This window comes from Mycolicibacterium aurum (genome assembly GCF_900637195.1).
Lineage (GTDB): Bacteria > Actinomycetota > Actinomycetes > Mycobacteriales > Mycobacteriaceae > Mycobacterium > Mycobacterium aurum.
This window is the reverse complement of the sequence record NZ_LR134356.1, coordinates 4,756,858-5,207,763: the sequence shown is the minus strand read 5'-3', so window position 1 is coordinate 5,207,763 and position 450,906 is coordinate 4,756,858. Positions and strand designations below refer to the sequence as shown.

The window sequence follows — 450,906 nt, the reverse complement described above, 5'->3', positions numbered from 1 at the left end:
GGTGCTTGGACATGACTGAACCCCTTCAGGAGTGGGTGAATACTGCTCTTGGGCCGCATCTTCGTGCGCGACAGCGGGAACATTAACCATTTGCTGGAGGAGAAATTTGAGAAAGCCGAAAAGATCTTGAAGTGCGCGAAAGACGTAATATGTGACGCAATGTCACATAGAAACTAATGGCGATATCGCGCAGCGGCGTCAATTCTGCGCTTTGCCGCGACTGTCAATAATCGCTGGCGCGACTATGGGAATGACAATGAATCCTGTTGCGGTAGAGCGGCGCTTGTGGGCAACGGGCGGAGCCGAGGCGAGGTGCCGGCAGGTTCCTCGAACATTTTCCGTCGCGCAATGCGGCGGCCTTCAAGCTGGCCCGACAGCGGCAAGTTGAAACGGGAAGGCCGCAAGCGCACCCGCCGCAAAACCGGGAGCCGAATTTGCCGCAATTGCACGCTAATGTAATGCGTTGCGCCGCAGCCTATTTGAGCGTTGTCACTCCAGCTGAAGATCAGGTTCGGGCTGCTGCGGCTTGTTGGCCAGGGCGTCGAGGAAGGATCGCGCCCACCGGTCGACGTCGTGGGCGAGCACCTGACGACGTAGCGCGCGCATGCGGCGCCTGCCCTCCTCGGGGGTCTGATTCAGTGCCGCCTCGATGGTGTCCTTGATGCCCTCGAGGTGATGCGGGTTGGTCAGGTAGGCCTGGCGCAATTCCGCTGCGGCGCCGGTGAACTCGCTGAGCACCAGCGCACCGCCGAGGTCGTTGCGGCAGGCCACGTATTCCTTGGCCACGAGGTTCATCCCGTCCCGCAGCGGCGTGACGAGCATGACGTCGGCGGCGGCGAAGAACGCGACCAGGTCCTCTCGGGGGACGGGCCGATGCAGGTAGTGCAGGACGGGGTGGCCCACTTCGCCGAACTCGCCGTTGACGTGCCCGACCTGACGCTCGATGTCCTCGCGCATCGCGATGTAGCTCTCCACGCGTTCGCGGCTCGGGGTGGCCAGCTGGACGAGGACGGTGTCGTGAGGGTCGATCCGGCCCTCCTCGAGCAGTTCGGAGAACGCCCGCAGCCGCACATCGATGCCCTTGGTGTAGTCGAGTCGGTCGACGCCGAGCAAGATCTTGCGCGGATTGCCCAACTCGGCGCGGATCTCGCGGGCCCGCTGGCGGATCGCCTTGGTGCGCGCCTGCTTGTCCAGCTCGGTCGAGTCGATGGAGATCGGGAACGCGCCAACCTTGACGGTGCGGAATCCGACATGCACTTCGCCGAAGCGGGAGCGCACACCGACGTTGCCACGCGAGGTGGTGGCGCCGACCAGCCGACGGGACAGGATCAGGAAGTTCTGTGCGCCGCCGGGCAAGTGGAAGCCCACCAGATCGGCGCCCTGGAGACCTTCGATGATCTCGGTGCGCCACGGCATCTGCATGAACAGCTCGACCGGGGGGAAGGGGATGTGCAGGAAGAAGCCGATGGTCACGTCGGGCCGCAGCATGCGCAACATCTTGGGAACCAGCTGCAGCTGGTAATCCTGCACCCAGACGGTCGCGCCCTCGGCGGCTGTGCGTGCGGTCGCTTCGGCGAATCGCCGGTTGACCTCGACGTAGCGGTCCCACCACTGCCGGTGGTAGATCGGCTTGACGATGACGTCGTGGTACAGCGGCCACAGGGTCGCGTTGGAGAAACCCTCGTAGTACTCGGCCACGTCCTGGGCGCTCAGGCGAACCGGGACCAGCGTCATTCCGTCGAGCTCGATCGGCTCGTCCGAGCCGTTGGGGTCGTCCGGCTCCTCGGGGATACCCGGCCAGCCGATCCAGGCGCCGCGGCGCCGCCGAAGTAGGGGTTCGAGGGCGGTCACCAGGCCGCCGGGGCTCTGTTTGAACTCGGTGGTGCCGTCAGGCAACCGGACGATGTCGATGGGGAGGCGGTTGGCCACGACCACGAAATCGGCCGACGCCGAAGGTGGAGCAGGGTGCGCCGAGCCGGAGCGGACCTCAGGGCCGCTCTGGTCCGTCATTAGGCGTCGGTGAGCTTCGCCGGTCCGATGCCGAGCATCGACAGGAAGACGCGGCACTCGTCGGCGTCGGTCGCGTACGCGGCGACAACTTGGCGAGCCTGGCGTTCGGTGACGTCGGCGATCGGTTCGACGTCGCCGATCTCGGCGGGGTCAGGTTTGGCGGGCATGGCACAACTCTAGCCAACTTCGAGGTGAGAGCCGAGGCCCTAGTTCGTGGCCGTGACACTTCGGCCGTAATGTGCAACGGGTGGCAAACCCCGAGCAGGTGACATACGAGACCCTCGATGACGGTCGCATCGCACGCATCTGGTTGAACCGGCCGGAGGCGCAGAACGCGCAGTCGCGCACGTTGCTGGTCCAGCTGGACGAGGCGTTCGGGCGGGCGGAGGCCGACGACGACGTGCGAGTGGTCATCCTCGCGGCGCGCGGAAAGAACTTCTCGGCAGGCCACGATCTCGGGTCCGAGGAAGCGCTCGCCGAGCGGGCGCCGGGCGCTGGTCAGCACCCCACGTTTCGGTTCAACGGGGCGACGCGGGGGTCGGTGACCGAGCGGACGTATCTGCAGGAGTGGCACTACTTCTTCGAGAACACCACCCGCTGGCGTGACCTGCGCAAGATCACCATCGCCCAGGTGCAGGGCAACGCCATCTCGGCGGCACTGATGTTGATCTGGGCCTGCGATCTGATCGTGGCCGCCGACGACGCGAGGTTCAGCGATGTCGTCGCGGTGCGCATGGGCATGCCCGGCGTCGAGTACTACGCGCACCCCTGGGAGTTCGGTGCCCGCAAGGCCAAGGAGCTGCTGCTCACCGGGGACGCGATCGACGCCGACGAGGCGCACAGGCTCGGAATGGTGTCGAAGGTGTTTGCCCGCGCGGAGCTGGAGGACAAGACCCTGGAGTTCGCCCGTCGGATCGCCGAGCGTCCGACGATGGCCGCCCTGCTGGTGAAGGACTCGGTGAACGCGGCCAGCGACGCCATGGGCTTCGCCGAGGCGTTGCGGCACGCGTTCCACATCCACGAACTCGGGCATGCGCACTGGGCGGCGACCAACGAGAACCGGTATCCGGTCGGGTTAGCGCCCGATGTGCCGGACTGGCGCACCCTCGGTGCGCCGAAGCTGGCCCGCCGCGACGAGCCGTGACGTATAACTGGAACCTGTTCTAGTTAGATAGGCTTCCATCGCGCACTCGTCGGAGGGATTTCCTCAATGCTGCTCTCGTTAACGGATCGCACGTACCTGATCACCGGCGGTGGCAGCGGGATCGGCAAGGGGATCGCCGCCGCGGTCGTGGCCTCCGGGGGTAACGCGGTGCTGGCCGGGCGCAACGCCGACAAGCTGGCTGCCGCGGCGGAGGAGATCACGGCCCATGGCGGCGACGGCGCGGGCACGGTGATCTATGAGCCCGCCGACGTGACCGACGAGGATCAGGCGTCGCGACTGGTGGCGGCCGCCACCGCCTGGCACGGACGCCTCGACGGCGTGGTGCACAGCGCCGGTGGCTCCGAGACCATCGGACCGCTGACGCAGATGGATAGCGCGGCGTGGCGCAACACCGTCGACCTCAACCTCAACGGCACGATGTACGTGCTCAAGCACGCCGCGCGCGAACTGGTCCGGGGCGGTGGCGGATCGTTCGTCGGTATCTCGTCGATCGCCTCGAGCAACACCCATCGCTGGTTCGGCGCCTACGGCCCCACCAAGGCGGCGCTCGATCACCTGATGATGGTGGCCGCCGACGAGCTCGGCCCGTCGTCGGTGCGCGTGAACGGCATTCGGCCCGGACTCACTCGCACGGACATGGTCGCGCCGGTCATCGACACCCCCGCGCTGAGCGAGGATTACCGACTCTGCACGCCGCTGCCACGGGTGGGCGAGGTCGAGGACGTCGCCAACCTGGCGGTGTTCCTGCTCAGCGATGCGGCCAGCTTCATCACCGGCCAGGTCATCAACGTCGACGGTGGGCACGGGCTCCGTCGCGGCCCGGACCTGTCAGCGATGCTGGAGCCGCTGTTCGGGGCCGACGGACTGCGCGGGGTCGTCGCCACGTAGACCGGCACGGTCGCGTGCCAGCATGATCGCGGGCAGCGCGGCGAGGAGGAAGAGTCCTCCCGACATCGCGATGTAGAGATGTACGCCGAACGCCGTGCTCGCCACGGGGTCGCCGGCGTCGACCCCGGACATCTGAGTCGCCTTGAGCACCTCACCGCCGGCAATGCTGACGACGACGGAGCCGAGGGCCATGACGACCGACACCAGACCGGCGACGGTGCCCTGACGTTCGGGCGGCCCGACGCCGGTCGCGAGGTTGTATCCGGAGGTGCCGATCGCGCCGGCGGCCAGGCCGACCATGACGCCGCATGCGACCGCCAGCGGGAGCAAAGACACACCGGCCAGCATCGCGAAGGTCGCCGTCGTCCCGAGGCCGATGCCGCCGAGTAGAGGTAGTGCCGGACCGATCCGCCCCGCGAGCCAGCCGGCGCAGATGCCGCCGATCGCGATGCCGACGTTCGGCGCGGCGAGCAGCACTGCGATCGCCTCGCCGTGGCCCAGACCGTAACCAAGCCCCAGATCGGGCGGTACCTGGGCGACGATGCTGGTGAGTTGCAGCATGCTCCGGAATGAGCCGGCGGCCAGCACCAACGTCAGCAGCGTCAGCAGGATCGGCCGGCTCAGTGCGCGGAGGTCGATGATGGGTTCGTCGACCCTCAGTGCCAGGGCGGCCCAGGCCGTCAGCGCCGCGACACCGCCCGCCAACAGCATGGTCATCCCCCCGGACAACCACCCGAGGTCTCTCCCGAGGCTGATGTAGCCGAGCACGGCGCCGAGTCCACCGCCGAGGAGGACTGCCCCGCCCAGATCGATCCGGCCGGGGCTGCGGATCGGCGACTCCGGGATGACGGCACGTACGCACAGCGCGGCCGCCGCGGCCAGCAGCGCCGACGCGATGAATACGCCGCGATAGCCGAAGGCATCGATGACCGGCTTCATCAGGAACGGTTCGATGATTCCCACGATCGACGAACCGGACGTCACCAGTCCGACCATGGCCATGGCCACCCGGGGGCCACAGATCTGCAGAACGAGAGTCACGGTGATGAAGACCGCCGCGAACGCGGCACCCTGGAGGAAACGGCCCGCGAGAAATATCCAGACATTCGGGGCGATGAGACACACCAGCGCTCCCGCACCGGCGACGAGCAGCGTGACGACGAGGATTCGGCGTTTACCGAAGACGTCGGAACTCTTCGCGAGTAGCGGTGACCAGATCGCACCCGCCAGCATCGCGCCGGTGTTCAGCCACCCGACCTGGTCGGTGTCGAAATGATCGAGCAGCTGAGGCAGCACCATCATCGGCGAGCCGATGACGACGTCGGCCAGGACGTTGGCCAGGGTCAGAACGGCCGCCCAGAGCACGAGCCGCCCACTCCAGCGGTGCTCCCGGTTACCGGCGACGGCGTTGTGCAGCGCGTCGTTCACCACGCGCGCCGGCGGGCCGGCCGGATCACGCCGCGACGACGGTGACGTCGTGGCCACGCATGTCGAGCTCGCGTGCGCGGGCGAGCCCGGCGATTCGGGCTCGTGAGACGAGGATGTTCACGATTGCGCTCCCAGCAGTCAGGGGAATGTCTAAAAGCAACTTTTTGTCGCTTTAGTGGGGTACGGTACGGGTCGCCGGTTTGCACCGCAACGCCGGCCCTGGCGACAATCGGGCACTCGGGTACGGGACAGGTGGTGAGCGCGCTGATGGACCCGGCGATCGACCGTGGGCACGGCGACCGGGCGCCCGCACGGCGCCCCGGTGGCCGCAACGCGCGGGTGAGAGCGCAGATCCTCGCCGCGACCGCCGAGCTGGTCGCGCGCGACGGCATCGCGGGCTTCCGGTACGAGGAAGTCGCGGAGTACGCCGGCGTGCACAAGACCAGCGTCTATCGCAACTGGCCTGACCGCGAGGAGCTGGTCGTCGACGCTCTGCTGCGCTACGCCGACGATCTGGCCTCGATCGCCGACACCGGCGACATCCAGCGGGATCTGGTGGACTTCCTGCTGGCGCTCGCCGGCGGTCTGGAGACGCCGTTTGGGCGGACGCTCGAGCAGGCGATGCAGCCGGCGGGTCAGCCCTCCGCTGTCCAGGCGCTGAGCCGGATCCTCGATCAACGCGTAGCCGCCATGCAGCGGCGGGTGCATGCCGCCGTCGACCGGGGTGAGCTCCCCGCCATCGACAGCGCATTCCTCGGCGAGATGATCTCCGGCCCAGTGCATCTCATCGTCAACCGCGGCATTCGCCCGTTCACCCGCGCAGACGCGGAGCGCATTGTCGGCGTGGTGCTCGCCGGCATCCGGGCCACGGTGCCGCACGTCTAGGAAACGGACGGCGGCGACCAGGTCAGCCCTGCCCCGGCCTGGGGCCGCCCGCCTCCCAGGCGGCCAGCGCGCCGCATGCCGACCAGTCCAGATCGCGCCCACCCCCGGCAAGCAGCGTCAGGAAGCGGTCTCGCAGCAGGCTGGCGATCGGCAGCGCCACCTCGAGTTCTTCGCCCGCCTCCAGCACCAGGCGGACGTCCTTGAGACCGAGGTGCGCGGCGAACCCCGCGGGTTCGAACTCGTCGCGTGCGATCAGTCCGCCGTAGGTCTTGTAGGCGGGTGCGGCGAACAGGGTCGACGTCAGCAGGTCCAGGTATGTCTGCTTGTCCACGCCGGCCTTGCCGACCAAGGCCATCGCCTCGCCGAGGGATTCGATGACCGAGGCGATCAGGAAGTTGCCGGACAGCTTCACCAGATTGGCGACCTTCGGATCAGGGGAGACCTCGAAGGTGCGCTGGCCGACTGCGTCGAAGACCGGTGCGAGGTCACGTACCGCGTCCTCGGCGCCGGCGGCTACCACGAACAGCGCGGCCGCGGCGGCCGCCTCCGGTCGGCCGAACACCGGCGCTGATACGAAGCGCTGGCCGGCCTTCGCGTGGGCGGCCCCGATGCGCTCCGCGAGATCCACGCTGATGGTGCTCGACGAGACGTGGATGGCCCCGGACGGTAACGAATCCACGATGCCGGGTTCCCCGTCTGTACCGAACGTCACCCCCTCGACCGCCGCGTCGTCGGCCAGCATCGTGATAACGACGTCCCCGCCACACGCCGCGGCGACCGTCGATGCCGGTGCCGCACCCCGTTCGGCGAGCTCGGCGACCCTGCCGGGTGATCTGTTGTAGGCCGTCACCTCGTGGCCCGCGGTCACCAGGTTCGCCGCCATCGCCGATCCCATGTTGCCCAGCCCGATGAATCCGATTCTCATGGCTTCAGCTTGCCGCACAACGGCGCAAGGCGGTCAGGCCATGTTCGCGGCGGCCTGCTTCACGGCGTTGATGATGCCCTGATACCCGGTGCACCGGCAGAAGTTGCCGGACAGGCCCTCGCGGATCTCGTCGTCGGACGGGGTCGGATTGTCTCGCAGCAGTGCGGTGATGCTGGTGACGAATCCCGGTGTGCAGAAGCCACATTGCAGTCCATGGCAGTCACGCATCGCGGCCTGCACGGGCGAGAGCTCGCCGTTGTCGTCGGCGATGCCCTCGACGGTGGTGACCTCCTGGCCGTCGACCTGCACGGCGAACACCAGACATGACCGCACCGCCTGGCCGTCGAGCAGTACCGTGCAGGCTCCGCAGGCGCCGTGCTCACAGCCGAGGTGGGTGCCGGTGAGCCCGCAGCGCTCCCGCAGGTAGTCGGCCAGCGTCAGCCGCGGTTCCACTGCGGCCGTGTACCGGCGCCCGTTGACCGAGACTTCGACGGGAATGTCAGTCATGAAGAGCCTCCGTGGTTGCCTGCGACCATGCGCGCGCGACCATCGTCGCGCACACTTTCGTGCGGTAGGACGCGGTTCCCTGCAGGTCGGCGGGAACGTCGGCGAGCTCTGCGACCGCCAACCGGCCCACCTCGTCGGCGCTGATGTCGGAGACGGCACGCCCCACGACGGCCTGCTCCGCGGCGGTACCGCGTTCCGGTGTCGAGCCCATGCCCAGCAGCCCGATGCCGCAGCGGGTCACGACGTCGTCACCACCGAGCTGCACCGCGACCGTCGCGCCGGCGATGGCGAAATCGCCGTGCCTGCGCGCGAATTCCTGGACGGAGAAGCCGGTACGCCCCGACCACGCCGGAAACGTCACCGCGGTGAGCATCTCGTCGGGAGCCAGCGAGGTCTCCCAGAGACCGGTGAAGAACTCCGAGGCCGGGATGCGCCTGCTGCCGCGCGCGGACGTCGCCTCGATCTCGGCGTCCAACGCCAGGGCGACCGCGGCGTACTCGGCGGCGGGATCCGCATGGGCGATGGCGCCGCCGAGGGTTCCACGCGTGCGGATCTGGAAGTGCCCGATGTGCGGTGTGGACAGTGTGAGCAGTGGAACCGATTCCGCCACTTCGTCATCCATGCCTACCAGCGCATGCGGAGTACCTGCCCCGATGCGCACCGCCCCGTCGCGCAACTCGATGTTGCGCAGCTCCTCGATCCGGGAGATGTCGATCAGGTTCTCGAAGTGGGTCAGGCGCATGGCGAGCATCGGCACCAGACTCTGGCCGCCGGCGAGGATCTTCGCCTCGTCGCCGTACTCGCCGAGCAGGCCCACGGCGTCGGCGACGGAGGCCGGCCGGTGGTAGGCGAAGGGGGCAGCTTTCACGATTCCGCCCTCACGCCAGCAGCCGGGCGAGCGCAGCCTGAAGGTCGTCGGCCAAGACGGCGGCGGGGCCCTTGCGCGTGCGGCGGCCGGCCAGGAAGCCCAGCGCCCCGGCGGCTGCGGCCGCAACCAGCAGCGGCGCATACCGTTTGGCGATCGGTACCGCGACGACCTTCAGCAGGTCGACGGAGTCGCCGCCCGGCTGCGGTGCCACCGCAGCGGTTTCTGCTGTCGGCGCGGTGGTGGCCGGTGTCGCCGATCCGCCGAGCAGCTCGGCTTCCAGCGTCTTGGCGAACTGGGCGATCAGGTTGCCCGAGACGTCGGCGAGGACACCGCGCCCGAACTGCGCCGCCTTGCCCGAGATCGCGAGGTCGGTGCTGATGACCACGTGGGTCGCCGGATCCGATTCGGACCCCTCGTCTTTGAGATGCGCGGTGACGGTCGCCGCGGCCGTGCCGTTGCCACGGGTCTCCTTGCCTTCGGCCCGTAGCACGATCCGCTGCGCCGCCGCGTCCGTGTCCTGGTAGGTCGCCACGCCCTTGTACGACACGGTGATGGGGCCGACCTTCACCTTGACCGCTCCGTGGAACGTGTCACCGTCGACAGACAGCAGCGTGGCGCCGGGAAGACACGGCGCGACGCGTTCGCCGTCGGTGAACACCTCCCAGACCTTCGCGGGAGGCACTGCTACCCGGAATTCGTTGTGCAGCTCCACGTTCAGTGGTCCTTTCTGGAAGCCTTCTCGATGAGGTCGACGATCGTGGCCGGGGAGGCGGGCAACTGCGTCACCGTCACCCCGAGCGGGGCAAGCGCATCGTTGATCGCGTTGATGACCGCGGGGGGTGACCCGATCGCGCCACCTTCGCCTGCGCCTTTGTAACCGCCGACACCGGGACCGGGAATCTCGACGTGGCCGAACTCGATGGGCGGTACTTCGGTGGCAGTGGGCAGGAGGTAGTCCACGAACGTCGACGCCACGGGGTTGCCCGCGTCGTCGTAGGCGAGCTTTTCCAGCAGCGCGCCGCCGATGCCCTGGACCGTGCCGCCCGCGACCTGACCTTCGACCACATTCGGGTTGATCATCGGGCCGACGTCTTCGCTGACGATGTAGCGCGTCAGGGTCACCCGGCCGGTCTCGATGTCCACCTCGCACGTGCACACGTGAGTTGCGTTGGCCCAGTGGATCATCGCCTGCGAGTTGAAGCGTGCCGTCGCCTCGAGCGTCGGAGAGATGCCGCCGAGCTGGCCGGGCTCGTAGTAGGACCGGAACGCGATGTCGGCGAAGCTGACACACGTGCCGGGGTCGCTGCGGCTGCTCGCCTTCGAGTCCGCGAGTTCGATGTCGGAGTCGTCGACGCCGAGGATCTGGGCGGCGATCGCGACGATCTGCCCACGCAGGATCGTGCCGGCCTCGTTGACCGCGCCTGCCGTCATCGGCCCGCTGCGGCTGCCCTGGGTGCCCGCGCCGTACGGGGTGACGGCGGTGTCGCCCTGGGTGGCGGATACATCGTCGATATCGGCGCCCAACGCATCGGCGGTGAGCTGCACGACGGTGGTCTCGATGCTGTTGCCCGCCGAGCCGCCGTTGACGTAGACGTTGATCTTGCCGGTGGACTCCATCCGGACGGTGGCACCCTCGGTGGCGAGGTGGCCGGTGGCTGCGCCGGTGGGTTCGATGTAGGCCGAGAAGCCCAGCCCGAGGTAGCGGCCTTCGGCGAGTGCGTCGGCCTGCTCCTTGCGGAAGCCTTCGTGATCGAGAATCTTCACGGCCTGCTCGAAGGTATCCGCAGGCGCGCAGTTGTCGTACGGCATGCCGTTGGGATTGAAATACGGCATCTCGTCGCCGCGCAGGATGTTGATGCGGCGCAGCTCGACAGGATCCATCCCGATCTTGCGGGCCGCGCAGTCGAGAAGCATTTCGCGGGTGAGGGTTTCGTACTGCCACGGGCCGCGGTAGGCGTGCAGGCCGGGGGTGTTGGAGAACACCGTCTTGTAGTTGAAGCTGGCCTTCGGGACGCGGTAGGGGCCGGGGAAGAACATGCCGATGGCCGCGGTGGTGAGCACCGGGTAGGGCGTCGGATAGGCGCCCACGTCCTGGATGAAGTCGATGTCGGCGGCCAGGATCTTTCCGTCGGAGTCGAACGCCATGCGCACGGTGCCGTCGACATGCCGGGATTGCCCGGCCGACATCAGGTTCTCACGTCGGTCCTCGATCCACTTCAACGCGGACGGCACCTTGCGTGCGGCCAGCAGAATGCACATGTCCTCGCGCATCGGCACGACCTTCTGGCCGAACGCCCCGCCGGTGTCGCGCATGATGACCCGCACCCCCTGGGCGGGGATGCCGAGCAGCCGGGCGGCGAATGCCCGCAGCTCGTGCGGGGTCTGGGTGGACGCCCATACGGTGAGTTCCTCGGTGGTCGAGGTCCACTCGACCACCAGCCCCCGGGTCTCCATCGGCACCGGGACGTACATCTGCTGGTAGATGTGTTCCTCGACGACATGGGGCGCGGTGGCGAACAGCTCCTCGTCGGGTGGCATGCCACCCATTCCGCCCGCGACGTTGTCCGGATACTCGCCGTGCACGACGGGCGCACCTGCGCCGTCACCGCCGACGGCCCGCCGGAAATCGGCGACCGCGGGCAACGGCTGGTAGTCCACCTCGACGAGGTCGACGGCGTCTTCGGCCACGTACCGGTTGTCGGCGATGACGAGGGCGACGGGATCGCCGACGAACTTGACCTCGCCCTCGGCCAGCGGCGGGCGGGGCGTATCGGGGATGTCCTTCCCCGCGACGGCGTGCCAGGCCTCCCTGACCTCGGGGTTGAGGTCGGCGGCCGTGAACACCGCGTGGACGCCCGGCAGTGCCAGCGCTGCCGACGCGTCGATCCCGTTGATCGTGGCGTGGGCGAACGGGCTGCGCACGAAGCACGCGTGCAGCATGCCGGGCCGGGTGATGTCGTCGACGAAAGACCCGTGACCAGTGAGAAGTCGGGCGTCCTCGACGCGCGGCACCCGTCGACCCGCGTATCGCGTTGAGACGGATTCGACGGCGCTGTCGGTCACGAGATCACACTCCTAGGGCTGTAGAGAGTGACGTTATCGCATCGGAGAGCGACATTTCCACCATTGCTGTCTCACCGCCCGCGGCCTTGTCGCCTCGCCCCGGGTAGGGAGGGTGACTACTCGTGGTGAATGCGGCCGTCGGTTTCGGTGAGCGGCCGACCGCCTCCGCCCCAGCGTCGGGCGATGATCTCCGCCGCGATCGAGACGGCGGTCTCCTCGGGCGTGCGGGCGCCGAGATCGAGGCCGATGGGGCTCGATAGCCGCTCCAGCTCGGCGTCGGTCAGGCCGATGTCGCGCAGTCGCTGCATGCGGTCGTCGTGGGTTCGGCGTGACCCCATCACCCCGATGTAGCCGGCCCGCCGCCCACTGGGCAGGCGCAGCGCCACGTCGAGCACGGGCACGTCGAACTTCGGGTCGTGGGTGAGGACACAGATCGCGGTGCGTTCGTCGATCGAGCCCTGTTCGGCCTGGGCGGCCAGGTATCGGTCCGGCCACTCGACGACCACCTCTTCGGCGGCGGGGAAGCGGGCCGGGGTCGCGAACACCGGGCGGGCGTCGCAGACGGTCACCCGGTAGCCCAGGAACACCGCCTGCTGGGCAAGCGCGGCGGCGAAGTCGATGGCGCCGAACACCAGCATCCGAGGGCGCGGTGCGTAGCTGGAGACGAACACCTCCATCCCGGCCTCCTGCCGCTGACCGTCGGGGCCGTACGTCAGCACCGCCGACCGGCCCGCCAGCAGCAGACCACGCGCGTCGTCGCCCACCGCGTCGTCAGCCCGCGGCGACCCGAGCGACCCGTGTCGCGAATCGGTGCCGACGATCAGCCGCCGCCCCACGCGCCGGTCGTCGGGATGGGCGATGACGGTCGCCACCGCGACCGCGCGGTGCGCGGCGATGTCATCGGCGACACGCTCCAACTGCGGAAAGGTGTTGCGCGACACCGCCTCGGTGAAGATGTCGATGATGCCGCCGCACGTCAGGCCCACCGCGAAGGCGTCATCGTCGCTGACGCCGTAGCGCTGCAGTTCGGGTTGTCCGGCGGCGACCACGTCGTTGGCGACCTCGTACACGGCGGCCTCCACGCAACCGCCCGACACCGAACCGGCCACGCTGCCGTCAGGGGACACCACCATCGCGGCGCCCGGTGGGCGCGGCGCGGACTTCATCGTGCGCACCACCGTGGACAGCCCTGCGGTGCCACCGGCCTGCCACACCGCCAGCAATTCGTCGAGGACGTCGCGCACCAGCGCAGTTTATGCCCGCGGTATCCCATGCCGCCGCGCCGACGCCCTCTAGAGTGCACAGATGAGCGTTCTCGCCCTGCGCTGCTTGATCATTGGAGCCCTGGCGGCGGTGGCTGCGATCGGGCACCCCGCGACCGGCGCCGCATCGCCGGTCCCGCCGGTCTCCGAGGAGGCCCGCGCGGCCGGATTCGTCGACGTGCGCACCGTGGTTCCCGACGCGGTGATCGACCTGCGCTACGCGACGACCGACAACTTCGTCGGCATCGCGCTGTATCCCGCGGGCGCCCGCTGCCTGGTGCACGAGTCGCTGGCACCGGGGCTGGCGACGGCGGCGGACCTGCTGCGTCCCGGCGGCGAGCGCCTGGTCTTCTGGGACTGCTACCGGCCCCATGGCGTCCAGGTGAGGATGTTCGAAGAGGTACCCAATCCGGCCTGGGTGGCGCGCCCGGGGGAGTACGCGCGCAGTCACGTGGCCGGCCGGTCGGTGGACGTGACGCTGGCCGGCGCGGACGGCCTGGTGGACATGGGCACCGGTTTCGACGATTTCACGCCGCGCAGCCTCGCCTACGCCACCGATGGCGTCAGCGCTGCCGCGCAGGCCAACCGTGCCCGCCTGCGCGATGCGATGAGTGCGGGCGGTTTCACCGTGTACGACGGCGAGTGGTGGCATTTCGATGGTCCGGGCGCCGCAGTGGAGCGCCCGATCGTCGATGTGCCGGTCGTTTAGGTGCTTCGATAGGCGAATGCGCAGATTCATCGCCGTGGCAGGCGCTGTGCTGCTGGCGCTGGTGGCAGGTTGCAGCCGCAGCGAGGAACCGGACTCGCTGTTCGACGACGCCGGCTATCACGTGCGGGGCAACACCGCTTACTATCTGAATCCTTTCCCGGGCAAGGCGTTTGCGATCGACGGCGCGGACGCTGCGACGTTCGAGGCGCTGGACCGCACCTATGCCCGCGATCGGCAACACGTGTTCATCAACGGTCAGCTGTTGCCGGGTGCCGACGCCGCGACGTTCCGGCTGCTGGACCGGCCGGGGTTCTCGAAAGATCACAGCCGGGTCTATCAGCACGATCAGCCGATCAGCAGCGATCCCGACAACTTCGGGTTCCTGGCCGGTGGCCTGGCCAGGGACAGCACCAGCGTCTACTGGACCGATGGCACCGTGTTGTCCGGCGACCCGCAGAACTTCGTGATCATCTCCGACAGCGACCACTATCTGTTCGCCAAGGACAGTGGCACCGTCTTCGTCAACGGCAAGGCCATCGTGGGTGCCTCGCCTGCGACGTTCCAGCTCGCGCAGGGTGCCTACGCCACGGACGACACGGGCGTGTTCTATTTCGACGGGCAGATCGAGGGAGCCGACGTGGCCACCTTCCGACCGTTGGAAGGGCCGTACGCCCTCGATGACGCGCGCGTCTACTGGATGGGCAAGCCCATCCACGGAGCCGACCCGGCCACGTTCGCCGTCCTCAACGCCAACTTCGAATGCTCGGCCGACCAAACCCGGGCCTTCTACCGGCAGGCGGTGATCGCCGGCGCCGATCCGGCGGCGTTTCCGCCGGGCCGTTCCGTCACAGGATGCTCGGAGACCACGATCTCGTTCGGGGACTGAGGCTTTCGCCGATCAGAGCTTGCTGAGGTCGGTGCGCATCAACATGATGTTGTAGTCCGACCACAGCGACAGGTTCCAGTAGAGGTCTGAACCGCTGCCCTCGGTCGACGGCGACCACGGATGCAGCATCGGCGCGTAGATGCCCCCGCTCTGCTGGGTCATCAGGACCGTCGCGTCGGACCAGGTGCCCTCGGGGGTGTCGGACGTGCGCATGACGATGTTGTTGGACTGGTCGCCGTAGAGCACGATGTACTTCTTCAGGTACGAGTTGTACTGCACCGACATCTCACTGACGGTGTAACCGGGTTTGGTGAAGCCGAAGAACCCGCCGGATTTGCCGATGATCGCCGACGCCGACGACGGACTGCCCTTGACCCACCGGGCGGGTGTGCTCCCGAACCAGCCCGACGACGCCTTTTTGTAGTACTCGTATTGCGAGACGTTGAGGACGTCGTCGGACTTCACGCGCGCGAGGTATGCGGCGCCCTGGCGACCGTTGGGCGTGCCGTAGACGTAGACGTACCCGTCGTCGCCCTTGACGTACGCCGACTGCTGGAAATTGCGGTTGCCGCTCAAAAACGAGTTGTAGCGCACACTTTCGGGTGCCACGGTGAAGTTCTCGCCGTTGTCGTAGGAGTACGCCGTGGCCGAGTAGTTGGTGGTCCAGCGGCCCGACGAGCCCCATTTGGACACCGACATGAAGTTCACGTACTGGATGGTGCCGAACGGCGTCTCGTCGGTGACCTCGGTGGGCACCGATACGCCGGCCGTCGGGATGAGCGTCACCGAGTTCGGAAGCCACGACGGCCGGTTGATGATCGGGCGGGCCTGCGTCGCACCCGACAGCGGGGCGCCACCGAACATGTTGCCGGTGTACCACTCCCCGTTGGGGATGGTCATGCCGTCGGACAGATCTCGGTCCGAGCTGCGGAACAGGGTGTTGTAAATGTGCCTGCCGGTCATGTTGGGCCCGCCGAAAGTGTCACCGACGGCGATCAGCACCTGGTGCTCGTTGTACGGCGTGGTCGGGTCGTCGACCATGCCGTTGTCCCAGATGACGCCGACGTCGGTGCCGTACACCTGGTAGCGCCCGAGCGTGTTGGCGAGGAGCTTGTCGCTGTAGACGGTGCTGCCGGTGACCCAGCTGACGAAGTTCGTCGACGGACTGACCTGCGGGTTCAGCCACGGCGAGTACGAGGGCACCACGGCGGCGGTGGTCGCCCCGTCTGTCAGCGCCAGGCTCGTCGGGGTGACGGCGGCCGAGCGGGGTGCCGTGGTGGTGCTGCGTGCCGCGAAGAGGGTGTCGAGTTCGCGCCGCGCGAAGGCGAGCAGCGCCCACAGGAACGGAGGCTGTGGAGCATCACCGGGCTGGGCGTCGGCCTTCTGGCGCGCCCAGTCCATCATGCTGTTGACGACGTTGACGACCGCCGTGATCAGGTTCGGCTTCTTCGCCGCCGCGGCCTGGTCCTGCTCGGTGGTCAGCAGTGCGGCGACCGTCGGAGACACGGTCGCCGAGTCGGTCTTCGCCGACGTGGTCGTGGCGGTGGTCGTGGTCGTGGGCACCGTGACGGTCTGGGACTTCCGCGGCGGCGCGGCAGGGTCGTCCGACTTCCTGGTCTTGACCGCGGCGGTGGACTCGTCGGGGGTCTTCGTCGCGCTCGCGGTCTCGACCGCCTTGTCGCCGGACTTGGTGGAAGACGGGGTCTTTACCGGGCTGGCTCCGTCCGGATCCTCGGCCTCGGCCTCGGGCTCGGGCTCGGGCTCGGCCTCGACATCCTCGTCGGGGTCGGCGTCTTCGCCCGAAGCGGCGCCCTGGCCGGACTCGACATCCTCGTCGGCGTCCTCGTCGGCGTCCGCCTCGGCGTTCTCTGATTCCGCGGCGTCGTCAGGTTCCGCCTCAGCGTCAGCGTCCGCGTCCTGCTCGGGGTCGTCCGTGTCGTCGGCGGCCGTTCCGGACGACGTCTTGGCCGGCTTCTCGGCAGCGTCCGATGTGTCCTTCGCGTCGCTGTCCGTGCTGGACGCGGCGGAGACCGACGACTTCGAGGCGGCTGACCCGGTGTCATCGGCCCATGCCGTGCCCTGGCCGAGAAGAACGGCTGATCCGACGCCCAGTGTGACGGCTAGACCGCCGACCCGGCCGACATACGCTGCGGCACCCATGAAATCCCTTCGATCAAAGCGTGAACGCCCCCGCGTCACCGAACATTCAATCGCATCGGCGAGGCCTCAGCGAGCAAAAGGTTAAATCGCTGCGGCTTTCGTTTCGTTACTGTGACCATGCACCTTTCCCTGACCTGGTCAGCTTGTCGGGGTTCTGCAGCAAATGAATCTGGTGCTGCTGGTCCCGGCTTTGCAGTGCCTTTCGTGGGTGCCCACCGCGTCGGCAATGCGTCACCGAACCCGCGACCGGTCATCGTCGCCGGCCGCCGGTCGAGCGTCATCGCGCGACGTAATAGGTGGTGTTGCCGACCTGGGCCCGCACCCGGGCGGACGCGATGTCCACCCGGCTGTAGTCGAGATGGTCGGCCATCCTGCCTGCCAGGAGTACGGCTTTCCATGCCAGGGTGAGTTTCTCCGGCCAGGCGTCGTTGTTGCACCAGCCGTCGTGAGATCGCGCCACGTCGAGCACCGTGTACTGGGTGTCGTCCGGTGTCCGGGGCAGCGGTCTGCCGTCGAACCCGCGCTTACCCGCGCCGCCGTATCGCCGCCGCGGATTGCCCAGCAGGATGAACCGCACCCGCTCGGCCGGCGGGGCGTCAGGTCGGGCCGCGTACCGGCTGAGCCACTCGGAGACGACCTCGGCGCCCTGGCTGTGCGCGACGACGTCGATGGGTCCGGTGGTGCCTGCGAGTGCCGACCGCAGCGCGAGCGCGAGCGCCTCGACGCCGGCAGGGATCGACGAGGCCGACGCGGCCTGGGGATACTTCACGATCACCCGGTTGGACTTGCGTGCGTAGCCGTGCAGCGCAGCTCCGACGTGGTCGTTGGTGCCGTAGTTGAGTCCGCCGAGGGTGAGGACCGTGGTCATGTCAGGTCAGGCGTGGCAGATCAGCGCGAGCCCGACGGGTGAGAGGACCAGCGCCGCCAAGATCGCAGACAGCAGCACTTGCTCACGCACCAGCGGGCCCCGCCGGGGAGGCGCGGCAAGGCGTTCGGCGCGGGCCACGACGGCCGTGTCGGCAGCGGCCAGCGCCGGTCCGCCGGTGTGCGCCGGATCGGCCAGTGCCACCAGTCCGCCCAGCAGTGGTCCGCGACCGTGACGGCGCGCTGCGGAGTCGTCGGCGCACATCTCGACCAGGCGGCCCACCGCGGCGACCGCCGCGGGGAACAGCGGCAGCGCGGGTAACGACGCGGCGAATGCGCGCAGCAGCATCATCAGCTGGGGATGCCGTCCCGCCAGGTGGGCGCGTTCGTGGTCGAGCACTGCGGCCAGCTCGGGCTCGGACAGGGCCTGCACCGCGCCGCTGGTCACCACGATGGCGTCCGGTCGTCCGGCCACGCAGTACGCGGCGGCGTGGTTCGTCCGCACCATCACGACGTCCGGTCGGTGGGTGGGGGAGCCGAGGATGTACGCCGCGTGTGCGTGTTCGACGCTGCGACGCCACAGTCGTTGCAGCGCATTGACGATTCGCCGGACCATGATGAACGACACTGCACCGCAACAGAGTCCGATGGCGGCGAGGGCAACGTCGCCGCCCCAGCCCAGGTGGTGCAGCGCCAGAACCGCATCGGTGCACAATCCCAGCACCGGGTGCACCGGATGATGGCTCAGCACGTCGCGCAGAATCCCGGCGAAGCCGACGGTCCAACCGCCGACGGCGACCGCGATCGTCGCCAGCCAGACGGTCACCGCCAGACGGGGACTCAGTCCCCGTCGTGTCACGTGCCTCAGCGCTGCCGGCGCGAACCAGACCAGGGCTGCCGAGTAGCCGAGCAGGCAGAGCGCGGCAGTCATGACGTGGAAGAGCGGCGGGTGACCTTGCGCAACGCGGCGCGCAGGCGGGCGGACTCGTCTTCGTTGATCTGTTGCAGGAAGAAGTTCAGCACCAGATCGGTGTCGCCACCGGAGTGGAAGGCGTCGCGCATCAGCGCCGCGGACCGCTCCTCACGCGTCATCGTCGCCCAGTAGCTGTAGGCCTTGCCGAGCCGTCGCCGCTCCAGCCAGCCCTTGCGATGAAGGTTGTCCATCGTGGACATGACGGTGGTGTAGGCGATCTCACGCTCGGTACTCATCTCGTCGAACACTGCGCGCACCGTGATCTCGTGATCGCTGGCCCACACACGGTCCATGACCGCGGCTTCCAGGTCTCCGAATCCTCGCTGCTGCATTGTTCGACCTTAACTAACTGCGCAGCGCGCTGCCCTGACTCCACTGTTCCCAGGACAGCGACCAGTCGCCGTTCTGCTCCTGTTTGAGGGGCTCACCACCGGTGTTGCGGATCTCGACCACATCACCTGGTTGGGCGAATTCATAGAACCATTCCGCATTTTCGGCACTGAGGTTCAGGCATCCGGCGGAGACATTGGTGTTGCCCTGAGCCCACACGGTGGCTTCCCGCTCGTGCAGGTAGATGCCGTCGGGACTGATCCGGACCGCGTGCGGGACGCTGATGCGGTAGCCCGAGGCCGACTCCACAGGAAGCCCGTAGGTCGAGGAGTCCATCAGGACCGGATTGGCCTTGTCCATCACGGTGTAGGTGCCGGCCTGCGTCCAGAACGCGATGGTCTTACCGCCCACCGTTTCGGTGCCGCCGCGGCCCATGGATGTCGGCATGGTCCGGATCAGCCGGCCGTTGTGGAACACGCTGACCTGCTTGGTGACATCGTCGGCGATCGACACGCGGGAGTCGCCGATCCGGAAGCGGACCATGGAGTCGTCCCGCCCGTACACGCCGTCGCCCAGATCGGCGCCGTATATCCCGGCGTCGACGGTGACCTGTGTGCCGGGCGGGTAGTACTCGCGGGGACGCCAGTGGGCTCTGCGGTCGTTGACCCAGTGCCAGGAGCCCTCGACCTGAGGCGACGTGGTGACCCGCAGCGCCCGCTCTGCCGCCGCGCGATCCGGGATGTCGTCGTCGAACCGGGCGACGACCACCATGCCGACGCCGTATGTTGCGCCATCGGCGAGTTCGACCCCGGAGGTGCCCGACAGGGTGACGGCGGTCTGACTGCTCGGCGTGACGGTCGAGAAGCGGGACACCTCGGTCCTGACGGCCGAATCCGTGCCGCGGCCGGTGGCTTTCAGTGTGTAGGTGCGTCCGTAGCCGAGCGGTTCGGCGGGCCGCCAGTCGCGGCCGTCCGGTCCCATCGCGCCCTTGACCCGCCTGCCCTGCTCATTGGTCATCTCGACGGCGGTCAACGTGCCCGAGTCGGCAGTGACGCGGACCGAGTCGACGGGGCGCACACCGTCTTCGCCACCGCCGGTGTGGATCGTGATGGCCAGGGGCGCAGGCTGTTCCGTGACGGGCTCGGCCGTGAAATCCTGCGTTGCCGCGCGTTGCCGATCGATGGTGACGGGCGAGCCGCTCTGGGAGATCACAAGAAGGCTGATCGCGGCGACGGTGAGCAGGACAGCGAACCGGCTGCGGCGGGGCGTCGGCACGGCTTCCTCCCAGCATTGACGTCACGGCGTCGACGGTCGACGCAATCTACGTAGCTACATAGTAGATGAGGAGCGGTGGTCCGGCGGCCTGCCGCGCCCGGTCAGTCCACCTCGGGATGTTCCGGCGGAGCCTCGACCAGCAGCGAGAGACCCTGGTGTGCGGCAAGTTCGACGCCGAAGCTGTGCAGATCGTCCACCGTCGCCAGGTGCCTGCCCGAGAACATGTCGGACACCTCGCTGCCCGACGGCAGCTTCAGCGACCGCACCGTACCCGCGACGTCCTCGTTGGCGAAGTTCAGCACGGTGAGCTGGTACCGGCCGGGGTCGTCGAGCTGGTGGACGAGCACCAGCATGCCGCGGTGGGACACCTCGGGAATGTCGATCTGGCGGCTGGTGGCGATCCCGTAGTGCGAGCGGACCTTCAAGATCGCCTGCAGCTGGCGCAGGAAGCTGTCGTCCTCCGCGAGCTGATCGGGGATGGAACCGTACAGGCTTCTGCCCCTTGGCATTCCGGCCGGAGACCGGGTGGCGGTGGGGTTGACGCCCATCAGATCGTGTGCAGCTCGGTGAATCCAGCGGGTGTCGCCGCCGCGGAGCAACTCGCTGACGTCGGAGGGTGGGAGGGTGAGCATACCGCACACGTCCCAGCCGGACAGCGCGAAAACCCCTGGTTGCAGTGCGTTGAACATGACCATCAGCAGGTGTGCGCGCCTGATCCTGTCGATCTGCTCGGGGTCGTCGATGCTGTCCAACGACGAGATCCCCAGGGTCGCGGCGATGACCGTCGCGGTGGTGCAGGCGATCCCGTTTGTCGTGAAAACCAAATTATACGGCGCGTTTTCGCCGGTGAGTTGGTCACTGAGGTCGCGGCGGATGGTGTCGCCGAGCGCCTCGCCGGTGATCTCTTCGCCCTTGTAGGTGTAGACGTCGTCGCGGTGACCGGTAGACCAGTGCACCAGTTCATAGGTCAGCTCGTCGTGGTTCTGCAGCGCGTGCACCAGTGAGGCTGGGTCGACGCCGAGCTCGAGCGTGGTGCGCAGCGTCAGGCGCAGGAACTCGGTGTCGGCCGTGGCCAGCGCGTGATGGTAGGCGGGGCGGTTGATGAAGTCGTAGGACAGGTCGGCGCCGGATTCGCCGATGGCCCGGATGTCGTCGATCGTGAGGTTGAGCTCCTGGAAGGTGAACCCCCCGACCTTGCGCACCATGCTCGAGATCAGGTGGTTGGCTGCCTCGGAGAGCGGATGGCCCTCAGACCATGCGGTGCTGTCCTCGGCGGCGGTCTTCTCGGCACCGAGGAACCCGTTGGCGTCCAGGCGCAGGCCGCCGGTACCGAGATCGGTCAGGGAATGCAGCGCATCGCCGATGACCAGTCGCATGCCCGCGAAAGAAGGATCCAGCCAGTTGATCGACGGTTGTCCGTCCTTGAAGTAGTGCAGATACACCCAGCGCCGTTCCACCCCGTCGATGCCGACCACGGGGCGGGTGACACTCCAGTTCGTCTCCTTGACGCCTTCGGCGTAGAAGATGACGCGCTGCAGCGGGCCGATGATGTAGCCCGCCTTGTCCAGCCACTCCTCGGTGGCGGCGTCGATGTTGACTGAGTCCGCACCCGCGGGCACGTCGGGCAGATACTCCCAGTCGCGGGGGTCCACATCGACCATGTGATAGATGCCGGGATAGTCCGCGTATTTCATCTCGGCCAACCGGAAGTCGGCTCCTTTACCGGTGTGACCGGGAACGATGTCGTCGATGATGGTGCCGCCGTACCAGTTGGCGGTACCGCACATCGTGCGGAAGTCCTCCTCGGTGCCGAACGCGGGATCGATCTCGGTGCTGATCCGGTCGAAGTGCCCGTCCACGCTGGGGGTCAGCTCCCAGCCGGAGATACCACCCGCGCGCTTCACCGGTCCGGTGTGGACGGCTTCGATCCCGATCTCGGAAAATGCCTTCCACATGTCCGCATCGGCCATGGCCTTGAGGAACGACTCGTTCGGCCTGGTGATCAGCGACAGCGGGTACGCGGTGAACCACACCGAGGCCGTCTCGACCGCGCCGCGCGCGCTCGGCTCCGCATAGGGGTTCTGCCACATCGAGCCCTGGCCGGAGAACTGCTGGCTGATCTCGTTGGCATCGGCGAGCATCGACTGGCTGATCAGCCAGGACACGTAAGCCGGATTCTCCGCGGTGGGTGAGCCGTCGCGCGCCAGAGAGCGCCGGGTGAAGGGGGTCCGCACACGGGGCCGGTAGCGCAAAGACCGGGGTCGTGCGGGGTGCAGATGTTCGTCGAAGGTGATCTCGGGGGCCTCGTTGCCCGAGTCCTCAGCATCCGACTCCGCCGCTTGAGACAAAATTCCGCCTTCGCATGGTTGATTCGTGCCGAACCGTTCGGAGTGAAGTATTGCCTCGGTCGGCCCATGTTGAAACTGGGCGGGGATTGTCGTGGGCGTTATCTCAGATTCCGGGCGCTGTCGACGGTGTACGTCGGGCTACCTCACCTCAAGGTTTACCAGCTGCTGTCGCGGGGCGAGCCGGATGAGCTGGGTGACATGGGCCGGCGTGAGCTCCTCAAGGCAGGTCACGCCGAGCAGCCGCATGGTGCGGGCCACCTGTTCGGACAGGATCGCGATGGCGCGGTCGACCCCCGCTTCACCGCCGGCCATCAGGCCGTACAGGTAGGCGCGGCCGACGAGGGTGAACCGGGCGCCGAGAGCGACGGCGGCGACGATGTCGGCACCGCTCATGATGCCGGTGTCGAGGATGACCTCGGTCTCGTTGCCGACGGCGGCGACGACGTTGGGAAGCAGGTGGAAAGGCACCGGTGCGCGGTCGAGCTGGCGGCCGCCGTGGTTGGACAGCACAATGCCGTCCACCCCGATGTCGACGACCTTTCGGGCATCGGCAACCGTCTGGATGCCCTTGGCCACGACCTTGCCCGGCCACTGGGCGGTGATCCACGCCAGGTCGTCGAAGGTGACGGTCGGGTCGAACATCGTGTCGATGAGCTCGGCCACCGTGCCCGACCATCGGTCCAGTGAGGCGAAAGCCAGCGGTTCGGTGGTCAGGAAGTCGATCCACCACTGGGGGCGGGGCAGAGCGTCGATGACGGTGCCCAGGGTCAGCGCCGGCGGAATCGACATGCCGTTGCGCTTGTCCCGCAGGCGCGCACCCGCGACGGGCACGTCGACGGTGACCAGCAGCGTGTCGTAGCCGGCGGCGGCGGCGCGCTCCACCAGCGCCATGGAGCGGTCACGGTCTTTCCACATGTAGAGCTGGAACCAGTTCCGGCCCTGCGGGTTGGCCTCGGCGACGTCCTCGATGGAGGCAGTTCCCATGGTGGACAACGAAAATGGTATTCCCGCCCGGCCCGCGGCGCGGGCCCCGGCGACCTCACCCTCGGTCTGCATCATGCGGGTGAACCCGGTGGGTGCGATGCCGAACGGCTGCGCGACCGGGGCGCCGAGCACCTGCCAGCCGGTGGTGACCGTGGAGACGTCGCGCAGGATAGCGGGCTGAAATTCGATGTCGGAGAACGCCTGTCGGGCCCGGGCGATCGACAGTTCGGCTTCCGCGGAACCGTCGGTGTAGTCGAACGCCGCCCTGGGGGTGCGGCGTTTGGCGATGCGGCGCAGGTCCTCGATGGTCAGCGCCTTCTCCAGGCGGCGGGTCTTGGCGTTGAGTTGGGGCTTCTTGAACTGCATCAGCGGCGCGAGGTCGGCGACCTTCGGTACTCGGCGTTTCATGGTCATGCCCTTTCATGCCGAACGACGTTCGTCTACAAAGACTTGCGAACGTCCACGAGTGCTGTGTACAGCAACCTGACCGGTCTCTCAGTAGGACTGACCGTCAGCGTATCGCTGGCGGCGGTAGTGGCGCCCCTTGCCTCGGTTGCGACTCTTGTACGTCGGCAGCTGCGAGTCGCAGTTGGGACAAAGGAGCCGGAGGTTCTCCCGGTGATTGTTGGTGGGATTGCCGTCGATGTGGTCGATGACGAATGCGAGGGGCAGGCCCAGCCACACAGCGGCACCGCCGCAGATGGCACAGCAGCCGGACTGAGCTGCGGCGAGATACAGCCGGATGTAATGACCTCTGGTGGTGCCGACGAGCGCTTCGCCGGATTCGAGCCAGCGCTGGGTACCGGTGTTGCGCCGAGCCGAGGCCTGGCACGCGTTACTGCAGTAGATCTTCTGGCTGCGCTTGAGAAGTGGTGCACCGCAGCCGCGGCACTCTCTCACGCTCTCGAATGTACGGTCGGCCTCCGACAACTGGCGATCGCCGGATAGTGGAGCCTCCTATCGGGATTGAACCGATGACATTCCGCTTACAAGGCGAACGCTCTACCACTGAGCTAAGGAGGCGTGTCCGTTCGGACGCGTCAGATCTTATCGCCTACTCGTCGACGTCGATAACCCGCTGCGGGGTCACCGGCCGGTTGATCGGACGGCTCCGAGGGCGTCGGCCGGGGAACGGGATCCGGTCGGCGATGTTGCTCAGCGGGTTCACCACCTGACTGAGCACGATCACCGCTTCGCGGAGTGCCTCGATCGTCGGCTCCAGAGCTTCCAGTCCGGGTGCCAGGCGGTTGAGGGTGTCCGCGACCGTGGCGAGTTGCTCAAGCGGCCCGTTGCGGGCGGTGAGGGTGTCGACCACGCCACCCTCGGCGAAGAGTCGGTCGGCGACGCCGTCCTCGGCGAGCAGCCGGTCGACCAGGCCCTCCTCGGACAGCAGCTGATCGACCAGCCCGCCCGGTTCGATGGCGCGCATCAGCCCGCCGTTCTCCTGCGTCAACCGGTCCAGCACGCCGCCGGGAGCGGTCAGCCGATCCACCACCCCGCCAGGCTGCAGCAGCCGGTCGATCGGACCGTCCGGGGCCAGAGCCCGCCCCAATGGTTGGTCCTCGTCCATCAACTTGGCGAGCCTGTTCGCGCGATCGACGGCATCCTGGACCCCGAGCATTGACGCGAACGACGTCGGGGTCTGCGTCCCGTCCCTGGACTCACCCAGGCTCCGGCGGGCCACCGCCAACGCGCCACTGGCAACGCCGAGACCGGCGTCGGCGACCGCGAGCCCGGCCCGCGCCGGCGCGAAGGCCAGGTCTGTGAGGGATTTGCCGAGGTTCATCCGCTCAGTCTATGGACAGCGCAAGCACAGATTCACAGGAAGTGCACAGCTAGTGTGCAGCACATTTCCAACTGGACGGAGAAGTATCAAAACCCATGGCTATGCCGGTACCAGACAACGTCCCCGAGGCTCGCGTACTAGTGGTCGACGATGAGACCAACATCGTCGAACTGCTCTCGGTGAGTCTGAAGTTCCAGGGCTTCGAAGTCCACACCGCCACGAACGGCCCCGCCGCGCTGGACAAGGCGCGCGAAGTCCGGCCCGACGCGATCATCCTTGACGTGATGATGCCCGGTATGGACGGCTTCGGACTGCTGCGTCGGCTGCGCGCCGACGGCATCGAGGCGCCGGCGCTGTTCCTGACGGCACGGGACTCGCTGCAGGACAAGATCGCGGGCCTGACCCTCGGCGGCGACGACTACGTCACCAAGCCGTTCAGTCTCGAAGAGGTCGTCGCCAGGCTGCGGGTCGTCCTGCGCAGGTCCGGCGGAGGCGTCCAGGAGCCGCGGCCGTCGCGTCTCACATTCGCCGACATCGAGCTCGACGAGGACACCCACGAGGTGTGGAAAGCCGGCGAGCCGGTGTCGCTGTCGCCGACGGAGTTCACGCTGCTGCGGTACTTCATCATCAACGCGGGCACCGTGCTGTCCAAGCCCAAGATCCTCGACCACGTGTGGCGTTACGACTTCGGTGGCGATGTCAACGTCGTCGAGTCCTACGTCTCCTACCTGCGCCGCAAGATCGACACCGGCGACAAGAGGCTGCTGCACACCCTGAGGGGTGTCGGGTATGTCCTCCGCGAGCCCCGCTGAGGACCACAATGGTGTCGTGGCTGGTGAGACGAGGCTGTTAGCCCGCGGTATCCCGCTCCGTGTCGGGCTGGTGGCCGCCACGCTGTTGTTGGTGGCGTGCGGTCTGCTGGCGTCCGGCATCGCGGTGACCACGATCCTGCAGCACAGCTTGATGAACCGCGTCGACGACACATTGCTCGACGCGTCGCGCGGCTGGGCCCAGGTGCCCCGCCGGCTTCCGACGGTGACGGTCGACGATCCGAATCCGGCGCGGCCGCCGTCGGACTTCTATGTCCGGGGCATCGATCCAGACGGTCATGTGTGGATGGCGGTGAACGACCGTCACCACGAGCCCGCGTTGCCCGCGGACAACGACGTCGGGCCGGTACCCGTGACCGTCGGTTCGGTCGATCACCCCGACGAGCAGTGGCGGGCGATGACAGTGCGCGGGCTGCGCGGCGAACTCACGACAGTGGCGGTCGACCTGTCCAACGTGAAGTCGACGGTCCGGTCGCTGGTATACACACAGGTCGGCATCGGAGCCGCTGTCCTGCTCGTGTTGGGGATCGCCGGCTATGCCGTCGTGCACCGCAGCCTGCGCCCACTCGCGGAGGTCGAGCAGACCGCGGCGGCCATCGCGGCGGGGCAACTGGACCGCCGTGTGCCACAACGTGACCCACGTACCGAGGTCGGCAGGCTGTCGCTGGCGCTCAACGGAATGCTCGCCCAGATCCAGCACGCGATGGCGTCGTCGGAATCGTCGGCGGAACAGGCGCGCACGTCCGAGGAGCGGATGCGGCGCTTCATCACCGATGCCAGCCATGAGCTGCGGACCCCGTTGACGACGATCCGCGGATTCGCCGAGCTGTACCGCCAGGGCGCCGCGCGCGATGTGGAGATGTTGATGAGCCGCATCGAAAGTGAGTCGGCCCGAATGGGACTGCTGGTCGAGGACCTGCTGCTGCTCGCCCGGCTGGACGCGCAGCGGCCGCTGGAGCAGCGCCGGGTGGACCTGCTGGCGCTGTCCAGTGACACGGTGCACGACGCCCAGTCCATCGCCCCACAGCGCAGCATCCGGATGGAGGTCTTCGACGGCCCCGGAACCCCCGAGGTCCTCGGCGACGAGCCCCGGCTGCGGCAGGTGCTGTCGAATCTGGTGGCCAACGCCCTGCAGCACACCCCCGACACCGCAGGCGTCACGGTGAGGGTCGGCACCGATGACGACAACACGATTGTCGAGGTCTGCGACGAGGGGCCCGGCATGAGTCCAGAGGATGCCCAGCGGGTGTTCGAACGGTTCTACCGCGCGGACTCCTCGAGGACGCGCGCCAGCGGTGGCACGGGCCTGGGCCTCTCGATCGTCGACTCGCTGGTGTACGCGCACGGCGGCCGGGTGAGCGTCAGCACCGCCCCCGGCTCTGGCTGCCGATTCCGGGTCTCCCTGCCGCGCTTCGCCGAGGCGGCCGACGAGAGCCCGCGCGAGAAGCAGACCGCACTGCCGGTCAGCGCAACTGCGCCAGCGCGTCCTTGATCTTGGCCTGAGCCTCGTCGAGCGACTCGGCCGACGGGTTCTGGTCGACGTTGGCGAAACCGAAGTCGGACAGGTTGCGCGCGGGGAACACGTGCACATGGAGGTGCGGCACTTCCAGCCCGGCGATGATGACACCCGATCGCTCTGTGTCGAAGGCCTTGCAGACCGCCTTCCCGATGAGCTGGGCGACCTCCATGACCCTGGCGAACACCGCGGGCTCGATGTCCTGCCAGTTGTCCAGTTCGGCGCGCGGCACGACCAGCGTGTGGCCCTGCGTCATGGGCGCGATCGTCAGGAACGCGACGATGTCGTCGTCCTCGTAGACGAATCGGCCGGGGATCTCGCCGTTGATGATCTTGGTGAAGACGGTCGCCATGACGCACACGCTACCCACCGTCGCGGCGGGGTTGTCCGGGACTGCGCACGGTCGGACAACGAGAGCGACGGCGGCCAGTCTGATGCTGGCTGCTTAACACCACAGTTGCACCAACGGCCATCTGACGGCGGAAATGAACGCAACCAGTCCTGGCATCCGTCGCTGATTCCGAGGGTAGGTGGCTGCGGCCATGATCGAAAGTGCCTTTCGTCCCTCATCGCTGGCTAGCGTGGTGTCATGTTCGGACTGATGCAGGACAGGCAGCTGATGATCTCGTCGTTGATCGAGCACGCCGCGGCGTTTCACGGCGAGGTCGAGATCGTGTCCCGGCTTCCCGAAGGTCCGGTCCGCCGCACCACCTGGCGCGGCGTGAGCGAGCAGTCGAAGCAGGTCGCCAACGCGCTGGCCGAACTCGGTGTGCAGCAGGGCGACCGAGTCGCCACGCTGGCGTGGAACAGCGACCGCCATCTCGCGCTGTACTTCGGTGTCTCGGGCTCGGGTGCGGTGATGCACACCGTCAACCCGCGACTGTTCCCCGAGCAGATCGTCTACATCGTCAATCACGCCGAGGACCGGGTCCTGTTCTTCGACGTCACCTTCGCCGAGCTGGTGCAGCAGCTGGCACCGCAACTGGACACGGTGCAGACGTACGTCGCGATGACCGATCGCGAACACATGCCCGACATCCCCGCCATCCCCGACGGACGACTGTTGTGCTGGGACGACGTGATCGGCGCGCAATCCACCCACTATGACTGGCCCGAGTTCGACGAACGGAGTGCGTCGTCGCTGTGCTACACCTCCGGCACCACCGGAAACCCCAAAGGCGTTCTGTACTCGCACCGTTCGACGATGCTGCACACGTTGATGGCGGCGGCGCGGGACAACAACGACATCCACAGCGGGTCACGGATCCTGCTCGTCGTGCCGATGTTCCACGCCAACGCGTGGGGCACGCCCTACACCGCGGCGATGGTCGGCGCCACGCTGGTGATGCCCGGTCCGCATCTGGACGGTGAATCCGTCTATTCGCTGATGAGGACGGAGCGCGTCAACCAGAGCCAGGGGGTGCCCACGGTGTGGATGATGCTGTTCTCCTACCTCGACGAGCACCCCGAGATCGACCCGCATGAACTGGGTTTGCGAATCGCGGGCACCGGGGGAGCCGCGCTGCCGCTGTCGATGATCGAACGTTTCGACCGAGACTTCGGCGCCGAGGCGATGCAGGGTTGGGGGATGACCGAGACCAGTCCGCTGTGTGTGATCGGCCGGCTGCTGCCCAAGCACGACGGCCTGTCCGCCGCGGAGCAGGCGCAGATCCGGCTCAAGCAGGGCCGGGGTATCTGCGGCGTCGAGCTGAAGATCGTCGACGACGAAGGGTCCCGACTGCCATGGGACGGCAAGGCTTTCGGTGAAGTCTGGGTAGGTGGGCCCTGGATCGCCAGCGGCTACTTCAAGGGCGAGGGCGGCGACAAGCTCGATGACGAGGGTTTCTTCCCCACCGGAGACGTCGCCACCATCGACCCCGACGGTTACCTGCAGCTCGTCGATCGCGCCAAGGACGTCATCAAGTCGGGCGGGGAGTGGGTGAGCTCGATCGACCTGGAGAACGCCGCCATGGGGCACCCGGCGATCGCCGAGGCCGCCGTGATCGGGGTGCCGCACCCGAAGTGGCAGGAGCGGCCGATGCTCATCGTGGTCCTGCGGAAGGGCCACAGCGCCACTCGCGAGGACATCCTGGAGTATCTCGCCGGTGAGGTCGCGAAGTGGTGGCTACCCGATGACGTGGTCTTCGTCGACGAGCTGCCCCACACCGCGACGGGCAAGGTGCTCAAGCTCGCGCTGCGTGAGCAGTTCCGCGACCACCGGCTGCCTACCGCGTGAGCTGCGCCGCGATCTCGTCGATGGTCCACGGCGGTTCGTCGTGGTGCCCGCGGTACGCCACGATCGACGGGGTCTGGCGATCGAACCGGCCGACGAATCCGCCTGCGGCGATGAAGATCTGGCCCGTGATGTCCTTGGCCAGATCGCTGACGAGGTACCCGTAGGTCGGCGCCACGTACTCCGGTGGGGCCGCGTCGAGAGCACCCTGGGTGCTGATCTCGTCGAGCAGACCCCGGCGGTTCAACTCGGCGATGTGTGCCTCGTACTCGGGGCCGGTCGACAGCCGGGTCTTCGCGCCGGGGCACACCACATTCGCGCGGACGCCGTACTCCTTGAGTTCGGCGGCGATGGCCAGCGTGAGGCTGGTGACCGCCCCTTTGCCCGCCGGGTAGCCCGTGCCACCGTAGTCGCCGAGGAACGCGAACGAACTCGTGTTGACGATGACACCCGACCCCTGGTCCGCCATCCGGGGAGCGGCCGCGCGGCACGTCTGAAAGGCGGTGCCCAGGTGGGCGTCCATCAGGTCGCGGAACTGTTCGGTGGTGACGTTCAGGATCGACGACCCGACCGGCTCGGCAGTGCCCGCGCAGTTGACGAGGATGTCGATGCTGCCGAACTCCCGGGCGCACCGGTCGATCAGTGCGTCGGCGACTGTCGGATCAGCCGGTGACCCCGGCTGCCCGACAGCACCCGGAACGCGTTGTGCCGCTGCGGACACGGCCTCTGCGTCGCGACCGTTGACCACGACGCCGGCGCCGAGGGACCCCAGCAGTTCGGCGACCGCGAGGCCGACCCCGCGGGTGCCGCCGACGACGACTGCGCCGCGGCCCGCCAGAGCAGCTGGGCTAATGCGTCGTCTCCGCTTCGGAGAACGTCATCGCGTCCATGTTCCAGTAGCCGCGCAGGTTGGTGATCAGCCCGGCGTCGTCAACCCGATACGTGAACACCCCGCGCACCGTGGCCACGAACCCGTTCGGGAACGTGGTCTGCAGCACCAGGATGTAGGCGATCTCGCTCGGGCTGCTGGACGGGAACGTCTCCTCGCAGGTGACACGCAGCTGGTTGGGTCCGATGTTGGCGTCGTAGAACGCCGCGAGGGCCTCCTTCCCCCGCACACCGGTGCCGTCCGGATTGGTGACGGCCTCACCGATCGGATCCTCGACGACGATGTCGTCGGACATCAGCGCCAGCCAGCCTTCGCGATCACCGGATTGCACGCACCGCCACGAACTCTGCGACGCCGCGACAACCGGTGACAGCTCCTGGGTCGTTTCGGTCACGGCGGCCTACCGGTCGGCGTCGGTGTAGCGGATGACGCCGCGGATGTTGCGGCCTTCCAGCATGTCCTTGTAGCCGTCGTTGATCTGTTCCAGCTTGTACTGCCGGGTGACCATGTCGTCGAGGTTGAGCCGGCCGGCCTTGTACATCGACAGCAGCTGGGGGATGTCGTGGTGCGGGTTGCCGCCACCGAAGATGGTGCCCTGCAGGTTCTTCTGCAGCAGGGTCAGCATCGACAGGTTGAGCGTCACGTCGGACTTGGCCATGTTGGCCACCGCGGTCACCACACAGGTGCCGCCCTTGGCGGTGATGTTGAGGTAGTTGTCGATCTCTTCACCGTGGAGCTCACCGGTGGTGATGATGGTCTTGGCGGACATCCGGCCCTGGGTGACCTCGGCGACTCCGGCCATGGCGGAGAAGATGTCGGGGTAGGCATGGGTGGCGCCGAACTTGAGGGCCTGATCACGCTTCCACTCGACCGGGTCGATGGCGAAGATGTTGCGTGCGCCGGCATTGAGGGCGCCCTGCAGCGCTCCCATGCCCACGCCGCCGATTCCGGCGATCACCACGTCGTCGCCAGGGCGGACGTCGGCGCTGCGGACCGCGGAGCCGTAGCCGGTGGTCACGCCGCAGCCCACGAGGCAGGCGACCTCGAACGGGATGGACGGGTCGATCTTCACGACCGAGCTCTTGTGCACCACCATGTACGGGCTGAAGGTGCCGAGCAGGGTCATCGGGATGACGGGGGTGCCGTCGGCCGAGTGGATGCGGTGGGTGTTGTCGGAGACAGCGGTGCCCTGCAGCAGCATGGCGCCGAGGTCGCAGAGGTTGCGCAGACCGGCCTGACACGACGGGCACGCACCGCAGGACGGGATGAACGACAGCACGACGTGGTCGCCGGGCTCCAGGCCCTCGACGCCCGGGCCCACCTCGGTGACGACGCCGGCGCCCTCGTGCCCGCCCAGGACGGGGAAGCCCGCCATCGGGATGTCCCCGGTCACCAGGTGGTGGTCGGAGTGGCACATGCCCGAGGCTTCCATCTGGATCTTGACCTCGTCTTTGACGGGGTCACCGATCTCGATCTCCTCGATCGTCCACGGCTGGTTGAATTCCCAGATCAGAGCGCCTTTGGTCTTCATCTCTCCTGCTTTCGACTAGAGCCCCTAGTTCCAGACTAGAGGCTCTAGTTAGCCACATCACAGCCTCCCCAAGCAACCGCTTGGTGGTGTGACTTACCAAATGGGAACGGGTGCCTCGCCGAGCGGGTAGTACCCGGGCAGCTTCTCGCCTGCGATCGAGCGTTCGATCCGCTTCTGCATGGTGGGGGTGAGGTCGCCCGATTCGATCAGCTTGATGAACGCCTTCTGCACGTGGCCGAAGTCGAAGAAGTCGCGCTGCCACTCGATGAGCAGTTGGTCGTTGAGCCGGAACCAGCTGCCGCCGATGCCGTAGATCTCGTCGCGCGTGCCGTCGCTCTTGTTCGCGATCTGCTTCCAGAATCCGACGATCTCGTTCTGCTTCTCGTCGATCAGCACTTTCTGGTACTCGTAGACCCAGTTCTCCAGGCCCTCCATCTCCAAGCCCAGTGCCACGTCGCGGATCTCGTCCTTGTTGACGCACATGACGTCCTCTTTGGGGCCGATGTTCCAGCCGTATGTCGCGTCGTCGGTGTAGAACTCGGCCATCGGCTTCCAGTCACCGGCCTCTTCGGCGTCGCGGTTGGCCTGCAACCAGCGCTCGACCCAATCTTCCAACTGCTCACGTGAGGCCATGTCGCTCCTTATTTCTCGGTGATGGATAGAGCACGGGTGGGACACATATCGACCGCCATCTCCACGGCGTCGCGAAGGTCGTCGGGGGGTTCGGAGTCCAGGATTTCGACCACGCCCCGCTTGGGCACGCGGAACACATCCGGGGCTTCCAGTTCGCACATGGCGTGGCCCTGGCACAGGTCCTCGTCTAGTTCCACGCGGTAGCTGCCCATGGGATCAGTCCTTGATTCGCTTGCGGTACTTCACCTTTGCCGGACGCGCGAGTTGGACCACCATCTTGGAGTGGTCGTTGCGGTAGCTCTCGGGCGGTTGCGCCATCTCGAACTCGTACTCACGAAGGAGAACCGAGAAGATCGCCTTGATCTGCATCTGCGCGAACGCGGCGCCGACGCAGCGGTGCTTGCCCGCCCCGAACGGAATCCACGTCCACCGGTTGATCAGATCTTCCTGCCGCGGCTTCTCGTAGCGGTCGGGATCGAAGTGGTCCGGGTCGGGGAAGTCCTCGGGGATCCGATTGGAGATCGCGGGCGACGCGGCCACCATCTGTCCCTTGTGGATCTCGTGCCCGGCCACCTCGAACTCGTCCTGGGCGACCCGCATCAGGATGATCAGCGGCGGATGAAGCCGCAGCGTCTCCTTCAGTGCGTTGTCGATCTTCGGGATCTGGCGCAGCGCATGGAAGCTCACCTCTTGGCCGTCGGCGTAGAGGTCGTCGAGTTCCTGCTGGACCTGGGCGTAGTAGTCGGGGTGGCGCAGAAGCTCGATGAGCGTCCACGACGACGTGCCCGAGCTGGTGTGGTGGCCTGCGAACATCAGCGAGATGAACATGCCGGTGACCTCGTTGGCCGAGAAACGCGGGCTGCCGTCCTCGTCCTTGATCGAGACCAGCACGTCAAGCAGGTCGCGATCGCTCTTGTCAGTGGGCGGGTTGGCAATTCGGCCGTTCATGACCTCCTGCACCAACTCCACCAGATTGGCCCTGGCTTCGTCGCGGATGCGGAAGCTCTCGATGGGCAGGTAGGGGTCTACGTAGCAGAGCGGGTCGGTGCCGCGCTCCAGCAGGTGGTAGTAGTTCGCGAACCGGGAATCCAGCTGGTTGCGGAACTTCAGGCCGATCAGGCAGGCCGTCGAGGTGTAGATCGTCAGCTCGGCGAAGAACTCCAGCAGATCGATTTCACCTGCGTCACCCCAGTTCTCGATCATCCTGCGGACTTCGTTCTCGATGGTGGCCGCATGGCCCTTCATCTGCTCGCCGCGCAACGCGGTGTTGTGCAGCATCTCCGCCCGCCGCTCCGGATCGGCGTCGAACACCACACCCTCACCGAAGATCGGCGTCATGAACGGATAGGCCTCGGCCTGATTGAGCTCGCTGTCGCTGGAGCGGAAGAAGAACTCGTTGGCCTCCGCGCCGGACAGCATCACCACCTGCTTGTCGGCCAGCTGGAACCAGCCGACATCCCCGCACTCGTCTCGGATCCGCTTCATCAGGCCGATCGGGTCGGTGCGGAACTCTTCGAGGTGGCCGTGTTCTTCTTCCTCGCCGCCGGATACGCGGGGGACGGTGGCAGTGGTCACGAGTTCAGGTTCTCCTCGTTCAGGGTGAGTTTCTGACGGTCCGCGGGAGCGCTGTTCAACGGGGCTTCGGGCTGCAGTTCCATGTTCGCGATGAAGCCGCCGCGCGGGGTCTCGGCAACGAAGGTGATGGCGCGGGCCAGGTCGGCTGCGCGCAGGAAGTAGTCGTGGCGGGCCTGACCCCACTTGGCCCAGTCTTCGAGCGCAGGTCCGATCAGGTCGGCGGGCAGACTCCAGCCCATCGAGGTCTTGGTCGGACCGGGGTGCACGATCGATGCCCGCACGCCGGTGCCCTCGAGCTCCATCTGGTAGTTGGTCACCATCGCGACCAGTGCTGCCTTGGCCGCACCGTAGGCCCCCATGTGCGGACGCTGGCGCAGTGCCACGTCGGAGCCGACGAAGATGAGGTCGCCGCGCTGGCGTTCGATCATGCCGGGCAGTACCGCGGTGGCCACCCGGTTGGCCCCGATCAGATGAATCTGGATCTGCGACTCGAACTGCTCGGTGCTGATCGCGTCGAGCTTGCCGAAGTAGGTGTCACCCGCGCCGGCGACGAGTACCTCGATGTCGCCGAGCTCGGAGGTGGTCTGCTCGACGGCCGCCTTCACCGAGTCGGGATCGGTGACGTCGAGATGCACCGCGATCGCCTCGCCGCCGTCGGCGCGGATCTTGTCGACGATCTGCTCCAGCTTCTCGACCCGGCGGGCGCCCAGAGCAACCGGAAAGCCGCGCGCGGCAAGGTCGATCGCGGTGGCCTCGCCGATTCCGGACGAGGCGCCTGCGACCAGAGCGGGCCGGCGGTCGGGCAGAGGGTCAAATCGAGGCATGCACTGTGGCCTTTCAGCGGACCTGGATGGACATCGGAAGATGGGCGAATCCGCGAACGTTGCTGGAGTGGACGCGGACGGCATTGGCCTCGTCGACCTCGTACCCGCGGATTCGCTTGAACAGCTCGGCCAGCGCCACCCGCGCCTCCATGCGCGCCAGATGCGCGCCGAGGCAGAAATGTGCACCGCTGCCGAAACTCTGTAATTTGGACCCGATTTCGCGACCGATCACGTAGTCGTCGGGGTTCTCGAAGACGCGCTCGTCACGATGCGCCGATCCCGGGAGCAGCAGCAGCACATCGCCGTCGGGAATGGTGGTGTCGTAGAGCTCCAGCTCGCCGGCCACCGTGCGGGCCAGGATCTGGCTCGACGTGTCGTAGCGCAGTGTCTCCTCGACCCACAGCGGCACCCGGTTCAGGTCGTCATAGACGGGTGCGAGTTGATCGGGGTTGCGGTGACCCCAGAAGGCAGCATTGGCAAGCAGTTTGGTGGTGGTCTCGTTGCCCGCGATCACCATCAGGAACATGAAGCCGATGATCTCGTCGTCGGTCAGCCGGTCACCGTCGATCTCGGCTTCCAGCAGCGCGGAGGTCAGGTCGTCGGTGAGCTTCTTGCGGCGCTCGGCGACCATCTCCTGGTAGTAGACGATGAGGTTCAGCGACGCCTCGATCGCCGAATCGGGGACGTCGGTGACGCCCTCCTCGCGGTGCATCACGGCGTCGGCCCAGGCCCGCACCTGGACACGGTCGGCGTCGGGGACACCCATGAGCTCGGAGATCACGTCCATGGGCAGCTTGCCCGCGAATTCGTCGACGTAGTCGGCCGTCTCGTTGCTGCGTGCCTTCTCCAGCAGAATGTCGAGGTGCTGGACCGCGATCTCGGTGACCCGAGGCTCGAGTTCACGGATGCGCCGGGGGGTGAACCCCTTCGACACCAGTGTGCGCAGCCGGAGGTGGTCCGGATCGTCCATCGCCAGAAACGACATGGTCTTCGACGCGTGGGGGCCGCGGGACGCCGGGTCGAGCGAGACGCCGAACTTGTTGGACAGCGTGGTGCTGTTGCGGAAGCCCTGCAGCACGTCGCGGTGTCGTGACAGTGCCCAGAATCCCAGTTCTTCGTTGCGGTACAGCGGCGCCTCGTCGCGCAGTCGCTTGTAGTACGGGTAGGGATCCTCGTGAAAGTCGTAGTTGTACGGGTCGAGCGAGACTTCGCTGATCGTCATTTCTTGTCTTCGTCTCCGACGATGAGGCCGACCACGTAACTGAGCCGGTCGGCGATCTGGTGATAGGTGAACGCGCCACTGCCGGCGTTGACCAGCGCGCCGAAGAACGTCATCTCCAGTGCGGCCAGTGTGCGGGGATCGGGATCCGGGCCGACGGCCGCGCGGATGCGGCGGTGGATCTCGGTGCCGATGCGCTCGCGGACGGCCCGTACGGCGGCGTCGCTGCTGGAAAGCAGCGCCGTGGTGCACGCGGCCGCGACCTCGGGATCATCGGCCAGTGTCAGCGCCATGGTGCGTAGCGTCGCCTCCACCCGGGTGGCCTTGCTGTCGTTGACGTCGGTGAAGTACTCGACCTTCTGCATGAGGTCCAGGTAGATCTCGGCGATCAGATGGTTCTTCGACGAGAAGTAGGTGTACGCGGTGGCGGGGGCGACCTTGGCCCGTGCGGCGACTGCGCGCACGGTCAGGTCGGCATACGACGTTTCGCGGAGCATTTCCAGACCCGCGGCGAGAACCTTGCGGAACGTTTCTTCCTGCCGGCGGTTACGGGTCGGGTGCCCCGGCTCATCGGTGAGCGCGACAACGGCATCACTGGACACATGTCCAAGTTATCCGACGACGGGCCAGGTAGGCAAGTACTGCCGTGAATACGCAGTTCAGTCCCGCTTTAGCGGCAGTTTCCCGACCGCATCCTTGCCTGGTCCAATGCGGCGGGCTATGGTTCGAGGGAACTTCGTCGGACAGCTGTCCAGGAACCAGATACAGGAGGTCGGATGTCAATCCTGGCCGATCGCGAGAGCCGGCTGCTCATCGACGGGAAGCTCGTCGCTGGAAGCTCGGGCACGTTCGCCACGATCAACCCCGCCACCGAAGAGACGCTCGGCGTCGCCGCCGACGCGAGCGCAGACGACATGGGTGCCGCCATCGGTGCGGCTCGGCGCAGCTTCGACGAGAGCGACTGGTCCACCGACGTCGAGCTGCGGGTGCGGTGCATCCGGCAGCTCCAAGAGGCGATGCGCACCCATGTCGAAGAGCTGCGCGAGCTGACTATTTCCGAGGTCGGAGCCCCGCGCATGCTGACCGCGGCCGCGCAGCTGGAGGGGCCGGTCGACGATCTGAGCTTCTGCGCAGACACTGCGGAGTCCTATCAGTGGAGCAGCGACCTCGGCATCGCGTCGCCGATGGGCATCAAGACCCATCGCACGGTCGCGCGTGAAGCCATCGGCGTCGTCGGCGCGATCACGCCGTGGAACTTCCCGCACCAGATCAACCTCGCCAAGATCGGTCCCGCCCTCGCGGCGGGAAACACGTTGGTGCTCAAGCCCGCCCCTGACACGCCATGGGCCGCGGCGGTGCTCGGCGAGTTGATTGTCGAGCACACCGACTTCCCGGCAGGCGTGGTCAACATCGTCACCTCCAGCGACCACGGCGTCGGAGCGCTGCTGTCGAAGGATGCGCGGGTGGACATGGTGTCGTTCACCGGATCGACGAACACCGGCCGTGCCGTGATGGCCGACAGCGCCGCCACGCTCAAGAAGGTCTTTCTGGAGCTCGGCGGAAAGTCGGCATTCGTGATCCTCGACGACGCCGACCTCGCCGGTGCCTGCTCGATGGCGGCGTTCACCGCCTCGATGCATGCCGGCCAGGGCTGCGCGATCACCACCCGGCTTCTCGTCCCGCGCGCTCGCTACGACGAGGCCGTCGAGGCCGCCGCCGCGACCATGGGTGGCCTCAAGCCGGGAGACCCGACCAAGCCGGGCACCATCTGCGGGCCGGTCATCTCGGCGCGGCAGCGCGACCGCATCCAGTCCTACCTCGACTCCGCGATCGCCGAAGGCGGCAGATTCGCCTGCGGCGGTGGGCGTCCCGCCGACCGCGACACCGGGTTCTTCATCGAGCCGACGGTGATCGCCGGTCTGGACAACAGCGCCAAGGTCGCCCGCGAGGAGATCTTCGGGCCGGTGCTGACGGTCATCGCCCACGACGGCGACGACGACGCGGTCCGAATCGCCAACGATTCGCCGTTCGGGTTGTCGGGCACGGTGTTCTCCCCGGACGCCGAGCGCGCCAACGCCGTCGCAGCACGGCTGCGGGTGGGCACGGTCAACATCAACGGCGGCGTCTGGTATTCCGCGGACATGCCGTTCGGTGGCTACAAGCAGTCCGGCATCGGTCGGGAGATGGGGCTCGCGGGTTTCGAGGAGTACCTCGAGATCAAGGCGATCGCCACAGCAGCTGGTTGAGAAAGATCCGCCGAGCGTGCAGTTGTGACAGGTCATTCGGCGGAAAGCGTGCAACAACGACACGCTCGGACTTGAGGAAGGAACGCAATGGGCTTATACGGAGATCAGTTCACGGAGAAGGTGGCGATCGTCACCGGTGCCGGCGGCGGCATCGGCCAGGCATACGCCGAGGCGTTGGCGCGCGAGGGGGCTGCGGTCGTCGTCGCGGATCTCAATCTCGAAGGTGCCCAGAAGGTCGCCGACGGTATCAAGGGCGAGGGTGGCAACGCGCTCGCCGTCCGGGTCGACGTCTCCGACATCGACTCGGCCAAGGACATGGCCGCGCAGACGCTTTCGGAGTTCGGCGGGATCGACTACCTGGTCAACAACGCGGCGATCTTCGGCGGCATGAAGCTCGACTTCCTGATCACCGTCGACTGGGATTACTACAAGAAGTTCATGAGTGTGAACCTCGACGGCGCCCTGGTGTGCACCCGCGCGGTGTACCGCAAGATGGCCAAGCGCGGGGGCGGCGCGATCGTGAATCAGTCGTCGACCGCGGCCTGGCTGTACTCGAACTTCTATGGGCTGGCCAAGGCCGGCGTCAACAGCCTGACCCAGCAACTGGCCACCGAACTCGGCGGTCAGAACATCCGCGTCAACGCCATCGCGCCGGGGCCCATCGACACCGAGGCCAACCGGACCACCACGCCGCAGGAGATGGTGGCCGACATCGTCAAGGGAATTCCGTTGTCGCGCATGGGCGAAGTAGACGACCTGACCGGGATGTGCCTGTTCCTGCTGTCCGATCAGGCCAAGTGGGTCACCGGCCAGATCTTCAACGTCGACGGCGGACAGATAATTCGGTGAGTGACGATCTGAAGCTCGGATACATCGGCCTGGGAAACCAGGGCGCCCCGATGGCCAAGCGGCTGGTGGACTGGCCCGGTGGCCTCATCGTCTTCGACGTGCGCACCGAATCGATGACCCCGTTGGCCGAACTCGGAGCGACCCTGGCCGACAGTGTGGCCGACGTCGCGAAGGCCGACGTCATCAGCGTCACGGTTCTCACGGACGCGCAGGTGCGTGACGTCGTCGGCGAGCTTGCCGCCCACGCCGCCCCCGGTACGGTCATCGCGATCCACTCCACGATCGAGCCCGGCACCGCGCCCGAGCTGGCCGACCAGATGCGGCCCAAAGGTGTTCACATCGTGGATGCCCCGGTCAGCGGTGGCGCCGGTGCAGCCGAGAAGGGCGAGCTGGCGGTCATGGTCGGCGCCGACGACGAGGCGTACGACCTGGTGAAGCCGGTCTTCAAGAAGTGGGCGTCGATGGTGGTACGTGCCGGCGAGCCCGGCGCGGGCACCCGGATGAAGATCGCCAGGAACATGCTGACCTTCATCGGTTTCGCCGCCGCGTGCGAGGCGTCGAAGCTGGCCGAGGCGGCCGGTATCGATCTGCAGAAGCTGGGTCGGGTGGTACGCCACAGCGACGCGCAGAGCGGCGGGCCCGGCGCGATCATGGTCCGTGACGACACCAGACCGCTGGACGCCGACCACTTCGTCCACGACATGTTCGTGCACACCCGGGGACTGGCCGAGAAGGACCTGGGCTTGGCGCTGGCGATGGGTGAGGCCGCGGGTGTTGATCTCCCCCTCGCGGAAATCGCGTTGCGAGACCTGGCCGCCGGATTGGGTGTGCCACACACGACTTCGACGACGGAGGAGTAATTTCCATGGACGAGCTGCGCCGCAAGGGCCTGGAGAAGATGAACGAGGTGTACGGCTGGGAGATGCCGGACATGCCCGGCGATTACTTCGCGCTGACGGCCGATCACCTCTTCGGCACCATCTGGTCGCGGCCGGGATTGTCGATGCGCGAGAAGCGCATGATGACGCTGACATGCGTTACCGCGCTGGGGATCTCGGACCTCGCGGAGATCCAGGTCAACGCCGCACTGCACAACGGCGAGCTCACCGTCGACGAGCTCAAGGAGATGGCGATCTTCCTGACCCACTATCTCGGCTTCCCCCTCGGCTCCAAGCTCGACGGCGTGGTCACCAAGGTGGCGGGCAAGCGGAAGAAGGATGCCGAGCGCGGGGGCGGCGAGGACAAAAAGGGCAATGTCAACGCCGCGTTGAAGATGCATTCGGGAAGCACGCTCGATGATGAGTAGATACGCGGCGCTGTCGCGCGAAGAGCTCGCAACATTGGTGCCGGAGCTGCTGCTCATCGGTCAGCTCATCGACCGGTCCGGAATGGCGTGGTGCATATCGTCTTTCGGTCGCGAGGAGATGCTGCAGATCGCGATCGAGGAGTGGGCGGCATCGAGCCCGCTCTACACCAAGCGGATGCAGAAGGCCCTCAAATACGAAGGTGTCGACATCTTCACGCTCTTCAAGGGCCTGCAGCTCGACATCGGAGCCCCGCCGCAGTTCATGGACTTCCGCTACGTCGTGCACGACCGCTGGCACGGCGAGTTCTACCTCGATCACTGTGGCGCGCTGCTCGACGTCGAGCCGATGGGCCCGGATTACGTCAAGGGCATGTGCCACGACATCGAAGATCCCACCTTCGACGCGACGGCGCTGGCCACCAACCGCAAGGCCCAGGTTCGCCCGATTCACCGGCCGCCCAGGACGCCGTCGGACCAGCACCCGCACTGCCGGTGGACGGTGATCATCGACGAGTCCTACCCGGAGGTTCCGTTCATCCCGGCGATGGACATCGTCGGTGCCACTCGCGCGTACCACACAGAGCTCGAGCCGATCGATCCGAAGGACGAAGGCATGGCCGACTATTCGGGAGAGCTACTCGCCGATGTCGACTTCGGCGCGTTCTCCCATTCGGCGCTGGTCCGGATCGCCGACGAGGTGTGCCTGCAGATGCACCTGCTGGTGAAGTCGTTCACGATCGCCGTCGAAAAGCGCGCCAAGGACGATGCCGCGCTGGCGCGGTCGATCCGCACCAAGCAGCTGATCGGTATCGCGGGGGTGGCCGCGCAGCGAATTCACAAGGCGCTCAGGTTGTCCAGTGATACACAGGGCGCACTCCGCGTCCTCGAGCTGCATCCACTGCTGAACCCGGCGGCCTATGTCTACGCCGACGTCGATCCCGACTTCGTCCACGTGCGCACCTCACCGGCCTACGAAGACGGTTCCTGGATCTCGCTGGTGTCGCCGGTGGCCGACCTGCCTCTGCAGGCGATCGTGGCGGCCGTTGACCCGCACCTGCGCGCCGAGGTGTCCGGTACCGAGTCCGACTGGACCGTACGCGTCATCGAGACCGACACCCCGGCGAAGAAGCTGTCCGAGGTCGAGGTCACCGAGTTCAGCGGCGGCGCGTCGTGGGTGTTCGAAGAACGGAAGTCGTTGCCGCTGACGGTCGTTTAGAGCCCCGAGCGTACGGTTTCTGACGATAATCGGCTTTGGCTTCTAGGGGTGTTTGCAACAGTTCCTAGTTAGGGGCTGTGATGCGTCCGTCTCCGGTGAGGTCTGTTGTTGATGAGTTTTGGCGGCTGATAGGTCAGGGTTTGTCGCCGCGGGAAGCCGGTGTGGCTGTCGGCGTGTCTGCTAGTGCTGGGCACGGTTGGTTTGCTGCCGTGGGTGGCGTGAAACCACACCAGGTGCGACCAGGGCCGCGCCGGCGACCGCGGTTGAGTTTTGAAGAACGCGAAGAGATCGCGTTAGGGGTGGCCGCCGGGGATCCAGTACGTGACATCGCGCGGCGGCTGGGACGAGCGCCGTCGACGATCTCGCGGGAGATCAAGAACAACAGCGTGATCGGCCGGCGAAAATCCGTCAGAAATCGTACATTCGGGCGCGGATGTGGAGGATTCACGGCGCAGACAGCTGCAGGAAGCCGCCGCCGTACGGCTGCACCATGGCGTCCGCCGGAAATGTGACCTGATGGTCGGCGACGCGGAGGTAGTCGCCGGAGATTCCGGCGGCCTTGACCGGCTGTCCGCGGTTCTCGAAGATCACCCCTCTGTCCACCAGCCGAGCGGGGTCGCCTCGCCGTCCGGCTTCTTCTGGTCGCCGCCCAGTGCGGCGTACTCGGTGCCGAGCGCACGGACGCGTTCGGCGACGGTGGCGAGTTCACCGTTGGATGCGGTGATGACCTCGGCGATGTCTGAACAACCCTTCCAGACGATCGGCACGAGCATCTGATCACCCGCGGCGTTGTCCGGCACCGACCCGGCCGCCGCGACCACCCACTGCCTGACCGCGTCGAGCTGCTGCCGGCCGCGTGTGACCACGGCAGCGGAATGGTCGATCTCGCGGCCGATGCAGTGGTCGAGCTCGGCCATCCGCGCCAGTGTGCGGGCCTGGTGGGCGTTGCTGACTGCGTACGCGTCCGCTGCCCCGCCGGTCCATGTCGATCCGGGCGCGGCCGCGCGGGTCCCGGATTCGAGCTGCTGCAGTGCCGGGCTGTTGTCGAATGTGGTTCCCGGCGTGGGGATGCCGTCACCGAACGTGAGACGGGCCTGCGACCACGTCGCCAAGAAGCTGCCCAGCACGCTCACATGTCCAGCCTAAAACGGGACGTTGGTGGCGCTGCGCACGAATTCAGTGAGGGATCAGCGCGTTGCCCACCCAGCGTCGCAGGTATGCCCGCAACTCCTCACCACGGCGGGGCGGGCGTCCCGGGTCGAGGACGAACGACTGGATGATGCGCAGTAGATGCTCGGACAGCTGATCGAGGTCGTCGTCGAGATAACCGGCCGCTGCCCAGTCGACGTCGAGGCGGCCGACCATGTCCCGCCCGAAGCGCAGTGCGATGTCGGACGTGACCGACTGGATGTGGGTAGACCCGCCCGGCACCATGATGAGCCCGATGTACTTTTCCCGGGGCAGCCATTCCAGAGCGGTGGCCACCGCCTCCGCGACCGCCTCGGCGGGGTCGGTGATTCCGGTCAGGTGTGCGGTCAGCCGATCGAGAAAGCCGTCGACGGCGTGGACCGCGCCCGCGACCAGCAGCGCCTCGGTGCTGGAGAAGTAGCGATAGACGGTCTGGCGGGTGACACCGACGGTGCGCGCCACATCGGAGATGCTGAAGTCGGCGCCGCGCTCCTCGATCGCCTTGCCCGCGGCCTCGAGGATGCGCGCGACAGCCTCCTCATCCGAGCCGGGCTTGGCCCCTGACCAACCGTGGGTGCGCACGAAGGAACCATAGGCCACCCGCTCGGCGGCTGGGTTTGACTGTCCGACTACCTGTAGGCGACCTGCAGCTCCTTGACCCCGTTGATCCAGCCGGAGCGCAGCCGCTGGGGCTCCCCGAGTTTGGAGATGTCGGGGATCTGGTCGGCGATCTCGTTGAACATCAGCTTGATCTCCATGCGGGCCAGGTTCGCTCCGATGCAGTAGTGCGCCCCGTTCCCGCCGAAAGCCAGGTGCGGGTTGGGATTTCGGGTGATGTCGAACTCGAAGGGCCGGTCGAAGACCTCCTCGTCGAAGTTCGCCGAGCTGTAGAACAGGCCGACGCGCTGGCCCTTGGCCACCGTGACTCCGCCGACCTCGATGTCCTCGACCGCGGTGCGCTGGAAACAGTGCACCGGTGTCGCGTAGCGGATGATCTCGTCGATCGCGGTGTCGGGGCGCTCGCGCGTGAACAGCTCCCACTGGTCCGGGTTTTCGAAGAACGCGTTCATGCCGTGCGTCATCGCGTTGCGGGTGGTCTCGTTGCCCGCCACCGCGAGCAGGATGACGAAGAACGCGAACTCGACCTCGCCCATCGCTTCTCCGTCCAAGTCCGCCTGGATGAGCTTGGTGACGATGTCGTCGGCCGGACACCGCCTGCGCTCTTCGGCCATGGTGTACGCGTAGCCCATCAGCTCCGCGTTCGCGGTGGTGGGATCGGAGTCGAAGTCCGGGTCGTCGGTGTTCATGATCGCGTTGGTCCAGTGGAACAGCTTCTCTCGGTCCGCTTCGGGCACACCGATGAGGTCGGCGATGGCGAGCAGCGGAAGGGTCATCGCGACGTCGTCGACAAAGTTGCCGCTGTCCTTGGCGGCCGCCGTGCGGACGATCTCGCGGGCCGCGTCGGCGAGCTTGTCCTCCATGCCGGCGATGGCACGAGGGGTGAACAGCCGGGAGACGATCTTGCGCAACCGGGTGTGCTCGGGGGCGTCATGGTTGATCAGCAGTGCCTTCGTCAGGTCCAGTTGCTCGGCCGTGACCCCGTCCGGCAGCCGCATCACGGCGCCTTTGGCGTTGGTGGACCACAGAGCGCCGTCGCGGGAGATCGCTTTGATGTCGGCGTGCCGGGAGATCACCCAGTAGCCGCCGTCGTCGAAGATCGACTCGGACTGCTCGTTCCACCACACCGGCGCGGTCTTGCGCAGCTCCGCGAACTCCGTGACGGGAATGCCCTTGAGCAGGACATCCGGATCGGTGAAGTCATAACCCGCGGGCAGGAAGGGGCAGCTCGGGGCTGAAGTGTTCTCAACGGTCATCGGACTCAACTCCTGTGTGACGGACAGCACTTTTGCTCGACCATACACTTATGCGGCGAGCTGTATGGCCGACGAGGTGGGTGGCGCGCGGCCCGGTGGCATTAAGGTGGGCATCTGTGCACGTCCTGGTAGTTGGATCCGGAGCCCGTGAACATGCGCTGCTGCTCGCACTGCGCCGCGACCCGGAGGTCGACGCGCTGTCGGTGGCCCCCGGGAACGCAGGCACCGCGGCCGTCGCCGATCAGTACGAGGTGGACATCACCTCGGGGGACGCGGTCGTCGCCCTGGCGCGGCGCATCGGTGCCGACCTCGTCGTCATCGGCCCCGAGGTTCCACTGGTCCTCGGCGTCGCCGACGCCGTCCGCGCGGCCGGCATCGCCTGCTTCGGTCCGACCAGGGACGCCGCGCGCATCGAGGGTTCGAAGTCCTTCGCCAAAGACGTGATGAACGCCGCGGGCGTGCGCACCGCGGGCAGCGAGATCGTCGACAATCCGGCCCACCTCGATGCCGCGCTGGATCGGTTCGGCCCGCCGGGTGGACAGTCCGCGTGGGTGGTCAAGGACGACGGACTCGCCGCGGGCAAGGGTGTCGTGGTGACGGCAGACCGGGATGCGGCCCGCGCACACGCCGCCAGCCTGCTCGACGCAGGCCATCCCGTGCTCCTCGAGTCTTTCCTGGACGGGCCCGAGGTGTCGCTGTTCTGCGTGGTGGACGGCGAGACCGTGGTGCCGCTGCTGCCGGCCCAGGACTTCAAGCGCGTCGGCGACGGCGACAGCGGGCCCAACACCGGCGGGATGGGTGCCTACACACCCCTGCCGTGGCTGCCTGCCGAGGTGACCACGAGCATCGTCGAAGACATCGTCAAACCCGTTGCGGCCGAACTTGTCCGGCGCGGGAGCTCCTTCTCCGGGCTGCTGTACGCGGGACTGGCCATCACCTCGCACGGGCCTGCTGTCGTCGAGTTCAACTGCCGATTCGGTGACCCCGAGACCCAGGCGGTCCTCGCGCTGGTGGACTCCCCGCTGGGGCAACTGTTGCGGGCTGCCGCCACGGGCGAGCTGGCCGGTGTGCCGCCGCTGCAGTGGCGCGACGGTTCCGCCGTGGCGGTGGTGCTGGCCGCGGAGAACTACCCTGGCCGGCCACGTGTCGGTGACGTCATCCACGGCGCGGACGCCGACGGGGTCCTGCACGCGGGCACAGCCCGCCGGGACGACGGCGCGGTGGTGTCCTCGGGTGGCCGGGTGCTCTCCGTAGTCGGAACCGGGGCCGACCTGGTGGCTGCCCGCGAGGAGGCGTATCGGACGATGGCGTCGATTCGCTTGCCGGGCAGCCACTTCCGTAGCGACATCGGATTGGCGGCGGCAGAGGGTCGGATCTCGGTTTCGGAGGGTGACGATCAGGCGGCGAGGGACGAGCCGCGTTGAGGAGTCCGACCAGAAGGCTCAGGCGACCAGCAGCGGTGCCGCCCAGCTGAGCTCGCCGGTCAGCTGGGAGCCCCAGAACGCCGCGTTGTGCCCGCCAGGGGAGAACCCGCCGGCCGGCGGCGTGGGCAGCTGGGCGATGAACTGCTGCGTGGCCGCGTAGAACGGATCGTCGAAACCACAGTCGACGCGCAGCGGGATCCCGTTGAGCGCGGACAGCCCCCAGACGCTGTTGGCCTCGTAATCGGCGGCGCCGTCGAACGCGCCGGGAGCGGCGGCGCCCGGCGATGTCCACAGTGCCGGGCTGACCGCACAGATCGCAGCCGTGCGCGGGGCCCCCAGCCGTGCCCCCAGGAGCATGGCGCCGTATCCACCCATGGACCAACCCAGGAATGCCACCCGCGACGTATCCAGGCCCTGCCCGGCCAACAGCGGGATGAACTCGTCGAGCACCATCGCGCCCGAGTCGTCTCCGGTTGCTCGCCGGTGCCAGTAGCCGTTGCCGCCGTCGACCGCGGCGATGGCGAACGGCGGTAGCCCTGCCCGCACGGCGTCGGCGAGGAACTGCTCGACACCCATCGACATCACGGTGCCCGCCGACGAGTCTTTTCCATGCAGCAGGATCACCGGCCGCAGTGGAGCGGTCTGATCGGGCGGGCGGGCCACAATCCAGTTGGTCGCGGCACCGCCGCGCGCGGCGGAGGCGAACGATCCGGTGACGTATGTGGGAGCCGGTGGTGTCAGGGGGGCCGGTGGTGCCGCTGAGGCTATTGCACCGCTGTACGCAGACGCTCCCGCGGCCGCGGCCGCCGTCACGAGTCCCGCACGAAGACTGAGCGCCAACAACTCCCGGCGGTTGATGGTCGGCATGCGCGCCATCATCGCATGACCGTGACTGTGCAAAGGCTGGTGATTCGCCGAAAGTCCGATGTCGAAACCCCGTGACTGGCAGCATGCAACAGGTGACGGCAGCAGTCACTCCCAAGGGAGAGCGTCGACGGTATGCGCTGGTCAGTGCTGCTGCCGATCTTCTCTGCGAAGGCGGGTTCGACGCCGTGCGTCACCGTGCCGTCGCGCGCCGCGCGGGGCTGCCGCTGGCGTCGACCACCTACTACTTTTCTTCGCTGGACGACCTCATCGCCAATGCGGTCGAGCACGTCGGCACCCGGGAGACCGAGCAGTTGCACCATCAGGTTGCGGCGCTGTCGCGACGTCGGCGCGGCGCCGAGTCCACCGCGGACATCCTCGTCGACCTCCTCGTCGGCGACAATCCCGAGCGCGTCACCGAATTGATGATCTCGCGCTACGAGCGCTACATCGCCTGTGCGCGCCAGCCCAGCCTGCGCGACATCCAACGGCGCATTCTGCGGCAGCGCAGCGCCGCCGTCGTCGAGGTCGTCGAACGGTCCGGCCGTTCAGTGCGCTCCGAGCTGGTCACCGCGCTGGTGTGCGCCGTGGACGGCGCGGTGGTGGCGGCGCTCGTCGGCGACGGCGACGGCCCCCGCGCAACGGCAAGGGCCACGCTGATCGACGTGATCGACGTGCTCGCGCCGTACACATGAGGCGTTTGCGGTGGGCAGCGTGTGGTTAATCACGTCCGGGTGACGTTCACGGGGCCCCTTACCGACGCCGTCGACGCGGTGCTGGATCGGTCCGTGGTGTTCGGCTACACCAGGATCGGCTCGCAGATCCGTCGGCTGTGGTGGCCCGCCGACGCCGCGCCCGATGCCATGACGGGTAAACGGGTGGTCGTCACCGGTGCGACGTCGGGAATCGGGATGGCGACCGCGGAGTCGTTCGCCCGCCTCGGCGCCACAGTGCATCTGCTGGGGCGTGACGAGTCCAAGACCCGCCGGTGCGCCGGCGAGATCCGCGCCACGGTCGCCGACGCCGAGGTGATCGAGGAGGTCTGCGACGTCGCCGATCTGGACGCGGTCCGCGCGTGGGCCGACGACTTCACCGGTCGGGTCGACGCCGTGCACGGACTCGTGCACAACGCCGGGGTGATGCCCAAACAGCGCGGCGAGACCGCCCAGGGCCACGAGATCCAGCTCGCCTGCCACGTGCTCGGTCCGCACCTCATGACCGACAGACTGGCCGGGCGGTTGCGCGCCGCGGGCGGGGCGGCCGTGGTCTTCATGTCCTCCGGCGGGATGTACACCGCCCCGTTGAAGCATTGGAGCGCAGACGAACTCGAGTCCCGCGACGGAGAGTACGACGGCGTCCGCGTCTACGCGCGAACCAAGCGGATGCAGGTCGTCCTCGCCGAGGTATGGGCACGGCGCTTCGCCGACACCGACGTTCGTGTGTACAGCGCGCACCCGGGCTGGGTCGAAACGCCGGGAGTGGCCGAGGCGCTGCCCGGCTTTCGCCGCCTGACCAGACCGCTGCTGCGCGACGCCTCTGACGGGGCGGACACACCGGTGTGGCTGGTGGCCACCCGTCCCGAGCCGGGGCCGGGGAACTTCTGGCACGACCGGGCGCGGCGTCCTACGACGTTCGGCTGGCAGCGGGACGAAGACACACAGGCCGTTGCGGCGTTCGTGGGTGACATCTCCGCGATCACGGACACGGCACGGAATTGGCTCGGTTTCTCCCGTTGACACTGCGCGGCTCGGCCGCCTGGTCGATGATGGGTGATTCGAGCGGATCACTAGGGGAGGCGTGATGGCGGAATCGGTGACCAGCCCGAGCAGTGCTGAAAAGGAGCCTGAGCTCAAGCGGGTGATGGGCCCGGGCCTTCTTCTGCTGTTCGTCGTCGGCGACATACTGGGCACCGGTGTCTACGCGCTCGTCGGTGACGTGGCAGCCGAAGTGGGTGGGGCGGCATGGCTTCCGTTCCTCGTCGCCTTCGCCGTCGCTACCATCACCGCGTTCAGCTACCTGGAGCTGGTCACCAAGTACCCGCAGGCCGCCGGCGCTGCGCTGTACGCCCACAAAGCATTCGGCATCCACTTCATCACGTTCCTCGTGGCATTCGTCGTCATGTGCTCCGGAATCACCTCGGCGTCAACGGCTTCCAGGGCGTTCGCGGCGAATCTCTTTACCGGCATCGACGTCGAACCGTCGAAGATCGCCGTCGCGCTGCTGGCGCTGGGCTTCATGGCCGCACTCGCTGCGATCAACTACCGGGGGGTGGGGGAGAGCGTCAAGCTCAACGTGGTCCTGACCATCGTCGAGATCACCGGCCTGATCATCGTGATCCTCGTCGGCCTCTGGGCGTTCACCGGTGGCAACGCCGACGTCGACTTCAGCCGGATCACGGCATTCGAGACGGCCGAGGACAAGAACACCTTCCTCGCGGTCACAGCGGCCACCTCACTGGCGTTCTTCGCGATGGTGGGCTTCGAGGATTCGGTGAACATGGCCGAAGAGACCAAGGACCCGATCAAGACGTTCCCCAAGATCCTGTTGTCGGGTCTGGGAATCGCAGGCCTGGTATACGTTCTGGTCTCGATCGTCGCCGTGGCGCTGGTGCCGATCGGCACTCTCGAAGAGAGCGACACCCCGCTGGTCGAGGTCGTCAAGGCAGGGGCACCCGGGCTGCCGATCGACTCCATCCTGCCGTTCATGACGATGTTCGCGGTGTCGAACACGGCACTGATCAACATGCTGATGGCCAGCCGGCTGATCTACGGCATGGCCAAGCAGCGAGTGCTTCCGCCGGTGCTGGGGACGGTGCACCCGACGCGCCGGTCACCTTGGGTCGCAATCATCTTCACCACGCTGATCGCCTTCGGCCTGATCGCCTACGTTTCGGCGTTCGCGAGCAGCAACGCCATCTCGATCCTCGGCGGCACTACCAGCCTGCTCCTGCTCGCGGTGTTCGCCGTGGTCAACGTCGCGGTCCTGGTGCTGCGCCGCGACGTGCAACACGCGGGCGGGCACTTCAAGACGCCGACCGCACTCCCGGTCATCGGCTTCTTCGTCTCGCTGTACCTCGTGCTGCCGTTCTCGGGCCGGCCGGTGCAGCAGTACATCGTGGCCGGCGCGCTGGTCGCCACCGGGATCGTGCTGTTCTTCATCACCCAGGCCATCAACAAGCAGCTGGGCATCGGCAAGGCTCATATCACCGACCCGACCCATCTGGGGTCAGGACCCGGCTAGGCCTCCGGTCAGTCGCTGTAACCGATTGTCCAGCAACGACGTTCGATGCGCGTTGCCGGCCAGTTCGATGTACCTGGCGCCGTACACGGCCAGTAGCGCGTCGTCCAGGCGGCGTACCGCGCCCGCGGGGTAGCGGTAATCCATCGCCACGTTGACGGCATCGGTGTCGACACGGCTGAGGAGGTCGTCCACCTCGTCGATGGAGTCGATCCCCAGGTCGAGCAGCAGGCCCGCGATCCAGGCGTAGTGGTCGGTGCGGGACCAGCCCGCGTCCGGGAATCGGTTGCCCAGATAGGTGGCCAGCACCGGCGTTGGGATACGCGGGTCGCTGGTGATTTCCGGGGCGCTGGTGTCCGGTGTGGAGTCGCGCAGCCGGTCGCGGACCGCGGAGAACTCCCGGTCGGCCAGTTCCAGCAGGCCCGCCGCCAGCGTGAAGCGCCGGTTCAGGTCGGGTGCGTGGGCGGCAGGAATCGAACCCTTGTAGCGGATTTCGTGCTCGAACTCGGCCCATGCGTGCTGGAGCACGGTGCGCACCTGGATCGACGCGGGCTGCTGTACACCTTCCACCCCGACCAGCAGGTGCCTGCTGGCGTACCCCCAGCGTCCTTCCCTGGCGGTCTCCTGACCCATGTCGCGGTCGTCGAGGAGCCGCATCTCCTCGGCGAGGAGGTTGGCCACGGTGTCGACGTCCTCGCGCAGATAGGTGATGACGCGCAACCCGATCAGGTCGGTGATCTCGGCCAGCGGTTCGCTGTAGAGCTGCTTGCCGTCGGCGCTTCTGCGGTCGGTCTTCGCGGCGAACGACTCGACGGTCTTGGTGCGCGCCGTGATGGACAGGTAGTTGATGCCCGCCTCGTCCAGGAGCCCGGTCACCAGCGTGAGGTAGTGGTCGGTCGCCGCAACGAGGGCAGGCCTTCGAGATTCGTACTCCGACACCGCCGCCGACGGCGCCGAGCGCGAGGCGGAGGTGCGTCCGCGCGTCGCCTTCGGTGTCGCCTTGGGCAGCCGGTCCTGCGGCAGCGACGGGGTGACGATGTACCCGGAGGCGGCGTCGCCGTAGATCGTCACGTCCTGCGGCCGGTGATACCAGTACAGACCCACGTACGCGCACAGCACGGCGTCCACCGGATCCTCGTCGCGATCCAGCTGACCCGGCTTGGTGGCGGCCTCGATGCGCTTGCGCAACTCCACCCAGGCCACGCTGCGGTTCACGCGCAACCGGGGACTGGCGTCGTCGAGGCCCTCGATGAGCGTCATCAGCCTCAGCAACTCGCGTTGCCGGTCTGCGAACGGCCCCCGCTTGTACTTCAGCGTCTTCGCCAGGTCGAACAGCACCACGGTGGCCGGGTGCGGGTAGACCTCGATGGCCCGCCGCGGCGAATCGGACGACGGATCCATGTCCAGCCCGAGGCGTTCCGCGATGCGGGCCCCCCGGGGGTGCTTGAACTCCGGCCGGTCGGTGAATGCCGGCCGGGCGCCTGCCTCGAAGCGCTGGAAGTCCCGGTTGTACCGGGCTTCGGCCGGCCGGTGCCCGGTCGCGTTCTTGACGATCAGCGGGGCATCGATGGCCACCAGGCAATCGCCGGCGGTGTACGGGGCGATGGCCGCGGCGATGCTGTCGTCGTCGTGGGCCGCCCCGACGTGGAGTAGCCGCCCGTCGGCGTCGATCGCCGCGACGCCGGTCTGGTTCTTCTCACCCCATGCGAGGTCGAGCCCGACGAAGTACATGGCCTCTACTGTGCATGATGGTCGTCCCGCCGGTGGCGCTCGTAAGCTATTGCCCCGTGAGCATCCCTAATGTCCTGGCCAACCGCTACGCCAGCGAGGAGATGGTGGCGATCTGGTCACCGGAGGCGAAGATCGTCGCCGAGCGGCGGTTGTGGCTTGCGGTACTGCGAGCCCAGATGGAACTCGGCGCCGGGAACTCAGCTGTGCCCGACGAGGTGGTCGCCGACTACGAGCGGGTGCTGGACAACGTCGACCTGGCGTCCATCGCCGCGCGCGAGCGCGTCACCCGGCACGACGTGAAGGCCCGCATCGAGGAGTTCAACGCGTTGGCCGGGCACGAGCACGTGCACAAGGGCATGACCAGCCGCGACCTCACCGAGAACGTCGAACAGCTGCAGATCAAGCGCTCGCTGGAGCTCGTCCACGCGCACGGCGTCGCCGTCGTCGCCCGGCTGGCCGAGCGGGCCGCCCTCTACCGCGACCTCGTGATGGCCGGGCGCAGCCACAACGTCGCCGCGCAGGCCACCACACTGGGCAAGCGGTTCGCCTCCGCCGCGGAGGAGATGCTGGTGGCATTGGAGCGGGTCGCCGAGCTCATCGCGCGCTACCCGCTGCGCGGCATCAAGGGGCCGATGGGCACCGCCCAGGACATGCTGGACCTCTTCGACGGCGACACCGCCCGGCTGGCCGAACTGGAGAAGCGGGTCGCGGCTTTTCTCGGTTTCACCGACGTCTTCACCAGCGTCGGACAGGTCTACCCCCGCTCACTCGACCACGACGTGGTGTCAGCCCTCGTGCAGCTGGGCGCCGGACCGTCGTCGTTGGCCCACACGATCCGGTTGATGGCCGGCCATGAGTTGGTCACCGAGGGCTTCGCGCCCGGTCAGGTCGGCTCGTCGGCGATGCCGCACAAGATGAACACGCGCAGCTGCGAGCGCGTCAACGGTCTGCAGGTCGTTCTGCGCGGATACGGTTCCATGGCAGCCGAACTCGCGGGGGCGCAGTGGAACGAGGGAGACGTGTTCTGCTCGGTGGTGCGGCGGGTGGCGCTGCCCGACGCGTTCTTCGCGCTCGACGGTCAGACCGAGACTATTCTGACCGTCCTCGACGAATTCGGCGCCTACCCGGCGGTCATCCAGCGTGAGCTCGACCGCTACCTGCCGTTCCTGGCGACCACCCGCATCCTCATCGCCGCCGTGCGGGTCGGGGTGGGCCGCGAGACCGCACACGAGGTCATCAAGGAACACGCGGTGGCGGTGGCCCTGGCGATGCGCGAACGTGGTGCGGAGCCCGATCTGCTGGACCGCCTGGCCGCCGATCCGCGCCTGCCGCTGGACCGGGTGGCGCTGGACGCGGCGCTGGCCGACAAGCAGGCCTTCACCGGCTCGGCGGGAGATCAGATCGACCGCGTGGTCGCGATGGTCGACGACCTGATCGGCCGCTATCCCGAGGCCGCCAAGTACACCTCGGGCGCGATCCTGTGACCTCCCCGGTCGGAGCGGTCGACTTGTCGCAGGTCGATTTCACCGATCTGGACAACTTCGCCCACGGATTCCCCCATGAGCTGTTCGCGCTGCATCGCGAGCAGGCGCCGGTGTACTGGCACGAGCCGACCGAGAACACCCCCGACGGCGAGGGCTTCTGGTCGGTGGCAACGCACGCGGAAACCCTTGCGGTGTTTCGGGATCCGGAGACCTATTCGTCGGTGACCGGAGGCGAGCGGCCGTTCGGCGGAACGCTGCTGCAGGACCTGTCCATCGCGGGTCAGCTGCTCAACATGATGGACGATCCGCGCCACGGCGAGGTGCGCAGGCTCGTCAGCTCCGGTCTGACGCCACGAATGATCCGCCGGGTCGAGGAAGATCTGCGGACCAGGGCGCGCCGCCTGCTCGACGCTGTCGCACCGACGCAAGCCTGTGACTTCGTCACCGACATCGCGGCCGAGGTGCCGATGCAGATGATCTGCATCCTGCTGGGAGTGCCCGAGTCCGAACGGCATTGGCTGTTCGAGGCGATCGAGCCGAGCTTCGACTTCGGCGGTTCGCGCAAGGCGTCGATCACCAGGATGTCGGTGGAAGAGGCCGGCTCACGGATGTTCACCTTCGGCCAGGAGCTGATCGCCGCCAAGCGGGCCGAGCCCAGCGACGACATGCTCTCGGTGGTCGTCAACTCCGCCGATCCCGAGTTGTCGGACATCGAGAGCTACCTGTTCTTCAACCTGCTGTTCAGCGCGGGCGCCGAGACCACCCGCAACTCGATCGCCGGCGGGCTGTTGGCGCTGATCGAGAACCCGGACGCCTACCGGGCGTTGCGCGAGGATCGCGATCTGCTGCCGACGGCCATCGAGGAGATGGTGCGGTGGACCTCGCCGTCACCGTCGAAGCGGCGCACCGCAACCCGGCCGGCGACCCTCGGTGGCCACCTGATCGAACCCGGCCAGAAAGTCCTGGTGTGGGAGGGCTCTGCCAACCGCGACGGCGCGGTGTTCGTCGACCCCGATCGCTTCGACATCGCCCGTAAACCGAACCCGCACTTGGGATTCGGTCAAGGAGTGCACTACTGCCTGGGTGCCAACCTGGCCCGGCTGGAACTGCGGGTGATCTTCGAGGAGATCCTGGACCGGTACGCGGCGGTGGAACTGAGCAGGCCGGTGGAATGGACCCGCAGTAACCGGCACACAGGCATTCGGCACCTGGTGGTCGAGCTCCAGCCAGCCGTTTAAGCTCGGACTGATGGACTCTCGACAACCCGACCTCAGGGCGTCGGACGCCGACCGCGCCGCGGTGACACAGATCCTCGAGCATGCCGTGGGACAGGGCATGCTGACGCTCGACGAGTACACCGAGCGGGTCGACGTCGTGATCGGGGCACGCACGCGCCGTGAACTGGACACCGTCATCGCCGACCTGCCCCACGTCCGCACGCAGCCTGCGCCCCCGCCGCCGACGCTGCTGAGTAGCTGGATGTCGAGCATCTCCCGCAAGGGGCAATGGACGGTCCCGCCGCGGCTGCGGTTGGTCACCCGGATGTGCTCCACCACTCTCGACTTCACCTCGGCGGTGGTGCAGGGCCCGGTCGTGTACATCGACGTCGACGACTATTTCAGCTCGACCGAACTGGTCCTTCCCGACGGCGCCACCGCCGACCTCAACGGCGTCGGCAATGTCGGCTCGTCCACCTCGGTGAAGGTGACGACCAGCCCGCCGTCGCGGCAACTGCACGTCGTCGTCACCGGGAAGGTCCGCTTCGGGTCGCTCACCGCGCGGCACCCGTTCGGTACCACGCTGAAGCGGCTGCTCAAGTAATGCGCGATACCCCGCCACCGTCCACCGGCGGCTCCGAAAAAGACACGCTGGTCGGTTTTCTCGAGTACCTGCGGCACGCGGTCGTGGACAAGCTCGACGGGGCGCCCGAGCCCGCGGTACGCACGGCCGGGGTGGCGTCGGGAACCAATTGTCTGGGTCTGGTCAGACACCTCGCGTACGTGGAGCGGTTCATGTTTCTCGGCGAGGACGCCAACTGGCCTGCGACGTTTCATGCCACCGCCGAGGACACCGTGGCCTCGGTGATCGCCGACTACCAGGACTCGGTGGCACGGGCGAACGAGGCGATCGCGGCCTGTGCGGATGTGACGCAGCCGTGTGCGCGCCCCGCCCGCAAAGGCGAGCCACCGACGATGCGCTGGGCTCTGGCCCACATGATCGAGGAGACGGCGCGCCACGCCGGCCATCTCGACATCCTGCGCGAGCAGATCGACGGCGCGACGGGTCGTTAGTCGGGCTGCGGGCGCCTGAGGTTCGCCGCCCGGATGCCGGATGCCCGCAGCTCCAGAGCCGCCAGCCCGCGGATCGCGATCGGATCCTGATTGCGCCACGCACCCACCGGGTCGGAACTGACAGCCGCAAGCTTGGGCAACGGCCGGTTGGCCAATGCCCGCAACGCCAGCAGTTGCTCGCCCGCCCAGGTGGACGCCAGCGTCACGGCAGTCCACTTGCGGCGGAAGAATCGCACCCGCAGGAACAGCCACGGCATCATCAGCGCGAGAATCGGTGGGGCGGCCACGGCCAGCGCCAGCAGCCAGGCCAGCCAGCCCGCCGTCACACCCAACGACTGGCCCGCCCCGGCGATCTCCCTGGCGGCGTCGCCCGCTCCCCGAAGGGGGCCGGCGAGCGCGCCTCCGACCAGCGGGACGTCGTCGGCGCTGTTCCCGGCATTGTCGAGGTTGCCTGCGACGCCGTTGGCCCCGCCCTCCAGCTGGTAGCCGAACTCGGCCACCGTGGAGATCGCCGAGTGCACCGCGACACCGATCCAGACCCAGATGACCGTCCAGCTGATGACCACGACGTCGCTGACCAGCTGCCATAACAGCCGGCCTGGCGTCGTGGCGTAGGGGACCCACCGAGATTTCATGTGATCGATCACAGCACGTCTTCCCGTCGCTTCGCTCGGCCCTGTCGTGTTTCCCCGTCGCTTCGCTCGCCCCTGTCGTGATTTCCCGTCGCTTCGCTCGCCCTGTCCCCACTGGTCGGCTACCGGCAGACCGATAGGCTGGCCCGATGCGTCCCGCTCTGTCCGACTACCAGCATCTGGCCAGCGGCAAGGTTCGTGAGTTGTACCGAATCGACGACGAACATCTGTTGTTCGTCGCGACGGACCGGATTTCGGCCTACGACTACATTCTCGACTCGGAGATCCCGGACAAGGGCCGCGTCCTGACCGCGATGAGCGTGTTCTTCTTCGGCCACCTGACGGTGCCCAATCATCTGGCGGGACCTCCCGATGACGAGCGGATTCCCGAGGAGGTGCTGGGCCGGGCGCTGGTGGTCAGACAGCTCGACATGCTCCCTGTCGAGGCCGTCGCGCGCGGCTACCTGACCGGGTCGGGTTTGATCGACTACCAGAAGACCGGCGCGGTCTGCGGGATCGCGTTGCCGTCCGGGATGGTGGAGGCCAGCCGGTTCGACGAACCGTTGTTCACTCCGGCGACCAAGGCCGATCTCGGCGAGCACGATGTGAACATCACCTACGACGACGTCGTCGAGCTGATCGGCGCCGAGCGCGCCGACGAGCTGCGCCGACTCACCTTGCGGACCTACAGCGAGGGCGCCGAACATGCGCAAAGCAAGGGCATCATCGTCGCCGACACGAAGTTCGAGTTCGGCGTCGGCACCGACGGCACCTTGACCCTGGCCGACGAGGTCTTCACGCCGGATTCGTCGCGATACTGGAACGCCGAGGACTACGTCGAGGGGCAGGTGCAGAACAGCTTCGACAAACAGTTCGTGCGCAACTGGCTCACCGGACCGGACTCCGGCTGGGACCGGCATGGGAACACCCCGCCACCGCCGCTGCCCTCGGAGATCGCCGAGGCCACACGGGCGCGCTATATCGAAGCTTATGAACGTATTTCGGGTTTGCGGTTCGATGACTGGATTGGAGGAACCGCGTGAGCGGTGAAGTTACGGCGCCGGTGGCCAAGCGGGTGGAGACCCGCCGCGAACACCACGGGGACGTCTTCATCGACCCGTACGAATGGCTGCGGGACAAGGACAGCAGCGACGTCACCGACTACCTCGAGGCGGAGAACGCCTATACCGAGCAGGTGACCGAAGGTCTGGCCCCGTTGCGGCAGAAGATCTTCGACGAGATCAAGGCCCGCACCAAGGAGACCGATCTCTCGGTACCCACCCGTCGGGGCGACTGGTGGTACTACGGACGCAGCTTCCAGGGCAAGCAGTACGGCGTGCAGTGCCGTTGCCCGGTCACCGATCCCGATGACTGGACGCCGCCGCAGTTCGACGAGAACACCGAGGTCCCCGGCGAGCAGGTGCTGCTCGACGAGAATGTCGAGGCCGAGGGCCATGACTTCTTCTCGCTGGGTGCCGCCTCGGTCAGCGTCGACGGCAACATCCTGGCCTACTCGGTGGATGTCAAAGGTGACGAGCGGTACACGCTGCGGTTCAAGGACTTGAGGACCGGAGAGCGCTACGACGACGAGATCGTCGGCATCGGCGCCGGCGCCACCTGGGCGGCCGACAACCACACGATCTACTACGTCACCGTCGACGACGCCTGGCGACCGGACACTGTGTGGCGGCACCGGCTCGGCTCGGGTGTCGCCGCCGAACGCGTCTATCACGAACCCGACGAGAAGTACTGGGTCGGCGTAGGACGCACGCGCAGCAACAAGTACGTCTTCATTGCCGCAGGCAGCGCCGTGACGTCGGAGATGCGCTACGCCGACGCGGCGGACGGTCAGGCTGAGTTCACCGTCGTGTGGCCGCGGCGGGATTCAGTCGAGTACTCGGTCGATCACGCCGTGGTCGGCGGCGAGGACCAGTTCCTCATCCTGCACAACGACGGAGCCGAGAACTTCACGCTCGTCGAGGCGCCGGTCACCGATCCCACGGATGTCCGAACCCTGATCGAACACCGGGCCGACGTCCGACTCGACTCCGTCGACGCGTTCGACCGCCACCTGGTGGTCAGCTACCGCAAGGATGCGTTGCCCCGCATCCAGCTCTGGCCCCTGGACGCGACGGGATACGGGCAGGCCCAGGACATCACGTTCGATTCCGAGCTGATGTCAGTGGGGCTCTCGGCGAACCCAAACTGGAGCGCACCCAAGCTGCGGATCGGGGCGACCTCGTTCGTGACGCCGGTCCGTATCTACGATCTCGACTTGGGCACCGGCGAGCGGACACTGCTGCGGGAACAGCCGGTGCTCGGCGACTACCGGCCCGAGGACTACGTCGAGCGCCGCGACTGGGCCGTGGCACCCGACGGTGCGCGGGTACCGATCTCGATCATCCACCGCGCCGATGTGCAGCGACCCGCGCCGATGCTGCTCTACGGCTACGGCGCCTACGAGTCGTGTGAGGATCCACGGTTCTCGATCGCGCGGTTGTCGCTGCTCGATCGCGGAATGATCTATGCGGTGGCGCACGTCCGCGGCGGTGGTGAGCTGGGCCGGCCGTGGTACGAGCACGGCAAGATGCTGGAGAAGCGCAACACCTTCACAGATTTCATCGCGGTCGGAAGCCATTTGGTCGGAACCGACGTCACCAGGCCCGAGAATCTGGTCGCCTACGGCGGGAGCGCGGGCGGTCTGCTGATGGGCGCGGTGGCCAACATGGCGCCTGACCTGTTCGCGGGCATCCTCGCCACGGTGCCATTCGTCGACCCGCTGACCACCATCCTGGATCCGTCGCTGCCGCTGACGGTGACCGAATGGGACGAATGGGGCAATCCGCTGGAAGACCCCGAGGTGTACGCCTACATGAAGTCGTACTCGCCCTACGAGAACGTCGAATCCAAGAACTATCCGGCGATCCTGGCGATGACGTCGCTCAACGACACCAGGGTGTACTACGTCGAGCCGGCCAAATGGGTTGCCGCACTTCGGTATGCGCAGAACGGCGAGGCCGATCGGTCAGGTAAGGTGCTGCTCAAGACCGAGATGAACGCCGGGCACGGGGGCATCAGCGGACGGTACGAGCGGTGGAAGGAAGCCGCGTTCCAGTACGCGTGGCTGCTGGACGTCGCGAAGGCCCAGCACTCCGGCTGACGTCCAGATGACTAGGGGCACCTACCATCACGGCGACCTGCGGGCCGTCATCCTCGCGCAGGCCGCCACCCTGGTGGCCGAACGGGGCGCAGACGGGGTGTCGCTGCGTGAACTGGCCCGTGCCGCGGGTGTTTCACACGCAGCGCCTGCGCACCACTTCACCGACCGGCGAGGGTTGTTCACCGCGCTGGCCGCCCAGGGCTGGCGGCTGCTGGCAGCCGCGCTGGCCCAGGCGAGGCCCGAGTTCGTCGACGCCGCAAGGGCATACGTGGGCTTTGCGGTCGACCATCCCGGCCACTACGAGGTGATGTTCGACCGGTCGCTGGTCGATCCCGACAACGCCGAACTCGTCGCCGCCCAGGCTGCGGCCGGGGAAGAACTTGCCGCCGGGGTCGGAACGCTGGAGGACCCGCGCGCCGCCGCGGATCCGAAATCCGCTGGGCTGGCTGCATGGTCGCTGGTGCATGGATTCGCGATGCTGTGGCTCAACGAGGCGATCGACACCGACACCGATCCGGTCGACGCCGCCGAGCGTGCGGCACGGATGCTGTTCACACCTGGGCTGATCGCCGACGGCGGCCGCGAGTAGCGTCAGCCTCATGACTGACGCCGCACTCACCGAGATTCCGCTCACCACGCTCGACGGTCGCCCCACGACGCTGGCCGAGTTGGCCGACGGCGCCGCACTGGTGGTCAACGTCGCCTCCAAATGTGGCCTCACGCCGCAGTACACCGGGCTGGAACAGCTCGCGAAGGACTACGCCGACCGCGGCCTGACGGTGATCGGTGTGCCGTGCAACCAGTTCATGGGGCAGGAACCGGGCAGCGCCGAGGAGATCCAGGCGTTCTGCTCCACCACGTACGGAGTGACGTTTCCGCTGCTGGAGAAGGTGGAGGTCAACGGCCCAGGTCAGCATCCGCTCTACGCCGAGCTCACCAAGACCGCCGACGATGCCGGGGAGGCCGGCGACGTGCAATGGAACTTCGAGAAGTTCCTGCTCGCCCCCGGTGGACAGGTGAGCAGGCGATTCCGCCCGCGCACCGAACCGACGGACCCCGAGGTGATCTCGGCGATCGAAGCCGTATTGCCGCGATAGCCGAACGGACACCTGGGCGCGGAGTGTTGTCCACCATCAGTACATCTGACGTTGCGAGACTGGCCAGGTGGCAGGACAACTCATCGTCTCGATCTCAGGGATCAGCGACCGTACGCTGGCCGACGTCGCGACGTTCCGGACGCAACTCGAAGACCGCGGGGTTCCCGCGTCGTTCCTGGTGGCGCCCCGGCTCAAGGGCGGGTACCGGCTCGACAGCGACCCTGCGACCGTCGACTGGCTCGTCGAACAGCGCATCGACGGCGATGCCATCGTGCTGAACGGCTTCGACGAGGCCGCCACCACGGCACGCCGTGGTGAGTTCGCGACACTGCCCGCGCACGAGGCGAATCTGAGGTTGATGGCTGCCGACCGCATTCTCGAACACCTGGGACTGCGCACCCGGCTGTTCGCCGCGCCGGGCTGGAACGTCTCTCAGGGTGCGATGACGGCGTTGCCGCGCAACGGCTTCCGCCTACTGGCCGGGCTGGCGGGGATCACCGACCTGGTACGTCACGACACCGTCCGGGCGCGGGTGCTCGGAATCGGCGAAGGTTTCCTGACCGAACCGTGGTGGTGCCGCACGCTGGTGCTGTCGGCGGAACGCACCGCACGACGCGACGGCATCGTCCGGGTCGCCGTCGCCGCGCGTCATCTGCGCCGTCCCGGACCGCGGCAGGCCATGCTGGACGCCGTCGACCTGGCGCTCCTGCATTCGTGCGTGCCCGCGGTCTACGAGTGGCAGAGCCGACCTGCGCTGACTGACGCCGCATGAGGACGCCCATCGCTACATTGTGGTGATGGCTGACGCTGATGTCATCGTGGTGGGCGCGGGACTGGCCGGGTTGGTGGCCGCCTGCGAGCTCGTCGACCGGGGCCGCACGGTCCTGATCGTCGACCAGGAGAACGACGCCAACGTAGGCGGCCAGGCGTTCTGGTCGTTCGGCGGTCTCTTCTTCGTCGACAGCCCTGAACAGCGGCGACTCGGAATCCGGGACAGCCACGAGCTGGCGTTGCAGGACTGGCTGGGTTCGGCGGGCTTCGACCGGCCGGAGGATCACTGGCCCCGGCAGTGGGCACACGCCTACGTCGATTTCGCGGCGGGAGAGAAGCGCAGCTGGCTGCGCGACCGCGGACTGCAGACCTTCGCCCTGGTGGGGTGGGCCGAACGCGGCGGCTACGGCGCCCTCGGTCACGGCAACTCGGTGCCACGATTCCACCTCACCTGGGGGACCGGACCCGCACTCGTCGACATCTTCGCGCGCCGGCTGGCCGGCGTCGCCGGTGTCCGCTTCGCGCATCGGCACCGCGTCGACGAGCTTATCGTCGAAGGGGGCGAGACGGTCGGCGTGCGCGGGGCCGTGCTGGAGCCGTCGGCCGCTGTGCGCGGCGCCCCGTCCTCGCGAAACACGATAGGAGAGTTCGAGTTCCGCTCTCAGGCGGTCATCGTGGCCAGCGGCGGTATCGGGGGCAACCACGAGCTGGTCCGCAAGTACTGGCCCGAGCGCATGGGCCGGGTGCCGCAGCAACTGCTCAGCGGCGTACCCGCGCACGTGGACGGCCGAATGCTGGAGATCTCCGAGACCGCCGGTGCCAGCGTCATCAACAAGGACCGGATGTGGCACTACACCGAAGGGATCACCAACTACGACGCCATCTGGCCCCGGCACGGCATCCGGATCCTTCCGGGGCCGTCCTCACTGTGGCTCGATGCGTACGGCCACCGGCTCCCCGTGCCCCTGTACCCCGGATTCGACACGCTGGGCACGCTGGAGTACATCGCCCAGACCGGGCAGGACTACACGTGGTTCGTCCTGAACTCCCGCATCATCGACAAGGAATTCGGGCTGTCGGGCCAGGAACAGAACCCCGACCTGACCGGCCGCAGTATCAGGGGCGTCCTGGAACGCGCCCGCAAAGGACCGGCACCGGTGCATGCGTTCGTCGACAGGGGCGTGGACTTCGTCACCGCCGACAACCTTCGCGACCTGGTGACCAAGATGAACGCGGTCCCCGATGTGCAGCCGCTCGACTTCGACGTCGTCGAGGCGGAGGTCACTGCGCGGGACCGCGAGGTGGCCAATCGATTCACCAAGGACGGCCAGATCACCGCCATCCGGGCTGCACGGGAATACCTGGCCGACCGCGTCAGCCGGGTGGTGGCCCCGCATCGTCTCACCGACCCGAAAGCGGGACCCCTGATCGCAGTGAAACTGCACATCCTGACCCGAAAATCGTTGGGCGGGTTGGAAACCGACCTGGACGCCAGAGCGCTGCACAGCGACGGCTCGGTGTTTCCGGGCCTGTATGCCGCGGGTGAGGCTGCCGGCTTCGGCGGCGGTGGCGTGCACGGCTACCGCTCGCTGGAGGGTACGTTCCTCGGCGGGTGCGTGTTCTCGGGCCGGGCGGCCGGTCGCGCCGCGGCCAAAGCCGTCGGCTGAGACGCGCGACACGCCAGGACACCCCGCTCACCGGTCAGAATTCCGTCGCGGACTCCGGCTGCAGGACCTGAAAATCGGTGTCGGTCATCTCGGTCAGCCGACCGTAGAAGATCGGCCGGGCGGCCTCGGCCACGATGCCCTGGTGGATCGGCACGGCATGCGCCGGGGCCACCGCGCGCAGGTAGTCGACCGCTTCGGAGATCTTCATCCACGGCGCCGCGGCCGGCGTCGCGAGTACCTCGACCGGCTCGCCGGGAACGAACAGCGCGTCACCGGGATGCATCAGCTTCGCGGCATGGTCGCCGTCGCCGACGAGATACGAAATGTTGTCGATCACAGGGATTTCCGGGTGGATCACCGCATGGGTGCCGCCGACACCGCGCACCGTCAGATGGCCGATCGAGAGCTGATCCCCGACGTGCACCGGCTGCCACGGCGCACCGAGCTGTGCCGCGGTCTGCGGATCGGCGTACAGGGCGGCCTGCGGATTGGCCTCCAGCAGCGCGGGCAATCGATCGGTGTCGGCGTGATCAGGGTGCTGATGGGTGATCAGGATCGCGGTGAGGCCGGAGATGCCCTCGAAGCCGTGCGAGAACGTCCCCGGGTCGAACAGCACCGTGGTGTCGGTGGAGCCGTCGGTGAAGCTCGCCAGGAGGCAAGAATGGCCGAAATGTGTGAGCTGCATCCCTATAGTGTGGCGCTCAGGGGCAGGTGTGGGGGTGCAGGTGTACGTGCGAATGTTGTTCGCGCTGGCCATGGCGGTGCATGGGCTGGTGGTGGGGCCCGCCGCAGCGCACGCGGTGCCCGGATTCTGCCCGCCGGCGTGCGATGCGATCCCCGATTCGGCGTGGATCGAGACCGGATCCATCCCGCTGTTCCCGGTGTACCGCTGGCCCGGCCTCGACGGGGTCGCCGCCACCGCGAAGGCACCCCGGTTCGAATTCGAGTCGTGGTGTGCCAGCCCCGGCCGCGAAGAGGACCCGCGTGACTACGCCGTCGCCGCCCGGGCCGAGGTGCGCAACCCGCCCGGGCAGTGGAACCTGTCGGCGCAGGTTCTGCACTGGCGGGGCGACACCGTCACCGGCGGCCGCGACGCCCTGGAAACGCTCGAATGGGCCCGGATGGCGCTGGCGTCCTGCTACCTCACGGCTCCCGCGGTGTCCCCGTCGATCACCACCGGCGATTCCCTGTCGCTGGCCACGGTGATCAGCGACGCGGGCCGACGCGTGATGCACGCCTACCTGCTGGCAGATCCGGCGAGCAGCTCTCTGGTCGAGCTGGCCCTGTGGACGACGCTGCCGTCGGCGGTCGAGTGGCGCGGGGTGCCGCCCGACGCCGAGGTGCTGGACGCGATGGCGCTCCCGCTGTGCGCGGCCTACCTGGGCTCGTGCCGGTGACGCGTCGTCGGAGTCACCGCAGGTAGAGTGATCGCCGTGGCAAAAGTGGTGGTTAACGTCATGCCGAAGACCGAGATCCTGGACCCGCAGGGTCAGGCGATCGTAGGCGCACTCGGTCGACTCGGGTTCGACGGAATCTCAGATGTGCGGCAGGGCAAGCGATTCGAGCTGGAGGTCGACGGCGACATCGACGACGACAAGCTCGCCGAGATCGCCGAATCGCTGCTGGCCAACACGGTGATCGAGGACTGGACCGTCACCAGGGAGGGCCAGTCATGACCGCGCGCGTGGGCGTCATCACATTTCCGGGCACTCTCGACGACATCGACGCCGCTCGCGCGGTCCGGCTGGCGGGCGGGCAACCGGTCAACCTCTGGCACGCCGACGCCGACCTGAAAGGCGTCGACGCCGTCGTCGTCCCCGGCGGATTCTCCTACGGTGACTACCTGCGCTGTGGTGCCATCGCGCGGTTCGCGCCGGTCATGGGCGAAGTCGTCGAGGCGGCGGGCAAGGGCATGCCGGTCCTGGGCATCTGCAACGGCTTTCAGGTCCTGTGCGAAGCGGGCCTGCTGCCCGGGGCGCTGACCCGCAACGCCGGACTGCACTTCATCTGCCGCGACACCTGGCTCGAAGTCGCCTCGAACACCAGCGCGTGGACGTCGCGCTACGAGCAGGGCGCCGACCTGCTGGTGCCGCTGAAGTCCGGTGAGGGCCGCTACGTCGCCAGCGAGGACGTCCTCGACGAGCTCGAGGGCGAAGGCCGCGTCGTCTTCCGGTATCGCGAGAACCTCAACGGCTCGATGCGCGGAATCGCCGGCGTCAGCTCGGCCAACGGCCGCGTCGTCGGCCTGATGCCGCACCCCGAGCACGCCACCGAGGCGCTGACCGGCCCGTCCGACGACGGACTCGGCCTGTTCTACTCCGCGTTGGACGCGGTTTTGGTGTCCTGACCCTGCGCTGACCGGTGTTAGGTTCGAAATTCGACGAACCTACCTGGGGGAACGGTGTTAGTTGATCCGGACTTGTTGCGCGCATTTGCCGCGCAGGTGGAGACCACGGCAGCCGAATTGCAAGGTCTTGATGTCGGCGCCACCGCCACCAGCGGCGCCGACGGACTACCCGGCTCGGCAACGCAGTGGTCGGCCCGACACGTTGGCGAGCGCCTGGGCGCGATCGCCGCAGACCTCTTGGACGACATCACAGCCATGGGTGGTGCGGTGCGTGGCGCAGGAGACTCCTACGAAGTGACCGACGAGAGTCTGGCAGGCAACTTCACGACACTGTTCTGACAGATGCTTCCATCGCGGTCGCGGTTGCAGGGCTGGAATCCCGAGTCGTTGGGGACGTCGGCAGAGGCCATTCGTTCGGCAGGCGCAGCGATCTACCGGAATGTCCGTGCACTCGACGACGACATCGACAGGATGCCGGAGGCGGACGGTTGGTCTGGTGGCGCCCATCGAGCTGCTGCGGACATGTTCCGCCGCGCGACCGACAGGTCGTCGGCATTCAAGGATTACGCCGAGATGGTGGCTGCTGCACTGTCCTACGGCGCCACCGCAATCGGTGGTGCCCGCACCGCTGCGCTCGCCAAAGCGGCCGAGATCGAGAGCAGACCACTGAACGTCAGCGACCAGTGGGTCGTGATGATCGATCCGGCCGGAATGTCGGCCGCGCGAGCCGCCGAGCTGGAGAAGCAGGCGAAATCCGCTCAGGCTCAACTCAACCCGCTCGTCATTGCCGTCGATCAGGCCGACGAGACCACCTCGATGAGAGTAGTGGCCGCGATCTCCGAGGAGGGGATCAACAGCGACGTCGCCGGCTACGTCTCTCCCGGTGCATTTCCCATGCCGACCGATGACGTGCCCAGCCCCGCCGAGGAGGACGGCCGTACGTTCCAGGAAGTCGCCCGAGCGCAGGACATGGCCACCACCGTCCGCGACATCACCGACACGGAGGATCGAGACGGCAACCGGGTGACGACCTACACGATGATGGACGGCAGCACCCAGGTCGCCACCGAGTACGTCGACCAGGGCCTGCCCAGTCAGCAGGTCTACCCGGCGGGAACGACGCGGGTCCTGCACAGCGACAAGAACGGTAATTGGATCTCCGAAACCATGACAACTCCGTTCGAGGACGGCGGCATCAAGACGCACGTGTCGTGGGCGGACGGCACGACGATCACCATGACGGAGACAGCCGACGGTGTCCGTACCGGCAGTTGCATCACGGCAGACGGCAGGGAGAGCGTCCTTCCGGACGAATTCTTCACCGACCCGCTGCCGACCCTGGCGGGAGGTGCGCTCTCGCGATTGGAAACAAAAGCGGGGCAGGGCATTCCCGCTCTGACGTCTGCAGAGCTCGACAAGGTCAAGACGGGCGCGAAGTGGGGCGGGCCGGCGATCGGCCTTGCCACGATGGCCTACAACATGGTGTCGGCGGAGACTCTGCACGACGCGTGCGTTGCCGGCGTCTCGGGCACATTCGGCACAGTGGGCAGTATCGCCACGGCAGGGGTCGGCGGCGCGGCCTTTGGCCCGGTGGGAGCCTTCGTCGGTAGCTTGGGTGGTTCCTGGGCGTTCGGATACGTCGGCTCAGTGGTGGGGGAGGTGCTCTGTCCGAAGTGAAGCCCGTGAGTGCAGTCGCTGTGGTGACCGTGATGTTCGGTGGGGTCGGAATGTTCAGCACCTTGTGGGCTTTGCAGCTGCTCGACCAAGGCCGTTACCCGTCGATGTTCGTCGCCATCGGGTTCGCTGTCTTCGCGTTCGGAGTGCTGGCGCAGAGGGTGATCGTGGCGATGGGAAAGGTCTCGCCGAGAGTCGAGTACAACGATGGTGGCACGCTGTTGCGGCCGGATCCGAAAGTGAGCACGGTGACCTTGGTCGGGACTCTCGCCGCCTTTGCCGCTCTGCTGCTGTACGGAATCTGCGCGTCATCAGGGATCGCAGAACTTCCCGGCCTCGCAGGCGACCAGAGGTGGCTCGGGCTGGCGAGCATTGCCGCGGCGATCCTCGGATTGCCCAGCCTGTGGCGCATCGCTACCCAGGGCGGGGTGGGGTACCTCCGGCTGACCACCAAGGGTTTCGAGGTTGGAGATGCCTGGTCCCGCGGGGAATGCGGGTGGGATGAATTGTCGGACGTCGCCGACCGTCCCAGGCATAAGCCGTGGCTTCTTTTCGAGGGCAGCACATATGTGACGACGTCCGACGGACGTACCCGGACGCTGGCCTCGGACTGGTACACCCCAGGCGGACGCGCGGTGCGCAAACTGGTTCGCTTCTACTGGAAGTGCCCGGAGTGTCGCGACGAACTCGCCGACGGGCGAGCAGCCAGGCGCTTGGCTGACCCATGGTGAAGAGCTGCGTGCTGCGAAAGTGGTTGGCCTGCTCGGTGGTGACGGCGATGGCCGCCGCTGGTTGCACCAGTCAGGTGACGTCCGGTCCCGGACCCGCACCACCGGATCTACCCGAGCAGACCCTGCTCGCATCGTCGATGCGCGAACAACCGGTGTCGGGGTGGACGCTGTCTGCCGCCGATCTGCAACTCCCTGCAGGCACCAGCGTCAAACCGATCGGGAACATCGGCGATCGTGGCGTCTTTGTCGGCATCGCCAGACAGGGCCGGTGGCTCTTCGCAGTGGACGTCACCACAGGCCAGCGGGCATTCGGGCCGATATTTTTCGGAGCAGGCGGTGACGCAACGAGCTTCAACTGCTATGTCAACGGGGCGCCGGACGTCCTGTGCGTGAGACAGGGGCCCGATCTCGACGTGCCGGCAACGGCATGGGTGGTTGACACCAACACTGGGTCAGTGGTCCATGAAGGACCGTCAGCGGTCAAAATCTCTCGGGCACAAAATCATCCGCTCCTAGAGCAAATCGGAGATCGAGTTGTCGCGACTGTTGAACGCGAGGGTGTCCACGGCGTCGGGCCCCGCGGCGAGCTGACGTGGTTCGTCCCCGGCGACGGAATCCTGCCAGCACAGTTCGCCTTCTGGGAGCACGACACCCCCCGGTCCGTGCTGGCGGTCCAGGGCGGCGGCCAGGGTGGCGACGTGGTGTTCTCCACCGTCGACGGCACGATCACCAACCCGTCGCTGCCACAGGACGCTCTGAAACGGCGTGCCGTTGTCTATCCAGATGGCTTCGGCTACGAGTACAGCGCTGGCCCAAGCCAGGACTTCGTGGGGTTCTTCGACGATTCGGGCCGCCGGCGTGGTGAACCTGTCGAAGCCGAAGACCTCGAGAACCGCTCGCTCGACATCCCGATCATCAAGACCCAGTCGACCTATCGGGCACTCACCCTCGGCGGCCGGCAGCTTCTGGAGATTCCTCGGACGGACTCGTCGCCGAACGCTCGGCTGATCGGCTCCCGGCTCTTCATCGCCGATGACCGGTTGAACCGAGAATGGCAGGAATTCGATCTGCGCACCGGGGAGAAGGGCAAGACATGTGCAAGTCGAAACCTCGGGTTTGACTACATCGGCTCAGACGGCGAGGTGGCCGTGACCCGTGGGGACGGAATCCTGGCACAAGCGGTCGACCTCACGACCTGTGAGATCCTGTGGTCCACACCGGGGTCGGGAACCGATGAGATCACCGACATCTGGAAGGTCGGCACGGCGCTGATCCAGCGCACCAACGACACGATCTTCTCTTTGGTTGCCCCGGGCTGAATCGCCGCTGTCGCGCTCCGCGAGCGTGCGCACACTTCGCGATTTGCGCGGCGTGTCGGCCGCAGACACGCGCGCTCGCGCTGGGGGAGTGGCGGCTAGGCGCTGAGGGCGACCGAGGCCTCCGCGGTGTAGCACAGGAACGTCAGCGTCTCCTGCAGGTACAGCTGGACGGTCTCGGCGTCATGCGACAGATAGCCGATGCACACGTCGGTACCCAGCTGCAGATCGAAATCGCCGCCGCGCGTGGACAACACGAATGCGCCGTCGATCGCCGGGGCCCAGATGATGTCGCCGTCGACGAGCCGGTTCAGGTGCTCGCGGATCGGATAGCCGTGCGCGGTGGTCTCGCTGACCTTCGTGTAGACATCGGCCGACAACAGCACGCTGTACGGGCCGTCGACACCGGCCAGCCGCAGCTCCGAGAGGGCCTGGCTGATGACGTCGGGTATCTCGCGGGGATCCTCGGGAAGCGCGAGATTCGGGCACGAACTCGACTTGCGGATACCGCTGATGTGCGCGGCCTCGTACCCCTCGAAGATCGCCCTGTCCTCGGCGAACGCCAACTTCTTGGCCGCGTCCTTGACCGGATCCCAGTCCGAATCCTGCGACCCGCGCTCCACATCGTCGATGTCGACCCGGTTGATGGTGAACGGCACCCTCAGCCGCACCAGCGGTCGCGCATCGCGCAGGTGGGCGACCACGCCGTCGCCGGGCGGGAGGACATCAACCAGATGGCCGGTGCTCACCGCCGCGGTGACGGGGCCGCCCGGATCGCTGACATCGACGACACGGCGGCCCGCGATGTGGCGCTTGAACGTGCGGGTGGCCTCCTGCTCGATCTCCGCCCACGCGGAATCGGTGATCGGTGCCAACTCCCGATACAGGTTGTTCATTGCGGCTGTCCTTTCAGGCTGCCGATCGGCAGCGAACCGTTGTACACCGTTGGTGCAGAGGAAATTTCGGGAGTGGCGGCGGGCGCAGGCGGCGGATCGTCGAGGAAGTCGACCGTGGGCACGAAGAACATCGACCCGGTCTGGGCGGTCGAGAAGTCCAGGATCCGGTCGGTGTTGCCCGGCGGATCGCCGACGAACATGTTGGCCAGCATCCGCTCTGTGACCGCCGGGTCGGCGGAGTAGGCGATGTAGTACGTGCCCGACTCCCCGCTCCCCAGCGTGCCGAACGGCATGTTGGCCCGCACGATCGCCAGCTCGTTGCCGTCCACATCGGTGATCGTGTTGAGCGCCACATGCGAGTTCGCGGGCTTGGTGTCGTCGTCGAGCTCGATGTCCTCGAGCTTGGTGCGCCCGATGACGAGCTCCTGCTCGTTGACGCTCAACGCATTCCACGCATCCATGTCGTGGGTGTAGCGCTGCACGTGCACATAGCTGGCGCCGGCGAAGTCCGGGTCGTCGTCACCGATCTGTACCGCGGCCACCGCGTCGGGACCGTCCGGGTTCTCGGTCCCGTCCACGAACCCCAGCAGATCGCGCTGCTCGAAGAACTTGAACCCGTGCACCTCGTCGACCACGGTCACCGCACCAGCCATCGACGACAGGATGCGGCCGCCGAGTTCGAAGCAGACATCGAGTGACCCACCCCTGATGTGGAACAGCAGATCGCCCGGTGTCGAGGGCGCATGGTGGCGCTCGCCGGTGAACTCGACGAACCGGTGCAGGTGCGCCGGCCGCGGACCCGAGAACAGCCGGTCCCAGGCGGTCGAGCCGATGCCCGCCACCATCGTCAGGTGCGCATCCGGGACCCGGAAGCCGACGGCGCGGACCAGCCCCGTCAACTCCGCGAGCGCGTCGTGCGCCACGGCCTCTCCGCCGTCGTCGATCGTCGCCACGAGGAAGATCGCGGCCGGCGTCAGCGGCGTCAGAATGGGCTGCGGGCGAGGCACATCTGGACCCTAGCGTCAAGATCAACGTGCTGACCCTTCAAGATGGAAAGATGCCAGCTAGCCCCCAGGGTCTCTGCGAGTTCATCGACGCGTCGCCGTCGCCGTTCCACGTGTGCCGCACCACCGCGGACCGGCTCCGGGGTGCCGGCTTCACCGAACTGTCCGAAAGCGACCCGTGGCCCGCCGGCGGCGACCACTTCGCGGTGCGCGCAGGATCGCTGATCGCGTGGCGGTCGGGCGACCAGAACGAAGGTGGCCGTGCCCTTCCGTTCCGCATCGTCGGTGCCCACACCGACAGCCCCAATCTGCGCGTCAAACAGCACCCCGACCGGTTCATCTCGGGCTGGCAGACGGTCGCGCTGCAGCCCTACGGCGGCGCCTGGCTCAACTCGTGGCTGGACCGGGATCTGGGCGTCAGCGGCCGCTTGTCGGTCCGCGAGGACACCACGATCCGGCACACACTGGTGCGGGTCGACGAGCCGATCCTGCGGGTACCGCAGCTGGCCATTCACCTCTCCGAGGACCGCAAGGGTGTGGAGCTGAACCCGCAACGCCACGTCAACGCGGTGTGGGGAGTTGGCGGCGGCCCGCGCAACTTCCTGGCCTACGTCGCCGAGCGGGGCGGGGTCCCGGTCGACGACGTGCTCGGTTTCGACCTGATGACCCACGACATCACCCCGTCACGGCTGGTCGGGGTCGACGACGACCTGGTCAGCGCGCCCCGGCTGGACAACCAGGCGACCTGCTACGCGGGGCTGGAGGGCTTCCTGGCAGCCCCGGCGGACGCGGGTGTGGTGCCGGTGCTGGTGCTCTTCGATCACGAAGAGGTCGGGTCGCAGTCCGACCACGGCGCCCAGTCCGAGCTGCTGCTCACCGTCCTGGAGCGCATCACCCTGGCCGCGGGCGGTACCCGTGAGGACTTTCTGCGGCGGCTGCCCACCTCCATGGTCGCGTCGGGAGACATGGCGCACGCCACTCACCCGAACTATCCGGACCGGCACGAGCCCGGCCACCTCATCGAGGTCAACGCGGGTCCGGTGCTCAAGGTGCAGCCCAACCTGCGGTACGCCACCGACGGCCGGACCGCCGCCGCGTTCGCCCTGGCCTGTGCACAAGCCGGGGTGAACCTGCAGCGCTACGAGCACCGTGCCGATCTGCCCTGCGGCTCGACGATCGGTCCGATGACCGCGGCGAACACCGGAATCCCGACCGTCGACGTCGGGGCCGCGCAGCTGGCGATGCATTCGGCGCGCGAGGTGATGGGCGCCGCCGACGTCGCCGACTATTCGGCGGCACTTGCGGCTTTTCTGTCACCGGCCTGACCTAGGGTCGGCCCATGGCACTGAAAGTGGAGATGATCACCTTCGACTGTGTGGATCCCGACGCGCTCGCCGGCTGGTGGGCCGAGGCGGCGGGTGGAGATGTGAATGCCGTGGCCCCAGGTGAATTCGTGATGGTCACCAGCGAGGGGCGCCCGGCGCTGGGGTTTCAGCGGGTCCCCGATCCGACACCGGGTAAGAACAAGGTGCACCTGGATTTCCATTCGGCGGACAAAGAGGCCGAGGTGGCGCGGCTGACCGGCCTCGGCGCGACGGAGACCGGCCGGAACAGCTTCGGACCCGAGTTCGAATGGGTGGTGCTCGCCGACCCCGAGGGCAACGCCTTCTGCGTCGCCGGAGGTTGAGCGCGGGCGCTGGCTAGAATGTCTCGGTGACGTCCGGGCTGAACCATGAGGTAGACACCGTCGAGCGGGCGACCGCCACTCCCGACCAACCGCAGCCCTTCCGGGAGCTCGGGCTCAAGGACGACGAGTACGAGCGGATCCGCGAGATTCTCGGGCGGCGGCCCACAGACGCCGAGCTGGCCATGTACTCGGTGATGTGGAGCGAGCACTGCTCGTACAAGTCCTCGAAGGTGCATCTGCGCTACTTCGGCGAGACCACCACCGAGAAGATGCGCGAGACCATGCTCGCCGGTATCGGTGAGAACGCCGGTGTCGTCGACATCGGCGACGGGTGGGCGGCCACCTTCAAGGTGGAGTCCCACAATCACCCGTCCTACATCGAGCCGTACCAGGGTGCCGCCACCGGTGTCGGCGGCATCGTGCGCGACATCATGGCGATGGGTGCGCGCCCGGTGGCGGTGATGGACCAGCTGCGGTTCGGTGCTGCCGATGCCCCGGACACCCGCCGCGTCGTCGACGGCGTGGTGCGCGGAGTCGGTGGCTACGGAAACTCGCTGGGACTGCCGAACATCGGCGGCGAGACGGTGTTCGACGCGAGCTACGGGGGCAACCCTCTGGTCAACGCGCTGTGTGTCGGAGTGCTGCGCAAAGAAGACCTGAAGCTGGCGTTCGCGTCGGGCGCGGGCAACAAGATCATCCTGTTCGGCGCGCGCACCGGTCTGGACGGCATCGGCGGGGTCTCGGTGCTGGCGTCGGAGACGTTCGGGGGCGACGAGTCGGGATCCGGCGCCGGCCGCAAGAAACTGCCCAGCGTGCAGGTCGGCGACCCGTTCACCGAGAAGGTGCTCATCGAATGCTGCCTGGAGCTCTACGCGGGCGACCTCGTGGTCGGCATCCAGGACCTCGGCGGTGCCGGACTGGCTTGTGCCACATCAGAATTGGCTGCAGCGGGCGACGGCGGGATGTCGATCCACCTGGAAAAGGTCCCGCTGCGGGCGAAGTACATGACCCCGGCCGAGATCCTGTCCAGCGAGTCGCAGGAACGGATGTGCGCGGTCGTCACCCCCGACAACGTCGACGCGTTCATGGACGTGTGCCGCAAATGGGATGTGCTGGCGACCGTCATCGGTGAGGTCACCGATGGCAACCGGCTCGAGATCACCTGGCACGGGGAGACCGTCGTCGACGTGCCGCCACGCACCGTTGCGCACGAAGGCCCGGTCTACGAGCGGCCCGTGCAGCGACCCGACACCCAGGACGCGCTCATCGCCGACACGTCGGCGCGACTGAAGCGCCCGACCACCGGTGACGAGCTCCGCTCGACGCTGCTCGCGTTGCTCGGCAGTCCCCACCTGTGCAGCCGGGCGTTCATCACCGAGCAGTACGACCGCTACGTGCGCGGTAACACCGTGCTGGCCGAGCATGCCGACGGCGGAGTCCTGCGCGTCGACGAGGAGACCGGCCGCGGCATCGCGATCTCGACCGATGCGTCCGGGCGCTACACCGCCCTCGACCCGTACACCGGCGCCCAGCTGGCACTCGCCGAGGCCTACCGCAATGTCGCGGTCACCGGCGCCACCCCGGCCGCCGTGACCAACTGCCTGAACTTCGGTTCGCCCGAAGATCCCGGGGTGATGTGGCAGTTCTCGCAGGCGGTCCGCGGGCTGGCCGATGGTGCTGCGGCACTGGGTATCCCGGTGACCGGCGGCAACGTCAGTTTCTACAACCAGACGGGTACGACGGCGATTCTGCCGACCCCCGTCGTCGGCATCCTCGGTGTCATCGATGACGTCAAGCGGCGCATTCCCACCGGCTTCGGCAACGAGCCGGGGGAGACCCTGATCCTGCTGGGCGACACCCGCGACGAGTTCGACGGCTCGATCTGGGCCCAGGTCACCGGTGACCATCTCGGTGGGGTCCCACCCAAGGTGGACCTGGAGCGGGAACGGCTGCTGGCCGACGTGCTGACGGCGGCCTCACGCGACGGCCTGGTGTCGGCGGCGCACGACCTGTCCGAAGGCGGCCTGATGCAGGCCGTCGTCGAGGCCGCCCTCGCCGGCGAAACCGGTTGCCGCATCGTACTTCCCGAAGACGGCGTCGATCCGTTTGTGACGCTCTTCTCCGAATCCGCCGGCCGGGTGCTGGTGGCGGTGCCGCGCACCGAGGAGAGTCGCTTCACCGCGATGTGTGAGGCGCGCGGACTGCCCGCCACCCGCATCGGGGTGGTCGACCAGGGCCCGGACGGTGGCGAACCCTCCGTCGAGGTGCAGGGACAGTTCACCGTGACCCTTGAGGAGTTGCGGCGCACGTCGGAAGGCGTGCTGCCCAGGTTGTTCGGGTGACGGCGAGCGACACCGAGAAGCGCCCCAGCTACCTCTGGGCGTGGCGCCTGCTACGCCTGGATTTCACCGGTGTCGCGCTCGGCGCGCTCTTCTTCTGCCTGTCGCTGACTCCTTCGTTGCTCCCACGCGACTGGCTGTTCCAGGGATTGATCGGCGGCCTGAACGCCGCAATCGGTTACGGCATCGGCGTGTTCATCGAGAGGATGCTGCGCCGGTTCGTGCTCGATAACCGGCGATGGTGGCCACCGCCGCCCGCGGTGTCCTATGCGCTGAAGTCCGTCACCGTGGTCGTCTCGGCGAGTGCGTGCGTGCTGATGGTGATCCCGGCGGCGGCGTGGCAGCGCCAGGTGTCGGCGCTGATGGGCGTGGACGGGCCGAGCACATCGACCTACCTGCGCCTGCTGATCGTCGCGATCGCGGTTGGCGCGCTGTGTGTCGCGACGACCCGGGTGCTGATCGATCTCATCAAGACCATGGCGCGCTACCTCATCCGGCGCTGGCGGCTTTCGGACGAGATGGCGTTGCTCATCGGGACCGCCGTCGTGGTCGTTCTCGTGATCACGCTCGTCAACGGCGTCCTGCTGCGCGGATTTCTCGCCGGCGCCAACCGGATCTTCCAGCCGCAGAACACCACCACGCGTGCTGGTGTCGTCCAACCCGAAGAGCCCGAAAGATCAGGAAGTCCAGAGTCTTTCGCGGCGTGGGACACCCTCGGCTTCCAGGGCAGGAACTTCGTGTCCAGTGGTCCGCACGCCGACGAACTGGCCCGCATCAACGGCAGGCCCGCCGAGGAGCCGATCCGCGTGTACGTCGGCCTGCAGACCGCCGACACCGACGAGGCGCGAATGGCGGTGCTGCTCAGCGAACTCGAACGCACCGGAGCCTTCGACCGCGAGGTGCTCGTCATTGCTCCGACCACGGGCACCGGGTGGATCAATCCGATCGCGTCCAGGTCGCTGGAGATGATGTACAACGGCGACACCGCGATCGTCGGATCGCAGTACTCGTATCTGCCCAGTTGGATCTCGTTTCTCGGTGACCAACAGAAGTCCATGGATGCCGGGCGGATGTTGATCGACGCCGTCCACGACCGGTGGGTGCGGTTGCCTCCCGACCGCCGTCCGCGGCTGCTGCTCTACGGCGAGAGCCTGGGCTCGATGGCCGGTCAGGGCGCCTTCGACTGGCTGCCCGACATCTCTCGGATGGGCTTCTCGTCGGTGCTGTGGGTCGGGCCGCCCAACGCGAGTCCGCTGTGGCGCGGTATCACGGTGCGCCGTGACCCGGGCACACCGGAGGTGGAACCGCGCTACGACAACGGCCGGACCGTGCGCTTCTCGCAGGGCAACGATGCGGCGCAGATCGCCGAAGACTCGGCACCGCCGTGGGAGGGCTCCCGCGTGCTGTTCCTGCAGCACTCGTCCGACCCGATCGTCTGGTGGTCGCAGGATCTGCTCTTCTCTCGCCCCGACTGGCTCTCCGAACCGCCGGGGCGCGATCGCACGGCGTCCATGCGGTGGTATCCGATCATCACCTTCTGGCAGGTCGCCGCCGACATGACGAACGCGGCATCGGCGCCGGGTGGGCACGGCCACAACTACGGCGACTTCATCCTGGACGGCTGGGCGGGCGTCGCGCCGCCCGCCGGCTGGACGCAGGCCGACACCGAGCGGATCCGGATCGCGCTGACCGAGACTGAATCCGAGGACGGCGACTACTAGTGGGCGACCGGCCCAGGGCAGCAGCACTCGCCGCGATCCTGATCGGGTGGAGTTGGGTGACGCCGCGGATTCCGCCGCGATGGAACCCGCTGCCGCAGGCGGTGTTCGGCGTCGCGGTCGCGTCGCTGAGCAGGGCGCAGCTGGGCTTGTCGCCGCCGGCGCTGTGGCGGGGGCTGGGCTGGGGCGCCGTCGCGGCCGCGCCCGTGCTGCTCACCGTCGCCGGGGGTGCCGCGATCCCCGCGGTACGCGACGGCATGGCCGAACGTGACCTCCCCGACGCGCCGGGCAGGTGGCTGCTGCTGCACATTCCCTTCGGCACGGTGTGGTCAGAGGAGGTGGCCTACCGCGCGGCGCTGGGCACGCTCGCCGACAGTGCGTTCGGTGACGTGGCCGGCCGGCTGTTCACGGCCGCGGTGTTCGGGCTGTCCCATGTGCCCGACGCCCGCGCGGCCGGGCACTCGGTACCCGGCACGGTTCTCGTCACCGGGGCTGCCGGCTGGGTCTTCTCATGGCTGTACGCGACGTCGGGCAGTCTCGCCGCGCCCATGCTGGCACATCTGGCGGTCAATGAGTCGGGAGCGCTTGCGGCACTGGCGGTTCAGCGCCGGCTCTCTAGTGACTCGGGTGCAGTTGGTCAATCTCAGCGTGACCAACTACACCGGAATCCCTAGCCGGTGCGTCCACATTCCGAACGTGGACGACCAGATCGTGGGGTTCGGTCTTCTGGTCGTCGATCCCGAAACTGATCACCTTCTGGGGCCTCACACGGATGATCGCGGCACCGTCGGATTCGGCTTGTGCTGCGGTGCCGCGGATCTCCAGGCAGCGCACCCGCCACGGATCGTGGGAGGTGATGTCGTCGACGACGAACGCCACCTTGTCATTGCTGCGCAGATTGCGGAACTTGCGACTCTTCGCCATCTCGTAGCCGCCGATGTCGATGGTGCCGAGCTCCTGGTTGTAGGAGAAACCGACCGGGCTGTTCTGCGGCGTGCCGTCAGGCTGGATGGTGGCCAGCCTGCCCAGGTCCGCGTGATTCATGAACGCGATCTCAGCTGCGGTGAACGTCATGCGGGCAACGCTAAAACCTCAAGAGGCATTGAGGTCAAGGGTCACGGGTTGATGGTGGGCTCACCGACCTGGCGGCCCCACACGTAATCGGTGTACATCGGACTCGGAAGGTCCACATGGTTGTAGGGCGCGAGGCTGTATCCGGTGTCCATCACCAGATACGGCATCGGATACAGGTCTTTGGTGATCTTCTGCCAGCACCCCGGTCGACCACCCGGGCCGCCTCGGGCATTCACGCGGGGCAGGTTGTCGGGGTAGACGAACGGATTGCCGGCACCGGCGGCGGTGCCGGCACCTGTCAGCGAGTAACCGTTGCCGCCGAAGGCGCGCTCGATCCGAGGCCGCACTTCGTCGTAGTTGCGGAGGGTGCAGAAGATCATGCCGCGGTACTCGTCGAGCAGCGTCGAGGTGGGCAGCAGGTCGGCGGCGCCACGCACGAGAAATGGAGTACTGCGCCCCAGACTGTCCGACGCCGGGTCGGCGAGCCCGAGCGCGGCCATCAGAGCCTTGTCGACGTCGTCGCGGTGATCGGTGAGCGTGCGCGCCGTCGTCACAGCATCGACGAGCCCGTCCCACAGTGCCGGCGACGCATCCGCATAGGTGTCGGCAAGTGCTGCCAGGAGTGCGATGTCGTCGCGCAGTCGGGGCATCCTCGGATTCAGGTCGCCGAGGATGCGGCGGCCGTCGATCAGCGATCCGCCGAACCGGTCGCCGAGGCCCGTGAGGGCCTGGGCCGTCGCGCTCAGTGTCTGGTTGAGCTTGACGGGGTCGACCTGCTCGGCGATCGCGGTGACCGTCTCGAACAGGGTGTTGAACTCCGTCGTGACCGCGTGCACGCGGATCACGTCGTGCGGTGAGAGTCTTTGCGCTACCGGGTTTTCCGGAGAGATGAACGACACGTACTTGTTGCCGAACACCGTCGTCGCCCGGATGTCGGCCGTTGCGTTGGCCGGGATGAGGTGGAGAACCTCGGGGTCGACGTCGAGCGTCACCTCGGCCATCGGTTCGCCGGCGCCCGCGCTGACGTCGGCGATCCGGGACACCCGGCCGATCTCGACCCCGTTGAAGGTCACCTTGGCGCCCGGTTCGACAACCAGTCCGGCGCGCCCGGACTGCAGTGTGAGCGGAACCGAGGGGATGAAGTCGCCGCGGAACTGGCAGAACAACAGGGCGCCCGCGCCGAGGACGATCGCCATGAGCAGGCCGCCCGCCAACTTGTAGGGCGGTGCGTCCCGGTCGCGCGGCACTTTGAGAACCTAAATCATGGCCCCTCGCCGCACTGCCGATCCGGCAAAGACCCGCGCCGCCGTCGCAGCGGTCGCCGCGTGGTTGCGCGACGACGACGCGCCTGCACCCGAGCGCGCCGTCATCGCCGAGGCGGTGCGGACGACCGCCAGGACGCTGGCCGCGGTGGCGCCCGGCGCGGCCGTGGAAGTGCGGGTGCCGCCGTTCGTCGCCGTCCAGTGCGTCGCGGGCCTCACCCACACCCGGGGCAACCCGCCCAACGTCGTCGAGACCGACCCGCGCACCTGGCTCTTGCTGGCCACCGGGCTCGCAACGCTGGCCGAGACGGCAGCCACAGGTGCGCTGCGGATGTCGGGATCGCGTGCGGTCGAGATCGCCGAATCGCTGCCGTTGGTGGCGCTGCCCGACTGAGGCGCCGTGATTGAGGAATGCGAAACCGGTGAATGCTGGTTGTTGCCTTCACACACCATCACTTGATTCCGCGTTTTGGCGCTGTTCACCGTAGACTTGCGCCGTCACCCACAGCCCCCAGGGAGCAGCCTGATCGTGACCGCTGAGCCGCTTGTCCACGATGAGAACGAGCCGCGAGAAGAATGTGGCGTATTCGGGGTCTGGGCGCCCGGCGAGGAGGTGGCGAAGCTCACCTATTACGGCCTGTATGCCCTGCAGCACAGAGGACAGGAAGCAGCAGGCATCGCCGTTGCCGACGGGTCGCAGGTTCTGGTCTTCAAAGATCTCGGACTCGTCAGCCAGGTTTTCGACGAGCAGACGTTGGCCGCCATGCCGGGCCACGTCGCCGTCGGGCACTGTCGCTACTCCACCACCGGATCCACCACGTGGGAGAACGCCCAGCCGGTGTTCCGCAACACCGCCGCGGGCACGGGCGTCGCTCTCGGACACAACGGCAACCTGGTCAACACTGCGGAACTCGCGGCCCGCGCCCGTGACGAAGGGCTGATGGGCAACCGCGGTGCGGTCGCGGCCACCACCGACTCGGATATTCTCGGCGCGCTACTGGCCCACGGTGCTGCCGACTCGTCGCTCGAGCAGGCCGCCCTCGAGCTGCTGCCCACGGTCCGCGGCGCGTTCTGCCTGACCTTCATGGACGAGAACACCCTCTACGCTGCGCGCGATCCCTACGGCGTGCGCCCGCTGTCGCTCGGCCGGCTGGACCGCGGCTGGGTGGTGGCGTCGGAGACCGCTGCGCTCGACATCGTCGGCGCCGCATTCGTCCGCGACATCGAGCCGGGCGAACTGCTGGCCATCGACGCCGACGGCGTCCGCTCCACCCGCTTCGCCAACCCGACCCCCAAGGGCTGTGTCTTCGAGTACGTCTACCTGGCCCGGCCCGACAGCATCATCGGCGGCCGGTCCGTGCACGCCACCCGCGTCGAGATCGGTCGCAGGTTGGCCGTCGAACGGCCCGTCGACGCCGACCTGGTGATCGGGGTGCCCGAGTCCGGTACCCCGGCTGCCGTCGGTTACGCCCAGGGCTCCGGCATTCCCTACGGTCAGGGGCTGATGAAGAACGCCTACGTGGGGCGCACGTTCATTCAGCCGTCGCAGACCATCCGTCAGCTGGGCATCCGGCTGAAGCTCAACCCGCTCAAGGAGGTCATCCGCGGCAAGCGGTTGATCGTCGTCGACGACTCCATCGTGCGCGGCAACACCCAGCGCGCCCTGATCCGGATGCTGCGGGAGGCCGGTGCACTCGAAGTGCACGTGCGGATCGCCTCGCCGCCGGTCAAGTGGCCCTGCTTCTACGGGATCGACTTCGCCACCCCCGCCGAGCTCATCGCCAACGCGGCCAGCAACTCCGCCGACGAGGAGGACATGCTCGACGGTGTCCGGCGCGCCATCGGCGCCGACAGCCTCGGCTACATCAGCAACCAGGGCATGATCGCCGCCACCGAGCAGCCCGCGTCGCGGCTGTGCTCGGCGTGCTTCGACGGCGACTATCCGATCGAGCTGCCCGGTGAGACGGCGCTCGGAAAGAACGTCATCGAGCACATGCTGGAGACCGCGGCGCGCACCGGTATTCCACTGCAGATCGAGAACGACAACGCGTCGGCGCTACGGCGTCCGTAACGGCCCGGCCGTCGCGTCGCCCTGGAAACTACTGCGGCGCAACTGAACTGAAGCGCATCAGGTGACGCCGACCCTTCTGGCGGGCGGTGCCGTCCTGACGCAGTGCCTCTGTCACCGCCTCGCGGTAGTCCGTCAGTCCGCCGTTCGGCGCCGGTATCACCGCGTCGATGTCGTGCTCGTGCATCACCGCATCGTGGGCCAGTGATTCCACCAGGGGCCGGGCCAGGCCAGACGGGATCGGCGTCACCAGGCCCACCCACCAGCTCGCGATCGTCGGGGTCAGGAACGGAAGCACGATGATGATGCGTCGGCTCAGACCCGCGACGTCGGCGTAGATCTGCATCGCCTCGCCGTACTCCATCGCGTCCGGGCCGCCGATGTCCCATGCCCGCGACTCGGGTATGTCCGCCGTGGCCGCTTCGGCCAGGTAGTAGAGGGTGTCGCCGATCGAGATGGGCTGAATCATGTTGTGCACCCACTTCGGCGTCGTCATCGCCGGCAGCCGGTCGGTCAGATGGCGGACCATCTCGAACGACGCCGAGCCGGAGCCGATCACGATGCCCGCCTGCAACACCACGGTCTCGATGCCGGACTCGATGAGGATCTCCCCGACCTCGGTGCGCGACGCGAGGTGCCGGGACAACTCCACGCCCTCAGGGTGCAGACCGCTGAGGTACACCACCCGGCGGACGCCGGCCTGCTTCGCCGCAGCCGCCACATTGCGCGCGGACTGCCGTTCCTCGGCGACGAAGTCCTTCGACGTTCCCATCGAGTGCACCAGGTAGTAGACGACGTCGGTGCCCTCGAAGGCTGCCGTCAACGAATCGGGATCGGTCAGATCGCCCTTCACCACCTCGACGCGGTCGCGCCAGCTCGCGTCGTCCAGCTTGGCGGGGGTGCGCGCCATGGCGCGCACCGCGTGGCCCCGCTCAAGCAGTTCCGGCACCAAGTGGCCGCCGATGTAGCCGGTCGCACCGGTCACCAGGCAGCGAAGATTTCCAGAGGGCCTATCAGAGGGCATGGCCACGAGTGACCGCTTCCCGGGTCAGGCAAACCCGCAGCCGGGATCGGGCATGTCCACCGACAACGGTGTCCCGGCCGGCGCGACGTAGCTCACCCACATCACCAGCGGTTCGGAGCCCAGGTTTCGACCCAGGTGGACGTGGTCGGGACCGCGGCCCTCAGCGACCGCTGTCCCGGCCGGAAAAGTGCCGTCGACCTGGCAATTGGCCAACGTCCGGGTGAGGGTACCGCTGCGAATGAGGCCGTACACCGTGGGGTCGTGGTAGTGCCAGCCGGTGCTGCCGCCCGGAGCGATCGTGATTTCGCGAGTGACGTAATCGACACCGTCGACGGTGTTCGCCGACAGCGTGACGGCCGACGTACCGACCGACGGCGTCGCCGAGGCCGGGCCAGCCGGCGCCGTCGCGGTCACCGCCGCGAGAGACATGGCGGCGGCCGCCACGTACCTGTGCATGACAACCATGACTGGACGGTGTCACAGCACAACCGATACTGGCAGCGAATCGCCGGGAATACGCGGGTAGCCTTGCTCTCGATGACTAAAGGGGTCGAACACCACGGCATCGCCGAACAACACGGTATTTCCTATGCATCGGCTGGAGTGGACATCGAAGCCGGCGACCGTGCCGTCGAACTGTTCAAGCCGCTTGCCAAGAAGGCCACCCGGCCCGAGGTACGCGGCGGGCTCGGCGGGTTCGCCGGCCTCTTCGCGTTGCGCGGCGACTACCGCGAGCCGCTGCTGGCCTCATCCACCGACGGGGTGGGCACCAAGTTGGCCGTTGCGCAGGCGATGGACAAGCACGACACGGTCGGCATCGACCTGGTCGCGATGGTGGTGGACGACCTGGTGGTGTGCGGCGCCGAGCCGCTGTTCCTGCAGGACTACATCGCGATCGGCCGGACCGTCCCGGAACGCGTCGCCGAACTCGTCTCCGGCATCGCCGACGGCTGCGTGCAGGCCGGGTGCGCCCTGCTCGGCGGCGAGACGGCCGAGCATCCGGGGCTGATGGCGCCCGACCATTACGACATCTCGGCCACCGGGATCGGGGTCGTCGAAGCTGACGATGTCCTCGGACCGGACCGGGTCAGGCCCGGCGACGTGATCATCGCGATGGCCTCGACCGGCCTGCACTCGAACGGTTACTCACTGGCCCGGCACGTGCTGCTGGAGATCGACCACATGAACCTCGCCGGTCACGTCGAGGAGTTCGGCCGCACTCTCGGCGAGGAGTTGTTGGAGCCGACCCGCATCTACACCAAAGACTGCCTCGCGCTGGCCGCCGAGACCCAGGTGCGGACGTTCTGCCACGTCACCGGCGGCGGACTCGCCGGCAACCTGGAACGTGTCATCCCGCCCGGTCTGGTGGCAGAACTCGACCGCGGCACGTGGACGCCCGCACCGGTGTTCGGCATGATCGCGCAGCGCGGTCGTATCGAACGAGCGGAAATGGACAAGACGTTCAACATGGGTGTCGGGATGGTGGCTGTCGTCGCGCCGGAGGACACCGATCGCGCGCTGGCCGTGTTGACTGCCCGTCACCTGAATTGCTGGACCCTCGGGACCATCAAGAAGGGCAGTAAAGACGCCTCACGAGCAGTGCTCGTGGGACAGCACCCTAGATTCTAGGAATACTGCGGAGGGCCGGCGCACTTAGCGCCGCCAGTCGTCATCGTCGGCCCAGCCGTCGTCTGACAGCGGCTCGCTGCCGTTACGGGGGTCGTCGTCTGACGAACCTGCCAGCTCACGCTGTAGCTGCGTGAAATCCGTCTGCGGTGAGCTGTATTTGAGCTCACGTGCAACCTTGGTCTGCTTTGCCTTTGCCCGGCCGCGGCCCATGGGGGAACCCCCTCGCGCAATAACGGAGCGGCCCAATTGCTAGGCGGCTCCGATCTGAGTGTGTTTATTGTCCTGCCGACACTTTACCGTGCGCCGCGCCGCGGCGCTGGCAGGCCCTGTTCCCGAGGCGTTTTCACGTCACTCTGTCAGCGCGCGCCGCCCCGCAGCCGCTCGACGGCCAGCCGCCCCGCACCCACCGAATCGGCGGCCGGCAGCGAATCGGGGTCGATCGCGGCGGAAACCTGCAGCTCACCACCGGTGGTCAACTCGATGTCCGCCGGCAGGCCGCGCTTGAGCAGCGCCAGCGCGATCGCCCCCTCGTCGACGTGGTCGACGACCGTGCCCAGCCGGCCCACAGTGCGGCCGCCCGCGAGAACCGGATCGCCGGAGGAGGGGCGGTCGGCGTCGCCGTCGAGATGCAGGATCACCAGCATGCGCGGAGGTTTGCCCAGGTTGTGCACCCGCGCGACGGTCTCCTGCCCGCGGTAGCAGCCCTTGTCGAGGTGCACGGCGCCCACCCCGGGCCCGCCGATCCAGCCCACCTCGTGCGGGATCGTGCGCTCGTCGGTGTCCACCCCGAGACGCGGACGCCGGGCAGCGACTCGGTGCGCCTCATAGGCCCACACACCCGCCGGCCGGACACCGGCAGCCACCAGCCTGTCCCGCCACGCCGCGATATCGGCCCGCGGCACCACGAGGTCGATCTCGCCCCCGGGGCCAGGCAGGTGGCGGACGAATCCGCCGTCGGCCAGTGCGGCGGCGGTGCCCTCCGCGGGTAGTGCAGCCAGGCCGAGTGCCGCGAGCACCGGCGGCCCGGCGAGCGCCGGCCCGAGCAGCGACAACACCCCGAGATCGGCGGGCTCGACCACGACATCGGCCCAGAACACCATCTTGCGCAAGAAGCTCAGCAGCGGTTCCCCGCGCCACGGTTCGGTGTCGATCACGGTGCGGCCGTCGAGCTCGGTCTGCAGCCAGTGATCTTCGACACGGCCCTGGCCGTCCAGGCTCAAATTCTCGACCACGGCGCCGTCGGGAAGCTCACTGACGTGCTGGCTGGAGATGGTGTGCAGCCATGACCTGCGCTCGGCACCGGTCAGGGTCAGTACGGCGCGGTGCGAGCGGTCGATGACCACGGCGCCCTCGGCGGCGGCTCGTTGTTCGCCGAGCGGGTCACCGAAGTGCCACACCGCGTCGGCGTCGGGCCCGGTGGGGGGAGCCGGTACCCCGGAGCTGCTTGACGTCATGGGTCAACTCTACGATTCCCGCACGACCGGCCGGGGCTACGCTGATTTCCCATGGCTGAGGTACCGGGCGTCGTCGTAACCCTCGACGGACAACTGCACGACCCCGACGTTCCCCTGCTGTACGCCGACGATCTGGCCGCGGTGCGCGGTGACGGCATCTTCGAGACCCTGCTGGTGCGGGGTGGCCGCCCATGCCTGCTCGACGCGCACCTGAACCGGCTGGCGCATTCGGCACACCTGGTCGACCTCCCCGCGCCGGACACCGCCCTGTGGCGTGCCACGGTCGACACCGCGGTCGGCACCTGGATGTCCGCCGGCGGCGACGAAGGCGTGCTGCGCCTGGTGTACTCCCGTGGCCGTGAGCACGGGTCGGCACCGACGGGGTACGCCATGATCGGCCCGGTTCCGGCACGGGTCGCCGAGGTCCGTCGCGACGGTCTGGCAGCGCTGACCCTGGAGCGTGGCCTTGCCGCCGACGGCGTGGAGGCGATGCCGTGGCTGCTGGCCGGCGCCAAGACGTTGTCCTACGCGGTCAACATGGCTGCACTGCGGCACGCCGAACGCGCGGGCGCCGGAGACGTCATCTTCGTCAGCACCGATGGCCACATTCTGGAGGGGCCGCGTTCGACTGTCGTGATCGCCACCTCGTCAGCCGACGGCCGCACCTGCCTGTTGACGCCGCCGCCCTGGTTTCCCATTCTGCGGGGAACCACCCAGCAGGCGTTGTTCGAGGTGGCTCGGAACAAGGGTTTCGATTGCGACTACCAGGCGCTCACGCCCGCCGATCTGACTGCGGCCCAAGGTGTCTGGCTGGTGTCCAGCATCACCCTCGCGGCGCGCGTGCACACTCTCGACGGACAACCCTTGGCGCACTCGCCGCTCGCCGACGACATCACCGCATTGGTGGACGCCGCGATCATCTGTGATCGCTGAGCGCTTAAATCCCTTGTCGCCCTGCCAGAGCGGGAGTACGGTCGCGTGTACACAGGGAAGGAGGTGGTCCGAGAAATTGAGTGACATATGGACATGTGAGGTGGCTGCGAGCTAGCAGCGCCGGGAGAGCGCTCGTCGCACCTGTGCGCGCTGGCGAATTCCCCGCAGTCACCCGGCCCCCGAGCCCCCTGGTCTGTCCGGCCAGGAACACAAGGCTCGGGGGCCGCTCCATTTCCGGAGACTGCACAACTTTCGAAATCTGCAATGATGCGGCTATGCACTCGTCTTCCATCCTGGGATGGAAGGCCATCGCAGCCGCACTGGCCGTCCTGGCCGTCTCGTCCTGCGCCGCACCCACCGCCGTCACCGCCCCGACACTGGACGCGCGAAAGTGCAGCAAGGACACCTTGGCCACGCTGTACCCCGGCATCCTGACCTTCGGCGCCGACCTGCCCGTCTACCCGCCCTGGTACCTGGGCGACGACCCCTCCAACGGGGAGGGGTTCGAGTCCGCACTCGCGTATGCCGTGGCGGCTGAACTGCAGTACACCGCTGACGACGTGCGCTGGGTGCGGGTGCCGTTCAACGCCGCGCTTGCCCCGGGCGCCAAATCCTTCGACGTGAACCTTTCCCAGTTCTCGATCACCGAGCAACGCAGTGCCGCGGTGGACTTCTCGTCGCCCTACCTCGACGTCACCCAGGCAGTGGTGACGGTGCGTACCTCGCCTGCCGCCACGGCGACGAACCTCGACGACCTGAGGGTGCTGCGGTTGGGTGCACAGATCGGCAGCACCAGCGCAGCCGCCGCGGCCGCGCTCGACGGGCGGCAAGCCGTCGCGGTGTACGACACCACCGGCGAGGCCAAGACAGCATTGGTCGACGGCGAGATCGACGCGTTGGTGGCCGACCTACCGACAGCCTTCTCGGTGGCCAACGAACTCCGCGGAGGGATGATGGTGGGGCAGCTGCCCGGGCCGAGCGACGATGTCGAACAGTTCGGCATCGTGCTGGACCACGAGAGTTCACTGACGCGCTGCGTGTCCTGGGCGGTCGACACGCTGCGTGGCAACGGCACGCTGGACCGGCTCCAGCAGCGCTGGCTGGCCGACGCGGGCCGCGCGCCGGTGCTGAACTAACCCGGGCCTGGGCCCGGGGCCAGAGACGAGCACTCCGACATCGCGGTGTCCCACGCGCCGGCGTCGACGCCGGGCGGAGGCCCCGATGCAGGCCCCGGGGGTACCGGGATGCCGTGCTGACCCAGGCAGTACGCGAACGCTCCGTGACCCACGCTGGGCACCGCCGAGCTCGGCGTCGAGTCCCGAGTCGATTCGGTGGGCGCCGAACAGGCGGCCGCCGCTCCCGCAGCGGCCACCGCCACTGCCATCATCCAACGACGCACTAGCCGACGAACCTGGCCAGCCGGGCGGACAGATGCGGCACCAGACCGCCGTCGGCGTCGACGCGTTCCTCGACGTAGGCAAGGTCACCGCCGTCGATGATGCCGTAGAGGCGTTTGGCGCCGCCGACGAGAACGCCGGACTTGCTGCGCGCCAGTGCGTCTGTGACCAGTTCCCACGACGCCTGGTTGAGGGGACGACCGTAGAACAATTCGATGTACCCGGCGGAGTGCGCCAACAGGAGCTCGATGGCCTGCGTTTCGGTGGGGTCGGCCGGATCGTCGACGAATCGCCAGAACCCGGATTCGCGGAGGCCGGGCTGCTCGTACTCCCCGTCGGCGTCGAGGCGCCACGAGCGGGCCTCCCAGTTGAGGTAGTCGCCGCCGTCGTGGGAGACGACGATCTGCTGACCGAATCGGTAGTCGCCGTGGGCGTCCCGGCCTTCTCCTTCGCCCCGCCAGACGCCGACGAGCGGCAGAAGTGCCAGCAGTGCGTCGTTGAGGTTCGCGCCCTCACGCAGATTGGCGGTGTCGGCGGGCACCGGAAGGTCGCCGAACGCCGGGATGTTGCGAAGGGCGGTTTCCCTGGCCCGCTCCGCAGCAGCGGCGACCGCGTCGTCGCCCGACGTCACCGTGCTACTCGCGTACGCGGGGTCACGACTCGTCGGTGACGAGGCGGTACAGCGCGTAGAGCGCGAACCACGTGATCACCACAACGGCCGCAACGAGCAGGATTTCGAAGAACAGCACCACGGCTAGAGAGTCTAGCCGCCGGGAGAAAGGATCTCCCGGCGGCCGTCGAACGCGAAGGCCCGACGGACGGTCAGCTGACCTTCCACTCGAATTCGGGGCAGAACGCGCCGGTGGCGGCACCGATGAAGTAGCCGGCCTGGTAGTCCGACCATTCGGTGACGCTGGTCAGGTCGGCGACCTCCTGCTCGAAGGTCGCGCCATTGGACCAGTCTTCGCACACGGCGTGGCCGGTCTCGACCACCTGGGGGGTCTTGTCCGCGGGCCACGTGATGCCACCGTTGGTGATCACGGTCAGGAAGTCGTCCTCAGGTGCCGCGAGGGCCGCGGGCGCACCTGTCATAGCAACTGCAGCGAAGGCCGCGGAGGCGGCGCAGGCGAGCATGATCTTCATCGTCGGTCCTAGATGGTGGTCGGCGGCGAGCCGCGAAGTGACCTCCGCGGCGCGCCCCGAGGTTGTCGGGGTGACCCGCCCCCAGCAGCGCGGGTTCCACCATATGGTCGCCGACGACAGCCGATTGTGCAGCGTTTTCACAGCAAGATCAGCCGACGACGATGAGCAGGGACGACGAGGGCGTCCGCGCCGACTCCGTCGTCGTCACGCAAGGCCCGATCGCCGGGCCCCTTCGTCGTCACGCGGAGCCGGATTGCCCGGCTCCTTCGTCGTCACGCGACCTTGACGTCGACCTCGTGAATACCGGCGCCCGACGGTGCGACGCTGGCGTCACCGTTGCCGGCGGGGGACAGTGCGCGCAGCGTCCACGTGCCCGGCGCGGCAAAGAACCGGAAGTCACCGGTGGCCGACGCGACGACCTCGGCGGTGAACTCGTCCGAGCTGTCGAGCAGTCGCACGAACGCACCCCCGACGGCCTGACCCGAGCCGTCGACGACGCGGCCGGTGATGACCGTCTCCTTCTCGAGATCAACACTCGAGGGCAGCGTCAGTCCTTGTTTCGGTGCAGAGCACATATCAACTTCCCAACTCGATCGGGGCACCCACCAGGGAGCCGTATTCCGTCCAACTACCGTCGTAGTTCTTGACGTTCTTGTGTCCCAGCAGCTCCTGCAGCACGAACCAGGTGTGCGAAGAGCGCTCACCGATGCGGCAGTAGGCGATGGTCTCCTTCTCGCCGTCGAGACCGGCCTCGGCGTAGAGCTTGGCCAGGTCTTCGTCCGACTTGAAGGTTCCGTCCTCGTTGGCAGCCTTGCTCCACGGGACGTTGATGGCGCTGGGGATGTGCCCGGCGCGCTGGCTCTGCTCCTGCGGGAGGTGCGCGGGGGCGAGGATCTTGCCGGAGAACTCGTCGGGGGAGCGCACATCGACCAGGTTCTTGGTCCCGATCGCAGCGATGACCTCGTCACGGAACGCTCGGATGCTGTTGTCGGGGTCCTTGGCGGTGTAGCTGGTGCCCGGACGGCTCACGGCGTCCTTGGACAGGGGCCGGGCGTCGAGTTCCCACTTCTTACGGCCGCCGTCGAGCAGCTTCACGTCCTGATGGCCGTACAGCTTGAAGTACCAGTAGGCGTACGCGGCGAACCAGTTGTTGTTGCCGCCGTAGAGGACCACGGTGTCGTCGTTGCCGATACCGCGCTCGGACAGCAACTTCGAGAACTGCGCCGCATCGACGAAGTCGCGCTTGACCTGATCCTGCAGATCGGTCTTCCAGTCAAGCTTGATCGCGCCGGGGATGTGACCGGTGTCGTAGGCGCTGGTGTCTTCGTCGACCTCGACGAAGACGGTGTTGGGCGCCTCGAGATTGCTCTCGGCCCAGTCTGCTGTGACCAGGACGTCGGAGCGTGCCATGTGGGAGATCCTTTCGATTGCTCGTGGAGCGGGTTAGGGGTTCATGCGGTGGTGGTGGACGACTTCGGGCGAAGCCGAGCGACGAGCGGGTAGAGCTGGCAGCCCAGGCAGATGCCGAAGGCTGCATTGAGCAGCGCCGCCACGAGTGCGAGGGCCGTGGCGGCCAGACCCAGCGGTGCGATACCGCCGGCGAAACCCACGGCGCCGACGGTGGCGAAGACGAAGCCGACGAGTTGGGCGAACTTCAGCGGCGGTACCGGCTCGCGGTCCGTGACGGGTCCGAGCCGGGGCGCGATCAGCGCGGCGAAGAGCAGACCGTACGGATGCCGGCGTGGACCCAGGAGCGCTCCGATCGCGAACACCGCAGCCTGGACACCGAGGATGACCGCGGCGGCTGTCAGGCTCTGCGCCGACACCAGCAGCGCGACGACCAGTACCGCGGTGGTGACCCAGGCGACGAAACGCGGACCTCGCACATCGACCTGTGCGGGTGCGCGGCTCTCGGTGATGGTCGGCATAGATCTGCTCCTGTTGTCCGGTATGGCTGGGGCGCGGCGGGCCGATCACGGCCGGTCGCAGAGTGCGGCGCGAACGAGGGCGCGGCTACTCAGCAGCAGTAACAACAACAGCAACAACCCGCAACGCGGCACAGATCGACTGCGCGGCGCTTGGTGAGCACAAGCTCGAGGCGGGGTGACACGGCTGACAGCTTACCCAAAGACGGGGTGATCAAGCCAACAGCGGCTGCAGGGCGGAGCGCAGGTCAGCGGCCGTCGGCACGCCAGAGGCGCGGTACCGCTGCCGACCGTCGGCGTCGAAGATGAACGTGGTGGGCAGAGACAGCACCGAAAGCATGCGCGCCGCCTCGGGTTTGGCGTCCATGTCGATCTCCACGTGAGCGACTTCGGGGAGATCCGCGCACACCTGGTCGACCACTCGGCGCACGCCCGCACACGGTCCACACCAGTCGGCGCTGAAGTGCAGGACGGTCGGGCCGCTCGTCGACAGGCCCAGCGCGCTGATGTCGCTGTCGTCGAGGGCGGGCCACTCCGCGGCACCCTTGAGAAGGCCGGACCGCAAGGTCATCAGCCGTCCGACCACGAAGGCCACCCCGAATGCGGCGATGAGCACCGCCACGACGACGATCCAGGAAGAACTCATGACAGTCGGAACTCGTCGAGCTCGATGGTTACTCCCTCGGCGATGCCTTCGATGATGATGTCGGAGCCGCGCGCCCCCTCGCTGGTCGGCGTAATGCCGAACGGCAGCTTCTGCCCGGGCAGTTCGGTGGAGAACGCCGAGAGGACCGCGTCCACCTTGTCCTCGGGCACCGCCTGGCCGGCGGTGCCCGGCTCCGTCAGGACGCCGGTCGCCGTGAGGACCAGGGTGGTCGCCTCCGGGCCGGTGATGGACAGATCGACGGCGATGCTGACCCGCTCATGAAAGCCGGCTTTGTCGGGGGTCCCGGTGAACACCAGCCCGTAGTTGCTCGAAATGCCCGACTCGGTGGTGCCGCCGGTGGAATCCTCGGTCTCCCTGGTCGGTGCCTCGACAAGCAGGTCGGGGATTCCCATGTACCGGCCCACGTGGGTGGAGTCGATGATGATCCGGCTCTCCAGCTTGCCGACCGTCAGCGTCGCGTCCGGTGGCACCAGCCAGGAGTCGCCGAGGCCCACCGAATGCATGGTCGCTTCCAGCGACGCCTTACCCACTACGGGGTGATCCACGCCACTGGCTTTGATCTCGACCTCGTCGTAGTGCCGCCGCTGAGCTTGGGTTATGAAGGGGAACCCGAGGATCGCCACCGACGGGTCCCAGCTGAGGTCGGCAGCCGCCCGCACGCTTCTGGCCAGGCGATACTCGGCGTAGATCGCCGCGCCGAAGTCTGTACCGACGGCGCCGAGCACCACCGTGGTGAGGGTGGCGAGGACACCGATGACCAGCTTGCGCACCCCGTCATTGTTGCCGACGTTGTCGAGCTGGGGCGTTCAGCGCGGCTTACCGGCAGGTTGCACGCTATCGTTAGACAACTATCGGTCGGGTAACGGCCGTGTGTCAGGCATGAATCTCAGAGGTCACCGCGCGACAAGGATGTCTGACGGTGTCGGGGTGAGAACAACTCCACCGAGCTGGAGGGTCAGTTGGATCTACTACTACTGACGGTTGACCCGCACCCGGAATCGGTCCTGCCGTCACTGTCTTTGCTAGCGCACAATGTGCGCACCGCACCCACCGAAGTCTCGTCTTTGCTGGAAGCCGGCACGGCCGATGTTGCCATCGTCGATGCGCGCACCGATCTGGCCGCCGCGCGCGGCCTGTGTCGTCTCCTCGGCACGACGGGCACGTCCGTGCCGGTCGTCGCGGTGGTCAACGAGGGTGGTCTGGTCGCCGTCAATGTGGAGTGGGGTCTGGACGAGATCCTGCTCCCCAGCACCGGCCCGGCCGAGATCGACGCGCGGCTCCGCCTGTTGGTGGGCCGCCGCGGCGGTATGGCCAATCAGGAGAATCTGGGCAAGATCAGCCTTGGTGAACTCGTCATCGACGAGGGCACCTACACCGCCAGGCTCCGTGGCCGCCCGCTGGATCTCACGTACAAGGAGTTCGAGCTCCTCAAGTATCTGGCCCAGCACGCCGGCCGCGTCTTCACGCGCGCCCAGCTGCTCCAGGAGGTCTGGGGCTACGACTTCTTCGGCGGCACCCGCACCGTCGACGTGCACGTACGGCGGCTGCGCGCCAAGCTCGGCCCGGACTACGAGTCGTTGATCGGCACGGTGCGCAACGTCGGTTACAAGGCCGTCCGCCCCGCACGCGGCCGGCCACCGGCCGCCGGTGCGGAACTGCCCGACGACCTCGACGACGATCCCTACGAGGACGACGCGTCGCTGGATTCCGGCGACGTCCCAGAGGCGCTGGGCGACGCGCTGCGCAGTCAGTGAGCTCGTCGACACCGATCGGGTGGCGGCAGAGCCTTTCGCCGGCCGACCAACATCTCATCCGTGACCTCATCGCCGAGGCGACATCAGCCGACGGGCTCGCACCCGTCGGCGACCAGGTGCTTCGTGCACTGAGCCACACCCGCACCCGCCACCTGGTGGCCGTCGGCGACGACGGCGCGATCCAGGGCTACCTCAATCTGGCGCCTGCCGGTGGCGACGAGTCCGCCATGGCAGAAGTGGTGGTCCACCCCGACGCGCGGCGACGTGGCATCGGCTCGACGATGATCCGCACCGCGCTGTCCGAGGGCGGCGCCGGCACCCGGATCTGGGCCCACGGCAACCTCGCGCCTGCGCGCGCCACTGCGGCGTCCCTCGGACTCACTGCCGTCCGGGAACTCCTCCAGATGCAGCGGCCTCTGGCCGGCCTGCCGCCGGCATCGTCGGCCGAGGGCGTGCGAATCTCCACCTACTCCGGCCCGGGTGACGACGCCGAGGTGCTCCGCGTGAACAACGCGGCGTTCTCGTGGCATCCCGAACAGGGCGGCTGGACCGATGCCGATATCGCCGAGCGCCGCGGCGAGCCCTGGTTCGATCCTGCCGGCTTGTTCCTGGCCCACGACCAGAACAGTGGTGATCTGCTCGGATTCCATTGGACCAAGGTGCATTCCGCGTCTCTGGGTGAGGTCTATGTGGTCGGCGTCGATCCCGCCGCGCAGGGCAGGGGACTCGGTGCGACGCTAACGCTGGTCGGTCTGCACCACCTCGCCGACCGTCTTCTGCCGTCCGAGCCGGACGCACAGGTGATGCTCTACGTGGAAGCCGACAACTCCGCCGCGGTGAAAACCTACCGACGCTTGGGTTTCGACGTCGCCAACGCCGACGTGGCGTACGCGAGGGCGTAAAGCGGTCAGCCTGCCGCCGAAGAGCGATCGAACTCCGGTGGTGGGATGCGGAGTTGTTCGGCGAGGCGGCGAACCCGGTCGGCGATGTCGTCGCGTATCAGGCGCATCCGTTCGATGCTGTCGATTCCGCGGTCGGACGGTTCGTCGGTGTCCCAGTTCTCGAATCGGGTGCCCGCCACCGGCTCCACGTGGGCTTCCCGCCCCAGCGTCACGACCACGTCGACCTGCCGAACAACCTGTGCATCAATGGGTTTGGGCTTCTCCATGCTGATGTCGATGCCCACCTCGCGCAGGCTCTCCGCCGAGAGCGCGTTGACTGCCACTCCCGGTGCGGTGCCCGCCGAGTACACGTCGATCTCACCGCCGGCCAACTGGCGCATCAGGCCCGCGGCCATCTGTGATTTCCCGCCGTTCTTCACACAGACGAACAGCACGGACGGTCTCTGCGTCACCGCGTCTCCTCGACCGCGGCGGCAGTCCGATGGGCGAATCGACCACGTAGTGCCAGCGAGACGTACACCAGTGCGACGAGGACGGGAACTTCGATGAGCGGCCCCACCACCCCGGCCAGCGCCTGCCCTGAGGTCACGCCGTAGGTGGCGATGGCCACCGCGATGGCCAACTCGAAGTTGTTGCCGGCCGCGGTGAATGCGAGGGTGGTGGTGCGCTCGTAGCCCAGGCCGATCGCCGCGCCCAACAGGAAGCCGCCGCCCCACATGACGGCGAAGTAGACCAGCAGCGGGAGCGCGATCCGAGCGACGTCCCACGGGCGCGCGATGATCTGATCGCCCTGCAGGGCGAAGAGGATGACGATGGTGAACAACAGCCCATAGAGCGCCCACGGTCCGATCTTGGGCAGGAACCGGGACTCGTACCATTCGCGGCCCTTGGCCTTCTCGCCGAACCGTCTGGTGAGAAACCCTGCCAGCAAAGGAATTCCGAGGAAGATCAGGACCGATTTCGCTATCTGCCACACCGACGTGTCGATGGTGGTCTGTTCCAGACCGAGCCAACCGGGCAGCACGGAGAGATAGAACCAGCCCAGGACCGCGAACATGAACACCTGGAACACCGAGTTGATGGCGACCAGCACGGCGGCGGCCTCGCGGTCACCGCAGGCCAGGTCGTTCCAGATGATCACCATCGCGATGCAGCGCGCCAGGCCCACGATGATCAGTCCTGTGCGGTACTCCGGCAGGTCCGGCAGCATCAGCCACGCCAATGCGAACATCAACGCCGGGCCGAGCAGCCAGTTCAACACCAGCGACGCGAGCAACAGCTTGCGGTCGCCGGTCACCGAATCGAGGCGGTCATAGCGCACCTTGGCGAGCACCGGATACATCATCACGAGCAGCCCGACGGCGATGGGCAGTGAGATGCCGTCGATCTCCACGGCACTCAGTGCGTCCCCGAGTCCGGGAACGAGCCTGCCCAGGAGCAGGCCTGCGACCATGGCGATGCCGATCCAGACCGGCAGCATGCGATCCAGGGCGGACAGCTTCTTGACGACCGCAGAGTCGTCGGCAGTGGTGGGGGTGCTCATCGCCCAGGCTCCTCAGAACAGGCATCGGATGGTGCGGGGGAGCCGCCGTCGACCTGAAGTATGGTCGAAAGCTGCTGCAGCGCTTCGGGAATCGCTCGGTAATACACCCAGGATCCGCGTCGTTCACTGTCCAGGATTCCGGCGGACCGAAGAACCTTGAGGTGGTGCGAGATGGTGGGTTGGGACAGGTCGAACGAACCGGAGATGTCGCAGACGCAGGCCTCACCGCCAGGGTTGCTGGCGATCAGGCTCAGCAGGCGCAGCCGCGCCGGGTCGCCCAGTGCCTTGAACATCTGTGCCAGGGGTATGCACGCGGCTTCGTCGAGTGCTGCCCGGCCGAGGGAATCTCCCGGGTGCGGCATCACCAGCGATTTCGACATTTGTCTATATTGACAGGTATCAAAGTCAGCGTGCAACCGTCCTGCAGGCTGACCCTGTCAGCGTCCACCGGTCGGCACGTCGAGTTCGTCGAGTAAGGCGCGAACCCGGCGCTCGATCTCGTCCCGGATGGGCCGAACCGCGTCAACCCCTTGCCCGTGCGGGTCGTCGAGCTTCCATTCCTCGTACCGGTGCCCGGGGAACACCGGGCAGGCATCGCCGCAGCCCATCGTGATGATGACGTCGGCGGCGCGCACGATCTCGTCAGTCCAGGGTTTGGGATACTCGCGGGAGATGTCGATGCCGCACTCAGCCATGGCAGCTACGGCCGCGGGGTTCACCTCGTGTCCCGGTTCCGAGCCGCCCGACCAGGCGACCGCGGCGTCGCCGGCCAGATGCGTGAAGAAGCCCATCGCCATCTGCGACCGGCCCGCGTTGTGGGTGCACAGAAACAGCACCGTCGGCTTGCCGTCGTGGTGCTTACCCTCGACCTTCGCCAAGGCCCGAAGTCGCTGCCGGGCAAAGCGTTCGGCGAGCAGCGGGAGGAAGTTGGCAATCTTGGCGTGCCCGGCGAACTGGTCGTAGGACGAATGCAGGAATCGCTCGATCGTGTCGATTCCGTACATTCCGTCGAACTCGGTCTCCAGATGGGCCGCGGCGGACTTCAGCGCCAGGCGCTGATCGATGGTCAGGTCGTGGCGCAGGTGCGAATGGGTGTCGGGGGTGATGCTGCCGGTCATGGCGTACTCCTCGGTCAGGCGGACTTCAGGGTGGGCACGAGATGCTGGATCCGTTCGGTGAGCTCGCCGACCGCGGTGTCGAACGCCTCGGCTCGAGCGGTGCGTGCGGGATCGGCGATCGACCAGTGCAGGCGCGTTAGCTCGCTGGGCAATTCCTCATGGGCGTTGTCACAGACCGCGATCACCAGATCGCCTGCGGCCAATATGTCCCCGAGATATCGGGGGGTGTGGGGCCGTAGGTGCAGCTTGTGCCTGCGCGCTGCCGCCACGGCGCCGGGGTGGATGCGGGCTGCGGGGTGGGTGCCCGCAGAGGTGGCGGGTAGTTCGCTGCGGCGGTTCCAGATGGCCGCGGCGAGCTGGCTGCGCGCGGAGTTCTGGGTGCAGACGAACACGACGCGGTGCGCCAGGCGCTCCGTCCTGGGCACCAGGGCGTCCAAAGCCGCGCGGTTGAGGCTGAGATAGCTGCGCCGGCCGTCGGCTTCCGAACGGGACTGGCGGACCACACCGGACTTCTTGAGCTGATTCAGGTGGTGGGCCAGGAGATTCGACCGAACCCCGAGGACCGCGCACAGTTCCGACGGAGAGGCGTCGGCCGGCAGCAGATGGTCGACGATCGCCAGCCGGACCGGATCGGCAAGGGCGGCGAAGACGGCGGCGCGTCGGCTCGGATCGCTGGATGACTCAGTGGACATTGACTCAATAAGTACTGAGTTAATCCGACGATTTCAACCCCTGCAGCGGAATCGTCGTCTCGGTCCCCTCGCCGGTTCATCTCCCGTTCACCATCCATAGGGCGCTGATTCATCAGCTGCCCCTAGGTTCACAGCCGGGCAGCGAGAGTCCTGCTCGACGCGACACGCGTATACCCCCATACCTGTATTGAAGGAGCTTCGTGAAGGCCAAACGAACTGGTGCCGCGCTGAGCATGCTGGCGGCCGGCGCTCTGCTGATGTCTGCGTGTGGCAGCGACAACAATGCCCCGGGCGGCGCGGCATCCGGCGAATCGCCGACCGCAAGCGGATCGCAGGATTGCGGTGGCAAGAACTCCGTCACGGCCGAAGGATCCACCGCGCAGCAGAACGCCGTCGCATTGTTCAACCAGGTGTGGGGCCAGGTCTGCCAGGGCAAGAATCTGTCGTACAACCCCACCGGTTCCGGTGCCGGCCGCGAGCAGTTCGTTGCAGGAAATGTCGACTTCGCCGGATCCGACTCGGCGATCAAGGAGCAGCAGGCCGCTCAGGCGGCCCAACGGTGCGGCGGCAACCCGGCGTGGAACCTGCCACTGGTATTCGGCCCCATCGCGATGGCATACAACGTCGAGGGCGTCGAAGGACTCGTCCTCAACGGGGACACGCTGGCCAAGATCTTCCAGGGCCAGATCACCAAGTGGAACGACCCCGCGATCGCGGCGCTGAACGAGGGCAAGACGCTTCCGGACTCCGCCATCACGCCGATCTTCCGCTCGGACTCCTCCGGTACCACCGACAACTTCCAGAAGTACCTGGAAGCCGCCTCCGGCGGCGCATGGACCAAGGGCGCCGGCAGCGAGTTCCAGGGCGGCGCGGGCGAGGGTGCTCAGAAGTCCGCAGGCGTCGCGCAGGCTGTGCAGTCCACGCCCGGTGCCATCGGCTACGTGGAGAAGGGCTTCGCCGACCAGGCGGGGATCCCCTACGCGCAGATCGACAACGGCAGCGGCGCCGTGGAGCTGTCCGACGAGTCGGCGGGCAAGGCGATCGACGCCGCCAAGTTCGCCGCCGAGGGCAACGATCTGACGCTGGATCTGGCGTCGCTGTACGGCACGCAGGAAGCCGGCGCCTACCCGCTCATGCTGGCGACGTACGAGATCGTCTGCTCGAACGGATACGACGCCGAAACCGCAGCCGCGGTGAAGTCCTTCCTCACCGTCGCCGCCAACGACGGCCAGTCCGGGCTGTCGTCCGCCGGCTACGTCCCGCTGCCCGAGAAGTTCAAGGAGCGGTTGCTGACGTCGATCGAGGCCATCGGCTCGACCGCTTAGTTCATTAGCGCAACTGCCGGACTGCGGCGAGGATGGGTGCTTGACCGAATGACCGACAAGCTCGATGGAACCGCATTGACAACACCGAACCCGTTGGACTCGGGGTCGGGAGGGGCGCTGGCCGCTCCCTTCCCCGAGCCGACTCCCATTTCCACCGACCCCTCGAGAAGTTCGAAGGTCCGGCCGGGCGACCGCATCTTCCGCGGATTGGCCGAGGGCTCAGGAATCCTGATCGTCGCGATCATCGCGGCGATCGGGATCTTCCTGCTCTGGCGCGCGATCCCTGCGCTGACGCGCAACGAGGAGAACTTCTTCCTCTTCGGCGGAAACTGGGTCACCACCGACACGTCGGCCATGCAGTTCGGCATCCTGGACCTGCTTCAGGTCACGGTGTTCGTGTCGGTCTTCGCGCTGGTGCTGGCCATGCCGGTGGCGCTCGGTATCGCGATCTACCTGACCAACTACGCCCACAAACGGGTCGCAGGTCCGCTGGCGTACCTGGTGGATCTGCTAGCCGCCGTGCCGTCGATCATCTACGGCGTGTGGGGTCTCTACGTGCTCGCGCCGGTGATCAAACCGGTGGCGGTCTGGCTGAACGAGAACCTCAGCTGGATCTTTCTGTTCGCCACGGGCAACGCCTCGGTGGCCGGCGGCGGCACGATCTTCACCGCTGGCATCGTGCTCGCGGTGATGATCCTGCCGATCATCACCGCGGTGACACGTGAGGTCTTCATCCAGACCCCGCGCGGCCAGATCGAGGCGGCGCTGGCGTTGGGCGCCACCCGGTGGGAGGTGGTGCGCACCACCGTGCTGCCGTTCGGCATGTCCGGCTACATCAGCGGCTCGATGCTCGGCCTCGGCCGCGCTCTCGGTGAGACCATCGCGCTGCTGATCATCCTGCGCGGCACGCAGACCGCGTTCGGTTGGTCGTTGTTCGACGCGGGCTTCACGTTCGCCAGCAAGATCGCCTCCGCCGCGTCGGAGTTCAACGACCAGTACAAGGCCGGCGCCTACATCGCCGCCGGCTTGGTGCTGTTCATCCTGACGTTCGTGGTGAACTCGCTGGCCCGCGCCGCGGTTGCCGGAAAGGACCGGTCTGCCTCATGACCTCCGCAACGCTGGATCCGCCAGTCAAGGTACCGACCTTCCAGGGCGTCAGTGCCCGCCGCAAGTTCACCAACAACGTTGCGACCGTGCTCGTCACGGCGTCGGTGGTGATCGCGATCGTTCCGCTGGTGTGGGTGCTCTACACCGTGCTCGCGAGGGGCATCGGCATCGTCACCTCAAGCACCTGGTGGACGAACTCACAGGCAGGCATGACGGCCTTCCAGGCCGGCGGAGGCGCCTACCACGCGATCGTGGGATCGCTGCTGCAGGCCGCGATCTGTGCCGTCATCTCGATCCCGGTCGGTGTGTTCGTCGGCATCTATCTCGTGGAGTACGGCGGTGGAACACGGCTGGGCAAGTTGACGACGTTCATGGTCGACATCCTCACCGGCGTTCCGTCGATCGTGGCGGCGCTCTTCATCTATGCGCTGTGGGTTGCCACACTGGGCTTCGAGCGGTCCGGGTTCGCGGTGTCACTTGCGTTGGTGCTGTTGATGATTCCGGTCATCGTGCGCTCAAGCGAAGAGATGCTGCGGATCGTGCCGATGGATCTTCGTGAAGCCAGCTATGCCCTCGGCGTGCCGAAGTGGAAGACCATCTCGGCGATCGTGGTGCCCACCGCCCTGTCGGGCATCGTCACCGGCATCCTGCTGTCGCTGGCGCGTGTCATGGGTGAGACGGCACCGCTGCTCATCCTGGTGGGCTACTCCCAGGCCATGAACTTTGACGTGTTCGGCGGCTTCATGGGTTCGCTGCCCGGCATGATGTTCGACCAGACGTCGGCGGGTGCAGGTGCCAACCCCGTCCCCACCGACCGGTTGTGGGGTGCCGCGCTGACGCTCGTCGTGTTGATCGCCCTGTTGAACATCGGCGCCCGCTTCATCGCCAAATTCTTTGCCCCCAAGAAGGTCTAGGTAGGAGTTACAGATATGGCCAAGCGTCTCGACCTCAAGGACGTCAACATCTACTACGGCTCCTTCCACGCCGTGGCCGGGGTGACCCTGTCGGTGGAACCGCGCAGCGTCACCGCCTTCATCGGCCCGTCGGGCTGCGGCAAGTCGACGGTGCTGCGCACGCTGAACCGCATGCACGAGGTGATCCCCGGTGCCCGCGTCGAGGGCTCGGTGTTGCTCGACGGCGAGGACATCTACGGTGCGGGCGTCGACCCGGTCGGCGTCCGCAAGACCATCGGCATGGTGTTCCAGCGGCCGAACCCGTTCCCCACCATGTCGATTCGCGACAATGTGGTGGCCGGCCTGAAGCTGCAGGGCGTGCGGAACAAGAAGACGCTCGACGAGACCGCGGAGCGCTCACTCAAGGGTGCCAACCTGTGGACCGAGGTCAAGGACCGGCTCGACAAGCCGGGCGGCGGTCTGTCCGGCGGTCAGCAGCAGCGCCTGTGCATCGCCCGCGCCATCGCGGTGCAGCCTGACGTGTTGCTGATGGACGAACCGTGCTCGGCGCTCGATCCGATCTCCACGCTGGCGATCGAGGATCTGATCTCGGAGCTGAAGCAGGACTTCACGATCGTCATCGTGACGCACAACATGCAGCAGGCCGCCCGGGTGAGCGACCAGACCGCGTTCTTCAACCTCGAGGCGACCGGCAAGCCCGGTCAGCTCGTCGAGATCGACAACACCGAGAAGATCTTCTCGAATCCGAACCAGAAGGCCACCGAGGATTACATCTCCGGCCGGTTCGGCTGAGCCGACCTGCTCTGAGCGACTCCAACGAGTAAGCCCCCGGGACATCATCCCGGGGGCTTACTCGTGTGGTCGGTGTCAGCGTGATGCAGGCAGGTCCACATCCTCGGTGTTGCGCCCGGTGACCTGGAAGATGACCCGGCGGGCGACCTCGACGGCGTGGTCGGCGAAGCGCTCGTAGAAGCGGCCGAGCAGCGTCACGTCGACCGCCGCGGCGACGCCGTGCTTCCATTCACGGTCCATCAGGACCGTGAACAGGTGGCGATGCAGATCGTCCATCGCATCGTCTTCCTCGCGGATGCGCGCCGCCTTCTCCGGATCACGGGTGATCAGCACCTCCTGCGCGCTGTTGCCGAGTTCGACGGCCACGCGCCCCATTTCGGCAAAGTATCCGTTGACCTCTTCCGGCAGCGCGTGCTGGGGATGGCGACGGCGCGCGATCTTGGCGACGTGCAGCGCCAGTGCTCCCATCCGGTCGACGTCGGCGACGATCTGGATCGAGCTGACGATGGCGCGCAGGTCACCGGCGACGGGTGCCTGCAGAGCAAGGAGCACGAAAGCTTCTTCCTCTGCGCGGACGCTCAGCGCCGAGATCTGGTCATGGTCGGTGATGACCTGTTCGGCGAGCGCCAGATCGGCCTGCAGGAGCGCCTGTGTGGCGCGCTCCATGGCGGCCCCGGCAAGGCCGCACATTTCGCCGAGCCTGCTGGACAGGGCCTCCAACTGCTCGTGATACGCGGTACGCATACGTCAACCCTACGGGGTGGTACGTGCACCGTCACGAGCTAGTCGGTGAACGAAAGGTGAATGCCACCTGCCCAAATGATGTGGGCTACTCGCAACTGGTGTCCGCGGCGTTGGTGACCGTCAGGTCCTCGGGAAGCGCGGTGGGTGCAGACTTGGTGCCGCGGAGGACGTGCACCTGAACGGAGGAGCCACTGGGGGAGGGCGCGGCGACCGCGTCGAAGTCGCTGCCGAGAACCACCTGGACCACGTCCCCCATGCCGGTGACACGCTCGATGGTCGAATTGGCGAACGACGAGGCGACGGTGGCGGCGGCCTCCTCGTTGCCCGCGGAGAAGAACACCGTGGTCTGCGACAGCGGTCCCGGGTAGTCGTCGGGAGTGGTCACGTTGAACCCGTGGGCCTGCAGGTCGCTGGCCGCAGTGGCGCCGAGGCCGGACTGGGCGGTCGAGTTGGACACCTGGACGGTGACGTTCTGCGGATCGGTGGCGACGGTGTCGACGATCTCGTCGTCGGCCTGGCCCGTGCCGCCCTGGGCCGGCGAGGCGTTGGTCAGCGACTCGGGTGTTCCGGGCACCGGGGTGTTGTCGGCGTTGCGTTCCTCGGGTAGGGGATCGTCGTTGATGATGGCGTCGAACAGCGCGTCCATGTCGTCGTCGCGGGGGATCTCGTTGCCGTACTCGTCGGCGTATCCGACCGTCGGCACCGTCACGAACGTGATGCGTCCCGCGTTGACGCCCTGCACGGACTGACCGAGGTCGACGAGATCCTTGGTATCGAGGTTGTCGACGTAGCTGTCGCCGATGAACATGTTGACCACGTTGTTGAGCTTTGACAGCGAGAAGAACGTCTCTTTCGAGATCAATGAACGCAGCAGCGACGACAGGAACAGCTGCTGTCGCTTGATCCGGCCGTAGTCACCGTTGGTCTCGGTGGTCACCTGACGCGCCCGCACGTAGTTGAGCGCGGTGTGGCCGTCGACCACCTGGCGACCGGCGACGGGGAGGACCGTGCCGAGTTCGTAGTCCTCGATCGGCGTGGTGCTGCACACCTCGACGCCGCCGAGCGCGTCGACCATTTTCGAGAAGCCGACGAAATCGACTGCCATGAAACGATTTATGTGCAGACCGGAGAGTTTCTGGATGACCTTGACCAGGCATTTGGGCCCGCCGACGGCGAAGGCGGAGTTCAGTTTGTACTCGGTGTAGACCTCCTCCTTGCCGTACATCGGCGACTCTTCGTCCATGATCGGCCCGTACTCGCGGGTCTCAGGATTCCAGGGCTCGCACTTCATCGGCTCGATCTCGAGGTCGCGTGGGAACGACACGGCGACAACGCGTTTGCGGTTGGCGGGGATGTTCACCAGCATCACCGTGTCGGAGCGGGCACCCGCCGCGTCGTCGGTGGTGCCCGCGCCGATGTCGCTGTTGGCCCCAAGGCGGCTGTCGGTGCCGACGATGAGGAAGTTCTCGTCGCCGAACTGTGCGTTCGGGTCGACGATGTCGCGGGAGTCCGGGTCGAGCGCCGACACCCGGTTGAGCAGGTTGTTCTTCGCCGACTGCCATTGCCACGCGCCGCCGGTAAGGACCAGTGCGAGTACGGCGATCAGCGCCACCGCCACCCGGCCGACGATCGTGGCGCGCCGGTGCGGGCGCTTGGGCCGCGAGGGGGTGTGCACCGGCGGGCGGGGAGCCGCCAGGTCCGGCAGTTCGGAGGGGTGTTCGTCGAGGACGGGCAGTATCGCGGTGTCGAGTTCGTCGACGTCGGGATAGGGCTCCGGCTCCGGCTCGGGCTCGGCACGGTGGCGGGTGGGCTCCGGTGGCGGTGTCCCGCCGTTGATCTTCGCGATCAGATCGGCGACGGTGACCGGCGCGGAGGGCGGCGAGGGTGTGGCGGGCGGAGCGGCTTGGGTAGCGGCTTCGTCGGGGTCGGGCGCATCAAGTGCGCGCTCCCACGGCGCGGCGCCTCGCATCTGCCGCCGGGATCGGGTAAGCCAGTCACCGTCGGGTGAGTCTGCAGCACCGTCACCAGACCGGGGACGTGGGCGGCCAGGAGTGCCAGCGACGTCCTCCGGGTCGCCGTCTCCCATGTTCGTACCGGCCTTCCAGCTTCCACGGCGTCCGCGATGCGTGCGCGTCGTTGCGCACTGGCACGCAGATTGCCGTGTGCCTGCTAACTGTCATAGAGCACGAGGCCCGACTCCGCCACCGGGGGTCGGGCAGTGTGACCCCTCATAGTAGTGAGACATCCTGAGAGACATCCAGCCGAACCCGAGCGCCTGCCCTATTCGATACCTTCTCGTCGCTGTCTCGAATCCATCTCAGAGCCGTCTCGGCGCCCGATCATCCCCCGGAGTGCATCATGTCCGCGCCGGCGGGAACCGTGCAGTCGTCGGGATCGTCGAGCCAGCCCTCGGGCAGCGTCACCGAGCCGGGGGAACCCTGCCGGCCGCGCGGCCCGTTCGCCACTGCGGGAAACGGCACGTCGGGATCCAGTTGATCGAGCAGGTCGTCGAGCTCCGAAATCGTCTTCACCAGGGCCATTGACCTGCGAAGATCCGCTCCCGCGGGAAACCCGTGCATGTACCACGCCACGTGTTTGCGGATGTCCCGCATCCCTTTGTCCTCTCCGAAGTGCGCAGCGAGAAGCTCGCCGTGTCTGCGAATGATCTGCGCGACCTCGCCGAGGTTCGGCGGGGCAGCCGGCGCCGCCCCGGTGAATGCGGCGGACAGTTCGGCGAACAGCCACGGCCGCCCCAGGCAGCCACGGCCGATCACAACGCCGTCGCAGCCCGTCGCGGCCATCATGGCCAGCGCGTCACGAGCGTCGAAGATATCACCGTTTCCGAAGACCGGAACATCCGTGACGTGGGCTTTGAGCGCGGCGATCTGGTCCCAGTCGGCGGTGCCCGAGTAGCGCTGCGCGGCGGTTCGGGCGTGTAGCGCCACCGCCGCTGCCCCCTCGTCGGCCGCGATGCGTCCCGCGTCGAGGTGCGTGTGGTGGTCGTCGTCGATCCCGATCCGGAACTTGACGGTGACGGGAATGTCGGTGCCCTCGGTGGCCCTGACGGCGGCCGCCACGATCTGGCCGAACAGCCGGCGCTTGTAGGGAAGCGCCGCCCCGCCGCCCCGCCGAGTGACCTTGGGCACAGGGCAGCCGAAGTTCATGTCGATGTGGTCGGCCAGGCCTTCGTCGGCGATCATCTTCGCGGCGGCGTAGGTGTTGACCGGGTCGACGGCATAGAGCTGCATCGACCGCGGCGACTCCTCGGGCGCGAACGTCGTCATGTGCATGGTGACGGGATGGCGTTCGACGAGGGCGCGTGCGGTGACCATCTCGCACACGTACAGACCGCTGACGGTGCCCGCGCGGCTGAGCTCGAGTTCTCGGCACAGAGTCCGGAACGCGACGTTGGTCACCCCGGCCATCGGTGCCAGCACGACCGGGCTGCGCAACGCGATCGGCCCGATCCTGACGTCGGATCGGGCCGAACTCGGGGAATCTGTTACGAGGCTGATGATCCGACCAAAGAGTTCTTGGCCGCCTTCTTCTCGGCCATCTGGGCGAGCCGCTCTTCCCGGCGCTGCTTGGCGACCTCGAACTTGTCGACAGCCTCCTGAAGCTCCTCGACCAGGAGGCCGAGGTCGTCGCGCATGCGCGCGGACTCGCCGTTGAAGTCCTCGCGCTCGAAGATGCGCCACTTCTTGAGCACCGGCATGACGATGTCTTCGAGGTGGATCCGCGGGTCGTAGACGCCGCCGGATGCGATGGTGACGGCGCGGCGGCGGAAGTCCGGAATGGTGTATCCGGGCATCTTGAAGTTGCGCAGCACCTTGTGCAAGGACTTCATCGCCTGGTCGGGGGCGATTTCGAAGCCGGCCTCCGACACGTCACGGTAGAAGATCATGTGCAGGTTCTCGTCGGCCGAGACGCGCTGGAGAAGCTGATCGGCGATCGGCTCGTTGCAGGCCTTGCCGGTGTTGCGGTGCGACACCCGGGTGGCGAGCTCCTGGAACGTCACGTAGATGACCGAGTCGAACAGGCTGTCGGCGAACAGGTCCGCTTCGATCTGGTCGTTCTGGCCGGGGCTGAAGCCGCGGGTCATCTGCTCGACGCGCAGCATCTCGAGCTCGACCGGGTCGACGTTGCGGGTGACGACGAGGTAGTCGCGCAGGGCGATGCCGTGGCGGTTTTCCTCGGCGGTCCACCGGTTCACCCAGAAGCCCCACGGGCCGTCCATGGTGAAGTTCATCGCGATCTCGCGGTGGTACGAGGGCAGGTTGTCCTCGGTGAGCAGGTTCACCAGCATCGCGACACGGGCGACGTCAGAGAGCTTCGACTGCTCGGGATCCCAGTCCTGGCCACCGAGCGCGTAGTAGTTCTTGCCATCGGACCACGGGACGTAGTCGTGCGGGTTCCAGTCCTTCTTCATCCGCATGTGACGGTTGACCAGCGGCTCGACGACAGGCTCGAGCTCGGTCAGCAGTTGCAGGTCGGTCAGGTCTTTCGACACGACACCTCCCAGTTATCTGTACCTGATGGTTGCACTCAATATATCTGTGTACTCCGGTGACATTCAAGTCACCGCGCCGTGATTCACACCCTGGTCGGGGCCACAATCAGGTAACAGCTCTGCTGAGCAGCAGCTCAGCACAGTGGTCGATGAACTGCTCCCGCGTCGCATCCAGCCTGCCGTCCAGATATGCCGTGAACAGTGCAGTGAGTGCCCCGATCAGGCCGGTGGCAACCATCGCCTGGGCCGTGGCATCGGTGATCTGGGTGAGGCTGCGCTGCAGCAACTCGATGAAGTTCGGCATCCACCTGGCTCCCGAGCGCGCCAGCACGGGCTCGACCTCCGGCGCGAGCAGAAGTACCCGGCCACGCGCGGGATCGTCGATCATCAGCGCCACGAACCGCTCGACTGCATCACGCATGCTCTGCGATTCCATCAATGTCGACATGGCTGCCGCGCACACGTCGTCGTAGACGGCCGCGACGTATTCGTCGCGGTCGGTGAAGCTCTCGTAGAAGTAGCGCTCGGTGAGGCCGGCCGCCCGGCATACGGCCCGCACGGTCAATTTCGGTCCGCCGGGACTGCCGAGCAGGCCGATGCCCGCCGTGATCAGTTCGCCGCGGCGCAAAGCCTGACGGTCCTGCAGGGGGACCCCCGACCATCTCCCGCGTCGTTGACCGGACGCCACAGCCCTCCTAAGCTCCATCAGTGACAACGTCTGTAGTCAAAATATCGTGCTGCGGCATGATCTGGTTCAGGGAAGAGCATCAGTGACTCAAGATACGTCCGCGGTCCACCCGGCCACCGGAAGTTCTGACACCGAGTCGGTGTCGGTCGGCTGCCCTGTCAGCGGCGGCGGCTACGACGCGCCGCCGCAGCCGCTGGGACCCGATTCCCTGACGTGGCGCTACTTCGGCCAGTGGACCGGCATGCTGCAGGGTCCATGGGCCGGTTCGATGCAGAACATGCACCCGCAGCTGGGCGCCGCGGTAGAGCAACACTCGATCTTCTTCCTGGAGCGCATGCCGCGGCTCTTCCGCTCGGTCTACCCGATCGGCGGGGTGGTGTTCGACGGCTACCGGGCGCCGACGACCGGAGCCCAGGTGCGCGACTACCACATCGGCATCAAGGGCGTCGACGACCAGGGCCGCCGCTACAGCGCGCTCAACCCCGACGTCTTCTACTGGGCGCACGCCACGTTCTTCAAGTCGACTCTGCTGGCCGCCGAGTGGGTGGGCGGCGGCCTCACCGAAGCGCAGAAACGCCAGCTCTTCGACGAACACGTCGAGTGGTATCGGATGTACGGCATGAGCATGCGGCCGGTCCCGAAAACCTGGGAGGAGTTCGGTCAGTACTGGGATCACATGTGCCGCAACGTGCTCGAGGACAACTGGGCCACCCGGACGGTGCTCGATCTGTCGACGATGCCGAAGCACCCGTCGCTGGAGTGGATGCCCACGTGGCTGTGGCGGGTGAATCTGGCTGTGATGCAACGATTTTTCAACTTCACCACGGTCGGACTCTTCGACCCGGCGGTCCGCGAGCTGCTGGGCTACACGTGGTCACCCCGTCAGGAGCGCCTGCACAGGCTGTTCGGCAGGACGGTCTACCGCGTCACGCGGCTGGTGCCGCGGCGCATGACGATGCACCCGAGAAAGCGCTCGGCGTGGGATCGGGCCACCGGGCGCCTGCCTGTCGACGCCCCGCTGGTGGAGACGCCGCGGCGCAACCTGCCGCCGGTCGAGTACCGCGACGACCCGCACTTCTACAGCCCGAAGGTCTGAGGCTGCATTACCGTCGCCTGGTGCGCAACGTACTCGCTTCAGGTGCCGGCTCGTTGGTCGCCGCGATCGTCGGTGGAGTCGCTCTGGCCGCCTCCGCAGCGGGCGAGCCTGGCGTCCCCGTGTCGACCCAGATGATCGTCGTGAGCGCACCGGCGGCCGATTCGCCGACCGGCAGCCTGACGACCTACGAACGGGTCGGCCGGCACTGGCGGCCGGTGCTCGGGCCGACGCCCGCTGATTTCGGCGAGCTCGGGGTGGGCGCCGCCGCCGACGACGTCTTCCGCACGCCCGTCGGCACATTCCCGCTCGGGCAGGCCTTCGGCCGCGAACCGAACCCCGGGACGCGGATGCCCTACTTCCAGGCCACCGAATTGGACTGGTGGGACGAGGACGTCGACTCGCCCACCTACAACACCCACGTGCACGCCGAGGAGATCGATTCCGAGGACGCCGAGAACCTGTACGACTCGGGACCGATCTACGACTACGCCGTGGTCATCGAGCACAACCCCGAGCGCGTCCCCGGCCGCTCGGCGGGCATCTTCCTGCACGTCTCCGACGGAGACCCCACCTGGGGCTGCGTGGCCATCGGCCGAGACCAGATGCGCTCGGTGCTGCAGTGGCTCGATCCCGGCGCCCATCCGCAGATCATCATCGGCGTGGGTGTGGAAGGGCCGCCTGCGACGGCGTGACCGTCACCGCCGGACCGCGCGCCAGGTTTGCCTGCGCCCGAGACGGGCTAGCTTGGAGGTATGCAGGCGCCTGAGGTTCTCGGCGGTCGCTACGAGCTGGGACCTGTGCTCGGCCGTGGTGGCATGGCTGAAGTGCGTGATGCATGGGACACCCGGCTGGGCCGGCGCGTGGCGGTCAAACTCCTGTACCCCTCGGTGAGTGCGCAACCCGACACCCGTCGCCGCTTCGCCGTCGAGGCGCGTGCCGCGGCCGCCCTGAACCACCCCCACGTGGTCGCCGTCCACGATTCCGGGGTGCACGAGGGCAGGCACTACATCGTGCTGGAGCGGCTGCCGGGCCAGAGCCTGGCCGATGTGCTGGCCCGCAACGGCCCGCTGCCCGCCGAACACGTCCGCGCGATCATGCGCGACGTACTGTCGGCGCTCGGCGCCGCCCATGCCAGCGGAGTCCTGCATCGCGACATCAAGCCCGCCAACATCCTGCTCACCCGCCACGGCGGGGTGAAGATCGCCGACTTCGGCGTGGCCAAGAGCCCCGACACTCCGCAGACGCTGACCAACCGGGTCTTCGGAACCATGGCCTACCTTCCCGCCGACCGGATCGCAGGCCGGCCCGCGACGCCGAGTGACGACCTGTACGCGCTCGGGGTGTGCGCCTACGAGGCGCTGACCGCGCGGCGCGCCTATCCGCAGGACAATCTCGGCGCGCTGGCCGACGCGATCGGGGCGGGACAGCTGGCTCCGCTGGCCGCGCTGCGGCCGGACGTCGACGCGGCGTTGGCGACGACGATCGAGCGGTCCATGGCGCGGGATCCGCGATGGCGGTTCGCCACCGCCCAGCAGATGCGCGCGAGCCTCGATTCGCGCGACCAACCTCCCCGGCGGACCGGCATGGTGCTCGCGGCGGTCGCGCTGCTGCTCGTCGTCCTGCTGTCCGCGATCGCCGTCGTCGCATCGTGAAAATGGCGCATTGACCTGCGGATATACCGTTGCTAACCGGCGGGTCCCGGTACGGTAACGATCTGCGCGTCGAATTCAGTTTTGCCGTTTGATGCTGTAGTTTGCGCGATTTCCGGTTATGTTGCTGGGCGTGGGTCGGCACTCCATCACCAAGAAGCGGCGCAATCCGTCGGTGTATCTGGTGTCGGCGCTTGCCCCGGCGGCGGTCTTCATGGCCGCCACCGCCGACACGAGCCCGGTTCCCGTCGCCGTCGTCGAGCCGGAACCGGTCGCTGCGCCGGCGGCCCCCGTCGTCGAGCAGCCCGAGGTTCCGTGCTGCGTGGAGGTTGTCGCGGCGCCGTCGCTGACACCCCCGCCGGTGCTGCTGACCGATGACGGCAGCGCCGACGTCTCACCGGCGTCGCTGGTGTCTGCGTCCCGATGGCGGGTCGTGAGCCGCACGCTGCCCGCCGGCGTCGCCCCTGAAACCGGACTGCAGGTGCGCACCATCCTCACCGCCCGCAGCGTCAGCGCGGTCTTCCCGGAGATCAACAACATCGGCGGGGTGCGCCAGGATGCGCTGAGGTGGCATCCCGACGGCCTGGCGCTGGACGTCATGATCCCGAACCCGAGCTCGGATGCGGGTATCGCGCTGGGCAACCAGATCGTGGCGTACGTGCTGAACAACGCGAAACGATTCGGCATCCAGGACGCGATCTGGCGCGGCGTGTACTACACGCCCGGGGGTGCGAAGTCCGGCGGCTACGGCCATTACGACCACGTGCACATCACGACCACCGGCGGCGGCTACCCCGACGGCGACGAGCTCTACTTCCGCTGACGCGAGGGCCGGCCCGGTGGAGTTCCTGCTCGACAGCAACTTCGGGCTGCCGGTGCACGAGAGGCCCCTGCACGACGTTCTGGCGACAGCCGGCATCACGACCAGCGCGACCAACGACCTGGACGCGCTCGACCGCAGCGTCGAGCGGCACGAGCCGGACGTGGTGTACCTGCCGATCTCCGACTTCCACCGCCTGCTGGCCCGTGGTGACACCCACTATCGCGGGTTCGTGATCGTGACGTCGAAACTGACCGGCCGGACCAACCTGCCCAGCGTGCTCGTCGTGCGGGCCGACGACCCGGCCCGCGGCATCGAGGAGCTGCGAGGCTCGAGCCTCGGGTACATCAACACGTCGTGCTCGTCGAGCTACTTCTGCCCCGCGATCCTGCTGAGCCAGCGAGGTGAGAATCTCGCGGACTTCTTCGACCTTCGGCCCACGGCGCCGTGGCAGGGCCAGATCGATGCCGTCACATCCGGGACGGTACGGGCCACCATGGTGCTCGAGGACGTGTGGCGCACCACCCCGGCCAACGCAGACCTCACCAAGGTCATCGGCCGTTACGACAGGGCCGCCGGGGGTGTGGTCGTCGTGCGCGACGGACTGGACGACGACGTGGCGGCGACGCTGCTCGACGCGTTGCTGACGTGGCGACCGGCGCCTGAGGCCCTGTACGGGCCGTTCACGCCCTATCGGGACCAGGACCTGGCCCCGTTCTTCCGCGACATGGCGCGTCTGCCTGCCGGGTTCTGACGGGCGTGAACCGGCTCAGGCACTCGTGTGCAGTGCCCCCAGTAGGGCTCGAACCTACGACCTGCGGATTAAAAGTCCGTAGCTCTACCAACTGAGCTATAGGGGCGGGTGTGACTCGAAAAGGATAGCGGTGGGCTGCTCGTTTGAGGATTTGGGTGTCCGTACCCTAAGCTATCGAAGCTCCCAACGACTTGAGCGTTGTGAGTACCCCGGAGAGATTCGGATTGGGCCCCCATCGTCTAGTGGCCTAGGACGCCGCCCTTTCACGGCGGTAGCACGGGTTCGAATCCCGTTGGGGGTACGCAAGGTCCACTTCGGTGGGAGCAGCAGCACAGTAAGGCCCTGTGGCGCAGTTGGTTAGCGCGCCGCCCTGTCACGGCGGAGGTCGCGGGTTCGAGTCCCGTCAGGGTCGCCATCACGGCGAGGCACTTGTATGAGTGATCGGTGCCGTCCGGCCAGGTAGCTCAGTTGGTACGAGCGTCCGCCTGAAAAGCGGAAGGTCGCCGGTTCGATCCCGGCCCTGGCCACATCACAGCGATGACATGATGGACCCGATGATTCGCCTCCTCGCCTCCGCCGCTGTTCTCTCGGCCGTCACCACGCTGGTCGCCCCCGCTGCCGCGCACGCCCAGCCCACCCCCACGCTGGCCGATCTCGTGGACGCCTCCGTGCGGCGGCTGCAGGTGGCAGAACCCATCGCGGCGAACAAATTCCACACCGGCGGCCTCATCGAAGACCCGGCGCGCGAACAACAGGTTCTGGACGCGGTGTCCGCGGAGGCCACCACCCTGCAGCTCGACCCGGCGTACGTGACGGCGGCGTTCCGCGATCAGATCGACGCCACGGTCGCGATCGAGTACACCCGCCTGGCCCAGTGGAAGTTCGACCCCGCGGTCGCGCCTGCCGACGCACCCGATCTGGCCTCCTCGCGCGGGATCATCGACGCGCTCAACCGCGAGATGGTCACGTTGATGGCCGACGAGTGGGGCAAGCTGCATTCCCCCGCGTGCCCCGCCGAGCTGGAGCAGGCCAAGGCCACGGTGGCGCAGCAGCGCGCCCTCGACCCCCTGTACCGTCAGGCCGTCGACTTCGCGACCCGCAGCTACTGCCGCTGAGCGTGACATCATCTCAGCCGACATGAACGATTTCCGCCAGCGTCTCCTCGACGCCCTGGAGGCGTCGATCGCCGAGGACGGGTACGCCAAGAGCACGGTGGCGGGCATCGTGCGGCGGGCCCGCACGTCGCGGCGCACCTTCTACGAGCACTTCGACAGCAGAGAGGCCTGCTTTGTCGCCCTGCTCGCCGACGCCAACGCTGATCAGGTCAGGCAGATCTCGGAGGCCGTCGACCCCAGCGCGCCGTGGCAGAAGCAGGTGCGTCAGGCGATAGAGGCGTGGATCTCCTCGGGTGAGTCACGTCCGGCGTTGATGCTGAGCTGGATTCGTGACGTGCCCTCGCTGGGCGCCGTCGCTCGCGAGTTGCAGCGCGACGCCATGGAGAACTTCATCGACATGGTCGGCACCCTCGGCGCCACCGACGAGTTCCGGGCCGCGGGCGTCGGTCCGGTCTCGCGTCGGCGCATCATCATGCTCCTCGGCGGGCTGCGCGAGCTGACCGCGATCACGGTGGAGGAGGGCGGCAGGATGAGCGACGTCACCGACGAGGCGGTCGACGCATCGATCGCCCTGCTGAGCCCGCACAGGCACTAGCCGCTCACGCCGTCGCGGTGGCCCTCGCGCGTTCATACAGCGCGGCGTCGTGGGAACACACGATCATCAGATCCGGATCTTCGCGGCGGTGCAGCTCCGTGAGCCGAATGTGATTGTCCTCGACCAACTTCTGGTCCAAGGCGACGAGTTTCTCCAACCGTGCAAGCGCCCGCGGCACCGGGGCGCCCGCGAGCGTGCCGTGGTGGTAGAAGGAGTCGCCTGCGTGCAGCACCCAGCGGTGGCCCGCGTCGACGGCGACGCAGGCGTGCCCCAATGTGTGGCCGGGCAGCGAGACGAGGACGAAGCCGGGCCCGATCTCGGTCAGCTCCTTGGCGGCGGCGAAGCCGCGCCACGCCTCACCGGCCGGGTCGTGCTCGACGATCTTCGGCCCGTGGGCCCATTGCGCGCGCCGGAACCGGATCCGGTCTCCGACCGACCGGGAGCGCATGGCGCCGAACGCTTCTGCGGCTGTCAGGTGCACCCGCGCGTCGGGAAAGTCGGCGAGACCGCCGATGTGATCGGCGTCGAAGTGGGTGACGATGATGTGGCGAACGTCGGAGCGCGTGAAGCCGAGTTGCTCGATCTGCCGGAGCGCGGTCTCGGAGTGGTCGAGCGCCGGGCGGATGAGGCGCCGGCGGAGACGCCCGAACCGGCGCGGGTCGTCACAGTCCTGGATGCCGAACCCGGTGTCGACGAGTACCAGCCCGTTGTCCGACTCGACGAGCAGGACGTGGCAGACCTGATGGCCGACCGCCAGCGTCCGCAACGTCCCACAGTTCAGATGATGAACTTTCACGTGCATTCCCCCCGGAACCGTCGGCCTGCGCCGCGCCCTCTCGCGGAACAACTGCCCGATGTCGCATTCTGCCAGTTTCGCTGAACTCGGGCACCGGCCGGTGGGGTACCTTACGCACCATGGTTCGGCCTGCTCAGACCGCGCGCAGCGAACGCACGCGGGAGGCACTCCGGCGGGCGGCGGTGGTGCGGTTCCTCGCCCAGGGAGTCGACGGCACGTCAGCCGAACAGATCGCCGCCGACGCCGGGGTGTCGCTGCGGACGTTCTATCGGCACTTCGCGTCCAAGCATGATCTTCTGTTCGCCGATTACGACGCGGGGCTGCACTGGTTTCGGTCCGCGCTGGCGGCGCGGGAGCCGGGTGAATCGATCGTGGAGTCGGTTCAGTCGGCCATCATGGCCTCCCCGTATGACGACTGGGCTGTCACGAAGATCGCCGCGATGCGCTCCGAGGAACTCGACGCCGACCGCATCGTGCGCCACATCCGCCAGGTCGAGGCGGACTTCGCCGAGGCGATCGAAGAGCACATGTCCGCCGTCGACCCCGCGCTGCCTGGCACCGACGAACGCATGCGGATCACCGTCACCGCGCGGTGCATCGCGGCCGCGGTCTTCGGGGCGATGGAGGTGTGGATGCTCGGCGAACAACGATCCCTGCCCGAGCTGGACCGGCTGTGTCGACATGCGCTGCAACTGCTGCGCACCGGGATCGAGGAACGCTCCTGAGGCGAGGACAGCCTCGACTCGACACAAGTTTCGTCAATATTGACAAAACAATGGCGGCCGTGTCAGCCTCAGCCGATGACGGACTTCGATGCGATCGTCGTGGGTGCGGGCCACAACGGGCTGACGGCCGCGGCGCTCCTGCAGCAGGCGGGGCTTCGCACCCTGTGCCTGGACTTCAAGCTGTATGCCGGCGGGATGGCCTCGACCGTGGAGCTCTTCGACGGCTTCCGCTTCGAGATCGCCGGCTCGGTGCAGGTTCCGACGTCGGCGGTGGTCAGCGAAGCGCTCGGCCTGGACGACCTTCCGACCGTGGAACTCGACGTGATGTCGGTGCAGCTCCGCGGTGTCGGCGACGACCCGCTGATCTACTACACCGACCCGATGAAACTGCTGACCCATCTCAACGAGGTGCACGGAGCGGAAGCCGTCAACGGCATGGCCGGTCTGATGGCGTGGTGCCAGGCCCCGACCAGGGCGCTCGGCCGCTTCGACGCGGCCCAGCCGCCCAAGACGCTCGACGAGATGTTCGCCTGCGCCACCAATGAATTCGAACGTCAGGCAGTCAGCGACATCCTGTTCGGCTCGGTCACCGACGTGCTGGACCGCTATCTGCCCGACCGGGAGAAGCACGGTGCGTTGCGCGGCATGCTGGCGTTCCTCGCGGTGAACACGACCTATCGCGGACCCGCGACACCCGGCAGCGCTGCCGCCCTGGCGTTCGGGCTGGCGGTGCCCGACGAGAACGCCACCCTGATCAAGAAGTTCCGCGGGGGTATGGGCGCGGTGACCGAACACCTGCTGCAGATGTTCACCGCTGCCGGTGGCGAACTACGGCTGCGCAGCAAGGTGGGCGAGATCCTGGTCAGCGACGGTCGGGTCACCGGCGTTCGCCTAGACGACGGCTCGACGCTGACCGCGCCGATCGTCATCTCCAATCTGGCACCCGACCTGACGGTGAACTCGCTCGTCGACCCTGCTGCCGTCCCCGGTGAGATCAGGGACCGGTTCGGCCACATCGACCACCGCGGCAGCTATCTGCAGATGCACTTCGCGCTCGATGGGCCACCCACCTTCGCCGAGCCCTACGAGATCCTCAACGATCCCGAATATCAGTCGGCCATCGGCATTTTCACCACACCGGAAGAGTTGCAGCAGCAGTGGGAGGACTCGCAGCGCGGAGTGGTGCCCGCCGATCCGGCGATCGCCCTGCAGATCCCGTCGGCCAACGATCCCGGGCTGGCGCCTCCCGGCAAGCACGCGGTGTCCGCGTTCTCGCTGTGGTTCCCGCTGAACGAGGACGCGTCGAGCTACGGCGAGATGAAGGCGGAGATGGGGCAGCGGGTGATCGACAAGATCACCCGGCTGGCACCGGACTTCGAAAGCCTCGTGCTCCGGCACACGACGTTCACCCCCAAACACATAGGCACGATGTTCGGGGCTCCGGGCGGCGACTACTGCCACGGCCTGATACATCCCGAGCAGATGGGGCGAAACCGTCCGGGGCCGAAAGGTTATGTCGATCAACCGATTCCGATCGACGGCCTGTACCTGGCGAGCGCAGGATGCCACGGCGGGCCCGGGATCACGTTCATCCCCGGCTACAACGCGGCCCAGCAGGTACTCGCCGACAGGGCGTGACGCGATCTCGGCGTGTTCGTCGTCGATGAGCGACGACGAACATGCCGACGTCACTCGGTGGCGGGTCCGGTCGGGGTGGCGCCGCCCTCGTCGGCCCAGTCGGACCCTTCCCCGTCGGCACCTTTCGACGGGTCGCTGACCACGTCGTCGTCGGCCGCCTCGGGTGCGGTATCGGTCTGGGTGGTGTTCGGTTTGTCGTTGGTCACCGCGCAGTACTACCCGGGCGGGGGCGGGTTCACTCAGCCGCGGCCCTGCAGCTGCGCCATCCAGTCCTGGGGCACCCGTCCGCGCGGACCGGGCACCGTCTGGTCGGCGGGCCGGCTCTGCGGGGCGGCGAGTTCGGGACCGTCGTAATACTGGTCGCTGTCGTAGTTCCAGAACCAGTCCTCACCAGGTTCGAACGACCTGATGATCGGATGACCACTGGAGCGCCAGTGCGCCGACGCGTGCTTGGCGGGGGAGTCGTCGCAGCAGCCGATATGGCCGCATGCCGCACACCGTCTCAGATGGACCCACCAGCCGCCGGCGGCGTCGCATTCGACGCAGCCCGTACCGCTCGGGGGAACGGTGGGATCAACGCTGGCACCCGCGGAGTCGCTCACCTCCCCGAGCCTAGCCGCGTCGGTCGTCGGAAGTCGGGTGATCTCGATCGGGCGATGACCGCGGTGGTCTATGGTCTCGCCATGGCAACCAAGGACTCCCGCGAGGTCGTGATCGACGCAACACCCGAGCAGATCCTCGACGTCATCGCCGACGTCGAGTCCACTCCGGATTGGTCGCCGCAGTACCAGAAGGCCGAAGTGCTGGACCGTTTCGACAACGGCAGGCCCAAGCAGGTCAAGATGACGGTGAAGGCCGCAGGCCTGACCGACGAACAGGTCATCGAATACACCTGGGGCGACCACGAAGTCACGTGGACGCTGGTCTCCGCCGGGCAGCTGAAGGCGCAGGACGCGGGCTACACGCTGACACCCGAGGGTGACAAGACGCGGGTGCGGTTCGATATCGCGATCGACCTGTCCGTGCCGCTGCCAGGCTTCATTCTCAAGCGCACGATGAAGGGCGGCGTCGAAACCGCCACCGAAGGCTTGAAGAAGCAGGTCCACAAGGTCATCAAGGGGTGAGTGCCGGACCTCTCGCCGGGGTCAGGGTCGTCGAGCTCGGAGGAATCGGACCGGGCCCGCATGCCGGGATGATGCTGGCCGACCTCGGTGCCGACGTCGTGCGGGTACGGCGGCCGGGCGGGCTCACGATGCCTGCCGAGGACGTCGACCTGATGCACCGCGGTAAGCGCGTCGTCGACCTCGACCTCAAGGCGGACCGGCAGGCTCTGCTCGACCTGGTGACCAAGGCCGATGTGCTGATCGACGGATTCCGCCCGGGCACGTGCGAGCGCCTCGGCATCGGACCTCAGGACTGCGAGGCCGTCAACCCGCGGCTCATCTTCGCCCGGATCACCGGGTGGGGACAGCACGGACCGCTCGCCACGGCGGCCGGCCACGACATCAACTACCTGTCACAGACCGGCGCGCTGGCGGCCATCGGCTACCGGGACCGTCCGCCCGTCCCGCCGCTGAACCTGATCGCCGACTTCGGCGGCGGGTCGATGCTGGTCCTGGTCGGCATCGTCGCGGCCCTGTACGAGCGGGAGGGCTCCGGCAGGGGACAGGTGATCGATGCGGCCATGGTCGACGGGGTCAGCATGCTGTCTCAGATGGCCTGGACGATGAAGTCCGTCGGCTCGCTACGGGATGAGCGTGAGTCGTTCCTGCTCGACGGCAGTGCACCCTTCTACCGCACGTACGAGACCGCCGACGGCAGGTACGTCGCGGTCGGCGCAATCGAGGCGCAGTTCTACGCGGCGCTGCTCACCGGGCTCGGCCTGGACGGCGGCGAGTTGCCCCACCAGATGGACCGGTCATCCTTTCCGGTAATGCGTGAACTGTTCGCCGAGCGGTTCGCAGCCAAGACCCGTGACGATTGGGTCGACATCTTCGCGGGCACCGACGCCTGTGTCACGCCGGTCCTGACCTGGCGCGAGGCCGCCCGCAGCGACCATCTACGGGCCCGCGACACGATGGTGACCGTGGACGGCGTCGACCAGGCGGCGCCGGCGCCACGGTTCTCGCGCACCCCGGCGGGTCCCGTGGGCGCGCCACCGCAGCAGCCCACTCCGCTGGACCGGATCGGTTGGTAGCTGACATTAGCTGCGAAATGCTGGGTGCGAGGCCGGTGCGCGACTAGGATTTGCCGGCATGGCGGTCCGCGCTTCCAGCGAAGTCGTGATCGAGGCCCCGCCGGCGACGATTTTGGATGTGTTGGCCGACATCGACGCAGTGGCCTCGTGGTCGGCGCTGCACAAGGACGCCGAGGTGGTGGATCGCCATCCCGACGGTCGGCCGCACCATGTGCGGGCCACGGTCAAGATCATGGGGCTGACCGACAAGGAGCTGCTGGAATATCACTGGGGTGCGGACTGGGTGGTGTGGGACGCCGAGCGGACCTCGCGCCAGCGCTGTCAACACGGCGAGTACAACCTCACCCCGGTCGGCGAAGACCGGACCCGGGTGCGCTTCGACCTGATCCTCGATCTCGCCGCGCCCTATCCGGCGTTCCTGGTGAAGCGGGCGAAGAAGATGGTTCTCGATGTCGCGCTGGAGAATCTGCGTCGACACGTGATGGCCGCGGCCCTGCGCGACAACAGTTCTCGTCACGCGGAGTAGAACTGCGCGAACCGGAATAGGGCGCCCCGGATTCCCGGTTGGTCGCGTCATGGCCTTCGGAACAGTGCTCTTCGCCCACGCGGGTGCCGACAACGCCGTCGACGACTTCGTCACGCAGGCCCGTAGGGCGCGTGAGCTCGGGGTGTCGCAGGTGTGGGTCGCCCAGCAGTTCGACCACGACGCGATCTCGCTGGCAGGCCTGATCGGCGCGGGTGTGCCCGGTCTCGAGGTGGGGACCTCGGTGGTGCCGTTCAATCCGCGGCACCCGCTGACGCTCGCCTCGCAGGCACAGACCGCGCAGGCCGCCGCCCACGGCCGGTTCAGCCTGGGTCTGGGTCTCGGTGCCCACGACATCGAACGCGAGGCGTTCGGCATCGCGCCGCCCCACACGATCGCGCGGCTGCGGGAGTATCTGACGATTCTGCGCTCGGTGTTCGACACGGGGTCGGTGGACTTCCACGGTGCCGAGTTCACAGCCAGCCCCGCCTGGCCGGTAACCCTGGCGGGTGGTTCACCGGTGCCCGTCTACGTCGCGGCGATGGGACCCAAAGCGCTGCAGGTGACGGGCGAACTCGCCGACGGCACCCTGCCATACCTCGCAGGGCCGAGGACCATCGCCGAGTTCATCCAGCCGACGATCGCCCGGGCCGCCGAAGAAGCCGGCCGGCCCAGCCCGAGGATCGTCGCCTTCGTGCCCGCCCAGCTGTCCGACGACGTCCGGGCGGCCCGCGCCGACGCGGAGGAGCAGCTGCGGTTCTACGCCACCATCCCCTCCTACCAGAAGGTCATTGCGCGGGAAGGGATCGACAACCTGGCCGATCTCGCGGCCATCGGCGACGCCGACGCCGTCCGGCGCAAGGTGCAGAGTTATCTCGACGCAGGTGCCACCGATGTGGTGTTCAGCCCGCTGGATCGCAGCAGGCCCGACGATGCACTCTGGGCGTTAGCTGGATCCCTGTAGCGTCTGCAACCGCCGGATCGCCTCATCGAGGGTCGCGTCACGTTTGCAGAACGCGAAGCGCACCAGGTGATTCCATTGATCGGCGTGCTCGGCGGCCGGGTCGCAGAACGCGGACATCGGGATGGCGGCGACGCCCACCTTGTCGGGGAGCTCTGCGCAGAACGCCGTGCTGTCGGGGTAGCCCAGCGGCCTCGGATCGACGCACAGGAAGTATGTCCCGAAACTGTCGAACACATCGAACCCGATGTCGCTCAACGCCGTACCGAGCTTGTCGCGTCGTGACTGGTACGACGCGCACAGCGCGTCGACCCAGGCGTCCTCGGTGGCGAGCGCCTGCGCGACCGCGGGCTGGAACGGGGCGCCGCCGACGTAGCTGAGATACTGCTTGGCTGCTCGCACGCCGGCGATCAGATCGCTTGGCCCACAGGCCCACCCGATCTTCCAGCCGGTCGCGTTGAACATCTTGCCGGCACTGGAGATCGTGATCGTGCGCTCGGCCATCCCCGGATAGTTGGCCAGCGGCGTGTGCCGTCGTCCGTCGAACACCAGGTGCTCGTACACCTCGTCGGTGATGACCAGCAGGTCGGCGGACACCGCCAGCTCGGCGAGACCGCGCATTTCGTCGTCGGAAGCCACCATGCCGGTGGGATTGTGCGGCGAATTGACGATCAGCGCCTTGGTCTTCGGCGTGATCGCCTGGCGCATGGCCTCGATGTCGATGGCGAAGCCCCGGCCGTCCTGGCGCAGCGGCACTGCGCGGCGATGGCAGCCGGCCATCGCGATCACGGGGGAGTACGAGTCGTAGAACGGCTCAATGAGCAGCACCTCAGAGCCGGGCTCGACGAGGCCGAGCACCGATGCGGCGATCGCCTCGGTGGCGCCGACGGTCACCAGCACCTCGGTGTCCGGGTCGTACTCGGTCCCGTAGCGTCGCCGGCGCTGTCCGGCGATCGCCTCGCGCAGCGGCGCGATGCCCAGGCCCGGTGGGTACTGGTTGACGCCCTCGGCGATGGCGTTCTCGGCGGCTTTCAGCATCGCGGGCGGGCCGTCCTCGTCGGGAAAGCCCTGCCCGAGATTGACCGCGCCGACGCGGGCGGCCAGCGCCGACATCTCGGCGAAGATGGTCACCGCGTAGGGGCGCAAACGTTGAACCGTCACGACTTCGCAGCCTAACTGCGTGGATGGTGGCGGTGGTTGGTGGTCACGCGAGATCCGACGGCCGGATCTTCAACTTGGCCGCGATGCGGGCGAGGGCCTGCTGGTCGGTGACGGTGAGCGGATCGAGCACGAAATCCCGCACGGCCCGTACGTGGATCGGAGCGGCGTCGACGACGAGGCGGTACCCGACATCGGTGAGCGCGGCGATGGTGTAGCGCCCATCGGTGGGGTCCGGGGACCGAACCACCCAGCCGCGCTGTTCGAAGCGCTTGACCACATTGGACAGCCGCGACAGCGAACCGTTGGCCAGATAGGCCAACTCGCTCATGCGGATCCGGCGGTCCGGCGCCTCCGAAATATGGCTCAGTGTCAGGTATTCGAACAGGGTGAGGTCCATCGTCCGCAGGGGCGCCTCCAGCCGGCCGGGCAGCAGCAGGATCAGTGAGATCAGGCCGGTCCACGCCTCTTTCTCCGCTGCGGTCAGCCACAGTGAATCGTCCCGCCGGTCGGGATCCGGTGTCTTGGCTCGTGCCATTGCGGCAGCCTATCGCGTCGTCGTCACTTTACGCGTGAAGTGATTGCGTGTTACCGTTACTTCACGCATGAAGTAAACGAAGGGAATCGGACATGGCGGACATCGAATTCTTCACCACCCCCGGCTTTGGCGAGAAGGTCCGGGAGTCACTGCACTACCACCAGGCGCTGCGAATCGGGGACCGCGTGGAGATTTCCGGGCAGGGCGGCTGGGACGACGACGTCCGTTTTCCCGACTCGCTCGACGACGAGATCGTGCGGGCGTTCGACAACGTCGAGCGCGTGCTGGCCGCGGCGGGGGCCGGCTGGCGCGACGTCGTGACGGTGGACTCGTACCACGTACCCGTCGAAGACGACGAGATCGGCGATGCGCACACCCGCGTGATGTCCGAGCAGTTCCGCAAGCGGATGGGTGACCGTGCCCCGATCTGGACGCAGATCGGCGTCGCGGCGCTGGGGGCCCCGAAGATGCGGGTCGAGATCAAGGTCACCGCCATCGCCGGACAGGGTGGTTGAGGCACCGGCCGACCAGGAGCAACTAGGTGGCGAACAACCGGGAAGCGCGGGTCTCGTGGCGCATCCCGCTGATCTCCAGCGCGGGTGCGACGCTCCACACGTCGGCGACCTCGCGAGTGCAGGCCGCGCGGGCGAGGTCGGCCACCAGAGCGGCCGTTCCGGCCTGGATGCCCTGGCTGCGCAGCGGTCCGAGCCGGCCGAGCCGAACCGCCGCACTCAGCATCGACGCCATCACCGAGCGAATCGAGCCCAGTACCGCGAGGTGCATCGGTATGCCGAGCGCGGCCTGCAGCGCGCCCTCGACCACGGCGCCGTGGCCGGGTGTGGCGCCCTCGAGGACCGCGTCCAGGTAGGGGTGCTGCGCCGCGAGTCCGGTGTGGCGCGCGGCGGCGGCCAGTTGTCGACCCGCGGATTCCGAAGCGGTGCGGGCGTTGTCGAACAGTTTGTACGTGGCGATCAGCTGGTCGAGGTGCCGCAGCGATTCCCGGTTCGGAGCGGCTCGCCACGCCGCTGCGGTGATGGTGGCGTCCAGCGGGGCGAAGCTGTCGGCGAGGTAGCCGAGGACCGCCGCTGCGATCTCGGCCTCGCCGGCAGCGGGCCGCTCGGCCAGCCACTGTTCCAGTCCCTGACTGTGCACCATGCGCCCGGCGGGAAAGGCGCTGTCCTGCAGCTGCATCCACAGCAGCAGCGCCACCTCCGGCTCAGTGGCGATGGCCGGCATGTGAATCCGACGATGTGCGCGACCATCCGCTGACCGCCAGTGCGAGCTCGCTGACCTCGCCGACGACGCCCAGCTCCGCGAGCAGCTCTTCGGCAGCGTGGACGCTGGTGAACAGCGGTGCGGCCACACGGTCCTCGGTCACGTCGACGGGCGCGTGCTGGTTGCCCAGCAGGTAGCCCAGCAGCATCATCCGGCGCGCGCCGGCGGCGTCGCAGTTGTCGGCGAACCGCACCGCGACCGCCTTTTCGGCAGGACGGCGGACGACGACCACGTCGTCGCCGTCGTCGGCGATCACCGCGCCGGCGCGCAGGAACGTGCCCCGGGGCAGCGTGATGTGTACGTCGATACCGGAGTCGGCCGTCACCACCTGGCGGTGCTTGGTGGCGTCTCCCCACCCGATGTCCACGTGGTGACGCCGCCGCCCGGCGTACGCACCGTCGGTGATGTCACCGATGATGTTTTCGGCCTTCATGTTTCGCTCCTCTCGGGCAGCAACTGGGTCCGGGCCGTGCCGAACAGGCATCGTCGCGCCCGCAGCAGGTCCGGTGCCGACTGTGTCGTCAGCCGGACGAACACGCCGGCCGCGCCGGGTAGCCGGCCTGCACCACCGGAGCAGCCGTTCAGAGTGCCGAGAGCCTGCCGAATCCCGTCCAGCAGTGGGCCGGTGGTGCGTCCCGGGGCGATGGCAAGAAAGGTGGCCAGGTAGTCGTCGTCGAGTGGTCTGCTGCCGGCGTGGGGGCGCACCACCTGGCGGTCCCTGGCCGTGGCCCGTCCGTCGATCAGGACGGTGAAGGCGCTGTCGTAGCACAGGTAGCCGAACCGCTCCCCGTGGGCGATCCTGCCTGCCGCCACGGCCTCCCATCCGAGATAGATCCCGTCGGACTCGACATCGATGTCGACACGCTGCACGAACGTCGAGTCGGTATGGGGGATGACGGTTCCCGGGTAGTACTCCAGGACGGCGCCGGCATGCACGCGCAGGCCCACCCGATGCCGGGCACCCGGCCCGCCGCCGGCGAACACCTGGGTGGCGGCCTGAGTGGTCAGATGCAGATGGGTTCCGGGACCGCATCGCACCGTGGTGCGCAGCTCGTCGTCGGAGAACGCACCGCCGCTGGGGCTCTGCACACACAGCGTGGCCGCACCCGGGTGCTCGGGGTCGCAGTGCATCGGCATCGTCACGCGCTGCGGGTAGCGCTGGCGCAGAGATGCCGTTCTGGTGCGCCCGGTCGCATCCGCGACGACGTCGATGTCGAGCTCGCCGGGACTGATCGCCGGGGCGGTCACCTTCGGCCGGCCGTGAGCATCGCTCCCTCGAGCAGTCTCTCGGTGAGTTCACCGAGCCCGAAGCCTGACCGCAGATCCGTGAACACCGTCGGCTTGACCGGGCGGGCCACCGCACAGTCGCGCCGCATCATGTCGAGGTCGGCACCTACGAGGGGAGCGAGGTCGATCTTGTTGACCACCAACAGATCCGCCTGCAGCAGCCCGATCCCCTTCTTACGGGGGATGTCGTCGCCGGCGGCGGTGTCGATGACGAAGATCCAGTAATCGACCAGATCCGAGGTGAAGGTGGCCGCGAGGTTGTCGCCGCCGGATTCGATGAGGATGACGTCGAGGTCGGTGAATCGGCGGTTCAGTCGCTCGGCGGCGGCGAGGTTGGCCGACGGGTCCTCGCGGATCGCGGTGTGTGGACAGGCGCCGGTCTCCACGGCCAGCACCCGGCCGGGGTCGATGACGCCGCTGCGTCGTACCCGCTGGGCATCCTCGTCGGTCACCAGGTCGTTGGTGATCACCGCAACGCTGAGCCCGGCGTCGGACAGTCGCGGCACGAGCCGTTCGACAAGCCGGGTCTTGCCGGACCCGACCGGCCCGCCGATGCCGACACGCAGTGCTTCACTCACGGGGTTTCTCCTATTTGAGTGTGTAGCGACGCCCGAGCGGTACGTGCGTCATCGGCGTGCTCACACACGGCTGACCATCGACGGTCACGCGATAGGTGTCCGGTTCGATGCGGATGTCGGGCAGGTAATCGTTGTGCAGCAGATCGGCTTTGGTGAGCCGTCGGGCGCCGCGGCAGGCCACCAACCGGGTGTCGAGCCCCAGCGTGTCACCGAGTCCGGCCTCGGCGGCCGCGGCCGCCACGAAGTTCACCGACACGTCGGCCGGGGCGCGGCCGTAGGCCGCCCACTGCGGGCGGTAGCGCAGGGGCTCGCACGTCATCAGCGACGCATTGGCCTCGCCCATCACCGACCATGCCGGAAAGCCGCCCTTGAACACCACCTTCGGTCTGATGCCGAAGAACTTCGGCTCCCACAGCACGATGTCGGCCAGCTTGCCCGGTTCCAGCGAACCGACCTCGTGGTCGATGCCGAACAGCCGCGCCGGGTTGATGGTGAGCTTCGCGACATAGCGCAGAATCCTGGCATTGTCGGCTCCCGTGCCCTCGTCGGCAGGCAGCGCGCCGCGCGTGGCCCGCATGTGGGACGCCAGTTGCCAGGTGCGAGCGATGGTTTCACCGATCCGGCCCATACCCTGCGAGTCCGATCCCATCGCCGAGATTGCGCCGAGGTCGTGCAGCACGTCCTCGGCGGCGATGGTCTCGCGGCGGATCCTCGACTCGGCGAACGCGACGTCCTCGGGAATGCGCGGGTTGAGGTGGTGACACACCATCACCATGTCGAGGTGTTCGTCGAAGGTGTTGAGGGTGTACGGATTGGTTGGATTGGTGGACGACGGCAGACAGTACGGTTCGCCGACGACGCGCATGATGTCGGGTGCGTGGCCGCCGCCTGCGCCCTCGGCGTGGTAGGTGTGGATCGGTCTCCCGCCGATCGCCGCCATGGTGTCCTCGAAGAACCCTGACTCGTTCAGCGTGTCGGTGTGGATCTGCACCTGCAGGTCCAGTTCGTCGCCTGCGTCCAGGGACGCGCGGATCGCCGCTGGGGTGGCGCCCCAGTCCTCATGGATCTTGAAGCCGATCGCGCCGGCCAGCCCCTGTTCGATCAGCGGCGCGGTGCTCGACGCGCTGCCGTTGCCGATGAAGCCGAAGTTCATCGGGAATCCCTCGGCCGCACGGAGCATCCGCGCCAGATTGTTCGGACCCGACGAGGTGATACCGACCGTGACGGGTCCGAGGCCGCCACCGATCATCGTGGTCACTCCGCTGGAGATCGCCTCCTCCACCAGTCCGGCGCTGTCGAAGTGCACATGGACGTCGATGGCGCCGGCCGTCGCGATCATGCCCTCGCCGGAGCGGATGTCGGTGCCTGCACCGATGATCAGCTCGGGGTCGACGCCGTCCATCGTGCGCGGGTTACCGGACTTGCCGATGCCGGCGATGCGGCCGTTCCGAATGCCGATGTCGGCCTTGCGGATTCCTAGCACGGCGTCGACGATCAGCACGTTCGTGATGACGAAGTCGAGCGCGCCGTCGGCGTTGGTGATGTCGCCGTGCACAGCCATGCCCTCACGCATGGTCTTGCCGCCGCCGAACACGGACTCGTCGCCGTACACGGTCGCGTCGTGCTCGACCTTGGCCAGCAGTTCGGTGTCGGCCAGCCGGACCCGGTCCCCGGTGGTGGGACCGTACAGCTCGGCGTAGTGCCTGCGGGTGATGCGGTGTGCCATGTCAGGTCCGTCCCGTATCGAGGAATCCCGCGGCCTGCATCCGGTCCATGAGGTCGGTGGTCGGGGCGTCCGTCGTCGACGCGTTGGTCACGTCGTTCTGACCGACCACCATGCGCTCGCCCCCGTAGCGGGTCAGCGAAACCTCCTGTGCTTCACCCGGTTCGAAACGAACCGCAGTGCCCGAGGGGATGTCCAGCCGCATACCGAAACTCGCGGCCCGGTCGAACCGCAGTGCCCGGTTCACCTCGAAGAAGTGGAAGTGCGAGCCCACCTGGATCGGTCGATCGCCGGTGTTGTCGACGGTCAGCGTCGCGGTGGGGCGGCCCGCGTTCAGCTCGAGTTCGCCATCGCAGGGCAGCACCTCTCCCGGGATCACGCCCGGCTCGGACTGCCCGGCGCTGCCCGGTCCGATCGCCTCATGAACGGTCACCAGCTTCTGGCCGTCGGAGAAGAAGGCCTCGACCTGTACCGACCCCAGCAGCGTTGTCACGCCCGGCATCACGTCGTCGTCGGTGAGCACCGTGGCACCGTGCGCCGCCGCCTCGGCGACGGTCGCACCCGCCCGTGCCGCCTCGACCACCTCGTCGGCGATCAGAGCGCGGGCTTCGGCGTAGGTGAGCGCAAGTCCCGCGGCGCGGTGTTTGCGTGCCAGCTCGGCGGCCAGGAACAACAGCAGACGGTCCTCGTCTTTGGGGGTCAGGTGCATGGGTCAGCCCGTGATCCCCTCGGCCCACGGATAGCCCTTCAGGTAGGGATCAGGCTCGATCGGGCCGGGCGATTGCCACACCTGATAGATCAGGCCGTCGGCGTCCACCCGGCCGATGCGCGCGGTCTTGGTGACGTGGTGGTTCTCGCCGTCGATCGTCATCTCGCCTTCCGGGGCGGTGACGGTGACACCGCCCGCGGCGTTCTGGATGTCGCTGACGGCGAACGAATTCGCCTTCTCCACAGTGGCTTTCCACAGCATGACCGCCGCATATGCCGACTCCATCGGGTCGGACGTGACCCTGTCGGGGCCGAACCGCGCCTTGAAATCCGCGACGAACTTCGTGTTCTCCGCAGATTCCAGGGTCTGGTAGTAGTTCCACGACGACAGCTGACCCGTCAGGGTGTCGGCGCCGATGCTCTTGACTTCCTCTTCGCCGACGCACATCGACATCACCGGCATCGCCTCGGCGGTCAGGCCCGCCGCGCGGTACTCGCGGAAGAACGCGACCAGCGAATCGCCGACCACCACGTTGAACACCGCGTCGGCGTCGGCGGCGCGGATCTTGTTGACGATCGTGGAGAAGTCGGTGCTGCCCAGCGGGGTGTAGTCCTCACCCTTGATCTCGATGCCGTTGGCCTGCGCGTAGGCCTTCACGATCGCATTGGAGGTGCGCGGGAAGACGTAGTCACTGCCCACCAGGTACAGCGACGTCACCCCCTGCTCCTTGAGGTAGTCCAGCGACGGGATGATCTGCTGGTTGGTGGTGGCGCCGGTGTAGAAGATGTTGGGGGAGCTCTCCAGTCCCTCGTACTGCTGTCCGTAGTAGAGCAGCGCGTTCGAGTCCTCGAACACTGGCAGCATGGCCTTACGGCTCGCCGAGGTGTATCCGCCGAAAACAGCGGCCACACAGTCGGACTGGACGAGCTTCTGCGCCTTCTCCGCGAAAAGCGTGGGCTCGGAGGCGCCGTCCTCGCCGATCAGCTCGAGCTGCTTGCCCAGTACGCCGCCGGAGGCGTTGACCTGCTCGACGGCCATCACGATCGCGTCGCGGATGACGGACTCGCTGACGGCCAGACCGCCGGACAGCGAGTTGATGGCCCCGATCTTCACGGTCTCACCTGAGGTGTCGACACAGCTTTGCGCTGCCGCCGCATCGTCGTCTCCGGCCCGGCTGCCGCAGCCTGCGGCCAGCAGTGCGGTGGCCGCCAGCAGCGCGGCCGAACACCGCCTGAGCCGTGTGGTGGAACGTCTCGATGACCTGAACATGCGTATCAGCCCTCTGCTTCGTGCCGTCGGCGCGAGGCACCGCGCTGTGCCACGTATTGGTGCTCGCCAGCGTAGAAACCGGCCGTCCGGCATGGCTATGGGACGAATCTCCCATTTGCCGAACCAGTTTGCACGGCCGCCCCGGCGGGGAAACATTGCGGAAACGTTGCCTGCCGATGATGTGCCGCATAGACGACCGCGACCGAGGACTCATCAGATGGCAGGCACATACGGAGTGGTGCTGACGAGCACTGCCAGTATCGAGACCGTCGCGCACGAGGTGCTCGAGACCTTGGGCACCCGGGCGGCGTCGTCTGCGTCGGCGATCTGCCTGTGGGATCCCATCGCGCGCAACCATGTGACAGTTGCCAATCACGACTATCCCGACGATGTCATGACGCATCTGAACACCTGGTTCATCGACCACGACCCGCTGTTCGACTCGATGCGTCGGCGCGATCTCGGTGCGCTGCGGTGGCGGGACTTCCCGGATTACCGGAGTTCGTATTCGGTCACGTCGGTGTTCACCCCGGCCGGATTCGCCGAGGGACTGTCGGCACGGCTGGTGACCGCGGACGGCACCTACGCGGGCACCATTCACGTCAACTGCGACGACGCCCGCTACCCCAGTGACGAGGACGTCATCCAGATCAACGCCCTGCGCAGACAGATGGCCGCGCAGCTCGATTTCTCCGTCCGGCCGCGCATGGTCGCCGAGCTGCTCTCGCCCGATGCGCAGGCCTGGGCGGTGGACGAGATGGGACGGGCCCATCTGCTACGGATGGGCGACGGGTTCGACGCGGCGCTGGATGCGGCGCTGATCTCGGACATGGCGTTGGCGCCGCAGGTCGTGGGGGCGCAGCTGCGCCCGGACACCACGCGGTGGCACGACGGCACCTGCTGGCTGCACGTCCGCCACGTCGCGACGTCCCCGCGCTACCGGGGCGACAGTCTCAGCGGCGTGGTGCTCGTCAACCGGGCCGAACTGCCCTTCGGCGTCACTCCCCGCGAGCTCGACGCCCTCACCCTGGCCGCCTACGGGCTGACCAACAATCAGATCGCCGCCCGGTTGTTCATCAGTGCGCGGACCGCCGGACACCATGTGGAGAACGCGATCGTCAAGCTGGGTGCCAGCAATCGCGCGTCGTGCGTGTCACTGGCGGTGGCGCACGGCCTGGTCTCCGGCCGTGCGCTGCTCGATATGAACGCGGACATGACCAGTGCGGGGCGGCGACCGGCCTGAGCGCGGGCCTGCGAACGATTGCGCCACGCGCGCATTCGTCGGGGACTCGGGCGGTAACCTGATGCCAGAGCCCAGCAGCCCGGGCTTCAGGGAGGGTAGGGGAGCCCCGAGCATGCCGCGACGAGTGACCATCGACGACGTGGCACGCCTGGCTGAGGTGCACAAGGCGACGGTGTCGCGCGCGCTCAACGCCCGCACCCGAGATCAGGTGAACGCCGAGACACTCAAACGTGTCAAGCGTGCGGCACAACAACTGGGCTACGTGCCGAACGCCATGGCACGGGGACTGCGCACCAGCAGGTCGATGACGATCGGCGTGATCATCCCCGACCTGATGAACCCGATCTTCCCGCCCATCATCCGCGGGATCGAGACGGTCCTGCAGGCGCAGGGCTACACCGTTCTCGTCGCCAACACCGATTCCCATGACGATGTGGAGATCTCGGTGTTCGAATCGCTGCTCCAGCGACGGGTCGACGGCTTCATCCTTGCCACCGGCCGACTCGATGACCACACGGTGGTCGACGAGGCCAAGGCCGCCGACGTGCCGGTCGTACTGGTTAACCGGGGCGCCGGGATGGGCGGATATCCGTTGGTCTCCGGTGACAACGCGCACGGGATCGACTTGGCGCTGGATCATCTCGTCGAACTCGGCCACCGTTACGTCCTCCATGCCGCGGGGCCGCTGAACTTCTCCACCACTCGTGCACGCGCCGAGGCTTTCGAAGCCGCGGCCACCAAGGCGGGGGTCGAACACGACACCATCTATGCGTCGGCGCTGACGATCCAGGCCGGTGTCGACGTGGCCGACGAGATCCTGCGCAGCGGACGCAAGTGTCCTACCGCGCTGGTGGCAGGCAACGACCTTGTCGCGCTCGGGCTGATCCGCCGATTGCGTGCGGCCGGCCTGAACTGCCCCGAGGACGTGTCGGTGGTCGGATTCAACGACATGCCGTTCGCAGCGGACTTCTGGCCACCCCTGACCACGGTGCACATGCCGTTGCGGGAAATCGGTTCTGAGGCAGCGCGTCTGCTGCTCCGCGGCATCGACGCCGGCGAGCAGGAGGCCGTGACTCTGACGCTGCCGGTGTCGCTGGTCCTGCGTGGCTCCACGGGTCCGGCGCGGACCGGGTGACCGCTGCGCTGCGCACCGGCGGGGCGGTAAGGTAGCAGCTCAACGGCTCTACAATCGATTGCAGGACATGGATCGCATAACGCTCGGCGTGTTCAGCCCCTCGGTGCTGCTCGACATCGCCCGCACCACCGGCAGGCTTTCTGCCGTCGGATTACAGGTGCACGATGTTGCGGTGGCGTCGTCGCCGGCGCAGTTCACCTCCCTGAGGCGCGGCGACTACGACGCCGTCTTCACGAGCCCCGACAACGTGCTCGCCTACCGGTTTCTCCCCGCGAATCCGCTTGGCGAACTGCTGGATGTCGAGATCGTCGCGGGCATCGACCGTGGCCTGGGGCTCTGCCTCGGTGTCCGCCCCGGTATTTCCGATCCGGCGATCCTGCGCGGCGGACGACTCGGAGTCGACGTGCCGAACTCCGGGTTTGCGTTCGTCGCCTATGCGCTGTTGGAGGAGATGGGCCTCTCCAGACACGATTTCGACATCGTCGCGCTCGGTTCGACGCCCGGACGGGCCAAGGCTTTACATACCGGTGGCTGCGACATCACGGTCCTCAACGCGGGTAACGAACTCTCCGCACGCGCGCACGGGTGCACGCTCTCGGCCGACGTCACCTCATTGGGGCCGTATCTGGGTACGGTGGTGGCCCGTATGCGGCATGCGCCCAGACCCGAGCCGGTGGACAGGTTGGTGCTGGCCCTGGCGGAGACCGCAGGTGCCATCCGCCGCGGCGAAGTCGACCGCGAGGCCGCGGAGGCCGCTGCCCGGCTGCTCGGCCTCGCACCGGAACTGGCCGCCGCGCACGTGGCAATCCTGCGTGACCCGGCGCGGGGGCTGATCGACGACGGGGCGGTCGACGCGGCCGCGCTGGCGACGCTGGTGGGTTTGAGGCAGCGCTTCCTGCCCACCCCAGAACTCGACGGACTGGGCGGGCGGTTCGGCGAACTTCACCGATGAGTCGGTGCGCGGTGTCGTGACTGGCCACGTCACTCGCGTTCGACGTATCTGGCCCTGGCGATGGTGGTGGCAACCGTATACATCACCGCCACAGCGGTGCTCACCGCGAACAGCACGCCGAACCGGTGGCCGCCGGCGGCGACGTTTCCCAGTGCGGCACCGATCGACGCGCCGGTGAACAGCGAAATCGAGAACATCGACATTCCGATCGCCCTGCTGTCGCTGACCGCATCGGTCATCCAGGTCTGCATCGTGGTGTGCCCCAGCGCCCAGGCCAGACCGAGCAGGATCGCCGCGGCGAGTACGCCGGGCAATGAGACCTCAAGGGCAACAATGCAATAGGCGCCGACGACAGACAGTCCCGCACACAGCATCAGTACCCAGGAGGGCCAGTGCCCCAAGATCAGCTTCATCAGCTGGCTCACGAGCACGACGGATGCACCGAACGCAGAGGTGGCGAGCCCGGCCACGAGGACGGTTTCGCCGACGTCTTGTAGGGCCACTGCCAGGTAGTTGAAGACGCCGATCAGCAACAGCCCCTCGATCGCGGTGAACACGAGGATCGTCACGGCCCAGCGGTTGCGCGCCAGTAGTCGCATCGACGGCAGCAGCCGTTCCCTGGCGCCAGAGGCTGATTCGGCCAAGCGGGGGAGTAGTACCGTCAGCACGACGCAGATCGCAGCGACCGTCGCGTAAACCCAACGCCACCCGAACCATTGGGCGATGGCGCCTGCGCCCACCGTTCCGGCGGCCAGCCCGAGGGATATCGCTGCCGCCAGGTTCGCCGTCGCTACGGCGCGCAGTCTGATGGTCAGGGTGTCGCCGTAGTAGATCAGCACCGTGGTGATCGTTGCCGAGAAGGCGGCGCCGGCGAGTCCACGCATGACGCTGTAGGTGAGCGCATCCGCGGCGAGTGCGGTACCGAGGTTCGCCAACGCACCCAGCGCCGTCGAGGCCACCAGCACTCGGACCCGCCCGTATCGGGCCGCCAGCGTGCTCCAGACCAGCTGAAAACACGCGTAGGAGACGGCGTACACAGTGAGCGATTGGCCGACCGCGTTTACCGACGCGCCGAGATCGGATGCGATGACCGGCACCAACGGCGGCATCACCGAGCGGTCGATCATCGACACGAATGCGGCGATGATGAGAATCAAGGACGGGATCCGCGAGCCGAGAGAGGGGTCACCGGCGCGAGATCAACCACGCGGTGGCCACACCGGAACCTCCCCACGGCCGGAGCGGAATCGCACCGCCTTCGACCGCACGAATTCGTGCAGCGTCTCCGGTGCGTTCTCGCGGCCGAATCCACTTCCCTTGATACCGCCGAAGGGCGATCCGAGGAACGAGCGGCGCATGTAGTTGTTGACGAAGATCATGCCGGCCTCCAGACGCTGCGCGATGTGCCAGGCCTTGGCTTCGTCGCGGGTGATCATCGCCGCGGTCAATCCGTAACTGGTTCCGTTCGCGATCTCGATGGCCTCGTCCAGGGTCGAGTACCGCATGATCAGGGCGACGGGGCCGAAGATCTCCTCCTGTCCCACGGTCGAATTCGGGGTCACATCGGCGAGGACAGTCGGCGGCACCCAATAACCGTCTGCATACGCCGGGTCGGTGGGCACGTGCCCCTGGCCGACGATGCGCGCCCCCTCGGCGAGCGCAGTCTGCAGGTAACTCAGGACGCGGTCACGTTGTCGCGCGTCGACCATCGGCCCGACATCGGTGCGTGGATCGAGTCCATCGCCGACCACCAGCGCAACGGCGGCAGCGGTGAACCTCTCCAGGAATTCGTCGTAGACGCTGTCCTGCACGACTATCCGCGCGGTGGACGTGCACGCCTCGCCCTGGTTGTAGAACATGCCCTCGATCGACACCTCGACGGCGAGGTCCAGGTCGGCGTCCGGCAGGACCAGCAGTGCGTTCTTACCACCGAGTTCCATTGTGGCGTAGGTGAGATTCTGTGCGGCAGTCTCCAGTACGCGTCGGCCTGTGGCCGTCGCGCCGGTGAAGCTGATCCGCTCAACCTGCGGATGACCCGCCAGCGCCGCACCCGCGTGCAGGCCGGGCACCGCATTGAGCACCCCGGGCGGCAGCACCTCGTTCGCGATCTCGACGAGGCGGAGCACGGTCAGCGGCGCCTGCTCGCCCGGCTTGATCACGACGGTATTACCTGTGATCAGTGCGGGTGCACCCTTTTTCGCGAAGTGGATGGGTGGCCAATTGAAAGGCAGGATGCACGCCACCACACCGTAGGGTTCGTAGAGTACGCGTGTCTCGATCGGCCCCTGATCGATGATCTCGCCCGGCAGGCTGTCGCCGAGGCCTGCGAAGAAGTCGAAACAGTTGGAGCTGAAGTTCACATCGTTGGCGAGAGCATCGCGTTTGGGCTTGCCGTTCTCGCGCGAGACCAGCTCACCCAATTCGTGTGCGTGAGCGCGGATCCGATCGGCAACCTGCCTGAGATAGACGCCGCGCTGGCGGCCCGACAGCGCCCGCCAGGCCGGCAGAGCAGCACGTGCTGACCGTACGGCTCGGTCCACCAGTGCCGCGTCGCCGGCGACCACCCGAGCCAGGGGGTGGGCTGTCGACGGTTCGATGACGTCGAACGTGTCCGCGTCGCCGACGGGCACAAAAGCGCCGTCGATGAAGGCCCCCCACTCCTCTCGTGACAGGGGGCCGGGCCTGCTCACCGCGGTGTCGGTGATCGTCATCGTCACTCCAATGTGTCGCTGCATGCTGCAATCGATTGCAGGTGAACTATAGCGCCCGGTCCATATCCGGCGGAAGACGTCCAACCACGGCGGCAGGCAAACATGCAGACCAAGTGCCGCATTGCGATCTCGCAGGTGCTACTCCGTCGACGCTTGGGTGTTGACACCCTCCGCGGTGCTGTGTGACGATTCACTGCAATCGATTGCATATGAGCTAGGTAACATTCGGGGTCCCGGCGGGGCAATCGGTCTGACAGAGAGGTTGGACATGCGCTTTACCACCACTGCTTTTCGCGCGACCGCAGCAGCTGCTGCGATCGCGCTCGCTGCATCGGGGTGCTCGGCCGATGACAGCAGTGACGGCGACACCATTCGCATCGGCGCGTCATTACCCCTGACCGGCGAGTTCAGCCAGGGCGGACTGGACACGCAGCGTGGATACGAAACCTGGGTCGAGATGACCAATGAGGCCGGCGGACTTCTCGGCAAGCAGGTCGAGATCGTCGTCAGGGACGACGCGACCCAGCAGGAGACCGCGGTCAGCAACTACAACAACCTGATCTCCCAGGACAAAGTGGACCTGCTACTGGGCAGCCAGTCCTCCCTGCTGAACATCCCCGCCTCGGCCATCGCCGAGAAGAACAAGATGCTGTTCGTCTGTCCGTCGTGCGGATCGCCGGACATGTTCAACCGGGGGTTCAAATACATCTTCTTCTCGCAGCAGGCCGTCGCCACCGATCAGGCGAAGGTGTTCGCGACCTGGATCGCGAACCTGCCACCCGAGCAACGCCCGAAGACCGCCGCCTACCCGTCGCTCGATGACCCGTTCGCCGGGCCTGTCGTCGAAGGCGCCGAGAAGATCCTCTCCGACGCCGGGATCCGGACCGTGTACAAGGACCAGTACCCGGCCACCACGAAGAACTTCGACTCCGTGGTCAACGCCATGCGCGATGCCGGAGCCGAAATCGTGGTTCAGGGAGCGCAATTCGAAGACGGCGTCAACATGATCCGGTCGATGAACCGGGCGAACTACCAGCCGGAAATCCTCTATCAGAGCAGCTCGCCCACGTACGGCCAGCAGTATCTCGATGCGGTCGGCCCGGACAACGCCGAAGGGGTCTTCTTCTCGTCGAGCTACAGCACACTGGCCGAGACCCCGCAGAACGCGGAGTTCGTCAAACGCTTCGAGGAGAAGTTCGGCCAGAGCCCGCCTGAGGACGCCGCCGACGGCTTCGCGGCCGGCCAGGTGCTCTCCGCCGCGGTCAACGGGGTCGGTTCGTATGACGACCAACTCAAACTGGCAGATTGGCTGCGCGCCAACAGCGTCGACACGCTCCTGGGCTCGTTGAGCTGGAACGAAGACGGCAGCCCCAAGGGTGACTTCCTCGTCGGCCAGTGGCAGGGCGGCGTGTCCCAGGTGGTGCTGCCCACCGATGTCTCCACCTCCGAGAACATCATGCGTTGGCGTGGCGGCGACATCTAGCGGACAACGCATCCTCTCCGCACCGAACTAGGAGCTGAAGCCCCATGACCTCGCTCGTCCAAACGCTCATCCTCGGCCTACTCGTCGGCGCGTTGTACGCGCTGATGGCGTCCGGCCTGACCCTGATCTTCGGGGTCATGCGGGTGATCAACCTCGCCCACGGTGCGTTCGCCGTGCTGGCGGCGTTCCTCACCTTCACGTTGTGGAAGCAACTCGGCCTGGATCCGCTGTTGTCGATCCCGATCGTCATGGCAGTGATGTTCGGATTCGGCTGGCTGGTCTACGTCCTGGTGATTCGCCACGTCCGCGGGGCACACGTGACCATGACGGTATTGGCCACCTTCGGGATCGCGCTGATGCTCGAGGGAATCATGGGCTTCATCTGGGGCAACACCTCGTCGACCGTGGTGGTGTCCTACACCGACGCCTCGCTGTCGCTCGGCTCCATCTACATCCCCCAGGCCATGCTCATCGCCGCGGTGATCGCGGTCGCCGTGATGGGCGCGCTGTACCTGCTGCTCAACCACACCTGGGCGGGCCGGGCGATTCGGGCGGCGTCGTCCAACGAAAGCGGCGCACTGCTGGTGGGGGTGAGCGTCGCGACCATTGCCGCGCTCACCTTCGCCATCGGTGTCGCCACCCTGGGCGCCGGCGGTGCGATGTTGTCCACCATCTATCCGTTCCTGCCGGGGACCCATTACCAGTGGATCGCCCGACTGCTGGCCATCGTCGTGCTCGGAGGTCTCGGGAGCCTGCCGGGCGCCATCCTCGGTGCACTGGTGATCGGCGTCGGCGAGATGGCAGCGACGGCCTACGTCGGGGCAGCCTGGCCGGTCGCGGTGCCGTTCCTGGTCATCATCGTCGTCCTGATCACCCGGCCGCAGGGCCTGATGGGCACCCGACTCCGAGAGGACGCGGTCGCGTGAGCACTCCAGACGCCAGAACCCGCCTACTGGACCCGAAGCTGCACACCTGGGCCACCCGTGGGTTGGTCGGGGTCGCCGCGGTCGTGATCCTGCTGTTCCCCCTGTCGCCCAGTATGTCCGCGCAGAACATCGTCATCCTGTCGCTGGTGCTCGCCATCGGCGCCAGCGGGCTGAACATCATCACCGGCTTCACCGGCTACCTGTCGTTGAGCCAGGGCGCGTTCATCGGTATCGGCGCCTACGTCGGCGCCATCCTCGCCACCCGCTTCCCTGACATCGAGCCCCTGGTCTGGGTACCGATCGCCGGAGTGATCGCCGCGGTGATCGCGATGATGCTCGGACTGGTCACCTACCGGTCGCGTGGACCCGCCTTCGTCATCATCACCGTGGCGTTCCTGTTCCTCATCCAGTTCGTCGCGATCGAGTGGGTACCGGTCACCAACGGCACCGCGGGTTTGACGCTGCCGCTTCCGGATTGGCCCGAGGCGTGGGGTAATTGGCCGTTCCATCTGGCTCTGGTCGCGCTGCTCACGCTGTCTCTGCTGATGACGTGGTGGATCCGGCGGACCAAGTTCGGCATGGGGCTGATCGCCATCCGCGAGGACGAAGGCAAGGCGGGCACCATCGGTGTCAACGCCCCGGTCTACAAGCTCCTTGCCTTCGGGTTGTCGGCACTCTTCGTCGGCATGGCCGGCTCGGTGTACGGCTACTACCTGTCCTTCGTCGACCCGATCGGCATGTTCTCGATCATCACCAGCGCGCTGATCGTGCTCGCGGTGATCCTGGGCGGGCGTGGCACCCTGTTCGGTCCGGTGTTGGGCGCGTTCATCATCCAGCCGGTCAACATCTACGCCAACCAGGCCTTCGGCGGCGGTAACGCACGGCTCGTGCTGTTCGGCGGGCTTCTGGTACTGCTGGTGATCCTGCTGCCGAAGGGCATCCTGCCTACGTTGGCCAGCCTCATCGAGAAGGCGAGAACAAAGGGCACCGTGGGGCTTTCCGGCGCCCGGCTCAACCCGCTGGACCGGCCACAGGCACCCACAGACGTCCGCAAGCCGATGACTACCGGTAAGACGTTGCTTGAGGTCCGCGGCCTGCACAAGAGTTTCGGCGGCAATCATGCGGTGAACGACTGTAGCTTCACCGTGCCCGAAGGGTCGATCACCGCGTTGATCGGACCCAACGGTTCCGGCAAGACGACCGTGTTCAACCTCATCTCGGGGACCATGGCCCCCGAGAAAGGGGAGATCCTTCTCAATGGCGAACCGATCCAGGGCCTGTCGCCGTGGTCGCGGGCACACCGCGGCGTGGGCCGCACTTTCCAGATCACCCGGCTGTTCCGGGAGATGACGGTGCTGGAGAACGTCGTCGCACCGTTGCGGGACTTCTCCGTCGGCCAACTCGGCCTTGGTGCGGTCAGCGGGTCCGAGGCCGCGCGGGCCGAGGAGCTGCTGGAGTTCGTCGGCATGGCCGCCTACCGCGATGCCCGGGCCGGCTCGCTGTCCTACGGCCAGCAGAAGCTCGTCGAACTCGCCCAGGTGCTGATGCTCGATCCGAAGCTCATTCTGCTGGACGAGCCTGCGGGCGGCATCAATCCGACGTTGATCGAGCGGATGGGTGATCTCATCCGGGAGCTCAACGCCAAGGGCACCGCCTTCCTTCTGGTGGAGCACAACATGCCGTTCGTTGTCGGACTGTGTGACCCCATTCGGGTGCTGGCCCGCGGCGCGGTGATCGCCGAAGGCAGCCCGGAGCAGATCCAGAAGGATCCGCTGGTGCTCGACGCCTATCTCGGTGATGACTATCTGCTCGAGGCACCGTCGAAAGGCTCGAATGTTCCTGTAATCGAGAGGAATCCGGCATGATCAAGCTTGTTGGTGTGGTCGCCGGATACGGCGGTGGCAACGTCCTGCAAGGTGTCGATCTCGAAGTCGGTGCGGGCGAACTGGGTTGCATCGTCGGCCCGAACGGAGCGGGCAAGTCCACCGTGCTGCGTGCAGTCAGTGGCATCTTGAAGCCGAGTGCCGGCCGAATCCTGCTCGACGGGAGGGACATCACCGGACTGGCGCCCCACGAGGTGCTGGGTTGCGGTGTCACACAGGTACCGCAGAGCAACGGACTGTTCCCGACGCTGACCGTCAAGGAGAACATCCTGATGGGCGCCTACGTCATCCGCCGGCAGCGGTCGCTGGTGAAACAACGCTATGACGAAGTCCTCGGCATGTTCCCGTTGGTGGCCGACAAGACCGGGATCCGCTGCGGCAACCTGTCCGGTGGTCAGCGGCGCATGGTCGAGTTCGCCCGGTCGCTGATGCTCGACCCGAAACTCGTCCTGCTCGACGAACCGTCTCTTGGCCTGGATCCCAAGTCGCTCACAGTGATCGACGAGGCTGTGGCGATCATGCGGGCAGCAGGTAAAGCGGTGCTGATGGTGGAACAGAACGTCCGCTTCGGCCTGCGGATGGCTTCGAGCGGCATCGTCATGGAGAGCGGCCGGGTCCTGCTCACCGGACCGGCCGCGTCCGTCCTGGCCAATCCGGAGATCGCCGACCTCTACTTCGGTGGTGCCGTGCATGCACCCAGCACATCCGACACCGACGCCCCGGCCACCCAGCCCACGGCCTGAAAAGAAAAGGAACTGACATGTCTGCCTCAAACCTCAAGATCGGCTGGATCGGCGCAGGCCGTATGGGTGCCCAGCTCGTCACACGGCTGCTCGACGCCGGCTACGACGTGACCGTCTACAACCGCACCGCGGCCAAGGCGGCACCGTTGGCTGCCAAGGGCGCCAACGTGGTCGGCAGCCCGGTGGAGCTCGCCGATCGTGACCTGGTGTTCGTGATGGTGTCCAGCTCGAAGGACCTGGAGCAGGTGATGCTCGGCGAGGGCGGCCTGCTGACGGGAGAGTCCTCGCCCCGGATCATCGCCGACTCGTCGACGGTGTCCGCTGAGGCCAGCGCCAAGATCCGCGAAGCGGCGAATTCCCGTGGTTGCGACTTCCTCGCCACGCCTGTCAGTGGCAATCCGAAAGTGATTGCGGCAGGCAAACTCACGGTCGCGGTGTCGGGACCTCGCGAGGTATTCGAGTCGATCGAACCGGTTTTGGGCGTGTTCGGCCGCGGTGTCACCTATGTCGGCGAGGGTGAGGTGGCGCGGTTGGTCAAGATCGCCCACAACTTGATGCTCGGCGTGGTCACGCAGTGTCTGGCCGAGATCACCGTGCTGGTGGAAAAGGGCGGCGTCAGCCGGGCCGATTTCCTGGCGTTCCTCAACGACTCGGTGATGGGATCAACGTTCACCCAGTACAAGACGCCCGCATTCGTGAACCTGGACTTCGCGCCGACATTCACCATGGAACTGCTGCAGAAGGACTTCGACCTCGGTCTCGAGGCCGCCGACGCGCTCAAGTCGCCCATGCCGATCGCATCGGCCACCCGGCAGATCGTCGCGCAGGCCGCCGGCGCCGGGCTGGGTATCGATGAGGACTTCGCAACGCTGTTGCTCGAAGTGGCTCGCGGTGCGGGTGTCGAACTGAAGCCGGAGAACGTGTCGGTGGACGACGGTCTGACGCCGGTGCACTCATGACGGCACTTGCCGCCCCGCCGGTCACGGTGCGCCCCCTCGGCGCACCCGGCCACATGGGCGTCGACTACGAGGAGCGGGTGGACTTCGCCCGGCTGCGGGACTACCGGATCGGCCGGGCAAAGGCGGCACTTGCAGCTAGCGGTTGCGGCGCCTTCCTGCTGTTCGACTTCTACAACATCCGCTACACCACGCAGACCTGGATCGGCGGTGCGCTGGGCGACAAGATGATTCGCTATTGTCTGCTGACCCGTGAGGGTGATCCGATCCTGTGGGACTTCGGCTCCGCGGTGCGCCATCACAAGCTGTACTCGCCGTGGTTGCCGCAGGAGAACTGGCGGGCGGGTTTCCTCGGCTTCCGTGGTGCCGTCGCCCCGGACGCAGGACTGATGCGTGACGCGGTGACCGAGATCAAGAGCATCCTGACCGAAGCGGGTCTTGCCGACGAGCCGGTCGGCATGGACATCGTGGAGCCACCGTTCCTGTTCGAGATGCAGCGCCAGGGCCTGACCGTGGTCGACGCGCAGCAATCGATGCTGGATGCCCGGGTGATCAAGTCGAACGACGAGATCATGCTGCTGAATCAGGCGGCTGCCATGGTCGACGGGGTGTACCAGGACATCGTCGACGTCCTGAAACCCGGTGTGCGCGAGAACGAGATCGTTGCGCTGGCCAACAAGCGGCTCTACGAGATGGGCTCCGATCAGGTCGAGGCCGTCAACGCCATCTCCGGGGAGCGGTGCAACCCGCATCCGCACAACTTCACCGATCGCATCATCCGCCCGGGCGATCAGGCGTTCTTCGATATCATCCACTCCTACAACGGGTATCGCACCTGCTATTACCGGACGTTCGGTGTCGGCTCGGCGACACAGAGCCAGCGTGATGCCTACAAGACTGCACGGGAATGGATGGACCGCTCGATCGACGCGATCCGCCCGGGTGTGGGCTCCGACCAGATCGCCCGGTTGTTACCCAAGGCCGAGGACTTCGGGTTCGAGAACGAGATGGCGGCGTTCGGGCTCCAATTCGCCCACGGGCTGGGCCTGGGTCTGCATGAGCGGCCCATCATCTCGCGACTCAACTCGTTGGAGAACCCGATTGAGCTGCAGGCCGGGATGGTGTTCGCGATGGAGACCTACGCGCCCGCCTCCGACGGAATCTCCGCGGCGCGGATCGAGGAGGAGGTGGTGGTGACCGACAACGGACCGGTCATCCTCACCAAGTTCCCCGCGCAGGAACTGTTCGTGGCCAACGAATACTAGGCGGGGCCGGCGGGACCCCTCGCCCGCATCCCCGGCCGAGATCTGCGCCAGGGTCGTGCACTGTCAGCAGTCCACGACCCCGGCGCAGAAATCGGCGCAACTGCTCACTTTCGCAGCGACTCCGCCACCTCGGGTGCCAAGCCTGCCAGCGTGCCGGCGCCCAGATCGCCGTGTTGCAGGTTCAGGGTCTTGAGGAACTTCTGCTGACCCATCGTCAACCCGATGAAGTAGCCGAGTTCGACGAGTTCCGGCTCGGTGAAGTGCTTGTGCAGTTCGGTCCACAGCTCGTCGTCGGCAAGATTCGCATCCCATGCGATGGCCTCGGCCCATTGCAGCGCCGCCTTCTCCCGATCGCCGAGCACTGTGGAGTCACGGAATTCGATCACCTCATCGAACTCGCGCTCGGACAGCCCGGCTTCGGCGCCGAGATGCGAGCGCTGGCCGGCGCAGTAGCCGCACTCGAGACTCTTGGCGATGAACACCCGCGCAAGCTCCTTGACCGAGTGGTCGAGCACTCCCTCGCGGAAGACCCGCTGCCAGGAATCGGCGAAGGTACGCAGCACCGCGGGTACGTGGGCTCTGATGGATTGGCTCTCCAGCCGTGGCGTGCCGAAGGTACGTGAGTCGTCCAGGATCCGCGCCAGGTCGGGTTCGGTGACGTCCTCGGGCCGGACATAGCTGATGCGCGGCATCAGGCTTTCCACACTGTCTTGAGGTTGCAGAACTCGCGGATTCCGGCGGCGGCCAGCTCCCTGCCGTACCCGGAGTCCTTGACGCCGCCGAACGGTAGCTCGGGGTAGGAGACGGTCATGCCGTTGACGAACACCGCACCGGCGTCCAGATGCGAAACGAACCAATCCTGTTCGTCCTCATCGGTACTCCACACCGCCGAGCTCAGCCCGAACGTCGTCTGGTTGGCTACCCGCGCTGCTTCCTCACGATCTGCGACCTTGTAGACCGATGCCACCGGCCCGAAGACCTCCTCCAACACAATGCGCATGTCGTCGGTCAGTCCGGCCAGCACGGTCGGCGTGTAATAGAAACCGGGCCGATCGGGTGCGGACCCGCCGGCCAGTACCTCGGCGCCCTTCAGCACGGCGTCGTCGACCAGTTCGGCGACCTCGTCGCGTCCGGACTCGGTGGCAAGCGGCCCCACGTCGGTGGACTCATCCATCGGGTCACCGACCTTCAGGGCGTTCATCTTGCCCACGAAGTGTCGGACGAAGTCGTCGTACACATCAGCATGAACGATGAAACGCTTTCCCGCGATGCAGGATTGGCCGTTGTTGGAGATACGGGCCTTCACGGCCGTCGCGGCGGCGGCCTCCAGATCGGCACTGGGCATCACGATGAAGGGGTCGGAGCCGCCGAGCTCGAGCACCGCCTTCTTGATCTGCTGGCCCGCGGTCGAGGCGACAGACCGGCCGGCCGGCTCCGAGCCCGTCAACGTGACGGCCTTGACCCGGCGGTCCTCGATCACCGCGGCGACCTCGCGTGACCCGATCAGTAGCGTCCGGAACGATCCGGTCGGGAAACCACCCTTCTCGAAGAGCTCATCGAGGAACAGCGCGGATTGTGGCACGTTCGAAGCGTGCTTCAGGAGTCCGGTGTTGCCTGCCATCAGGGCGGGCGCGGCGAATCGGATCACCTGCCACAGTGGGTAATTCCACGGCATCACGGCCAGGACCACACCCAGGGGCTGCCACACCGTGCCGGCTTCCGATGCGGCCACCGAGGTGGGATCGGCTAGTTGCTCAGCCGCGAGAAAGGACTCGGCGTTGTCGGCGTAGAAGCGGATGTTCTTGGCGCACTTGAGCACTTCGGCGCGTGACTGGGCGATGGGCTTGCCCATCTCGAGGGTGATCATGGCCGCGGCGCGGTCCACGTCCGCTTCGAGGATGTCTGCCGTGGCGTGCATCCATTCGGCGCGCTGCCCAAAAGTGGTGCTGCGCAGCGTATGGAATGCCTCGGCGGCCTCGGCGATCCGACGCTCGGTCTCGGCGCCGTCGTGCGCCTCAAAGGTCTCAAGGGTCTCCCCGGTTGCCGGGTTGACGGTGGCGATGGCCATGGCTGCGGTCCCTGCGTCGATGGATGCCTGGCTAGCGGATTGGATCCTAATTGCCCGCATTAGCGCTGTGGCGATAGACAAACGCCAGCTTAACGCTCGAATTGGATGCAATCAAGGAATCGTCGAACTTACTCGAAGACTTCCGGATGGCGTGCGAGCTGACGGCGGGTGCGTCGGATGTGCCCGAGTAGCACCCGTTCGGCTTCGCTGGAGTCGCGCTCCCGGATGGCCGCGACCAGCATGTGGTGCTCATCGTGAAGAATCCGGTGACTCTCCGCGTCGAGCAACCGGGTGAACGCCCGCCGGTAGTGCTGGGTGGTGTTCCACAACCGCTCGACCGTAGGTCCGAGAAATGTCGTCCCTGCCCCGGCATAGCTGCCGAGGTGAAACTCCCGGTCCAGCTCGAGGAATTTCTCGACGTCGTCGATGCGGCGCATCTGTTCGGACAGCTCAGCCAGCCGGTCGACCTGCGTGTGGTCGAGTTGCGGCAGGCTGTAGCGCAGCAGCAGGGGTTCGATTCGCTCCCGCACCTGGTAGAGCTCGATGCACTCGTCGAGGCTCAGCCGCGCGATCCAGGCCCCGGCGTTGGCCACCGTGGTGACCAGGCCGTCGGATTCCAGGATGCGCAAGGCTTCTCGCACCGGCACCCGGCTGGCTCCGTACTGGGCCGCCAGCTCCTCCTGTCGCAACCGGGTCCCCGGCGGATATGCCCCGTGCAAGATGGCGCGACGCAACTCGTCGGCGACACGAGCGCCGGTGACCCCGTCGCGGACCGGAGGGTGCGTCATCGCGCCGTCAATCCGCGGGCCGGTTCGGATTCCACAGAAGGACCTCGGCGTCGGCTTCGTATGCCTTGCCGCCGGGAAAACTGACCAGCTCGAACTGCATGCCCCACGGGCTCAGAAAGTACACCCACCGCTGACCCTCGCTCGCGTTTCGGCTCGCCGTCGGCTCTCCGAGTATGCGGATGCCCTCCCTGCGCAGATAGTCGACTGCGGCGTCCATGTCGTCCACGTAGAACGCCAGGTGATGCCCGCCGATATCGCTGTTGCGCGGAGCCGGGGCCTGGCCGTCCGCCGGTTCATACTGGAATACCTCGAAATTGGCGCCCGTACCGCACCGGTAGAACCGCAGCTCGCGCATGACCGTGCGCGGATGGACGTTGAGGTGCACCTGCATCCAATCGTCGTCGTGCGCGTAGGGGCCCAGGGTGTAGACGTGCGTACAACCGAGCACCCGGACGAAGAAATCGTGCGCCTGCGCCAAATCCGGCACGGTGAAGCCGATGTGGTCTGTGCCGACCAAGCCGGGTAGTGCCATGTCGATACCCTCAATTCCACTACTGGATCCAATTGCGGCCATCCTAGCGGCTTTCACCGAGCAATTGGGCTAACTTATGGCCAAAGTGGATCCAATAGCGGTATGTTCGCTCCACTGCCTGATCGGTGCCGTCCGGCGCCACGATCGACGGAGATGAGGGACATGCCACTGGAACGCCGCCTGGAAACGGGCTCAGCATGGGTGCAGCTGTCGACCACCGATGACGACTGGAATGCCGCTGACCCGGCCCTTCTCGGCACGATGCTCGCCGAGTTGCACCTGATCCGTGCGTTCGAGGAGACGGTGCTGGACCTCGCCGGGGAAGGCCTTGTGCACGGTCCGGCCCACTCCAGCATCGGGCAGGAGGGTGGCGCGGTTGGATCCATCGTCGGCCTGCGCTCCACCGACGCCGTCAACGGCTCGCACCGTGGGCACCACCAGTTCCTGGCCAAGGCACTGACCCACGTGGCCGGGGGTGTCCTGGACCCGGTCGCCCCGATCACTCCCAAGATTCAGCGGGTGTTGCAGCAGACGCTCGCCGAGATCCTGGGGCTGGCGCAGGGTTTCTGCCGCGGCCGAGGCGGGTCGATGCACTTGCAGTGGTTCGAAGCGGGAGCCTTGGGCACCAATGCGATCGTCGGAGGCGGAGTGCCGATGGGCGCGGGTAACGCGTGGGCGCAAAAGCACAGCGGCACAGACGACCTGACCATCAGCTACTTCGGAGACGGATCCAGTCAGATCGGCTCCGTGCTGGAGACGATGAATCTGGCGGCTGCCTGGAAGCTGCCTTTCTGCTTCTTCATCGAGAACAATCTGTACGCGGTGTCGACCCGAGTCGACGAGATCACCGCGGACGCCCGACTTTCAGTGCGTGGGCAGGGGTTTGGTATTCCGGGCTGGCGCGTGGACGGGATGGATCCGCTCGCGGTGTTCCTGGCCACCGAGCAGGCGGCCGAACAGATGCGCAGCGGTGGCGGTCCTGCCGTAATCGAGGCCGAGGTGTACCGGTTCTTCCACCAGAACGGTCCCTATCCGGGAAGCGCTTTCGGCTACCGGGATAAGGCCGAGGAGGCACAGTGGCGCGCCCGCGATCCGCTCGACAAGGTGGCGAACGAGATGGCCGCGCTGGGGCTGATCGACGAGGACGGGGTGACCGCTCTGCAGAAGCAGGCGCAAGCCGCGATGTCGGCGGCGGTATCCGAACTCTTGGAGCCCGATCCCGACAAACCGGGCAAGCGCCGGATCCGCCCGGACCTCTGGCCGGATCCCGGCTTCGTCAACGTGGGTGTCCGCGGTGATGCCGGCGAGCTCGGAAAGCTGCCCGTCTTGGAGCCGACGACGTTCCAAGGGGCTTGGCGGGAAATGAAATTCGTGGAAGCGGTGGCCGGTGTGATGGACCGCCGGATGGCGACCGACGAGCGCATCGTCATTTTCGGCGAAGACGTCCACCGGCTCAATGGCGGCACCAACGGGGCCACCAAAGGACTGGCCAAGTACGGCGAGGACCGGTTGATCGGCACTCCCATCAGTGAGAACGCCTTCACCGGTCTGGGTGGCGGTCTCGCCCTCGACGGGCGGTTCCGGCCCGTCGTGGAGTTCATGTACCCCGACTTCATGTGGGTGGCCGCCGACCAGGTGTTCAACCAGATCGGCAAGGCACGACACATGTTCGGCGGTGAGAACGCGGTGCCCTTCGTACTACGAACCAAGGTGGCGATGGGATCCGGCTACGGCTCGCAGCACCTGATGGACCCGGCCGGGATCTTCGCGACCAGCCCGGGTTGGCGAATCGTTGCGCCGTCAACGGCCGCGGACTACGTGGGTCTGATGAATGCCGCTCTCGCACTTGAAGACCCGGTTCTCGTCATCGAGCACGTCGACCTCTACGGGATCGCCGACCGTGTGCCCGACGGCGACCTCGACTACATCATTCCGCCGGGCCAGGCTGCGATCCGGCGGACCGGCGACGACGTCACGGTGATCAGCTACCTGTCGATGGTGGCCCATTGCGCCGAGGCGATCGAGCAGACCGGCATGGACGCCGAGTTGATCGATCTCCGATGGCTGGACCGAGCCTCCATCGACTGGGCGACCATCGAGGCCAGCGTGAAGAAGACCAACGCCGTCCTCATCGTCGAGCAGGGCGCACGCGGCAGTTCCTACGGCGGATGGCTGGCCGACGAGATCCAACGGCGGCTGTTCGACTGGCTCGACCAGCCTGTCGAGCGGGTGTCGGGGGAGGAGGCGTCGCCGAGCATTTCGCGAGTCCTCGAGCGTGCCGCCATCGCGCGCACCGAAGAAGTGGTCGCTGGGCTGGAGAAGATTCGTATCGGCATGGGGCAGAGCTGATGGCCACAGTGGTGCGGATGCCCGAAGTGCTGGCCAATGCCGGCGAGGCGATCATCCAGACCTGGCTGGTGTCGGTGGGCCAGGAGATCTCGATCGGGGATCCCATCGCCGAAATCGAGACGGAGAAGGCCGTTGTCGAGTATGCGGCCGAGGTGGGCGGCATCATGTCGCGGCTGTTGGCCGAGCCGGGAGCGACGATCGCCGTCGGCGAACCGATCGCCCTGGTCCTCGCGCCGGGAGAGACGGACGCCGAGGCCGATCCGCCACCGACCGACTCGCCGCGTGACCCGGAATCAGGGGCACCCGTCTTAGAAGAGACGCCCAAAACTCTGCCGGCCGTGCCGAGGGGAGCGCCGAGCGAAGCTCCGGCCGCGACGAACGGTCGCCGTCTCTTTGCCACTCCTCTGGTGCGGAAGTTGGCCAAGGAGAGGGGGATCGACCTCGACGCGGTGATGGGAACAGGACCCGGCGGCCGTATCGTGCGGCGCGATCTGGACCGACTGCCCGCCCCAGCGGCTGAGCCCGCGCCTCGAGTGCCGGAAAAGCCGATAGAGACAACGGCCCACACCGACATTCCGCTGACCGGGATGCGCAAGGCGATCGCGCGTCGGCTCACCGAGAGCAAGACCACGGTGCCGCACTTCTACGTGAAGGCGGACTGCCGCGTCGACGCGCTGCTCGAACTGCGTCGCTCCGTCAACGACACAGGCACCGTCAAGGTGTCGGTGAACGACTTCGTGCTCAAGGCCGTCGCCGGGGCTCTGGTGGAAGTTCCTGAGGCGAACTCTGTGTGGAACGGCGACTCGATCCGCAGGTTCGCCGGCGTCGACATCGCGGTGGCCGTCGCGGTGGACGGCGGTCTGCTCACGCCGGTGGTCCGCAGTGTGGAACGTCTTCCGCTGTCGGCGATCTCCGCGCAGATTGGTGACCTCGCGGCTCGCGCCCGGGCCGGGAAAATCAAACAACAGGAACTCGAAGGCGGCAGTTTCTCGGTGTCGAACCTCGGGATGTATGGCGTGGCGGAATTCTCGGCCATCCTCAATCCGCCGCATTCAGGGATCCTTGCGGTGGGCGGCGCCAGCCAACGACCGGTCGTCACCGACGGAGAGCTCGCCATGGCAACCGTCATGACTGTCACCTTGTCGGCGGATCACCGGGTGATCGACGGTGCGGTGGCTGCCCAGTGGATGGCGGCCTTTGTCCGCCGCGTCGAGAATCCTCTGACGATCTTGATCTGACGCTGGGTGGGCTGCGGGGAATGAATAACCGCAACCGCGCGCTTATTGCTGCGTGACCTACACACTCGCCGCCGACAGCACGCTGCTGAAACCCACGACTCTCGGGGGCGCCGCACTGGCCAACCGAATCTTCATGGCACCGTTGACCAGGAGTCGTGCCGATGCCGACGGCACCCCGTCAGCGCTGGCGGCGCAGTACTACTCCCAGCGGGCGACGGCGGGCCTCATCATCTCCGAGGCCACGGCCGTGTGTGAGCAGGCCAACGGTGCCTACATGAACACGCCAGGTATCTACACCGACCGCCACCAGGAGCAGTGGGCCGAGATCGCTTCGGCGGTGCACGCCGCCGGCGGCAAGATGTTCGTTCAGCTCTGGCACGTCGGCCGGATGGCGCATCCCGACATCAGCGGGTTCGAGGCCGTCGGCCCGTCGGCGATCGCCGCAGACCTTGAGACGCACACCCCCACCGGAAAGCAGCCGCTACCCGTGCCGCGGACCTTGACCGTCGACGAGATCGCGTCGATCGTCGGGCAGTTCCGCAGCGCCGCCCGGCGCGCCGTGGACGCCGGCATGGACGGTGTCGAAATCCATTCTGCCAACGGCTATCTGCTGCACGAGTTCCTGTCCGATGTCGTCAACGTGCGCACCGACTCCTACGGCGGGTCGCCGCAGAACCGGGCCCGGCTGGCCGCAGAAGTGGTCGAGGCGGTGGCCGCGGAGATCGGGCCGGAGCGTGTCGGGCTGCGGATCTCGCCCGGAAACAGTGCCGGCGATATGCACGAGGTCGATCAGATCAGCGCTTACGAGTCGCTGCTGTGCCGGATCTCGCCGCTGGACATCGCGTACCTGCACGTGGTGATCGCGCCGTCGGAGCCTGCCTTTGCCGCAATACGCACGGTGTGGGAGGGCACGCTGGTGCTCAACACTCCGCGCACGATCGACACCGATTTCGAGTTGCTGGAGAACTTGGCCGAGTGGGGTGTGATCGGGGCCGCCGCCGTGGGCCGCGGATTCCTCGCGAATCCGGACCTGATCACGCGGCTGACGCTCGGTGCCGACCTGAACGTGCCCGACCAGACCACCTTCTACGCGCCGGGGCCCGGCGGCTACATCGACTACCCGACGCTGGAGGAACTGGCGTCGGTGCCGGAGCCCCAGTCGGCGTAAGAATTCGGTCAGTGTGATCCGGCGGGCGGCGGGAACCCTCGGATCATGGCTACCTATCGCGTTACGAACCCCAAGGGCGACGTCGTCGAGACCAAGGACATCGAGAGCGCCGAAGACGCGCACGCCTGGTTCGTCGATCAACGTGCCGACAACTCCGAACTCGGCTGGCGTATGGAGGTCGAGCACGACGGCGAGTGGTCGTTCTTCGACGACACCGAGGGTGCCTCCAGCTAGACCACCTTCTCCCGCGAGCAGACGCAAACTCGCACGATTCCCACGGTTATCGTGCGAGTTCGCGGCTGTTGGCGCTGTTGACGGTCCGCCCAACCAAGCGGTTGGGCGAGGCTGCTACCATCGCGTGCGGAGGACTCAACCTCCCCGCGGGCATGCGGCCGCGAAAAACCGAACTCAACAGGACCTGGAGAACACATGTCCGAAGAAGCCTTCATCTACGAGGCGATCCGTACTCCGCGCGGTAAGCAGCGCAACGGCTCACTGAACGAGATCAAGCCCGTCAACCTGGTCGTCGGCCTGATCGACGAGATCCGGGCCCGGCACCCCGAGCTGGACGAGAACCTGATCAGCGACGTCATCCTCGGCGTCGTCTCGCCGGTCGGTGATCAGGGCGGCGACATCGCCCGCACCGCCGGTCTGGTCGCCGGTCTGCCCGAGACCACCGGCGGCTTCCAGCTCAACCGCTTCTGCGCCTCGGGCCTGGAGGCCGTCAACCTGGCTGCCCAGAAGGTGCGCTCCGGCTGGGATGACCTGGTGCTGGCCGGCGGTGTCGAGTCGATGAGCCGCGTGCCCATGGGCTCCGACGGCGGCGCCTGGGCCAGCGACCCCGAGACCAACTACCGCATCGGCTTCGTCCCGCAGGGCATCGGCGCCGACTTGATCGCCACGATCGAAGGCTTCTCCCGCGAGGACGTCGACGCCTACGCGGCGCGCTCCCAGGAGCGGGCGGCCGCGGCGTGGTCCGGCGGCTACTTCGCCAAGTCGGTCGTGCCGGTCAAAGACCAGAACGGTCTCGTGGTCCTCGACCACGACGAGCACATGCGGCCCGGGTCGACGGTCGAGAGCCTCGGCAAGCTGAAGACCGCCTTCGACGGTATCGGCGCAATGGGTGGCTTCGACGACGTGGCGCTGCAGAAGTACCACTTCGTCGAGAAGATCAACCACGTCCACACCGGCGGCAACAGCTCCGGCATCGTCGACGGCGCCGGATTGCTGCTCATCGGTTCAGAGAGCGCAGGCAGTTCGCAGGGCTTGACCCCGCGCGCCCGGATCGTCGCGACCGCCACCAGCGGCGCCGATCCCGTCATCATGCTCACCGGTCCCACGCCGGCCACCAAGAAGGTGCTCGATCGCGCCGGTCTGACGGTCGACGACATCGACCTGTTCGAGCTGAACGAGGCATTCGCCTCGGTGGTGTTGAAGTTCCAGAAGGACCTCAACATCCCCGACGAGAAACTCAACGTCAACGGTGGCGCCATCGCGTTCGGCCACCCGCTCGGCGCCACCGGCGCCATGATCACCGGAACCATGGTCGACGAGCTCGAGCGCCGTGGCGCCCGACGCGCGTTGATCACACTGTGCATCGGCGGCGGCATGGGTGTCGCGACCATCATCGAGAGGGTGTAAAGACCATGGCAGAGAACACCATTCAGTGGGACAAGGATGCCGACGGCATCGTCACCCTGACGTTGGACGATCCCACCGGCTCGGCCAACGTGATGAACGAGCACTACAAGGAGTCCATGCACAAGGCTGTCGAACGCCTTGTGGAGGAGAAGGATTCGATCACCGGCGTAGTGATCGCCAGCGCGAAGAAGACCTTCTTCGCCGGCGGTGACCTCAAGGGCATGATGAACGTCGGCCCCGACAACGCGGCCGAGTCGTTCGCCGAGGTCGAGTTCATCAAGGCCGACCTGCGCAAGCTGGAGACCCTCGGCGTGCCGGTCGTCGCCGCCATCAACGGCGCCGCGCTCGGCGGCGGCCTGGAGATCGCGCTGGCCACCCACCATCGCATCGCCGCCGACGTCAAGGGCGTCGTCATCGGTCTGCCCGAGGTGACGCTCGGCCTGCTGCCCGGTGGTGGCGGCGTTGCCCGCACCACCCGCATGTTCGGCATCCAGAAGGCCTTCATGGAGGTGCTGTCGCAGGGCACGCGCTTCAAGCCGGGCAAGGCCAAGGACATCGGTCTGGTCGACGAATTGGTCGGCAGCGTCGAAGAGCTCATCCCGGCCGCCAAGGCGTGGATCAAGGCCAACCCTGATTCGCACACCCAGCCGTGGGACGTGAAGGGCTACAAGATGCCCGGCGGTACGCCGTCCTCGCCCGCGCTGGCGGCGATCCTGCCGTCGTTCCCGGCGCTGCTGCGCAAGCAGCTCAAGGGTGCGCCCATGCCGGCGCCGCGAGCCATCCTCGACGCCGTCGTCGAGGGCGCGCAGGTCGACTTCGACACCGCCAGCCGTATCGAGAGCCGGTACTTCACCACCCTCGTCACCGGCCAGACCGCCAAGAACATGATCCAGGCGTTCTTCCTCGACCTGCAGACCATCAACGGTGGCGGGTCCCGGCCCGACGGCATCGGCAAGACCCCGATCACCAAGATCGGTGTGCTCGGCGCCGGCATGATGGGGGCGGGTATCGCCTACGTCTCCGCCAAGGCCGGATACGACGTGGTGCTCAAGGACGTCAGCATCGAGGCCGCCGAGAAGGGCAAGAACTACTCGGAGAAGCTGGAAGCGAAGGCGCTGGAGCGTGGCCGCACCACCGAGGAAAAGTCCAAGGAGCTGCTGGCCCGGATCACGCCGACGGCCGATGCCGCCGACCTCAAGGGTGTCGACTTCGTCATCGAGGCCGTGTTCGAGTCGGTTGAGCTGAAGCACAAGGTGTTCCAGGAGATCGAGGACATCGTCGAGCCCAATGCGGTGCTGGGCTCGAACACTTCGACGCTTCCGATCACCGAGCTCGCGACGGGTGTGAAGCGCCAGGACGACTTCATCGGCATCCACTTCTTCAGCCCGGTCGACAAGATGCCGCTGGTGGAGATCATCAAGGGCGAGAAGACTTCTGACGAGGCGCTGGCCCGGGTGTTCGACTACACGCTGGCCATCGGCAAGACCCCGATCGTGGTCAATGACAGCCGGGGCTTCTTCACCAGCCGCGTCATCGGAACCTTCGTCAACGAGGCGCTCGCGATGCTGGGCGAGGGTGTGGCCCCGGCCAGCATCGAGCAGGCGGGCTCACAGGCCGGCTACCCGGCGCCGCCGCTGCAGCTGTCCGATGAACTGAACCTCGAGCTGATGCAGAAGATCGCCACCGCGACCCGTAAGGCTGTCGAGGAAACCGGTGCCACCTACGAGCCGCACCCGGCCGAGGCCGTCGTCAACAAGATGATCGAGATCGGTCGCCCGTCTCGGCTCAAGGGTGCCGGGTTCTACGAGTACGCCGACGGCAAGCGTGTGGGTCTGTGGAGCGGTCTCGCCGAGACGTTCGCGGGCAGCGCCGGCGATATCCCGTTGCAGGACATGATCGATCGCATGCTGTTCGCCGAGGCTCTGGAGACCCAGAAGTGCCTCGACGAGGGCGTGCTCACCTCGACCGCGGACGCCAACATCGGCTCGATCATGGGCATTGGCTACCCGCCGTACACCGGTGGGTCGGCGCAGTTCATCGTCGGATACCAGGGTGCAGGTGGCGTGGGCAAGGAAGCCTTCGTGGCCCGCGCCAAGGAGCTGGCCGCCAAGTACGGCGAGCGCTTCACGCCTCCGGCGTCGTTGACGTCGTAACCGTCTGTCACGCAAAGCCCCCGCGACATCGCGTCGCGGGGGTTTTTGCGTTGTCGGAGCTGCCGGCGTCTCCAACGAGTGCACGCTTTCTGATGGAAATCGCCCGCGAATATCCTCAGAAACCGTGCATTCGAGGGCTTAGGCGCGGGCGTCGCGCTCGAACAGGTGAAAGCGGGCCGGGTTCTTGCCGTTGTGGTCGAGAATCCGCGTATCCGGGTCAAGCCGCCGGGCCGCCGAGGTGGGCGAGGGCCGGACCCCGTGCGCCAGACCGTGGGCGGTGCTGAGGCCTGCCGCGAACTGTGCCAGTGGTCGGAATGCGCTGCGACTCAGCCATATCCGGTGTAAGCGTGTCCAGAGGGTGGGTCGTGTGTAGAACATGTCTCCAGCGTGCCCCGGCGCTGCAGCATCGAACAGTGGCCCTAGTGCCTGTATTCTTTAAGATAGTGACATGCATGCGGTCGCCATCCTCGCGTATGACGGCATGTCGGGGTTCGAATCGGGACTGGCGGCGGAGATCTTCGGTATGACGGAGCTGTCGGAATTGTTCTCCGCCGGACTGGTACGTCCCTGGTACTCCGTCAAACTGTGCTCCGAGCCGGGCGAGATCCGGCTCCTCGGCGGGGCCACGGTGCGGACGTCCTACGGGCTTGAAGACCTCGCCATGGCCGACACCGTGGTCATCCCCAGTGTCCGCGACGTCACCCAACCCCCATCCCCGGAACTCGTGGAGGCGATCAGGGCGGCCGATCGCCGGGGCGCGCGCCTGGTATCCATTTGCTCGGGAGCCTTCGCGCTCGCCGCCGCCGGAGTACTCGACGGCAGGATGGCCACCACGCACTGGATCTATACAGACCTGCTGCGCACGAACTACCCGGCCATCGACGTCGACTCCGCGCCGCTGTACGTCGACAGCGGCCGGGTGCTCACCAGCGCAGGATGTGCCGCTGGCCTCGACCTGTGTCTGCACATCGTGCGATCCGATCACGGTGTGCGCGTCGCCAATGACGTGGCGCGGCGGCTGGTGATCTCTCCGCATCGCGCTGGGGGACAGGCGCAGTACATCGAGGCCCCCGTCGCCGAGCCGGCGGCCGACGGACGCATCGCCGCCGGAATGGCTTGGGCGGTGGCCAATCTCGACAAGCCGATCACGCTGGACGAGCTGGCGGCACGATCGGCGATGTCGCGCCGCAGCTACCTGCGACAGTTTGCCAAGGCCACCGGCACGACGCCGATCAAGTGGCTGATCGAGCAGCGGATCCAGGCCAGTCTCACACTCCTGGAGTCGTCCCCGCTGTCGATCGAACAGATCGCCCCGCGGGTGGGTTTCGAGTCGCCGGCGACCTACCGGCACCACTTCGTCCGGCACATGCGCACCACCCCGAGCGATTACCGCAGCGCGTTCACCGGGTAGAGGCCACCCAGGGACGAGTGAATTCTCGTCACGGCGCAGCGTCCGATGCCTCACAATGGCGAGGTGACCGAAGGGTTTACCGAAAGCATCGCGGCAGCGCTGAGCAGCTACGGCGACAGTCCCTGTATCGAGTTCGAGGGCCGCTGGTACTCGGGCGCCGAGGTGACGGCTTACGGTGCGGCCATTGCCTCGGCGCTTCGCGCTGCCGATGTCGACGACGGTGCTCCGGTCGGCCTGGTGGTACGCAATCGACTTCCGCATGCCGCCGCCATCGCCGGGTTTCTGGCGGCCGGGCGCGCCGTGTCGATGATCTACTCCTTTCAGTCGCCGGAGGCGATCGCTGCCGACGTCGAGCGCCTGAACCTCTCCGCTGTGGTGGCAGATCGCGACGATTGGACAGAGCCGGTGGTGGGCGCCGCGCGGCGCGTAGGTAGTGCCGGGGTGGAGCTCGCGCTCGCGGAGCCGATGGTGAGTGCCGTCGAGGGCCTCGAGCGTCGCGACAACTCGCGGATCCATGCTCCGGCAGAGCCCGGCGTGGCGCTGAACATCCTCACCAGCGGCACCACCGGGCCTCCGAAGCGTCAGGCGATCAAAGTGCATGTGCTGGCGCGCACCGTGTTCAGCGTGACTGCGGGGGAGCGAGGATCCGTCGACGCGCCGCCGGAGTTCGCCTATTGGCAGTTCGGCGGTATCGGGGTGTGCCAGCTGATCGCGGGCATCTACCACGGCAGGCCGATCGTCATGATGGAACGGTTCACCGTCGACGGTTGGGTGGACGCCGTGAAGCGGCACCGCATCGCGCGATCGGGCGTGCAGCCTGCCGTGATCCGGATGCTCCTCGACGCCGATGTACCTGCGGCAGATCTCTCTTCGTTGGAGTGCCTGATCAGTGCGTCCGGCCCACTTGATCCGCAGACTCGCGACGAGTTCGAGCGGCGGTACGGAATCCCGGTCCGGCTGGCCTACGGGGCAACCGAATTCGCCGGCTCACTGTGCGCCTGGACGCCGGACATGGTGCGAGATTTCGGTGCGACGAAGCGCAACAGTGTGGGTCGTGCGCTGGCCGACACCGAACTGCGGATCGTCGACCCCGATACCGGAGAGGAGCTACCGGTCGGGGCGCGCGGCTTGCTTGAGGCGAAGGTCGCGCCCATGGGCCCCGAGTGGATCCGTACCACCGACATCGCCAGCATCGACGACGACGGCTTCGTGACGCTGCACGGTCGCGCCGACGGCGCCATCAACCGGGGCGGGTTCAAGGTGCTGCCGGAAACGGTCAGACGAGTGCTTGTCACCCACCCCGGTGTGCGCGACGCGTGCGTGGTCGGCGTCCCCGACGCGCGGCTGGGCCAGGTTCCCTTCGCGGCCATCGAAGCGGCGCCCGGTGTGCCGGCGCCATCGCAGCGCGAACTCGAAGACCTGGTGCGGCAGGCTCTTCCGGTGTACCACGTGCCGGTCGCATTCGCGGTCGTCGACGAGCTCCCGCGCAATCCCGCGCTGAAGGTGAGCCTGCCGGCGGTGGCAGCGCTCTACCCCGGCGCCGTTCGCTAGAGCGAGCCGAGGTCGGACGACAACCAGTGCTCCGGCTTGAGGAACACTGCGACGCTCTCCCCGTGCTCGCGGCGGGCGAACTCGAGGTAGCCCTCCACCTTGTCGGGGGCGAGATAACGCTTGGTCATCTCGACGAGCTGCTCGTCGGTGCCGGGTTCGATGCGCAGGACCGGACCGTCGACAGCGACGTAACGCACAGTGGGCTCCACACGCTCGACCATGAGCGTCACGAAGCCCGCCGCTTCGATGAGCTTGTGCTTTCGTGAACCTGCGCCGGTGGTGAACCACAGGTCACCACCCGGCGTGTACTGGTACCAGATCGGCACGCTGAGCGGACCCCGCTTGTCGCCGGCGGAGACGGACAACGCCGCGATGTGAGGTTCGGCCAGGAATTGTTCTCGTTCATCTTGGGACAGGGCCATGTAGGCACGTTACTGATTCCAGGTGACAAGTGAACAGCTCCGGCGAGGCCCGTTTCGCTGATCCCGCGAGCCACCTAGAGTCGGCCTATGCGCTTTGGACTCTTCATCCCGCAAGGCTGGCGACTCGACCTGGTCGGAATCGAACCGCGTGACCAGTGGCGGGTGATGAGTGAGCTCGCGACCTACGTCGACGACGGGGACGTCTGGGACTCGCTGTGGGTCTACGACCACTTTCACACTGTGCCGGTCCCCACCGGTGAGGCGACCCACGAAGCGTGGTCGCTGATGGCGGCCTACGCCGCCACCACGTCCCGCATCAAGCTGGGCCAGATGTGCACGGCGATGAGCTACCGCAACCCCGCCTACCTGGCCAAGGTCGCCGCGACCGCCGATGTCATCTCCGGCGGGCGCATCCAGATGGGCATCGGGGGCGGTTGGTACGAACATGAATGGCGCGCATACGGATACGGATTTCCTTCGGCCGGTACGCGGCTCGCGCGCCTCGACGAGGGCGTGCAGATCATGCGCGATGCATGGCGCGACGGTGTCGTGACCTTCGAGGGCAAGCACTATCAGGTGGACGGGGCGATCGTGGCGCCACAGCCGCTGCAGGAAGACGGGATTCCGCTGTGGATCGCCGGTGGCGGCGAGAAGGTCACGCTGCGCATCGCCGCGAAGTATGCGCAGTACACCAATTTCACCTCTGAGCCTGAGGGTTTCGCCCACAAGTCGCAGGTGCTCGCCGACCACTGCCGAGACGTCGGAACCGACTTCGGCGCCATCGTCCGGTCGGCGAACATCAACGCCGTCGTCGGTTCGTCGGAGTCCGAGGTGCAGGAACGGCTCGGGCGGGTGCGGTCGCGGATCAGCGGCCTCGCCGGCGAGCCCGCGGCGGACGCGATGCTGAACTCGATGAGCACCCCGCAGGCGGGAAGCGGCACGCCGGAGCAGCTGATCGAGGCGCTGCAGAATCTTCGTGACCTGGGCTGTGAGTACGCGATCTGCTATTTCCCCGAGGCCGCATACGACCGCTCCGGCATCGAGTTGTTCGAGCGCGAGGTGATCCCGGCGTTCTCCTGAACCGCGTGAGGTCAGCGACGGTGCGTCAGCACGTTGACGACGTTGCCGTCGCGATCGGAGAAGAAGAAGCGGCGGACACCCCACTCCTCGTCGGACAGCGGATGCACGATGTCCAGCCCGGCCCGGCGGGCTGCCTCATAGGCGGCGTCGACGTCGTCGACCTCGACGGATACCGAGGGATTGACCGCGGCCGTCGCATCGTCGGTCATCAGGCTTACCTGATGTCGGTGTTCGGGGTCTGCCAGCGTGACGATCCATCCGTGATCCATCACGACATCGAGGCCGAGGACCGCGGCGTACTGCTCGGCGGAGCCCGCGATGTCGTCGACCGTGACGATGGGCACTACGCGTCCGACGTTCATGGGGCCCACGATACGAAAGACATCGCCAGCGGGACTTCTGAGGTCCGGTGGGATGGTCGTTGGCGCCTGAGCTTCCGCTGTGCAGAATTGTTGCCATCGTAAATTTGCCATTAGCGTGATCAGACGCCATTCACCAGGCAAATCAATCGCCTAAGTCGATTGCTGACTGCTTGCGCCGGCAATTAATTCGCCCAATATCGCTAACGGAGTCACGTTATTGCCTTACGCTCGCCGGTAGCTGGGCGCGCGCTTGACGCATGGCGCGCGCCCAGCAAACCAGCCGTCCGACTGTGACCGGTGAAGCGTCGGTGCCCTCGGCCCTCGGCGCGACGACGGTCCGGTCAGATCGCCGGCCCGAGCATGTCGTCGGCGTCCTTGATGACGTAGCCATAGCCCTGCTCGGCGAGGAAACGCTGCCGGTGCGCCGCGTACTCGGCGTCGAGGCTGTCGCGTGACACCACCGAATAGAACACCGCGCCGCCACCGTCGGCCTTGGGGCGCAGCAACCGGCCGAGCCGCTGAGCCTCTTCCTGGCGCGAGCCGAAGGTTCCCGAAACCTGCACGGCGACACTGGCTTCCGGGAGGTCGATGGAGAAGTTCGCGACCTTCGAGACCACTAGGGTGCGGATCTCGCCGCGCCGGAATCCGTCGAACAGCGCCTCCCGCTCGGCGGTCTTCGTCGAGCCCTGGATCACCGGCGCGTCCAACTCTGCTCCCAGCTCGTCGAGCTGATCCAGGTACGCGCCGATGACGAGCGTCGGCTCACTGGGATGGCGCGCCAGAATCGACTTCACCACCGCGACCTTGGTGTGCGCCGTGGCGCAGAGCTTGTATCGCTCTTCGGGTTCCGCGACCGCGTACAGCATCCGCTCGTTGTCGGTCATCGTGACCCGGACCTCGATGCACTCGGCAGGTGCGATCCAGCCCTGGGCTTCGATGTCCTTCCACGGCGCGTCGTAGCGCTTCGGCCCGATCAGGGAGAAGACGTCGCCCTCGCGGCCGTCCTCCCGGATCAGCGTGGCGGTCAGGCCCAGGCGGCGGCGCGACTGGAGGTCGGCGGTCATCCGGAACACGGGCGCAGGCAACAGGTGCACCTCGTCGTAGATGATCAGGCCCCAGTCGCGGCTGTCGAACAGCTCGAGGTGCTTGTACTCGCCCTTCGTCCGCCGGGTGATCACCTGGTAGGTGGCGATTGTGACGGGCCTGATCTCCTTGCGCTCGCCCGAATACTCGCCGATCTCGTCCTCTGTCAGCGACGTCCGGGCGATCAGCTCCCGCTTCCACTGCCGACCCGCCACCGTGTTGGTGACCAGGATCAACGTGGTCGCGCCGGCACGGGCCATCGCGGCCGCACCCACCAGGGTCTTGCCTGCGCCGCACGGCAGTACGACGACGCCGGAGCCACCCTCCCAAAACGAGTCGGCGGCCATCTGCTGGTAGTCGCGGAGCTCCCAGCCGTCCTGATCGAGATCGATCGGGTGGGCCTCCCCGTCGACGTAGCCGGCGAGATCTTCTGCAGGCCAACCGATTTTGAGCAGCATCTGCTTGACCCGGCCGCGCTCACTGTTGTGCACGATGACGGTGTCGTCGTCGATACGCGCGCCCAGCATCGGAGCAATCTTCTTGTTGCGCAGCACTTCCTCGAGCACGGCCCGGTCCAGGCTGACCAACATCAGGCCGTGCGCCGGATGCTTTACCAACTGCAAACGTCCGTACCGGCCCATCGTGTCGACGATGTCGACCAGAAGCGGTTGGGGCACGGCGTACCGCGAGAACGACACCAGTGCGTCGACCACTTGCTCCGCGTCGTGGCCGGCGGCGCGCGCGTTCCACAGGGCCAGCGGCGTGATGCGATAGGTATGGATGTGCTCGGGCGCCCGCTCCAGTTCGGCGAACGGTGCGATCGCGGCGCGGGCGGCACCGGCCTGCTCATGATCGACTTCGAGCAGCACCGTCTTGTCGGACTGCACGATCAGCGGGCCGTCGGTCACGCGCCGTTCGCTCTGGTAAGCCGGGAAAAAGTCACGTTTTCCCATTATCCAGGTCCGGCCGGGGTGGTGGTGACCGGCGATCCTCCGCCACCCGACCCACGGCGTTGCGGCCACATTGCGGAGACGGCAGCGGGGCTTCGTCGGCGCCGACCCGCGGCGCCAGTATTGTCGTGCTCACTAATTTGCTGTAGGCGAGTACCGACACGTTATTACCATCGAGTGCAGTTGCTGGATATTCCCGAACGCAAAAGCTACTTGCGCGCTGTGATGCGCATCACTATTTTGCTCATGTGTCTCTCGCGCTGGCGAACTCCGCCGCCCCCGGCGGTTCCTGCGCGGGAGATCACGTATCTGAGGGGTTCAACGAGACTGCGGAGGCCGACACATGAGTGCGTATCCACCTCGTCACCGGATCACCCGCGTCGATGCGCCTGGCGGCGCCCGCGCGTTCTGGGCGGCGAAGGAACTTCTCGACCCCGACATCGCCACCGGTCCGGCGCGGCATGCTCGCACGGGCACCCACAGGTATGCGGCACACGTCGGGCGGGTGGGTGCGCTGGCGGTGTCGCTCGGCATCGGATTCGCCATCGTGAACTCGGCTACCGGCGTCGCCTTCGCCGAGGGTGATTCCGACTCGGGGTCCTCGGCATCATCGGCGGCGTCCGACTCCGCAGAGAGCAACTCGACTGCCGACGACGGTTGGTCGAAGACCAGGGGCGGCACGCGTGCGCAGGGAGATTCGGGACCTGGCGGCGGCGACGCGCAGGACAGCGATGCCGGCGCCGCAGACGGCGACGACTCAGGACTGGACGGTGCCGATACCGAGGAGGAGCCCGACGACGAATCGAACGAGGCGTCCGACCACGAGTCGTCCGCCGACGACACGATCACCGATGTCGACGCGGACGACGGGGCAGGCGCGGACGACGCGGAGGTTGCGGTAGTCGACGCGGAGGACACGACCGAGGTGGCCGCCGGTGCCGAGGTCAAGCTCAAGGGCGCACCGGTCCGGCCGGACGCCGCGGTCCACAGCACGCGCACCACCGCCGGACCGCTGCCGGAAACACCGGCGCCCGCCGAAGCGCTGGTCTCGGTCAACCCCGTCGCGGCTGCGGTGTCGACCATCGTCGCCCCGTTGGCGGATCCTGAACTGCCCGCTCCCTCGCCGCTGGCCGACGGGGTGCTGGCGTGGGTGCGCAGGCTGATCACCCACACGTTCTTCAACAAGACGCCCGTGGTGCGCTCCATCGAGACCGAGCAGATTCTGACGGGTCAGGTGCTCATCACCATCGACGCCTATGACCCCAACGGCGACCCGCTGACCTACGACATCATCCAGCCCGAGGGCGGCCTGGTGTTCCGGGAACCGCTCACCGGAACCTTCGTGTACACCCCCGCGGTCCCGGTCGTCGGAGATCCGGTGCCCGTCGAGTTCCAGGTCGTCATCCGGGACGACTCGGAGCATCTCACCGGTGTTCTCGGCAGCATTCAGAAGGTGTTGCACTCCATCGCGCGCGTGTTCAGGCTGGCGCAACCCGACAACCTCACCCAGACAGTGGGATTCGACGTCACCCCGATCCTGCAGCTACCGCCGACGGCAGTGGTGCTCGGAGGCCTGCCCTACGTGCTGGGTGACGATCCGGTGCAGCTGCTGTCGGTCGCGGAGATCACCGATCTGGACTCACCGTCTCTGAAAGAAGTCACGCTGACCATCGGCGCCGGCCGACAGGACGGCGACACGCTGGGCTGGACGGCGCCCGCCGGGAGCTCCATCATCTCGACGTGGACCAATGCGTGGACGCTCACCCTGTCCGGCCTTGCGTCGCAGGATGACTACGAAAATGCCTTGAAGGCAGTGACATTCAGCGCGACAGAGCTTGGCCTGATAGGCCGCACGGTCACCATCACACTCACCGACGAGCACGACGTCGACAACGTCGTCCCCGCGTTCGTCGTCACAACGGTCCTTCCGTCCCTTCCGGTCGACCTGCCACCGTCGGTGCTGGCGACGGGCGGGGCGCCCTACTTCCTGAACGGAGACCCGGTCACACTGCTGTCGATCGCGCAGATCATCGATCCCGATTCGGCGGCCCTGAAGCGGGCACTGGTCACGATCGGCTTGGGCCGCGTCGACGGGGATGCGCTCGGCTATGCCCCACCCGCGGGCAGCACCGTCAGCGTCCTTCAGGTCGACGACCATACGATCGAACTGTCCGGGATCCACTCCAAGGCCGACTATGAAGCCGCGCTCAAGGCAATCACTTTCAGCGCGACGTCGCTGGGTCTCGTCGCCAGAACCATCGAGATCACCCTGACCGACGCCGACGACGTCGACAGCCTCGCCCCCGCGCTCGTCGCGGCCACTGTGCTGCCTGCGATCGTGCTGGAGCCTCCGCTGATCGTGGCACCTGTCGGTGCGCCGATACACACCATCGGCAAGGCGCCGGTGGCGCTGGTGTCGTCGGTGGCCATCGCCAACGCGGACAACGGGCAGTTGACCGGAGCGGTGGTGTCCATCGGGCTCAACCGGGTGGCCGGCGATGCGTTGGGTTTCTCCGCCATCGCCGGTAATCCGGTCAGCGCCGTGCAGACCAACGCCTGGACGGTGACGCTGTCCGGCACGGGTACCGTGGCGCAGTACCAGCAGATGATGGAGAGCATCACGTTCAGCGCCACCCAGGTGGGTCTGCCGCGCACGGTGACGATCACCGTCACCGAGGCCGACGGTGACACCAGCCCGGCGCCCGGCATCGTCTTCGCGAATTCCATTCCGGCGCTTCGTCCTACTGTCGCGGTGGCCTCACTGCCAGCGGTGTATACGATCGGCAAGCCCGGCACCGCCCTGGCGCCGGTGGTCATCATCGAAGACCTCGACTCGGCGGTCCTCACGGGGGCGACGGTGTCCGTCGGAGTGGGCAAGCAGACCGGGGATGCGCTGACTTACACTGCGCCACCGGGGATCACGATCACCGTCACCGGCAACGGCACCAGCACATTGACTTTCTCGGGGACGGCCACCAAGGAGCAGTATGAGGCTGCGCTGGAGGCCGTGACGTTCTCGGCGACCGGCGGTGCGTTGATTCCGAGGACCTTCGCGATCAATGTCACCGACGACTCCGGCCTCGCGGCGCTTCTGCCGGCGACCGCCTCCGCGGTGGTCAAGAATCCCGATGCGCCGACGGTGGTGACGGTCGGTCTGTCCGGCCTCGCTCTGCCCACCGTCGGTGCCACCGTCAAGCCGATCACGCTGGCGACGATCGTCGACACCGACTCCACCGTCCTCACCGGCGCCTCCGTCCGTATCACGGGTAACCGCACTTCCGGTGACACCCTGGGGTATTCGCCGATCGCGGGCAATCCCGTCACCGCGACCTACAACAGCGGAACCGGTGAGCTGGAGCTGTCCGGGACGGCGACGATAGCGCAGTACAAGCAGGCGCTGGAGGCGGTCACATTCAAGGCCACCCAGTTCGGCGGCGGTTTCCTCGACGTAACGCACATCCGGACCCTGTCGGTTTATGTGACCGACGATTCGAACGTCAGCAACGCCCTGCCCGGTGTCGTCGCGGTGACGGTGTTGAGGTAGGGAGCGTACCTAGCTGGAATCCGCGGACACCACCGACGTCACGCGGTGAATGGCGAACTCGCGCACCCGCCCCGACGCAGGGTCGTACGCGGTGAGTTGGCCGCCCCGGACGTTGATCGGAGCCACCACACGCTGCGTGGCCACCCCGGCAGGGTCCACATAGCCGATGACGACAGACTCTTTGTGATAGGCGGCGTGCTGCAACTCCGAGATCGCGACCGCCGGATCCAGGCGCAGACCCGAGGACGGCGCGGAAGCGACCTGCCGCAGCACGGCGACGATCGCCGAGAGGGTCTGATCCGTCGGGACCGGGTTGGGGCGGTATCCGCGGCGCCGTCCGGGCGGGGTCACACGGGCACCGCGGCTGCGCAGATCCACGATCGCGCCGGTGGTGTCTTCGGCGGCCGGCGCAAAACCCGCCGCCCGCAACGCGGTGAGCACTTCGCCGATCGGCGCCTGCGACACCGCCACCGTGGGGGCAAGGATGCGCAGTTCCACCGCCTCGGTCGCGGGAGCGGCCACCGCCTGGGCGAGCAGGGCTGCGTCCTCGCAGCGCACGAACGACGACGCCATGCCGACACGCAGCTGTCCGTGGCGGCGGGCCACGTCGTCGATCAGGTATGCCAGGGCTTGTGGCACAGGGGTTTTGGAATGCCGATTGAACAGGGCGTGCAGTTCGCCCGCGGTCTTACCGGTATCCAGCGCACGGCGCACCGAGGCTTCGTCGATGCGGTACACCATCGCCGCGCCCGCAGACTCCACGTTCGCGACGGCCGCCAGCTGTTCGGCGAGCGCGCGCTCCAGAGGTCCGGGCACGACCACCGTCAGGTCCGCCTGCAGCAGGAAGTGATCGATCGGTGCCGGAAGGACCTTCTCCATCGCCGCGATGACCGCGTCGTCGCCGTCCCCGGCGAGCATGCGCCGGATCGGGGTGGCGATGGCCCCGCGGCCGACGACGCCGATCGCGTGCGCCTCGGTGAGCAGGTCGGCGATCGGCTCGGGTTGCAGCCGCGCCGACCAGCGGGGCCGTTTCCAGACCAGCGCCTCCGACGCGCTGCGGGCATCGACTCCCGCCCCGGGCGGCAGCTGGTTCAGGGTGTCGAGCAGCAGCCGCCGATCCAGCGGCGCAGCAGTCGAGAACAGTGAATCCGAGAGCGCCGCATAGGGTTTGCCGTCGGCGCCACGGCTGCCGATAAGGCTGGGGCGGCCGGGAAGGTCCATCCAGGCCGATACCAGGAGGTGCCATCTGGCCGCTGCGGACGATTCGATGAACCTGTCGGCCGCCACGGTCGGCGCCCACGACGACCCCGCGCCATCCGACGGATCGGGTTCCGGGATTCCGGGCGCGATCAACGCGGCCGACGCCGTGACCTCCAGGAGCACGCCGAGGCGGCGTTCGTCGATACCGGTGGCCTTGGTCAGGCGTTTGACCTCACGCACCCCGAGCCCGCCGTTGCGAAGCTCGGGAACCGGTGTGGCGCTCAGAGTTTCGAGAATGACCTCCACGTCACGCAGCAGATCGATGGCTGCCCCGGCCGCGACGGCGTCGGCATCGGCGGGTTTGGTGGTCGTCACCGTCGGATCGGGCTTCGACAGACTGACCGGGCCCGGCGCCTCGCCGCGCAGCAGCTGACCGACCAGACGCGGCAGGATGACGGTCTCGTCGTCGAGTCTGCGTAGCAGCCCCGCGGAGAGGAGGCGTGGGACCGGCCGGTCGGCCGGCGTGCCGGGCATCGCGTCGCGGGTCCGCCCGATGGGCGACCCCTCAAGGAGCTTGTCCAGCAGGTCACGCGCCGGGCCGTCGAGAGCCCCGAGGGCCGCGGTCACCTCGGCGCCCGACAGCGCGGCACTCTCCGCGGTGGCCTGCCCGGGATACCAGGGCAGGCTCGACGCGGCCTCGGCGACCACGCGCAGCGCGCCGGCACCGGCGACGTCACCCCACACCAGCGCGCGAGCGCACAGATCGTCGACCGCCGCCCGCACATCGGCGCCGTCGGCGCGTTCCCCGAACAGTTCGATCAGCTCGTCGAAGGTGACCGCGGTGGTCTCGGCGTGCAGCGTGAGGAGACCGTCGAGGATGGACAGGTGGAGAAAGTCCAGGTCATCGGTGGCGGCCTTCACCGATTGCCGCGCCGCGGCCCGGGCCGCCAGCGCAGCGATACTGCCCGGTGGGGGCTGGGTCAGATCCGGCCGCAGGCGCAGCAGTGTGATCAGCCGCTCGTCATCTGAGTCGGCCAACCAGGCGCCCAGCGGCACACCTGGACCCTTCGCGGTTGAGCTCATCGCTGACCAGCGTAAAGGAGCCGCCCGACCTCGCCAGCCGGCGATCGGCCTGCCACAATGGCACGGTGGCTGATGAGAAGAAGATCCCCTATGTCGACCCGGGCTGGCCCACCAGCGATCCCGACGATCACGCGGTCAGCGAGCTGGCCTCCGATCGCACCGGTGCGCTGTCGCCGTTCGGTGACGTGACGTTCCCGCTGCCGGCCGAAGAGCTGCCGTTCATCCAGTCCGCCACTGTCGTCAACAAGTAGCGGGGCGCACGAGGTGGAAGGCCGCTCACGTCCGGACGGCCTGTCGCACCTCGACGACACCGGCGCCGCCCACATGGTCGACGTCACCGCCAAGGACGCCACCAAGCGGGTCGCGGTGGCCGAGGGCTCTGTGCACACGCGCCCCGACGTCGTGGACATGATCACCGCCAACGGGCTACCCAAGGGCGACGCGCTGGCCACGGCCAGGATCGCCGGCATCTTGGCCGCCAAACGCACGAGTGATCTGATTCCGCTGTGTCACCCGCTGGCCATCACCGGCGTCGACGTCGACTTCACGGTCGGCGGCGGGGACGATCCCGGCGCAGTCGCGATCACCGCGACCGTGCGCACGACGGACCGCACGGGCGTGGAGATGGAAGCGCTCACCGCCGTCAGCGTTGCCGCACTGACCATCTACGACATGATCAAGGCCGTCGACCGTGAGGCCCGCATCGACGACATCCGCGTGGTGCGCAAAGAAGGCGGTAAGACGGGCACATGGCAGAGGTGATGCGGTCCGGCCTGGTCATCATCGCCTCGACGCGCGCGTCGTCCGGTGTGTACGAAGACCGGTGCGGTCCCGTCATCGTCGACTGGCTCAACGATCGGGGCATCAGCACCTCCGCACCCGTGGTCGTCGCCGACGGTGAACCCGTCGCCTCCGCGCTGCGCACCGCCGCCGCAGCCGGCCACGACGTCATCATCACTTCCGGGGGGACCGGCATCTCTCCGACGGACGCCACGCCGGCCGCCACCGCCGCGGTACTGGACTACGAACTCACCGGGCTGGCGGACGCCATCAGGCGGGCCGGACTTCCACACGTGCCGACCTCGGTGCTCTCCCGCGGAATCTGTGGTGTTGCGGGCCGCACACTGGTCGTCAACCTGCCCGGCTCGCCCGGCGGCGTCAGGGACGGTCTCGGCGTGCTCGCCGACGTTCTCGACCATGCGCTCGACCAACTCCAAGGCAAGGACCACTCGCGATGACCGCCGTCGTGCGCGCCGCGCTGACCGACCAGCCCATCGACTCGACCGAACACGAGAACCTGGTCGCACATCAGGCGGCCGGAGCCGTCGTCGCCTTCGCCGGCGTCGTTCGGGACCACGACGGCGGTCGGAACGTGACGAGGCTCGAGTACTCCGCCCACCCCACCGCTGAACAGACGCTGGCCGACGTCGTCGCCGAGGTCGCAGCCGAAAGTCGCGGCGTACGCGCCATCGCGGTCAGTCACCGGGTCGGCACGCTGCACATCGGCGACGCTGCGCTGGTGGCCGCGGTGGCGGCCGATCACCGCGGTGCAGCGTTCGAGACCTGCGCGCGGCTGGTGGACCGCGTGAAGGAGTCACTCCCGGTCTGGAAGCACCAATTCTTCGCTGACGGCACCGACGAGTGGGTCAACTCCGCCTGACGAATCAGGCGGGTGGCAGCACCGGAGCCGGCAGCGGTGCGGGGGCAGGAGCCGGTGCGGCAAGCGGAGTCACCGGTGCGCCCGGCGCCGGCGCGGCGAGCGGAGCCGCCGGAGCAGGCGGGGCGGCCGGGGCAGGACCCACGGGTGCCATGGGCTGCGGACCGCCACGATTGTCCTGTGCCGTCAGCGGTCGCTGGGTCAACGCCAGCAGCGCATCCGAGCCGGAGATTTCCTGAGTCTGGATCGCGTGCCAGATCTCCTTGAGATAGGTCACGTTCGCGCTCTGGTTGGGGCCCTGAGGAGCCGCGGCCGTGCCGGGCGGAAGGTTCTCGGGGCTGACCAGATGCGGCATCTCGGCAGGAATCGGGAACTCGCCGGAGACAGCCTGGTTGGCTGCGTCGAATACCGGAGCCGGCACGTCGACCGCACCCAGCGGTGCCAGTGGGCCCGGGGCCGGCGCAGCCGCGACGACGTTGGGTGCGGCCGCGGGGGCCGCCGGCGCCGGCGGTGCAGGAGGCAGCGGCGGCAGGACGGGGGTTCCCGGTGCGGGCTGCAGCGGCGCGTCGAGGCCCAATGACCACAACTGAGGCTGCTCGCCGGGTGCCGGCGCCGGAGCGGCGTCCCAATTGGCCACGGCGACGACCGCGCTCGGGGCATCGGCAGGGGCGGGCGGCGGCGCGTCGACGGGTGCGATGTTGGCGACATCCACCGCCGGTGCGGGCGGCAGTGGAGCCGGCGCGGCGGCCGGATCCACGGGTGCGGGAGCCGACATCGCGTCGAACGGTGCGGGCGCCGGCGGAGGGGGAAGCTTGAGAGGACCGAGGGACGGCGGTAGCGGCGCGGGGGCCGGAGCCGAGAGCTGGTCGACGGGAGCCGGCGGCAGCGGGGCGGGAGGGAGAGCCTCGGGCGCAGGCGGCAGTGGCGCCGGGGCGGGCGCAGCCATCGCATCGAACGGCGCGGGGGCCGGCGGCGGAGGCGGGGGAGCGAACGGGTCGAGCGGCGGTGGGGGCGGCGGCAGCAGGCCGTTGAGTCCCAGCGGATTCACGGGTGCGGGCGGCGGGTCGGCGACGACGTTGCGGGGCGTTGCCGCGGACAGCGGCCGGCCGCACGTCGGCCAGGCACCCTTGCCCTGGGACGCCAGAACACGCTCGGCGACGGCGATCTGCTCTTCCTTGGTGGCGAGGTAGGCCGCGGGCGCGAACTCGCCGCCTCCGTGACCTGCCCAGGTGCTCGGCGAGAACTGCAGGCCGCCGTGGTAGCCGTTTCCGGTGTTGATCGCCCAGTTGCCGCCGGATTCGCAGCTGGCGACCCGATCCCATTCACCGTCGGTGGCAGCGCCGGCCTGGCCGGCGAGCGCGAGGCTTCCGCCTCCGATCACTGCGCCGGTGAAAGCGATCTTGGCGACGTTTACTGCGGATGAAGCGGGCTTACGATGCCGTCCACTCATATCGTGCGTGGTTCCTCTCTGAAGCGCCCGCGAGGTCAGCTGTCGGGTTCGGGCTGGAGAGGTCGCCCGGCCGTCTTCATCGAAACGATGACGGCTTCACCCCAAGGAATCGGCTCGATTCCAGGTCTCCCTATATTCGGTGGACCAGTGGGTCCCCCGCCTCCATCCAGGTTGTGTCTCGTTGTCCCCGCGGCACCGACGGATGGAGTTCGGCGCAGTTGGTGACGCGGTGGGCCAGTCGTTGTGGGGGTCGACGGCTTGTTCCAGACGGTAATGGCTCGCCATAGCCGCGTCACCTTTTGCCGGGCGCCGTGTCGACGACGGCGGCAAATACTAAAAAAACTCTAAAAGACCAGGAGGGACTGTTGTTCCTGCAGGTGCCATGCCGCTCAACCTCGCCGTAGCCATCCCGTGATCATTCTGTGATGTGACGCAAATCACGGAATAGTTCTGGGTGGACCGGCTCATTACCCCCCGGCGAACGGCGGCAAAACGTCAATCGTCTGCGCGTTCTCCAGCTCATCGGCCACGTTGCGCACCGCAATTCCGTCGCGCAGATAGGAACACCGGGCCAGCACCTTGGCCAGTCCCGCGTCGCGCGCCCGGAGCATGTTCACGAGGTCGCCGACCGTCGACCCGGCGCGCAGGTCGACCGTCTCCGAATCCGCGCCCGCCGCCGCCCGTGCCGCGGCGAAGTAGCGGACTGTCACCCGGACACTGATGTCGGTCGGCACGGTCACCCGCCGATCGCGCTCATCGGGCGATCGGGCTGGACGAAGCCAGGGTCGTTGATGCCGTGTCCGGCAGCCTTGGCCCACATCGCGGCGCGCCACGCCGCCTCAAGGGCATCGTCGTCGGCGTCGGAACGCAGCAGCGCGCGCAGATCGGTCTCGTCCCGCGCGAACAGACAGTTACGGATCTGTCCGTCGGCGGTCAGCCTGCTCCGGTCGCAGGTCGAGCAGAACGCGTGTGACACCGACGCGATGATCCCCACGCGGCCGGTCACCCGGTCGCCCTCGTGCACGCGCCACAGTTGGGCGGGTGCCGAGCCGCGCGGCGCCGGATCGGGTGTCAGGGTGAAGTGACGCTGAAGCGTCGCCAGGATGTCGTCGGCGCTGACGGCGCGGTCCCGCTGCCACGCATGGTCGGCGTCGAGTGGCATCTGCTCGATGATCCGCAGCTGATACTCGTTGCTCACGCAGAACCGCAGCAGCTCCACCGCGTCGTCGAGGCCGGTCACGGGGTCGAGCACGGCATTGACCTTCACCGGGCGCAGTCCTGCGAGCTTGGCGGCACGAAGTCCGCTCAGCACGTCCTCGAGCCTGTTCCTGCGCGTGATGGCCGCGAACCGAACCGGGTCGACGGTGTCCAGGGAGACGTTGATGCGGTCGAGCCCGGCCCGCTTCAAGGCGTCAGCCCGCTTGGCCAGGCCGACGCCGTTGGTGGTCAAGGTGATCTCCGGCCGGGGACGCAAGGCCGCCGTCGCCGCGACCACCTGCTCCAGATGCGGCACCACCAGTGGCTCACCGCCGGTGAACCTGACGCTGGTGATACCGAGCCTGGTGACGGCGATGCGGAGCAGACGCGCGAGCTCGTCGGGGTGCAGCTTCTGGTCGCCGGGCAGCCAATCGAGGCCTTCGGCGGGCATGCAGTAGGTGCAGCGCAGATTGCACAGGTCGGTGAGCGAGACGCGAAGATCGGTGGCGACCCGTCCGAAGGTGTCGATCAGCGGCCCGTCGGACGGTGCGGAGGTCACTGGGCGATGCACCGACGGCACACCCAGCGCGACGACGGTCACGGGACCGACCCGACGACGCGTCCGTGCGCCTGATCCACCGGCACGATCTCCTTGCCCAGGGGCATCAGCGACACCGGGATCAGCTTGAGGTTGGCCAGCGCCAACGGGATGCCGACGATCGTGATGGCCATCGCGATCGCGGTGGTGATGTGGCCGATGGCCAGCCACACGCCGGCGACGATGATCCAGATGACGTTGCCGACCAGCGCGCCCGGCCGCGGCCCTGGCTTTTCCACGATGGTGCGTCCGAAGGGCCACAACGCGTAGGCCGCGATGCGCAGCGACGCGAATCCGAACGGAATGGTGATGATGAGGACGAAGCAGATGAGCGCTGCGAGCAGGTAGCCCAGCGCCAGCCACAGGCCGCCGAAAACCAACCAGATGACGTTCAGGATCAATCGCATGTCAGTCGCTTCGTCTTCCTCCGGCGGTGACCTGCAGCCTACCGACATAAGGGGATGCTGGCCGCGGTGCCGTCCGAGTAGGATCTCCCAGGACGCGTCCCGGAACTGGGGCGCTTACTTTATGTACCCGACCAGGTACAGACTTATCTATTCGGATTCAGACAGACAGCAGGTGAGACCAGTGCCGACCGGCCGGGTGAAGTGGTACGACACCGAGAAGGGCTTCGGGTTCCTCGCGCAGGAAGAAGGCGAGGACGTCTACGTGCGGTCCTCGGCGTTGCCCGCCGGTGTCGAAGGTCTCAAGGCGGGGCAGAAAGTCGAGTTCGGCGTGGCCGCAGGTCGACGCGGTCCGCAGGCGCTGAGCGTGAAGCTCATCGACCCGCCGCCGAGCCTGAGCAAGACCCGGCGCGAGGCCACACAGGTCGAGCACAAGCACACCCCCGACGAGCTGCACGGCATGGTCGAGGACATGATCACGCTGCTGGAGAGCGCGGTGCAGCCCGAATTGCGCAAGGGCAAGTACCCGGACCGCAAGGTGGCCCGCAGGGTCTCCGAAGTGGTCAAGGCCGTCGCCCGCGAGCTCGACGCCTGAGTCCCTGCGCCGAGTCTGAGCTTGTGTGCGAGATTTCTGCGAAAAGTCGCTCACAAGTTCAGCTTCGGCGGAGCCATGGCGGCACCTGCGGCTCGCAAGGCCTGCCAGGCACGGACGACGATCGTGGTGGGTTGGCTGCGCAGCATGTCGGCGCTGACGCGAATGATGCGCCAGCCCTGCGCCTCCAGCCTCGCCTGACGGTCGATATCCCGGCTGCGTTGCCCCGGATCGGTCCAATGTTGCTGCCCGTCGTACTCCACCCCGACCTTCCAGACGCGCCAGCCCATGTCCAGGCGACCGACGTGGTAGCCGTCCCGGTCGAACACGTCGATCTGGGTGCGCTCTGGCGGCAACCCGGCGTGGGTCAGCACGAGCCGGACGCGGGTCTCCTGCGGTGACTCGGCGCCCGGGTCGGCCAGCTCGACAGCCTTCCGCAACTGCACCACCCCCCGCGCGCCGCGGTGATTCGCGGCGAGTGCTCTCACCTCGTCGGCCGTCACCCCGGTGGCCCGCATAAGTGCGTCCAATCGGATTACTGCGACGGTCAGTCCGTGCCGCCTGCCCATGTCGAATGCCGTTCTCGCCGGGCTGGTCACCGCGATTCCGCCCACGGTGACGATGTTGTCGGCGGAGAGCGTGTCGTGGTGTAACACGATGCCCGGGGTCTTGTGCTGACTGGGCTGGTTCAGCTCCGCGGGTAGATGGGCATCGATCCACCGTGAACCATGCAACGCCGCCGCCGACGTTCCCACCACCGTGGCGCGCCGACCCGACCACAACCACGCCGCCTGCGCCTTGTCGACGGCAGTGAGCTGCAGCCCCTGTGGCACATAGACGTTGCGATGCACCTGTTCGAACCGGGTGGCCAGCTGATACCGGTTGAGAGCTCCGGCGGTCACCGCTTCGGTGCCGACGAAAGGGTGCACGTCGATAGGACGCGGCACCGGCGTTTCCGGTTCCATCGTCGAAACTGAGGCTGTGCGTGAGAGCGGCGCACAATCTCGCGTTCAACTTCAGTTTCGTACGGGGTATGACTAGATCCATGACCTATGTGGCGAGCGCGTCCGACTCTGGCGGCGATTTCAACCGGGACACCGACTACATCACCACCCGGATCACCGCCGACGGCCGCGACGGCTATCCCGTCGAGCCGGACCGCTACCGGCTCGTGGTTGCCAGGGCATGCCCGTGGGCCAACCGCACGATTATCGTGCGCCGGCTCCTTGGGCTGGAACCCGTTCTCTCCATTGGCTTCTGCGGGCCCACCCACGATGAGCGCAGCTGGACCTTCGACCTCGACCCCGACGGTGTCGACCCGGTGCTGGGCATTCATTACCTGCGGGACGCCTACAACAAACGCGTGCCGGATTACCCCAAGGGGGTGACGGTCCCGGCGATCGTCGACGTGCCGACGGGCCAGGTGGTGACCAACGACTTCGCGCAGATCACGCTGGACTTCTCCACCGAGTGGACTGCCTACCACCGCGACGGTGCACCGCAGTTGTATCCGGAGGAGCATCGCGACGAGATCGACGAGGTCGCCCAGCGCGTCTACACCGAGGTCAACAACGGTGTCTACCGCTGCGGGTTCGCGGGCTCGCAACGCGCGTACGACAAGGCCTACGACCGGTTGTTCACCGCACTGGACTGGCTGTCCGACCGACTGTCCGAACGCAGGTTCCTGGTGGGCGACACCATCACCGAGGCAGATGTGCGGCTGTTCACGACGCTGGCTCGCTTCGATCCGGTCTATCACGGGCACTTCAAGACCAATCGCAGCAAGCTGTCAGAGATGCCGGTGCTGTGGGCCTACGCCAGGGATCTGTTTCAGACTCCGGGCTTCGGTGACACCACCGACTTCGTCCAGATCAAGCAGCACTACTACATCGTCCACTCCGACATCAACCCCACCGGGGTGGTGCCCAAGGGTCCCGATCTGGCGAGCTGGTTGTCTCCGCACGGTCGAGAAGCCTTGGGTGGCAGGCCGTTCGGTGACGGGACACCGCCGGGTCCGACGCCCGCGGGCGAGCGGGTACCCGAAGGCCACTCGGCGGGTTAGACGCGGCGGTCAGCTCCAGACCGTTTCGACCGACCATTCGGCATGGGGCACCGGGAACTCGTTGCCCGCCTCGTCGCGCACCCACGTCGGCAGTTGGACCACGATGCCGGTGAGCCGCCCCCGCTGCGGGTCCACGGTGGGGATCGTCACCGCCAGCTTGGTGTCGGGCGGGATGAATTCGACGACGTCGTCGTCTTCGTAAGTGCGCAGCAGCACCCACGGCGCCTTGGCGATCTGGTGGGGGACCGACAGTTGGACGGGGTGACGGCCGGTCACCGGCAACTCGCCCTGATCGGCCGGGATGACGCAGTCGGTCGGATTGAAGACCTGGCAGAACCGGTACGGGCCCACCCGCGCCAGATGGCCTTGTGAGTACGCGGAGATCTGCGGAAGTTGTGGCGCGTGATCGCGCGTCAGGCGCCACACCAGCACACCGGTGGCAACCGACGACAGCAGCGCCACCGCCACGAGAACAGCGACCGCACGTTTCACTCTCGGGTCACCGCCGCATCCGTCCGTACGCCTTCCTGTTCCGCGAGGACCGGACGGTTGCCACCCAACCCCGGCACCAGCGACTCGCCACGATAGCTCAGCACCGTCTGCGCCAGTCCGAGGATCAGGATCGCGGTGATCGTCGTGAAGCCCGCATAGAGCTCGGTGTAGATCAGCACCCCGGTGGCCCCACCGGCCACCCACGCCAGCTGCAACAGGGATTCCGAGCGCCCGAAGGCCGAAGCTCGCGATTCCTCGGGCAGGTCGTCCTGCAGCGACGCATCCAGCGATGCCTTGGCGATGGCACTGGCGCCGGAGGTGACGAGTGTCGCGGCCGCCGCCACCAACAGGTTCCCTGTCAGAGCGGTCGCCAGGGCCGCGGCCGTGACCGCGAAGGCGCAGCGCACCACCAACCGGGCCGGATGTCCGAGCGAGAGGCGCGCGGCAGTGAAATTGCCTGCGAAGTTTCCGACGGCCGCCGCGGCGCCGATCATCCCGAGGATCCGCAGCTGTTCCCAGCCGCTGGCGTCATGGGCTTTGGCGACGAACGCCGGGTAGAGGAAGAGGAATCCGACCATCACCTTGACGGTGCAGTTGCCCCAGAGCGAGGTGATGATGTTGCGCCCCAGCGGCTGACGGGCTTTCGACGACGTCCGTTGCGGTTCGTGGCCCGGTTCGTGGTCCTGACTGTGGTAGCTCAGCGTCGTCGGGACCTCACCCTCGGTGACCTCGACCCACTTCGGGATGCGCATCGCCAGGACGGCGCCGATGACGGTGACGGCGACCACGACGTACAGCGCCCCCGGCATCTGGAACAGCTGGAAGCCCCATTCCGCGCCGGCCGCGATGCCTCCACCGATGACCGTGCCGCCCAGCAGACCGAACGTGGTCAGCCGCGAGTTCACCCGGACCAGGTCGATCGTCGGGGGCAGCACCCGCGGCGTCACGGCGCTGCGCAGCACCGAGAACGATTTGGACAGGACCATCATGCCGAGGGCACACGGGTAGAGCACCCACGACGGGAAACTTCCGGTGGCACTGTCGAAGTTGGCGATGAGCACCACGGCCAGCACGGTGCGCAGTGCGAACGAGGTGGCCAGCGCGACGCGCCTGCCGTGCTGGAGCCGGTCCAGCGCGGGTCCGATCAGCGGAGCGATGACGGCGAACGGCGCGATGGTGATCAGCAGGTACAGCGCGACCTTGCTCTTGCTCTCCCCGCTGGCGGCCGCGAAGAACAATGTGTTCGCCAGGGCGACGGCCATGGCGGCGTCCACGGCGAAGTTCGCGACCACCGGCCACGTCAGGGCTGTCAACCCCGACTTGTCGGCACCGTCGGCGGTGGCAGCCCGGTGCACCAAGCCGTACATCTTCGAACCCATTTCGCGGCTGCGCTGTGCAGCGGCGCGGGTCACGGTGACCTTCTCGCCGTCGCCTGCACCGTGGCCGGGCGGAGGATCGAAGGAGCGCCCGCGGTGGCGCGCACTGTCGTCCAGGGGCGGCAGCCATCGATTGGCACTGTGCTGTGACGGTCCCGGGCGCCCGGGACCGCGATGACCAGGACTCATTCGCGGGTCGCTGGGGTAGTTGGCCATCCCCGGGTGTTCCCCGGCAGGTGGGCGTGGCGGATAGTAGCGTCCACCCTGCTGATCGTCAGGGTCCCGGGGGTCACGCCGAGATCCGGTCACGGTTTGATTGTCCCCCATAGGGTCGACAGTGGTCGCGCAGGCGACCGGTGTGGCTATACCTTGCCTCGTTCAGGCAATAATGGAGGCGATGGAGAGCATGACCGAACCTGACCACCAGCACTCGGTCTCGGGTCACGAGCCGGACGAGACGGTGTCGGCGCCGGAGACCACGGAGATGACCCCTGCCCTGGAGGCGGTGCTGTTGGGCGCCGTCGGCGATGCCCGCGCCGCGATCGCGGAGTACAGCGGCGAGGACACCGTCGGGGAGTATCTCGGCGCGAGCTTCGAAGATCCCACCGCGGCCACCCACCGCTTCCTGGCTGAGCTGCCCGGCTACCGCGGCTGGCAGTGGGCCGTCGTCGTCGCCGCCTGGCCGGGGGCCGCGCACGCGACCATCAGCGAAGTCGTCCTCGTTCCCGGGCCCACCGCCCTGCTCGCACCCAAGTGGGTGCCCTGGGAAGAGCGGGTGCGTCCCGGCGACCTCGGCCCCGGCGACCTTCTCTCCCCGCCGTCCGACGACCCCCGGCTGGCCCCCGGCTATACCGCCACCGGCGATCCTCAGATCGACGAGGTGGCTGCGGAGGTCGGGCTGGGCCGCCGCCAGGTACTCAGCCTGTGGGGCCGCAAAGACGCCGCGCAACGCTGGCACGACGGTGAGTACGGCCCCGGCTCGGCGATGGCCAAAGGGACGCGACGGTCATGCCGGGACTGCGGCTACTACGTGCCGCTCGGCGGAGCGCTCGGTGTGATGTTCGGGGTGTGTGCCAACGAGTACGCCTCCGACGGACACGTCGTGGATGCCGAGTTCGGCTGCGGCGCGCACTCGGACACTCCGGCGCCGGCAGGCACCGGGTCGCCGCTGTTCGACCCGTACGACGACGGCGTGCTCGACATGGTCGAACCCGCCGAGAGCTAGCTAGCGCTCGGCGGTGGCCTTGATCCGCGTCAGCGACGCGTTCATGCCCTCGATCAGCTCCTGCTCGAAGGTCGGGACGCCACCCATGAAGTTGCCGACCAGGAAGTTCGACAGCGCGGTGGTGCCGTTCTCCGCGTGCCGCGTCTCGATCAGCCGGGTGCCCGCCTCGGTCGGTTCCAGTTCATAGGTCCAGACGGTGTGGTTCTCGTTGACCCGGAACCCCAGCTTCTTCTCGGGGATGAACTCGGTGATGCGGCACGTGGTGGGCCAGAACAGCCGCCCACGCCGGTTGACGTTCACAGTGCGGGCGCCCTGACGCATCTGCCCGATCGGCTTCATCAGCCGGCACTGCGGACTCCACTGCGGCATATTGCTGAGGTCGGACACCAGCTCCCACACCTTGGCCACCGGTGCATTGATGTCGATCTCGGCCTGTAATACGGGCGCTGCCATAGCTTCTCCTTCAGGTCAGGCCGCGTTGGGCGCCGCGGCGGCCATGCCGCACGGCGTGACGTTGCCACAGAAAAATAGATGTGCCAAGAACTCCGACACCGAGGCCCGCCACGGTGACGGGCCGCCACTCGTGCAGCGTGCCGACGGTGAATGCCAGCACCGTGGCGATCACCCAGCCGCAGGTGATGACCACGATGACCGGCCACGGTGCGAGCAGTGCTGCAGGCAGCGGAGGCGGTTGCGGTTCGGCGTCGGGATTCATCGCGTCCAACCTAACGATCTCGACGCGGCGGTGGGTAGTCTCTACCGCTGTGCCAGCCGTCCGTCGCGCCGAAACACGACGTGCCTGACGATGTCGAGGGGCCCGTCGTCGTCGACATCGACGACCCCGACGATCCCCGGCTCGACGACTTCCGCGACCTCAACAGTGTCGACCGCCGACCGGACCTGCCCAGCGGCAAGGGGCTGGTGATCGCCGAGGGCGTGCTGGTGGTGCAGCGCATGCTGGCGTCCCGGTTCGTCCCGCGTGCACTGTTGGGAACCGAACGGCGACTCATCGAGTTGGGCGGCGACCTCGACGCGCTCGATGCGCCCTTCTATCGAGCGAGCGCCGAGGTCATGGCCGCGGCCGTCGGCTTCCACCTCAACCGCGGGGTGCTCGCGTCGGCGTCGCGGGCCGCTGAGCTCACGATCGCCCAGGTGATCGACGGGGCCCGCACCGTCGCCGTCCTCGAAGGAGTCAACGACCACGAGAACCTCGGGTCGGTCTTCCGCAACGCCGCCGGGTTGGGTGTGGACGCGGTGATCTTCGGCAGCGGTTGCGCCGACCCCCTGTATCGGCGGGCCGTGCGGGTGTCGATGGGGCATGCGCTGTTGGTGCCGTTCGCCAAGGCAGAGCACTGGCCTGCAGATCTCAAAGTGTTGCAGGACAAGGGGTTTCAGATTCTCGCCATGACACCCGATCCGGCGGCCCAGACACTCGCCGAAGCGATGACGGAGTTGTCCGGGCAGCGGTTGGCCATCCTCGTCGGCGCGGAGGGGCCGGGTCTTCAGGAGCACACCATGCGGTCCGCCGACGTCCGGGTGCGGATCCCGATGTCGCGCGGCACGGACTCGCTCAACGTCGCGACAGCTGCGGCTCTGGCGTTCTACGAGCGGGATAGGCTCGGCCGGTGAGCGACGAGACGCCATGGGCCGCCGGCCTGACGGTGGCAGCGTTCGTCGCCGCGGTGATCGCTGCGGCCATCGTGGTGCTCAGCATCGGGCTCATGCGGGTGCATCCGCTGCTGGCAGCCGGGCTCAACCTCGTTGCCGTCGGCGGGCTGGCGCCCACTGTCTGGGGATGGCGCACCGTACCGGTGTGGCGCTGGTTCGTGCTGGGCTCCGGGGTGGGAGTGGCCGGCGCGTGGATCGCGCTGATCGTCATATCTGTCGCGGGATGACCGGCGTCATCCGGTCGCGCGGTCGGCGGCGACTCTCGAACGACGGCTAGCGCTGACCGCCACTGGACCGCACGCCCAGCAGGACGTCCTCCCATGCCGGCACGGCGGGGCGGCCCTTCCGGGGGCGCGGCGCCTTGACCGCCGGCTCCGGTTCGGGCGTCTCGACGACCTGCTCAGGCTCGGGCTCGGGCGCGACCACCGGTTCGATGTCCTCGAGAGCCAGCTGTGCGACCGGCGCCAGGGGGCGCAGCGTGCGTGCGAAGTTCGGGTCGATCAACTCGGCGGCGGCCTCGTCGAAGGCGGTGACGGTGCCGCCGTGGGCGCCGGGCGCATAGCGGAAGTGCGCGACGTTGTCGGACAGGCCTGCCCGCCACGCCAGCTGCACCGTCCAGCGACCGTCTTCGTTGCGCCACGCGTCCCAGTTCGCGTCCGGGTCCAGCCCGCGCGCGACGAGTGCTGTCGTCACCGTCTCCAGCAGGGTGAGCACCGACGGGCCGTCGGCGAGCACGGGATGTGCGGCGGTGGCCAGCTCGGCGGCGCGGGCCCGCTCCAGCAGTACGGGGTGGGCAAAGCGCTCGACGCGGGCGATGTCGGCGCCGGAGGCCGCGGCGACCTGCTCGACGGATGCGCCCGCCCGGATCTTCGACTGAATGTCCTTGGGACGCAGCATGTTCACCTCGACATCGATCGCCATTTGATTGGAGATGGCCTGGTCGCCGCGCAGCGCGGCCTTGAGTCGGTCGTCGGAGCGAAGGACGAACTTCTCGCCCGAGTCACCTGATTCGCAGATGATGCGTCTGCCGTCGATGTCGAGTCCGACGACTCTGAGTTCCCGCATTGCGACCTCCTCCGGGCTGGAGCGATGCCCGATATTCGGGTCACCCTACGGCGTTATCGTCCCGTAACCCGGGTGACACGCTGCAGCGGGTCACAAACGCTCGACAACCCAGTCGACGCACGCCGTCAAGGCGCTGACGTCGTCGGGTTCGACGGCCGGGAACATGCCGACGCGCAGCTGGTTGCGCCCGAGCTTGCGGTACGGCTCGGTGTCGACGATGCCGTTGGCCCGCAGGATCTTGGCGACGGCGGCCGCGTCCACCTCATCGGAGAAATCGACCGTGCCGACGACCTGCGAGCGCAGCGCCGGATCCGTGACGAACGGGGTGGCGTAGGAGGAGGCGTCGGCCCACGAGTAGAGCCGCGACGACGAGTCGGCGGTGCGCTTCACGGCCCAGTCCAGGCCGCCGTTGCCGTTGAGCCAGTCGAGTTGCTCGGCGAGCAGGATCAACGTGGCGATCGCCGGCGTGTTGTAGGTCTGGTTCTTCACGCTGTTGTCGATCGCGATCGGCAGGGACAGGAACTCGGGAACCCAGCGTCCGCCCGCGGCGATCGCTTCGACGCGCGCGAGCGCGGCCGGCGACATCAGTGCGATCCACAGGCCGCCGTCGCCGGCGAAGTTCTTCTGAGGCGCGAAGTAGTACACGTCGGCGTCGGTGATGGTCACCGGCAGCCCGCCGGCAGCGGACGTGGCATCGATGGCGATCAGCGCATCGCCGGACCCCTGCGGTCGCTGGACCGGGAGCGCGACGCCCGTCGAGGTCTCGTTGTGCGCCCACGCGATCAGGTCGACGGACGGATCGGACACCGGCTCAGGGGCGCTGCCCGCGTCGGCCTTGATGACCACCGGGTCGCCCACGAACGGATTCTTCGCCACGGCGGAGGCGAACTTGGCGCTGAACTCGCCGTAGGTCAGGTGCAGGGAGCGTTCCTCGATCAGCCCGAACGCGGCGGCGTCCCAGAACGCGGTCGACCCTCCGTTGCCGAGAATCACCTCGTAGCCGTCAGGCAGGGAGAACAGCTGGCGCAACCCGTCGCGGACGCGGCCGACGAGATTCTTCACCGGCGCCTGACGGTGCGACGTTCCGAACAGGTGGCCGCCGGCGGCCAGCGCCTGCAGTTGTTCCGGCCGCACTTTGGAGGGCCCGCAGCCGAAACGTCCGTCGGCGGGCTTGATATCGGCGGGAATGGTGGGGAAGGGGCTCTCGGCCATGGTCCCAAGCGTAGTTCCGGAGACCCGCCCGGCGAGCGTGGGCCCTGCGGGCGGAATCCGGACTGGTGCGGCACGTGAGTCGTCTGGGCCTTCCGCGCCCCGTCCACCGCACCGCAGTGTGGTGTGCCTCACATGTGATGTGGATAACCCGCCTGACCCACAACCTCGGAAAGGGCCTGGTTAATTCCTGGGACCGTGGGTACTGTGTTTGGACAACCAGCGGACGAATGTAAACCTCATAGGAGGTCTCGAATGGCTGTCAAGGAAGCACGTACGCGCGTCATCCGGCGGTGGCGCAAGAACATGGACGTCCTCGACGACGTCGAGTACGTCAACACCCTCACCACGTTGTCCGAAGGCTCGGTGCGGCGCAATTTCAACCCCTTCACCGACATCGACTGGGATTCGCCCGAGTTCGCCGTCACCCCGAACGACGAGCGCTGGATCCTGCCCGCGACCGATCCGATCGGCAAGCACGAGTGGTACCGGTCGCAGCCCGTGGAGCGCCAGATCGAGATCGGGATGTGGCGTCAAGCCAACGTCGCCAAGGTCGGCCTCCATTTCGAGTCGATCCTGATCCGCGGCCTGATGGAATACGCGTTCTGGACGCCCAACGGCTCACCCGAGTACCGGTACTGCCTGCACGAGGCCGTGGAGGAATGCAACCACACGCTGATGTTCCAGGAGATGGTCAACCGCATCGGTGCCGACGTGCCCGGTATGCCCCGACTGCTCAAGTGGGTGCAACCGATGATCCCGCTCGTCGCCGGTCCCATGCCGATCCCGTTCTGGTTCGGCATCCTCGCCGGCGAGGAGCCGATCGACCACACACAGAAGAACGTGCTCCGCGAGGGCAAGTCGCTGCATCCGATCATGGAGCGGGTGATGGCCATCCACGTCGCCGAGGAGGCGCGCCACATCTCGTTCGCGCATGAGTATCTGCGCAAGCGGGTGCCCGCCCTGCCGCGCCGCAAGCGGTTCTGGCTGTCGCTCTACGTGCCGGTCGTCATGCGGGTGCTGTGCTCGGCCATCATCGTGCCGCCGCGCGCCTTCTGGAAAGAGTTCGACATCCCCCGCTCGGTGCGCAAGGAGATCTTCTTCAAGTCGCCCGAGTCGCGAAAGATGCTGCGCGACATGTTCGGTGACGTCCGGATGCTGGCCGAGGAAACCGGGCTGGCGAACCCGGTCGCCAAGCTGATCTGGCGGCTCTGCCGGATCGACGGCAAGGCCAGCCGCTACCGCAGCGAGCCGCAACGCCAGCACCTGGCGCCGGTTGCGTAACCGGATGGCCCACCGAGGTTTCTCATGCCCCATGTGATCACCCAGTCGTGCTGCAGCGACGGGTCATGTGTCTACGCGTGCCCGGTGAACTGCATCCACCCCTCGCCGGACGAGCCGGGTTTTGCGACCGCCGAGATGCTCTACATCGATCCCGATGCGTGTGTCGACTGCGGGGCGTGCGTGTCGGCCTGTCCGGTCGGGGCCATCAGCGCGGACTCGCGGCTGGAACCCGAGCAGCTGCCGTTCGTCGAACTCAACGCCGCGTTCTATCCGAAGCGGGAAGGCAAACTCCCGCCGACGTCGAAGCTGGCGCCGGTACTGGACGCGCCGCTGGTGCACACGCGACGGGGCGGCCCGCTGACGGTGGCGATCGTCGGCTCGGGCCCGGCGGCGATGTACGCCGCCGACGAACTGCTCACCCAGCCGGGCGTCCGGGTGAACGTCTTCGAGAAGCTGCCCACGCCTTATGGTTTGGTGCGCGCGGGCGTCGCACCGGATCATCAGAAGACCAAACAGGTGACCGCTCTGTTCGACCGTATCGTCGGGCTGCCGGGTTTCGGGTTCTATCTCAACGTCGACATCGGCACAGACATCACGCACGACGAGTTGCTCGCACACCACCATGCCGTGCTGTATGCCGTGGGCGCTCCCGACGACCGCCGTCTCGACATCGATGGCATCGGCCTGCCCGGCACCGCGACCGCCACCGAGGTCGTCGCCTGGTACAACGGGCATCCGGACTTCGCCGACCTGAGCGTGGACCTCAGCGGTGAGCGCGTCGTCATCATCGGCAACGGCAACGTGGCGCTAGACGTGGCGCGGATTCTGACGACCGATCCGGATGTGTTGGCGCACACCGATATCGCCGATCACGCGCTGGACGCACTGCGCGACTCGCGGGTGCAGGAAGTGGTGATTGCCGCGCGTCGGGGGCCGGCAGCCTCTGCGTTCACCTTGCCCGAGTTGATCGGGCTGACGTCGGCGTGCGAGGTCGTGCTGAACCCCGTCGATAAAGAACGCGTGCTCGCTGATCTTGCCGAATCGACCGACGCGCTGACACGCAACAAGCTGGAGATCCTGTCCAAGCTCGGTGATGCGGGAACCCCGATCACGCGACCCCGCATCCGGCTGGCGTACCACCTCACCCCGCGCCGCGTGGTGGGGGAGTCGCGGGTCACCGGGGTCGAGTTCACCTCGGCCGGCGCCGATGACGTGGTCGGTGTCCCCGCAGGTCTGGTGCTGACGTCGATCGGGTACCGCGGCAAGCCGATTCGCGGGCTTCCGTTCGACGAGGCGGCAGCCGTGGTGCCGAACGACGGCGGCCGGGTCATCGATGCCGGTGCGCCGCAGCGGGGCAGCTACGTGGCCGGGTGGATCAAACGCGGCCCGACCGGATTCATCGGCACCAACAAGTCATGTGCCGCCGAGACGGTGCACAACCTGGTGGCCGACTACAACGAGGGTCTGCTCGCCGACCCTGCACACAAGACATCGGCGTTGCAGCGGTTCGTGCGGGGCAGGCAGCCTGCCATGATCGACGCCGACGGCTGGCGGGCCATCGACGACGCGGAGGTCGCTCGCGCGGGCGACGATCGCCCGCGCGTCAAGTTCACCGCGGTGCCGGAGATGGTGGACGCCGCGGCGGGCGCTGCCCGCCCGCCGGTGCATCAGCGACTGCTGGCGGGCCTGCGTCGGTGATCCGCTAGCCGCCCCAATCACGAAGGACGTTGACGAACGCCGTGGGTTCCACGGACAGATCGCCGACGTAGGGGTGCTCCAGCGCGAAGATCAGGTACAGGACGAACGCCAGCAGGGCCGAGGTCAGGCCTACCGCCAGGCTGTGCACCACCAGGTCTCGGGTGCCGAACAGGAACGTGAACGCCATCATCACTCCGCCGCCCCCGACGAGGAGGACCCAGAGTTCGCCGGGGACCGAGACGTCGCCGGTGGTCACCCGCATCTTGCGGGCTGCGCTTAAGTCATTGAGCCGGACGATGGCGTGGTCGAAGAACGCGATCTCGTTGCGGGTCTCGGGTTGGATCGACAGATACGTCTCCCACACGGCGCCCAGTTCGGCGGACTGTTCGACGACCGACTCGCCGCGGTGCATCTTCGGGAACTCGACATCGACCACTGTCCGCGTGTAGGCGGTCAGGGTCCGTTCGACCGCCGCGCGCGATTCCGGCGGGAGTGCCGCCGAGTCTCGAAGCAGGTCCGCGACAGCGGTGGCCTCCAACCCGCTGGCATCCTCGGCGTCACTGAACTGCTCCCAGACGACCACCACCACGAACGCGACGAGAACTGCGTAGAGCACGCCCGCGAGCTGGAACACCGTGCCGGAGACCGCGTTCGCGTTCTCCAGCCGGGTGTGCGATACCGCCCTGCGGAACAGGATCAGCCCGCCGACCGACGCCCCGACGATGATCGCCACCCAGAGGAAGCCGAGTATCGGCGCCGGGATTTGGAGAAGCCAGAGCACAGTTGACCTCGCATCTGGTGCCCGCGGTCGCGGTGCAGCCCGGCAATTATCACCGCCCGGTAGTGGCGCCATCGCGCAAACACACCGAATGGGTGCGCAATGCGGCGAAGTTTGGCCAAACTCCGGCCGTTGTCGCGTGGCGGCGGTATGCAGGGAAAATGAATTCTGGGCAGTTCGTCGGCCGCGTCGGCGGCCTGGCAGTGGCTTTCGGCGTCGGGGCTGCAGTGTTCACCGGGTCCGGGGTGGCATGGGCATCCGAGGACTCGGCATCCGAGACGCCGAGCGCCGAGACAGCGGAGACACCCGAGTCCCAAAGTCCGGCCGACGAGATCGCCGACCCGGGCGGCGACGACGTCGACGACGCAGGCGACGCCACCGACGACTCGGACGACGCGGGCGACGACGTCGACGCGGAGGACGCGGAGGACGCGGACGTAGCCGACGACGTTGCCGACGAGGACGTTGCCGGCGACACCGCCGAGGACACCGTCGAGGACGTTGCCGACGTCTCCACCAAACGGCGAAACGTCGCTTCTCGCGATGCCGCTCCGGTCGCCGTCACCGAGCCCGTCCGACAGACGACCGCGGAGTCCGTGCCTGCCGAGTCCGTCGACCCGCCCGCAGGGTCTGCTCCCGCAGACCCGAACGACGATGACGACACCGCCGCGCTCCGGCGGGACGCTCCGGAACCGTCACCGAATCTCGTCACCACCACGATCACGCCGCCGGAAGTGCCGTCGTGGCGGCCTTGGCCCACCGCATTCGATCTGCGCAGCGCGGTGACGTACGTGGTGGATCTGGCGACCAGCGTTATCGACGCGCTGTTTCATCCGTTCGCTGCCGGTGCACCCGCGCCGCCGGCCGATCCGTCGGCGTGGGGACTGCTGGCCTGGGTGCGCCGGGAACTGTTCAACAACACCCCGACTGTGGTCACGAACCCGCTGCCCTACACGCAGAGCCTTTTCGACGGGGAGGTCAGGATCACCGGCAACGTCGGGGTCGAAGACAGTGACGGAGATGCCCTGACCTACACGGTGATCGGCAGACCGCACAACGGGGGCACCGTCGAGGTGGACGCCGACGGTGGCTTCGTCTACCGGCCGATGAACGCGATGGCTGCGGTCGGCGGCACCGACACGTTCACCGTCGCCGTCAGCGACGAGCAGGCGGGGTTGCACGTGCACGGCCTGTTCGGTTGGCTCCGATTCATCCCGATCATCGGCAGCTTCCTCAATCCCGGCGGCGGGCACGGCATCACCCGCACCGTGACCGTCACCGTCACCCCCGTCGAGGGGATCGACCTGTCGCTGCCCGACGACTTCCGCTGGGGCGTGGCCCATTCCGGATTCCAAGCCGAAGGCGGTCCCGGTGTTCCGGTGGACACCCGGTCGGACTGGTACCGCTGGGTGCACGACCCGCTGAACCAGCTCCTCGGACTGGTCAAGGGGGTGCCCGAAGACGGTCCGGGGGCGTACCTTGCCTACGAGAGCGACGCGGGGCTGGCGCGGGACGAGCTGGGGATGAACACCTTCCGGATGGGCATCGAGTGGAGCCGCATCTTCCCGAACTCCACTGCCGCAGTCGATATCTCCGACGAGGGCGGCACTCTCAGCATGGCAGACCTCGAGGCGCTCGACGCGCTGGCCGACCACGCGGCCGTCGACCACTACCGCGCGGTGTTCGCCGCGCTGCGCCAACACGGCCTTGACCCGTTCGTCACCGTCAACCATTTCACGCTTCCGGTGTGGGTGCATGACCCCATCACCGCCAGGCCGCTGATCCAGCTCGGGCTGCCCGCGCCCGCCGCGGGATGGTTGTCGTCGGGGACGGCCGAAGAGTTCGAGAAGTACGCCGCCTACGTCGCATGGAAGTACGGCGACCAGGTGGACAACTGGGCGACCGTCAACGAGCCCTTCTCGCCGGTGCTGACCGAGTTCCTCGCCATCCCGTGGGTGGTGCCCAACTGGCCGCCCGGCGTGATCCGTCCGGACCTGGCGTCGACGTTCCTGGTCAACCAGGCCATCGGTCACGTCGCCGCCTACGACGCCATCCACGCGTGGGACACCACCGCCGCCACCGCGGGCGGCCCGGCCGCGTTCGTCGGGTTCACCCACAACATGATCCCCGCCCGGCCGGCCAATCCCGTCAACGAACTCGATGTGCAGGCTGCCGACGCGTGGAATCACTACTACAACAAGTGGTTCCCCAACGCCGTGATCGACGGCTGGGTCGACGCCGATTTCGACGGTGTGAAGACCGCCGACGAGATCCACCCGGACATGGTCGGCAAGGTCGACTTCCTCGGGGTCCAGTACTACGGCTCGCAACCGATGGTGGGCTTCGGCGTCGCCCTGCTGCCCGGCTTCCCGTTCCTGCGCGGGTTCCCGATCCGGTGCTCACCGGACGAGTCGACGTGCAGCGACTTCAACCAGCCCACGGACCCCGGCGGGTTCCGGGAGGTCCTCGAGATCGCGGCGTCGTACGGAAAACCGTTGTGGGTCACCGAGAACGGGATCGCCGACGACGACGACTCGAAACGGCCGTCCTACATCGTCAACCACGTGGCAGTGGTGCAGGACATGGTCGCCCACGGGACAGACATCCGCGGCTACACCTACTGGTCGTTCGTCGACAACCTGGAATGGTCGGAAGGCTACGAGCTGCAGTTCGGCCTGTACGCCTCCGACCCGGACACCCCCGAACTCGAACGCATCCCGAAACCGGCGAGCATCGCCGCGCTGAGCGGGATCACGACCACGAACGGTCTGCCCGTAGCGCTGCTGCAGCAGTACCTGCCGGGCTAGGCGGGGCTGTCGCTGTTCATCTGTGCCAGCACCTCGTTCATGTCGACCTCCTTGACGGTCTCCGCCAAGGACCAGTGATGGCCGAACGGATCCCTGACGACGCCGTAGCGGTCACCCCAGAACTGGTCCTCCAGGGGATTGACCACCGTGGCGCCGGCATCGAGCGCCCGCTGGAACCGGCCGTCGACATCTGGGCCCTGCAGATGGATGGTCACCGACGCACCACCGAGAGCGGGCGGGGTGCTCGACTTGCCGTCGTTGAACTCGGGGAAGTCGTCGTTGAGGAACACCAGGGAACCGTTGATCCGCGTGCAGGCGTGCATCACCTTGCCGCCGGGGCCGGGTAGGCGCACCATCTCCTCGGCGCCGAAGGCCTTGGCGTAGAAGTCGAGTGCCGCCGCGGCGTCGTCGACGACGAGGTGCGGCACCAGCATGGGCGTATTGGCTTCATCGGGTCGGGTCATCGCTCTGGTACCTCCGGGGGATGAGTGTCGGGACGTCGATGCAGACTCACCGTCGCCGGAAAAATCATCGCGGCGGCGCCGCCCGGCCTCAGACCACGGAGAACGCCGACGGCAGCTCCGCGCGTCCGGTCAATGCCAGCAGCACCGTCGGCCCGTGACCCAGCGCGACCCCGATCCGGGCCGTCAGCGCTGCGGCGTCGGCGAGCACATCAGCGGGCGGCACGACGTCGGCGCCGACGGCGCGGGCGATGTCCAGGCTGTGCACCGCGAACTCGAAGGTCCGGGTCGGCAGGTAGCTGCTCAGCCGGATGCCGAGCCCGCCGATCACCTCGATCAGCGGGTCGTCGACCGCGTCGACCTCGGCCAGCACCTTCTGCACCAGGTCGTCGATCGCCGCGGCGGGATCCGCACCCAGGTCGCGTCCGGCCTGGCGGCCGCGTTCGACGATGGCGGCCGCGCCCAGGCTCGCCGAGTACTCGTGCATCTGCGCGTAGTAGTCGGCGGCGCTCACCACGTCCTCGTGCGGCGCAGTCGTCTTGAGGTACGTGCTCACCGTGATCAGCGAGCGCGAGGTATGACCGACGAGGTCGCGCACGGTCCAGTCGCCCAGGCCGGGGCCATCCCACGCGTCGCCCGGGATCTGTCGCACCAGGGCCGCGAAACTGCGTGCCGCCGAAGCGAACACCGCACGCTGCCCGGTCACGGTCATTCGCGGGTCAGGAGATCCCAGCCCTCGACCGACTCGGGGCTGCGCGGGGAGGGGCCGACGTAGATCGCCGAGGGGCGGACGAGCTTGCCCAGCCGCTTCTGCTCCAGGATGTGCGCGCACCAGCCCGCGGTGCGCCCGCAGGTGAACATCGCGGGCATCATCGTCGGCGGCACCTCGGCGAAATCGAGGATCACCGCGGCCCAGAACTCGACGTTGGTCTCGATCGCCCGGTCGGGCCTGCGCTCCCGCAACTCGGCCAGCGCCGCCTGCTCCAGAGCCGCCGCCACCTCGTAACGCGGGGCGCCCAGACGCTCGGCGGTGGCCCGCAGCACCTTGGCGCGCGGATCTTCGGCGCGGTAGACCCGGTGCCCGAAGCCCATGAGCTTCTCGTTGCGGTCGAGGATGCCTTTGACCACGGCGCGCGCGTCACCGGTCTGCTCGGCCTCTTCGATCATCGGGATCACCCGCGCCGGGGCGCCACCGTGCAGCGGTCCGCTCATCGCGCCGATCGCCCCGGACAGCGCGGCGGCGACGTCGGCGCCCGTCGATGCGATGACCCGTGCGGTGAAAGTCGACGCGTTCATGCCGTGCTCGGCGGCGCTCACCCAGTAGGCGTCGATCGCCTCGACGTGGCGCGGATCCGGGTCGCCTTTCCACCGGGTCATGAATCGTGCAGTCACGGTGTCGCATCCGTCGACGGTGCGTTGCGGCACAGCCGGCTGGTAGATGCCGCGCGCGGACTGCGCGACGTAGGACAGCGCCATCACCGACGCGCGGGCCAGCTGGTCGCGCGCGGTGTCGTCGTCGATGTCCAGCAGCGGTGCGTATCCCCAGATCGGGGCGAGCATCGCCAGGCCGGCCTGGACGTCCACACGCACGTCGCCGCTGTGGATGGGCAGGGGGAAGGGTTCGGCGGGCGGCAGTCCGTGCCCGAACCGGCCGTCGACCAGCAGACCCCAGACGTCCCCGAAGGTGACCCGCTGGGCCACCAGATCCTCGATGTCGACGCCGCGGTAGCGCAGCGCGCCGCCGTCCTTGTCCGGCTCGGCGATCTCCGTCTCGAATGCCACCACGCCGGCCAGTCCCGGGGCGAAATCTTTCGGCACCGCAGTCGTCATGCGCCGATTGTTGCACCCGCATCGGGCGTAGCGTTTGGCGCGTGGGCACTTCTGATCACCTGGCAAGGATGCGCGTGGAATACGGCTCGGCGGAGAAGGACGGCAGCAGCGATCTCGACGCGGATTGGCTGGACGGCGGCTGGGTCGCGCTGCTCAACCAGTGGATGACCGACGCGCAACAGGCCGGAGTCGCGGAGCCGAACGCGATGGTGGTCGGCACCGTCGACGCAGCGGGCCGTCCCGTCACCCGCACCGTGCTGTGCAAGAGCGTCGACGAGTCGGGCATCTCCTTCTACACCAACTACGACTCCGACAAGGGGGAGGAGCTGGCGGCCCAGCCGTATGCGTCGGCGACGTTCCCGTGGTACCTGATGGGCAGGCAGGTGCACGTCCGGGGCCGGGTCACCAAGGTGTCGGCCGAGGCGACGGCCGATTACTGGAGCAAGCGCCCCCGGGGCTCCCAGCTGGGGGCATGGGCGTCGCAACAGAGTCGTCCGATCGCGTCGAGGGCGGCGCTGATGCAGCAGCTCGCCGACGTCACCGAACGATTCGCCGGCGACGACGAGGTGCCGGTGCCGCCGAACTGGGGCGGATACCTGATCGCTGCCGAGGTGGTCGAGTTCTGGCAGGGCCGGGAGAACAGGGTGCACAACCGTATTCGGGTTCAGGATGGACGGGTCGAGCGGTTGCAGCCGTAATCGGACCGGGACAGTGTTCGCCGGGATCTCGTGTCGCGAGGTGTTTCGGCGCGGCTGCCCTGGACAAATCGCGACCCCCGACAATTGTCGTCACGTGCCATTTTCGCCCCCGCACCATGATCAGGAGGGCTACCATCCGGTTCGTGGCTGAAGTCAGGGGGGAGCCGGCGCTGGGTTTGCGCGAGCGCAAGAAGCGCCGCACCAGGGCCACCCTGATCGACGCGGCCGTCGGTCTGTGCGACCGGCAGGGGTTCGACGGCACCACCGTCGACCAGATCGCTGCCATCGCCGACGTGTCGCCCCGCACGTTCAGCCGCTACTTCGCCACCAAGGACGCCATCGCGCTCGCGCTCATCGACGAAGTTCTGGAGAAAGCCGCCGCGGAACTGTCCCGCCAGCCACTGCACCTGAGCCCACTGGAAGCGCTGCGGCACGCCTATGTGGCGATGGCCAGGAACACGCAGCTGGCCACCACCGGCGCATTGTCGGCCGAGAGGTTGCTGCAAATCCTGCGCATCGTGATGTCCTCGGCGACGCTGCGCCAGGTGACCGTCGAATACCGTGCCAGCGCTGTCGACGCCGTCCTTGCCGCGCGGATGGGAACCACCCTCGACGACCGCCGCGTGAAGCTGCTCGCCGCGGTGTGGGGTGCCTTGCTGATGACGGCGATGCGCGAATTGGCCGACACCGCGTCGGAGGCCGCGGGGATCGGCGTCGACGACGTCGTCGCGGCCTTCGAGGACACATTTGCCGTCTTCGCGGGCGAGACCGCGGGGCTCGGTCAGCCGGTCTGACCGATGTGGCAGCCCCCCGCGGGCGTCCCCGCTGGAATGGGACTACCTTCTGTAGACAGACTCCGTGACTCCTCGACAGCCCCCAGACACGAAGGGATCCCAGTGGCCGATAACGCCGACGCCGGGCAGCACGCCACGCTGAACTACCCAGGCGGCGAGATCGAACTCGACATCGTCCAAGCCACCGAAGGCTCGGACGGTATCGCGCTCGGCTCGTTGCTGGCCAAGACCGGTTACACGACTTTCGACGGAGGGTTCGTCAACACGGCCTCCACGAAGAGTGCGATCACCTACATCGACGGCGATGCAGGCATCCTGCGCTACCGGGGCTACCCGATCGAGCAGCTGGCCGAGAAGTCGACGTTCATCGAGGTCAGCTACTTGCTGATCTACGGCGAACTGCCCACCGCGGATCAGCTGGAGAAGTTCACCACTCAGATCCAGCGGCACACGCTGCTGCACGAGGACCTCAAGCGGTTCTTCGACGGCTTCCCCCGCAACGCGCACCCGATGCCGGTGCTGTCCAGCGCGGTCAACGCGCTGAGCGCCTACTACCAGGACTCCCTGGATCCGTTCGATCCCGGTCAGGTGGAGCTGTCGACCATCCGGTTGCTGGCGAAGCTGCCGACGATCGCGGCATATGCGTACAAGAAGTCCGAGGGGCAGCCGTTCCTGTATCCGGACAACTCGCTGACGCTGGTCGAGAACTTCCTGAGGATGACGTTCGGCCTGCCGGCCGAGCCCTACGAGGTCGACCCGGAGATCGTGCGCGCGCTCGACATGCTGTTCATCCTGCACGCCGACCACGAGCAGAACTGCTCGACGTCGACGGTCCGGTTGGTGGGCTCGTCGCAGGCCAACCTGTTCACGTCGGTCTCCGGCGGCATCAACGCGCTGTGGGGTCCGCTGCACGGCGGCGCCAACCAGGCGGTGCTGGAGATGTTGTCCAAGATCCGTGACGGGGACGACGACGTGGCGACCTTCGTCAAGAAGGTCAAGAACCGCGAAGACAACGTCAAGCTGATGGGATTCGGCCACCGGGTCTACAAGAACTACGACCCACGCGCCCGCATCGTCAAGGAGCAGGCCGACAAGATCCTGGCCAAGATCGGCGTCTCCGACCCGTTGCTGGACATCGCCAAGGAACTCGAGGAGATTGCGCTCACCGACGACTTCTTCGTGGAGCGCAAGCTCTATCCGAACGTCGACTACTACACCGGCGTGATCTACCGCGCGATGGGTTTCCCGACTCGCATGTTCACGGTGCTGTTCGCGCTGGGGCGGCTGCCCGGCTGGATCGCGCACTGGCGGGAGATGCACGGCGAGCCCAACAAGATCGGGCGTCCGCGCCAGATCTACACCGGCTACACCGAGCGCGACTACGCCGACATCACCGGCCGTTCCTGACCGCACCTGCGCAGCGAACATCACAGTGCGTGAGCTTGCCTCGCGGACGGTTGTAGTTTCACAATAGTTGTATGAATAAAGGTGTCGTCGACGCGATGACGGCCAGACGCAAGACCGTCGTTCTGGTGTCCTGCTGCCTGAGCCTGCTCATCGTGTCGATGGACGCGACCATCGTCAACGTCGCGATCCCGGCGATCCGCACAGATCTGTCCGCGTCGCCGGCCCAGATGCAGTGGGTCGTCGACATCTACACGCTGGTACTCGCCTCGCTGCTGATGCTCTCCGGCGCCACCGGCGACCGCTTCGGACGTCGACGGGTCTTCCAGATCGGGCTCACCCTGTTCGCCTTCGGATCGCTGGCCTGCAGCCTCGCGCCCACCATCGACATGTTGATCGGCGCCCGCTTCCTGCAGGGCATCGGCGGCTCGATGCTCAATCCCGTTGCCTTGTCCATCATTTCGCAGATCTTCACCGGACGCGTGGAACGTGCCCGCGCCCTGGGTATCTGGGGCGGTGTCGTCGGCATCTCGATGTCGCTCGGTCCCATCGTCGGCGGACTGCTCATCGACTCCATCGGATGGCGATCGGTGTTCTGGATAAACCTGCCGATCTGCGCGGCGGCGATTCTGCTCACCGCGCTGTTCGTACCCGAATCCAAGTCGCAGACCATGCGCAACATCGACCCCATCGGGCAGGCCCTGGCGGTGCTCTTCCTGTTCGGCATCGTCTACGCACTCATCGAAGGGCCGGTGCTGGGCTGGACGCACAGCCGCGTCATCGTCATCGCCGTGGTCGCGGTGCTCGCACTCGCGGCGTTCCTGCGCTACGAGAGTCGCCGTCACGACCCGTTCCTGGATCTGCGATTCTTCCGCAGCATCCCGTTCACCACGGCGACCATCACCGCCATCAGCGCCTTCGCCGGCTGGGGTGCCTTCCTGTTCATGATGTCGGTGTATCTGCAGTCCGAGCGCGGGTTCTCGGCCATGCACACCGGCTTGATCTACCTGCCGATCGCGCTGGGCGCGCTGGTGTTCTCGCCGCTGTCCGGCCGCCTGGTGGGTCGCTTCGGCGCCCGGCCGTCGTTGATGGTGGCCGGCGTGCTGATCACCGCGGCGGCGACGATGCTCACCTTCCTGACCGCCACGACACCGGTGTGGCAGCTGCTGGTGGTCTTCACCGTCTTCGGCATCGGCTTCTCGATGGTCAACGCCCCCATCACCAACGCGGCCGTGAGTGGCATGCCGCTCGACCGGGCCGGCGCGGCCTCGGCGGTGACCTCGACCAGCCGTCAGGTCGGGGTGAGCATCGGTGTGGCGCTGTGTGGTTCGGTGGCCGGTGCCGCGATGGCCGGCAGTGGGACCGACTTCGCCACCGCCGCGCGGCCGCTGTGGTTCATATGCGCCGCGCTGGGTGTGGTGATCCTGGTGCTCGGTGTGTACGCGACGTCCCGGCGCGGGCTTCGCTCCGCCGAGCGGCTGGCGCCGCTGATCGCGGGATCGGCGGAGCCCATGGAGGAGGCCAATGTCCGATAGAGAGCTCGCAGACCGGGTGTGGCACGAGCTCGCCGCGGTGGTGCACGACAACCGCGACGGCTGGAAGCGGGCCGTCGTCGAACAGTCCGGCCTGCCGTTCAGCCGGATCCGCATCCTGCAGCGGTTGAGGCGAGCGCCGCTGACGGTCAAGCAGATTGCCGCCGCGGCAACCGTCGACCCACCGGCGGCCACCGTCGCGGTCAACGACCTGGAAGATCGCGGACTGGTGATGCGCCAGATCGATCCGTCGAACCGGCGCTGCAAGATCGTGTCGCTGACCGACGCCGGCCACGCAATGGTCGCCGCGATCGACGCGGTTCACGATCCCGCGCCCGATGCACTGGCCGAGCTCGACGACCACGAACTGGCCACGCTCGGCTCCATCGTCGCCAAACTGTCCCGCTAGCCCTCCAGCACCGCCATCGCCGCGTTGTGTCCGCCGATTCCCGACACCGCGCCACCCCGCCGGGAACCCGAGCCGCACAACATGATCCGGTCGTGTCTGGTCTGGACCCCCCACCGCTGCGCCGGTGTGTGCAGCTCTTCGTCGTCCTCGGCGAAGGGCCACGAGAGTGCACCGTGGAAGATGTTGCCGTTCGTCATTCCCAGCGCGTCCTCCAGGTCCGACGTCGTCTTGGCCTCGATGCACAGCCGGCCCACCGAATCCTCCATGATGACATCGTGAATCGGTTCCGCGAGAACTGAATTCAACGAGGTCAGGGCGGCGGAGGTGAGGGTGTCGCGGAGCCGGTCCGGCGTGCCCGACGTGGTCAGGCTGTGCGGGGTGTGCAGTCCGAACACCGTCAGGGTGTGAGCGCCCGCGGCGCGCAACGGTTCCGACAGGATGGTCGGGTCGGCCAGGGTGTGGCAGTAGATCTCACACGGCAGCGGATCGGGCGCCGAACCCGAGACTGCTTGCCGATATGCGGCGTCGAGCTGGCTGTAGTTCTCGTTGATGTGGAAGGTGCCGCCGAAAGCCTGTTCGGGGGTGACCGTTTCGTCCCGAAGCCGCGGCAGCCGGCGCAGCATCAGATTCACTTTGATCTGCGCTCCGGGCGCGCATTCGGGGACGTCCTCGCCGAGTAGGCGTGCCAGTGCCGCGGGCGTCACATTGGCCAGCACGGTTGCGGCCACCACCCGGTGCTCTGCGCCGGCGTGCCAGTAACGTACTTCGCCGTCCGGATCGATGGTGTGAACGTCTGCGCCGGTGAGGATTTCGGCGCCGAATCCGGTTGCTGCCGCTGCCAGTGCGCCGGTCACCGCACCCATACCGCCGATCGGCACGTCCCAGTCCCCGCTTCCGCCGCCGATCAGGTGGTAGAGGAAGCACCGGTTCTGCAGCAGAGACTGGTCGTCCATGCGGGCGAAGGTCCCGATCAGCGCATCGGTGGCCATGACGCCGCGCACCAGGTCGTCGGCCACTGATGCGGTGATCTCGTTCCCGATGGGGTGCTCGATCATCGACCGCCATGCGGTGTCGGCATCGCGTCCACCCTCGGCGACGACGGCCCGGTGGAGCTGCGACCGGGTTCGCAGCGGCTCGGTCAGCGTCGGCCACAGCCGGGTGGTCACCGAACGGGCGCGCCGGTAGAAATCCTGGAATCCGGCCTCGTCGGCGCCGGCGCCGATCGCGGCGAACGTCGACTCCGGCCCGACCAGCAGTCCGGTGCGGCCGCCGTCGGCCGGATTGGGTGTGTAGGACGAATACCGGCGCCGCACCAGCCTGACTCGGGCCCCCAACTCGTCGAGGATCTGGCGCGGCAGCAGGCTCACCAGATACGAGTAGCGCGACAGCCGGGCGTCGACGCCGTCGAAGGCGTGGGCCGACACCGCCGCCCCGCCCACGTGGTCGAGGCGTTCCAGTACCCGCACCCGCCGGCCCGCCTGGGCCAGGTACGCCGCTGCGACCAGGCCGTTGTGCCCGCCCCCGACGATCACGACATCGACGCGTGAGTCAGCCATGGACTCAGTGTGCCGTCTCCTTACGCCTGCGTTCCCGCTTCCGCGCACGCCATCTGTGCGGCCTCGGTGTGGGTGTTGAGCTCGGTGGCGGCGTTGTTGAACCGGTCGACGTCGGCGCGCAGTCCCATCAGCAGCATGAGTTTCATCGCGCCCATCGACCACGAGCGCATCGGGGCGGCGATCGCCGGATTCAGCCCCGGGGTGCGGGAGGCGGTCAGCGCGGTGCTCGCCGCCTCCCGTAGGCCGACGCGCCCGTAGGAGTTGTTCGCTGTGAGGATCGGGTCGGTGTAGTCGGGGACGGTCTCGCCGATCGCGAGGACGTTGGCGAACTCCGAATAGCTGGCCGCGGCGGTATCCAGGGCACGGGCGAACTGCCGGCACGCCGCGACTGCCTCCGGCGTGGCGTCCACCAGCGCCGGCTCGACCGACGGCGCGGCCGCCTGCCCGGAGGGTTCGGCAGGCGGCGCCGGTTGTGCCGCAGCGTTCGGCGTGAAAATCGCAGCCGTCGCGCACATCGCGGCGCACGCGGTGGATACCCGGAAACCGGTGATGACGTCCTCCCGAGCCCTCGTCGAATGCGGATGTACACGATCGGGTTCCAGTGTCACCGGATCATGACCGCACGGTGACCCGCAGGTGGCCGGGCGATCAATGCTTCGGTGTCTGAAAGTTGACCTAAGTATTCTCCGGGCGTTAGCTGTCCGGAAATCCACGGCCGCGATTATTCTTGCGTAATCGACAATGGGGGAGGGCTCTTTTCCGATGCGTGTCTGGTCCGCTGCGGCGGCAGTGTGCTGTGTACTCGCGCCGCTGGGACTGTCTCCGGTGGCGCTCGCGCAGCCCGTTCCGCCGCCTGATCCCGGTGCCGTCGCCCCGGCGCCGGATGCGGTCCCGTCGGCGCAGTCGGGCTATCTCAAGACGCCGGACGGCTGGGAGTTGACCGCGGGCGCCAAGGATGAGACCCAGGTTGCGGTGGCGCCGCTGACCACGGCGCTGACGTCGCGCGAGTATGTCGTCGGCGGAACATTCACCGGCACCGTCACGGGCCAGGGCAGCACCGAGCTTTCCGGCGGCTCGCTGGTGGTCGGCTACCGGATCGGCTGCGGGATCATCGGCGGACCGGTCGAGGTGCTCACGAGCGTCGGCGCGAACCAGCAGTTCGACACCGCGAACATCCTCGGGCAGGTGGTGTTCCCGGTGAACAACCAGATCAAGATCAACCTGCGTCCCGGCACCGTGACGTTGGTCCCGGTCGGGGAGAAGACATTCAAGGGCAACGAGGCGCGGGTGACGGTCACCGGATTCCGAGTCAGGGTCGACGGGTGCGTCGGCCAGTCCTTCCTGCAGTCGTACTCGACGTTGACCAGTTCCACCGCCGACACATCGGACATCGTCACGTACACCGGTCAGGTCAAGGTGGTGTGACGTGCGTTCGACGTGTGTGAGAGTGGCGACCGCAATGGTCGCTGCCGCGCTGTGGACGGCGCCTGCGCCGATCGCGTCGGCTCAACCGGCGCCGGCACCGCCGCCGACCCCCGGTGTCCAGCCGGTCGCTGACGTCGGTGCGCCGCCGATTCCGAACGGCGCCGTCCCGTCGGGACCGCCGGGAGTCGTCGTGACTCCCGACGGTTGGGAGCTGTCCGTGTCGGCCAAGGACGAGTTCCAGGTGGCTGTCGCTCCGCTGACCACGGCGCTGTCGTCGCGAGAGTACTTGGTGGCGGCCACGTTCGAGGGCAGCGTGGCCGGTGCGGGTACGGCTCCCACCAGTGGAGGCACGCTCGAGGTCGGCTACCAGATCGGCTGCGGTATCTCGCTCAACGTGGTCAAGCTGAACGGCTCCGCGGGTTTCACTCCCATGCTCGGCATGTCGGGTAACAACGTCGGAATCCAGTTCCCCGTCTCGGCCCAGATCGAAGTGTTCCCGCAGCCGGGCGAGGTCACCACGGTCCAGCTGACGCAGAAGTCATTCGAGGGCACCAATCCGCGCGTCACGGTCAAGGACGTCCACATCAAGGTCGATGGCTGTGTCGGACAGTCCTTCCTGCGGTCCTACGCGGTGCTGACCAGCTCGACCGACGCCGCTGACGACATCGTCGCCTATTACGGCGTGACGAAAGCGGTCTGACGTGGTGCACAGGGCCGGTCTCGCGCTGACGGCGTTCGTGGGCGCCGCAGGTGCCTACCTCATCGGGTCCGCGACGGCGTCGGCTCAGCCGCCGCTGCCACCTCCGCCCGCGCCCGCCCCGCCGAATCCATTACCGTTCGAATCCATCCCCGGGCTAGGGCCGATCTCGAGTCCCGGCCCGGTACCGCCGCCCGGCCCAGGTGTCGCGCCGCCGCCGGCCACCGCACTGTTCCCGCTGGCACAGAGCGACTCGCCGTCGCAGATCTTCGGGGGGATACCCGCCATGCCCGACCTGTCGGGGCAGACGGCCAACGAGTTCGTGCTGGGCCAGCATGCCGCACCGGCGGCCCCCGGGGCGGCGCCCGCCGCGCCGATCCACATGAACCCTTACAACAACGCGTACCTGCTGCCCCAGAACCTCGTGCCCTCGGCCCCCGGTCAGGGGCAGCTGTTCGGTATCGCGCCGGGCCAGGAGAACGCCGACATCAACGGCGTCGAGTACCTCAAGCGGCTGTACGAGACGTATCGAGCCGGTGGTCTGGAGGGCGGTCTGCTCGGGCAGCGCGAACTCGATTCACTGAACAAGCCGCTGCCCGTGGAGCCTCCGTCGCCACCCGGGCCGCAGCCGCCACCCTAGGATCGCCGAAAGTCGACGCGCCCGAACATCCGTGTGACAGGGTGTTTTTGTGCACACCGCATGGTCATGACGAAAGGTTCGGGCTATGACACGTTGGCTTGCAACGGTTCTGGCGTGCGGAGGAGTCATCGCCGCGACGGCGACAGCGCCCGCCGCTGTCGCCCAGCTGCCTGAAGCCGGCACCGAGTCGCCTGCCGCCACCATCCGCCAGCTGGCGAATGCGGGCTTCGACGTTCAGGTCAACTGGGTGGCGGGGGAGCCGTCGAACATCCCGCTGTCGCAATGCACCGTCACCGGCATCGATACGTCGGCTCCACCTGTTGCCTCGGTGTCCATCAACTGCCCGCCCGACGGCTCTCAGTAACTCAGCCGAGATAGCCCTCGACTTCGCTCTCGGGACGTACCGACGCATCCTGCGGGTCGCCGCCGCTGGCGCGCAGCGCGCGCCGCTGGCGCAGCAGATCCCAGCATTGATCGAGCTGAACCTCGAGCGCCTTGAGGCGGCGGTGCTCCTCGGTCTCGTCGATCTCGTGATGCTGGAGTTTGTCCCGCAGGTCCTTCTCCTCGGAGACGAGTTCGTTCACTTGCTTGAGGATGTCCTGATCAGTAGCCACGCATACCAGTGTGCAGTCATTTCGCCGATCCGTCTGCCGTCTAGGGTGGGCAGATGGCTACCAAACCCGAGATCGAATTCCCAGACGGCCCGGCGCCAACCGAACTGGTGACCGAGGACATCGTCGTCGGCGACGGCCCAGAGGCGGTCCCCGGTGCCAACGTCGAGGTGCACTACGTCGGCGTCGAGTACGACACCGGAGAGGAGTTCGACAGCTCCTGGAACCGCGGTGAGTCGATCGAGTTCCCGCTGCGCGGCCTCATCCAGGGCTGGCAGGACGGCATCCCCGGCATGAAGGTCGGCGGCCGACGCAAGCTGACGATCCCGCCGGAGCAGGCCTACGGTCCCGCGGGCGGCGGGCATCGCCTCTCGGGCAAGACCCTCATCTTCGTCATCGATCTGCTCGCGACCCGCTGACCTTCGGCGGGGTCAGCGCGGGCCGGGCAGGCGCAGCAGCAGACGTGCGCCGCCCAGCGGGCTCGACTCCAAAGATGCGGTGCCGCCGTGCAATTCGGCTTGCTGGGCAACCAGGGCCAGCCCGAGCCCGGAACCGGTGCGCGACGCTGTCGACCCGCGTGAGAATCGGTCGAACACGACCTTGCGTTCCGCCTCGGGAACGCCGACCCCGTCATCGTCGATCGCGATCTCGACCCCGTCGCGGGAGCTGACCGCCGACAGCTGTACGCGGGTGGCACGACCGTGCTTGACGGCGTTGGCGATCGCGTTGTCCACCGCAAGGCGCAGCCCGGCGGGCAGCCCGACGATGATCACGGTCGGGGCCGGCACCAGGGACACTTCGAGGTCGGGGTAGACGCGCATCGCGTCGTGTGCGGCGCGGTCGAGCAGCTCGGTGATGTCCACCGGCACGTGGTCGTCCTCGGTGGACAACTCGCCCTGGGCCAGCCGCTCCAGCGCGCCGAGCGTGGCCTCGATCCGGGACTGGGTGCGGATCACATCGTTGACGACTTCCTTGCGCTGGTCCTCGGCCAGGTCGAGCGTCGCGAGCACCTCGACGTTGGTACGCATCGCGGTCAGCGGGGTGCGCAGCTCGTGCGCCGACACCGACGCGAAATCGCGGGCCGACGTCAGCGCCGCCTTCGTGCGGCCCTGCTCCTCCCACACCCTTTCCAACAGTCCCTTGATCGCGTCGGCGATCTCGACCGCCTCCGTCGCGCCGCGGATGTCGATGTCGGGCGCCTCGTCGCCGGCGTCGATCTGGCGGGTCTGCTGGGCCAGCCGCTTGAACGGCCGCACCGCGAACGCCGCGAGGAGCCACCCACCGAACGTCGCCGCCCCGACGGCCAGCGTGCAGATGATCAGCACCCGGCGGTGCAGGTTGTTGGTGTCGGCGATCGTCGCGTCGTAGGTGGCGCCGACGGCCACCGACATCGGTTCCGGGGTAGACAGCTGCACCGTACGGACCCGATACCGGATGCCGTCGACATAGGTGTCGGCGTAGCCCGGTTCCAGCTCGGGCAGTACGACGTTGGAGTTCGACGTCACCTGACCGTCCCGGCGCACGGTGATGACGGCGTCCTGGTCGTTGGGCGACATCGGGATCTCGTCGAGGCCGCGGGGCAGGAACGGGATGGCGAAGCCCGCCGCTTCGTCGAGGCGGCGGTCCAGCCGTTCCTTGCGATCGTTGGTGATCCCCACCCACACCACGGCGCCGACGATGCCCACGACGATCGCAGCCGCGATCGCGGTGGCGAACGCCACCCGCGTGCGCAGCGACGGCGTGCGACGGAAGATGCGGGACAGCGCGATCACGGTTGTCTGTTCTTCGCGCAAGCGCTCATCACGACATCTACTGCTGCCTGAGGACGAATCCCACGCCCCGAACGGTGTGCAGCAGGCGCGGCGCGCCGTTGGCTTCGAGCTTGCGCCGCAGGTATCCGATGAACACGTCGACGACGTTGGTGTCGGCGGCGAAGTCGTAGCCCCACACCAACTCGAGGAGCTGCGCCCGCGACAGCACCGCGGTCTTGTGCTCGGCGAGCACGGCCAGCAGATCGAACTCGCGTTTCGTCAGGTCGACATCGGAGCCGTCCACCCGGGCCCGCCGCCCGGGGATGTCGACCTCCAACGGGCCGACGGTGATGGTCTCCGACGAGAAGGTCGCCGTGGACCCACGCCTGCGCAGCAGTGCCTTCACCCGCGCCACCAGCTCGGCCAGCACGAACGGCTTCACCAGATAGTCGTCGGCGCCGGCCTCCAGACCGGCGACGCGGTCGTCGACAGACGACCGGGCCGAGAGCACGCAGACCGGGACGTCGTTGTCCATCGCGCGCAGTGCCGTCACCACCGACACCCCGTCGAGAACGGGCATGTTGATGTCGAGCACGATCGCATCCGGGCGGGTTTCGGTGGCGCTGCGAAGCGCCTCGGCGCCGTCGACCGCGGTGAAGACGTCGAACCCGGACAGGCGCAGTCCGCGCTCCAGGGAGGCGAGGACGTCGGGATCGTCATCGACCACGAGCACCCGGGGTGAACCCGCACCACTGTCCATGCCCGCAATCTTGCCCGATGAAGCCACCCCCCAGTGGGAGGCTGTGCACCGGATTCGCCGGGGAAGGCTTTGACCTCAATATTTGTTGAGGTCCTACGGTGAAAACATGAGTTTGGAAACGGTCGCCCGGCAGTCGCTATACCGGCAGACCCATGCGCGCGGTGGAGACCTGCACTCGCTCGCCGACCGGCGCCTGCTCCACAGGATCTGGCGGTTCGCGGCGCGGCACCACCGCCGGTTGGCGGTGTTCGTCGTGGTCAGCGTGGTCGGCGCGTCATTGACGGTCGCGACACCGCTGCTGGCCGGCCGGGTGGTCAACGAGATCACCGGTCGCGGTAGCGCGGGCACGGTCGTCGTTCTCGCGGCGGTGATCGCAGCGGTCGCCGTGGGTGAGGCCGCCGTGTCGCTGCTCACCAGGTGGCTGTCGTCGAACATCGGCGAGGGCCTGATCCTCGATCTGCGCACGGCGGTGTTCGACCACGTGCAGAAGATGCCGGTCGCGTTCTTCACCCGTACTCGCACAGGCGCCCTGGTCAGCCGGTTGGGCAACGACGTGATGGGTGCCCAGCGCGCATTCTCCGACACGCTGTCCGGCATCGTGGCCAACCTCGTCACCCTCACGCTGACGCTCGCGGTCATGCTCAGCATCTCGTGGCAGATCACGCTGGCCGCGCTGGCCATGCTTCCGCTGTTCGTGCTCCCGGCGCGCCGCATCGGTGCCGCGATGGCGCGGCTGTCCCGCGAGGCGGCGGCCCACAACGCGACGATGAACACACAGATGACCGAGCGCTTCTCGGCGCCCGGCGCGACCTTGGTGAAGCTGTTCGGCGACACCGCCGCAGAATCCCGCGAGTTCGGGGTGCGGGCCGGTCGGGTCCGTGACATCGGCGTCCGGACCGCGATGCTGCAGGCGACGTTCATGAACTCGCTGACGCTGATGTCGGCGCTGGCGCTGGCGCTGGTGTACGGCCTGGGCGGGGCATTGGCGATCGGGGGGCACCTGGATGCGGGCGAGATCGTGTCGCTGGCGCTGCTGCTGACCAGGCTCTATGCACCGTTGACCGCGCTGGCCAACGCGCGCGTCGAGATCGCGACGGCTCTGGTCAGCTTCGAGCGGGTGTTCGAGGTGCTGGATCTGGTGCCGCTGATCCGGGAACGCCCGGGTGCGGTCGCGATTCCCGGCCGACGCGCGGACGATCGCAGCGACGATCGCGGCGTCGAAGTCGAGTTCGACGCGGTCCGCTTCTCCTATCCGGCCGCCGACCAGGTGACGCTGGCGTCGCTGGAAGAAGTCGCCGAACTCGACCATCGCGGCGGGGAAGAAGTGCTGCACGGCATCTCGTTCACCGCGGCCCCCGGTCAGGTGATCGCCCTGGTCGGAACCTCGGGGGCCGGCAAGTCGACCATCGCGGCGCTGCTCGCCCGCCTCTACGACGTGGATTCCGGGGCCGTCCGGCTCAACGGTGTCGACCTGCGTGACGCGACCGCTGCCTCGGTGAAGGCCACCGTGGGCATGGTCACCCAGGACGGCCACCTGTTCCACGAGTCGATCCGGTCGAACCTCGCGCTGGCCGCCCCGGACGCCCCCGACGCCGAACTCTGGGAGGCGCTGCGCCGTGCCCGGCTCGACGACGTCGTCGCGGCGATGCCCGACGGGCTCGACACGGTGGTGGGGGAGCGCGGCTACCGGCTCTCCGGCGGGCAGCGGCAACGCCTGACGATCGCGCGGGTGCTGCTGGCCTCGCCGCGTGTCGTCATCCTCGACGAGGCGACGGCATCCCTGGACTCCGAGTCGGAGGCCGCCGTGCAGCAAGCGCTCGCCGAGGCGCTGGAGGGGCGCACGTCGATCGTCATCGCCCACCGGCTCTCGACCGTGCGGGCCGCGGACGTCATCCTCGTGGTCGAGGACGGACGCATCGTCGAGCGGGGCAACCATGACGAACTGCTCGCGCGTGGCGGGCGCTACGCCGAGCTGTACCGCACCCAGTTCGGCACCTCCGCGGCGAGGACGTTAACCGCTTGCCCGCAATGGGAAGATGTTCTAAGTGGCTGACTCCCGACACGACACCCTGCACGCGGCGCCCGCGATCGCGCCGCGCCCGAAGCGGGTGAAGCCCAGCTCCGATCTGTGGCGGATGCTGCCCTACCTGCTGCCCTACCGCGGACGGTGGACCGTCATGATCGTGGTCGCGCTGGCCAGTCTGGTCGCCACCATCTCCATTCCGCTGATGACGAAGGCCGTGATCGACGGGCCGGTGCGGCACCAGGATCAACAGGGCCTGTGGCTGGTCGGCGCCGCGGCCCTGGGGGTGGGCATCACCGAGGCGGTGCTGTGGTTCATCCGCCGCTGGCTGGTCGCGCGCGCCACCATGGGTGTGGAGGCCGACATTCGCAAACAGCTCTACGCGCGGCTGCAGATCCTGCCGATGTCGTTCCACGGCCGTTGGCAATCAGGTCAATTGCTGTCGCGAATCATGAACGACCTCAGCACCATTCGCCGGTTCATGTCGTTCGGCCTGATCTTCCTGATGCTCAACGTCCTGCAGATCACCGTCGTCACGGCGATCCTGCTGGCGATGTACTGGCCACTCGGCGTCGTGGTGCTGGTGTCGATCGTCCCCATCACGCTCACCGTGCTGCACTTCCAGCAGGAGTACACCCGGTTGTCCCGGCTGGCGCAGGATCAGGCCGGTCACGTCGCCACCCACGTCGAGGAGGCCGCCCTCGGTCTGCGGGTGGTCAAGTCGTTCGGGCGTGAGGACTACGTCTACCAGCGGTTCGACGACCAATTGACCGGGCTGTACGACACGCAGGTCAGTCGCGTCTCGGTGTCCGCGAAATTCTGGACTCTGCTCGAGGTCATCCCCAACCTCACCCTGATCATCGTGCTGGGCTTCGGTGCCTACGCGGCGGGCCACGGCTCCGTCACCATGGGCACTCTGGTCGCGTTCATCACCATGATGCTGTCGCTGGTGTGGCCCATCGCGTCGCTGGGCTTCCTGCTGTCGATGACTCAGGAGTCGTTCACCGCGGCCAACCGCATCGCCGAGATCTTCGACGCGCCGCGGGAGATCACCGACGGGCCCCGGGACCAGACACCGCGGGGCGGTCGCCTCGAACTGGTCGACGTCGGGTTCCGGTTCCCTGACAGCGAAGAGTGGGTGCTCCGCCACGTCGACGTCACCGTCGAACCCGGCGAGACGCTGGCTCTTGTCGGTGCGACGGGATCGGGGAAGTCGGTGCTCGTCGGGTTGCTGTCGCGCCTGTACGACGTCAGCGAGGGTGAGATCCGCATCGACGCCCAGGACATCCGCGAGCTGTCGCTGGACGCACTGCGCGAAGCCGTGGCGACCGCCTTCGAGGACCCGACCCTGTTCTCCATGTCGGTGGCGGAGAACCTCAAGCTGGGCCGGCCGAACGCGACAGAGGCCGAGTTGCACCAGGCCATCGAGGTCGCCGCCGCACAGTTCGCCTACGACCTGCCGTTCGGTCTGGACACCCGGATCGGCGAGCAGGGTATGAGCCTGTCCGGCGGTCAGCGGCAACGGCTTTCACTGGCGCGGGCGATCCTGGCCGGGCCGAGGATCCTGGTGCTCGACGACACGCTGTCCGCGCTGGACGTGCACACCGAGGCGGTGGTCGAGGAGGCGCTGCGCCGCATCCTGCACGAGGTGACCGGCATCGTGGTCGCCCATCGCGCGTCGACGGTGCTGCTGGCCGACAGGGTTGCGCTGCTGCAGAACGGCACCATCACCCACGTCGGGACCCACGCCGAATTGCTGGCAGAGGTTCCGCAGTACCGGTACCTGCTGGCAGCCGACGACGAACTCGACGACGGCTCCGAGCGCGAGTGCGACTGGGACGAACAGCAGGAGCGCACGCGGCTGGACCACGACATTCTGGAGGGGAGGAGCCTGTGACGAGTGCTCAGCCCGACTGGCGGGGAAAGTTCGACGAGAACGCCGACCTGCCGATCGACGAATCGGTGCCGCGGCGGCGGGAGGCACGCGCGCTGCTGATCTCGCTGCTGCGCCCGTACCGCTGGGCTGTCGCGCTCCTCGCCGTCGTCGTGGTGGTGGAAAACGTTGCGCGCCTCTCTGTTCCGCTGCTGGTGCAGAAAGGCATCGACGACGGGATCCCGCCGCTGTTGGCGGGCGAGCCCGCCCGCACGCTGCTGCTCGTGGTGGCGGCGCTGTGTGGTGTGGTGGCGGTGCAGGCCACCAGCCGGATGTTCTTCCTGCGCAGGTCGGGTCGCATCGGACAGAAAGTCCTGCGTGAATTGCGCAGGCGGGTCTTCCGCCACTTCGGCCGTCTCGACATCGCGTTCCACGACCGCTACACCTCGGGGCGGGTGGTGAGCCGCTCGACCAACGACGTCGAGGCCATCCAGGACATGCTGGAGACCGGCTTCGACAGCCTGATCACCGCGGTGCTCACGCTGGTCGGCACCTCGGTGCTGCTGGTGGTACTCGACGTCAAGCTCGGCCTGATGTGCCTGGTGGCGTTTCCCCTCCTGGTGCTGCTGGTGTGGTGGTTCCATCGCGAATCGTCGAAGATCTACCGCGAGGTCCGCGAGATCTCGGCCCTGGTGATCGTGCAGTTCGTCGAGACGATGACCGGCATCAAGGCGGTGCAGGCGTACCGCCGTGAACCACGCAATCAGGAGATCTTCGAGGACATCGCCGACCGCTACCGGGTGATCAACGAGAAGACCTTCAAGCTTCTGGCGGTCTTCATGCCCGGCGTGAAGCTGGTCGGCAACCTCACCACGGGCGTGGTGTTGCTCTACGGCGGCTACCGGGTGCTGCACGGCGAGATGACGATCGGGACGCTGGCGGCGTTCCTGCTGTACCTGCGGATGTTCTTCGAACCGATGCAGGAGATCTCGCAGTTCTTCAACACCTTCCAGTCCGCGTCGTCGGCGCTGGAGAAGCTGGCGGGCGTGCTGGCCGAGAAGCCCGGCATCGGTGACCCGGCCGAACCCGTCCCGATGGGCGACGTTCGCGGTGAGATCGCGTTCCGCGGCGTCCGATTCGAATACGTGTCGGGCCGGACGGTGCTACCGGGCCTGGATTTGGAGATACCGGCCGGACAGACTGTGGCCCTGGTCGGCACCACCGGTGCGGGCAAGACGACGATCGCGAAGCTGCTCACCCGCTTCTACGATCCGGTCGCGGGCACGGTGTCTGTCGACGGCGTCGACCTGCGTTCGGTCGCGCAGGCGGAGTTGCGCCGCCACGTGGTGATGGTGACGCAGGAGAACTTCATGTTCGGCGGCACGGTGGCCGACAACATCCGGTTCGGTAGGCCGGACGCCACCGACGAGCAGGTCCGGGAAGCTGCCGAAGCCGTTGGTGCGCATGGTTTCATCGAGTCCTTGCCGGAAGGCTACGACACCGACGTCGCCAAGCGCGGTGGTCGGCTGTCGGCGGGACAACGCCAGCTTGTCGCGTTCGCCCGGGCGTTCCTGGCGGACCCGGCGGTGCTGATCCTGGACGAGGCGACGTCCTCGCTCGACATTCCCAGTGAGCGGCTCGTGCAGCGCGCCCTGGAGACCGTGTTGGCCGACCGCACCGCGGTGGTCATCGCCCACCGCTTGTCGACGGTGCAGATCGCCGATCGCGTGCTCGTGCTCGAGCACGGCCGCATCGTCGAGGACGGCTCCCCCGACGAGCTGACCGCCCGCGACGGCGGTCACTACGCGGCGCTGCACCACTCGTGGGTGCAGTCGCTCGCCTGACCCGATCGGCCCGAACGCGTGGGCGAGGCGGTGGCGGCATCGTAGGGTTGTGGGGTGGACCTGCTGCTCGGAATCGACATGGGAACGGGCAGCACCAAGGGCGTGCTGGTCGACACGGCGGGAAACGTCCTCGCGTCGGAGACCATCGCACACGCCATCGATCTGCCGCGCCCCGGTTGGGCGGAGGTGGATGCCGACGCGGTGTGGTGGCGCGAGGTGTGTGCTATCAGCGCAGCGCTGACGGCCGAGATTCCCCCTCACGCGCGGCTGGCAGCGATGTGCGTCAGCGGCGTCGGACCGTGCCTGGTTCTCTGCGATGCCGACGCGCGGCCGCTGCGACCGGCGATCCTGTACGGGATCGACACCCGGGCGCACGCCGAAATCGAATCGCTCACCGAGGAATTCGGCGAACAGAACATTCTTGACCAGGCGGGCACGCTGCTGTCCAGTCAAGCGGTGGGACCCAAGATCGAGTGGGTGCGCCGACATGAACCCGAGGTGTTCGACCGCGCGGCCCGCTGGTACGGCTCCAATTCCTATATCGCGGCGAAGCTCACCGGTTCCTACGTGATGGACCACCACACCGCCAGCCAGTGCGATCCGCTCTACCTCACCCGGGAGTTCACCTGGAACAGGGAGTGGACCGACCGGATCTGCGGATCCCTGCCCCTTCCCGAACTGGTCTGGCCGAGCGACATCATCGGTGCGGTCTCAGCCGCCGCAGCCGCCGAGACCGGACTACCCGCCGGGTTGCCGGTGGCGGCCGGGACCGTCGACGCGTTTTCCGAGGCGTTCTCTGTCGGCGTGCGCAGACCCGGTGACCAGATGCTGATGTACGGCTCGACGATGTTCCTGGTTCAGGTGATCGACGAGTATCACAGCGACCCGGCGCTGTGGACCACCGCGGGGGTGGAGCCTGGCAGCCTTGCGCTGGCGGCGGGCACGTCGACCGCCGGGACATTGATCGGCTGGCTCCAAAACCTCACCGGCGGTCCGTCGTTCGACGAGTTGACCGCCGAGGCGCTGAATGTTCCGGCGGGTAGCGAAGGGCTCCTGATGCTTCCCTACCTGGCGGGGGAGCGCACCCCGGTGTTCGATCCGCGCGCCCGCGGGGTGCTGGCCGGCCTTGAGTTGCGGCACGGCCGCGGCCACCTGTTCCGCGCGGCGTACGAAGGTATCGCGTTCGGTATCCGCCAGATCCTCGATCGGTTCGATGACGCACACCGGGCGACGCGCACCGTCGCGGTGGGCGGCGGCATCAAGAGCCCGGTGTGGGCGCAGGCGATCAGCGACATCACGGGTCGTACGCAGCTGGTGCCCGAACAGGCGATCGGCGCCAGCTACGGGGATGCGCTTCTGGCCGCCATCGGCGCAGGCCTGGTGGCACCCGACACCGATTGGGCCAGGGTCGCACGGGAGATCACACCCGATGAGGCCAACAGGGCGATGTACGACGATCTGTTCGGCACGTGGGCGCAGCTCTATCCCGCCACCCGTGAGCAGGTGCACCGGTTGGCCGACATCGGCTGACTCAGCCCATGGTGTATCCGCCGTCGATCGGGATGTCGGCGCCGTTGACCATGGTCGCGGCGTCTGAGCACAGCCACACCACGACGTCGGAGACCTCGCGGGGAACGGCGAAGCGGCCCAGCGGGATACGGGCGAGCATCGGTGCCGCCTTGGTCTGCTCGCCCCAGACCCGCTGCCCCATCTCGGTGAGTACCACCGTCGGGCACACCGAGTTCGCGCGGATGCCGTGGGGTCCGAGCTCTTGCGCCAGGACCTTGGTGGCCATCACCAGTCCGGCCTTGGATGCGCAGTAGGCGTAGTGCTCGGGCAGCGGTGCTAGAGCCGCCGCGGATGCCACTGTGACGATCGCACCGCCGGACCCCTGCGCGACCATCTGGGCGCCCACCCGGGCCGCAAGCAGCGCCGGTGCGCGCAGATTGACGGCCAGCGTCGCATCGAATGTCTCGGCGCGGGTGTCGACGACGGCCTCCGGGTAGGAGACGCCCGCGTTGTTGATCAGGATGTCGAGTCCGCCCCACTGGTCGGACGCCACCCGGGCGAGTTCGTCTGGGCCGTCAGGGTGAGCCAGATCGACTGCGGCCGCGTAGGTTCGAACACCGAACTCATCACGTAGCGTGTGGGCGGCCCGCGCCAGTTCGTCGGAGTCGCGGCCGCTGAGCACCAGGTCCGCGCCCGCGGAGGCGAGCGCGCGGGCGATGTCGGCGCCGATGCCCTTGCCGGCACCGGTGATCAACGCCCGTCTGCCATCCAGGCGCATCGCCCCCGCATACCTGGGATCCGTTGCGGCCGTTGTCATGAAACCTCCTGCGATGAAGCGATGTTGCCGGCCTCCAAGAGCGCCTCGGCGGTCGCCGGGTCGGTCACGAGGCGGTTGAAGTAGCCGCCGCGCGCCCCGGCGGCGATGGACTCGACCTTCTCCCGGCCGACCGCGACCGCGATGGTCACTGGAATGTGTTTGAGCGCAGCGAGTTCGATGGCGATCAACCTCTCCATGCCGTCGAACTGCACGGGCTCGCCGTCGCGGTCGTAGAAGCGGGAGCACACATCGCCCACCGCGAACCGCAGCGAGCCGGATCCGGTGGGCACGAACTGCGGAATGTCGGTGCGGGCCAGCGGTGGCGCGCCGACTCCCATCAGCGCGCAGCGTGCCGTCGGCCACTGATGCAGCACGCGTTGAATACTGGGGTCGTCCAGTAGCGAATCGTAGAGGGCGGGCCCCGGAAGTGCTGGTGCGAAAAGGTAATTCGCACGGCCGCCGACGCTGTGCGCCACGAGTCGGGTGATCTCGTTGGTCTGATACCACCCGTCCGGCTGGTCGTTGCCGCCGACGGTCGGTGCGACCACGACACCCGGCAGAGGTGTCAGTTCGTGCTGTGCAAGCTCATAGACCGTGCGTCCCGACGAGACCAACAGAACGTCGCCGGGCAGCAGCCCGGCCTCGCTGAGTGCCCGCCCCGCCGCAGGCGCCAGTGCGCGCCCCATCACGTCGATCACGGAGCGGCCGGGACCGGGGCCGGGGAGAGGCTGTGACAGGTAGACGGAGTGCAGGTTGAGTGCCCGCGCGAGTCGTACGGCGAGTTCCGTCGGTTGGGCGTCCGCGGGGGGCACCACCTCGATGCGGACGATGCCCTGCCGCTTGGCCTCGGCCAGCAGTCTGCTCACGGTCGCCCTGCTCGTTCCGAGCTGCTGCGCGATCTCGGCCTGGGTGCCGTCGTCCTCGTAGTACAGCCGGGCGGCGGCGTAGAGCAGTGTCGGCGGGAAGTGGCCGAAGTCCGCGTCAGCGGACGGTCCCGGCGTTTTGGCCGATGAGGGGCTGGATCGGGCCGGCCGTGGCATGACGCGATTATGACATTGAACATCTGCGCTGAAAAGAATATTGCTGAACAGATGTTCTGGACAGTTGTGCACGGCCTCGGTTACTGTGACCCCGGACACAAGGAGAGGAACTCGCGATGGCCGCTCAGATCCCGGAGAAGATGCAGGCTGTGGTCTGCCACGGGCCCAAGGACTACCGCCTCGAAGAGGTCGCCGTACCCCAACGGGGCCCCGGTGAGGCCCTGGTCAAAGTGGACGCCGTCGGCATCTGCGCCAGCGATCTGAAGTGCTACCACGGCGCGGCGAAATTCTGGGGGGACGAGAACCGTCCGGCCTGGGCCGAGACGATGGTCATTCCCGGCCACGAGTTCGCCGGCACCGTGGTCGAACTCGACGACGAGGCTGCGCAGCGGTGGGGCATCGCAGTGGGTGACCGGGTGGTGTCAGAGCAGATCGTGCCGTGCTGGGAATGCCGATTCTGCAAGCGCGGCCAATACCACATGTGCCAGCCGCACGACCTCTACGGCTTCAAGCGGCGCACGCCGGGTGCCATGGCCAGCTACATGGTCTACCCCGCAGAAGCGCTGGTGCACAAAATCTCCCGAGATGTCGCACCACATCACGCCGCCTTCGCCGAGCCGCTGTCGTGCTCGCTGCACGCCGTGGAGCGCGCACAGATCACCTTCGAGGACACCGTGGTCGTCGCGGGCTGCGGACCGATCGGACTCGGCATGGTCGCCGGTGCCCGGGCCAAGAATCCCATGCACGTGATCGCCCTGGACATGGAGCCGCAAAAACTCGAACTCGCCAAGGCGTGCGGCGCCGACATCACCGTCAACATCGCCGAACACGATGCCGAGTCGCTCGTCAAGGAGCTCACTGGCGGCTACGGTGCCGACGTCTACCTCGAGGGCACCGGGCACCCGTCGGCAGTTCCGCAGGGGCTCAACCTCTTACGCAAACTCGGACGATATGTGGAGTACGGCGTCTTCGGCAGCGATGTCTCGGTGGACTGGAGCATCATCAGCGACGACAAGGAGCTCGACGTCCTGGGCGCGCATCTGGGCCCGTACTGCTGGCCGGCGGCGATCAAGATGATCGAGTCCGGCCTGCTTCCGATGGATCGCATCTGCACCCATCAACTTCCCCTGGTCGACTTCCAACAGGGTCTGGATCTGGTGGCCAGCGGCCGGGAGTCGGTCAAGGTTTCCCTGATTCCGGCGTAATCGAAGGGCTTCATTCATGGGATTCACCTCTCGCTCTGCCCGCGGACCGCAGTTGTCGCGCCGGCAGATGCTCACTGCGCTCGGCGTGGCCGGGGCCGCCGCCGCCAGCGCACCGGTACTGAGTTCGTGCGGCGTCGGTGGCCGAGCCAGCCAGCCCAACGGCGCCGGTGCCGTCACCGGTGGCTTCGACTGGCGCAAGGCCGCCGGCTCGACGATCAGCATCCTGCAGACCCCGCACCCCTACCAGCTGTCGTATCAGCCGCTGCTGCAGGAGTTCACCGAACTCACCGGCATCAACGTCAACGTCGATCTGGTGCCGGAGGCCGACTACTTCACCAAGCTGAACACCGAACTTGCCGGTGGTTCGGGCAAGCACGACGCCTTCATGCTGGGCGCGTACTTCATCTGGCAGTACGGCCCTCCGGGCTGGGTCGAGGACCTCGACCCGTGGCTGCGCAACAGCTCGGCGACCAACGCCGAGTACGACTTCGAGGACATCTTCGAGGGCCTGCGCACCTCCACCCGATGGGACTTCACCCTGGGCAACCCGTTGGGCACGGGTGGTCAATGGGCCATTCCCTGGGGTTTCGAGAACAATGTGGTCGCCTACAACAAGCGTGTCTTCGACGAGAAGGGCATCACCAAGCTGCCCGACAACCTCGACGACTTCATCCAGCTCGCCGTCGACCTCACCGACCGGTCGGCCAATCAGTACGGCATCTCCACCCGAGGATCGAAGTCCTGGGCCACCATCCATCCCGGCTTCATGACCCAGTACACCCGTCAGGGGGCGGTGGACTACACCTGGAACGGTTCGGAACTGGTCGCCGAGATGGACAGCGACGCGGCGATCGACTTCACCCAGAAGTGGATCACCATGCAGCACGAGGCGGGTCCGACATCGTGGACGACGTACGACTATCCCAATGCCACAGGTGATCTGGGTGACGGCAAGGCGATGATGGTCTTCGACGCCGACAGCGCCACCTACCCCAAGAACAAACCCGGAGCCAGTAGGGAAGCCGGCAACATCGCCTGGTACGCCGGTCCGGCGGGTCCGGACGGCAACTACAAGACCAACCTGTGGACGTGGAGCTGGGCGATGAGCGCCAACTCCCGCAACAAGCTTCCGGCGTGGCTGTTCATCCAGTGGGCCACCGGGAAGGAGTCGATGAACAAGGCGGTCGAGGGCGGTCAGTACGCAGACCCGGTGCGGCAGTCGGTGTTCGACACCACGTTCAAGCGCGTCGCTGCCGACCAGTACGGCTACCTGGAGGCGTTCGAAACCGTCATCGGAGAGTCGAAGATCCAGTTCACCCCGCAGAAGAAGTTCTTCGACACCACGCAGAACTGGGCGGTCGCCCTGCAGGACATCTACGGCGGTGACGACGCGACGACCCGGCTGCGCAGCCTCGCCAAGACCAATACCTCCAAGGTCAACCTCTAGGAGCCCGGCTCATGACCACTCAGACTTCGAAGGCTCCCACCACCGAACCCGGCCCACCGCCGGCGTCGGGCAGGAGCACTCTGCCGGAGGTGCCGGCGTGGCGGCGCAAGCTGCGACCGTACCTGTTGTCGATCCCGGCACTGGTGATCGTCATCGGCATCCTCTACCCCTTCTTCGTCGGCGCCTACTACGCCTTTCTGAACTACGCCGCGGTCAATCCCGACCCCCAGTTCGTCTGGTTCCAGAACTTCGCCTCGGTCCTGGGCGACCAGGTGTTCTGGCAGAGCGTCAAGGTCACCGCACTGTTCGCCGTCGCGGCCACCGCCATCGAGACGGTGCTGGGCGTCGGACTGGCGCTGCTGCTCAACAGGTCGAGCATCATCGGCAAGATCTTCGAGAAGGTGCTCATCCTGCCGCTGATGATCGCACCGGTCATCGCCGGCGTCATCTGGAAGCTGATGTTCAACCCGCAGTTCGGAATCCTCAACCACGTTCTGGGGCTGGGCAACACGTTCGACTGGCTGTCCGCGGGCAATGCGCTGTTCTCGGTCATTCTGGTCGACATCTGGATCTTCACACCGTTCGTCGCGATCCTGGTGCTGGCCGGGATCAGGTCCCTGCCGAAAGAGCCCTTCGAGGCGTCCGAGGTCGACGGCGCGAACTGGTTCTACATGTTCCGCAAACTGATGCTGCCGATGCTGTGGCCCTACATCCTGGTCGCGGTGATCTTCCGGTTCATGGACAACCTCAAGGTGTTCGACCACATCTACGTGCTCACCGCCGGCGGACCCGGCGTGGCGACGCGGACCCTGCAGATCGGGGCCTTCGAGGACTCGATCATCAACCTCGACTACTCACGCGGCAGCACCTACATGCTGCTGCTGTGGATCATCGTGTTCATCACCGCGCGCTACCTGGTCAGCGTGCTCGGAAAGGCGCAGCGCCGCGCTGCCGGAGCGGAGTCGTGACAATGTCGCAAACCACAACCCGATTCTCCCGGGCCGAACTGCTCCCCGGACAGAAGCGGTGGTCCGCCGGTGCGGTGGCCGCCGACGTCACGCTGATCTTCTGGTTCGTCTTCTCGCTGTTCCCGATCTTCTGGATGCTGATGCTGGCCCTGAAGAACGCCGAGCAGCAGACCACCACCTACTTCTCGTTCAGCCCGACGTGGAGCAACTTCGCCACGGTGCTGTCCGAGAAGGGCACTCAGATGACCAGCGTCGATTTCAAGGCATCACTGGTGACCAGCCTGCTCAACTGCGGCGGTGCCGTCCTCGTCTCGCTGGTGATCGGTATCCCGGCCGCCTACGCGGCCGGCCGGTGGCAGTACCGGGGCTCCAACGACCTGATGTTCCAGATGCTGTCGTTCCGGTTCGCTCCCGAGCTGATGGTCATCGTGCCGCTCTTCGTGATCTACAACCAGATCGGCCTGTTCGACACCAAAGTCGGCATGATCTGGGTGCTGCAGCTGGTGACCATGCCGCTGGTGGTCTGGATTCTGCGGTCGTACTTCCAGGATCTCCCCGAGGATCTCGAGCAGGCAGCGCTCCTCGACGGTTACACACGCCGCCGGGCCTTCCTGATGGTGGCGCTGCCGATCGTGCGGCCGGGTATCGCCGCGGCAGCGCTGCTCGCGTTCATCTTCGCCTGGAACAACTACGTGTTCCCGCTCATCCTGGCCGACAGCAACGCAGGCACGGTCACCGTCGCCATCACCAAGTTCCTCGGTGGCGGCGGCCAGGCGTACTACAACCTCACCGCGGCCGCCGCGCTCATCGCGGCGCTGCCGCCACTCATCCTCGCCCTGACCATCCAGAGGTATCTGGTGCGGGGCCTGTCATTCGGGGCGGTGAAGGCCTGATGGCCACGGTATCTGTTGCCAACATCTGCAAAAAGTTCGGGAAGGTCACTGCTGTCGACGATCTGTCGCTGGACATCGCCGACGGCGAGTTCTTCGTGATCCTGGGTCCCAGCGGGGCCGGCAAGACCACCACGCTGAAATCCATTGCAGGACTGGTCGATATCGACGCCGGCGCGGTCCACATCGGGGGCGTGGACATGACCAGGGTGGAGCCCTACCACCGCAATGTCGCCATGGCGTTCGAGAGCTACGCCCTGTACCCCCAGAAGACCGTAGCCCAGAATCTGGCGTCGCCGCTGAAGTCCGGTCGCACCGGCCGATACTCGGCATCCGAGCAGGCGTCGCGGATCGATCAGGTGACCACCACGCTGGGCATCAATCACCTGCAGAACCGTTTACCGCGCGAGCTGTCCAACGGCCAGCGCCAGCGCGTGGCGCTCGGTCGCGTGCTGGTGCGTCCCGCCGATGCATACCTGCTCGACGAACCGCTGAGCCATCTCGACGCGAAGCTACGGGCCGCGATGCGCGCCGAACTCAAACAACTCGGCGCGATGTCGAACACCACGACGATCTACGTCACGCACGACTACCAGGAGGCACTGGCACTCGGCGATCGCATCGCGGTCATGCGTGAGGGCCGACTCATGCAGATCGGCACGCCGGAGGAGATATGGCGCAGTCCGGCTGACACTTTCGTCGCGCGCTCGCTGGGACAACCGGAGATCAACCTGCTCGACGGCGTGGTCGACGACGGCCGAATCCGGCTCGGCAGCGCCACCGGCGAGGGATCGCTGGACATCCCGATACCGCCGGATGTCTCCGCTGCACGCGGTGACCGGGTGCGGGTGGGCCTGCGTCCCTGCGATCTCCACGTCACCAGCCGCGAAGGGTCCCTGCGCGGCAGGGTGATGCTGGCCGAGCGACTGGGCCGCAACATCGAACTCACCGTCGACGCCGGAGGTACCCAGTTGATCGCCCTGACCTCGGGCCGCCACGGCGTCGGCGAAGGGGATCCGGTCACGCTGCGGATCGCCGAGTCCGACATCCATGTGTTCGCACCGGGCGAGGGCGACACCAACCGGCTCGGCACATCGACCTTGGAGGGAGTCCGGTGAGCGTCGCCAACGCACGCACCGTCGAAAAGTCCGCTGAGCGACTGACATTGCAGGACCTCGTCAAGACCTACGCCTCCCGCGGCCGGGAGGCGGTCACCGCGGTCAAGGGGATCAACCTGGAGATCGAACCCGGGGAACTGGTGGCGCTGCTGGGCCCGTCGGGATGCGGCAAGACGACCACACTGCGCATGATCGCGGGGCTGGAGACGGTCACCAGTGGGTCGATCAAGATCGGCGATCGTGAGGTCTCGCAACTGCCGGCGGCCAAGCGCGGCATAGGCGTCGGATTCGAGAGCTATGCCCTGTATCCGCCGCTGTCGGTCCGCGACAACCTGCTCTACGGGCTGAAGGCGCGCAAGGTCAAGGGCGCCGAGAACATGGTCGCCTCGATCAGTGAACGCCTCGAGATGAACGACCTGCTGGACCTGAGACCCGCAGGACTGTCCAGCGGCCAGAAGCAACGTGTCGCGCTGGCCCGCGCGCTGGTCCGCAATCCTCCGGTGCTGCTGCTCGACGAACCGTTGAGTCACCTGGACGCGTCGGCACGCAACCGCGTGCGCCGTGAACTGAAGGTCCTGCAGCGTGAATTCGGCTACACCACGATCGTCGTCACCCACGACCAGGTCGAGGCCCTGTCGCTGGCCGATCGGCTCGCCGTCATGGACGGTGGCGTCGTTCAGCAGTTCGGAACCCCTGATGAGGTCTTCGACGATCCGGCCAACCTGTTCGTCGCCGAATTCGTCGGCGAGCCGCAGATCAACGTGCTGCCCGGGGTCGTGCGTCTCCGGGACGGCCGTGCGTGTGTCGAAATCGGCTCCGGGACAGGGTTTCTCGACACCACGGTGACCGACGTTTCCGACGGCGCTCGGGTGACCGTCGGAATCCGGCCGCAGGACTGCGCACTCGCGGCGCGTGGCGATGACGGGGTCGCGGCGACCGTGGCCTACTTCGAGCATCTGCTGGAGTTCGGGCTGGCGACCAGCACCGTCTCCGGCATCGAGGAGGGCATCGTGGTGCAGACCCCAGCCGAGCAGGAGTATCAGCCCGAACAGCAGGTGTCGGTGACGGCCGCGGCCGAACGGGTCTACCTGTTCGACCCCGACAGCGGGGAGCGGCTGCGATGACCAAGCTCTACAACGACCCGGCCAGATTCACCGAGGACATGGTGGCCGGTTTCCTCGACGCCAACCGCCGTTACGTGGCGGGTGTCCCGGGGGGTGTCGTGCGCGCCCACCGGACCAGGCCGGGCAAGGTCGCCGTGGTGATCGGTGGCGGGTCGGGACACTATCCGGCCTTCTGCGGCACCGTGGGAGTCGGTTTCGCCGACGGCGCCGTGGTGGGCAACATCTTCACCTCACCGTCGGCGGAGGAGGCCGCCTCGGTGGCTCGGGCTGCCCACGGTGACGCCGGTGTGCTGCTCACCACGGGCAACTACGCCGGCGACGTGATGAACTTCGGGCTCGCGGTCAGCCAGTTGCGCAGTGAGGGCATCGACGCGTGCTACTTCGCGGTGACCGACGATGTTGCCAGCGCCCCTCGGGGGGAGGAGACGAAAAGGCGAGGTATCGCCGGCGATTTCACGGTGTTCAAGTGCGCCAGCGCGGCCGCCGAGGAGGGACTCGACCTCGCGGGGGTGCTGCGCGTGGCCGAAGCGGCCAACGCCGCGACCCGCACACTCGGGGTCGCCTTCGACGGCTGCACCATGCCCGGCGCCGACCAGCCGCTGTTCACGGTGCCGGAGGGCACGATGGGTGTGGGGCTCGGCATCCACGGTGAACCCGGGGTGGCCGATGACCCGATGCCGACAGCCGCCGCACTCGCCGAAAGGCTGGTCGACGGTGTGCTCGCCGACAATCCGGATGCGGCGTCCCGACGCATCGCGGTGATCCTCAACGGACTCGGTCGCACGAAATACGAGGAACTGTTCGTCGTGTGGGGCACGGCGGCTCGGCTGTTGCGCGATCGCGGCTACGAGATCGTCGAGCCCGAGGTCGGGGAGTTGGTGACCAGTCTCGACATGGCGGGGTGTTCGCTGACGGTCATGTGGCTCGACGACGAGCTCGAGCGCTACTGGACCGCCCCCGCTGACACCCCGGCCTACCGCAAGGGTGATCGGACCCCCGAAAGCGGCGGCAGCAAGGCCGAATTGCGCACCGGCGAGGAACTCCAGACCGCATCGCAGACACCTGCGCTGGACGAGCTGTCCGATGACGAGGGACGACGCGGTGGCCGCGGGGTCGCTCGCGCGCTGAGCGCAATGGCCGAGATGCTGGCCGACGCGGAGGCCGAGCTCGGTCGCATCGACGCGGTGGCCGGTGACGGTGACCACGGCCGGGGCATGGTCAAAGGGTCCGCGGCCGCGTCGGCGGCTGCGCAGCGCGCGGTCGCGGCCGGCGGCGGGCAGGGTTCGGTGCTGGCCGAGGCCGGCAAGGAGTGGGCAGCCCGCGCCGGGGGTACCTCCGGAGTCCTCTGGGGCGCCCTGCTTTCGGCGCTGGGCGCGCGCCTCGGCGACACCGGGCGCCCGGAGTCGGAGACAGTTGTGACGGGGATGCGCGACGGGTACGACGCTCTGGTGTCCCTCGGGGGTGCGTCGCCGGGGGACAAGACGATGCTCGACGCACTGCTTCCGTTCGTCGAGGACTTCGAGCGTCGAGTCGCCGACGGGCAGCCGTGGCTCGACGCATGGCGGGAGTCGGCGGCGGTCGCTGAGAGTGCCGCGCGGGCCACCGCTGACCTGCGGCCGAGGGTCGGTCGCGCGCGGCCACTGGCCGAACGCAGCGTCGGCACCCCCGACGCCGGTGCGACCTCGCTGGCCATGTGTCTGCGCACCGTCGCCGGCACGTTCCCGGTGACAACGGAAAAGAGTTGACGGACATGACTTCCGGGCTTCGCATCGTCGTCGGTTCCGACGATGCCGGATACGAGTACAAGGAAGCGCTCAAAGGCGATCTGCTGGGCGACGACAGGGTGGCCGACGTGGCCGATGTCGGCGTCGGCTCCGACGAGAACACCGCCTACCCGCACGTCGCGGTCGCCGCAGCGCGGCTTGTGGCCGAGGGTAAGGCCGACCGCGCTCTGCTGGTGTGCGGCACCGGACTCGGAGTGGCGATCAGCGCCAACAAGGTGCCGGGTATCCGTGCGGTGACCGCGCACGACAGCTTCTCGGTCGAGCGTTCCGTGCTGTCGAACAATGCCCAGGTGTTGTGCTTCGGTCAGCGCGTCGTCGGCCTCGAGCTGGCCCGCCGACTGGCCAGGGAGTGGCTGAACTACGAGTTCGACCCCGAAAGCGCATCCGCGGCGAAAGTCGACGCGATCGGATCCTACGAAACGGCGGCCACGGACTGCTGATGCGGACGACCGTTCACGCCGCTGGCTCCTCGGCGGCGTAGCAGCCGGATCGGCATCTGACACCGTCGGGCCGCGGGGTGACCCAGCTGCTGTGGCATCGGCTCGAGGAGAAGGTCAACCACCTCACTGGATGAACGTGCCGGGTGAGTTCAGCGGAAGTCGCCGAAAAAGGCGCTCACGTCCTCGACGAACAACTCGGGCTGCTCGAACGCCGCGAAATGCCCGCCGCGGGGCATCGTCGTCCAGCGCGTGATCGTGTAGTTCTCCTCGCACCATTCCCGCGGCGACCGGACGATCTCCTTCGGGAACGCGGCCACCCCGGTCGGCAGCGTCACCCGGTCGCGTCCGCCGAAACTCGTGGCGCTCTCCCAGTAGAGGCGGGCCGACGACGCCCCGGTACCGGTGGCCCAGTAGAACATCACGTTGTCGAGTAGCTCGTCCTTGGTGAGGACGTTCTCGGGATGGCCGTCGCAGTCCATCCACGACCAGAACTTCTCGACGATCCACGCCAGCTGCCCCACCGGCGAGTCGACCAGCCCGTAGCCCAGCGTCTGCGGTCGCGTCGACTGCTGTCGGAAATACCCCGAGTCCCAGCGGCGGTAGTGATCCATCGCGGTCAGCGCGAGGCGTTGCTCCTCGGTGGGGTCCGTGAGCTTCTTCGGCGGATTGCCCAGCGGCATGTTGGTGTGGATCGCCACGCAGTTGCCGACGTTGCGACCGATCTGCGTGGTCACCGCGGCTCCCCAGTCGCCACCCTGCGCGCCGTAGCGGTGGTAACCGAGCCGCGCCATCAGCTGGTCCCAGGCCTCGGCGATGCGCTGCACACCCCAGCCGGTCTCTGTCGGCTTGCCGGAGAAGCCGTAGCCCGGAAGCGCGGGGCACACCACGTGGAAGCCGGCGTCGTTCAGCGGGGCGATCACCTTGGCGAATTCGACGATCGAACCGGGCCAGCCGTGCGTGATGATCAGCGGGAAGGCGTCCTCGCGGGTGGAGCGCTGATGCACGAAGTGGATGGGCAGTCCGTCGATGTCGGTGCTGAACTGGTCGAAGCGGTTCAGAGCTGCCTCGCGGGCCCGCCAGTCGTAGCCGTCGGCCCAGTACGCGGCGAGTTCGCGGGTGTAGGCGAGCGGGATGCCCTGACTCCAGTCGTCGACGGTCTCGGCGTCGGGCCATCGGGTCCGCACCAGGCGTTCCCTAAGGTCAACAAGCGTGGTGTCGGGGACGGCGATCTGGAATGGCTGGATGCGGGCCATGGCACATAGTGGCATCGTCGATAATCGGGGGTCGTGGGTACCCCGACGCTCATCCTTCTGGCCGCGACAACCCTGGCAGCATGCGTGGCGTTCGGCGGGGCCCTTTACGAGGTGCTCGTCGTCGACCCGTACTGGCCGAAGCGTCCGGGCATCATCCAGTCACAGAACGGCGGGATCTCTCGTGTGCGGTTCTGGCTGCCGGCACCGGTGGTGTTCGAAGTGCTTCTGGTGGTCACCCTGGTGGTCACCTGGGGCGAGCCCGCGGTGGGACCAGCGCTGCTGGTCGCCCTGGTCAGTCACGCCGTGATGCGGATGTGGGCGCTGTTCGACCTCATCCCCAGGGCGGCGCAGTTCGAGCGGAGCGACCCCGCCGACGTCGACGAGGCCGCTGCCGTGCGGTGGACCAGGCGGAACATGGTGCGGGTGCCGCTGCTCCTGCTGACCTCCTGCGCGATGCTCGCCGCGCTGGCGCTGGCCTGACGCGGGCATCACCGGCCCGTCACGCCTCGAGCGCTCCGATGACCTTGTTCTCGATGGCTGCCCGTGCCGCGACCGGCAGGACGATCAGACCCGCAAGTTCCTTCTGGGCCCGCCCGTAGGCGTTCTGCCGCTCCGCCTGCGTCGCCCCGTCGTCGCCGGCCAGCCGCAGCAGGTTCTTCGCGCGTGTCATCCGCTCCTGGTCCTCGGCGGAGAAGTCGCTGCGGCGACGCCGGATCGCCTCCGCCTCGGCCACCTCGAATGCCGTCACGTAGTCACTGACGGCGTCGCGGTATTCGAGCTGTGCATCGCGGTCATCGAGAATGTCCTCGACATCGTTGGGCCGCAGCAGATCCGCCCGGCTCTTCGTCTTGTGGAAGTTCAGCGTCATCGGATCCCGCATATCGGTCATCACCGGAAAGTCGAGCAGCTTGGCCACGTCGACCTCGTAGGACAGCCATCGTGCATCCGTCGCGTCGTGCCGCTGCAGAACCCTGATCATCTCGCGCCGGTTCCCCTCGGTCCGGGATTGTCCGGCCGCCTTCTCTCTGGCCAGCGCGACCTTGGTCTCCTGCTTGATCCGGTAGCGCTCCAACCGCCGCTGTGCCCGTCGCTCGTTTGCTGCGGCGATCCCTTTGGCTGCGCCGGCGATCGTCCCGCCGAACACGAAGATTAGCCACCAGAAGTTCCCGATGAATTCCAGTAGGGCGTGCACAACACCCAGGATGCCACCCCTCGGTGTGGTGGGATTGGTCGGTGACCGACTCAGCGAACCCGGTTGCCGCGATCTCGGCGCGGGCCATCACGATGCGTGGTCCGTGGGGCCCCGTGTACGGACCCACCGATCTCGACATCGACGAGGGCGGCGTCACGGTCCTGGTGTGTCCACCCGGCTCCGGCCGCACCGCACTGTTGATGACGCTGGCCGGCCGGATGCGTCCGGCATCCGGCAACCTGACCGTATTCGGGCGGACGCGCGCCCGCGACATCTTCGCCCATGCGGCGCTTGCCGGAATAGACGAACTCGACACCGTCGCCGAGTCGGTCACCGTCCGTGATCTGATAACCGAGCAGTTGCGCTGGGATGCCAACTGGTACAGAGTGATTCTGCGAGCAGATGACAACGCGCACGCCAGGGTGTGCGGGCCGGTGTTCGGGGATCTGCCGTTGCCGGCGCTGTCGGAGTACGTGGAGGAGCTCACCGAACTCGACGGCCTGCTGCTCCGCGTCGCGCTGGCCAACACGGCGAAGCCGCCGCTGTTGGTCGTCGGAGACCTGGAGCAGGTGACCACCGATCGCCATCGCGACTCCCTGGTCGCCCGGCTCGTCGAGCTCGGTCGGGACCAGACGGTCATCACCGCCAGCGCCAACGGTGTCAGCGGCCACCCGGTGCGTCAGATCACGGTCCAGAACGTCTCCCGCGCCGAGCTTGCGGATCAGCAGAAAGGTGGTGCGTGATGGCGCTTGCCGGGATGTCCCTGGGTACCGACCTGAAGAGGTACTCCCGTGGGCTGCTCCCGCGGATCGCGCTCATCACGATCATCGTGATGCCGTTGCTGTACGGCGCGATGTACCTGTGGGCGTTCTGGAATCCGTTCGCCGAGGTGAACAAGGTGCCGGTGGCGCTGGTCAACTCCGACCGCGGCGCCCAGGTACAGGGTCAGCCGCTGCGAGCCGGGGACCAGGTGGCGCAGGCCCTGATCGAGTCCGGCCAACTGGATCTCACCGAGATGTCGGCTGAGGAGGCCGCCGCCGGGGTCGCCGCCGGTGACTACTACTTCTCGATCACGCTCCCGCAGGACTTCAGCGCTCGCGTCGCCTCGCCGTCAGGCGGTGACCCGCAGCAGGCCCAGATCCGTTTCACCTTCAACGATGCCAACAACTATCTGGCCTCCATCATCGGGCAGAACGCCTCGCGGGAGGTGCTCAATCAGGTCAACGCGAAGATCGCCGAGCAGACGGTCGGTACCGTCCTGACCGGGCTCACCGATGCCGGGGCGGGACTGGGCCAGGCGGCCGACGGTGCGCAGCAACTCTCGACGGGCCTGGACGCCGCGAACGACGGCGCCCATCGGCTCGCCGACGGTGCGAACACGCTGTCGTCGGGCCTCGACAGTGCCAGGGACGGCTCGGCCCGACTCGCGGCAGGTACCCGGCAACTGGCCGGCGCGATCGACACCGCCACCGACCCGCTGCTGGAGATGCTGGACCGGATCGGCGGACTGGGCCTGGACCCGAACGAGGTCGCGATCGCCGCGCAGCACCTCTCCACTGCCGTCCGCTCGACCACCGATCGCATCGCCGCGCTCAACGTCAACAGTGCCCAAGCCGCGGCGATCGTCGACCAGGCGGTCGGATTCCTGCAGACCAACCCGGACCCGGCGGTCCGTGACGCCGGGCATGCGCTGGCGGGGGCGCAACGGCTGCTGCGCGCGCAAGGGATCGACCCCACCACCGATGATGGGCTGATCCGATTGCGCGACAGTGCCTCTCGGCTGGAAGGTGAACTCGGTGACCCCAACAGCAAGCTGCGCGTCTTCCTCGCCCGGGCATTGGACGGTGGCCTACGCTCGGATGTCGCCAAGCTCAAGGACGGCGTAGACCAGCTGAACTCCGGCGCGCAGCGCCTCGACGCAGGTCTGGTGCAGCTGGCCAACGGTGGCGACCAATTGTCCACCGGGGCAAGCCAGCTCGCCGACGGCACGCAGAAGTTGCAGGCGGGCGGGCAGGAACTCGCCACCAAACTGCGCGAGGGCAGCACGCAGATCCCGTCCTGGACCCCGCAACAGCGCACCGACGTCGCCCGGACGATGGCCGCACCGGTGGGTCTGGACCTGGTGACCGACAATCCGGCTCCCACCTTCGGCACGGGTTTCGCGCCGTTCTTCATGCCGCTGGCGCTGTTCATCGGCGCCCTTATCGTGTGGATGTTGTTGACGCCCCTGCAATCCCGTCCCATCGTCAACGGGCTCGGGGCGCTGCGGGTGGTGCTGGCGTCCTTCTGGCCGGGGTTCCTGGTGGTGGTGTGCCAGGTCGTCGTGATGTACGTGGTGGTTCATTTCGGAGTCGGACTGCACGCCGAGTATCCGCTGGCCACCGTCGGCTTCCTGGTCTTGATCGCCGGCACGTTCCTCGCATTGATCCAGGCGTTCAACGCGGTGTTCGGGGTGGCCGTCGGCCGGGTGGTGACGCTGGCGTTCCTGATGCTGCAGCTGGTGTCGGCGGGCGGCATCTATCCGGTCGAGACCACCGCGACACCGTTCCAGATCCTGCATCCGTTCGACCCGATGACCTACGCCGTCAACGGATTGCGGCAGCTGACGGTCGGCGGCATCGATGCGCGGCTCTGGATCGCGATCGCCGTCCTGGCCGGTCTGCTGGCAGCGTCGCTGGCCGCCAGCTCCTGGGCGGCCCGCCGCAATCGGCAGTACACGATGGAGCGGCTGCATCCCCCGATCGAGGTGTGATATCGGCCTGGCTGTCAGGGCAGGCCGATGCGACGGTACCGCTCCAGCCGTGCGGCCAGCCGGCGCTCCTCGGGCGTCGTCCGTAGCCGGTGCAGTTCCCCGGCGATGGTGGCCGACAGCCGCTCGATGAACGCCTTCGGTTCGTCGGCGGCGTCGGGAAGCTCGGGCACGATCGCGTCGACGATGCCGTTGCGCAGCAGATCCGCCGACCGGATGCCCTGGTCGGCGGCCAGTTCGGGAGCGTGGTCGACGTCGCGGAAGACGATCGCGCTGGCGCCTTCCGGCGGTAGCGGCGCCAACCAGCCGTGCAGCGCGGCCAGGACCCGGTCGGCGGGCACCATCGCCAGCGCCGGTCCACCACTGCCCTGGCCCATCAGCACCGACACCGTCGGGGTGTCGAGGGTGACCAATTCGGCCAGGCAGTGCGCGATCTCGCCGGCCAGTCCGCCCTCCTCGGCCTCGGCGGACAGCGCAGGCCCCGCCGTGTCGATGACGAGCACCAGGGGCAGGCGGAGTCCGGCGGCCAGGGCCATGCCGCGGCGCGCCTCCTGGAGCGCCGCGGGGCCGACTCGGAGGGCAGGAGCGGAGCGACCCGGGATTGGATTCAGACCACCCACGACGCGCTGCTGGCCGACCACGACGGCCGGCTGGCCGCCGAACCGGGCGAGCGCGAGCAGCATCGTCGCGGCCTCACTCTGACCGGTGCCCGACAGCAGCACCCGGTCGGTGGCGCCGTGCCGCAGCAGCGCGCCGACCCCGGGGCGGTCGGGACGCCGGGAGATCACCACCGAGTCCCACGCGGGAACGTCCGGGACGGGCTGGGCCTGTGGTGCGGCAGGCGGTTCGCCGGGGGAGTCCGACACCACCGTCAGGGTCCGGTCGAGCGTCGCGCGCAGCACGTCAAGCGGGACCACGGCATCGATGACGCCGTGACGCTGCAGGTTCTCCGACGTCTGGATGCCGGCCGGAAAGGACTCCCCGTACAGATGCTCGTAGACGCGGGGGCCGAGGAACCCGATCAGTGCTCCGGGCTCGGCGGCGGTGACGTGGCCCAGCGAACCCCAGGACGCGAACACCCCGCCGGTGGTGGGGTGGCGCAGGTACACCAGGTACGGCAGGTGCGCCTTCTTGTGCAGTTCGACCGCCGCAGCGATCTTGACCATCTGCAGGAACGCGACGGTGCCCTCCTGCATGCGGGTGCCGCCCGAGCTCGGGGACGCCAGCAGGGGCAGGCCCTCGGCAGTGGCCCGGTGCACCGCGGTGACGATGCGCTCGGCGGCGGCGACCCCGATGGAGCCGGCCAGGAAGTCGAACTCGCACGCCACCAGCGCCACGCGGCGGCCGTGCACGGTGCCCTCGCCGGTCAGCACGGATTCGTCGAGGCCCGTCGCCGCTGCGGCGGAGTCCAGATCAGCGCGGTACTCGGCCGAGGTCGCCACGGCCAGGGGCGGCTCGTCCCAGCTGGTGAACGACCCCTCGTCCAGCAGCGCATCGCGCAGGTCAAGGGCTCCGATCCGGCTCACAGCGAGAAGGCTAATAGGGTGGACGCATGATCGGAGTCACCCGCGACGGCCACGTGATGACGCTGGAGCTGCAGCGCCCCGAACGGCGCAACGCACTGAACAACGAATTGGTCGACGGCCTTCGGGACGCGATCGACAAGGCAGCCACCGAAGACGTCCGCGTCATCGTCCTCACCGGGCAGGGCCACGTGTTCAGTTCCGGCGCGGATCTGTCCGGAGGACAGGGCGTCGCCGACGAGCTGCCCGAGAAGGCCAGGGCGCTGAACCTGGCCATCGACAAGGCGCCCTTCCCCGTCATCGGCGCGATCAACGGGCCCGCGATCGGAGCCGGTGTCATCCTGTCGATGATCTGTGACCTCCGCGTGGTGGCCGAGGATGCCTACTTCCAGTTCCCGGTCGCCAAATACGGCATCGCGCTGGATAACTGGAGCATTCGCCGCCTGACCTCGCTCGTGGGTGCCGGCCGGGCGCGCGGCATGCTGCTGGCCGCGGAGCGGCTCACCTCCGACGTTGCGCTGCAGACCGGCATGGCCAACCGGATCGGCACGCTGGCCGACGCCCAGGCATGGGCGCAGGAGATCGCCGGCTTCGCGCCGCTCGCCCTGCACCACGCCAAGCGGGTGCTCAACGACGACGGCGCCTACGAAGACGCGTGGCCGACGCACAAGGAGTTGTTCGACCGCGCGTGGGCCAGCCAGGACATCATCGAGGCTCAGGTGGCGCGTATCGAGAAGCGCCCGCCACGATTCCAGGGGGCCTGATGGTGGTGCGGACGGCGCTGCGGTTCGGGTTCGGGACGGCCTCGCTGCTGGCCGGCGGTTGGGTGCTGCGCGCACTGCAGGGCACGCCGGCCTCGCTCGGCGCGACGCCCGCGGAGATCGCGACGGTCGCCCGCCGCTCGCCGAACTACAAGGACGGCAAATTCCTCAACCTGGAGCCCTCGTCGTCGGGTTTTCCGGTGGACCGCGAGCTGCAGCGCACACTGCTCAGAGACCTCGCCAACGCCCCGTGGGTGGGCAAGCCGGAACGACCCATCCCGCTCGCCGAAGCTCCGCCGGTGGATGCGACGCCCGCATCCGCCGCGGCCACCTGGTACGGCCACTCCAGTGCCCTGATCGAGATCGACGGCTACCGGGTGCTCGCTGATCCGGTGTGGAGTGAGCGGTGTTCGCCGTCGCGGGCTGTCGGGCCTCAGCGGATGCACGACGTGCCGTTGCTGTTGGAGGCGCTGCCGGCTCTCGACGCCATCGTCATCAGCCATGACCATTACGACCACCTGGACATCGACACCATCGTGGCGCTGGCGCGGATGCAGCGGGCACCGTTCGTGGTGCCGCTGGGGATCGGGCTGCATCTGCGCAAGTGGGGTATCCCGCAGAGCCGCATCGTCGAGCTCGACTGGAATGAGTCGCACCGCATCGCCGACCTGACGCTCGTCTGCACGCCGGCCCGCCATTTCTCCGGACGGCTGTTCTCCCGCGACTCGACGCTGTGGTCGTCGTGGGTCATTGCCGGGCCCGCGCACAAGGCCTTCTTCGGCGGCGACACCGGGTACACGAAGAGCTTCGCCGAGATCGGCGCCGAGCACGGACCGTTCGACCTGACGCTGCTGCCCATCGGCGCCTACCATCCCGCGTTCGCCGACATCCACATGAACCCCGAAGAGGCGGTGCGGGCGCATCTCGACCTGACCGACGTGGACCACGGCCTCATGATGCCGATCCATTGGGCGACGTTCCGGCTGTCGCCGCATCCGTGGGCCGAACCCGCCGAGCGCCTGGTCGGTGCGGCCGACGCCGAGCGGGTGCGGATCGCGGTACCCATTCCCGGGGGACGGGTTGTTCCGGACTCGACTTTCGACCCGTGGTGGCGCCGGTAACCGCATCTGAGGCGCTACGGTGCTGACCATGAACCCACCTGCCCGGGTTGCCGCGCTCGCTGTGGCCGTCGCGCTGCTGGCAGGCTGCGGTGCCGACACCACCGACGGTGCCGAATCCGCGACGTCCAGCACCCCGCCGTCGCCCAGCCGGCTCTCCGACGTCCCGCCCCCGTTGGTGCCTGCGATGCCGCTGCCGGAGAACGCGGTCGGCAACGCCGTCGCCAAGCTCGACGGCCTCATCGAGGACCTGATGTCCAAGTCCGGCATCCCGGGTATGGCGGTCGCCGTCGTGCACGGCGGAAAACCGATCTACGCCAAGGGTTTCGGTGTCAAGAACAACACGCTGACCGACGAGGCATTCAACAAGGTCGGACCCGACACGGTGTTCCAGCTCGCGTCGCTGTCCAAGCCGTTGAGCGCGACGGTGGTGGCGACCCTGGTGGGTCAGGACCAGGTCAGCTGGGACACCCCGATCGTGTCGAAGCTGCCCTGGTTCGCACTCTCGGATCCTGCTGCCACGCAGATGGTGACCGTCGGCGACATGTTCTCCCACCGTTCCGGGCTGCCCGACCACGCCGGAGATCTGCTCGAAGAGGTGGGCTATGACCGCAGGCAGGTCTTGGAGCGGCTTCGCCGGCTTCCCGTCGGCCAGTTCCGCACCTCGTATGCCTACACCAACTTCGGTTTGACGGCCGGCGCCGAGGCGGTGGCCGCGAACACCGGAAAGAGCTGGGAGGACCTGGCCGCGGAGACGCTCCTCGGTCCGCTGGGCATGACCTCGACGAGCTATCAGTTCAGCGAGTACGAGGCGCGGCCCGACCGGGCGGTGGGCCACCTCCACGTCGACGACCGCTACGAGCCGCGCTATGTGCGCAACGCGCAGCCGCAGTCCCCGGCAGGTGGGGTGAGTTCATCGGTCAACGACATGACCCGGTGGATGGCGATGGTGCTGGCCGACGGCAGGCACGACGGCACGCAACTCATCGACCCGAAGGCGTTGCTGCCGGCGATCACTCCGCAGGTGGTGTCGGACCGCGGCGCCGAGCCGGCGATGAGGTCGGGCTTCTACGGCTACGGCTTCAACGTCGGGACCACGTCGGGAGCGCGCACCGAGTTCAGCCATTCCGGCGCATTCGAGCTCGGGGCCGCCAGCAACGTCGTCTTCCTACCGTCGGCCGACGTCGCAATCGTGGCACTGACCAACGCCACTCCGGCAGGCGTTCCCGAGGCGCTGACCGCCCAGTTCGCCGATCTGGTGCAGTTCGGCGAGGTGCGCGAAGACTGGTTCGCGTTGTACGGCAAAGCCTTCGAGGACATGGAGAAACCGGTGGGATCGCTGGCCGGCCAGTCCCGGCCGAGGAACGCGGCGCCGCCGCCGGAGCCGTTCGAGTCCTACGCCGGGGTGTACGACAACGACTATTGGGGACCCGCGACCGTCACCCAACGAGACGGCGGTCTTGAGCTGACGGTCGGTCCCCGCGGCTCGTACACGCTGCAGCCCTGGGACGGGAACGTGTTCACCTTCCCGGTGGCGTCCGAGAATGCGCCCCCCGGAACGGTTTCCACCGCGACGTTCGACGGAGGCAAGCTCACGCTGGAGTACTTCGACGACGAAGGCCTCGGAGTGTTCGTCAAGTGAGCGCGTCGCTGGTCACCGGGCTTTCCGATGCCGAGGTGGCGCAGCGCGTTGCCGACGGCAAGACCAACGACGTCCCCACCCGCGCGGCACGCAGCGTCTCCGAGATCGTCCGCGGCAACGTGTTCACCCGGATCAACGCCATTCTGGGCGTGCTGCTGATCATCGTGCTGTCGACCGGATCGGTGATCAACGGCGCCTTCGGCCTTCTCATCGTCGCCAACAGTGCGATCGGCATCATCCAGGAGCTGAGGGCCAAACAGACGCTGGACAAGCTGGCGATCGTCGGCCAGGCAAAACCTCTGGTGCGCAGGCAATCCGGGACCGCCTCACTGGCGCCCAGCGAGGTCGTGCTCGACGACGTCATCGAGCTGGGGCCCGGCGACCAGATCGTCGTCGACGGCGAGATCCTCGAGGAGACGAACCTCGAAGTCGACGAATCCCTGCTGACCGGTGAAGCCGACCCGATCGCCAAAGACGCCGGCGACCAGGTGATGTCCGGGAGCTTCGTGGTGGCGGGCAGCGGGGCCTATCGCGCCACCAAGGTCGGCCGCGAGGCGTACTCCGCCAAGCTCGCCGAGGAGGCCAGCAAGTTCACCTTGGTCAAATCCGAACTGCGCAGCGGGATCAACAAGATCCTGCAGTTCATCACGTACCTGCTGGTGCCAGCGGGTGCCCTGATCATCTACACCCAGCTGTTCACCACCGACGCCGGGTGGCGCGAGTCGGTGCTGCGCATGGTCGGTGCGCTGGTGCCGATGGTCCCCGAAGGCTTGGTGCTGATGACCTCGATCGCGTTCGCGGTCGGCGTGGTGCGCCTGGGTCGCAGGCAGTGCCTGGTCAACGAGTTGCCCGCGATCGAGGGTCTGGCTCGCGTCGACGTGGTGTGCGCCGACAAGACGGGCACGCTCACCGAGAACGGGATGCGGGTCAGCGATCTGAAGGGGATCGATGCGCGGCTCGCAGGGGAGGAGCGAAGCGACCGGGGGATCGGCACGGTGGCCGATGTCCTGGCACAACTCGCGGCCGACGACGCCAGGCCCAATGCCAGCATGGCCGCGATCGCCGAGGCCTACCCGGCACCGCCCGGATGGACGGCGACCGCCACCGCCCCGTTCAAGTCTGCGACCAAGTGGAGCGGCGCGTCCTACGGCGAGCGCGGCAACTGGGTGATCGGTGCCCCCGATGTGCTGTTGGATCAGGGCTCCCCGGTGGCCGAGCAGGCGGAGCAGATTGGTGCGCAGGGCCTGCGGGTGCTGCTGCTCGGATCGTGCGCCCGTTCGGTCGACGACCCCGCAGCGCCCGGCGACGTCACCCCCGCGGCTCTGGTGGTGCTCGAGCAACGTGTCCGCCCCGATGCTCGCGACACTCTCGAGTACTTTGCCGCGCAGAAGGTCTCGATCAAGGTCATCTCGGGCGACAACGCCGTGTCGGTGGGGGCGGTGGCCGGTTCGCTCGGGCTTGAGGGCGAGACCATGGATGCGAGGAGGCTGCCGGAGCAGCCGGACGCGCTCGCCGACACGCTGGAGGAGTACACGACGTTCGGCCGGGTGCGGCCGGACCAGAAACGTGCGATGGTGCACGCGCTGCAGGCGCGCGGTCACACGGTGGCGATGACCGGCGACGGCGTCAACGACGTGCTCGCGCTCAAGGACGCCGACATCGGTGTCGCGATGGGTTCCGGCAGTTCGGCATCCCGCGCGGTGGCCCAGATCGTGTTGCTGGACAACAAGTTCGCCACGCTGCCGTACGTGGTCGGTGAGGGCCGCCGGGTGATCGGCAACATCGAGCGCGTCTCCAATCTGTTCCTCACCAAGACGGTGTACTCGGTGCTGCTCGCGATGCTGGTGGGGCTGGCCGGGCTGTCGGCGAAGATCTTCGGTACCGACCCGTTGCCGTTCCCGTTCCAACCCATCCACGTCACGATCGCTGCCTGGTTCACCATCGGTATCCCGGCCTTCGTGCTGTCCCTGGCTCCCAACAACGAACGAGCCCACCCGGGTTTCGTGCGACGGGTCATGACGTCAGCGCTGCCGTCGGGCCTCGTGGTCGGCGTCGCGACCTTCATCTCCTACCTGCTGGCCTACGAGGGTCGGGCGGCCACCGTGGCCGAGCAGAACCAGGCGTCCACCGCGGCGCTGATCACACTGCTGGTGTCCGCGATCTGGGTGCTTGCCGTGGTAGCCCGGCCCTACGAGTGGTGGCGGGTGGCGCTGGTGGCCGTGTCGGGCGCGGCCTACGTCGTCATCTTCAGCATCCCGTGGGCGAGGGAACTGTTCCTGCTCGATCCGACGAACATTGACGCCACCTCGATCGCGCTCGGCATCGGGCTCGGCGGCGCGGCCGTGATCGAGGTCATCTGGTGGGTTCAGGGCCGCATCCTGGGCGAACGTCGCAGATTATGGCGTCTGCGTGATGGGTAGGGTTGCTTCCATGGGATTCCTCGACAAGGCCAAAGACCTCCTCGGCAAGAACGCCGACAAGGTCGACACCGTGATCAACAAGGCCGGCGATCTCGTCGACAAGAAGACGCAGGGCAAATACGCCTCGACCGTCGACAAGGTGCAGCAGGCGGCCAAGAAAGCCGTGCAGGACAACGCCGGGCCGGGCGGCCAGGTCCCGCCGGGGCAGCACTCCGGCCAGGTGCCGCCGCCTCAACCGCCGCCGACCCAGCCGCCGACGCCGCCGCAGCAGCAGCCCCCGACGGCCCCGCCCACCTCGTAGGCGGAGTTCGCGGTATGGCCAAGCTGTCCGTCTCCGTCGACGTGCCGCTTTCACCGGAACAGGCGTGGGAGAGCGCGTCGGATCTGGCCCGCTTCAAAGAGTGGCTGTCCATCCACCGGGTGTGGCGTTCCACCCTGCCGGACGTCATCGAGAAGGGCACCCAGCTGGTCTCGATTGTCGAGGTCAAGGGCATGCTGAACCGGATGCACTGGACGGTCGTGCACTACAAGCCGCCGGAGGCGATGACCCTCAACGGGGACGGCAAAGGGGGCGTCAAGGTCAAGCTGATCGGCAAGGTGAAACCGGCGGGTGACGGCTCCACCGTGACGTTCGACGTGCACCTGGGCGGGCCGGCGCTGTTCGGACCGATCGGAATGGTCGTGGCGGGTGCGCTCAAGGGCGACATTCAAGAGTCGCTGCACCGCTTCAAGGCGGTGTTCGCGCCGTCGTCGTGACCCGGTGGATGACTCCGCACAACCGACGCCGTTAGTCCTGAGACAACCCTGCTATCGCGTCCGCGATGGTGTGCTCGCCAGAGATGACGTCGAACGTCGTGCCCGCGGTCTGCGGTGTGTCCAGCACCGCGACCAGCACGGCGGCGACGTCCGCACGCGGGATGCTGCCGCGCCCGGTGTGTTCGGCGATCGTCACCTTGCCGGTCGCCGCATCGTCGGTGAGCTGGCCCGGCCGCACGATGGTCGCGGACAGGCTTGCCCGCGAGCGGATCACATCGTCGGCCGCGCCCTTGGCGCGCAGATACGTGACGAACACCTCGTCGCCGGCGTCGTCTGGCGCGTCGGCATCGGCACCCATCGCCGAGACCATCACGTAGCGGGCCACCCCGGCCGCCTCGGCGGCGTCGGCGAGCAGTATCGCGGCGTCACGGTCGACGGTCTCCTTGCGTGCCGCGCCGCTGCCGGGTCCGGCGCCGGCGGCGAAGATCACGGCGTCGGCACCGCGCAGGTGCGTCGACACCACACCGTTGCTGGTGTTCTCCAGGTCGACGACGATCGGTTCGGCGCCGGCGACGCGTAGTTCGTCGGCGTGGTCGGGATTGCGGATGAAGCCGGCGACCGAGTCGCCGCGGGCGGACAACAGCCGCTCGGTGAGCAGGGCTATCTTGCCGTGCCCACCGGCGATGACGACACGCATGACGGCCTACTTTCTTCGGCGCCGCACCAGCTTCGCGAACTCGACGGTGGAACGGCGCACTGATTCGAACTCGAGTGACACCAGAAGCGTATCCACCATGGCAAAAGGCAGCGTGGTCGCGACCGCTCCGCGGCCGTATTCGAGGTGCCAGGAGCCGGGGTGGATTGTCAGCCCCCGGGCGCGGCCCCGTTGCAGGCAGGTGCGCCCGCCGGGGAGCAGCGTGGGCAACGGCACGGTGTCCTCGGACTCCAGATCGTAGGAGTCGATCTGACCGGCCAGCAGGAACTTGTGGATGTCGACGTGTTTGTACCGCCCCGAAAAGCCCTGGGTGCCAGTGGGGGAGCCGAAGATGACGACGTACTCGCGCGGGCTGAAGTACAGGAATCGGACCTTGCCGAGGACCCCGCCGGCCCTGCTGCCGATCCAGCGTCCCGGGGACGGGTCGATCAGGTCGGGGTACTCGCCGGCGAGCAGCTCGACGGTGCGGGTGATGAGCCGCCCGCCCTCCAGCGGTACGTCGACGGCCTCCCTGGCCACCCCGTGCAGCACGTCCGGGTCGATCTTGTACCTCATGATCGTCGGCCGCTGCGGATCTGCAGCGGCAACTCGGTCAGGGAGCATGTCGCCGACGGCCAGGTGATCTCGGGAACGTAGCCGGGCGCGAGCTCGAAGTCGGGGATGCGGGAAAGCCATTCGGTGACGACGAGTTTGAGCTCCATCCGTGCCAGATGGGCGCCGAGGCAACGGTGCGGTCCACCGCCGAATCCCCAGTGCTTGTGCAACCTGCCGTCCATGACGAGATCGTTCCCGGAGTGCTCGTCACCACCGTCGCGGTTGATCGCCCCCAGGCACAACCGCACTTCGGCGCCGGCAGGCAGCGTGACACCGGCGACAGTGACCGGCCGCGTCGTCACGCGTCCGACCACCGGTGCCGCCGGTTCCAGTCGAATCATCTCTTCGACGAAAGCCCCTACACTGTCCGGGTTCTCGATCAGCGCCACGCGCAGTGCGGGGCGGCGTGCCAGCTCCAGCATGGTCGCGCCGATGGTGGCGGTGACGGTGTCCAGGCCGGCGAGGACGAAGACCAGCGACAGTCCGACCGCTTCGTTGTCGGTGAGTGGATCGTCGCTGTGCAGAAGGTGCGACAAGACTCCGTCACGGGGACGGTTCCGTTGCTCTGCAACGGCTTCGGTGAGGTAGGTGTAGAGCTCCACGGCCGGGGTGAGGTCGACGCTTGTGGGGTCGGTGGTCAGGCTGAACGCGATGATCGCGTCCTTCCACGCGATGAGGCGCTCCTTGTCTTCGAGTGGCAGCCCGAACAGCGTGAGGAAGACCTGGGACGGGTAGGGGGTGGCCAGCTCGGCCATCACCTCGCAGCCGTCCCGGATGGCGATCGCCTCGACGATCTCGACGGCCTGGGCCTGCAGCGACGGCAGCAGCGCGCTGAGGGTCTGCAGGCTGAAGAACGGATGCAGAATCCGTCGGAACCTGGTGTGCTCGGGTGGGTCGAACCCGAGCGGCACCAACGGCACCGGGCTGATCATGTCGTCGTAGGCGATCCGCGACGAGAAGATCTCCGGGCTGCGCAGTGCGGCAAGCACATCCTCGCGGCGGGTGAGGTAGTACCATCCGTCGCCGTGGAGCACGGGACCGAGGGCTCGCAGCGCGGCCCATCCTTCGCCGCGGTCATGCGCCATGGGCAGGTCACTGTAGGGGACGTGCGGGAGTCCCGGCGCGTCGTGCACCTCGGTCATGGGCGGACCAGGCCGCGTGGACGGATCAGGCCGAGGTCGAGGTGGTGCAGCCAGCCTGCCGGCGCGTCGCACACATCGGGGATCGCGTTGATGGCGCCCATGGCTGTCCAGTCGTACCCGGGGTGGGCCATGGTGCCGTCGGGCCGCCTTGCCCCTTTGAGAGTCAGCTCGGTCGGTGGATCGCCCTCGATGACGATCTCGTAGCGCGTCCCGCCCCAGTCCCAGGCCGGCTCGAGCCTGTCCGGTCCTGCAGTCACGTAGATGGCGTGAAAGATGATGAGCGGCTGCCCGCCCACCCACGCGGTCCATTCGTGGCGCTGCGCCGCGACGGTGCCCTTCGGGATCGCGCCTTCGGCGTGCGGGATGTCCTCGACCGCGGTCGCGACCCCGATCTCGGCGGCGGTCACCTCGTCGATGGTCACCCCGAGCCCGTCGGCGATCATGTGCATCGACTGGGCGAAGAACGGCACGCCGAGGCCGAGAATCGTCGGCTCGGTGAGGAAAGTGTCCTTGTCCTTGCCGAATCCCATCCAGTCGATGTGGTCCAACGGCGCGTCCTTGAGGACGTCGACGACCTCGTAGACGTGGATGGTGTCGATCCTGTTGACGATGCGAGCCAGGGTCAGCGGCAGGATGTCGCCCGCGTAGCCCGGGTGGATGCCGCCACCGTGGAACGACGTGCCGCCGTCGGCGCAGGCTTGCCTGATCTGTTCGGCGGGCCCGCGGAAATCCGGTGACGGGTGGAAGAATCCGCTCGTGGTCACGACGTTCTTTCCGGACCGCAGAAGGCGGCACACCGTATCGACGTCCATGATGATCGGCGTGTAGAAGACGCAGTCGGCGTCGAGTGCGACCATCGCATCGATGTCGTCGGTGGCGGCGATGCCGATGGGTGCGATGCCCGCGATCTCGCCGGCGTCCCTGCCGACCTTGTCCTTGTTGTGGACCAGTACACCGACCAGGTCGTACACCGGGTTCTCGGCGAAGTGCCGCACACCGACCTGCCCGACATCACCGGTCATCCACTGAATCACCCGGTAGGTCATGTCGTCGACCGCGCTGCCGGTGTGAAAATAACTGGCACCGAACGGAATCCGCGAGTGATGGAGTTGCCGTGAAACTCGGCATGCTCGCCCGGGGCCAGCGTGACGTCGGGCATCCGGGACAACACCCGCTCCAGACCCACCTGGAATTCCAGCCGCGCCAGGTTGGATCCGAGGCAACGGTGCACACCGGCTCCGAAACCGAGGTGGCGGTTCTCACGTCGGTCGAGGATGCACCGGGCGGCATCGGGGAACACCTGCTCATCCCTGTTGGCGGCGGCATAGTTGATGATCACCGACTCGCCGGGCGAGAAGGTGCAGCCGCTGAGTTCGACCTCTCTGGCCACGGTGCGGGGGACGCCATGGATGGATCCGGCGAACCGGATGAACTCTTCCACGGCGCGCGGGAGGAGCCCGGGATCGTCGATCAGGCGGTCCCGCTCGGTAGCGTTGGTGGCGAGATAGTGGTACGCGAAAGACAGTGCACTGGCGGTGGTCTCGAGGCCGGCCTGGACTAGGAGCATGGCGTTGGCCACGACGTCGCCGAAGGAGAGCTTCTCTCCGTCGATCTCTGCGGACAGCAGCACGTCGATCATGTCGTCGCGCGGCGGCTGGTCCAGCCGAGCGGTCACGGCATCGTGCAGGTGCTGATACAGCGCACCCCAGGCGGCCATCCGGTCCTGCTCCGTGTCGCCGTTGAGCGCTGTGTCGGTCAGCTCGACACACAGCGGTACATCCTCGACGGGCATTCCGAGCAGATATTTGAAGAACACCACGCCCGGCTGGCGCCACGCTATCCGGGCGAGGTCGCCGGATCCGCTCTCGATGAAATCGTCTATGAGAATGTCGGTTTCAGTGCCGATCTCGGGCCGCAGAGCCTTCATTCGGGCCGGCGAGAAATACGGATTGAGGACCCTGCGGAATTTCTGCTGCCGCGGCGGGTCGAGCGTGATCACCAGATCCCCGGCCAACTGCTCGGCTCCCTCCGGAGTCGGATTGCTGGAAAAGTGCTCCCAGTCCTGCGCGATCTTGACGCATTCTGCGTAGCGCACCGCCACCCTCGTGCCCGTCGGTGTTGCGCTGAGAAAGGGTTTGTCAGTGCGGGCGAACGGTGAATTCTGCCGCATCACCGCGTAGACGTCGTAGAGAAAGTCTGGAGCAACGGGGTCGTTGAAGTCCTGGTGGCGCAGATCCCAGTTCTCGGCATGGTGTTCAACAGATTCGGGCACGGCGATCCTCCTACGGGCTCTGCTGTTGTTCGGCTGTTTCAGCGGCTTGGCGAGCCTGGCGTTCCTCGTGAAGGCGAACCAACTCCCGCCATCCGATCCGGTTGTATCCGGGAACGGGCTGGATGCCCCACTGGTCCTGCGCGGTGTCCTTGCCCTGCGCGCCTTCGGGCGGACCGAACGCCGGATACGGCACCTCGCATTCCAGGGTGTCGTCCGAGTAGCGGACCTTGAGAAGCTCACTGCAGATCTCGGTGAGACTCAGTGTCGGGTAGCCGTAGTAGACCGCCATGAACGGCAGCGTGAACGCGCCCTCGATGACCAGCGCCACCAGGCACACCAGGACGGCACGCTTGATCCACCTGTGCATGCGCGCGTAATACGGGGTGGTGCCCGGTGGCAGGTCCGCGGCGGTCTTCTCATCGGTCGTCGTCATCGTCAGCTCCTTGAAGTGCGGTCAGTCGGTGAAGATTTCGCGATTGACCGTGTGCAGGTACGGGATCGCCAGGAAGGGGGTGATGTAGAAGATGTCGTAGAGCCACCAGCCGATGACCGGGAATACGGTGCCGGCGTAGCGGACGTCGGCGTACATCGTCATGTTGAACACGTACAGGCACCAGATGAGGACCCCCATCCAGCAGGTGATGATCATCCACTGGTGGCCCCAGCGCTTCATCTGAAGGAAGCCGATCGCCGCAGCACACCGCATCGCGAAGACCGTGAGGATCATGCCGAACACCATGGACTTCTCGCCCGGTCCGGCGGCGCCGCCGACCCACGCCTCGTTGTAGTGCCAGAAGTAGCCGGCGTCGAACATGGCGCCCCAGCCGACCATCAGTACCCGGTTGATCAGCGTGTGGTTGGCGACGAGGTCCAGTGCCCATCCGAGGCTGTTGAGCATGCCGTCGATCAGGACGAGGTAGCCGATGAGTGTCACGATCATCGGGCGGACGGAGTACCCGGCCCGCAACGCCTGGCGTTGCAGCCACACTCCGCGCATGAAGATCGGTAAGCCGATGAGCCCCGGAGCCCACATCCCCATCAGGCCCGCGCCGACGATCATCCATCTGTCAGCCCGCCGCTGAGCGCGCCGGGATTCGTCGTGGTGCTCCTCGAGGCTGATCGAGCCCTCCAGCGGGACCGACGCCGTGACCGTGGCGCCCTGCTTGGCTTTCGGGAGAGGGAAACTCACAGCTCCCACCAGCCGCGGGCGAACGACATGTAGAGCTGGATCCCGAACATCGTCAGCAGGTATCCGTAGATGACGATCTGCAGGACGATCAGGGCTTTCTTGCGGTTCTTCTCTTTCTGATCCACCATGGTGGCGCTTCCTTCCTAGGTGCCTGTGCTGTGTATGCCGGCGAGGCCGGCCGCGGCCACCTCACGTAGGCCTTCGGTGATGGCGCCGTCGCTCGACAAGGGGGCAAGTACACACGCCTCCGCCGCATCGAGTTCGGTTGCGCCGGCGGCGATCAGATGCGCAGCGGTGACGAGCACACGGGTCGACGGAGGTTCGAAGTGGAATGCCTCGTCCGCGGTGCGGATCGCGGTGGCGCACCGGACCAGCCGCTGTGCGCTCGGTGATGAGACACCCGTCTCGGCGACGATCACCTCCGCCTCGCGCTCCGGGGGCAGGTACCTCATCGGCAGCGTCACGAACCGCTGCCGGAACGACGGCTTGAGCTCCTTGAGGGAGCTGCGGTAGGCCGGGTTGTAGGAGCAGACGAGCATGAACTCCTGTGGCGCGGGCAGAACTTCGCCCGCACGGTCCAGGTACAGGGTCCGCCGGTGGTCTGTCAGCGAGTGCAGGACAGCCAGGGAATCGTGCCGGGCCTCGACGACCTCGTCGAGGTAACAGATCGCGCCCGCCTTGACCGCCCGGGTGAGGGGCCCGTCGGCCCAGGTGACGTCACCCCCGGTGACCATGAATCGGCCCACCAGGTCGGAACTGGTGAGGTCGTCGTGACAGCTGATCGTGACAACGGGCCGGCCCAGGAGTGCGCCCATGTGCTCGACCAGCCGGGTCTTCCCGCACCCGGTGGGGCCGGTCAGCATCACCGGCAGATGCTGCCGGTAGGCCTGCTCGAACAGCTGAACCTCGTTGCCGTTGGCGTAATAGGTGTCACTCATGCGGATACCAGCTCCCGGTGGACGTGGGCGAGGACGCGGGGCAGGTCTTCGACGCGCCGGATTCGTTGAGAACGCCTGGGACCGAACACCTCCGGCAATGGATCTACGCGGGCGGGGCCGATACCGATGTAGTACATCGAGACGCCCGCATCATCGGCCTCCTCGACCGCGTGGGCGGCGTCGGCCCAGGCGTAGCGACCTTCATAGCCCTCGTCGGAGATCAGCCCGTCGCCGATGACGATCAGCTGCCGGCGGGCCGACGGTTGGGCCAGCAGCCGGCTGGTCAGGTGACGCAGCGGCGCGCCGAGACGGGTGTATCCGCCGGTGGCCAGGCCGAGACTCCCGGGCGGGACGAACCGGCGTTGCGGAAAGTCTTTGAGGCAGCTGACTTCCACGCGGTGCCGGGTGTTGCCGGTGAACGTGAAGATGCCGTGCCGTTCGCGGGCCGCGGTCATCGCTCGTGACAGCGCATCGGCGCAGGCGAGTTCCAGTCTGAAGACGGTCCCGCCGTGTACGCCGAGCGAGGAGCTGCCGTCGAGGAGCAGCGCGGTCGTGACGTCACGGCCGGCAGGAAGCAGTTCGCGAAAGATGCGCGGCTCGCCGGCCTCCCCCGTCGTCACGTCGATGAAGTGGTCGACGTACTGGTCGACGTCGATGTCGGAACCGTCCGCCTGCCGGTTCGTCATGGCCCGCTGGGTGTCCTTCTCGAACCACCTGCGGACGTCGACGGCCACGACGCCAGGTTGCCCGGTACGTCCGGTATGGGCCAGCTCGAGGACCGCGACGTGGTCGGGCATGAAGCTTTTCGTCCACGCGTTCCATTCCGGGTACGGGATCCCGGGGCGGTGTTCAGGGGTGACGTCGAGGTCGTTGTCCTGAGGCCGACTCGGCGGCGGCAGGTTCGGATTACGGACACCACCGTCGCCGCCGGCGGGCACCGAATGCGGCTGCGGAGCCCGCCTCTGATCGGTGGTCCAGGGCAGACGCCCGAACGAGCGGCGCAACTTGTCGGACAGACTCTGCGGCGCCGTGTACGACTGGGGGAGTCTGCCCAGCAGCGGGTGGACGACGAGCGACCGTTGGGTGCGGGCCAGCGCGATCGCACGCCCGAGCATCTCCTCGGCGCCCATGTCGGCATCGGCCACGGCGAGATCCGGCAGCAGACGGTGCAACTCGGGCAGTAGACCCGGCCAGTTCGCGGCGACCCATCCGAGGGCGGCGCCGGCCTCGACCAGCGCAAGGGCACTGAGCTCGCGGCCGGAGAGTTCGTTGAGCCGATAGGCGGTGATCCGGTCCTTGGTCGGCGAGCATTGCAGTGCAACACCACATGTCACTGTCCGCCGGGTCCATTCGCGGTGTGTTGCGGGGTAGGGGACGTGGACGACGTCGAGCAGAGAACTCAACCCGAAGGCGCGGTGCTGTCCGCTCACGAGGCGGGCGCCGGTGCGGCGTTGCGCACTCAGCGCGACCGCTGTCAGCGCGCAACTTCGTTCCATCGCCATGGCGTGGGTATCGGAGAGTTCGGACATCGTCTCCTCAGAAGGTGCCGATGTTGGAGAACATCCAGTACCAGAACCAGATGATCAGGCCGGTGCCGCCCCACGCTGCCACGTAGCGCAATATCTCCCAGATCCAGCCGCCCACGTCAGTTCTCCTCGTAGAAGCAATGGTTCATCGGATCTCCAATCCCCGTCGTGTGGTGATGACCAGATTGGCCAGCATCGCGGCGCGGGTCTCGCTGTTGACGGTGGTGGTCAGTACGCCGTAGATGCCCAGCAGGAAGAACGCCGCGCTGTAGAACGCGTCGACCTCCGGGTGCACTTCGCCGTCGCCGCGAGCGCGCTCTATCTCGCGGACCAGCAGCACGATCACCGGGTGGTCGGTCCATTCGTCCTTGGCGGGCCGTGACGGTGAGAAGTGCAGCGCAAGAAGGTCCTTGAACAGCAGGGATCCCAGGCGCTGCTCCAACCGGCCCACCAGGTGAACGAGTTCGGTCAGCGCGGCCGCCAGATCGTGGTGGTGTCGGAGAAAGCGGCTGAACTCGGCCGCCATGCGGGCCTCCTCGCGCCCTTCCAGTTCCAGGAGAACGTGCTCCTTGCTGGGAAAGTGGAAGAAGAACGTGCCATGGGCGACACCGGCGGCGCTGACGATCGCGCCGATGTCTGCGCCGGCCATGCCTGCCGCAGTGAACTCGGCGACGGCAGCGCCGAGTAGCCGTTCCCGCGTCTGCAGGCGGCGCACCTCGCGGGCCGACTGCTTCACCGGTGGCGTCATGGTTACTCGCTCCAGCCCTGTGCTGAGTAAAGTCACTGAGTAGTGTCATCGAATCAATCGGAAAAGATCTCGCGATTGACCGAATGCAGGTACGGGATAGCCAGGAACGGGGTGATGTAGAAGATGTCGTAGAGCCACCAGCCGACGACCGGCAGCACCACGCCCGCGAACCGGACGTCGGCGTACATCGTCATGTTGAACACGTACAGACACCAGATGAGCACCCCCATCCAGCAGGTGATGATCATCCACTGGTGGCCCCAGCGCTTCATCTGCAGAAAACCGATCGCCGCGGCGATCCGCATCGTGAAGACGGTGAGGATCATGCCGACTTCCATGGCCTTCTCACCGGGGCCGGCGGCCCCGCCGAGCCAGAGCTCGTTGTAGTGCCAGAAGTATCCGGCATCGAACATTGCGCCCCAGCCGTTCAATAGGATTCGGGCGAGGATTGTGTGGTTCGCGACGAGGTCCAATGCCCAGCCGACAGTGTTGATGGCGGCATCGATGATGACCAGATAGCCGATGAGCGTCACGAGCATCGGGCGGACGGACAGGCCGTCCCGCTGAGCCTTGCGCAGCAACCAGACGCCTCGCAGGAAGAGGGGGAGGCCGAAGATGCCGAGCGCCGCGGTGCCGATGAGCAGGCTGCCGCAGATGAGCCACGTGTCGGCGTGGCGCTGCGCGCGCCGCGACGCTTCCATGTGTTCGTCGAGCCCGGCAGGCGAGGGAGATTGCGTGGTCTCGTCCCTGCGCCCGCCGCGACGTGCACTGAACGTCGGCAAGTTCACGAATGCTGACTATAGTCAACCAAGACCATAAGTCAATCAGCTTCTCCGGCGCCGAGCCGCGATGCCGATGCTTTACAAAGAGGGCTTGACTTGTCACCCGGCTCGAGGGGGAAGATGACGGGGGCGACGCCGTTGTATCGACGCGGACAACTCGTCGCTGCCGATCCCCGACCACCGAGCGAGGAACAGGTTCGACAATGCGCAGAGTGGTGCAGTTCTCCACGGGCAATGTGGGCCGGCATGCCCTGCGGACGATCATCGGCCGTCCGGACCTGGAGCTGGTAGGTGTTCATGCGGCGAACTCCGACAAGGTCGGACGCGACGCGGCGGCGCTGTGCGGCCTGACAGAGCCGACCGGCATCGTCGCCACTGACGACCTCGACGCCCTGATCGCGCTGAAGCCGGACTGCGTGGTCTACACCGCGCTCGGAGAGACCCGGCCGATGGAGGCGATCGAGCAGATGTCGAAGCTCCTCGCCGCGGGTATCGACGTCGTCGGAACGTCGATGGTGTGGCTGGTGACTCCGCGACAGGCGGACGACTGGCTGCGTGGTCCGCTGGAACAGGCCTGTGCAGCAGGGGATTCCACGCTGTATGTGAACGGTATCGACCCGGGCTATTCCGGAGACACGGCGGTTCACTCCGCGCTCAGCCTGGTCACCCGCGCCGAGTCGGTGACCGTCAAGGAGATCTTCGACTACGGCAACTACGACGACTACGAGTACACCGGCACGGCAATGGGTTTCGGCACCACGCCTGACGACGACCTACCCATCGCCTTCCAGCCGGGAGTCATCACGTCGATGTTCGGCGGCCTCGTCCACAATCTCGCCCACCACCTCGACGTGGAGCTCGACGAGGTTCGGCAGCGATACGAGCCCTGGTACACAGACACGCGCATCGACTGCACGATGATGACCGTCGAGCCAGGACGCCTGGCCGGCGTGCGGTTCGCGGTGGAGGGTGTGCGCGACGGCGCACCGGTCATCACGGTGGAGCACACCACCCGGTTGACTCCGGCGGCAGCGCCACAGTGGGACTATCCGCCCCACGGGCACTCCGGTGTGCACACGGTGATCGTCGAGGGCGAGCCGCGCATCGAGGTGAGCACGCTGTTGTCGCATCCACTGCTGGATGTGACCGACGCCGGGTGCGTGTCGACCGCAGCCAGGGCGGTCAACGCGATCGACTGGGTCTGCCGCGCGCCTGCGGGATTGGCGGCCATCGAGGACATTCCACCGACCGCGATGATCCGCGGCCTGATGTGGTGAGCGGTGCCGCTAGATCGTTTCAGGTCGCCGGCGCCGGGTAATCCGCCGGGACCGACGACGATGGAGGCCACAATGGCGGGACGCGACCAGGACGAGAGCGCCACGGAGAAGCTGCGCGATGCGGCCGTCGAGGCCGGTGCCGAGCCGGACGTCGACGATCCGACGGTACCGCCGGACAGTGCCGGATACTCCGCGCCACCGCTGGACGCCTCCGACACACCATGACGCGAGACCAGGTTTTCCAGGGGCCTTCGGCCGAACTCACGGTGTGACCGCCGGAGTGCTGTGCCACTCTTGACCCGTGCAGGATTACGCCGGCGTGCGGGCGATCGTCGTCGGCGGGTCGATCGGTGGGCTCACGGCCGCGCTTCTGCTGCGCAACCTGGGTTTCCAGGTCGACGTGTTCGAGCGGACGCCCGCCCCGCTGGACAATCGTGGTGGCGGCATCGTCCTGCAGCCGATGACGATGAAGTGGTTCGACCGCCACAGCTCACGACGCATCGAGGAGCTCAGTGTCGCGAGCAACTGGTTGCGCTACCTCGGACCGTCTGACGACGTGCTGTACGAGGGAGCCTTTCAGTGGCGCAGCACCTCGTGGGGCACCGTCTACCGGGCCCTGCTGGGCGACTTCGGAGGTGAGCACTACCACCTCGCAGAGATGTGCGTCGGCGTCAGCCAGGACCATGACTCCGTCGAACTGCGCTTCGTCACCGGGCGGGTCGAAAAAGCCGATCTCGTCGTCTTCGCTGACGGAATCACCTCCACAGGACGCCGGCGACTCTATCCCCATGTGCAAGCGCGGTATTCAGGCTATGTCGGCTGGCGAGGCACCGTGCGCGAGGATCAGGTGAGCGCCACGACGCGGGCCGTGCTCGCGGACGCGGTCAGCTACAGCCTCGCACCGCACACCCAGGCCGTGATGTACACCATTCCCGGAATGGACGGGGAACTCGATCGCGGAGAGCGGCTGCTGAACTACGTCTGGTACCGCAATGTCGCCGACGGTCCCGAACTCCACGAGTTGGTCACCGACGTAAGGGGTTTCGAAAACCCGGTATCCCTTCATCCGGGTTCGGTGCAGCAGCGCTTCATCGACGAGATGCGCGCCGCTGCGGCCGAGCAGCTGGCCCCGGCCTTCGCCGAAGTCATCGTGCGCACCGAACAGCCCTTCCTGCAGGTTGTTTCCGACGTCCGGATTCCCGGGATGGTCGACCGGCGGGTCGCGCTCATCGGGGACGCTGCATTTTCGGTGCGGCCGCATCCGGCCGCCGGATCGGCGAAGGCGGCCGCCGATGCGTGGACGCTCTACGAACACCTCGGTACGCATCCCGGAGGCATAGTCGCGGCCCTCAGAGCCTGGGAACCCGGCCAACTCGAGCTGGGCACCCGCCTCCTCGACCGGGCCGCCGCCATGGGAGAAAGGTCGCAGGTCACCAGTACCTGGGTGCCCGGTGATCCCGACCTCCTGCCCGGGCTCTACGGCCCGGGGAGGTAGCGCGGTTCAGTACGCCGGATCGGGGTAACGCTGGTAGATGCGCCCATCCGACGGCAATGACGGTTCGTTTGACGTGGTGATCGTCGGTGGTGGGAATGCCGGCATCAGCGCGGCTGCTCGCCTCCTTCGGAAGGGGATACGGAGCGTCGGCGTCATCGAGCCGCAGAGCGTGCACACCTACCGGCCACTGCTGTCCTATGTCGGCAGCGGGCAGGCTCCACTGCACACCGCGGAGCGCACCCAGCGGTCGGTGACCCCGCGCGGCTGCACGTGGATCCGCGACTCGGCGGTCGCGGTGGACACCGAACACAAGACGGTGCGATGTGTCGGCGGGACGTCGTATCGCTACCGCGACCTCGTTCTCGGTGCCGGCCTGGTTCCCGACCACGATGCGCTGCAGGGTATCGGCGAGGCACTGGCCACCCCGGCGGTCGCCAGCAACTACCTCCATCACGCCGAGAAGACCTGGGCGCTGGTGCAGGGGCTGCCGCAGGGCGGGCGGGCCGTCTTCACCGTGCCGAGACCGCCTGTCAGCTGTACCGGCACCACGATCAAGCCGTTGTTCCTGGCCGCCGCGCACTGGAAGCGATCCGGTCGCCTGCCCGGTGCAGAGATCACGCTCGTCGTCGACCGCCCGCATCTGCTGGGAGTTCCGGCCCTCGACGCCCGCCTGCACCGGCATCTCGCCGACCTCGACGTGCGCGTGCACCTCGACACCGCCGTGACCGCGCTAGATCCGCAGCAGCGCCACTGCTCGGTGACCCACGCCGACGGGACGACGCAGCGCCTGGACTACGACATGCTGCACCTCGTCCCCCCGTTCCGCGGCCCGGGGTGGATCACCGAATCGGGACTTGCGGCAGACGGAAGCCACGGCCTGGTGGACAGTGATCCGCGCACCTTTCGTCACCGGCGACACTCCGATGTGTGGGCGCTCGGTGACGGCGCCACCGTCGACACCGACCCGTCGGGGGGAGCCCTGCGGCGGCAGGTGGCGATCCTGGTGGACAATCTGCTGGCCGCACAGCGCGGGGGTGAGCCCGCGGAATACGACGGCTACACCGTCGCGCCGGTCGCCACGGACAGATCCCACCTGATCGCAGGCGAATTCGATCGTTCCGGCGCGGTCACCTCGTCGCTGCCCTCCTTCGTCGATCCGCTGAAGCCACGACGCACGGCGTGGGCGTTCGACCGCTATGTTCTTCCGCAGACCTACTGGAGGCTGATCCTCAACGGCCGGGTCTAGCCGTCGTCGCCATCACGGCGTAAACCCGCTGCGTGCCGGGTAAGCCCTTGAGCTCCACGTCATCTGGGGTGTCGAAGGTGATGTCGTCGAGTTCGCCCACCGATTCCCGTACTGCCTGGCTGACCAGGATCTGCCCACCGTCGGCCAGGTCGGCGACCCTCGACGCCGTGACGACGTCGAGACCGAACAGGTCATCGCCGCGCCGCACCGATGTGCCGACGTGCGCACCCATCCGGACCCGGATCCCGCCCCAGCGGTTGCTGTCGCCGTGCAGCGCCCGCTGCACGGCGACGCAGCAGCGGACCGCGTCGACCGGCTCGGCGAACGCGATCATGAAGCCGTCACCCTGGTTCTTGACGACATGACCGTGCCGATCTGCCACGCACCGCGCGATCAGCGTGTTGTGGCGGTCAAGGATCTTGACCCACTCACGGTCGCCCAGCGACGCATCGCGCTCGGTGGAGCGCTCGATGTCGGAGAACACCAGAACGACGCGCCCCTCAGCGGACACGACCCGGGCGAGATCGGGCCGCTCGATCCGCGCCCAGCCCGCCAGATCCTCGATCGAGCTGCGCACCGACCCGCCCAGACCTTTGCGGACGATCGCGTCGGCCGTCTGCACGGTGTTCATCACCGTCTTGACCGCGAACGGCGCCACCCCCATCGGCGTGCGGGTGCGGCGGGACTTACGGCTGTCCTCACGACGGCGCTCCCGTTCCAGCGCCCGGCGGGTCACAGACAGGGACCGCCGCGACACGATCAGCACCACACCGAGCGCGATCAGGCCGGCCGCCTGGAGCAGGATCACGATCCACAACGCGGCGGTCATTCCCCGATTGTGGCCGATCGCCGAGGACCGGCCTCGCAGGGCGTCACTGGTATCTGCGGGGGACGGTCCACCGCCGCCCGAATTCCCCGTCGAAGGACTCCGGATCGAACGGACTGTCGCCGCCGGCCGGGAAGCTGGTGAGCTCGCCGAACACGATGCGCCCGTCGACGTCGTACAGATCGACACGGACGAAGTCCGTGTCGGCGCCGAGCTGTTCGGCAAGGCCGATCATCTCGTCCAGGCGCGCAGGCTTGAGGCGGCGAGGCTGCGCCCATGGCGGGCCTCCGCAGAGCGGAAGATGCTCCCAGTCGGGTCGGAAGAAATCCTGGGTCCGCCGGCCGAACCGTCCGGAGTCGACCTGGACGAACCCGCACTCGCCGTGGAAGACGAAGAACTTGTAGTCGTCGGGGATGGCGCCGTCGGCACCGGCGAGCATTTCTTCGACGATGATCCGTCGTGGCACCCGCCCGTATACCCATTCCCGGTTGGGCCCGTCGCCGTACAGCTTTTCCACCCAGCCCTGCGCGATGGAGATGACGTCCTCGCGAGGTGCGTACCGGGGCAGGACGTGCCGGTACGCCCAGCTCGCGTGCTCGGTGGTCAGGCGTGCATCATCTGGCGCGTGGGCGGAGACGATGATGGCGGCTCCACTGCCGTGGGTGGGCTTGAGCACGTAGGACTCGGGCAACCGGAGTTCGCGCAGTGCGGCGGGATCATCGAGGATCGCGTAGGCGCGCGGAAGGTATTGCGTCCCAATCATTGTGGCGACATAGTCGCGCACCGCCGCCTTGTCGGCGAACGTCACCACCAGCGCGCGGTGGTCACGCAGCATCTTGTAGCGCACCTTCTCCCGGAACGTCCGCGGGTTGCGGGTGCGCCACAGGCGCGCGGCCCGCACGAGGAGGCTCCGCTCGCGCCAGCTGACGCCATCGTGAGACGGGGCTGCGATCACGGGCTCAGGCTACGCGGCACCCGCGTGACCCTCCGGCCCGCTGCCCTGGTTGGCGGCAGGGGCCGTCGCGGGCCGCACGGCCACCGCGGTGACGCCCAGGACCGCGAAAGCCACGAACGTGGTTGTGGCTCCCAGCAATTCGATCAGGACCCCGGCAACGGGCGCGCCGAGGGCCTGGCCGACGGCGACCGTGAAGAACGACAGGCCGACTCCGAGGGACGGCGAGTCGGGGTAGACGCGGGTGCTCCACACCAGGAGCAGTCCGGTGAGACCGATGTAGGTGGCGCCGAAGATGGCGACGGACAGCATGATCGCGACGACGCTCGACGTCGCGAGCGCCAACAGCACCGTCGCGAAGGCCATCGCGACGGTGGTGCCGATCCAGGCACGCCGGAACCCGAGGCGCTGCATGACGTCGCCGCCGAGCCCGCCGGCGATGCCGGCGGCGCCCAGCACCGTCCACGCGACCGATGCGACAGCCACGCTGGCCGACCCCTGTGAACTGATCAGGTCCCGGCCGAAACTCCACACGGCGATGCTGCCGATGCCGGTCATCGACGACGCCACCACCAGACCTGCACTCCCGTCGCGCCAGCGCCGCGTAGGCAGGGTCCTGGCGGACGAGTCGGGCCCGCCGGTGACGGCGAACGCCACCCAGGCCGTCACCGCGGCCGCAATGGCGGCGTACACGCCCCACGCCCACCGCCAGTTGTCGAACAGCGCGAAGGCGATCGGGCCGGAGACGAGTACGCCGACACCGGTTCCCGCATTGACGATGGTTTGCGCGCGGTCACCGGCGGCGCCGCCCATCCGCTGGGAGATGGCCGCGGCCAGCGGCGGCGACGCGACCCCGGTGCTGGCTCCGGCTACCAGGATCCCCGCCGCCAGCACCCATGCCGACGGTGCGAGGGCCACCACCGTCATGCCGACGGTGGCGACCACTCCCGCCCCGACAGCCACGGTACGCGGCCCCGCCCGTCGAGTCAGGCCGGCGCTGACGGTGATCGCGGCGCAGTAGCCCACGTAGCTGGTGGCTGCGATGGCGCCGACAGCGGTGGAGCTGAGGCCGAATTCGTCGGTGAGGACCGGCGTGAACAATCCGTAACCGAAGCGGGCGAGCCCGTAACAGCAGGCGATCAGCGCCGCCCCGGACGCCACGAGTGAGTAGAACGATCGTTGCACTTTGCCTATACTGTCAGCATGTCGACCGCCCGGCAACCTGCTCGCGATCGACTGCTGCGCGCCGCCGACGATCTGTTCTATGCCGACGGGATCGCAGCCACCGGCGTCGACGCCGTGATCGCCAGGGCCGGCGTCGCCACCGGATCGCTGTACAAGAACTTCAGCGGCAAGGACGATCTGGTCGCCGCGTACCTGACTGCGCGCGATCACCGGTTCCGCGTGCTGTGGGAATCGCACATCGACGGCGAGTCGAACCCCCGCACGAAGTTGCTCACCCTCTTCACCGCCACCGAGGACTGGGCCCGCGGCGCGGACCTTCGGCGAGGCTGCGCCCACGTGGCCGCGGCCACTCAACTTCCGGACGGCCACGCCGGCATCGGCGTGGCCGCCGAGCATAAGAGGTATGTCATCGGCAGGCTCACCGCGCTCGCCGAGTCCGCGGGTGCGCTCGACCCCGCGCGGACTGCGGGTGACATCGCACTCATCTACGACGGTGCACTCAGCGCGCTGGCTGTCGGCGTGGATGCCGAACCCCTCGAGCGGGGGCGCCGGCTGGCCGAATTCGTCATCGACCACGACGGCCGGCGCACGCGCCGGCCGTCGGGCTGATCGATCACCTGGTACGAACCGAGAGCTCGTTTCCGCGGCCGGGTTGGAACGGCAGGGGCAGTGAACGGTAGCCGTTCTCGGGATTCCTCACGTACGTGAGGTAATCGCCGGATTCGTCGACGGCGTTCTCCCCGAGCACCACGGCACCCGGCGGCAGATGGGGTTCGAGAATGCTCAGGACAGGCAGATACAGGCTGAATGCCCCGTCGAGCAGCACGAGGTCGACGGGGCCGTCGATGCCGTGTCGCAGTGTCTCCAAGGCATCACCGACGCGGATGTCCACGAGGCCATCCAGTCCCGCGGACTCCAGGTTCTGTTGTGCACGTGCGGCTTTGGTTGGCTCGAGTTCGGTGCTGATCAGGTGACCGCCACCGCCGTCACGCAGGGCGGCGGCGAGGTGGATGGTGGAGACGCCGAATGATGTGCCGAATTCCACGATGCGGGTCGCTCGGCGGGCGCGCGCGCAGACATAGAGAAACCGACCGAACTCGGCCGACACGTTCAGGTAGTTGTCGGCGTACTCGTGATAGAGACCCGGATAGTCGGCTGCTTCCCGGGCCAGCAACTGTGCGACGTCGGCCTCGCTGTCGTCCAGCGCTTCGGCCCACCGGGCGTGCAGCGGGCCGTCGACGGCCCGCGCGTCGGCGAACAACCGGTCCAGGACGTCGGCGACCGGCGGTGTGGTGAGGGTGTCCATGGCGTGCTCCTTGGATGGTGTGATGTAGGGACCTAGTTAGGGTTACCTAACTACTCCGGCGGCACTACCGGTAATGTCGCCGCCGATGCCGGAAACCCGCCAACCTGTCGCGCCGGCTCCCACCTATCCGTCGGGAGCTCCACACGCTGCGGGCTGGATGACGCACGGATTCCGCATCGGTGCCCACCGCCACGGCGAGGGTCAGCTGGTGTACCCGGCTTCGGGGGCGCTGGCCACCACGACCGAGCTGGGTACGTGGGTCGCGCCGGCCAACCGGCTGACCTGGACGCCTCCGGGATTCGTCCACTCGCACCGCTGCTACGGCAGGACGGACGTCCGGATCCTGGTCATTCCGGAGGGCCTGTGCGGTGGCCTGGTCGCACGACCGGGCGTCTTCGCAGTGGGTCCGCTTCTGCGCGAGGCGATTCTGACACTCACCGATCGGCGGGAGATGACGCACGGCGCCTACGAACGACTACGCGCTGTGGTGATCGACGAACTCGTCGAAACCCCTGAGCAGTCGTTGCACCTGCCCGAGGCACGCGACGACCGCCTGCGTACCGTCACCGATCTGCTCTACGCCGACCCCGCGTCGACGGCCACCCTGGGTGAACTCGGGCGGGCGGCAGGGGCGAGCGAGCGCACGTTGAGCCGCCTGTTCAGATCCGAGTTCGGCATGAGTTTCCACCGCTGGCGCACAATCTTGCGCATCCATCACGCCCTGGTCCATCTCAGCAACGGCCGATCCGTCACCGACACGGCGATCGGGTGCGGATGGTCGAATCCCACGAGTTTCATCGAGGCATTCACCGCCGTGGTCGGACAGACCCCGGGTAGCTACAAGGAGGATCTCCGGGAGGATCGAACGCGGCGCACATAGGCGAGCCGCGGCAGCGTCACCATCGACGCAGCAGTGCGTGAGCCTCGGCCGCCATGTCGGCGACGACATCGGCGGCGCGGCGCACCGATCTCACCAGGGCAACACCCTGTCCGGCGTTGACCCCATATGCGTTGTCGTCCGACGTGGCCAGTAGCGAAGCCAGCCGGGAGCGGGCGTCGGCGTCGGCATCAAGCTCGTCCTCCCGTCCGTTCCACTGGTCGACGACGTCGTCGCGAACCACCCGCTCCGGGAATTCTCGTGGCCACGGATAGCCTTGCGCGACATCGAAGATGCGGGTGGTGACGGTGTCCGTATCGCCGGCGGAGAGCAGGACGCGCTTGACCGGTTCCGGGGCCGTGCTCTCGGTGCTGGCCGCGAAGGCGGTCCCGATCCACGCCGCGGAGGCGCCGGCCGCGAGGACCGCCGCCAGTGCCCGCCCAGAGGAGATCCCGCCTGCGGCCAGCACCGGTACCGACACCTCATCGAGGATCGCGGCCAGTAGAGGTAGCGTGCCGACCTGAGGTGCCCCGTGGCCGCCGGCTTCACATCCGCGAGCGACGAGGATGTCCACCCCCGCGTCGACCGCGCCGTGTGCGGACTGCAGATCGCCCACCTGAGCTGCGGTGATCACGCCGTCGTCGTGGGCGTGGCGGACCCATTGCCATGTGTCCCCGAAGCTGACCGCCAGCAGCGCCGGTCCGGCCGCCAAGGCTGTCCGTAGGAGTTCGGGCTCCCGCGCGAGCGCCCAGTGCACCAGCCCTATCCCGAAGGGAACGTGCAGGTTTCGCAGATGACGCAGTTCTGCGTCGAGGCGGGCTCCGGTTCCGGCGCTGCCCATGCCGACCATGCCCAGGCCGCCGGCGAGCGATACCGCCGCCGCCAGCGCGCCACCTGCCGCTCCGCCCATCGGGGCGTTCACGATGGGCACCCGGAGGCCGACCGATCGTGACCAGTCCGTCCCGAGATCAGTCAGCGGATGCACACCCGGTGACACTACGCCCGGCTGTTCCGGCGACGGCCCGTCCCAAAATCTGACAACTTGGACGCTTCCAACGCGCCGATGCTGTGCAGTCGCTTAGCATGGCCGGGACGACGGCTACGGGAGCCATCGTCTCGGCCCGGAAGTGCGGACTCATGCCACACACGACTGTCCAGCCCGGCATCTGCCGTATCTGCTCGGCGCACTGCGGCGTGCTCGCCACCGTCACCGACGGCCGGCTGACCAAGGTGGCCGGAGACCCCGACAACCCGATGTTCAGGGGCTACACCTGTGTGAAGGGCCGCGCGCTGCCGGAGATCCACAACAACCCGCTGCGCCTGCTGCGGAGTCAGAAGCGCCAGCCCGACGGCAGCTACGCCGGGATCGGGTCCCAGCGGGCAATGGACGAGATCGCCGCGAAGTTGCAGGACCTCATCGCCGCTCACGGACCGAGGTCGGTGGCCATGTATCTGGGCACGAACGGGCTGCCGTATCCCGCGTCCGCACTGATGGGCAACGCCTTCATGAGGGGCATCGAGTCGCCGATGTTCTTCACCGCGAACACCATCGACCAGCCGGGCAAGCAGATCGCCCTGGCCGCGCACGGACACTGGCTCGGCGGTGACGTCGACTTCCACGAGGCCGACAGCTGGATGCTTGTCGGCACGAACCCGTTGGTGTCCAAGGCCATCGGCATTCCGGGGCAGAATCCGTCACAGGGCCTGCGGGCGGCGATCGAGCGCGGCATGAAGCTCATCGTCATCGACCCGCGCCGGTCGCAGACCGCGGCCCGCGCGGCCATTCACCTCCAGCCACGCCCGGGTGAGGACGTCACGATCCTGGCCGGGATGATCAACATCATCATCGGCGAACAGTGGCACGACATCGCGTTCCTCGACGAGAACGTCGACGGCTTCCAGGATCTGGCACGTGCCGTCTCAGCTTTCACCCCCGACTACGTGGCCGAGCGCGCTGATATACCTCGTGACCAGTTGCTCTATGCCGCAGAGCTTTTCGCGACGTACGGCACCAGGCGCGGAATGGTCAACGCCGGCACCGGTGCGAACTTCTCGATGCACGGCAACCTGCTCGAATATCTCTGCCTGTGCCTGACCACCCTCTGCGGTCGCTGGCAGCGGGCAGGCGAGCGCGTGACGCGGCCGAACACGTTGATGCCTGCCTTCACCGCGAAGGCACAACCACATCCGCCCTACGAGGGCTGGGGCTACGGCGAGCAGTTGCGGGTGCGGGGGCTGACCGACACGGTGGCAGGCATGCCGACCGCTGCACTGGCCGACGAGATCCTGCTTGAGGGCGACGGTCAGGTGAGGGCACTGCTGTGCATCGGCGGCAACCCGATGGCAGCCTGGCCGGATCAACGCAAGACGCATCGGGCGCTGGAGAGCCTGGACCTGCTGGTCACCCTGGACACCGAGATGTCGTTGACCGCGCGGATGGCGGACTACGTGATCGCGCCGATGATGCAGATGGAAACCCCGGCCATGACCATGGGCAGCGAGCTGATCAAGTACTACACGAGCGGCACCGGGATACCGGCTGCCTACGCGCAATACGTTCCGCGCGTGGTCGATCCGCCGCAGGGGTCCGACCTGATCGAGGAGTGGCAGTTCTTCCTCGGGCTGGCCAAGCGCATGGAGCTCGAACTCTGGTTCGTGAACTTCTTCGGCGGCGGTGGCGGCAAGTTCATGGAGTCGGCACCGATCGTGCTGCAGATGAACGGTGATACCGACCTGAGCACCGAGGAGCTTTTCGAGCAGATGTGCGCGACGTCGCGCATCCCGATGGATGAGGTGCGCAAGCATCAGCACGGCAGGATCTTTGACGTCGACGCGGTGGTCGCCGAACGCGACGCGGACTGCACTGCGCGCCTGGATATCGGAAACCCCTACATGCTCGCCGAGTTGGCCGGCGTGCGCGCAGAGGACTTCGCGGCAGCCCGGGACGATTCCACCTACCGGTTGCGGCTCATCCCGCGCCGGCACCAGAACTTCATGAACTCGTCGGGCACCGCGCTCGCGGCACTGAACCGCGGAAAGCCGTACAACCCGGTGTACATGCACCCGGACACGGTGATCGAACTCGGGCTCGAGTCCGGATGCACGGTCCGGGTCACCTCGAACCACGACAGCGTACCGGCGGTGCTGGAATCCGATGCCACGCTGCGCCGCGACGTCGTCGCCATGCACCACGCCTTCGGGGGAATGCCGAGTGAGGACAGCGATTTTCGGGAGCACGGTACGAATGTGGGACGGCTGGTCCCCACCGACGTCGACTACGACCCCATCACCGGTCTGCCCCGGCAGGGCAACATCGCCGTCAACATCGCCCGCCTCGATCGGATATCGCCTACCTAGCGCGCGACGATGCCGACCACGTCCTCGCGGCTCTGCGGCCGTCCGAAGTGGTAGCCCTGCCCCAGCGTGAAACCCACGGTTCGCAGCACGTACGCCTGATGCGCGGTCTCCACACCCTCGGCGACGATGGGCAGCGCCAGCGCGTCGGCGAGTCCCGCGACCGCCTGCAGCAACGGCGGCGCGAAGGACGAGGTCGAGGTGATCGACGCGGTGAACGACCTGTCGAGCTTGAGCAGGTCGGTGGGCATCTTCTGGAGCCGGCTCAGCGACGAGTAGCCGGTGCCGAAGTCGTCGACGGCGATCCGGATGCCGTGCTCCCGGAGTTCGTGCAGGGCAGCGATCGACGAGGGTCTGTCGACGTCGAGCACGCTCTCGGTGACCTCCAGGATCAGTTGGTCGGCGGGCCAGGTGGTGGACGCCAATGTCTCGACGACCCGGGCCACGTAATCGCGCTGGACCAGTTCGAGTCCGGAGACGTTGACGCTCAACGACAGACGGATGTCGGGCAACTGCTGCTGCATCCAGTGCGCGTCCAGGCAGGCGCGTCGCAGCACATACTGGTCGAGCCGGGCGATCAGGTCGTTGTCCTCTGCGATCCTGATCACTTCGCTCGGCACGAGGTGGGGTCCGACCGCCGGTGTCCATCGCAGCAGCGCCTCGATCCCGATGAGATCTTCGTCCTGGTTCAGGCGGACGATGGGCTGGTAGGACACGTCGATGGTCTTTGCCGAGAGTGCGTCGCTGAGTTGTATCGCCAGTGCGGGCAGGTGGGGGGACTCCAGCATCGTGCGGTTGCGGCCGATCGACCTCGCCCGACGCAGCGCGACGTCTGCGCGATCGTAAACCGGCGACGCGGTTTCGCCGGTGTCCCAGGCACTCACCCCTGCCGAGAATTCTCGCGAGTTCACCGCACGAAGCTGCTCGGTCAGCGAAAACGCCTCCTGCTCAGTCGATGCCGGCAACACCAGCGCGAATCCGTCGTCTCCGCGCCGCGCGATGACCTGGCCCGGGAGAAGCAGGGTGCGCCACGAGGTCGCGAGTTGTCGCATCATGGCGTCGCCGGCCCGGTCCCCGAACTCCTCGTGGATCGCCGCGTAGCCGTCGACACAGATGAACACGATGGCGGGACCGGCCCCCACAGAGCTCGCTCTGCTGATCTCCGCTCCGACAACGCGGTCGAACCCGCGACGATTGGGCACCCCGGTCGCATCGTCGAGTTCGGCCTTGGACACCACCCGGCCGAGAACCATGATGATCGTTCCGATCGCCGCCGTGATGGCGGCCGTGACCAGTCCGGTCCACCACGGCACCGCGGCTGCGGCATTCAATGCTGCGAGGCAGCATCCGACGGCGAGCACGAGGTACACCGTCGCGGTGGGCCATGCGACGAAGAACGCCGCGCAGCCGACAAACGTGTACAGGGTCGCGAACGACGCGGCAACCGCACCGGTCGAAGCGGCGACGGAGACGGTGATCTGCAGGATCGCGATGGCGACCAGAAGGTGGAACTGCCACAGGGTGACGCGGCGTCCTATCGCCAGGGTGCTGATGCCGACAACGGCGGCCACGGCGGCATTGACGTACTGAACGGGTGCGCCGCCGGGGGTCGTCGCCGTGATCAGGGCGACGAGAATGCCGCCGAACAGGAAGCACGCGCCGGCCGTGCGGGCCCACAGCGTGGGGGTGGCGATGCCCGGCCACATTTGCGCACGCTTGACTGCGGCCCAGCCGACCTGCCCCCACCCCACGCCGACATGGTAGCCCGGCGCATGTGCTGTGGTCGGGTCTTGCGTCAGGTCAACGCACCCGCGTGCCCGGTCACGGAACCGACATGCGGTGGTCACCACGCCTGCGAGATGGCGGGTGCACACTCGGCTAGAGTGCGCTGTCGATACGTGTCGGTGCATGTGGCAGTGAAAGCAAATACGTGGATTCAGCCAGTTCCGTGAACGCGCCATATTCGACGAGCTGGTTTCTGGAGCGGGGCCTGCCGTCGGTGATCGGGCGGCGGGCGCGTTGGAGTCGTGTCATCAGCCGGTCCGCTCCTGTGCTCGCCGGATGGGCAACACTGATGTGCGCCAGCCTGTTCGTGATGGTGGCCTCGGGCGACCGCGACATCGACGTCGACGGGGATCCCGCACCGCTGCAGTGGCTGGCGCTCATCGTGCTGTTCGCCATCGCGCCCGCCGTGCTCATGATCACGTGGGCGGTCTCGCGGATCCACAGCGTCGCCGCACGCCGCACGGTGGCGTGGGTGTCGATAATCGCTGGGATCGCGTCGGATCTATACGAGGACGAGCTGCTCGACGCCGTCGACAACATCGCGGTCGACGTGGCGACGGTCCTCGCAATCCTGGTGTGTACGGGGCTGGGTCTGGGTTCGATCGGGGGATGGGCACTGCGGACCACGTGGGTGCACTTCAGATCTGCGGCTCGGCTGATGTTCCGGGCGCTACCCGTTGTGCTGCTGACGATTCTGGTGTTCTTCAACGCGCCGGTGTGGACGATATCGTCGAACCTCGACGGCATGCGGACGTGGCTGCTGGTCGCATTTCTGGGTGCGGTCGCGACGTCCTACCTGGTCGCCGGGCTGATCGATTCGGTCGGCCCGATCATGCGGGGCTGGCAAGGTGCGTCGGAAGCGCCTGGTACGGGCGATGATCGGCAACCGCTGACCGGAGCCGAACGTGCCAACGTTCTGCTCGTCGCCGCTACGTCCCAGGTGATACAGGCGCTGGCCATCGCCGTCGTCGTCGGCTCTCTGTATTTCGTGCTCGGCATGATCGTGTTGAATCCCGCAAATGTCGCCCATCTCACCGGTGGCGGACCCCTGCAGAGCCAGTGGCTGGGGGTGACGGTGCCTGCCGCGCCCGCGCATCTGCGCGTGACGGCGTTCCTGATGATCTTGACGTACATGTACATCTGCGCGCGTGCCGTCGGTGACGGCGAATACCGCTCCAGTTTCCTGGATCCACTCCTGCGGGACCTGCACACCACGCTCGATGCCCGCGACCGCCTGCTATCCGGTCGGGCTGCGGATGACGGAGCTGGGGCGCCGCTCTCGACCGGCCCGCAGGCGACGCCACCCAAGCCCGCGTCGGGTGCATGACTTCACCCGTGCGTCAGGCGATCCCGTAACTCCCGTTTGAGCACCTTGCCGTAGCTGTTCTTGGGCAGCTCGGCCAGGTACTCGTAGCGCTTGGGTCGCTTGAAGCGTGCGATCCGCTCCAGGAGGTGGGCGTCCAACTCGTCGGGGGAGGCCTGACCGACGATGAACGCCACCACCACCTCACCCCATTCGTCGTCAGGTGCGCCCACCACCCCGGCCTCGGTGACCCTGGGGTGCTCGAGCAGCACCTCTTCCACCTCGCGCGGGTAGATGTTGCTGCCCCCGCTGATCACCACGTCCTTCGACCGATCCCGAAGGGTCAGAAACCCGTTCGCGTCGAAGGAACCCATGTCCCCGGTGCGCAGCCACCCGTGCTGCAGGGTCGCCGCGGTCGCCGCCGGGTTGTTCCAGTACCCCGACATCACGACGTCGCCGCGGCAGACGATCTCGCCGATCTCGCCGATGTCTGCGGGCGATCCGTCCGGGCCGAGCACGGTCACGTCCACTCCCGACCGGGCATATCCGACCGAGCCGAGGACCGTGTCGGGCGCATCGACGTGGTCGTCCCTGCGGAGTCCGGTGATCGTCATGGGCGCCTCGCCCTGCCCGTACAACTGGACGAAGACGGGTCCGAATGCCGCCATCGCCTCCTTGAGGCTGTGGACATACATCGGTCCACCCCCGTACACGACGGTTCTGAGATTGGCCGGGCGTGGCCGTCCGGTCTGCACCAGCCGCGCCACCATAGTCGGCGCCAGGAACGCACTGCATCCCGGATGGTGCTCGCACAGATCGAGGAACTCCGCCGGTTCGAACGCCCCCGACGCGGGCACCACCTGGCGTGCTCCTCGCGAAACATAGGGCGGCACATACAGTCCCGAGCCATGGGACATCGGCGCACCGTGAATCAGGGTACTGTCCTGATCGGGGGAGTCGAAATCGGCGAGATGCGAGACCGTCATCGCCATCAGGTTGCGGTGCGAGAGCATCGCGCCCTTCGAGCGACCCGTGGTTCCGCTGGTGTAGAACAGCCAAGCCAGTGACGCTGGGTCGGTGTTCCGGGGTACGGCCGACTGGGCTGCGGTGCAGCGGCTTTGGTACCCGGAGCCGCCGATCGTCTCCGTCGGCACCGAGATCAGCGGGCTCAGCTGCGCGGCGATCTTCGAGGACGCGAACACCAGCGCGACACCGGCGTCATCGAGGATCTGCTCCATCTCCCGCGGATGCAGCTTGTAGTTCACCGGGACGAACACGCATTCGGCAGCCCAGATTCCGAACATCAGCTCGACGATCTCCGTCGTGTTCTCACTTGCCACCGCGATCCGCGCGCCGGCCCCGAACTCTCGCAACGATCCGGCCAGCCGCAAGGCCCGCTCCCGAAGCCCCGCCCACGTATGGACCTGGTGCAGGCCGTGATACACCGCGCCGCGGTCGCCGTGGCGCGCCGCGGTCTGGTCGAGCAGGGCGAACAGGTTCATGCCGGAGGCTCGCGCGGGATCCACTCGGCATTGAGCGCGAAGTCCGACAGGTACTTCGTCGAGCTCCACCCGCCGTCGACGACGATGGTCTGCCCGTTGATGAAACTGCCGCCGTCGGAACACAGGAAGGCCACCGTCGAGGCGATGTCCTCAACCCGGCCCAGCCGCTCGTGCGGTGTCATCTCGGTGTTGATCTTGCGGAATCGCTCGTCCTCGAGGCGGGTGGCCACCATCGGGGTCAGGGTCACGCCGGGGGCCACGGCGTTGCAGCGGATGCCCTGTGCCCCGTACTGGCAGGCGATGTGGGTGGTCAGGGACGTCAGCCCGCCCTTGGCCGCCGAGTACGCTCCGCCGCGCAGCCCACCCACGACGGCGAAGGTCGATGTCACGTTGATGATCGCCGAGCCCGGCGCCATGTGGCCGACGACGTCGCGCGCCAGCCGAAACGGCGCCCGCAGCATGAGGTTCAGGAAGTAGTCGAGTGATTCGTCGTCGGTTTCGTGCAGGGGTTTGGGGCTGCCGACCCCGGCGTTGTTGACCAGGTAGTCGATGCGCCCGAAGCGATCGAGGGCGGCAGCGACGATGCGCTGCGGCGCATCGTCGTCGGTGAGGTCGACGGCAACGGTGGCGATCCGGTCGGGGTCGATGGACTCCTCGAGGGCGCTCAGCCGGTCTGGGTCGCGGCCGGTGCCGATTACCGCCATGCCCTGCTCGGCGAGCTTCGTGGCGCAGCCGAACCCGATGCCACTGCTCGCTCCGGTGACGATGGCAACCTGCATGTCACAACTCCTCTGCCAGTTCAGCTTTGATCCGGTGCTTGAGCACCTTGCCCGCGGAGTTCTTGGGCAGTGCATCGAAGAGCACCACGCGTTCGGGCGCTTTGAACTTCGCGACACCATGCCTGTCCAGATAGTCGCGCAGTTCCGCGACGTCGGGACCCGGCGGTTGCGCGGCGACCACTGCCGCGCACGCCCGTTCACCCGTCCGCGGGTCGGGCACGCCGACGACCGCGACATCGATGATGTGCGGATGCGTGATCAGAATGTCCTCCACCTCTTTGGGAGAGATGTTCTCGCCGTTGCGGATGATGATGTCCTTCGCGCGGCCCGTCACCACCAGATGGCCGTCATCGGTCCAGCGTCCGAGATCGCCCGTGCAGAAGTTGCCCACCTCGTCGAACGCCCCGCGGTTGTCCTCGGCGTGGAGGTACCCGGTGAGCATCTGGGGTCCGCGGGCACGGATTTCACCGTCGACGAGCGTGACCTCGGCGATCCCCGGTCTTCCGTCGGTGTCGGCGGCGCGGTCGATGTCGTCCAGCGAGCCCACGGTGGTCACCGGCACCTCCGTGGACCCGTACACCCGCGTCACCAGGGCGTGCTCGAAATAGTCTGCGGCAGAGCGGATCAGCGACGGCGGAACCGAAGCGCCGCCACAGATGAAGACCTTGAGGTCGGGCAGTCGGGTACCGGCGCGCTGTGCTGCCGCCAGCAGCCCCGACAGGAAGGGCGTGGCACCGGCCATGTGGGTGCATCGGTGCTCGAGCATCAGCGCGACAGCGGTGTCGGCGTCCCAGCGCTGCATGAGAACGGCCTGCGTGCCCAGCAGCAGCGGACACTCGAACGCGTAGATCGACCCGCCGATGTGCGCGATCGGCGACGGCACCAGAAAGGTGTCGCCCGGCTCGATGCGCCAGTACCTGCCGAGTTGGGCGATCAGTGCATGCAGGGAGTGATGGTTGTGCAGAACACCTTTCGGCCGCCCCGTGGTGCCCGAGGTGTAGAGGATCATGCTGGTGGCGCCGGGGTCCAGGACTGGCAGCTCGCCGCCCCCCGGCTCGCCGAGCACTGCGTCGAAGGTGCCGGTCCCACGCACCACGACGACCTCGGGCGGCGACGGCAGCTCGGCGGCCACCCGCGTCAGCATCGCGGCGTAGTCATGGCCGCCGAACGTCTCAGGGATGAAGATCGCCCGGCTGTGTGCGTCGGCGAGGATGAACGTGAGCTCGTGGTCGCGCAGCGACGGCAGGATGGGGTTGACCACCATGCCCGCCAGCGTGGCGCCGAGGTAGATGACTGCGGCCTCATGCCAGTTGGGCACCATGAGCGACACCACGCTGCCGACCGGCATTCGCCGCAGGAGTGCGTGGGCCAGTCGCGTCGAGCGATCCAGCAGGTCGGCACATGACAGCGTGACGTCGCCGTCGCGGACGAGTGCCCGGTCCGGAGTCGTGGTCGCGGCGTCTCGAAGTGCATCGGCCAGCGTCGTCACCGGGTGTCCCTGACGCGCCGCATCGTCATCGCGTGCCGGAATCTCGACGACGGATGCGTGTTGACCGTGACTTGGGCGATCTCGCCATCCGAGGTCGTGTAGGCGCGCTGCAGCTGCAGACCGACGCTGCCCGCCTCGACCTCCAGCCGCTCCGCCAACTCGGCGTCGAGCGCCACCGCGGAGATCTCCTGGTGCACCTCGACGATGGTGACCCCGAACAGATCCTCGATGAGGGGGAAGATGGGCCCGGTGTGTCGCTGCAACAGTCGGCCGACCGAGGCGAAGCTGCGGTTGATGTAGTACTCCGTGCGACAGACCGGCGCAGTGTCCTCGTCGATCCGCCGGTATCCACTTGCCGCAAGCCACGTCGTGCCCACCGGTAGGCCGGTGCGATGGGCCAGGGTGGCGTCGACGGTCACCATCGCGTTGGTCTCGATCGCAAAGCGGGCACCCTGGGCGAAGGCCAGCAGGTCGTCGATCGACATGACGTCCTGGGCGTATGAGCTGGTACTCGGGCGCGGAACCACCAGGGTGCCGGCCCGTGGACGGGACGCGACCAGGTTGTCGTCACGAAGTCTGCGCAGTGCCTCACGCACCGTGTAGCGGCTCACCGAGAAGCGTTCGCACAGTTCATGTTCGGTGGGCAGTTGGGACCCCACCGGGTACACGCCGTCGACGATCTCCTTCCGCAGTGTGCGCGCCACCTGCAGGTAGCGGTGGTCGCCTGCCGTCGCGGTCATATCCGTCGCACCGCCAGCACGCTGCCGTCGCCGTCCGCCGAGACGTACAGCGTGCCGTCCGGTCCGGACGTGACACCGGCGAACGGCCCCTGTGGGCCCGAGAACGGTGGCATGCCCTTCAGCGGTTTCGGTTCCACCCCGGGGGGAGGCCCGACGGGAAGTCCGGTGGCAATGATGCTGCGCGCCGCACTGTCCAGGTCGAATTCGACGAGCTCCTTGGCGCCGGCGTCGACGATGTAGAGCCGTCCGCCGCGCACGTGCAGTCCCTGCGGCCGCTCCAGGCCGTCCAGCACGGTGTCCACCCCGTTCGGGCGCAGCCGCACCACCCGACCAGCGCCGGCTTCGGCCACCAGGGGCAGTCCGTCGGGGTCGATGGCGATACCGACGGGATCCTGCAGCCCGGCGGCCAGCGTCTCCACCACGCCCGATCGAAGGCGGTGGACACGTCCGGTTCCCAGCTCGGCGAACACGACGGCGCCGTCGGGAGTCGCCGCTACCCCGTAGAGCTGATCGAAATCTGTTGCCAGGAAATCGGTCTCACCGGTGTCGGGTCGGTAGCGGGCGACGTGGCCGCCCGATGTCGTCACGACGAACGCACCGTCGACGGCGTCGACTCCGCGGATGAACCCGGGATAGCCGGGGGAGAACAGCATGCCGACGGTCTGCAGGCCGCCGTCGGGGGTGACGACGTAGAAGTAGGTGCCATCGGCCACGTAGAGTCTGCCGTTCGACACGGTCAGATCGAGCGGCCAGTTCAGCCCTGCCGGTAGCACGGTGGAAGTGCGGCCGCCAGAGAGAATTTCGGTGATCTCGCCGGTGAAGTTGGACGCGAACAGCCGGTCACCGACGAACGTCAGGTTGTCCAGGCCGGGAGTCAGTTGCGCCATGACGGTGGTGCCGCCGGTCCGCGGATCGATGCGCAGCACCTGACCGCTGGCCACTTGAGTCGAGACGAGGTAGCCGTCGGAGTCGAACTTCACCGCGTCGGGCACGCCCAGGTCGGCAGCGACGCGTTGGGGTTCGCTGTGCGTGTTCGGGTCGGGGTCGACCCGCCAGATCTCGTTGGCCGTCATCAGGGGGTAGTAGAGAAGCCCGTCCGGGCCCACCTCCATCGCGTTGGGCGAGGGCAGGTTGTCGACCAGGATCCGCGGCGGACCGCCGTCGAGCGGCAGTTCCATCAGCCGGCCGCCGTCGCGGCATTCGCCGACGAACAGACGGCCCTGATGCACCGTGATGCCGTTCGCGCAGGGTAGGTCGTCGCGCAGGACGCGGGTGCGCCCCGCGGTGTCGCGCGCGCTGACCCGGCCGTCCATCACCTCGGTCGCGAACAGGGTGCCGTCCTCGCCGAAGGCCACGTCGTCGGGGGCGATGATGTCGCCACCTTTGGCGCACACCGCTTCCACCGCGCCGGTGGACAGGTCCAGCGCGCTGATCTGGCTGCCGGTCACCTGCGCGACGTAGATGCGTCCGTCGGGTCCGGTCCGCAGGCCGTTGGCGCCGAACAACCGGCTGGGTTCGGTCACCCGGTGCAGCCGCCACCCTGGTGCGGCGGACAGGCTCGACGCGACGTACCTGGCGTTCATGCGTTCGGACGTTAGCAAGGCGTACTAGTCCAGACAATAGCGACGAACCGACCGCGAGATCGGTCTTGACGCTGCCATAAGCGCTGCGGAATAGTGTTCTGCAATATGCAGAGCACCATTATTTGTCCGGACAATTGACGTGACGGTCGGAGTGTCGGTAAGCCTGGGCGGCCGCATCGTGGTCGTCTCCGGGGCAGGCGGAGGCGGCATCGGTACCGCGGTCACGCGCCTTGTCGCCGAAGCCGGGGCCACCGTCGTCGCGGTGAGCAGGTCGCAGGACAACCTCGACGAGCACGTCGCACCGCTGGCGCAGCAGGGCCTGCAGGTGATCCCGGTGGCGGCGGACGCATCCACCGACAACGGCATCGCGACGGTGCTCGATCAGGTGCGCGGAACTGCGCGGCAGACGGGCGCACAGCTGTTCGGGTTGGTCAACATCGCCGGCGGCGCCGCACCCGCCACCTGGATGCCGTCGACCCGGGTGACCCGCGACGACTGGCGCTCGTTGTTCGCGGCCAACCTCGAGACGGCCTTCTTCATGAGTCAGGCTGTGGCCACCGAAATCCGCAGCCACGGCAATCCGGGCTCGATTGTGTCGGTGTCCTCGATCAGCGGCCTCAACACGGCTCCGTTCCACATCGCCTACGGCACGGCCAAAGCGGCCGTGGTGGCGATGACGCGCACCATGGCGGTCGAGCTGGCCATGGACGGCATCCGGGTCAACGCCGTCGCGCCCGGTGTCACCGAAACCGCCGCGTCGGCGACCTATGTCGACGCGGATCCGGAACGGGACCGCACCGCGATCGCGATGGGGCGGCGCGGCACACCGGAGGAACAGGCCGGCGCAATCCTGTTCCTGCTGTCCGATCTGTCGAGCTACATCACCGGCCAGACGCTGCTCGTCGACGGCGGACTCAACCTCAAGTGGACTCACCTGGGCGCCGACAACACGTCGCTGTTCCTCAAAGACGAGTCGTTCCGCGATGCCATCAGCAGGCATTGACAGGCATTGACAGGCATTGACAGGCACTGAAAGGACGATCCCGTGACGCACACCGAATCCGACCTCGACGCCGCGATCGAGATCGACGCCGAACCGGACGACTCGACGGGGACGATCGCCGAGGAGCTGTCCGAGCCGACGACGATCCCGGTCGACGCCTACATCAGCGAGGAGTACGCCCGCGCCGAGCGCGACAAGCTGTGGCGCAAGGTCTGGCAGCAGGTCGGCCGCGTGGAAGAGATCCCGGAGGTGGGCAGCTACCTGACCTACGACATCCTCGACGACTCGATCATCGTCGTCCGGACGGGCGCCAATGAGTTTGCAGCACACCACAACGTCTGCATGCACCGCGGCCGCAAGCTGATCGACAGGCCCGACGGTGCGAAGAACGCGGTGGGTCGCGCGCGCAAGTCGTTCGCCTGCGGATTCCACGGTTGGACCTACGGCCTCGACGGTGCCTGCACCCACATCCGCGAACAGGACGACTGGAAGGGTGCGCTGAATCCGCAGAACACCCACCTCGCCCCGGTCCGGGTGGACACCTGGGGCGGCTGGCTGTTCGTCAACATGGACCCCGAGTGCGAGCCGCTGAGCGACTACCTGATGCCTGCCGCCAAGATCCTCGACCCGTTCGGTCTGGAGAACATGCGCTACAAGTGGCGCAAGTGGTTGTACTTCGACTGCAACTGGAAAGTCGCGATGGAGGCCTTCAACGAGACCTACCACGTGTTCACCACGCACCCCGAGTTCAACAAGTTCGGCGAGTTCAAAGGCTGGGCCAAAGCCCAAGGGCGTCATAGCAATATCGGCTATGACGCACCCAAGGGGATGGATGAGACAAAGTCGAAGATCCGCCTCGGCACCGGGGATCCGCGGATCTCGACCGCCGAGATGCAGATCTACACGATGGAAGAGACCAACGCGACCACCACGAACACCCTCGTGAACGCGGCCAAGCGACTGGTCGACGAGCTGCCCGAGGGCACGCCGGCCGATCAGGTGCTGCAACACTGGCTGGCCTCGGCACGCCGCGACGATGAGGAGCGCGGCGTGATCTGGCCGACCATCCCGCCGGACATCCTGGGGCAGAGCGGCACCGCCTGGCAGATCTTCCCGAATTTCCAGGTGGGACAGGGCCTGACGAGCGCGCTGTGCTACTCGGCCCGACCGGATCCGAGTTATCACCCGGACAAGTGCATCTTCGAGGTGGCGGTCTTCGAGCTGTACCCGAAAGGGCAGGAGCCGCAGACGGAGTGGCAGTACACACCCAAGGATTCCCCGAACTGGCTGTCGGTGCTGCCCCAGGACTTCTCCAACATGGCGGCGGTGCAGCAGGGCATGAAGTCGGCAGGCTTTCCCGGCACGCTGCCCAACCCGTACCGCGAACGCAGCACCGTCAACCTGCACACCCAGCTGGCCAAGTACATGGGCACCGGCGAACCCCAAGAAATTTAGCGAAACGGGCGCGCTTGGCGACGCTCAGCGTCGCCGAGCGCGCCGAATTCGCGAGTAAGGAGCCACATGACGACCACCGAGAGTGCCTGCGGGCCCACCGACACGCCCACCGACATCGACATCCCGGCGATCCGCGAGAAGTACGCCGCCGAACGGGCCAAGCGCCTGCGCCCGGAAGGTGCGTCGCAGTACCTGGAACTCGACGGCGACTTCGCCGAGTTCTACGAGGTCGACCCGTACACGACGGTGACAGAGCGCGACCCGATCGTCGAGGACGCCGACGTCGTCATACTCGGCGGGGGCTTCGCCGGACTGCTGGCCGGCGCGTACCTGAAGAAGGCCGGCGTCACCGGGATCCGCGTCATCGAGATGGCCGGAGACTTCGGCGGGGTGTGGTACTGGAACCGGTTCCCCGGAATCCAGTGCGACAACGACGCGTACTGCTACATCCCGCTGCTGGAAGAGCTCGACTTCATGCCGTCGAAGAAGTTCGCCGACGGCGCCGAGATCTTCGCCCACTGCCGCAACATCGGCAAGCACTTCGGCCTCTACGACGGTGCGCTGTTCTCGACCCAGGTGCGTGAACTGCGTTGGGACGACGCGTCGAGTCGCTGGCAGATCACCACGGACCGAGGCGACGACATCCGGGCCCGTTTCGTGGTCATGGCGCAGGGCTCCTACAACCGGCCGAAGCTCCCCGACATCCCCGGTATCAAGGACTTCACCGGACATGTGTTCCACTCTGCCCGCTGGGACTACGAGTACACCGGCGGTGACGCCGACGGCGGACTGGTCAAGCTGGCCGACAAGCGCGTCGCCCTGGTCGGCACCGGCGCCACCGGAATCCAGCTGGTGCCGCATCTGGGCCGGGACGCCAAGGAGCTCTTCGTGTTCCAGCGGACACCCTCCTCGGTCGACCAGCGGTCCAACCCGCCCACCGATCCGGACTGGGCGTCCTCGCTGCAACCGGGCTGGCAGGAGGAGCGCAAGCGCAACTTCCACAACTGGTCACCGTTCGTCGGCGTGGTGTTCGGCGAGCCGGATCTGGTGTGCGACTTCTGGACCGAGCTCGGCCGCAATCTGACCGCCCGCATCGCGGCCAGCGAAGACCCCGCTGCGGTGACGATCGAGCAGATCATGGCCTTCCGGGAGGAGGAAGACTACAAGATCATGGAGCGGCTGCGGCGCCGCGTCGACGAGATCGTCGAGGATCCTGACACCGCCGAGGCGCTCAAGCCGTACTACCGGTTCATGTGCAAGCGCCCGACGTCCAGCGAGCACTATCTGGCCACCTTCAACCGTCCCAACGTGACGCTGGTCGACGTGTCGGCGTCCAAGGGTGTGGAGCGTCTGACGAAGAGGGGGATCGTCGCGGACGGTGTCGAGTACGCCGTGGACTGTGTCATCTTCGCCAGCGGCTTCGAGATCTCCACCGAGATCAGCCGTCGCTATGCGATCGAGTCCATCACCGGCCGAGACGGGCTGTCGCTCTTCGAGTACTGGCAGGACAACTACAAGACGTTGCACGGCATGACCAGCAGAGGGTTCCCCAACCAGTTCTTCATGGGCTTCATCCAGGGCGGTGTATCGGCGAACACCACAGCGATGTTCGAGCAGCAGGCCCAGCACATCGCCTACCTCATCGCCGAGGCGCAGAACCGCGGCGCCACCACCGTCGAGCCCAGTCAGGACGCCCAGGACAACTGGGTCCACACCGTCCGAGAGCTGGCGATCGACAACTCGGCCTTCGAACTGTCCTGCACGCCGGGCTATTACAACAACGAGGGGCGCGGCGGCGCGGAGGGCAACGGCTCATTCCTCGGCGACTTCTACTCGCCCGGCTTCTACGCGTTCGGTGACCTGATCGAACAGTGGCGCGCCAAGGGTGACCTCGACGGACTGGAACTTCGTGGCTGACACCCCGGACCTCAGGTTCGACGGACGCGTCGCCGTCGTCACAGGTGGCGGACGCGGGCTGGGACGCGCCTATGCCCTGATGTTCGCCGCGCGCGGCGCCAAGGTGGTGGTCAACGATTCCGGCGGCGCGCTCGACGGCCTCGAATCCGGCGACGGCGGCGACACCGGACCGGCCCACGACGTGGTGCGCGACATCGTGGACGCCGGCGGCGAAGCCGTCGCCAGTACCGATTCGGTGGCCACTCCCGAAGGCGGACAGGCGATCATCGGCACCGCGCTCGAGCGGTTCGGCGGCGTCGACATCCTGGTGCACAACGCGGGCATCGTGCGTAGGGCGTCGCTGAAGGACATGTCCTACGACGACTTCGAGGCGGTGCTCGACGTGCACCTGCGGGGTGCGTTCCATGTCGTGCGGCCTTCGTTTCCCGTGATGTGCGCGGCCGGCTATGGCCGCATCGTGCTCACCTCCTCGATCGGCGGGTTGTACGGCAACCACGACGTCGCCAATTACGCCGTCGCCAAAGCGGGTGTGATCGGGCTGTCGAATGTCGCGGCGATGGAGGGCGCGGCGCACAACGTCACGAGCAACGTGATCGTGCCGGCCGCGGTGACCCGGATGGCAGCGGGCATCGACACCTCGGCCTATCCGCCGATGGGCCCCGAGCTTGTCGCCCCGGTGGTCGGCTACCTCGGCCACGAATCCTGCACCGCCACCGGGGAGATGTTCGTCGCGCTGGCCGGCCGGGTGGCCACTGCGGTCGTCACCGAATCGCCGGGTGTGTACCGGCCCGAATGGGCCATCGAGGACGTCGCCGAGCATCTGACGGCGATCCGCGACCGGTCGGAACCCGTCACGTTCCCCGTCGTGCCGGACGGGCACAACGACCACATCCGATACAGCTTCGCCATGGCAGGCAGGCAACAGGGGGCGGTTCATGCCTGAGCCGACACGAGGCCCGCTGGCGGGGATCCGCGTGGTCGACCTGACCGCGATGGTGATGGGACCGTACTGCACGCAGATCATGGCCGACATGGGCGCGGATGTCATCAAAGTGGAACCGCCGCAGGGCGATAACACCCGCTTCATCTCCGTGGGCCCGGTGTCCGGCATGAGTGGCGTCTTCGTCAACGTCAACCGCGGCAAGCGCAGCGTCGTGCTGGATCTGCGGTCGGACGACGGCGTGACGGCGATGCGCACGCTCATCCAGCGCGCTGACGTGTTCATCCACTCGATGCGCTCCAAGGCGATCGCCAAACTCGGCTTCGGCTACGACGACGTGGCCGCCGTCAATCCGTCCATCGTGTACACGAACTGCTACGGCTACGGCAGGCGCGGTCCCGAACACGACCGGCCCGCCTACGACGACACCATCCAGGCGGAATGCGGAATCCCGGCTGTGCAGCGGCAACTCACCGGCGAAGCAGACTACGTCGGCACCATCATGGCCGATAAGGTGGCGGGGCTGACCGCGTTGTACGCGACGATGATGGCGCTGTTCCATCGGGAGCGCACCGGGGAAGGCCAAGAGGTCGAGGTCGCCATGTTCGAGACCATGGCCTCCTTCATGCTGGTCGAGCATGCCAACGGCGCCATGTTCGACCCCCCGCTCGGCCCGGCCGTCTACCCCCGGACGGTGGCACCGAACCGGCGGCCGTACCGCACCAAGGACGGCTACGTCGCCGTGCTGATCTACAACGACAAGCACTGGAACGCGTTCATCGCCGCGGTCCAGCCACCGTGGGCCACCGATCTCTACGCCACGCTGGAAGCGCGTGCACATCAGATCGACGCCGTCTACGGGCTGGTGGCGCAGACGTTGGCCGAACGCACCACCGACGAGTGGCTGGACCTGTTCCGGGAGTTGGAGATTCCCGCGGCGCGGCTGAACACCCCGGACGACCTCTTCGACGATCCGCACCTCAACGCCGTCGGCCTGTTCGAGACGATCGATACGCCACACGGCAAGGTCACGTTCCCCGGTGTGCCGACGTGGTTCTCACGCACCCCAGGGCATGTCCGAGGACCGGCGCCCGAGCTGGGTGCCGACACCGCGGCGGTGCTTGAGGAACTCGGTCTCACCGCAAAGCAGGTGGGCTGATGGACTTCGACATGGGCAAGCGGGCCGGCGACCTGCGGCGCGAGCTGCGGGATCTGGTCGACGACCATGTGCCCGAACGATTTCTCGGTGCCTTTACCGACGATCCGGCCGACCTGGAGACCGCACAGCAGTTCTGCCGCACACTGGCCGACCGTAACCTGCTGTGCCTGGCGTGGCCGGAGGAATTCGGCGGCGGTGGGGCGTCGGTGTGGGAGCAGACGGTGGTGCGTGAGGAGATGTGGGCCCACCACGAACCGCGGGGCGCGCAGTACATGGGTGTGAACTGGGTCGGGCCGATCATCATGCGGCACGGCACCGAAGATCAGCAGCGCACGCACCTGCCTCCCATCGCGGCGGGTGAGGTGATCTGGTGTCAGGGATTCTCGGAGCCGGAGGCAGGTTCGGACCTGGCGTCGCTGCGCACCACCGCGCGCCCCGACGGCGACGGATGGTTGGTCAGCGGCCAGAAGATCTGGACGTCCTACGCCACGATGGCGCAGTGGTGCTTCCTGCTGGCGCGTACGTCTCGCGTCGGAGAAGGTGCTACCCAGAAGAAACAACAGGGCCTGACGATTTTCCTTGTGCCGATGGACGATCCGGCGATCACGGTGCGGCCGATCCGCTCCATGCTGGGGCCGCACCACCTCAACGAGGTGTTCTTCGACGCCCTGCGTGTCACCGAGGCCGACGTGCTCGGCACTGTCGATGCGGGCTGGTCGATCGTGCAGGACGTGATGTCGTTCGAGCGCGTCGGCATCGCGCGCTACGCGCGGTGTGAACGCCTGCTGGCGGCTGCGCCGACGGTGTTGGGGGAGCGGTGGGAATCGCTGCCCGCCGAGCTACGGGGCCGCTGGATCCGGATGCTCACGCACTGCCGCCGCGCCCGGCTGCTGGCCTATCGCGTGGTCGCGCTGCAGCGCAGCGGACGGATCACACCGGGCGACGCGTCCGCGTACCGCATCGCGGTGACGAAGCTGGACCAGGACAGCGCCGAGGTGCTGATGGACATCGCCGCCGCGGTCGGACACGACGATCACCGAGCGGCGTGGTTCCTGGGTGAGGTGGAGGACCACTGGCGCTATTCGCAGGCGTCCACGGTGTCGTCGGGAAGTATCGAGATGCAACGGATCCTGCTGTCCCGCGCCATGTTGAGCGGTGCCACATGATCCTCGACCTGAGCGACGACGCGCTCGAGTACGGCCGCCTGTCGTTGCACGCGTTCGAATCCGCGGGGGGTGACCGGCTTCTCGAACAGGCCGAGGCGACGCCCGACTCCCGGGACTCACTCGTGGGCCCGGTGCTTGCGGAGCTCGGCGCCTGGGACCTGGATCCTCGCACCGACACCGAGGGACTGGAGGCCGCGGCCGCGCTGTGCCGCAGCGCCGGCTTCTGGGCGCTGCCCTACCCGCTGGCCGAGAGGCTCGCCAAGCCGGCCGACCTGGACGTCGACGGCCTCGTCGTCGTGGCCGGCCCACGCCCCGCCGCGCCGCTCGCCGGGCTCGACTTACATTGGGCAGCAGTCGACCTCGGCGGTCACCGGTCCCGCGTCACTGCGCACGGCGCCGTCGACGCTGCGTTCGTCACCGAGCTCGATCTGTCGCCGCTCGACGACGCGGGTGCGCGCGATGTCGCACTGGGACTGGTGCTGCCGTGCTGGACCCTGCTCGGCATGCTCGACCGCGCGATCACGCTGACTGTTGCGCACGTGCGCCTGCGTAAGCAGTTCGGCCAGGCCCTGTCGTCGTTCCAGGGTGTGCAGTTTCAGCTGACGGACGCCGAGGTCGAACGCAGCGGCGTGGACATCCTCGCCAAGCATGCGCTGTGGAGTGTCGCGACCGACCAGCCGAACGCGGTCGACGACGCCCTCGCGTTGCGGATGGCCGCGATCGAAGCCGCCGACGTCGTGTTCCGGGTGTGTCATCAGCTGCACGGTGCGGTCGGCTTCTGCGACGAGACCACCTTGTCGTGGCTGTCGCGCTACAGCCAGCCCTTGCGCCGCCTGCCATTCGGGCTGTCGGCGACTCGGGATCAGCTGGAACGCTCCGCCGGGCAGCGCGGACTGACGGGACTGTTCACGTGAGCGCCGCCGACTTCCGCGGGGAAGTTCGCGCGTGGTGCCGCGACCACATCCCGCGCGACTGGCGGGCCACCCAGACCGGCGTGAGCGACGAGGAGTTCGTCCGCTTCCAGAAGGCCTGGTTCGCCGAACTGCACAGTGCCGGATACGCCGTGCCCCACTGGCCTGCGGAGTGGGGCGGTGGCCTCTCGGTCGAGAACCAGGTGATCCTGTATCAGGAACTGGCTGCCCACGATGCGCCGCGGCTGGTGCTGGCCTTCGTCGGGATCCACCACGCCGCATCGACCTTGCTGGTGGCGGGCACGGACGAGCAGCGCAAGCGTCATCTGCCGGCGATCCTCGACGGTGAGATCTGGGTCCAGGGGTTCTCCGAGCCGGAGGCCGGATCCGACCTTGCTGCGCTGCGCACCACGGCGCGCCGCGCGGGCGACTGTTTCGTCGTCAACGGCCAGAAGCTCTGGGCCAGCGGCGGTATGCACGCGGACTGGTGTCTGCTGCTCGCCCGCACCGATCCCGACGCGCCGAAGCGGAAGGGCATCTCGTACTTCGTGCTGGACATGACGTCGCCGGGGGTGGACGTGCGGCCCATCCGGAACGCGGTCGGTGACTCGCACTTCTGCGAGATCTTCCTCGACGACGTGGTGATCCCCGCCGCCAACCTCATCGGCGCCGAGAACGCGGGATGGCAGGTGGCCCAGGCGACGCTCGGAGCAGAGCGCGGCATGACCATGCTGGAGTTGGCTGAGCGCCTCGCGAACGCAGGGTTCCGCTGGCTCGTGGAATCCTCACCCGTCGACGACCCGGTGGTCGCCGACCGGCTCGCGCAGTTCGACACCGAGATCACCGGCCTACGCGGGATGTGCAGGCGCATCGTGGAGCGCGGCGCCGCAGGCCCTGCCGACGCCTCGATCGTGAAGCTGTACTACAGCGAACTGTTGCAGCGGCTCACTGATTTCGCCGTCGAGATCGGCGGCCCCGAAGCACACACGATGATGGCCAAGCCGATGTCCAGCGGCTGGGAATCCGGATTGTGGGTGCTCGACTTCGTCGGCTCGTGGGAATGGACGATTCCCGGCGGGGCCAGCGAGATCCAGCGGACCATCATCGCCGAACGCGGCCTCGGACTGCCCCGGGAACCGAGCGTGGCGCAGTGACGGACTTCGGGGAATTTCACGACGAGCTGCGCTCGGTCGCCGGCGACCTGCTGGCCAAGGAACGCGACATCGACTGGCCGGTACTGGTCGAGGCCGGCTGGACCGGACTGGAAGTGCCCGACGCGCGCGGCGGCGCCGGTGCGACATTCGGCGAGACCGCGGTGATCCTCACCCAGATCGGGCGCGCGGCCAGCGCCAACAGCTATCTGGGCAGTGCAGTGCTCGCCGTCGGTGTGCTGAACCTGCTGCCATCCGGCGGCGCCGATGAGCTGCTTGACGCCGTCGCCGGCGGACCCGGCCGGATCGCGGTGGTTACCGACGAATTCACCCTCACCGAAGGCACATTGAGCGGTCACGCCGCGTTCGTCCCCGATGCCGCCGGTGCTGACCGCCTCCTGATCCCCGTTCACCAGGGCGTCGCCGTCGTCCCGGCGAAGGCCGTCACGGTCACCGCGCAGCCCGTTGTCGACGAGACCCGCAGGCTGGCCACCGTGACCGCCGATGGGGTGACCCCCGAGACGGTGCTCCCGTTCGACAGTGCCGCCGCCACCGGCGCGCTCCGCGACCGCGCCACGATCGCCATCGCGTGCGACAGCCTGGGAATTGCGGAGCAGATGCTCACGGCGTCTGTCGACTACGTGAAGGTGCGGCACCAGTTCGGCCGTCCGATCGGATCGTTCCAGGCGGTCAAACACGCCTGCGCCGACATGCTCGTCGCCGTCGAAGTGTCACGCCAACTCGTCGCCGAAGCGGTGGCCGTCATCGCCGACGGTGCCGATGCCGCGATCCCGGCCGCCATGGCGAAGTCGTACGCCTGTTCGGCCGCCGTCGACATCGCCGGCAAGGCCATGCAACTGCACGGCGGCATCGGCTACACGTGGGAAAGCGGAATTCATAGATACCTCAAACGCGCCGCACTGAACCGTTCCCTCTTCGGTTCACCTGCAGCACAACGTCAACGACTCGCACAGCGATACCAAACGAAGGAGTTCTGATGGGTGTACCGGTCTACAAGCGCATTCTCGACCTGTTCGAGGCCGAGGGCGTCAACACGTTGTTCGGCATCCCCGACCCCAACTTCGTGCACATGTTCACCGAGGCCGAAGCCCGCGGCTGGTCGGTGGTGGCGCCGCACCACGAGCTCAGCGCCGGCTTCATGGCCGAGGCCGCGTCTCGGATGACGGGCAAGCCGGGGCTGTGCATCGGCACCCTCGGACCCGGCATGGCCAACATCGCCGGCGCCATCCAATGCGCACTCGTGGAGAACTCGCCGGTGATCTTCCTCGGAGGCCAGCGGGCCCGCGTCACCGAGCGGCGGGTGCGTCGCGGACGAATCCAATTCGTAAGGCAGGAACCACTTTTCGAGGCCTCGGTCAAGTACAGCAGCTCGATCGAGTACGCCGACCAGACCGACGAGATCATCCGCGAGGCGATCCGCCGTTCGCTGTCCGGCACCCCCGGTCCCAGCTATGTCGAATACCCGTCACATGTCATCCTCGAGGAACTCGACGTGGCAGAACCGTTGCCGCCCAACCGGTATCGTCTGGTCAACCAGGGTGCCGGCGCTCCCGAGGTCGCAGAGGCGGTCACGCTGATCCGCAACGCCAAGAGCCCCATCCTGCTCGTCGGTCACGGCGTACACACCTCCCGCACCCAGCAGGAGGTCAAAGAGCTCGCCGAACTGATGAACTGCCCCGTCATCCAGACCTCCGGCGGCACGTCGTACATCCCGGGTCTGCAGGAGCGGACCTTCCCGTATCTGTTCTCGCCGGCGGCCAATCAGGCCGTCGAGGAGTCCGACCTCTGTGTCGCACTGGGAACCGAGCTCGGTGAGCCCATGCACTACGGCAGGACCCAGCACTGGGCCGGCAACAATGCGAACCGCAAATGGGTGTACGTCGAGCAGGACCCGGCCGCCATCGGCGTGAACCGTGCCTTCGACGTGCCACTGGTCGGCGACCTGCGCGGCGTCGTGCCGCAACTCGTCGAGGCGCTGCGGGACACCCCGCGCGATCCGTCACCCAACCTCGACTCCCTGGTCAAGGCCGACGCCGAGGAACTTGCGCAGCTCGCCGAGAGCGCACCGTCGGGGCGGTCGCCGATCCACCCGGCCCGCTATGTCGTCGAAGCCACCAAGGCGTTCAACGAACTCTCCGACGGCATCATGGTCCGCGACGGCGGCGCGACGGTGATCTTCCAGTGGACCTACTCCCAGTCCAAGCCGCGCGATGTGATCTGGAACCAGAACTTCGGCCACCTCGGCACCGGACTGCCGTACGCCGTCGGTGCCTCGGTGGCCGAGGGCGGCCACCGTCCGGTCATGTTGCTCACCAGTGACTCGGCGTTCCTGTTCCACATCGCGGAGCTGGAGACCGCGGCTCGGCTGAATCTGCCGCTGGTGTGCGTGGTCGGCGTCGACCACCAGTGGGGCCTCGAGGTGGGGGTGTACAAGCGCACCTTCGAGCAGCCGTCCCCGCAGCCCGGCGTGCACTGGAGCAAGGACGTCCGGATGGACAAGGTCGCGGAGGGGTTCGGCTGCCACGGCGAGTACGTCGAGAAGGAGGACGAGATCGGACCGGCCATCGCCCGCGCCTACGCCAGCGGCAAAGTCGGTGTGGTGCATGTGTGCATCGATCCGAAGGCGAACTCCGAGGAGATGCCCAAGTACGACCGATTCCGCACCTGGTATGCGGAAGGTACCCAATAGGTGCGCCATCTGAGGGAGAGTGGAAGTCATGCGTGAATACCTGAAGTTCTACATCGACGGCCAGTGGGTGGACCCCGTGGAGAAGAGGTCCCTCGACGTCGACGACCCCACCACCGAGCAGGTCTCCGGCCAGATCGCGATCGGCAGTTCCGCCGACGTCGACAAGGCGGTGGAGGCGGCACGGAAGGCCTTCTTCACGTGGTCGCAATCCACCCGCGAGGAACGCCTCGAGGTGCTCGGCAACATCATGGCCGAGTACCAGAAGCGTGCCTCCGACCTGGCCGACGCGGTCAGCGTCGAGATGGGCGCACCGGCGTCGCTGGCCGCGGGGCCGCAGGTCGGCCTCGGTCTCGGGCACCTCGCCACCGCCATCGACGTGCTGAAGAACTTCTCGTTCGAGGAGCAGCACGGCAGCACGTTGGTGGTCAAGGAACCGATCGGCGTGTGCGGGCTGATCACTCCCTGGAACTGGCCGATCAACCAGATCGCCGTCAAGGTCTATCCGGCGCTGGCCACCGGTTGCACGGTGGTGCTCAAGCCCTCTGAGGTCGCGCCGTACTCGGCGCAGATCTTCACCGAGATCATCGACGCCGCAGGGGTTCCCGCCGGCGTGTACAACCTTGTCTACGGCGACGGGCCCGGCGTGGGAGCGGCACTGTCCAGCCATCCCGATATCGACATGGTGTCGTTCACCGGATCCACCCGCGCGGGCGTCGAGGTCGCCAAGAACGCGGCGGCGACGGTCAAGCGCGTCACGCAGGAGCTCGGCGGCAAGAGCCCCAACATCGTCCTCGACGACGACGACTTCGCCAAGAGTGTGGCAGCCGGGACGTCGGTGATGATGATGAACAGCGGCCAGAGCTGTAACGCGCCGTCGCGCATGCTCGTGCCCAATTCCCGCATGGACGAGGCCATCGCCATTGCGCGCGACACGGCGGGGGCGGTGAAGGTCGGCGTCGCCGACGACAAGACGGCGATCGGTCCTGTCGCCTCGAAGGCCCAGTACGACAAGATCCAGGGCCTGATCCAGAAAGGCATCGACGAGGGCGCGACCGTGGCCGTCGGGGGCACCGGTCGTCCGGACGGACTCGACGCGGGCTACTTCGTCAAGCCGACGGTGTTCGCGAACGTCACCAACGACATGACGATCGCGCGCGAGGAGATCTTCGGGCCGGTGCTGTGCATCCTCGGCTACGACGACCTCGATCAGGCGCTGGAGATCGCCAACGACACGGAGTACGGCCTGGCCGGTTACGTGTCTGGTGCCGACCTGGACACGGCGCGCTCGGTGGCCCGCCGTATCCGCGCCGGCTCGGTGGCCATCAACCACGGCTTCGACATGGCCGCGCCGTTCGGCGGCTACAAGCGCAGTGGCAACGGCCGCGAGTGGGGTCAGTTCGCCTTCGACGAGTACCTGGAGACCAAGGCCGCGTTGGGCTACGCCCCCGACTGAACCGCCAGGGCGCGACTTCGGTGTAGTTGGTCAACCCACGGCTGGCCAACTACCCGAAACCGCTGGTTTGCTGTGCCGGTCAGGACTTCTTTTTCAGCGCGTCGGGTTTGTGCACGGCGTCGTTGCCGCTCTTGTCGCTGCGCACACGGTATTGCGGCTCGTCCTCGGACGCCCGGACCGTACGGCCGGCCGCCTCGGTGTCCGAGGTGATCTTCTCCTCGACGGTGCCCTCAGCGGTGCTGCCATGGCTTTGCCACGTCACCTTGTCGCCTTTGCGGAAGCTGCTCTCACTCATGGCAGCCGTCATACCCGCGCGAGAATCCACTACTCGTGGCGATGAAATATCGTCATAGTTGGGTAAGTACCGCTGAAGTTGCGCGGAGGGTGACGATGACGAAGATGCGGAACCGGAAGTTCCCGAACGTGGTGGTGACCGGAACCGCCATGACGACGGCGCTCGGGACGGACGCTGAGTCGACATGGCAGGGCCTGCTGGACGGGCGCAGCGGCATCCGGACACTCGAGGACTCGTTCATCGACGAGTTCGACCTCCCGGTCCGGATCGGGGGCCACCTGCTGGAGACGTTCGACGAGCAGCTCACACCCGAGGAGAACACGAACAACTCCTACGTCCAGCGGATGGCGCTCGTACTCGGTAGGCGGGTGTGGGAGAACGCGGGCGCGCCCGACGTGGACCCGCGCCGGTTGGCGGTGTCCATCGGTACCGGGATGGGCGGTATCGAGGAACTCCTGTTCGCCTACGAACACCTGCGCGCGGACCAGCTCGACGAGGTCAACCCGACGGCGGTCCAGCAGTACGCGCCCAGCGGTCCGTCCGCGGCGGTCGCGCTGGACCGAGGCGCCAAGGCCGGCGTGCTCTCGCCCGTATCGGCGTGCGCGTCCGGGTCGGAAGGTCTGGCCCAGGCGTGGCGCCACATCGTCCTCGGCGAGGCCGACATCGCGATCTGCGGGGGAGTCGAAGCCAGGATCGAGGCGGTACCGATCGCCGGGTTCGCCCAGATGCGCATCGTGATGTCGACCAATAACGACGACCCCGCTGGCGCCTGTCGGCCGTTCGACAGGGACCGCGACGGATTCGTGTTCGGGGAAGCCGGTGCGCTTCTGGTGATCGAGACCGAGGAGCACGCCAAGGCGCGCGGCGCGAACGTCCTTGGCCGTCTGATGGGCGCCAGTATCACCTCCGACGGCTTCCACATGGTCGCACCCGACCCGAACGGGCTGCGGGCCGGGCACGCGATGACGCGGGCGATCGAGCTGGCCGGCCTGTCACCGTCCGACATCGACCACATCAACGCCCACGCCACCGGTACCACCGTGGGCGACGTCGCCGAATCCGTGGCCATCAACAACGCCCTCGGCGCGCACGCGCCCGCGGTGTTCGCGCCCAAGGCGGCGCTGGGCCACTCCGTCGGCGCGGTGGGCGCGGTGGAATCGATCCTGACGCTGCTGGCGTTGCGCGACGGCGTGGTGCCCGCGACGCGCAACCTGAAGAACCTGGACCCCGACATCCACCTCGACGTGGTCGCCGGCGGCCCCCGTCCGGGCAACTACGAGTACGCGATCAACAACTCGTTCGGCTTCGGCGGCCACAACGTGTCGCTGGTGTTCGGCCGGCCCTGAGAGTCCAGGCCGCGCGTCACGCCTTGACGAGGGTGAACTGCCCGAGCTCGCTGATACCGCGGTTGAAGAAGTCGCTACAGCCGGTGAGGTACTTCATGTACCGCTGGTAGACCTCTTCGGAGGTCGCCGCGACGGCCTCCTCGTGGTGGGCCTCCAGTGCCTCCGCCCAGGTGTCCAGCGTCCGCACGTAGTCCTGATTGAGGAACTGCGTCTTCTCCAGGGTGAAGCCCGCTTCGGCGGACAGCTCTTTGATGTTGTCCTCGCCCGGCACCGAGCCGCCCGGGAAGATCTCCTTGGCGATGAACCGCATGAACTTCAGATCGGACATCACGATCGGAATGCCCATCTCGGGCCACTTCTTCAGCGGATGGCCCAGGATCGCCTGGATGAGCATGCGCCCACCGCTGGGCAGCGCGCTGCTGCACATCTTGAAGAACGGCCCGTAGCGCTCCTGCGGGAACGCCTCGATGGCCTCGATGCTGATGATGCGATCGACCGGCTCGTCGAACTGCTCCCAGCCGCGCAGCAGGATGCGGCGCGACCGGTCGGTGTCGACGCCGTCGAGAAGCTCCTGGGCGTACTTGCGCTGGTTCCGGCTCAGCGTCAGCCCGACGACGTTGACGTCGTACTTCTCGACGGCGCGCTTGAGCACTGAGCCCCACCCGCAGCCGATATCGAGCAGCGTCATGCCGGGCTGCAGGTCGAGCTTGCCCAGCGACAGATCGATCTTTGCCATCTGAGCCTCGGCGAGGGTCATGTCCTCGCGCTCGTAGTACGCACAGCTGTACGTCCGCGACGGATCCTGGAACAGACCGAAGAAGTCATCCGAAAGGTCGTAATGCGCCTGCACTTCTTCGAAATGAGGCTCCATGTTCGTGCCTTGCGGTGGGTCTACCTTGCTCCCGGCCATCCCCGACCGACCTCCATCCCGACTGTCGCGCGGAAACTCGTTCCGCGCGTTCACAAAACAGGCAACGCCTGTATCCAAATTACTACACGGCCGTCAGTTACTTCTTCTCCAAGGTGAACTGCAAGACGTCGGTGTAGCCGTCGCGGAAGAGGTCTGCGCACCCGGCCAGGTACTTGTAGAACCGCTCGTAGATCTCTTCGGACGTGATCGCGATGGCTTCGTCCTTCTTGTCCTGCAGGTTCTGGGCCCACGTGTCGAGCGTCTTGACGTAGTGCGGCTGCAGGTGCTGCTCGCGGGTGACGGTGTAGCCGTTGCGCGTCGCGGAATCGGTGACCTGCGCGGCCAGCGGCAGACGTCCGCCGGGATAGATCTCGTCCATGATGAACTTGATGAAACGCACCTTCGACATGGTCAGGGGCAGTTTCTTGGCTTTGATCTCTTCATCGCTGGGGATGATGATCGTGTGCAGCATCTGCACACCGTCGTCGGGCAGCCAGCTGAAGGTCTTCTTGAAGTAGTCGTCGTACTTGTTGAAGCCGAAGTGTTCGAACGCGCCGATCGACACGATCCGGTCGACGTGGGTGTTCGAGCCGTCGAAATCTTCCCAGGGCTGCAGACGCACTTCCATGCTGCGCTCGGTCTTGATGTTCGGGAACCGGTTCTGCTCGATGTGCTGCTTCTGGTTCTCCGACAGGGTGAGGCCGATGACGTTGACGTCGTACTTCTCGACGGCGCGCTGGATGGTCGAACCCCAGCCGCAGCCGATGTCGAGCAGCGTCATGCCGGGCTCCAGGCCGAGCTTGCCCAGCGACAGGTCAACTTTGGCCAGCTGAGCCTGCTCGAGGGTGTAGTCGTCCTTCTCGAAGTAGGCGCAGCTGTAGGTCTGGCTCGGGTCCTGCCACAGCTTGAAGAAATCGTTGGAGATGTCGTAGTGGAACTGAACTTCCTTCTTGTCCGATCCGCGGGTCTGCGAGGCGGATTTCGACAACCACGCGGATTCGGCGGTCTCGGACTTCGGGTTACTTGAAATGTTCGACATAGGCCATCCTGTCGGCACGGAAAATCACGCCCGGCAGGGCGCTGGTTCTCTACTACCCCGCTAGAGGAACGTGAAACGGTTCGCGTGTGAATCTACGCGGCCCCGGAATCCCGATCAGCACCCCACGCCCATGAGGGCCAAGATGGTGGACATGTCCGGCAGCTCCGAACCCACCAACGCCCCCGATGACAGAGCCCCCAAGATCTACGTCAAGGCGTGCATCAACGGCGCTCGAACGCCCGACCAGCATCCTCATCTCCCGGTCACGCCGGAGCAGTTGGCGGCCGAGGCCGTGGCTGCGCACGGTGCCGGTGCCAGGGCTGTGCACATGCATCCCAAGAACGCGGACGGCGTGGACTCCCTGCTGCCCGGCGAGGTGGATGCCGCCGTCGCGGCCGTCCGTCACGCTGTGCCCGGGCTTCCGCTCGGTGTCACGACGGGGTTCTGGGCACTGCCCGACGCGGCCCAGCGACTGCGCGCTGTGGAGAGCTGGACCGTGCTACCGGACTTCGCGTCACTGAACTGGCACGAGCCCGGCTCGCCGGAGTTGGCCCGGCTGTTGCTCAGCCGCGGTCTCGGTGTCGAGGTCGGCATCTTTTACGCCGAAGCGGCGCAGTCATGGGCAGCCGCCTCCGACATCGCGCCGCACTGCATGAGGGTGATGATCGAGCTGGGGGCCGATGGGGACGTCGAGACCGCGGACGAGCTGATCGCGCTCGTGACCGCGGCGGGTTCGCCCGCGCCTGTCCTGTTGCACGGACTCGACGAAAGTTGTTGGCCGCTCTTGCAGCACGCGGGAGTGCGCGGGGTGCAGACCCGGATCGGGATGGAGGACACCCTGGCACTGCCGGACGGGTCCGTCGCGCCGGGGAATGCGGCGCTGGTCGCCGCCGCGGTGGATCTGCTCAGTCGGTAGGCGCGCCGAGCGCGAAGTCGGCGAAGTCGAACCCCGGGACCACGACGCAGCTCACCAGACAGGGGTGCTCGTCGCGGGGCCGGGCCCGCTGCCAGTGTCCCGGCGGGACGACGAACTGCGGGCTCTCGCCGGCCACGATGTCGGCGCCGAGCAGGTGCGTGGTCGCGGTCTCCTGGTCGGGGCCCACCTCGAGCAGCAGGGGTCCACCGGAGTGGTACAGCCACAGCTCCGCGCTGCGCACCGTGTGCCAGGCGCTCTGCTGGCCCGGCATGAGCAGGAACAGAATCGCGGTCCCGGCGTTGCGGCTCCCCGAATAATCCGGCGGGAGCACCGATTGTGGAACCGTCAGCTCGCTCCGCCACGTCTCCCGAAACCAGCCGCCTTCGGGATGTGGGGAAAGGTCCAGACGACGCGCCCATTCAGGGAGATCGCTCATCGGCTCACTTTAGTAGTCTTCTCGCATGGCTCGCGCGCGTCCAGGGTGGCTCGTCGCGCTGTGTGCGTTGGTGATCGCGGTGAGCGCCTGGTTGCCTTGGCTGACGGTGGCCGAGGGTGGGGGACGGGCGAACGCGATCGGCGGCGTCGCGGGCGCCATGCCGGTACCCCCGCCCGGATTCGGGGTCGGCCAACTGGTGGTGTTGCTGGCGTCCAGTTTGGTCGTCGCCGGAGCGATGTCGGCACGCAACATCTCGGGCCGGATGGCATCGACCACAGCGCTGGCGATCTCGGTCGTACTCGTGGTGCTGGCCGTCTGGTACTACCGGCTGTACGTGTACCCGCCGGTGTCGGCCGGATACGGCCTCTATGTCGGGGGCTCGGTTGCGCTGGTCGCGGTGCTGCTGTCGGTGTGGACCATGCTGGCCGCCTGGGCATCGACGCGCAGGGCGTTGTGAGCGGTTTCGTCGAGCCCGTCATCCTGTCCGGTGACCACCGGGTCACGTTGGAACCGCTTACCCGCGAACATCTTCCGGAGATCGAAGCCGCAGCGGCCGATGGTGAGTTGGGTCGGCTGTGGTTCACTGCCGCACCGAAGGCCGGCGCCGCCGCGGAGTGGGTCGACATGCGGCTGTCCGTGCAGGCGCCGGATACCGGTTTGACGTTCGTGGCGCGAGCGCGCGACGGATCCATCGTCGGTTCGTCGAGCTACCTCAACGTCGACGGACCCAATCGTAGGCTGGAGATCGGGAACACGTGGTACGTCGCCGCCGCGCGGCGTACCGCGGTCAACACCGAGTGCAAGCTCCTGATGCTGGGCCACGCTTTCGGTGAGTTGGGTTGCATCGCAGTCGAATTCCGAACGCATTTCTTCAACGCGGCGAGCCGGGCGGCGATCGAGCGGCTCGGCGCAAAGCTCGACGGTGTGCTGCGCAGTCACCAACTGCTGCCCGACGGGTCGCGACGCGACACCGTTGTGTACTCGATTCTCGACATCGAATGGCCGGCCGTGCGGTCCAATCTGCTGTTCCGACTGGACCGCAACGGCTGACCGGCCGAGGCTATTCGGCGTCGACCGTGGTTGTTCCGATCGAGGTCTTGGCCCCGGTATGGCTGATCTCGATTCTGCGTGGCTTGGCCCGCTCGGCGACGGGGATCGTCACCGTCAGGACGCCGTTCTCGTAGGTTGCCGAGATCGCTGCGGTGTCAACGCCTTCGCCGAGGGACAGCTGTCTACGGTACTTACCGAAGAACCTCTCGTTGGCGAGCCACTGGGCTGATTCGTCCGACCTTGCGGTGCGGTGTGCCGAGATGGTCAGCGTGCCGTTGTCGACGTCGACGTCGACCGAGCCGGGGTCGACACCGGGCAGGTCGGCGGTCAGCACGTAGTGGTCGTCGATCTTGCAGAGATCCATCGGCATGAACCGAGGAGTGCGGTTTGAACCGGTCTGACTTGTCAGCAGGCCACGGGTGAGAGCATCGATATCGCTGAACGGATCGAAACGAAGCACAGTAATCCACCTCCTACGTCGTCCAGAGCCCGCCACCCTGGCGGGCGACCAAATCACTGTGCACCAGCGAGATTAGCACTCGATGGGGGAGAGTGCCAGATTTTCATCTATGTTTTTTCGGCGGCGGTGACATCACGGTGACGCTCCGGCGTGAAGGGGTACACAGACCCGCGCGCTGCGCGCCGTCAGGCGGTAGAACCAGAGGTGCCGGTGAAGTCACGCCGATCGGCGGGTGGACGGACGGGGACTCACGTGAGTGACAGCGAAGGCGTGGACGACAGGCTGGTGGGCGAGACGCGCCGGCTACGGGTACTCATCGACAGCCTCCCGGCGCTGATCGGTTACTGGGACAGTGACTGCCGCAACGTGATCGCCAACGCTGCCTACGTCGACTACTTCGGGATGACACCCGGCCAGATCAGGGGACGCCACATTCGGGAGGTGCTGGGTGAGCAGATATATGCGCTCAACCTGCCCTACATCGAGCGCGTGCTGAGGGGACAGGAGCAGCTGTTCGAACGCACGCTGGTCGATCAACAAGGGACGACCCGCTACACGCAGGCGTCCTACATCCCCGACATCGTCGACGGCGAGGTGCTCGGGTTCTATGCGCAGGTCACCGACGTCACCCGGCGCGTCGAAGCCGAACGTGCGCGCGACGACGCCCTGCGCCTGTTCCACATCAGCATGGAGCATGCGCCGATCGGGAAGGTGGTGGTCGACAGGTCGGGCGTTGTGCTGCATGCGAACCCGGCCATCTGTCGATTGCTGCGCTGCACGCAACAGGATCTCATCGGCGTCGACTTCCGGCGGTTCGTGCACCCCGACGCTCGCGCGACAGGAGATGCTCAGTTCGCCGCGCTGTTGGACGGCTCGGCGACGCACCTGTCCTCGGAACGGCAGTACCTGCGGGCGGACGGGACTTCGGTGTGGCTGCAGCGCGACTTCGTTCTGGTGCCGGACGCACATGGCGACCAGGATGTGGCAGTCGCCCAGTTCCAGGACATCACCGCGCGCAAGGAAGCCGAAGCCGAGCTGGCCCGCTTGGCGGTGACCGATCAGCTCACCGGTCTGTTCAACAGGCGCGCGCTGGTCGACTGCGTGACACGTCATCACGCAGCCACACCCGACATCCCGCTCGGCCTGATCTTCATCGACCTCGACGGCTTCAAACTGGTCAACGACACACACGGGCACGCTGCAGGCGATGCCGTGCTGGTGGCCGCGGCGCAGCGGCTCGCGCAGTTGATCGAACCGCCCAACACCGCCTACCGCCTGGGCGGCGACGAGTTCGTGGTGGTGGCCCCCTCGGCGCAGGGCTCGACAGCGCTGCCCGAACTGTGCCGGACGGTCGTTGATGCGCTTTCGGGCGCGTACGACACCGACACCACGCCGGTGACGCTGGCTGCGTCGGTCGGCTATGCCTGTGAGGCCACCGACGATGTCGATGCGCTGTTGCGCGCCGCCGACGCCGAGATGTACCGGCACAAGGCGCGTCCCCGCTGATGTCAGCTGGGCTGGATCCGGGCGCCGCGCAGTGGCTCGCGGCACTGATCGCAGATCAGCACGGGTGCGAACTGTCGACCACACTCGGTGTGCGTCAGGATCACCGCGGGACCCTCGGATGCCTGGAACCAGCGTTGCGCCCACTCCAGTGCGCAGAGCAGCACCGGGAAGAAAGCTCGACCCTTCTCGGTCAGCCGATACCGCCCGTCGCTGTTGGCGAGGATGCCCTCACCGGTGAACACCGTGAGGCGACCCGCGATGGTCGCCGGTGGTGCGCCGAGCTGGGAGTGGAAGTCGGTGAAGCGGCTGGCGCCGACGAATGCGGCCACCAGCAGGGCGAACGCCCACCGGTCGCCCATGACGCTCATCGTCTGCGGGAACAGCACGCCGGCACCCGAGCGCCGGCCGCCGGACCGCCGGCGATTGGAGCCCGACGGGATGGAGCGCGCCCACGATCCGCTCGGGCCCCATTGCGCCGCAAGGTCTTTGTCACCCACGAGGCCTGTGCAGGCCCGGCACGTGACTGCAGGCGCGAACTCGTTACCGCACTCCCCGTGGGTCATCGAGGGCAGGGCTTCGGTGTGATCCGGAACCCAGCGGCGTTCCCATTCCCAGATGGACGTCAGCATCGGCCACAGCGAGCGGCCCTTCGGCGTCACCAGGTATTCCGAGCGAGGCGGATTGGTCTGGTATTCACGGCGAACCAGCAACTCGTCGGAGGTCAGCGAGGACAGCCGATGCGACAGCACGGCGTGCGACACCGGGAGGGCGGCGACGAAATCGCCGTAGCGCCGGGCGCCGAGCAAGGCACGCTGGACGATGAGAAGGGTCCACTCGTCACCGAGCAGCCCCAGCATGCGGGCGACGGCGTTGGGCTCGACCGGCAACTACAGTCCGATCGCGCCGGCGGCGGAGTCGTCCCGGCGCCAGTGGGGCAGCTCCGCGCCTGCCGCCCACGTGGAGTGGGTGCCGCTCGAGATACGTTCGGGCAGAGCCAGTTTGCACACCGGGCCGTCTTCGACCCGGGCAGCGTCGAAGACCAGGCAGTACGACGCGTCGGCGGTCATGTCGGTGGTCAGCGTGACGAGGTAGCCGTCGTCTTCCGCCGAGCTGCCCACGCGGGCCGCCATCGCGGTCTCGCTGCCGAAGACGCCGTCCCCGAACGCGTATCGCTGTTCGGTGCCGGTGTGCAGGTCGTGCTTGAGCAATCCGTCGAACAGGAACCAGCCGGGCTTCCCGGTGGCGGCGTAGGTGTAGCGATAGGGGCGGCCGGCGTAGGCGGGGTTGATCATGCCGAATTCGCTGAGGCTGTCGGAGAGCTGCTCTTCGCGCACCCCGCCGGTCTTGATGTTGAACCGCCAGCGGTGCAGTCGCGTCTGCATGCCGTCCAGGGACAGGCTGCGGAAGATCTGGCGCCACTTGCGGCTCATGCCGTTGTCGACTCCGTCGGTGGGCTCGGGGTCTCCTTGGAAGAACCCGTCGACCACGATCTCGTCGCCGTCCTCGTAGGCATTGGGGAAGTGCAGCACGTAGGTGGGGTCGGCCTCGAACCACATGATCTGGGAGGTGTCCCCGCGCCGCGGGACGACCGCGAACCGGGAGGGCAGGTCCCGGTGGAACCTCGGCAGGTGCACGTTGTGTTCGAGAAGCCCGGCATCCCAGAACAGCGGAAAGTCGTTGAGGATGACGTAGTTCTCGGTGAACGCCATGTCGTGCGGTAGCCGCGGCCCCGGCAGCGGGACGTCGACACTGTGCACCACGTCGCCGGCGTCGCTCACCACGCCGTAGCGCAGGTGCGGGGCCTGCTTGCTGTAGCTGAAGAACATCAGCTCGCCGGTGCTGTCGTCCACTTTCGGATGCGCCGACACCCCCCAGTCGGTGGGGAATCCGCCGTTGAAGTCCTCCTTGCCCAGATCGGCACCCGTGCACGGGTCGATCCGGTAGAGGTCACCGCACTGGTAGTGGCTGGTCAGCGCGACACCGCGATGCACGATGACATCGGTGGACGACGCGTCCTTCATCAGCGTCCTGGCGCCCCATCCGTGGTCGCGCCGGGCCAGCTCGATCGGTTCGGCGATGCCCGGCCACAGCGGCCCGCCGGCGTCGTTCTCCTCGGTGAGGCCATCGGTACGGACGAACCTGTTGCGGTAGAAGGCTTTTCCGTCCCGAAAGCCGACGATGTGCAGCATCCCGTCGCCATCGAACGGGTGGTAGTACTTCAACGCCGGGTGCAGGGGGTTCTCGGTGTTGCGCAGATAGACGCCGTCCAGATCGTGCGGGATGTGGCCTTCGACCACGGTCAGGTCGTCGGCGTCCCACTCGTTGGTCTGGGGGCGCCACGGACCGGTGCGGTAGGGGTGGTCGTCATCGTCGGGAAGGGTCGACAGGAACTTGCCGACGATCTCGGGGTGGATGGCTGTCATGGTGTCCTCCCGACGACGAAGCTGACGGTGGTGGCGGTGCTGCCACCGAAGTTCACGGTGCCGAACGTCCTGGCGTCGTCGACCTGGTAGTCACCAGCGGTGCCGCTGACCTGGCGAGCCGCGTCCAGCAGCATTCTGACCCCTGTCGCGCCGACGGGATGCCCGCCGCCGATCAGGCCTCCGCTCGGATTGATCGGCAGCCGGCCGCCGAGCTCGATCTCGCCCTGCTCGATCGCCTTCCACGACTCGCCGGGTGCGGTGAGCCCGATGTGGTCGATGGCCAGGTATTCGCTCGGGGTGAAGCAGTCGTGTACCTCGAAGCCGTCGACGTCGTCGAGGGTCACCCTGGCCCGGTCGAAGGCGTCGAGCACGGCGGCGCGCACGTGCGGAACGATGTACGGATCGCGTGCGGAGCGATCCAGCTTGTGCCGCAGGCCGAGTCCGACGGTGCGGTGTCCCCAGCCGTCGATCCGTCCGAGTGGCCGTGCGGAGGGATGGTCGGTCAGCCAGGCGTCGCTGACCAGGACGACCCCCGCGCCGCCGTCGGTGATCTGGCTGCAATCGAATCGGCGCAGCCTGCCCTCGATGACAGGATTCGTGTCGTCGTCGGCGCGCAGCGGCAAGGGTATCGACCACGTGCGGGTCTGTGCGCGCGGATTGGCCTTGGCGTTGGCGAAGTTCAGTGCGGCGATGGCGCGCAGATGCTGTTCGTCCAGCCCGTACCGGCGGTCGTACTCGTCGGCGACCGCGTCGAACATGTGCGGCCACATGTACTTCGCATCTTGGCCTTCGTGCCCGGTCCAGGCCGCGGTCCCCAGAATCGCCGTCGCGGTGTCGCCGGGCACGGTCTTCTCGAGTTCCAACCCGACCACGAGCGCGGTGTCGTACGCGCCGGAGCGCAGATCGGCGATGGCCGCCAGCGCCGCGGCGCTCCCCGACGCGCATGCCGCCTCGTGGCGGACGGCCGGGGTTCCCCAGAGACCGTCGTTCACCGTGGCGGGCATCGCCCCCAGGTGCCCCTGGCGGGCGAACAGTTCACCGAACGCGTTGGCGACGTGGACGACACCGATGTCCGCGGCGTCGAGGCACGCGGCATCCAAGGTGGAGTCGACGATTTCGGCGGTCAGGCCGGCGAAGTCTCGCGACTCCCGGTCGAAGTTGCGCGCGAAGTCGCTCTGATACCCACCGAGGATCCATACGTCCGACGAGCCCACATCGGCACCGTACTACAACTAACAGAGTGACTGGGTAAGGCGGTCTCGTCGGCACGTATTCTGAACCGACGAGACCTGACAGGAGCCACGGTCGACCGTCGTCCCTGTCTCCGCCGAGGCATGCCCACTCACAGCCCACGCAAACCCCACTGCGTGTACGGCGAACCCGAATAGGGGATTCTGTAGCCATGACCGAGACCACCAAGCACGAGCTCGCCCTGCGAATGGCGGAGCTGGCGCGCCTCGTGGCCAGCCCACGCCGTGTCGAGGACGTGCTCTCCGACGTCACGGCCGAGGTCCTGGAATTGATCCCGGGGGCCGACGCGGCGGGCATCCTGTTCGTCGGCAAGGCGGGACAGTTCGAATCGGTTGCCGGCACGTCGGAGCTGCCGCACCGCCTCGACGAGCTACAGATGAAGTACCGCGAAGGGCCGTGCCTGCAGGCGGCGCTGGACGAACTCATCGTGCGCACCGATGACTTCCGTACCGAGAAGCGATGGCCGATGTACTCTGCTGCGGCTGCGGAGCTGGGCGTCCTGAGTGGCCTGTCGTTCAAGCTGTACACCAGTTCGCAAACCGCGGGCGCGCTGAACCTGTTCTCCACGCGTGCCAGCGCGTTCGACGGCGAATCAGAGACCATCGGTGCGGTACTGGCCGCCCACGCCGCTGCGGCCGTGCTGGCCAGTAGGCAGAGCGAGCAGCTGGAGTCGGCACTGTCCACCCGCGACCGGATCGGGCAGGCCAAGGGCATCATCATGGAGCGGTACAACGTCGACGACGTCGCCGCGTTCGACATGCTGCGCAAGCTGTCGCAAGACAGCAACACCAAGTTGGTCGAAGTTGCCGAGAAGGTCATCGACACCCGAGGGACGTGACACCGCGAGGCCCTAGTGCGAGTCGACGGCCTGATCGCCGACGACGGCCAGCAGGCGCAGATCGTCCAGCGCCGAGGATCCGGGCGGCGGGGTCAGTACCACCAGCTGCTGACTGTTCGCGGTCGCGAGGACTTCGCAGTCCAGCGTGATGGAACCGACCTTGGTCCGGAAAGTTTTGCGCTGCATGCGCCGCACCGCGACTTCGTGGCGCGCCCATAACGCGGCGAATTCGGTGCTGTGCTCGAGAAGCGCAGCCACGAGCTCGCGCATGTCGGCGTCGTTGCGCCGGCGTGCCCAGGCCGCACGCAGGTCGGCCACCGTCACCTGACTGTGCTCACCCTGATCTTCGAGGGGGACCTCGTCGCGGGCGGCCGGGTCGGTGAACCACTGCCAGGCGATGCTCGATTCCACCCCGAAACTGTTCCCGACGGGCGTGCGATCACCCATCAACAGCTTCGACATCGCGTTCTGGGCGAGCACGATGTAGGTATCCGAACAGACGAACGCGGCGGCGTCGCGCAGTTGGTCCAGCAGAAACAGCAGGCCGGGCCGCACATGCAGCGGGGGAGCGGAGCGATCCGGGGCAGCGTGGCCGGCCAGTCGGTACAGGTGGTCCGTCTCGTCGTCGGTCAACCGCAGCGCGCGGGCCAACGCCCGCAGCATCTGCGTCGACGGCTGAGTGCTGCGTGACTGTTCGAGCCTGCCGTAGTAGTCCACCGACATTCCCGTCAGCTGCGCCACCTCCTCGCGACGCAGGCCTGCGGTGCGGCGCGGGCGCACGCCTGTCGGCAGCCCGACATCGGCCGGCGTCATGGCCGCACGGCGGCGCCGCAGGAATTCCGCCAGCGCATCGCGATCCATCAGACAATTGTGGCCCCCGCCGCGGACGGCAGACAGGGACTAGCGCTCCCTGGTTGAACACGTCGTGGCAGCCGGGACACCGCCGACGAACACTGGCCGCCATGACGACCACACAACTGGGCACCATGACCACCTCGACCGCAGGGCTCGGCTGTATGGCCATGTCCGGCGCCTACGGCATCAGCGACCGCAGCGAGAGCAGCGCGACGATCCGCGGAGCGCTCGATGCCGGCATCACGCTCTTCGACACCGCCGACTTCTACGGCATGGGCCACAACGAACTCCTGCTCGCCGAGGCGCTGCGCGACGTGCCACGCGGGGCGTATCAGCTCAGCGTGAAGTTCGGCGCGCAGATCGGGCCGGACGGCGCGTGGCTGGGTGTCGACTCACGGCCGTGCGCCGTGAAGACCGCCGTCACCTATTCCCTGCAGCGGCTCGGCACGGACTATCTCGACGTCTACCGGCCGGCGCGCCTCGATCCGGCGGTTCCGATCGAGGAGACGGTGGGCGCCATCGGCGAACTCGTCGACGCCGGCTACGTACGCCATGTCGGACTGTCCGAGGTGGGGGCAGCCACGATCCGCCGTGCCGCGACCACACGGCGGATCAACGATCTGCAGATCGAGTACTCGCTGGCCTCCCGCGGTGTCGAAGCCGACATCCTGGACACCTGCCGGGAATTCGGAATCGGCGTGACTGCCTACGGGGTGCTGGCGCGCGGCCTGATCAGCGGGCACTGGACGGCGACAAGTGGTGGTGCCCCGAGCGATTCGCGGCGCGCAGGGCCCCGCTTCGCGGGGGACAACCTGGGTAGAAATCTGGCGCTGGTCGAGAACTTGCGTTCCGTCGCAGACGAACTCGGGATCACGGTGGCGCAGGCCGCGATCGCCTGGGTGCGATCGCGGGGCGACGACATCGTGCCGCTGCTCGGCGCGCGCAACCGCCGCAGGCTGAGCGAGTCCCTCGGCGCGGTCGACCTCATGCTGAGCGAGGATCAACTGAATCGCATCGCGGCCGCGGTGCCGGCGACGGATGTCGCGGGCGAGCGTTACCCCGCAGCGCACATGGCGGCGCTCGACTCGCAGCGGTGAGATCAGGCGTCCGGCATACCCGCTGGCGGCAGACCGCACCGAGCGCGGAAGTCCGTCATCGGCTGGCGGATGCCTTGCAGTTCGGCTGCCACGGTCGGGCTGGTGTCGAGGTAGGAGTCGACTTTCGCGCGCCGCTCATCCGGCGGTAGCCCACGCAGGCTGGTGAAGAACCAGTTCACCTCCGGGTGGGTGAACATGTAGGCGGACAACGAGGCCGAGACGCCGGACAGGATTCCCGACTGGTCGGCGATCGAGCAGTTCGGGGCGGGCGGTGGCTGCGATGCAGCCACCGCGGCAGAACCCATGAGGGCAGCACCGGCGAGCACCGCGGCAGTTGCGGATCGGACGAGAACGGACATAGCCACTCCTCTTCGTGGTCGAGTCATCATCTCAGGGACTGTGCGGCGATCGGTCTCAGTTACCAAAGGCGGCACCGCCGCCGTAGTTGACGTCGTCCCGCTGGCTGCGGGGGTTGAGCGCGATGTTGATGTCATCGTCGTAGCAGTACAGGTCGAGCTCACACCATGGATACTCCGTGGGGAACGGCACCATCAGGCCCGGAGTGGCTCCTGCCACCGCGGACGATGACAACACCGCGGCGAACGCTCCTGCCGCCACAATCGGTATCGCGTAGAACGCTTTCCGCATTGCCTTCTCCTGCCCGTTCGGGGTCGTGTCGCGGCCGGAACCCGGCGGCCGGGACAGACGCATTTCCCGGACACGCGAGGGCCAGCTTGCGCTGGTGCCCAATCTGCCGGTGGCGGCGGCTGCACGACATCCCCCACATCGGGGGATATTCTCTCCGTGGGTTCTTGGCGATTGCGCACCACGCCCGTCGGGGGGTGCGGCATCACCGCTGTCGATGCTTCGTTTGTTCGGCGGTTGTCCCGCAGGCCAACTCGGTCAGGTCATCTCGATGACGTTCTTGCCGAACGCTCTGTGCTTGAGGTGCTCAAGTGTCGCGGGCAAATCGGCAAAGGGGTGGCCGGCGATGATCAGCGGCGATCCCGTGAATTGTGCGCGGACTGAGAAGACGAGCCCAGACCCCGCCAGTTCTGCTTTTTGAGATGGTCGAGCATGGCCCTCTCCGCCGAGCCCGCGCTGCGACGCACGCCCAGGAGGACAGGTTCGCTGAGGCAGGGCTGAAGCGGGCACGCCAGTCCCTCGAAGCCTTCCGGAATAGCCGAGGCCGGTACCACGGTGACACCCAGGCCCTGCGCCACAAGCCGCACCGCGGTGGAGATCTGGGACGCGCGGGCCACCGTGTGCGGGCTCAGGCCCGCGTCGGCGAGCAGGCGGGCCAGGTAGTCGTCGAGCAGGCTGGTGTGCCGGAACCGGACCCAGCCCTCTGAGGCCAGATCTTCCAGGCGCAGTGCGGTGCCGGTCGTGAGAAGCGAGTGCCCCTTCGGCAGGATGGCGACATAGGCTTCCTCTCCCAGATGGTGGGTGTCGAAGGAGCAGCCGACGGGGATGCGGTGGACGAGGACCATGTCGAGGGTGCCTTGGCGCAGCAACCGTTCCATGTCTGCGGGGTCGGGTTCCTCGTGGAGCGTGACCTGTAGCTTGGGGTGGCGAATTCGCATCTGTCCCAATGCTTGTGGGAGCTGACGGGCGCCCAGGCCCATGTGAACGGCGATGATCAGCTCGCCGGCGAGTTCACCGCCGGCGGCGCGGGCGGCCGTGACGGCACGCCGGGAGGCGGTGATCGCGATCTTCGCCTCGGTGAGGAAGGCCCGACCGGCCACCGTCACCGTCACCCCGCTCGGGGTACGAGTGAACAGCTGCACCCCGAGGTGCCTTTCGAGGGCGCCGATCTGCTGCGACAGCGACGGCTGAGTAACGCGTAGGCGTTCTGCCGCCGCCGTCATAGAGCCCTCTTCGGCGACGGCCAGGGCGTATTCGTACTGGCGCAGGTTCATCAGACTCACCTCCCGGGGCATAGAGATTGTCAATGGAGTGTATGTGTTGACACTATTTGCGTCTATGCCCGGCCCGGTCCTACCGTAGTGCTGTCGATGCAGTCAACCTGCAATGGCACTCGTCAATTGTATTGCGCGGCAATGTAATAGGTCGCGTAACCACGGTCTCAATCGGAGGTAGGCATGCGTCTTGCGAACAAGGTAGCCCTCGTCACCGGCGCGAGCGCGGGTCTCGGTCTGGCGATCGCCCAAAGGTTCGGAACCGAAGGCGCCCATGTCTACATCACCGGGCGACGCAAAGACGCTCTCGACGCCGCGAAGGCGTCTGTGGAGGGGCGCGTCACCGCAGTCCCCGCGGACGTGACGGTGTCGGACGAGCTCGACCGCGTGGTCGACGCCATCCGTCGGGAAAGCGGGCACCTCGACGCCGTCGTCGCGAACGCCGGGAGTATCGAGCGGACGAACTTCGGGGCTGTCACAGAAGAACACTTCGACCGCACCTTCGACGTCAACGCCCGAGGTGCGCTGTTCACCGTGCAAAAGACGCTTCCGCTGCTACGGGCGGGCAGCTCCATAGTGCTGGTGGGTTCGGTCGCGGCAGTCAAGGGAGACCCTGGGGCAGGGGCGTACAGCGCGGCGAAGGCCGCCGTGCGCTCGTACGCCCGCACCTGGGCGGCCGAGTTCGGCGACCGGGGGCTTCGGGTCAACGTGCTCAGCCCCGGCCCAGTCGACACACCCATCATCGACGGACAAAGCGGGTACTTCGGCCTCGATCCGGCAGCGCTTCGAAAGCACATGAGCACCCTGGTGCCCATGGGTCGACTCGGCCTTCCCGACGAGATCGCCAATGGCGCACTGTTTCTCGCCTCGGACGAGAGCAGCTTCATGACAGGTGCCGAACTCTGCATCGACGGCGGTATGGCCCAGGTGTGACGCCGTTCAGGGATTTCCCCTATCTGGACGTCGATGGTGCGTCCAGGGCGTCGCGCCTACGGGAGGTATCCGGAGTTGGAGACGGAACGCTGGTGACGCTGGCTTGACCGTGAAAGAACCAGCGGTTCAGACCGATCCACCAGCCCGTGCAGGCCAGCCTTGTCGCGGGCCAGCCTGATACCGCTGCTCAGCTACGAGCAACTTCCTCAGTCAGGGAGTGTCAAGGATCAACCGAAGCAACTGTCCAGCATCAGCCGAAACACTGTCAGGCATCACCCGAAGCAATACACGGTCAGAGTGCCCCCGGCATGATTCGAACATGCGACACCGGCTTTAGGAGAGCCGTGCTCTATCCCCTGAGCTACGGGGGCAACGCGCAGGAAGCTTACCTGGCCGGTGGGGCAGCTTTGCAACGCGAAATCCCGGTTATGGCAAAAGTGTCAAAACTTGGTTCGGTCGGCGGTAGCGTGCGCACCGTGGAGCTGACACTGCAACGCATCGGCGCCTGGTCGGGCACCATCATGATCCTCCTCTACGGCGCCAGCTTTTCCGGTATCGCACAACTCTTCCCACCTTTGTCCCCGGCGGCGCCGGCCGACGAGATCGCCGCATTCTTCGTCGACCACAAACTCTGGATTCGGTTCGGTGTCTCGGGGGCGTTGCTCAGCGCGGTGCTGGCGCTGCCGTTCCTGGCAGCGATCGTCCTGCGTATCCGCCGGGTCGAAGGCCACTGGGGCATGCTGTCGATGACGCAGCTGATGGCCGCCACGGTGTTCGTGCCCGCGCTGCTGTTCCCGCAGTTCTTCCTCGGCGTCGCCGCGTACCGGCCCGAGGAGCGCTCCGCCGAACTCACCCAGGCCCTCAACGACGTGTTCTGGCTGTGGTTCATCGGCATCGTCGGCACCATCATCGTCCAGAACATCACGCTGGCGATCGCCGCGTTCATGGACAAGACCGACCCGCCGACCTTCCCCCGCTGGTACGGCTACCTGAACCTGTGGGTGGCGACGCTGTCGCTGCCCGGCTGCGTGGTGGTCGTCTTCAACGACGGGCCGCTCGCCTGGGACGGCGTGTTCGCCTTCTACATTCCGGGTCTGGTCCTCGTGGTGTGGTTGTTCTGCACGACAGCGGTGATGCTGAAGTCGATCAAGGCCGAGCAGCGGGCCCAGACGAGCGGGGCTGTCCAGGCCCAGCCCGCGTGACGGCGACCGCATCGGCACCGCGCGACGCGCGGCGGATCCCCGGTGAGAGCGGCACCTGGGTGTTCCTGTTCGGCGACATGCTGGTGTTCGGTGCGTTCTTCGTGACCTTTCTGGTCGCGCGCGCCAAGGAGCCCGACGTCTTCGACACCGCCCGGACGACGCTGCACCTCGGCGTCGGTGTCCTCAACACCCTGGTGCTGCTCACCAGTTCCCTGTGTGTGGTGCTGGCGTTGAATGCGCTGCGCGCGGGCCTGCGAACGATTGCGACCCGCGCGGTCGCCGCCGCGATGTGCTTCGGGCTGGTGTTCATCGGGCTCAAGGTGTTCGAGTACGTCTCACTGGCCTCTGCCGGGCACGGTCCCGGAGCCAACGACTTCTACCTCTACTACTTCATCCTCACCGGACTGCACCTGTTCCATGTGTGCCTCGGTCTCGGGGCGTTGTCGTTCGTGCTCAGCCAGACCAGGAGGCCTGATCTCAGCGCCACCCGTACCGCGCTGGTCGAAGGCGGGGCCTGCTTCTGGCATCTGGTCGACCTGCTGTGGATCTTCCTGTTCGCACTCCTGTACCTGGTGAGCTGAATGACCGTCGTCAACCTGCTGAAGAACCGCGCCGGCGCCAGTTGGCTGTTTCTCGTCGCCGCGACCGTCGTGTCCTGGGCTGTCGGCGCCGAACACGGCACCGGATCGATCGTGGCCGTCGTCGTCCTCGGCATCGCTGCGATCAAGGTGCGGCTGGTCGGGCTCGACTTCATGGAACTCCGGCACGCACCGATCCCGCTGCGCGTGGCGTTCGAGGCCTACTGCGTCGGCATGTGGGCGCTGCTCTGCGCGCTGTACCTGTGGCTGTGAGGGCTACGTGAGGAGCGCGATCACCTTGCCGAAGGCCTCGGCGTGCCGCATCTGCACGATGATGTAGCTGATGCCGTAGGTGTCGCGATACCCGCGGATCCGCTCGGCGATCTCCTCGGTCGATCCCGCCAACACACCGGGGTGCCGCAGGAGTTCCTCGTCGGACAGCCCCGGCAACGAGATGCGGGGGATCGTCAGATCGGGCTGACCGGAATCGTCGACCGGCATGGCGGTGATGGCCAGATTGAGTTCCAGCTCGCCGAAGCGGTCGCCCGCCGCCGCCTGCACGAATGCGATCCGATCCGCCAGCGGATCCTCCTGGGGGCTCGCCGCCCGGTCGCCCCCGGTGAACCCGATGATGTCGGCGGACCGCGCCGCGATCCGGAGAACGCGGTCGCCGTTGCCGGCGATCAGGATGGGGACATCGGGCAGGTGTTCGCCCATGTACTCCGCGGTGGCCCTGAGATGGTCGACGCGCTCGCCGGCGCTCGGGAACGGGATGCCCGCCGCGTCGAACTCCTCCTTCACGTAGCCGGTGCCGAGGCCGAGCTCGAAACGTCCCGCGGACAGATCGTGAAGTGCGGCGACGTCGCGAGCCAGTAGTGCAGGCCGGTAGAAGGCCGAGTTGATCACGAACGTGCCCACCCGCAGCGTCGAGGTCGCCATCGCGACCGCGGTCATCACCGGGAACGGTGCGGGGCCGCCGAGGTGGTCGGGCACGTGCAGCACATCGAAGCCCAGCTCCTCCGCTCGCCGCGCGCCCTGCTCCAGCTTCGCCCGCGAGGTGGCGCGGGTGACCCCGACGCCGAACCGGAATCCCTTGACCATTTTGTGATCGTAGGGGCAGGTTTGAACCGGGAAGGCCCCGGGCATAAACGCGAGTGACTTTCTCCCCGAGATCCGGCCCGTCGTCGAATCATCCGACGGGCCGGATCAGTTTTTTCTCATGACCGACACCCCCACCCTCGGCGTGGAAGAGGAGTTCCTTCTCGTCGATCCCGAGTCCGGTGCGCCCGTCGCGCTCAACCGCGAGGTCGCCGCGCGTGCCGCCGACCAGGACGTCGACCTGCAACTCGAGCTGACCAGCTGCCAGGTGGAGACGGCGACCGGCGTCATCGACAGCACCTCGCAGCTACGCGAGCAATTGGTACGGCTGCGGCGGGTGGTCGCGAACTCCGCCGACCAGGCCGGTGCACGGCTGCTCGCCGTCGGGCTCCCGCCGACCCTGCCGCATGACTTCCCGATCACCGACACTCCGCGCTACAACGACATCGGCGAACGGTTCGGCATGATCGCCCACGAGCAGGGCATCTGTGGTTGCCACGTGCACGTCGAGGTGCCCGACCGGGACGCGGCGATCCGGGTGAGCAATCGCCTCAGGCCCTGGCTGCCGACGTTGCTCGCGCTGACGGCGAACTCGGCCATCTATCGCAACGCCGATACCGGGCACGCCAGTTGGCGCAGCGTGCTCTGGGCGCGGTGGCCCAGCGCCGGTCCGCCGCCGCACTTCGAGTCGGCCGCAGATTTCGACGCCGCAGTGCAGATGCTGTGCCACACCGAGGTGATCCGCGACGACGGCATGGTCTATTGGGATGTGCGGCCGTCGGCGAACTTCCCGACGGTCGAGGTGCGGGTGGCCGACGTGCCCGCGACGGTCGCCGAAACGGTGTTGTTCGCGGCGTTGGTCCGCGGCTGCGTGATGACGCTGCTCGACGAGGAGCGACGCGGCGAGCCTGTGCTGCCGTTGGCGCCGCACGTTCTCAAGGCCGCGTACTGGAAGGCGGCGCGTGACGGTATCGACGGCAATGGCGTCGACCTTGAGCACCACGTCGCCGCGCCCATGCTGACCCTGCTGCACGGTCTCGTCGAGCACGTTCGGCCCGCGCTGGAGCAGTCCGGGGACTACGAACTGGTCACGACCGAACTGGCCCGTATCGCCGCGGCCGGCAACGGGGCCGTGCGTCAGCGGCGGGCGTGGCAACGGCGTCACGACATCGGCGACGTACTCGCCGAGGTCGCCGCGACCACGCTGGAAACGCCTTAGATCAGCGGTAGTTCCGCGAACACCGGTGTGGTGGGCTGGGTGGACCCACCGGGAGGCTCGACCGTGAACGCCAGCGCCTGCGATGTCCCGAGGTCGGGCAGCACAGCGGTGGTCGACGGGGCGACCGCCGCCGCGTCCATCGTGCCCGCCGAATGCGGGCCGTCGGTGCCGACGAGCCACATCTGGTAGACGCTGCCGGGTTCAGGCGGTGCCACGTTGTTCATCACCAGCACCCCGGAGTTCTTCTCCCGGGAGAACACCACCGTTGCGGTGCCGCCGCCGGGAATCTCACCCGAGACGGTGCGCACGTCGGGTGCGGCGAAGATCTGCTCCGCGGCCGACGGGGCTTGCGCGGGTCGCAGGGCGATGCCGACACCGACCGCGGCAAGTCCGATCACCACAGCAGCCGCGCCGGCCAACACGGGAGTGGACCAGCGGCGGGACCGCGACCGAGCCGGCTGTGCCTGGACGGGCAGGGTGCGCACAGGGTCGTCGACGATCCGACTGAGCACATCGGCACGCAGATGTGCCGGCGGCTCGACGGCGGTGGCCGAGGCGATGACGGCCATCGTCTCGCGCACCGCTCGCACCTCGGCGACGAATGCCTCGGCGACGTCGGCGGGGGCATCGCGCAGTCGGTTGTCGATGTCGGCGGCGTCGGCGTCGGACAGCGCATGCAGGGCGTACACCGTGGCGAAGGACATCAGGTCGTCGTCGGCGGCGAAATCATTGGGTCGAGCGGGTCCGGTGGGACCCCCGGGTCCGGTCATGCCACCCCCAAGCATCTGCGCAGGCCACGGATCGCATCACGCATCCGGGATTTGATGGTCGCAAGGTTTGCCGCCAGCCGGTCCGACACCTGGACATACGTCAGGCCGTCGTAATAGGCGAGCTGAATGCACTCCCGCTGGGTGTCGGTCAGCGAGCCCAGGCATTCGGTCACCCGGCGACGCTCGTCGCTGAGCATCACCGCGTCGGAGACATGATCGGCGGGCGGTTCCACCGAGGCGGCACCGTAGCGCGATTCGCGGGTGCTCGCCGCCTGCTCGGAGCGCACCCGGTCCACGGCGCGCCGGTGAGCCAGCGTCAGCAACCAGGCCATCGGAGACCCGGCGGACGGGTCATAGTTCCCAGCGTTGCGCCACACCTGCAGATAGACGTCCTGCGTCGTCTCTTCGCTGTAGCCGGGGTCACGCAGCACTCTGGTGACCAGCCCGTACACCCGCGAACGGGTCTGGTCATAGAACGCAGCGAACGCGTCGGCGTCACGGCGGGCCACCTGGCGCAACAATGCGTCGAGTTCGGCGGTCACGAGCCGTAGCCTAGCGCCCACCAGCACCGATGCCGTCATGGTGCCGCCTTTTGCGGGCGCGTTTCACCAACAGTGAGCTGCGCGAACCATGTTCGCGTAAACCACTGCTGCGGGCCGACCCTCACACCGATGAGTCCTCACGGTGCCGGATCGGTGCCGGAAGCAGCGCCGGAGCGACTGTCGCTGAAGCTGATTCGTCGGACGCGCGCACCACGGCTTTTCCACTCTCGACACGGTCGATGCTCCGGCGCGGGACCACCGGCACCCGTCGAAGCGACAGCAGGATGACCTGCACGCGCGCGCTGAAGGCATTCATCAGGGGAGCGACCGGTGCGACGAGTTGAAGCCAGACGATGTTTCCCACCCCGGCAGGCCTGCGGGCACCGCGCAGCGTGGTCACCAGGGCGGGCTGGTTCTCCCGGTGCAGGGAGATCGTGACGTCGAGGTTCTCCTCGGGCTCGGGCGCCTGCACGAGGTAATGCCCGTCGACGTCGTTGAACGGCGACATGTAGAGCTTCTTGTCCACCATCGCCGGTCGTTCTCCAGACGGCGGAAGCAGGTAGGCGTGACGTTCACCGTAGGTGTTCTGTACCTCGACGACGACGTAGCGCAACGTTCCGCGCGCGTCGTGGCACCAGTACAGAGTCATCGGATTGAACACATGCCCGAGGACCCGCGCCTGCATCAGGGCGGTGACCTTGCCCCCTGACAGGTCGATTCCCTTGCTGGCAAGGAATGCGTCGACCCTGCCGCGCAGGGTGTCGTTCGGCGCTTCCCAGAGGTGATCCTGGACGTCGAACCTGGCGAACGGGCGCAACCACCGTGGCAGGCGGGGCAGGTCGTCGAGGTCCAGGAACCAGCTGTAGCTGCGGTGCTCGAAATAGTGATGCACCGGGGCCCGGCGCAGGTGCGTGATCCGGGTGCGATACAGCGCGGCGCTCACGACGTCACCAACTCGACGTCGGGTCCTGCTACTCCGCCGACGACGGATATAGACGGGTGCCGGATGCTCTTGGGTTCCACAACCATTCATTCGGAGCCGCGCGTCCCGCGGATGGGTCGTCGGCTCAGGGCGGGCAGAGCGCCGCGGTCAGCACCGCCATCCGAGGATCGGTCGCCAGGGCCGTCGCGCCGGGCGTGACCTGCGTGAACGTCACCGCCACGGCGGGTTTGCCTGGGGCTGCCGCCACGATGCTGTGATAGCCGGCAAGGTCGCCGCCGTGTCCCCATACCGTGACGCCGCACCCGAGGTCGATGCTGGCCAGGCCAAGGCCGTACCCGAACGCCGGCCCGTGCAGCGGCCAGTCGACGGTGTCGGTCATCTCCTGCAGTTCCCGGGGCGCCACCACCCGGCCGTCGAGCAGCGCGCCGATGAAGGCAGTCAGGTCCTCGCCGGTGGAGATCAGTGATCCCGCCATGTAGCTGCCCGACGGTTCTTCGGCGGTGACGTCCTCACGGCGGCCGTCGACCACCTCGTAGCCATGGGCCATGGGTGTCCGCAGCCACGTGTCACCCGGGGCGGGAAAGTAGGTGTGGGTGAGCCTCAACGGCTCGATGATCCGCCGGGTGACCTCGTCGGCCGCGGATCGTCCTGTCACCGCTTCCAGGATGAGACCGGCGACAACGTAGTTGGTGTTGGTGTACACCGGGACCGACGTCGGTGGGTGGGTGACCGGCTTGGCCAGCGCCCACGACAGCAGTTCACGCGGCGCGACAGGCGAACTCGGCGGCGGCGTGTCGTCATCGAAATACTCGGGCAGTCCGCTCTGGTGCCGGAGCAGCTGCCGCACCGTGATGGCGGCGCCGTCGATGCCGTCGCCGCGGATCACCCCGGGGAGGTACGTCTCCACGGGCGCATCGAGGTCGACCCTGCGCTCGGTGACCAGCTGCAGAATCGCAGCGGCCACAAAGGTCTTCGTGATGCTGGCGATCCGGACGTACGTCTGGGGTGCGAAGGGTGTCTCGCTGACGACGTCGGCGTACCCGGCTGTCGAGGTGGTCACCCCGTGAGCGTCGCGGATCACCGCGATCGCCCCGGCGAGATCGTGGTCGGTGACGGCGCGCGCCACGACGTCATCGACCGGGGATGGCTGGGCCGACGCCGGCGGGGCGCACAGGCCGACCGTCAGCAGCGCGACCGCGGTCGCGGCGAGACGCACCGGGACAGGCGCGCGTTCGCCGCTCACTCACCGCATCCACGAACGCGCGGCGGAGACCAGTCCCTGCACCAGAGCCGACGTCGCAGGCGAGAGTCCGTCGTCAGCCGGCACGGCGCTGCGGGGACTGTTTCCGCGCACACGGGCCGACAGTTCCAGCTGAGCACCGCCGGCCCGCACCCGGTTGACCGGGTTGTCGGGGTGCAGGCCACGTAATTCGCGGGGGATGGCGTCCAAGTCGGTGACGACGCGATACCCCGGGATGTCGATGTGCCGGGCGAGGTGCTTGGCCAGGCGCCGATTCTGTCCCCCCGCCAGCAGCTGGGTGCTTCGGCCGACGCGGCCGTAGCCGTGCAGCGACACCACAACGTCGACGTGGTCGAGGAATTCTCTCAGCCGTGGTGACTCGGCGGGGTCGTACCGCGCCGACGACAGATGATGCGGATAGTGGTCCGGGTGGCGCACCACGTACAGGGAGGCGCCTGCGGCATCGGCGGCCCGCTCGGCGACGACATCGGTCATCTGCTCCAGACCGCCGCCGTGGATGGCGAGGAACCCGAAACGAGAACGCAGGATGGACTCTTCAATGATCGCAGGATCGCTGAGGAGTTCTGAAAGGCTTTGCGGCGCACCGGCGCCGCCACCGTCGCGGCGTTGCGGCCAGTGCGCGGGATCCCAGCGTTCGAGGAACTGGATCCAGCGCCGGGGTAGTCCGTGGTGGTGCGCGCCGGCCAGGATGCGCTCGAGATAGCCGGGCCGCGGCGGTCCGGGCTCCACCCGGTGGTCGATGTAGACCCACGCCGGCGCCGGTCCGTCGTCGGTGAGGACCGTGAGCTCGTCGCGGCGGTATCGCACCGGGACGCCCTCGGCACTGTCGAGGGTGGCCAGGTCGCGGTCGGACACCTGCCACACCACTCCGTGCACCTCGCTGCCTGCGAAGGGCTCGACCGTGGCGACCCCGCGTTCGTTGATCAGCCAGTCGTGGTCGGCCAACGTGGCGCGTCGCGGGTTTCTGGCGTCGGGGCAGCGTTGCGACATCTGCTGCACGCACAGGTTGGACCCGTACGCGAAGTAGGTGTGCCGGCCACTCATTCAGCCGGCGACCGTCAGATAGATCAGCACCACATTCAGGAGCGTAATGAGTGCCGCAACCACCCAGCCCAGAGCGGTGGTCACCCGGTGGTTGACGTCGGCGCCCATCACGCGTGCGTCGCCGGTCAGCCGGACCAGCGGGATCAGCGCGAACGGAAGGCCGAACGACAGCACCACCTGCGACAACACCAGGGCGCGGCTGGGATCGACGCCGACCGCAAGAATCACCAGGGCCGGCAACAGCGTGACGAGCCGCCGCGTCGCCAGGGGCACCGACCGCCGCAGCAACCCCTGCATGATCATCGCGCCCGCGTAGGCCCCGACCGACGACGACGCGAGTCCGGACGCGAGCAGGCCGATGGCGAACAGCAGCGCGATGGTCGGCCCCAGGGTGCTCTGCACCGCGGCATGGGCGCCCTCAATGGAGTCGGTGTTGTCCATCCCCTGCAGGTTGGTGGCCGCGACCAGCAGCATCGACAGGTTCACCGCCCCTGCGACGAGCATCGCGATGCCGACGTCCCAGCGGGTTACCCGAAGGAGCATCCGTCGCCTGGGCCCGGGCTCGGGGTGGCCGTGGCGGTCGCGGGCCAGCCCGGAATGCAGATACACCGCGTGCGGCATCACGGTCGCGCCGAGCATCGCCGCCGCGAGCAGCAGGCTCTCGGCGCCGTCGAAGCGGGGGATCAGGCCTGCGGCGGCCGCGTCGACCGGGGGCGCCTTGGCGAACAGGCTGCTGAGAAATCCGATGGCGATGACCATCAGCAGGCCCGTGATGACCCGTTCGAACATGCGTTGGCCGCGCCGGTCTTTGACGATCAGAAGCACCAGTGACACCGCGCCGGTGATCACGCCACCGATCAGCAGGGGCAGATCGAACAGCAGATACAACGCGATCGCGCCGCCCACCACTTCGGCGAGGTCGGTTGCCATCGCCACCAATTCGGCCTGCACCCAGTAGGCCACCCGGGTCGGGCGCTTCATCCGAGCGCCGACTGCCTCCGGCAGCGAACTGCCGGTGACCAGCCCGAGTTTGGCCGACAGGTACTGGACCAGGCAGGCCATCAGGTTGGCGACGACGATGACCCAGAGGAGCAGGAATCCGAACTGTGCGCCTGCGCTGACGTTGGCGGCGACGTTGCCCGGGTCGACATAGGCGATGGCTGCGACGAACGCCGGCCCGAGAAGCAGCCAGCTGGGCCGCAGCCGCGGCTGGACGTCGTCCTTCACCACACCCCTTTTCCATCCGGATGATCGAATAGAAAAGTTAGGTTAGCCGAAACCTGGGCGTCCGGCGAAGTTCAGGGGTGCTTTCGCGCGGATGTGTCAGGGGCCGAGGCCGAAGGCGCCAACCAGCGGCCACATACCGATGCCCGTCCATCCGCCGTAGTTCCACGGCGGCGGCGTGGCGGTGATCTGCGTGCTGCCATTGGTTTCGCAGAACGTCACCGTCTGGCCGACATCAGTGCAGTCCGGTGCGGCCGAGGCGGACGGCGCGCCGAGCAGAGCGAGCGCACCCAGTGCGGCGAGCCCGGGGAGGAATCGCGCGACAGGCTTCACATCGACCTCCGATCACCGGTCGGATCGTCAGAAGATGAAGGGGCCGTAGCCTCCCATGAGGTAGCCGCCGTTCCACGGCATTGCGTACTCGGGCGGCGTGGAGCTGATCTGTGCGTTTCCTGGTGACTCGCACACCGTCGTCGCACCGCCCTGAATGCCGCCGCCCTGACTGGTGGTGGAGCAGCTCGGCTGCGCGAGTGCGGCCGGAGCTGCGGCGATCGCCGCGGAGGCGCCGCCGGCAACGAGGAGGGCAGCGAGAGTGCTCAGACGAGCCTTCATTTCAGGATCCTTCCAGCGAGTGTCAAGCGTTAGCGTACAGACCTTTCCCAGTTACGGGTGGTAACTCCCGCGCAGTCACAATTCCTGGCGCCGCGTCGATTACGGCGGGAATCGCATTGACGACCCGGGCGGCCGTGGCGACCAGCCCGGCGTGGTTGTGATCGCCGTTCGGGCTGCTGAGACACAGATCGAGGGCGTACGACGGCTCCCCGGTGATCTCGATGCGATACGACCCGCCATGCGCCGCGGGCTGAGGCCAGTCCGGACACAGGTCGTCGCGCAACCGGGTGACGTGTTCGAGAACGACCGCGACGTTCCCGTCCTTGATGCCGCGCACCTCGAAGCGGATCGCGGCGGTGGTGCCCTCCTCGATCCGGCCGGCGGCGATGTCGAAGGCTTCCGGCGCGGGGACGCGGATATGGGTCTCGTTGACCTCGTCGAGTTCGATCCCGAGGCCGGCCGCCAACTGCCGCACCACCGAACCCCACGCCAGGCTCAGCACTCCCGGCTGCAGCAGCATGGGCGTCTCGTCGAGCGAGCCGCCGAAGCCCATCACGTCGAACATCACCGCGGCGCTGTCGTAGGTGTCGTAGTTGATGATCTCCATGCAGCGGATCTGCTGAATGCTCTGACAGGTGCCCGCCAGTGCCATGGGCAGAAGGTCATTGGCGAAGCCGGGGTCGATGCCGTTCACGAAGATGCTGGCGTTGCCGGCCTTGGCGGCGTCCTCGATCGGTGCGATGAGTTCATCGGGCAGCACCTGCCATGGGTGCTGCAGGAACACCGCGCTGCTGCCCACGACATTGACCCCGGCGGCCAGGAGGCGGCGGTAGTCCTCGAGGGCTTCGGTCAACCGGTTGTCGGCCAGCGCCGTGTACACCGCGACCTCCGGTTGCGTGGCCAGCACCGCGTCGAGATCGGTGGTGGCGCGGATGCCGGTCGAATCCTGCAGTCCTGCAAGCTCTGCCGCGTCCTTGCCGGCTTTGGACTCCGACGACACCCACACTGCGGTCAGGTCGAACCGGGGATCGGTGATGAGCTGGGTCAGCGCGTGCTTGCCGACATTGCCGGTGCCGATGGCGGCGACGCGGACAGGGGAGGGGTTGGCCATGGGGGAGCTCCTTACAGGTCGGGGATCGGGAGGTCGAGATTGGGGAAGGTGATCCCGCCGTCGACTTCGAGCGTCTTGCCGGTGAGGTAGCTGCCTGCCGGCGACGCGAGATAGACGGCGGCCGCGGCGATGTCGAGCGGATCGCCGAGCCGCTTCATCGGGGTGGCCTTCTCCATGGGATCGCGCAGCTCGTCGTTGGTCGCGATGATCTCCAGCGCCGAGGTCAGGATCGAGCCCGGCGCGATCGCGTTCACCCGGATGCGTGGCGCCAGATCGAGCGCCGACAGCCGCGTGTAGTGCGCCAGTGCGGCTTTCGCGGTGCCGTACGCAGCGAACCCGCGTCCGGCGACGCGGCCCATCGTCGAGGTGATGTTGACGATGCTGCCGCCACCGGCATGTTCGAGCATCAGCGGCACCGACGCGATCGTGAGCGCGTGGGCGGTGGCGACGTTGAATGCGAACGCGTCGCGCATGTCCTTGGCGGAGGTGTTGAGAAGTGCATTGGGCATCGTGCCACCGACGTTGTTGACGACGATGTCTAGTCTGCCGAATGCCTCGACGGCCTGTGCGGCGAGCGCGGCGGTGTCCTCCGAGCGGGCGAGGTCGGCGACGACGATGTGGGCGCGCCTCCCGGTGCCCGCGATCTGCTCTGCCACCTCCTCCAGCTGCGACTGCGTCCGAGCAGCAATCAGCACGTCAGCGCCGGCTTCGGCGAATGCCAAAGCCATTGCGGCGCCGAGGCCGCGCCCAGCACCCGTGACCACTGCCACCTGATCGTCGAGCCGGAACCGGTCCAGAATCATATGCGTCTCCTTTCCCTCGCCGCGGTCACGCTAGCAAGGCGGGCCGAGGCGTGGGGCAGGTTTCTGGAACACGTTCTAATTGGCTGCGGGCGTCGGGTGCAGTCGCCATTTCTGCGTCAGGGTTGCTGTCGGCCGTTATCCACAGCCCCTAGGCAGAACTCGTCGGATCAGTGAGTTTCTGTCGGCGGCCGGTTCGAGCATCTGCCTCATGGACTACCCCTTCGTCGGAGCCGAAGCCCTCAGTGGCGGCAGGATCACCCGGGGCCAATTGCGGTGGAACTATCGCGCCGTCCTCCCTGGCGTCTACGTCCCCAAAGACAGTGAGGCCTCGGTGCGAATAAACGCCACCGCCGCGTGGCTGTGGACGGCGCGCACCGGGGTCATTGCGGGCAGGGCGGCGGCGGCTCTTCACGGCGCCAAATGGATAGACACTCAGACACCGATCGACATCATCGCCGAACACACTCGACCGCGAAGCGGGATCATCGTGCGTGAGGAGCGAATCGGTGTCGACGAAATCACCAGTGTCGGCGGGCTTTGCGTAACGACACCCGTTCGAACCGCATTGGATCTGGCACGTCATTTGCCGCGCGATACGGCGGTGTGTCACCTCGATGCGCTGGGGCGAGCGACGGGTGTGCGACCGGACCGGGTCCTCGAGCTCGCTGCCCGGTATCGAGGCGCGCGCGGAATTCAACGAGCACGCCAGTCGCTCGCCCTGATGGACTCAGGCGCTCAATCGCCGCGGGAGACACGACTGCGGCTGATGCTTGTCGACGACGGGCTCCCGCCTCCCCGAACCCAGGTTCTGGTGACGGACGGCATCGCTCAAGCGTTCATCGACATGGGATACGAAGAACCGAAGGTCGGCCTCGACTATGACGGCTCCCATCACAGACTCGAGCGGCGACAGTACGTGCATGACATCGGCCGCGCCGAGTTCATCGACAGGCAGGGATGGATCGACATCAAGGTTGTCGCCGAGCATTCTCGGGCGTTCATTCTGCACCGGGTCTGGGAAGCGTTCGCTCGGCGCGGGTGGACACCACCGAGATCTGCATGACGGCGGCGCTATCGCCTCGCCAGCAGCCGCTGTGCAGAAGTCGCCGAGCTAAGCCTTCTTGGCTGCGGCTTTCTTCGCTGCCTTCTTCGCCGGGGCTTTCTTCGCGGCGGCCTTCTTGGCGGGCGCTTTCTTGGCGGGCGCCTTGCTCGACGAGCCCTGCTCTTTGCGCGCTTTCACGCTCGCTTCGAGCCTGGCCAAAAGGTCCGACACGTCCTCGGTCTCGTCGAGTTCCTGCGGCTGCTCCTCGGTGGTGAAGGCCTCGCCGCCTTCGAGTTTGGCCTGGATCAGCTCGTGGAGGTGTTCCTGGTAGTCATCGTGATAGCGGTCCGGGTTGAAATCGTCGGTCATCGAATCGACGACTTGGCTGGCCATCTTCAGCTCGGCCGGTTTGACCTCGACTTCCTTGTCCAGCACCGGAAAGTCGGGGTCGCGGATCTCGTCGGGCCACAGCAAGGTGTGGATCATCATGACGTCGCGCTTGCTGAAGTCCTTCACCCGCAGAGCTGCCAGCCGGGTCTTGTTGCGCAGCGCGAAGTTCACGATCGCGACCCGATCGGTCTCCATCAGTGTTTTCGCCAGCAGCACATAGGATTTCGAGGACTTGCCATCGGGCTCCAGAAAATACGAGCGGTCGTACAACAACGGATCGAGATCGCTGGCAGGGACGAACTCCAAGACCTCGATCTCCCGGCTGCGTTCCTCGGGCAGGGTCGAGATGTCGTCGTCGGTGATGATGACCGTCTGGCCGTCTTCGGAGTCGTAGGCCTTTGCGATGTCGCGATACTCGACCACCTCGCCGCACACCTCGCAGACCCGCTTGTACCGGATGCGGCCGTTGTCCTTGTCGTGGACCTGGTGGAATTTGATGTCGTGGTCTTCGGTGGCGCTGTACACCTTGACAGGGACGTTGACCAGGCCGAAGGCGATGGAACCCTTCCAGATGGACCGCATCAGCTCAGTATGTCCGATGCAGCCGCCGCGTCACGCTCAACGCGATGAGGAAGATCGGCGCCGGGTTTTGCGACCGTGAGCGCGGCCGTCAGCGTCGCGGCACGGACCGCCTCGGTCAACGCGTCCGTCCCGATCGCGGCCAGACGGGCGCGCCGCTCTGCTCCGAGCAGGTCCATCGACCACAGCGCGTCGATCAGCCCGGTCATGAACGCATCACCGGCGCCGACGGTGTCCACCACTTCCACATTTCCCGCAGGTACCCGCACCGTTCCGGCAGCACACATCGCCACCGCCCCCTCGCCTCCGAAGGTCACTACGACGATCGACGGTCCCAGAGCCAGCCATGCGGCGGCGATCTGCTCGGGTGGGCGGGTCGGATCGATCCAGTGCAGGTCCTCACTGCTGGCTTTGATGACGTCGGCCCGCTCCAGAAGCCGGTCGATGCGGGAGCGGGCTGCGTCGGCGTCGGTGATCAGCGCAGGGCGGACGTTCGGGTCGAATGTGACGGTCGCCGACAGGTGATAGGTGTCGACCAAGGCCTTGGTGGCCAGGCAACCCGGTTCGAGCACGGCGGCGATCGACCCGGTGTGCACGATCAGTGGAGGGGGGACCTCCGGCGTTCCGGTCAGCGCCCAGTCGATGTCGAAGGAATACGTCGCCGAGCCGGCGGCGTCGAGCGCGGCGCGCGCCGTGGCCGTTCGGACGGCCTGTGTGCTGCCCGGGACCAGTTGCACACCTGAGGATTCGACGTACTCACCGACGCGCCTGCCGTAGGCGTCGGTACCGATGCGAGTGAGGAAATCGACGTCGCGGCCGAGCCGGGCCAGACCGACGGCGACGTTGAGGGGGCTGCCGCCGACGTGCTCGGTCACCTGCCCGTCCCGCTCGACGATGTCGATCAGGGCTTCGCCGATCACCAGTGCCCGCATCGATGTGACGCTACCGGGTGCCAAGTGGGTAATACCGTGAAGTGGTGGACCGCTATGACCGGGTGAAACTGACCAACCCGGACAAAGTGCTGTATCCGGCAACCGGGACCACAAAAGGGCAGGTGTTCGACTACTACATCAACGTCGCCCCGGCGATGCTGCCGCACATCGCCGGCCGCGCCGTGACGCGCAAGCGGTGGCCCAACGGCGTGGACGAGGGGTCCTTCTTCGAGAAGCAGCTGGCATCGTCGGCGCCGGAGTGGATGAGTCGCGGCACCATCGTGCACAAGTCCGGTACCACGACCTACCCGATCATCGACACCGCCGAGGGGCTGGCGTGGATCGCGCAACAGGCTGCACTGGAAGTGCACGTGCCGCAGTGGAGGTTCGACGAGGCAGGTGCCGTCGGCCCGGCCACCCGGATCGTCTTCGACCTCGACCCCGGCGAAGGGGTGACCATGCGCCAGCTCTGCCAGGTGGCCCATGAAGTGCGTGACCTGGTCACCGACATCGGCCTGCAGATGTTCCCGCTGACCAGCGGCAGCAAGGGCCTGCACCTGTATGTGCCCCTGGAGGACCCGATCAGCTCGCGTGGCGCGTCGGTGCTCGCCAAGCGGGTCGCGCAGCAGCTGGAGCAGACCATGCCCAAGCAGGTGACAGCGACCATGACCAAGAGCCTGCGCGACGGCAAGGTGTTCCTGGACTGGAGCCAGAACAACGGCAACAAGACCACGATCGCGCCGTATTCGCTTCGGGGGCGCGAGCATCCGACGGTGGCCGCGCCACGCACATGGGAGGAGATCGAGGACCCGAAGTTGCGGCACCTGACCTACGACGAGGTCTTGGACCGGCTTGAGCGTGACGGCGACCTGCTCGCCGACCTCGACCCGGCGCTGCCCGTGCCCGACCGACTGACGACATACCGGGGTATGCGTGATCGGACCAAGACGCCGGAGCCGGTACCCGCCGACGTGCCCACGACGGGGAACAACGACAAGTTCGTGATCCAGGAACATCACGCGCGCCGGCTGCACTACGACTTCCGGCTGGAGCGCGACGGCGTACTGGTCAGCTGGGCGGTGCCGAAGAACCTGCCGGAGACACCGTCGGTGAATCATCTGGCCGTGCACACCGAGGACCACCCGATGGAATACCTGACGTTCGCCGGGGAAATCCCGAAGGGCGAATACGGCGGCGGTGACGTCTACGTGTGGGACACCGGGACCTATGAGACCGAGAAGTTCCGCGACAACCCCCCGGACGGGCCGGCCAAGGGCGGCGAGGTGATCGTCACGCTGCACGGAGAGAAGGTCGAAGGCCGTTACGCGCTGATCCAGACCGACGGCAAGAACTGGCTGGCCCACCGGATGAAAGAGCAGCAGAAGCCGACGGCCGCGGATCTGGCGCCGATGCTGGCCACCGAAGGGTCGGTGCAGCGACTGACCCAGGGGCCGTGGGTGTTCGAGGGAAAGTGGGACGGGTACCGGATGTTGGTCGACGCCGACCGGGGCAAGCTGACGTTGCGGTCCCGCCGGGGCCGTGACGTCACCGCAGAGTATCCGCAGTTGAAGGCGCTCGCCGCCGACCTCGCCGATCATCATGTGATCCTCGACGGTGAGGCGGTGGCGCTGGACGAGTCCGGGGTGCCGAGCTTCGGCGAGATGCAGAACCGTGCCCGTTCGACGCGGGTGGAGTTCTGGGCCTTCGACATTCTCTACCTCGACGGCCGATCGCTGTTGCGGGCCAAGTACTCCGACCGCAGACGCCTGCTCGAGGCTCTGGCCGAGGGTGGCGGGCTGATCGTCCCTGCGCAGATAGACGGTGACGGCCCCGAGGCGCTGGAGTTCGCGCGGGAGCGTGGGTGGGAGGGCGTTGTCGCGAAGAAGCGCGACTCCACCTATCAACCAGGTCGGCGTTCCGCTTCGTGGATCAAGGACAAGATCTGGAAGACCCAGGAGGTGGTGATCGGAGGCTGGCGGGCGGGCGAAGGCGGGCGCACCAGCGGCGTCGGTGCGCTCATGCTCGGGATCCCGGCCGACGGCGGCCTGCAGTTCGTGGGGCGCGTCGGCACCGGCTTCACCGAAAAGGCTCTCGCATCGCTGAAGAAGACCTTGGAACCCCTGCATACCGATGAATCACCCTTTGTGACAACGCTTCCCAAGCAAGACGCGAAAGGGGTGACTTTCGTGCGGCCAGTGTTGGTGGGTGAGGTGCGCTACAGCGAACGAACGTCCGACGGCAGGTTGCGCCAAGCGAGCTGGCGTGGGCTACGGACGGACAAGGTCGCTGAAGAGGTGGTCTGGGAATAGCCGTCACTCGGTGGAGCGCGTCGACGCAGGCGTCACGCCACCCGTGACCGTCCGCAACGAGTGCAGGACGTAGCGGTGCATCTCCTGTTCGGGGAGATAGGGGACTTCCCGCAAGGTCGCCGTCCGTTCCCGGAAGCGCTCGTCGGAGTCATCGAGAGCCATTACACCGGTAGTCGAATCGCTGACGCCGAACCCGGTCACCGAGATGGCGAGGTTGTCGAATGCCGCTTCGGTGTCGGCATAGCGTCCGGGGCTTTCGTTGCGGCGTTCCAGCAGCTCCAGTGGTTCGAGACCGCGTAGTGCGAAGATGTCCCTGCCGTCGAGGAACAGCGGGTGTCGCGGGCCGGCGGGCATGATTTCGCAGAGGCGGTCGGCTTGGTACCGCAGCACGAGGTCGCCGCGGGTTTCGGTGACGCTGTCTGCGGGTGGGCCGTCGTCGGCGTACGCGGCAATGAAGGCCTGCTTTTCGTCGTCGCTCATCGCGTCGCCGAACATCGTCAGTGTCGCGCGCAGAATGTCGTCGGCGATGCGATCAGCACCGCGACCGGTGATGGTGCCGTACGTCGCCGACAGTGAATCCACCTGTGCCGGGGACATTCCGAACTCGAGCCGGCCCAACCCCTCGCGGGGACGTATCGTCCAGTCTGTCTCTGCTGCCATCGTGGCTACCAGGATGTCACGGGGCGGCTCACGCGCGGCATCGGGCATATTCGGCAACCCGGCGTCCACCCGACCTAACCACTGCTTCGGTTGTCGAGAATGACCTTGCCGACCGTGCCCCTGGATTCCAGCAGTTGGTGAGCACGCGCGGCTTCGGGCATGGGAAGTACTGTGTCGACCACAACGCGAATGGCGCCGCTGGTGAACAACGGCAGCACGTCTCGTGTCACCCCGGCGATGATCTCAGCCTTCTGATGGGCCGGCCGAGCTCGGAGCATCGTCGCGGTGACGCTGGCGCGCTTGGACATCAACAATCCGAGGTCGAGTGGCGCCGGTGCCGTACTCCCGCCGATGATCACCAGATGCCCGTCGGGTGCAAGGCATTCGATATTGCGTCCGAGGTAGTCCGAACCGACCACATCCAGGATCGCGTCGACCCCGACGCCGTTCGTTGCGGCCAACGTGGCAGCAACGAAATCCTCGTTGCGATAGTCGATCGCGACCTCGGCCCCCATGTCGAGGCCCGCACGTGTCTTGGTTGCGCTTCCGGCGGTGGTGATGACGCGTGCTCCGATCGCGGATGCCCATTGGATCGCGAAGGTGCCGATGCCACCACCCGCGCCGTGGATCAGGACGGTGTGACCCTCGGTGAGCCGGGCCACCATGGCGAGGTTGGAGTAGACGGTGGCTGCGACCTCGGGGATCGCGGCCGCCTCGACGTCGGTGACACCGGCGGGAATTCGCATGACCTGAGTCGCGGGCACCGCGACTTCGTCGGCGTAACCGCCGCCGTCGAGCAGTGCGCACACTCTGTCGCCCAAAGACCAGGACGTGACGTCGGCTCCGAGGGCGCTGATCGTTCCCGCACACTCCAAGCCCAAGGGACGTGGCGCCCAGGCGGGCATAGGGTAGTGGCCGCGGCGCTGCATGAGGTCGGCGTTGTTGACACCGGCAGCCGCCACCGCGATCACCACCTCATTCGGGCCGGGACGTATCGGATCCACAGGGCGCCATTGCAGAACGTCGGGAGAGCCGGGATGGTCGAACAACACCGCTGAAGTCATCACAGATCCGTTCTCGTCAGTTGCGGGCGGTTACGCGGTCAGGACGGAGCGTGCCGCTGCCCAGCGTGCGATGCTCTGTGCATACCGGGGTGTTTCGACCCGGCAATGCCGTCCCGAAGCTTCTTGGCGCGCGTGCGCGGCCTCGGCGAATGTCTGGCCCTGCTCGGCGATGAACTGCAAGAAGTCCTCGGTGGGGTGGGAGGTCACCGTGTTGGTGTAGCGGCAGTGATCCCCTTCGAGTTGCTCCATGCGCAGTTCCCAGATGACCTGCGTGGTGGTCCATCCCGAGGGTGTGAGAATGTCAGACAGCGACACCATCCTGCAGTAGTGCGGCTCTGCCACGGCGAAGCGGTACTGCTGGACCACGAGGCCCGTCCCGATCATTTCGATGTTCACCGACATCGGCGTCCCGTCGTCGTCCACGGTGTAGCCGGCGGCTTTGTGATCACCCGGCGCGCAGCGTTGATACTCGTGTGTCGGAAGGGTTTTCAGCCATTGCGCGATGTCGACATGATCGAACTGTGCTGTCACATCGGCGGTGACGACTGCGTGCGAGAGGACCAGATCATCCCGAACTGCGGTTCCCATTGATCATTCCTGTCGTAGAAGGGCGCTGCGTGGACCGTCGGCGGTCGCGTACCCGGCGCTGGCGACGGGCCGACGCGTCAAGCTTGTCTGCGGGGGAGCGGGGCGGGCAATGACGCTGTCCGGACCCATCAGGTAGTGGTAGCCCCCAATGCGGACTATCGCGGCCGCGGTGCAACGAGTGGGCGGGCCGCAACGCGCCGCTGATGTGCCAGATGCCGGCCGGTCCGACAGCACGCGGCTCAGTTGTCGGCGGTGGGACAGGACGTAGCCGGCACACCACGTCGGTGTGCAGAGCGTGGGTGCGTGGCGACGCCGAATCGGTTCAGGCGGCGGCTGATCGGGCCGGAAGCCGTGTGTCGGCGCCGTCAGAGGTCACTGAGGCTCTGCACTCGAATCCGGACGAGTCGGACCTTGGCGATGCGCCACTGTCCGTCCTGTTTGAGATATTCGTCGTGGTAGTGGCCGACCCCGGTGATGCCGATCCGTTCGCCGGAGGCGGTTGGGGGCCACTCGACGATGTCCTGCATCGCCCAGATTCCGGTCGCGGTGTCGGGACCGGTGATGGCCAACTCGTGCGTGTGGCCGTGATGTGCGCTCACCGCACCGGTCAGCGATGCCAGCACCTTGTCGGCAATCTCCTCATGCCCGCGCAGGATGAGATCGACTTCGGGTACTTCGAGCACGGCGTCCTCGGTGAAGACGGACCGGAAACCTTCGTGGTCCCGCAGATCGAGGCAGCGGAAGTACTTCGCGCGCAGTTCTTTCAGTTGCTCACGGTCCATGAGCTCTCGAACGATGTCGTCGGTGGTCGGCATGCCCGTACCTGTTCTCCGGGAGTTATCAGCAGGCGGTGCCGCGGTCGACGGACAGCACCGCGCCGGTGACCGATGCCGCAGCGTCGGAGGCGAGGTAGGCGATCGCATCGGCGACGTCGCTCGGCGGCATGAATCCATAACGGGCTCCTGAGGTTTCCATCAGCAGTGCCCAGTCGAGGTCGGAGTCGGCGTGCTCTTTGGCCGCGTTGGCCGGAAGGTCTGTCTGCACACCGCCGGGGCAGACGGTGTTCACCCGGATGCCGTCGGCGGCCAACTCGAGCGCGAGGGACTTCATCAACATGATGACGCCGGCTTTGGAGGCGCAGTATGCGGCCTGGTAGGGCTGACCCCGCAGACCCGCGATCGAGGCGATCGTCACGATGTTGCCCTTGCTCGCGCGCAGGTGGGGCAGGGCGGCGTGCGAGATCAGCATCGGACCGGTCAAATTCACGCCGAGGTGGCGCTGCCAGGTGGCGACGTCAAGATCTTCGAATTTGCGAAATTGGTCGATGCCGGCCACATTGGCCACGACGTCGAGGCCGCCCAAGCGCTCCGTCGCTGTGGCGACAGCAGCGCGGACCGATACCTCGTCGCCGACGTCGCAGGCCACGCCATCCGCACCCGGGTTCAGATCCAGGCCCACCACGGAGGCGCCTTCGGCCGCGAACAGCTCGACCGTCGCGCGACCGACACCGCCCGCCGCTCCGGTGACCAACACCCGTTTACCGATGAACCGTTCACCCACCGGTGAATCTCCTGCCATTGTGCCGATGTCGATATTTCGACATACTGTTCGGTATTATGACGCCGAAGGTAGACCCGGCATTGACTGGTAGTCAAGGCCCGTCACCACCTACCGAGCGGGTCATCTCTGTCGTGGAATTCGTGGGGGCCCACCCCGAGAGGAAGTTCTCGCTGGCCGAGATCTGCCGCCGCCTGAACATCAGTCGGGGGACAGGTCATGCAATCCTGACCACCCTCGCCGTCCATGAGTGGGTGGTTCGTGACCCCGTCACGGCCGAATACTCCTGCGGGCCGGCGATCGCCGGGATCGGCACGTCGGCCAACGCCCAGCGCTATCGCGGCGACCTGCACGAGCTCGCCGAGGTCGCGGGTACCCAGGTCTACCTCACCCGCCGGGAGGGCAGAACGCTCGTCATCGATCAGGTCGTGGGTACGTGTCCGACGGCACCACACATCGGACCCGGATGGCGCACACCGCTGGTGGCGCCGTTCGGTCGGGACTACGTGGCCTGGGCGGACGCCGATGCTCGAAAGGCGTGGCTGGAAGCCATCGGGCAGCCAGGCCCCGCGCTGCGACGCCGCATGAACGCGGTACTGAAAGAGATCCGAATTCGCGGCTTCGCCGTCGAGCGACTGACCGGAGAGTACCTGCGGGTCTACACCGCGCTGCGCGCCCTCACCAGCGATGGCGAGGTCGACGCCATTACCGCTCAGTTGGCGCGCGCGTTCGCCGACCTCACCGTGATCGACGTTCTCCCAGAGGAATTGGGCGATGCCGACACCCACGATGTCGCCATCGTCTCGGCCCCGGTCGCCGACGGAGCCGGCGTTGTCACGATGTCGGTCACCGCCGCTGTGTTCGCCACCGTGGACAGTGCTCGTATCCGCGAGCTCGGCGAGCAGGTGCGTCGCACCGCACACACCATCGGAGCCCGCATCCGCGATCCACTCGGTCCGTAACCACCTGAGGGCACAACGACGCACCGCGCCTCTTGTCGCCCATCAGTCCCGGCGGCAACTCCGGGGCGATGCCTGGCAGTTGTGCATCCGAGTCATCCACGCAGGCGCCTCAACTCGCGACGCGACGACACACCGAGTTTGGCGAAGACCTTGCTCAGGTGCCATTCCACCGTGCGCGGACTGATGAAGAGGTGACTGGCGATTTCGGAGTTGGTGTACCCGTCGCCCGCGAGCCGGGCCACATAGCTTTCCTGCGTGGTCAGTGCGACCGTCGATGTCATCGTCGATCTTTCACGCCGGGCCTTCGATAAAGGCTCGCCTGCGGCTTCGAGTTCGCGGCGCGCCCGTTCGGCGAAGCCGTCGGCACCCATGTGCCGGAATGCCTCGTAAGCGACTCGCAGTTCGTCGCGTGCTTCGGCTCGGCGATTCGCGCGGCGCAGCCACTCCCCGAAGATCAGGTGCGTGCGTGCGGCCATGACCTTCAGGGGCGAGCGCTCTAATTCGCCTATCGCGATGCGATACTCGCTCTCGGTGTCGGATCCGGTCTCGGTGAGTGCTCTGGCGCGCGCTGCGTAGCCGATGGCGGTTGCGGTTCCGGTTGCTTCAGCGCGCTCGATCATCTGCGCAGCCGCCGTTCCAGCGACAGCCGCTCTGCCGGAGCGGGCAGCGGCCTCCACCATCTCGTTGAGCAGATGGCCGTACATTCCGACGTCGTCGTACTCCAGAGCCGAAGTGCAGGCGGCAAAGGCTTCGTCATACTGGCCGAGGCCGTTGTGCAGGATGGCCACCGAGAAGAGCACAACTGTGATTTCGCTGCCCTCACCCCGAGCCGTCGCATCCTCGATCGTGGTCCGGGCGAGTTCTCTGCCTCGTTGCTCCTCTCCTCGGCACGCGGCGAGATAGGTCCGGATGGAACGATGCGGCGGCGCGCCGGTCGCCGTCGAGATCTCATCCGACTGCTCCAGCAGAATCGCCGCCTGCGCAAAGTCGCCGGAGGTGACACACACCCCCGCATAGGTGGTCAATGCGGCGGGCAGAACCGTCAATTCACCCGCGGCGCGGAGGAGTTCGAGTTGGCGGGCGTTGAGCGAGCTGTAAATGTCCTGATCGAACAGATCCAGCAGGACCCGAAGCGTGATGTCATGCGACCGCGGATCGGCGATACCCGCCTCATCTTCCTCCAGATACTTTCGGATGGCCCGCTGTAGCGGAAGCGCTGCCGCCGCATGCCCTTCGGTGAGTCTGAGGGTGAGCCCGTCGAGTAACAGGTCGGCAGACGTCGGTGGTCCGGATGGGGGCGGGGCCTGCCGCGCCGCAGCGGCTATAGCGGCCGCGGACGCCTGATGGCCGACGGCGAGGCGGCCGACGATCATCGCCGCCGTCAATGCCTCGAGGTAGGTGTCGCGTGCGAGTGTGGCGTTGTGTGGGCTCAATCTCTGCGCTGCCGCCAACAGCAGCATGGGCGCGTCTCGGCCCCGTTGGGCAGCGAAGGCGATCTTGGCCCGCAACAAATCTGCTCGCGCACTGAGTAATTCGTCGTCTGTACCCGCAACCGAGGCGAGCAGCCGGGCCGCAGTTTCTGGATCACCCGCGTCCAGTTTGGACAGGGCGGCAGCGAGCGCGCGTTCGGCCCGATCGCCGGGGTCGGGCGTGAGTTCGACGGCATACGCCAGGAAGGCCGCCGCGGCGGCGGCGCCACCGCGGCGGCGGGCACGCTCGGCGGACTGGACAAGTTCGAGAGCCACCGTCTCATCGGGTGCGCTCGCCGCGTGCGCACGGTGCCAGGTCCGGTGCTCGTCTGCGTCCGGGCCGGTAATCACGTCGGCCAACGCGGCATGGGCCTGCCGCCGATCTGACGGGGATGCGCTGCGGTAAATCGCTGACCGCACGAGTGGATGGCGGAACCGTAATGCGGAGTCCAGCGTCACCAGGGCACTGCGCTCCGCCGGTGCACGCGCGTCCGCGCCGATCCCGAGTCGTGCAGCCGCTGCCCACAACCTCGCGGGGTCGCCGGTCGGGTCGGCGGCCGCGAGGAGGAGGAGGGTGCGGGTCTGCCGCGGTAACTCGTGTAGCCGTTGATCGAAGGTGTGCTCGATGCGGGTCGCGAGCGGCTTAGCAGCCGCCAATCCGTAGCCGCCCGCCAACTGCGCCGGTGCCAGCGCCCGGTGCAACTCGAGCAACGCCAACGGATTGCCGTCCGCCTCGGCGAGGATGTTCTCCCGGACGGTCTCGTCCATCGGGCCGGGTAGCACTGCGGCGAGCAGCGCGCGGGCATCGGCGTGCGCCAGTCCGTTCAGATTCAGCTCGGGAAGACCGGCAAGTTCGTGATCGGCACCCGGTGTGCGGGCGGCGAAGACCATCACCACGGGGTCGGCGAGCAGCCGGCGAGCCGCGAACGTCAGCGCTTGCAGAGACGCACGGTCCACCCACTGCGCGTCGTCGACGATGCATACGGTCGGGCGTTCCGTGCCGGCGGCTCCGAGCAATGTCAGCACTGCCAATCCCACCAGAAGGCGATCGGGGACAGCGCCTTCGAGTAACCCGAGCGCGATGCGCAACGCGTTCCTCTGCGGCTCGGGTAGCCGATCAATGTGACCCGGCAGCAGTGTGCACAACTGCGCAACGCCGGCGTAAGGGAGCTCCATTTCCGACTCCGCACCGCTGAGAGCGATGGTACGAAGGTCGGTTGCCTTGGACACAGCGTCGTTCAGCAAGGCGGTCTTACCGATACCGGCCTCACCCCGGAGGACCAGCACCGCGCTGTGGCCGTTCCGGGCACGGTCCATCACCTCGGCCAGCAACTGTTGCTCGTCTCGCCGTCCGATGAGCGTGCCGCGCCGGTTCCCCCGACCCATCTGCTCATCGTCGCACGTCAGCGGCGCTCAAGTGCAGGTCGGCTGCCGCCATGCACGGGCGCGGTTGGAGCGCGAACCTCACATGAATCGTCGGTCGTCCGGCATCCGGACATCGCCGGGTTCTTCAAGGACCCGTGTTTTCCACGGGGTGAGGCAGGCGCCCGGGGGTGTGTGATTTCCCCAGCGCACTGCCGATACTCCGAAGGGTTTCTCACCATGGCTGAATCCAAGACCGTCCACGAGGTCACCTATGACCTGCTCCGAACGCTCGGGCTGACCACGGTGTTCGGCAACCCGGGGTCGACTGAGCAGACCTTCCTCCAGAACTTTCCGGACGACTTCACCTACGTGTTGGGCCTGCAGGAGGCATCGGTGCTGGCGATGGCCGACGGCTTCGCCCAGGCCACAGGGCAGCCGGCACTGGTCAACCTGCACACCGCGGCCGGCACCGGCAACGCGATGGGCAGCCTGGTCGCGGCCTACCGAGCCAATACGCCGTTGATCGTCACGGCGGGCCAGCAGACGCGCGAGATGTCGATCGTGGACCCGTACTTGAACAACCCCGACCCGACCGTGATGCCGCAGCCATGGGTCAAGTGGGCCTACGAGCCGGCGCGGGCCGAGGACGTGCCCGCGGCCTTCATGCGTGCCTATGCGGTGGCAACGCAGCCGCCGGCCGGCCCGGTGTTTCTGTCTATCCCGCTCGACGACTGGAACAAGCCCGCGCTGGGGCCCGCCGTGGTCCGGACCGTCAGCCGGCGAGTGCACCCCGATGCCGAACGGCTGCAGGATTTCGCTGACCGGATCAGCCGGGCGGAGCGACCGCTGCTGGTTCTCGGCCCCGAGGTCGATCGCGCCGGAGCCTGGGATGCGGGTATTGCCTTCGCGGAGAAACTACGCGCGCCGGTGCATGGCGGTCCACTGGCGCCCAGGTGCTCGTTTCCCGAAGACCATTCTTTGTACGCGGGTCCGCTGCCACTGACGATTGCCGGTGTCAGCCAGGCCGTCGCGGGATTCGATCTCGTCGTCGTGATCGGGGCGCAGGTGTTCAGCTACTACCCGTACGTCGCGGGCGAGTATCTGCCCGAAGGAACCGAGCTACTCCAGATCACCTGCGATCCCCACCTCGCCGCGGTCGCGCCAGTGGGCGAGAGCTTGGTCAGCGACGTCGGGGTCGCTCTTGAGCAGCTCCTGCATCTCGTGAAGGTGCCCGCCGACCGGCAGGCACCACCGGGATTGACCAGAGATCTCGGAGCCGAGGTTCCGATGGCGTCCGCGCCGCTGTTGCCCGACGATGTCTATGCGGCGCTGAGCTCGGTCAAGCCCGATGACGCGGCGGTCGTCATGGAGTCCACCTCGACGCTGGCGGATCTCATCAAGTGGTGGCCTACCCGGCGCCCCGGCAGCTTCTTCGCCACGGGCAGCGGCGGCATCGGCTGGGGCGTGCCTGCGGCAGTGGGCATCGCGCTCGGTGACCGCGCCCGCGGCGTGAGACGGACCATCGTCGCCTCGATCGGCGACGGCTCGTTCCAGTACTCGATACAGGCTATCTGGACCGCCGCGCAGCACAAACTACCGATCGTGTTCGTCGTCCAGCGCAACGGCGAGTACTGCGTCCTGAAGTCCTTCGCGCTCCTGGAAGAGACGCCCAACGTACCCGGGTTGAACCTTCCGGGACTCGATATCTCCTCGTTGGCAACGGGTTTCGGATGTCGCACGGCTACCGTCGGCGGCACCGAGGAGTTGACCAGCGAGTTCAAGGCGGCGTTGGAGGCGGACGGGCCCACCGTCATCGTGGTGCCGACCCAGCCGCACCTGCCGGTCCTGGGTTGAGCGATGCCGGTCTACACGTGTACGACGGTGAAGTCGACGTTGAGCGCCGACATCAAGGCGAGCCTCGCCGGCGAGGTGACCAGGATCCATTCGATGATCAACCACGTTCCGGGCAGCTACGTCAACGTCGTGTTCCATGAACTGGCGCCCGACGACGTCTACACCGACGGACTGCCCGCCCAACCGCTTCTGATCAATGGGTGGGTCCGCACAGGGCACCCCGAAGCGCAAAGCAGCCAGCTGGTCGCCGAGGTCGCCGCAGCGGCCTCCCGGGTCACCGGTATTCCCGCCAGGCGGGTCCTGGTGGTCATCCAGAACAGCCCAGCACATCTCGCCATCGAGGGCGGTCGGGTGCTGCCCGCCCCGGGGGAAGAGGAAGAGTGGTTACGACAGCAGAAGGATGGCGTTTGAGATGTCCACTGGCACTTCGCAAAACCCCGTAGTTGCAGACAGCGCCGACATCAGACGGTTCACCACGGCGGCCGCTGCCCATGGCGATGTGAGTACCGACGAGAGAGTGCTCGCCGACCGCGGCCGCGACTACTGGGGTGTGGGTGGAGTGGCGGACGTGCTGCTGCGTCCCCACCGACGCGACGACATCGCACCGATCCTGCGGCTCGCCGCCGAGTACCACTTGGCGGTCGTGCCGCGCGGCGGAGCATCGAACTGCTCAGGCGGGATGATGCCCACTGCAGGCCGTGTCCTGCTCGACATGTCCGGACTTAACCAGATTCTGCACGTCGATGCCGAGAAACGATGCGCCCGAGTGGAACCCGGCGTCATCAATTCCGACTTGCAGGCGGCATTGGTGCCGTACGGGTTGTGCTTCTCTCCCGACCCCGTGTCGGCACATTTGGCCACAGTGGCCGGCAACATCATCGAGAACGCCGGCGGACCGCATGCGCTGAAGTACGGCGTCACCTACAACCACATTTTGAGCGTCGACGTCGTGCTGGCCGACGGATCGGCCAGAACCTTCACTGCCGACGATGACGGTCCCGACCTCCTCGGCGTCCTCATCGGATCCGAGGGCACCCTCGGTATCATCACCGAGGCCACCGTCGCGCTGCGTCCGATCGCCGGCGTCACCCACAGCCTGATGGGTGCTTTTGCTTCTGCGCGAGACGCCGCTGACACCATCGCCGCGGTCATCGCAACCGGAGTGGTTCCCGCCGCTGTGGAGTGGCTCGACCGGGCGGGAATCGCTGGACTGCAACAGTTTTACGATACCGGCTACCCTCTCGACGCCGATTCCATAGTGCTCATCGACCTCGAGGGCACCGTGGCGGAGGTGGCTCGGGACCAGTCGACCGTCGATCGGGTGTTGCGTGAACGCGCCACCGAGGTTCGGGTCGCCGAGGATGAGCAGGACCGGGATGCGCTGTGGTACGGCCGCCTCAACGCACCCAACTCGGTAGTACAGAGCGGCAAAGGGTTCTTCATCGGAGACGTCACCGTGCCCCGCGACCGGATCCCCGAGATGCAGGAAGCGATTCAAGCCACCGCGGCGCGCCACTCCGACGGCCTACTGTTCATCGCGGTGTGCGGCCACGCCGGCGACGGCGACCTGCACCCGACGACGTTCTACGACAAGGACAACCCGCTGGCGGCGTCAGCGCTCGAGGCGGCGAACAACGAGATCGTCGAAGCTGCACTCGAATTGGGGGGCACCATCACCGGTGAGCACGGAGTCGGGACCGAGAAGATCCAGTTCATGACCAAGCGCTTTACGCCGGTCGAGCTCGCCGCCCAACGTGCGATCAAGAAGGCGTTCGATCCCGCCGGGCTGCTCAACCCCGGGATCATGCTGCCCGAGGAATCTGCCGATGAACCCGACGCAGGCGCGTTCCGCGCTGCGGTCCGTGATGCATTGACTCGTGACCTGGCTCCCGATTCGGACCTCCCGCTCACCACCGGCGACAACACCGACATCACGGTCAACCTCGGCAACCTCAGCCTGGTGGTCGGCGCTGATGCCACCATCGAGGCGATCAACCGCTACCTCGACGAGTATGGGGTGACCTGCGCCGCGATCCCCACCTCCGGCACCGACCGCGCCATCGGGGAGCTTGTGGCCACCGCCGCGGGTGCTGAGCGGGACCACATCAGGCATGCCCTGCTCGGCGCCGACGTGACCGTCATCGACGGCCAGTCCCCGGCCCGCTTCGGCGCCGAAACCATGAAGGACGTCGCCGGGTACGACACCAAGCGGCTCTACATCAGCGCGCGCGGCGCCTTCGGTGCCCTCAGGTCCCTGATCTTCAAGATCAGCGTCAGCGCGTGAGACACCAGCCGATCCGTGCGCCCAGCGTCGGCGATCAGATGGTGGCTGCGATGGCTTCCTGCAGTCCCCGTGTGGCCAGGACATCGGCCAACTCGTTGTCGGCGATGCCCGAGTGGCCCTTCACCCAGAACCACTCGACCTGGTGCCGCGCGCAGGCCGCCTGCAGCCGCTGCCAGAGGTCGACGTTCTTCACCGGCTGCCTGGCTGCGGTCTTCCAGCCGTTGCGCTCCCACCCGAGCACCCACTTCGTGATGCCGTTGCGGACGTAAGTGCTGTCGGTATAGAGGTGCACCGTCACGGGCCGGGTCAGCGCCTCCAGCGCCATGATCGGTGCGGTGAGCTCCATCCGGTTGTTGCTGGTCTCACCCGGCTCGCCACCGCACATCTCACGCACGTGGTGGCGCAGGCGCAATACCGCGCCCCAGCCGCCGGGGCCGGGATTGGGTCGGCACCCGCCGTCGGTGTGGATGACGACGACATCGACGGCCGACGTGATGCCGGCGTCGACGAGGGTGTCGGTTGCGGGGTCGGTCATGCGCCGAGGATAGGCACCGCGCCGAACGGCCGGCTCACCGACGCGCCGAGATCATCGCCGTCCGGACCGACAACCCCAGCTCGTGATGCCGGAGGGTGGTGATCCGACGCCCGGGCTGCACGGCGTCTTTGATCGGTGCGGCGCGGTCACCGAAGAACGAGGCGGTGGCCTCGATGTCCGCGACGACGTAGGTGAGTCCCCACAGGGTCGCCGGACCTTCGCCCGCGGCCCCCGGGGTGCCCACGACCTCGACGATCACCTCTCCGAGGCGGAAGAAGATCTGACGGATCGGTCGTCCGCCGAGTTCTGTGTCGCGTTCCCGGCGCGGATCCGCGCCGACGGTGGCGAATGACTCGACGGTCCGGTTCAGATCGGGGGACATCAGCACCACGTGGTCGATCGCCGTGACGCCGTTGACGTGGACCGCCGGCGGTGTAGCGTCCGCGTCGGACCCCCTCGTGGGGACGCCGTCAAGGTCGGTTCGCCCGTTCGGTAGACCGCGCAACGACCACCCGACGATGCCGGTGCCCTGCTCACGGCCCACCAGCCGGATGCGAACGGCGCCGACCCGGCAGACGGAATCGGCATCGACAGCGAACCCGGCGTGCGCCCACGCCTCCGGGGGATCGGCGACGTCGAATTCGTCGACGGTGACGGTCATGGACTCTCAGCGTTCCCATCGTTCAGCGGTGTCGATCCGGCCCAGGATATGCGCTTGTTGTCGGTGCCGACGCCTAGCTTCGGCGGTATGAGAAGAACCGGTACGGTCTCGGTCGCCGTCGTCGTGCCCACCCCCGAGCTGCTCGGGCAGATGTTGCGGGAGAGGCCGGCCTGCTGGACGTGGGCGGCGTTCGCGTCGGTGTTGTTCCAGCGCTGGGCCGCCCTCGAACAGCGCAAGGTGGACCAGGTGCTGGCATCACCGGCGACGCCGACGGGTCGGTTGGACAACGGCACCGAAGTCGCCGAATTCGTCCGTGGCCGCCTGCGAGCCGTCGACGAACTCGTCGCCGAGGTCGGGGTCTTCCTGAAGTCTCCGGCGTTCGCGGCGGTATTCGGCGCGGGCGGAGCCGAGAAGGCCGCGGACGCGCACGGCATCGTGCGGGCCGGCAATCACCTGGCCGACTACTACGAGCGGCTGCTCGAATTGGCCGAAGACTGCCGAATGCATGCTGTCCCAGAGCAATACACGGACTTGGTCGGTGACTGCACGCGCTTTGTGAACCAGCATCTCCAGGACTTCGCGCGCTTTGTCGACGACGTGCTCGAACGCCTGGAGGAGCTTCAGAAGCGGGTCATGTTGGGCGAGCGCCGTATTCGTTTCGAAACTCTCCCGCTTCGGATCGTCACCGACCACCGTCTGGTGTGGTCGATCCTGGACCGGCTGCAGACAATCGAATAGCGCAGCTGTCGCCGTACCTCGATAGCGTCCGATCACCCGGCGCGGGCGGCAAGCGGGTAGGTCTCTGACCCGGTCAGCCATCCCATCAGTTGCAGTCCGCCGGCATGAAGAGCATGAACACGATCAGGCAGGCGATGATGATAAGTGGCGTCAAACGCGACCGGGATGGTCAGGGTGTGAAGACGTCGATTGCCTTTCCGGGAGCCAGCATTACCAGTGGTATCCGACGGCTCGTCGACTGCTGATAGGTGATGTAGGGCGGATACAGGTGTGTCATGTACGCCCACACCTCATGGCGTTCCTCGTCTTCGGGTTCGCGCCAGGTGGCTTCGAAAGCCTGGGTGGCGACCTGGACGTCGACCGTCGCGCTCTGCAGAATGTTGCGGTACCACTCGGGGTCGCTGTCCGCGCCACCCTTGGACGCGACGATCACGATCTCCCCGCCGAAGTTCCCGTAGATCAGTGGCGTGACGTAGACCTTGCCCGAGCTGCGGCCGCGGTACCTGATCAGGCAGTTGGTGGTGAAGGCCCGGCCGCCGACCTCGCCGAGGTCCAGGACGTGACCGCGGGTGCCGCCCGACGTCAGATACGTGCTGAGGTGCTCGCCCACCCAGTCCCCAGGTTCGGCACGGTTGGCCTCGACATCGGCGTCGCCCATCGATCAACTCCTTCAGTTTCGTCGTTCGAGGAGTCCGGTTGACCCCCTTCGGTTTCCGGCGTGCGGGTGCGCTGCGCCGGGCGCCGTCGATCGTGGTGGGCTAGATGGCGACCTGCTCGTCGCCGGTTCCGTGCCAGGCGTCGACGGCGTCCTGCACGGGCAGGCCGAGCGCATTGCACAGTCCGATCACCGTCCCGAAACTCGGACTGGGCATTCTCCCGACCTCGATTTTGCGCAAGGTCTCGGGGGAGATGCCGGCGTGCCGGGCGACGATCCCGGGGTCGCGACCGGCCCGGGCAGACCGGATCAGCGCGCCGAGGCGTTGGCCGGCCTTCACCTGTTCTGGGCTCAGAGGTACGCGCACCATGCAGGTCAGCATAGCCGGTATTAAAGTACCGGCAGTGGTAGCGTCGTTCGCGGTATAAGAATACCGAGGACGGAGAAGTGATGATCGAACTCAAGACCGCCGACGAGATCGACAAGATGGCGGTCACCGGGCAGTTCGTCGCTGAGACGCTGGCGGCTCTGTCGGCCGAGGCGCGCCCCGGGGTCAATCTGATGCAGCTCGAGCACCATGCCCGCGCTCGCGTCGCCGACCGAGGGGCGAAATCCTGCTACTGGGACTACGCGCCGTCCTTCGGCCGTGGGCCTTTCCGCAACGTGATCTGCCTATCGGTCAATGATGCTGTCCTGCATGGGATGCCGCGAGACTACGTGTTGCGGGACGGCGACGTCTTGAGCCTGGACTTCGCAGTGTCTATCGACGGGTGGGTGGCTGATTCCGCGGTGACCGTCATCGTCGGTGATGCCGCCGACCCCGCGGACCGCGCACTGGTGGAGTCGACGCGCAGAGCGCTCGACGCCGGGATCGCCGCGGCCGTTCCCGCCGGTCGGCTCGGCGACATCTCGGCCGCGATCGGTGAGGTGGCGTCTGCCGCGGGGTACCGCGTCAATGCGGAGTTCGGCGGTCACGGGCTCGGGCGCACGATGCACGAGGACCCGCATGTGTCCAACCGCGGCAGGCGCGGGCGTGGCATGGTGCTGCGGCCGGGGATGACGCTGGCGCTGGAACCGTGGTGGGCGCGGGGCAGTGATCGCCTGGTGATGGATGCCGACGGTTGGACCTTGCGCTCGGCAGACGGATCCACCACCGCACACTCGGAACACACGATCGCGATCACCGAGTCGGGCCCGCGGATTCTCACGCCGACGCCTGCGCGCGCGGTGAACTGACCTGGCGCGCCGTCCGACCGGGACGCCCTACGAGTCCTTGTCGGACTCGTCCTTGCTGTCCTTCTCGCCGGACTTCTCGTCGTCCGAGTCGTCGGTGTCGTCTTGTGCTTTCGAGTCTTTGTCTTTGGACTCTTTGTCTTTGGAGTCCTTCGAGTCGTCGTCGGAGTCGTCGCCGTCGCGCGACTGTCCGCCGAGTTCGAGGACGGCCCAGTGGCTCGGCGACAGCAGCACCGACCACTTGCCTTTCTCCCGACCCAGCTTCAGGACGCCGTCGTCGAGCTCCCAGACGGTGTCGTCATCGTGCTGAGATTCCTGACCATCGGAGTAGGTGAGTTTGAAAGCCATGGTGGCGGGTGCCCACAACGTGCGCGGGTTAATCCCTCCGTAACGTCGGGCACCGGGCTATCGCGCCGAACGTCGCTGCAGCAGTACCGAGACCGTGAGGACCGCGATCCCGCAGAGTGCGAGCAGCGAGCCGGCCGCAGCAGGCGCCGTGTAGCCGTATCCGGCCGCGATCACCAGGCCGCCAACCCAGGCGCCTGTCGCGTTGCCGATGTTGAGTGCTGAGTGATTCAGGGCCGCAGCCAGAGTCTGCGCGTCGTGTGCGACGTCCATCAGCCGGGTCTGCAGGGCCGGGCCCACGGCGGAGCCGGTGAGCCCGATACCGAAGAGCACCAGCAGCGCGGTCCACACATTGTGTGACGCGACGACGAACAGTGCCAGCACCGCGAAGAGCGACCCCATCGACAGATAGAGCGCACGGATCACCGACCGGTCGGCCAGCCTGCCGCCCACCAGATTGCCGAAGAACATGCCCAGGCCGAACACCATGAGGGCCACCGGAATCAGGGCGCGCGGCATGCCGGCGACATCGGTCATGGTTGTGGTGATGTAGGTGTAGACGGCGAACATGCCGCCGAAGCCGATCATCCCGACCATCAGCGCGAGCCAGACCTGCGAGCGGCGCAGTGCGCCGAGTTCGGTGAGCGGGCTGCTGGACCGCATGAAGCGCAACTGGAACGGCAGCCAGAACCACAGCGCGGTGAGCGTGGCGACGCCGACACCGACGACGAGTCCGAAAGCGGCTCGCCAGCCCAGCGATTGGCCGAGCCACGACGCCATCGGCACCCCGAGTACGGTCGCGACCGTCAACCCGGTCAGGACGTGCGCGACGGCCTTGGCGCGGTTCTGCGGTCCCATCAGATGGGCGGCTACCAGCGCCGCGACGCCGAAGTACGCGCCGTGAGGTAGTCCCGCGAGGAATCTGGCCGCGATCAGCGTGTCGTAGGACGGTGCCAGCATGCTCGCCAGGTTTCCCAGCGTGAACACCGCCATCAGGACCAGCAGCAGCTTGCGGCGGCCCATCCGTGCGGTGACGGACGCGATCAGCGGTGCGCCGACCACCACGCCCAGCGCGTAAGCCGAAATCACATGTCCGGCAGTGGGTTCGGACACGCCGAAGCCGGCCGCGATGTCGGGCAGCAGGCCCATCGCGACGAACTCGGTGGTGCCGATGCCGAAGCCGCCCAGTGCGAGTGCCAGCACGGCCAGCCAGCGCACGACGGGATCCGGCGCTACCACCGACACCGGGCCGGTCGGGCGGTCGAGAGTCACAGTCATAGCGCCCGGACCGTCGATGAGCGCTCGCGCGGAGAGGACGCGGTGGTGCTGACCGTCGGAGTGCTCAGCTTCAACGCGACGTCGGCGAGGCGGCGGATCCGGTCCCAGTCGCGGCGCCGCACGGCGTCGGCCGGGGTGAGCCAGTCGGCGGTGACGCATCCGACGTTGGGTGCTGCCAGATAGCCGGTGAGGTCGGCCGGGGTGAGGCCGCCCGAGACGCAGAACCGGGCGGCCGGCACGAATGCGGCAAGTGCCCTGAGGTGGCGCAGGCCGCCCGAGGAGACTGCCGGGTGCAGAACCATGTCGGTATAGCCGTCTTCGAGCAGCGCGAGCGCCTCGACGACAGTGGTGGCGGCGGGAAGGTGCGGCAGCTCGGTGTCGAGCATGGCTCCGCGCAGCGGCAACGAGGGCGCGGCCGCGGCCAGGAACTCCGCTCCCGCCGCGCGGGCGAGGGCCGGCTGCTCGGGGTCGGTCAGTCGGCCGGCGCCGACGACGACCTCAGGCGCCTCCGTGGCGATGCGCGTGATCGCCTCATAGGAGAGCGGGCCGTCGAGGGCGACCTGGACCAGGGGCAACCCGGCCCGGAAGATCGCGCGCGCGATCGCCACCGCGTCAGCGGGCCGATCGACGCTGATCAGCGGCATCACCGGGGCGACGTCCAACAGCGATCTCGGTTCCTTCATGCAGTCCACGGTAGAGGCAGCATTGGTTCTTCTCAATCCGACTTACGTACTTGAAGTACATAAGTAGAGGAAGTTAGGCTTGCGCAGTGCCGCTGTTCAGGACATCCGCAGCAACCTCGGTCGGGGATCTCTATGCCCTGATCAGGGATAAGCGAGAGCTCACTCGCGCGGAGATCGGCAAACTCACAGGCTTGTCGCGCACCGCGGTCACCGCACGGGTGAGGGAACTCACGTCACGCGCCCTGGTGATCGAACACGAACGGGCGCCCTCGACCGGCGGCCGGCCCGCCACATTGCTGCGGTTCAACGCCGACGCAGGAGTCGTACTCAGCGCCGCCGTCGGCGGCAGTCGCACCCGGCTCGGCGTGTGCAATCTGGCCGGTGAGCTGTTGGCGAGTGCCGACATCGATCAGGGGCCGGGGCTCGGACCCGCCGACCTGATGCCTGAGGTCGTCACGCGACTCGACCTTCTCCGGGCCGAGGCGGGATACCGGGGCGCCCGGGTATTCGGTGTCGGTCTCAGCCTGCCCGGCACCGTGGACCAGGCGCGGGGCAGCAGCGTCGACACCCCGGTGCTGAGCGGCTGGGACGGCGCTCCGCTGATCCCGTACTTCCGCGAGCTCGCCGACGCCCCCGTCGTGCTGGGCAACGATGCCAACGTGATCGCGCTCGCAGAGTGGCGCATCGGGGCCGGTCGCGGTTTCGACGATCTGCTCGTCATCAAGGCGTCCACGGGGCTCGGTGCCGGCATCATCGCCGGTGGTGCGCTGCAACGCGGCGCAATCCGCGCTGCAGGCGAGTTCGGCCACAACAAGACCGCGGCGGCGGACGCACGCCCGTGCCGCTGCGGGAACATCGGCTGCCTGGAGACCATCGCAGGTGGGTGGGCTCTGGTGCGCGAGCTGCGCGAGGAAGGCAGGCCCGTGCACAACCTGCGGGATGTTGTCGAGCTGGCCCATGCTGGAGATGCGCTGGCGCGCAGGGTCATTCGCGAGAGCGGACGACATGTGGGTGAGGTGCTGGCCGCTGCGGTGAACCTGCTCAACCCCGCTGCCCTGGTGGTGGCGGGCGACGTCGCCGGTGCCTACGACATCTTCGTAGCAGGCTTGCGGGAAACCTTGTACGGCAACGCCACCGCGCTCGCCACCCGCGGTCTGGAGGTTGTGCCGGCGCACCTGGGGGAGCGGGGTGGCGTAGTCGGCAGCGCGCTTATGGTGCTCGACCACGTCCTGGGGGCGCAGGCCATTGACGCACTCGTCACACCTTCGTAAGACCGGCCGGGCGCATGGCCGGCCGTGCAGGCGGAAAAATAGAAGCGTGAGCGTTATGGAACAAGTGGTGCTGCTCGACGACAGCGGCAGGTCCGTAGGTGCGGCCGCCAAGAATTCAGTCCATCACGCGGACACCCCGCTGCATCTGGGATTCTCGTGCTACCTGTTCGACGACGCGGGTCGCGTGCTGCTGACCCGCCGCGCCCTCAACAAGAAGACCTGGCCGGGTGTGTGGACGAACTCGTTCTGCGGCCACCCGGGCCCGGATGAAGCGGTCGTGGACGCCGTGCACCGTCGCGGTGCCCAAGAGCTCGGCGCTCGGATCGCGGACGTGGTGTGCGTCCTGCCCGATTTCCGCTATCGCGCCGAGGCGGCGGACGGCACCGTCGAGAACGAAGTGTGCCCAGTGTTCTGCGCTCGGGTGGACGGCGACCTCGCTCCCGTTCCGAGCGAGGTGATGGATCTGGTCTGGGTGGGCTGGGACGAACTCCGCGCCGCGGCGGCGCTGGAATGGGCGATCAGTCCGTGGGCCCAGACGCAGGTGCCGCTCCTGGAGGCCGAGGGCCTGCCCCGGTGGACTCGCTCCCTGGCGTGAGCAGATCCGCCGTACCGTCTGCGTCCTGCATGCGCACGGTGTGGAGTCGCTCGGCGTACAGCAGGTCGTCCCGCCACAGCCGATTGGCGGCCTGCCGCATGAACGGCGTCAGCAGCGGCGACGCGCGGACGGCATAAGCGAACCCGGGCCGATCCGAGTGCGCGATGACGGCCTCGATCACCGTGGTGCGCGGTCGGCCGTCCGGTCCGCGACCGTTGGGAGTGGCGTGTGTCTCAACCACGCTGCCCGACCCCTCGCCGTCGAGGATGCGCATCACGAGTGTGCGGGGTTCCGGGCTGGTGAACTCGGCGATCACCGGCACGCCCAGCCTGCCGAGCCGGAAGGTGACCGCCACCAAGAAGCGGTCGAGCTCCTCCGGTACGTCCTGACCCTCCGGTGGCGCGCTGAGCACGTCGAGTTTGGTGAACGAATACGGATGAAACCACGCACCGTGCCACGGATCCATCCGGTTGGCGATGATGTCGTCGGCCTCGCATGCCCCGCTGAGTGCGGTTACCGCCGCGATCCGTGGTCCTTGCGGCCGCGTCGGCAGAACCGGCGCCGGGGTGGGCACCTCCCCGCCCACTCGGTCGAGGCGCACCCACGCCAGCACGCCGTCATCGAAGGCCGGCAGGGCGGGCCAGTCGGGCCGGGACCGGCCGGTGAGCCGCAGCCCATGCCAGGGGCAGACCAGCTGGCCGCGGTCGACGGCGCCCGTACACAGGTCGGCACCCAGGTGCGGGCACCGGGCCGGGCCGATACACAGCTGGCCCTCCGCGTTCCGCCAGCACACCAACTCGGCTCCGGCGACGGTGGCGCCGTACGGCTTTGACGTGATGGCAGAGCTCGCGCCGATCACATACCAGTTGCCGCTCGGCCGTCGACGCGAGCGCGCGAGCGCCGCATCGATGACCGCGGGGGACGCCTGCCGGTACGTCGGGGCCTGCCGCGCCCACGCAGCACGGGGCAGCAGCTCGAAGGGCCAGGCCTTGCCCGCCGACTCCGCCAGCCGGCGCAGAGCGCTCATTGCGACACCCGCCTCTCGACACGGCCGGCGAGATGACGCAGCACAGGCGAGCGCCCACGCACCGGCACGGTGAACATATCGTGGCCCACCACACCGAAATGGTCCAACAGGTTGTTGGCCGCGGCAAGGCCCGTGGTGGCAGCTCGCTCCATCAGCGCCACCGGCAGGTCGATCCGGATGCCGTCGCCGGCGAGCGCCAGACCGCGCTGCAGTGTCCCCACCGTCGGCCGGGACGCGAAATCGCCGGGCGCCAGGCGCGGACAGTCGCTGCGGCACAGCGTCTTCTCGTAGACCACTCTCGAGTCCCTGGTCTCCGGGTACAGCGAATGCAGCCGAGCGAGCATCGAGTCACGCATCTGCGGTGTGTCCTCGGCAACCGAATACGCGTGCAGTTCCACGACGGATCCGCCGGTGCGGGCGGCCCACGCAGAGGCTTCACGCTCGTACCGGTCCAGCACGCTGATGTTGTCCAGAGGCGGGAGCCCACCGGTCCCCAGGAAGGCCGGCCGGTCGCTCCGCACGGGGCGGTCCAGCCAGAGCCGTTGGACGAGGAACGGTGCGGCGGTGCCCATCGCCTCGACCCGGGCGCGCCACTCGGGATCGCCGAGGTGCGGCGAGCCGGCGACGATGGACTGCAGCGCCGAGACGTCGGTGGCAAGCACGACACCGTCGGTGCGCGTCGCGGTGCCCGAGGCATCGGTCACGGTGAAGGAGTCTCCCTCGGTGACCGCCACGCATCCGATCGGCGTTCCGGTATGCAGCGTGACGCCGAGGCGGCGGAGATATTCCCCCAGCGGGTTCCACAGCGAGACATCGAAGTTCGCCTCGGAAACGTCGAAAACCAGACCCTCGCTGGAGCCCAGGAAGTAGATATGGAACATGGTCGCGAGCTCGGCGGCCGACAGTGCGGCAGGCCGGGTGAAGAAGCTGCGGGAGAACACCTCGAATGCGAGATGCTGGGCCGCTTCCGGAAAATTGATGCTGTGCAGGAACGTCTCGGCATCGAGGCTGTCGAGTTCGTCGTAGGTGCCCGGCACCGACACCGCCGCGAGTGGTGCCGCCGCGCGGGCATTGAGGCGAACGAGATCTCGCAGCCGAAACGTCGGGCTGCGCAGTGCGAATGCGATCGCGTTCAACGGCGGGGTACGGGGCAGGCCGCGGAAGGTGTCGCGCCGGCCGAGTGCGTCGATGAGGGGGTAGTCGTCGAGCGGCGCCAGCATGGACAGGTGGGGGTCGATGCGGCGCAGCAGATCTCGGAGGTTGTAGTACTGCCGGAAGAAGGCGTGGAACCCTCGGTTCATCGCCACCGGGGTGCCGTCGGGAAGGTTCTCGGCCCAGCCTCCCACTCGGCCGCCGAGATAGTCCTGGCGTTCGAACAGCTCGACGGCGACCCCGCGTTCGGCAAGCGCCGTCGCCGCGGCCAGGCCGGCAATGCCGGCCCCGATCACCGCGACGCGCGGCGTCGTCGGCAGAGCGGTGGCATGGGGGAGCCCGGGCGCCGCCGGATGACGTACCCGGCGCGGATCGCTCATTCCGGCGCTCTCCCGACGAAGGTGTGCACGATGTTTCGTTGCCAGCCCGGGACAGTCATGCTGCGCACATCGGTGAATCCGTTGCGTCGCAGACGGTCGCAGAACTCCGTGGCGCCGTCGAACTCGTTGACACTGCGTCGCAGGTACCGGTAGAGCTCGTCGTCGCCTGTGCGGCGCCGGCCGGCCGGGATGATGATCGCCGACGACACCACGTTCCAGACGGCGCCGGCCACGCGCGAATCGCGGACCGAATACTCGTGGGCGGCGAAAACGCCGCCGGGACGGAGCATCCCACGCAGGGTCTGCAAGACAGGGTCCGGGTCATCGAGATTACGTACCAGGTAGGCGGCGAGGATTCCGTCGAACGGGCCTGCCACGCCTGCGTCGGCGAGACCCTCTGCCCGGCTGTGCACGAAGGTCACCGATGCGGGCCATGTCTTGGCGCGCGCCCGTTCCAGCATCCCCGCCGATCCGTCCACGGCCACGATGGTCGCGTGCGGAGCCACGGCCACCAGTGCGGCGGTGGACGCGCCTGTGCCGCAGCCGATGTCCAACAGCCGCAGGCCCCTGCCACCGTCGGGAAGCTGCATCCGCTGCGCGGAGAGTCTCAGATGCGTGTGGTAGCCGGGATTGGCCCCGACAAGTTCGTCGTAGGACTCGGCGCCGGCATCGAACGCGTCTGGGACGTCGTAGGGCTGGGCGCTCACTCCGCGACGTCCAGCGGCGCTGCGGGGACCCGGAAACCAATCATCAGAAGCAGATCCTGGTATCGGTCGATGGGTCACACCTCCTGGTGGCGGGCCCGGGCACGCAGTGCCCTGACGAAGCCGACCGACGCCACCTGCAGGCGGCGCGCCGACGAGACGGTGGCCCGTTGGGCGAACACCGCGAACTCGATTTCCTCGATGCGATCGAGGATCTCGGAGTACAACGTCAGCGCGGCCATGATGCACGGCCGGGACCTCGGGTGCAGTAGGGCGATACCGCGCTCGGCGTGGGTGTAGATGCGCCGGGTGAGGGCGTGCTGCTCGGCCAGCGCCGCACGCAGCCGCGGATCGGTCCGACGGGTCTGCTGGCACCACGTCAGGACGTCGCGATCGACGCCGTGGCTGGCCAGCTCGTCGGCGGGCAGATAGACCCGGCCGCGTGTCAGGTCCTCGTTGATGTCGCGCAGAAAGTTGGTGAGCTGAAAGGCCTTTCCGAGCGCGGCTGCGTAGGGGGCTGCCTCTTCGCGTGGCACCACGGTGCCCAGCACCGGGAGCAGCTGCAGCCCGATCACCTCGGCCGATCCGTACATGTAGTGATCGAGCGCTGCCCGGTCGGGGTAGTCCGTGACCGTCAGGTCCATCCGCATGGAGGCGAGGAAGTCGTCGAAGAGCTGCCAGTCCAGGTTGTACTTGCGGGCAGTGTGCACGACGGCGTCCAGGGTCGGGTCGTCGCCACTCGGCTGGTTCTCCACGAGCCGGGTGAACAGCGAGGTCGCCAGGCCCTGCAGCTCGTCGGCGCGTTGCGCGGTGGTGCGGGAGTCGAATTCGTCGAGCACGTCGTCTGCCCGACGCGCGAAGCCGTAGAGCGCATGCACGGCGGGCCGCTGCGCGGGCGACAGCAGCCGGGTGGCGAGGAAGAAGGTGCGCCCGTGCTTGGCGTTGATGGTGCGGCACCGTTGGTACGCCTCGCGGAGGGCCTGATCATGTACACCCGCCGCGTCGAGTTCTGATCCGATCATCGTTGTGCCCCAATCATTGTGACAATGCCCGCGCTTGAGTGCGAGAGTCCGATCCGGTGATGCGGTCCGCAGCGAGGCGTCCCGACACGATGGCGGTCGGAATGCCGACGCCCGGCACCGTGGACGATCCGGCCAGTATCGCGTTGTCGATGCCGCGGATCGTGTTGCCCGGCCGGAACGGGCCCGTCTGGCCGAACGTGTGCGAAAGTGCGAACGGGGTGCCCGCCATCATGCCCTGACGCGCCCAATCCATGGGCGTGGTGACGTGCAGAAGCTCGGCGTCCTCACCCAGATGCGGTAGTCGCGCCCTCACGGTGCCGAGCATGTGGTCGGTGTATTCCGCAGACTCTGCGTCCCAGTCTTTGTGCCCGACAGTCATATTGGGCGCCGGCGCCAGTACGTAGAGCAGTTCGCGGCCGCTCGGGGCCAGCGCGGGATCTCCGAGTGCGGGGCGGGTGACAAGCAGCGACGGGTCAGCCATGGGGCGGCCCTCGTCGATGATCTCGTCGAACGTCCGGTCCCAGGCGTCGCCGAACAGGATGGTGTGGTGGGACTGATCGGCGGTGTGCTCGGGTGCCCTGCAACCGATGTGTGCCACCACGGCGGACGGGGCCGGACGCAGTTTCAGCAGCCGGCGCGGCGTGCGGCCCAGGAGGCGGTATGTGTCGTGGAGCTCCGTTGTCAGGATCACCGCGTCGGCCGCGAAGCGCTCGCCGGTGACCGTACGGACGGCGGTCACACGCGAACCGGATCGCTCGAGTTCGGATACCGGTGCGTTGTAGTGGAATTCGACGCCGGCGTCGCGGGCGGCGGCAGCCATCGCATCCGGAAGTGCGCGCATGCCACCGCGCGGGAAGTAGACGCCCGACACCGTGTCCATGTAGGCGATGACGGCATAGGCGGCCAGAGCGCGCTTGGGCGGCACGCCGACGTAGAGCGCCTGGAACGTGAACACACGGAGCAGCCGCTCGTCGGTGATGAACCGCCGGACCATCGGCTCCCAGCTGCGGAACCCGCCGATCGCTGCCAGACGCGCCAGCTGGGGTGTCAGCAGAGACAGCGGCGAGTCGAAGTTGGCGTTGATGAAGCCGTCGAACTCGATCTGGTAAAGCCGCGTGAGCCACTGCCGCAGGCGCAGGTAGCCCTGGGCTTCCTTGGGGCCGGCGAAGCGCTCGATCTCGGCCGTCATCGCGTGAGGGTCGGTGTGCACATCGAGGGTGCTGCCGTCGGAGAAGGACGCGCGATAGGCCGGAAGTACCGGAAGCAGGTCCAGCCGGGAGGCCGTGGACTCGCCGACCGCGGCGAAGGTGTCGTCGATGATGTCGGGCATCGTCAGCACCGTGGGCCCGGTGTCGAGCTGATAGCCGCCCACGTCCGCACGGCCCATCCGGCCACCGGGATGGGCGCCGCGCTCGACCACGGTGACCTGGCGTCCGCGGCCGGCGAGGTGAAGCGCCGCGGACAGGCCTGCCAGGCCGGCGCCTACGACGACGACCCGGTCACTGGATCCGGGAACGGTGCGCATCAGGCCACCCGCTCGGTGCAGGCGGCGGCCATCGTGGCCAGCGCCGAACGCACGTCGCTGTTCAGGTGCGCGGTGTCGAGGCGTTGGAGCGCCCAGGTGAGACGTCGGTCAATCAATTCTTCGATCCATTCCACGGTGCCGGTGTCGGCGATGAGGGTCTGCCAGCGGGTGATGTCGCTCTGGCTGAGGTCGGTGGCGGTCATCAGTTCGTTCAGTTCGCGGCGCCGCGGGCCACCAGCCAGTTGATAGGCCGCCGCGACGACGGTGGTGGCCTTGCGTGCCGCCAGATCGGAACCGGCAGGCTTGCCCGTCGTCTCGGGCGCGCCGAACACCCCGAGCAGGTCATCGCGCAGCTGGAACGCCTCGCCGACGGCGCCGCCGTAGTCGCCGAGCCCGGCCAGTGTCCGGTCATCGCATCCGGCCAGCGACGCCCCGATCTCCAGCGGCCTGCGCACGGTGTAGTTACCGGACTTGCGTCGCGCGATGTCGAGCACGTCTTCGAGAGCAGGGAAGGCGGCGGTGTCGTTGACCAGGTCGGCGAACTGCCCGATGGCCAGTTCGGCACGCATCGCGTCATAACGCGGCCACGCGCGGGTCAACGCGGCCTGGCTGAGTCCGCTCTCCCTGAGCATCTGCTCGGCCCAGACCAGACACAGGTCGCCGAGCAGGGTGGCAGCGGATTCACCGAAGCGGGCCGAGGAGCCCCCCAGCTGCCTATCGCGGTGCCACTGCTCGAACGCCCGGTGGGCGCTGGGGCGTCCCCGGCGCATCGGCGAGTCGTCCATCACGTCGTCCTGCATCAGTGCGAACGCGTGCAGCAGTTCCAGGCTGGCCGCGGCCCGGATGGCGGCCTGCTCGGCATCGGCTCCGCTCAACCAGCCGAGGTAGAAGAACGTCGACCGCAGGCATTTGCCGTCGGCGAGCAGGGTGCGGAGCACTCCCTCGGCGATGTCGACGCGCCCGCCGCCGAGCGCAGGCACGCATCGCGAGTCCAGGAATTCGGATACTGCGGCCAGCACCGACTGGCGCACCGAAATCTGCCACTGCATGGTCGGGCGGTCGGCGGCCCAGGTCGCGCGGCTCCGCCGCACGGTTCCGTTGGTGGCCGTCCGTACCTCGCCGTGGTTGGTCGTGGACCCCGCGCCGGTTGTCATCGATTCCAATAATTACCCAAGTACGCCGCTTCATGCACCGGAAGGGGGTGTTTGCACCGGCCCCCGGACGTCGGCGACAACGAGAATGCCGTTTCCCCGCGCGACGGGCCTGACTGGGTGTACGTTGCCGACCGACTTCCCGAGCACCGCGGCGCACAGCGGCGGCCCAAATTTCGTCCGAAATATGCGGTGTGACAAGCGAGTTCAGGCGCGGGTCTCGGGCCTCGGTGACGCGTGCGGCAATTATCGGGATTGCTGGCTCGGAGGCGGCAGGCCCCGCCGCGGGGGGTTGTGACATGTCTGTGACGGGTGGGGTACTGCACCCTGTTCACGTGGGGGTGGATGGCTGAATTCGGGTAGCTTCGGCGCCCCGCGGCGGCGTCTGGCGGCAGAATGCCACGGTGTCGCTCGGCTCCGACGCCAGGGTGCTGATGGTGCCGGGTGGACGGGCACCGTAGACAGCGCAGGGCTGCGGAGGGGCCCGACTCGGGCGGCGAGCCGCTGCGGTGCCGGCGCAACACGGTCTTCGTCAAACCCCTTGCGATGGAAACTAAATCGTGGTTTTGGTTCCGCAGACCCGCCGGTGGGGCGATCGCGGCAGACCGCCATCGCGAACGCATGCGCTCCAGTCGAATCCGGCGCATTCACGCACTGCGACAGCCTGATTGCCCTGGGCCCCCGCCGTCATCGGCGACCGGTCAGGCTTTGGCGATGACGTTCTCGGCGAACCACTCCAGGTTGCGGATCTTCGCGTCGAGCGGCTCGGTGTCGTGCCCCATGATGTAGGGGATGCGGAAGCCGACGATGACGTCGGTGACACCTTTGTCTTCGAGTCGCTTCACCCCGTCGAGGGTGAAGCCGTCGATGGAGATGACGTGGATCTCGAATTCGTCGGCCAGCCCGATGCGCTCTTCCTGGTCCCGGAACTGTTGCAGCTTGGCGAGCAGAGGGTCGAGTTCCTCGGGGTCGCCGCCGCCGTGCATCCAGCCGTCGTTGCGGGCGGCCCGCCTGAGTGCGGCGTCAGCGTGGCCGCCGACCAGGATCGGGACCGGCTTGGTCGGTGCGGGTGTCATCTTGAACCTCGGGATGTCATAGAACTCGCCGTGGTACTCGAAGTAGTCCCCGGAAGTCAGGCCCCTGATGACGTCGATGCACTCGTCCATCCGCTTGCCGCGCTTGGCGAAGGGCACGCCCATGATCTCGTAGTCCTCTGGCCACGGGCTGGTGCCGACGCCGAGGCCGAGGCGGTTGTCGAACATGGCCGCCAGCGATCCGGCTTGCTTGGCCACCAACGCGGGCGGGCGGATCGGCAGCTTCAGCACGAAGATGTTGAAGTGCAGCCGGGTGGTCACCGCCGAGAGGGCGCCGATCAGGGCGAACGACTCGATGAAGGGCTTGCCGTCCAGGAACTCCCGATTACCGTCCTCGGTGTAGGGATATTTCGAGTCCGACTCTTCGGGATAGGCGATGCTGTCCGGGATGGTCATCGCGTGGTATCCGGCCTCGTCGGCGGCTTTGGCCAACGGAATGTAGAAACTCGGATCGGTCATGGCTTCCGCATAGGTGAACCGCATGAAACCGATACTAGAACGCGTTCTAGTTTTGCGGAGCGCAATCGTCGCTACAACGTCGGAACGTCGACCTCGATGCTCTCCAGTGCAAACGGCGGGGCGCCTGCGCCGGCCACCGAGAACGTGGACCACGGCGTGCGTTCGGTCAACCGGCCGGCCGCGGAACGGCCGCCGATCGTCACCGTCACCTCCTGCGGCAGGCGGATGTCGAAGCCGGTGTCGAAAATTGTTCCCTGCCAATGGTAATGGCCGTCGATCGGATCCAGTCGACCCATCAGCCGGACGTGCGTCTCATGCTGTCGGCCCGCGACGACGACTGTCGCCTGCCCGTCGTAGACCGCATCGTCGACGTCCAGCACGAAACCATGGGAACGCACCTCGAACGCTGACGGGATACGCCTGCCGACCCTGCGCCAGTACCGGCCGGTGCGATTCGCCCCGTACTGCGAACGCTCGTTGTAAAGCCGCTGCGCACTGGAGCGGACTTCGATGCGGGTGCTGTGGGTGCGGCTCATGTGCGCCACACACTTCGCGATGTAGCCCTTCTGGGCGGCGGCGTCGGGTCCGGTGATGACGAAGTAGTTCGGCACCCCGTGCACTGCCACACCGAGATACGGGCGCAGGCCGTCGGCGCGGCAGGCCGCCGTCGCCGGGAAAGCTCCATCGGTGGCGACGACCACCCGAGCACGCCGTCCGTTCACCCCCCAGGTGTGGGTCGCCTCGTCGAACTCCGCCTCGCCCGCGGAATCGGCGCCGGCGTAGAGAACCGTGTCGACCGCCGTCACAGAAACCCGCTGCGCTTCCACATGCGCCGTGCGAGCGGTCCCATCAAGCCGACCTCCTCCAGGAACGCTGCCAGTGGAGCGAAACCGAGTACGTGCACCTCGTGCCGGTGCGGGCTGCTCCGCGCCACCCGGCGTGCGTGGCGTGAGTCGAGGCCGACGCGGGCGTACTGCACCCGATTGGTGAACAGGTGGCGGAAGAACAATCCGCCGACTCCGTTGATGTTGGCCACGAACAGCTTCGGGATCCGGCGCATGTGCGGCGCCCGCTTGCGCAGCCCGTCGCGGGCGAACTGGATGTGGCGGGCTTTCTCCGTGACGTGGATGCGCATCAGGCGCTGCACCATGGGCTGCAGTTCGGGATCGTCCATCATCTGGCGCTGCAGCGCGTCGAAGATCTCCTCGCCGATCAGCGCGGCCACCCACAGCACTGAGCCCTGGAAGGTGAAAGGCAGCGCGTTGATGATCATGCGTTGATACCGCTTGGGCCGCACGGGCTTTGCACCCAGGCGGTCGATCGCCTTGCCGAACATCACCATGTGCCTGGTCTCGTCACCCAGTTCGGTGAGCGCATAATGCGTGGCCGGCGCTGTCGGATCCTGGTGCATCATCTTGCGTAACAGGGCCTGGTTGAGGATGTTCTCGAACCAGATGCCGGCCGACAGCGTGTTGGCGAGCTCCTGACGGGACAGTTCGATCTGCTCTGCCCGGGTCATCGAGTCCCACAGCGGAGTCCCGTACAACGACACCGACTTGGGCGGCAGGAAGAACTTGTCGGGGTCCAGCGGTGCGTCCCAGTCGATGTCGACCACCGGGGCGTAGGACTTCTTCACCGACCCTTTGAGCAACCGCTCGGCGAAGACGTCGCGGGTCGCCACCGGATTCTTCGCCGTCGTCATCCTCAACGCCCCTTCGTCGACGTCCTGTCCGTCGACGGTAGGGAGCGGTGTCACAAGATGTCAATACCTCGAGTACCGGATACTTTGAGTACCACCCGAGGATGTCGGGCCCGAAACCGGGGGATGGGGTGGATCATGAGCGGTATGGGTCTGTTTCTACTGCGGGCGGCGCTCACCGGGCTTGCGCTGTGGGTCGTCACGCTTCTGGTGCCCGGAGTCGAGTTCGTCGGCGGCGACTCGACGCTGGGCCGCGTCGGCGTCATCCTCGTCGTCGCGGTGATCTTCGGCCTGGTCAACGCGATCATCAAGCCCATCGTGCAGATCATCTCGATTCCGCTCTACATCCTCACGTTGGGCCTGTTCCACATCGTCATCAATGCGTTCATGCTCATGCTCACGTCCTGGATCACCGAGCACACCACCCACTGGGGGCTGGCCATCGACGACTTCTGGTGGACGGCGATCTGGGCGGCGATCGTGCTGTCGATCGTGAGCTGGCTGCTGTCCCTACTCGTCAAGGCAGACTGAGTGACATGCCCGAGCTTCCCGAGGTCGAAGCACTCGCTGATCACCTGCGCCGCCACGCGGTCGGACTGACTGTCGGCCGCGTCGACGTCGCTGCGCTGTCGGTCCTCAAGACGTTCGACCCGCCGCCCTCGGCGCTGCACGGACAGGTCGTGACCGGAGCCAACCGGTGGGGCAAATACCTGGGGCTGCAGGTCGGCGAACTCCACCTGATCACCCACCTGTCAAGGGCGGGCTGGCTGCGCTGGTCGGACAAGCTGGCGCCGGCGCCGCTGAAGCCGTACGGCAAGGGGCCGATCGCGATGCGGGTTCACCTGGGCACGCCCGGCGAGGCGCCCGGATTCGACCTCACGGAGGCCGGCACGCAGAAGCGGCTGGCGGTTTGGCTCGTGACCGATCCGATGGCCGTCCCGCAGATCGCCGCGCTGGGCCCGGATGCGTTGTCCCTCGGCGTCGACGGACTGGGTGACGCATTGAAGGGGCAGTCGGGCCGGATCAAGACCGTCATCACCGACCAGAAAGTCATCGCGGGCATCGGCAACGCCTACAGCGACGAGATATTGCACGTCGCGAAGCTGTCGCCGTTCGCCACCTCGAACAAGCTGACCGAAGCCCAGCTCGCGGACCTGCACGACGCGATGATCTCTGTGCTCAGCGATGCCGTGAGCCGGTCGGTCGGACAGGGCGCAGCGACGCTCAAGGGGGAGAAGCGGTCGGGGCTGCGCGTACATGCCCGCACCGGGTTGCCGTGCCCGGTGTGCGGCGACACGGTGCGTGAGGTGTCGTTCGCCGACAAGTCGTTCCAGTACTGCCCGACGTGCCAGACCGGCGGCAAGGTGCTGGCTGACCGCCGAATGTCGAGACTGCTGAAATAGCGCTCTCGGCGTTTTTCCTTCAGTTGTCTAACTCGGTTATCCTGCCGGAATGACTCGGCAGAAGATCTTGATCACCGGTGCGAGCTCCGGCCTCGGCGCCGGGATGGCCCGGCAGTTCGCGGCCAAGGGGCGTGACCTGGCGCTGTGCGCGCGCCGCCTGGACAACCTCGATGAGCTCAGGGCCGAACTCCTGGAACGTCACCCCCATATCAAGGTGGCGGTGGCGGCACTGGACGTCAACGACCACGAACAGGTCGCGAAGGTCTTCACCGAACTCAACGACGAACTCGGCGGCATCGACTGCGTGATCGTGAACGCGGGCATCGGGAAGGGCTACCCGCTCGGTGGCGGCAAGCTGTGGGCGAACAAGGCCACCATCGAGACGAATCTCGTTGCGGCACTGGTGCAGATCGAGACGGCCCTGGAGATGTTCAAGGCCGTGAACAAGGGTCATCTGGTCCTGGTGTCGTCGGTACTCGGCAACGTCGGCGTGCCGGGATTCAAGGCGGCCTACTCGGCCAGCAAGGCCGGTGTCACCTCACTCGGCGAGTCGCTGCGCGCCGAGTACCCGTCCGGCCCGATCAAGATCACAGTGCTGGAACCCGGCTACATCGAGTCGGAGATGACGGCGAAATCGAATTCGACGATGCTGATGGTGGACAACGAGACCGGCGTGAAGGCCATGGTCGACGCCATCGAGAAGGAGAAGGGCCGCGCCGTCGTCCCGGGTTGGCCGTGGTGGCCGCTGGTGGAGGTCATGAAGGTGCTGCCCCCACGGTTCACCAAGTACTTCGCCTAGCGATCGCGGCGTGCAGCGTCGCGCCGAGGACCACTGTCTCTGACCGGACCGCCGGTAAATCTTGACAGATCGTTGGGTTTTCCCAACAATCGGTTAGATGAGTCCAGTACGACGCGGGGAAACGCGTCCGATCCATAATCGGATCGGAGTGCTGCGTGCCGAGCGGCGACTGGCGAGAGCCCAGCTTGCAGAGCTGATCGACGTCAATCCGCAAACCGTCGGCGCGCTGGAGCGGGGCGATCACTATCCGAGCCTCGATCTGGCGTTCCGCATCTGCGAGGTGTTCGGCCTGCCTGTCGAGGCGGTGTTCTCCCGCGAGCCGTTCACCCCGCTGTCGACCGAGCTCTACCGAAAGGACAGCCGACCACAGGAAGGGAGTGCACATGTCTGAGGCAACCCTGATCGACCGGTACCAGGGCCGCCGGGCCCGACAGTTCCTCAAATTCGAACGCACCTACGCAAATTCGCTGCCGGGCTGGCGCCCCCGGGGTCGGCGCCGCGTCCTCGTCGTCGGGCTGGGTGCCACGTTCGCCTACATGGCCGTAGTGAGTCTGCTGTGTGCCTTCGGGATTGGTTGGGCGCCTCTGTTGTGGTTGCCGGCGTGCCTGGTGTTCTTCCCACTGTGGATCGCACTGCAGATCGTGTCGGGCAGGCAGGGGGACGCGCCGCACACCACCCTCGACGAATACGAGCTGTCCCAGCGCAACAACGCACGCTCGATCGGCCTGGCCATCACCCAGCACCTGATGCTGCTACCGGTGTTCTATCTGATCTTCGGCGCTGTGCTCACCGACGGCACCGACACCGCCATGGCGTATGCCGGCGGGCTGATGGTGATGACGGTGCTGCTGATCGGCGGGTGCGCCCCGGCGATGATCCTGGGCTGGACCCGGCCGGACCCCGAGGTTTGAGTGGTTCGGCGTGCGTGGTCATCGCCCAGCGGCGACGACCACGCCGGCATCACGCGGTGCGGCCGCGCTCTGTGCGGTAGCGGCGCACCAGGGCGTCGGTCGACGAATCCGTCTGCTGGGCCGGCGAGGCCTCGCTGGTGATGACGGGTAGCAGCGCCTTGGCCTGGGTCTTGCCCAGCTCGACCCCCCACTGGTCGAACGAGTCGATACCCCAGATGACACCCTCGACGAACACCTGATGCTCGTAGAGCGCGACCAACTGCCCGACGACCGACGGGGTCAGCTTCGTCGCGAGGATCGACGTGCTCGGCCGGTTGCCCGGCATCACCTTGTGCGGCACCACATTCGGTGGGGTCCCCTCGGCGGCAATCTCGTCGGCGGTCTTACCGAAGGCCAGCACCTGAGTCTGAGCGAAGTAGTTGCTCATCAGGAGGTCGTGCATGCTGCCGGTGCCGTCGGCGGTCGGCAGATCGTCGGTGGGCTCGCTGAACCCGATGAAGTCGGCGGGAATCAGCCGGGTGCCCTGGTGCAGCAACTGGTAGAACGCGTGCTGGCCGTTGGTGCCGGGCTCGCCCCAGAAGATCTCGCCGGTGCTGCTGTGTACGGGCGTGCCGTCGGCCTGCACCGATTTGCCGTTGGACTCCATCGTCAGCTGCTGCAGATATGCCGCGAACCGAGCCAGGTCGTTCGAATACGGCAGCACCGCACGGGTTTCCGCGCCGAAGAAGTTGTTGTACCAGAGCCCGATCAACCCGAGTAGCACCGGCGCGTTGGCTTCCAGTGGTGCCGTGCGAAAGTGCTCGTCGACCAGATGGAAGCCCGCGAGGAACTCGGCGAAGCGCTCCCTGCCGATGACCGCCATCACCGACAACCCGATGGCCGAGTCCACCGAATAGCGGCCACCGACCCAGTCCCAGAAGCCGAACATGTTGTCGGTGTCGATGCCGAAGTCGTCGACCAGCTTGGCGTTCGTCGACACCGCGACGAAATGCTTGGATACGGCGGCGTCGCCCAGCGCCTCGGTCAGCCAGCGGCGCGCCGCGGTCGCGTTGGTCAGTGTCTCCAATGTCGAGAATGTCTTCGACGCGATCACGAAAAGCGTTGTGGCCGGGTCCAGTCCGGCCAGTTTCGCGACGAGGTCGGCCGGGTCGACGTTGGAGACGAAGCGTGCGGAGATGCCGGCGTCGGCGTAGTGGCGCAACGCCTGATCCACCATCACCGGACCCAGATCGGACCCGCCGATGCCGATGTTGACCACCGTCGTGATGCGTTCTCCCGACGCGCCGCGCCACTCGCCACTGCGCAGCCGGTCGGTGAAGTCGCCCATCCGGTCGAGTACCTCGTGCACGTCGGCCACGACGTCCTGCCCGTCCACGGTCAGCTGCGCGTCGCGGGGCAGCCGTAGTGCGGTGTGCAACACCGCCCGGTCCTCGGAGGTGTTGATGTGCTCTCCGGCGAACATCGCATCCCGTTTGGCGGTCAGCTCCGCGGTGCGCGCGAGGTCGAGCAACAGCGTCACCGTCTGCTGTGTCACGCGGTGCTTGCTGTAGTCGATGTACAGGTCGCCGACCGTCAGCGTGAACTCCGTGCCACGCGCCGGATCCTCGGCGAACAACCCCCGCAGATCCTTGGTGCCGATCTCATCGTGGTGGCGGGACAGTGCCTCCCAGGCAGGCGATGCGGTGATGTCGGAGGTTGTCGGCTCTTCGCTACCCATGCTTGAGAACCCTAGTGCGGCTCGCTGGCCGAAGGTGTAAGACGTGGGGTATGGATGCTGCCACCTTGTTGAAATCCGTCCCCACCGGTTTGTGGATCGGCGGTGAGGAGCGCGAAGGCAAGTCGACGTTCGACGTGCTGGATCCGAGCAACGACGAAGTGCTGATCTCCGTTGCCGACGCGACGGCCGAGGATGCGAGCACCGCGCTGGACGTCGCATGCGGCGTGCAGGCCGAATGGGCCGGCACCGCCCCCCGTAAGCGCGGCGAGATCCTGCGATCGGTGTTCGAAGCGATCACCGACCGCGCCGACGACATCGCCGCGCTGATGACCATGGAGATGGGCAAGGTGGTAGCGGAGAGCAAGGGCGAGGTGACCTACGGCGCCGAGTTCTTCCGCTGGTTCGCCGAGGAGGCCGTCCGCATCGGGGGTCGTTACACCCCCAGCCCCGCCGGGAACGGGCGGATCATCGTCACCAAGCAGGCCGTGGGCCCGTGCTACGCGATCACGCCGTGGAACTTTCCGCTGGCGATGGGCACCCGCAAGATGGGTCCCGCGTTCGCCGCGGGCTGCACGATGATCATCAAGCCCGCGCAGGAGACGCCGCTGACGATGCTGCTGCTGGCCAAGCTGATGGACGAGGCCGGCCTGCCCAAGGGCGTGCTGTCGGTACTGCCGACGAGCAGCCCGGGCCCGGTCTCGGAGGCGCTGATCAACGACGGCCGGCTGCGCAAGCTGACCTTCACCGGATCGACGGGGGTCGGCAAGGCCCTGGTGAAGCAGTCGGCCGACAAGCTGCTGCGGACGTCGATGGAGCTCGGCGGCAACGCACCCTTCATCGTCTTCGACGACGCCGATGTCGACGCCGCGGTCGACGGTGCGGTGTTGGCCAAGATGCGTAACGGCGGCGAGGCATGCACCGCGGCCAACCGGTTCCACGTCGCCAACGCGGTGCGCGAGGAGTTCACCGACAAGTTCGTCAAGCGGATGAGCGAGTTTACGCTCGGCAAGGGCCTCGACGAGAACGCGACGCTGGGGCCGCTGATCAACGCCAAGCAGGTCGCCACCGTGACGGAGTTGGTGTCCGACGCGGTGTCGCGCGGCGCCACCGTCGCCGTCGGCGGGGTGGCGCCCGGCGGGCCGGGCAACTTCTACCCGGCCACCGTGCTCACCGACGTCCCCGCCGACGCGCGCATCCTCAAGGAAGAAGTGTTCGGTCCCGTCGCACCCATCGCCGGGTTCGACACCGAGGAGGAGGGCATCGCCGCCGCCAACGACACCGAGTACGGCCTGGCCGCCTACGTGTACACGAAGTCGTTGGATCGCGCGCTGCGGGTGGCCGAGGGGATCGAGTCCGGCATGGTCGGCATCAACCGCGGAGTCATCTCCGACGCCGCGGCGCCGTTCGGCGGAATCAAGGAATCCGGGTTCGGGCGTGAGGGCGGCATCGAGGGCATCGAGGAGTATCTCGACACCAAGTACATCGCCCTGACGCCCTAGCGTCCACGGGCAGACTCCGCGCGCGCCTTCCGGATTCGCCGCGCACCCGCCCCTAGACTTCCTTGCTCGGAGGCAGGGAAGGGGCCGCGACGTGACCGACGGCAGAGCCGTCACATCCGGTACCGACGGCATGGCTGCGGGCGCGGCTCCACTCCGGGTGGGTCCGCGCCGCTACGTCGGTCCGGGCCAGGCGATTCCCGCACTCGACGGAGTCCGCGCGATCGCCGTCCTGCTGGTGCTGGCCGACCACGGCGGCGTGCCGGGTCTGTCCGGCGGCTTCCTGGGCGTCGACGTCTTCTTCGTCCTCAGCGGATTCCTCATCACGTCGCTGCTGCTGGACGAGATCGGACGGACCGGACGGATCGGGCTGAAGAGCTTCTGGATCCGGCGCGCCCGCAGACTGCTCCCCGCCCTGCTGGTGATGGTGCTCGCCGTCGTCGCGGCGGCGGGCCTGTTCGCCGAGGAATCCACGGCACGATTGCGCGACGACGCCGTGGCCACGTTCTTCTGGATGTCGAACTGGATGTTCGTGTCGCAGAACACCGACTACTTCTCCCAGGGCGCGCCCGCGTCTCCGCTGCAGCACACGTGGTCACTGGCTGTCGAGGAGCAGTACTACGTCCTGTGGCCCCTGCTGGTCGCGGCTGCTGTCGCCGGATTGGCCGCGCTGGCGTACCGGCGTGGGCTCCCGCTCTCCCAGCGCGCGGTGCGCGTCGCGGTCTTCGGCCTGGCATCCCTCGGGATCGTCGCGTCGGCGTCGGCGACCTTCCTGCTCACCTCGGACGCAACGCTCAATCGCGTCTACTTCGGCACCGACACCCGGGTCCAGGCGCTGCTGGTCGGTGCGGCGGCAGCGGCGCTGCTGGTCCGTGACTGGCGGGGGCTGACCGCGGGTCTGGTGGTCTTCCGTTCGCGGTGGGCGCGGTGGCTCGCGTGGTCCCTTCCGGTGGTGGGACTCGTGGTGCTGTTCATGGCCGCGCGCATCGCGACGGGAAGCGCCGAGGAATTCCGCAGCGGACTGCTGGTGGTCGTCGCGGTCGCCGCGATTCTCGTGATCGCCCCGGTGGCGCTCGCTCAGGACGGGCCCGTCGCACGCCTGCTGTCGGTCGGCCCGCTCGTCGGCCTCGGCGCCATCTCGTACGGCGTCTACCTGTGGCACTGGCCGATCTTCCTCGTCCTCAACGGCGAGCGGACCGGCATCGCCGGCTGGCAGCTGTTCGCGCTGCGCTGCGCTGCGACGATCGCGCTCGCGACGCTGTCGTGGTGGTTGATCGAGCAGCCGATCCGGGAATGGCGCCCGGCGTTCGTGCCGATGCTTCCGCTGGCGGCGGCCACCGCAGCGACGGCCGCGGTGGTGACGATGACCGTGCTGCCGGTCCGGGTCCTGCCCGCGATGCCGGTCCCGGGTCCGCTGATCGACAATGCGGCGCTGGTCGGACCGGAGGTGGCCGTTGCGGTGCCGCCCGTCCGAACTCCCCGCGCCCCCGGCGATCTGCGGGTGGCGGTGTTCGGCGACTCCATCGCGTGGACGATGATGCGCTACCTCCCCGATACCCCCGGCATGGATTTCGCCGACTTCACCACGATCGGGTGCGGGATCGCCCGCGGCGGGCCTTACGAGTACGTGGGCCAGGAGCTGCCGCAGAAACCGGAGTGCGACGCGTGGCCGGCGCGGTGGGCCCAGCGGATCGGATACGAGAAACCCGACGTGGTGCTACTCGTCGTCGGGCGCTGGGAAGTGGTGGACCGGATGAACGAAGGCCGCTGGACCCACATCGGGGAGCCCGGCTACGACGCCTACCTGCGCAGTGAATTGAACCGGGCGCTGGACATCCTGTCCTCGACCGGGGCGAGGGTGGTCGTGACCACCGAACCGTACAACCGGCGTGCGGAGAAGCCGGACGGCAGTCTGTACCCCGAGGATCAGCCCATCCGCGTCGAGCGCTGGAACACGCTGTTGCGCAGCGTCGTCGAGATGCGCCCCAATGCCACGGTGCTGGACCTGAACAAGAAGCTGAGCCCCAACGGCTACTACCAGACCAGGGTCGACGGTCTGAAGGTGCGCAGCGACGGCGTGCACCCGACACCCGAGGCCGTCGAGTGGCTGACGCCGTGGCTGGTCGAGGCGCTCACACCGGAGTGATGCGCGCGCGCCGGATCTGCAGGGGTCAGTGGCCGAGGCGGCCGCGGCCCAGCCGCAACAGCAGCATGGCGAGGTTCTTGCCCTCTTCGCCGAGCACGCTGTAGCGCTCGATCACTTTCATCTCGCGGCTGTGCACCAGGCGGGTACCGCCCGAGGCCATCCGCGCCTTGCCGATCGTCTGTGAGATCTCGGTGCGCCGCTGGATCGCCTCGAGGATCGTCGCGTCGAGTTGATCGATCTCCTGGCGCAGCTCAGCGATATCGGGGTTGTCAGGCACCGTCAATGATCCCGTGGTTTCCGTCGTCATGTCGTTCTCCGGATTCTCCTGGTGTGAATTGTCTGGTCCGTCCGGTTTCGGGCCTCACACAAGAGACAAGCCCCGGATCCGGAAGCGGACCGCGGGGCTGGAGGGAAAGCAGCTAGACCACGGGCACCGCTGGCCGGTACCCGTAAAAAAATCGACGCTGCTGACCTTGCACTCAACGAGTGTGCCACTACGTGCCGTGGCAGCGCAAAGGTTGTCCCTGCGCAGCGGTAAGTTTGGTAACGATATGACTTCACCCTCCTTGTCCACTGTGCCGACCGGCACCGATGAACTCCTCGAAGGCCTCAACCCGCAACAGCGCCGGGCGGTCCTCCACGAGGGGACCCCGCTTCTGATCGTCGCCGGTGCCGGGTCGGGCAAGACGGCGGTGCTGACCCGCCGCATCGCGTATCTGCTGGCCGCCCGCGACGTCGGGGTGGGCCAGGTGCTGGCCATCACGTTCACGAACAAGGCCGCTGCCGAGATGCGGGAACGGGTGGTCCAGCTCGTGGGCCCACGGGCACGCAACATGTGGGTGTCGACATTCCACTCGACGTGCGTGCGGATCCTGCGCAATCAGGCCTCGCTGCTGCCGGGCCTGAATTCGAACTTCTCCATCTACGACTCCGACGACTCGCGCCGCCTGCTGTTGATGATCGGCAAGGACATGGGCCTGGACACCAAGCGGCACTCGCCGCGGCTGCTGGCCAACGGGATCTCCAACCTGAAGAACGAGCTGATCGGTCCCGAGCAGGCTGCGGCCGAGGCGTCGGAAGCCGAAGACGACCTGGCCCGCATCATCGCCACCGTCTACGCCGAATATCAACGCAGACTGCGGGCCGCCAACGCTCTGGACTTCGACGATCTGATCGGCGAGACGGTCGCTGTGCTGCAAGCCTTTCCGCAGATCGCCCAGTACTATCGGCGCCGGTTCCGGCACATCCTGGTCGACGAGTACCAAGACACCAACCACGCGCAGTACGTGCTGGTCCGTGAGCTGGTCGGAACCCAGGCTGCCGACGACGACATCGCCGGTGTCGCCCCCGCCGAGCTGTGCGTCGTCGGCGACGCCGACCAGTCGATCTACGCGTTCCGTGGCGCGACGATCCGCAACATCGAGGACTTCGAGCGCGATTACCCCAACGCCACGACGATTCTGCTGGAACAGAACTATCGATCGACGCAGACCATCCTCAACGCCGCGAACTCGGTGATCGCGCGCAACGCCGGCCGCCGCGAGAAGCGACTGTGGACCGACGCCGGCGACGGTGAGCTGATCGTCGGCTACGTGTCCGACAACGAACACGACGAAGCGCGTTTCATCGCGCAGGAAATCGATGCGCTGTCCGATTCGAGCAGTGACTTCTCCTACAACGACGTCGCGGTGTTCTACCGCACCAACAACTCCTCACGCGCCATCGAGGAAGTCTTCATCCGTGCCGGGATTCCCTACAAAGTGGTTGGGGGAGTCCGCTTTTACGAGCGCCGCGAGATCCGCGACATCGTCGCCTATCTGCGGGTGCTCGACAACCCCGGCGATGCGGTCAGCATGCGCCGAATTCTCAACACCCCGCGCCGCGGAATCGGCGACCGCGCCGAGGCGTGCGTCGCCGTCCACGCCGAGACCACGGGTGCCACCTTCAACGATGCCCTTGCGGATGCGGCCGAAGGCAAAGTGCCGCTGCTGAACTCGCGCTCGGCCAAGGCGATCGCCGGGTTCGTCGAGATGCTCGACGAGCTCAGGGCCGGACTCGAAGGCGAACTCGGCGATCTCGTCGAATCCGTGCTGGACCGCACCGGCTACCGCGCTGAACTCGAATCCTCGAGTGATCCGCAGGACCTGGCGCGCCTTGACAACTTGAACGAATTGGTGAGCGTCGCACACGAATTCAGCATCGATCTGGCCAACGCGAAGGCGCTGGCCGACGAGGATGGAGCCGAGCCGCAGGACGAGGACATTCCTGACACGGGTGTGCTCGCGGCCTTTCTGGAACGGGTGTCACTGGTCGCCGACGCCGACGACATCCCGGAGCACGGATCAGGCGTGGTGACGATGATGACGCTGCACACCGCCAAGGGCCTGGAGTTTCCGGTGGTGTTCGTGACCGGCTGGGAGGACGGCATGTTCCCCCACATGCGGGCGCTCGGCGATCCGGTCGAGCTCTCCGAGGAGCGCCGACTGGCCTATGTCGGCATCACCCGGGCCCGTCAGCGCCTCTATCTCAGCCGCGCCAAAGTGCGCTCGTCCTGGGGGCAACCGATGCTCAACCCGGAATCACGGTTCCTCCGGGAAATCCCGCAGGAGCTCATCGACTGGCGCCGCACCGAGCAGCCGGCGTCGAGGATGTCCGCACCGGTCGGCAATGCGGGCCGGTACGGCACACCGCGGCCGTCGCCGACTCCGTCACGGTCGGGGGCGGGCAAGCGCGCGCCCATCGTCCTGGAACCGGGCGATCGCGTCACCCACGACAAATACGGACTCGGCAGGGTCGAAGAGGTCACCGGTGCCGGCGAGTCCGCGATGTCGTTGATCGACTTCGGGAGCGCAGGCCGCGTGAAGCTGATGCACAACCACGCGCCCGTCACGAAGCTCTGATCAGCCGGTCCGGCTCCACCGTGCGGTGCCGGGCAGAGCCGCCGCCACGATCGAGGCCAACGGCAGCAGCGGCAACGCGAACACCAGCGCGGGCAGGCTCGCGCCCGCCACGAACAGGCTCGCGAAGATGAGTAACGCGATCACCGCGCCGACCACGATGAGCAGGCGCGCGGTCCGCCTTCGCAGCAGCAGCGCGACGACCCCGCTGATCGAGGCGGCCGCCGACACCGCGGCCAGAAAGCCGACAGCCACGCAGAACAGCGGGTCGGTGGCCCACCATCCGGTGATCAGGTCGGTCGCGATGACTCCGCTGGCCCAGCCGGACACGATGCTCAGCACAGCGGTGGCGATGGCCGGCCTGGCGTCGGCGCGCGCCGGCCGGGGTGGCCCGACCGCGGTGGGTGTCGCGCGCGGGACGATCTCGGTGGCCGGATCTGAGGCGGCTGGAAGCGCTCCGGTGGGATGGCGGCGCAAGATGCTCGTCGGTGGCTCAGCGGTGGCGCTGGCGGGCTGTGCACCGGTGTTCAGCGGCGCACGACGCAGGATTCGGGTACTGGTGTCGTCATCGCCCGTCGGGACGTCGGGCGTGGAGCTCAGTGGTGGTGGTTCGGCTACCGGGTCGTCAGGACTGGCCACTCAGCCAACGTAGCTGCCGGGGGCAAGCCCCCGCTTGGACAACCAGCCGACGGGATCGACGCGGTCCGTGCCCCCGAGGAGAACCTCGAAGTGCAGGTGCGGTCCGGTGGAATTCCCGCGGTTGCCCATGGTGGCGATCTGGTCGCCGGCCATCACCCGGTCGCCGACGCTGACCAGCCAGCTGTTGATGTGTCCGTACAGCGTCACGGTGCCGTCGGAATGCTTGAGCTTGACCCAGGCGCCGTATCCGGCGGTGGGGCCGGTGTCGATGACCACGCCGTCTGCTGCGGCCACGATCGGAGTGCCGATCGAGTTGGCGATGTCGATGCCGCCGTGCAGCACGCCCCAGCGATAGCCGAACCCGGAGGTCCACACGCCACGCGTCGGCATCGCGAACTGGGGGCGCGCCAGGCGTGCTTCCCGCTCGGCGCGCTCCTGGGCGAATGCGGCGGCCTTGGTGATCTCTTCGGCGTGGATGGCCGAGTTGGCGGCGGGGGTGACGGTGACGACCTGCATGCCGTCCACCGAGCCGGTGATCACGGCGCCGCCGCTGATGGTGCTCTGATCGGAGGCGAGCACGGTCTCGGCCGGTGCTTTAGGTGCGTTGTTGGTCATGGTGTACGCGCCTGCGGCGGTAGCTCCGACGGCCATGGCCGCGACCACCAGTCGACCTCTGACCGGCACTTCCTGCTTGCGGTGCTGGCCTTTGCCGCCGCGCATATCGATGATGTCGGTCTTTGCTGAGCCGTCGCTGACATCGGTGTGGCTGTCGCGGTAGGCGTGTGCGGCGACGCGACGTTCGGCGCGCGGCTGCGGGCGGAACTCGGCCGGAACGGCGAGGCGCAGCGGCGTCAGGTCGTCGGTGTGGTGCAGATCGTCGAGCTCGGGCGCGTGGATGACCTGGGCTTCGCGGTCAAATGCCGCGTGGGACAAGAACTCCAGATCGCTGAGCTGGGCGATCTCGCCGAATTCGTTGAACGGAATGATGTCGGTGGTTTCGGACGGACCGATGGGAAACCTGGGTACCGCGGCGGCTTCGGAAGACCGAGGCGAGCGATGCTGAGGCAACCTGAAACGTCCTTGTCGTCGTGATCAGACCGTTACTAAGACCAGTGGACGTTAACCAAAATCCAATCAAAGTGGCAACCCGAGCGCTTATTCCGCCCCGGAATGTGACTTGAATCACGACATGGGGGGCGGTGAGATCGACCACATGACCGGTAGGCGGTGGCAATCGGCGGCGCCGGTGTCGATACAGTTCCCCCGAGCCCGTCGGGCCACACATCTAGCCGCAGACAGACAGGGAATCTGGCAGAGTCCATGGACCTTTTCGAGTATCAGGCGAAGGAACTGTTCGCCAAGCACAACGTTCCCACCACTCCCGGACGCGTCACCGACTCCGCCGAGGACGCCAAGGCCATCGCCGAGGAGATCGGCAAGCCCGTCATGGTCAAGGCGCAGGTCAAGGTCGGCGGCCGCGGCAAGGCCGGTGGCGTCAAGTACGCCGCGACACCCGACGACGCGTTCACCCATGCGCAGAACATCCTCGGTCTCGACATCAAGGGCCACGTCGTCAAGAAGCTGCTGGTCGCCGAGGCCAGCGACATCGCCGAGGAGTACTACATCTCCTTCCTGCTCGACCGGTCCAACCGCACCTACCTGGCCATGTGCTCGGTCGAGGGCGGCATGGAGATCGAAGAGGTCGCGGCCACCAAGCCCGACCGCCTCGCCAAGGTGCCCGTCAACGCCGTCAAGGGTGTGGACCTGGCCTTCGCCCGTTCGATCGCCGAGCAGGGTCACCTGCCCGCCGAGGTGCTCGACGCCGCCGCCGTGACCATCCAGAAGCTGTGGGAGGTCTTCGTCGGCGAAGACGCCACCCTGGTCGAGGTCAACCCGCTGGTGCGTACCCCCGACGATCAGATCCTGGCGCTTGACGGCAAGGTCACCCTCGACGCGAACGCCGACTTCCGCCAGCCCGGTCACGCCGAGTTCGAGGACAAGGACGCCACCGATCCGCTGGAGCTCAAGGCCAAGGAGAACGACCTCAACTACGTCAAGCTCGACGGCGAGGTCGGCATCATCGGTAACGGCGCCGGCCTGGTGATGTCGACCCTGGACGTGGTCGCGTACGCCGGTGAGAAGCACGGCGGCGTCAAGCCGGCCAACTTCCTCGACATCGGCGGCGGCGCCTCCGCCGAGGTGATGGCCAACGGCCTGGACGTGATCCTGAACGACAGCCAGGTCAAGAGCGTGTTCGTCAATGTCTTCGGCGGCATCACCGCGTGTGACGCGGTGGCCAACGGCATCGTCCAGGCGCTGAAGATCCTCGGCGACGAGGCCAACAAGCCACTGGTGGTCCGCCTCGACGGCAACAACGTCGACGAGGGCCGACGCATCCTGGCCGAAGCCAACCATCCGCTGGTCGTACAGGCCGAGACCATGGACTCCGGGGCCGACAAAGCCGCCGAGCTGGCCAACAAGTAAGGGAGCCAACAAAAATGTCGATCTTTTTGAACAAGGACTCCAAGGTCATCGTCCAGGGCATCACCGGCGGCGAGGGCACTAAGCACACCAAGCTGATGCTCAAGGCCGGCACCCAGATCGTGGGCGGGGTGAATGCGCGCAAGGCGGGCACCACCGTCAAGCACGAAGACAAAGAGGGCAACGAGATCGAGTTGCCGGTGTTCGGTTCGGTCGCCGAGGCGATGAAAGAGACCGGCGCCGATGTGTCGATCGCCTTCGTGCCGCCGGCCTTCTCCAAGGACGCCATCATCGAGGCCATCGACGCCGAGATCCCGCTGCTGGTCGTGATCACCGAGGGAATCCCGGTGCAGGACAGCGCTTATGCGTGGGCCTATAACGTCGACAAGGGTGAGAAGACCCGCATCATCGGCCCGAACTGCCCCGGCATCATCACCCCCGGTGAGTCGCTGGTCGGCATCACGCCGAACAACATCACCGGCAAGGGCCCGATCGGCCTGGTGTCGAAGTCGGGCACGCTGACCTACCAGATGATGTACGAGCTGCGCGATCTCGGCTTCTCGACCGCCATCGGCATCGGCGGCGACCCGGTCATCGGCACCACCCACATCGACGCCATCGAGGCGTTCGAGAAGGATCCCGAGACCAAGCTGATCGTGATGATCGGCGAGATCGGCGGCGACGCCGAGGAGAAGGCCGCCGCCTACATCCAGGCCAACGTCACCAAGCCGGTCGTCGGCTACGTCGCGGGCTTCACCGCTCCCGAGGGCAAGACGATGGGCCACGCAGGCGCCATCGTCTCCGACGGCGCGGGCACCGCGGCGGGCAAGCAGGAAGCGCTGGAAGCCGCGGGCGTCAAGGTCGGCAAGACGCCGTCCGAGACCGCCGCCAAGGCACGGGAACTGCTGGAAAGCCTGTAACCCCAAGCACGCGAAAAGCCCCTGGAATCGCCAAGATTCCAGGGGCTTTCTCGTGGACGGGCTCTACAGGTGCTTGGCCAGGAACGTCTCGACGGCGTGATACATGTCGATGTTGTTGTCCGGGTTCACGAATCCGTGGCCCTCGTCCTCCTTGACCATGTACTCGACCGTGACTCCGCGGGCGCGCAGGGCCGCAACCATGTTGTCGGACTCGGCCTGTACGACCCGAGAATCGTTGGCGCCCTGCACGACAAGCAGGGGGGTGCGGATCTGGTCGACTTTGGTGATCGGCGAGCGGGCCAGCATATCGGCCTCCTGCTCGGGGTCCGACGGATCGCCGACATAGAGATTCCAGTTGTTGGCCAGGAATCGTCGGCCGACGTCGGGGAGTGTCCGCATGAAGTTGGGCAGGCTGGAGATCCCGACGTAGTCGATGGCGGCCGCGAAGACGTCCGGGGTGAACGTCACACCGACCAACGCGGCGTATCCGCCATAGGAGCCGCCGAAGATCGCCACCCGGTCGCGATCGGCGAAGCCCTGCTTGACCGCCCAGTCATGCGCGTCGATCAGATCGTCGTGCATCTTGCCGGCGAATTCCCCGATGGCAGCCTGGGTGAAGGCCTTGCCGTACCCGGTGGAACCGCGGAAGTTGACTTGCAGCACCGCATATCCGCGGTTGGCGAGCAGCTGCACGTCCGGCTGGAAACCCCAGCAGTCACGTGCCCACGGGCCGCCGTGCACCAGCAGGACCAACGGCAGGTTCTCGGGCTCTTGCCCCACGGGCAGGGTCAGATACGAATGCAGATCCAGCCCGTCGCGCGCCGTGATCGTGACCGGTGTCATGGGCGCGAGCGCGTCGGGATCCAGATGCGGGTACGGCCGGAACAACAGTCGACTCTCGCCGGTCGCATGATCGTAGAAATAGGTGACGCCCGGATCGCGGTCATGGTTGAAACTGACCACCCAGCGTTGCCCGCTGTCATCGCAGGACATCCCGGCCAGATCCCCGTCGGAGAGGTGGGTGAGCGCGTCCAGGATGACGGCGAAATCGTCGTCGAGAGCGTGGATCACCTGTCGCTCACCGTAATAGCGGGCGCCGATCAGTTCTCCGGTCCGCTCGCTGATGATCAACGGCGACGGCAGCTGTAGCTGCGCGCCCAGGTCGAGCGTCGGGTGACTGTCCACCTCGGTCTCCTCGCCGGTGGCCACATCGATGCGGGCCAGCCGGAGGCGGTCGCTGCCGTGGTAGGAGCCCAGCCAGATACCCGCGCCGTCGGGGGAGACGGCGATGGGGTAGATGCCCAGTGGATAGTCCCTGCCCTCGTACACCCGGATCGGCCGCAGCGTCTGGGTGCCGGGATCCCACATCGATATCTCGACATCGCCGTCGGCGGTCAGCGTGTTGGTGAACAGATCGCCAGTCGGCCCGCTGATCCAGCCGACGACGGTGCCGGGATTCTCGGCGAGCTGGGTGAGTTCGCCGGTGGCGATATCGAGCTCGTAGGCGTCGACCAGCTCGGGATTGCGCGCGTTGTGCGTGACGACGGCCTTTCCGGGGCGTGCCTTGAGCAGTTCGTAGGAGGCGCGCACCCTCGGGAACGGGGTCAGGTCCACGGCCGGGGCGTCCGGCGCATCGGGATCCACCCGGTAGACGTGCCAGTGCTCGTCACCACCGTTGTCCTGCATGTACAGCAGCCACCGCGAATCGTGGGTCCAGCTGTAGATGTACACGCTTCGGGTTTCGTCGGCGGTGACGCAGCGTGGCTCGGCGCCGTTGTTCGCGCCGTCGATGTCCTGCACCCACACGTTGAGGCGGTTTCGCCACGGCGCCAGGTAGGCGATGCGGGTCCCGTCGGGCGAGATCGTCGCGCCGGCGCGCTCAGGCGGGCTGAAGAAGTCCTCGACGGAGATGATCGGGGGTCGCGTGTCGGCGGCCATATCGTCCTCTCTCGGAGCGCGTGCAGTCGGCGGACCGGCGTACGCCGGCACGGAGATCGACTGCATCGCGCTGTCACTTAGTGACAAGCACACTGTGTCACTAAGTGACAAGACGGTCAAGCGGCCCTGGTCGGAGCGCGGGACCGTGCGTCAGCCGCCTCGGTACTGCAGGACCCGTCGCAGCAGGGGGTCGGCGAGGTCGTACCAGGATGTGCGACGGTCACCGTCGGTCTTCGACGAGGTGACCCACCGTTCACCCGCCAGCCGACCCAGAGCCGTCGACGCCGACTGGTTCGAAACGCCCACCGCGTCCGCGAGATCCGAGACCGAACGCGCACCCTGTCCGCGCGCGAGCTCGACCACGAGTCGTTGCGCGCTCGCCGGAAGCTGCCACAACTGCTGCTGATAGAGCGGCGCCAGCCGGTCCAGCAAGGCCTCGACGGCCGGTGACACGGCCTCCAGGCCTGCGACGTCACTGGTTTCGGCCAGCAGGTGCCACAGTCGCGGCCGGCCACCGATGATCTGGTGGACGGCGGCGACGCGGGCTCGACCCTCGTGCGAGCCGACGAACTCCGCGAGCTCCGCTTTGCCGCGACGCCGCGCCGCCCCGCGCAGCAGCGCTGCGGCGTTGTCGGCGGAAAGCTCGGGCAAGGTCTCGATGATGAACGACCCGTACCAGGGGTATTCGCGGGACGAGACCCCGGGGAACAGTGCCGGAGAGGTCCCGAGAACCGTTATCGCCGTTGAGGTCTCGACCCAAGCGCGCAGACTGCCCTGCCCTTTGGTGCCGATGGCCGCGAACACGCGGTCCAGGTTCTCGATCGCCAGCAGGATCATCCTGGCGCCGGCGGCGCCGATGACGAGCGCCTCGATTCCCACCGGATCCTGCGCTCGGCGCAAAGCCCGGGCCTTGTCGGTGATGTCGGGCCCGATCGCGCGGGCCATCTCGACGAGCAGATCGAGGTAGGAGCCGATGGCCAGGGAGTCCTCGGCGATCATGACCGGCAGCACGCGGTGCGCCGTCGAGGCGTCGGACAGGGCGCGGTACAGGGCCAGACGCAGAGTATGGGTCTTGCCTGCTCCGCGTGGTGCCACGAGCAGCGTGTGGGGCCGGGAGCCGTCACGCGCCGACGAGCGGATGCGTGCTGTGAGCGTGTCCAGCGGATCGGTCCGTCCGACCGTCATCGCCTCGAGCTCGGCGCCTTCGGCGGCAGCCGGTGTGAACAGTGGGGAAACGCTCACCGCCGCATGGCCTTCCACGCCCGCTGCAGCAGCGGAGAGGAGAATCTGTCGGTATCGCCGACGCGGGTGAGGTAGTGGTCGAGGGTGAGCCGTTCGATGAAGGACACCAGGTGTGCCCGTTCGGTGATCGGGTTGCCCTCGGTGCGGAGCCGCATGAGCACGGCATCGACATCCAACGGCCCGCCGGCATGAGCATAGATGTCGAGCAGGCCGGCGATCGCGTGCGCATCCGAGCCGTAGTAGTGCGGAAGACGATCTCGATAGTGCCGCAGATCCCACGGGTCGTAGGGGTTCTCGATGGCGTCGAGGACCAGCAGGTTGATCAGCTCTGGGTACGGTGCCACCTGCGTGTCCTGCCATGACCTGCCGGCCGCGGCGACAAGGTGCTGGATGTAGTACGGCACGTTCTCGGCGGCGGCGGCGATGGCGGCGGCGACCTCGTGCCGGTCGGTGGTCGGGATGCCGCTGCCGAGAAGGAGGCACTCGGCCAGGTAGGTGGCGTGATCGTGACGGATGGGCCCGACGGCGATTTTGGGGAGGTCGTTGACCGTGCTGGGGGCGTCGGCTGACACGTGATGAAAACCGATTGACCCCGACAGCACCGTCGCGACCTTGCCGGGGTGCTCCTGGCGGACGCGGCGGAGCAGGTGCAGGAACGTGTCGCCGGATCCGGCGCGAGCACGTTCGAGGTTGCGTGCCAGGACGCTGACCTCGTCGATGAACAGGGCCAGAATTCGACCGTCGGCCCGCCGGATCGCGCGGTCGAGCAACTCGTCGAGTGTCGCCGCGGCGCGGCCGTCCCGCTGAAGCTGGACGGGGCCCGCCGTCAGCGTGAGCCTGATCTTCGCGAGTTCCTGAGCCCAGGTGGGGTCCAGTCGGCCGAGCTCGGCCAGCAGGGCGGAGACGAATTCGGCGTAGGTCTCCCGCTCCGCGCTGACCGAGACGACGACAGCGCCCGCGTCGGTGGCCATCCGCTGGACGAGCCGGGACAGCGAGGTCTTTCCGTGCCTGCGATCGCCGACGAGGACTGCGCCCGAGCGCGGCAGCGCCGCGAGAACCTCGTTGGATTCCCGAACCCGGCCGACGACGTCTTCGGTCGGAACGACGCCGCCCACGACGAGGGACATCGGCCGTGGTTCCCAGTTCACCGGGCCGATTGTACGTCAGCTTCGATGTACAACAACATAGTTGTACGACAATCATGACGTGCTGTGGCCCGGAATTGCTGCACTGGAACGTGTTCTATTAGCCTCTCGAAGTAACTGGCGATGAGCGCTCGCGCGAAGAGCCGATGGGTGAGAGGACGCGCGCATGGCAGTTGATCCACGGACGCCGGTCATCGTCGGTGTAGGGCAGTTCACCGAGCGGATCGACGACCCCGCATATCGCGGGATGTCGGCGGTCGACCTCGCCGCCGAGGCGGCGCAGGCCGCCCTCACCGACACCGGGGCGGATGGCGCCGCTGTCGCCGCGGCGATCGACACCGTCTTCGGACTGCGGCAGTTCGAGATATCCGGCCCGATGCCCGCGACGCTGGGCAAGTCGAACAACTACCCGCGGTCGGTCATGCGGCGACTGGGCGGTGATCCCGCTCGGGTGGTGCTGGAGCCCGTCGGTGGCCAGAGCCCGCAGAAACTGGTCACCGAGGCAGGCAACCTCATCGTCGGCGGTGACGCCGACGTCGTGATGATCATGGGTTCCGAACCCGGCTCGACGGCCAAGTACTTCGCCACCAGGGATGACAAGCCCGATTTCACCGAAACCGTCGACGGTCAGCTCGAGGATCGCGGCCACCAGATCTACAGCTACATCGACGAATACACCGTCACGCACGGGCTCACCGGCGCGCCTGTGCAGTACGGACTGCTCGACAACGCCCGGCGCTCCCGGCTCGGGCTGGGCGTCCGGGAATACCGCCACCAGATGGCAGAACTGTTCGCCCCGATGTCCAAGGTGGCTGCCAAGAACCCCTTCTCGTCGTCTCCGGTCGAGCGCTCGGTCGAGGAGGTGGAGACGGTCACCGACGAGAACCGGATGATCTGCGACCCCTATCCGCGATTGCTCGTCGCGCGTGACACCGTGAACCAGGGCGCGGCGGCGGTGTTGATGTCGGTCGAGGCCGCCCGCAGACTCGGTGTGCCCGAAGAGAAATGGGTGTACCTGCACGGCCACTCCGATCTGATCGAGCAGGCACTGCTGGAACGGGTTGATCTCGGTGCAAGCCCCGCCGCGGTGCACGCGGCCCACGAGGCCCTGCGGGTGGCCGGTGTCGGCGTCGAGGACATCGCGACCTTCGATCTCTACAGCTGCTTCCCGTTCCCGGTATTCCTGATCTGTGAGACGCTCGGCCTCGCGGCGGATGACCCGCGGGGCTTGACGTTGACCGGGGGGCTGCCGTACTTCGGCGGACCCGGCAACAGCTACTCCCTGCACGCCATCGCCGAGACGGTCACCCAGATGCGGGACAAGCCAGGAGCATTCGGCTTCGTCGGAGCCAACGGCGGCATCATGAGCAAGTACTCGGTCGGCATCTACTCCACCGAGCCCGCCGACTGGCGTACGTCCCGCAGCGCGGAGCTGACGGCACAGGTCGCGGATCTGCCCACGGTGCCGGTGACGAAGGCGCCGGATGGGGTGGGAACCGTCGAGACGTACTCGGTGCGCTACGACTGGCCCGTGCGCACCGGCATCATCGTCGGCCGGCTCGATTCCGACGGCTCGCGATTCATGGCGACCACGGAGGACGCAGACCTGGTCTCGTTGATGTCCGACGGGGATCCGCTGGGCGCGCAGATCACTGTGACGCCGACAGAGAACGGCAACCGGGCGGTCCTGCGCTAGAACACCTCGACCGACAAAGTCGGGGCGAAGGCCGTTCTGTCCGATCCGGCCACGCCGTCAGAAGACGATCGTCGACGTCGGCGTGAGGACGAAACCGTGGTCACCGACCTGGCATGCCGTGGTGCCGTCGGGGCCGACTCCGCAGGTCGAGTCGCCTTTCTGCGCCGTAATCCTTGTCGAGGTCGGCAGGACGGGCGGCGAGCTCTGTTGAGGAGTCTCGAAGTCCGGATCAGGTGTCAACTGTTCGACGACGGCCGGTGCATCTCGTTCTGCGCGGATACTCCACAGCCCGGGACCTTGATCCGGTCGAGAGCCCCAACACCGGACCCACTCGGCATCAGGCGTCGGATAGGCGTTGTTGGAGCAGTGGAGTCCCGCTGCGGTGGTGAACGAAAAGCCTTGCATTCGAGGAACGTTGACGACTGCATACCTGCCGTAGTCGGCCTGGGCGTAGGACGACATGTCGGGAAATCCTGCCGGCGCGGATGGTGTAGGACTCGTGGAAGTCGGAGGCGGTTGCGGCGGCGGGGTGGCCGTGGCCACCTCATCGCCGTGGGGTCCGCAGCCGCTGAGTAGCAAAGCACCTGTCAACCACAGTGCAGTGAACGCGTGATGCATCAGAACAACTCCGTCGACGTGGCGGTGAGGAGGAACCCGTGTGGTCCGGCCAGGCACGCGAGGGCGACGTTGGAGTACGGGTAGCTCATCACGTACGTCTGCGTGTCGACGGGCGTGGACTGCGACAGATCCGGGAAGCCCGGCACCGGCGGCGGCGGGCTCGACGTGGTCGGTGCGCCCGTCACACTGGGGGTCGGGGTGCACGCTGCGAGGACGATCACGCACATTGCGGTGACGGCGGTGCGGAACCGCCAACCTCTCGTTCTCATCAGTACCCTCCCAAGCCTCGGGTGTCGGAGTTCTCGATCTCGATCAGTTCGGTGCCGTAGGGATTCCACAGCGACACGGAGGCGTCGACGGAGTTGCCGCCGGACAGCGGAGACTGGAACACACCGTAGGCGCCCGGCTGTGACGTAACCAGCTGTGGCGGAGTCCAATTCACGCCATCGGTCGACGAGCTCGTGAACAGGTTGCCCTTGTCGTCGTTGAAGGTCAGGAGAGCCTTGTTGTCGTAGAAGTGCACATTGGGCTCGCCTACTCCACTGAATCCGCCCGGCGGGCTGACGACGGGCGGGCTCCCGCCGGAGCCGTGACCCGTGGCGAACGAGTCGCCGTTCCAGTACTGGTACCTGGTCGGATTCTCGACGTCGGCCACCGGCACGCGCGCGACATGCATCCCGTCGTTGGCGCGGCCGTTCTCCGTTCCGTACATGTAGACGTATCCGTCGTCGCTTGGCGCAAAGCTCTGCACCTGAAAGGGATTGGTGCCGCCGCTGTTGTCCCACGCGGGCCCTGCCTTGGACCACGTCTTGCCGCCGTCCGTCGACTTCCACAGCTCGGAACTACGGGTGACCCAGCCGGGCTGTCCCGGCGGCGGATCAGGGTCCCACCGGTCGACGTTCATCACTGACGTGTACATGGTGTCGCCGACGTTGAAGGTCGACGTGGGAATCGTCGAGTCGTCACCCGGGGTGTTCGGGAACGGGTCGTTGACGACGTCGTCGACCACCCACTTGCCGTGCTCGTCCATCTTCCAGAAGATGATGTTGTTGTGGCCGCCAGGGTCTGAGCGCGGCCCCGGACCGCCACCTGGGCCCATGTTCGTCGCGGTGTCGCCCTGGATCGTGAACATCCGGCCGTCTGGAGTCATGCCCATGATCGACAGGTCGGTGTTCGGGACGCCGACCCCGCCCTCGCCGGTCGATGGGGCACCGGAACCGGCGAGGCTCTGCAACCACTGCACCTGATCGCTGTTGAGACTGTCCGGATCGATGCCGCCGGGAAACGGGTTGTTGCCGGGCAACCACCCGGCGTCGATGGCTGCGACGGCCTTCGCGACCGTCTGGTCCATGGTCAGGAACGCTTCGATCAACTGCTGGACGATCTTGGTGAACGTCGCCGCGATGGAGACCCACGGCGCCGTGTCATTCGGTGGTCGCGTCGTCACCACCCCCGCGTCCGACACCTCGAACATGGCCTCGGCGCTGTCCACCCAAGCGAGCAGGACCGCACGGATGGCGCCCAGGTTCTCGCCGCCGGACGTCATCGCTGTCGCCAGCGCGGCCAGCTTCTCGTGCTCGAGATACTGCTTCTGAAGGTGTCGGTAGGCGGCGGACACGGCCGCGCTCGCGGCGCTGCCGAACCAGCTGTCCTTCATCCGGTTCAGCGCCCGAACCTGTTCGCCGATCTCTCGATCGAGCTCACCGGCCCTTGTCTGCTGCGCGTGGCCCGCGTCGACGACCCCGTGCGGGTTCTGCCCGCGGATCATCGCAATGGACATACCGCCGTCTTGCTCCTCGCGCGCGCGTCCCAGCTGGTGTGCATTTCCCAGCCTAAGGCGCTCGCACGACCCCTCAGCGCACCAAATCAGGCCAGCGCGCTGAGCTTGCCCGCGAGGCGTTCGACGTAGGCCGCGACTTCGGATTCTGACTTGTCGGGCAACCCGAAGAGGACCTCGGTGACGCCGAGTTCGCGCCAGTGGGCCAGCTTTTCGGGGTCCGGCTTGAAATCCAGCGCGACGATCTGTGGAGCTCCGTCTCGGCCGGCCGCGGCCCAGGTGTCCTGCAGCAGCTTCACCGGCTCGTCGATGGTGAAGTCGCGCGGTGTGGTGATCCAGCCGTCGGCCGACTTCGCGATCCACTTGAAGTTCTTCTCGGTGCCCGCCGCGCCGACCAGGACCGGGATGTGGGACTGCACCGGCTTCGGCCAGGCCCAGGACGGACCGAACTTGACGAATTCGCCGTCGTACTCCGCTTCTTCTTCGGTCCAGAGCGCCCGCATGGCCTCCAGGTACTCGCGCAGCATTGTGCGTCGGCGTCCGGGCGGGACATTGTGGTCGGCCAGTTCATCGGTGTTCCAGCCGAACCCGACGCCGAGGGACACGCGTCCGCCGGAGAGGTGGTCGAGTGTGGCGATCGACTTGGCCAGCGTGATGGGATCGTGCTCGACGGGCAGGGCCACGGCGGTGGACAGCCGGACCCGGGAGGTGACCGCCGCGGCGGTACCCAGGGAGACCCACGGGTCCAGCGTCCGCATGTAGCGGTCGTCGGGCAGCGACTCGTCGCCGGTGGTCGGATGTGCGGCCTGGCGCTTGATCGGGATGTGGGTGTGCTCGGGGACGTAGAACGTCTCGAATCCGTGCTCATCGGCCAGTTTGGCGGCAGCCGCGGGAGCGATTCCGCGGTCGGAGGTGAACAGCACCAACCCATAGTTCATATCGAGAATTAGAACGTGTTCCAATCTGCGTCCGCAAGGGGGGTACCTGCGCGGCGACGCGCAGAGCTCGGCGGCCCGGACCGAACGCACCTTTCCTTCATCGCGATCGATACCGATGACCGAGGACCGCGGCGCCGCTTCGATGGCTCCATGACGACCGAACGCATCGCAGACCACGTCACGTTCGCCTACTGGGTGCCCAACGTCAGCGGCGGGCTGGTGACCAGCGACATCGACCAGCGCACCGACTGGAATTACGACTACAACGTCAAGCTCGCGCAGACCGCCGAGAACAACGGGTTCGAGTACGCGCTGTCCCAGGTGCGCTACGAGGCCAGCTACGGAGCCGAGTACCAGCACGAATCCACCAGCTTCAGCCTCGCCCTGCTGCTGGCCACCCAGCGTCTGAAGGTGATCGCCGCAGTACATCCGGGGCTGTGGCAGCCGGCGGTGCTGGCCAAGCTGGGCGCCACCGCCGACCATCTGTCCGGAGGCAGGTTCGCGGTCAACGTGGTGTCGGGCTGGTTCAAGGACGAGTTCACCCACCTGGGGGAGCCGTGGCTCGAACACGACGAACGCTACCGGCGCAGCGCCGAGTTCCTGCAGGTGCTGCGCAAGATCTGGACCGAAGACGAGGTCGACTTCCGCGGCGACTTCTACCGGATCCACGACTTCACCCTCAAACCGAAACCCCTGAACACCCCGGAGCGGCCCAACCCGGAGCTGTTCCAGGGCGGTAACTCCACGGCGGCGCGACGCAACGGCGGCCGCTACGCGGACTGGTACTTCTCCAACGGCAAGGACTTCGAGGGAATCACCGAGCAGGTGGTCGAGGTCCGAGACCATGCCAGGGACGCCGGCCGCGAGGTGAAGATCGGCCTCAACGGCTTCATCATCGCGCGCGACACCGAGAAGGAAGCACGAGAAACTCTGCGCGAGATCATCGACAAGGCCAACCGCCCGGCCGTCGAAGGATTCCGGTCGGCCGTCCAGCAGGCAGGTAACTCTGCCGCCGACAGGCGAGGCATGTGGGCGGATTCGACGTTCGAGGACCTGGTCCAGTACAACGACGGATTCCGGACCCAGTTGATCGGGACGCCCGAACAGATCGCCGAACGCATCGCGGCCTACCGTGCACGCGGGGTGGACCTGATCCTGGGCGGTTTCCTGCACTTCCAGGAGGAGATCGAGTACTTCGGTGCCCGGGTGCTCCCGCTGGTCCGCGAGATCGAGCGATCGGAGCACCACTCCCCAGCCTCGCCGGTGCCCGTGTCGGTGTGACAGCCGGCGCGGGGGCGAGGCGGGCGTCGAGGGCGTGACAGCCCCCCATCGAGGTGCGCTAGCGTGGTTCATCGAATCGCTCAGGCGGGTCAATCGCCGTCGCCGTGACTGTGTCGTCACCTATGGCGTCGCCGTCGTCCCGATGCCCGCACAGCACAGGAGAGGTCATGTCTTACCCACAAGGCGCACCCGGAGGGTCTGGATACCCGCCCGCTCAACAGCCGACGCCACAGTTCGGCACCCCGACTCAGCAGTTCAACACGGCGCCTGAGGCCGGCCCGGCCGCCGAAGGACCCAGCAAGCTCCCCGTGTTCCTGAATGCGGCCACCGCCGTGCTCGGTCTGCTGGTGTACCTGTCGAGCTTCGGTCCGCAGTTCTCGGTGGATGCCTCGGACTTCCCGGGTGTCGCCGAGTTGAGCGGGAGCTCGTTCGGCGTGCTGTTCGCCGTCATCGCCGCGGTGGTGGCCGGTCTGCTCGCCGCCGTCGGTCTGCTGCGCAAGCAGCCGAACTTCACCGCGGTCGTCGCGGTCGCAGCTGTCCTGGGTTTCCTGCTGGTTCTCGGCGACTCGGTCAACTCGCCCGCCGGAACGTCCATCGACTGGGGTCTCTACCTGGTCATCGCCTTCACGTTGCTGCAGGCCGCCGTGGCTGTCGTCGTGCTGCTGTTCGACTCCGGCGTCATCACCCCGCCCGTGCCCAGGCCCAAGTACGAACAACCGCAGCAGCAGTACGGCCAGTACCCCGGTCAGTACTACGGACAGCCGCACGGAGGTCAGCAGCACCAGGGCCCGCAACAGCAGCGGCCCGGTTACCCCACGCCGTACGGCGGCAGCACCGGTGGCTACCCAGGCTCCGGCCAGAACACCGGCGGCTTCCCCGCGTCCCCGCAGTCGGGTCCGCCCACGCCTCCCACCGGCTTCCCCACCTACGGCCAGCCGCCGGCGAGTAACGCGCCGACGACACAGGTTCCTACGCAACACCAGTCGCCGTCGTCCTCGCAGCCGGATCAGTCGTCGTAGTCTGAGCCGCGCGTGCGCGAACGTCGTGCGCCGCAGCGTCTGCGAGGAGCGGCCCAACCCGTGAGCACCCGGCCAGTCGGAACACGCCAGGCGCGTGAACTGCTGCGGGTCGCGTTCGGACCGTCGATCGTTGCGCTCGTCATCATCGCGGCAGTGGTCCTGCTGCAGCTGCTGATCGCCAACAGCGACATGACGGGGGCGCTCGGCGCGATCGCCAGCATGTGGCTGGCGGTGCACCAGGTTCCCGTGTCGATCGGCGGTAGCGCGCTGGGCGTGCTGCCCCTGCTGCCGGTACTGCTGATGATCTATGGCACAGCGCGCACCACGGCGGCGGCGACCACCAGCACGTCGTGGTTCGTGACACGGTGGGTGGTCGCCTCGGCACTGGGCGGCCCGGTACTGGTCGCCGCGATCTGTCTGGCCGTGATCCATGACGCCGCGTCGGTGCTCACCGAACTGCAGACCCCCGACGCGCTGCGCGCATTCGGCGGGGTTGCCGTCGTCCACGCGATCGGTGCGGTGCTCGGGGTGGGTGCGCGGACAGGGCGACGCCTGCTGATCTCCTCTCCGCTGCCCAACTGGCTTCCGGATGCGTTCCGTGCCGCCGCGGCCGGGGTGCTGGCGTTGATGGGGCTGTCGGGGGCGATCGTCGCGGGCTCGCTGATCGTGCACTGGTCGACGATGCACGAGCTGTACTCGATCACCGACTCGATGTTCGGGCAGTTCAGCCTCACGGTTCTGTCGGTGCTCTACCTGCCCAACGTGGCGGTCGGCGCGGCCGCGGTCGCGGTCGGCTCGAGCGCCCAGGTCGGGCTCGCCACATTCAGTTCGTTCACGGTGTTCGGTGGCGACATTCCCGCGCTCCCCGTCCTGGCGGCGGTCCCCACTCCGCCGCTGGGTCCGGTGTGGGTGGCGCTGATGATCGTCGCGGCGGCCTCGGCGGTGGCGCTGGGCCAGCAGTGTGCGCGCCGCCCGCTGCCACTGCCCGCCGCCGTGGCGAAGGTCGTCGTGGCCGCCGCCGTCGGCGCGGCCGTGATGGCACTGCTGGCCTACGCCGGTGGCGGGCCGCTCGGCAATTTCGGCGACGTCGGCGTCGATCAGACCACGTTCGCGCCCGCGGTGTTCCTGTGGTTCGTGGGCATCGGCGCGCTCACCGTGGTCATGTCGGGCGGGGTGCGCCCCCGGGCGCGCAAGCCCGCGGCCGCGGTGATCGACGAATCGGACGAGGTGGACGAGGTAGACGAGGATGCGATGACGCCCGCGGCGGACTCCGATCCCGGTGACCAGGCCGACCCGGTCACCGCGGAGATGCCCACCGAAGTGCTGTCGCACGAACCCGAGCCGCAGGAGCCGCGAACCTCGGCGATTGTCCAGCCTGCCGACGAGGACACCGCGCCGGAGAGCAGCCTGGCGCCGGAGTATCTGGAACCGGCGGACTTCGACCCTGAGGACCACTTCGTCGTCGACGACGACGGCAGCGTCGCCGCAGACGGAGAAGACCGCAGCAGCGAGCGCGAACGTGGCGACCACTAGGATTTCAGCGTGCAGCCTCAGGCCCGCGGACGCGAGGAGCGATCCAGCATCAGCGGACACGGGCAGCCTGCCGTCCTGAGTGTGCCCCCGAGCGCCCCGGCGCGGCTGGTGGTCCTGGCCTCCGGCGCCGGGTCGCTACTGGCCTCCCTGCTGAAATCCGCCGTCGGCGACTTCCCGGCACGAGTGGTTGCCGTGGGAACCGACCGAGTCTGCGGCGCGCTGGGCATCGCCGCTGATGCGTCGGTGCCCACCTTCACCGTCGCGCTGGCGGACCATCCGGACCGCAGCGCGTGGGACACGGCCGTCGCCGATGCGACGGCTGCACACCACCCCGACATCGTGGTGTCCGCCGGGTTCATGAAAATTCTTGGACCAGGGTTTCTTTCACGCTTCCCCGGGCGGGTGCTCAATACCCATCCCGCGCTGCTGCCGGCCTTCCCGGGCGCGCATGCGGTCCGGGATGCACTGGCCTACGGCGTGCGTGTCACCGGCTGCACCGTGCACCTGGTGGACGCAGGTGCCGACACCGGCCCCATCATCGCCCAGCAGGCGGTGCCGGTACTCGACGGCGACGACGAGTCGACTCTGCACGAACGGATCAAGATCATCGAAAGACAGCTTCTGGTGGACGTGGTGGCCGCGATGGCGACCCGCGGTATCACCTGGACGGGACGAAAGGCGACCCTGGGATGAGTGACAGCGAAGGTCTTTTCCGCCGGCCGATTCGGCGGGCACTGATCAGCGTGTACGACAAGACCGGTCTGGTACCGCTGGCGCAAGGATTGCACGACGCAGGCGTCGACATCGTGTCCACCGGATCGACGGCGAAAACCATTGCCGGAGCCGGTATCCCGGTGACACCTGTCGAGGAGGTGACCGGCTTCCCGGAGGTCCTGGACGGCCGGGTCAAGACTCTGCATCCTCACGTCCATGCCGGATTGCTGGCCGATCAGCGCAAGCCCGAGCATGTTTCGGCGCTGGCCCAGCTCGGGGTGGCGGCCTTCGAGCTCGTCGTGGTGAACCTGTACCCGTTCACCCAGACCGTGAATTCGGGGGCCAGTGCCGACGAATGCGTCGAGCAGATAGACATCGGCGGCCCGTCGATGGTGCGTGCGGCCGCCAAGAACCACCCCAGCGTCGCGGTGGTCGTCGAGCCGCTGGGCTACGACGGTGTGCTGGCCGCGGTGCGATCGGGTGGCTTCACCTATGACGAGCGGAAGAAGCTGGCGGCGTTGGCATTCCGTCACACCGCCGAGTACGACGTGGCGGTGGCGTCGTGGATGGAATCGGTCCTGGCCCCGGAGAGTGGCACCGAGACGCCGGCACTCACCCCGTGGCTGGGTGCCACGTTCCGGCGCACCGCCGTCCTGCGTTACGGCGAGAACCCGCACCAGCAGGCGGCGCTGTACTGCGACGACGGCGGGTGGCCCGGCCTGGCGCAGGCCGAGCAGCTGCACGGCAAGGAGATGTCGTACAACAACTACACCGACGCCGATGCGGCCTGGCGTGCGGCGTTCGACCAGACCGACACCTGCGTGGCGATCATCAAGCACGCCAACCCGTGTGGGATAGCGATCTCGTCGGTGTCGGTGGCCGACGCGCACCGTAAAGCCCACGAGTGTGACCCGCTGTCGGCGTTCGGCGGCGTGATCGCGGCCAACTCCGAGGTCACCGTCGAGATGGCCGAAACCGTCGCAGGCATCTTCACCGAGGTGATCATCGCGCCCGCGTACGAACCGGGCGCAGTCGAGGTGCTGAAGGGCAAGAAGAACATCCGGGTTCTCGTGGCCGCGGAGCCGCAGGTCGGCGGCACCGAGTTCCGGCAGGTCAGCGGCGGACTGCTGCTTCAGCAGCGCGACGCGCTCGACGCCGCAGGCGATGATCCGAACAACTGGAGCCTGGCCACCGGCACGCCCGCCGACACCCAGACGCTCACCGATCTGGTGTTCGCGTGGCGCACCTGCCGCGCGGTCAAGTCCAACGCGATCGTCATCGCCAAAGACGGCGCGACGGTCGGCGTGGGCATGGGCCAGGTCAACCGCGTCGACGCGGCCCGGCTGGCCGTGGAGCGGGCCGGCGACCGCACCCGCGGCGCCGTCGGCGCCTCGGATGCGTTCTTCCCCTTCCCTGACGGGCTGCAGACGCTCATCGATGCGGGGGTCAAGGCGGTCGTCCATCCCGGCGGATCGGTCCGCGACGACGAGGTCACCGCTGCCGCCGAAGCCGCGGGCATCACCCTCTACCTCACCGGCGCAAGGCATTTCGCGCACTGACGAATGGCTTGACAATGATGACCATGCGGCACAGTCCGTCAGCTCCGCGTCTGCGTCGTGGCGCCGTTGCCATGGCCGCGGTACTCGCGGCACTCCTGCTGCCCTCGTGTACGCGGGTGATCGATGATGCGCGGGGGGTCGCTGCCGAGCCAGGCCAGGTGTTCGGTGCGACGGCGTCGGAGGCTGCCTGTACGCCGGTCGATGCCGAACTCGTCGACATACCGCAGCCGGCAGGTTCCTCCGGGGTCGCCGATCCGGTGCTGCGCATCCCTCAGCCGGAGGGCTGGAACAGGATCAGCAGCCTCGACTCGGACATGATCCGGTTCGTCATGCGCAACGACGGGCTCGCCGCCGACGGGCTGGCGCCGACCGCGGTGGTCACGTTGGAGTCGCACCGGGGCGAGATCTCGCCGGAGAAGTTCTTCGCCGAACAGCGCAGGCAGGTGGGCCAGCTGGGCGTGACCGATCTGACGCTCACCGACACGACGCTGTGCGGGCTGCCCGCCGTCCGCGGCCACTACCTGTCACCGCTGATGGGTACCGCAGGGCCGCGCCGGGCCGATCTGCTCAGCGCGGTCATGTTCACCAAAGGCAGAACGTACGGTGTGGCGGTCACTGTGCAGAGCGCCGACGAGGACGATCCCGTATATCGGCAGGAATCGGAGGAGATTCTCGACGGTTTTCAGATGCTGCCCCCGGGCAGTGGCTGAGGTCAGTCCACCCCAACTTGAGCGGATAGTCGTAGCGTGGAGTGGTGACTTCACCAAACGACCTCCCCCGCACAGTCGGCGAGCTCAGGGCCTCCGGGCACCGCGAGCGCAGCGTCAAGGCCGAACTCCGGGAAAACCTGCTGGCGGCACTCGCATCGGGAGCTCCCGTCGACGAGGTGTGGCCGGGCATCCTCGGGTTCGAGGACACCGTCATCCCGCAGCTGGAGCGCGCACTGATCGCCGGCCACGACCTCGTTCTTCTGGGCGAACGTGGGCAGGGCAAGACGCGCCTGCTGCGCGCGCTGACCGGCCTGCTCGACGAGTGGACCCCCGTGATCGCCGGAGCCGAACTCGGTGAGCACCCGTACAGCCCGATCACCCCGGAGTCGATCCGCCGGGCCGCCGATTCCGGGGACGACCTGCCGGTGGCCTGGCGGCACCGCAGCGAGCGTTACACCGAGAAGTTGGCCACCCCCGACACCAGCGTGGCCGACCTGGTCGGCGACATCGACCCCATCAAGGTCGCCGAGGGTCGCAGTCTGGGGGACCCGGAGACCATCGCCTACGGACTGATTCCGCGTGCGCACCGCGGGATCGTGGCCGTCAACGAGCTTCCCGACCTGGCCGAGCGCATCCAGGTGGCCATGCTCAACGTGATGGAGGAGCGCGACATCCAGGTGCGTGGATACACGCTCAGGCTGCCCCTCGACGTACTCGTGGTGGCCAGTGCCAACCCCGAGGACTACACCAACCGCGGGCGCATCATCACGCCGCTGAAGGACAGGTTCGGCGCCGAGATCCGCACGCACTATCCGCTCGAGCTCGACGCCGAGGTCGGTGTCATCACCCAGGAAGCGCACCTGGCCGCGGAGGTGCCCGACTACCTGCTGCAGATCCTGGCCCGGTTCGCCCGCAGCCTGCGGGAGTCCAGCTCCATCGACCAGCGATCCGGGGTATCCGCCCGGTTCGCGATCGCGGCCGCGGAAACAGTGGCGGCGTCGGCGCGGCATCGCGCGGCGGTGCTCGGCGAGCAGGGCCCCGTGGCACGCGTGGTCGATCTCGCCTCTGTGATCGATGTGCTGCGAGGCAAGCTGGAGTTCGAGTCCGGTGAGGAAGGTCGCGAGCAGGCAGTGCTGGAGCATCTGCTGCGTCGCGCCACCGCCGAGACGGCCCAGCGGCTGCTCGGCGGCATCGACGTCGGGCCGATCGTCACCGCCGTGGAGAGCGGCTCGCCCGTCACCACCGGCGAGCGGGTGTCCGCACGCGAGGTGCTGGCGGCGGTCCCCGAAGTGCCCGCCGTCGCCGAGATCCAGCAGCGCGTCGGCGCGAAGTCCGAAGGGCAGCGCGCGGGCGCGATCGAGCTGGCGCTCGAGGCGCTGTACCTCGCCAAGAGGATCGACAAAGTCTCGGATCAGGGTGAAACAGTCTATGGTTAAACGCTTTTCGCGATACTCCCGCTACACCGGCGGGCCCGACCCGCTGGCTCCGCCCGTCGACCTGCGGGAGGCGCTGGAGGCGATCGGCCAGGACGTCATGGAGGGCACCTCGCCCCGGCGCGCGCTGTCGGAGATGCTGCGGCGCGGTACCCGGAACCTGCCGGGAGCCGACAAGCTCGCCGCCGAGGCGAACCGCCGCAGGCGGGAACTGTTGCAGCGCAACAACCTCGACGGCACGCTGGCCGACATCAAGAAGTTGCTGGACGAGGCGGTGCTCGCCGAACGCAAGGAGCTGGCCCGCGCGCTCGACGACGACGCCCGTTTCGGGGAGCTGCAGCTGGAGTCGCTGTCTCCGTCGCCGGCCAAAGCCGTCCAGGAGTTGTCCGAATACGACTGGCGCTCCCAGGAGGCGCGCGAAAAGTACGAGCAGATCAAGGATCTGCTCGGCCGCGAGATGCTCGATCAACGATTCGACGGCATGAAGCAGGCGCTGGAGAACGCCACCGACGAGGACCGTCAGCGCGTCAACGACATGCTCGACGACCTGAACGACCTACTCGACAAGCATCAAAGAGGAGAGGACTCCTCAGAAGATTTTCACGAGTTTATGGCCAAGCACGGCCAATTTTTCCCGGAGAACCCGAAGGACATCGACGAGCTGCTCGACTCGCTGGCCAAGCGGGCGGCCGCGGCGCAGCGATTCCGCAACAGCCTGAGCGAGCAGCAGCGCGCCGAGCTGGATTCGCTGGCGCAGCAGGCTTTCGGATCGCCGTCGCTGATGAACGCGCTCAATCGACTCGACGGCCATCTGCAGGCGGCCCGGCCGGGCGAAGACTGGGACGGCTCACAACGGTTCAGTGGCGATGACCCGCTCGGGATGGGCGAGGGAGCGCAGGCGCTCGCCGACATCTCCGAGCTGGAGCAGCTCGCCGAGCAGCTCTCGCAGAGCTATTCGGGCGCGACGATGGACGACGTCGATCTCGACATGCTGGCTCGCCAGCTCGGTGACGAGGCCGCCGTCGACGCCCGCACCCTGGCGGACCTGGAGCGGGCGCTGATGAACCAGGGGTTCCTCGACCGCGGCGCCGACGGCCAGTGGCGGCTGTCCCCGAAAGCCATGCGCCAGCTCGGCCAGGCGGCATTACGCGATGTGGCGCAACAGCTGTCGGGGAGGCACGGCGAGCGGGACACCCGACGTGCCGGGGCGGCCGGAGAGCTGACCGGCGCCACCCGCGCGTGGCAGTTCGGTGACACCGAGCCGTGGAACGTCACCCGAACTCTGACCAACGCAGTGCTGCGCCAAGCCGGGACGGGAGAGCAGGCCGGGCCGATACGCATGACGGTCGAAGACGTCGAGATCTCCGAAACCGAGACCCGCACCCAGGCCGCGGTGGCGCTGCTCGTCGACACGTCGTTCTCGATGGTGATGGAGAACCGCTGGCTGCCGATGAAGCGCACCGCACTCGCGCTCAGCCACCTCGTCAGCACACGGTTCCGGTCCGACGCGTTGCAGATCGTCGCCTTCGGTCGCTACGCCCGCACCGTGACCGCCGCCGAGCTGACCGGGCTGGAGGGCGTCTACGAACAGGGCACCAACCTGCATCACGCGCTGGCACTGGCGACCAGGCACCTGCGGCGCCATCCCAACGCCCAGCCGGTGATCCTCGTCGTCACCGACGGCGAGCCGACGGCGCACCTGGAGGATTTCGACGGAGACGGGTCGTCTTCTGTGTTCTTCGATTACCCGCCGCACCCCCGGACCATCGCCCACACCGTGCGCGGATTCGACGAGGTGGCGCGGATGGGTGCGCAGGTGACGATCTTCCGGTTGGGCAGCGATCCCGGACTGGCCCGATTCATCGATCAGGTGGCGCGCCGGGTCGGTGGTCGCGTTGTGGTGCCAGATCTCGACGGGTTGGGCGCCGCGGTAGTCGGTGACTATCTGAGCGCCAAGCGGCGGCGCTGACCGACCGCGTGTCAGTTGGCGGGCTTGCGCTTCTTGCGCTTGACGCCGACGCTGCCCCACAGCGAGAACCCGCTGATGCGGACGTGGGGTGCGCCGGGAGAGCCGCCATCGTCCACGCTCTGGTCGAAGGTGCCCATCACCGCAACACCGTGAACGTCGACGTTGACCTCCGGCGGCACCAGGATGGTCTGCCCACCCATGATCGAGTAGGAGCGGATCTCGACCTCGGGTGAGGTGAAGTCGGCGTAGCGCATGTCCACCACGCCGCCACCCCACAGCGCGAAGGTCGTGAGCCGGCGGGGCACATTCCACCGCCCGCGACGCTCGAAGCCGCTCAGTATCGCCAGCAGCAGAGTGGACGGCGCAGGCCGGCACGGACCGCTGCGGCCGCGCGTCACAGCGCCGGGCAGATCGGCCGAGAGCCGATCGAGTTCCTCATACGTCTGGGCGGCATACGCCCTGCTCAGGCGGTTCTCGAACTCCGTGAGACCGATGAATCCCGACGCCGCGGCGTCGGTGAGCAACTGCGCCACCTGGATCCGATCGGTATCGGCAGCGCGGATCGACCCGCTCCGGGAGGCGGGACTACTCATCGGGACCGCTGGCACTTCATTGATGGCTCCTCGCCCAAGGGCTCGTCGCTGCACACGCGTACATCGCCAACGAGCCTACGACGAACGTAGAGACATGCAAGGGGGTTGGCCAAACTGTGAGCTCGTCAGGCGATCCAATTGGGTGAGCGCTTCTCCAGGAAGGCCATCATTCCCTCGCGCGCCTCGGCAGAGACGAACAGGGCGGCCGACTCCTGCGTCAATTTCTCTGCGCGACGCTCGAAGTCGTCGATCAGAGCCGATGTCGTGAGGGCCTTCGACGCGGCCAGGCCCTGCGGCGACGCCTGGGCGATTGCCGACGTCAGGTCGGCCACCGTCGACGCCACGTCGTTGGTGGCGACGGTGACCAGCCCGATGTCCGCGGCCTCGGTCGCACCGAACTTCTCGCCGGTGACGAAGTAGCGGCCCGCGGCGCGTGCGGTCATCTTCGGCAGCAGTGTCAGCGAGATGATGGACGGCGCAACGCCGATCCGCGCCTCGGTGAGCGCGAAGGTGCTCGAGCTGCCCGCGACCGCGATGTCGCACGCACCGACCAGACCCAGCCCACCCGCGCGGACATGGCCGTCGATCGCGGCGATGACCGGCAGGCGCAGCTCCAGGATCCGCCGCAACAGCCGGGTCAGCTCACGGGCCCGGTCCGCGGCCAGATCCGTCGGGTCCCGGTCGGCGGCCTCACTGAGATCGGCGCCCGCGCAGAACGTCCCGCCGGTGTGGCCGAGAATCACCGCCCGGACGCCGTGGTCGGCAGACGCCCGGGTCAGGCCGTCGTGCAACTGCTCGACCAGTGCGGTGGACAGCGCATTGCGGTTGTGCGGGGAATCCAGGATGAGGCGTGCGGCAGCCCCGTCGCGCTCGTAACGGACCAGGGTGCTCATCAGCTCAGTCTCTTCTTCGCGCAAGCGCTCATCAGTACGACCGGGGGAGGCCCAGCGACGTCTGTGCCACGAAGTTGAGGATCATCTCGCGGCTCACCGGGGCGATGCGGGCCAGCCGCGACGCCGTCAGCATCGCGGCGACGCCGTACTCCTGCGTCAATCCGTTGCCGCCCAGCGATTGCACCGCCTGGTCGACGGCCCGCACCGATGCTTCGCCCGCCGCATACTTGGCCATGTTCGCGGCTTCCGCCGAACCCGCGTCGTCGCCGCCGTCGTACAGGGCCGCGGCCTTCTGCATCATCAGCTTGGCCAGTTCGATCTCGATGTGGTTCTGCGCCAACGGGTGCGACAGTCCCTGGTGTGCGCCGATCGGCGTCTTCCACACCTGGCGGGTCTTGACGTAGTCGACGGCCTTGTCCAGTGCGAAGCGTCCCACACCCACCGCGTTGGCCGCGCCCATGATGCGCTCCGGGTTCAGCCCCGCGAACAACTGGGCGATGGCGGCATCCTCGGTGCCCACGAGAGCATCGGCGGGCAGGCGCACCTCGTCGAGAAACACCTGGAACTGGAACTCGGGGCTGATGATCTCCATCGGGATCTTCGTGTAGGTCAAACCCGGTGCGTCGGTGGGCACCACGAACAGGGCCGGCCGCAGGTTTCCCGTCTTGGCCTCCTCCGTCCGTCCGACGACAAGGATGGCCTGAGCCTGATCGACACCCGAGATGTAGACCTTCTGCCCGGACAGGATCCAGTCGCTGCCGTCCCGCCGGGCGGTCGTGGTGATCCTGTGCGAGTTCGAACCGGCGTCGGGCTCGGTGATCGCGAACGCCATCGTCAACGACCCGTCGGCGATGCCGGGAATCCAGCGCCTCTTCTGGTCCTCGGTGCCGAATTTGGAGATGATCGTGCCGTTGATCGCCGGCGACACGACCATCATCAACAGCGACGAGCCTGCGGCGGCCATTTCCTCCATGACCAGGCTCAGCTCGTACATCCCGGCCCCGCCACCGCCGTACTCTTCGGGCAGGTTCACTCCGATGAAGCCGAGTTTGCCTGCCTCGGACCAGAGTTCGTCGGTGTGCTGTCCGGCGCGGGCCTTCTCCAGGTAGTAGTCCTGCCCGTAGTCGGCGGCCATCGCGGACACCGCCTTGCGCAGTGCCTGCTGTTCTTCGGTCTCGACGAAGCCGTTGGTCATGAGATGTCTCCTCCTACTTGTCCGCGTCCGCCGGGTTGTCCACCCGGGCGAGGATGGCGCCCACCTCGACCTGCTGGCCGGGTTCGACGTTGAGTTCGACGAGGATGCCGTCCGCGGGCGCGGTGATGGTGTGCTCCATCTTCATCGCCTCCAGCCAGACCAGCGGTTGGCCCGCTGTCACCGTGTCACCGACGGCCGCCCCCACGCGCAGCACGGAGCCCGGCATCGGCGCCAGCAGCGAGCCGTAGGCCAGCGCGGCGTCCGGGTCGGGGAAGCGGGACAGCGCGACCAGATGCACCGGAGCGCCGGGGGAGTCGACGTAGAGGTCGTCGCCGTAGGCGCTGATGTCGAACGGCCGGTCCACACCCCCGACGGTCAGGACCACGTGATCGGGCGTCGCGGAGACCACATCGACGCCCTCGTGGCCGTCGATGGTGACGCCGTCACGCGTGAAGCGGTAGCGGACCTCGTGGGTGCGGTCGTCGGCGTCCCGGTAGCTCTTGGTCTGGAAACCGGAAGCGACGTTCCGCCAGCCGCTCGGCACCGCGGCGAAAACCTTCGCGGTACCGCGGTTGTGCGCGGCTGTGGCCAGTGCCGCGGCGACCGCGCTCAGGGCCACCGCCTGCTCGTCACCGCCGGGGGCCGCAAGGTCGGCCAGGCCGTGGGTGTCGAAGAACGCTGTGTCGGTGGCGCCGTCGAGGAACGCCGGGTGACGCAAGAGGTTGACGAGCAGATCGCGGTTGGTGCGCACCCCGTGCAGGCGGGTACGGGTCAGCGCGTCCGCTAGCAGGGCAGCGGCCTGCCTGCGCGTTGGCGCGTAGGAGATGACCTTGGCGATCATCGGGTCGTAGAACACCGAGATGACCGAACCGTCGGTGACGCCTGAGTCCAGCCGTATCCCCGCGCGATCGATCAGGCCGAACTCTGTGACCGCGGTGGGCACGTCGAAGCGGTGTACGGCACCGGCCTGCGGCTGCCAGTTCTTCGCGGGGTCTTCGGCATAGAGCCTGGCCTCGATCGAGGCACCCCGCGGGTGCGGCGGCTGCGGATCGAGCGCGTCGCCGTCGGCGACAGCCAACTGCAGTTCGACCAGATCAAGGCCGCAGGTGAGTTCGGTGACGGGATGCTCCACCTGCAGGCGGGTGTTCATCTCCAGGAAGAAGAAGTCGCCCGCCGACTCACCCCGACCGGAGGCCATGAACTCGACCGTGCCGGCGCCGGTGTACCCGATCGCGGTCGCCGCCAGCCTGGCGGCCTCGAACAGCTTGTCCCGCATGCCGTCAGCGCGTTCGACGAGCGGTGACGGAGCCTCCTCGACGATCTTCTGGTGGCGGCGCTGGATCGAACACTCCCGCTCGCCCACCGCCCACACCGTTCCGTGCGCGTCGGCCATCACCTGGACTTCGACGTGGTGGCCGGCCTCGAGGTAGCGCTCGCAGAACACCGTGGGGTCACCGAATGCCGACTGTGCTTCCCGGCGCGCCGCGTCGACCTGCGTGGGCAGCTCACTCAGCTCACGGACCACGCGCATGCCCCGGCCGCCACCGCCTGCCGAGGCCTTGATCAGCACGGGCAGCATGCCGGCGGTCACGGTGTCGGGGTCGAGCTCTTCGAGCACGGGCACGCCGGCGGCCGACATGATCTTCTTGGCCTCGATCTTGGAGCCCATCGCTGCCACGGCGGCCACCGGCGGTCCGATCCAGGTCAGGCCCGCCTCCTGCACCGCGGCGGCGAACTCCGGGTTCTCCGAGAGGAATCCGTAGCCGGGGTGCACGGCATCGGCGCCCGCCGCCTCGGCCGCGGCGATGAGCTGGGCGGCATCGAGGTAGCCCCGCGTGCCGTCCAGCCGCACGCGCGCGTCGGCCTCGGCGACGTGGGGGGCGTGCGCGTCGGGGTCGGTGTACACCGCGACGGTGCCGATGCCCAGTCGGCGGCAGGTGGCGAACACCCGGCGGGCGATCTCGCCGCGGTTGGCGACCAGCACTCGGGTGATCATGACGTTCCCCCCGCGGTTTCGGCGTGATGTGGGTCGCGCGGCGGTAAGCACGCCGTGTTCGCAGACACGGCGCTCACATCCGGAAGACGCCGAAGTTCGACGTCCCCTTGATCGGGCCATTGGCGATGGCGGACAAACACATTCCCAGGACGGTGCGGGTGTCACGTGGATCGATCACCCCGTCGTCGTAGAGACGGCCCGACAGGAACGTCGGCAACGATTCGGCTTCGATCTGTGCTTCGACGGCCGCGCGTAGAGCGGCATCGGCGGCCTCGTCGACCTGCTGACCGCGGGCCTCGGCGGCGGCTCGGCTGACGATCGACAGCACGCCGGCCAACTGCGTACCGCCCATGACGGCGGACTTGGCGCTCGGCCAGGCGAACAGGAACCGGGGGTCGTAGGCACGACCGCACATCCCGTAATGGCCGGCGCCATAGGAGGCGCCGATGAGCAGCGAGATGTGCGGAACGGTGGAATTGGAGACGGCGTTGATCATCATCGAGCCGTGCTTGATCATCCCGCCTTCCTCGTAATCCTTTCCGACCATGTAGCCGGTGGTGTTGTGCAGGAACAACAGTGGCGTATCAGACCGGTTGGCCAGCTGGATGAACTGGGTGGCCTTCTGGGACTCCTGGCTGAACAGCACACCGCGGGCATTGGCCAGGATGCCCAGCGGGTAGCCGTGCAGGTTCGCCCAGCCGGTCACCAGCGAGCCGCCGTAGAGCGGTTTGAATTCGTCGAACTCGGAGCCGTCGACGATGCGTGCGATCACCTCGCGTGGATCGAACGGAATGCGCAGATCGGGTGGCACGATGCCGATCAACTCGTTCTCGTCGAACAGCGGAGCGGTGAACGGCCTGGGTGCGGGTCCCAACTTCTGCCAGTTCAGCCTGCTGACGATGCGTCGGCCTATCCGCAGGGCGTCGAGTTCGTCGACGGCGTAGTAGTCGGCGAGACCCGAAGTGCGGGCGTGCATCTCGGCGCCGCCCAGCGACTCGTCGTCGGATTCCTCGCCGGTGGCCATCTTCACCAGGGGCGGGCCGGCCAGGAACACCTTCGAGCGTTCCTTGATCATCACGACGTGGTCGGACATGCCGGGGATGTAGGCTCCGCCGGCGGTCGAGTTGCCGAACACGAGTGCGATGGTGGGGATGCCTGCCGCCGAAAGCCGGGTCAGGTCGCGGAACATCTGCCCGCCCGGGATGAAGATCTCCTTCTGCGTCGGCAGGTCGGCGCCACCGGACTCGACCAGCGAGATCACCGGAAGACGGTTCTGCAACGCGATCTGGTTGGCGCGCAGGATCTTCCGCAAGGTCCAGGGATTGCTGGTGCCACCCTTGACCGTGGGGTCGTTGGCGACGAGCAGGCACTCCACGCCGCTGACAGCGCCGATTCCGGTGACCACGCTGGCGCCGACGGTGAAATCGGTGCCCCAGGCGGCCAGCGGGCTCAGCTCGAGGAACGGTGCATCAGGATCGAGCAGCGCCTCGATCCGTTCACGTGCGGTCATCTTGCCGCGGGCGTGGTGGCGCGCCACATACTTCTCGCCACCGCCGGCGAGCGCTTTGGCGTGCTCGGCGTCCAACTCCATGATCTTGACCGCCATCGCCTGGGCGGCGTCGGTGTAGGCAGGGGAGCGGGTGTCCACCGCGGATCGCAGTGTCATGCCTGAAATCCCAGCGTCTTCGCGGCAAGCGAGGTGAGTATTTCGGTGGTGCCGCCGCCGATGCCGAGAATGCGCATGTCCCGGTACTGACGCTCCACTTCGGACTCGGCCATGTAGCCCATGCCGCCGAACAACTGCACGGCCTGGTTGGCCACCCACTCACCGGCTTCGACGGCGGTGTTCTTGGCGAAGCACACCTCGGTGATCAGGTTCGTGTCACCGGCTATCTGCCGCTCCACCAGAGCTCGCGTGTAGACCCGGGCGACGTCGATGCGGCGTGCCATCTCGGCCAGCGTGTTCTGCACCGACTGGCGTGCGATCAGCGGCTTGCCGAACGTCTCGCGGTTGCGGCACCAGTCCACGGTCAGGTCCAGGCAGCGCTGCGCACTCGAATACGCCTGTGCGGCCAGGCCGACGCGTTCGGAGACGAACGCCCCGGCGATCTGGAGGAAGCCGGTGTTCTCGACGCCCACCAGGTTCTCGACCGGCACCCGGACGTCGGTGTAGGACAGCTCCGCGGTATCGGAGGAGCGCCAGCCCATCTTGTCCAGCTTGCGGCTGATCTCGAATCCCGGGGTGCCCTTGTCGACGACGATCAACGACACCCCGCCTGCGCCGGGGCCGCCGGTGCGGGCGGCGGTGACGACGTAGTCGGCGCGGACCCCGGAGGTGATGTAGGTCTTGGCACCGTTGAGGACGAAGTGGTCGCCTTCGCGTCCCGAAACCAGCTCAGCGCGGGTGGTGAGGTGCCCGACGTCTGAACCGCCGCCGGGTTCGGTGATCGCCAGTGAACCGATCTTCTCGCCGGCCAGAGTCGGCCGAACATAGGTGTCGATGAGCCGCTGGTCGCCCGAGGCGATCATGTGGGGGACCGCGATGCCGCAGGTGAACAGCGACGCGAAGACTCCGCCGGGAGCTCCCGACTGGTGCATCTCCTCGCAGATGATGACGGCGTCGGCGCCGTCGCCACCGTCGCCGCCGGCCGACTCCGGGAACCCCGCCCCGAGCAGCCCCGCTTTCGCGGCTTTACGGTGCAGTTCGCGGGGCAGTTCGCCGATGCGCTCCCAGTCGTCGACATGGGGGAGCACTTCGCGTTCGGCGAACGCGCGCACCGTCTTTCGGAGGTCCTCGCGCTCGGGGGTGGTCCAGATGCTCGCCGAATTACTCATGCAGCAGCTCCTCGGGTATGTCGACATGCCGGCTTCGTAGCCATTCGCCAAGACCCTTGGCCTGTGGGTCGAATCGGGCGTGGTAGGCCACCCCTTTGCCGAGTATCCCGTCGATGACGAAGTTCACGGCACGCAGGTTGGGCAGGACGTGGCGGGTCACGGGAAGCTCGGCTGCCTCGGGGAGCAGCTGGCGCAGCTTCTCGACCGTCAGTGTGTGGACGAGCCAGGACCACTGATCGTCTGCTGTGTCTCCCGCCGATGCGCCGGCCCCGGCGCGCACCCAGACGCCGACGTTGGCGCTGCCGCCCTTGTCCCCGCTGCGGGCGCCGGCAATGGTGCCCAAGGGCACACGCCGCGTGGGGCCGAACTCCCGGCCGGCCGGCAGGGCAGGCTGCGGAAGCTCGGCCAGCACCGTGGTCTGCGTAGGTGCGGGAATGTCGCTGCGGGTCCCGTCGGCGTGTACCGCGACATGCGAGACCTGGTCGGCCGGCACGAACGCGGCGGTGAACACTCCGTAGATCTGCTCGTCCCCCGGCGGCGCCGTACTGGTGAATCCCGGGTAACTCGACAGAGCCAATTCGACTGCGGCTGAGGAGAACTGCCGGCCAACGGTGTTGGGATCGGTGTCGCGGACCACGCATCGCAGCAGTGCGCTGGCTGTCTGCTCGGTGTCGGCGTCGTCGTGGTCGGTGCGCGCCAGCGTCCACTCCAGCTCGTCGGGCCTGACCGTCAGGCTGGTCTCCAGTTGGTGCCGCACCAACTGGGCCTTCGCCTCGATGTCCAGTCCGGTCAACACGAAGGTGACCTCGTTGCGGAATCCTCCGAGGCTGTTGAGCGAGACCTTCCACGTCGGCGGTGGGGGTTCGCCTTCGGCGCCGCTGATCCGGACGCGGTCGGCACCGTCGTCGGACAGCTCGATGGTGTCCACGCGCAGGGTGGCGTCGGGGTTGGCGTACCGCGCACCGCCGATCTCGTAGAGCAGCTGTGCGGTGACCGTGTCCACCGTGACGGCGCCGTCGGTGCCCGGGTGCTTGGTGATCACCGAGGTGCCGTCGTCGTGGATTTCGGCGATAGGGAAGCCGGGATGCGTCAACGTCGTCAGGTCGGGGAAGTCACGAGCGAAGAATGCATAGTTCCCGCCGGTGGCCTGCGTGCCGCATTCGATGACGTGCCCAGCGGCCACGGCGCCAGCGATGCGATCGAAATCTCCAGGCTGCCAACCAAAATGGGCGGCCGCGGGTCCGACGATCACCGACGCGTCGGTGACGCGGCCCGTGATGACGATGTCGGCACCGGAGTTGAGGCAGTCGACGATGCCCCACGCGCCGAGGTAGGCGTTGGCGGTCAGCGGGTTGCCCAGCCCCAGCGCTTCGGCGCGCGGCAGGAGGTCGTCGCCTTCGACATGCGCCACCGCCACAGGGATCCCGAGTGTGTCGGCCAGGGTGCGGACGGCGTCGGCAAGGCCTGCGGGATTCAGCCCGCCGGCATTGGTGACGATGCGGACGTTGCGTTCCCTGGCCAGGCCGAGGCAGTCCTCGAGCTGGCGCAGGAATGTCTTGGCGTAACCCCGGTCGGGATTCTTCATCCGGTCGCGACCGAGGATGAGCATCGTGAGCTCGGCAAGGTAGTCGCCGGTGAGGTAGTCCAGCTCGCCGCCGGTGAGCATCTCGCGCATGGCGGACAGGCGGTCACCGTAGAAGCCTGAGCAGTTGCCGATGCGGACCGGCCCGCGAACCGGTGCGGCACCCGATGACGTCACCCACACTCCGTTCGTCTGCCCCGTCGACCAACCAACCAACCGGTAGGTTACTGGGTACCGTCGGTACCGAGTCAAGACCTCGGGCGGCCGTGTCGGAGGGCGATGGCGTCGACGAAGCCCCGGAGGCTGCGTGAGCTCTTTGCGGCGCACGCAATGGACGGCTGATCTCCGGCGTTTGGAGCCCACCAGGCCCAGCGGCTATCCTGGTCACCAATTGCCAGCGTCCGGCCTGTTCAGGTCCGCAGGCAGTGCCAACTCAGATTCACCCGATAGATGGAGAGCTCGATCATGGCTGTGCCGAAGCGCAGGATGTCGCGTGCGAACACCCGTAGCCGCCGCGCGCAGTGGAAGGCCACCGCTACCGGCCTCGTCGGCGTCACCGTCGCAGGTCAGCAGCGCAAGGTGCCGCGCAGGCTGCTCAAGGCCGCTCGCCTCGGCCTGATCGACCTCGACCGCCGCTGACTCTGGCGGCAACTCGCCGATCCGGCGGCGCGCCTCTCAGCCCTCTCTCAGACACTGAGGTGAGACTGTCCCCGTGCGCATACTTGTCGTTGATGACGATCGCGCGGTGCGCGAATCCCTGCGCCGGTCGCTGTCGTTCAATGGATACTCCGTCGAGCTGGCCCAGGACGGTCGTGAAGCGCTCGATCTGATCGCCACTGCCCGGCCCGATGCCCTCGTGCTCGATGTGATGATGCCGAGGTTGGACGGGCTGGAGGTGTGCCGTCAGCTTCGCAGCACCGGTGACGACCTCCCGATCCTGGTGCTGACCGCGCGTGACTCGGTATCGGAGCGGGTCGCGGGATTGGATGCCGGGGCCGATGACTACCTGCCCAAGCCGTTCGCTCTGGAGGAACTGCTGGCGCGGATGCGTGCCCTGCTGCGACGCACCAACCCCCTCGAAGGGGATGCCGACTCCGCCGCGATGACCTTCTCGGATCTGTCCCTGGACCCGGTGACACGTGAGGTGACCCGGGGCGAGCGGTCGATCAGCCTGACGCGCACGGAGTTCTCGTTGCTCGAGATGCTGATCGCCAACCCGCGTCGGGTGCTGACCCGCAGCAGGATCCTCGAAGAGGTGTGGGGCTTCGACTTTCCGACGTCGGGCAACGCCTTGGAGGTCTACGTCGGCTATCTGCGTCGAAAGACGGAAGCCGAAGGAGAGCCGCGGCTGATCCACACCGTCCGAGGTGTGGGTTACGTGCTGCGTGAGACTCCGCCCTGATGTCGGCTCCCACCACGGGCCCGTGGCCGTCGGGCCCGGGCCTGGCCCGCCCGGCCAGCTCCGTGTCGTTGCGATGGCGGGTGATGCTGCTCGCGATGTCGATGGTGGTCATCTCCGTGGTGTTGATGGCCGTTGCGGTGTACGCGGTGGTATCCCGGGCGCTCTACGACGACATCGACAACCAGCTGCGTACCCGGGCCCAGATGCTCATCGAGAGTGGCTCGTTGGACGCCGATCCGGGCAAGGCCATCGAGGGCACCGCCTACTCGGACATGAACGCGATGTTCTACATCCCCGGACGCACCAAGTACACCGCCAACCAGAAGGGGCAGACGCTGCCGGTCGGCGGACCGGAGCAGCAGGTGATGGACGGAACGCTGCTGTTGTCGCTGCGTACCGTCGACCACCAGCGGGTGCTGGCGGTGCACCTGTCGGGCGGCAACACCCTGCTTCTGTCGAAGAGTCTGGCACCCACCGGAAAGGTGCTCAAACGGCTAGGCACGGTGCTGCTGATCGTCGGTGGGATCGGGGTGGCGGTGGCCGCGATTGCCGGCGGCATGGTCGCCAGCGCGGGTCTGCGGCCTGTTGCCCGGCTCACCCGGGCGGCCGAACGGGTGGCGCGCACCGATGACCTCCGTCCGATTCCCGTCTTCGGCAACGACGAATTGGCCCGTCTCACCGAAGCTTTCAACATGATGTTGCGGGCGCTCGCCGAATCGCGCGAACGCCAGGCGCGTCTGGTGGCCGACGCGGGTCACGAGCTGCGAACTCCGCTGACGTCCATGCGCACCAATGTGGAATTGCTGATGGAGTCGATGAAACCGGGGGCGCGCAGGATTCCCGACGAGGACATGGCCGAACTGCGCACCGATGTGATCGCACAGATCGAGGAGCTTTCGACGCTGGTGGGCGACCTGGTGGACCTGACCCGCGAGGAGGCGGGGAACGCGGTTCACGAGACGGTCGAGATGTCTGAGGTCATCGAACGATCGCTCGAGCGGGTTCGTCGGCGCCGCAACGACATCGAGTTCGATGTCTCGATCAGTCCGTGGCAGGTCTATGGCGACGCCGCCGGTCTGGGCCGCGCCGTGCTCAACCTGCTCGACAACGCGGCGAAGTGGAGCCCACCTGGGGCCAACGTCGGAGTCCGGCTCCGGCAGGTCGATTCTCAGCACGCGGAGCTGGTGGTGTCCGATCACGGGCCCGGGATCCCGCCCCACGAGCGAGATCTCGTGTTCGAACGGTTCTTCCGGTCCACATCGGCGCGTGCGATGCCGGGTTCGGGGCTCGGTCTGGCGATCGTCAAACAGGTGGTACTCAAGCACGGCGGCACCCTGCGTGTCGAGCAGACCGTTTCCGGAGGTGAGCCGCCGGGAACCGCGATGCACGTGCTGTTACCCGGTCGCCCGTCCGTCGGCTTCGTCCACCCTGAGGACGGGGACCCGACACGCTGAACCGCTTCGTGCGGGTGACGTGGGTCACCGGCGAGGATGGTCGAGGTGGACGTGTGCGGGATGTGGTCGAAATTTGTCGCAACGGCAATCGATCTCTAAGGCGATTCTCAGTACGTTTGGGCACGCTGAGGCTGCAACGTTCGTTGTTGTCAGTGAACAGACCGACTCGAAGGAAGAGCACCGCAGCGATATGACCAACGACCCGAGGTACTCGCCGAACCCGCAGCAGGGTCGCCAGTCCGGATATCCCGGGCAGGTGCCGTCCGGCCCCGTCGGGCCGGCACGGTCAGGATCGTATGACCAGCACGGTGGTAACGGCTGGGACTGGCGCTATGCGACAGAGCAACAGCGGCAGGCCTTTCGGGCGCAGTACGACCCGTACCAGGGCGCTCCGATGCCTACCGGCCCCGGCCAGTATCCGCGCCCCGGTATGCCGCCCGCTGCCCGTCCTGCGCCGCGGAAGCGTTCGCGCGCATCGGCTTTGACCGCGGGAGCGGTGGCTGTGGCGATCGTCTCCGCCGGCGTCGGCGGAGGGGTCGCGCTACTGGTCCACCCGGATCACAACATGACCGGCTACAGCGCGTCCGGTGCCGCGCCGAGCGTGCCCGCGGCAAGCGTCCCGTCCGGTTCCGTCGAAGCCGTCGCCACCAAGGTGGTGCCCAGTGTGGTGAAGCTCGAAGTCAACCAGGGCCGGGCCTCCGAAGAGGGCTCCGGCGTGATCCTCTCGACCGACGGGCTGATCCTGACGAACAACCACGTCGTGGCCACCGCCGCGGGAACGCCGGAGGGTCGCGCGGGGGCGCCGGAGACGAAGGTGACGTTCGCGAACGGTAAATCGACGACGTTCACGGTGGTCGGTACCGACCCCGGGAGCGACATCGCCGTGGTCCGCGCCGAGAACGTCTCGGGCCTGACTCCGATCACCGTGGGATCGTCGGCAGATCTGCGCGTCGGCCAGGACGTGGTGGCCATCGGTTCACCCCTCGGGCTGGAGGGCACCGTGACCACCGGCATCGTCAGCGCCCTCAACCGCCCGGTGGCTGCCGGCGGCGACGCGCAGAACCAGAACACGGTGCTCGACGCCATTCAGACCGATGCGGCCATCAACCCGGGTAACTCCGGCGGCGCACTGGTGAACATGAACGGTGAGCTGGTCGGCATCAACTCGGCGATCGCCACGATGGGAGCAGACGCGGGCGGCCAGCAGGGAGGGTCGATCGGCCTCGGCTTCGCGATTCCGGTCGATCAGGCCAAGCGGATCGCCGACGAGCTGATCCAGACGGGCACCGCGTCGCGGGCCTCGCTGGGGGTCCAGGTCGGCAACGAGGCGGGCATCGACGGCGCCAAGATCGTCGAGGTGACCGCCGGAAGCGCGGCGTCGGCAGCAGGGCTGCCCGGCGGTGTCGTCGTCACCAAGATCGATGACCGCGTGATCGGCAGCGCCGACGCGTTGGTCGCGGCCGTCCGGTCCAAGGCGCCGGGGGACAAGGTGACGCTGACCTACATGGATGCGGCGGGCAAGCCGCAGACGGTGGAGGTCACGCTCGGCAAGGCCAGCCAGTGAGGCTGTCCGCCGGCGAGGATCGCCCCGACCTGCGTGTGGCTGCACCGATGTCCGTACCGAGATATACGGTTGAGGTCATGGAACAGCCTCACGTGTTGGTCGGTCGAGCTCTGGTCGTCGTGGTCGATGACCGCACGGCCCATGGCGACGAGGAGGACCACAGTGGTCCGCTGGTCACCGAGCTGCTCGGCGAGGCCGGATTCGTTGTCGACGGGGTCGTGGTGGTCTCCTCGGACGAGGTGGAGATTCGCAACGCGCTGAACACCGCGGTCATCGGCGGGGTCGACCTGGTGGTGTCGGTCGGTGGCACGGGTGTGACCCCCCGCGACGTCACCCCCGAATCCACCCTTGATCTTCTCGACCGCGAGCTCCTGGGCATCGCCGAGGCGCTGCGCTCGTCCGGTCTGTCTGCCGGAATCATCGATGCCGGGGTGTCCCGCGGATTGGCCGGCATCTCCGGCAGCACGTTGGTGGTGAATCTGGCCGGATCCCGCGCCGCCGTCCGCGACGGCATGGCGACACTGGGTCCGCTGGCCGCGCAGGTGATCGCGCAGCTATCCAGTTTGGATATCTAAGCGAGTTGCACTTGCAGGAACGAGTTCAGAAACGGGCGGGTTGGGCATTCCCAACCCGCCCGAACTCGTCGTTTCCGATTTCCGCGTCACCTGCAGTGTTAATTGCAGGTGAACAGAACGTGCCGCCAGATTGTGATGTTGATCACACCGGGATCGCGCTGTGACGCACTCTTCCGATCGTCCGCGAGACCTAGTTAACAGGGTCTTCGGTGAGGCGTTCCCCGAGGTATCGAGCGACGAACGCGAGCCGATCTCTCCCGAGGACGAAGCCGACCGCGATCGGTGGCTGCGCGACAACGTTCCGCCCCACCACGACTGACCTGGATATTCCCAGGGGCACCAGCAGGTGCATTCCGTAACGGCTGTGTCGCGCAGAACGAACAACTCGGTGCGGGGTCACGATCTGCGACGTTTTCCACGACCACACCCCGTCGTCGCGCAGAAGGGCTCGGGAGACGTTCGGGGAAACTTCAGCAAATGACGCGGCACAGTGTGGCCTTCATGACACCACCGAGGCCACGCGTTGCCGGTCTGATGCCTCCCCGTTATGTTCCTCGTGTCAACGATGAGTGAATCGTAAGAACGACATGTGGGATTTCTAATTCCACTCACATGAAGCTCTTGCGAGGTGTGTGGTGTAGCGGTAGAGCCAGGCACGAACCTTCGAGACTCCAGGACGGGGTCTCGTACGACAAGCTAGGGAGAACATGAAGGTAATCAGTCGGGTGCTGATTGCGATGGTGGCGTCCATCGCGGCTCTGTTCGTGAGCACTGGCACCTCAAATGCAGGGCTGGACAATGAGCTGAGTGTCGTGGACGGCCAGGGCCGCACGCTGACCGTTCAGCAGTGGGACACCTTCCTCAACGGTGTGTTCCCGCTCGATCGCAACCGGCTGACCCGCGAGTGGTTCCACTCCGGTAAGGCGACCTACATCGTGGCCGGTGAGGGTGCCGACGATTTCGAGGGCACGCTGGAGCTGGGTTACCAGGTCGGCTTCCCGTGGTCGCTGGGTGTGGGCATCAACTTCAGCTACACCACCCCCAACATCGCCTACGACGGTTTCGCGTTCGCTCCGACCGGTGACCCCGACTTCGGCTTCTTCAACAGCGTCGTGACGCCGCCGCTGTTCCCCGGTGTCTCGATCTCGGCGGACCTGGGTAACGGTCCCGGTATCCAGGAAGTCGCGACCTTCTCGGTGGACGTGGCCGGCCCGGGTGGTTCGGTGGTCGTGTCCAACGCCCACGGCACCGTGACCGGTGCTGCCGGTGGTGTGCTGCTGCGTCCGTTCGCCCGGCTGATCTCCTCGACCGGCGACAGCGTCAGCACCTACGGCGCCCCGTGGAACATGAACTGACCTCTCGGTCTTGACGATTGCCCCCGGCCGGCTTCCGGCCCGGGGGGCAATCACCAACTCGCACAACCTTTTTCTGCCAGGCGTCCGGCACCACTACTTCGATCTCTAGGGACATCATGAAGACAATCAGTCGGGTGCTGATCGCGATGATCGCATCCATCGCGGCTCTGTTCGCGAGCACAGGCACCTCAAATGCAGGGCTGGACAACGAGCTGAGCGTGGTGGACGGCCAGGGCCGCACGCTGACGGTTCAGCAGTGGGACACCTTCCTCAACGGTGTGTTCCCGCTCGATCGCAACCGGCTGACCCGCGAGTGGTTCCACTCCGGCAAGGCGACCTACATCGTGGCCGGTGAGGGTGCCGACGACTTCGAGGGCACGCTGGAGCTGGGTTACCAGGTCGGCTTCCCGTGGTCGCTGGGTGTGGGCATCAACTTCAGCTACACCACCCCCAACATCGCGTTCGACGGTTTCGCCTTCGACAACACCTTCGTCGACCCCGACCTGGGCTTCGGCAACGCCATCGTGACGCCGCCGCTGTTCCCCGGTGTCTCGATCTCGGCGGACCTGGGTAACGGTCCCGGTATCCAGGAAGTCGCGACCTTCTCGGTGGACGTGGCCGGCCCGGGTGGTTCGGTGGTCGTGTCCAACGCCCACGGCACCGTGACCGGTGCTGCCGGTGGTGTGCTGCTGCGTCCGTTCGCCCGGTTGATCTCCTCGACCGGCGACAGCGTCAGCACCTACGGCGCCCCGTGGAACATGAACTGATCACGTAGCTTCACAAGAAACGGCCCCCGGCATCATGCCGGGGGCCGTTTCTCATGGAGCACACATGAATTCACTCGTCAGCGTGATCCTGCACCTTGCCCACATGCTTACCCGACGTGCCATCGGTGGTGTTCTCGCGGAGCATGTCGCGGATCTCGGTCAGCAACGTCAACTCCGTCTCGGTCGACGCCACCTTGGCATCACGCTCTTTGATCTTCTTGAACGGCACGACGATCACGAAGTAGATCACCGCGGCCACGATGACGAAGTTGATCGCGGCGGACAGAACGGCGTTGAGGTCCACGAACTGATCACCGCCCAGGGGAATGCGCAGGATTCCGTATTCTCTGCCCGGCCCCGCACCGACGCGGTCGACCAACGGTTGGACGACATTCTGCGTGAACGCGGTCACCAGTCCGGTGAATGCGGCGCCGACGACGACCGCGACGGCCAGGTCGATCACGTTGCCCCGCGAGATGAAGTCTTTGAAGCCTTTCAGCATTGCCGTGCCTCCTTTTCTTCAGCGTGTACTGCCAGGGAAACGAACTTAGCGCTTGCGCCGCGCGCCGGGAACCGAGATCTGTGCATCGGTAACGCGCCAGCGCATGCGTGGACGCCCGCATCTGCGGACGCCCATGCAGCCAAAGAATGCCGAAAGGCTCTGATAGATAGTGCATTTCGGTATGCTGGGGAGCGCGGGGCGATACGTCGCCGGATGTGGAATCGGTGGGTACCGACCCGGGTGTCCAACCTCGGTGCCGACTGGGTGCAACGGTGTCGAAATGGCACTTAAAGAATCTCTGTCAGGACACACACAGATGATTGCTAGCTGATACGCTGTTGGAGCCTGAAAAAACGTACTCGTGACACTTGTGTCCGCCTATCAAAGGGGAATGCTGATGGCTAAGCACGCCAAAGCGTCCGCTCGTAGTTCGAAGAAGCTTGGTGCCTTGGGCTTGGGCTCGTGCGCCGTGGCTGCAGCATTCGCCGGACTGGGCAGTGGAACCGCCAACGCCGACATCAATGAGGTCGGACCAGGACCGACTGTGACGAGCCGGCAGGCTTCACAGAACTCGGTCATCCGCATCAACGACTTCGGCGTCGCACGCGGCATCTCCGAGGCCCGCGTCGGTGACGCGGGCGAGATCAGCGCCTTCGGTGAAGTCCGCGACACCACCAAGGCCGTCGTGGGCACCACGGCTTCGGCCTTCGAGGGCGCATACCCGGTCGGTCCTGCCATCGGCGACTGGTGATCTGAATTCGCATTGCCGCCCCCGGGGAGATCCCCGGGGGCGCTTTGTTTTTCAGGGTGCTGGCACTCGAGCGCGGCTCAGTGCAACGTGATCGTGACGGCTTGGACGAGGGCGGCCCCGGCCACCACCTTCGCGGCCGCAGCAGGTAGCGCCACCAGCACGACGCGGCCGTTACGAGCACCCAGTCCGCTGTCCTTGGCCGACACCAGAATCACGACGGCATCGGTGGCGATGAGCCTGGCCTCGGTCGACTCGTCCGACGGCGCGGAGACGATGTCGACCACATCTCCCGGCCGGAGCAGGTCCATCAGCGCGGCATCGGCCAAGGGGATCGGCACGATCCGTGCGTCGGGCCCTGCGGCGGAATCCGCGAGACGCGGGCCCAAGACGCGCACGTCGGTGAGGACCTCCCCGCGCCGGGCCGGACCGGCCAGGGTGCTGCCGACGACGGCGTCGACACGGGTGTGCGCTCCCTCCGGAACGGCGGGCACCGCCCGAGCCTCCACCGACACGTCGGCAGTGGTGAGTTCGATCCCGGGCGCGAGGTCGCGCACGGTCACCACGACATCTGAGTACTCGGTTCTCGGGTCGCCGCGCCAGGCCGCAACGGCGGCCAGAATGACGAGGCCACCAGCGAGGGCTCGACGCGCCGTCGGCGTTCGGGACCAGTCGGGCCTCAACGCACGGCGGAGGCGATCGAGCACCGACGGGTCGAGCGCATTCCCCATGCGATCACGCTAGGCAGCGGGCCGCGGCCGAGTCTGCCGTCGATTCAAAGGCTGTGGATAACTCCGCCGAATCAGTTGGATGCCGCGGCGGCGGGCGCCGAGGAGCTCGACTTGTCCGAAGAACTCGACTTGTCCGAGGAGCCGGACTTCGCCGAGGAGCTCGACTTGTCCGAGGAACTCGACGAATCCGACGAGGACGAGGAGTCCGAACTGCCGGAGCTGCTGGAGCTGCTGGCGCTGGAGCTCTTTCCGGATTCCCGGCTGTCGGTGCGGTAGAACCCGCTGCCCTTGAAAACGACGCCGACCTTGCCGAATACCTTGCGCAGCCGTCCCTCACATTTCGGGCATTCGGTCAACGCGTCATCGGTGAACGCCTGCACCACGTCGAACTTGTTGCTGCATTCGGTGCACGCATAGGAATAGGTGGGCACGCAAACCTCCGAGGTGGTCCAAAACTGCTTAGCACTCTACCGACTCAAGTGCTAGAACCGCCAGCTGGCCTGCCTCATTCCCGCCGCCGTCCGGCGTTCACCCGCCCGTTGCGAGCCCACCGCCGAGCGCGACCAATCCACGCCGCGGCGTCAGAGCATGGGTCATCGGCACATCGTGCGGTTCGGACGGCAGGTGCTCGACCAGCTCGTCGTCGCGGATCACTGCAATCAGCAGCGCCGCCGGATCGGCCCGCGGCAGGGTCCTGTCGTAATAGCCGGCGCCACGGCCCAGTCGTGCGCCGCCGCGGTCCACCGCCAGTGCCGGGATCACGATCATCGAGGCGTCGTGCACGGCGTCGGCAGGTAGCCGCGGCGGCGGTGGTTCCCGCAGACCGAACGGTGCCGCGACGAGTTCGCCGGGCGTGTACCGCCCCCACTCCAACGGCCGGGGAGTGCCGTCGGGGTCTTCACGCGCAACCGGGAGGAGGACGGTGACTTTGCCCGACACCAGCGCGTCGATCATGGCGATCGTGCCCGGTTCTGAGCCGACCGGGACGTAGGCGCAGACCGTTCCGCCCGGCGCGGCCAGCGCGCCGAGATGACGGGCCAGCGCGGCGGCTTCGTGTTGCCGTGTTTGCTGACTCGCCGAACGGCGGGCGGCGAGGATTTCGGCACGTAGATCCGATTTCGTCAAGGTCACCGCGTAGTCCTCATAAGGCCGGGTAAGAAAGGAACAACCGACTACGAGAGGTTAGTGTGTGAACGATGAATCGGCCTGAAGTTCCCATGCCGTACACCGCGATAGTCCCCGCGGCCGGTCTGGGAACGCGTTTTCTGCCTGCCACCAAAACGGTGCCGAAAGAGTTGCTGCCGGTGGTCGACACGCCGGGTATCGAGCTGGTGGCCGCCGAGGCTGCCGAGGCCGGCGCCCAGCGGCTGATCATCATCACCTCCGAAGGCAAGGACGGCGTCGTTGCCCACTTCGTCGAGGACCTGGTTCTCGAAGGCACCCTCGAGGCGCGGGGCAAGAACGCGATGCTCGAGAAGGTCCGCCGGGCGCCCGCGCTGATCAAGGTCGAGTCCGTCGTCCAGGCCGAGCCCCTCGGTCTCGGGCACGCCGTCGGCTGTGTCGAAGCCAGTCTGGCGCCGGACGAGGATGCGGTCGCGGTGCTGCTGCCGGATGATCTCGTGCTTCCCACCGGAGTGCTGGAGACCATGTCGAAGGTTCGAGCCAAGCGCGGCGGCACAGTGCTGTGCGCCATCGAGGTCGACCGGGAAGACATCAGCGCCTATGGCGTCTTCGACGTCGAGGTGGTGCCCGATGCCGTCAACCCGAACGTGCTCAAAGTCAAGGGCATGGTGGAGAAGCCCAAGGCGGAGGACGCGCCGTCGCTCTTCGCCGCGGCGGGCCGCTACATCCTCGACCGGGCCATCTTCGACGCTCTCAAGCGAATTCCGCGTGGCGCCGGAGGCGAGCTGCAGCTCACCGACGCGATCGCGCTGTTGATCGAGGAAGGCCATCCGGTGCACGTGGTGGTGCATCGCGGATCTCGACACGACCTGGGAAATCCCGGGGGCTACCTGAAGGCTGCGGTTGACTTTGCGTTGGAGCGGGACGACTACGGGCCTGAACTACGCCGGTGGTTGACCGAGCGGCTGGGTCTCGCTCCGGCGACGACCGAGCACTAGCGGCTGCACGACCGAGCGCAGCCGCGTCGAAGGCGGCCGGCGCCAGCCGTTTCAACGGAAAGTGAGGCGTGCTGTGCGTTCGGTGGAGGAGCAGCAGGCACGGGTCGCCGCTGCCGCGGTGGCGCCGCGGCCGGTTCGGGTGGCGATCGCCGAGTCCCAGGGCCTGATGTGCGCCGAGGAAGTGGTGACCGAGCGGCCGCTGCCCGGATTCGATCAGGCGGCAATCGACGGCTACGCGGTGCGCAGTGTCGACGTGCTCGGCATCGGCGGCTCGGCCGGGGACGCCGACGACGGCGATGGCGAGTCCGGCCGCGACGAGCGTCCACGGGATATCAGCCTGCCGGTGATGGGTCTCATCGAGGCAGGTGCACGTACGCCGAGCCGACTGCAGCCGCGCCAGGCCGCGCGGGTGCAGACGGGCGCGCCGATGCCCACTCTCGCCGACGCGGTGCTGCCGCTGCGGTGGACCGACGGCGGTGAGTCACGGGTCAGGGTGTTGCGCGGGGTCCGGTCGGGCGCCTATGTGCGCCGTACCGGTGACGACGTGCAGCCGGGTGACGTCGCAGTGCGGGCGGGCACGATCATCGGAGCGGCACAGGTGGGTCTGCTCGCCGCGGTGGGCCGCGAGCGCGTGCTGGTGCACCCGCGGCCGCGGTTGTCGGTGCTCAGCGTCGGGGGCGAGCTGGTCGACATCTCCCGCACGCCGGGCAACGGGCAGGTCTACGACGTCAACTCCTATGCGCTGGCCGCTGCAGGACGGGACGCCGGTGCCGAGGTGAACCGCGTCGGCATCGTCTCCACCGATCCCAAGCAGCTACGCGAAGCCGTCGAGGGTCAGCTCAGCCGCTCCGAGGTCATCGTGATCGCGGGTGCTGTCGGAGGGGCCGCCGCGGAAGGAGTGCGTTCGGTGCTGGCCCAGCTCGGCGACATGGAGGTCACGCGTATCGCCATGCACCCCGGCTCGGTGCAGGGCTTCGGCCAGCTGGGTCCCGACGGGGTACCGGTCTTCCTGCTTCCGGCGAATCCCGTGAGCGCACTGGTGGTGTTCGAGGTGATGGTCCGGCCGCTGGTCCGTCTCTCTCTCGGCAAGCGGCAGGCGACGCGCCGCATCGTGTCGGCGCGCACGCTGTCACCGATCAGCTCGGTGGTCGGGCGCAAAGGATTCCTGCGCGGCCAGCTGATGCGCGACCAGGACACGGGGGAGTACCTGGTGCAGGCGCTCGGTGGCGCGGCGGGAACGTCGTCGCACCTGCTGGCCACGCTGGCCGAGGCAAACTGTCTGGTCATCGTTCCGAGCGAGGCGGAACAGATCCGTACGGGTGAGGTCGTCGACGTCGCATTCCTGGCGCAGCGCGGCTGATCGCAGAATTGCCGCCGTGATGAATCTGCTGAGCTCCCGGTCGCAGCATCCCGGGTGGCCCATGCCGGTGGGCCCGCTGCGGGTCCCCGCCGGGTTGGTCCGGTTACGCCCCGTCCGGCTGCGCGACGCCGCTCAGTGGAGCAGAACCCGCCTCGCCGATCGCGGGCATCTCGAACCGTGGGAACCGTCCACCGACATGGATTGGGAACTGCGACATTCGGTTTCGGCTTGGCCGTCGGTCTGTTCAGGTCTGCGTGGGGAGGCTCGCAAAGGTCGCATGCTGCCGTACGCGATCGAGCTCGACGGTGAGTTCGCGGGGCAGTTGACCATCGGTAACGTCACCCACGGCGCGCTGCGATCGGCGTGGATCGGCTACTGGGTGGCCAGCGGGTCGACCGGCGGCGGAGTGGCGACCGCGGCGCTGGCGCTCGGGCTGGACCACTGTTTCGGGCCGGTCATGCTGCACCGCGTCGAGGCCACGGTGCGGCCGGAGAACGCGGCGAGCCGGGCGGTGCTGGCAAAGGCGGGGTTCCGGGAAGAGGGCCTGCTGAAGCGCTATCTCGACGTCGACCGCGCGTGGCGGGACCATCTGCTGGTGGCGATCACCATCGAAGAACTCAACGGATCGGTGGCATCTGCGCTGGTGCGTGCCGGCCACGCAACGTGGGCGTGACGGTGGGCCCCGTGGGTGAAGTTCTGTTACTGATGTGACACGTGTGACGTTTGGTGCTTGTCTCCAGCGAATTACAGGTGTGTAATTGTGTCGGCGCGCCGCCCTCGGATGCGCTGGTCACAGACCTAGCCTGATGGGGAAAGGAGCAGGCATCATGCCAAGCATCCCCCAATCTCTCCTTTGGATCTCGCTCGTCGTGCTCTGGCTCTTCGTGCTCGTTCCGATGCTGATCAGCAAGCGGGACGCGGTTCGTCGCACCAGCGACGTCGCGCTGGCCACCCGTGTGCTCAACAGCAGCGCGAGTGCCCGGTTGCGACGGCGCCGCGGACCCGCGTCCGGACACCGCAGCGACCCGGACTGGCAGCCGTCCGGCGATGTCGACGACATCGAGGACGACGAGCCCAGCCGCTCGGTGGTGATGGTGGCCACCGACGCCAGGGCCGACGAGGGCGAACCCGACTACCTCGACGTCGACATCGTCGAGGATTCCGGAGCCTTGCCCGTCTCGGAGGTCCCCGCGGATGACGTGCGGGCCGCGGAGCCCGTCGTCGCCGAAACCGACGAGCTCACACTCGATTACAGCGAGGGCGACGAGTCGGACGAGTCCGACGACACCCGGCAGGACCGGCGGGTGACCGCGGCCACCGAGGACACCAGCCGCTGGGTGGCGGCCGAGGACGAGTACGAGTACGACGACGACTCGTCCGACCTGGAGGAGCCGTCGGAGACGGATCTGCGGATCGCGGACTCCATGAGCGACTCACGCCGCCGGCGCCGGGAGTCGACGACCGCCGAGGCAGTGTCCGCGCGCAAGTACCGGTTCCGTGCACGCACCATCGCGGTGCTGTCGGTTCTGATGCTGGCCAGCGCCGTCGCCGCATATACGTGGTCGTCGACGATGTGGTGGGTGGCGGGCGCCATCGGCGCGGTCACGCTGCTCTACCTGGCGTACCTGCGTCGCCAGACCCGGATCGAGGAGCAACTTCGCCGCCGTCGTGCGCAGCGGATGGCCCGGTCTCGGCTCGGCGTGGAGAACACCAGCGATCGCGAATTCGACGTGACCCCGGCGCGGCTGCGCAGGCCCGGTGCCGCGGTGCTGGAGATCGACGACGAAGACCCCGCGTTCGAGCACCTCGACTACGTGCCGTTCTCCCGCCATTACGATCTGCCGCGCGCTGCCGGCCAGTGACGCCGGACATTCGGCCGGCACCTCTATGGGGTGCGGGACGGATTTCTGGCGGTGACCGGTGGCTGATAACCTGTACCGGCACTAGGGGCTATAGCGCAGTTGGTAGCGCGTCTCGTTCGCATCGAGAAGGTCAGGGGTTCGATTCCCCTTAGCTCCACAGTCGACAACCCGCTTCGACCCCCCGGTCGGGCGGGTTTTGTCGTTTCGGCGAGGTGCTGTCGGTGCCGCGAGGGCCCGGCGCGTCGTGGCCATTCGCCTGACCGTGACCGCAGCGGACTCTTAAGGTCAGGAGGCCCGCCTTCTATAGCCATCCGGCTGCGGCGGATCACCGTGCGCCCTCAAGGTGCCCGGACTGCACCGTCTCAGGGGGGCGAACGTGAGTCAGTGGTTGGTGAGCAACCTTCCGTCGTGGGTGCTGTTGCTCGGCATCATCGTCGTCATCACCGGCGGCGCCATGGCCGTGCAGGTCGTCGTGCGCAGGCACTTTCCGAACCTCAAGGGTGAAGAGCACAACGACGTCATCAAGTTCGCCTTCGGGGTGGTCGGCTTTGTGTTCGCGTTCTTCCTCGGCTTCGTCGTATCCGCGATGTGGGGGCAGATCGGCGACGCGGACGGACGGGCGCGCACCGAGGGGGCAGCGGGTGTGCAGCTCGCCAGGACCGCCATGGTGTTCGATCAGCCTGACAGTGACCGGATTCGCACGGCTCTGCTCGACTACGAGGAGGCGGCGCTGGTCGAGTGGAGAGAAGTCGCCCAGGGCGGATCGGGCCCCGGCGCCGGCGACGCACTGACCCAACTGTATGCCGCCTACGAAGGTGTCGAAGCGCGCACCGATGCGCAAAAGACCCTGCTGTCAACCTCTTTCAGTAACCTCGACAGCCTCAGCCAGGCGCGGACCCAGCGGCTGCTGCAAGCGCGTACGGACGTCGGTCCGCCGTGGTCACTGTGGGCGGTCATCTGGCTGACCAGCGGCCTTCTTCTGGCCTGCGCCATCATCTACGACGTCGCCAAACCTGCCACCCACTACACGATGGTGGCCATTCTGGGTGTTCTGGTGGCCGTGAACATCTTCCTCGTCACCGAGCTGTCGCACCCGTTCCTCGGCGAGATCGGGACATCCTCGGAACCGATCAAAGAGGTCGTCCAGCAGCTGCAGTGAGCGAGAGTGCGGCTTGCACTCCGACGCCTACGATCTATTATCTGCGTATGAACGTAGATAAGGGAGCTTGCAGCCGCCGGCTTCCTGACGATCAGGTGCACCTGGTGGTCGAGGTATTCCGCATGCTCGCCGACCCCACCCGCGTCCAGGTGCTGTGGGCACTGGGCAGCCGGGAGATGTCCGTCAACGATCTGGCAGCCCACATCGGCAAACCCGCCCCTTCGGTGTCGCAACACCTGGCGAAGCTACGGATGGCGCGCCTGGTGCGCACCCGCCGTGACGGCACCACCATCTTCTACAGCCTCGACAACGACCACGTCCGGCAGCTGGTGACCGACGCCGTCTTCAACGCCGAGCACGCCGGACCGGGAATCCCCGGACACCACCGCGACGCTGCCGACCTGGCGCTCCTGCACGTCGACGACGGGACACCGGCCACCGGGTCCGGAACAGGCGGCCGCCCATGACCCACGACCCGCACAGGCATCATCATCACGAACACCCGCACAACCACGACGGACCCGGGGGCAAGATCGGTGCGGCGTTGCGGGAAGTGTTCGCTCCCCACAGCCACGATGCCGGCGACAGCATCGACGGGGCGCTCGAATCGAGCGCCGCCGGCATCCGCGCGGTGAAGATCAGCCTGCTGGTCCTCGGCGCGACGGCGCTCGTCCAGATCGCCATCGTGGCCATCTCGGGCTCCGTTGCCCTGTTCGCCGACACCGTACACAACTTCTCCGATGCGCTGACCGCCATTCCGCTGTGGATCGCCTTCGCGCTGAGCACGAAAGCAGCGACCAGGCGCTACACGTACGGGTTCGGCCGCGCCGAAGACCTTGCGGGACTGTTCGTCGTGGTGATGATCGCGCTGTCCGCCGTCGTCGCCGGGGTGGAATCGATTCGGCGCCTGGTCAATCCGGTCCCTATCGAGCACCTCGGGTGGGTCGCGCTGGCCGGTCTGGCCGGCTTCATCGGCAACGAGCTCGTCGCCGTCTACCGCATCCGGGTCGGTCGACGCATCGGTTCTGCCGCCCTGGTCGCCGATGGCCTGCATGCCCGCACCGACGGGTTCACCTCGCTGGCGGTGCTGCTCGGTGCGGGTGGAGTCGCGCTCGGATTTCCGTTGGCCGACCCCATCATCGGTCTGATCATCACCGCTGCGATCCTGGCGGTGCTGCGCACTGCCGTCCGTGACATCTTCCGGCGACTCATGGACGCCGTCGACCCATCGTTCGTCGATTCCGCCGAATCCGCGCTGGCCGCCGAACCCGGCGTGACTGCGGTTCGCAGCGTCAAGATGCGCTGGATCGGACATCGGCTACACGTCGACGCCGAACTCGACATCGACCCGGCGGTGAGCCTCACGGATGCCCACCGCATCGCCCATGAGGCCGAACACACCCTCACCCATGTGGTCCCGAAGCTGTCGTCGGCCCTGGTGCACGCGTATCCGGCCGGCCACTGTTCCGCGCGGTGACCGCCGGCTAGAACGGACTGCTGTTCGACTGGGACTTCGCGTCGTCGGGTCGCGGTCCGTACTTGCGGATGTAGTCGTCGTGCATCCGCGAATCCTTCTTGCGCTTGATCACATCGACCAGATTCGGGTCAAGACCATGGCGTGCGAGCCGGTGCCTACGCCACACCTTGTTCAGGGCGAGCGCCATCAGCAGGGCCCAGACGTAGATCGGGGCGGTCATCTCCAGGCGCATGTAGATCGGCGCCGGGAGCAACCACAGCGGAGCGAGGACCAGCAGGGGCGGGATGGCATACCGGATCATGTGCCGTCGCACCGCCCCCTGGCCGGCGAGATCCTCTGCGACCCAACGGTTCATCGACTTCGGCAGGGTCTTGCCGTAGCAGTACAGCAGGTACTGCCACAGGGTGGGTTTGTCGGTGCCTGCCGGCATGTCGCTGGCCATCGGGACTCCTTGAACGGGGGTATTCACGACTGTAGTGCGCCGGCCGCCAGGGCGGCCGAGTTGATCCGGGTGAGGACGTGGTGCAGGTGTTCGAGCTCGGCCAGGTCGACGCCCAGGCGTGCGACGACGGTTGCCGGGATGTCCAGCGCGCGTGACCGCAATGCGGTCCCGGCGTCGGTGAGTGCGACGTCGGTGGAGCGCTCGTCGGTGGCGTTGCGGGCCCGGGTGATCAACCCGAGCGCCTCCAGGCGCTTGAGCATCGGCGACAGGGTGGCCGAGTCCATCTGCAGGCTGGTGGCAATCGACTTGACCGACAGCGGGTTTGGCTGGGCAGACGATCTCCGGTGGTGATCCCACAGGGCCAGCATCACGAGATACTGCGGGTGGGTCAGGCCCAAGGGTTCCAGCAGCGGGCGATAGACGGCGAGCACGGCCCGGTTGGTGACCGCGAGGGCGAAGCAGACCTGCTGCTCCAGGGCCAGCGGGTCGGTATCACCCTGCGTCGTCGCAGTCACATATTGATAGTGCCCTAATTATTAGTGGGCTAGCAATATCGGCCTCGTCACACGCCGACGTCATGCCGGTGGGGGCGTACCGATCAGCACTGCACTGAGCCGGCACCCCTCGGGTCCGCCCCGCCACGCATGGTCGACGCCGGTGAGCACCACCAGATCACCCTCCTCGAGCCGGTGGGTGCCGTCGTCGAGCACCAGGTCGACGCTGCCCGACAACACCGTCTGCAGATCGAGTGTGTCGGTGTGGTGCATCGGGGTCTCGGAATCGGGCCCCAACTCGACGACCATCCACCGTGCGAGGCCGGGCGCGATGCCCTGATCGATCAGCGGTGCTGAGCCGCCGGGCCCGGCCGGAGGCGGGCTGGTGGTGGTCGCGAAGGGCACGGCCATCGCGAAGCCGGGCGCCAACCGGTCCAGCGCCACGTCGTCATGGCTGACTACGCAGGACCTGCCGTCCGCGTCGACTCCGGTGATCAGCGTCCGCACATGCCCTCGTTTCCTAGACGTCCCGCCGCGGCTCCGGCGTCAGCCAGAGTCCGTGGTGGTGACATTGATTGCCGCCGTTACGTTTTGCACGGTACATCGCCCTGTCGGCGGCGGCGATGAGTTGGTCGACGAGGTCGACGAGGTCGTCGTCGCTGTGTTGGGACAGGGCGTCCAGCGGCGCGAGCGCCGTCCCCACGCTGGAGGTGACGGCCATCCCGGACACGGCGATGGCATCGCAGACCTCCTGGTAGCGCTGCGCGGCGTCACGGGATGACGTCACGTCGGCGATCAGGAACTCTTCCCCGCCGCTGCGTCCGACGACGGCGGTGGGCGGGGTGGTGGCGCGCAGTGCGTCGGCGACGGCGACGAGGGCCTGGTCGCCGGCGATGTGCCCGTGCGTGTCGTTGACCGACTTGAAGTCGTCGAGGTCGATCAGCGCGACGAGGAGATAGCCGTCCTCCTGGGGATACCGCGCCATCATCGCCAGGATCTGTGTGTGGAAGGCGCGCCGATTCAACAGCCCGGTCAGTGGATCGAGGTCAGCGCGGGCAAGGTCGCCGCGCAACGCCCGCAGCAAGGCAAAAATCGCGAGCGGCATCGCGATATTGGCCTGAACCACCAGAAAGTAGTCCACCGCGGCCAGGGCGATGCGCCCGGCGAGGACCATCTCGAACGCCGGGACGGCCGCCACCGCGGCGGCGACGGCGGCGAACCCGAGCACCGCCCGCGACGAGTGGAAGAACGCCAGATAGGCGCCGATGGTCGTGAAGGCGATGCACCCGAGTAGCGCTGCCAGCGGATCCGGATACGCCAGGCACGCCAGGGTGATGGAGATGGTTGTCACCGCAGCGAATGCGCCCGACTGGGCGCGGGTGGGCCACCGAGCCAGCCACAGCGCGGCACCTGCCACGCCGCCTCCGACTGCGGCCCACGTCATCCCCAGGTACGGCTGAGTCTGCGGCCCGCCCGAGCCGGTCAGCAGAACCAGAAGTGCCACCGCCATCGACAGGGCTGTCCCCGCGACGGCGAGACGGACCTGCACCGCCGCGCCACGGGCGTCGAGGAATCCGCTGAACCACTCGTAGTGATCGGCATGTCGGAGATCCCGCTGCATCTCACACCATTTCGTCGTCAGTGAGCTTGCGCCATCAAACAGCGCAGGTGCTGCCGGCGGAGGGGGTTTACCCCGATCGCGACAAATTTCACAGCGCGGGTTTGCTGACGGTCTCACCGCATCCTTGCCCGACGTTCCCGTGCGCCCGTAGCCTCGAGAGCGTGTCTGGTCTGACCGCGGTGCGCGCCGACGACCTTGCCGTGCTGGCCGTCTTCGACGGCATCAACGCCGAGGCACTGGTGCCCCTTGCCGCACAGCTTCGGCCCCTGACCGCGGCCGCGGGCCAGGTGCTGATGCAGCAGGGCGAGATGGCGGTGTCGTTCCTGCTGATCGGTTCCGGGTGCGCCGAGGTCAGCCACACCGGCGACGACGGTCAGGACACCGTGGTCGAGTTGTCACCCGGGCTCATCGTCGGTGAGATCGCACTCTTGCGCGACGCGCCCCGCACCGCCACCGTCGTCGCCACGGAACCGCTGACCGGCTGGGTCGGCGGCCGCGAGGCGTTCGGCACCATGCTCGAGATCCCCGGCATGATGGACAAGCTGGTGCGTACGGCGCGCCAGCGTCTGGCGGCGTTCATCACCCCCATCCCGGTGCAGATGCGGGACGGGACGGTGCTGCACCTGCGGCCGGTGCTGCCCGGCGACATCGAACGGACCACCAACGGCCCGGTCGAGTTCTCCAGTGAGACGCTCTACCGCCGCTTCCAGTCGGTGAGGTCCCCGTCGAAATCATTGATGGCCTACCTGTTCGAGGTCGACTACCTGGACCATTTCGTCTTCGTGCTCACCGACGGTCCGGACGGGCCCGTCGTCGCCGACGTCCGTTTCGTCCGCGACGAGAACAATCCGGCCGACGCGGAGGTCGCGTTCATCGTCGGGGACGCCTACCAGGGCCGCGGCATCGGCACGTTCCTGATGTACGCCATCTCCGTCGCGGCGGGCGACGACGGGGTGCAACGCTTCACCGCCCGGGTCCTCAGCGAGAACTACCCGATGCGGGCCATCCTGGACCACTTCGGTGCGAAATGGCAGCGCGACGATCTCGGCGTCGTGATCACCGACATCCCGGTGCCCTCGGTGGAGTCGCTGCCGTTGCCGGCGGATCTGGTCCGCCAGATCCGCGGAGTGGCACGCCAGGCCATCCGGGCCGTCGGATGACGCAAGGGACAGCCGGCGTCCACCGGCCCCCGTTGAGCAAGGACACCCGGCTGTGCATCTCGCTGTCCGGCCGACCGAGCAACATCGGCACCCGCTTCCACAACCATCTGTACGACGTGCTGGGCCTGGATTTCCTCTACAAGGCGTTCACCACCACCGATATCGCCGCCGCCATCGGTGGGGTGCGCGCCCTCGGGATCCGCGGGTGTTCGGTGTCCATGCCGTTCAAAGAGGACGTGCTCAGCCTCGTCGACGAGATCGAACCGTCGGCGCAGTCCATCCGCTCGATCAACACGATCGTCAACGACGTTTCTGTACCGGGCGGCCGGCTCACCGCGTCGAACACCGATTACCTTGCGGTGCAACAACTCATCGGCGAGCACCACCTCGACCCCAGCAGCGCGGTGCTGATCCGGGGCAGTGGCGGGATGGCGAAGGCGGTGGGAGTGGCCTTCGTCGACGCCGGATTCGGCACCGGTGTCGTGGTGGCGCGCAACGCCGCTCGCGGCCGTGAACTGGCCGACCGACTCGGCTTCGACTACCTCGCCGACGTCGGCGAGGTGACCGCACCGATCATCGTCAACGTCACGCCGATCGGCATGGCCGGCGGACAGGAAGAACACGACCTGGCGTTCAGCGAGACGACGATCGCCGCGGCGGAGACGGTCTTCGACGTGGTGGCTCTCCCGTCGGAGACACCGTTGATCGCCGCGGCGCGCGCGGCCGGTAAGCAGGTCATCACCGGGGCTCAGGTCATCGCGCTACAGGCCGCCGAACAGTTCGAGCGCTACACCGGCGTGCGTCCGACGCCCGAACAGATCGCCGAAGCGTCGGCCCTGTCGAGGGCATGACACTCAGGGCGTGATGGTGGTCTGCTCGTCGATCGACGCCGTGGCATCCATCAGCGGGTAGGCCTGTTCCTCACTGCCCTCTGCCGTGATCTTGAGGACGAACAGGCCGTCCTCGGCGGGGATGACCACGGTCTTCTGGGCAACCAGCAACTTGACGCCGTCCTTGGTGTAGAAACCACCGATCTGTGTCGCGTCGAAGCCGCTGAGGTTGGTCGGCTTTCCCGCCTCCGCGCCCTCGTAGTCGGGAAGGTTGCGCGTCTCGTTCGGCGCCAACTCGAGGATCTTCGCCGGGTCGACGTTGCCGGTCAGCTTGGTGACGACAGCGACGATGGTCGGGGGAGTGGGCGACGGCGGCGGCGCCGTGTAGATGAGCGCGTCGTAGGCCCCTTCGGGTCCGCGGGGGCCTGCGGACTCCCACCCCTGGGGCAGCGGCAGTGTGATCGTCGGAGCGCCGGGGTCGCCCTGCAGCACGGGTGTCGCGACGATGCCGTTCTCCGCGGCGTACTGCTCGATCGTCATACCGGGAGCTGCGGCGGCTGGCGGCGGCGTCGTTGGTGTCGGTGCTGCGCTGGTGGCGACGGATTCCGACGTGGTGGTGGACGTCGCGGCGGCGTCGGACCCCTCGCCCGAGGAACCCGAGCTGCAGCCGGACAGTCCGATACCGAGGGCGACAGCGGCGATGGCGGCGAGGCCGGCCTGCGGGACGATCGTCATGTCTCTCCTGTTCTTCGGCCAGTGGCTCGACAGGTCGGTGCCAAGAAGCCGGATCACAGCGCAGCCTAGCCATCTGGGGCGAGGGTTTGTCCCGAACCAGGCTAGCGAAGTTGCTGATCACCCCCGCGCCTCGTTTGCCGAAATCGTCCTCGCCGGCTCCGCACGTGGTAGGTACCGCCCGCACGGCGACACCGCGCGAACGACATCGGACGTCCGGCGGTGACCGCGTGATATCAACAGCCCGTGAGGCTGATGCTTGTCGGCACCCTGGTACTGGCGTGCGCCGCCTGCGGCAGCGCACCGCCGGGGCCTACGGCGGCGCCCACATCGTCGGCGCAGGCCGACCTCACTGTCGATCCGGCGCGGATCGACCGGGCCCGCGCCGCGCTGCCGGACGGGTACGAGGTCTCCGGATACACGGGCCCACCGGCGTTGTTCCCGATCTGGGGTTTCCGCGATGCTCCGGTGTCCGAGCCTGCGCAGTGCGCCGTTCTCGGGGCGCCGTCCGTCGACGCCGCGACGGCCCGGGGCTGGTCCGCTTCCGGACCCGGTGGGATCGTCTACGCGGTCATCGCCGACAGTGCCGCGCCGGCACCAGATCCCGCCGTGCTGGCCGATTGCGCCCAGTGGACGGTGTCGTCCGGACGCACGACGGGCACAGTCACGGGACTGGCCGCCCCCGAGATCGACGCGGCCGACACGATCGGGATGAGCACCGCCGTGGTGACCGTCGTCGAAGGCGGCACTCAGACACGTTCCCAGGCAGAGTCATTCGTCGCCCACCTCGATCGGTACCTGTGCTTTGTCGCTGTCGTCACCGATCCCGGATCACCCCATCGCACCCTCGGAGCGGAGTTCGCCGCGGACCTTCTCGCCGAAACGGTGTCCACGCTGCGCGGCTGAGGTGGGCCGCGCAGGTACATTGGCGGCGATGTCGAACCCCCCGAAAGTTGGCGTGATAGCGGCGATCGCGTGCGTCGGGCTGCTGGCGGCGTGCAGCGCTGCGCAGCCGGAAGACCTCTCGACGGCCGATATCAGCCGGGTCGCCGAGCTGAAAGCGAGCTTCGCCCCGCCATTCACCGTCACGACCGTCGGGCCCGCGGCGATCGACCCGCGACTGCTGGCCGCGCAGAAGCTCCCGCCGGGGCTGGCGTTCGATCCCGCCGACTGCGGAAAAGCGGCGTCGGACAACGCCGTTCCCGAGGGCGTGAAGGGCAACATGGCGGCGACGACGGCCGAGGGCGAGGGTGTGCGCTACATCGTCATCGCCGTGGAGACGTCCCAGCCGGTCCCGGTCAGCACGCCCGCCGAGCAGTGCGGCAAGGTGACGTTCACCGGCAACGGCGTCCGCGGCTTGGTCGAGGTGGTGGAGTCCCCGCAGATCGAGGGCGTGCACACCGTCGGCACCCACCGCGTCGTGCAGACGGTGACCGCGGAGGGCCCGCGCACCGGCGAGTTGTACAACTACGTCGCGAACTTCGGCAACTTCATCGTGATCGTGACGGCGAATCCTCTCGTGGTCGCCGACACGGCGGTGGTCCCGATCGACACGCAGCGCGCCCGAGATCTCGTCACCCAGACCGTCGACCTGGTCAAGGGCGCGGGCCCGACCTAGTCACCGGACGTCGTGCGGCCGGAACTGGATACTGATCCGCGGTCCTGTCGGCTTGGTGGTCTTGGGCACGGAGTGTTCCCACGTGCGCTGGCAGGAGCCGCCCATCACCAGCAGATCACCGTGGCAGTGCCGAAGCCGCAGTGACGGTCCGCCACCGCGCGGACGGAGTGCGAAAACCCGTGTGGCGCCGAGTCCGACGATTGCCACCATGGTGTCCTCGGTACTGCTTCGGCCGATGTTGTCGCCGTGCCAGGCCACGCTGTCGTCGCCGTCGCGGTACAGGCAGAGCCCGGCGGTGACGAACGGCTCGCCGAGTTCGCCGGCATAGGCGTCGTTGAGCCGCCTGCGGAGTTGTTTGAGCCGCGGGTGCGGAGCCGGGTTCTCCAGGAGGTTGTGAAAGCTGACCAACCGCGGGACATCGAGCACCCGGTCATACATCTGGCGGCGTTCGGCACGCCAGGGAATCTGGTCCCGCAGTTCGCTCAGCAGTGTGTCGTTCGGCAAGTCGTCCTGGGACAACCAGCCGGAACGCACCTCGAGCCACGCGCCGTTGCCGAGATCCCGGCGATCGGAATGGTCGAAAAGCGAGCTTTGCAGAGCCTGCTCCATGCGCGCAGTCTATCGCACAGGCGTTCGAAATCTCAGAGGCGAACCGCGCCGGGGCCTTCGTCGGCGAGAACATCGCCGGGGTTGGCCAGCGCGCAGACCTTGAGGCTGAGGCAGCCGCAACCGATGCAGCCGGTCAGGTTGTCGCGCAGCCGCTGCAGATGCACGATGCGCTGGTCGAGGTCGTCGCGCCAGCCTGCCGACAGCCGTGCCCAGTCCTTACTGCTGGGTACCCGGTCGGTGGGCAGGGTGGCGAGCGCGTCGCGGATGCGGGACAGCGGTATTCCGAGCCGCTGCGACATCCGGATGAACGCGACGCGGCGCAGCGTTTCGCGCGAGTAGCGGCGCTGATTGCCGCCGGTGCGCCTGCTGGCGATGAGGCCCTCGCGTTCGTAGAAGTGCAGCGCCGAGACCGCGACCCCGCTGCGCACCGACATCTCGCCCGGCGTCAGTTCCTGAGGCCACTCCATGACCTCAACCATAGTTGAGGTGGCTTCTGGGGTTACGGTGCTACGTGTGACTGATGCAGCGCTGGGGTGCAATTCGGAGGTCGGCAGGCTTCGGGTCGTCATCCTGCATCGACCGGGGCCCGAACTGCAGCGGTTGACCCCCCGCAACAACGACACACTGCTGTTCGACGGGCTGCCCTGGGTGGCCAGGGCGCAGCAGGAGCACGACGCGTTCGCCGACCTCTTGCGGTCGCGGGGTGTCGAGGTGCTGCTGCTCGGTGAGCTGCTGACCGAGGCCCTCGACAAGAGCGGGGCGGCCCGCATGCAGGGCATCTCGGCCGCGGTCGACTCGCGTCGCCTCGGGGCTCCGCTGGCGCAGGAACTCTCGACGTACCTGCGCACGCTGGATGCCGCCGCACTGGCCCGCATCCTGATGGCCGGGATGACCTTCGACGAGTTGCCCTTCGGCGAGAACGAGCTCTCGCTGGTGCGGCGGATGCACCACGGCGGCGACTTCGTCATCAACCCGCTGCCCAACCTGTTGTTCACCCGGGACTCGTCGTTCTGGATCGGTCCGCGGGTGGCGATCACCTCGCTGTCGATGCACGCCCGCGTGCGCGAGACCTCGCTGACCGACCTGATCTATGCCCACCACCCCCGCTTCCTCGGGGTGCGACGGGCCTACGAATCCCGGTCGGCGCCGATCGAAGGTGGCGACGTGCTGCTGCTGGCGCCCGGTGTGGTGGCCGTCGGGGTGGGCGAGCGCACCACGCCCGCGGGTGCAGAAGCGCTGGCGCGCAGCCTGTTCGACGACGACCTCGCGCACACGGTGCTGGCGGTGCCGATCGCGCAGGAGCGGGCGCAGATGCACCTCGACACCGTCTGCACCATGGTCGACAAAGACGCGGTGGTGATGTACCCGAACATTCAGGATTCGTTGACGGCCTTCACCATTCGTCGCAAGTCCGAGGGCGTGACAATCGACAGGGCCGCGCCCTTCGTCGAGGCGGCAGCCGATGCGATGGGCATCGGCAAGTTGCGGGTGATCGACACCGGACTGGATCCCGTCACCGCCGAGCGGGAGCAGTGGGACGACGGCAACAACACGTTGGCGTTGGCGCCGGGGGTGGTGGTGGCCTACGAACGCAACACCGAAACCAATGCGCGCCTGATGGATTCGGGTATCGAGGTGCTTCCGATCTCGGCGTCGGAGCTCGGCACCGGCCGCGGCGGGCCGCGCTGCATGTCCTGCCCGGCCGGCCGCGACCCCCTTTAGCGGGCTGTTCGCGAGCGTGCACGTACGGTCGCGTAATCGCCCTCGCAACGACCGTGAGCGCACTCTCGGCGAAGGGGCCGAACCCGCTCAGCGCCAGGACGGCAGCCAGATCTGCAGGTTCCACGTGGTCTGTGAGATCGGCAGCCCGGTCAGGATCGGGTAGAGCCACGCGAAGTTCGTGATCACCAGCGCGACATAGATGCACACGATCAGCAATCCCAGCGTTCGGCGCTCGGCGTTCTGGCCCGGTTTGTAGAGGATGTCGCCGAGGATCATCGCGATCATCATCACCAGGAACGGCGCCATCGTGGCGGCGTAGAAGAAGTACATCTGCCGGTCGATGTCGGCGAACCACGGCAGGAAGCCCGCGCCGTAACCCACCAGCAGCACGGCATATCGCCAGTCGCGCTTGACGAACGCCCGCCACACCGCCCAGGCCAGCACCGGCACCGCGATGAACCACATCGCGGGTGTGCCGACCAGCATGACGGCCTTGACGCACGACTGCGCCCCACAGCCGGACACGTTCTCGGTGTCGATCGCGTACAGCACCGGCCGCAGCGACATCGGCCACGTCCACGGTTTCGACTCCCACGGATGGTGATTGCCGTCGGCGTTGGTGAGCCCGGAGTGAAAACGGAAGGCCGCGTAGGTGTAATGCCACAGCGAGCGCACGGCGTCGGGGAGCGGCAGGACGCTGTCGGGCCCGATGGAGCGGCCCACCTCGTAGCGGTTCACGCCGGTCTCGGAGGCGAACCAGGGCGTGTAGGACGCCAGGTACACGCCGAACGGAATCAGCACCAGCGCGTAGAGCGACGGGCCGACATCGCGACCGAACGTGCCGAGCCACGGCCGCGGCACCCGGTACTGCTTACGCGCGGCGACGGTGTAGGCCACCGTCATGACGCCGAAGAACATCACGAAGTAGAGCCCGGACCACTTCGTCGCACATGCCAGACCGAGCAGGACGCCGGCGCCGAACCGCCACCACCGCACGCCCAGGCGCGGGCCCCACGGGGTCTCGTCGATGCGGCCTTCCAGGAACGCGACGTGCATGCGCTCCCGAACCTGGTCCCGGTCCACGATCAGGCAGCCGAACGCCGCCACCACGAAGAAGGTCAGGAACCCGTCCAGCAGCGCTGTGCGGGACGTGACGAAGCTGACCCCGTCGGCGATCAGCAGCAGCCCGGCGATGCCACCGATCAGGGTGGATCTGCTGATGCGCCGCGCGATGCGCGTCACCAGCAGCACCAGCAGCACCCCGCAGACCGCGCCGGTGAAACGCCAGCCCACGCCGTTGTAGCCGAAGATGGCCTCGCCGATCGCGATCAACTGCTTACCGACGGGTGGGTGGACCACCAGGCCGTAGCCGGGGTTGTCCTCGACGCCGTGGTTGTGCACCATCTGCCAGGCCTGCGGCGCGTAGTGCTTCTCGTCGAAGATCGGGGTGCCCGCGTCGGTGGGCGAGCCCAGGTTCAGGAAGCGCGTCACCGCCGCCAACGCGGTGATCACGGCCGTCATGGCCCAGCCCTGCAGCCGGTCGAGCGGACCGAAGTCGGCGACGGGCACGACGGGTCCCGGGCTGATGGTGGGGACCGCGCGCCCGCTCCTGGGGACTTCCTCGGTCAGGGCGGTCACGCAAGCGATCGTAGGCTGTCGGATGTGACAGCCGGACGACTGCTCGTAGCCGCCACGCCGCTCGGCCAGCCGTCGGATGCGTCGGCGCGGCTGGTGCGGGCTCTCGGCAGCGCCGACGTGATCGCCGCCGAGGACACCCGCAGGATCCGGACACTCGCGCAGGCACTCGAGGTCAGGCCGGCGGGCCGGATCGTCAGTCTCTACGACCAGAACGAGGCGTCGCGGGTGCCCGCCCTGCTCGACGACATCCGCGGAGGGGCGACCGTGCTGCTGGTCAGCGACGCTGGAATGCCGCTGATCAGCGACCCTGGTTACCGCCTTGTCGCCGCGTGCGCGGACAACGGCCTGACGGTGCAGTGCCTGCCCGGACCGTCTGCGGTGACCACCGCGCTCGCCGTCGCCGGTCTGCCGTCGGAACGGTTCTGCTTCGAGGGATTCGCCCCGCGCAAGCAGTCGGGGCGCAGGACGTGGCTGCAGTCGCTGACCGTCGAACCTCGCACCTGCGTGTTCTTCGAGTCGCCGCGGCGACTGGCCGAGTGCCTGCGCGACGCCGTGGACGTGCTGGGGCCGGAACGCCGCGCGGTGGTGTGCCGTGAGCTGACCAAGACCCACGAGGAGATCCTGCGCGGCCCGCTCGGCGAGCTCGCCGACTGGGCGGCCTCCGACGGGGTGCTCGGGGAGATCACGGTGGTGCTCGCGGGAGCGACGCCGGTCGCCGACCAGGACTCGCTTGTGGCGGACGTCCTCCACCTGGTCGATGACGGCATGCGGGTCAAGGATGCGTGCGCGCAGGTGATCGCGGCCAATCCCGGAGCGCCGTCGCGGCGCCAGCTCTACGACGCGGTGCTGCGCGCGCGCGAGTGAGTGCGGTCAGCGGGCCGAGGCGACGGGCGGAGTCTTCCGCGAAGCGGTGCCGACGATCGGCGCCGCCTTGTGCAGGCACTCATCCCATTCCCTGGCCGGGTCGGAATCGGCGGTGATGCCGCCGCCGACCCCGAGCACTGCGGCACCGTCGGCCCCGAACTCCACCGTTCTGATCGCGACATTGAGCTCGCAGCCCGCTATCGGCGATGCCAATCCAACGGTGCCGCAATAGATTCCGCGTCGAAACGGCTCCCATTGGCCCAGTAGTTCACGGGCCCGCGCCTTTGGGGTGCCCGTCACCGAGGCCGGCGGAAACGTCGCCTCCAGCAGTGCCGACATCGGCAGTTCGGCGGGTATGCGCGCCGTCACCGTCGAGACCAGATGCCACACGCCGGGCGCCGGGCGGATCGCGAGCAACTCGGGAACGGATACCGAACCGGTCCGTGCGACCCGGCCCAGATCGTTGCGAACCAGGTCGACGATCATGATGTTCTCCGCGACGTCCTTGACCGACGCGCGAAGGCCGGCAGGGTCGGCGTGCCGCGGCAGCGTGCCCTTGATCGGACTTGAGGTGACCGCCTCGCCGCACCGCCGCAGGAACAGCTCCGGGGACAGCGATGCCACCGCCCCCCAGTCTCCGGCGAGGTACGCGGCACGCGAGGGCACGGTCCTGGCTGCCGCTTCGGCGAAGAAATCGGCAGCCGCACCGTCGAGGGTGCCGGCGAACTGCGTGCACACGCACGCCTGATACACCTCGCCCGCGGCGATCGCGTCCAGGCAGTCGAGCACGCCACGCTGATGCGTGTGCCGGTCGGCCGCACCCCAGGTGACGACAGCATCGCGGCACCTCGGCGGTGACTGGATGGCGTCGGCGGCCCAGGTGGAAAGTGCTGCACCGCTGAGACTTTCGTGCCACCAGATGCCGTCGCGGTCGCACCGCAGAACCGCATCCGCCCAGCCGCCGGCCGCTTCGGGGATGCGTGGCGGGTGTCCCTCGGCGCCGGCGTCCGGGTAGGACAGATAACCGAACCAGCCGCCACCGACCGGCCCGTCTGTGCGGTCTCCCGGCGGCACGTCGAACACGTCGTGCGGTGCGACCGGGGCCACCGGCACCGACGGCGCGATCACCGCGCGCGATCCGAACCAGTCGCCGATCAGCGCGGCGGGTGGCGCCAGGCCCAGCTCTGTCGCCGCGGTGGCCAGCGCGCGCAGCACTGCCGGGGCCGCGCCCAGGTCGCCGAGCCGCTCGATGCGCACCGGCCCAGCCTTGCCTGCCGCGGGAGCAGACGCAAAGTCGCACGGATCGGGGTCGAGAATGCGATCTTGCGTCTGCTCGCCGGAACTACCGGCCGATCCGCCGCGGCACCGTCACGGTGGCCAGCTTGTCGGGATTGCGCATGGCATAGAAGTTGGTGATCTTGCCGTCGATCACCTCGACGGAAACGATTCCCTCGAGCTTGTCCCCGAGGTAGAGCACCAGGGCGGGGGCGCTGTTGTAGATCGCCGGCTCCGCCCGGCCGTCGGGGCCGCCCAGGCGGATCAGGCCCATGACGAGCTTGGCCACCCGATCAGCACCCGAGACCGGCCTGCGCGCCGCACTCACCTTGCCGTCGCTGTCTGCGGTCCACACCACGTCCGGGGCGAGCATCGCCATCAGTCCGTCGAGGTCGCCGGTGGCGGCCGCGGTGAAGAACCGCGTGGTGATCTCGGTGGACAACTGGGGGTCGACGGGCTCGAACCGCTTGCGGCGGGACTGCACATGTTCGCGGGCGCGGTGCGCCATCTGGCGCACCGAGGCCGTCGACTTCCCGAGCGTCGCGCCGATCTCCTCGTGCCCGAAGCCGAACACCTCCCGCAGAACGAACACCGCGCGCTCGTCGGGGGTCAGCGTCTCCAGCACCACGAGCATCGCCATCGAGACCGACTCCGCCAGCACCACATCGGCGGACGGGTCCGCTTCGGTCAGCAACGGCTCGGGCAGCCAGGGGCCAACGTAGTCCTCGCGCCGTCGCGACTGTGCCCGCAGCGCGTTGAGCGCCTGCCGGGTGACCAGCCGAGCCAGGTAGGCCTTGGTGTCTGTCACACCTGCCAGGTCCACCTCGGCCCAGCGCAGGTAGCTCTCCTGCAGGACGTCGTCGGATTCCGTTGCGCTGCCCAGGATCTCGTAGGCGATGGTGAACAGCAACGGCCTCAGGTGGGTGAACCGGTCGGCGTGTTCGCTCACGACGGCACCGGCTGGGCCGCCAGTTTCTCCTGACGCTTGCCGCCCTTGAGCCAGAAGTAGCTTCCCGGCTTGCGGGCCTCACGGGACAGGAACGAGATCGTTCCCTTGCAGACCGCCTCCTTGATACCGGCCGCGGCCCGTCCGCCGATGTAGAGCGGCATCACGCGGTCGTCGAGGTGGGCGATCTGGATCAGACCTGCCGTGCGGCCGAGGCTGATGCACTGGCCGGTGAACGCCTGGTTGAGCGGCTTCGGCGTGGTACCGGCGATCCGGCTCAACACCGTGTTCGCGGCCTGCGCCCCGAGCGGGAGAGCGGCCTGGCAGCTCATGCGCAGCGGCAGGTCCGACGGCGCGGACGCGTCGCCGGCGGCCACGATGCGGGGATCGTCGACACTGGTCAGTGTCTCGTCGGTCACCAACCGGCCGATGGCGTCGGTGGTCAACCCGCTGCGCGCCGCCAGGTCGGGCACCCCGAAACCCACGGTCCAGATCGTCACCGCGCTGGCCACGCGGCGACCGTCGGCCAGCACCACCGCGTCGGGACGCACCTCGGTGACGGTGGCGCCCGGCCCGTCGATCAGGTCGACGCCGAGTGTGGTCATCCGCTTGGCGGCGGCGCGGCGGGCCCGCGTGCTCAGATACGGCCCCAGCACGCTGCCGCAGACCAGCGTTACGCGCCGGCCTTCGTCGGCGAGTTCCGCGGCCGTCTCCAGTCCGGTGGGCCCGGCTCCGACCACGCAGATCGGGGCGTCGGCCGGTGCCGCGGTTACGGCGGCGCGCAGCGGAGCGCCGTGTTCGTATTCGGAGATCGGAAACGCGAACTGCGCCGCGCCCGGCACCGTCGAGGTGGCGCCGGTGCTGCCGACGGCATAGATGAGGTAGTCGTAGTCCAGGGTGCCGCCCGATGCGAGTTCGACCCGGCGGTCGGCGGCGTCGATCCTCGTGACGGAATCCACGACGAGCGTGATGCCGTCGCCGAGCACCTCGGCGTAGTCGACCACCGCGTCGTCGGATCCGGTCACGAATTGGTGCAGCCGGATCCGCTCGACGAACGACGCCCGCGGGTTCACCAACGTGATGTCGATGCGCTCGTCGATGCGCAGGTGATTGGCTGCCAGGACGCCGGCGTATCCGCCGCCGACGACGAGGACCCTGGTGAACTTCGCGGTCATGGTGTCTGCCTTTCTCTCGGACATGCCCCCAAGACACCGGTGACCGCCGAAGTGTGACATGGCGTGATGCACATCACATAGAGAAAGAAGTCAGTCCGCCTGGTACCGCGGGAAGACGCCCGACGGGGCGGGCAGCGCCGTCCCGGGCGCCAGCGGAGTCGCGACTGCTGCGAACGTGCGCTGGTCCTCGCGCTGACCGAGCAGGTCCAGCAGTTTGGCGGCGGAGGCCGGCATCACCGGTTGCACCAGGAGCGCGGCGACCCGGACCGCCTCCAGCGTCACGTAGAGCACCGTGCGGAACCGCTCCTGGTCGGCCGGGGCGTCGGACTTGCGCAGCACCCACGGCTCCTGTTTGGAGAAGTAGCGGTTGGCCGCCCCCAGCATCAGCCAGATGGTTTCCAGCGCGTTGTTCATCGCCGGCACGTCGAAGTGGACCCGGACCGCGGAGAGCAGCTCGTCGCCCGCGAGCCGGAGCAGCTCGCGATCGTCGTCGGTGAGGTCGCCAGGCTCGGGCACGATGCCGTTTAGGTTCTTGTTCACCATGGACAGCGACCGCTGGGCCAAGTTGCCCAGCTCGTTGGCGAGGTCGGTGTTGATCCGGCCGATGATCGCCTCGTCGCTGTAGCTGCCGTCCTGTCCGAACGGCACCTCCCGCAGCAGGAAGTAGCGCACCGCGTCGAGCCCGAATTCGTCGACAAGCGCCATCGGATCGACCACGTTGCCGACCGACTTGCTCATCTTCTCGCCCTTGACGTTGATGAAGCCGTGGGCGAAGACCCGCCGCGGAAGCTCGATGCCCGCCGACATCAGGAACGCCGGCCAGTACACCGTGTGGAACCGGACGATGTCCTTGCCGATGACGTGCAGATCGGCCGGCCAGTACTTGCCGAACGACTCCGACGACGTGTCGGGGAAGCCCACGCCGGTCAGGTAGTTCGTCAACGCGTCCACCCACACGTACATGACGTGGTCGGGGTGATCGGGGACCGGAACGCCCCAGTCGAACGTGGTCCGCGAGATCGACAGGTCGCGCAGGCCGGTGGCGACGAAGCTGACGACCTCGTTGCGCCGGACGTCGGGGCCGATGAACTCCGGATGCGACTCGTAGTGCGCGAGCAGGCGTTCGGTGTAGGCCGACAGCCGGAAGAAGTACGTCTGCTCCTCGGTCCACGTGACCGGGGTGCCCGTCTCGATCGAGTACCGCGTGCCGTCGGCGCGCTCCTCCAGTTCGTCCTCGGCGAAGAAGCGCTCGTCACGCACCGAGTACCAGCCGGAGTAGGAGTCGAGATAGATGTCGCCCGCGGCGTTCATGCGGTTCCAGATCTCGATGGACGCCCGGGTGTGGTCGTCGTCGGTGGTCCGGATGAAGCGGTCGAACGTGATGCCGAGCTTCTCCTGCATCGCCTGGAAGGCGTCCGAGTTGCGCCGCGCCAACTCGGCGGTCGGGATGCCCTCCGCGGCGGCGGTCTGCGCCATCTTCAGACCGTGCACGTCGGTGCCGGTCAGGAAGCGCACGTCGAAGCCGTCGAGCCGCTTGAAGCGGGCGATCGCGTCGGTGGCGATCTTCTCGTAGGCGTGGCCGACGTGCGGTGCCCCGTTGGGGTAGTCGATGGCGGTGGTGATGTAGTACGGCGTCTTGCTCATCAGAAGGTCACTTTAGGGTGTATGACGTGAGCGCCCGCGAAAGACGCAGTGAGCCGCCGCCGATCCCAGAGCCGCTCGCCCCCCTGGTCGACGCTCACACCCACCTGGACGCCTGCGGTGCGCGCGATGCCGACGACGTGCGCGCGATCCTGGACCGTGCCGGTGCGGCGGGCGTTGCGGCTGTCGTCACGATCGCCGACGATCTGGAGTCCGCGCGCTGGGCGGCCGAAGCCGCGGACTGGGACCCGCGTGTCTATGCCGCCGTGGCCCTGCATCCCACCCGGGCCGACGGGCTCACCGCGGAGGCGCAGACGGTGATCGAACGCCTGGCTGCCCACCCCCGGGTGGTGGCGATCGGGGAGACGGGGATGGATCTCTACTGGCCGGGTCGTCTCGAGGGCTGCGCCGACCCCGCCGAGCAGCGGGAGGCGTTCGCCTGGCACATCGACCTCGCCAAACGCACCGGAAAACCGTTGATGATCCACAATCGGGACGCCGATGCGGCCGTGCTCGACGTGCTGCGCGCCGAGGGCGCCCCCGAGACTGTGATCTTCCACTGCTTTTCCTCCGACGCCGCGATGGCGCGCACCTGCGTCGACGCCGGGTGGCTGCTGAGTCTGTCGGGGACGGTCAGCTTCAAGAATGCCCGTGAGCTGCGGGAAGCGGTGCCGTTGATCCCGGCGGATCAGCTGCTGGTCGAGACGGACGCACCGTTTCTCACCCCGCACCCGTTCCGCGGGGCGCCGAATGAGCCCTATTGCCTCCCTTACACTGTGCGAGCGCTGGCCGACCTCGTCGGCCGGCCCGCGGAAACGCTCGCCGAGGAGAGTTTCGCGACGGCGGTACGTGCCTATGGGCTGGCGAGTTGCTCGTTGTAGGCCGGTTCGTTACCGTCTTGTGATCAATCACGACGTGGACAACGGGTTTTTTGTGCCGCCCGCGCCGCGCTAGTCGGAGATAGACGACATTTTGAATGCATTGACAAAACTTCATCAGACACGGTCGCCCCTCCTGCGGTTTCTGGTTGCCGCAACTTTGCTGGCTCTGGTTTTCGCCGGTGGAACCGCCGTCGCTGCCCACAAGACTGTGACCCTGACCGTCGACGGCGCGTCGGTGACGGTGCCGACGATGAAGTCCCGCGTCATCGATGTCGTCCGCGAAAACGGGTTCGACGTCGGAGAACGGGACGATCTTTTTCCTGCGGCCGACACCCCCGTGCATCAGTCCGACACGATCGTCCTGCGGCGCAGCCGGCCGTTGGAGATCTCGACAGACGGTGGCGGTGCCGAGCAGGTCTGGACCACGGCGTCGACCGTCGATGAGGCGCTGTCGCAGCTGCAGATGACCGACAAAGCTCCCGTCGCGGCGTCGCGCGGGAGCCGCCTTCCCCTCGACGGAATGGCACTTCCGGTGGTCAGCCCCAAAAACGTGCAAATAGAGGACGCCGGTGCGGTGCGCACCGTGCGGCTGGCGGCGCCCAATGTCGGGAGCCTGTTAGAAGCCGCCGGAGCCCCTCTTCAGCAAAGCGACAGCGTGATTCCAGCACCGTCGGCACCCATCGTCGATGGCATGCACGTGAAAGTCACCCGCGTCCGGATCGCCAAAGTCACCGAGCGCCTGCCGCTCACACCGAACAACAAGCGCATCGAAGACGTGACACTGAACATGAGTCGCCAAATTGTGGAGGACGCGGGAAATCCTGGTGTACAGGACGTCACTTTCGCGGTGGCGACGGTTAACGGAGTCGAAACCGGCAGGCTGCCAGTAGCCAATGTCGTCGTCACTCCGGCGCGCGATGGTGTGCTGAGAGTGGGCGCCAAGCCGGGTACCGAGGTGCCTCCGGTGGCCCGCGGAGCCACCTGGGATGCCCTGGCACGGTGCGAAGCCGGAGGTAATTGGGCCATCAATACCGGCAACGGCTATTTCGGTGGCGTTCAATTTGATCAAAACACCTGGGAGCGCAGCGGTGGTCTGCGGTATGCTCAGCGAGCGGATCTGGCAACAAGAGAAGAGCAGATCGCGATTGCTGAGGTAACTCGGGCGCGCCAAGGTTGGGGGGCGTGGCCGACCTGTAGTGGGAGGATCGGTGCGTCGTGACAATACGACTGCTCGGGCGAACTGAGATTCGGCATCTGGCTAAGTCGATCGATTTCCGACCTCGGAAGTCATTCGGACAGAATTTCGTGCACGACGCCAACACGGTGCGCCGAATAGTGTCCGCTTCCAGCATCAATCGGAACGATCACGTCCTCGAGGTCGGTCCGGGCCTGGGTTCGTTGACGCTTGCGCTGCTCGACCGGGGCGCCAAGGTCACCGCGGTGGAGATCGACCCGGTGCTGGCCGCGCAACTGCCGACGACGATCGCCACGCATTCGCACAGCGAGGTCAACCGGCTCACCGTGCTGAACCGGGACATCCTGACGTTCAAGCAGTCGGACATGACCGAGATGCCGACGGCGCTGGTGGCGAACCTGCCGTACAACGTCGCGGTGCCGGCTTTGCTGCATCTGCTCGCCGAGTTCCCGTCCATCCGCACCGTGATGGTGATGGTGCAGGCGGAGGTCGCCGAGCGTCTGGCCGCCGAGCCCGGCGGTAAGGACTACGGCGTGCCGAGCGCCAAGGTGCGCTTCTTCGGCAATGTGCGCCGCTACGGCATGGTGTCGCCGACGGTGTTCTGGCCTATCCCGCGGGTCTACTCCGGTCTGGTCCGGATCGACCGCTACGAGACGTCCGAGTGGCCGACCGACCCCGAGTTCCAGGAGAAGGTCTTCGAGCTCATCGACGTCGCCTTCGCGCAGCGGCGCAAGACCTCCCGCAATGCGTTCGCCGAGTGGGCCGGTTCCGGCAACGAGTCGGCCAGCAGGCTGCTCGCGGCCAGCATCGACCCGTCCCGTCGCGGCGAGACGTTGAGCATCAAAGAGTTCGTCCGGCTGCTGCAGCGCTCCGACGACTGGCATGTGGTGGACAAGGCCGCGGCCGACTCGGACGTCACTGCCGAGCCTGCCGCCGCCGAGGACACTCAGGTTCCGACGGTCTGAATCCCCAGAGCTTCACTGATCGGCTCCGGCTACTCGCCGGGGCCGATCTTTTTCTGGCCGTCGGCGTTGTCCCTGTCGCGGAGCTCCTGCATCAGAGGAGTGTCCGCCTTGATGGGGTAGTTGCCGGTGATGCCGATCCGCTCGCGCGCCACCTCCATCACGCGACCGCGGACCGCGTACCAGCCGCCGATCAGAGCCGGGACGATGATCAGCAATGCGATCAGGTTCCAGTAGTTCTCGTAGCACATCAGCGCGGTGACGCCGAAGAGGAAGGCCAGCGTCGCGTAGCTCGTGTAGGGGGTGGCCCACAGCCGGAACGACGGGCGGTTCAGGATCCCCTTCTTCGACCAGCGGTACAGCTGGATCTGACAGATGACGATGATGGCCCACGACGAGATGATGCCCAGCGCCGACAGATCCAGCGCGATGTTGAACGCTTCGGCAGGTACCACCAGGTTCAGAATCACGCCGATCACGGTGAAGCCCGCGGTCAGGGCGATCCCGGCGAACGGCACACCCCGGCGCGTCATCTTCCCGGTGAATTGCGGGGCGCTGCCGTTGAGCGCCATCGACCGCAGGATCCGGCCCGTCGAGTACAGCCCGGCGTTGAGGCTGGACATGGCGGCGGTCAGCACCACGAAGTTCATGATGTCGCCTGCGGCCGGCACCCCGATGCTGGAGAAGAACGTCACGAACGGGCTCTCGCCCTGCTTGTAACTGGTGTACGGCAACATCAGCGCCAGCAGTACCAGTGACCCCACGTAGAACACCGCGATGCGAAACACCACCGAGTTGATCGCCTTGGGCATCACCTTGTCGGGATTCTCCGTTTCCCCGGCCGCCGTTCCCACCAGTTCGACGGCGGCATAGGCGAAGATGACACCCGAGGTGATGATCACCAGTTGCAGTAGTCCGTTCGGCAGAATGCCCCCGTTGTCGGCGATCACCGAGACGCCGGTCGGCTGACCCTCGATGGTGAAACGCCCGGCAAGGAAGATGATGCCGACAACCAGAAACGTCACCAGCGCAACAACTTTGATCAGTGCTGCCCAGAATTCCATCTCGCCGAACAGCTTCACCGAGATCATGTTCACGGTGAGCACGATGACCAGCGCGATGAGGGCGATGGTCCACTGCGGGATGGCTTCGAACGCGCCCCAGTAGTGCATGTACAGCGCGATCGCGGTGACGTCCACGATCGCCGTGCAGGCCCAGTTGAAGAAGTACATCCACCCGGCGACGTATGCGGCTTTCTCCCCGAGGAATTCGCGCGCATAGGACACGAACGAACCCGAGGAGGGGCGGTGCAGCACCAACTCCCCGAGGGCCCGCAGGATGAAGAACACGAAGACGCCGCACACCGCATAGACGATGAACAGGCCAGGCCCCGCGGTGTTCATCCGTCCGCCCGCGCCCATGAACAGGCCGGTGCCGATCGCCCCACCGATGGCGATCATCTGGAGCTGGCGGGGTTTGAGCCCTTTGTGGTAGCCCTCCTCCTCGTGAGCGAGAGCCGAGTTGTCGTACTGCAGAGCAGATCCCATGAGCGCGACGCTAGACCTGTTGTGGGCGGTTGCAACCTGGGCGCGGTAAACCTTGGGTTACGCGGCGCCGGAATGGAATTGACGTTTCAGTCACGGATGATGCGGGTAACCAGCGCCGCAAATTCGGTGCAGGACTGGTAGCGGTCCGCCGGCGCCTTGGCCATGGCCTTGGCCAGGACGGAGTCGAAAGCCCTTGGCAGCCAATCGATATCATGCGATGGACGCGGTGGAGCCCGGTGAAGCTGTGAGTCGGCCAGCGCAGCCTGGGTAGTTGCTGTGAACGGTGGTGAGCCGGTGATCAATTCGACCGCCGTGCAGGCCAGCGCATAGACATCGGTGGCGCCCGTGACGGCCGCTCCGGTCAGGAGTTCCGGCGGGGAGTACGGCAGGGAGGCGGTGACGTAGGTGGTGTGTGGCACGGCGCTCTCTCCTGCGGAGCGCGCGTTGCCGAAGTCGACGAGCATCGCGCCGTCCTGATAAAAGTCCTGGGCGACAAGAATGTTGGACGGCTTCACATCGCAGTGGACGACACCGTGCGCGTGGATGTAGTCAAGGGCGTCGGCGATCTGGGTCAGTGCGGCCACCCGATTCGGGACCGGCGCGAGGTTGGTGACAGGCCCGCCGCCGGCGTACTCCATCGCCAGCCAGCCGGTTCCGCTGCCGAAGATCTCGACGACGTGGGGGTGGCGCAATCGTTGTGCGTAGTCGGCTTCTCGGCGCAGCCGCGCCTGTTCCGACGCGCCATCGCGTCCTGCCGTGAGGATCTTCAGCGCGACGATGCGGTCGGGGGAGCGGACGTCGTGGGCGCGGTACACCGTTGCCGTTCCGCCGCGGCCCGCTGTCGCGTCGATGACATAGTCCTCGAAGCGATCGCCCGGCGACAGCATCCGGCCAGCCTAGGGTGCACCGTCGCTCGTTGCGGAGTTAATGTCGTGCGGTGTCCGCACGCGACGGTAATACGGCCTCCGAGTGGGTTCCCACCGGCTCGGTCACGGTTCGGGTGCCCGGCAAGGTCAATCTGTATCTGGATGTGGGTGACCGCCGTGACGACGGTTATCACGAGCTGACCACCGTCTTCCATGCGGTGTCGCTGCTCGACGAGGTCACGGTCCGCAACGCCGACGCGCTGTCGCTGGAGATGTCGGGTGAGGGGGCTGACAGCCTGCCCGCCGATCACCGCAACCTCGCATGGCGGGCCGCCGAGCTGATGGCCGAACACGTCGGCCGCGCCCCCGATGTCGAGATCTCGATCGAGAAGACCATTCCGGTGGCAGGCGGGATGGCCGGCGGCAGTGCAGATGCGGCCGCGGTTCTGGTGGCGATGAATTCCTTGTGGGAGCTCGGGGTGCCGCGTCGCGACCTGCATGCGCTGGCGGCGCAGCTGGGCAGCGACGTGCCGTTCGCGTTGCACGGGGGTACGGCCTTGGGAACCGGCCGGGGCGAGGAGCTCGCCACCGTGCTGGCCCGCAACACCTTCCACTGGGTGCTGGCGTTCTCGCCGGGAGGCCTGTCCACCGCCAAGGTGTTCGCCGAGATCGATCGGCTGCGCGCCGAGGAGGACCGCACGCTTCCGCCGCGCCTGGAATCGCCGGATCCGGTCCTGGCCGCACTGGCGTCGGGGGACGCGAAGCAGCTGGCGGGCCTGCTCGGCAATGATCTGCAGCCCGCCGCGCTGAGCCTGGATCCGGCGTTGCGGCGCACCCTCCGTGCGGGTGTGGATGCGGGCGCCCTCGCGGGCGTGGTCTCCGGGTCAGGGCCCACGTGCGCGTTCCTGTGCACCTCGGCCGGCGCCGCCATCGACATCGGCACGGAACTGGCCGGAGCGGGTGTGTGCCGCACGGTGCGCGTCGCGAGCGGGCCGGTGCAGGGTGCCCGGGTGGTGCCGAGTCCCTCGCCGGTGGACTGAGTACGTCAAGCAACGGTCACGGAAGGGTGTGACGCACGACTCAATTGTCGCGCGCGTTTGGCAGTTACTTAAGAGTTGCCTAAGATGATCGACGGTGAGAGCTAGCGGTCGAGTACTGGACGGATCGAGTTCCCCCACCGGTGTGACCGGCGGGCCGCGAACTGGATGGGTCACTGACTCCAAGCACGCTCACAGAACATCACCGATTCGAGACACAACCGCTCCCCAACTGTGTGCGCGCCTCCGTGAAAAGGCTCCTCATCAGGCGGAGCATGGCAAACGGGCATGTGCACCGGGGCAGATGTCGGCGAGGAGGTCGTCGTGAGCAGATTCACCGAGAAGATGTATCGCAGTGCCCACACCACGGGTAAGGGCATGGTCACCGGAGAGCCGCACGTGCCGGTCCGTCACACCTGGGGTGAGGTCCACGAGCGGGCGAAGCGCATCGCCGGCGGCCTCGCCGCCGCCGGAGTTGGCCTCGGCGACGCCGTCGGCGTGCTGGCCGGATTCCCGGTCGAGATCGCGCCCACCGCGCAGGGCCTGTGGATGCGCGGCGCAAGCCTCACCATGCTGCACCAGCCCACGCCCCGCACCGACCTGGTGGTCTGGGCCGAGGACACCATGAACGTCATCGGGATGATCGAGGCCAAGGCCGTCATCGTCTCCGATCCCTTCCTCGTCGCCATCCCGGTGCTCGAGGAGAAGGGCATCAAGGTCCTCACCGTCACGGATCTTCTGGAGTCCGAGCCCATCGAGCCCATCGAGGTCGGCGAGGACGACCTGGCGCTCATGCAGTTGACCTCGGGGTCCACCGGTTCTCCCAAGGCCGTCCAGATCACGCATCGCAACATCCACTCCAACGCCGAGGCGATGTTCATCGGTGCCCAGTACGACGTCGAGACGGACGTCATGGTCAGTTGGCTGCCGTGCTTCCACGACATGGGCATGGTCGGATTCCTGACCATTCCGATGTACTTCGGCGCCGAGCTGGTCAAGGTCACCCCGATGGACTTCCTCAGCGACACCCTGCTGTGGGCCAAGCTCATCGACAAGTACAAGGGCACGATGACCGCGGCCCCGAACTTCGCCTACGCGCTGTTCGCCAAGCGGCTGCGCCGCCAGGCCAAGCCGGGCCAGTTCGACCTGTCCACGCTGCGTTTCGCGCTCTCCGGCGCCGAGCCCGTCGAACCGGCCGACGTCGAGGATCTGCTCGACGCGGGCAAGCCGTTCGGATTGCAGCCGGGCGCCATCCTGCCTGCCTATGGCATGGCCGAGACCACGCTGGCGGTGTCGTTCTCACCGTGCGGTGCGGGCCTGGTCGTCGACGAGGTCGATGCCGACCTGCTCGCGGCGCTGCGGCGCGCAGTGCCGGCCGCCAAGGGCCACACCAAGCGTCTCGCCGAGCTCGGCCCGCTGCTGACCGATCTGGAAGCCCGTGTCATCGACGATCACGGCAACGTCATGCCGCCCCGGGGTGTCGGAGTCATCGAGCTGCGCGGCGAGTGTGTGACGCCGGGCTACATGACCATGGGCGGTTTCATCCCGGCGCAGGACGAGCAGGGCTGGTACGACACCGGCGACCTGGGCTACCTGACCGAGGAAGGCAACGTGGTCGTCTGCGGCCGCGTCAAGGACGTCATCATCATGGCCGGCCGCAACATCTACCCGACCGACATCGAACGTGCGGCAGGCCGCGTGGAGGGTGTGCGACCGGGTTGTGCCGTCGCGGTGCGGCTGGATGCCGGACATTCACGGGAGACGTTCGCCGTCGCCGTCGAGTCCAACAACTGGCAGGACCCGGTCGAGGTGCGCCGCATCGAGCACCAGGTCGCGCACGAGGTTGTCGCCGAGGTCGATGTGCGGCCACGCAACGTCGTCGTGCTGGGCCCTGGCAGCATCCCCAAGACATCGTCGGGCAAGCTGCGCCGCTCCACCTCGGTCTCACTCGTCACCTAGCCCCGTTACGCGAGCGCGCGGTGCAGGGGCGGGAAATCGACTGGCCGGATGTCGGGGGTCGCCCGTAGCGTCGGGGTCATGGCATCCCCTCCCGCGATCGAGGCCGTCGACCTGGTGAAGCGGTACGGCAGCGAGAACGCGGTCGACGGTGTCAGCTTCACGGTGGCCGCAGGCACCGTACTCGGCCTGCTCGGGCCCAACGGCGCAGGCAAGACCACCACGGTCCGCATGATGACCACGCTCACCGAGCCCACCAGCGGTACCGCGCGGGTGGCGGGCTACGACGTCCGCACCGAGCCGGATCAGGTGCGCCGCCACATGGGTCTCACCGGCCAGGTGGCCACCGTCGACGAACTGCTGACCGGGCGCGAGAACATCCGGATGATCGGCAGCCTCTACGGCATCCGGCGCAAAGACCTCGACAGGCTGGGCGATCAACTGCTGCATCAGTTCTCGCTGACCGACGCGGCCGACCGGACGGTCAAGTCCTATTCCGGGGGTATGCGGCGCAGGCTGGATCTCGCGGTCAGCCTGCTCGCCTCTCCTCCGGTGCTCTTCCTCGATGAGCCGACCACCGGTCTGGATCCGCAGAGCCGCAGCGAACTGTGGGATGTGCTGCGCGGACTGGTGGCGCAGGGCACCACGTTGTTGCTCACCACGCAGTATCTCGAGGAGGCCGACCAGCTCGCCGACAACATCGTCGTCATCGACCGCGGCCGCATCATCGCCGAGGGCTCTCCGCTGGAACTCAAGCAGCAGGCCGGCAAGGCCAGCCTGGTGGTCACCGTGACCGACACGGCCCACCTCGACCCCGCCCGCGCCCTGCTGGGCCGGACGGGCGCCGAGGTGTTCGTCGACGCCGGTGCCCGCAGGCTGACCGCCTCAGCGGACGGGCTCGACGACATGATCCGGGTGGCGGAACTCCTGCGCGACGGCGGCATCGGCGTCGACGACATCGGACTGTCCCGGCCCAGTCTGGACGATGTGTTCCTGACGCTCACCGGCCACCGCACCGACGACATCGAGGAGGCAGGCGCATGACCGCGCTCGACACCGAGTCCACGACTCCGATCCTGCCGAAGCCGGTCCCGGCGCGGCCCACCAACCTTGCGCAACAGTCGTGGATCATGGTGAAACGCAACATGATCCACACCAAGCGGATGCCCGAGATGCTCAGTGATGTCACGGCACAGCCGATCATGTTCGTGTTGCTGTTCGCGTTCGTCTTCGGTGCATCGATCACCAACACCGGGGGAGCGTCCTACCGGGAATTCCTGCTGCCCGGCATCCAGGCCCAGACCATCGTGTTCTCGGCGTTCGTCGTGGCGGCGGGCATCACCGCCGATGTCGAGAAGGGCATCATCGACCGCTTTCGCTCGCTGCCGATCTCGCGGTCGTCGGTGCTGATCGGGCGCAGCATCGCCAGCGTCATCCATTCGTCGCTGGGTGTGGTGGTGATGGCACTCACCGGGCTCGCCATCGGCTGGCGCATCCGCAACGGCGTCGGCGAAGCCGTGCTGGCCTTTGCCCTGCTGCTGGTGTTCGGCTTCGGCATGATCTGGTTCGGCATCCTCATCGGCTCGCTCATGCGGACGGTGGAGGCGGTCAACGGCGTCATGTTCACGGCACTGTTCCCGGTGACGTTCCTGGCCAACACCTTCGTGCCCACCGAACCGATGCCGCACTGGTTGCGGGTGATCGCCGAATGGAACCCGGTGTCGTCGTTGGCCCAGGCGATGCGCGAGCTGTGGGGCAACGGGGGACCGGCGCCCGCGAGTGCGCAGCTGCCTCTGCATCATCCGGTGCTGGCCACGGTGCTGTGGTCGCTGACGTTGACCGCGGTGTTCGCCCCCGTCGCGCTGTACGCCTACAAGCGCAGGACCGCGAACTGATGCGCTGAGAAATGCCGCGGCGCAGTACCCATCACACAGCTGGGTATAGTCTGCTATATTCAGCCACATGGTGGACAAGTTGCCGTCGCGGTTGGCCGACCATCCCACGGTGCGCGCGATGCGGTCACGGCCGGCCCGTCCGCCCGGCGTCATCGACGCCGCGTGGCTGCGAGACGTGTGTCTGGAGGCGGGGGTCGACGACGTCGGCTTCGCCCGTGTCGCCGACCCGCAGCTGGCCTCGGAGCTGCCGTACGTGGAAGAGGCGCTGCCCGGCGCCGTGAGCTATCTGTCGCTGGTGGTCAAGATGAACCGCGACAACGTGCGCTCGACCGCCCGCAGCGTCGCCAACCAGGAGTTCCACCGCAGCGGCGAGATCATGAACGAGGCGGCACACCGCATCACCCGCGCGCTGCAGGACGCCGGTCATCGCGTGGTGAATCCGTCGGCCACGTTCCCGATGGAGATGGACCGATACCCCGGCCGCATCTGGGTCGTCGCCCACAAGCCGGTCGCGGTCGCCGCGGGCATGGGCGCGATGGGAATCCACCGCAACGTCATCCACCCACGGTTCGGGAACTTCATCCTGCTCGGCACGGTGATCGTGGCGTCGGAGATCAGCGGTTACGATGCGCCGCTTGACTATTCGCCGTGCCTGGAGTGCAAACTGTGCGTTGCCGCGTGCCCGGTGGGAGCGATCAAGAAGAACGGCGATTTCGACTTCTTCGCGTGCTCGGTACACAACTACCGCGAGTTCATGGGCGGCTTCACCGACTGGGTGCAGACCATCGCCGACAGCTCCGACGCCGCCGACTACCGTTCCCGCGTCAGCGATTCGGAGAACGCGTCGATGTGGCAGAGCCTGTCGTTCAAGGCCAACTACAAAGCGGCCTACTGTCTGGCGGTCTGTCCCGCGGGCGAAGAGGTCATCGAGCCCTACCTCGACGACCGCAAGGGTTTCATGGACCTCGTGCTCAAGCCGCTGCAGGACAAGCGCGAAACTCTCTACGTGCTACCCGGTTCCGACGCCGAAGCGCACGCCATCAAGCGCTATCCGCACAAGCCCGTCAAGATCGTCGACAGCGGCATTCGTCGTCGCTGAGCGGCCGAGCCCCCTATGATCACCGGCAGATCCTTCTCAAGAAAGGGGCAGGATGGCCACAATCAGGTGGGCTTTCGCTCTTCGGATGGCGGTGATGTCTTCGATCGGGCTGGTTGTCATGACGGTCTCGGCCGCGACGTCGTGGGCCGGCGGGCCGGGTGGAGTCGTCAACGGTGGCGACATATCCAGGGCCGTGGGTTCGGGAGTCATGGACGGTTTGCTGGTCGGTTTCACCGCATCCGGCCCCACCAACGACGCGGCCGCGGCTGCAGTGGTCGCCGCTTGCCAGAGCACCGGCGCCCAGGAATGCAGCAGTGACGAAGTGACCAACGACGTCTTCTGCGTGGTCTCGGTCGGAGCCGACGACGGCAGCGGCATCGTCTCCGGCGGTGCCGGGCTGACCATCGAAGCGGCGCGTGAAGACGCATTCGCCCATGTCCGGCAAGCGAATCTGGTACTCGACCCGAGTGCCCGGGTTCTCGCGGGATCGTGCCCGTGAGGAGGGGATCTGTGAACAGTCGCGCGCGTTACCTGAGAATCCTGCTGGTGCCGAGCGTCGCGGCGGCCGCGCTGATGGCTGCTCCGGTAGCTGGCGCTCAGGCGACCTGTCAGGAAGCCGGCAGCCTGACCAGATGTGAGACGAGCGGCAGCGTCTCCGTCAAGGCGGTGCCGGGTACCCGGGCGCCGAATGTGGCTGACACGATCCCTCGCGGCAACAACGGCCGGGGGCCGGGAATCGTCCTGACCTGGTAGGGCTCTGAGACCTGTCTGCCGAAACTGCATTCCGGCAGGCGGGCACTCTCACTTTCGCTGCTGAAATACAGTTTCGGCGAGAGGTGGTGTCACGCCCAGGCGTGCACGACGTTCTGGGCGGGCTCGATGCCCTGGGCGATCAGCAATTCCGTCGCGTCGGCGGCTTGCTCGATGATGGTGCCGAGCTCTGGACGCTCGCGTGAGCTGAAGTTCTCCAGCACGAAGCTGGCCCCCGACTTCTGGCCGGGGGGCCGGCCGATGCCCACCCGGACGCGCTGAAAATCGTTGCCGCCCAGTGCGGACGCCACCGATCGCAGGCCGTTGTGGCCGGCCACGCCGCCGCCGGCCTTGAGGCGGATGCGGCCGAAATCGATGTCGAGTTCGTCGTGGATGATGACGACGTCGGCGGGCGCGATGGAGTAGAACTTGGCCAGTGGACCCACCTGGCGGCCCGACTCGTTCATGTACACCCGCGGTTTGGCGAGGACCACCGGGCGGCCCGCGAGCCGCCCGGTGGCCACTTCAGCACCAGAGCGCTTGTGCACCTTGAACTTCTCGCCGATGCGGTCGGCGAGCACATCGGCCACCATGAAGCCGATGTTGTGCCGGGTCGTTGCGTACGTCGGCCCCGGATTGCCAAGGCCGACGACCAGCATGGCCTCGGCCATGAGAGAACTCCGTCCCGGTCGGGCCTACTCGGACTCGGACTCGCCCTCGGAGGTGTCCTCGTCGCCCGAGTCCTCGGCGGTGTCGTCGCCGGCAGCGTCGGTCGCCTCGCCGGCGCCCTCTGCCTCGAGGTCTTCCTCGGTCGGCGCGGTGACGACATTGACGACCAGCAATTCGGCGTCGGAGATCAGCGTGACGCCGTCGGGCAGCTCGATCTGGCCGGCCAGGATCTGGGTGCCCTCCTGGGCGCCCTCGACCGACACGGCGAACTGCTCGGGGATGGACTGGACGTCCGCCTCGATCTCGATGGTGTTGGTCTCCTGGGTCACCAGGGTGCCCGGGGCGGCGTCGCCCTCGACCGCGACGGACACCTCGACGGTCACCTTCTCGCCGCGGCGCACCACGAGCAGGTCGGCGTGCTGAATGTTGCGACGGATCGGGTGGATCTCGATGGCCTTGGTCAGCGCCAGCTGCTCGTTGCCCTCGATGTCGAGGGTCAGGACCGCGTTGGTGCCCGTGTGGCGCAGCACGGCGGCGAAGTCGCGTGCGTTGAGCTCGAGGTGCTGCGGGTCGCTGCCGTGGCCGTAGAGCACCACGGGCACCTTGCCCTCACGGCGGGAGCGGCGCGATGCGCCCTTGCCGGTGACGGTGCGGACGGCCGCGGTGAGATTGTTGGGGGCGTTCTTCGCCATGTCGGTTGCTCCTGTGCCGGTGATAGGTATCGGGCACGGCCAGGGATGAACACCGAAGAAGTTCTGGTTCCCGTCGATAACGGCGGCTGCTCAAGCAGACCACCCTCGCCGTGACGCGTCCGCAAGGTTAGCGCAGATCGCCTGCTCAGCCAAAAATCTACAGCGGGAACTCCGTGCCGGTGAGCTGCTCGGACAGCGTCCACAGTGCGGCGGCCTTGCCCCGGTTACGCGCCAGCGGGCTGCGCGGGACGGGTCCGGTCGGCCCCGTCATCGCAAACCGTGGCCCGATGAAACTGTCACCCGGAACGTCGGCGGCAGCCGCGTACAGCGTCTGGCGGGCCCCGAAGTCGGCGTCGGTGGCCAGCCGGTTTCCGGCTCGCGCGATCCTCTCTCCGAGCGGGTTGCCGGAGTGGCCCTGCAGGTTGGTCGCGGAGTAGCCGGGGTGAGCGGCGACCGCGCGCACCGCGGAACCTGCTGCGGCCAGCTTGCGCTGCAGTTCGCTGGTGAACAGCAGGTTGGCCAGCTTCGACTGTCCGTACGCAGGCCACGCGAAGTAGGGCCGCGATTTCCAGTTGAGGTCTTTGAGGCTGATGTAGCCCAGCAGGTGCATCATCGAGGACACCGTGACGACGCGGTCGGTGATCTTGGGCAGCAGCAAGTTGGTCAACGCGAAGTGCCCGAGGTGGTTGGTGCCGATCTGGCTCTCGAAGCCGTCGGCGGTCAGGGCGTAGGGCACGGCCATGATGCCGGCGTTGTTGACCAGCACGTCGACGTGCGCGACGCCCTCGGCGAATACCCGGATCGACGCGAGGTCCTGCAGGTCGAGGTGGCGGACCTCGACGTCGCCGGACATGCCGGCGGCCGCCGCGTGACCTTTGTCGAGGTTGCGCACCGCCAGGATCGTCGTGGCGCCGACGCGGGCGAGTTCGCGGGCCGTCACCAGGCCCAGCCCGCTGTTGGCGCCGGTCACGATGACGGTGCGTCCGGCGAAAGAGGGCAGGTCGGCGGCGGTCCAGTCGCTCATGGCCATCACAGTAGTGATCCGCGGCAGTGGAGGTTCAGCAGGTCAGGGGACCTTGACGGTGAAGCCTTTGATGACCGCCTCGATGTCGGCAGATTCCTCGACCGCCTTGTCGGCGTAGCCGGTGACGGTGAACTGGACCAGATACCGCTGCCGCGCTGGTGCCGCGCCGGTGGCGAAGACGACGCGGTTGTAGCTGTGCATCCGGTCGCCGCCGAGGTCGTAACTGCCCTCGATCATCGCCGACGGGAATCCGGCGAAGTCCGTGGAGGACGAGTTGAGCTCCTGGAAGTTCTGCGATGACTTCGCGTCGACGTTGGCGTGGGTGAGGGCCTGCGCGACGTCGAAGTCGCCCTTGAGTTCGAACACCAGCAGCATGGCGGTGGGGTAGGTGTCGCCCTTGGCGATCATGCGGGTACCCGGCGCGAGGTTGGTGTTCTGGTAGGGGCGCCAGCCGGGCGGCGTCGGCATCGTGACCGTGAGGTCGGTGAGCTTGTCCGGGGCCACCGGTTGTCCGTCGACCCCTTCCTGTTCCAGGAACGCCGCCAGGGGCATCCCGGGCGCGTCGGGCGGGGCGGTCGCAGAGGCACTGGTTCTACTCGATGTGGACCAGACCGTCTGGTAGTCAGGGGTTTCGGCGGTGCATCCCGCTATTGCCAGGACCACCGCGGCAGCGAGGACCGGCCGGAGACAACCGGTCACAGAATCTCGCGGACGTTGTCGATCGGGCGCGCCAGCCGGGTGCCCTTGGCGGTGACAACGAACGGCCGCTCGATCAGGATCGGATGTTCGGCCATCGCATCGAGCAGCTGGTCGTCAGAGGCAGATGCGAGATCCAGCTCCCCGTACAGCGGCTCGCGTTTGCGCACGGCGGAGCGCACCTGGATACCGGCGTCGGCGATCATCGCGACCAGTTCGGCGCGTGACGGCGGGTTCTTGAGGTACAGCACGATCTCGGGTTCGACACCGAAGTCGTGCAACAACTCCAGGGTCTTCCTCGACGTCGAGCACTTGGGGTTGTGGTAGATCGTGGCGCCGGTACCGTCTGGCATATCAGGCCGAACCGTCGAAAAGTCCTGTCACCGAGCCGTTCTCGAAGACCGCGCGGATGGTGTTGGCCAGCAGTGGCGCGATGGACAGCACGGTCAGCTGCGGGAACATCTTGTCGTCGCCGATCGGCAGTGTGTTGGTGACGATGACTTCGCGTGCACCGCTGTCGGCGAGCCGTTCGCGCGCGGGATCGGACAGCACGCCGTGGGTGGCGGCGATGATCACGTCGCCGGCGCCGTCCTCTTTGAGCAGCCGGACCGCGCCTGCGATGGTGCCGCCGGTGTCGATCATGTCGTCGGTGAGGATGCAGGTCTTGCCCTTGACGTCACCGACGACACGGTTGGACTTGACCTGGTTGGGCACCAGCGGGTCGCGGGTCTTGTGGATGAAGGCCAGCGGCACACCGCCGAGAGAGTCGGCCCATTTCTCGGCGACGCGCACGCGGCCGGAGTCGGGGGAGACCACGACCATGTCGTGGTCGGAGTAGTTCTCGACGATGTAGCCGCACAGCAGTTTCTGAGCCCGCATGTGGTCGACGGGGCCGTCGAAGAAGCCCTGGATCTGGTCGGTGTGCAGATCCACGGTGACGATGCGGTCGGCGCCCGCGGTCTTGTACAGGTCGGCGACCAGCCGTGCGGAGATGGGTTCGCGTCCGCGGTGCTTCTTGTCCTGCCGGGCATAGGGGTAGAAGGGCAGGATCGCGGTGATGCGCTTGGCGCTGCCGCGCTTGAGCGCGTCGATCATGATCAGCTGTTCCATCAGCCACGTGTTCAGCGGCGCCGGATGGCTCTGCAGGACGAAGGCGTCGCTGCCGCGCACCGATTCGTCGAAGCGGACGAATATCTCCCCGTTGGCGAAGTCCCGCGCGGTCTGCGCGGTGACGGACACGTCGAGTTCTTTGGCGACCTGCTCCGCCAATTCGGGGTGCGCTCGACCCGAGAAGAGCATCAGGTTCTTGCGGTTGTCGGTCCAGTCGTGGCTCACGGGCTGCCCTCGGCTTCTCAGATCGATGGCGGATCGATTCTCCGGCCATCGTACGGAGCGTTTCCGCGCCTACGGTGGCGGGTTACCAGAATGCCAATAAAAGGCGACGAAACGCTACTCGCCGGTAGCTTCGGCGCCTTCCGGGTCGGCTGCCGGGGCCTGATGTGCGGCCGCCTCGGCGGCCTGCGCGGCGGCGCTGCCCGGCCGTTTCCTGGCCACCCAGCCCTCGATGTTGCGCTGCGGACCCGCCGACACCGCCAACGCTCCGGGCGGGACGTCGTCGCGGATCACCGTGCCCGCGCCGGTGTAGGCACCGTCGCCGACGGTCACCGGTGCGACGAACATGGTGTCCGAGCCGGTGCGGACGTGGGAGCCGATTGTGGTGCGGCTCTTGGTTTCTCCGTCGTAGTTGACGAACACGCTGGATGCGCCGATGTTGCTGTGCTCGCCGATGTCGGCGTCGCCGACGTAGGTCAGGTGCGGCACCTTCGTGGCCGCGCCGATGGTGGCGTTCTTGGTCTCGACGAACGCGCCGAGCTTGCCTGCGGAACCGAGGACCGTGCCGGGGCGCAGATAGGTGAAGGGGCCGACGACGGCGTCATCGCCGATCCGCGAGGAACTCCCGTGGGTGCGGACCACCTGGGCGCCGTCGCCCACCATGACGTCGGTGAGCGTGGTGTCGGGGCCGATCTCGCAGCGGCCGCCGATGGCGGTGGCTCCGAGCAGTTGGGTGCCGGGACGCACGATGGTGTCGCGGCCGATGCTGACGTCGATGTCGATCCACGTCGAGCCCGGGTCGACGACCGTCACGCCGGCGCGCTGATGACGGGCGACGATGCGGCGGTTCAGCTCCACGCCCAGGTCGGCGAGCTGAACCCGGTCGTTGACGCCGGCCACCAGTGCGGTGTCGGTCACGTGCTGTGCCCCCACGGAGCGGCCGTCGGACCGCACGATGGAGATCACGTCGGTGAGGTACAGCTCCTGCTGGGCGTTGTTCGCGTGCAGTCGGCTCAGCGCCGACCGCAGCGCGTCGATGTCGAACGCGTAGACGCCGGCGTTGACCTCCGTGATCTCTTTCTGCGCCGGGCTGGCGTCGGCCTGCTCGACGATGCCGAGCACGTCGCCGACCTCGGTGCGCTGGATCCGGCCGTAGCCGGTGGGGTCCGCGAGCGTGGTGGTCAGCACCGTCGCCACCGCCGATTCGGCGTTGTGGGCGACGAGAAGATCGGTCAGCGTGTCCCCGTCCAGCAGCGGGACGTCCCCGGCGGTGACCACGACGACGCCGGCGAAGTCAGCGGGCAGCGCGGTCAGGCCGCACTCCACGGCGTGCCCGGTGCCGCGCTGTTCCTCCTGCACCGCGATCTGTACGTCGCGGCCGAGGTCCCGGCCGATCTGCTCGGCGGCAGGTGCCACCTGCTCGCGGTCCTTGCCGACCACCACCACGAGGTGCTTCGGCGCGACTCGGGCGACGGCGTGCAGGCTGTGGCCCAGCATGCTGCGCCCGGCCAGCGTGTGCAGCACCTTCGGGGTGGCCGATTTCATGCGGGTGCCCGCACCCGCCGCCAGGATCACGACCGCGGCGTCACGCATCGATGTCTTCCCACTTCCGCGAGCGTGCGTGTCTGCACTCGACACGCCGGGCCAGGAGCCATTTCGTGCACGCTCGCTGCTCCGTCGCCAGGACTCGAACCTGAACTATCTGAACCAAAATCAGAGGTGCTGCCGATTACACCACGACGGACCGGTCACGAGGTACGCGTGCGACTTTAACGCACCCTGTCAGGGCGGCTCAGCGCTGTGCAAGCTCCCGCGGATCGCTGTTGTCGAGGAGACGCGCGTCGTACGGTTTGGCCGTCAGCAGGGTCACCTGCTGTGCGCTGCCGTTCGGCAGCAGATAGCTGCGATGCTCGCCCGGGGTGGCTCCCAGCAGTGCGCTGCCCAACGGTGAATTGACGGTGTAGACGTCCAGTTCGGAGTCGACGGTGCCGCGGGTGCCGAGAAGAAAGGTCTCGGTGTCGCCGGTGTCGCCGGTGTCGTCGAAGCGAACGGTGAGCACCATGCCTGGCTCGGCGACGCCGTCGTCGGCAGGGTTGCTCATCCGATCAGCCCTGCTGAGCAGTTCGTGGATCTGCCGGATCCGTTCCTTACGGGCCAGCCAGGCATCGACCACCTGATCGGTGCGGTCGTCCTCGTCCGCCGGTGAGGGCAGGGTCATCAGGGTGGCCAGCTCTCTCTCCAGTCCTTCGCGGGCCTGCGGCGTCATCCAAATGAGGTCAGTGTTCTGCACGGTGTGTCCTTTTCGGTAGGGGTGTTCGTCGTCAGGGGCGGGACACTGCCGCCGCCCCTGACGACCGGGGAGCCCTCGTCAGAGGGGAGAAGTGGTGCCGCGGCGCCCGCGGAGCGGATCGAACGGACGCGCGGCCTCGGGCTGCTTTCCGGTGGCGATCTGCTCGGCGAGCAGTCGGCCGGTCGCAGGACCGTGGGCCAGTCCCCACATGCCGTGTCCACCGGCGATGTAGACACCGTCCGCCAGTTGGCCTATCAGCGGCATGCCGTCGTCGGTGACCGGACGGGCGCCCACCCAGACGTCGGTGCGCTCGTCCCAGCGGACGCCGGCCAGAAGTGGGGCAGCGGATGCGATGATCGCCTCGACCCGACGGAGCGACAGCGGTTCGCCCGGGCGGCGGAACTCCATGGTCCCTGCCACCCGCAGGCCGCCCCGGTACGGGGTACAGGCGACGCGGGCCTCCGGAAGATAGATCGGTCCCGGCAGCGGGCGGTCGACCGGCACCGTGAACGAGTAACCGCGACCGGCCTGCAGTCCCACCCGAACCCGTCGCCCGGTCAACGCGGGCAACCAGGCGCCCGTGGCCAGCACTGCGGCGTCAGCGCTCAGGGGTTCGCCGCCGCGCCGTTCGACGAGAACTCTGTCCTGGGTCCGGGACACGCCGCTGACCTCGCCGATGTGCAGCGTCGCCCCGCGCGCGGCGACCTGCCGGCTGAGCGCGCGGGTGAAGCGGCCCGGATCGACGAACCGTTGGCCGGGCACGTTGACCACGGCCGCCACGTCCACGGAAGCGAGCGGTACCTGGCGGTGCAGGGCCGCACCGGTCAGCATGTCCGACTCGAGCCGCGGGCCCGTCGCCGACATGTGGCTCAGCTCGGTCAGGAACCGGCGGGCTTGCCGCGCGTCGCGGAACGCCGCCGCCAGCGAGGTGTCGGTGACCGGGGCGTCGACACCGCTGGCCACCAGCACGTCGAAGGTCTCCATGGCCTCGTCGTTGAGGACCGCGTTCGCGTGCACCGCCCGCTGCCACGCGGCCGGCCGGCAGTGGGCGGCGAAGCGGACCATGAACCGCAGCAGGGCGGGGTCGGCTCGCAGCGGGATGTGCAGCGGCGCGGCGGGGTCGGCAAGCGCCCGCACACCCTCGCGCAGCACCGACGGCGAGTTCAGCGGGGCTGTCAACGCGGGTGACACCCAGCCGGCGTTACCCCAGGAAGCGCCTGCCGCGACACCCGTCCGGTCGACGATCGTCACGTCGATTCCACGCTCTTGCAGGAACCACGCGGTCGACAGGCCGACGATGCCGGCTCCGACGACGACCACAGACCGGGGACCGTTGGCCATCCCTGATCCGCCGAACATCGCTCCACCTCTCGCTCACGTTGCCGTCGACTCCATGGTCCGGCGTCGACGCAGCGAAAGTGTCGTTGCGAAGCGACAATGGCGGGCGGTTCAACTGTCGCGAACCGACAAACTGGTCTAGTTCACGACAGCTAGCTCGATCATCATCGCGAACCGTTTGTGCGCGTTGTCGAGCCGAAGGTCGGTCAGCTCGGCCATCCGCCGCATCCGATACCGCACGGTGTTCTCGTGGACGCCGAGCAGCTCGGCGATGCGCCCCGGATCGCCGCGCTCCTGCAGCCACGCGCGCAGCGTCGCCACATACGCGGTGCCATGCGCACGGTCGTGTTCCCGGAGCTCGGCGACCACGCCCCGGCGCGGGGTACGGCCGGAGTGCGCCGCGGTCCGGAGACGTTGCAGCACCAGGTCGTCCCACGACTCGTCGTATGCAGGCGGGACGACGGCCCCGGTGCCCTCCTGAAGGGCCAGACATTCGTCGGCCTCTGCGCGCGCGACAGCCAGCTCGGTGGCGGCGGCGGGCGCGCTGATGCCGGCCTGCACAGTCAGTCCGCGCGGCAGCGTTGCGACCAACGCGGTGACCCAGTCTCGCGCGATCGTGGCGTGCTCGGCCGACAGCACGGTGTAGACCGTGGTGTCCGCCAGCGCGCTGCGCGACGGGCGCGACCACCCGAAGCCGGCGGTCGCCCGCTCGAACACCTGCAGCAGCGCCGCGTGTCGCTGGTCGCCCTCGGCGGCCCGCAATGCGATGACGCGCAGTGACGCCGGCGGCAGGCCCAGCCGACTGGCCACGGTCGCCGCATCGGCCGGACTCTCCAGCAACCGGATGACCAGCTCGGACTCCACCTGACGTTCCAGATCGGCACTGGCGCGTGACCGCAGCAGATGCAACGCGACGGTGTGTGCCCCGTCCGCGAGTGCGTCCAGCCGAGTCCCGGTGAGCGGGCTCGCGCACGCCACCCACACCGAGCCGAGCAGCTCGCGGCCCGCGCGCGCCGCCACGACCATCCGGCCGGTCAGGCCGACCCCCACCTCACCCGGTACGAAAATCGGCTCGTCGGACAGTTCCAGGTGCGTGAAGACTTTGTGTGCCGCGAACACCTCCCGGATTTCCGCGGGTGCCTGCCGGGCCAGGATCGTCGCCACCCGGACTGGGTCGGCGTCCTGCTGTCCGCGCGAGAATGCCAGCACCTGCGACGTTCGGTCCTCGATGACCACCGGACCGCCCACCGCATCGGCCAGGCTGTCGGCGAGCGCGAAGAGGTCGGTCGGTCCGCGGCCCGATTCGGTCTCTCGGCCTTCCAGGACGAGGCCGTAGACGACGGCGGCGACATCGCTCCACGGCGTCGCCGAATCGACGACGACGACGGCGACGCCTTCCGTGTCCAGCGGCGGGTCGTCGTCATGTTCACGGGTCAGCACGACGGTGGCCCGCGCTGCGCGAGCCCACCGCACAGCCTCGATCAAGGACCCGGCGCCCACCGCGAGCAGTACATCGCCCGACACCGTGCGTCCGTCGACGGACTCGGGGAGCACCACGCTGCGCAGTTCTATCTGCCGATCCGACGTGCCGCCGTGCCAGCGCGCGCCGTATCCACCGAGGACGTTGATCAGCCGATCCAGCGTGATCACGGACCTGACGCTACCGGTATGCGGGCCCCGACGGTCTACGCTCAGACCCGTGGCAGTGCCCGAAAAGCCCGTCAGTGCTGATGCGCCGCTGCGTGCGCCGCGCGCCAGGATGACCGGCAGCGAGCGCCGCCAGCAACTGGTCGAGATCGCCAAGTCGCTGTTCGCCGAGCGGGGCTTCGACGGCACCTCGATCGAAGAGATCGCGTTGCGGGCCAACGTGTCCAAACCGGTGGTCTATGAACACTTCGGCGGCAAGGAAGGCCTCTACGCCGTGGTCGTCGACCGCGAGATGTCGGCACTGCTGGACGGGATCACCGCGTCGCTGACCAAGAATCGTTCCCGGGTGCGGGTGGAGCGGGTGGCGCTGGCGCTGCTCACCTACGTCGAGGAGCACACGGACGGCTTCCGGATCCTGATCCGCGATTCCCCGGCCAGCATCACCTCGGGCACGTATTCGACGCTGCTCAACGACGCCGTCAGCCAGGTGGCGTCCATCCTGGCCGGCGACTTCTCGCGGCGGGGGCTCGATTCCGAACTCGCGCCGCTGTACGCGCAGGCCCTCGTCGGCTCGGTGTCCATGGCGGCGCAATGGTGGCTCGACGTACGCGAGCCCAAGAAAGAGGTCGTCGCCGCGCACCTGGTCAACCTGTGCTGGAACGGGCTGACCCATCTGGAGTCCGACCCGGCGCTGCACGACGAGTAGCGGCAGCCGGGGTCAGCGCGGGCGCAGCACGAAGTAGCCGAACACCATGGTCGCGGGGTCGGGCCGGGGATCGCGCAGCGCCACCGCAAGAACGATCCGATCGTCGAACACGCTGTGCAGCCAGGTGGGACGCCACACCAGGTAGTCAACGGTCTGCCCGGCGACATCGGCGCGGGACTCCGTCGTTTGAGAGAAGCCGAACGCGTCGAGGTAGCCGCTCGCCCTCTTGCGCAGCATCACCCAGTCGTAGCCGTTGCGCCGAATGTAGGACTCCTCGGCGTCGATGCGGAATTCGGGCTCGATCGTGGAGACCGCGTCGCGCAGAGCCGCGGAGTAGCGCCTTTCGTCCGGAGGCGGCTGGCTGCTCAGCGGAGCGGCGGACATCTTCTCGAGCTTGTACGGCAGCACGAGGGGCGCGCCGTTGAGGATGGGACGGGTGGACGGCGAATACAGCCGTGAATAGCCCGTGACGCCGAGGGCCGCGACGAGTGCGACCGTCAGGACGACGAGCAGGATGCGCTTCACCTACGACCCCATCCGTCCGATGTTGATCATCGCGGTGGGTCCGAGCCCCAGCCCGGCCGCCGGGCCCGTTCCGATCAGATCGCCCAGCCTCGCCTCGATCACCGGAGGTCCACTGTCGGGGCCCCACGGGTTGCGCAACGTCACGACGGCGTCGCTGCCCGTGCCGGCCAGGCCCTCGATGGAGTAGACGTGCATGTCGTCCAGCGGCCCGCCGAAAACGCTGGTGGACAGCATCACCGGCTGATGTCCGCTGAGGGCCTCGGCGATCTGGCCGTCGATGTTCTGGCTCGGGGTCATCCACTCCGTCGCCGGGATGATCCAGCGGCCGTCGTTGCCGGTCAGCGCCTCCAGGGCCGGCGGCGTCACCCCGCGCTCGATGCCCTGGATCCCTTGTCCGGGGGCCTTCAACGTGGCGTAGGCGGACTCCAGCACCGCGGGCCACAGCGGCGCGCCGGTCACGACGTTGTCGACGCCGCTGGCGCCCCCCGCGGCGATGTTGGCGTCGACGTCGGCCTGGGTGACGCTGATGTGGCGCCACCCGGCACCGTCCCACATCGTCACGTCGAACAGCCCCGTCTGCGGGTCGTAGGAGATGCGGTCCCTGATCCACTGAGGGTCGGCGTGGGCGATCGCACTCATCGTGGCGACGAGGTAGCAGTCGCCGATGCCGTCCTGGTTGACGTCGGAGCCGGCCGGGGCGCCGTCCACACCACCCCGGTAGAGGTCCTCGTCGGTCCACGCGAAGTCGGGAGCCGGCGGTGTCTGCGGAAGGGGGCCGCCGGTCCGCAAGGCTTCGGCGGTGGTCGCGTCGATCCGGTTGAACATCGCCAGCATGCTCCGCAGCGATGCGGTGTAGGCGGCCGCGAGCGCCGCTGTCATCACACCCATGGTGCGAGCGCCCACCACGGTGCCGTCGTCGGCGACCATGCCGCCCAGCGCCCGCGCCTGCGACACCATCGCCAGAATCTGGCTGCGCAGCGGACCCAGGTTCGTGCCGCCGAAGCGCAGCGCCGCGGCATAGTTCGTCAGCTTCGCCTGGAGCGCATGCTGACGGGCGAGGTTCTTCTCGGCCGTCGCCACCGCGGTGTCCGCGGCATCCGCCTGCCAGATGTTGCGCACAACGGCCAGTCCGCGGTGCTGCACTTCACTCTCGACGGTGACCGCAGCCGCGTCGGCGGCCTGCGCATCGGCGGCGTCCAGCAAACGTGCCGGCTGGGTGGCTTCAACGACCGAGATCGTCGCAACCATCGAAGCCCCCGTTCCCCGCAAACTCGGATCGAAGCTAACACGGGGATCGGGCGGGTCCGCGCACCAATTTTCGACGGTCTGGGCACGGCAGTGCCCGCGGCCGGACGAGGTCGGCGGGTGCCTACGATGGAGAGATCATGACCGTAGCGGGGCCCCTTCATGTCCACACCCCGATCGCGGGCCTCGTCGACCTGGCACTGCGTGACCCCTCCTTGCAGGAGGTCGTTCGCCGCGCCGCCGACCGGCCCGTCGATCTCAACTTCGTCGGCCCGGCCAGCGCCCGGGTCTACGTGGCGTCCGCGCTCGCCCAAGCCGGACTGCTGCTCGTCGTCACCGCGACCGGCCGCGAAGCCGACGACCTGACCGCCGAGTTGCGGGGCGTCTTCGGTGAGGCCGTCGCGCTGTTCCCGTCGTGGGAGACGCTGCCGCACGAGCGGCTCTCACCCGGCGTGGACACGGTCGGTGCGCGGATGATGCTGCTGCGCCGACTGGCACACCCCGAGGACGAGCGACTCGGCCCGCCGCTGCGGATCGTCGTGACGACCGCGCGGTCGCTGCTGCAGCCGATGGCTCCCGGCCTCGCCGAGATCGAGCCGGTCACGCTGACTGTCGGCGCCGACGCGGAGTTCGACGGCATTGTCGCCCGCCTCGTCGATCTCTCGTACACCCGCGTCGACATGGTGGGCAAGCGCGGTGAATTCGCGGTCCGCGGCGGCATTCTCGACATCTTCCCGCCGACGGCCGAGCACCCCGTGCGCGTCGAGTTCTGGGGCGACGAAGTGACCGAGATGCGGATGTTCGCGGTCGCCGATCAGCGGTCCATTCCCGAGATCGACATCGACACGGTGATCGCCGTACCGTGCCGTGAGTTGCTGCTGACAGAGGATGTCCGCCACCGCGCAGCCGCGCTGTCGGCCGAGCATCCCGTCAAAGAGCACAGCGTGCCGGGCAGTATCCCGGAAATGCTGGCGCGACTGGCGGAGGGCATCCCGGTCGAAGGCATGGAGGCGCTGCTGCCCCTGCTCATGCCCGAAGGCGGTCCGGAGGCCTTCGGCACACTGACTGACCACCTGCCCGAGGGCACGCCGCTGCTGGTCTGCGATCCGGAGAAGGTCCGTTCACGGGCCGCCGATCTGATCAAGACCGGCCGCGAATTCCTGGAAGCGTCGTGGTCCACCGCGGCGGTCGGCGGGGACGTACCCATCGACATCGAGGCGCTCGGGGCGTCGGGATACGTCGGCTACAGCGCCGCGCGGGACGCCGCACGCGAGGGCGGCCACCCGTGGTGGACGCTGAGTCAGCTCGACAGCGGCTCAGCCGAGTCAATCGTCCTCGACATCCGTCCCGCTCCGTCGGCGCGAGGGCAGCAACACAATCTCGACGAGATCTTTGCGATGCTGCGCGCCCACGTTGCCACCGGCGGGTACGGCGTGGTTGTCACGCCCGGCACCGGTACCGCGATGCGCATCGTCGAGCAACTCTCCGAATCCGACACGCCCGCAGCGATTCTGGACCCCGGCTCCGCGCCGAAGGAAGGCGTCGTCGGCGTCCTGAAAGGCCCGCTGCACGACGGCGTGGTGATCCCGGGCGCCAATCTGGTGGTGTTCAGCGAGACCGACCTGACCGGAAACCGCGCCGCGGCGACCGAGGGCAAGAAGCTGGCGGCCAAGCGCCGCAACGTCGTTGACCCGCTGGCGCTCACCGCCGGCGATCTCGTGGTGCACGATCAGCACGGCATCGGCCGGTTCGTCGAGATGACCGAGCGGGTGATCGGCGGCGCCCGCCGCGAGTACCTGGTGCTCGAATACGGGTCGGCCAAGCGCGGGGGCGGAACCGACAAACTCTACGTGCCGATGGACTCGCTGGACCAGCTGTCCCGGTACGTCGGCGGCGAAGCGCCCAACCTGAGCAGGTTGGGCGGCAGTGACTGGGCCAACACAAAAACGAAGGCGCGCAGGGCAGTTCGCGAGATCGCCGCCGAGCTCGTCACGCTCTACGCCAAGCGTCAGGCCTCGCCGGGCCACGCGTTCGCGCCGGACACCCCGTGGCAGGTCGAGATGGAGGACGCGTTCGGGTTCACCGAGACCGTGGACCAGCTCACGGCGATCACCGAGGTGAAGTCCGACATGGAGAAGCCAGTCCCCATGGACAGGGTGATCTGCGGCGACGTCGGCTACGGCAAGACCGAGATCGCGGTGCGGGCGGCGTTCAAGGCGGTCCAGGACGGCAAGCAGGTGGCGGTGCTGGTACCGACGACCCTGCTGGCCGACCAGCATCTGCAGACGTTCTCCGCGCGCATGGCGGGCTTCCCCGTCACGGTGAAGGGCCTGTCCCGGTTCACCGACGCCGCCGAGTCGAGGGAAACCCTGGCCGGCATGAAAGACGGGTCGGTCGACATCGTCATCGGTACGCACCGGCTGATCCAGACCGGCGTGACGTGGAAGGACCTCGGCCTGGTCATCGTCGACGAGGAGCAGCGCTTCGGCGTCGAGCACAAGGAGCACATCAAATCGATGCGCACCCACGTCGACGTGCTGACGATGAGCGCCACCCCGATCCCGCGCACGCTGGAGATGAGCTTGGCGGGCATTCGCGAGATGTCGACCATCCTGACCCCGCCCGAGGAGCGCTACCCCGTCCTGACCTATGTCGGGCAGCACGATGACAAGCAGGTCGCGGCGGCGCTGCGCCGCGAGATGCTGCGCGACGGCCAGGTGTTCTACATCCACAACCGGGTGCGGACCATCGACCAGGCCGCCGCCAAGGTGCGGGAGATGGTGCCGGAGGCGCGCGTGGTCGTCGCCCACGGGCAGATGCCCGAGGAGCAGCTCGAGCGCACGGTCGAGGGCTTCTGGAACCGCGAGTACGACGTCCTGGTGTGCACGACGATCGTCGAGACGGGCCTGGACATCTCGAACGCCAACACGCTGATCGTCGAGCGGGCCGACACGTTCGGCCTCTCGCAGCTGCATCAGCTGCGCGGCCGGGTCGGGCGGTCGCGCGAGCGCGGCTACGCGTATTTCCTGTATCCGCCTGAGGTTCCGCTGACCGAGACGGCCTACGACCGGCTGGCCACCATCGCCCAGAACAATGAGCTGGGCGCGGGAATGGCCGTCGCGATGAAGGACCTCGAGATCCGCGGCGCCGGAAATGTGTTGGGCGCCGAGCAGTCCGGGCATGTGGCCGGCGTCGGCTTCGACCTGTATGTGCGTCTGGTCGGCGAGGCCGTGGAGGCCTACCGTGCGGCCGCGGACGGGAAAACCGTTCTGGCGCCGGAGGAACCGAAGG

At 67.4% G+C, this 450,906-nt stretch carries 447 protein-coding genes, 8 tRNA genes, 2 pseudogenes and 1 riboswitch (1 of these 458 only partly in view); of the genes and pseudogenes, 224 read left to right on the top strand and 233 right to left on the bottom strand.

Annotation, left to right across the window (positions count from 1 at the left end; translation table 11 throughout):
- Window positions 1–489: 489 nt before the first annotated feature.
- Window positions 490–2,010, bottom strand: coding sequence for an alpha,alpha-trehalose-phosphate synthase (UDP-forming) (locus EL337_RS24625; protein WP_048633650.1), 1,521 nt, complete (start codon window positions 2,008–2,010; stop codon window positions 490–492).
- Window positions 2,010–2,177 (bottom strand): hypothetical protein, encoded by a 168-nt coding sequence (locus EL337_RS24620; RefSeq protein ID WP_109860158.1) that lies wholly within the window; start codon window positions 2,175–2,177, stop codon window positions 2,010–2,012. Before EL337_RS24620 ends, EL337_RS24625 begins: the two co-directional genes overlap by 1 nt.
- A gap of 71 nt (window positions 2,178–2,248) precedes the next feature.
- Between EL337_RS24620 and EL337_RS24615 the strand changes: the two genes are divergently transcribed.
- Both EL337_RS24615 and EL337_RS24610 read left to right on the top strand, forming a co-directional pair.
- Window positions 2,249–3,154 carry an enoyl-CoA hydratase gene (locus tag EL337_RS24615; protein ID WP_048633649.1) on the top strand — a complete coding sequence of 302 codons (906 nt, stop codon included), beginning with the start codon at window positions 2,249–2,251 and terminating at the stop codon, window positions 3,152–3,154.
- A gap of 66 nt (window positions 3,155–3,220) precedes the next feature.
- Window positions 3,221–4,063 (top strand): SDR family oxidoreductase, encoded by an 843-nt coding sequence (locus EL337_RS24610; RefSeq protein ID WP_048633648.1) that lies wholly within the window; start codon window positions 3,221–3,223, stop codon window positions 4,061–4,063.
- Here the strand turns inward: EL337_RS24610 and EL337_RS24605 are convergent.
- Window positions 4,004–5,548: an MFS transporter gene (locus tag EL337_RS24605; RefSeq protein ID WP_232786846.1), complete on the bottom strand. Its 1,545-nt coding sequence runs from the start codon at window positions 5,546–5,548 to the stop codon at window positions 4,004–4,006. The two genes, EL337_RS24610 and EL337_RS24605, sit on opposite strands and share 60 nt — an antisense overlap.
- Window positions 5,549–5,746: 198 nt before the next feature.
- Between EL337_RS24605 and EL337_RS24600 the strand changes: the two genes are divergently transcribed.
- Window positions 5,747–6,376 carry a TetR/AcrR family transcriptional regulator gene (locus EL337_RS24600; RefSeq protein WP_232786845.1) on the top strand — a complete coding sequence of 210 codons (630 nt, stop codon included), beginning with the start codon at window positions 5,747–5,749 and terminating at the stop codon, window positions 6,374–6,376.
- Window positions 6,377–6,398: 22 nt separating this feature from the next.
- Here EL337_RS24600 and EL337_RS24595 read toward each other — a convergent pair whose 3' ends face one another.
- The 6 genes from EL337_RS24595 to EL337_RS24570 form a co-directional block, all read right to left on the bottom strand.
- On the bottom strand, window positions 6,399–7,301 hold the full coding sequence (locus EL337_RS24595; RefSeq protein ID WP_048633647.1) for an NAD(P)-dependent oxidoreductase: 903 nt from the start codon (window positions 7,299–7,301) through the stop codon (window positions 6,399–6,401).
- A 33-nt stretch (window positions 7,302–7,334) separates the two neighbouring features.
- Complete coding sequence (locus EL337_RS24590) at window positions 7,335–7,808, bottom strand: (2Fe-2S)-binding protein (RefSeq protein WP_048633646.1); 474 nt, start codon at window positions 7,806–7,808, stop codon at window positions 7,335–7,337.
- Window positions 7,801–8,676: an FAD binding domain-containing protein gene (locus EL337_RS24585; protein ID WP_048633645.1), complete on the bottom strand. Its 876-nt coding sequence runs from the start codon at window positions 8,674–8,676 to the stop codon at window positions 7,801–7,803. The genes EL337_RS24590 and EL337_RS24585 overlap by 8 nt, the downstream gene beginning before the upstream one ends.
- A gap of 10 nt (window positions 8,677–8,686) precedes the next feature.
- Window positions 8,687–9,388 carry an SRPBCC family protein gene (locus EL337_RS24580; RefSeq protein ID WP_048633644.1) on the bottom strand — a complete coding sequence of 234 codons (702 nt, stop codon included), beginning with the start codon at window positions 9,386–9,388 and terminating at the stop codon, window positions 8,687–8,689.
- A 2-nt stretch (window positions 9,389–9,390) separates the two neighbouring features.
- The gene (locus EL337_RS24575) at window positions 9,391–11,739 is read right to left on the bottom strand and encodes a xanthine dehydrogenase family protein molybdopterin-binding subunit (protein WP_048633643.1); all 2,349 of its coding nucleotides are present in this window, start codon (window positions 11,737–11,739) and stop codon (window positions 9,391–9,393) included.
- Window positions 11,740–11,855: 116 nt separating this feature from the next.
- Entirely contained in the window at window positions 11,856–12,983 is a 1,128-nt protein-coding gene (locus EL337_RS24570) for an XdhC family protein (protein ID WP_048633642.1), read from the bottom strand.
- A gap of 61 nt (window positions 12,984–13,044) precedes the next feature.
- On the opposite strand from EL337_RS24570, the gene EL337_RS24565 reads away from it, so the two are divergent.
- Window positions 13,045–13,710, top strand: a complete 666-nt coding sequence (locus EL337_RS24565; protein ID WP_048633641.1) for a M15 family metallopeptidase — start codon at window positions 13,045–13,047, stop codon at window positions 13,708–13,710.
- A 16-nt stretch (window positions 13,711–13,726) separates the two neighbouring features.
- Window positions 13,727–14,596 carry a DKNYY domain-containing protein gene (locus EL337_RS24560; RefSeq protein WP_048633640.1) on the top strand — a complete coding sequence of 290 codons (870 nt, stop codon included), beginning with the start codon at window positions 13,727–13,729 and terminating at the stop codon, window positions 14,594–14,596.
- 12 nt (window positions 14,597–14,608) lie between these two features.
- Here EL337_RS24560 and EL337_RS24555 read toward each other — a convergent pair whose 3' ends face one another.
- The 10 genes from EL337_RS24555 to EL337_RS24510 all read right to left on the bottom strand — a co-directional run bounded on the left by EL337_RS24555 (window position 14,609) and on the right by EL337_RS24510 (window position 25,316).
- Window positions 14,609–16,756, bottom strand: coding sequence for a glycoside hydrolase family 183 protein (locus EL337_RS24555; RefSeq protein ID WP_048633639.1), 2,148 nt, complete (start codon window positions 16,754–16,756; stop codon window positions 14,609–14,611).
- A gap of 277 nt (window positions 16,757–17,033) precedes the next feature.
- The gene (locus EL337_RS24550; protein ID WP_048633638.1) at window positions 17,034–17,624 is read right to left on the bottom strand and encodes a PE-PPE domain-containing protein; all 591 of its coding nucleotides are present in this window, start codon (window positions 17,622–17,624) and stop codon (window positions 17,034–17,036) included.
- 6 nt (window positions 17,625–17,630) lie between these two features.
- Window positions 17,631–18,551 carry a M56 family metallopeptidase gene (locus EL337_RS24545; protein WP_048633637.1) on the bottom strand — a complete coding sequence of 307 codons (921 nt, stop codon included), beginning with the start codon at window positions 18,549–18,551 and terminating at the stop codon, window positions 17,631–17,633.
- Window positions 18,548–18,925, bottom strand: coding sequence for a BlaI/MecI/CopY family transcriptional regulator (locus EL337_RS24540; RefSeq protein ID WP_048633636.1), 378 nt, complete (start codon window positions 18,923–18,925; stop codon window positions 18,548–18,550). The genes EL337_RS24545 and EL337_RS24540 overlap by 4 nt, the downstream gene beginning before the upstream one ends.
- A gap of 13 nt (window positions 18,926–18,938) precedes the next feature.
- On the bottom strand, window positions 18,939–20,198 hold the full coding sequence (locus tag EL337_RS24535; protein WP_048633635.1) for a L,D-transpeptidase: 1,260 nt from the start codon (window positions 20,196–20,198) through the stop codon (window positions 18,939–18,941).
- Window positions 20,199–20,299: 101 nt separating this feature from the next.
- Window positions 20,300–22,546, bottom strand: a complete 2,247-nt coding sequence (treS, locus tag EL337_RS24530; protein WP_048633634.1) for a maltose alpha-D-glucosyltransferase — start codon at window positions 22,544–22,546, stop codon at window positions 20,300–20,302.
- A 138-nt stretch (window positions 22,547–22,684) separates the two neighbouring features.
- Window positions 22,685–23,938, bottom strand: coding sequence for an alpha-hydroxy acid oxidase (locus tag EL337_RS24525; RefSeq protein WP_048633676.1), 1,254 nt, complete (start codon window positions 23,936–23,938; stop codon window positions 22,685–22,687).
- An 87-nt stretch (window positions 23,939–24,025) separates the two neighbouring features.
- A complete protein-coding gene (locus tag EL337_RS24520; RefSeq protein ID WP_048633675.1) occupies window positions 24,026–24,430 on the bottom strand; it encodes an HNH endonuclease signature motif containing protein in 405 nt (134 codons plus the stop codon).
- Between the two features lie 48 nt (window positions 24,431–24,478).
- Window positions 24,479–24,553: transfer RNA gene (locus tag EL337_RS24515), tRNA-Thr, on the bottom strand.
- Between the two features lie 31 nt (window positions 24,554–24,584).
- On the bottom strand, window positions 24,585–25,316 hold the full coding sequence (locus EL337_RS24510) for a hypothetical protein (protein ID WP_048633633.1): 732 nt from the start codon (window positions 25,314–25,316) through the stop codon (window positions 24,585–24,587).
- Window positions 25,317–25,411: 95 nt separating this feature from the next.
- Between EL337_RS24510 and EL337_RS24505 the strand changes: the two genes are divergently transcribed.
- The gene (locus EL337_RS24505) at window positions 25,412–26,128 is read left to right on the top strand and encodes a response regulator transcription factor (RefSeq protein WP_048633632.1); all 717 of its coding nucleotides are present in this window, start codon (window positions 25,412–25,414) and stop codon (window positions 26,126–26,128) included.
- Window positions 26,106–27,638: a sensor histidine kinase gene (locus tag EL337_RS24500; protein WP_083443155.1), complete on the top strand. Its 1,533-nt coding sequence runs from the start codon at window positions 26,106–26,108 to the stop codon at window positions 27,636–27,638. Before EL337_RS24505 ends, EL337_RS24500 begins: the two co-directional genes overlap by 23 nt.
- Here EL337_RS24500 and EL337_RS24495 read toward each other — a convergent pair.
- Window positions 27,610–28,014, bottom strand: a complete 405-nt coding sequence (locus EL337_RS24495; protein ID WP_048633631.1) for an HIT family protein — start codon at window positions 28,012–28,014, stop codon at window positions 27,610–27,612. The two genes, EL337_RS24500 and EL337_RS24495, sit on opposite strands and share 29 nt — an antisense overlap.
- A gap of 237 nt (window positions 28,015–28,251) precedes the next feature.
- Here EL337_RS24495 and EL337_RS24490 point away from each other — a divergent pair, with 237 nt between their 5' ends.
- Window positions 28,252–29,898, top strand: a complete 1,647-nt coding sequence (locus tag EL337_RS24490) for a long-chain-fatty-acid--CoA ligase (RefSeq protein WP_048633630.1) — start codon at window positions 28,252–28,254, stop codon at window positions 29,896–29,898.
- Here the strand turns inward: EL337_RS24490 and EL337_RS24485 are convergent.
- The 9 genes from EL337_RS24485 to EL337_RS24445 all read right to left on the bottom strand — a co-directional run bounded on the left by EL337_RS24485 (window position 29,888) and on the right by EL337_RS24445 (window position 37,168).
- Complete coding sequence (locus EL337_RS24485) at window positions 29,888–30,733, bottom strand: SDR family NAD(P)-dependent oxidoreductase (protein WP_083443151.1); 846 nt, start codon at window positions 30,731–30,733, stop codon at window positions 29,888–29,890. The two genes, EL337_RS24490 and EL337_RS24485, sit on opposite strands and share 11 nt — an antisense overlap.
- A 10-nt stretch (window positions 30,734–30,743) precedes the next feature.
- On the bottom strand, window positions 30,744–31,178 hold the full coding sequence (locus EL337_RS24480) for a nuclear transport factor 2 family protein (protein WP_048633628.1): 435 nt from the start codon (window positions 31,176–31,178) through the stop codon (window positions 30,744–30,746).
- Window positions 31,179–31,184: 6 nt separating this feature from the next.
- Window positions 31,185–32,315 carry an NDMA-dependent alcohol dehydrogenase gene (locus EL337_RS24475; RefSeq protein ID WP_048633627.1) on the bottom strand — a complete coding sequence of 377 codons (1,131 nt, stop codon included), beginning with the start codon at window positions 32,313–32,315 and terminating at the stop codon, window positions 31,185–31,187.
- A 93-nt stretch (window positions 32,316–32,408) separates the two neighbouring features.
- Window positions 32,409–32,948, bottom strand: a complete 540-nt coding sequence (locus EL337_RS24470; protein WP_048633626.1) for a nuclear transport factor 2-like protein — start codon at window positions 32,946–32,948, stop codon at window positions 32,409–32,411.
- Between the two features lie 8 nt (window positions 32,949–32,956).
- Entirely contained in the window at window positions 32,957–33,160 is a 204-nt protein-coding gene (locus tag EL337_RS24465; RefSeq protein WP_048633625.1) for a ferredoxin Fdx, read from the bottom strand.
- 4 nt (window positions 33,161–33,164) lie between these two features.
- Window positions 33,165–34,523, bottom strand: coding sequence for a lanosterol 14-alpha demethylase (locus EL337_RS24460; protein WP_048633624.1), 1,359 nt, complete (start codon window positions 34,521–34,523; stop codon window positions 33,165–33,167).
- A complete protein-coding gene (locus EL337_RS24455) occupies window positions 34,520–35,347 on the bottom strand; it encodes an SDR family oxidoreductase (RefSeq protein WP_048633623.1) in 828 nt (275 codons plus the stop codon). Before EL337_RS24455 ends, EL337_RS24460 begins: the two co-directional genes overlap by 4 nt.
- A gap of 13 nt (window positions 35,348–35,360) precedes the next feature.
- Window positions 35,361–36,569, bottom strand: coding sequence for a cytochrome P450 (locus EL337_RS24450; RefSeq protein WP_048633622.1), 1,209 nt, complete (start codon window positions 36,567–36,569; stop codon window positions 35,361–35,363).
- Window positions 36,566–37,168, bottom strand: coding sequence for a TetR/AcrR family transcriptional regulator (locus tag EL337_RS24445; RefSeq protein WP_048633621.1), 603 nt, complete (start codon window positions 37,166–37,168; stop codon window positions 36,566–36,568). Before EL337_RS24445 ends, EL337_RS24450 begins: the two co-directional genes overlap by 4 nt.
- A 174-nt stretch (window positions 37,169–37,342) precedes the next feature.
- Here EL337_RS24445 and EL337_RS24440 point away from each other — a divergent pair, with 174 nt between their 5' ends.
- From EL337_RS24440 to EL337_RS29320, 6 genes and pseudogenes are all read left to right on the top strand, one after another.
- Window positions 37,343–38,812 carry an aldehyde dehydrogenase gene (locus EL337_RS24440; protein WP_048633620.1) on the top strand — a complete coding sequence of 490 codons (1,470 nt, stop codon included), beginning with the start codon at window positions 37,343–37,345 and terminating at the stop codon, window positions 38,810–38,812.
- Window positions 38,813–38,899: 87 nt separating this feature from the next.
- Window positions 38,900–39,661 (top strand): SDR family oxidoreductase, encoded by a 762-nt coding sequence (locus EL337_RS24435; protein ID WP_048633619.1) that lies wholly within the window; start codon window positions 38,900–38,902, stop codon window positions 39,659–39,661.
- A 50-nt stretch (window positions 39,662–39,711) separates the two neighbouring features.
- Window positions 39,712–40,521 carry an NAD(P)-dependent oxidoreductase gene (locus EL337_RS24430; RefSeq protein ID WP_048633673.1) on the top strand — a complete coding sequence of 270 codons (810 nt, stop codon included), beginning with the start codon at window positions 39,712–39,714 and terminating at the stop codon, window positions 40,519–40,521.
- A 5-nt stretch (window positions 40,522–40,526) separates the two neighbouring features.
- The gene (locus tag EL337_RS24425) at window positions 40,527–40,967 is read left to right on the top strand and encodes a carboxymuconolactone decarboxylase family protein (RefSeq protein ID WP_048633618.1); all 441 of its coding nucleotides are present in this window, start codon (window positions 40,527–40,529) and stop codon (window positions 40,965–40,967) included.
- Complete coding sequence (locus tag EL337_RS24420) at window positions 40,957–42,183, top strand: hypothetical protein (RefSeq protein ID WP_048633617.1); 1,227 nt, start codon at window positions 40,957–40,959, stop codon at window positions 42,181–42,183. Before EL337_RS24425 ends, EL337_RS24420 begins: the two co-directional genes overlap by 11 nt.
- A gap of 80 nt (window positions 42,184–42,263) precedes the next feature.
- A pseudogene (locus EL337_RS29320) lies at window positions 42,264–42,611 on the top strand (helix-turn-helix domain-containing protein); the annotation flags it as partial.
- A gap of 16 nt (window positions 42,612–42,627) precedes the next feature.
- On the opposite strand, the gene EL337_RS28810 reads toward EL337_RS29320, so the two are convergent.
- From EL337_RS28810 to EL337_RS24400, 4 genes are read right to left on the bottom strand one after another with little or no spacing between them, the layout of a single operon-like run.
- Window positions 42,628–42,774: a hypothetical protein gene (locus tag EL337_RS28810; RefSeq protein WP_170216902.1), complete on the bottom strand. Its 147-nt coding sequence runs from the start codon at window positions 42,772–42,774 to the stop codon at window positions 42,628–42,630.
- On the bottom strand, window positions 42,771–43,316 hold the full coding sequence (locus tag EL337_RS24410) for an EspA/EspE family type VII secretion system effector (RefSeq protein WP_053086848.1): 546 nt from the start codon (window positions 43,314–43,316) through the stop codon (window positions 42,771–42,773). The genes EL337_RS28810 and EL337_RS24410 overlap by 4 nt, the downstream gene beginning before the upstream one ends.
- Window positions 43,317–43,359: 43 nt before the next feature.
- A complete protein-coding gene (locus EL337_RS24405) occupies window positions 43,360–43,953 on the bottom strand; it encodes a TetR/AcrR family transcriptional regulator (RefSeq protein WP_048633671.1) in 594 nt (197 codons plus the stop codon).
- Between the two features lie 47 nt (window positions 43,954–44,000).
- Window positions 44,001–45,245 carry a cytochrome P450 gene (locus tag EL337_RS24400; protein WP_048633616.1) on the bottom strand — a complete coding sequence of 415 codons (1,245 nt, stop codon included), beginning with the start codon at window positions 45,243–45,245 and terminating at the stop codon, window positions 44,001–44,003.
- A 116-nt stretch (window positions 45,246–45,361) separates the two neighbouring features.
- On the opposite strand from EL337_RS24400, the gene purD reads away from it, so the two are divergent.
- Window positions 45,362–46,669 (top strand): phosphoribosylamine--glycine ligase, encoded by a 1,308-nt coding sequence (gene purD, locus EL337_RS24395; RefSeq protein WP_048633615.1) that lies wholly within the window; start codon window positions 45,362–45,364, stop codon window positions 46,667–46,669.
- Window positions 46,670–46,687: 18 nt separating this feature from the next.
- On the opposite strand, the gene EL337_RS24390 is transcribed toward purD, so the two are convergent.
- The gene (locus tag EL337_RS24390) at window positions 46,688–47,548 is read right to left on the bottom strand and encodes an alpha/beta hydrolase (RefSeq protein WP_197724148.1); all 861 of its coding nucleotides are present in this window, start codon (window positions 47,546–47,548) and stop codon (window positions 46,688–46,690) included.
- Between the two features lie 71 nt (window positions 47,549–47,619).
- Here EL337_RS24390 and EL337_RS24385 point away from each other — a divergent pair, with 71 nt between their 5' ends.
- From EL337_RS24385 to EL337_RS24375, 3 genes are all read left to right on the top strand, one after another.
- Window positions 47,620–48,228: a TetR/AcrR family transcriptional regulator gene (locus EL337_RS24385; protein ID WP_048633614.1), complete on the top strand. Its 609-nt coding sequence runs from the start codon at window positions 47,620–47,622 to the stop codon at window positions 48,226–48,228.
- A 39-nt stretch (window positions 48,229–48,267) separates the two neighbouring features.
- A complete protein-coding gene (locus EL337_RS24380) occupies window positions 48,268–49,269 on the top strand; it encodes an SDR family NAD(P)-dependent oxidoreductase (RefSeq protein WP_048633613.1) in 1,002 nt (333 codons plus the stop codon).
- A 64-nt stretch (window positions 49,270–49,333) separates the two neighbouring features.
- Entirely contained in the window at window positions 49,334–50,773 is a 1,440-nt protein-coding gene (locus tag EL337_RS24375) for an APC family permease (protein WP_197724147.1), read from the top strand.
- On the opposite strand, the gene relZ is transcribed toward EL337_RS24375, so the two are convergent.
- Window positions 50,759–52,501 carry a bifunctional ribonuclease/(p)ppGpp synthase gene (gene relZ, locus EL337_RS24370; protein ID WP_048633612.1) on the bottom strand — a complete coding sequence of 581 codons (1,743 nt, stop codon included), beginning with the start codon at window positions 52,499–52,501 and terminating at the stop codon, window positions 50,759–50,761. The genes EL337_RS24375 and relZ overlap by 15 nt on opposite strands.
- Window positions 52,502–52,557: 56 nt before the next feature.
- Between relZ and purB the strand changes: the two genes are divergently transcribed.
- From purB to EL337_RS24350, 4 genes are read left to right on the top strand one after another with little or no spacing between them, the layout of a single operon-like run.
- Window positions 52,558–53,985: an adenylosuccinate lyase gene (gene purB / locus EL337_RS24365; RefSeq protein WP_048633611.1), complete on the top strand. Its 1,428-nt coding sequence runs from the start codon at window positions 52,558–52,560 to the stop codon at window positions 53,983–53,985.
- Window positions 53,982–55,223, top strand: a complete 1,242-nt coding sequence (locus EL337_RS24360) for a cytochrome P450 (protein ID WP_048633610.1) — start codon at window positions 53,982–53,984, stop codon at window positions 55,221–55,223. The genes purB and EL337_RS24360 overlap by 4 nt, the downstream gene beginning before the upstream one ends.
- 10 nt (window positions 55,224–55,233) lie before the next feature.
- Window positions 55,234–55,806, top strand: a complete 573-nt coding sequence (locus EL337_RS24355; RefSeq protein WP_048633609.1) for a DUF1707 SHOCT-like domain-containing protein — start codon at window positions 55,234–55,236, stop codon at window positions 55,804–55,806.
- Window positions 55,806–56,276 carry a DinB family protein gene (locus tag EL337_RS24350; protein WP_048633608.1) on the top strand — a complete coding sequence of 157 codons (471 nt, stop codon included), beginning with the start codon at window positions 55,806–55,808 and terminating at the stop codon, window positions 56,274–56,276. The genes EL337_RS24355 and EL337_RS24350 overlap by 1 nt, the downstream gene beginning before the upstream one ends.
- Here the strand turns inward: EL337_RS24350 and EL337_RS24345 are convergent.
- On the bottom strand, window positions 56,273–56,911 hold the full coding sequence (locus tag EL337_RS24345) for a hypothetical protein (RefSeq protein WP_048633668.1): 639 nt from the start codon (window positions 56,909–56,911) through the stop codon (window positions 56,273–56,275). The two genes, EL337_RS24350 and EL337_RS24345, sit on opposite strands and share 4 nt — an antisense overlap.
- Window positions 56,912–57,057: 146 nt before the next feature.
- On the opposite strand from EL337_RS24345, the gene EL337_RS24340 reads away from it, so the two are divergent.
- From EL337_RS24340 to EL337_RS24315, 6 genes are all read left to right on the top strand, one after another.
- Entirely contained in the window at window positions 57,058–57,951 is an 894-nt protein-coding gene (locus tag EL337_RS24340; protein ID WP_048633607.1) for a phosphoribosylaminoimidazolesuccinocarboxamide synthase, read from the top strand.
- Entirely contained in the window at window positions 57,948–60,068 is a 2,121-nt protein-coding gene (locus EL337_RS24335) for a S9 family peptidase (RefSeq protein WP_048633606.1), read from the top strand. Before EL337_RS24340 ends, EL337_RS24335 begins: the two co-directional genes overlap by 4 nt.
- Before the next feature lie 7 nt (window positions 60,069–60,075).
- Window positions 60,076–60,657 carry a TetR/AcrR family transcriptional regulator gene (locus EL337_RS24330; protein ID WP_048633605.1) on the top strand — a complete coding sequence of 194 codons (582 nt, stop codon included), beginning with the start codon at window positions 60,076–60,078 and terminating at the stop codon, window positions 60,655–60,657.
- 10 nt (window positions 60,658–60,667) lie between these two features.
- Entirely contained in the window at window positions 60,668–61,165 is a 498-nt protein-coding gene (locus tag EL337_RS24325) for a glutathione peroxidase (protein ID WP_048633604.1), read from the top strand.
- Between the two features lie 67 nt (window positions 61,166–61,232).
- Complete coding sequence (locus tag EL337_RS24320; RefSeq protein WP_048633603.1) at window positions 61,233–61,937, top strand: DUF2334 domain-containing protein; 705 nt, start codon at window positions 61,233–61,235, stop codon at window positions 61,935–61,937.
- Between the two features lie 25 nt (window positions 61,938–61,962).
- Complete coding sequence (locus tag EL337_RS24315; RefSeq protein WP_048633667.1) at window positions 61,963–63,603, top strand: FAD-binding dehydrogenase; 1,641 nt, start codon at window positions 61,963–61,965, stop codon at window positions 63,601–63,603.
- Between the two features lie 34 nt (window positions 63,604–63,637).
- On the opposite strand, the gene EL337_RS24310 is transcribed toward EL337_RS24315, so the two are convergent.
- Window positions 63,638–64,288 (bottom strand): MBL fold metallo-hydrolase, encoded by a 651-nt coding sequence (locus tag EL337_RS24310; protein ID WP_048633602.1) that lies wholly within the window; start codon window positions 64,286–64,288, stop codon window positions 63,638–63,640.
- 46 nt (window positions 64,289–64,334) lie between these two features.
- On the opposite strand from EL337_RS24310, the gene EL337_RS24305 reads away from it, so the two are divergent.
- The 7 genes from EL337_RS24305 (at window position 64,335) to EL337_RS24275 (ending at window position 69,674) form a co-directional block, all read left to right on the top strand.
- Window positions 64,335–65,000, top strand: a complete 666-nt coding sequence (locus tag EL337_RS24305) for a hypothetical protein (protein WP_048633666.1) — start codon at window positions 64,335–64,337, stop codon at window positions 64,998–65,000.
- A gap of 36 nt (window positions 65,001–65,036) precedes the next feature.
- Complete coding sequence (purS, locus tag EL337_RS24300) at window positions 65,037–65,279, top strand: phosphoribosylformylglycinamidine synthase subunit PurS (protein WP_048633665.1); 243 nt, start codon at window positions 65,037–65,039, stop codon at window positions 65,277–65,279.
- On the top strand, window positions 65,276–65,950 hold the full coding sequence (gene purQ / locus EL337_RS24295) for a phosphoribosylformylglycinamidine synthase subunit PurQ (RefSeq protein WP_048633601.1): 675 nt from the start codon (window positions 65,276–65,278) through the stop codon (window positions 65,948–65,950). Before purS ends, purQ begins: the two co-directional genes overlap by 4 nt.
- A 54-nt stretch (window positions 65,951–66,004) precedes the next feature.
- The gene (locus EL337_RS24290; RefSeq protein ID WP_048633600.1) at window positions 66,005–66,289 is read left to right on the top strand and encodes a WXG100 family type VII secretion target; all 285 of its coding nucleotides are present in this window, start codon (window positions 66,005–66,007) and stop codon (window positions 66,287–66,289) included.
- A gap of 3 nt (window positions 66,290–66,292) precedes the next feature.
- On the top strand, window positions 66,293–67,627 hold the full coding sequence (locus EL337_RS24285) for a hypothetical protein (RefSeq protein ID WP_048633599.1): 1,335 nt from the start codon (window positions 66,293–66,295) through the stop codon (window positions 67,625–67,627).
- 5 nt (window positions 67,628–67,632) lie between these two features.
- Window positions 67,633–68,355, top strand: a complete 723-nt coding sequence (locus EL337_RS24280; protein ID WP_126316666.1) for a hypothetical protein — start codon at window positions 67,633–67,635, stop codon at window positions 68,353–68,355.
- 281 nt (window positions 68,356–68,636) lie between these two features.
- Window positions 68,637–69,674, top strand: coding sequence for a 9-bladed beta-propeller domain-containing protein (locus EL337_RS24275; RefSeq protein WP_232786844.1), 1,038 nt, complete (start codon window positions 68,637–68,639; stop codon window positions 69,672–69,674).
- Between the two features lie 95 nt (window positions 69,675–69,769).
- On the opposite strand, the gene EL337_RS24270 is transcribed toward EL337_RS24275, so the two are convergent.
- Complete coding sequence (locus EL337_RS24270) at window positions 69,770–70,567, bottom strand: family 1 encapsulin nanocompartment shell protein (protein WP_048633596.1); 798 nt, start codon at window positions 70,565–70,567, stop codon at window positions 69,770–69,772.
- Window positions 70,564–71,574 carry a Dyp-type peroxidase gene (locus EL337_RS24265; protein ID WP_048633595.1) on the bottom strand — a complete coding sequence of 337 codons (1,011 nt, stop codon included), beginning with the start codon at window positions 71,572–71,574 and terminating at the stop codon, window positions 70,564–70,566. Before EL337_RS24265 ends, EL337_RS24270 begins: the two co-directional genes overlap by 4 nt.
- A gap of 50 nt (window positions 71,575–71,624) precedes the next feature.
- Between EL337_RS24265 and EL337_RS24260 the strand changes: the two genes are divergently transcribed.
- From EL337_RS24260 to EL337_RS24240, 5 genes are read left to right on the top strand one after another with little or no spacing between them, the layout of a single operon-like run.
- Window positions 71,625–72,896, top strand: coding sequence for a M18 family aminopeptidase (locus EL337_RS24260; RefSeq protein ID WP_048633594.1), 1,272 nt, complete (start codon window positions 71,625–71,627; stop codon window positions 72,894–72,896).
- Window positions 72,897–72,910: 14 nt separating this feature from the next.
- On the top strand, window positions 72,911–73,258 hold the full coding sequence (locus tag EL337_RS24255; RefSeq protein WP_048633593.1) for a VOC family protein: 348 nt from the start codon (window positions 72,911–72,913) through the stop codon (window positions 73,256–73,258).
- Between the two features lie 26 nt (window positions 73,259–73,284).
- Window positions 73,285–75,600 carry a phosphoribosylformylglycinamidine synthase subunit PurL gene (gene purL, locus EL337_RS24250; protein WP_048633592.1) on the top strand — a complete coding sequence of 772 codons (2,316 nt, stop codon included), beginning with the start codon at window positions 73,285–73,287 and terminating at the stop codon, window positions 75,598–75,600.
- Complete coding sequence (locus EL337_RS24245; RefSeq protein ID WP_048633591.1) at window positions 75,597–77,318, top strand: alpha/beta hydrolase; 1,722 nt, start codon at window positions 75,597–75,599, stop codon at window positions 77,316–77,318. The genes purL and EL337_RS24245 overlap by 4 nt, the downstream gene beginning before the upstream one ends.
- On the top strand, window positions 77,318–77,989 hold the full coding sequence (locus EL337_RS24240) for an Rv0804 family intramembrane glutamic endopeptidase (protein ID WP_048633590.1): 672 nt from the start codon (window positions 77,318–77,320) through the stop codon (window positions 77,987–77,989). Before EL337_RS24245 ends, EL337_RS24240 begins: the two co-directional genes overlap by 1 nt.
- On the opposite strand, the gene EL337_RS24235 is transcribed toward EL337_RS24240, so the two are convergent.
- Both EL337_RS24235 and EL337_RS24230 read right to left on the bottom strand, forming a co-directional pair.
- Entirely contained in the window at window positions 77,931–78,389 is a 459-nt protein-coding gene (locus EL337_RS24235) for a PPOX class F420-dependent oxidoreductase (RefSeq protein ID WP_048633589.1), read from the bottom strand. The two genes, EL337_RS24240 and EL337_RS24235, sit on opposite strands and share 59 nt — an antisense overlap.
- 41 nt (window positions 78,390–78,430) lie before the next feature.
- Entirely contained in the window at window positions 78,431–79,636 is a 1,206-nt protein-coding gene (locus tag EL337_RS24230) for an MCE family protein (protein ID WP_109860157.1), read from the bottom strand.
- Window positions 79,637–79,652: 16 nt separating this feature from the next.
- Here EL337_RS24230 and EL337_RS24225 point away from each other — a divergent pair, with 16 nt between their 5' ends.
- Both EL337_RS24225 and purF read left to right on the top strand, forming a co-directional pair.
- Window positions 79,653–80,045: a sterol carrier family protein gene (locus EL337_RS24225; RefSeq protein ID WP_048633588.1), complete on the top strand. Its 393-nt coding sequence runs from the start codon at window positions 79,653–79,655 to the stop codon at window positions 80,043–80,045.
- Between the two features lie 135 nt (window positions 80,046–80,180).
- The gene (gene purF, locus EL337_RS24220) at window positions 80,181–81,722 is read left to right on the top strand and encodes an amidophosphoribosyltransferase (RefSeq protein ID WP_048633587.1); all 1,542 of its coding nucleotides are present in this window, start codon (window positions 80,181–80,183) and stop codon (window positions 81,720–81,722) included.
- A 28-nt stretch (window positions 81,723–81,750) separates the two neighbouring features.
- On the opposite strand, the gene EL337_RS24215 is transcribed toward purF, so the two are convergent.
- Window positions 81,751–82,743 carry an NAD(P)H-binding protein gene (locus tag EL337_RS24215; protein ID WP_048633586.1) on the bottom strand — a complete coding sequence of 331 codons (993 nt, stop codon included), beginning with the start codon at window positions 82,741–82,743 and terminating at the stop codon, window positions 81,751–81,753.
- A 24-nt stretch (window positions 82,744–82,767) separates the two neighbouring features.
- The gene (locus EL337_RS24210) at window positions 82,768–83,208 is read right to left on the bottom strand and encodes a cupin domain-containing protein (protein WP_170216934.1); all 441 of its coding nucleotides are present in this window, start codon (window positions 83,206–83,208) and stop codon (window positions 82,768–82,770) included.
- Window positions 83,209–83,280: 72 nt separating this feature from the next.
- On the opposite strand from EL337_RS24210, the gene purM reads away from it, so the two are divergent.
- Window positions 83,281–84,372, top strand: coding sequence for a phosphoribosylformylglycinamidine cyclo-ligase (gene purM / locus EL337_RS24205; protein WP_048633585.1), 1,092 nt, complete (start codon window positions 83,281–83,283; stop codon window positions 84,370–84,372).
- A gap of 24 nt (window positions 84,373–84,396) precedes the next feature.
- Here the strand turns inward: purM and EL337_RS24200 are convergent, their stop codons facing one another.
- On the bottom strand, window positions 84,397–84,582 hold the full coding sequence (locus EL337_RS24200; RefSeq protein WP_048633584.1) for a DUF3073 domain-containing protein: 186 nt from the start codon (window positions 84,580–84,582) through the stop codon (window positions 84,397–84,399).
- Between the two features lie 146 nt (window positions 84,583–84,728).
- Window positions 84,729–85,826 (bottom strand): CAF17-like 4Fe-4S cluster assembly/insertion protein YgfZ, encoded by a 1,098-nt coding sequence (ygfZ, locus tag EL337_RS24195; protein ID WP_048633583.1) that lies wholly within the window; start codon window positions 85,824–85,826, stop codon window positions 84,729–84,731.
- A gap of 51 nt (window positions 85,827–85,877) precedes the next feature.
- Between ygfZ and EL337_RS24190 the strand changes: the two genes are divergently transcribed.
- Complete coding sequence (locus EL337_RS24190) at window positions 85,878–86,759, top strand: aminodeoxychorismate lyase (RefSeq protein ID WP_048633582.1); 882 nt, start codon at window positions 85,878–85,880, stop codon at window positions 86,757–86,759.
- A 275-nt stretch (window positions 86,760–87,034) separates the two neighbouring features.
- A complete protein-coding gene (locus EL337_RS24185) occupies window positions 87,035–87,895 on the top strand; it encodes an ABC transporter substrate-binding protein (protein WP_048633581.1) in 861 nt (286 codons plus the stop codon).
- On the opposite strand, the gene EL337_RS24180 is transcribed toward EL337_RS24185, so the two are convergent.
- The 9 genes from EL337_RS24180 to lmeA all read right to left on the bottom strand — a co-directional run bounded on the left by EL337_RS24180 (window position 87,892) and on the right by lmeA (window position 92,661).
- Window positions 87,892–88,146: a hypothetical protein gene (locus EL337_RS24180; protein WP_197724146.1), complete on the bottom strand. Its 255-nt coding sequence runs from the start codon at window positions 88,144–88,146 to the stop codon at window positions 87,892–87,894. The two genes, EL337_RS24185 and EL337_RS24180, sit on opposite strands and share 4 nt — an antisense overlap.
- An 11-nt stretch (window positions 88,147–88,157) precedes the next feature.
- Window positions 88,158–88,787 (bottom strand): heme-binding beta-barrel domain-containing protein, encoded by a 630-nt coding sequence (locus EL337_RS24175; protein WP_048633580.1) that lies wholly within the window; start codon window positions 88,785–88,787, stop codon window positions 88,158–88,160.
- 191 nt (window positions 88,788–88,978) lie between these two features.
- The gene (locus tag EL337_RS24165) at window positions 88,979–89,299 is read right to left on the bottom strand and encodes a DUF732 domain-containing protein (RefSeq protein WP_048633579.1); all 321 of its coding nucleotides are present in this window, start codon (window positions 89,297–89,299) and stop codon (window positions 88,979–88,981) included.
- Window positions 89,300–89,571: 272 nt separating this feature from the next.
- Complete coding sequence (locus EL337_RS24160; protein ID WP_048633578.1) at window positions 89,572–89,874, bottom strand: DUF1416 domain-containing protein; 303 nt, start codon at window positions 89,872–89,874, stop codon at window positions 89,572–89,574.
- Window position 89,875: 1 nt separating this feature from the next.
- Window positions 89,876–90,709 carry a sulfurtransferase gene (locus EL337_RS24155; protein WP_048633577.1) on the bottom strand — a complete coding sequence of 278 codons (834 nt, stop codon included), beginning with the start codon at window positions 90,707–90,709 and terminating at the stop codon, window positions 89,876–89,878.
- Window positions 90,710–90,750: 41 nt separating this feature from the next.
- Window positions 90,751–91,227 (bottom strand): DUF4395 domain-containing protein, encoded by a 477-nt coding sequence (locus EL337_RS24150; protein WP_048633576.1) that lies wholly within the window; start codon window positions 91,225–91,227, stop codon window positions 90,751–90,753.
- 89 nt (window positions 91,228–91,316) lie between these two features.
- On the bottom strand, window positions 91,317–91,388 hold the full coding sequence (locus tag EL337_RS29315) for an Ms5788A family Cys-rich leader peptide (protein WP_370737183.1): 72 nt from the start codon (window positions 91,386–91,388) through the stop codon (window positions 91,317–91,319).
- A gap of 50 nt (window positions 91,389–91,438) precedes the next feature.
- Window positions 91,439–91,870: a thioredoxin family protein gene (locus EL337_RS24145; protein ID WP_048633575.1), complete on the bottom strand. Its 432-nt coding sequence runs from the start codon at window positions 91,868–91,870 to the stop codon at window positions 91,439–91,441.
- Window positions 91,867–92,661, bottom strand: coding sequence for a mannan chain length control protein LmeA (gene lmeA, locus EL337_RS24140; protein ID WP_048633574.1), 795 nt, complete (start codon window positions 92,659–92,661; stop codon window positions 91,867–91,869). The genes EL337_RS24145 and lmeA overlap by 4 nt, the downstream gene beginning before the upstream one ends.
- A 189-nt stretch (window positions 92,662–92,850) precedes the next feature.
- Between lmeA and EL337_RS24135 the strand changes: the two genes are divergently transcribed.
- Both EL337_RS24135 and mshD read left to right on the top strand, forming a co-directional pair.
- Window positions 92,851–93,645 (top strand): winged helix-turn-helix transcriptional regulator, encoded by a 795-nt coding sequence (locus EL337_RS24135; protein ID WP_048633573.1) that lies wholly within the window; start codon window positions 92,851–92,853, stop codon window positions 93,643–93,645.
- Complete coding sequence (mshD, locus tag EL337_RS24130; RefSeq protein WP_048633572.1) at window positions 93,642–94,547, top strand: mycothiol synthase; 906 nt, start codon at window positions 93,642–93,644, stop codon at window positions 94,545–94,547. Before EL337_RS24135 ends, mshD begins: the two co-directional genes overlap by 4 nt.
- A gap of 5 nt (window positions 94,548–94,552) precedes the next feature.
- Here mshD and EL337_RS24125 read toward each other — a convergent pair whose 3' ends face one another.
- From EL337_RS24125 to EL337_RS24105, 5 genes are read right to left on the bottom strand one after another with little or no spacing between them, the layout of a single operon-like run.
- Window positions 94,553–94,942 (bottom strand): arsenate-mycothiol transferase ArsC, encoded by a 390-nt coding sequence (locus EL337_RS24125; protein ID WP_232786847.1) that lies wholly within the window; start codon window positions 94,940–94,942, stop codon window positions 94,553–94,555.
- Between the two features lie 53 nt (window positions 94,943–94,995).
- A complete protein-coding gene (arsB, locus tag EL337_RS24120; RefSeq protein ID WP_048633570.1) occupies window positions 94,996–96,090 on the bottom strand; it encodes an ACR3 family arsenite efflux transporter in 1,095 nt (364 codons plus the stop codon).
- Entirely contained in the window at window positions 96,087–96,470 is a 384-nt protein-coding gene (locus EL337_RS24115; RefSeq protein WP_083443146.1) for an ArsR/SmtB family transcription factor, read from the bottom strand. The genes arsB and EL337_RS24115 overlap by 4 nt, the downstream gene beginning before the upstream one ends.
- Window positions 96,471–96,527: 57 nt before the next feature.
- Window positions 96,528–97,208: an arsenate reductase ArsC gene (locus EL337_RS24110; protein WP_048633569.1), complete on the bottom strand. Its 681-nt coding sequence runs from the start codon at window positions 97,206–97,208 to the stop codon at window positions 96,528–96,530.
- A gap of 14 nt (window positions 97,209–97,222) precedes the next feature.
- Window positions 97,223–97,900 (bottom strand): arsenate reductase/protein-tyrosine-phosphatase family protein, encoded by a 678-nt coding sequence (locus EL337_RS24105; RefSeq protein WP_048633568.1) that lies wholly within the window; start codon window positions 97,898–97,900, stop codon window positions 97,223–97,225.
- Between the two features lie 233 nt (window positions 97,901–98,133).
- On the opposite strand from EL337_RS24105, the gene pstS reads away from it, so the two are divergent.
- From pstS to pstB, 4 genes are read left to right on the top strand one after another with little or no spacing between them, the layout of a single operon-like run.
- Window positions 98,134–99,225 (top strand): phosphate ABC transporter substrate-binding protein PstS, encoded by a 1,092-nt coding sequence (pstS, locus tag EL337_RS24100; protein ID WP_048633661.1) that lies wholly within the window; start codon window positions 98,134–98,136, stop codon window positions 99,223–99,225.
- Between the two features lie 48 nt (window positions 99,226–99,273).
- Window positions 99,274–100,332, top strand: coding sequence for a phosphate ABC transporter permease subunit PstC (gene pstC, locus EL337_RS24095; protein WP_048633567.1), 1,059 nt, complete (start codon window positions 99,274–99,276; stop codon window positions 100,330–100,332).
- On the top strand, window positions 100,329–101,246 hold the full coding sequence (pstA, locus tag EL337_RS24090; protein WP_048633566.1) for a phosphate ABC transporter permease PstA: 918 nt from the start codon (window positions 100,329–100,331) through the stop codon (window positions 101,244–101,246). Before pstC ends, pstA begins: the two co-directional genes overlap by 4 nt.
- A 15-nt stretch (window positions 101,247–101,261) precedes the next feature.
- Entirely contained in the window at window positions 101,262–102,038 is a 777-nt protein-coding gene (pstB, locus tag EL337_RS24085; RefSeq protein WP_048633565.1) for a phosphate ABC transporter ATP-binding protein PstB, read from the top strand.
- A gap of 75 nt (window positions 102,039–102,113) precedes the next feature.
- On the opposite strand, the gene phoU is transcribed toward pstB, so the two are convergent.
- From phoU to EL337_RS24060, 5 genes are all read right to left on the bottom strand, one after another.
- Complete coding sequence (gene phoU, locus EL337_RS24080) at window positions 102,114–102,782, bottom strand: phosphate signaling complex protein PhoU (RefSeq protein ID WP_048633564.1); 669 nt, start codon at window positions 102,780–102,782, stop codon at window positions 102,114–102,116.
- A gap of 85 nt (window positions 102,783–102,867) precedes the next feature.
- Entirely contained in the window at window positions 102,868–104,868 is a 2,001-nt protein-coding gene (locus tag EL337_RS24075; RefSeq protein WP_048633563.1) for an LCP family protein, read from the bottom strand.
- Between the two features lie 253 nt (window positions 104,869–105,121).
- A complete protein-coding gene (gene dusB / locus EL337_RS24070; RefSeq protein ID WP_048633660.1) occupies window positions 105,122–106,207 on the bottom strand; it encodes a tRNA dihydrouridine synthase DusB in 1,086 nt (361 codons plus the stop codon).
- Between the two features lie 77 nt (window positions 106,208–106,284).
- Entirely contained in the window at window positions 106,285–107,292 is a 1,008-nt protein-coding gene (locus tag EL337_RS24065; RefSeq protein WP_048633562.1) for an acyl-ACP desaturase, read from the bottom strand.
- 106 nt (window positions 107,293–107,398) lie between these two features.
- On the bottom strand, window positions 107,399–107,980 hold the full coding sequence (locus EL337_RS24060) for a TetR/AcrR family transcriptional regulator (protein ID WP_048633561.1): 582 nt from the start codon (window positions 107,978–107,980) through the stop codon (window positions 107,399–107,401).
- A gap of 82 nt (window positions 107,981–108,062) precedes the next feature.
- Here EL337_RS24060 and EL337_RS24055 point away from each other — a divergent pair, with 82 nt between their 5' ends.
- From EL337_RS24055 to EL337_RS24035, 5 genes are all read left to right on the top strand, one after another.
- Window positions 108,063–109,076 (top strand): oxygenase MpaB family protein, encoded by a 1,014-nt coding sequence (locus EL337_RS24055; protein ID WP_048633560.1) that lies wholly within the window; start codon window positions 108,063–108,065, stop codon window positions 109,074–109,076.
- A 20-nt stretch (window positions 109,077–109,096) separates the two neighbouring features.
- Complete coding sequence (locus EL337_RS24050; protein ID WP_048633559.1) at window positions 109,097–109,768, top strand: L,D-transpeptidase family protein; 672 nt, start codon at window positions 109,097–109,099, stop codon at window positions 109,766–109,768.
- A 60-nt stretch (window positions 109,769–109,828) separates the two neighbouring features.
- Window positions 109,829–110,728 (top strand): serine/threonine-protein kinase, encoded by a 900-nt coding sequence (locus tag EL337_RS24045; RefSeq protein ID WP_048633558.1) that lies wholly within the window; start codon window positions 109,829–109,831, stop codon window positions 110,726–110,728.
- Between the two features lie 130 nt (window positions 110,729–110,858).
- Window positions 110,859–111,548, top strand: a complete 690-nt coding sequence (locus EL337_RS24040; RefSeq protein ID WP_232786843.1) for a VldE C-terminal domain-containing protein — start codon at window positions 110,859–110,861, stop codon at window positions 111,546–111,548.
- 16 nt (window positions 111,549–111,564) lie between these two features.
- Entirely contained in the window at window positions 111,565–112,299 is a 735-nt protein-coding gene (locus EL337_RS24035) for a phosphate/phosphite/phosphonate ABC transporter substrate-binding protein (RefSeq protein ID WP_048633556.1), read from the top strand.
- Between the two features lie 33 nt (window positions 112,300–112,332).
- Here EL337_RS24035 and EL337_RS24030 read toward each other — a convergent pair.
- Window positions 112,333–112,405, bottom strand: a tRNA-Lys gene (locus EL337_RS24030).
- A 122-nt stretch (window positions 112,406–112,527) separates the two neighbouring features.
- Here EL337_RS24030 and EL337_RS24025 point away from each other — a divergent pair.
- The 5 genes from EL337_RS24025 (at window position 112,528) to EL337_RS24005 (ending at window position 114,009) form a co-directional block, all read left to right on the top strand.
- A tRNA-Glu gene (locus tag EL337_RS24025) sits at window positions 112,528–112,600 on the top strand.
- Window positions 112,601–112,637: 37 nt separating this feature from the next.
- Window positions 112,638–112,714 (top strand) — tRNA-Asp (locus EL337_RS24020).
- 38 nt (window positions 112,715–112,752) lie between these two features.
- Window positions 112,753–112,826 (top strand) — tRNA-Phe (locus tag EL337_RS24015).
- Window positions 112,827–112,841: 15 nt separating this feature from the next.
- Window positions 112,842–113,414, top strand: a complete 573-nt coding sequence (locus tag EL337_RS24010) for a chorismate mutase (protein WP_048633555.1) — start codon at window positions 112,842–112,844, stop codon at window positions 113,412–113,414.
- 22 nt (window positions 113,415–113,436) lie between these two features.
- Window positions 113,437–114,009 (top strand): TetR/AcrR family transcriptional regulator, encoded by a 573-nt coding sequence (locus tag EL337_RS24005; RefSeq protein ID WP_197724145.1) that lies wholly within the window; start codon window positions 113,437–113,439, stop codon window positions 114,007–114,009.
- A gap of 4 nt (window positions 114,010–114,013) precedes the next feature.
- On the opposite strand, the gene EL337_RS24000 is transcribed toward EL337_RS24005, so the two are convergent.
- Window positions 114,014–114,805, bottom strand: coding sequence for an MBL fold metallo-hydrolase (locus EL337_RS24000; RefSeq protein ID WP_048633659.1), 792 nt, complete (start codon window positions 114,803–114,805; stop codon window positions 114,014–114,016).
- Between the two features lie 119 nt (window positions 114,806–114,924).
- Between EL337_RS24000 and EL337_RS29090 the strand changes: the two genes are divergently transcribed.
- Window positions 114,925–115,530 (top strand): TetR/AcrR family transcriptional regulator, encoded by a 606-nt coding sequence (locus tag EL337_RS29090; RefSeq protein ID WP_048633553.1) that lies wholly within the window; start codon window positions 114,925–114,927, stop codon window positions 115,528–115,530.
- Window positions 115,531–115,605: 75 nt separating this feature from the next.
- The gene (locus tag EL337_RS23995) at window positions 115,606–117,168 is read left to right on the top strand and encodes a phytoene desaturase family protein (RefSeq protein WP_048633552.1); all 1,563 of its coding nucleotides are present in this window, start codon (window positions 115,606–115,608) and stop codon (window positions 117,166–117,168) included.
- 50 nt (window positions 117,169–117,218) lie between these two features.
- Here the strand turns inward: EL337_RS23995 and EL337_RS28805 are convergent, their stop codons facing one another.
- The gene (locus EL337_RS28805; protein WP_170216933.1) at window positions 117,219–117,374 is read right to left on the bottom strand and encodes a hypothetical protein; all 156 of its coding nucleotides are present in this window, start codon (window positions 117,372–117,374) and stop codon (window positions 117,219–117,221) included.
- A 33-nt stretch (window positions 117,375–117,407) separates the two neighbouring features.
- Complete coding sequence (locus tag EL337_RS23990) at window positions 117,408–117,770, bottom strand: UBP-type zinc finger domain-containing protein (protein WP_048633551.1); 363 nt, start codon at window positions 117,768–117,770, stop codon at window positions 117,408–117,410.
- A gap of 81 nt (window positions 117,771–117,851) precedes the next feature.
- Here EL337_RS23990 and EL337_RS23985 point away from each other — a divergent pair, with 81 nt between their 5' ends.
- From EL337_RS23985 to EL337_RS23970, 4 genes are read left to right on the top strand one after another with little or no spacing between them, the layout of a single operon-like run.
- Entirely contained in the window at window positions 117,852–118,292 is a 441-nt protein-coding gene (locus tag EL337_RS23985; RefSeq protein ID WP_048633658.1) for an SRPBCC family protein, read from the top strand.
- On the top strand, window positions 118,289–119,365 hold the full coding sequence (locus EL337_RS23980) for a CaiB/BaiF CoA transferase family protein (RefSeq protein ID WP_048633550.1): 1,077 nt from the start codon (window positions 118,289–118,291) through the stop codon (window positions 119,363–119,365). The genes EL337_RS23985 and EL337_RS23980 overlap by 4 nt, the downstream gene beginning before the upstream one ends.
- 58 nt (window positions 119,366–119,423) lie before the next feature.
- Window positions 119,424–119,891, top strand: a complete 468-nt coding sequence (locus EL337_RS23975; protein WP_048633549.1) for an SRPBCC family protein — start codon at window positions 119,424–119,426, stop codon at window positions 119,889–119,891.
- Between the two features lie 49 nt (window positions 119,892–119,940).
- Window positions 119,941–120,852, top strand: coding sequence for an LLM class F420-dependent oxidoreductase (locus EL337_RS23970; RefSeq protein WP_048633548.1), 912 nt, complete (start codon window positions 119,941–119,943; stop codon window positions 120,850–120,852).
- Here EL337_RS23970 and EL337_RS23965 read toward each other — a convergent pair.
- Window positions 120,835–122,010, bottom strand: a complete 1,176-nt coding sequence (locus tag EL337_RS23965) for a pyridoxal phosphate-dependent aminotransferase (protein WP_048633547.1) — start codon at window positions 122,008–122,010, stop codon at window positions 120,835–120,837. The two genes, EL337_RS23970 and EL337_RS23965, sit on opposite strands and share 18 nt — an antisense overlap.
- A 43-nt stretch (window positions 122,011–122,053) precedes the next feature.
- Complete coding sequence (locus tag EL337_RS23960; protein WP_048633546.1) at window positions 122,054–122,545, bottom strand: MarR family winged helix-turn-helix transcriptional regulator; 492 nt, start codon at window positions 122,543–122,545, stop codon at window positions 122,054–122,056.
- 92 nt (window positions 122,546–122,637) lie between these two features.
- Here EL337_RS23960 and EL337_RS23955 point away from each other — a divergent pair, with 92 nt between their 5' ends.
- Window positions 122,638–123,060: a Rid family hydrolase gene (locus tag EL337_RS23955; protein ID WP_048633545.1), complete on the top strand. Its 423-nt coding sequence runs from the start codon at window positions 122,638–122,640 to the stop codon at window positions 123,058–123,060.
- A 22-nt stretch (window positions 123,061–123,082) separates the two neighbouring features.
- Here the strand turns inward: EL337_RS23955 and EL337_RS23950 are convergent, their stop codons facing one another.
- From EL337_RS23950 to urtA, 7 genes are read right to left on the bottom strand one after another with little or no spacing between them, the layout of a single operon-like run.
- Complete coding sequence (locus tag EL337_RS23950) at window positions 123,083–123,781, bottom strand: urease accessory protein UreF (protein WP_048633544.1); 699 nt, start codon at window positions 123,779–123,781, stop codon at window positions 123,083–123,085.
- The gene (locus tag EL337_RS23945) at window positions 123,762–124,253 is read right to left on the bottom strand and encodes an urease accessory protein UreE (RefSeq protein WP_048633543.1); all 492 of its coding nucleotides are present in this window, start codon (window positions 124,251–124,253) and stop codon (window positions 123,762–123,764) included. The genes EL337_RS23950 and EL337_RS23945 overlap by 20 nt, the downstream gene beginning before the upstream one ends.
- Complete coding sequence (locus EL337_RS23940) at window positions 124,250–125,068, bottom strand: urease accessory protein UreD (RefSeq protein ID WP_048633542.1); 819 nt, start codon at window positions 125,066–125,068, stop codon at window positions 124,250–124,252. Before EL337_RS23940 ends, EL337_RS23945 begins: the two co-directional genes overlap by 4 nt.
- Window positions 125,065–125,685 carry an urease accessory protein UreG gene (gene ureG / locus EL337_RS23935; protein ID WP_048633541.1) on the bottom strand — a complete coding sequence of 207 codons (621 nt, stop codon included), beginning with the start codon at window positions 125,683–125,685 and terminating at the stop codon, window positions 125,065–125,067. Before ureG ends, EL337_RS23940 begins: the two co-directional genes overlap by 4 nt.
- A 10-nt stretch (window positions 125,686–125,695) precedes the next feature.
- Complete coding sequence (ureC, locus tag EL337_RS23930) at window positions 125,696–127,411, bottom strand: urease subunit alpha (RefSeq protein ID WP_048633540.1); 1,716 nt, start codon at window positions 127,409–127,411, stop codon at window positions 125,696–125,698.
- 1 nt (window position 127,412) lies between these two features.
- Window positions 127,413–128,117 carry an urease subunit beta gene (locus EL337_RS23925; RefSeq protein WP_048633539.1) on the bottom strand — a complete coding sequence of 235 codons (705 nt, stop codon included), beginning with the start codon at window positions 128,115–128,117 and terminating at the stop codon, window positions 127,413–127,415.
- A 3-nt stretch (window positions 128,118–128,120) separates the two neighbouring features.
- Window positions 128,121–129,386: an urea ABC transporter substrate-binding protein gene (gene urtA, locus EL337_RS23920; RefSeq protein ID WP_048633538.1), complete on the bottom strand. Its 1,266-nt coding sequence runs from the start codon at window positions 129,384–129,386 to the stop codon at window positions 128,121–128,123.
- Between the two features lie 217 nt (window positions 129,387–129,603).
- Between urtA and EL337_RS23915 the strand changes: the two genes are divergently transcribed.
- From EL337_RS23915 to EL337_RS23905, 3 genes are all read left to right on the top strand, one after another.
- A complete protein-coding gene (locus tag EL337_RS23915; RefSeq protein WP_048633537.1) occupies window positions 129,604–130,629 on the top strand; it encodes a helix-turn-helix transcriptional regulator in 1,026 nt (341 codons plus the stop codon).
- A gap of 112 nt (window positions 130,630–130,741) precedes the next feature.
- Entirely contained in the window at window positions 130,742–131,764 is a 1,023-nt protein-coding gene (locus tag EL337_RS23910; RefSeq protein ID WP_170216932.1) for a LacI family DNA-binding transcriptional regulator, read from the top strand.
- Between the two features lie 67 nt (window positions 131,765–131,831).
- Window positions 131,832–132,716 carry a substrate-binding domain-containing protein gene (locus EL337_RS23905; protein WP_048633535.1) on the top strand — a complete coding sequence of 295 codons (885 nt, stop codon included), beginning with the start codon at window positions 131,832–131,834 and terminating at the stop codon, window positions 132,714–132,716.
- A gap of 29 nt (window positions 132,717–132,745) precedes the next feature.
- On the opposite strand, the gene EL337_RS23900 is transcribed toward EL337_RS23905, so the two are convergent.
- Together EL337_RS23900 and EL337_RS23895 are read right to left on the bottom strand one after the other, a co-directional pair.
- The gene (locus EL337_RS23900; protein ID WP_048633534.1) at window positions 132,746–133,873 is read right to left on the bottom strand and encodes an MFS transporter; all 1,128 of its coding nucleotides are present in this window, start codon (window positions 133,871–133,873) and stop codon (window positions 132,746–132,748) included.
- Window positions 133,874–133,915: 42 nt separating this feature from the next.
- On the bottom strand, window positions 133,916–135,427 hold the full coding sequence (locus EL337_RS23895) for an aldehyde dehydrogenase family protein (protein WP_048633657.1): 1,512 nt from the start codon (window positions 135,425–135,427) through the stop codon (window positions 133,916–133,918).
- Between the two features lie 268 nt (window positions 135,428–135,695).
- Between EL337_RS23895 and EL337_RS23890 the strand changes: the two genes are divergently transcribed.
- From EL337_RS23890 to EL337_RS23865, 6 genes are read left to right on the top strand one after another with little or no spacing between them, the layout of a single operon-like run.
- On the top strand, window positions 135,696–136,910 hold the full coding sequence (locus EL337_RS23890) for an amino acid ABC transporter substrate-binding protein (protein ID WP_053086847.1): 1,215 nt from the start codon (window positions 135,696–135,698) through the stop codon (window positions 136,908–136,910).
- Window positions 136,911–136,954: 44 nt separating this feature from the next.
- Window positions 136,955–137,836, top strand: a complete 882-nt coding sequence (locus EL337_RS23885) for a branched-chain amino acid ABC transporter permease (RefSeq protein WP_048633533.1) — start codon at window positions 136,955–136,957, stop codon at window positions 137,834–137,836.
- On the top strand, window positions 137,833–139,701 hold the full coding sequence (locus tag EL337_RS23880; protein ID WP_197724144.1) for a branched-chain amino acid ABC transporter ATP-binding protein/permease: 1,869 nt from the start codon (window positions 137,833–137,835) through the stop codon (window positions 139,699–139,701). Before EL337_RS23885 ends, EL337_RS23880 begins: the two co-directional genes overlap by 4 nt.
- Window positions 139,698–140,462 carry an ABC transporter ATP-binding protein gene (locus EL337_RS23875; protein WP_048633532.1) on the top strand — a complete coding sequence of 255 codons (765 nt, stop codon included), beginning with the start codon at window positions 139,698–139,700 and terminating at the stop codon, window positions 140,460–140,462. The genes EL337_RS23880 and EL337_RS23875 overlap by 4 nt, the downstream gene beginning before the upstream one ends.
- Before the next feature lie 17 nt (window positions 140,463–140,479).
- Window positions 140,480–141,421 (top strand): NAD(P)-dependent oxidoreductase, encoded by a 942-nt coding sequence (locus EL337_RS23870; RefSeq protein ID WP_048633531.1) that lies wholly within the window; start codon window positions 140,480–140,482, stop codon window positions 141,419–141,421.
- Window positions 141,418–142,683: a M24 family metallopeptidase gene (locus EL337_RS23865; RefSeq protein WP_048633530.1), complete on the top strand. Its 1,266-nt coding sequence runs from the start codon at window positions 141,418–141,420 to the stop codon at window positions 142,681–142,683. The genes EL337_RS23870 and EL337_RS23865 overlap by 4 nt, the downstream gene beginning before the upstream one ends.
- Before the next feature lie 104 nt (window positions 142,684–142,787).
- On the opposite strand, the gene EL337_RS23860 is transcribed toward EL337_RS23865, so the two are convergent.
- The 4 genes from EL337_RS23860 to EL337_RS23845 all read right to left on the bottom strand — a co-directional run bounded on the left by EL337_RS23860 (window position 142,788) and on the right by EL337_RS23845 (window position 146,071).
- On the bottom strand, window positions 142,788–143,375 hold the full coding sequence (locus EL337_RS23860) for a carboxymuconolactone decarboxylase family protein (protein WP_048633529.1): 588 nt from the start codon (window positions 143,373–143,375) through the stop codon (window positions 142,788–142,790).
- Complete coding sequence (locus EL337_RS23855) at window positions 143,375–144,751, bottom strand: NADP-dependent succinic semialdehyde dehydrogenase (protein ID WP_048633528.1); 1,377 nt, start codon at window positions 144,749–144,751, stop codon at window positions 143,375–143,377. The genes EL337_RS23860 and EL337_RS23855 overlap by 1 nt, the downstream gene beginning before the upstream one ends.
- Before the next feature lie 128 nt (window positions 144,752–144,879).
- Window positions 144,880–145,539 carry a GntR family transcriptional regulator gene (locus EL337_RS23850; protein ID WP_048633527.1) on the bottom strand — a complete coding sequence of 220 codons (660 nt, stop codon included), beginning with the start codon at window positions 145,537–145,539 and terminating at the stop codon, window positions 144,880–144,882.
- Window positions 145,540–145,546: 7 nt separating this feature from the next.
- Window positions 145,547–146,071: a VOC family protein gene (locus tag EL337_RS23845; RefSeq protein WP_048633526.1), complete on the bottom strand. Its 525-nt coding sequence runs from the start codon at window positions 146,069–146,071 to the stop codon at window positions 145,547–145,549.
- Window positions 146,072–146,233: 162 nt separating this feature from the next.
- On the opposite strand from EL337_RS23845, the gene EL337_RS23840 reads away from it, so the two are divergent.
- The 6 genes from EL337_RS23840 (at window position 146,234) to EL337_RS23815 (ending at window position 154,620) form a co-directional block, all read left to right on the top strand.
- The gene (locus EL337_RS23840) at window positions 146,234–148,420 is read left to right on the top strand and encodes an alpha-ketoacid dehydrogenase subunit alpha/beta (protein WP_048633525.1); all 2,187 of its coding nucleotides are present in this window, start codon (window positions 146,234–146,236) and stop codon (window positions 148,418–148,420) included.
- The gene (locus EL337_RS23835) at window positions 148,420–149,658 is read left to right on the top strand and encodes a dihydrolipoamide acetyltransferase family protein (protein WP_048633524.1); all 1,239 of its coding nucleotides are present in this window, start codon (window positions 148,420–148,422) and stop codon (window positions 149,656–149,658) included. Before EL337_RS23840 ends, EL337_RS23835 begins: the two co-directional genes overlap by 1 nt.
- Before the next feature lie 52 nt (window positions 149,659–149,710).
- Complete coding sequence (locus EL337_RS23830; protein ID WP_048633523.1) at window positions 149,711–150,826, top strand: alkene reductase; 1,116 nt, start codon at window positions 149,711–149,713, stop codon at window positions 150,824–150,826.
- Between the two features lie 45 nt (window positions 150,827–150,871).
- Window positions 150,872–151,060 (top strand): hypothetical protein, encoded by a 189-nt coding sequence (locus tag EL337_RS23825; RefSeq protein ID WP_048633522.1) that lies wholly within the window; start codon window positions 150,872–150,874, stop codon window positions 151,058–151,060.
- A 195-nt stretch (window positions 151,061–151,255) separates the two neighbouring features.
- The gene (locus tag EL337_RS23820; RefSeq protein ID WP_048633521.1) at window positions 151,256–152,467 is read left to right on the top strand and encodes an acetyl-CoA C-acetyltransferase; all 1,212 of its coding nucleotides are present in this window, start codon (window positions 151,256–151,258) and stop codon (window positions 152,465–152,467) included.
- Window positions 152,468–152,472: 5 nt separating this feature from the next.
- Complete coding sequence (locus tag EL337_RS23815; RefSeq protein ID WP_048633520.1) at window positions 152,473–154,620, top strand: 3-hydroxyacyl-CoA dehydrogenase NAD-binding domain-containing protein; 2,148 nt, start codon at window positions 152,473–152,475, stop codon at window positions 154,618–154,620.
- 138 nt (window positions 154,621–154,758) lie between these two features.
- Here EL337_RS23815 and EL337_RS23810 read toward each other — a convergent pair whose 3' ends face one another.
- Entirely contained in the window at window positions 154,759–154,998 is a 240-nt protein-coding gene (locus tag EL337_RS23810) for a hypothetical protein (protein ID WP_048633519.1), read from the bottom strand.
- Between the two features lie 70 nt (window positions 154,999–155,068).
- Here EL337_RS23810 and EL337_RS23805 point away from each other — a divergent pair, with 70 nt between their 5' ends.
- Together EL337_RS23805 and EL337_RS23800 are read left to right on the top strand one after the other, a co-directional pair.
- Window positions 155,069–156,031, top strand: coding sequence for a helix-turn-helix domain-containing protein (locus tag EL337_RS23805; protein WP_048633518.1), 963 nt, complete (start codon window positions 155,069–155,071; stop codon window positions 156,029–156,031).
- Between the two features lie 45 nt (window positions 156,032–156,076).
- Complete coding sequence (locus EL337_RS23800; RefSeq protein ID WP_048633517.1) at window positions 156,077–157,582, top strand: class I adenylate-forming enzyme family protein; 1,506 nt, start codon at window positions 156,077–156,079, stop codon at window positions 157,580–157,582.
- Here EL337_RS23800 and EL337_RS23795 read toward each other — a convergent pair.
- On the bottom strand, window positions 157,579–158,004 hold the full coding sequence (locus tag EL337_RS23795; RefSeq protein ID WP_048633516.1) for a pyridoxamine 5'-phosphate oxidase family protein: 426 nt from the start codon (window positions 158,002–158,004) through the stop codon (window positions 157,579–157,581). The genes EL337_RS23800 and EL337_RS23795 overlap by 4 nt on opposite strands.
- 87 nt (window positions 158,005–158,091) lie before the next feature.
- Between EL337_RS23795 and EL337_RS23790 the strand changes: the two genes are divergently transcribed.
- The gene (locus tag EL337_RS23790; protein WP_048633515.1) at window positions 158,092–159,084 is read left to right on the top strand and encodes an LLM class F420-dependent oxidoreductase; all 993 of its coding nucleotides are present in this window, start codon (window positions 158,092–158,094) and stop codon (window positions 159,082–159,084) included.
- An 11-nt stretch (window positions 159,085–159,095) separates the two neighbouring features.
- On the opposite strand, the gene EL337_RS23785 is transcribed toward EL337_RS23790, so the two are convergent.
- Window positions 159,096–159,446 carry a VOC family protein gene (locus tag EL337_RS23785; RefSeq protein WP_048633514.1) on the bottom strand — a complete coding sequence of 117 codons (351 nt, stop codon included), beginning with the start codon at window positions 159,444–159,446 and terminating at the stop codon, window positions 159,096–159,098.
- Between the two features lie 341 nt (window positions 159,447–159,787).
- Entirely contained in the window at window positions 159,788–161,437 is a 1,650-nt protein-coding gene (locus EL337_RS23780) for a DNA repair helicase XPB (protein ID WP_048633513.1), read from the bottom strand.
- A 385-nt stretch (window positions 161,438–161,822) separates the two neighbouring features.
- On the opposite strand from EL337_RS23780, the gene EL337_RS23775 reads away from it, so the two are divergent.
- Window positions 161,823–165,023: an MSCRAMM family adhesin SdrC gene (locus EL337_RS23775; RefSeq protein ID WP_232786841.1), complete on the top strand. Its 3,201-nt coding sequence runs from the start codon at window positions 161,823–161,825 to the stop codon at window positions 165,021–165,023.
- 9 nt (window positions 165,024–165,032) lie between these two features.
- Here EL337_RS23775 and EL337_RS23770 read toward each other — a convergent pair whose 3' ends face one another.
- The gene (locus tag EL337_RS23770) at window positions 165,033–167,306 is read right to left on the bottom strand and encodes a helicase-associated domain-containing protein (protein WP_048633512.1); all 2,274 of its coding nucleotides are present in this window, start codon (window positions 167,304–167,306) and stop codon (window positions 165,033–165,035) included.
- Window positions 167,307–167,371: 65 nt separating this feature from the next.
- Between EL337_RS23770 and EL337_RS23765 the strand changes: the two genes are divergently transcribed.
- From EL337_RS23765 to EL337_RS23750, 4 genes are all read left to right on the top strand, one after another.
- Window positions 167,372–167,557, top strand: coding sequence for a hypothetical protein (locus EL337_RS23765; RefSeq protein ID WP_048633511.1), 186 nt, complete (start codon window positions 167,372–167,374; stop codon window positions 167,555–167,557).
- Window positions 167,558–167,630: 73 nt separating this feature from the next.
- The gene (gene moaC / locus EL337_RS23760) at window positions 167,631–168,068 is read left to right on the top strand and encodes a cyclic pyranopterin monophosphate synthase MoaC (RefSeq protein WP_048633653.1); all 438 of its coding nucleotides are present in this window, start codon (window positions 167,631–167,633) and stop codon (window positions 168,066–168,068) included.
- The gene (locus EL337_RS23755) at window positions 168,056–168,544 is read left to right on the top strand and encodes a MogA/MoaB family molybdenum cofactor biosynthesis protein (protein WP_197724143.1); all 489 of its coding nucleotides are present in this window, start codon (window positions 168,056–168,058) and stop codon (window positions 168,542–168,544) included. Before moaC ends, EL337_RS23755 begins: the two co-directional genes overlap by 13 nt.
- On the top strand, window positions 168,541–168,966 hold the full coding sequence (locus EL337_RS23750; protein WP_048633510.1) for a molybdenum cofactor biosynthesis protein MoaE: 426 nt from the start codon (window positions 168,541–168,543) through the stop codon (window positions 168,964–168,966). The genes EL337_RS23755 and EL337_RS23750 overlap by 4 nt, the downstream gene beginning before the upstream one ends.
- Window positions 168,967–168,970: 4 nt before the next feature.
- On the opposite strand, the gene EL337_RS23745 is transcribed toward EL337_RS23750, so the two are convergent.
- From EL337_RS23745 to EL337_RS23730, 4 genes are all read right to left on the bottom strand, one after another.
- Window positions 168,971–170,413, bottom strand: coding sequence for a transglycosylase family protein (locus tag EL337_RS23745; protein ID WP_126316662.1), 1,443 nt, complete (start codon window positions 170,411–170,413; stop codon window positions 168,971–168,973).
- A 9-nt stretch (window positions 170,414–170,422) separates the two neighbouring features.
- A riboswitch (cyclic di-AMP (ydaO/yuaA leader) is annotated at window positions 170,423–170,602 on the bottom strand.
- Window positions 170,603–170,880: 278 nt separating this feature from the next.
- Complete coding sequence (locus EL337_RS23740) at window positions 170,881–171,153, bottom strand: MoaD/ThiS family protein (protein ID WP_109860121.1); 273 nt, start codon at window positions 171,151–171,153, stop codon at window positions 170,881–170,883.
- Window positions 171,150–172,211, bottom strand: coding sequence for a GTP 3',8-cyclase MoaA (gene moaA, locus EL337_RS23735; RefSeq protein WP_048632649.1), 1,062 nt, complete (start codon window positions 172,209–172,211; stop codon window positions 171,150–171,152). The genes EL337_RS23740 and moaA overlap by 4 nt, the downstream gene beginning before the upstream one ends.
- Complete coding sequence (locus EL337_RS23730) at window positions 172,208–172,615, bottom strand: YccF domain-containing protein (RefSeq protein ID WP_048632650.1); 408 nt, start codon at window positions 172,613–172,615, stop codon at window positions 172,208–172,210. The genes moaA and EL337_RS23730 overlap by 4 nt, the downstream gene beginning before the upstream one ends.
- 181 nt (window positions 172,616–172,796) lie before the next feature.
- Here EL337_RS23730 and EL337_RS23725 point away from each other — a divergent pair, with 181 nt between their 5' ends.
- Window positions 172,797–173,207, top strand: coding sequence for a cold-shock protein (locus EL337_RS23725; protein ID WP_048632651.1), 411 nt, complete (start codon window positions 172,797–172,799; stop codon window positions 173,205–173,207).
- 50 nt (window positions 173,208–173,257) lie between these two features.
- Here the strand turns inward: EL337_RS23725 and EL337_RS23720 are convergent, their stop codons facing one another.
- Entirely contained in the window at window positions 173,258–174,169 is a 912-nt protein-coding gene (locus EL337_RS23720; RefSeq protein WP_048632652.1) for a DUF559 domain-containing protein, read from the bottom strand.
- A gap of 80 nt (window positions 174,170–174,249) precedes the next feature.
- Between EL337_RS23720 and EL337_RS23715 the strand changes: the two genes are divergently transcribed.
- On the top strand, window positions 174,250–175,266 hold the full coding sequence (locus EL337_RS23715; protein WP_048632653.1) for a glutathione S-transferase family protein: 1,017 nt from the start codon (window positions 174,250–174,252) through the stop codon (window positions 175,264–175,266).
- A gap of 9 nt (window positions 175,267–175,275) precedes the next feature.
- On the opposite strand, the gene EL337_RS23710 is transcribed toward EL337_RS23715, so the two are convergent.
- Together EL337_RS23710 and EL337_RS23705 are read right to left on the bottom strand one after the other, a co-directional pair.
- A complete protein-coding gene (locus EL337_RS23710) occupies window positions 175,276–175,758 on the bottom strand; it encodes a DUF2771 domain-containing protein (protein ID WP_048632654.1) in 483 nt (160 codons plus the stop codon).
- Window positions 175,755–177,461: an MFS transporter gene (locus tag EL337_RS23705; protein ID WP_197724142.1), complete on the bottom strand. Its 1,707-nt coding sequence runs from the start codon at window positions 177,459–177,461 to the stop codon at window positions 175,755–175,757. The genes EL337_RS23710 and EL337_RS23705 overlap by 4 nt, the downstream gene beginning before the upstream one ends.
- Window positions 177,462–177,540: 79 nt before the next feature.
- Between EL337_RS23705 and EL337_RS23700 the strand changes: the two genes are divergently transcribed.
- Window positions 177,541–178,359, top strand: coding sequence for a DUF3027 domain-containing protein (locus tag EL337_RS23700; RefSeq protein WP_048632940.1), 819 nt, complete (start codon window positions 177,541–177,543; stop codon window positions 178,357–178,359).
- Here EL337_RS23700 and EL337_RS23695 read toward each other — a convergent pair whose 3' ends face one another.
- Window positions 178,360–178,812, bottom strand: a complete 453-nt coding sequence (locus tag EL337_RS23695) for an SRPBCC family protein (protein ID WP_048632656.1) — start codon at window positions 178,810–178,812, stop codon at window positions 178,360–178,362.
- 10 nt (window positions 178,813–178,822) lie between these two features.
- A complete protein-coding gene (locus EL337_RS23690) occupies window positions 178,823–179,074 on the bottom strand; it encodes a DUF2530 domain-containing protein (protein WP_048632657.1) in 252 nt (83 codons plus the stop codon).
- An 80-nt stretch (window positions 179,075–179,154) separates the two neighbouring features.
- Between EL337_RS23690 and EL337_RS23685 the strand changes: the two genes are divergently transcribed.
- Complete coding sequence (locus EL337_RS23685) at window positions 179,155–179,988, top strand: TrmH family RNA methyltransferase (RefSeq protein ID WP_048632658.1); 834 nt, start codon at window positions 179,155–179,157, stop codon at window positions 179,986–179,988.
- Window positions 179,985–180,254 carry a DUF2537 domain-containing protein gene (locus EL337_RS23680; RefSeq protein WP_048632659.1) on the top strand — a complete coding sequence of 90 codons (270 nt, stop codon included), beginning with the start codon at window positions 179,985–179,987 and terminating at the stop codon, window positions 180,252–180,254. Before EL337_RS23685 ends, EL337_RS23680 begins: the two co-directional genes overlap by 4 nt.
- Before the next feature lie 46 nt (window positions 180,255–180,300).
- On the opposite strand, the gene sepH is transcribed toward EL337_RS23680, so the two are convergent.
- Window positions 180,301–181,092 carry a septation protein SepH gene (sepH, locus tag EL337_RS23675; protein ID WP_048632660.1) on the bottom strand — a complete coding sequence of 264 codons (792 nt, stop codon included), beginning with the start codon at window positions 181,090–181,092 and terminating at the stop codon, window positions 180,301–180,303.
- A 90-nt stretch (window positions 181,093–181,182) separates the two neighbouring features.
- Window positions 181,183–182,304, bottom strand: coding sequence for a phosphoserine transaminase (serC, locus tag EL337_RS23670; RefSeq protein ID WP_048632661.1), 1,122 nt, complete (start codon window positions 182,302–182,304; stop codon window positions 181,183–181,185).
- 252 nt (window positions 182,305–182,556) lie between these two features.
- On the opposite strand from serC, the gene EL337_RS23665 reads away from it, so the two are divergent.
- Both EL337_RS23665 and EL337_RS23660 read left to right on the top strand, forming a co-directional pair.
- A complete protein-coding gene (locus EL337_RS23665; RefSeq protein ID WP_048632662.1) occupies window positions 182,557–183,585 on the top strand; it encodes an AurF N-oxygenase family protein in 1,029 nt (342 codons plus the stop codon).
- A 24-nt stretch (window positions 183,586–183,609) separates the two neighbouring features.
- Window positions 183,610–185,283: a 4Fe-4S binding protein gene (locus EL337_RS23660; RefSeq protein WP_048632663.1), complete on the top strand. Its 1,674-nt coding sequence runs from the start codon at window positions 183,610–183,612 to the stop codon at window positions 185,281–185,283.
- A gap of 4 nt (window positions 185,284–185,287) precedes the next feature.
- Here the strand turns inward: EL337_RS23660 and EL337_RS23655 are convergent, their stop codons facing one another.
- Window positions 185,288–186,064, bottom strand: coding sequence for a bestrophin-like domain (locus EL337_RS23655; protein ID WP_048632664.1), 777 nt, complete (start codon window positions 186,062–186,064; stop codon window positions 185,288–185,290).
- Between the two features lie 158 nt (window positions 186,065–186,222).
- Between EL337_RS23655 and EL337_RS23650 the strand changes: the two genes are divergently transcribed.
- The gene (locus EL337_RS23650; RefSeq protein ID WP_048632665.1) at window positions 186,223–188,868 is read left to right on the top strand and encodes a family 1 glycosylhydrolase; all 2,646 of its coding nucleotides are present in this window, start codon (window positions 186,223–186,225) and stop codon (window positions 188,866–188,868) included.
- Here EL337_RS23650 and EL337_RS23645 read toward each other — a convergent pair.
- The 3 genes from EL337_RS23645 to EL337_RS23635 form a co-directional block, all read right to left on the bottom strand.
- Complete coding sequence (locus EL337_RS23645) at window positions 188,865–189,332, bottom strand: VOC family protein (protein ID WP_048632666.1); 468 nt, start codon at window positions 189,330–189,332, stop codon at window positions 188,865–188,867. The genes EL337_RS23650 and EL337_RS23645 overlap by 4 nt on opposite strands.
- A gap of 88 nt (window positions 189,333–189,420) precedes the next feature.
- Entirely contained in the window at window positions 189,421–190,041 is a 621-nt protein-coding gene (locus EL337_RS23640; RefSeq protein WP_048632667.1) for a maleylpyruvate isomerase family mycothiol-dependent enzyme, read from the bottom strand.
- Complete coding sequence (locus tag EL337_RS23635; protein ID WP_048632668.1) at window positions 190,038–191,159, bottom strand: citrate synthase 2; 1,122 nt, start codon at window positions 191,157–191,159, stop codon at window positions 190,038–190,040. The genes EL337_RS23640 and EL337_RS23635 overlap by 4 nt, the downstream gene beginning before the upstream one ends.
- A gap of 68 nt (window positions 191,160–191,227) precedes the next feature.
- Between EL337_RS23635 and pdxH the strand changes: the two genes are divergently transcribed.
- From pdxH to EL337_RS23610, 5 genes are all read left to right on the top strand, one after another.
- Window positions 191,228–191,857 carry a pyridoxamine 5'-phosphate oxidase gene (gene pdxH, locus EL337_RS23630; protein ID WP_048632669.1) on the top strand — a complete coding sequence of 210 codons (630 nt, stop codon included), beginning with the start codon at window positions 191,228–191,230 and terminating at the stop codon, window positions 191,855–191,857.
- A 143-nt stretch (window positions 191,858–192,000) separates the two neighbouring features.
- Window positions 192,001–192,651 carry a TetR/AcrR family transcriptional regulator gene (locus EL337_RS23625; protein WP_048632941.1) on the top strand — a complete coding sequence of 217 codons (651 nt, stop codon included), beginning with the start codon at window positions 192,001–192,003 and terminating at the stop codon, window positions 192,649–192,651.
- 102 nt (window positions 192,652–192,753) lie between these two features.
- Window positions 192,754–194,058 carry a citrate synthase gene (locus EL337_RS23620; protein WP_083443083.1) on the top strand — a complete coding sequence of 435 codons (1,305 nt, stop codon included), beginning with the start codon at window positions 192,754–192,756 and terminating at the stop codon, window positions 194,056–194,058.
- 95 nt (window positions 194,059–194,153) lie between these two features.
- On the top strand, window positions 194,154–195,590 hold the full coding sequence (locus EL337_RS23615; protein WP_048632670.1) for an MFS transporter: 1,437 nt from the start codon (window positions 194,154–194,156) through the stop codon (window positions 195,588–195,590).
- Window positions 195,580–195,996, top strand: coding sequence for a MarR family winged helix-turn-helix transcriptional regulator (locus EL337_RS23610; RefSeq protein ID WP_048632671.1), 417 nt, complete (start codon window positions 195,580–195,582; stop codon window positions 195,994–195,996). The genes EL337_RS23615 and EL337_RS23610 overlap by 11 nt, the downstream gene beginning before the upstream one ends.
- Here EL337_RS23610 and EL337_RS23605 read toward each other — a convergent pair.
- Both EL337_RS23605 and EL337_RS23600 read right to left on the bottom strand, forming a co-directional pair.
- Window positions 195,993–197,552 carry a phytoene desaturase family protein gene (locus tag EL337_RS23605; protein ID WP_048632672.1) on the bottom strand — a complete coding sequence of 520 codons (1,560 nt, stop codon included), beginning with the start codon at window positions 197,550–197,552 and terminating at the stop codon, window positions 195,993–195,995. The two genes, EL337_RS23610 and EL337_RS23605, sit on opposite strands and share 4 nt — an antisense overlap.
- Window positions 197,553–197,572: 20 nt before the next feature.
- The gene (locus tag EL337_RS23600; protein WP_232786805.1) at window positions 197,573–198,160 is read right to left on the bottom strand and encodes an Rv2240c family protein; all 588 of its coding nucleotides are present in this window, start codon (window positions 198,158–198,160) and stop codon (window positions 197,573–197,575) included.
- A 154-nt stretch (window positions 198,161–198,314) separates the two neighbouring features.
- On the opposite strand from EL337_RS23600, the gene EL337_RS23595 reads away from it, so the two are divergent.
- From EL337_RS23595 to EL337_RS23580, 4 genes are all read left to right on the top strand, one after another.
- A complete protein-coding gene (locus EL337_RS23595) occupies window positions 198,315–198,977 on the top strand; it encodes an MspA family porin (RefSeq protein WP_048632673.1) in 663 nt (220 codons plus the stop codon).
- A gap of 34 nt (window positions 198,978–199,011) precedes the next feature.
- Window positions 199,012–199,677, top strand: coding sequence for an MspA family porin (locus EL337_RS23590; RefSeq protein ID WP_048632674.1), 666 nt, complete (start codon window positions 199,012–199,014; stop codon window positions 199,675–199,677).
- Window position 199,678: 1 nt separating this feature from the next.
- The gene (locus tag EL337_RS23585; protein ID WP_232786806.1) at window positions 199,679–200,314 is read left to right on the top strand and encodes a hypothetical protein; all 636 of its coding nucleotides are present in this window, start codon (window positions 199,679–199,681) and stop codon (window positions 200,312–200,314) included.
- A gap of 85 nt (window positions 200,315–200,399) precedes the next feature.
- A complete protein-coding gene (locus tag EL337_RS23580) occupies window positions 200,400–200,678 on the top strand; it encodes a hypothetical protein (RefSeq protein WP_048632675.1) in 279 nt (92 codons plus the stop codon).
- A 1-nt stretch (window position 200,679) separates the two neighbouring features.
- Here the strand turns inward: EL337_RS23580 and EL337_RS23575 are convergent, their stop codons facing one another.
- Window positions 200,680–200,928, bottom strand: coding sequence for a DUF2630 family protein (locus EL337_RS23575; RefSeq protein WP_048632676.1), 249 nt, complete (start codon window positions 200,926–200,928; stop codon window positions 200,680–200,682).
- 53 nt (window positions 200,929–200,981) lie between these two features.
- Between EL337_RS23575 and EL337_RS23570 the strand changes: the two genes are divergently transcribed.
- The gene (locus EL337_RS23570; protein WP_048632677.1) at window positions 200,982–201,344 is read left to right on the top strand and encodes an FKBP-type peptidyl-prolyl cis-trans isomerase; all 363 of its coding nucleotides are present in this window, start codon (window positions 200,982–200,984) and stop codon (window positions 201,342–201,344) included.
- A gap of 12 nt (window positions 201,345–201,356) precedes the next feature.
- Here the strand turns inward: EL337_RS23570 and EL337_RS23565 are convergent, their stop codons facing one another.
- Both EL337_RS23565 and prrA read right to left on the bottom strand, forming a co-directional pair.
- Window positions 201,357–202,697 (bottom strand): HAMP domain-containing sensor histidine kinase, encoded by a 1,341-nt coding sequence (locus EL337_RS23565; RefSeq protein WP_048632945.1) that lies wholly within the window; start codon window positions 202,695–202,697, stop codon window positions 201,357–201,359.
- A gap of 37 nt (window positions 202,698–202,734) precedes the next feature.
- Window positions 202,735–203,436: a two-component system response regulator PrrA gene (gene prrA, locus EL337_RS23560; protein WP_048632678.1), complete on the bottom strand. Its 702-nt coding sequence runs from the start codon at window positions 203,434–203,436 to the stop codon at window positions 202,735–202,737.
- A gap of 106 nt (window positions 203,437–203,542) precedes the next feature.
- On the opposite strand from prrA, the gene EL337_RS23555 reads away from it, so the two are divergent.
- Genes EL337_RS23555 through EL337_RS23540 form a run of 4 tightly spaced genes read left to right on the top strand, consistent with a single transcriptional unit; the run spans window position 203,543 to window position 210,706 of the window.
- Window positions 203,543–205,489, top strand: a complete 1,947-nt coding sequence (locus tag EL337_RS23555; RefSeq protein ID WP_048632679.1) for an ABC transporter ATP-binding protein — start codon at window positions 203,543–203,545, stop codon at window positions 205,487–205,489.
- Window positions 205,482–207,356, top strand: a complete 1,875-nt coding sequence (locus EL337_RS23550) for an ABC transporter ATP-binding protein (RefSeq protein ID WP_048632680.1) — start codon at window positions 205,482–205,484, stop codon at window positions 207,354–207,356. The genes EL337_RS23555 and EL337_RS23550 overlap by 8 nt, the downstream gene beginning before the upstream one ends.
- Window positions 207,353–209,176: an ABC transporter ATP-binding protein gene (locus EL337_RS23545; RefSeq protein WP_048632681.1), complete on the top strand. Its 1,824-nt coding sequence runs from the start codon at window positions 207,353–207,355 to the stop codon at window positions 209,174–209,176. Before EL337_RS23550 ends, EL337_RS23545 begins: the two co-directional genes overlap by 4 nt.
- A 54-nt stretch (window positions 209,177–209,230) precedes the next feature.
- Window positions 209,231–210,706 (top strand): FGGY-family carbohydrate kinase, encoded by a 1,476-nt coding sequence (locus EL337_RS23540; protein ID WP_048632682.1) that lies wholly within the window; start codon window positions 209,231–209,233, stop codon window positions 210,704–210,706.
- A gap of 1 nt (window position 210,707) precedes the next feature.
- Here the strand turns inward: EL337_RS23540 and EL337_RS23535 are convergent, their stop codons facing one another.
- Both EL337_RS23535 and EL337_RS23530 read right to left on the bottom strand, forming a co-directional pair.
- Window positions 210,708–211,502 carry an SDR family NAD(P)-dependent oxidoreductase gene (locus EL337_RS23535; RefSeq protein WP_048632683.1) on the bottom strand — a complete coding sequence of 265 codons (795 nt, stop codon included), beginning with the start codon at window positions 211,500–211,502 and terminating at the stop codon, window positions 210,708–210,710.
- A complete protein-coding gene (locus EL337_RS23530; RefSeq protein WP_048632684.1) occupies window positions 211,499–212,542 on the bottom strand; it encodes a sugar-binding transcriptional regulator in 1,044 nt (347 codons plus the stop codon). The genes EL337_RS23535 and EL337_RS23530 overlap by 4 nt, the downstream gene beginning before the upstream one ends.
- A 116-nt stretch (window positions 212,543–212,658) precedes the next feature.
- On the opposite strand from EL337_RS23530, the gene eltD reads away from it, so the two are divergent.
- From eltD to EL337_RS23490, 8 genes are read left to right on the top strand one after another with little or no spacing between them, the layout of a single operon-like run.
- Window positions 212,659–213,747: an erythritol/L-threitol dehyrogenase gene (gene eltD, locus EL337_RS23525; RefSeq protein WP_048632685.1), complete on the top strand. Its 1,089-nt coding sequence runs from the start codon at window positions 212,659–212,661 to the stop codon at window positions 213,745–213,747.
- A gap of 16 nt (window positions 213,748–213,763) precedes the next feature.
- A complete protein-coding gene (locus EL337_RS23520) occupies window positions 213,764–215,194 on the top strand; it encodes an extracellular solute-binding protein (protein ID WP_109860122.1) in 1,431 nt (476 codons plus the stop codon).
- 11 nt (window positions 215,195–215,205) lie between these two features.
- Window positions 215,206–216,162, top strand: a complete 957-nt coding sequence (locus EL337_RS23515) for a carbohydrate ABC transporter permease (protein ID WP_048632686.1) — start codon at window positions 215,206–215,208, stop codon at window positions 216,160–216,162.
- Window positions 216,163–216,164: 2 nt separating this feature from the next.
- Entirely contained in the window at window positions 216,165–217,055 is an 891-nt protein-coding gene (locus EL337_RS23510) for a carbohydrate ABC transporter permease (protein ID WP_048632687.1), read from the top strand.
- Complete coding sequence (locus EL337_RS23505; protein ID WP_048632688.1) at window positions 217,055–218,170, top strand: ABC transporter ATP-binding protein; 1,116 nt, start codon at window positions 217,055–217,057, stop codon at window positions 218,168–218,170. Before EL337_RS23510 ends, EL337_RS23505 begins: the two co-directional genes overlap by 1 nt.
- Window positions 218,167–219,294 (top strand): ABC transporter ATP-binding protein, encoded by a 1,128-nt coding sequence (locus EL337_RS23500; protein ID WP_048632689.1) that lies wholly within the window; start codon window positions 218,167–218,169, stop codon window positions 219,292–219,294. Before EL337_RS23505 ends, EL337_RS23500 begins: the two co-directional genes overlap by 4 nt.
- Complete coding sequence (locus tag EL337_RS23495; RefSeq protein WP_048632690.1) at window positions 219,291–221,039, top strand: dihydroxyacetone kinase family protein; 1,749 nt, start codon at window positions 219,291–219,293, stop codon at window positions 221,037–221,039. Before EL337_RS23500 ends, EL337_RS23495 begins: the two co-directional genes overlap by 4 nt.
- Window positions 221,040–221,044: 5 nt before the next feature.
- Complete coding sequence (locus EL337_RS23490; RefSeq protein WP_048632691.1) at window positions 221,045–221,518, top strand: ribose-5-phosphate isomerase; 474 nt, start codon at window positions 221,045–221,047, stop codon at window positions 221,516–221,518.
- Between the two features lie 149 nt (window positions 221,519–221,667).
- On the opposite strand, the gene EL337_RS23485 is transcribed toward EL337_RS23490, so the two are convergent.
- A complete protein-coding gene (locus EL337_RS23485) occupies window positions 221,668–222,771 on the bottom strand; it encodes an epoxide hydrolase family protein (RefSeq protein ID WP_048632692.1) in 1,104 nt (367 codons plus the stop codon).
- A gap of 33 nt (window positions 222,772–222,804) precedes the next feature.
- On the opposite strand from EL337_RS23485, the gene EL337_RS23480 reads away from it, so the two are divergent.
- Window positions 222,805–223,251 carry a hypothetical protein gene (locus EL337_RS23480; RefSeq protein ID WP_048632693.1) on the top strand — a complete coding sequence of 149 codons (447 nt, stop codon included), beginning with the start codon at window positions 222,805–222,807 and terminating at the stop codon, window positions 223,249–223,251.
- A 19-nt stretch (window positions 223,252–223,270) separates the two neighbouring features.
- Here the strand turns inward: EL337_RS23480 and EL337_RS23475 are convergent, their stop codons facing one another.
- The gene (locus EL337_RS23475; RefSeq protein ID WP_048632694.1) at window positions 223,271–223,963 is read right to left on the bottom strand and encodes a hypothetical protein; all 693 of its coding nucleotides are present in this window, start codon (window positions 223,961–223,963) and stop codon (window positions 223,271–223,273) included.
- Between the two features lie 92 nt (window positions 223,964–224,055).
- On the opposite strand from EL337_RS23475, the gene EL337_RS23470 reads away from it, so the two are divergent.
- Together EL337_RS23470 and EL337_RS23465 are read left to right on the top strand one after the other, a co-directional pair.
- Window positions 224,056–224,706: an ATP-binding cassette domain-containing protein gene (locus EL337_RS23470; protein WP_232786816.1), complete on the top strand. Its 651-nt coding sequence runs from the start codon at window positions 224,056–224,058 to the stop codon at window positions 224,704–224,706.
- Entirely contained in the window at window positions 224,706–226,715 is a 2,010-nt protein-coding gene (locus tag EL337_RS23465; protein ID WP_048632696.1) for a YhgE/Pip domain-containing protein, read from the top strand. The genes EL337_RS23470 and EL337_RS23465 overlap by 1 nt, the downstream gene beginning before the upstream one ends.
- Before the next feature lie 14 nt (window positions 226,716–226,729).
- On the opposite strand, the gene EL337_RS23460 is transcribed toward EL337_RS23465, so the two are convergent.
- Window positions 226,730–228,238 (bottom strand): carboxyl transferase domain-containing protein, encoded by a 1,509-nt coding sequence (locus EL337_RS23460; protein WP_048632697.1) that lies wholly within the window; start codon window positions 228,236–228,238, stop codon window positions 226,730–226,732.
- Between the two features lie 26 nt (window positions 228,239–228,264).
- Between EL337_RS23460 and EL337_RS23455 the strand changes: the two genes are divergently transcribed.
- From EL337_RS23455 to EL337_RS23430, 6 genes are read left to right on the top strand one after another with little or no spacing between them, the layout of a single operon-like run.
- Complete coding sequence (locus EL337_RS23455; protein ID WP_048632698.1) at window positions 228,265–228,999, top strand: enoyl-CoA hydratase; 735 nt, start codon at window positions 228,265–228,267, stop codon at window positions 228,997–228,999.
- A complete protein-coding gene (locus tag EL337_RS23450; protein WP_048632699.1) occupies window positions 228,999–230,117 on the top strand; it encodes an MBL fold metallo-hydrolase in 1,119 nt (372 codons plus the stop codon). The genes EL337_RS23455 and EL337_RS23450 overlap by 1 nt, the downstream gene beginning before the upstream one ends.
- A gap of 28 nt (window positions 230,118–230,145) precedes the next feature.
- Window positions 230,146–231,756: a serine hydrolase gene (locus EL337_RS23445; RefSeq protein ID WP_048632700.1), complete on the top strand. Its 1,611-nt coding sequence runs from the start codon at window positions 230,146–230,148 to the stop codon at window positions 231,754–231,756.
- Window positions 231,753–234,176, top strand: a complete 2,424-nt coding sequence (locus EL337_RS23440; protein WP_048632701.1) for an HAD-IC family P-type ATPase — start codon at window positions 231,753–231,755, stop codon at window positions 234,174–234,176. Before EL337_RS23445 ends, EL337_RS23440 begins: the two co-directional genes overlap by 4 nt.
- Window positions 234,177–234,186: 10 nt before the next feature.
- Window positions 234,187–234,477: an antitoxin gene (locus EL337_RS23435; protein WP_048632702.1), complete on the top strand. Its 291-nt coding sequence runs from the start codon at window positions 234,187–234,189 to the stop codon at window positions 234,475–234,477.
- Window positions 234,478–234,491: 14 nt separating this feature from the next.
- Window positions 234,492–234,932 (top strand): type II toxin-antitoxin system Rv0910 family toxin, encoded by a 441-nt coding sequence (locus EL337_RS23430; protein ID WP_048632703.1) that lies wholly within the window; start codon window positions 234,492–234,494, stop codon window positions 234,930–234,932.
- 31 nt (window positions 234,933–234,963) lie between these two features.
- On the opposite strand, the gene EL337_RS23425 is transcribed toward EL337_RS23430, so the two are convergent.
- The 12 genes from EL337_RS23425 to EL337_RS23375 all read right to left on the bottom strand — a co-directional run bounded on the left by EL337_RS23425 (window position 234,964) and on the right by EL337_RS23375 (window position 244,757).
- A complete protein-coding gene (locus EL337_RS23425; protein ID WP_048632704.1) occupies window positions 234,964–235,629 on the bottom strand; it encodes an NAD(P)H-binding protein in 666 nt (221 codons plus the stop codon).
- Window positions 235,630–235,635: 6 nt separating this feature from the next.
- Window positions 235,636–236,202 (bottom strand): isomerase, encoded by a 567-nt coding sequence (locus EL337_RS23420; RefSeq protein ID WP_048632705.1) that lies wholly within the window; start codon window positions 236,200–236,202, stop codon window positions 235,636–235,638.
- Complete coding sequence (locus EL337_RS23415) at window positions 236,199–237,383, bottom strand: cytochrome P450 (protein ID WP_048632706.1); 1,185 nt, start codon at window positions 237,381–237,383, stop codon at window positions 236,199–236,201. Before EL337_RS23415 ends, EL337_RS23420 begins: the two co-directional genes overlap by 4 nt.
- Complete coding sequence (locus EL337_RS23410; RefSeq protein ID WP_048632707.1) at window positions 237,380–238,429, bottom strand: NAD(P)H-dependent amine dehydrogenase family protein; 1,050 nt, start codon at window positions 238,427–238,429, stop codon at window positions 237,380–237,382. The genes EL337_RS23415 and EL337_RS23410 overlap by 4 nt, the downstream gene beginning before the upstream one ends.
- A complete protein-coding gene (locus EL337_RS23405) occupies window positions 238,426–239,655 on the bottom strand; it encodes a cytochrome P450 (protein WP_048632708.1) in 1,230 nt (409 codons plus the stop codon). The genes EL337_RS23410 and EL337_RS23405 overlap by 4 nt, the downstream gene beginning before the upstream one ends.
- A gap of 10 nt (window positions 239,656–239,665) precedes the next feature.
- The gene (locus EL337_RS23400; protein ID WP_048632709.1) at window positions 239,666–240,088 is read right to left on the bottom strand and encodes a hypothetical protein; all 423 of its coding nucleotides are present in this window, start codon (window positions 240,086–240,088) and stop codon (window positions 239,666–239,668) included.
- Between the two features lie 21 nt (window positions 240,089–240,109).
- Window positions 240,110–240,844, bottom strand: coding sequence for a hypothetical protein (locus EL337_RS23395; protein ID WP_048632710.1), 735 nt, complete (start codon window positions 240,842–240,844; stop codon window positions 240,110–240,112).
- Window positions 240,841–240,972 carry a hypothetical protein gene (locus EL337_RS29205; RefSeq protein ID WP_048632711.1) on the bottom strand — a complete coding sequence of 44 codons (132 nt, stop codon included), beginning with the start codon at window positions 240,970–240,972 and terminating at the stop codon, window positions 240,841–240,843. Before EL337_RS29205 ends, EL337_RS23395 begins: the two co-directional genes overlap by 4 nt.
- A 15-nt stretch (window positions 240,973–240,987) precedes the next feature.
- On the bottom strand, window positions 240,988–241,782 hold the full coding sequence (locus EL337_RS23390; protein ID WP_048632712.1) for a CbbQ/NirQ/NorQ/GpvN family protein: 795 nt from the start codon (window positions 241,780–241,782) through the stop codon (window positions 240,988–240,990).
- Window positions 241,779–243,311, bottom strand: coding sequence for a nitric oxide reductase activation protein NorD (locus tag EL337_RS23385; protein ID WP_048632713.1), 1,533 nt, complete (start codon window positions 243,309–243,311; stop codon window positions 241,779–241,781). The genes EL337_RS23390 and EL337_RS23385 overlap by 4 nt, the downstream gene beginning before the upstream one ends.
- Before the next feature lie 142 nt (window positions 243,312–243,453).
- Window positions 243,454–244,056, bottom strand: coding sequence for a TetR family transcriptional regulator (locus EL337_RS23380; protein WP_048632714.1), 603 nt, complete (start codon window positions 244,054–244,056; stop codon window positions 243,454–243,456).
- A 53-nt stretch (window positions 244,057–244,109) separates the two neighbouring features.
- Window positions 244,110–244,757, bottom strand: coding sequence for a hypothetical protein (locus EL337_RS23375; RefSeq protein WP_232786817.1), 648 nt, complete (start codon window positions 244,755–244,757; stop codon window positions 244,110–244,112).
- 284 nt (window positions 244,758–245,041) lie between these two features.
- Here EL337_RS23375 and EL337_RS23370 point away from each other — a divergent pair, with 284 nt between their 5' ends.
- The 4 genes from EL337_RS23370 to EL337_RS23360 all read left to right on the top strand — a co-directional run bounded on the left by EL337_RS23370 (window position 245,042) and on the right by EL337_RS23360 (window position 248,856).
- A complete protein-coding gene (locus EL337_RS23370; RefSeq protein WP_048632716.1) occupies window positions 245,042–246,115 on the top strand; it encodes an NAD(P)H-dependent amine dehydrogenase family protein in 1,074 nt (357 codons plus the stop codon).
- Between the two features lie 72 nt (window positions 246,116–246,187).
- A complete protein-coding gene (locus EL337_RS28800) occupies window positions 246,188–246,340 on the top strand; it encodes a hypothetical protein (protein ID WP_157866320.1) in 153 nt (50 codons plus the stop codon).
- A 76-nt stretch (window positions 246,341–246,416) separates the two neighbouring features.
- Window positions 246,417–247,610 carry an FAD binding domain-containing protein gene (locus EL337_RS23365; protein ID WP_048632717.1) on the top strand — a complete coding sequence of 398 codons (1,194 nt, stop codon included), beginning with the start codon at window positions 246,417–246,419 and terminating at the stop codon, window positions 247,608–247,610.
- 37 nt (window positions 247,611–247,647) lie between these two features.
- A complete protein-coding gene (locus EL337_RS23360; protein ID WP_048632718.1) occupies window positions 247,648–248,856 on the top strand; it encodes an NAD(P)/FAD-dependent oxidoreductase in 1,209 nt (402 codons plus the stop codon).
- Here EL337_RS23360 and EL337_RS23355 read toward each other — a convergent pair.
- Genes EL337_RS23355 through EL337_RS23345 form a run of 3 tightly spaced genes read right to left on the bottom strand, consistent with a single transcriptional unit; the run spans window position 248,840 to window position 251,819 of the window.
- Window positions 248,840–249,685 carry an adenylate/guanylate cyclase domain-containing protein gene (locus EL337_RS23355; protein ID WP_048632719.1) on the bottom strand — a complete coding sequence of 282 codons (846 nt, stop codon included), beginning with the start codon at window positions 249,683–249,685 and terminating at the stop codon, window positions 248,840–248,842. The genes EL337_RS23360 and EL337_RS23355 overlap by 17 nt on opposite strands.
- 43 nt (window positions 249,686–249,728) lie before the next feature.
- Entirely contained in the window at window positions 249,729–250,637 is a 909-nt protein-coding gene (locus tag EL337_RS23350; RefSeq protein WP_232786807.1) for an ATP-grasp fold amidoligase family protein, read from the bottom strand.
- A 9-nt stretch (window positions 250,638–250,646) separates the two neighbouring features.
- Complete coding sequence (locus tag EL337_RS23345) at window positions 250,647–251,819, bottom strand: MFS transporter (RefSeq protein ID WP_048632720.1); 1,173 nt, start codon at window positions 251,817–251,819, stop codon at window positions 250,647–250,649.
- 18 nt (window positions 251,820–251,837) lie between these two features.
- Here EL337_RS23345 and EL337_RS23340 point away from each other — a divergent pair, with 18 nt between their 5' ends.
- Window positions 251,838–252,428 (top strand): TetR/AcrR family transcriptional regulator, encoded by a 591-nt coding sequence (locus EL337_RS23340; protein WP_048632721.1) that lies wholly within the window; start codon window positions 251,838–251,840, stop codon window positions 252,426–252,428.
- A gap of 4 nt (window positions 252,429–252,432) precedes the next feature.
- Here EL337_RS23340 and EL337_RS23335 read toward each other — a convergent pair whose 3' ends face one another.
- Window positions 252,433–253,125: an O-methyltransferase gene (locus EL337_RS23335; RefSeq protein WP_048632722.1), complete on the bottom strand. Its 693-nt coding sequence runs from the start codon at window positions 253,123–253,125 to the stop codon at window positions 252,433–252,435.
- Between the two features lie 85 nt (window positions 253,126–253,210).
- On the opposite strand from EL337_RS23335, the gene EL337_RS23330 reads away from it, so the two are divergent.
- Complete coding sequence (locus tag EL337_RS23330) at window positions 253,211–254,005, top strand: helix-turn-helix domain-containing protein (RefSeq protein WP_048632948.1); 795 nt, start codon at window positions 253,211–253,213, stop codon at window positions 254,003–254,005.
- Between the two features lie 16 nt (window positions 254,006–254,021).
- On the opposite strand, the gene EL337_RS23325 is transcribed toward EL337_RS23330, so the two are convergent.
- Window positions 254,022–254,912, bottom strand: a complete 891-nt coding sequence (locus EL337_RS23325) for an NAD(P)H-dependent flavin oxidoreductase (RefSeq protein WP_083443102.1) — start codon at window positions 254,910–254,912, stop codon at window positions 254,022–254,024.
- Between the two features lie 227 nt (window positions 254,913–255,139).
- On the opposite strand from EL337_RS23325, the gene EL337_RS23320 reads away from it, so the two are divergent.
- Window positions 255,140–257,359, top strand: a complete 2,220-nt coding sequence (locus EL337_RS23320; protein ID WP_048632723.1) for a molybdopterin-containing oxidoreductase family protein — start codon at window positions 255,140–255,142, stop codon at window positions 257,357–257,359.
- Here EL337_RS23320 and EL337_RS23315 read toward each other — a convergent pair.
- On the bottom strand, window positions 257,356–259,107 hold the full coding sequence (locus EL337_RS23315; RefSeq protein ID WP_048632950.1) for a putative bifunctional diguanylate cyclase/phosphodiesterase: 1,752 nt from the start codon (window positions 259,105–259,107) through the stop codon (window positions 257,356–257,358). The two genes, EL337_RS23320 and EL337_RS23315, sit on opposite strands and share 4 nt — an antisense overlap.
- Before the next feature lie 197 nt (window positions 259,108–259,304).
- Here EL337_RS23315 and EL337_RS23310 point away from each other — a divergent pair, with 197 nt between their 5' ends.
- The gene (locus EL337_RS23310; RefSeq protein ID WP_126316660.1) at window positions 259,305–260,468 is read left to right on the top strand and encodes a hypothetical protein; all 1,164 of its coding nucleotides are present in this window, start codon (window positions 259,305–259,307) and stop codon (window positions 260,466–260,468) included.
- A 2-nt stretch (window positions 260,469–260,470) separates the two neighbouring features.
- On the opposite strand, the gene EL337_RS23305 is transcribed toward EL337_RS23310, so the two are convergent.
- Genes EL337_RS23305 through EL337_RS23285 form a run of 5 tightly spaced genes read right to left on the bottom strand, consistent with a single transcriptional unit; the run spans window position 260,471 to window position 266,537 of the window.
- Complete coding sequence (locus EL337_RS23305) at window positions 260,471–261,946, bottom strand: acyl-CoA synthetase (protein WP_048632951.1); 1,476 nt, start codon at window positions 261,944–261,946, stop codon at window positions 260,471–260,473.
- Window positions 261,943–262,725: an SDR family NAD(P)-dependent oxidoreductase gene (locus EL337_RS23300; protein ID WP_048632726.1), complete on the bottom strand. Its 783-nt coding sequence runs from the start codon at window positions 262,723–262,725 to the stop codon at window positions 261,943–261,945. The genes EL337_RS23305 and EL337_RS23300 overlap by 4 nt, the downstream gene beginning before the upstream one ends.
- Before the next feature lies 1 nt (window position 262,726).
- Window positions 262,727–264,214 (bottom strand): AMP-binding protein, encoded by a 1,488-nt coding sequence (locus EL337_RS23295; RefSeq protein ID WP_083443084.1) that lies wholly within the window; start codon window positions 264,212–264,214, stop codon window positions 262,727–262,729.
- On the bottom strand, window positions 264,211–264,954 hold the full coding sequence (locus tag EL337_RS23290) for a GntR family transcriptional regulator (RefSeq protein WP_048632727.1): 744 nt from the start codon (window positions 264,952–264,954) through the stop codon (window positions 264,211–264,213). Before EL337_RS23290 ends, EL337_RS23295 begins: the two co-directional genes overlap by 4 nt.
- On the bottom strand, window positions 264,951–266,537 hold the full coding sequence (locus EL337_RS23285; protein WP_048632728.1) for an SMP-30/gluconolactonase/LRE family protein: 1,587 nt from the start codon (window positions 266,535–266,537) through the stop codon (window positions 264,951–264,953). Before EL337_RS23285 ends, EL337_RS23290 begins: the two co-directional genes overlap by 4 nt.
- 139 nt (window positions 266,538–266,676) lie before the next feature.
- Between EL337_RS23285 and EL337_RS23280 the strand changes: the two genes are divergently transcribed.
- The 11 genes from EL337_RS23280 (at window position 266,677) to EL337_RS23230 (ending at window position 280,402) form a co-directional block, all read left to right on the top strand.
- Complete coding sequence (locus EL337_RS23280; protein ID WP_048632729.1) at window positions 266,677–267,540, top strand: SDR family NAD(P)-dependent oxidoreductase; 864 nt, start codon at window positions 266,677–266,679, stop codon at window positions 267,538–267,540.
- Between the two features lie 42 nt (window positions 267,541–267,582).
- Window positions 267,583–268,995, top strand: coding sequence for an aromatic ring-hydroxylating oxygenase subunit alpha (locus EL337_RS23275; RefSeq protein WP_048632730.1), 1,413 nt, complete (start codon window positions 267,583–267,585; stop codon window positions 268,993–268,995).
- Window positions 268,996–269,061: 66 nt separating this feature from the next.
- The gene (locus EL337_RS23270; protein ID WP_048632731.1) at window positions 269,062–270,912 is read left to right on the top strand and encodes a flavin-containing monooxygenase; all 1,851 of its coding nucleotides are present in this window, start codon (window positions 269,062–269,064) and stop codon (window positions 270,910–270,912) included.
- On the top strand, window positions 270,905–271,855 hold the full coding sequence (locus tag EL337_RS23265) for an SDR family NAD(P)-dependent oxidoreductase (protein WP_048632953.1): 951 nt from the start codon (window positions 270,905–270,907) through the stop codon (window positions 271,853–271,855). The genes EL337_RS23270 and EL337_RS23265 overlap by 8 nt, the downstream gene beginning before the upstream one ends.
- A complete protein-coding gene (locus EL337_RS23260) occupies window positions 271,848–273,011 on the top strand; it encodes a CaiB/BaiF CoA transferase family protein (protein ID WP_048632732.1) in 1,164 nt (387 codons plus the stop codon). The genes EL337_RS23265 and EL337_RS23260 overlap by 8 nt, the downstream gene beginning before the upstream one ends.
- Window positions 273,011–274,177 carry an acyl-CoA dehydrogenase family protein gene (locus EL337_RS23255; protein WP_048632733.1) on the top strand — a complete coding sequence of 389 codons (1,167 nt, stop codon included), beginning with the start codon at window positions 273,011–273,013 and terminating at the stop codon, window positions 274,175–274,177. Before EL337_RS23260 ends, EL337_RS23255 begins: the two co-directional genes overlap by 1 nt.
- Window positions 274,174–275,091, top strand: a complete 918-nt coding sequence (locus tag EL337_RS23250; RefSeq protein WP_048632734.1) for an acyl-CoA dehydrogenase family protein — start codon at window positions 274,174–274,176, stop codon at window positions 275,089–275,091. The genes EL337_RS23255 and EL337_RS23250 overlap by 4 nt, the downstream gene beginning before the upstream one ends.
- On the top strand, window positions 275,088–276,242 hold the full coding sequence (locus EL337_RS23245) for an acyl-CoA dehydrogenase family protein (protein ID WP_048632735.1): 1,155 nt from the start codon (window positions 275,088–275,090) through the stop codon (window positions 276,240–276,242). The genes EL337_RS23250 and EL337_RS23245 overlap by 4 nt, the downstream gene beginning before the upstream one ends.
- A complete protein-coding gene (locus EL337_RS23240) occupies window positions 276,239–277,237 on the top strand; it encodes an acyl-CoA dehydrogenase family protein (RefSeq protein ID WP_048632736.1) in 999 nt (332 codons plus the stop codon). The genes EL337_RS23245 and EL337_RS23240 overlap by 4 nt, the downstream gene beginning before the upstream one ends.
- A complete protein-coding gene (locus tag EL337_RS23235; RefSeq protein ID WP_048632737.1) occupies window positions 277,237–278,949 on the top strand; it encodes a thiamine pyrophosphate-binding protein in 1,713 nt (570 codons plus the stop codon). The genes EL337_RS23240 and EL337_RS23235 overlap by 1 nt, the downstream gene beginning before the upstream one ends.
- A 28-nt stretch (window positions 278,950–278,977) precedes the next feature.
- Entirely contained in the window at window positions 278,978–280,402 is a 1,425-nt protein-coding gene (locus EL337_RS23230; protein ID WP_048632738.1) for an aldehyde dehydrogenase family protein, read from the top strand.
- A 79-nt stretch (window positions 280,403–280,481) separates the two neighbouring features.
- On the opposite strand, the gene EL337_RS23225 is transcribed toward EL337_RS23230, so the two are convergent.
- Complete coding sequence (locus EL337_RS23225) at window positions 280,482–280,697, bottom strand: hypervirulence associated TUDOR domain-containing protein (RefSeq protein WP_048632739.1); 216 nt, start codon at window positions 280,695–280,697, stop codon at window positions 280,482–280,484.
- A gap of 95 nt (window positions 280,698–280,792) precedes the next feature.
- On the opposite strand from EL337_RS23225, the gene EL337_RS23220 reads away from it, so the two are divergent.
- Window positions 280,793–282,043: a KasA/KasB family beta-ketoacyl-ACP synthase gene (locus tag EL337_RS23220; RefSeq protein WP_048632740.1), complete on the top strand. Its 1,251-nt coding sequence runs from the start codon at window positions 280,793–280,795 to the stop codon at window positions 282,041–282,043.
- Between the two features lie 16 nt (window positions 282,044–282,059).
- On the opposite strand, the gene EL337_RS23215 is transcribed toward EL337_RS23220, so the two are convergent.
- The gene (locus EL337_RS23215; protein ID WP_048632741.1) at window positions 282,060–282,953 is read right to left on the bottom strand and encodes a cyclopropane mycolic acid synthase family methyltransferase; all 894 of its coding nucleotides are present in this window, start codon (window positions 282,951–282,953) and stop codon (window positions 282,060–282,062) included.
- A 97-nt stretch (window positions 282,954–283,050) separates the two neighbouring features.
- On the bottom strand, window positions 283,051–283,992 hold the full coding sequence (locus EL337_RS23210) for a cyclopropane mycolic acid synthase family methyltransferase (protein ID WP_048632742.1): 942 nt from the start codon (window positions 283,990–283,992) through the stop codon (window positions 283,051–283,053).
- 151 nt (window positions 283,993–284,143) lie between these two features.
- Here EL337_RS23210 and EL337_RS23205 point away from each other — a divergent pair, with 151 nt between their 5' ends.
- On the top strand, window positions 284,144–284,908 hold the full coding sequence (locus tag EL337_RS23205; protein ID WP_048632954.1) for a 3-keto-5-aminohexanoate cleavage protein: 765 nt from the start codon (window positions 284,144–284,146) through the stop codon (window positions 284,906–284,908).
- Here the strand turns inward: EL337_RS23205 and EL337_RS23200 are convergent.
- Window positions 284,898–285,344, bottom strand: a complete 447-nt coding sequence (locus tag EL337_RS23200; RefSeq protein WP_048632743.1) for a cupin domain-containing protein — start codon at window positions 285,342–285,344, stop codon at window positions 284,898–284,900. The genes EL337_RS23205 and EL337_RS23200 overlap by 11 nt on opposite strands.
- A 25-nt stretch (window positions 285,345–285,369) precedes the next feature.
- Between EL337_RS23200 and EL337_RS23195 the strand changes: the two genes are divergently transcribed.
- Window positions 285,370–285,801, top strand: a complete 432-nt coding sequence (locus EL337_RS23195) for a hypothetical protein (RefSeq protein ID WP_048632744.1) — start codon at window positions 285,370–285,372, stop codon at window positions 285,799–285,801.
- The gene (locus tag EL337_RS23190; protein ID WP_048632745.1) at window positions 285,798–286,394 is read left to right on the top strand and encodes a GNAT family N-acetyltransferase; all 597 of its coding nucleotides are present in this window, start codon (window positions 285,798–285,800) and stop codon (window positions 286,392–286,394) included. Before EL337_RS23195 ends, EL337_RS23190 begins: the two co-directional genes overlap by 4 nt.
- Window positions 286,395–286,404: 10 nt before the next feature.
- Here the strand turns inward: EL337_RS23190 and EL337_RS23185 are convergent, their stop codons facing one another.
- A complete protein-coding gene (locus tag EL337_RS23185; protein WP_048632746.1) occupies window positions 286,405–286,854 on the bottom strand; it encodes an Hsp20/alpha crystallin family protein in 450 nt (149 codons plus the stop codon).
- Between the two features lie 252 nt (window positions 286,855–287,106).
- Here EL337_RS23185 and EL337_RS23180 point away from each other — a divergent pair, with 252 nt between their 5' ends.
- Window positions 287,107–288,360, top strand: coding sequence for a GGDEF domain-containing protein (locus EL337_RS23180; RefSeq protein WP_048632747.1), 1,254 nt, complete (start codon window positions 287,107–287,109; stop codon window positions 288,358–288,360).
- A 2-nt stretch (window positions 288,361–288,362) separates the two neighbouring features.
- On the opposite strand, the gene EL337_RS23175 is transcribed toward EL337_RS23180, so the two are convergent.
- From EL337_RS23175 to EL337_RS23165, 3 genes are read right to left on the bottom strand one after another with little or no spacing between them, the layout of a single operon-like run.
- Entirely contained in the window at window positions 288,363–289,217 is an 855-nt protein-coding gene (locus EL337_RS23175) for a winged helix-turn-helix transcriptional regulator (RefSeq protein WP_048632955.1), read from the bottom strand.
- Window positions 289,218–289,247: 30 nt separating this feature from the next.
- A complete protein-coding gene (locus EL337_RS23170) occupies window positions 289,248–290,783 on the bottom strand; it encodes a carotenoid oxygenase family protein (RefSeq protein WP_048632748.1) in 1,536 nt (511 codons plus the stop codon).
- The gene (locus EL337_RS23165) at window positions 290,780–291,997 is read right to left on the bottom strand and encodes an acetyl-CoA acetyltransferase (RefSeq protein WP_048632749.1); all 1,218 of its coding nucleotides are present in this window, start codon (window positions 291,995–291,997) and stop codon (window positions 290,780–290,782) included. Before EL337_RS23165 ends, EL337_RS23170 begins: the two co-directional genes overlap by 4 nt.
- 188 nt (window positions 291,998–292,185) lie before the next feature.
- Between EL337_RS23165 and EL337_RS23160 the strand changes: the two genes are divergently transcribed.
- The gene (locus EL337_RS23160; protein ID WP_048632750.1) at window positions 292,186–292,872 is read left to right on the top strand and encodes a GAF and ANTAR domain-containing protein; all 687 of its coding nucleotides are present in this window, start codon (window positions 292,186–292,188) and stop codon (window positions 292,870–292,872) included.
- A 12-nt stretch (window positions 292,873–292,884) separates the two neighbouring features.
- Here EL337_RS23160 and EL337_RS23155 read toward each other — a convergent pair whose 3' ends face one another.
- The gene (locus tag EL337_RS23155; protein WP_048632751.1) at window positions 292,885–293,733 is read right to left on the bottom strand and encodes a helix-turn-helix transcriptional regulator; all 849 of its coding nucleotides are present in this window, start codon (window positions 293,731–293,733) and stop codon (window positions 292,885–292,887) included.
- Window positions 293,734–293,834: 101 nt separating this feature from the next.
- Between EL337_RS23155 and EL337_RS23150 the strand changes: the two genes are divergently transcribed.
- Window positions 293,835–294,824, top strand: a complete 990-nt coding sequence (locus EL337_RS23150) for an aldo/keto reductase (RefSeq protein WP_048632752.1) — start codon at window positions 293,835–293,837, stop codon at window positions 294,822–294,824.
- Between the two features lie 2 nt (window positions 294,825–294,826).
- On the opposite strand, the gene EL337_RS23145 is transcribed toward EL337_RS23150, so the two are convergent.
- The 3 genes from EL337_RS23145 to EL337_RS23135 all read right to left on the bottom strand — a co-directional run bounded on the left by EL337_RS23145 (window position 294,827) and on the right by EL337_RS23135 (window position 296,743).
- Entirely contained in the window at window positions 294,827–295,183 is a 357-nt protein-coding gene (locus EL337_RS23145) for a heme-binding protein (protein ID WP_048632753.1), read from the bottom strand.
- A gap of 55 nt (window positions 295,184–295,238) precedes the next feature.
- Window positions 295,239–295,472: a hypothetical protein gene (locus EL337_RS23140; RefSeq protein WP_048632956.1), complete on the bottom strand. Its 234-nt coding sequence runs from the start codon at window positions 295,470–295,472 to the stop codon at window positions 295,239–295,241.
- Window positions 295,473–295,819: 347 nt separating this feature from the next.
- Window positions 295,820–296,743: a LysR family transcriptional regulator gene (locus EL337_RS23135; RefSeq protein WP_048632957.1), complete on the bottom strand. Its 924-nt coding sequence runs from the start codon at window positions 296,741–296,743 to the stop codon at window positions 295,820–295,822.
- Window positions 296,744–296,926: 183 nt separating this feature from the next.
- On the opposite strand from EL337_RS23135, the gene EL337_RS23130 reads away from it, so the two are divergent.
- Entirely contained in the window at window positions 296,927–297,676 is a 750-nt protein-coding gene (locus tag EL337_RS23130; RefSeq protein ID WP_048632754.1) for an SDR family NAD(P)-dependent oxidoreductase, read from the top strand.
- Between the two features lie 298 nt (window positions 297,677–297,974).
- On the opposite strand, the gene EL337_RS23125 is transcribed toward EL337_RS23130, so the two are convergent.
- A tRNA-Arg gene (locus EL337_RS23125) sits at window positions 297,975–298,047 on the bottom strand.
- A 105-nt stretch (window positions 298,048–298,152) separates the two neighbouring features.
- Between EL337_RS23125 and EL337_RS23120 the strand changes: the two genes are divergently transcribed.
- From EL337_RS23120 to EL337_RS23110, 3 genes are read left to right on the top strand one after another with little or no spacing between them, the layout of a single operon-like run.
- The gene (locus EL337_RS23120; RefSeq protein WP_126316658.1) at window positions 298,153–298,878 is read left to right on the top strand and encodes a hypothetical protein; all 726 of its coding nucleotides are present in this window, start codon (window positions 298,153–298,155) and stop codon (window positions 298,876–298,878) included.
- On the top strand, window positions 298,875–299,459 hold the full coding sequence (locus EL337_RS23115; RefSeq protein ID WP_048632755.1) for a cytochrome c oxidase subunit 3 family protein: 585 nt from the start codon (window positions 298,875–298,877) through the stop codon (window positions 299,457–299,459). The genes EL337_RS23120 and EL337_RS23115 overlap by 4 nt, the downstream gene beginning before the upstream one ends.
- Window positions 299,460–299,729 carry a cytochrome C oxidase subunit IV family protein gene (locus EL337_RS23110; protein ID WP_048632756.1) on the top strand — a complete coding sequence of 90 codons (270 nt, stop codon included), beginning with the start codon at window positions 299,460–299,462 and terminating at the stop codon, window positions 299,727–299,729. It begins immediately after the preceding gene.
- 3 nt (window positions 299,730–299,732) lie between these two features.
- On the opposite strand, the gene EL337_RS23105 is transcribed toward EL337_RS23110, so the two are convergent.
- Window positions 299,733–300,557, bottom strand: a complete 825-nt coding sequence (locus EL337_RS23105; RefSeq protein ID WP_048632757.1) for an LLM class F420-dependent oxidoreductase — start codon at window positions 300,555–300,557, stop codon at window positions 299,733–299,735.
- A 118-nt stretch (window positions 300,558–300,675) separates the two neighbouring features.
- Between EL337_RS23105 and EL337_RS23100 the strand changes: the two genes are divergently transcribed.
- Window positions 300,676–301,773, top strand: coding sequence for a glutamate--cysteine ligase 2 (locus tag EL337_RS23100; RefSeq protein ID WP_048632758.1), 1,098 nt, complete (start codon window positions 300,676–300,678; stop codon window positions 301,771–301,773).
- Here the strand turns inward: EL337_RS23100 and EL337_RS23095 are convergent.
- From EL337_RS23095 to EL337_RS23050, 10 genes are all read right to left on the bottom strand, one after another.
- Entirely contained in the window at window positions 301,770–302,477 is a 708-nt protein-coding gene (locus tag EL337_RS23095; RefSeq protein WP_232786818.1) for an anti-sigma factor, read from the bottom strand. The genes EL337_RS23100 and EL337_RS23095 overlap by 4 nt on opposite strands.
- 62 nt (window positions 302,478–302,539) lie before the next feature.
- Window positions 302,540–303,124 (bottom strand): sigma-70 family RNA polymerase sigma factor, encoded by a 585-nt coding sequence (locus EL337_RS23090; protein WP_048632760.1) that lies wholly within the window; start codon window positions 303,122–303,124, stop codon window positions 302,540–302,542.
- An 82-nt stretch (window positions 303,125–303,206) separates the two neighbouring features.
- Complete coding sequence (locus EL337_RS23085) at window positions 303,207–304,028, bottom strand: DUF1365 domain-containing protein (protein ID WP_048632761.1); 822 nt, start codon at window positions 304,026–304,028, stop codon at window positions 303,207–303,209.
- Between the two features lie 124 nt (window positions 304,029–304,152).
- Window positions 304,153–305,271 (bottom strand): serine hydrolase domain-containing protein, encoded by a 1,119-nt coding sequence (locus EL337_RS23080; RefSeq protein ID WP_232786809.1) that lies wholly within the window; start codon window positions 305,269–305,271, stop codon window positions 304,153–304,155.
- Window positions 305,272–306,333, bottom strand: coding sequence for a poly-gamma-glutamate hydrolase family protein (locus tag EL337_RS23075; protein ID WP_048632762.1), 1,062 nt, complete (start codon window positions 306,331–306,333; stop codon window positions 305,272–305,274).
- Window positions 306,334–307,560: an Nramp family divalent metal transporter gene (locus tag EL337_RS23070; RefSeq protein WP_048632960.1), complete on the bottom strand. Its 1,227-nt coding sequence runs from the start codon at window positions 307,558–307,560 to the stop codon at window positions 306,334–306,336.
- 96 nt (window positions 307,561–307,656) lie between these two features.
- Entirely contained in the window at window positions 307,657–307,890 is a 234-nt protein-coding gene (locus EL337_RS23065; protein WP_048632763.1) for a hypothetical protein, read from the bottom strand.
- Window positions 307,891–307,917: 27 nt separating this feature from the next.
- A complete protein-coding gene (locus tag EL337_RS23060) occupies window positions 307,918–308,169 on the bottom strand; it encodes a hypothetical protein (RefSeq protein ID WP_048632764.1) in 252 nt (83 codons plus the stop codon).
- Between the two features lie 22 nt (window positions 308,170–308,191).
- Window positions 308,192–309,280, bottom strand: a complete 1,089-nt coding sequence (locus EL337_RS23055; RefSeq protein ID WP_048632765.1) for an NAD(P)H-dependent amine dehydrogenase family protein — start codon at window positions 309,278–309,280, stop codon at window positions 308,192–308,194.
- An 11-nt stretch (window positions 309,281–309,291) separates the two neighbouring features.
- On the bottom strand, window positions 309,292–310,083 hold the full coding sequence (locus tag EL337_RS23050; RefSeq protein ID WP_048632766.1) for an SDR family oxidoreductase: 792 nt from the start codon (window positions 310,081–310,083) through the stop codon (window positions 309,292–309,294).
- Window positions 310,084–310,291: 208 nt separating this feature from the next.
- On the opposite strand from EL337_RS23050, the gene EL337_RS23045 reads away from it, so the two are divergent.
- The gene (locus EL337_RS23045) at window positions 310,292–311,146 is read left to right on the top strand and encodes a type IV toxin-antitoxin system AbiEi family antitoxin (RefSeq protein ID WP_048632767.1); all 855 of its coding nucleotides are present in this window, start codon (window positions 310,292–310,294) and stop codon (window positions 311,144–311,146) included.
- A gap of 48 nt (window positions 311,147–311,194) precedes the next feature.
- Here the strand turns inward: EL337_RS23045 and ku are convergent, their stop codons facing one another.
- Both ku and EL337_RS23035 read right to left on the bottom strand, forming a co-directional pair.
- On the bottom strand, window positions 311,195–312,097 hold the full coding sequence (gene ku / locus EL337_RS23040) for a non-homologous end joining protein Ku (RefSeq protein WP_048632768.1): 903 nt from the start codon (window positions 312,095–312,097) through the stop codon (window positions 311,195–311,197).
- Window positions 312,097–313,026, bottom strand: a complete 930-nt coding sequence (locus EL337_RS23035) for a carbohydrate kinase family protein (protein WP_048632769.1) — start codon at window positions 313,024–313,026, stop codon at window positions 312,097–312,099. The genes ku and EL337_RS23035 overlap by 1 nt, the downstream gene beginning before the upstream one ends.
- Before the next feature lie 41 nt (window positions 313,027–313,067).
- On the opposite strand from EL337_RS23035, the gene EL337_RS23030 reads away from it, so the two are divergent.
- A complete protein-coding gene (locus EL337_RS23030; RefSeq protein WP_048632770.1) occupies window positions 313,068–315,335 on the top strand; it encodes an ATP-dependent DNA ligase in 2,268 nt (755 codons plus the stop codon).
- 3 nt (window positions 315,336–315,338) lie between these two features.
- Here the strand turns inward: EL337_RS23030 and EL337_RS23025 are convergent, their stop codons facing one another.
- The 5 genes from EL337_RS23025 to EL337_RS23005 all read right to left on the bottom strand — a co-directional run bounded on the left by EL337_RS23025 (window position 315,339) and on the right by EL337_RS23005 (window position 319,207).
- The gene (locus tag EL337_RS23025) at window positions 315,339–315,995 is read right to left on the bottom strand and encodes a hypothetical protein (RefSeq protein ID WP_048632961.1); all 657 of its coding nucleotides are present in this window, start codon (window positions 315,993–315,995) and stop codon (window positions 315,339–315,341) included.
- Between the two features lie 74 nt (window positions 315,996–316,069).
- Complete coding sequence (locus tag EL337_RS23020) at window positions 316,070–317,059, bottom strand: NAD(P)H-quinone oxidoreductase (RefSeq protein WP_048632771.1); 990 nt, start codon at window positions 317,057–317,059, stop codon at window positions 316,070–316,072.
- A 30-nt stretch (window positions 317,060–317,089) separates the two neighbouring features.
- On the bottom strand, window positions 317,090–317,647 hold the full coding sequence (locus tag EL337_RS23015) for a hypothetical protein (RefSeq protein ID WP_048632772.1): 558 nt from the start codon (window positions 317,645–317,647) through the stop codon (window positions 317,090–317,092).
- Between the two features lie 365 nt (window positions 317,648–318,012).
- Window positions 318,013–318,462 (bottom strand): nuclear transport factor 2 family protein, encoded by a 450-nt coding sequence (locus EL337_RS23010; RefSeq protein WP_048632773.1) that lies wholly within the window; start codon window positions 318,460–318,462, stop codon window positions 318,013–318,015.
- Window positions 318,463–318,487: 25 nt separating this feature from the next.
- A complete protein-coding gene (locus tag EL337_RS23005; protein WP_048632774.1) occupies window positions 318,488–319,207 on the bottom strand; it encodes an SDR family NAD(P)-dependent oxidoreductase in 720 nt (239 codons plus the stop codon).
- A 56-nt stretch (window positions 319,208–319,263) separates the two neighbouring features.
- Between EL337_RS23005 and EL337_RS23000 the strand changes: the two genes are divergently transcribed.
- Window positions 319,264–320,166: a helix-turn-helix domain-containing protein gene (locus EL337_RS23000; RefSeq protein WP_048632775.1), complete on the top strand. Its 903-nt coding sequence runs from the start codon at window positions 319,264–319,266 to the stop codon at window positions 320,164–320,166.
- Between the two features lie 92 nt (window positions 320,167–320,258).
- Here EL337_RS23000 and EL337_RS22995 read toward each other — a convergent pair whose 3' ends face one another.
- Window positions 320,259–323,021: a helix-turn-helix transcriptional regulator gene (locus EL337_RS22995; RefSeq protein ID WP_048632776.1), complete on the bottom strand. Its 2,763-nt coding sequence runs from the start codon at window positions 323,019–323,021 to the stop codon at window positions 320,259–320,261.
- Between the two features lie 216 nt (window positions 323,022–323,237).
- On the opposite strand from EL337_RS22995, the gene mdlC reads away from it, so the two are divergent.
- From mdlC to EL337_RS22980, 3 genes are read left to right on the top strand one after another with little or no spacing between them, the layout of a single operon-like run.
- Entirely contained in the window at window positions 323,238–324,854 is a 1,617-nt protein-coding gene (gene mdlC, locus EL337_RS22990; RefSeq protein WP_048632777.1) for a benzoylformate decarboxylase, read from the top strand.
- Between the two features lie 3 nt (window positions 324,855–324,857).
- Window positions 324,858–325,265 (top strand): tautomerase family protein, encoded by a 408-nt coding sequence (locus EL337_RS22985; RefSeq protein WP_048632778.1) that lies wholly within the window; start codon window positions 324,858–324,860, stop codon window positions 325,263–325,265.
- A gap of 1 nt (window position 325,266) precedes the next feature.
- Window positions 325,267–327,138: an FAD-linked oxidase C-terminal domain-containing protein gene (locus EL337_RS22980; RefSeq protein WP_048632779.1), complete on the top strand. Its 1,872-nt coding sequence runs from the start codon at window positions 325,267–325,269 to the stop codon at window positions 327,136–327,138.
- A gap of 34 nt (window positions 327,139–327,172) precedes the next feature.
- Here EL337_RS22980 and rnhA read toward each other — a convergent pair whose 3' ends face one another.
- Window positions 327,173–327,673 (bottom strand): ribonuclease HI, encoded by a 501-nt coding sequence (gene rnhA / locus EL337_RS22975; protein WP_048632780.1) that lies wholly within the window; start codon window positions 327,671–327,673, stop codon window positions 327,173–327,175.
- Between the two features lie 34 nt (window positions 327,674–327,707).
- On the bottom strand, window positions 327,708–328,334 hold the full coding sequence (locus tag EL337_RS22970; RefSeq protein WP_048632781.1) for a VOC family protein: 627 nt from the start codon (window positions 328,332–328,334) through the stop codon (window positions 327,708–327,710).
- Between the two features lie 87 nt (window positions 328,335–328,421).
- On the opposite strand from EL337_RS22970, the gene EL337_RS22965 reads away from it, so the two are divergent.
- Window positions 328,422–329,072, top strand: coding sequence for a hypothetical protein (locus EL337_RS22965; protein WP_048632782.1), 651 nt, complete (start codon window positions 328,422–328,424; stop codon window positions 329,070–329,072).
- A gap of 169 nt (window positions 329,073–329,241) precedes the next feature.
- On the opposite strand, the gene EL337_RS22960 is transcribed toward EL337_RS22965, so the two are convergent.
- The gene (locus tag EL337_RS22960; protein WP_048632783.1) at window positions 329,242–329,730 is read right to left on the bottom strand and encodes a nitroreductase/quinone reductase family protein; all 489 of its coding nucleotides are present in this window, start codon (window positions 329,728–329,730) and stop codon (window positions 329,242–329,244) included.
- A 100-nt stretch (window positions 329,731–329,830) separates the two neighbouring features.
- Window positions 329,831–330,097, bottom strand: a complete 267-nt coding sequence (locus EL337_RS22955) for a helix-turn-helix domain-containing protein (RefSeq protein WP_048632962.1) — start codon at window positions 330,095–330,097, stop codon at window positions 329,831–329,833.
- Window positions 330,098–330,177: 80 nt separating this feature from the next.
- Between EL337_RS22955 and map the strand changes: the two genes are divergently transcribed.
- Window positions 330,178–330,963 carry a type I methionyl aminopeptidase gene (gene map / locus EL337_RS22950; protein WP_048632784.1) on the top strand — a complete coding sequence of 262 codons (786 nt, stop codon included), beginning with the start codon at window positions 330,178–330,180 and terminating at the stop codon, window positions 330,961–330,963.
- Window positions 330,964–330,990: 27 nt separating this feature from the next.
- Here map and EL337_RS22945 read toward each other — a convergent pair whose 3' ends face one another.
- From EL337_RS22945 to EL337_RS22935, 3 genes are read right to left on the bottom strand one after another with little or no spacing between them, the layout of a single operon-like run.
- Window positions 330,991–331,308 carry a hypothetical protein gene (locus EL337_RS22945; protein WP_048632785.1) on the bottom strand — a complete coding sequence of 106 codons (318 nt, stop codon included), beginning with the start codon at window positions 331,306–331,308 and terminating at the stop codon, window positions 330,991–330,993.
- A gap of 57 nt (window positions 331,309–331,365) precedes the next feature.
- Complete coding sequence (locus EL337_RS22940) at window positions 331,366–332,583, bottom strand: MFS transporter (RefSeq protein WP_048632786.1); 1,218 nt, start codon at window positions 332,581–332,583, stop codon at window positions 331,366–331,368.
- Window positions 332,580–333,266, bottom strand: coding sequence for a beta/alpha barrel domain-containing protein (locus EL337_RS22935; protein WP_048632787.1), 687 nt, complete (start codon window positions 333,264–333,266; stop codon window positions 332,580–332,582). The genes EL337_RS22940 and EL337_RS22935 overlap by 4 nt, the downstream gene beginning before the upstream one ends.
- 86 nt (window positions 333,267–333,352) lie before the next feature.
- On the opposite strand from EL337_RS22935, the gene EL337_RS22930 reads away from it, so the two are divergent.
- Entirely contained in the window at window positions 333,353–334,537 is a 1,185-nt protein-coding gene (locus tag EL337_RS22930; RefSeq protein ID WP_048632788.1) for an ROK family transcriptional regulator, read from the top strand.
- Between the two features lie 55 nt (window positions 334,538–334,592).
- A complete protein-coding gene (gene idi, locus EL337_RS22925) occupies window positions 334,593–335,132 on the top strand; it encodes an isopentenyl-diphosphate Delta-isomerase (protein ID WP_048632789.1) in 540 nt (179 codons plus the stop codon).
- On the opposite strand, the gene EL337_RS22920 is transcribed toward idi, so the two are convergent.
- From EL337_RS22920 to EL337_RS22880, 9 genes and pseudogenes are all read right to left on the bottom strand, one after another.
- Window positions 335,056–336,159: a DUF5914 domain-containing protein gene (locus EL337_RS22920; protein WP_048632790.1), complete on the bottom strand. Its 1,104-nt coding sequence runs from the start codon at window positions 336,157–336,159 to the stop codon at window positions 335,056–335,058. The two genes, idi and EL337_RS22920, sit on opposite strands and share 77 nt — an antisense overlap.
- Window positions 336,156–337,691, bottom strand: a complete 1,536-nt coding sequence (locus EL337_RS22915) for an FAD-dependent oxidoreductase (protein ID WP_048632791.1) — start codon at window positions 337,689–337,691, stop codon at window positions 336,156–336,158. Before EL337_RS22915 ends, EL337_RS22920 begins: the two co-directional genes overlap by 4 nt.
- A complete protein-coding gene (locus EL337_RS22910) occupies window positions 337,688–338,398 on the bottom strand; it encodes a class I SAM-dependent DNA methyltransferase (protein ID WP_048632792.1) in 711 nt (236 codons plus the stop codon). Before EL337_RS22910 ends, EL337_RS22915 begins: the two co-directional genes overlap by 4 nt.
- Before the next feature lie 74 nt (window positions 338,399–338,472).
- Window positions 338,473–339,417, bottom strand: coding sequence for a phytoene/squalene synthase family protein (locus tag EL337_RS22905; RefSeq protein WP_048632793.1), 945 nt, complete (start codon window positions 339,415–339,417; stop codon window positions 338,473–338,475).
- 13 nt (window positions 339,418–339,430) lie between these two features.
- A complete protein-coding gene (gene crtI / locus EL337_RS22900; RefSeq protein WP_048632794.1) occupies window positions 339,431–340,942 on the bottom strand; it encodes a phytoene desaturase family protein in 1,512 nt (503 codons plus the stop codon).
- Window positions 340,942–342,096 carry a polyprenyl synthetase family protein gene (locus tag EL337_RS22895; RefSeq protein ID WP_083443092.1) on the bottom strand — a complete coding sequence of 385 codons (1,155 nt, stop codon included), beginning with the start codon at window positions 342,094–342,096 and terminating at the stop codon, window positions 340,942–340,944. Before EL337_RS22895 ends, crtI begins: the two co-directional genes overlap by 1 nt.
- 698 nt (window positions 342,097–342,794) lie before the next feature.
- Complete coding sequence (locus tag EL337_RS22890) at window positions 342,795–343,670, bottom strand: LLM class flavin-dependent oxidoreductase (RefSeq protein WP_048632795.1); 876 nt, start codon at window positions 343,668–343,670, stop codon at window positions 342,795–342,797.
- Between the two features lie 47 nt (window positions 343,671–343,717).
- A complete protein-coding gene (locus tag EL337_RS22885) occupies window positions 343,718–344,452 on the bottom strand; it encodes a DUF4873 domain-containing protein (RefSeq protein ID WP_053086837.1) in 735 nt (244 codons plus the stop codon).
- Window positions 344,452–345,348, bottom strand: a pseudogene (locus tag EL337_RS22880) (AurF N-oxygenase family protein); the annotation flags it as partial. The gene EL337_RS22885 and the pseudogene EL337_RS22880, both read right to left, overlap by 1 nt.
- A gap of 144 nt (window positions 345,349–345,492) precedes the next feature.
- Here EL337_RS22880 and EL337_RS22875 point away from each other — a divergent pair.
- The 5 genes from EL337_RS22875 (at window position 345,493) to EL337_RS22855 (ending at window position 348,458) form a co-directional block, all read left to right on the top strand.
- Window positions 345,493–345,876: a phage holin family protein gene (locus EL337_RS22875; protein ID WP_048632966.1), complete on the top strand. Its 384-nt coding sequence runs from the start codon at window positions 345,493–345,495 to the stop codon at window positions 345,874–345,876.
- A 5-nt stretch (window positions 345,877–345,881) separates the two neighbouring features.
- Window positions 345,882–346,748, top strand: a complete 867-nt coding sequence (locus tag EL337_RS22870) for an Fpg/Nei family DNA glycosylase (protein WP_048632796.1) — start codon at window positions 345,882–345,884, stop codon at window positions 346,746–346,748.
- Between the two features lie 49 nt (window positions 346,749–346,797).
- Complete coding sequence (locus tag EL337_RS22865) at window positions 346,798–347,547, top strand: SDR family oxidoreductase (protein ID WP_126316656.1); 750 nt, start codon at window positions 346,798–346,800, stop codon at window positions 347,545–347,547.
- 97 nt (window positions 347,548–347,644) lie between these two features.
- On the top strand, window positions 347,645–347,938 hold the full coding sequence (locus EL337_RS22860; protein ID WP_048632797.1) for a helix-turn-helix transcriptional regulator: 294 nt from the start codon (window positions 347,645–347,647) through the stop codon (window positions 347,936–347,938).
- On the top strand, window positions 347,931–348,458 hold the full coding sequence (locus EL337_RS22855) for a hypothetical protein (RefSeq protein ID WP_048632798.1): 528 nt from the start codon (window positions 347,931–347,933) through the stop codon (window positions 348,456–348,458). Before EL337_RS22860 ends, EL337_RS22855 begins: the two co-directional genes overlap by 8 nt.
- A gap of 49 nt (window positions 348,459–348,507) precedes the next feature.
- On the opposite strand, the gene pgi is transcribed toward EL337_RS22855, so the two are convergent.
- Window positions 348,508–350,175, bottom strand: a complete 1,668-nt coding sequence (gene pgi / locus EL337_RS22850; protein ID WP_048632799.1) for a glucose-6-phosphate isomerase — start codon at window positions 350,173–350,175, stop codon at window positions 348,508–348,510.
- Window positions 350,176–350,225: 50 nt separating this feature from the next.
- Here pgi and EL337_RS22845 point away from each other — a divergent pair, with 50 nt between their 5' ends.
- Together EL337_RS22845 and EL337_RS22840 are read left to right on the top strand one after the other, a co-directional pair.
- The gene (locus tag EL337_RS22845; protein ID WP_048632800.1) at window positions 350,226–351,674 is read left to right on the top strand and encodes an NAD-dependent succinate-semialdehyde dehydrogenase; all 1,449 of its coding nucleotides are present in this window, start codon (window positions 350,226–350,228) and stop codon (window positions 351,672–351,674) included.
- 130 nt (window positions 351,675–351,804) lie between these two features.
- A complete protein-coding gene (locus EL337_RS22840) occupies window positions 351,805–353,817 on the top strand; it encodes an acyltransferase family protein (protein ID WP_048632967.1) in 2,013 nt (670 codons plus the stop codon).
- Between the two features lie 25 nt (window positions 353,818–353,842).
- On the opposite strand, the gene EL337_RS22835 is transcribed toward EL337_RS22840, so the two are convergent.
- The gene (locus EL337_RS22835) at window positions 353,843–354,124 is read right to left on the bottom strand and encodes a chorismate mutase (RefSeq protein ID WP_048632801.1); all 282 of its coding nucleotides are present in this window, start codon (window positions 354,122–354,124) and stop codon (window positions 353,843–353,845) included.
- Window positions 354,125–354,368: 244 nt separating this feature from the next.
- On the opposite strand from EL337_RS22835, the gene EL337_RS22830 reads away from it, so the two are divergent.
- Window positions 354,369–356,717: a UvrD-helicase domain-containing protein gene (locus tag EL337_RS22830; RefSeq protein ID WP_048632802.1), complete on the top strand. Its 2,349-nt coding sequence runs from the start codon at window positions 354,369–354,371 to the stop codon at window positions 356,715–356,717.
- Here the strand turns inward: EL337_RS22830 and EL337_RS22825 are convergent, their stop codons facing one another.
- Together EL337_RS22825 and EL337_RS22820 are read right to left on the bottom strand one after the other, a co-directional pair.
- Complete coding sequence (locus EL337_RS22825; protein WP_048632968.1) at window positions 356,718–357,314, bottom strand: hypothetical protein; 597 nt, start codon at window positions 357,312–357,314, stop codon at window positions 356,718–356,720. It abuts the gene before it with no gap.
- A 39-nt stretch (window positions 357,315–357,353) separates the two neighbouring features.
- Window positions 357,354–358,421 (bottom strand): M23 family metallopeptidase, encoded by a 1,068-nt coding sequence (locus EL337_RS22820; protein ID WP_048632803.1) that lies wholly within the window; start codon window positions 358,419–358,421, stop codon window positions 357,354–357,356.
- Between the two features lie 252 nt (window positions 358,422–358,673).
- Between EL337_RS22820 and sucC the strand changes: the two genes are divergently transcribed.
- The gene (sucC, locus tag EL337_RS22815; protein WP_048632804.1) at window positions 358,674–359,837 is read left to right on the top strand and encodes an ADP-forming succinate--CoA ligase subunit beta; all 1,164 of its coding nucleotides are present in this window, start codon (window positions 358,674–358,676) and stop codon (window positions 359,835–359,837) included.
- 14 nt (window positions 359,838–359,851) lie between these two features.
- On the top strand, window positions 359,852–360,754 hold the full coding sequence (gene sucD / locus EL337_RS22810) for a succinate--CoA ligase subunit alpha (protein WP_048632805.1): 903 nt from the start codon (window positions 359,852–359,854) through the stop codon (window positions 360,752–360,754).
- A gap of 63 nt (window positions 360,755–360,817) precedes the next feature.
- Here the strand turns inward: sucD and EL337_RS22805 are convergent, their stop codons facing one another.
- From EL337_RS22805 to EL337_RS22795, 3 genes are all read right to left on the bottom strand, one after another.
- Window positions 360,818–362,692: a S9 family peptidase gene (locus EL337_RS22805; RefSeq protein ID WP_048632969.1), complete on the bottom strand. Its 1,875-nt coding sequence runs from the start codon at window positions 362,690–362,692 to the stop codon at window positions 360,818–360,820.
- A gap of 150 nt (window positions 362,693–362,842) precedes the next feature.
- Window positions 362,843–363,934: a MarR family transcriptional regulator gene (locus tag EL337_RS22800; protein WP_048632970.1), complete on the bottom strand. Its 1,092-nt coding sequence runs from the start codon at window positions 363,932–363,934 to the stop codon at window positions 362,843–362,845.
- Window positions 363,931–365,061 (bottom strand): ATP-binding protein, encoded by a 1,131-nt coding sequence (locus EL337_RS22795; RefSeq protein ID WP_048632806.1) that lies wholly within the window; start codon window positions 365,059–365,061, stop codon window positions 363,931–363,933. The genes EL337_RS22800 and EL337_RS22795 overlap by 4 nt, the downstream gene beginning before the upstream one ends.
- Window positions 365,062–365,245: 184 nt before the next feature.
- On the opposite strand from EL337_RS22795, the gene EL337_RS22790 reads away from it, so the two are divergent.
- On the top strand, window positions 365,246–366,775 hold the full coding sequence (locus EL337_RS22790) for an acetyl-CoA acetyltransferase (RefSeq protein WP_048632807.1): 1,530 nt from the start codon (window positions 365,246–365,248) through the stop codon (window positions 366,773–366,775).
- A 57-nt stretch (window positions 366,776–366,832) separates the two neighbouring features.
- On the opposite strand, the gene EL337_RS22785 is transcribed toward EL337_RS22790, so the two are convergent.
- From EL337_RS22785 to EL337_RS22770, 4 genes are all read right to left on the bottom strand, one after another.
- Window positions 366,833–367,237 (bottom strand): hypothetical protein, encoded by a 405-nt coding sequence (locus EL337_RS22785; protein WP_048632808.1) that lies wholly within the window; start codon window positions 367,235–367,237, stop codon window positions 366,833–366,835.
- A 155-nt stretch (window positions 367,238–367,392) separates the two neighbouring features.
- Window positions 367,393–367,662 (bottom strand): hypothetical protein, encoded by a 270-nt coding sequence (locus tag EL337_RS22780; RefSeq protein ID WP_048632809.1) that lies wholly within the window; start codon window positions 367,660–367,662, stop codon window positions 367,393–367,395.
- Window positions 367,662–369,173, bottom strand: a complete 1,512-nt coding sequence (locus tag EL337_RS22775) for a DUF5005 domain-containing protein (protein WP_083443093.1) — start codon at window positions 369,171–369,173, stop codon at window positions 367,662–367,664. The genes EL337_RS22780 and EL337_RS22775 overlap by 1 nt, the downstream gene beginning before the upstream one ends.
- Before the next feature lie 86 nt (window positions 369,174–369,259).
- Window positions 369,260–370,108, bottom strand: a complete 849-nt coding sequence (locus EL337_RS22770; protein ID WP_048632811.1) for an LLM class F420-dependent oxidoreductase — start codon at window positions 370,106–370,108, stop codon at window positions 369,260–369,262.
- Window positions 370,109–370,258: 150 nt separating this feature from the next.
- Here EL337_RS22770 and sfnG point away from each other — a divergent pair, with 150 nt between their 5' ends.
- From sfnG to EL337_RS22730, 8 genes are all read left to right on the top strand, one after another.
- On the top strand, window positions 370,259–371,389 hold the full coding sequence (gene sfnG, locus EL337_RS22765) for a dimethylsulfone monooxygenase SfnG (protein WP_048632812.1): 1,131 nt from the start codon (window positions 370,259–370,261) through the stop codon (window positions 371,387–371,389).
- 167 nt (window positions 371,390–371,556) lie between these two features.
- Window positions 371,557–372,408, top strand: a complete 852-nt coding sequence (locus tag EL337_RS22760; protein ID WP_048632813.1) for a DUF5336 domain-containing protein — start codon at window positions 371,557–371,559, stop codon at window positions 372,406–372,408.
- A 60-nt stretch (window positions 372,409–372,468) separates the two neighbouring features.
- Complete coding sequence (locus EL337_RS22755) at window positions 372,469–373,941, top strand: cell division protein PerM (RefSeq protein ID WP_048632814.1); 1,473 nt, start codon at window positions 372,469–372,471, stop codon at window positions 373,939–373,941.
- Window positions 373,942–373,989: 48 nt separating this feature from the next.
- The gene (purN, locus tag EL337_RS22750; RefSeq protein ID WP_048632971.1) at window positions 373,990–374,634 is read left to right on the top strand and encodes a phosphoribosylglycinamide formyltransferase; all 645 of its coding nucleotides are present in this window, start codon (window positions 373,990–373,992) and stop codon (window positions 374,632–374,634) included.
- A complete protein-coding gene (gene purH, locus EL337_RS22745) occupies window positions 374,631–376,214 on the top strand; it encodes a bifunctional phosphoribosylaminoimidazolecarboxamide formyltransferase/IMP cyclohydrolase (protein WP_048632815.1) in 1,584 nt (527 codons plus the stop codon). Before purN ends, purH begins: the two co-directional genes overlap by 4 nt.
- Window positions 376,215–376,237: 23 nt before the next feature.
- Complete coding sequence (locus EL337_RS22740; protein ID WP_048632972.1) at window positions 376,238–376,924, top strand: hypothetical protein; 687 nt, start codon at window positions 376,238–376,240, stop codon at window positions 376,922–376,924.
- A gap of 44 nt (window positions 376,925–376,968) precedes the next feature.
- Window positions 376,969–378,360, top strand: a complete 1,392-nt coding sequence (locus tag EL337_RS22735) for a magnesium chelatase ATPase subunit I (RefSeq protein ID WP_048632973.1) — start codon at window positions 376,969–376,971, stop codon at window positions 378,358–378,360.
- The gene (locus EL337_RS22730; protein ID WP_048632816.1) at window positions 378,353–380,326 is read left to right on the top strand and encodes a VWA domain-containing protein; all 1,974 of its coding nucleotides are present in this window, start codon (window positions 378,353–378,355) and stop codon (window positions 380,324–380,326) included. The genes EL337_RS22735 and EL337_RS22730 overlap by 8 nt, the downstream gene beginning before the upstream one ends.
- A gap of 11 nt (window positions 380,327–380,337) precedes the next feature.
- Here the strand turns inward: EL337_RS22730 and EL337_RS22725 are convergent, their stop codons facing one another.
- From EL337_RS22725 to EL337_RS22695, 7 genes are all read right to left on the bottom strand, one after another.
- Window positions 380,338–380,919, bottom strand: coding sequence for a DUF1707 SHOCT-like domain-containing protein (locus EL337_RS22725; protein WP_048632817.1), 582 nt, complete (start codon window positions 380,917–380,919; stop codon window positions 380,338–380,340).
- 125 nt (window positions 380,920–381,044) lie between these two features.
- Complete coding sequence (locus EL337_RS22720) at window positions 381,045–381,812, bottom strand: enoyl-CoA hydratase family protein (protein WP_048632818.1); 768 nt, start codon at window positions 381,810–381,812, stop codon at window positions 381,045–381,047.
- A gap of 31 nt (window positions 381,813–381,843) precedes the next feature.
- Window positions 381,844–383,007 carry an acyl-CoA dehydrogenase family protein gene (locus EL337_RS22715; protein WP_048632819.1) on the bottom strand — a complete coding sequence of 388 codons (1,164 nt, stop codon included), beginning with the start codon at window positions 383,005–383,007 and terminating at the stop codon, window positions 381,844–381,846.
- Window positions 383,008–383,020: 13 nt separating this feature from the next.
- The gene (locus EL337_RS22710; protein WP_048632820.1) at window positions 383,021–385,003 is read right to left on the bottom strand and encodes an ATP-binding protein; all 1,983 of its coding nucleotides are present in this window, start codon (window positions 385,001–385,003) and stop codon (window positions 383,021–383,023) included.
- A gap of 73 nt (window positions 385,004–385,076) precedes the next feature.
- Window positions 385,077–386,669, bottom strand: a complete 1,593-nt coding sequence (locus tag EL337_RS22705; RefSeq protein ID WP_048632821.1) for an acyl-CoA carboxylase subunit beta — start codon at window positions 386,667–386,669, stop codon at window positions 385,077–385,079.
- The gene (locus EL337_RS22700) at window positions 386,666–387,838 is read right to left on the bottom strand and encodes an acyl-CoA dehydrogenase family protein (RefSeq protein ID WP_048632822.1); all 1,173 of its coding nucleotides are present in this window, start codon (window positions 387,836–387,838) and stop codon (window positions 386,666–386,668) included. The genes EL337_RS22705 and EL337_RS22700 overlap by 4 nt, the downstream gene beginning before the upstream one ends.
- The gene (locus EL337_RS22695; protein ID WP_232786819.1) at window positions 387,831–389,513 is read right to left on the bottom strand and encodes an acyclic terpene utilization AtuA family protein; all 1,683 of its coding nucleotides are present in this window, start codon (window positions 389,511–389,513) and stop codon (window positions 387,831–387,833) included. The genes EL337_RS22700 and EL337_RS22695 overlap by 8 nt, the downstream gene beginning before the upstream one ends.
- Window positions 389,514–389,885: 372 nt before the next feature.
- Between EL337_RS22695 and rpmF the strand changes: the two genes are divergently transcribed.
- From rpmF to EL337_RS22660, 7 genes are all read left to right on the top strand, one after another.
- Window positions 389,886–390,059: a 50S ribosomal protein L32 gene (gene rpmF, locus EL337_RS22690; RefSeq protein ID WP_048632975.1), complete on the top strand. Its 174-nt coding sequence runs from the start codon at window positions 389,886–389,888 to the stop codon at window positions 390,057–390,059.
- Window positions 390,060–390,132: 73 nt separating this feature from the next.
- Window positions 390,133–390,822 (top strand): response regulator transcription factor, encoded by a 690-nt coding sequence (locus EL337_RS22685; RefSeq protein ID WP_048632823.1) that lies wholly within the window; start codon window positions 390,133–390,135, stop codon window positions 390,820–390,822.
- The gene (locus EL337_RS22680; RefSeq protein ID WP_048632824.1) at window positions 390,822–392,276 is read left to right on the top strand and encodes a HAMP domain-containing sensor histidine kinase; all 1,455 of its coding nucleotides are present in this window, start codon (window positions 390,822–390,824) and stop codon (window positions 392,274–392,276) included. Before EL337_RS22685 ends, EL337_RS22680 begins: the two co-directional genes overlap by 1 nt.
- 190 nt (window positions 392,277–392,466) lie before the next feature.
- On the top strand, window positions 392,467–393,840 hold the full coding sequence (locus EL337_RS22675; protein ID WP_048632825.1) for a S1C family serine protease: 1,374 nt from the start codon (window positions 392,467–392,469) through the stop codon (window positions 393,838–393,840).
- A gap of 29 nt (window positions 393,841–393,869) precedes the next feature.
- Window positions 393,870–394,415: a MogA/MoaB family molybdenum cofactor biosynthesis protein gene (locus EL337_RS22670; RefSeq protein ID WP_197724291.1), complete on the top strand. Its 546-nt coding sequence runs from the start codon at window positions 393,870–393,872 to the stop codon at window positions 394,413–394,415.
- A gap of 707 nt (window positions 394,416–395,122) precedes the next feature.
- On the top strand, window positions 395,123–395,770 hold the full coding sequence (locus EL337_RS22665) for a porin MspA (protein WP_126316654.1): 648 nt from the start codon (window positions 395,123–395,125) through the stop codon (window positions 395,768–395,770).
- 116 nt (window positions 395,771–395,886) lie between these two features.
- Window positions 395,887–396,537 (top strand): porin MspA, encoded by a 651-nt coding sequence (locus tag EL337_RS22660; RefSeq protein ID WP_126316652.1) that lies wholly within the window; start codon window positions 395,887–395,889, stop codon window positions 396,535–396,537.
- Between the two features lie 70 nt (window positions 396,538–396,607).
- On the opposite strand, the gene mscL is transcribed toward EL337_RS22660, so the two are convergent.
- Window positions 396,608–397,039 carry a large-conductance mechanosensitive channel protein MscL gene (mscL, locus tag EL337_RS22655; protein ID WP_048632828.1) on the bottom strand — a complete coding sequence of 144 codons (432 nt, stop codon included), beginning with the start codon at window positions 397,037–397,039 and terminating at the stop codon, window positions 396,608–396,610.
- Between the two features lie 397 nt (window positions 397,040–397,436).
- Between mscL and EL337_RS22650 the strand changes: the two genes are divergently transcribed.
- Complete coding sequence (locus EL337_RS22650) at window positions 397,437–397,790, top strand: hypothetical protein (RefSeq protein ID WP_048632976.1); 354 nt, start codon at window positions 397,437–397,439, stop codon at window positions 397,788–397,790.
- A gap of 77 nt (window positions 397,791–397,867) precedes the next feature.
- On the opposite strand, the gene EL337_RS22645 is transcribed toward EL337_RS22650, so the two are convergent.
- The 3 genes from EL337_RS22645 to EL337_RS22635 all read right to left on the bottom strand — a co-directional run bounded on the left by EL337_RS22645 (window position 397,868) and on the right by EL337_RS22635 (window position 399,649).
- Window positions 397,868–398,518 carry an SAF domain-containing protein gene (locus tag EL337_RS22645; RefSeq protein WP_048632829.1) on the bottom strand — a complete coding sequence of 217 codons (651 nt, stop codon included), beginning with the start codon at window positions 398,516–398,518 and terminating at the stop codon, window positions 397,868–397,870.
- 71 nt (window positions 398,519–398,589) lie between these two features.
- On the bottom strand, window positions 398,590–398,949 hold the full coding sequence (locus EL337_RS22640; protein ID WP_083443094.1) for an FmdB family zinc ribbon protein: 360 nt from the start codon (window positions 398,947–398,949) through the stop codon (window positions 398,590–398,592).
- A 97-nt stretch (window positions 398,950–399,046) separates the two neighbouring features.
- Complete coding sequence (locus EL337_RS22635; RefSeq protein ID WP_048632831.1) at window positions 399,047–399,649, bottom strand: 5-formyltetrahydrofolate cyclo-ligase; 603 nt, start codon at window positions 399,647–399,649, stop codon at window positions 399,047–399,049.
- 65 nt (window positions 399,650–399,714) lie between these two features.
- On the opposite strand from EL337_RS22635, the gene EL337_RS22630 reads away from it, so the two are divergent.
- The 8 genes from EL337_RS22630 to EL337_RS22595 all read left to right on the top strand — a co-directional run bounded on the left by EL337_RS22630 (window position 399,715) and on the right by EL337_RS22595 (window position 406,496).
- The gene (locus EL337_RS22630) at window positions 399,715–400,638 is read left to right on the top strand and encodes a UTP--glucose-1-phosphate uridylyltransferase (protein ID WP_048632832.1); all 924 of its coding nucleotides are present in this window, start codon (window positions 399,715–399,717) and stop codon (window positions 400,636–400,638) included.
- A 73-nt stretch (window positions 400,639–400,711) separates the two neighbouring features.
- Complete coding sequence (gene glp / locus EL337_RS22625; protein ID WP_048632833.1) at window positions 400,712–401,998, top strand: molybdotransferase-like divisome protein Glp; 1,287 nt, start codon at window positions 400,712–400,714, stop codon at window positions 401,996–401,998.
- Between the two features lie 19 nt (window positions 401,999–402,017).
- A complete protein-coding gene (locus EL337_RS22620) occupies window positions 402,018–402,671 on the top strand; it encodes a GNAT family N-acetyltransferase (protein ID WP_048632834.1) in 654 nt (217 codons plus the stop codon).
- Window positions 402,672–402,825: 154 nt separating this feature from the next.
- A complete protein-coding gene (gene sepX / locus EL337_RS22615; RefSeq protein ID WP_048632835.1) occupies window positions 402,826–403,860 on the top strand; it encodes a divisome protein SepX/GlpR in 1,035 nt (344 codons plus the stop codon).
- 84 nt (window positions 403,861–403,944) lie between these two features.
- Window positions 403,945–404,017 (top strand) — tRNA-Ala (locus EL337_RS22610).
- 219 nt (window positions 404,018–404,236) lie between these two features.
- Window positions 404,237–405,019, top strand: coding sequence for a bestrophin-like domain (locus tag EL337_RS22605; RefSeq protein ID WP_232786810.1), 783 nt, complete (start codon window positions 404,237–404,239; stop codon window positions 405,017–405,019).
- A gap of 47 nt (window positions 405,020–405,066) precedes the next feature.
- The gene (locus EL337_RS22600) at window positions 405,067–405,486 is read left to right on the top strand and encodes an ArsR/SmtB family transcription factor (RefSeq protein ID WP_048632837.1); all 420 of its coding nucleotides are present in this window, start codon (window positions 405,067–405,069) and stop codon (window positions 405,484–405,486) included.
- Entirely contained in the window at window positions 405,483–406,496 is a 1,014-nt protein-coding gene (locus tag EL337_RS22595; protein ID WP_048632838.1) for a cation diffusion facilitator family transporter, read from the top strand. The genes EL337_RS22600 and EL337_RS22595 overlap by 4 nt, the downstream gene beginning before the upstream one ends.
- A 7-nt stretch (window positions 406,497–406,503) precedes the next feature.
- Here EL337_RS22595 and EL337_RS22590 read toward each other — a convergent pair whose 3' ends face one another.
- The 4 genes from EL337_RS22590 to EL337_RS22575 are packed head-to-tail and all read right to left on the bottom strand — an operon-like array spanning window position 406,504 to window position 409,053.
- On the bottom strand, window positions 406,504–406,938 hold the full coding sequence (locus tag EL337_RS22590; RefSeq protein ID WP_048632839.1) for a DUF5313 domain-containing protein: 435 nt from the start codon (window positions 406,936–406,938) through the stop codon (window positions 406,504–406,506).
- A 23-nt stretch (window positions 406,939–406,961) separates the two neighbouring features.
- On the bottom strand, window positions 406,962–407,453 hold the full coding sequence (locus tag EL337_RS22585; RefSeq protein ID WP_048632840.1) for a MarR family winged helix-turn-helix transcriptional regulator: 492 nt from the start codon (window positions 407,451–407,453) through the stop codon (window positions 406,962–406,964).
- A 60-nt stretch (window positions 407,454–407,513) separates the two neighbouring features.
- Complete coding sequence (locus tag EL337_RS22580) at window positions 407,514–407,939, bottom strand: cupin domain-containing protein (RefSeq protein ID WP_048632841.1); 426 nt, start codon at window positions 407,937–407,939, stop codon at window positions 407,514–407,516.
- 13 nt (window positions 407,940–407,952) lie between these two features.
- Complete coding sequence (locus EL337_RS22575) at window positions 407,953–409,053, bottom strand: GGDEF domain-containing protein (RefSeq protein ID WP_048632842.1); 1,101 nt, start codon at window positions 409,051–409,053, stop codon at window positions 407,953–407,955.
- A 161-nt stretch (window positions 409,054–409,214) separates the two neighbouring features.
- Between EL337_RS22575 and EL337_RS22570 the strand changes: the two genes are divergently transcribed.
- Window positions 409,215–410,213 (top strand): acetyltransferase Pat, encoded by a 999-nt coding sequence (locus EL337_RS22570; protein WP_048632843.1) that lies wholly within the window; start codon window positions 409,215–409,217, stop codon window positions 410,211–410,213.
- Entirely contained in the window at window positions 410,210–411,064 is an 855-nt protein-coding gene (locus EL337_RS22565; protein WP_048632844.1) for a shikimate 5-dehydrogenase, read from the top strand. Before EL337_RS22570 ends, EL337_RS22565 begins: the two co-directional genes overlap by 4 nt.
- Window positions 411,065–411,067: 3 nt before the next feature.
- On the opposite strand, the gene EL337_RS22560 is transcribed toward EL337_RS22565, so the two are convergent.
- Complete coding sequence (locus tag EL337_RS22560; RefSeq protein ID WP_048632845.1) at window positions 411,068–411,778, bottom strand: envelope biogenesis lipoprotein LpqN; 711 nt, start codon at window positions 411,776–411,778, stop codon at window positions 411,068–411,070.
- Window positions 411,779–412,030: 252 nt separating this feature from the next.
- Between EL337_RS22560 and EL337_RS22555 the strand changes: the two genes are divergently transcribed.
- Window positions 412,031–412,681: a DUF5642 family protein gene (locus tag EL337_RS22555; protein ID WP_048632846.1), complete on the top strand. Its 651-nt coding sequence runs from the start codon at window positions 412,031–412,033 to the stop codon at window positions 412,679–412,681.
- A gap of 28 nt (window positions 412,682–412,709) precedes the next feature.
- Entirely contained in the window at window positions 412,710–413,393 is a 684-nt protein-coding gene (locus EL337_RS22550) for a DUF5642 family protein (RefSeq protein WP_048632847.1), read from the top strand.
- Here EL337_RS22550 and EL337_RS22545 read toward each other — a convergent pair whose 3' ends face one another.
- Window positions 413,394–414,002, bottom strand: a complete 609-nt coding sequence (locus EL337_RS22545) for an alpha-ketoglutarate-dependent dioxygenase AlkB (protein ID WP_048632848.1) — start codon at window positions 414,000–414,002, stop codon at window positions 413,394–413,396.
- 32 nt (window positions 414,003–414,034) lie between these two features.
- A complete protein-coding gene (gene soxR, locus EL337_RS22540; protein ID WP_048632977.1) occupies window positions 414,035–414,469 on the bottom strand; it encodes a redox-sensitive transcriptional activator SoxR in 435 nt (144 codons plus the stop codon).
- 46 nt (window positions 414,470–414,515) lie between these two features.
- On the opposite strand from soxR, the gene arcA reads away from it, so the two are divergent.
- The gene (gene arcA, locus EL337_RS22535; RefSeq protein ID WP_048632849.1) at window positions 414,516–415,724 is read left to right on the top strand and encodes an arginine deiminase; all 1,209 of its coding nucleotides are present in this window, start codon (window positions 414,516–414,518) and stop codon (window positions 415,722–415,724) included.
- Between the two features lie 87 nt (window positions 415,725–415,811).
- On the opposite strand, the gene EL337_RS22530 is transcribed toward arcA, so the two are convergent.
- Complete coding sequence (locus EL337_RS22530) at window positions 415,812–417,362, bottom strand: dolichyl-phosphate-mannose--protein mannosyltransferase (RefSeq protein ID WP_048632850.1); 1,551 nt, start codon at window positions 417,360–417,362, stop codon at window positions 415,812–415,814.
- Window positions 417,363–417,386: 24 nt separating this feature from the next.
- On the opposite strand from EL337_RS22530, the gene rsmI reads away from it, so the two are divergent.
- The gene (gene rsmI, locus EL337_RS22525) at window positions 417,387–418,226 is read left to right on the top strand and encodes a 16S rRNA (cytidine(1402)-2'-O)-methyltransferase (RefSeq protein ID WP_048632851.1); all 840 of its coding nucleotides are present in this window, start codon (window positions 417,387–417,389) and stop codon (window positions 418,224–418,226) included.
- A gap of 6 nt (window positions 418,227–418,232) precedes the next feature.
- Here rsmI and EL337_RS22520 read toward each other — a convergent pair whose 3' ends face one another.
- The 4 genes from EL337_RS22520 to metG all read right to left on the bottom strand — a co-directional run bounded on the left by EL337_RS22520 (window position 418,233) and on the right by metG (window position 423,266).
- On the bottom strand, window positions 418,233–419,483 hold the full coding sequence (locus tag EL337_RS22520; RefSeq protein ID WP_048632852.1) for an aminodeoxychorismate synthase component I: 1,251 nt from the start codon (window positions 419,481–419,483) through the stop codon (window positions 418,233–418,235).
- A gap of 85 nt (window positions 419,484–419,568) precedes the next feature.
- Window positions 419,569–420,450, bottom strand: a complete 882-nt coding sequence (locus EL337_RS22515; RefSeq protein ID WP_048632853.1) for an RNA polymerase sigma-70 factor — start codon at window positions 420,448–420,450, stop codon at window positions 419,569–419,571.
- On the bottom strand, window positions 420,447–421,622 hold the full coding sequence (locus tag EL337_RS22510; protein ID WP_109860133.1) for an NAD(P)/FAD-dependent oxidoreductase: 1,176 nt from the start codon (window positions 421,620–421,622) through the stop codon (window positions 420,447–420,449). The genes EL337_RS22515 and EL337_RS22510 overlap by 4 nt, the downstream gene beginning before the upstream one ends.
- Window positions 421,623–421,712: 90 nt before the next feature.
- Complete coding sequence (gene metG, locus EL337_RS22505) at window positions 421,713–423,266, bottom strand: methionine--tRNA ligase (RefSeq protein WP_048632855.1); 1,554 nt, start codon at window positions 423,264–423,266, stop codon at window positions 421,713–421,715.
- Between the two features lie 26 nt (window positions 423,267–423,292).
- On the opposite strand from metG, the gene EL337_RS22500 reads away from it, so the two are divergent.
- The 3 genes from EL337_RS22500 to rsmA all read left to right on the top strand — a co-directional run bounded on the left by EL337_RS22500 (window position 423,293) and on the right by rsmA (window position 426,304).
- On the top strand, window positions 423,293–424,144 hold the full coding sequence (locus EL337_RS22500; RefSeq protein ID WP_197724140.1) for a TatD family hydrolase: 852 nt from the start codon (window positions 423,293–423,295) through the stop codon (window positions 424,142–424,144).
- A gap of 91 nt (window positions 424,145–424,235) precedes the next feature.
- Complete coding sequence (locus EL337_RS22495; RefSeq protein WP_048632857.1) at window positions 424,236–425,363, top strand: resuscitation-promoting factor; 1,128 nt, start codon at window positions 424,236–424,238, stop codon at window positions 425,361–425,363.
- On the top strand, window positions 425,360–426,304 hold the full coding sequence (gene rsmA / locus EL337_RS22490; protein WP_048632858.1) for a 16S rRNA (adenine(1518)-N(6)/adenine(1519)-N(6))-dimethyltransferase RsmA: 945 nt from the start codon (window positions 425,360–425,362) through the stop codon (window positions 426,302–426,304). Before EL337_RS22495 ends, rsmA begins: the two co-directional genes overlap by 4 nt.
- A gap of 29 nt (window positions 426,305–426,333) precedes the next feature.
- Here rsmA and EL337_RS22485 read toward each other — a convergent pair whose 3' ends face one another.
- Window positions 426,334–427,848: an amino acid permease gene (locus tag EL337_RS22485; protein ID WP_048632859.1), complete on the bottom strand. Its 1,515-nt coding sequence runs from the start codon at window positions 427,846–427,848 to the stop codon at window positions 426,334–426,336.
- Window positions 427,849–427,934: 86 nt separating this feature from the next.
- Complete coding sequence (locus EL337_RS22480) at window positions 427,935–428,735, bottom strand: serine/threonine-protein kinase (protein ID WP_048632860.1); 801 nt, start codon at window positions 428,733–428,735, stop codon at window positions 427,935–427,937.
- Window positions 428,736–428,785: 50 nt separating this feature from the next.
- On the opposite strand from EL337_RS22480, the gene EL337_RS22475 reads away from it, so the two are divergent.
- The 7 genes from EL337_RS22475 (at window position 428,786) to EL337_RS22445 (ending at window position 435,454) form a co-directional block, all read left to right on the top strand.
- On the top strand, window positions 428,786–429,754 hold the full coding sequence (locus tag EL337_RS22475) for a 4-(cytidine 5'-diphospho)-2-C-methyl-D-erythritol kinase (protein ID WP_048632861.1): 969 nt from the start codon (window positions 428,786–428,788) through the stop codon (window positions 429,752–429,754).
- A gap of 321 nt (window positions 429,755–430,075) precedes the next feature.
- Window positions 430,076–431,710: a fatty acyl-AMP ligase gene (locus EL337_RS22470; RefSeq protein ID WP_048632978.1), complete on the top strand. Its 1,635-nt coding sequence runs from the start codon at window positions 430,076–430,078 to the stop codon at window positions 431,708–431,710.
- A gap of 78 nt (window positions 431,711–431,788) precedes the next feature.
- A complete protein-coding gene (locus EL337_RS22465) occupies window positions 431,789–432,751 on the top strand; it encodes an efflux ABC transporter ATPase subunit, DrrA-related (protein WP_048632979.1) in 963 nt (320 codons plus the stop codon).
- Entirely contained in the window at window positions 432,748–433,602 is an 855-nt protein-coding gene (locus EL337_RS22460) for an ABC transporter permease (protein WP_048632862.1), read from the top strand. Before EL337_RS22465 ends, EL337_RS22460 begins: the two co-directional genes overlap by 4 nt.
- A 67-nt stretch (window positions 433,603–433,669) precedes the next feature.
- A complete protein-coding gene (locus tag EL337_RS22455; RefSeq protein WP_048632863.1) occupies window positions 433,670–434,701 on the top strand; it encodes a 4Fe-4S binding protein in 1,032 nt (343 codons plus the stop codon).
- Window positions 434,702–434,819: 118 nt separating this feature from the next.
- Window positions 434,820–435,200, top strand: coding sequence for a hypothetical protein (locus EL337_RS22450; RefSeq protein ID WP_232786811.1), 381 nt, complete (start codon window positions 434,820–434,822; stop codon window positions 435,198–435,200).
- 11 nt (window positions 435,201–435,211) lie between these two features.
- A complete protein-coding gene (locus tag EL337_RS22445; protein WP_083443104.1) occupies window positions 435,212–435,454 on the top strand; it encodes a hypothetical protein in 243 nt (80 codons plus the stop codon).
- Between the two features lie 89 nt (window positions 435,455–435,543).
- Here EL337_RS22445 and pth read toward each other — a convergent pair whose 3' ends face one another.
- From pth to EL337_RS22390, 11 genes are all read right to left on the bottom strand, one after another.
- On the bottom strand, window positions 435,544–436,122 hold the full coding sequence (gene pth / locus EL337_RS22440) for an aminoacyl-tRNA hydrolase (protein ID WP_048632865.1): 579 nt from the start codon (window positions 436,120–436,122) through the stop codon (window positions 435,544–435,546).
- A gap of 24 nt (window positions 436,123–436,146) precedes the next feature.
- Entirely contained in the window at window positions 436,147–436,812 is a 666-nt protein-coding gene (locus tag EL337_RS22435; protein ID WP_048632866.1) for a 50S ribosomal protein L25/general stress protein Ctc, read from the bottom strand.
- A gap of 157 nt (window positions 436,813–436,969) precedes the next feature.
- Window positions 436,970–437,836, bottom strand: a complete 867-nt coding sequence (locus EL337_RS22430) for an oxidoreductase (protein ID WP_048632867.1) — start codon at window positions 437,834–437,836, stop codon at window positions 436,970–436,972.
- 42 nt (window positions 437,837–437,878) lie between these two features.
- Window positions 437,879–438,535 (bottom strand): LpqN/LpqT family lipoprotein, encoded by a 657-nt coding sequence (locus EL337_RS22425; RefSeq protein WP_048632868.1) that lies wholly within the window; start codon window positions 438,533–438,535, stop codon window positions 437,879–437,881.
- Window positions 438,532–438,885, bottom strand: a complete 354-nt coding sequence (gene arsC / locus EL337_RS22420; protein WP_048632869.1) for an arsenate reductase (glutaredoxin) — start codon at window positions 438,883–438,885, stop codon at window positions 438,532–438,534. Before arsC ends, EL337_RS22425 begins: the two co-directional genes overlap by 4 nt.
- Window position 438,886: 1 nt before the next feature.
- A complete protein-coding gene (locus EL337_RS22415) occupies window positions 438,887–439,867 on the bottom strand; it encodes a ribose-phosphate diphosphokinase (protein ID WP_048632870.1) in 981 nt (326 codons plus the stop codon).
- A gap of 114 nt (window positions 439,868–439,981) precedes the next feature.
- Window positions 439,982–441,457: a bifunctional UDP-N-acetylglucosamine diphosphorylase/glucosamine-1-phosphate N-acetyltransferase GlmU gene (gene glmU, locus EL337_RS22410; protein ID WP_048632871.1), complete on the bottom strand. Its 1,476-nt coding sequence runs from the start codon at window positions 441,455–441,457 to the stop codon at window positions 439,982–439,984.
- 79 nt (window positions 441,458–441,536) lie between these two features.
- A tRNA-Gln gene (locus EL337_RS22405) sits at window positions 441,537–441,608 on the bottom strand.
- Window positions 441,609–441,656: 48 nt separating this feature from the next.
- The gene (locus tag EL337_RS22400; RefSeq protein ID WP_083443095.1) at window positions 441,657–442,154 is read right to left on the bottom strand and encodes a GreA/GreB family elongation factor; all 498 of its coding nucleotides are present in this window, start codon (window positions 442,152–442,154) and stop codon (window positions 441,657–441,659) included.
- A gap of 78 nt (window positions 442,155–442,232) precedes the next feature.
- Entirely contained in the window at window positions 442,233–443,513 is a 1,281-nt protein-coding gene (locus EL337_RS22395) for an NAD(P)/FAD-dependent oxidoreductase (protein ID WP_048632873.1), read from the bottom strand.
- 117 nt (window positions 443,514–443,630) lie between these two features.
- The gene (locus EL337_RS22390) at window positions 443,631–445,142 is read right to left on the bottom strand and encodes a PucR family transcriptional regulator (RefSeq protein ID WP_048632874.1); all 1,512 of its coding nucleotides are present in this window, start codon (window positions 445,140–445,142) and stop codon (window positions 443,631–443,633) included.
- A 109-nt stretch (window positions 445,143–445,251) separates the two neighbouring features.
- Between EL337_RS22390 and EL337_RS22385 the strand changes: the two genes are divergently transcribed.
- Window positions 445,252–445,845, top strand: a complete 594-nt coding sequence (locus tag EL337_RS22385) for a TetR/AcrR family transcriptional regulator (protein WP_048632875.1) — start codon at window positions 445,252–445,254, stop codon at window positions 445,843–445,845.
- A 12-nt stretch (window positions 445,846–445,857) separates the two neighbouring features.
- On the opposite strand, the gene EL337_RS22380 is transcribed toward EL337_RS22385, so the two are convergent.
- Window positions 445,858–446,370 carry a hypothetical protein gene (locus tag EL337_RS22380; RefSeq protein WP_048632876.1) on the bottom strand — a complete coding sequence of 171 codons (513 nt, stop codon included), beginning with the start codon at window positions 446,368–446,370 and terminating at the stop codon, window positions 445,858–445,860.
- Complete coding sequence (locus EL337_RS22375) at window positions 446,371–447,618, bottom strand: C2 family cysteine protease (protein ID WP_048632877.1); 1,248 nt, start codon at window positions 447,616–447,618, stop codon at window positions 446,371–446,373.
- Between the two features lie 137 nt (window positions 447,619–447,755).
- Between EL337_RS22375 and mfd the strand changes: the two genes are divergently transcribed.
- Window positions 447,756–450,906 carry the 5' portion of a transcription-repair coupling factor gene (mfd, locus tag EL337_RS22370; RefSeq protein WP_048632878.1) on the top strand. It continues 506 nt past the right edge of the window, so 3,151 of the gene's 3,657 nt are visible here — the first part of the coding sequence; its start codon is at window positions 447,756–447,758; its stop codon lies beyond the right edge, outside the window.

What these genes read in the sequence shown, in the direction of transcription:
- EL337_RS24625 (WP_048633650.1), bottom strand. Translation starts at nt 2,010, where the DNA reads ATGACGGACCAGAGCGGCCCTGAGGTCCGCTCCGGCTCGGCGCACCCT.
- EL337_RS24620 (WP_109860158.1), bottom strand. Translation starts at nt 2,177, where the DNA reads ATGCCCGCCAAACCTGACCCCGCCGAGATCGGCGACGTCGAACCGATC.
- EL337_RS24610 (WP_048633648.1), top strand. Translation starts at nt 3,221, where the DNA reads ATGCTGCTCTCGTTAACGGATCGCACGTACCTGATCACCGGCGGTGGC.
- EL337_RS24595 (WP_048633647.1), bottom strand. Translation starts at nt 7,301, where the DNA reads ATGAGAATCGGATTCATCGGGCTGGGCAACATGGGATCGGCGATGGCG.
- EL337_RS24590 (WP_048633646.1), bottom strand. Translation starts at nt 7,808, where the DNA reads ATGACTGACATTCCCGTCGAAGTCTCGGTCAACGGGCGCCGGTACACG.
- EL337_RS24565 (WP_048633641.1), top strand. Translation starts at nt 13,045, where the DNA reads ATGAGCGTTCTCGCCCTGCGCTGCTTGATCATTGGAGCCCTGGCGGCG.
- EL337_RS24560 (WP_048633640.1), top strand. Translation starts at nt 13,727, where the DNA reads ATGCGCAGATTCATCGCCGTGGCAGGCGCTGTGCTGCTGGCGCTGGTG.
- EL337_RS24555 (WP_048633639.1), bottom strand. Translation starts at nt 16,756, where the DNA reads ATGGGTGCCGCAGCGTATGTCGGCCGGGTCGGCGGTCTAGCCGTCACA.
- EL337_RS24550 (WP_048633638.1), bottom strand. Translation starts at nt 17,624, where the DNA reads ATGACCACGGTCCTCACCCTCGGCGGACTCAACTACGGCACCAACGAC.
- EL337_RS24545 (WP_048633637.1), bottom strand. Translation starts at nt 18,551, where the DNA reads ATGACTGCCGCGCTCTGCCTGCTCGGCTACTCGGCAGCCCTGGTCTGG.
- EL337_RS24540 (WP_048633636.1), bottom strand. Translation starts at nt 18,925, where the DNA reads ATGCAGCAGCGAGGATTCGGAGACCTGGAAGCCGCGGTCATGGACCGT.
- EL337_RS24525 (WP_048633676.1), bottom strand. Translation starts at nt 23,938, where the DNA reads ATGAAACGCCGAGTACCGAAGGTCGCCGACCTCGCGCCGCTGATGCAG.
- EL337_RS24510 (WP_048633633.1), bottom strand. Translation starts at nt 25,316, where the DNA reads ATGAACCTCGGCAAATCCCTCACAGACCTGGCCTTCGCGCCGGCGCGG.
- EL337_RS24505 (WP_048633632.1), top strand. Translation starts at nt 25,412, where the DNA reads ATGGCTATGCCGGTACCAGACAACGTCCCCGAGGCTCGCGTACTAGTG.
- EL337_RS24500 (WP_083443155.1), top strand. Translation starts at nt 26,106, where the DNA reads ATGTCCTCCGCGAGCCCCGCTGAGGACCACAATGGTGTCGTGGCTGGT.
- EL337_RS24495 (WP_048633631.1), bottom strand. Translation starts at nt 28,014, where the DNA reads ATGGCGACCGTCTTCACCAAGATCATCAACGGCGAGATCCCCGGCCGA.
- EL337_RS24490 (WP_048633630.1), top strand. Translation starts at nt 28,252, where the DNA reads ATGTTCGGACTGATGCAGGACAGGCAGCTGATGATCTCGTCGTTGATC.
- EL337_RS24475 (WP_048633627.1), bottom strand. Translation starts at nt 32,315, where the DNA reads ATGAAGACCAAAGGCGCTCTGATCTGGGAATTCAACCAGCCGTGGACG.
- EL337_RS24470 (WP_048633626.1), bottom strand. Translation starts at nt 32,948, where the DNA reads ATGGCCTCACGTGAGCAGTTGGAAGATTGGGTCGAGCGCTGGTTGCAG.
- EL337_RS24465 (WP_048633625.1), bottom strand. Translation starts at nt 33,160, where the DNA reads ATGGGCAGCTACCGCGTGGAACTAGACGAGGACCTGTGCCAGGGCCAC.
- EL337_RS24455 (WP_048633623.1), bottom strand. Translation starts at nt 35,347, where the DNA reads ATGCCTCGATTTGACCCTCTGCCCGACCGCCGGCCCGCTCTGGTCGCA.
- EL337_RS24450 (WP_048633622.1), bottom strand. Translation starts at nt 36,569, where the DNA reads ATGACGATCAGCGAAGTCTCGCTCGACCCGTACAACTACGACTTTCAC.
- EL337_RS24440 (WP_048633620.1), top strand. Translation starts at nt 37,343, where the DNA reads ATGTCAATCCTGGCCGATCGCGAGAGCCGGCTGCTCATCGACGGGAAG.
- EL337_RS24435 (WP_048633619.1), top strand. Translation starts at nt 38,900, where the DNA reads ATGGGCTTATACGGAGATCAGTTCACGGAGAAGGTGGCGATCGTCACC.
- EL337_RS24430 (WP_048633673.1), top strand. Translation starts at nt 39,712, where the DNA reads ATGGCCAAGCGGCTGGTGGACTGGCCCGGTGGCCTCATCGTCTTCGAC.
- EL337_RS24425 (WP_048633618.1), top strand. Translation starts at nt 40,527, where the DNA reads ATGGACGAGCTGCGCCGCAAGGGCCTGGAGAAGATGAACGAGGTGTAC.
- EL337_RS24420 (WP_048633617.1), top strand. Translation starts at nt 40,957, where the DNA reads ATGATGAGTAGATACGCGGCGCTGTCGCGCGAAGAGCTCGCAACATTG.
- EL337_RS24400 (WP_048633616.1), bottom strand. Translation starts at nt 45,245, where the DNA reads ATGACCGTTGAGAACACTTCAGCCCCGAGCTGCCCCTTCCTGCCCGCG.
- EL337_RS24390 (WP_197724148.1), bottom strand. Translation starts at nt 47,548, where the DNA reads ATGATGGCGCGCATGCCGACCATCAACCGCCGGGAGTTGTTGGCGCTC.
- EL337_RS24385 (WP_048633614.1), top strand. Translation starts at nt 47,620, where the DNA reads ATGCAACAGGTGACGGCAGCAGTCACTCCCAAGGGAGAGCGTCGACGG.
- EL337_RS24375 (WP_197724147.1), top strand. Translation starts at nt 49,334, where the DNA reads ATGGCGGAATCGGTGACCAGCCCGAGCAGTGCTGAAAAGGAGCCTGAG.
- relZ (WP_048633612.1), bottom strand. Translation starts at nt 52,501, where the DNA reads ATGTACTTCGTCGGGCTCGACCTCGCATGGGGTGAGAAGAACCAGACC.
- EL337_RS24355 (WP_048633609.1), top strand. Translation starts at nt 55,234, where the DNA reads ATGGACTCTCGACAACCCGACCTCAGGGCGTCGGACGCCGACCGCGCC.
- EL337_RS24350 (WP_048633608.1), top strand. Translation starts at nt 55,806, where the DNA reads ATGCGCGATACCCCGCCACCGTCCACCGGCGGCTCCGAAAAAGACACG.
- EL337_RS24345 (WP_048633668.1), bottom strand. Translation starts at nt 56,911, where the DNA reads ATGAAATCTCGGTGGGTCCCCTACGCCACGACGCCAGGCCGGCTGTTA.
- EL337_RS24340 (WP_048633607.1), top strand. Translation starts at nt 57,058, where the DNA reads ATGCGTCCCGCTCTGTCCGACTACCAGCATCTGGCCAGCGGCAAGGTT.
- EL337_RS24330 (WP_048633605.1), top strand. Translation starts at nt 60,076, where the DNA reads ATGACTAGGGGCACCTACCATCACGGCGACCTGCGGGCCGTCATCCTC.
- EL337_RS24325 (WP_048633604.1), top strand. Translation starts at nt 60,668, where the DNA reads ATGACTGACGCCGCACTCACCGAGATTCCGCTCACCACGCTCGACGGT.
- EL337_RS24315 (WP_048633667.1), top strand. Translation starts at nt 61,963, where the DNA reads ATGGCTGACGCTGATGTCATCGTGGTGGGCGCGGGACTGGCCGGGTTG.
- EL337_RS24310 (WP_048633602.1), bottom strand. Translation starts at nt 64,288, where the DNA reads ATGCAGCTCACACATTTCGGCCATTCTTGCCTCCTGGCGAGCTTCACC.
- purQ (WP_048633601.1), top strand. Translation starts at nt 65,276, where the DNA reads ATGACCGCGCGCGTGGGCGTCATCACATTTCCGGGCACTCTCGACGAC.
- EL337_RS24285 (WP_048633599.1), top strand. Translation starts at nt 66,293, where the DNA reads ATGCTTCCATCGCGGTCGCGGTTGCAGGGCTGGAATCCCGAGTCGTTG.
- EL337_RS24270 (WP_048633596.1), bottom strand. Translation starts at nt 70,567, where the DNA reads ATGAACAACCTGTATCGGGAGTTGGCACCGATCACCGATTCCGCGTGG.
- EL337_RS24260 (WP_048633594.1), top strand. Translation starts at nt 71,625, where the DNA reads ATGCCAGCTAGCCCCCAGGGTCTCTGCGAGTTCATCGACGCGTCGCCG.
- EL337_RS24255 (WP_048633593.1), top strand. Translation starts at nt 72,911, where the DNA reads ATGGCACTGAAAGTGGAGATGATCACCTTCGACTGTGTGGATCCCGAC.
- EL337_RS24235 (WP_048633589.1), bottom strand. Translation starts at nt 78,389, where the DNA reads ATGACGTTCACCGCAGCTGAGATCGCGTTCATGAATCACGCGGACCTG.
- EL337_RS24225 (WP_048633588.1), top strand. Translation starts at nt 79,653, where the DNA reads ATGGCCCCTCGCCGCACTGCCGATCCGGCAAAGACCCGCGCCGCCGTC.
- EL337_RS24215 (WP_048633586.1), bottom strand. Translation starts at nt 82,743, where the DNA reads ATGCCCTCTGATAGGCCCTCTGGAAATCTTCGCTGCCTGGTGACCGGT.
- EL337_RS24210 (WP_170216934.1), bottom strand. Translation starts at nt 83,208, where the DNA reads ATGGTTGTCATGCACAGGTACGTGGCGGCCGCCGCCATGTCTCTCGCG.
- purM (WP_048633585.1), top strand. Translation starts at nt 83,281, where the DNA reads ATGACTAAAGGGGTCGAACACCACGGCATCGCCGAACAACACGGTATT.
- EL337_RS24200 (WP_048633584.1), bottom strand. Translation starts at nt 84,582, where the DNA reads ATGGGCCGCGGCCGGGCAAAGGCAAAGCAGACCAAGGTTGCACGTGAG.
- ygfZ (WP_048633583.1), bottom strand. Translation starts at nt 85,826, where the DNA reads ATGACGTCAAGCAGCTCCGGGGTACCGGCTCCCCCCACCGGGCCCGAC.
- EL337_RS24190 (WP_048633582.1), top strand. Translation starts at nt 85,878, where the DNA reads ATGGCTGAGGTACCGGGCGTCGTCGTAACCCTCGACGGACAACTGCAC.
- EL337_RS24185 (WP_048633581.1), top strand. Translation starts at nt 87,035, where the DNA reads ATGCACTCGTCTTCCATCCTGGGATGGAAGGCCATCGCAGCCGCACTG.
- EL337_RS24180 (WP_197724146.1), bottom strand. Translation starts at nt 88,146, where the DNA reads ATGATGGCAGTGGCGGTGGCCGCTGCGGGAGCGGCGGCCGCCTGTTCG.
- EL337_RS24165 (WP_048633579.1), bottom strand. Translation starts at nt 89,299, where the DNA reads ATGAAGATCATGCTCGCCTGCGCCGCCTCCGCGGCCTTCGCTGCAGTT.
- EL337_RS24160 (WP_048633578.1), bottom strand. Translation starts at nt 89,874, where the DNA reads ATGTGCTCTGCACCGAAACAAGGACTGACGCTGCCCTCGAGTGTTGAT.
- EL337_RS24155 (WP_048633577.1), bottom strand. Translation starts at nt 90,709, where the DNA reads ATGGCACGCTCCGACGTCCTGGTCACAGCAGACTGGGCCGAGAGCAAT.
- EL337_RS24150 (WP_048633576.1), bottom strand. Translation starts at nt 91,227, where the DNA reads ATGCCGACCATCACCGAGAGCCGCGCACCCGCACAGGTCGATGTGCGA.
- EL337_RS24145 (WP_048633575.1), bottom strand. Translation starts at nt 91,870, where the DNA reads ATGAGTTCTTCCTGGATCGTCGTCGTGGCGGTGCTCATCGCCGCATTC.
- EL337_RS24125 (WP_232786847.1), bottom strand. Translation starts at nt 94,942, where the DNA reads ATGGCCGCGGGCCTGATGCGCCAGTTGGCCGGCGGTGAGATCGACGTG.
- arsB (WP_048633570.1), bottom strand. Translation starts at nt 96,090, where the DNA reads ATGAGCACCCCCACCACTGCCGACGACTCTGCGGTCGTCAAGAAGCTG.
- EL337_RS24115 (WP_083443146.1), bottom strand. Translation starts at nt 96,470, where the DNA reads ATGTCGAAATCGCTGGTGATGCCGCACCCGGGAGATTCCCTCGGCCGG.
- EL337_RS24110 (WP_048633569.1), bottom strand. Translation starts at nt 97,208, where the DNA reads ATGACCGGCAGCATCACCCCCGACACCCATTCGCACCTGCGCCACGAC.
- EL337_RS24105 (WP_048633568.1), bottom strand. Translation starts at nt 97,900, where the DNA reads ATGTCCACTGAGTCATCCAGCGATCCGAGCCGACGCGCCGCCGTCTTC.
- pstS (WP_048633661.1), top strand. Translation starts at nt 98,134, where the DNA reads ATGCTGGCGGCCGGCGCTCTGCTGATGTCTGCGTGTGGCAGCGACAAC.
- pstC (WP_048633567.1), top strand. Translation starts at nt 99,274, where the DNA reads ATGACCGACAAGCTCGATGGAACCGCATTGACAACACCGAACCCGTTG.
- pstA (WP_048633566.1), top strand. Translation starts at nt 100,329, where the DNA reads ATGACCTCCGCAACGCTGGATCCGCCAGTCAAGGTACCGACCTTCCAG.
- pstB (WP_048633565.1), top strand. Translation starts at nt 101,262, where the DNA reads ATGGCCAAGCGTCTCGACCTCAAGGACGTCAACATCTACTACGGCTCC.
- phoU (WP_048633564.1), bottom strand. Translation starts at nt 102,782, where the DNA reads ATGCGTACCGCGTATCACGAGCAGTTGGAGGCCCTGTCCAGCAGGCTC.
- EL337_RS24075 (WP_048633563.1), bottom strand. Translation starts at nt 104,868, where the DNA reads ATGGGAGACGGCGACCCGGAGGACGTCGCTGGCACTCCTGGCCGCCCA.
- dusB (WP_048633660.1), bottom strand. Translation starts at nt 106,207, where the DNA reads ATGGCCGGGGTGACCAACGTCGCGTTCCGGACTCTGTGCCGAGAACTC.
- EL337_RS24045 (WP_048633558.1), top strand. Translation starts at nt 109,829, where the DNA reads ATGCAGGCGCCTGAGGTTCTCGGCGGTCGCTACGAGCTGGGACCTGTG.
- EL337_RS24010 (WP_048633555.1), top strand. Translation starts at nt 112,842, where the DNA reads ATGATGGACCCGATGATTCGCCTCCTCGCCTCCGCCGCTGTTCTCTCG.
- EL337_RS24005 (WP_197724145.1), top strand. Translation starts at nt 113,437, where the DNA reads ATGAACGATTTCCGCCAGCGTCTCCTCGACGCCCTGGAGGCGTCGATC.
- EL337_RS29090 (WP_048633553.1), top strand. Translation starts at nt 114,925, where the DNA reads ATGGTTCGGCCTGCTCAGACCGCGCGCAGCGAACGCACGCGGGAGGCA.
- EL337_RS23995 (WP_048633552.1), top strand. Translation starts at nt 115,606, where the DNA reads ATGACGGACTTCGATGCGATCGTCGTGGGTGCGGGCCACAACGGGCTG.
- EL337_RS23985 (WP_048633658.1), top strand. Translation starts at nt 117,852, where the DNA reads ATGGCAACCAAGGACTCCCGCGAGGTCGTGATCGACGCAACACCCGAG.
- EL337_RS23975 (WP_048633549.1), top strand. Translation starts at nt 119,424, where the DNA reads ATGGCGGTCCGCGCTTCCAGCGAAGTCGTGATCGAGGCCCCGCCGGCG.
- EL337_RS23970 (WP_048633548.1), top strand. Translation starts at nt 119,941, where the DNA reads ATGGCCTTCGGAACAGTGCTCTTCGCCCACGCGGGTGCCGACAACGCC.
- EL337_RS23960 (WP_048633546.1), bottom strand. Translation starts at nt 122,545, where the DNA reads ATGGCACGAGCCAAGACACCGGATCCCGACCGGCGGGACGATTCACTG.
- EL337_RS23955 (WP_048633545.1), top strand. Translation starts at nt 122,638, where the DNA reads ATGGCGGACATCGAATTCTTCACCACCCCCGGCTTTGGCGAGAAGGTC.
- EL337_RS23950 (WP_048633544.1), bottom strand. Translation starts at nt 123,781, where the DNA reads ATGCCGGCCATCGCCACTGAGCCGGAGGTGGCGCTGCTGCTGTGGATG.
- EL337_RS23945 (WP_048633543.1), bottom strand. Translation starts at nt 124,253, where the DNA reads ATGAAGGCCGAAAACATCATCGGTGACATCACCGACGGTGCGTACGCC.
- ureC (WP_048633540.1), bottom strand. Translation starts at nt 127,411, where the DNA reads ATGGCACACCGCATCACCCGCAGGCACTACGCCGAGCTGTACGGTCCC.
- EL337_RS23925 (WP_048633539.1), bottom strand. Translation starts at nt 128,117, where the DNA reads ATGCACCTGACCCCCAAAGACGAGGACCGTCTGCTGTTGTTCCTGGCC.
- urtA (WP_048633538.1), bottom strand. Translation starts at nt 129,386, where the DNA reads ATGTTCAGGTCATCGAGACGTTCCACCACACGGCTCAGGCGGTGTTCG.
- EL337_RS23915 (WP_048633537.1), top strand. Translation starts at nt 129,604, where the DNA reads ATGGCAGGCACATACGGAGTGGTGCTGACGAGCACTGCCAGTATCGAG.
- EL337_RS23910 (WP_170216932.1), top strand. Translation starts at nt 130,742, where the DNA reads ATGCCGCGACGAGTGACCATCGACGACGTGGCACGCCTGGCTGAGGTG.
- EL337_RS23905 (WP_048633535.1), top strand. Translation starts at nt 131,832, where the DNA reads ATGGATCGCATAACGCTCGGCGTGTTCAGCCCCTCGGTGCTGCTCGAC.
- EL337_RS23895 (WP_048633657.1), bottom strand. Translation starts at nt 135,427, where the DNA reads ATGACGATCACCGACACCGCGGTGAGCAGGCCCGGCCCCCTGTCACGA.
- EL337_RS23890 (WP_053086847.1), top strand. Translation starts at nt 135,696, where the DNA reads ATGCGCTTTACCACCACTGCTTTTCGCGCGACCGCAGCAGCTGCTGCG.
- EL337_RS23885 (WP_048633533.1), top strand. Translation starts at nt 136,955, where the DNA reads ATGACCTCGCTCGTCCAAACGCTCATCCTCGGCCTACTCGTCGGCGCG.
- EL337_RS23875 (WP_048633532.1), top strand. Translation starts at nt 139,698, where the DNA reads ATGATCAAGCTTGTTGGTGTGGTCGCCGGATACGGCGGTGGCAACGTC.
- EL337_RS23870 (WP_048633531.1), top strand. Translation starts at nt 140,480, where the DNA reads ATGTCTGCCTCAAACCTCAAGATCGGCTGGATCGGCGCAGGCCGTATG.
- EL337_RS23865 (WP_048633530.1), top strand. Translation starts at nt 141,418, where the DNA reads ATGACGGCACTTGCCGCCCCGCCGGTCACGGTGCGCCCCCTCGGCGCA.
- EL337_RS23860 (WP_048633529.1), bottom strand. Translation starts at nt 143,375, where the DNA reads ATGCCGCGCATCAGCTATGTCCGGCCCGAGGACGTCACCGAACCCGAC.
- EL337_RS23855 (WP_048633528.1), bottom strand. Translation starts at nt 144,751, where the DNA reads ATGGCCATCGCCACCGTCAACCCGGCAACCGGGGAGACCCTTGAGACC.
- EL337_RS23850 (WP_048633527.1), bottom strand. Translation starts at nt 145,539, where the DNA reads ATGACGCACCCTCCGGTCCGCGACGGGGTCACCGGCGCTCGTGTCGCC.
- EL337_RS23845 (WP_048633526.1), bottom strand. Translation starts at nt 146,071, where the DNA reads ATGGCACTACCCGGCTTGGTCGGCACAGACCACATCGGCTTCACCGTG.
- EL337_RS23840 (WP_048633525.1), top strand. Translation starts at nt 146,234, where the DNA reads ATGCCACTGGAACGCCGCCTGGAAACGGGCTCAGCATGGGTGCAGCTG.
- EL337_RS23835 (WP_048633524.1), top strand. Translation starts at nt 148,420, where the DNA reads ATGGCCACAGTGGTGCGGATGCCCGAAGTGCTGGCCAATGCCGGCGAG.
- EL337_RS23825 (WP_048633522.1), top strand. Translation starts at nt 150,872, where the DNA reads ATGGCTACCTATCGCGTTACGAACCCCAAGGGCGACGTCGTCGAGACC.
- EL337_RS23820 (WP_048633521.1), top strand. Translation starts at nt 151,256, where the DNA reads ATGTCCGAAGAAGCCTTCATCTACGAGGCGATCCGTACTCCGCGCGGT.
- EL337_RS23815 (WP_048633520.1), top strand. Translation starts at nt 152,473, where the DNA reads ATGGCAGAGAACACCATTCAGTGGGACAAGGATGCCGACGGCATCGTC.
- EL337_RS23810 (WP_048633519.1), bottom strand. Translation starts at nt 154,998, where the DNA reads ATGTTCTACACACGACCCACCCTCTGGACACGCTTACACCGGATATGG.
- EL337_RS23805 (WP_048633518.1), top strand. Translation starts at nt 155,069, where the DNA reads ATGCATGCGGTCGCCATCCTCGCGTATGACGGCATGTCGGGGTTCGAA.
- EL337_RS23800 (WP_048633517.1), top strand. Translation starts at nt 156,077, where the DNA reads ATGCCTCACAATGGCGAGGTGACCGAAGGGTTTACCGAAAGCATCGCG.
- EL337_RS23795 (WP_048633516.1), bottom strand. Translation starts at nt 158,004, where the DNA reads ATGGCCCTGTCCCAAGATGAACGAGAACAATTCCTGGCCGAACCTCAC.
- EL337_RS23790 (WP_048633515.1), top strand. Translation starts at nt 158,092, where the DNA reads ATGCGCTTTGGACTCTTCATCCCGCAAGGCTGGCGACTCGACCTGGTC.
- EL337_RS23785 (WP_048633514.1), bottom strand. Translation starts at nt 159,446, where the DNA reads ATGAACGTCGGACGCGTAGTGCCCATCGTCACGGTCGACGACATCGCG.
- EL337_RS23775 (WP_232786841.1), top strand. Translation starts at nt 161,823, where the DNA reads ATGAGTGCGTATCCACCTCGTCACCGGATCACCCGCGTCGATGCGCCT.
- EL337_RS23770 (WP_048633512.1), bottom strand. Translation starts at nt 167,306, where the DNA reads ATGAGCTCAACCGCGAAGGGTCCAGGTGTGCCGCTGGGCGCCTGGTTG.
- moaC (WP_048633653.1), top strand. Translation starts at nt 167,631, where the DNA reads ATGGTCGACGTCACCGCCAAGGACGCCACCAAGCGGGTCGCGGTGGCC.
- EL337_RS23755 (WP_197724143.1), top strand. Translation starts at nt 168,056, where the DNA reads ATGGCAGAGGTGATGCGGTCCGGCCTGGTCATCATCGCCTCGACGCGC.
- EL337_RS23750 (WP_048633510.1), top strand. Translation starts at nt 168,541, where the DNA reads ATGACCGCCGTCGTGCGCGCCGCGCTGACCGACCAGCCCATCGACTCG.
- EL337_RS23745 (WP_126316662.1), bottom strand. Translation starts at nt 170,413, where the DNA reads ATGAGTGGACGGCATCGTAAGCCCGCTTCATCCGCAGTAAACGTCGCC.
- EL337_RS23730 (WP_048632650.1), bottom strand. Translation starts at nt 172,615, where the DNA reads ATGCGATTGATCCTGAACGTCATCTGGTTGGTTTTCGGCGGCCTGTGG.
- EL337_RS23720 (WP_048632652.1), bottom strand. Translation starts at nt 174,169, where the DNA reads ATGGAACCGGAAACGCCGGTGCCGCGTCCTATCGACGTGCACCCTTTC.
- EL337_RS23715 (WP_048632653.1), top strand. Translation starts at nt 174,250, where the DNA reads ATGACCTATGTGGCGAGCGCGTCCGACTCTGGCGGCGATTTCAACCGG.
- EL337_RS23705 (WP_197724142.1), bottom strand. Translation starts at nt 177,461, where the DNA reads ATGGGGGACAATCAAACCGTGACCGGATCTCGGCGTGACCCCCGGGAC.
- EL337_RS23700 (WP_048632940.1), top strand. Translation starts at nt 177,541, where the DNA reads ATGACCGAACCTGACCACCAGCACTCGGTCTCGGGTCACGAGCCGGAC.
- EL337_RS23695 (WP_048632656.1), bottom strand. Translation starts at nt 178,812, where the DNA reads ATGGCAGCGCCCGTATTACAGGCCGAGATCGACATCAATGCACCGGTG.
- EL337_RS23690 (WP_048632657.1), bottom strand. Translation starts at nt 179,074, where the DNA reads ATGAATCCCGACGCCGAACCGCAACCGCCTCCGCTGCCTGCAGCACTG.
- sepH (WP_048632660.1), bottom strand. Translation starts at nt 181,092, where the DNA reads ATGCGGGAACTCAGAGTCGTCGGACTCGACATCGACGGCAGACGCATC.
- serC (WP_048632661.1), bottom strand. Translation starts at nt 182,304, where the DNA reads ATGGCCGAGAGCCCCTTCCCCACCATTCCCGCCGATATCAAGCCCGCC.
- EL337_RS23665 (WP_048632662.1), top strand. Translation starts at nt 182,557, where the DNA reads ATGGCTGTCAAGGAAGCACGTACGCGCGTCATCCGGCGGTGGCGCAAG.
- EL337_RS23660 (WP_048632663.1), top strand. Translation starts at nt 183,610, where the DNA reads ATGCCCCATGTGATCACCCAGTCGTGCTGCAGCGACGGGTCATGTGTC.
- EL337_RS23650 (WP_048632665.1), top strand. Translation starts at nt 186,223, where the DNA reads ATGAATTCTGGGCAGTTCGTCGGCCGCGTCGGCGGCCTGGCAGTGGCT.
- EL337_RS23645 (WP_048632666.1), bottom strand. Translation starts at nt 189,332, where the DNA reads ATGACCCGACCCGATGAAGCCAATACGCCCATGCTGGTGCCGCACCTC.
- EL337_RS23640 (WP_048632667.1), bottom strand. Translation starts at nt 190,041, where the DNA reads ATGACCGTGACCGGGCAGCGTGCGGTGTTCGCTTCGGCGGCACGCAGT.
- EL337_RS23635 (WP_048632668.1), bottom strand. Translation starts at nt 191,159, where the DNA reads ATGACGACTGCGGTGCCGAAAGATTTCGCCCCGGGACTGGCCGGCGTG.
- pdxH (WP_048632669.1), top strand. Translation starts at nt 191,228, where the DNA reads ATGCGCGTGGAATACGGCTCGGCGGAGAAGGACGGCAGCAGCGATCTC.
- EL337_RS23615 (WP_048632670.1), top strand. Translation starts at nt 194,154, where the DNA reads ATGACGGCCAGACGCAAGACCGTCGTTCTGGTGTCCTGCTGCCTGAGC.
- EL337_RS23610 (WP_048632671.1), top strand. Translation starts at nt 195,580, where the DNA reads ATGTCCGATAGAGAGCTCGCAGACCGGGTGTGGCACGAGCTCGCCGCG.
- EL337_RS23605 (WP_048632672.1), bottom strand. Translation starts at nt 197,552, where the DNA reads ATGGCTGACTCACGCGTCGATGTCGTGATCGTCGGGGGCGGGCACAAC.
- EL337_RS23595 (WP_048632673.1), top strand. Translation starts at nt 198,315, where the DNA reads ATGCGTGTCTGGTCCGCTGCGGCGGCAGTGTGCTGTGTACTCGCGCCG.
- EL337_RS23590 (WP_048632674.1), top strand. Translation starts at nt 199,012, where the DNA reads ATGGTCGCTGCCGCGCTGTGGACGGCGCCTGCGCCGATCGCGTCGGCT.
- EL337_RS23580 (WP_048632675.1), top strand. Translation starts at nt 200,400, where the DNA reads ATGACACGTTGGCTTGCAACGGTTCTGGCGTGCGGAGGAGTCATCGCC.
- EL337_RS23570 (WP_048632677.1), top strand. Translation starts at nt 200,982, where the DNA reads ATGGCTACCAAACCCGAGATCGAATTCCCAGACGGCCCGGCGCCAACC.
- prrA (WP_048632678.1), bottom strand. Translation starts at nt 203,436, where the DNA reads ATGGACAGTGGTGCGGGTTCACCCCGGGTGCTCGTGGTCGATGACGAT.
- EL337_RS23555 (WP_048632679.1), top strand. Translation starts at nt 203,543, where the DNA reads ATGAGTTTGGAAACGGTCGCCCGGCAGTCGCTATACCGGCAGACCCAT.
- EL337_RS23535 (WP_048632683.1), bottom strand. Translation starts at nt 211,502, where the DNA reads ATGACAACGGCCGCAACGGATCCCAGGTATGCGGGGGCGATGCGCCTG.
- EL337_RS23530 (WP_048632684.1), bottom strand. Translation starts at nt 212,542, where the DNA reads ATGCCACGGCCGGCCCGATCCAGCCCCTCATCGGCCAAAACGCCGGGA.
- eltD (WP_048632685.1), top strand. Translation starts at nt 212,659, where the DNA reads ATGGCCGCTCAGATCCCGGAGAAGATGCAGGCTGTGGTCTGCCACGGG.
- EL337_RS23520 (WP_109860122.1), top strand. Translation starts at nt 213,764, where the DNA reads ATGGGATTCACCTCTCGCTCTGCCCGCGGACCGCAGTTGTCGCGCCGG.
- EL337_RS23515 (WP_048632686.1), top strand. Translation starts at nt 215,206, where the DNA reads ATGACCACTCAGACTTCGAAGGCTCCCACCACCGAACCCGGCCCACCG.
- EL337_RS23510 (WP_048632687.1), top strand. Translation starts at nt 216,165, where the DNA reads ATGTCGCAAACCACAACCCGATTCTCCCGGGCCGAACTGCTCCCCGGA.
- EL337_RS23505 (WP_048632688.1), top strand. Translation starts at nt 217,055, where the DNA reads ATGGCCACGGTATCTGTTGCCAACATCTGCAAAAAGTTCGGGAAGGTC.
- EL337_RS23495 (WP_048632690.1), top strand. Translation starts at nt 219,291, where the DNA reads ATGACCAAGCTCTACAACGACCCGGCCAGATTCACCGAGGACATGGTG.
- EL337_RS23490 (WP_048632691.1), top strand. Translation starts at nt 221,045, where the DNA reads ATGACTTCCGGGCTTCGCATCGTCGTCGGTTCCGACGATGCCGGATAC.
- EL337_RS23485 (WP_048632692.1), bottom strand. Translation starts at nt 222,771, where the DNA reads ATGGCCCGCATCCAGCCATTCCAGATCGCCGTCCCCGACACCACGCTT.
- EL337_RS23470 (WP_232786816.1), top strand. Translation starts at nt 224,056, where the DNA reads ATGCGTGGTCCGTGGGGCCCCGTGTACGGACCCACCGATCTCGACATC.
- EL337_RS23465 (WP_048632696.1), top strand. Translation starts at nt 224,706, where the DNA reads ATGGCGCTTGCCGGGATGTCCCTGGGTACCGACCTGAAGAGGTACTCC.
- EL337_RS23455 (WP_048632698.1), top strand. Translation starts at nt 228,265, where the DNA reads ATGATCGGAGTCACCCGCGACGGCCACGTGATGACGCTGGAGCTGCAG.
- EL337_RS23450 (WP_048632699.1), top strand. Translation starts at nt 228,999, where the DNA reads ATGGTGGTGCGGACGGCGCTGCGGTTCGGGTTCGGGACGGCCTCGCTG.
- EL337_RS23445 (WP_048632700.1), top strand. Translation starts at nt 230,146, where the DNA reads ATGAACCCACCTGCCCGGGTTGCCGCGCTCGCTGTGGCCGTCGCGCTG.
- EL337_RS23435 (WP_048632702.1), top strand. Translation starts at nt 234,187, where the DNA reads ATGGGATTCCTCGACAAGGCCAAAGACCTCCTCGGCAAGAACGCCGAC.
- EL337_RS23430 (WP_048632703.1), top strand. Translation starts at nt 234,492, where the DNA reads ATGGCCAAGCTGTCCGTCTCCGTCGACGTGCCGCTTTCACCGGAACAG.
- EL337_RS23425 (WP_048632704.1), bottom strand. Translation starts at nt 235,629, where the DNA reads ATGCGTGTCGTCATCGCCGGTGGGCACGGCAAGATAGCCCTGCTCACC.
- EL337_RS23420 (WP_048632705.1), bottom strand. Translation starts at nt 236,202, where the DNA reads ATGAGGTACAAGATCGACCCGGACGTGCTGCACGGGGTGGCCAGGGAG.
- EL337_RS23415 (WP_048632706.1), bottom strand. Translation starts at nt 237,383, where the DNA reads ATGACCGAGGTGCACGACGCGCCGGGACTCCCGCACGTCCCCTACAGT.
- EL337_RS23410 (WP_048632707.1), bottom strand. Translation starts at nt 238,429, where the DNA reads ATGACCTACCGGGTGATTCAGTGGATGACCGGTGATGTCGGGCAGGTC.
- EL337_RS23400 (WP_048632709.1), bottom strand. Translation starts at nt 240,088, where the DNA reads ATGACGACGACCGATGAGAAGACCGCCGCGGACCTGCCACCGGGCACC.
- EL337_RS29205 (WP_048632711.1), bottom strand. Translation starts at nt 240,972, where the DNA reads ATGGTGGATCAGAAAGAGAAGAACCGCAAGAAAGCCCTGATCGTCCTG.
- EL337_RS23390 (WP_048632712.1), bottom strand. Translation starts at nt 241,782, where the DNA reads ATGAGTGACACCTATTACGCCAACGGCAACGAGGTTCAGCTGTTCGAG.
- EL337_RS23385 (WP_048632713.1), bottom strand. Translation starts at nt 243,311, where the DNA reads ATGTCCGAACTCTCCGATACCCACGCCATGGCGATGGAACGAAGTTGC.
- EL337_RS23380 (WP_048632714.1), bottom strand. Translation starts at nt 244,056, where the DNA reads ATGACGCCACCGGTGAAGCAGTCGGCCCGCGAGGTGCGCCGCCTGCAG.
- EL337_RS23375 (WP_232786817.1), bottom strand. Translation starts at nt 244,757, where the DNA reads ATGGAAGCGTCGCGGCGCGCGCAGCGCCACGCCGACACGTGGCTCATC.
- EL337_RS23370 (WP_048632716.1), top strand. Translation starts at nt 245,042, where the DNA reads ATGCGCAGAGTGGTGCAGTTCTCCACGGGCAATGTGGGCCGGCATGCC.
- EL337_RS28800 (WP_157866320.1), top strand. Translation starts at nt 246,188, where the DNA reads ATGGCGGGACGCGACCAGGACGAGAGCGCCACGGAGAAGCTGCGCGAT.
- EL337_RS23360 (WP_048632718.1), top strand. Translation starts at nt 247,648, where the DNA reads ATGCGCCCATCCGACGGCAATGACGGTTCGTTTGACGTGGTGATCGTC.
- EL337_RS23355 (WP_048632719.1), bottom strand. Translation starts at nt 249,685, where the DNA reads ATGACCGCCGCGTTGTGGATCGTGATCCTGCTCCAGGCGGCCGGCCTG.
- EL337_RS23340 (WP_048632721.1), top strand. Translation starts at nt 251,838, where the DNA reads ATGTCGACCGCCCGGCAACCTGCTCGCGATCGACTGCTGCGCGCCGCC.
- EL337_RS23335 (WP_048632722.1), bottom strand. Translation starts at nt 253,125, where the DNA reads ATGGACACCCTCACCACACCGCCGGTCGCCGACGTCCTGGACCGGTTG.
- EL337_RS23330 (WP_048632948.1), top strand. Translation starts at nt 253,211, where the DNA reads ATGCCGGAAACCCGCCAACCTGTCGCGCCGGCTCCCACCTATCCGTCG.
- EL337_RS23325 (WP_083443102.1), bottom strand. Translation starts at nt 254,912, where the DNA reads ATGGGCGGAGCGGCAGGTGGCGCGCTGGCGGCGGCGGTATCGCTCGCC.
- EL337_RS23320 (WP_048632723.1), top strand. Translation starts at nt 255,140, where the DNA reads ATGCCACACACGACTGTCCAGCCCGGCATCTGCCGTATCTGCTCGGCG.
- EL337_RS23305 (WP_048632951.1), bottom strand. Translation starts at nt 261,946, where the DNA reads ATGAACCTGTTCGCCCTGCTCGACCAGACCGCGGCGCGCCACGGCGAC.
- EL337_RS23300 (WP_048632726.1), bottom strand. Translation starts at nt 262,725, where the DNA reads ATGCAGGTTGCCATCGTCACCGGAGCGAGCAGTGGCATCGGGTTCGGC.
- EL337_RS23290 (WP_048632727.1), bottom strand. Translation starts at nt 264,954, where the DNA reads ATGACCGCGACGGCAGGCGACCACCGCTACCTGCAGGTGGCGCGCACA.
- EL337_RS23285 (WP_048632728.1), bottom strand. Translation starts at nt 266,537, where the DNA reads ATGAACGCCAGGTACGTCGCGTCGAGCCTGTCCGCCGCACCAGGGTGG.
- EL337_RS23270 (WP_048632731.1), top strand. Translation starts at nt 269,062, where the DNA reads ATGACGACCACCGAGAGTGCCTGCGGGCCCACCGACACGCCCACCGAC.
- EL337_RS23260 (WP_048632732.1), top strand. Translation starts at nt 271,848, where the DNA reads ATGCCTGAGCCGACACGAGGCCCGCTGGCGGGGATCCGCGTGGTCGAC.
- EL337_RS23255 (WP_048632733.1), top strand. Translation starts at nt 273,011, where the DNA reads ATGGACTTCGACATGGGCAAGCGGGCCGGCGACCTGCGGCGCGAGCTG.
- EL337_RS23250 (WP_048632734.1), top strand. Translation starts at nt 274,174, where the DNA reads ATGATCCTCGACCTGAGCGACGACGCGCTCGAGTACGGCCGCCTGTCG.
- EL337_RS23235 (WP_048632737.1), top strand. Translation starts at nt 277,237, where the DNA reads ATGGGTGTACCGGTCTACAAGCGCATTCTCGACCTGTTCGAGGCCGAG.
- EL337_RS23230 (WP_048632738.1), top strand. Translation starts at nt 278,978, where the DNA reads ATGCGTGAATACCTGAAGTTCTACATCGACGGCCAGTGGGTGGACCCC.
- EL337_RS23225 (WP_048632739.1), bottom strand. Translation starts at nt 280,697, where the DNA reads ATGAGTGAGAGCAGCTTCCGCAAAGGCGACAAGGTGACGTGGCAAAGC.
- EL337_RS23220 (WP_048632740.1), top strand. Translation starts at nt 280,793, where the DNA reads ATGACGAAGATGCGGAACCGGAAGTTCCCGAACGTGGTGGTGACCGGA.
- EL337_RS23215 (WP_048632741.1), bottom strand. Translation starts at nt 282,953, where the DNA reads ATGGCCGGGAGCAAGGTAGACCCACCGCAAGGCACGAACATGGAGCCT.
- EL337_RS23210 (WP_048632742.1), bottom strand. Translation starts at nt 283,992, where the DNA reads ATGTCGAACATTTCAAGTAACCCGAAGTCCGAGACCGCCGAATCCGCG.
- EL337_RS23205 (WP_048632954.1), top strand. Translation starts at nt 284,144, where the DNA reads ATGTCCGGCAGCTCCGAACCCACCAACGCCCCCGATGACAGAGCCCCC.
- EL337_RS23200 (WP_048632743.1), bottom strand. Translation starts at nt 285,344, where the DNA reads ATGAGCGATCTCCCTGAATGGGCGCGTCGTCTGGACCTTTCCCCACAT.
- EL337_RS23195 (WP_048632744.1), top strand. Translation starts at nt 285,370, where the DNA reads ATGGCTCGCGCGCGTCCAGGGTGGCTCGTCGCGCTGTGTGCGTTGGTG.
- EL337_RS23175 (WP_048632955.1), bottom strand. Translation starts at nt 289,217, where the DNA reads ATGCTGGGGCTGCTCGGTGACGAGTGGACCCTTCTCATCGTCCAGCGT.
- EL337_RS23170 (WP_048632748.1), bottom strand. Translation starts at nt 290,783, where the DNA reads ATGACAGCCATCCACCCCGAGATCGTCGGCAAGTTCCTGTCGACCCTT.
- EL337_RS23160 (WP_048632750.1), top strand. Translation starts at nt 292,186, where the DNA reads ATGACCGAGACCACCAAGCACGAGCTCGCCCTGCGAATGGCGGAGCTG.
- EL337_RS23155 (WP_048632751.1), bottom strand. Translation starts at nt 293,733, where the DNA reads ATGGATCGCGATGCGCTGGCGGAATTCCTGCGGCGCCGCCGTGCGGCC.
- EL337_RS23150 (WP_048632752.1), top strand. Translation starts at nt 293,835, where the DNA reads ATGACGACCACACAACTGGGCACCATGACCACCTCGACCGCAGGGCTC.
- EL337_RS23145 (WP_048632753.1), bottom strand. Translation starts at nt 295,183, where the DNA reads ATGTCCGTTCTCGTCCGATCCGCAACTGCCGCGGTGCTCGCCGGTGCT.
- EL337_RS23140 (WP_048632956.1), bottom strand. Translation starts at nt 295,472, where the DNA reads ATGCGGAAAGCGTTCTACGCGATACCGATTGTGGCGGCAGGAGCGTTC.
- EL337_RS23135 (WP_048632957.1), bottom strand. Translation starts at nt 296,743, where the DNA reads ATGAACCTGCGCCAGTACGAATACGCCCTGGCCGTCGCCGAAGAGGGC.
- EL337_RS23130 (WP_048632754.1), top strand. Translation starts at nt 296,927, where the DNA reads ATGCGTCTTGCGAACAAGGTAGCCCTCGTCACCGGCGCGAGCGCGGGT.
- EL337_RS23110 (WP_048632756.1), top strand. Translation starts at nt 299,460, where the DNA reads ATGACCGTCGTCAACCTGCTGAAGAACCGCGCCGGCGCCAGTTGGCTG.
- EL337_RS23105 (WP_048632757.1), bottom strand. Translation starts at nt 300,557, where the DNA reads ATGGTCAAGGGATTCCGGTTCGGCGTCGGGGTCACCCGCGCCACCTCG.
- EL337_RS23100 (WP_048632758.1), top strand. Translation starts at nt 300,676, where the DNA reads ATGACCGACACCCCCACCCTCGGCGTGGAAGAGGAGTTCCTTCTCGTC.
- EL337_RS23095 (WP_232786818.1), bottom strand. Translation starts at nt 302,477, where the DNA reads ATGTCCTTCGCCACGGTGTACGCCCTGCATGCGCTGTCCGACGCCGAC.
- EL337_RS23090 (WP_048632760.1), bottom strand. Translation starts at nt 303,124, where the DNA reads ATGACGGCATCGGTGCTGGTGGGCGCTAGGCTACGGCTCGTGACCGCC.
- EL337_RS23075 (WP_048632762.1), bottom strand. Translation starts at nt 306,333, where the DNA reads ATGAGTGGCCGGCACACCTACTTCGCGTACGGGTCCAACCTGTGCGTG.
- EL337_RS23060 (WP_048632764.1), bottom strand. Translation starts at nt 308,169, where the DNA reads ATGAAGGCTCGTCTGAGCACTCTCGCTGCCCTCCTCGTTGCCGGCGGC.
- EL337_RS23055 (WP_048632765.1), bottom strand. Translation starts at nt 309,280, where the DNA reads ATGGCCAACCCCTCCCCTGTCCGCGTCGCCGCCATCGGCACCGGCAAT.
- EL337_RS23050 (WP_048632766.1), bottom strand. Translation starts at nt 310,083, where the DNA reads ATGATTCTGGACCGGTTCCGGCTCGACGATCAGGTGGCAGTGGTCACG.
- EL337_RS23045 (WP_048632767.1), top strand. Translation starts at nt 310,292, where the DNA reads ATGGACTACCCCTTCGTCGGAGCCGAAGCCCTCAGTGGCGGCAGGATC.
- ku (WP_048632768.1), bottom strand. Translation starts at nt 312,097, where the DNA reads ATGCGGTCCATCTGGAAGGGTTCCATCGCCTTCGGCCTGGTCAACGTC.
- EL337_RS23035 (WP_048632769.1), bottom strand. Translation starts at nt 313,026, where the DNA reads ATGCGGGCACTGGTGATCGGCGAAGCCCTGATCGACATCGTCGAGCGG.
- EL337_RS23025 (WP_048632961.1), bottom strand. Translation starts at nt 315,995, where the DNA reads ATGGCAGCAGAGACAGACTGGACGATACGTCCCCGCGAGGGGTTGGGC.
- EL337_RS23020 (WP_048632771.1), bottom strand. Translation starts at nt 317,059, where the DNA reads ATGACTTCAGCGGTGTTGTTCGACCATCCCGGCTCTCCCGACGTTCTG.
- EL337_RS23015 (WP_048632772.1), bottom strand. Translation starts at nt 317,647, where the DNA reads ATGGGAACCGCAGTTCGGGATGATCTGGTCCTCTCGCACGCAGTCGTC.
- EL337_RS23010 (WP_048632773.1), bottom strand. Translation starts at nt 318,462, where the DNA reads ATGCCGACCACCGACGACATCGTTCGAGAGCTCATGGACCGTGAGCAA.
- EL337_RS23000 (WP_048632775.1), top strand. Translation starts at nt 319,264, where the DNA reads ATGACGCCGAAGGTAGACCCGGCATTGACTGGTAGTCAAGGCCCGTCA.
- EL337_RS22995 (WP_048632776.1), bottom strand. Translation starts at nt 323,021, where the DNA reads ATGGGTCGGGGGAACCGGCGCGGCACGCTCATCGGACGGCGAGACGAG.
- mdlC (WP_048632777.1), top strand. Translation starts at nt 323,238, where the DNA reads ATGGCTGAATCCAAGACCGTCCACGAGGTCACCTATGACCTGCTCCGA.
- EL337_RS22985 (WP_048632778.1), top strand. Translation starts at nt 324,858, where the DNA reads ATGCCGGTCTACACGTGTACGACGGTGAAGTCGACGTTGAGCGCCGAC.
- EL337_RS22980 (WP_048632779.1), top strand. Translation starts at nt 325,267, where the DNA reads ATGTCCACTGGCACTTCGCAAAACCCCGTAGTTGCAGACAGCGCCGAC.
- rnhA (WP_048632780.1), bottom strand. Translation starts at nt 327,673, where the DNA reads ATGACCGACCCCGCAACCGACACCCTCGTCGACGCCGGCATCACGTCG.
- EL337_RS22970 (WP_048632781.1), bottom strand. Translation starts at nt 328,334, where the DNA reads ATGACCGTCACCGTCGACGAATTCGACGTCGCCGATCCCCCGGAGGCG.
- EL337_RS22965 (WP_048632782.1), top strand. Translation starts at nt 328,422, where the DNA reads ATGAGAAGAACCGGTACGGTCTCGGTCGCCGTCGTCGTGCCCACCCCC.
- EL337_RS22960 (WP_048632783.1), bottom strand. Translation starts at nt 329,730, where the DNA reads ATGGGCGACGCCGATGTCGAGGCCAACCGTGCCGAACCTGGGGACTGG.
- EL337_RS22955 (WP_048632962.1), bottom strand. Translation starts at nt 330,097, where the DNA reads ATGGTGCGCGTACCTCTGAGCCCAGAACAGGTGAAGGCCGGCCAACGC.
- map (WP_048632784.1), top strand. Translation starts at nt 330,178, where the DNA reads ATGATCGAACTCAAGACCGCCGACGAGATCGACAAGATGGCGGTCACC.
- EL337_RS22945 (WP_048632785.1), bottom strand. Translation starts at nt 331,308, where the DNA reads ATGGCTTTCAAACTCACCTACTCCGATGGTCAGGAATCTCAGCACGAT.
- EL337_RS22940 (WP_048632786.1), bottom strand. Translation starts at nt 332,583, where the DNA reads ATGACTGTGACTCTCGACCGCCCGACCGGCCCGGTGTCGGTGGTAGCG.
- EL337_RS22935 (WP_048632787.1), bottom strand. Translation starts at nt 333,266, where the DNA reads ATGAAGGAACCGAGATCGCTGTTGGACGTCGCCCCGGTGATGCCGCTG.
- idi (WP_048632789.1), top strand. Translation starts at nt 334,593, where the DNA reads ATGGAACAAGTGGTGCTGCTCGACGACAGCGGCAGGTCCGTAGGTGCG.
- EL337_RS22920 (WP_048632790.1), bottom strand. Translation starts at nt 336,159, where the DNA reads ATGAGCGCTCTGCGCCGGCTGGCGGAGTCGGCGGGCAAGGCCTGGCCC.
- EL337_RS22915 (WP_048632791.1), bottom strand. Translation starts at nt 337,691, where the DNA reads ATGAGCGATCCGCGCCGGGTACGTCATCCGGCGGCGCCCGGGCTCCCC.
- EL337_RS22905 (WP_048632793.1), bottom strand. Translation starts at nt 339,417, where the DNA reads ATGATCGGATCAGAACTCGACGCGGCGGGTGTACATGATCAGGCCCTC.
- crtI (WP_048632794.1), bottom strand. Translation starts at nt 340,942, where the DNA reads ATGCGCACCGTTCCCGGATCCAGTGACCGGGTCGTCGTCGTAGGCGCC.
- EL337_RS22895 (WP_083443092.1), bottom strand. Translation starts at nt 342,096, where the DNA reads ATGACAACCGGCGCGGGGTCCACGACCAACCACGGCGAGGTACGGACG.
- EL337_RS22890 (WP_048632795.1), bottom strand. Translation starts at nt 343,670, where the DNA reads ATGCGGTTCACCTATGCGGAAGCCATGACCGATCCGAGTTTCTACATT.
- EL337_RS22875 (WP_048632966.1), top strand. Translation starts at nt 345,493, where the DNA reads ATGGGTCTGTTTCTACTGCGGGCGGCGCTCACCGGGCTTGCGCTGTGG.
- EL337_RS22870 (WP_048632796.1), top strand. Translation starts at nt 345,882, where the DNA reads ATGCCCGAGCTTCCCGAGGTCGAAGCACTCGCTGATCACCTGCGCCGC.
- EL337_RS22865 (WP_126316656.1), top strand. Translation starts at nt 346,798, where the DNA reads ATGACTCGGCAGAAGATCTTGATCACCGGTGCGAGCTCCGGCCTCGGC.
- EL337_RS22860 (WP_048632797.1), top strand. Translation starts at nt 347,645, where the DNA reads ATGAGTCCAGTACGACGCGGGGAAACGCGTCCGATCCATAATCGGATC.
- EL337_RS22855 (WP_048632798.1), top strand. Translation starts at nt 347,931, where the DNA reads ATGTCTGAGGCAACCCTGATCGACCGGTACCAGGGCCGCCGGGCCCGA.
- pgi (WP_048632799.1), bottom strand. Translation starts at nt 350,175, where the DNA reads ATGGGTAGCGAAGAGCCGACAACCTCCGACATCACCGCATCGCCTGCC.
- EL337_RS22845 (WP_048632800.1), top strand. Translation starts at nt 350,226, where the DNA reads ATGGATGCTGCCACCTTGTTGAAATCCGTCCCCACCGGTTTGTGGATC.
- EL337_RS22840 (WP_048632967.1), top strand. Translation starts at nt 351,805, where the DNA reads ATGGCTGCGGGCGCGGCTCCACTCCGGGTGGGTCCGCGCCGCTACGTC.
- EL337_RS22835 (WP_048632801.1), bottom strand. Translation starts at nt 354,124, where the DNA reads ATGACGACGGAAACCACGGGATCATTGACGGTGCCTGACAACCCCGAT.
- EL337_RS22830 (WP_048632802.1), top strand. Translation starts at nt 354,369, where the DNA reads ATGACTTCACCCTCCTTGTCCACTGTGCCGACCGGCACCGATGAACTC.
- sucC (WP_048632804.1), top strand. Translation starts at nt 358,674, where the DNA reads ATGGACCTTTTCGAGTATCAGGCGAAGGAACTGTTCGCCAAGCACAAC.
- sucD (WP_048632805.1), top strand. Translation starts at nt 359,852, where the DNA reads ATGTCGATCTTTTTGAACAAGGACTCCAAGGTCATCGTCCAGGGCATC.
- EL337_RS22805 (WP_048632969.1), bottom strand. Translation starts at nt 362,692, where the DNA reads ATGGCCGCCGACACGCGACCCCCGATCATCTCCGTCGAGGACTTCTTC.
- EL337_RS22795 (WP_048632806.1), bottom strand. Translation starts at nt 365,061, where the DNA reads ATGTCCCTCGTCGTGGGCGGCGTCGTTCCGACCGAAGACGTCGTCGGC.
- EL337_RS22790 (WP_048632807.1), top strand. Translation starts at nt 365,246, where the DNA reads ATGGCAGTTGATCCACGGACGCCGGTCATCGTCGGTGTAGGGCAGTTC.
- EL337_RS22785 (WP_048632808.1), bottom strand. Translation starts at nt 367,237, where the DNA reads ATGTCGTCCTACGCCCAGGCCGACTACGGCAGGTATGCAGTCGTCAAC.
- EL337_RS22780 (WP_048632809.1), bottom strand. Translation starts at nt 367,662, where the DNA reads ATGAGAACGAGAGGTTGGCGGTTCCGCACCGCCGTCACCGCAATGTGC.
- EL337_RS22775 (WP_083443093.1), bottom strand. Translation starts at nt 369,173, where the DNA reads ATGTCCATTGCGATGATCCGCGGGCAGAACCCGCACGGGGTCGTCGAC.
- EL337_RS22770 (WP_048632811.1), bottom strand. Translation starts at nt 370,108, where the DNA reads ATGAACTATGGGTTGGTGCTGTTCACCTCCGACCGCGGAATCGCTCCC.
- sfnG (WP_048632812.1), top strand. Translation starts at nt 370,259, where the DNA reads ATGACGACCGAACGCATCGCAGACCACGTCACGTTCGCCTACTGGGTG.
- EL337_RS22760 (WP_048632813.1), top strand. Translation starts at nt 371,557, where the DNA reads ATGTCTTACCCACAAGGCGCACCCGGAGGGTCTGGATACCCGCCCGCT.
- purH (WP_048632815.1), top strand. Translation starts at nt 374,631, where the DNA reads ATGAGTGACAGCGAAGGTCTTTTCCGCCGGCCGATTCGGCGGGCACTG.
- EL337_RS22740 (WP_048632972.1), top strand. Translation starts at nt 376,238, where the DNA reads ATGCGGCACAGTCCGTCAGCTCCGCGTCTGCGTCGTGGCGCCGTTGCC.
- EL337_RS22730 (WP_048632816.1), top strand. Translation starts at nt 378,353, where the DNA reads ATGGTTAAACGCTTTTCGCGATACTCCCGCTACACCGGCGGGCCCGAC.
- EL337_RS22725 (WP_048632817.1), bottom strand. Translation starts at nt 380,919, where the DNA reads ATGAGTAGTCCCGCCTCCCGGAGCGGGTCGATCCGCGCTGCCGATACC.
- EL337_RS22720 (WP_048632818.1), bottom strand. Translation starts at nt 381,812, where the DNA reads ATGAGCACCCTGGTCCGTTACGAGCGCGACGGGGCTGCCGCACGCCTC.
- EL337_RS22715 (WP_048632819.1), bottom strand. Translation starts at nt 383,007, where the DNA reads ATGACCAACGGCTTCGTCGAGACCGAAGAACAGCAGGCACTGCGCAAG.
- EL337_RS22710 (WP_048632820.1), bottom strand. Translation starts at nt 385,003, where the DNA reads ATGATCACCCGAGTGCTGGTCGCCAACCGCGGCGAGATCGCCCGCCGG.
- EL337_RS22705 (WP_048632821.1), bottom strand. Translation starts at nt 386,669, where the DNA reads ATGACACTGCGATCCGCGGTGGACACCCGCTCCCCTGCCTACACCGAC.
- EL337_RS22700 (WP_048632822.1), bottom strand. Translation starts at nt 387,838, where the DNA reads ATGAGTAATTCGGCGAGCATCTGGACCACCCCCGAGCGCGAGGACCTC.
- EL337_RS22695 (WP_232786819.1), bottom strand. Translation starts at nt 389,513, where the DNA reads ATGCGCGAGATGCTCACCGGCGGCGAGCTGGACTACCTCACCGGCGAC.
- rpmF (WP_048632975.1), top strand. Translation starts at nt 389,886, where the DNA reads ATGGCTGTGCCGAAGCGCAGGATGTCGCGTGCGAACACCCGTAGCCGC.
- EL337_RS22680 (WP_048632824.1), top strand. Translation starts at nt 390,822, where the DNA reads ATGTCGGCTCCCACCACGGGCCCGTGGCCGTCGGGCCCGGGCCTGGCC.
- EL337_RS22675 (WP_048632825.1), top strand. Translation starts at nt 392,467, where the DNA reads ATGACCAACGACCCGAGGTACTCGCCGAACCCGCAGCAGGGTCGCCAG.
- EL337_RS22665 (WP_126316654.1), top strand. Translation starts at nt 395,123, where the DNA reads ATGAAGGTAATCAGTCGGGTGCTGATTGCGATGGTGGCGTCCATCGCG.
- EL337_RS22660 (WP_126316652.1), top strand. Translation starts at nt 395,887, where the DNA reads ATGAAGACAATCAGTCGGGTGCTGATCGCGATGATCGCATCCATCGCG.
- mscL (WP_048632828.1), bottom strand. Translation starts at nt 397,039, where the DNA reads ATGCTGAAAGGCTTCAAAGACTTCATCTCGCGGGGCAACGTGATCGAC.
- EL337_RS22650 (WP_048632976.1), top strand. Translation starts at nt 397,437, where the DNA reads ATGGCTAAGCACGCCAAAGCGTCCGCTCGTAGTTCGAAGAAGCTTGGT.
- EL337_RS22645 (WP_048632829.1), bottom strand. Translation starts at nt 398,518, where the DNA reads ATGGGGAATGCGCTCGACCCGTCGGTGCTCGATCGCCTCCGCCGTGCG.
- EL337_RS22630 (WP_048632832.1), top strand. Translation starts at nt 399,715, where the DNA reads ATGAATCGGCCTGAAGTTCCCATGCCGTACACCGCGATAGTCCCCGCG.
- EL337_RS22620 (WP_048632834.1), top strand. Translation starts at nt 402,018, where the DNA reads ATGAATCTGCTGAGCTCCCGGTCGCAGCATCCCGGGTGGCCCATGCCG.
- sepX (WP_048632835.1), top strand. Translation starts at nt 402,826, where the DNA reads ATGCCAAGCATCCCCCAATCTCTCCTTTGGATCTCGCTCGTCGTGCTC.
- EL337_RS22600 (WP_048632837.1), top strand. Translation starts at nt 405,067, where the DNA reads ATGAACGTAGATAAGGGAGCTTGCAGCCGCCGGCTTCCTGACGATCAG.
- EL337_RS22595 (WP_048632838.1), top strand. Translation starts at nt 405,483, where the DNA reads ATGACCCACGACCCGCACAGGCATCATCATCACGAACACCCGCACAAC.
- EL337_RS22590 (WP_048632839.1), bottom strand. Translation starts at nt 406,938, where the DNA reads ATGGCCAGCGACATGCCGGCAGGCACCGACAAACCCACCCTGTGGCAG.
- EL337_RS22575 (WP_048632842.1), bottom strand. Translation starts at nt 409,053, where the DNA reads ATGCAGCGGGATCTCCGACATGCCGATCACTACGAGTGGTTCAGCGGA.
- EL337_RS22565 (WP_048632844.1), top strand. Translation starts at nt 410,210, where the DNA reads ATGACGCAAGGGACAGCCGGCGTCCACCGGCCCCCGTTGAGCAAGGAC.
- EL337_RS22560 (WP_048632845.1), bottom strand. Translation starts at nt 411,778, where the DNA reads ATGACGATCGTCCCGCAGGCCGGCCTCGCCGCCATCGCCGCTGTCGCC.
- EL337_RS22555 (WP_048632846.1), top strand. Translation starts at nt 412,031, where the DNA reads ATGCTTGTCGGCACCCTGGTACTGGCGTGCGCCGCCTGCGGCAGCGCA.
- EL337_RS22550 (WP_048632847.1), top strand. Translation starts at nt 412,710, where the DNA reads ATGTCGAACCCCCCGAAAGTTGGCGTGATAGCGGCGATCGCGTGCGTC.
- EL337_RS22545 (WP_048632848.1), bottom strand. Translation starts at nt 414,002, where the DNA reads ATGGAGCAGGCTCTGCAAAGCTCGCTTTTCGACCATTCCGATCGCCGG.
- soxR (WP_048632977.1), bottom strand. Translation starts at nt 414,469, where the DNA reads ATGGAGTGGCCTCAGGAACTGACGCCGGGCGAGATGTCGGTGCGCAGC.
- EL337_RS22510 (WP_109860133.1), bottom strand. Translation starts at nt 421,622, where the DNA reads ATGACCGCGAAGTTCACCAGGGTCCTCGTCGTCGGCGGCGGATACGCC.
- metG (WP_048632855.1), bottom strand. Translation starts at nt 423,266, where the DNA reads ATGAGCAAGACGCCGTACTACATCACCACCGCCATCGACTACCCCAAC.
- EL337_RS22485 (WP_048632859.1), bottom strand. Translation starts at nt 427,848, where the DNA reads ATGGGATCTGCTCTGCAGTACGACAACTCGGCTCTCGCTCACGAGGAG.
- EL337_RS22480 (WP_048632860.1), bottom strand. Translation starts at nt 428,735, where the DNA reads ATGCTGTCGCCGGGCGATCGCTTCGAGGACTATGTCATCGACGCGACA.
- EL337_RS22465 (WP_048632979.1), top strand. Translation starts at nt 431,789, where the DNA reads ATGGCATCCCCTCCCGCGATCGAGGCCGTCGACCTGGTGAAGCGGTAC.
- EL337_RS22460 (WP_048632862.1), top strand. Translation starts at nt 432,748, where the DNA reads ATGACCGCGCTCGACACCGAGTCCACGACTCCGATCCTGCCGAAGCCG.
- EL337_RS22455 (WP_048632863.1), top strand. Translation starts at nt 433,670, where the DNA reads ATGGTGGACAAGTTGCCGTCGCGGTTGGCCGACCATCCCACGGTGCGC.
- EL337_RS22450 (WP_232786811.1), top strand. Translation starts at nt 434,820, where the DNA reads ATGACGGTCTCGGCCGCGACGTCGTGGGCCGGCGGGCCGGGTGGAGTC.
- pth (WP_048632865.1), bottom strand. Translation starts at nt 436,122, where the DNA reads ATGGCCGAGGCCATGCTGGTCGTCGGCCTTGGCAATCCGGGGCCGACG.
- EL337_RS22435 (WP_048632866.1), bottom strand. Translation starts at nt 436,812, where the DNA reads ATGGCGAAGAACGCCCCCAACAATCTCACCGCGGCCGTCCGCACCGTC.
- EL337_RS22430 (WP_048632867.1), bottom strand. Translation starts at nt 437,836, where the DNA reads ATGAGCGACTGGACCGCCGCCGACCTGCCCTCTTTCGCCGGACGCACC.
- arsC (WP_048632869.1), bottom strand. Translation starts at nt 438,885, where the DNA reads ATGCCAGACGGTACCGGCGCCACGATCTACCACAACCCCAAGTGCTCG.
- glmU (WP_048632871.1), bottom strand. Translation starts at nt 441,457, where the DNA reads ATGCGTGACGCCGCGGTCGTGATCCTGGCGGCGGGTGCGGGCACCCGC.
- EL337_RS22395 (WP_048632873.1), bottom strand. Translation starts at nt 443,513, where the DNA reads ATGTTCGGCGGATCAGGGATGGCCAACGGTCCCCGGTCTGTGGTCGTC.
- EL337_RS22385 (WP_048632875.1), top strand. Translation starts at nt 445,252, where the DNA reads ATGACCGGCAGCGAGCGCCGCCAGCAACTGGTCGAGATCGCCAAGTCG.
- EL337_RS22375 (WP_048632877.1), bottom strand. Translation starts at nt 447,618, where the DNA reads ATGGTTGCGACGATCTCGGTCGTTGAAGCCACCCAGCCGGCACGTTTG.